This is a genomic window from Delftia sp. Lp-1 (genome assembly GCF_020523835.1).
In the GTDB taxonomy this organism is placed as follows: domain Bacteria; phylum Pseudomonadota; class Gammaproteobacteria; order Burkholderiales; family Burkholderiaceae_C; genus Comamonas; species Comamonas acidovorans.
Genome location: NZ_JAJALJ010000002.1, coordinates 114,191 through 561,763, shown reverse-complemented (window position 1 = coordinate 561,763; position 447,573 = coordinate 114,191). Strand labels below are relative to the sequence as shown.

The following is a 447,573-nucleotide window of genomic DNA, read 5'->3' as shown; positions in this document are numbered from 1 at the left end:
TGTCGCCCGCGCATGACGAGATGCTGTTCATCATCCAGCACCAGACCAGCGAGCTGTGGATGAAGCTGATGCTGCATGAGGTCCGAGCCGCCACGGCCGCCATCGCAGGCGGCACGCGTGCCGACGCCTTCAAGATGCTGGCGCGCGTGAGCCGCATCATGGAGCAACTGGTCAGCGCCTGGACCGTGCTGTCCACCATGACCCCGCCCGAGTACACGGCCATGCGCCCCTACCTGGCCAACTCCAGCGGCTTCCAAAGCTACCAGTACCGCTGCATCGAGTTCTCGCTGGGCAACAAGAACGCCGCCATGCTCCAGCCCCATGCCCACCGGCCCGACCTGCTGGCCCAGGTGGAGGCATCATGGCGCTCGCCCTCGCTCTACGACGTGTCCCTGCAGCTGCTGGCGCGCGAGGGCATTGACGTGCCCGCCGACCGGCTGGAGCGCGACTGGACCCAGCCCTACGAGGCCAGCGAGGGCGTCAAGCAGGCCTGGATCACCGTCTACCGCGATCCCCACAAGCACTGGGACCTGTATCAGCTCGGCGAAAAGCTGGCCGACATCGAGGACGCCTTCCGCCTGTGGCGCTTCCGCCACCTGACCACGGTGGAGCGCGTCATCGGCTTCAAGCGGGGCACGGGCGGCACGGGCGGCGTCAGCTATCTGCGCAAGATGCTGGACGTGGTGCTGTTCCCCGAAATCTGGGCGCTGCGCACCGAGCTGTAAGAACTGGCGGGCGCCACCGACAGCAGGCCGCTGCGGTGGCGACAGCGGGCAGGCGCGCAAACGGGTAAGCTGCGGCGCCAGGAGAAATACCGTGTCCGCAGCGCCACAACAGCCCCCACACAACAACATACACACAGAGGCTTCGCAGACCTCCCCCGCAGCACCGCCGCCGCGCAGCCAGCTGCTGTGGGCCATGCTGCTGTCCCTGCTCTCGGCCTTTGCGCTGAGCCAGGCCTTTCGTACCACCACCTCGGTCATGGCCACGGGTCTTCAGCAGGATTTCGGGCTCACGGCCCAGTCGCTGGGCGCCTTCGCCGGCCTGTTCGGCCTGTCCTTCGGCGTGGCCCAGCTGCTGATGGGCATCGGCATGGATCTCTACGGCCTGCGGCGCACGGTGCTGCTGTCGTTTCCGCTGGCGATTGCGGGATCGGCACTGTCCGCCGCCGCACCCAATTACGGCTGGCTGATGGTGGGCCAGTTGCTGATCGGCGTGGGCTGCTCGCCCGCCTTTCTGGCCTGCACCATGTTCATCTCGCGCCACTTTCCCATGGACCGCTTTGCCTTTCTGTCGGGCGTGGGCATGGGTGTCGGTGGACTGGGGCTGCTGTTCACAGGCACGCCACTGGCCTGGCTGGTCCAGCATTTCGGCTGGCGCTCGGGCTTTGCGCTGCTGGCCGTGATGTCGGCCCTGTCGTGGCTGCTGATCTGGTGGCGCGTGCACGAGCCCGCCCGCAGCGGAGTACAGACCGCCGCACGGGAAAGCTGGGGCGTGGCGGCACGCCGCATGGCCGAGCTGTTCACGCTGCCGCACACGCTGGGTATCGTCCTGCTGGCCATGGCCTGCTATGCAGCGTTTCTGGCGCTGCGCGGCCTGTGGCTGGGGCCGCTGCTCATCCATCGCTATGGCTTTTCGCTGGTGGAAAGCGGCAATGTGGCGCTGGTCGTATCGATGATCTCGCTGTTCAGCCCCGCGATTTTCGGGCGCATGGACCCCGGCCCAGGACGGCGCCGGCGCTGGCTCACCAATTACTCGATGCTCATGGGCAGCCTCTTCATGCTCATGGCCTTTTTGCACCATGGCTGGACCAATGTGGCACTGATCTTCGCCATGGGCCTGCTGTCAGGCTACTCGGTGCTGCAGTACGCCGATGTGCGCGCTTCCTACCCGCCCGAGATGACCGGCCGCGCGCTGTCGCTGTTCACCATGGCCATGTTCCTGGGCGTGGCCCTGGTGCAATGGTTCACGGGCTGGGTGGCGGCCTGGGCCGAGGCCTGGGGCGTGGAGCCCTACAAGGCGGTGATGATCTCGATTGCAGCCACGCTGGTGGGCGCGTCAACCGCGTTCCGTTTCCTGCCCTCCTCGCCGCTGCTGCGGCAGGCCCCGGCCGCCTAGCGGCCGGAGTCTCTGTCTCTACAAGGCGTTGGCGGCCGAGCCATCGCCACGGTACAGCCAGGGCAGATCCATCAGCCGGGAGCCCAGCAGGCGCAGCGACAGGTCACGCCCCCAGCGCACGGGACCCGTGGCATGGAAGATGCGGCCGTTGCGCTGCGAGCGTGCCTGCACGCGCGCATTGCGCTGCCAGCGGTTGAGCGCGTAGCGGCGCAGGCGCATGTTGACGTCGAGATCGTGCATGGACAGGGCGCGCTGCAGCTCGGCTGCATCTTCAATCGCCATGCCAGCGCCCTGGGCCAGATAGGGGCGCATGGGATGGGCCGCATCGCCCAGCAAGGCCACCACGCCGCGCGCCATCTGCGCGGCCGATTGCACGGGCGGGCGATCCCCCACCGGCCACAGCCGCCAGTCGCCACCGGCTGCAGGCACATGCTGGACCAGGTCCAGCAGCTGGGGGCAACTGCCCTGCAGCACCCGCACCAGATCGTCGAGATTGCCCGCATGGTCCCAGTTCGCCAGATCCTCGGGCGCCGGGCCCTGGATGATGATCACCAGGTTCTGCAGCTCGCCCCGGCGCACGGGGTACTGGATGGCATGCATGCGCGAGCCCAGCCAGGCCGTGACATCGGTGGCCCGCAGGCGCTTGGGCAACTGGGCCTGGTGCACCAGGGCGCGGTAGGCCAGATGCCCGGTGACACGCGGCGGGCCATCGCCCAGCAACTGCTGGCGCAGAACGCTGCGCACGCCATCGGCGGCGACCAGGGCATCGCCTTCGATCAGCTTGCCGGCCCGGGTTCGCACGGTGACCACGCCGTCGGTCTCGGAAAAGCTCTCGATGGGCTGGCCCAGGTTCAGGTGCATGCCCGGATAAGTCTGAGCGGCTTCCCGCAGCAATTGCTGCAGATCGGCCCGGTGGATGGTGGCGTAGGCCGCGCCATAGCGTTGCACGGACTCGCTGCCCAAGGGCATATGCGCCAATTCCTGCCCGGTGACTGCGCTGCGCACGCGCAGGCTGCCCGGCAATGCCACCACCTGCTGCAGCGGTTTTTGCAGGCCCCAGGCCTGAAGCCGCCGCACGACATTCGGACCGATCTGGATTCCGGCGCCCACTTCACTGAGCGCGGGCGCCTGCTCGAAAAGACGCACTTCCCAACCCGCCCGCGACGCACCGATGGCGGCGGCCAGGCCACCAATGCCGCCGCCGGCAATCAACACCTGCTTGTTCATGTGCGTATTGTGCCCCTGCCGCCACCCATGGCGGCCGGGGCCTGATTATTCAAGTCGGACACCGCTGGAGAAAATCAAAGAATGCTCGGAATCTTCTGAAACTTGCGCGCATCCCCCAGGCATTGAGGCGCATCAAGATCCCAAAAACGGGCATCCCGCCACGCACCAGACTGCCATAAAGGACATCGCCCGACCATCACCTGTGCGGCGCGGCCAAAAATCGGCCTTTGCATCGCCGCTCTGGAAATGTCCATACACGGATCCACACTTTACGCCGCGGATGATAGAGATTCTCAACTGAGACAATCTTTTGACAAATGGCCGTGACAATGAAAAAAGCCCGCACTGGGCGGGCTCTTTCATGCGCGACGGGAAAATCAGATGACAAATTTCTCACGGTCCTGATTCTGAATCCACTTTGGCGGCTTGCCGCGTCCGGTCCAGGTTTGGCCGGTTGCGGGATCGCGGTACTTGGGAGCCACTTTGGCACCGGTTGTGCCAGCGGTACGACCACGAGCTGCAGGAAACACGTCATCGGCAGTCAGACCATATTCGGCAATCAAGTTGCGAACCTGTCCCACGGCGTCGGCAAGCTCGCGCTTGCGTGCTTCCTGGATCTGTTGCTCCAGTTCCTGTCGCTGCTTCAGCAGTTCCTTGTAAGAGCTCATGGTATGCGCCTTGAAAGTAGTTTAAGAGCTTTCATTATAAAAACATAATCAGCCCATGGCGCAAGACGCATGTAAGCAAAACCCACAATATCGCTGCTGCCTATTGCGAAGAGTAGTTCTCGGATAAATCCGATATGGCCAGCACCTTGTCAATGCGTTTGCCATCGAGATCGATGACCTCGAAGATCCAGCCCGCACAGCTGACCCGTTCCCCCAGAATGGGCAAATGACCGCTTTCTGCCATGAGAAGGCCCGCCACGGTGTTGTATCGGCCGCGGTGTTCATCGGGAAGATCACGAATATCGAGGCGCGCCTTCAGCTCCGATATGGGCATCAGACCGTCCAATAGCCAGGAGCCATCCTCACGCTGCATGGCCCAGGCTTCTGCCTCGGTCACAGGCTGTAACTCGCCGGTAATCGCTTCGAGCAAATCCCGGGGCGTCATGATGCCTTGCACCACGCCATATTCATCCACCACAAACACCATGCGCCCGGACCGGGCACGCAATTGCTCCAGCAGCTCCATGGCGCTGAGCGTCTCGGGCAGGAAAGAAGCCGGCAGCACATGTTCGTACAGCGTGGTGCCGGCGGCATCCGAGCCCAATGCCAGCAGGCGCGCCACGCTGATGATGCCGACCACGTCATCCAGCGAATTGCGGCACACCGGGTACCAGGAATGCCCGCCCTTCGAGTGGTCGTCGGCCGAGGCCTGCAATGCCTCGGTGACGGTCATGTCGGCATCCAGCCATTGCACGTCGCCGCGCGGGACCATGATCGACGTCAGTGAGCGGTCATCGAGGTGAAAGACGTTTTGCACCATCTGGTGCTCGTTGGCCTCGATCACTCCGGCATCCCGCCCTTCGGCGAGGCTTGCCACGATTTCCTCTTCGGTCACGGCGCGCGCTGCGGATTCATTGATGCGCAGCAGAGTCAGCATGGCGCGGGTGGAAAAGGCCAGCAGCCGCACAAAGGGCTTTGCAGCCGACGCCACCCAGGTCATGGGCCGGGAAACCACCGTGGCCACGGTTTCGGGATAAAGCTGGCCTATGCGCTTTGGCACCAGCTCTCCGAAGACGATGGTGACGAAGGTGATCACGGTCACGACGAGCGCCGTGGCAGAAATGCTGGCCGCGCGTTCCGGAATTCCCAGGCCCAGCAGCCATGCGGCCAGCCCGTCACTGAAGGCCGCCTCGCCCAAAATGCCGTTGAGCAGGCCGATGGAGGTGATGCCCACCTGCACCGAAGAAAGAAATTGCGTGGGGTTTTCGAGCAAGGCCAGTGCTGCCACCGCACCCTTGTCGCCTGTTTCAGCCAGTGCCACCAACCGAGCCTTGCGGCTGGAGGCCAGTGCCAATTCGGACATTGCAAACACCCCATTGAGCAGCGTAAGCAACGCGATCAGCAGAAAATCCATGGTTCGTATATCAGAAAGAAGACCATGGCACTTTACTGTATCGGCGATATCCAGGGATGCCACGACGCCTTTGAGCGCCTGCTGCACCGCGTGGACTTCTCCGCCAGCCGCGATACCTTGTACATCCTGGGCGACCTTGTGAACCGCGGCCCGGAATCGGACAAGGTGCTGCGCACCTGCATGGCCGCCGGCGACTCCATGCGCGCCCTGCTGGGCAACCATGACCTGCACCTGCTGGCCGCCGCCCAGGGCGTGCGCCGCAGCAGCCGGCGCGACACGCTGGCCCGGGTGCTGGATGCGCCCGATCGCGATCAGTTGCTGGACTGGCTGCGCCACCAGCCGCTGGCGCGCAGCCACCGCATGGCGCATGGAGAGGAACTGCTGATGGTCCATGCCGGCGTGCTGCCGCAGTGGAGCAGCCAGGAAGTGATGGCGCTGGCGGGCGAGGTGCATGCGGTACTGCGCAGCAAGCAGTTGCCCGATTTTTTGCAGGCCATGTACGGCAACCAGCCCGATCGCTGGTCACCCGACCTGCAGGGTTGGGAGCGCCTGCGGGTCATCGTCAACGCCTTGACCCGGCTGCGCTTTTGCACCGCACAGGGTGTCATGGATTTCGACAGCACCGAGTCGGCCGAGCAGGCGGCGCCCGGCCTCATGCCCTGGTTCGATGTGCCGGGCCGCGCCACGGCGAGCGCAACGATTGCGTTTGGCCACTGGTCCACGCTGGGCCACATCAACCGGCCCGACCTGGTGGCGCTGGACACCGGCTGCGTCTGGGGCGGCTGCCTGAGCATGATGCGTTTCGGCGATCACCTGGCGGACCGGGAACTGATCCAGGTGGACTGCCCGCAGGCGCAGGCCCCGGGCTGACCTGGACGCCGCCCATGAGCGAGCGCCCATGAAAAAACGCCTGCAAGGCAGGCGTTTTTCGTGAGGCAGGCGGCTTGCGCGGCGCTCAGACCTCGGAAGTGACGACGGGTGCCACAGGCGGGACAGGCGCGACAGGCGCAACAGGCGCCTTGAACAGCGCGGCCAGCTTGCGCTTGGGTTTGATGCCGCTGCCCGCCTTGGGCGCGGCAGCACCTTGGCTGTCCCAGCTCGCATCGACGCTGGCGGTTGCCTCGTAGGGCTTGTCGAAGAACGGGTCCGAGTGCGCCGGGCGCTGGGCCATGCGCGAGCCGCGATGGCCAAAACCGGAACTGCCCCGCGACGCATCACCGCCGCGATCGCCACGCTCGGCGCCGCGATCCCGTTCACGACCGTAGCCGCCGCTGCTTTGGCGCGGCAGCTCGTCAAAACGGTGACCACGCGGTGCGCTGCCACGGAAATCTTCCATGGGGCAGGGCTCGACGTTGATCTTCTTCTTGATGAGCTTCTCGATCTCGCCCACCAGGCGCGCATCGTGGTTGGTCACCAGGGTCACGGCAATGCCGGAGGCGCCTGCGCGGCCCGTGCGGCCGATGCGGTGCACATAGTCTTCGGCGTTGAAGGGCACGTCGTAGTTGAAGACGGCCGGCACGTCCTTGATATCCAGGCCACGGGCCGCGACATCGGTACACACCAGCAGATCCACCTCGCCGCGCTTGAAGGCTTCAAGCGCCTTCAGGCGCTCGTCCTGGCTCTTGTCGCCGTGCAGCGCCGTTGCGCGCAGGCCATCACGCTCCAGGGCACGCGTCAGGCGCGCACAGCCCAGCTTGCTGTTGGAGAAGACGAAGGCCTGGCGGATGTCGCGCTGCTTGAGCAGGGAGCGCAGCGCATAGCGCTTGTCGTCGTCGCTGACGCTGTAGAAGCGCTGCTCCACCGTGGACGCCGTCTCGTTGGGGCGGGCCACTTCGATGGTGACGGGGTCCTGCAGGTAGCTGCTGGCCAGGCGCTTGATCTCGGGCGAGAAAGTGGCGCTGAACAGCAAGGTCGTGCGTGTCTTGGGCAGGTGGGACAGGATGCGCTGCAGATCGGGCAAAAAGCCGATGTCCAGCATGCGGTCTGCCTCGTCAAGCACCACGTACTCGACCTGGTTGAGCACGGCGTTCTTGGCTTCGATGTGGTCAAGCAGACGGCCCGGCGTGGCCACCAGCACCTCGACGCCCTTCTTGAGCTCCAGCGTCTGCGGCTTCATGTCCATGCCGCCGAACACCACGGTGCTGCGCAGCTTGGTGTACTTCGCATACTGGGCGATCTGCTGGGCCACCTGGTCCGCCAGTTCGCGTGTGGGCAAAAGCACCAACGCCCGCACGGGGTGGCGTGCAGGCGAAGCGGAGGTATTTTCGTGGCGCATCAGCCGCTGCAGCAACGGCAGCGAGAACGCCGCCGTCTTGCCTGTGCCGGTCTGGGCGGCGCCCATGACATCCTTGCCGGTCAGAACGACCGGAATGGCCTGTGCCTGGATGGGCGTCATGGACTCGTAGCCCATGTCGGCCACGGCGCGCGCCAGGGACTCAGCCAGCTGGAGATTGGAGAAAGAGCTTGTCATTGAGAGCGCTATTGTCGCACCTAGCGCGATTTGTGCGTTGCAATAACGCCAATTGGCACCTGGACAAGCATGGCGTTGTGTGAGCGCAACCCGCAAAAACCCGGTATGAGGGCCCGCAAGGCGGGCATTTTGTCGTTGCCGGGCAGCCTCCAGATGAAAAAGCGGCCCCTCGCAGGGGCCGTCGAAGCTTGCGCAGCAACGCGAGCGTGGGGGGTACTTCTCAGAGGGAAGCGGCCGAAAAAGTGTCGCAGGACTTGACGCTGCCGGTACGCAGGCCGGTGCTGAACCAGCGCTGGCGTTGGGCGCTGGTGCCGTGCGTGAAGCTGTCCGGCACCACGGCGCCGCCGCCTGCGCGCTGCAGGGCGTCGTCGCCGATCTTGGATGCCGCATTCATGGCCGACTCCACATCGCCCTGCTCCAGGATCTGGCGGGCGCTTTGCGCGCGGTTCGCCCAGACGCCTGCCAGGCAATCGGCCTGCAGTTCCAGCTTGACCGACAGGTGGTTGTACTCCACCTTGCTGACGCGGCCACGGGCGCGGTCCACCTGGGCGCTTATGCCCAGCAGGTTCTGCACGTGGTGGCCCACCTCGTGGGCAATCACATAGGCCTGGGCGAAATCGCCGGGCGCGCCCAGCTGGTTCTTGAGCGTTTCGTAGAAGCCCAGGTCGATATACACCTTCTGGTCGGCAGGGCAGTAGAAGGGCCCCATGGCCGACTGCCCCGTGCCGCAGGCCGTGGGCGTTGCGCCACGGAACAGCACGAGCTTGGGATCGGTATATTGGGCGCCGCCCTGGCGGAACACATCGCGCCAGACATCTTCGGTATCGGCCAGCACGGTGGAGACAAAGCGGGCGAGCTTGTCATCGGCCGGCGGCTTGTGGGCCGGGCCCTGAGGCTGCTGCACCTGCACCGGCGAGCCGCCGCTGAGCGCACCCAGGATGGTCAGCGGGTTGATGCCCAGCACCCAGCCGCCGACCAGGGCGATGACGATGGTGCCAATGCCTATGCTGCGTCCGCCGAAGACGGGGCCGCCGCCACCGCCACCCTCGTCACGGCGGTCTTCCACATTGTCCGACTCGCGGTTGCCATCCCATCTCATGGTGTTCACTCCTGGATCTGTGCTGCAGCCTGCAGCATCGGGCGGCGATATTACGTCGGAACCTGCGGGACTGCAGCGACCGCAGCTGTGGCAATGATACGGCGTGTATCAGCGCACGGGCTGCACCGCCATGGGGGCGGTGGCCGGTGGCGCCTGGCTGCGCAGGACCTGCTCGCGGGCCACCAGCACCATGGCGGCCAGCAGCGCGGCGACGATGCCCAGGCCGATGACGACCGCCAGGCCCAGCCCCCATCCGCCGCGCCTGCGCCGCTCGCGTGCAGGCTCGCCGGGCCGGCGGGGCGCGGGAGCCTGCTCGCTGGGCGGCTGCTCGCGCTGCCACGGCTCGGGCGCGGGTCCGCGCCGCTGCTGCTCATAGCGCGGGGCCGATTCCTTGCGCGGAGCTTCGGGCCGCGCCGAACCGTCCCAGCGGGGCTCTTCGCGCGGATAAGAAGGCTTTTGTGACATAGGCGACATCGTAGTGCCTGCGCAGGCCCTCACGGGCCTGTGCGCAGCACTGGACACATCGTGAATTGGTCGATCCAAGCCTACTGTGTACAGTCGCGGCCATGAGCCATTCCAGCATGCCCTCCTCCACCGCCCTTGACGCCCAGGCCACGGCCGGGCTGTTGCCCTGGAACGAACTGGCCGAAGAGATCGCCGCCCTGCTGCTGCAGCCCCAGGCAGCGCAGGTGCCGGCGCGCATCGTGATGCCCCTGCCGGCCGGTGGCAGCCTGTTTTGCATGCCCGCCACCGACGGCCAGGTGGCCATGACCAAGCTGATCAGCTTCACGCCCGGCAACGCCGGCACGCCGCGCGCCACCATCCAGGGGGATGTGGTGGTCTTCGACGTGGCCACGGGCGAGCGCCGCCTGATCCTGGACGGCCCCACGGTCACGGCGCGGCGCACGGCCGCCGTGTCGCTGCTGGCCGCGCAAAGGCTGGCGCCGAATCCGCAGGGTCCGTTGCTGATCGTGGGCGCCGGCGTGCAGGGCCTGGCCCATTTGCAGGCCTTTGCCGCAGGCCTGGGCGTGCGCGAGGTTCAGGTGGCATCGCGCAGCGCGCAGAGCGCCCAGGCGCTGGTCGACCAGGCCCGGGCCATGGGACTGCAGGCCACCGTCGTGGAGGATGTGGAGGCGGCGGCGCGCCACTGCCCGCTGATCGTGACCTGCACGCCCGCCCGGGCCGTGGTCCTGCGCGAGGCGCCGCGCAGCGATGCCTTCATCTCGGCCGTGGGCGCCTTCACGCCGCAGATGGTGGAGCTGGCACCCGGCCTGTGCCAGGGCTTGCTGCAGTCGGGCCGCGTGGTGGTCGATACCGGGGATGCGCTGCATGAGGCCGGTGACCTGCTGCAGGCCGGCATCGATGTCGCCGCCCTGCCCACGCTGGAGCAGGTGGTGCGCGAGCAATGGCCGCGCTCGGATTCGCCCGTGCTGTTCAAATGCTGCGGCTGGGGCGGCTGGGATCTGGCAGCCACCCGCCTGGCCATGCGCCGGGCCGCACTCCAGAACAGTTGAAAGCGGATTTCTGCGTTGAACGAGCTTTTCCCCCCGGATTCCCCCGCCCCGGCTTCCAGCACCGCGCCCAGTCGCTGGCAGCGCCTGGGCCTGCGCACGCAACTGGCCCTGGTCTTCGGCTCGCTGCTGGTGGGCGTGACGGTGCTGATGTCGCTGGCATTCGGCGAGCTGCTGCGCTGGCGCATGGAGCGCGAGGTCAGCGCCTCGCTGCATGCCATGGCCTCCAACGCCGCCCGGCAGCTGTCCGATGGCCTGTTCAGCCGCGCCCATACCGTGGAAGTGCTGGCCGCCTCGCCGGAGCTCTGGATCCAGGGGCTGGAGGCCCCGGGCGTGGGCGCACTGCTCAACCGCGCCCGTTCGCTGACGCCCACCAGCCTCTGGATCGGCGTGGCCGACGCCGAGGGCACGGTGCGCAGCGCGACCGACCAGGTGCTGGTGGGCCTCGATGTCAGCGACCGGCCCTGGTTCGAGCCGGGCCTGCAGCGCGTCCATGTGGGCGATGTGCGCGCCTCCTCGCCTGCGATGTCCGCCTTGCTGCCGCCTGCGGCCGACGGCGCGCCGCGCCGGTTCATGGACTTCGCGGCGCCCATTCGCGTGGGCGATCTCACCCAGGGCGTGCTGTGCATGCACAGCAGCTGGGAATGGGTGCGCGAAACCATGCAGACCCTGCAGCAGGCCGACAGCGCCGACCGGCAGATCGGCCTGTTCATCTTCGACCGGCGTGGACGGCTCATCCACGCGCCGGGCGACAGCCTGGAGCCGTTGCTGGCCCTGGACCAGCGCCTGCCGGTGGCCCATACCGTGTCTGCCGACACGGCCGATGCCACGCTGCAGCCCGTACAGGTGGCGCGCTGGCAGGACAGCCCGCAGAGCTTTCTGACGGCCACCGTGCCGCTGTAGGCCCACAACCGGGCAACGGCCATGGGCTGGCACATCGTGGCCCGGCAGCCGCATGACAGCGCCTACGCGCCCGCGCGCCAGGCCATGCACCAGGTGCTGGCCGGCGGCCTGGCAGCCGCGCTGGTGGCCGCCGTCATCGCCTGGCTGGTGGCGCGCAGGCTGAGCCAGGATCTCAAGCGCCTGGCCCGTGCCGCCAATGGCATCGACGGCAGCGGTGCGGCCTCCGACATCCCGCAGTTGCACAGCAGCCGCGAAGTGCATCGCCTTTCGCAGGCGCTGCGCGGCAGCATTGCCCAGTTGCGCTCGGCCAACGAGGCCATGGAGCGCCAGGTGCGCGAGCGCACGCTGCAGCTGCAGCAGGCCAATGCCGAACTGGAGCACCAGGCGCGCAGCGACCCGCTCACGGGCCTGCTCAACCGCCGGGGCTTCGACTTCCAGCTGGACTTCGCCATGGCGCTGGCGCGCCGCAGCGGCCGCCCCTTGAGCGTGCTCGTCATCGACGTGGACTACTTCAAGCGCATCAACGACCAGCACGGCCACGACATGGGCGACGCCGTGCTGCGCACCCTGGCGCGCGCCTTCCGCATGCGGCTGCGCGAGTCCGACGTGCTGGCCCGCATGGGGGGCGAGGAATTCCTGGCACTGCTGCCCGACACCACGGCCGATGCCGCCGTGGTCATTGCCGAGCAACTGCGCGAACTGCTGGCCGCCACGCCCATGGCGCATGGCGAGCCCGTCACCGCCAGCGTGGGCGTGGCCACGCTGCGCGGCACCACGGACACTGCCACCGCCATGCTGCGCCGTGGCGACGAAGCGCTGTACGAGGCCAAGGGCGCGGGCCGCAACAACGTGCAGCTGCAGCGCTGAGGCGGCCCCGCGCCGCTTTTCCCGCCCTCGATTTCCTGACTGCCGCAAAACACCTGTGCGGCAAAAAACACCACACTAATACTCAAATTGAGCATATTATTCACAGCCATCACCAGCCCTTTCCACAGTCCCGGACGGCCACCATGCAGCTCAAATCCGTGCAGTACGACAAGCCCCATTTCTCCCTCGCCGGCCAGTGCGGCATCGGCGAGGCCTGGGCCCGCATTCCTCCCGAACTTGACCGCGCCCAGCGCCTTCGGACCGCCGAGCGCATACGCGCCCTGCTGCACGAGCGCGATGCCGTGCTCGTGGCCCATTACTACGTGGACGGCGAACTGCAAGACCTGGCGCGCGAGACCGGCGGCTGCGTGGGCGATTCGCTGGAGATGGCGCGCTTCGGCGCCCAGCACCAGGCCAGCACCCTGGTCGTGGCCGGCGTGCGCTTCATGGGAGAGACCGCCAAGATCCTCAGCCCGGAAAAGCGGGTGCTCATGCCCGACGACGACGCCAGCTGCTCGCTGGACCTGGGCTGCCCGGCAGACGAGTTCAGCGCCTTTTGCGACGCCCACCCGGACCGCACGGTCGTGGTCTACGCCAACACCAGCGCGGCGGTGAAGGCGCGCGCCGACTGGGTGGTCACATCGTCGGTGGGACAGGACATCGTGGCCCACCTGCATGCCTGCGGCGAGAAGATCCTCTGGGCTCCCGACCGCCACCTGGGCGCCCACATCCAGCATCAGACCGGCGCCGACATGCTGCTGTGGCATGGCTCCTGCCTGGTCCATGACGAGTTCAAGGCCGACGAACTGGCCGCCATGGCACTGGAGCATCCGCAGGCCGCCATCCTCGTTCACCCCGAGTCGCCGGCCGCCGTGGCCGCCCAGGCCGATGTGGTGGGCTCCACCACCCAGCTCATCAACGCGGCTGGCCGGCTGCCCACAGACACCTTCATCGTCGCCACCGACCAGGGCATCCTGCACGACATGCGCATGCGCTACCCGGGCAAGACCTTCCTGCCTGCGCCCACGGCCGGCCAGGGCGCCACCTGCAAGAGCTGCGCCATGTGCCCCTGGATGGCGATGAACAGCCTGCAGGGCGTGGAACTGGCACTGGAGCAGGGCCTGTGCGCCATCGAGGTGGACCCCACCATCGCCCAGGCCGCGCGCCGCCCCATCGAACGCATGCTGGCTTTCGCGGCCGGCCACCGCCAGCCCGTGCGCGCCAGCGGAGACCTCGCGCGCGATGCGGCGCTTTTCCAGCATTTCGGTCCCGCCTGAGGACAGCGCCATGACACAGCCTTGCACAGACGTACTCATCATCGGCGCCGGCCTGGCCGGCATGGCTGCCGCCCTGTCGCTGCCGCCGCATCTGCGCGTGGCCCTGCTCAGCAAGGGCGCGGCCGAGGAATGCGCCAGCGCCTGGGCCCAGGGCGGCATTGCCGCCGTGCTGGATGCACAGGACAGCATCGATGAACACGTGGCAGACACCCTGGTCGCGGGCGCAGGCCAGTGCGATGCACAGGCCGTGCGCGCCATCCTCGAGCAGGCTCCTGCCGCCATCGATTGGCTGGTGGCCCACGGCGTGCCTTTCACGCGTGACGACAGCGGTGGCCTGCACCTCACGCGCGAGGGCGGCCACGGCCGCCGCCGCATCGTGCATGCCGCCGACTGCACCGGCCAGGCCGTGCACGCCGCCCTGCTGCGCGCCTGCCGGGAGCGCGCGAACATCGATTTGCATGAGCACACCAGCGCGCTGGACCTGCTGACGGAAGGACAGCCTGCGCACTGCACAGGCGCGCTGGTGCGCCTGCCCGATGGCCGCCAGCAGCGCTGGCATGCCGCGCATACCGTGCTGGCCACGGGCGGGTTGGGTCAGGTCTATCCCGCCACCACCAACCCGGCCACCGCCACGGGCGACGGCGTGGCCATGGCCTGGCGCGCAGGCTGCCGCGTGGGCGACCTGGAGTTCATGCAGTTCCATCCCACGGCCCTGCAGGTGGGCGGCCGTGCGGCCGGCCTGGTCTCCGAGGCATTGCGCGGAGAAGGCGCCCTGCTGCGCCTGCCGGACGGCACGCGCTTCATGCCTGCCCATGACGAGCGGGCCGAACTGGCGCCGCGCGACATCGTGGCCCGGGCCATCCGGAACGAGATGGACCGCCATGGCCTGGCCTTCGTGCACCTGGACATCACCCACCGGCCACGTGCCTGGCTGCAGTCGCATTTCCCGGGCGTGATGGCCCTGTGCGCCAGCCATGGCATCGACATTGCCACGCAGCCGATTCCCGTGGCCCCCTGCGCCCACTACGCCTGCGGCGGCGTGCTGGCCGATATCGACGGGCGCACGGATGTCGATGGCCTGCGCGCCATTGGCGAGGTGGCGCGCACCGGCCTGCACGGCGCCAACCGGCTGGCCAGCAATTCGCTGCTCGAATGCGTGGTGATGGGGCGCGCGGCCGCCCGGGCCATCGCGCAGCAGCCGGCTGCCGCCCCTGCGCCGGCCCGGCCGACCGAAACCCTGCAGGCCGGCGCACAGGAGCAGGACACGGCAGCCGTTGCGCAGGAGTTGCGCCAGCTCATGCAGGACTGCGTGGGCATACAGCGCAGCGACCAGGGCCTGGCGCAGGCCGTGCAGCGCATTGCGGCATGGCGTGAAAGGCTGGCACCTGCCGCAGGCCATGCGCTGCGCAATCAGCTCGATGTCTGCTGGCTCATGGCCACGGCTGCCGCCGCACGGCGCGAGAGCTGCGGCGCGCATTCGCGCATCGACGCCGCCCTGGCGCTGGTGGAATGAAAAATGGCCCCCACGCTCCCCTTGCTGCGCAAGGTCCGCTGCCCCCCGAGGGGGCTGCTTTTCATCTTGGGGCGGCCCGGCGATGAAAAAGGCCCGCAGCTTTCGCTGCGGGCCTTGTCTGCCAGGCCAAAGCCGTCAGGCCTTGGGAAGCGTCACGCCCACCTGCCCCTGGTACTTGCCGCCACGGTCGCGGTAGCTGACCTCGCAGACATCGTCGGGATCGCTCTCGAAGAACAGCACCTGGGCGCAGCCCTCGCCGGCATAGATGCGGGCGGGCAGCGGCGTGGTGTTGGAGAACTCCAGCGTCACATAGCCTTCCCATTCGGGCTCGAAGGGGGTGACGTTGACGATGATGCCGCAGCGCGCGTAGGTGCTCTTGCCCAGGCAGATGGTCAGCACGTTGCGCGGGATGCGGAAGTACTCGACCGTGCGCGCCAGCGCGAAGCTGTTGGGCGGGATGATGCAGCTGTCACCCTCGAAATCGACGAAGCTTTTCTCATCGAAGTTCTTGGGGTCCACCACGGTGCTGTGGATGTTGGTGAACACCTTGAATTCGGGTGCGCAGCGGATGTCGTAGCCATAGCTGCTGGTGCCGTAGCTGATGATCTTGCGGCCATCGACGTTGCGAACCTGGGCCGGCTCGAAAGGCTCGATCATGCCGTGATCCTCGGCCATGCGACGGATCCACTTGTCGCTCTTGATGCTCATGGCAATTCCTCGTTCCCTAGCTGCACTTGTCAAGCGCCAGCACCCGGCCGGGCACTGGCGCAAAGGCGCTATTTTGCTTGAGAAACGACGGTGCGCTCGATCAGGCGGTCATCGCCCAGGATGATCATGGCGAACAGCAGCTCGTCCAGGCTCTCGGCCTGGCGGGTCTTGCGCTCGAGCAGCGGCGTGCAGGCCGGGTTGATGACCACGAAGTCGGCCTCGCAGCCCGGCTGCAGGTTGCCCACCTGCCCCGCCAGGCCCAGGGCGCGCGCCGCGCCCGCCGTGTGCTGCCACCACAGGTTGCCGGGCGACAGGCTCAGGCCCTGCTTGGTCTGGCCCTCACGGCCCGCCACATAGGCGGCCTGCATGGTGCGGAAGGGGCTGAAGCTCATGCCGCCGCCCACGTCGCTGGCCAGGCCGTAGAGGAACTGCGCGGCATCGGCCCGCGCAAAGTCGAAGAAGCCGCTGCCCAGGAACAGGTTGCTGGTGGGGCTGACGGCCGCAGCGGTGCTGCGTTCACGCATCAGTGCGCGGTCTTCGTCGTCCAGGTGAATGCAGTGCGCGTAGACGGCGCGCTCGCGCATCAGGCCGAAGTCGTCGTAGACCGACAGGTAGCTGCGGGCCTTCGGAAAGAGCTCGGCCACCCAGCGCACTTCGTCCAGGTTCTCGGCCACGTGCGACTGGATCCAGACATCGGCGTAGCGTGCGGCCAGCTCGCCCGCGCCGCGCAGCTGCTCGTGCGTGCTGGTGGGCGCAAAGCGCGGCGTGATCGCGTAGCCCAGGCGGTCCACGCCATGCCAGCGCTGGATCAGGTTTTCGGTGTCGATCAGGCTTTGCTCGGTCTGGTCGCGCACGCCGTCGGGGCTGTGGCGGTCCTGCAGCACCTTGCCCGTGATCATGCGCATGCCGCGCGCCTGCGACGCGCCCATGAGCGCATCGACCGACCCGGGGTGCGAGGTGGCAAAGGCCAGCGCCGTGGTCACGCCGTTGCGCTGCAGCTCGTCCAGGAAGAACTCGGCCACGCTGTCGGCATGGGCGCGTTCGCAAAAGGCCGACTCGTGCGGAAAGGTGTATTTCTCCAGCCAGGGCAGCAGGCCGGCGGCAGGCGCGCCGATCACATCGGTCTGCGGATAGTGAATGTGCAGGTCGATGAAGCCCGGCGCGAGGATGCGGCCCGGCAGATGGGTGACTTCGGCGCCCGGCTGTCCGGTGAACTGCGCCTGCAGAGCCTGCCAGCTGCCGGCGGCGACGACGCGCTGCTGCCCCCTGTCATCCGGGGCGACGGCCAGCAGGCCGTCTTCGTCGTAGAGCGCCTGGCCATCGTCGGCAAAACGCAGCAATGAGGAACGGTAGATTTGCATGCCGCCAAGCTTAGCGGGCGGACAGGCAGATGCCATATCCGCAGCGCTATAGGCGCCATCGGCGGGCGCCATCCTAGGGTTTACGCCAGGACCGGACGCCCCGCAGGCCGCGTCACTTGGGCAGGGTGGCCTGCACGCCTTCCACCAGCCAGTTCATCTGCAGGATCTGCGCATCGTCCAGCTGCTTGCCGGCTGGAATGCGCACCTGGCCCTGGTTGTCGCGCACCGGCTGGTCGCCGGCCTTGAAGGGCTGCAGGCGGCCCTGGGCCATGTCCTTTTGGCGCTGCAGCACTTCCTCGCGCACGGCGGGCGGCAGCTTGGGGCCGAAGCCTTCCACGCGGATCATGCCCTCGCGCACGCCGCCCCAGGTGTCCTGGCTCTTCCAGCTGCCGTCCAGCACGGCGCGGGCGCGCGCCGTGTAGTAGTCGCCCCACTGGTGGGTGACGGCCAGCAACTGGGCGTCGGGCCCGTCCTTGCGCATGTCGGAGTGGTAGGCAATCGCCATGCGGCCGCGCTCCTGGGCGGCCTGCATCACGGCGGTGGATGCGACCTGGAAGGACACCACGTCCACGCCGCCGTTGAACAGCGCCATGGCCGCATCGCGCTCGCGCGGCGGGTCGAACCAGGTGTCCAGCCAGACCACCTTGACCGTGGCCTTGGGATTGACCGAACGCATGCCCAGCGTGAAGGCGTTGATGCCTTGCAGCACCTCGGGAATCGGAAAGCCGACCACGAAGCCGGCCACGCCCGTCTTGCTGGCACGGCCTGCGGCAATGCCCGACAGATAGCGGCCCTCGTAGTAGCGCGCATTCGAGGTGGCCACGTTGTCGGCGCGCTTGAAGCCCGTGACCGACTCGAACTTCACCTGCGGGAAGTCGCGCGCCACGCGCATCACGGACTCGGTGTAGCCGAAGCTGGTGGTGAAGATCAGCTGGTTTCCCGAGGCGGCCAGGTCGCGCAGCACGCGCTCGGCGTCGGGGCCCTCGGGCACGCTGTCCACGGCGCGGGTCTGCACGCGCGGACCCAGGGCCGCCTGCAATGCGCGCCGGCCCTCGTCGTGCTGGCGCGTCCAGCCGGCGTCGAGCACGGGCGTCAGATAGACGAAGGCAGCCTTGAGGGGCGCGGAACCTGCGGGGGATGAAGGGGCGGGATGGCCTTGGGACAAGGCCGTGGATACAAGACTTGCGGCCGCGACTGCGGCTGCGAGGTTTTTGTACATGGTGTTCCTCTACATGGCCCGGAAATGAAAACGCACCTGCCGTGGGCAGCGGCCGGTGCGGGGCGCGATTATAGGCAGCGGCCCTGAGGGCTGCCCGGGCCTGCGCTTATGGCCTCCATAAGGGACGGCAGATACCGTCCACTAAGATCGTCGGCAAATTCCAACCCCAAGCAACCACCAAGGAGTACAGGACCATGCCGATGTTCGTCGATACCTCGCCACCGGGGCAGTGCCTTTTTTGCCGCCTCGTGGCGGGCGAGATTCCGTCCGCCAAGGTGTTCGAGGACGAGCAGACCATCGCCTTCATGGACATCGGCCAGGTCAATCCCGGCCATGTGCTGGTGGCCAGCAAGCGCCATGCCGTGACCCTGCTGGACCTCACGCCCGACGAGGCCGGCGCCGTGATGCGCACGGCCCAGCGCGTGGCGCAGGCCGTGCAGGCGGCGTTCGACCCCGATGGCATCAGCCTGTTCCAGGCCAATGGCGCGGCGGGCGGGCAGACCGTCTTCCACTTCCACCTGCATGTGCTGCCGCGCCATGAGGGCGACGGCGTGGGCCTGGGCTGGCCGCGCAAGGAGCCCGGCATGCAAGCACTGCAGGACTATGCCGAGCGCCTCAGGCAGGCGCTGGCCTGAACGGACTCAGGCCAGGGCGGCGTAGCGCGTGAACACGGCCTCCAGCTGGCGCATCCAGTGGGCGCGCTGCTGGGGTGTGACGAAGCTGGCGTCAAAGCTGTTGACCGCCAGCTGCCAGGCCTGCTGCGAGTTCATGCCCGTGGCGGCGAACAGTTGCAGGTAGTTCTCGTTCACATAGCCGCCGAAATAGGCCGGATCATCGGAGTTGACCGTGACCTTGAGCCCTGCCTCCAAGAGCTGGGGCAGGTTGTGCTGGGCCAGGTCGGACACCACGCACAGCTTGAGGTTGGACAGCGGGCACACGGTCAACGGCACGCCGTCGCGGACCAGGCGCTGCATCAGGGCCTCGTCGCGCGCGGCCTGCACGCCGTGGTCTATGCGCTCGGAATGCAGCACGTCCAGCGCGCCCCAGATATAGGCGGGAGGCCCCTCCTCGCCCGCATGCGCGACCAGGTGCAGGCCCAGTTCCCGGCAGCGGGCAAACACGCGGGCGAACTTCTCGGGCGGGTTGCCGACCTCGCTGCTGTCCAGCCCCACGCCGATGAAGCGGTCGCGCAGCGGCAGCGCGGCCTCCAGCGTGGCGAAAGCGTCCTCTTCGCTGAGGTGGCGCAGAAAGCTCAGGATCAGCGCCGACGAGATGCCCTGCTCTATCTCCGCATCGCGGCAGGCGCGGTACAGGCCGTTGATCACGGTCTCCATGCCCACGCCGCGCTGGGTGTGGGTCTGGGGGTCGAAGAAGATCTCGGCATGGACCACGTTGTCCTGCGCGGCGCGCGTCAGGTAGGCGCGGCCCATGTCGTAGAAATCCTGCTCGTACAGCAGCACGCTGGCGCCGGCGTAGTAGATGTCCAGAAAGCTTTGCAGGTCGGTGAAGGCATAGGCGCGGCGCAGGTCTTCCACGCTGGCATAGGGCAGCTTCACGCCGTTGCGCTGGGCCAGCGCGAAGATCAGCTCGGGCTCCAGCGAGCCTTCGATGTGCATGTGCAGCTCGGCCTTGGGCATGGCCTTGAGCAATTGGGGCAGATGCGCGGCATCCACGGTGGGTACGGTGTGCATCAGCAGACTCCGAAGGTGATGCCGCTGGCCCGGAGGTAGCGGCGGTAGGCGGACGACATGCGGTCGGCCGCAGAGTGCATTTCGGCGCGCGGGTCCAGCGGCAGGCACTTGGGCTGCTGCGACTCCAGCACGGGCTGGTCCTGGCAGAAGATGGTGTGCTGGAATTCCTGCAGCTGGGCGTCGGGCGAATCGAAGTCTGCCACGGCAAGGCGGAACCAGACGCGGCTGGTCTCAGGCGTGACGGGGCAGATGAACAGGGCGATGGACTCGCGCCAGCCTGCCTTGGTGGTGCCGGACTCGGGCAGCTTGGTCAGCACGGCGGCATAGGGCGCCGTGACTTCGTAGGTGTATTCGACTTCGGCCGCGCTGGTGGAGTGCAGGTTGGACTGCGGCTGCACGGCCTTGCAGCCCGTGGCCAGCACGCCCGTGGCCGTGGTCTCCACGGCATAGGCTTCGATGGCCGTGGCATCGCGGCTGCCCAGCCAGCCTTCGTGGACAAAGCCGAAGTGCGACATGTCCAGGAAGTTCTCGATGATGCGCGGCGCGCTGGCGGCCACGTCGTAGGGGCCGCAGTTGAGCTTGCGCAGGTGCGCGTCCGCCTCGGCTTCAAAGGCTGGAAGGGCCGCCAGGGCCGCCAGGGCCGGAACAGCCGAGAGCTCCTCGCCCGTGGCCAGCCGCACCCAGACCAGGCCGTAGGCTTCCTGTGCCTCGAAGGCCTTCACACATTGCGAGGGCGGCGGCGTGAAGCTGGGCAGGGCCGGCACCTTGACGCACTGGCCGCTGTCGGCGAACTGCCAGCCGTGGTAGGGGCATTCAAGGTGGCCGTTCTCGACACGGCCCATGGACAGGCGTGCGCCACGGTGCGGGCAGCGGTCCACGAAGACGCGGACCAGGCCTTGCGGATCGCGCCACAGCACCAGGGGCTGGTCCAGCAGTTGCACGCCCAGCGGCGCATCGACAACTTCGTGGGCCTGGGCCACGGGATGCCAGAGGGAGTTTTCGATCATGGGGGGAATCTCTTGCTGTCTGTCTGTGCCGCGGCGGCGGGCAGGCCGCGGCTGGGAGCGAGCATAAACCCACTCGATGCGCAGCACAGGTACGGCACCTGTGCTGCGCATGAACGCCAAGGCCGCCCGAAGGCGGCCCTGGCGGCAGCGGGCAGCCCGACCTGCGCCGGGCGGCCTGGCGTCTGTCTTACTTGCTGTCCTGGCCCGGCACCTTGCCTTCCACGCCCTTGACGTAGAAGTTGATGCCCGTGAGGAACTTGTCCTCGGCCACGGCGTCGGCGGCCAGCAGTTCCTTGCCGTCCTGGCCTGCGATCGGGCCCTTCCAGATGTGGAAGGTGCCGTCCTTCAGGCCCTTCTTGACCTCTTCGATCTTCGCCTTGGCTTCGGCGGGCACGTCATCGGCCAGCGAGACGATGTCGATCGCGCCTTCCTTCACGCCCCACCAGGTCTGCTGGCTGCTCCACTTGCCGTCCAGCATCTCGCGCACGGTCTTGGTGTAGTAGGGCGTCCAGTTGATGATGGCCGAGCCCAGGTGGGCCTTGGGGCCGTAGGCCGTCATGTCGGAGTCCCAGCCAAAGGCGCGCTTGCCCTTTTCCTCGGCCGTCTTAAGCACGGCGGCGGAGTCGGTGTTCTGGAACAGGATGTCGGCGCCGCCGTTGATCAGCGAAGTCGCAGCCTCGGTTTCCTTCGGGGGTGCGAACCACTCGTTGACCCAGACCACCTTGGTCTTGATCTTGGGGTTCATGGACTGCGCGCCCAGCGTGAAGCTGTTGATGTTGCGCAGCACTTCGGGAATCGGCACGGAGCCGACCACGCCCAGCACGTTGGACTTGGTCATGGAGCCCGCGATGATGCCGGCCAGGTAGGCGCCTTCGTAGGTGCGGCTGTCGTAGGTGCTGACGTTGGCGGCGGTCTTGTAGCCGGTGGCGTGCTCGAACTTCACATCGGGGAAGTCGGGAGCGATCTTCTGGATGGGCTCCATGTAGCCGAAGGTGGTGCCGAAGACCAGCTTGTTGCCGTTGGCGGCCATGTCGCGCAGCACGCGCTCGGCGTCGGCGCCCTCGGGCACGCTCTCCACATAGGAGGTCTTGATCTTGTCGCCGAATTCCTTCTCCAGCGCCAGGCGGCCCTGGTCGTGGGCAAAGGTGTAGCCGCCGTCACCGACGGGGCCCACGTAGGCGAAGGCGATCTTCAAAGGCTCGGTTGCAGCGGCAGCAGGGGCCTCGGCAACGGGAGCGGGCGCAGGCGCGGCCTCCTCCTTCTTGCCACAGCCGGCCAGCGCGGCGGCGGCCACGGCCGACAGCGCTGCCACCTTGATCAGGGAGCGTTTGTGAAGATCAGTCATCGAAGTTTCCTCAAGTGGTCCTGCGGCAGGCAGGAAGAAGGCGGTGTCCGCAGGGGCGCAGACCCGCCGCGATGGGTCCCGAGAATAAAGCAAGAATGGCGCCAGCCGGCTGCGCCAGAGCCACCAGGCATGCGGGAAAACCACATTTTGGGGGCTTTGCACAATCGTGGTGCATAGGGCGGACCCGTCTGGCGGATCGCGGCAGAAACAAGGGCCCCGAAGGGCCCTTGTTGCATGGACTGCCGCCGGATCACTTGGCGCCCGGCACCTTGCCTTCGACGCCGTTGACGAAGAAGTTGATGCTGGTCATGAAGCCCAGATCGCCGACCTGGCCTGCCGTCAGCACTTCCTTGCCGGTGTTGTCCTTGATGGGGCCGGTCCAGACGGCGAAGCTGCCGTCCTTCAAGCCGTCGCGTGCCTTGGCGACCTTGTCCTTGATGTCCTGGGGCACGTCGTCGGCGATCTTCACGAGGTCGATGGCGCCTTCCTTCACGCCCCACCAGAACGAGCCGCCCTGCCACTTGCCGTCCAGCGTGTCCTGGGTGACCTTGCTGTAGTAAGGCGTCCAGTCGATCACGGCCGAGCCCAGGTGGGCCTTGGGCGCGAAGGCGCTCATGTCGCCGTCCTTGCCGAAGGCGCGCGCACCGCGTTCCTCGGCCGTCTTGAGCACGGCCGGGGAGTTGGTGTTCTGGTAGAGCACGTCCACGCCGCCGTTGATCAGCGAAGTGGCGGCCTCGGACTCCTTGGGCGGGGCGAACCATTCGTTCACCCAGACCACCTTGGCCTTGATCGAGGGATCGACGCTTTGCGCACCCAGCACGAAGCTGTTGATGTTGCGCACCACTTCAGGAATCGGCACCGAGGCCACGACGCCGACGGTCTTGGTCTTGGTCATGCCACCGGCCACGATGCCGGCCAGGTAGGCGCCCTCGAAGGTCTTGGTGTCGTAGGTGGCCACGTTGTCGGCGTTCTTGTAGCCGGTGGCGTGCTCGAACTTCACGTCCTTGAGGTCGGCCGCGACCTTCTGCACGAACTCCTGGTAGCCGAAGCTGGTCGCGAAGATCAGCTTGTTGCCCTGGCCGGCCATGTCGCGCATCACGCGCTCGGCATCGGCGCTCTCGGGCACGCTTTCGACGAAGGAGGTTTCCACCTTGTCGCCGAACTTCTCCTGGATGGCCTTGCGGCCCAGCTCGTGCTGGAAGGTCCAGCCACCGTCGCCGATGGGGCTGACGTACATGAAGCCGATCTTGAGCCTCTCGGCCGGCGCCTGGGCGGCAGGCGCGGCAGCGGGAGCGGGCGCTGCGGCCTCTTCCTTCTTGCCGCAGGCGGTCAGGGCCGCCACCGAGATGGCCGACAGGCCGATCATCTTCACAAGCGTGCTTTTCAGGCCAGGTTTCAGGGTGCGTTCGCGCAAAGCGGGCATGCGTTTGTCCTTTTGTGGTTCTGGAGGGAGAGAGAAAAATGAAAGCGTCAGGAGCCCGGGTAGAAGGGCTTGCCCAGCGAGGCCGGCATGTTGGCACGGATCCAGGCCGGATTGCGCGAGATCAGCACCAGCACGACGATGGTCGCCAGGTAGGGCAGCATGGACAGCAACTGGCTGGCCACCTGCACGCCCGTGGCCTGCAGGTGGAACTGCAGCATGGTCACGCCGCCGAACAGGTAGGCGCCCAGCAGCACGCGCGCAGGGCGCCAGGTGGCAAAGGTTGTCAGCGCCAGCGCGATCCAGCCCCGGCCCGACACCATGCCCTCCACCCACAGCGGCGTGTAGACGGTGGAGATGTAGGCACCGGCCAGCCCGCACATGGCGCCGCCGAAGACCACGGCCGCCAGGCGGATGCGGCGCACCGGGTAGCCCAGCGCATGGGCCGACTGGGGCGACTCACCCACGGCGCGCAGCACCAGGCCGGCCCGCGTGCGGTAGAGGAACCAGACCAGGGCCGCCGCAATGACTACGGCCCCATAGACCAGCGGGTGCAGGCGAAACAGCGCCGTGCCGACCACGGGCAGGTCGGACAGCCAGGGCACGGCGAACTTGGGCAGCTCGGGCAGGCGCGCCTGCACATAGCCCAGGCCCAGGAAGGCCGAGAAGCCCGTGCCGAACAGCGACAGGGCCAGCCCCGTCGCGTACTGGTTGGTGTTCAGCCAGATCACCAGCACGCCGAAGATGGCGGCCAGCAAAGCGCCCGCGCCCATGCCGGCCAGAAAGCCCACGGTGGTGCTGCCCGTGTGGACCACGGCGGCAAAGCCCGCAATGGCGGCGCACAGCATCATGCCCTCGGCACCCAGGTTGACGATGCCGGCCTTTTCATTGATCAGCAGGCCCAGCGCGGCCAGCGCCAGCACGGTGCCGGCGCTGAGCGTGGAGCCCAGCAGCAGTGCATAGGATTCCATCAGCGGGCCTCCTTGACGGCAGGCGCCGCTGCGGGCGGAACCACGGGCGTGCTGGACACCCAGCGCACGCGGTAGGCCACCAGCGTGTCGCAGGCCAGCAGCGTGAACAGCAGCAGGCCCTGGAACACGCCGGTCAGCGCCTTGGGCAGGCCCAGGCGCGACTGGGCGAGTTCGCCCCCGATATAGAACATGCTCATGAGAATCGCGGAAAAGATCATGCCCACGGGATGCAGGCGGCCGACGAAGGCCACGATGATGGCGGCGAAGCCGTAGCCAGCCGGGACATAGGGCGTGAGCTGGCCCAGCGGGCCGGCCACTTCCAGCGCACCGGCCAGGCCGGCGGCGGCGCCCGAGATCAGCAGCGCCGTCCACAGCGCGCGGCGCGAGGAAAAGCCCGCGTAGCGCGCGGCAGCCGGGGCCAGGCCACCGACCTGCAGCGCAAAGCCGGCACGGGTACGGAACAGGAAGACCCACAGCATGGCTGCCGCAGCCAGCGCCAGCAGCAGGCCGATATTGGTGCGCATGCCCTGCATGAGCTTGGGGATCTGCGTGACGCGCTCGAAGGTCTTGGTCTGCGGGAAGTTGTAGCCCATGGGGTCCTTCCACGGCCCGTAGACCAGAAAGCCCAGCACCAGGGTGGCCACGTAGACCAGCATCAGGCTGACCAGGATTTCATTGGCGTTGAAGCGGTCGCGCAGCAGGGCCACAATGCCGGCCCAGACCATGCCGCCGAGCATGCCGGCCACCAGGATGGCGGGCACGATCCACGGCCCCGTGGTCTTGTCCGCCAGCAGCGCCACGCCGCCTGCGGCCACGGCGCCGATCACGAACTGGCCTTCGGCACCGATGTTCCAGACATTGGAGCGAAAGCACACGGCCAGCCCCAGCGCGATCAGCAGCAGCGGCGTGGCCTTGACGGCCAGCTCGCCCAGCGCATAGGTGGACTTGACGGGGTCCCAGAAGAAGGCCTGCAGGCCGCGCACCGGGTCCTTGCCCAGCATCACGAACAGGCACACGCCGATCAGCACGGTGATGGCCAACGCCAGCACGGGCGAACCGTAGGTCCACAGCTTCGAGGCCTGGGGGCGTTGCTCAAGCTTGAACATGGGCGCCTCCCCTGGCGGCGTTCGGGGCAGCGTTCGGGGCGGCAGCACCGTCCCACAGGCCGCTCATCCACTCGCCAATCTGCTGCACGGTGGCATCGGCCCGCGCCACCGAGGGCGACAGCCGGCCCTTGGCCACCACATGCAGGCGGTCACATATTTCGAACAATTCGTCCAACTCCTCGCTGAGCACCAGCACGGCGCAGCCTTCGTCACGCAATTGCAGGATGGCGCCGCGGATCTGCGCGGCCGCCCCCACGTCCACCCCCCAGGTAGGCTGGGAGATGATGAGCAGCTTGGGCCTGGCATCGATCTCGCGGCCCACGATGAATTTCTGCAGGTTGCCGCCCGACAGCGACTGCGCCGCCGCGTTGGGGCCACCGGCCTTGACGTTGAAGCGCGCGATGATGGCGCGCGCCTGCTCCTGCAGCTGGCCCATGCGGATCCAGCCGCCCGCGCCCAGCGCGGTCTTGCGCGTCAGCAGCAGGTTGTGCGCCAGGCCCATGCTGGGCACGGCGCCACGGCCAAGACGCTCCTCCGGCACGAAGTGCAGGCCCAGCGCACGGCGCCGGCCGGGCCCCAGGCGCCCCGCCTCCCGGCCGGCAATCTGCACCATTTCGGGCGCTGCGCGCGTGTCCTCGCCGGACAGCGCATACAGCAATTCCTTCTGGCCATTGCCCGAGACACCGGCGATGCCCACGACTTCGCCCGCGCGCACATCGAGCTGGATGCCATGCAGGTCCACGCCGAAGGGCTCCGAGCGCGGCAGCGCCAGGCCCTGCACGCGCAGCACGCTGGCGCCGACCTGGGATTCGCGGTGCGTGAGCTCGGGCGGCTCCGAGCCGATCATCAGCCGCGACAGCGAGGCATTGCTCTCCACGGCCGGGTTGCACACGCCCGTCACCTGCCCGCCGCGCAGCACGGTACAGGCCGTGCACAGCGAACGGATCTCGTGCAGCTTGTGGCTGATGTAGAGGATGGAGCAGCCCTCGGACGCCAGGCGGCGCAGCACCACGAAGAGCTTTTCCACCGCCTGCGGCGTGAGCACCGAGGTGGGCTCGTCAAGAATGAGCACGCGCGGGTGCGTGAGCAGGGCGCGGATGATTTCCACGCGCTGCATCTCGCCCACGCTCAGCGTGTGCACGGGGCGGTGGGGATCGACCTCCAGCCCGTAGTCATGCGCCGTGGACTCGATGCGCTTCACCACCTCGGCCAGCGGCAGGCTCTTGTCCAGGCCCAGCCAGACGTTCTCGGCCACGGACAGCGTGTCGAACAGGCTGAAATGCTGGAACACCATGGCAATGCCCAGCTGGCGCGCCTCCTGCGGGTTGCGGATGTGGACCGGCTTGCCATCGACCTCGATGCGGCCCTCGTCGGGCTTGACGGCGCCGTAGATGATCTTCATCAGCGTGGACTTGCCGGCACCGTTCTCGCCCAGGATGGCATGCACTTCGCCGGCGCCCACGGTCAGCGAAATACCGTTGTTGGCCACCACCGCCGGATAGCGCTTGGTGATGCCTGTCAGCTGCAGCCGGGGCGGCGCGGCGGCTGGCAGGGGGACTGTATCGGGGGGATTCATGGCTGGGATTGTCTTTCAATTTCTGCAACAAACTGGAACACAAGTCCTTGAAACCGCCTCGGCGGCCCTCATATCGACCACCACTTTGTTCACCCAAAAGGCGGTTCCTGCCGCCATCGCCTAGCGGGCACGGGACATCAGGGCCACATGCCGCACGGCGTCGCGCAGCCAGCGCGTGGAGGCTCCCATGTGCGTGCGGGCGTGCCACAGCTGGTAGTACACCAGCGGCGCGAACTCCACCGGGCAGGGCAGGATCACCAGGGGCAGGCGCTGGCTGAAGCGCTCGCAGAACAGCCGCCCCGTGGTCAGCACCAGCAAGCTGGTGGCCACGATGTCGGGGATCAGGCTGAAATGCGCGCAGCGCGCCGCCACCTGGCGCTGCAGGCCCATGCGGGACAGCTGATCGTCGATCACGCCGCGCGCGCCCGGATAGGTGGGCGTTGGCGCGATGTGCTCGGCCTCCAGCCACTGGGCCACGTCCCAGCCGCGGCGCACGGCCGGGTGCTGGGGGCTGACCAGGCAAACCACCTCGTCCTCGAACAGGCTGGCCATGTGCAGGCCCTGCGGCGGCTCGGGCCAGTTGCCGATCACCACGTCCACATCGCCCTGGGCCAGTTGCACCTCGTAGTGCGCGTCGCCGTTGAGGGCCAGGATGTCCACGGGGCAGCCGGGCGCCTCGGTCTTGAGATGGGCCACCAGGCGCGGCAGGAACAGCGGGTCCAGGTAGTCGCTGGCGGCGATGCGGAAGGTGCGCGTGGAGGTACGGGGATCGAAATGGCGCGCATCGCTGAACAGGCCCTCGGCCGCGCGCAGGATGTCGGCGGCCGGCTGCACCATGCGCAGCCCGGCCTCGGTGGGCTGCATGTGCGCGCCCGAGCGCACCAGCAGCGAATCGCCGGCCAGGTCGCGCAGGCGCTTGAGCGCAGCGGACACCGCCGGCTGGTGCATGCCCAGGCGCAATGCGGCACGCGAGACGCTGCGCTCGGTCAGCACCGTGTGCAGCACCCGTATCAGGTGCAGATCAATCTTGTCGAACAGGGCCTGGTCGCGCATGTAGCGAAGCAATCAGCAAAAAAATTAGCGGTCGCGCCGGGGACGCGCCGCAGGTCATGGGGAGCCCGCAGCGTAACCCAGCCATGACCCCCGACAGCTAGATACAAGCACCAAGAATGCCCTGGGCAGGGGCGGTTAAACACTTGTGCACACAGCGCATGCAATATGCGAGCCAGTCGCCGGCAAACCATTGTCCAAACCTATACAGACTTTCAGACTGTTAGCGTGATTCAATGAAATCGCTTCAAAAGGAAGTGGATTGCAGGAGACAAGACGATGAAACAGCCAACCCCTTTTTCGGGCATGGTGGCCGCAGCCACGATCGCCAGTGTGCTGACCGCCTGCGGCGGCAGCGGTGACTCAGGCCTGGGTGTCATCGAGATACGCAGCCTGTCCAACCGGGCCGACATGATCAGCGACGGCAATGCCTATATTGAAATTGTGCTGCCCAAGGGCAGCCCGCCCGGTGCCCTGAAGGTGGCGCTCAATGGCACGGATGTCACCGCCCGGTTCGCCCAGCGCGCCAATGGCCGGATTCTGGGCCGGGTCGAGGGATTGAAGGCGGGCGCCAACACTCTCACCGCCACGGCGGCCGGCAGCGCGAGGGCACGGCTGGACATCACCAACCATGGCCGGGGCGATCCCATCTTCGCCGGGCCGCAGACCGCGCCGTGGATCTGCGCCACGCGCAATGGCGCGCAAGCCACCGTTTCCGTGCCGGGCACGGCACTTTCGGCGACCGTGACCACGCGCGTCAGCGGTCTCGATACCGATCCGGTGGATGTCCAGTGCAATACCAGGACCCAGTACACCTACTACTACATGCCCAAGGCCAGGCAAGGCAGCGCCTGCACGATGGGTCCGGCAGGCGCCACGCCCTGCCATGTGGCCTACGACCCATCGCAGCGCCCGGCCGACAGCGAGATCGCCGACTTCACCAACGACCGCGGAGATACGGTCAAGCACCTGCTGCGCATGGAAACTGGCGTCATGGGCCGCGGCACCTTCCAGATCCTGGCCTACCATGACCCCGCGCAGGCCTGGACGCCCTGGGAGCCGCAAAAGGGATGGAACGGCAAGGTGCTGTGGCGATTCGGCGCAGCCGCTTCCGGCAATCGCTTCCAGGAGCCGGCGGTCAACCTCCTCGACCAGTTCAGCGGCAGCCTGCCGTTCGACCCCAACGCGCTCGCGGCAGGACACATGGTCGTGAAAGCCATGCTGACCAACCACCTGCACAACAACAACGAGTTGCTGGCCGCCGAGAACATGATGCGCATCAAGGAGCATCTGATCGAGAACTACGGCGAAGTGCGCTACACCATGGGCGACGGCGACTCGGGTGGCTCCATGATGCAGACAGTGATCGCCTCCGCCATGCCGGGTCTGCTGCAGGGCATACAGACGGGGCTGAGCTATCCCGATGCGGTGTCCACCTGGATGGAAACACGCGACTGCGGCCTGCTGTCCAGCTACTACAGGACCGCCGCAGGACAGGCACTGAGCGACACCGCGAAGGCCGCCATCAATGGCCATCCGGCCAGCTACTGCGACAAATGGGTAGGGAGCTTCATCGCCCCCCAGAACCCCCGGCTGCCCGACAACTGCGGCGTGGGCTTTCCCGCCTCCATCGTCTACGACCCGCGCACACGCGGCCAGGGCGTGCGCTGCTCGATCCACGACATGCTGGTCCCGGTGTTCGGGACGTTCAAGGACACCGACGGCCACACCAAGCCGCAGCTGCCGTATGACAACACGGGCCTGCAGTACGGACTCAAGGCGCTGCAGTCGGGCGCCATCGACGCGGAGGCTTTCGTGCAGCTCAACGAAGGCATCGGCAGCTACACCAACGACATGGACTGGACCGGCGGCACTGCGTCCCGGCCGGCAGCCCGCGAGCGGGCCGTGGCCAGCCTGCTGCCCAGGCTCTACAGCAGTGGCCTCACCAGCAACGGCAGGAACCTGTCCCAGGTGGCCATCATTGACCTGCGGCCCGAGGGCGGCAGCGACATCCACATGACCTGGCGCAGCCTGCAGCAACGCGCACGGCTGGATGCCGCCAACGGCCACCATGACAACCATGTGATCCGCGCCAGCAAGGGTATGGTCCCGCTGCTGATCGCCCCGGCCATGCGACGCGAGGCCTTTGTCATGATGGACCGCTGGCTGACCGCCGTGGAGCGCGACACCACCGGCGCTGCGCTGGCACAGAAAGTGGTGCGCAACAGGCCTTCGGACGTCAGGGATGGATGCATCGCCGCAACGGGAGCCGCCCCTTCGGATCTCGACAAAGTCCTGGCCCTGGACGACCCAGCCTGTCCCCTCAAGCCGACCCTGTCGCCACGCCAGGTGGCCGGAGGTCCGCTCGCGGAGGACATCTACCAGTGCCAGCTCAAGCCCCTTTCGTTCACCAGCCCGGAGTACGCCGGCATCACCTTCAGCCCGGCCCAGCAAAAGCGCCTTGCCGCAGTGTTTGTGGCGGGAGTGTGCGACTGGAGCCAGGCTGGAACGGGCCAGAGCCAGGAGGCGGCCTTCCTGACCGATTTCAGTGCCGGCCCGGCGGGCACCAAGGCCGGGCCTGCGCCGGTCTCGCGCAACGATTGAGTTGCACCCTGCGCGAAGTCCCGCAGGGGTCCGGGGGCCGGTGATCAGGGTTTGCAGCGTGCCAATTCATGCAATGAAGCAGCAGACTTTCATTGAAGATTCGCATCAAGCACCATGCCCCCGCCCACGATCAACGCCGTCCTCAAGTCCGCGCCCTTTGCGCCCCACCTGAGCAGGGCCCACCTGCTCAGGTTGCGGCGGGAGGTGCTGTTGCGGCACATACCGGCCGGCACCCCGCTTTGCCACAAGACGCACCGGGCCGGCCACTGGGCCGGCGTCGTCCAGGGAGCGGTCAAGATCCATGCGCTGTCGCCTACCGGGCGCAGCACCACGCTGGCCACCTTTACCCCGGGTTGCTGGTTCGGCGAGGGCACACTGCTCAAGCACGAATGCTGGCCGTTCGACGCGACGGCGATCGAGGATACGCTGGTGGCACTGATGCCGGCCAGCACCTTTCACTGGCTGCTGGAGCGCAGCCTCGGCTTCAACCGCTTCCTGCTGGACCAGCTCAATGCGCGCCTGGGCCAGTTCATCGGCCGCTGCGAGCATGCGCGGCTGCACCATTCCAGCCGCCATGTGGCGCACTGCATCTCGGAGCTGACCGATTCGAGGCTGTATCCGGACACCGGCAACCGGCACCTGGGCATGTCGCAGGAGGAGTTGGCCAGCCTGGCCGGCGTGTCGCGCCAGATCGTCAATCGCACCCTGGGGGAGCTGGAGGACATCGGAGCGGTCCGCGTCTCCTATGGGGCATTGACCCTGATCGATCCCGAGGGACTGCGGCGCTTCAGCGAATCCTTCGAGTGAGGCACGGCCCCGGCGCTCAGGCGGCCTCCAGCACCTCGACGCGGTTGCGGCCCTTGCGCTTGGCCGCATAGCAGGCCATGTCGGCCGAGCGCAGCGCGCTGCTGACCGTGTGCTGGCGGGCATCGAGCACCACCATGCCGACGCTGACACCCATCAGGTAGCGCTGGCCCTCGTGCGCGCCTTCCCAGTCCTGCACGGCCATGCACAGGCTCTGCGCCAGCAGCATGCCCTGCTCCGCCGAGGTGCCCGCCAGCAGCACGGCGAATTCATCACCGCCCAGGCGCGCCACCCAGCCCAGCGGCCGGACCACGCTGTCGATCAGCCGGGCCATGTGGCACAGCACCTCGTCGCCCGCCGCATGGCCGCCCTGCTGGTTGACGTGGGCGAAGTGGTCCAGGTCCAGGAACAGGATCACGCCATGCTGCGGCAGGCCGACGGTCTCCTCCTCCGCCTCTTGCGCCTCCTCTACCGTGGCGACGGCGGTGTTGTCGCTCTGCTGCAGGGAGGACTCACCCTGCTGCAGCGCCTCGGCCGGCAGGCGCTGGGCGGCACTGCATTCCTGCAGCCACTCATGCAGGCGCATGGCAAAGGCCTCCCGATTGGGCAGCAGGGTCAGCGGATCGTGCATGGCCTTCCAGCCCGGCTGCTCGCGCACCAGTCGCTGCATGGTCACGTCCTCGACCACCCAGACCAGGGTGGGGTCTGCCGGCACCACGGCGCGCGGCTCCAGGCCGCGCTGCAGGCGCTGCAGGCTCTGGCCGTGCAGGCGCACCCAGATGGGGCGGCCGTCCTTGCGGACAAAGCACTGCTCGCTGTCGAACTGGCCGTACATGTCCAGGTCCTTGCGCACGCGCTCCAGCAATTGGATGTGCGCCGCGTCGGAGGCGCACAGCTGGCGTATCGCCTGCCCCTGCAGCTCGCGCGGCGGGTAGCCGAGCATGCGTGCGGCCTGCAGGCCCACCAGCTCCAGATGCGCCGACCGCGTGACCACCAGGCCCACGGGCGCGTAGTCCATCAGCGTCTGCAGCTGCAGTTGCAGCCGGCCAATCTCATGCGCCTGCTCCTGGCCCATCTGCCCCAGGCGATGCAGGGCCTGCCACAGCGTGGAGGCTTCGCCCCAGGCATGGGTCCAGGGCATGCGCCAGCCGCCTTCCTCGGCATGGCCCGGCTCGGGTTCGGGCGCGGGATCGGGCTCCTCGGCCATCAGCCTTCCCTGGCTCGCCAGCCATTGGCGTGCAGTGCGGTGCAGGGCCGCCATGGGTTCGGTGACCAGGATCAGCAGCAGGACCAGCAGGCCAGCGACACCGGCCACGGCGGCCATCAGCCACCACAGCACGCGCGGCGCCAGGCTGGGCGCGATGGCTTCCTCGGGGGTGATCCTGACCACCAGCCACTGCGGCAGCGGCATGCCTGCCGTCGTCACCAGGTAGCCCGCGCGCCGCTGGGTGTCGGGGCCCACCTGCACTGCGCCGGCCGCGGGGTCCTGCAGCCAGTCCGCGCCCAGGCCGGGCTCGGCCTCGGCGCGCGCCGACCAGCGCGAGGGGTCGGAATGGGCCAGGATCTGCCCGTCGCGCTGCATGACCAGCAGGCGCCCGCCGGAGCGCGAGGGATCGATGCTGGGCGGCAGCAGGGCCTGGGCAGACATGCGCACGCCGGCCGACAGCACGCCGCTGACCGTGCCGTTGCCGGTGCGCAGCGGCACGGCGTACAGCAACTCCATCATTCCGGGATCAGCCCCCTTGCGCACCATGGTGGAGACCACGGGCCGGCCATCGGCCAGGCTGCGCCGCATCACGTCGCGCACGCCTTCGTCCAGATCGGCCAGGGGCTCGGAACGGCCGCCGCGCAGGCTGAGCTGCAACTGGCCACGCGCGTCGGCCAGTTGAAGGGTGTCGAACAGACGCACGGATGCGTCTCCGCGCAGCATCTCGCCCATCAGCCGGCTCGGGTCGCTGCCCTGGTCGGCAATGCCCTGGGCCAGCACCCACAGCAGGCGCTGCTGCTGCTCCAGCCGAGCGGCCAGCATGCGCGCCACGGTATCGACCTCGTCGGCCTGCCGGGCCATGGCGCGCTCCAGCGTCTGCTGGCGCATGTTGTGCGAGACCCACCAGGCACTGCCAAGGCCCGCCAGCAGCACGGCCGCAGCGGCCAGCGCCAGCACCGTGCAGCGCATGGCGCCCCAGCCTGGGGCCGCGCGCGGCCGCGAGGGTGAACCCGACAGCTGCGGAGCATCCTGGGATGCCAGCAGTGCCTGGAAAAAGGGAGATCGGCGGGCGTCCAGTGACATGACGCCATCAATATATGCAGGCCCGAAAGCCGTCCCACTGGGTGGAACCCGCGAACCAGTGGTTACCCCGCCCCGCAAGGCCCGGCGCTTGCAGGCCGGCACCCGTCAGCGGCGTGGGAATCAGCCTACTGCGAGCACTTCGAGGGCGGCCGGCTTGGGCAGATCGATGACATTGCCCCGGCCCGCGATGAGCCCGTGCTCACGCAACTGGCGCAGCACGCGCGAGAAGGTCTCGGGCGCAATGCCGAGCTGGGCGGCGATCAGCCGCTTGCGCAGGTGCAGCGTCACGCGCAGGCCGCCAGCTTCGTGCGGCATGGCATGGCGCAGCAGCCACTGGGCGCAGCGCGCCTCGGCGTCCTTGGACAGGCGGCTCACCGCCAGCTCGGTCTGCGCGCAGTAGGCCTGGGCCATGTCCTGCAGCAGTTGCTGGGCGGGCGAAGGCAGCTGCGAGACGGCCTTCAGGAAGTCGGCCTGGGGCAGTTGCTGCACGCGGACATCGCTGTCGGCCAGCATGTCCAGGCTGCTGCCGCGCCGCTGCAGCACAAAGGCGGCGTCCAGCCAGGCCGGCCCCTCCACGACACCCAGCTGGTGGCGCATCTGCCCACCCTGGCCTATGCCCAGGAGCACGCGACCGCGCTCCAGATACATCACCGTATCCGGCGACTGCCGACGCAGCCTGAGCCAGGTACCCGCGGCCAACACCTGGGCGGAACCCGGCGCGAAGGCGAAAGCTTGCAAGGAAGACAGGGCGAACATGCATGCAACTTTGCCGGCTTTGCTCCCGCCGCGTTTTGAGCCATGTCAATCCGCCGCCAGCACACCGGTCCGCAGGCGGCATACTTGTCACAAGCATGTCACCAGTGAAACGTAATGTATCCAACTGAAAAGTTGAGCCCATGATCGATCCCCAGATGCTCGCCAGCCTGCCCGCTGCCGCGGCCGTGCTCTCCGCCGCCGTGCGGTCCGGCGCAGGCCCCGTGGCGCAGCTCATGCGCGCGGGCGGCCTGTACTGCGTCTTCCAGCCGCTGGCCGACTTGCGCAGCGGCAGCATCTATGCGCATGAGGCGCTGATCCGCGGCCCCCGGGGCATGCCGTTGCACACGCCCGACGCCCTGCTCAAGGGCGCAGCGGCCGAGGGCATTCTTCGGGAATTCGAGCTGCTGGCGGTCTGCGTGGCGCTGCAGGACTGGGGCCGGCAGAGTGCGCCGGGCCGGCTGTTCGTCAACCTCAGCGCCCAGGCGCTGGTGCAGGCCGTGGGGGTCTGCGGCCCCGGCATGGTCGGGGACACGGTGCGCAGCTTCGGCGTGCAGGCCCGCTCCCTGGTGGTGGAGATCACCGAACACGACCATGTGACCGACATGCCCGCCGTCTGCGCCGCCGTGAAGGCCGTGCATGCCACGGGCGCGCGCCTGGCGCTGGATGACTTTGGCGACGGCCGCTCCAGCCTGCGCCTGTGGTCCGAGGCCAAGCCCGACTTCGTCAAGATCGACAAATACTTCATCCACCAGATCGAGCAGCGCCCGGCCACGCTGCAGCTGCTGCAGGCCATCAAGGGCATTGCCGAGGTCTTCGGCACCACGCTGATCGCCGAAGGCATAGAGACCGAGGACGAGCTGCGCACCCTGCGCGACCTGGGCATTCCATATGGCCAGGGCTGGCTGCTGGGCCGCCCTGCCGAAACCGCCCAGCCCCAGATCAGCACGCAGGCGCGCAGCGTGGCGCAGGACCCGCGCGTGGCCGTGCTGCCCCACCAGGGCCACAGCGCCCGCCCGGGCGTGCTGCGCAACCTGATGGTGATGCAGGCGCCCTGCGTGATGCCCGCGGCCAGCAACGACGAGGTGGCCGAGCTGTTCCAGGCCGGGCAGCAGCTGCATGCCATTGCCGTCGTGGAGGCCGGCCGGCCGCTGGCGCTCATCAACCGCCAGCAGTTCATGAACCACTACGCCACGCTGTACTTCCGCGAGGTGCACGGGCGCAAGCCCTGCCTGGCCTTTGCCAATGTGCAGCCGCGCATCGTGGAGCTCGATTGCGATGTGGACCAGCTTGTGGGCATCCTGACCTCGCAGGACCAGCGCTACCTGAGCGACGGCTTCATCGTCACCGACAACGGCCGCTATGTGGGCCTGGGCACGGGCGAGCAGCTGGTGCGCCGCGTGACCGAGGCCCGCATCGAGGCCGCGCGCCACGCCAACCCGCTGACCTTCCTGCCCGGCAACATCCCCATCAGCCTGCACATGCAGCGACTGCTGGACAGCGGCGCCGGCTTCGTGGCCTGCTACGCCGACCTCAACCACTTCAAGCCCTTCAACGACCACTACGGCTACTGGCGCGGCGACCAGATGATCCGCCTGGTGGCGCGGCTGGCCGTGGCGCACTGCGATGCGCGGCGCGACTTCGTGGGCCACGTGGGCGGGGACGACTTCATGCTGCTGCTGCAAAGCGAGGACTGGCAGCGGCGCTGCGAAGGCATTGTGGGCGCCTTCGCAGGCGAGGCACGCCAGCTGTTCGACGACCAGGCGCGCGAGGCCGGAGGCATCTGGGCCGAGGACCGCCACGGCATCCGGCGATTCTTTGCCTGCACCACGCTGTCCATCGGCGTGGTGCGCGTCACGCCGGGCAGCGTGCTGGCACCCGAGGACATCGCCAACCTCGCGGCCCTGGCCAAGCAGCAGGCCAAGGCACAAAGCCTGCGGGGGCGCGGCGCCATCGCGCTGCACACGCCGCGCGATGAAGCGCGGCGCCCGGCCCTGCACGGCACCGCAGCAGCCTGGCCTGCCTGAAACAGAAAGCCCGCAGGCTCTTGCGAGGCTGCGGGCTGGTGGCTGGCCGCCGAACGCTGACAGCAAACGCCGACAGCGTCTGGGCGCGGCCCAGCGATCAATTCACCGATGCACCAGACTCGTACCAGCGCTTGACCATGCTGCGCTCGTCATCGTTCAGGGCACCCGGATTGCCAAAGGGCATCTTGCGCAGTTGCACCACCTGCTGGTAGATCTGCTGGGCGTGTGCCTTGACCTGCTCGGGCGAGTCCAGGCGCACATTCTTTTGCTGCAGGGCGGCACCATGGCAGACCACGCAATGCTGCTGCAAGAAGGGCGCCATCTGGGCGTAGCCCACGGCGCCGTCGGCGGCGGGAGCAGCGGTCGCAACGGGTGCAGCAGCTTCGGCACCGGGCGCCGCCGTCGCAGCGGGCTCGGCACCAGCAGGCGCCTGCACGGCGGCCGGAGCCGGTGCGGGGGCTGCGGCAGGCGCAGACACAGGAGCTGCGGCAGGCGCCGGTGCAGGCTTGAGCCAGACGGCCGTGCCGATCAGCACCAGCACGCCGACCAAAGCGTAGGGCCAGGGATGGGCATTGCGGCCCAGCTTGAAGCCGTGGCGCATCACGAAGAACTGGCGGATGGCAGCGCCCGCGAACATCATCAGGATCAGCACCAGCCAGTTCAGCTCATGGCTGTACAGCCAGCCGTAATGGTTGGACAGCATGGCGAACAGCACCGGCAGCGTGAAGTACGTGTTGTGCACGCTGCGCTGCTTGCCGCGCTTGCCGTGGATGGGGTCCACGGGCTGGCCTTCCTTCAGGGCCTTCACCACCGTGCGCTGGCCGGGAATGATCCAGAAGAACACGTTGGCGCTCATTGAGGTCGCCAGCATGGCGCCCATCAGCAGGAAGGCGGCCTGGCCCGGGAAGATGTGGCAGGCCAGGAAGGCCGCGATGCACACCAGCACCAGCACCATGGCGCCCACCGTGGCGTCGCCGTTCTTCTTCTGGCCGAAGACGCGGCAGATGCCGTCGTACAGCAGCCAGAACACGACCAGGAAGGCCAGGGCCGAGGCAATGGCCGCAGCCGAGCCCATGGCGTTGGGATCGGCCGGATTGACGAGGTAGATCTTGGCGTTCCACAGATACGACACCGTCAGCAGCGCAAAGCCGCTGAGCCAGGTGGTGTAACTTTCCCAGTAGAACCAGTGCAGGTGGTCCGGCAGCTTTGGCGGGGAGACATTGAACTTGACGGGGTGGTAGAACCCACCGCCGTGCACGGCCCAGAGTTCGCCGCTGACGCCCTGCTTCTTGAGGTCGTCATCGACAGGCGGCGTCAGGCTGCTGTCGAGGAAGACGAAATAGAAGGAGGAACCGACCCAGGCGATGGCCGTAATGACGTGGAGCCACCGCAACAGCAGGTTGGCCCAGTCGAGAATGTAGCTTTCCATAGCTCTCAACCTTGGCAGCGTGGGGGCCGCCGGTGTTCAACCTGCTCACCACTGCGGGCGCTCTGAGCAGAAGAAAAAGGCCGCGCACCCGGTAGATATACCGCCGGTGCACCGCTGCGACCATTTCGTAGACACAAAGTGTATGCAATTTTTCGACAGCCAGCCGGCTTGCGCGACATCAATTCACTAGAGATTTCCCTGATTCTGCGCGGGCGCGGCACTGCGCCGCTGCAGCAGCTGCGCTGCCACGGCCACCGCGATCACCTCGGGCTCCTTGCCCTTGATGCCGGGCACGCCGATGGGGCAGGTCACATGGTCCAGCTCCGCATCGCTGAAGCCGCGCTCGCGCAGCCTGCGCCGGAAGGTGGCCCATTTGGTGGCGCTGCCGATCAGGCCCACATAGGGCAGGTCGCCGTGCTGGCGCTGGCGGCTCAGGCATTGGGCGACCACCTCCAGGTCCTCGGCATGGCTGAAGCTCATGATCAGCACCTGGGAGCCGGTGGGCAGGTCGGCCACGGCGGACTGCACGGGATCGGAGTATTCACACTGCACGAGCTCGTGCTCCTCCTCGGGGAAGACCGAATCGCGGCTGTCCACCCACATCACGCGGTAGGGAAGATTGCACAGCAGGCGCACCAGCGCATGGCCGACGTGGCCTGCGCCGAACAGGGCCACGCAGTCGCGTGGCGGCTGCAGCCGCTCGCGCAGCATGTCCATGCGGCCCTGGGGCACCAGCACGAACCTCAGCATCACCACGCCGCCGCAGCACTGGCCCAGGCTGGGACCCAGCGGATAGCGGTGCTGGTGCTCGGCGAGGGCGGGACCGGCCTGCCCAGGCTGTCCGGGCGATCCGGCCTGAAGCGCAGCGTCGCGCAGCAAGCTGCGCGCGCGGTCGATGGCGTCGAACTCCAGGTGCCCGCCGCCAATGGTGCCGGCCACGCGGTCGGCAAACACGGCCATCCAGGCGCCGCGCTCGCGCGGCACCGAGCCGCGCGACTCCATCACCTCGACCCAGCACAGCGGCCCCTGCGCAAGGCCCTGCTCGACTTTCTTGAACGTGTCACTCCACATGGGCGCACCTGACAGCCCGTCGTGGCGCCTGCGGGCTTCGTTGGAATTTGTTGCGGGATTTTCCGCTGCGGCACTTGAGTTTTGCGCTCCGACTGCCGATGCCGCAGCGTTTCAGGATACGCTCGCAATCATGCCCGATTCCCCCGATTCCTCTCAGCACAGTTCCGTGCAAAAGCCACGTTCCGGCCGTCCCTGGCTGTGGGCGGGACTGATGGCCGCCATTGCCTCCCTGGTCACGGCCTGCAAGTCGCCACCCGGCCCCGGCCCGCGCCCCGACGAGGCCACCTCCAGCGCACAGCTGCAGTACCGCAAGGTGGCAGCCAACCATCTGTACGCGCGCAATGCCGAGCGCATCTACAAGGGCCAATTGCCGCCCATGCTCTACGCGATCGGCGTGCTGCAGGTGCAGATCGACCGCAACGGCCAGGTCCAGCGCCTGCACTGGATGCGCGCGCCCAGCCATGCCCCCGAAGTGGTGAGCGAGATCGAGCGCCTGGTGCGCGCCGCCGCGCCCTTCCCCGCCCCGGCCGGCGCCGCCCGCATCACCTATACCGATACCTGGCTCTGGGACAAGTCCGGCCGCTTCCAGCTCGACACGCTGACCGAAGGCCAGCTCTGAGCCTCAGGCCGCCAAAGGCTGGCTCAGGCCGGTTCATGCCGGTTCATGCCGGTTCAGGCAGATTCACGCGGCTGGCCGTCGGCAAAGCTCCTGGCGCTTCTGAGCAGGCAGGTCACGGCATACAGCACCAGGTCGTCCGGGGCATCGTCGTTCACGCGGTTGATGACCTCGATGGCATAGCCCAGGTCCTGCGACATCTGCGGCAGCACGCCTGCCGAGCGGTCGCCGGCCTGCAGGCCGGCCACGGCCTGGTCAGCGCTGGCGTGGTAGCCACGCAGCAAATCACGCGCGGCAAACACCATGGCCGAGCCGGCGCGCTCTGCATGCAGCTCCAGCACGCCCAGGGCCGCGCCCATGTGGCACAGCGCATCGACCGCCAGTACCTCCTGGTGCTGTGGTGAGTATCTTCGGTGACTGCGGCCCGATGGGTTGACTGTCTTCATGGCTCCCCTTGCGCGGGACCGTGCTGGTCCCGAAGCAACAATACCTTTCAGGTCCCTTGCAGTCAATACCTTTCCGGTCCATGATTGCCGGCGATGAAACAGACCGATCCTCAGTACAAGCTGCGCCTGCCGCAGGAACTCAAGGACCTCGTCGAGGAGGCAGCCAAGCGCACCGGCCGTTCCATGAACGCCGAAGTCGTGGCCCGGCTGCAGACCACGTTCGAGGCCCCTCTGCTCGGCCGCCTGTCGGCCGCGACGGACCCTGCGCTGGAATGCGAGGAGCCCGTGAGCATCTACGACATCAAGATGAGCGCCGAAGCCGTGGAGCGCATCGAAAAGCGCCTCGAACGCATAGAGCAGGCCGTGCTCCCGCCCGCTGCGCCGGGCAGCGCCAATGAAGACGGCGCCGCTGGCACCGACTGAGACGATCGCACAAAGAAAAACCGGCCCGCAGGCCGGTTTCGTTCAAAGACCCCTCAGGGCCTGGATCACTCGACCACCTTGGTGATCTTCGAGCCCTGCAGCGACACGCCGGCTTCCAGGCCTGCATTGGTCAGCACATAGCTGGTCACGGGGCCCTGGGCGGTCGTGGTGTCCACGCTGCCATTGGCGCCCACCTTGCCTGCAGCCACCGTGGCATCGGCGCCCACGGACCAGCCGTCGCTGGCCAGGAACTTGTCCAGCGCTTCCTGGGTGTTGAACACATAGATCACAGCCTTGGACTGGCCACCGGCCTGCCAGCCCACCGAGGCGCCGGTCGTGCTGTAGTAGCCCTTGTTCTGGCCGCCGACGCGCAGCACGCCGCGGCCATGCTCGACACCGATGACGAAGCTGCCGCCGATCACCGAGGGGAAGATCAGCACGCCCTTGGAGCGGGCCACCATTTCCTTGGAGCCTGGCGCCGTCTGGTACAGCCGCTCCAGCGCGGCGTTGGCGCGCGCATTGACGGTGGTGGCATCAGCGCGCGGCGCGGACTGGGTTTCCGGCTTGGTGGTGGTGCAGCCGACCATGGCAATGCTGCCGGCCGCCAGTGCAGTGGCCATCACGACGGTACGCAAAGAAAACTGACGCATGGGAAAACCTGCCTTTCTTGATTGGACGTTTTGGGGAGACCCCATCGGTTCATTGGATTGATCACCTTGCCTCCCGGTCCCGGGCACCCCTTCCAGTGCTCGCAAACCGTTTCTGAGACAGGCTGGGGATGATGCTAGGCCGCTTTGCGGTACTTGTGATGAGACATGTCACAAGTTGCGCCATAGGACTACAGGCCCGCAGGAAATGTCTGAAAATCCCGTGCCGGGCTGCCACAGCCGACACCTAAAGCGCGCTGATGCCAGAATGCACCCACAGCAACACCCGGCCCACCGGGCCTATCCACACCGAGGGAGTTCATGAAGTTCTGGAGCCACTTTCACCATCCCCAGGCAGCCATGGTGCTGCTGCGCGTCACGCTCGCGGTCCTGTTGCTTTTTCACGGCTGGGCCAAGCTGCGCTACGGCATAGGCAGCATCGAGCGCATGGTGGAGTCCACGGGCGCACCGGGCTGGCTGGCCTATGCGGTCTATCTGGGTGAGGTGGTGGCGCCGCTGCTGCTGCTGGTGGGCCTGTGGGTGGTGCCTGCGGCGCTGGTGATTGCGATCAACATGGTCGTGGCCTTTGCGCTGGTGCACACGGGCCAGGTGATGCAGCTGCACAGCTCGGGAGGCTGGGCGCTGGAGCTGCAGGCCTTCTTCTTCATCACGGCCCTGGTCGTGGCCATGGGGCACGCCAAGGGCAAGTAGCCCGCCCTCTTGCTCAAGCAGCAAAAGCAACGGCCCGCAATGCGGGCCGTTCGTCATTTCAGGTTTCACTCCAGGCCATCCCCCGACAGCCTGCGCCTGCAGTCCAGGGCTCAGGAGCCCCGGTACGTCGAATAGCTCCAGGGGCTGACCAGCAGGGGCACATGGTAATGCTGGTCGGCATGGGCCACGCCGAAGTCAAGGCTCACCTTGTTGAGGAAGTTGGGCTCGGGCAGTTGCACGCCACGGGCCTTGAAGTAGGCCGCCACGTCGAAGGTCAGGCGGTAGGTGCCGGTCCTGAGGCTGTTGTTGTCGAACAGCGGCGCATCGGTGCGGCCGTCGTGGTTGAGCACCAGGCTCTTGATCAGCGTGGCCTGGTCGCCATCGGTGGAATACAGCGCGACAGCCATGCCGGCTGCAGGGCAGCCATTCACGGTGTCGAGGACGTGGGTGCTCAGGCCCATGGAAATCTCCTGTGCGGCGGGAGCTGGCCCGCCCGGTTGTCATTGGTTGGTCAATGCACGGAGCGCGGCGCGCGACAGCACTCGCGGCCCTGCCCTGCATTCGCAAAGTGTATACAGTTTTTGTACGCCCTTGAAGGGCGTTGCACGGCCGACGCCTAGGCAGATACCCGCACTTTCGGCGCCCGGGCCGGCGCGCGGGGAGGCTGCCGACGTCATGCTTCTACACTGTGGTCCGCCGCCGCCCTGGCCGCAGGACCCTCCGGCCAGCGCGCACAGGGCGGCACAGGACTCGCGCTCTTTTTCCACTGTTCCACTGTTTCATCTGCCAAGGAGATACCGATGCAACTTCGCTCCCCCTTGCTTGCAACCAGCCTGGCGCTGGCCATTGCCAGCCTGGCCGCCTGCAGCAGCACGCAGCCGCCCGCGGCTTCGGCGGCGCCAGCACCCGTGGCCGCAGCGCCTGCCCCGGCAGCGGCGCCCATCACGCAGAGCAGCGCGGCCCAGGCCGCCAGCGCCGCCTATGACTTCGACATGGATGTGTTCCATCCCGTCGTGGGCAGGAGCGGCATGGTGGCCAGCGAGCAGGAGCTGGCCTCGCGCATCGGCCTGCAGATCCTGAAGTCCGGCGGCAATGCGGTGGACGCCGCCGTGGCCATGGGCTTTGCGCTGGCCGTGGCCCTGCCCAACGCAGGCAACATCGGCGGCGGCGGCTTCATGGTGGTGCATGACGCCAAGAGCGGCAAGAACATTGCGCTGGACTTCCGCGAGGTCGCGCCCTCCAAGGCAACGCGCGACATGTACGTGGGTGCGGATGGCAAGGTCATCGACGGCAAATCGCTCTACACCCACTACGCCGTGGGCGTGCCCGGCACCGTGGCCGGCATGGAGCATGCGCTGAAGAAATGGGGATCGCTGCCTTTGTCCACGGTGATTGCGCCGGCCGCAAAGCTGGCCGACAAGGGCTTCCCCGTCAGCGAAACCCTGGCCCAGATCCTGCAGCAGGAAAAGAAGAACATGGGCCAGTGGCCCGCCACCCAGGCCATCTTCTGGCGCAACGGCGAGCCCCTCAAGCGCGGCGACCGCCTGGTGCAAAAGGACCTGGCGCAGTCGCTGCGCCTGATCGGCCAGCAGGGCTCCAAGGTGTTCTACGAAGGCTCCATCGCCCGCAAGATCGCGGCCGAGATGGCGCCGCATGCAGGCGCCCTCTCGCTGCAGGACCTCAAGAGCTACAAGGTCGCCGAGCGCGAGCCTCTGCGCGGCACCTACCGCGGCTACGAGATCGTGACCATGCCGCCTCCGTCCTCCGGCGGCGCCCACCTGATCCAGATCCTCAACATGATGGAACGCTGGCCCATGAACCAGTGGGGCGTCAACAGCGCGCAGAGCATCCACTACATGGCGGAAAGCATGAAGCTGGCCTATGCCGACCGTGCCGAATACCTGGGTGATCCCGACTTCGTGACCGTGCCGCTCAAGGGCCTGACCTCCAAGCGCTATGCCGAGGCACTGGCCGCCGGCATCGACCCCTACCAGGCGCGCGCCGGCAAGGACATCCGCCCCGGCAAGCCCCAGCCCTACGAGAGCGACCAGACCACGCACTACTCGGTGGTGGACAAGGCCGGCAACGCCGTGGCCGTGACCTATACGCTGAACACCAACTTCGGCAGCGGCATCGTGGCCAAGGGCACGGGCATCCTGCTCAACAACGAGATGGACGATTTCTCGGCCAAGCCCGGCGTGGCCAACGCGTATGGACTGGTCGGCGGCGATGCCAATGCGGTGGCCGCAGGCAAGCGCCCGCTATCGTCGATGACGCCGACCATGGTGCTCAAGGGCGGCAAGCCCGTTCTGGTCACCGGCAGCCCCGGCGGCGCACGCATCATCACCACCGTGCTGCAGACCGTGGTCAACACCATCGACTTCGGAATGAACCCGGCCGAGGCCGCCGCCACGCCGCGCTTTCACCACCAGTGGACGCCCGATGAGCTGCGCGTGGAAAAGGGCATCAGCCCCGACACCGTGGCCCTGCTCAAGTCGCGCGGCCACAACGTTGCCGTGAAGGCGTCGATGGGCCGCACCCAGACCATCGAGCTGCGCGACGGCATGCTCTACGGCGCCTCCGACCCGCGCAACCCCGACGGGCAGACACTGGGCTATTGAAGAAAGAAAAAGCCGCGCCCGTTGCCGAGCGCGGCTTTTCACAACAGGGCGGCGCAAGGCCGCCCTCCCACCAATCGTTGTCTCAAAGACCGGCCATCAGTCCTGGACCTTCTGGCCCACTTCGAAGTTGGCCTGGATCTCCAGCGCACGCACCATGCCCGAGTGATCCCAGTTCGCGCCGCCGTGGGCCACGCAGCTGTTGAACAGCTCCTGGGCCTGGGCGGTGTTGGGCAGGGACACGCCGAGCTGGCGCGCGCTGCTCAGGGCCAGGTTCAGGTCCTTTTGGTGCAGCGAGATGCGGAAGCCCGGGTCGAACGTGCGCTTGATCATGCGCTCGGCATGTACTTCCAGGATCTTGGACGAGGCAAAGCCGCCCAGCAGCGCCTCGCGCACGCGGGCCGGGTCGGCACCGGCGCGCGACGCGAACAGCAGGGCCTCGGCCACGGCCTCGATGTTCAGCGCCACGATGATCTGGTTGGCCACCTTGGCGGTCTGGCCGTCGCCGTTGCCGCCCACCAGGGTGATGTTCTTGCCCATGCGCTCGAACAGCGGCTTGACGCGCGCGAACACGTCCTCGGGGCCGCCGACCATGATGGACAGGGTGGCGTTCTTGGCGCCCACCTCGCCGCCGGAGACCGGCGCATCCAGGTACTGGGCGCCGATGGCCTCGATGCGGCGCGCGAAGTCCTTGGTGGCCACGGGCGAGATGGAGCTCATGTCCACCACCACCTTGCCGCTGCTGCCCTTGAGGCCGGCGGCCACGCCGTCCTCGCCGAACAGCACCTTCTCGACATCGGGCGTGTCGGGCAGCATCAGGAAGATGATGTCGGCCCGCTCGGCCACGCCGCGCGCCGTGGTGCACTGGGTGGCGCTGCTCTCGGCGATCTGCGCGGGGATCTTGCCCAGGGTGTTCACGAACAGCTGGTGCCCGGCCGTAAGCAGGTGGCCCGCCATGGGCGCGCCCATGATGCCCAGGCCCACGAAACCAAGCTTGAGAGAGGATGCATTCATGCTGTGTACTCCTTGTCGTTTTTGGGAAATTCGGTAAATCCGAAGATGTTCTGCGGCCGCTCAGGCCGCCACGGCGGCGTGGGCCTCGATCCAGCCCAGGCCCGATTCGGTATCGCGCGCGGGCTTGTACTCGCAGCCCACCCAGCCCTGGTAGCCGATGCGGTCCAGGTGCGCGAACAGGAAGGGGTAGTTGATCTCGCCCGTGCCCGGCTCGTTGCGGCCCGGGTTGTCGGCCAGCTGCACGTGGCCGATGCGCGCCAGGTGCTTTTGCAGCGTGGCCGCCAGCTCGCCCTCGGTGCGCTGCGCGTGGTAGATGTCGTACTGCACGAAGGCGTTGGGCGCGCCCACCTCGTCGAGGATGGACAGGGCCTCGTCCGTGCGGTTCAGGTAGAAGCCGGGAATGTCGAAGGGGTTGATGGGCTCGATCAGCAGGCGCAGATTGGCCGCGCTCAGCGCCGATGCGGCAAAGCGCAGGTTGTCCACGAAGGTGCGGCGCAGCAGCGCGGCATCGGCACCGGCAGGCGCCTTGCCGGCCAGGCAGTTGAGCTGGGGCACGCCCAGCGCATGGCCATAGGTCACGGCCTTGGCCACGCCGGCGCGGAACTCGTCCACGCGGTCGGGGTGGCAGGCAATGCCGCGCTCGCCCGCATCCCAGTCGCCGGCCGGCAGGTTGTGCAGCACGATCTGCAGGCCGTGGGCGTCCACGCGCTCCTTGATCTCTTCGACCGTATGGGCGTAGGGAAACAGGAATTCCACGGCCTCGAAGCCGGCGCGCGCCGCGCGCTCGAAGCGGTCGAGGAAAGGCACCTCGGTGAACAGCATGCTGAGGTTGGCAGCAAAACGGGGCATGTCAGAAGTCTCCGGTAGTCGTTTGGTGGGTGGGTGGCGGCAGGGCGCGCAAGGCGCCCCGCCGGTAAAAATGCCCAAGGGGCAATGGAAATCGGAACCCCCGAGTGCCTGCACCGCCCGCAATGCAGGCATTGGCGCAGCGCCAGCCAGGGATGCCAGGCAAGGGTCGCCCCGCAGCGATGGCGTCGTCCCCCTCCGAAGAGAGGAGGAAGCGGCGCAGCCGCTTAGGGGGTGCCTTGCTTCAATCCAGCAGGGCCAGGGCGCTGGGCACGTCGGCAGGCGCTGCGGCCAGGTCCTCGAACTCGATCACGTTGTCGATCTCGGCGCCCATGGAGATGTTGGTCACGCGCTCCAGGATGACCTCGACGACGACCGGCGTGCGGTGCTCGGCCATCCAGGCCTCGGCCTGCTGCATGGCGGGCGCGAAGTCCTCGGGACGGTGCACGCGGATGGCCTTGCAGCCCAGGCCCTCGACCACTTTGACGTGGTCCACGCCATAGCCTTTGGACTCTTCCTTGTCGTCGACATTGATGTTGTCGAAGGCCAGTTGCACGCAGTAGTCGATGGAGAAGGCGCGCTGCGCCTGGCGGATCAGGCCCAGGTAGCTGTTGTTGACCAGCACATGGATGTAGGGCAGCTTGAACTGCGCACCCACGGCCAGTTCCTCGATCATGAACTGGAAGTCATAGTCGCCCGACAGCGCCACGATCTTGCGGGCCGGGTCGGCCACGCGCACGCCCAGGGCGGCCGGCACGGTCCAGCCCAGCGGGCCGGCCTGGCCGCAGTTGATCCAGTTGCGCGGCTTGTAGACATGCAGGAACTGCGCGCCGGCAATCTGCGACAGGCCGATGGTGGAGACATAGCAGGTGTCCTTGTCCAGGCTGCGGTTCATGCACTGGTAGACACGCTGCGGCTTCATGGGCACGTTGTCGAAATTGGTCTTGCGCAGGTACTCCACATTGTTCTTGCGGGCCTGGCATTCGGACACCCAGCCGCTGCGGTCCTTCAGGCGGCCAGCCGCCTTCCACTCGCGCGCCACCTCCACGAAGAGCTTGAGCGCCGCGCCGGCATCCGAGACGATGCCGTAGTCGGGCGCGAACACGCGGCCGATCTGCGTGGGCTCGATGTCCACGTGCACGAACTTGCGGCCCTTGGTGTAGACCTCGACCGAGCCCGTGTGGCGGTTGGCCCAGCGGTTACCGATGCCCAGCACGAAGTCGGAGGCCAGCATGGTGGCATTGCCGTAGCGGTGGCTGGTCTGCAGGCCGCACATGCCGGCCATCAGGCGGTGGTCGTCAGGGATGGTGCCCCAGCCCATCAGGGTGGGAATCACGGGCACGTCCAGCAGCTCGGCAAACTCCACCAGCAGCTCGGACGCATCGGCGTTGATCACGCCGCCGCCCGAGACCAGCAGCGGACGCTCGGACTCGTTGAGCATGGCGATGGCCTTTTCCACCTGCTTGCGCGTGGCAGCCGGCTTGTAGACAGGCAGGGGCTCGTAGGTGTCGATGTCGAACTCGATCTCGGCCAGTTGCACGTCGATGGGCAGGTCGATCAGCACGGGGCCGGGGCGGCCCGAGCGCATCAGGTGGAAGGCCTGCTGGAAGGCGCGCGGCACCTGGGCCGGCTCCAGCACCGTGGTGGCCCACTTGGTCACGGTCTTGGCGATGGAGGCAATGTCCACGGCCTGGAAATCTTCCTTGTGCAAACGCGAGCGCGGCGCCTGGCCCGTGATGCAGAGAATCGGAATCGAATCCGCGCTGGCCGAGTACAGGCCCGTGATCATGTCCGTGCCGGCCGGGCCGCTGGTGCCGATGCACACGCCGATGTTGCCGGCCACGGCGCGGGTGTAGCCCTCGGCCATGTGGCTTGCGCCTTCGACGTGGCGCGCCAGGATATGGCCGATGCCGCCATGGTCCTTGAGCGCTGCGTACAGCGGGTTGATGGCGGCACCGGGAACGCCGAATGCGACGGTCACGCCTTCTTTTTCCAGCACGCGGACTGCGGCTTCGATTGCTTTCATTTTTGCCATGGGAGGTCTCCTTCAAATTGGAGTCAACTCTAGGCAGACAGGCCGATTGGCGGAACGCCTGCGCAGACCATAAAATTTATTCCGCACAGGAATAACTACCAATGAAAAAGGAGACAGCGCCATGGACAGACTCGATGCCATGCACATGTTCGTGCGCGTGGTGGAGACCAGCAGCTTCACCAAGGTCGCGCACGAATTCGCCACCACGCAGCCCACGGTCACCAAGCAGATCGCAGCCATGGAAGCGCGCCTGAAGGTGCGCCTGCTCAACCGCAACACGCGCGGCGTGAGCCTGACCGAAGCGGGCGCGCTGTACTACGAGAAATGCAAGGCCATCGTCAACGACGTGGCCGAGGCCGACAAGGTGGTCCAGGTGCGACAGACGCAGGTGCAGGGCCAGCTGCGCATTGGCAGCTCGGTGGCCTTTGGCAGGCGCGTGCTGATACCGCTGGCGCTGGAATTCATGGCGCACAACCCCCAGGTGCAGGTCGACCTGAGCTTCGAGGACCGCTACACCGACCTGGTGGCCAACGGCATCGACGTGGCCCTGCGCCTGGGCAAGCTGGCCGACTCCAGCCTGGGCGCACGCACGCTGGGCGTGAACCCCTGGGTGCTGGTGGCCTCGCCCACCTACCTGCGCAAGCGCGGCACGCCGCGCCGCCCCTCCGACCTCAAGGAACATGCCACGCTGATCTACAGCAGCGTGCAGGGCAACGACATCTGGCGTCTGCGCAACGCCAGCGGAGAGCCGGTCTCGGTGGCGGTCACGGGCCGGCTGCGCTCCAACAATCTCTCGGCCCTGCTGGCGGCCTCACGCTCGCACATGGGCATCGCCGCCCTGCCCCGCTACGTGGCCCACGACTCCCTGGAAGCCGGCCGCGTGGTCGAAGTCCTCAAGACCTGCCGCCTGCCCGAGCAGGAAATCCACGCCGTCTACCCCTCGCCGCGCCTGGTGCCACAGAAGGTGCAGTCCTTCATCGCCTTCCTGCAGGGGCGGTTCGATGCCGAATGGTGGGAGACGCTGCCGCGCGGGGCGTGAGGCCAGGCGCTGCGCATTGGCAATGCAATGTATGTACATTGAGAAGAATGCCGCCCGAACGGCATGTCTGATTTCCGTCTTGCGAGGTGACCGCCATGTCCAAAGAAGTGCAAATGACATTTCGTGTCGAGCCTGAGCTGCGCTCGGAGTTTGCCGACGCTGCCTTGCTGGAAAACCGCCCCGCAGCACAGGTGCTGCGCGAGTTGATGCGCGCCTATGTCAACCAGTCGCGTGAGCGCGTCAGCGGCCCTGTGAACGCCGCCATTTCCGCAACGGAGAAACGTCGGCGCGAAGCAGCCGTCAACTTCGCCCGCGCGTCCATCGGACTGGAAGACTTCACGCCTTCCGAAGCTGCTGAGACCGGCGCACGCCAATTTATCCGGGGTGATATCCAGCTTGCCGATTTCGTCCAGGCGAAGGTCAATGCGCGATGAGTTCCCGCCTGCATCCGCGAGCACGTTGACTGCAGCGCAGCGTCAGCAACTCGAAGCCGATCACACATTCAAACGGCTTGTCGAGCTGGAGCTGGAGCCTGTGCGCGGCAGCTTCGACGCTGCCCACCTGAAGGCAGTCCACCATCGCATCTTCCAGGACTTGCCGGACGCCAGCTTCCACGAGGTCACGCCTGGCGAATTCAGAACACAGGTGCCCCATGGCCAGGACTGGATGAAGCAGCGCGGCCTATCGACCATGGGAGGCACTTTCCATGTCGTCTATTCACGCATGGACGACGCGGCCATGGCCAGACTCGACAAGGCCCTCGAAGAAGCCAGCCCCGACGAGCTGCGCGGCTTGAAGACCGCTGAATTCACGGCACGGCTTGCCAGGATATACATCGAGTTGGACTACGCCCATCCATTCAGCGATGGCAACAGCCGAACGCTTCGCACCTTCACCCGGCAGCTCGCCAGGGAAGCTGGATATGAGGTCGATTGGGCACGATTCGGACACAGTGAGACCGGGCGTGATCTTCTCTATATCGCCCGCGACCGCAGCGTGAACGAGCTGGCGAAGCCACACGTGCAGCACGAAAACACCATGCGAAAAATCCTGCGCACGCAGGACCGGCTGAAAGTCCATCCCGCCCTGCCCGACTTGCTGCACGACGCAGTACGTCCTAGCCGCGCAGTAGCCTTTGAGCAACTGAACGAGCGGGAAGCGTTGAGCGAGCATCCCGAGCTGGAAGCGGCATACAAGACCGTGCATGCAGCAGCGACCCGCCTGGCCTCGCAGATGCCGGGCCATCCCGAGGCGCAGAAAGTCGGCATTCAGTCAGTCATGAACCATGTTCAGAACTGCCTGAACGCCGGGGAGACCGTCGACTTCGGCCATAGCCAGAAAAGGTAAAAGCGAACGCCAACGCCCCTAATGGCTACGGCCCGGACCTTCTCAAAGAACCAGAATCGCCCGGAAGTCATTCACGTTGGTATGCGTAGGCCCGGTCACCACCAGATCCCCCAACGCATCAAAGAACCCATACGCATCATTGCGATCCAGGTACTCGGCAATCCGCATGCCCTGGTCCTGGGCCCGCGCCAACGTATCCGGCGACACGCGCGCTCCCGCGTTGTCCTCCACTCCATCGATGCCATCGGTATCGGCCGCCAGCGCCCAGACCTTCTCCTGCCCCTGCAGGGCCTGGGCTAGCCCCATGCAGAACTCGCCCGCGCGCCCGCCGCGCCCCTTGGGCGTGCCGGCCGGGCGCTGCCGGATGGTGACCGTGGTCTCGCCGCCGGACAGGATCACGCAGGGCTTTGCAAACGGCTGGCCGTGGCGGGCCACGGCGCGCGCCAGGGCGGCGTGGACCTTGGCGACTTCGCGCGATTCGCCCTCGATCTCGTCGGACAGCACATGGGTGCGCAGGCCTGCGGCCTCGGCCACGCGTGCGGCCGCCTCCAGCGAGTGCTGGGGCGTGGCGATCATGTGGACCTCATGGCCGTCGAAGCGCGCGTCGCCGGGCTTGGGGGTTTCCAGCTCGCCCGCCTCCAGCGCGCGGCGCACGGATTCGGGCACGTCGATGCGGTAGCGCGCGAGGATGGCCAGCGCGTCGGCGCAGCTGCTGGCATCGGGCACTGTGGGGCCGCTGGCGATGATGGAGGGATCGTCGCCCGGCACATCGCTGATGGTCAGAGTGACCACGCGCGCAGGCGCGCAGGCCGCGCCCAGGCGCCCGCCCTTGATGCGCGACAGGTGCTTGCGCACGCAGTTCATCTCGCCGATGGCGGCGCCGCTTTCCAGCAGGGCGCGGTTGATGCGCTGCTTTTCCTCCAGGTCGATGCCTTCGGCCGGCAGGGTCAGCAGGGCCGAGCCGCCGCCCGAGATCAGGCACAGCACGAGGTCGTCCTCGGTCAGCCCTTCGGTCAGCGCGAGGATGCGTTCGGCGGCGGCCAGGCCTGCCGCGTCGGGCACGGGGTGGGCGGCCTCGACCACTTCGATGCGCTGCGCCAGTCCTTCGGGGCGCGGCGGGATGTGGTGGTAGCGCGTGACCACGAGGCCGGACAGCGGCGCGTCCGCTGGCCACAGCGCCTCCAGCGCCTGGGCCATGGAGCCCCCGGCCTTGCCCGCGCCCAGCACCAGGGTGCGGCCCTTGGGAGGCTTTGGCAGGCATTGGGCCATGCTGTACAGGGGCTGCGCATCCTTGACCGCAGCGCGGTAGAGGTCGAGCAGAAAGGCTTGGGGATCGGTGAGGTGCAGGTCCGTGGTGCTGGTCATGGTGTGTTGTCTCCGCCGGGCATTATGGAATTTCCTGCACCGGCGGTGGCATGCGGTCAAGTCACAACTGATTCGCCCGGCCTCGTTCCTCGTGCCAACTCAACTCAATCCAGGGCCACCTTGGCATCCTTCACCAGCCTGGCGAAGCGGTCGGTGTCCTCGCGGATCTGGCGCGCCATCTGCTCGGGCGATCCGCCGATGGGCTCGGCGCCTATCTCCTCCATCTTCCTGCGGAACTGCGGGGACTCGATGATGCGGTTCATGTCCGCGCCCAGCCGCGCCAGCACCTCGCGGGGCGTGGCGGCCGGTGCCAGCACGCCGAACCAGGTGCCCATGTCGAAGCCCTTGAGCCCGGCCTCGTCCAGCGTGGGCACATCGGGCAGGGCCACCGAGCGCCTGGCCGTGGTCACGGCCAGCGCGCGCAGCTTGCCGGCCTTGATGTGGGGCAGCACAGGCGTGACGGTATCGAAGGACATGGCAATCTGCCCGCCCAGCAGGTCCGTGGTCAGCGGCCCGCTGCCCTTGTAGGGCACGTGCAGCAGCTCCACGCCGCCCATGGACTCGAACTGCGCGCCGATCAGGTGCTGGCCCGTGCCCGCGCCGTTGGAGCCATAGGCCAGCTTGCCGGGCTGGGCCCGGGCCTGGGCCAGCAGCTCCTGCACGGTTTTGGCGGGCACCTGCGGATTGACCACCAGCACATTGGGGACCACGGCCACCACGGTGATGGGCGCCAGGTCCTTCTGGAAGTCATAGCCCAGCCTGCGGTAGACGCTGGTGGCAATGGTGTGGTGCACGGCGCCCATGAGCAGGGTGTAGCCGTCAGGTTTCGCCTTGGCCACATGGTCGGCGCCCAGGGTGGCGCCCGCGCCGGGGCGGTTTTCCACGACCACGGGCTGGCCCAGACTCTTGGACAGCTCCTGGCCCAGCGCACGTGCCAGCACATCGGTGGTACCGCCTGCGGGAAACGGCACGATGAGGTTGACGGGGCGCGCCGGCCAAGCCTGGGCCCAGGCCGAAGACATGGCGGCTGGAATGGTGGCGGCGGCCAGCGCGCACGCGGCGGCAACCCTGGTGATGCGGTTCATGGCTTGTCTCCTGTCTGTTCTTTTGTGGGTTATCGGACCATGCAGCGCGCGCTCAGGCAGGCACGGGCACGGCCTGGACCTCGGCAGTGTGCGCGCGCAGCCGAGCGCAGACCGCGTCGGTGACCTGGCGCGTGGTGGCCTTGCCGCCCAGGTCACGCGTGTGCAGCGCGGCATCGGCCGTCACCTGCTCCACGGCCTGCATCAGGCGCTGCGCGGCGCGGTGCTCGCCCAGGTGCTCCAGCAGCATCACGCAGCTCCAGAAGGTGCCCACGGGGTTGGCCAGGCCCTGGCCCATGATGTCGAAGGCCGATCCGTGGATGGGCTCGAACATGCTGGGGTAGCGGCGCTCCGGATCGATGTTGCCTGTGGGCGCAATGCCCAGGCTGCCGGCCAGCGCGGCCGCCAGGTCGCTGAGGATGTCGGCATGCAGGTTGGTGGCGACCAGGGTGTCCAGCGAGGCCGGGCGGTTGACCATGCGCGCCGTGGCTGCGTCCACCAACTCCTTGTCCCAGCGCACGTCGGGGAACTCGGCGGCCACCTGCACCGCGATCTCGTCCCACATCACCATGGCGTGGCGCTGGGCGTTGGACTTGGTGATCACCGTCAGCAGCTTGCGCGGCCGCGACTGCGCCAGGCGGAAGGCGAAGCGCATGATGCGCTCCACGCCCGCACGGGTCATCATGCTCACGTCGGTGGCCACCTCGATGGGATGGCCCTGGTGGGCGCGGCCGCCCACGCCCGCGTATTCGCCTTCGGAGTTCTCGCGCACGATGACCCAGTCCAGGTCCTCGCGTGCGCAGCGCTTGAGCGGCGCATCGATGCCGGGCAGGATGCGCGTGGGCCGCACATTGGCGTACTGATCGAACCCCTGGCAGATCTTCAGGCGCAGGCCCCACAGCGTGACATGGTCGGGAATGTGCGGGTCGCCGGCCGAGCCGAACAGGATGGCGTCCTGGCCGCGCAGCGCGTCCAGCCCGTCGGCCGGCATCATCTCGCCGTGCGCGCGGTACCAGTCGCCGCCCCAGCCGAAACTGGTGAAGGCAAAGCCCAGGCCGGGCTGGGTTTCGGCCAGCGCCTGCAGCACCTCCTGCCCTGCGGGCACCACTTCCTTGCCGATGCCATCGCCGGGAATGCAGGCGATGCGGTATGTCTTTGTCATGAGGGCTCCTTGGATTGCGGTGGATGAAGCGCCATGCGGATCCATGGCCTTGTCCGTGAATCTATCGATGGAACAACGCCGCGCGCGCCTCTAGAGTGATGGCATCGTTCACTTTGATTCAACAATGAGCACACCCGTCTCAGCGCCATCGGAGATGGCCTTCTTCTGCCTGCTGGCCCGCAGCGCCAGCCTGTCGGCCACGGCCCGCGAGCTGGGCATCACCACGCCGGCGGCCAGCAAGCGCCTGTCCCAGATGGAGGCGCGGCTGGGCGTGCAACTGGTCAGCCGCACGACGCGGCGCCTGGGCCTGACCGATGAGGGCCAGACCTACCTGGCCCATGCGCGGCGCATCCTGGACGACATTGCCGCCATGGAGCAGGCCGTGGCCGGCATGCCCGGGCAGCCGCAGGGCCTGCTGCGCATCAATGCCACGCTGGGATTCGGGCGCAGCCATATCGCGCCCCTGATCGCCAGCTTCGTGCGCAAGCACCCGCAGATCCAGGTGCAGCTGCAGCTGTCGGCCTCGCCGCCGCCCCTGGTCGATGACAGCTTCGACCTGTGCATACGCTTTGGCGAGCCGCCGGACGCGCGCATCATCGCGCGGCGCCTGGCGCCCAACCGGCGGCTGCTGTGCGCGTCTGCCGCCTACCTGGCACGGCGCGGCACGCCGGCCACCCCGCGCGAGCTGATGCAGCACGACTGCATCGACATCCGCCAGGGCGACGACACCCACGGCGTCTGGCGCTTCACCCACAACGGCCCCGGCCGCAAGACCGAGGCCATCCGCCTGCGCGACAGCCTGAGCACCAACGATGGCGAGATCGCCGTGGGCTGGGCTCTGGCCGGCCTGGGCATCGTCATGCGCGCCGAATGGGATGTCGCCCGCTACCTGCGCAGCGGCCGCCTGGTGCAGGTGCTGGCCGACCATGCCACGGCGCCGGCCGACATCCATGTGGTCTATCCGCAGCGGCATGCGGCAACCCAGCGCGTGCAGCGCTTTGTCGAGCACCTGGCACGGCACTTCGATACGGCCGCGCCCGGTTTCTGAAAAGGGATGCCGTATGCGGGGAAACGCCAATAAGCAGTAGACAGAAACTGTATACAACTCTTGTGACCAGCCGCTATGATGGCTGAATGGAGACTTCCACCACCAGTTTCATTGTCGAGAGCCTGACCCGGGCCATCGTCGAACACCGTCTTCTGCCCGGCACCAAGCTGGCCGAGCAGAAATTGGCAGACCATTTCGGCGTCTCGCGCACCCTGGTGCGCCAGGCGCTGTTCCAGCTGTCGCAAAACCGCCTGATCCGGCTCGAACCCGCGCGCGGGGCCTTCGTGGCCACGCCCTCGGTGGACGAGGCGCGCCAGGTCTTCGCCGTGCGCCGCATGCTCGAAGCCGAGATGGTGCGCGCCTTCATCGCCCAGAGCACGCCGGCCAAGATCCGCGCGCTGCGGCAGCACGTGGCGGCCGAGAAAAAGGCCATGGACGGCAACGATGTCGGCCAGCGCACCGAGCTGCTGGGCGACTTCCACGTGCGCATGGCCGAACTCATGGGCAACGAGGTGTTGGCCCAGCTGCTGGGCGAGCTGATCTCGCGCTGCGCGCTGATCACGCTGATGTACCAGTCCAGCACGGCCGCCGAGCATTCCCATGACGAGCATGCCGAAATCGTCACGGCCCTGGCCGGCGGCGACGCCGACCACGCCGTGCAGCTCATGCAGCAGCACCTGGACCACGTGGAAGCCGGCCTGACCTTCGACCGCGACATGCCGACCAGCGATCTTTCGATGGCCCTTTCCTCCGTATCCGCATGACCTACGACGCCACTGCCCCCTATCCCCGCGACCTGATCGGCTACGGTCGCACGCCCCCCCACGCCCGCTGGCCAGGCCAGGCCCGAGTGGCCGTGCAGTTCGTCCTCAACTATGAAGAGGGCGGAGAGAACTGCGTGCTGCACGGCGATGCCGCCAGCGAGCAGTTCCTGTCCGAAATGTTCAACCCGGCCGCCTACCCCGAGCGCCACATGAGCATGGAAGGCATCTATGAATACGGCTCGCGCGCCGGTGTCTGGCGCATCCTGCGCGAGTTCGAGAAGCGCGGGCTGCCGCTGACCGTGTTCGGCGTGGCGACGGCCCTGCAAAAGCATCGCGAGCTGGCCCAGGCCTTCGACGAGCTGGGCCATGAAGTGGCCTGCCACGGCCTCAAGTGGATCCACTACCAGGGCGTGCCCGCCGATGTGGAACGCGCCCACATGCAGCAGTGCATGGAGATCTTCGGCGAGCTGTACGGCCACGATGGCGACCACGGCCTCGGCTGGTACACGGGCCGCGACAGCCCCAACACCCACCGCCTGGTGGCCGACGACGGCCGCTTCGCCTACGACAGCGACTACTACGGCGACGACCTGCCCTTCTGGATGAAGGTCGGCAAGAGCGACGGCAGCACCCGCAGCCAGCTCATCGTGCCCTACACGCTGGACTGCAACGACATGCGCTTCGCCCTGCCCCAGGGCTACTCGCACGCCGACCCGTTCTTCCAATACCTGAAGGACACGTTCGACGCCCTCTACGCCGAGGGCGATCCGGCCGGCGATGACTCCCCCAAGATGATGAGCATTGGCATGCACTGCCGCCTGCTGGGCCGCCCCGGCCGCATCACGGCACTGCAGCGCTTTCTGGACCACATTCAGCGGCACGACAAGGTCTGGGTCTGCCGCCGCATCGACCTCGCGCGCCACTGGGCGCACCACCATCCCGACAAGGAATAACGCAGCATGGCTCTGACGCTGGAACAACTCAACGCCGCCGACCTGGCCACCGCCGCCAGTCTGCTGGACGGCCTCTACGAACACTCGCCCTGGATTGCCGAGGCCGCGCTGGCCCAGCGCCCCTTCCGCTCGCTGGCACAGATCAAGTACGCCATGGCCCAGGTGCTGGACAAGGCGCCGGTGCAGGCCAAGCTCGACCTGATCCGCGCCCACCCGGAGCTGGCCGGCAAGGCCATGGAGACCAATACGCTCACGGCCGAATCCACCAACGAGCAGAACAAGGCCGGCCTGACGCGCTGCACGCCCGAGGAGCTGGAGCACATCCGCAAGCTCAACGCCGAGTACGGCAAGCGCTTCGGCTTTCCCTTCATCCTGGCCGTGCGCGGTCCGCGCGGCGCGGGCCTGGCCAAGGCCGAGATCATCGAGACCTTCGAGCGCCGCCTGCACAACCACCCCGACTTCGAGCTGGGCGAGGCGCTGCGCAACATCCACCGCATTGCCGAGATCCGCCTGAACGACAAGTTCGGCTACACGCCCGAGCTGGGCAACGATGTCTGGGACTGGCAGGAAAAGCTGGCCCAGCACAGCGACCCCGGCTATGCCGAAAAGGGCCAGCTCACCGTCACCTACCTGACCGATGCCCACCGCGCCTGCGCCCAGCGCATCAGCCACTGGATGCGCGACTGCGGCTTCGACGAGGTCGAGATCGACGCCGTGGGCAACGTCGTGGGCCGCTACAAGGCGGCCACCGAGGACGCCAGGACCCTGCTGACCGGCAGCCACTACGACACCGTGCGCAACGGCGGCAAGTATGACGGCCGCCTGGGCATCTTCGTGCCCATGGCCTGCGTGCGCGAGCTGCACCGCCAGGGCAAGCGCCTGCCGTTCCACATCGAGGTCGTGGGTTTTGCGGAAGAGGAAGGCCAGCGCTACAAGGCCACCTTCCTGGGCTCGGGCGCGCTGATCGGCGACTTCAAGCAGGAATGGCTGGAGCAAAAGGACGCCGATGGCATCACCCTGCGCGAGGCCATGCAGCATGCCGGCCTGTGCATTGACGACATTCCGAAGCTGCAGCGCGATCCGGCCCGCTACCTGGGCTTCATCGAAGTGCACATCGAACAAGGCCCGGTGCTCAACGAGCTGGACATCCCGCTGGGCATCGTCACCTCCATCAACGGCAGCGCGCGCTACATCTGCGAGATGATCGGCATGGCCAGCCACGCCGGCACCACGCCCATGGACCGCCGCCGCGATGCCGCCTGCGGCGTGGCCGAGCTGGCGCTGTACATCGAAAAGCGCGCCGCGCGCGACGGCACCTCGGTGGCCACCATGGGCCAGCTCAATGTGCCCAGCGGCTCGGTCAACGTGGTCCCCGGCCGCTGCCAGTTCAGCCTGGACCTGCGCGCGCCCACCAACGAGCAGCGCGACGCCATGGTGGCCGACATCCTGGCCGAGATCGAGGCCATCGCCCAGCGCCGTGGCCTGCGCTACAGCACCGAGCTGGCCATGAAGGCCGCCGCCGCCCCCAGCGCCCCCGAATGGCAGCAGCGCTGGGAAGCCGCCGTGGACGCCCTGGGCGTGCCCCTGTACCGCATGCCCAGCGGCGCCGGCCACGACGCCATGAAGCTGCACGAAATCATGCCCCAGGCCATGCTGTTCGTGCGCGGCCTGAACGCCGGCATCAGCCACAACCCGCTGGAAAGCTCCACCGCCGACGACATGCAACTGTCCGTCGATGCCTTCTCCCACGTACTGAACCAGCTGGCCCAAGAGCAGCAATGACCGACATGAACCAAGACAAGCAAGCCACCTACGCCGCCCTGGACGCCTGGATCGACCAGCATTTCGATGAAGAGGTGCAATTCCTGCAGGCCCTGGTCCAGGTTCCGACCGACACCCCGCCCGGCAACAACGCACCCCACGCCGAGCGCACGGCCGAGCTGCTCAAGACCCTGGGCTACGAGGCCGAGAAGCACACCGTGCCCGAGGCCGACGTCAAGGCCTACGGCATGGAGTCCATCACCAACCTGATCGTGCGCCGCCCCTACGGCAGCGCAGGTGACGCCGGTGGCGGCCTGACCATTGCGCTGAACGCCCACGGCGACGTGGTGCCGCCCGGTGAAGGCTGGACCCAGGACCCCTATGGCGCCGCCATCGAGGACGGCAAGCTCTACGGCCGCGCCGCCGCCGTGAGCAAGAGCGACTTCGCCACCTTCACCTACGCCGTGCGTGCGCTCGAAGCCGTGGCCCGGCCCTCCAAGGGCGCGGTGGAACTGCACTTCACCTATGACGAGGAATTCGGCGGCATCCTGGGCCCCGGCTGGCTGCTGGCCAACAACCTCACCAAGCCCGACCTCATGGTCGCGGCCGGCTTCAGCTACGAAGTCGTCACCGCCCACAACGGCTGCCTGCAGATGGAAGTGACCGTGCAGGGCAAGATGGCCCACGCCGCCGTGCCCCACACCGGCGTGGACGCGCTGCAGGCCGCCGTGGTGCTGATGAATGCGCTGTACGCCGAGAACACCAAGTACCAGCAGGTGACCTCCAAGGTGCCGGGCATCAAGCACCCCTACCTGAACATCGGCCGCATCGAAGGCGGCACCAACACCAACGTGGTGCCCGGCAAGGTCGTGCTCAAGATCGACCGCCGCATGATCCCCGAGGAGAACCCGGCCGAGGTCGAGGCCAGCATCCGCGCCGTCATCGCCCAGGCCATTGCCGACTTCAACGCCAAGGGCGGCTACACGGGCGAGGATGCCGTGCGCGTGGACATCAAGCGCCTGCTGCTGGCCAATGCCATGACGCCGCTGGCGGGCAACAAGCCCCTGGTGGACGCCATCCAGGCCCATGGCGAAGCCGTCTTCGGCGAAAAGCCCCCGGCCGTGGGCACGCCGCTGTACACCGACGTGCGCCTGTACGTGGAGCGCGGCATTCCCGGCGTGATCTACGGCGCCGGCCCGCGCACCGTGCTGGAGTCCCATGCCAAGCGCGCCGACGAGCGCCTGGTGCTGGAGGACCTGCGCCGCGCCACCAAGGTCATTGCACGCATGCTGTGCGACCTGACGGCCTGACCGCCTGACGGCCCGCATCAAGGCACGACACCCAAGCCCGGCGCCGCCGGGCTTTTTTGCGCCCGGGCACCGTATCGGGGCGCATGCACCGCCGCAGCCCATGCCGTGCGCCAGAGCCGCGCACGAACCGCGCTCAAGCCGCGCCAAGCCGCGCGGTAGCGGCCGCCAGGCACCAGCACGGTGCCTGGTGCTTGCCAGGCGGCTGGCATCCATCTTGCAATGCACCATGGCACTCCCGCCCTGGCAGGCGATGCGCACCAAAACGGGTTGGCGCGACTGCCGCAACAGGGTTTACCGGGAGCAGAAATTTCCCATGATCTGTATACACTTTTTGTATGGATGTTGGCGCCGAACCCTGCCACGCCGGCGTCCGTTCCCATAAATCCCGAGGAGACAAATCCCCATGCAATCTTCCGTTCATCCCGTCGATGAGATGCTGCCCGCAGGCAAGCTCACGGCGCTGGGCCTGCAGCACGTTCTCGTGATGTATGCGGGCGCCGTGGCCGTGCCCCTGATAGTCGGCCGCGCACTCAACCTGCCGCCCGAGCAGGTGGCCCACCTGATCTCGGCCGACCTGTTTTGCTGCGGCCTGATCACGCTGATCCAGGCCATGGGCGCGACCCAGTGGTTCGGCATCAAGCTGCCCGTGATGATGGGCGTGACCTTCGCCAGCGTGGCGCCCATGGTGTCCATGGCGCAGAGCACGGGCGGCTCGGCGGGGGCGGGGCTGATCTTCGGCTCGGTGATCGGGGCGGGGATCGTGTCCATCCTCATCGCCCCGCTGATCAGCCGCATGCTGCGCTTTTTCCCGCCCGTGGTGACCGGCACCATCATTGCCGTCATCGGCATCAGCCTGATGCGCGTGGGCGTGAACTGGATCTTCGGCAACCCCGTCGGCCCCACCGCTCCCAGCGTGCCCAACCCCGAGCACCTGAAATGGCTGGCCGACGCCCAGGCCACGGCCGGCGCGCCGGGCTCCTCGCTGCCGCCCGTGCCCAAGGGTTTCGCGGTCGTGCCCACCATTCCCAACCCCAAGTACGGCGACCTGACCGGCGTGGGCATCTCGGCCATCGTGCTGCTGTCCATCCTGCTGATCGCGCGCTTTGCCAAGGGCTTCCTGGCCAACGTCTCGGTGCTCATGGGCATCCTGATCGGCGGCGTGCTGTCCGTGGCCATGGGCCTGATGGACTTCAGCAAGGTCGCCAAGGCCGAATGGTTCACGATGGTGCTGCCCTTCGAGATCGCCACGCCGGTGTTCGACCCCATCCTCATCCTCACCATGAGTCTGGTGATGGTGGTGGTGATGATCGAGTCCACCGGCATGTTCCTGGCCCTGGGCGACATGACCGATCGCAAGATCAGCCAGGACGAGCTGACGCGCGGCCTGCGCACCGACGGCCTGGGCACGCTGATCGGCGGCATCTTCAACACCTTCCCCTACACCAGCTTCTCGCAGAACGTGGGCCTGGTCGCCGTCACCGGCGTCAAGAGCCGCTGGGTCTGCGTGGCCGGCGGCGTGATCCTGATCGTGCTGGGCGTGCTGCCCAAGATGGGCGCCCTGGTCGAGTCCCTGCCCACCGTGGTGCTGGGCGGCGCGGGCCTGGTGATGTTCGGCATGGTGGCCTCCACCGGCATCCGCATCCTGAGCAACGTGGATTTCCAGACCAACCGCAACAACGCCATGATCGTCGCCGTGTCCATCGGCGTGGGCATGATTCCGCTGGTGGCGCCGAATTTCCGCCAATGGATGCCCCACGGCATTCATCCGTTGATCGAATCCGGTATCCTGCTGGCCTCGATTACCGCGGTGGCATTGAACATTTTCTTCAACGGAGCCAGCAGCGATACCTCTGCTGCCGTCCGGGCCGCACGCCAGGCAGACGCCCACTGATGAAACAGTGCCCGCCCTGGCGGGCACGCCCAACAATCGCCCGGCCTACCCGCCGGGCTGTGCGCCCCCTGCCGTCCATAGGCGCCAGGGGGCTTGTTGTCGAAATCCCTGAGGCAAAACTGTCCTGACCCTCATAGGCTGTAGCTATCCGGTAAGCTCCGAGAGCATTTGCAGAGAATTCCTGTATGACCCAAAACCTGTCCAACGCCGAACAAGCCCTGCGCGACGCAGCCCGCGAATACCATCGCAGCCCCAACAAGGGCAAGATCTCTGTCACGCCCACCAAGCCCTTGTCCAACCAGCGCGACCTGTCGCTGGCCTATTCGCCCGGCGTGGCCTACCCCTGCCTGGACATCCAGGCCGACCCCTCGCTGGCCGCCGAATACACGGCACGCGGCAACCTGGTCGGCGTCATCACCAACGGCACTGCCGTGCTGGGCCTGGGTGACATCGGCCCGCTGGCCGGCAAACCGGTGATGGAAGGCAAGGGCTGCCTGTTCAAGAAGTTCGCCGGCGTCGACGTGTTCGACATCGAACTGGCCGAGCGCGATCCGGACAAGCTGATCGACATCATTGCCTCGCTCGAACCCACGCTGGGCGGCATCAACCTCGAGGACATCAAGGCGCCCGAGTGCTTCTACATCGAGCAGGAGCTGTCCAAGCGCATGAACATCCCCGTGTTCCATGACGACCAGCACGGCACGGCCATCATCTCCAGCGCCGCCCTGCTCAACGGGCTGGAGCTGGTGGACAAGCAGATCGGCAACGTCAAGATCGCCGTCTCCGGCGCCGGCGCCGCCGCCATCGCCTGCGTGAACGTGATGGTGGGCCTGGGCGTCAAGCGCGAAAACGTCTTCATGTGCGACTCCAAGGGCGTGATCTACGAAGGCCGCCCCGGTGGCCTGGATGCCTCCAAGGCCCAGTACGCGCAAAAGACGGACGCCCGCACCCTGGCCGATGCCGTCAAGGACGCCGACGTCTTCCTGGGCTGCTCGGCTCCCGGCGTGCTCACTGCCGACATGGTCAAGACCATGGCCGACAAGCCCATCATCCTGGCCCTGGCCAACCCCGAACCCGAGATCCGCCCCGAGCTGGCCAAGGCCGTGCGCCCGGACTGCATCATGGCCACGGGCCGTTCGGACTACCCCAACCAGGTCAACAACGTCCTGTGCTTCCCCTACATCTTCCGTGGCGCGCTGGACTGCGGCGCTACCAAGATCACCGAAGCCATGAAGCTGGCCTGCGTGCGCGAAATCGCCGCACTGGCCAAGCAGGACGTCAGCGATGAAGTCGCCGCCGCCTACCAGGGCAAGGAGCTGAAGTTCGGCCCCGACTACCTGATCCCCACGCCCTTCGACACCCGCCTGATCCTGCGCATCGCGCCGGCCGTGGCCAAGGCTGCCGAAGAGTCCGGCGTGGCCACCCGCCCCATCGCCGACTACGACGCCTACCGCGAGAGCCTGACCCGCTTCGTCTACCAGACCAGCATGTTCATGCGTCCGGTGTTCGCCGCTGCCAAGGCCAACCAGCAGCGCGTGGCCTATGCCGAAGGCGAAGACGAGCGCGTGCTGCGCGCCGCCCAGGTGGCTGTCGATGACGGCCTGGCCAAGCCCATCCTGATCGGCCGCCCCGCCGTGATCGAGGCCCGCATCGCCAAGGCCGGCCTGCGCCTGGTGCTGGGCAAGGACGTGGAGATCTGCAACCCCGAGGACGATCCGCGCTTCCGCCAGTACTGGGAAACCTACCACCGCCTGATGGGCCGCAACGGCGTCACGCCCGAGACCGCCAAGGCCGCCGTGCGCCGCTCCAACACGCTGATCGCAGCGCTCATGGTCCACCTGGGCGATGCCGACGCCATGCTCTGCGGCCTGGTCGGCAAGTTCGACAGCCACCTGGCCCATGTGCGCGACGTGCTCGGCCTCAAGCAAGGCGCCGGCGAGTTCGCCACCGTCAACGCCGTGATGCTGGACAGCGGCACGCTGTTCATCGCCGACACCTACATCAACGAGGCGCCCAACGCCACCGAGCTGGCCGACATCGCCCGCCTGGCGGCCGAGGAAGTGGCCCGCTTCGGCCTGCCGCCCAAGGTGGCCTTCCTGTCGCACAGCAACTACGGCTCGTCCAGCCGCCCCTCGGCGCTGAAGATGCGCGCCGCGCGCGACCTGTTCGCCGCCGCCAACCCCGACGTGGAATGCGATGGCGAGATGCACGGCGACTCCGCCCTGTCCGAAGCCATCCGCGACCGCGCCCTGCTCGAGTCCTCGCTGCACGGCGAGGCCAACGTGCTCATCTGCCCCAACCTCGATGCCGCGAACATCCTGTTCAACGTGCTCAAGACCACGGGCGGCCACGGCACGACCATCGGCCCCATCCTGCTGGGCGGCGCCGCCGCAGCACACGTGCTGACCCCCTCCGCCACCGTGCGCCGCGTGGTCAACATGACGGCCCTGGCCGCAGCCCAGGCCATCGCTGCCCGCGGCTGATCCGCGCCGCACCCAAAAAAGGCGCCCCTTCACAGGGGCGTTTTTTTTACGCCCCCTGCCCCGGCAGGAGCGGCATAAGCCCGGCTAGAATACGCAGCTTCGGAGGTTTGGGTGAGTGGTTTAAACCAGCAGTCTTGAAAACTGCCGACGGGCAACCGTCCGTGAGTTCGAATCTCACAGCCTCCGCCAGATCCAGATGATCAGAAACAAAGCGCCTGCCCAGGCGCTTTTTTCTTGTCCATCGCGCGCCAGGCAGGTTCAACCAGCGCCCTGCCCCCGGCTGCAGCCATGCAGCCCGCCGTGAGCCCGCAGGCAACGGCCTCCACACATTCTTCACATAGTCTTTACATTGGATTAACCAAGCAGACATAAGCTGCCGGGCTTCTAGCGCTCGCGTAAGCCAAGAGTCCGTAGCCAACGCTGAAGCTCCCGTTCGACCGCCTTCCTGGGAATTCCCCCTGTGCCAGCGCACTTGTCATCGCCGCAGGCATTTCCTATGACCCATCCCGTCCCCTCTCAAGCAGCGAGCGCGATCACGCGAAGCGCTCCGCTGGCCCTGGCCGCTCCGTCGCTTTCACTCGCACTCAAGATCGCCATCGGCCTGCTGGTCTTTGCCGTGGCCTGGCTGCTGCAGATCGACAGCTCCAGCCTCACGGCACCCAAGGACAACCTCGAACAGCTGACCTGGGTGCACAGCCTGGAATGGGGCTACTACAAGCATCCGCCCCTGCCGACCTGGCTGCTTTCGGTGCCGGTCCATCTGTTCGGCCTGTCTGCGCGCACCAGCTACGCCACCGGCGCGCTTTTCACGCTGGCGGGCCTGTTCCTTTTCTGGAGGCTGCTGAACGACTTGCGCGGCAGCCGCTACGCCACGCTGGCCCTGTTGGCGGCCATGTGCATCACCTACTACAACGAGCGGATGCACTTCTTCAACCATGAAGTGGTGCTGATGCCCTTCTTCGTGGCCAGCGCCCTGCTGGTGTGGCGTGCGGTGGGCAGCAGGCAGCTGCGCTGGTGGGCCGCCCTGGGCTGCTGCCTGGGGTTGGGCGCACTGGCCAAGTACCAGATGATCCTGGCCGCCGTGGCGGTATTCCTGTTCTGGCTGGCGTCAGGCGCCTGGCGCGAGCGGGTCCACATGATCGGCCTGGTGCTGGCGGCAGCCATCTCGCTGGCCATCATCTCGCCGCACCTGTACTGGCTTTTCCTGAACGACTTCGGCCCCATCCGCTATGCCACCGAATCCTCGCTGGGCGCCAGCCTGGGCGGCGGCGCAAGACTGCTCAATACGCTGCACTGGCTGGCCGACCAGCTGCTCAACCGTGCATTGCTCGCCTGGGTGCTGCTGGGACTGGTGATGGCCCTGCACCGCCGCAGCCGCCTTGCGCCGCAGGACACACCGCAGCGTCCCGGGACAGCCGATGCATCGCGCGCGCTGATCCTGTGCTTTGGCCTCACGCCCATCGTGCTGACCTGCGCCATCGGCATCTTTGCGGGCTCGTCGCTGCAGCTGCACTGGGGCACGCCCTTTCTACTGCTGGCCGTTCCCGTCGCCATGGAGCTGGCCGGTGCCAGGCTGCACCCGTCGCGCATATCGATCACCACCGCCATCAAGTGCTTCGTGGCGCTTCAACTGGCCTTGCTGCTCGTGGCCCAGATGACCTCGGCGCGCAGTGAACTGCGGCTTAACAGCCGGCACTGGAGAAACTTCGATTCAAAGGCCTTGAGCCAGGCGCTTGCCGAACCCGCGCGCGAAGCGCTGGGCGGCGATATCCGCGTGATCGCAGGCCCCACGGCCGAGGCCAAGGCCTTGGCCCTGAAGCTGCGCGAAAAGCCCCTGGTGCTGATCGATGGGCGCATGGACATCAGCCCCTGGATTTCCCAGCACATGGTGGATGCCTGCGGCGTGCTGCACCTGCAGCTGGCGGCATCGCAGCCGCCCGGCCATCAGCCGGTGGGAGAAGGATTTCCATCCCTCTTCTGGCGTGTCACCCTGCCGGAGGAAGATGCGGGCAGCTGCGTCCCAAGCTGAACACTGTGATGGCTGGGCCCGGCACTAGCGAACCAGCACGTGCCGCACATCGATGGCAAAGCCGCTCAAACCCTTGCCCGGGGTTTCGCCGTCTTCGACGTCCACATCGAACAACTGCCAGTGCGCTTGCCTGCCTTGCGGCAAAGGCAGACAGGAGATCTGCGGCCCCATGTCGATCATGGCTGCGATGTTGTTGACCGCCTGCACCTGTGCCGCGCGCACAAGGGGCATAAGCAAGTCGTCGGTAATGCCCAACGCGCGCAGGCGGCCCAGCGCCTGCTGCGCATCGCTGAGCAACGGGCCTTCGTTGACGTTCAGATCTCCTTGGTGCAACTGCTCCAGCCAGCGGCTGTCTCCGGCGGCCGCCACCTCGCTGCACAACCCGTGAACCAGTGCCGCCATTGCCACGGTGGGCTCTCCGCGGCTTTCGCTCAGAGCCCATAGTACGGGCTCGGTCATACCAAGCGATTCGTAATAAGGGAACAGCCCGTGCAGCTCGGGATACTGTTCGAGCAGGTACTCGCTGTAGGACTTTTTGGGCATGGGCGTGCAGTGTGTTTTCAGATCAGGGCTTGGGGATTTTCTGAGCAGATGGCGATATCTGGCTCATTGGCTCCGTGCTTTTTCTTGCGCCGGAGGAAGACAGCAGAATCCGGGTCATATTTGCGGGCAGCCTGCCTTCGGGGCTGAAGAGGCTTTCGCGCCCTGAGGACCTGGCGGCCAACTCGCGCCTTGCATCCTCAGCCCAGGGCAGGCGCTCGCAGATACCCCATCAGCACCTGCACGATGCCATCCTCCAGGGCCTGGGGGGTGAACATGGCAGGCGGATCGATGACGGCGGCATGCACCAGGGACTCCATGGTCTGCAGCAGCATCCAGGTGGCCAGGTCCAGATCGCGGTGGGCGAGCTGACTGCGGTGCAGCTCCAGGAGCTGGCGCACCTGGCGGAAGATGCCGCCGTCCGCCGCGCTTTGCTCGCGCGGCGCGTCGAAGAAGGGGAACTCCTTTTCCAGCACCCGGTGCAGATCGGGCTCGACCCGGTGCGCCGCCAGCAGCGCGCGGACCATGGCCTGCACATGGCCTTGCAGGCCCTGCGGCCGCTCTGCCGCAAGCACGGCGGCAATGGCCGCGTACATCTGCGCCGCGTGGCGCTCGTGCAAGGCCGTGATCAGCGAGTCCTTGTTGGGAAAGTACTGGTAGAGCGAACCCACGCTCACACCTGCGCGCTCGGCCACCAGATTGGTGTTGGTGGCGGCGTAGCCGCGTTCTGCAAGAACGCGAGCCGCGGCCTCCAGAATGGCCTCGACCGTGGCAAGGGAACGCGCCTGCCGTGGCTGCTTGCGGGGCTGGGGCGGCTGCCGCTGCGCCGCCTGCGAATGCGAGTTTTCAATGCGAGCCATGGCTCATATTCTCCTGGACATGTGACCTGAGTTTTTACTCGTATTTGAAAGGGAATGCACATGTCTTCCGGAATTTCGCCATCTGCGGCCGCGTCGCCGCCGGTGAACGCATTCGCGCGGCTGCTGCCGCTGACGCTGGCGGTCTTCGTCAGCTTTCTCTGCCTGGGCATGCCCATGCCCGTGCTGCCCCTGCACCTGAGCCAGACCCTGGGACTGGGCACGCTGGGCGTGGGTACGGTGATGGGCTGCCAGTTCGCGGCGGCCCTGCTGTCGCGGGCCTGGGCCGGCTCTCTGGCCGACACGCGCGGCGCCAGGCGTGCCGTGGTGCTGGGTATGTTGCTGGCCGCCGCTTCGGGCGTGGCCTACCTGATGTCCCGCGCATTCGAGGGCGGACAGGCCGCAGTCTGGGTGCTGGCCGCGGGCCGCGTGATGCTGGGCTGCGCCGAGAGCCTGATCATCACCGGCGCCCTGAGCTGGGGCATGGCAATGATCGGCCCGCAACATGCCGGCAAGGTGATGGCCTGGGTGGGCATTGCCATGTACGGCGCCTATGCGGCGGGCGCGCCGGCCGGCGTGGCAGTGCAGGCCGTCTGGGGCTTCTCGGGCATTGCCGTGGCCACCATCGTGCTGCCGCTGGCCGCCCTGGCCATGGTCTGGGGCCTGCGCGCCACGCCGGCTGCGGCCCAGCGCCGCACACCGTTCTACAAGGTGCTGGGCACGGTGTGGCTGCCCGGCCTGGGGCTGGCCCTGTCCAGCGCGGGCTTTGGCGTGATCACCACTTTTGCGGCGCTGCTGTTCGCGTCGCGCGGGTGGGGCGCGGCCTCGCTGGCCTTCACGGCCTTCGGCCTGGCCTTCATCGGGGCGCGTTTGTTCTTCGGCCATCTGCCTGACAGGCTGGGCGGCGTGCGGGTGGCGCTGGCCAGCATTCCGCTGGAGGCGGCGGGCCTGCTGCTGATCTGGGGCGGCGGCGATGCGGCCTGGGCCTATGCGGGAGCCGCACTCACCGGCTTCGGCTATTCGCTGGCCTTCCCGGCCTTCGGCGTGGAAGCCGTCCGCCGTGCGCCACCCCAGGCGCGCGGTGCGGCCATGGGCGCCTATGTGGCCTTCTTCGACCTGTCCATGGGATTGACGGCTCCCGCCGCCGGGCTGCTGGCCAGCGTCACCGGCGTGGGAGATGTGTACTTCGCCGCCGCCGTGAGCGTGGCCCTGTCCATTGCCGTGGCCCTGCTGCTGCGCGTGAACGCAGCCCGGGGAGCCACTCATGGCTGAGCCGATTCACACCCCCGCCGGCACGCAGCGCGCCCTGGGCACCGTGGTGAACGTGCAGTCCATCACCCCGCGCATGCGCCGCATCACGCTGGGCGGCGAGCAGATTTCCGCCTTCTCGCGAGCGCCCGCCGCGGATGCGCCCGCCGCCTGGGTCAAGCTGTTCCTGCCGTCCGGCGAAGGCCGGGCCTATACGCTGCGCAGCGTGGACCGCCAGGCCGGCACGCTGGACATTGACCTGGTACTGCATGGCGATGCGTTCAATGCCAACCATCAGAACAACACCTCCGCTGGCGGCGACGGCCCCGCGTCCCGCTGGGCCGCCCAGGTCCGCGTGGGCGAGCAGGTGGCCATTGCCGGCCCGCGCAGTGGCGGCTTCGCTCCACCAGCCGACACCGATTGGATGATGCTGGCAGGCGATGCATCGGCCCTTCCGGCCATGCAGTCCATCGCCGCGAGTCTGCCGGCCTCCGCCCGGGTCAAGGCCTATGTGGAAATCGTCGACGACGGCGAATGCCAACCCATGGACAGCGCCGCCAACTGGCGCACCGAGTGGATCACCGCTGCGCCAGGCCAGCCCGGCCAGAGGCTGTGCCAGCGGCTCATGTACCGGCCGCTGCCGCTGGGCATCGGCTATCTGTGGATGGCTGGCGAGTCCGGCGCCATGCGCACGTTGAAGATGCATTTCCTGGACCGTGGCATCGCCCGCTCGCAGCTGAGCACCAAGGGCTACTGGAAATCCGGCGAGGCGGACCACAAGGATCGCCAGGGTCGCTAGGGCCGCGCACGCAGCTTTCTCCACCCATCAACAGCGCTACATCCCCCGGGTAACCACCCGGACGCGGGATGCAGGCGCTCACTAGAATCAAAAAATGAACTTTGACATCAACATTCAAATTCAATGAAAACCAATGGCTGCCAGACGGCGCCTCCCTCGGCCTCCGAACTGCATGCGGCGTATGCAGCCGGCACGCTGACCCCCATGCAAGCCACCGAGCACTGCCTGCGGGTTGCCTGCGCAAGCCAGTCCGTGTTCACGTGCATCACGGCGGACCGCGCGCTCGAGGAGGCCCGGCAATCCACCGAGCGCTGGCGCGCGGGCCGGCCGCTGGGGCCGCTGGACGGTGTCCCCATCAGCTGGAAGGACTTGTTCGACGTGCGCGGCACGCCGACCACGGCGGCCTCGGCCCTGCTGCAGTCGGCCGCGCCAGCCCGGGCCGACGCCACCGTGGTGGCACGTGCCGCAGCGGCCGGCATGGTCTGCCTGGGTAAGACCAATCTCAGTGAGTTCGCCTACTCGGGCCTGGGGCTCAATCCCTGCTTCGGCACGCCGGTGTTTGCACATGAGGGAGGCCACGACCGGGCGCCCGGGGGCTCGTCCAGCGGCGCTGCGCTGGCCGTGGCCCTGGGGTGCGGGCCGCTGGCCATGGGCACGGACACGGCGGGGTCCGTGCGCATTCCCGCCGCCTTCAACGGGCTGGTGGGCTATCGCGCCAGCAGGGGGCGCTATTGCCTGCAGGGCGTGTTTGCGCTGGCGCCGTCCCTGGACACGCTGGGGCCGCTGGCCCTGAGCGTGGGCGACTGCATGGCGCTGGACCGCGTGCTGCGCGGGCTGACCGACGACGGCCATGCCAACGCATCCCCCGCCGCGGACCTGCGCAATCAGGTGTTCTGCACGGACCTCAGCATGCTGGATGACGACCGCGTGCAAGCTCCCGTGCGCAACAACCTCCTGTCCTCCCTGGCCTTGCTGGAGACCCGGGGTGCCCGCGTGGAGCGCCGCACGCTGCGCAGCCTGCGCGCCGTACGGACGCTGACACGGCGCCATGGCTGGCTGGGCGCCCATGAAGCCTTTGCCACCCACCGCGCACGCCTGGACGATGCCGATCAGGCCGCACGCATGGACCCGCGCGTGCGCCAGCGCCTGGAGGCGGCCAGGCATCTGAGTCCTGACAGCTACCGGACATTGATCGCCCAGCGCGCACCACTGATGGCCTTGTTCGCGCAGGAGCTGGGCGATGCCACCCTGGTGCTGCCCACCACGGGCCACACCGCACCCCTGCTGCTGCCGCTGCTGGACGACGACAGGCTGTTTGCCGAAACCAACCTCGCCACGCTGCGGCTGACCATGCCCGGCAGCTACCTGGACACGCCGGCCGTGGCCCTGCCCAGCGGCGTGCAGCGCATTCCCGGCCTGGACGGCAGGCCTGCGTTTCTGCCCACGGGCCTGCAGCTCATGCGCCCCCGGGGCGATGACGACCGGCTGCTGCGCATTGCGCTGAGCGTCGAACAGGTTCTTTCCCCCTCCACCGTTCCCATTGATAGGAGTGCATGACATGAGCAAGGAAATCCAGATCACGTTTGGCGTGGACGTCGATGCCGTCGGCGGCTGGCTCGGTTCGTATGGCGGGGAGGACTCGCCCGACGACATCTCGCGCGGCATGTTCGCGGGCGAGGTCGGCTCGCTGCGGCTGCTCAAGCTGTTCAACAAATACGGCCTGAAGACCACCTGGTTCATTCCGGGCCACTCTGCCGAGACCTTTCCCGAGCAGATGAAGGCCGTGGTGGACGCGGGCCACGAAATCGGCATCCACGGCTACAGCCATGAGAACCCGATTGCCATGACGCCCGAGCAGGAAGAGGCCGTGCTGGACCGCAGCATCGAAGTCATCACGCGGCTGGCCGGCCGCGCGCCCACGGGCTACGTCGCTCCGTGGTGGGAATTCAGCCCGGTCACCAACGAGCTGCTGCTCAAGAAAGGCATCAAGTACGACCACAGCCTGATGCACAACGACTTCCACCCGTACTACGTGCGCGTGGGCGACCAGTGGACCCGCATCGACTACAGCAAGCATCCGGACACCTGGATGAAACCCCTTGTGCGCGGCAAGGAGACACGGCTGGTCGAGATCCCCGCCAACTGGTATCTGGACGACCTGCCGCCCATGATGTTCATCAAGAAGTCGCCCAACAGCCACGGCTTCGTCAACCCGCGCGACATAGAGCAGATGTGGCGCGACCAGTTCGACTGGGTCTACCGCGAGCACGACTACGCGGTCTTCCCCATCACGATCCACCCCGATGTCTCCGGCCGGCCCCAGGTGCTGCTGATGCTGGAGCGCCTGATCGAGCATTTCCAGTCGCATGAGGGCGTGCGCTTCATGACGTGCGACCAGATCGCCGACGACTTCCTGCGCCGCCAGCCGCGTTGATGCCGCATCCCAACTCAGCGAGGACACCATGAATACCTCCGCCATTGCCTCCGACGCCCCAGGCGCCGGCCATCCGGCCCCGGCCGGGATCGATGCCCCCTGGACCGCGCCCACCGTGACGCGCAGGCAGGTCAGCTACGCCACCTGGGTCTGCTTTTTCGCCTGGGTCTTTGCCGTCTACGACTTCATCCTCTTCGGCACCCTGCTGCCGCAACTGGGCGAGCACTTCCAATGGAGCGCCGAGCAGCAGGCGCGGCTGAACACCTGGGTGACGCTGGGCACGGTGATCGTGGCCTTTGCCATCGGCCCCATCGCCGACCGGCTGGGGCGGCGCAAGGGCATCATCATCGCCGTGGCGGGCGCCGCGCTGTGCTCGGGCCTGACGGCGCTGGCCGGCTGGGTGATCGGCCTGTCGGCGGGCCTGGGCTTCGTGCTGCTGATCGTGGTGCGCTCGCTGGCGGGCCTGGGCTATGCCGAGCAAAGCATCAACGCCACCTACCTGAGCGAGCTGTTCTCCCTGGTCTATACCGACCCGGCCTCGCTGCGGCGGCGTGGCTTCATCTACTCGCTGGTGCAGGGCGGCTGGCCCGTGGGCGCCGTGCTCACCGCCGTGCTGGTGGCCCTGCTGTATCCGCTGGGCGAGCGCTGGTTCGGCCAGGGCGGCGGCTGGGCGCTGTCCTTCGTGTTCGCCATGTTCCCGGCCCTGGTGATCGCCGTGCTGGGCCGCCGGCTGGTGGAAACGCCCCAGTTCCTGACCGCGCGGCGCGTGGCCGATCTGCGCCGCGCCGGGCGCGAGGCAGAGGCCATGCGCCTGGCTCAGGAGCATGGCGCCAGCCCACAGCAGGAGCAGCACACCGGCCTGTCGGCCATGTTCCGCGGTGCCTCGCTGCGTCCCACGCTGTCGCTGGCCCTGGGCTTTTTCCTGAACTGGTTCGCCATCGTGATCTTCGCGGTGCTGGGCACCTCGGTGCTGGGCGGCGCGGGCGGCACGCCGGGCAAGGGCGTGGATTTCTCCAGCGCGCTGCAGGTGCTCATCATCTCCAATCTTGCGGGCTTCCTTGGCTATGTCTTCCATGGCTGGCTCGGTGACCGCATAGGCCGGCGCAACGCCGTGGCCATCGGCTGGATGCTGGGTGGCCTGGCTTTCGCGCTCATGCTGAACGCGCCCTCGGGCGACTTCTGGCGCATCGTGCCGCTGTACTCGCTGGGGCTGTTCTTCCTGATCGGCCCCTATGCAGCCGCCCTGTTCCTGATCGGCGAGAGCTTTCCCAGCCACATCCGTGCCACGGCCAGCTCCTTCGTCAACGCCATGGGCCAGGTGGGCGCCATCGCGGCAGGCTTTGGCGTGACCTGGACGCTGTCGCAAGGCTCGGACTGGGTGCAGGCGGCGCTGTACTGGGGCGCCATTCCCTGCGCGGCCTCGGGCCTGCTGATGTTTCTGGCACCTCATGTCGATCCCGAGACCGTGAAGTGAGGCCGACATGAACCCGGACACCCCCAGCAACAAGGTGGCCCTCGTCACGGGCGCCGCCAGCGGCATCGGCCAGGCACTGGCCGTGGCCTATGCACAGGCAGGCATTGCCGTGGCCGGCAGCTACTACCCCCGGGATCCGCACGATACCGGCCAGACCCTGGAACTCGTCGAACGCGCGGGCGGGCGGTGCGTCATGGAGGCGGTCGATGTGGGCGATGCCGAACAGGTCGAGCACCTGGCCCGGGTCGCCGTGGACCGCTTCGGCCGGCTGGACTTCGCCGTCGCCAATGCGGGTTTGCTGCGCCAGGCGGCCCTGGTCGAGATGAGCGATGCGCAGTGGCTGGAGGTCATCAACATCGACCTGGGCGGCGTGATGCGCACCTTCCGGGCCAGTGCGCGCCACATGGCTGCAGGCGGGGCCATGGTGGCCGTCTCCTCCATTGCAGGCGGCGTCTACGGCTGGGAGCAGCATGCCCACTATGCGGCCGCCAAGGCAGGCGTGCCCGGGCTGTGCCGCGCCGTGGCCATGGAGCTGGCACCGCGCGGCATACGCTGCAATGCCGTGATTCCGGGCCTGATCGAGACGCCGCAATCGCTGGACCCGGTCAACTCGCTGGGGCCGGAGGGCCTGGCACAGGCGGCCAGGGGCATCCCGCTGGGACGCGTGGGGCAGGCCCGCGAAATCGCCGCCCTGATTCGCTTCCTGACCAGCGACGAGGCTTCCTACATCACCGGCCAATCCATCATTGCCGACGGCGGCCTGACCGTGCGCTGGCCCAGTTGAGGACATCCGACATGAACACCTCCAAGCCCCTGGACGGCCGCCGCGCCGTCGTGACAGGCGCCGGCAGCGGCATCGGCGAGGCCATCGCCCTGGCCTATGCGCAGGCCGGCGCGCAGCTGTTGCTGGCCGACATCGATGCCGCCCGCGCCGACAGTGTGGCCCGGCGCTGCCGCGCGCTGGGCGCGCAGGCCGAAACCGTCATCGGCGACGTGGGCGACGAGTCCACGGCCCACCGCATCATCGACCGCTGCGTGCAGGCCTTCGGCGGCATCGACATCCTGGTGAACAACGCCGGCATGCTCACCCAGTCGCGCTGCGCCGACATGTCCACCGCGATGTGGGACGAGATGCTGCGCGTGGACCTGCGCAGCGTCTTCCTGTGCGCGCGGCGCGCGGTGCCGCACATGCGGGCGCAGCGCTGGGGCCGCATCATCAACATCGCCTCGCAGCTGGGCATCAAGGGCGGCGTGGAACTGAGCCACTATGCGGCGGCCAAGGCCGGCGTGATCGGCTTCACCAAGTCGCTGGCGCTGGAAGTGGCACCCGACAACGTCCTGGTCAACGCCATTGCCCCCGGCCCCATCGCCACGCCGCTGGTCGATGGCATCAGCGCGGACTGGAAGCGCGCCAAGGAGGCCAGCCTGCCGCTGGGCCGCTTCGGCCGCGCCGACGAGGTGGCGCCCACGGCCGTGCTGCTGGCCTCCGATCCCGGTGGCAATCTGTATGTGGGACAGACGCTGGGCCCCAACTCCGGCGATGTCATGCCGTGAAAAGAAGCACCCCCTGAGTCGCTTCGCGCCTTCCCCCTCTCTTCGGAGGGGGGCGTACGGGCAGCCGGCGACACCCTCGGTGCGGGGCGGCGCGGCCGGCATAGGCCCTTCCTCGGTGTCTCTGCTCTTTGGCTGCGCCAGTTTCGCAGGCGGCTCCATTCGCAACCGAAAGGGTTTCTGTCATGTGTGGAATGTGCGGTTTGCTGCAGGCCTCCGGCCACTGGAGCCAGGCGCCGGCCGGATCGGCCGGGCGACGCCAGCGGCTGATTCAGATTGCGCGCGCCAACCGGCTGCTGGCGCTGTGGCGGCTGCGGCTCAGCGACTTCCATGGCCAGTCCTATGTGCTGGCCGGCCCCACGGGGGCCAGCGTGCTGATTGCCGATTTCGGTGCGCTGTGGCCCGCCGCCGAGCAGATGCTGGGCCGAGCCCTGGATCCGCTGGCCATGCCGTGGCAGCCGGCGCAGGCACAAGGGCAGGCACAAGGGCAGGCACAAGGGCAGGCACAAGGGCAGGCACAAGTGCGGTCACAAGGGCGTGCACCAGCACAGGAACACAGGGAGCAGGCGCCATGAACGGCCTGACGGACCACCACAGCGAGCGGCTGCCCGTAGGCGTGCTCACGGGCTTTCTGGGCAGCGGCAAGACCACGCTGCTCAGGCAGTGGCTGCAGGACTCGCCCGCGGGCGAGACTGCGGTGCTCATCAACGAATTCGGGGCCGTGGGGCTGGACCATCTGCTGGTGGGCCGCATAGACGCCGACACGGTGCTGCTGGACAACGGCTGCGTCTGCTGCGCCATACGCGGCGAACTCAAGGACGCTTTGTGGCGCCTGCACCAGCGCCGCCTGCGCGGCGAGCTGCCGCCTTTTCAAAGGGTGCTGGTGGAGACCACGGGGCTGGCCGCGCCCGGCCCTGTGATCGCCACCCTGATCGGCGATGCGCAGCTGCGCCAGATCTTCAGGCCGGCCTTCATCTCCACCGTGGTCGATGCGCTGCATGCCCCGTGGCAGCAGTCCCGGCGCCCCGAATGGCTGGCCCAGGTCGCGGCGGCCGACCGGCTGTACCTGAGCAAGACCGACCTGGCCACGCCACAGCAGGCCGAGGCACAGCGTGCGCAACTGGCGCAGATCAATCCCCTGGCCAGCATCGTCACCTGCGGCCCTGGCGCAGCGGTACCGCCTGCCTGGCAGATGCAGGAATCCCATGCTCTGCAAACCGATTGGCTGGCACGCGCCATTGCCGGCACGCCGCGCGGCCGCACGGGCCAGGGCCAGGGCCAGGGTCTGCACGCAGGCGCCCAGGCGTTCTGCCTGGAACTTGACAGCCCGGTGGACTGGTGCGTGCTCACCCTGTGGCTGACCATGCTGCTGCACCGCCATGGCGACCGGCTACTGCGCCTGAAGGGACTGGTGGCCGTGGCCGCGGATGGCTGGCCGCAGGGGCAGCCCACGGCGCTGCACGGCATGGGCCATCTCATGCACGCCCCCGAGCATTTGCCCGAGTGGCCGGGCAAGGACAGGCGCTCCCGCCTGGTCTTCATCACGGCCGGGCTCGATGAGCAGCAGGTCAGGGCCTCCTGGCAATCGTTCCAATCGTTCTACCGCCTCCACTCGCAGGACAATGGCAGCCAGACCCCGGCAAGCCCCTCACCCCACACTGCGTGAACCTCCACGGCAAGGACCGCAACATGCGCAAGAACGATCCCGAACTGCGTGTCCTCGGCACCTCGGTGACGCTGACCGAAGCCCTGCGCCAGCGTGCGCAGCAGGACCTGGGCATACGCATCCATTTCGAGGTGCTGGACGGCTTCGACGCCCAGCGCCAGGCCGTGATGCGCCAGGACAGCTTCGACCTGTACGACCAGTGGTTCCACAGCGTGGATTTCCTGTGGCCCACCGGCACCCTGCAGCCCATCGACACGGCGCGCCTGACCTGTTGGGACGAGGTCAACGCCCTGCCCCGCACCGGCCGCATCACGCCGCAGGCGGCCTTTGGCGCGGGCTGCAATCCTGTCACGCGCCTGTATGTGCAGGCCGATGGCAGCGTCAGCGATGTGCCCAGCGCGCATATCTCCATGCTGCCGCTCACGCACAACGTCGACAGCTTTGTCTACCTGCCCGCCGCCCTGCCCGCGCTGTTCGACCAGGCCGAGGAAAGCTGGTCCTGGCTGGTCTCCCCCGCCTGCCGAGGGCGCGCTGCGCTGCAGGCCGATGCCGCCATCGGCGCGCTGGACGCGGCCCTTGCCCTGCAGGCCAGCGGCGACATGCGTTTCGGCGACATCAGCAACCTGGGGCTGGAGGAAATCGACCGGATGATGGCCGTGCTGCTGCAGCGGCAGGAGTCCGAGCAGTTCAGGGGCTTCTGGGGCAACTACGCCGATGCGGCACGGCTGATGATCGATGCAGGCGTTGCCATCCAGAGCCACTGGTCGCCGGCCATGGGCCACTACCGCGCGGCGGGGCTGGACTACCGGCTGGCCTGTCCGCGCGAAGGCTACCGCGCCTGGTACGGCGGCCTGGGCATCTCCAGCCAGGCCAGGGGCGACACGCTGGACGCCGCCTACCGCTACCTGAACTGGTGGCAATCCGGCTGGCCCGGTGCCGCGATGGCGCGGCAGGGCTACTACATCTCCAACCCGCTGCGCACGCGCGAGCACCTGAGCGCCAGCGAATGGGACTACTGGTACGCCGGCCTGCCCGCCGCCGAAGACCTGCAGGGCACCGACGGCCAGCTCGTGATCCCGCGCGGCAGCGTGCGCGACGGCGGCTCCTACGAGCAGCGCCTGGGCCGCATCGCCGTCTGGAACACCGTCATGGACGAGCACAACTACCTGGTGCGCCAGTGGGCCATGCTGCTGCGCCGTGCGCGCGCCTTATAGTCCTGCCCGATGACGGCCCCGCCGGCGGCGGCACACGCACACGCACACGCAGATGAAGCAGGAATGAGAAGAGCCATACAAGCATCCACGCAGACCGCGCGGGACGAAGAGACCGGCGAGAGCGGCGAATCTGGCGATTCCGAGCGCCGGCTGCGCTATGAACTGATACGCCAGCGCCTGCGCCAGGCCATCGTCGAGCAGCGGGTGGCGCCCGGCCTGGTGCTGCTGGAGGGGCCGGTGGCCAAGGTCTTCGGCACCAGCCGCATTCCCGTGCGCAAGGCCTTCGAGCTGCTGCATGCCGAAGGGCTGCTGAGCACCTTCGACGGACGCGGCTACCTGGTCGCCCGGCCCGGGCAGGCCGTGCAGCCCCAGCGCCTGACGCTGGACGCGCAGGCCCTGGGCCTGGAGGCGGGCCAGGCCACGATCCACATTCCATCGGAAAGCGAGCGCATCCACGACGAGCTGGAGCAGTCCATCTCCATCGCCATGATCTTCGGGCGCTTTCAGATCGATGAGAGCGCCGCCATGGACCACTTCAACGTCAACCGCGTGGCCCTGCGCGAGGTGCTGAGCCGGCTGGTAGATAGAGGGCTGGTGGAGAAAAGCACCTACGCCGCCTGGCGTGTTGCCGCGCTGACGGCACGCGCGGTGAATCAGGACTTCGAGCTGCTCGCCTTGCTGGCGCCCGCAGCGCTGCGCGAAAGCGGGCCGCGCCTGGACAGGGACATGCTCGCCAGCCTGCGCCACGGCCTGCAAGGCGCGACGGCGCCAGGTGTTCCGGACACGCAGGAAACATTGCGCCTGGAACAGCGCCTGGAACAACGAGTCGAGCAGCACCTGCATGGCGACTTCCTGGCCCGGCATCCCAACGACAAGCTGGTGGGCATGCTGCAGCAGTGCCAGATGCCCTGGCTGATCCACAGCACCTTCTGCCGCATGTTTCCGCAATCGCCCAACCCGCCGCTGACCGAGAACTGCCGGCAGATCGTCGATGCCTTGTGGGAGGGGGAGTACGAGCGGGCCGCACAGGCGCTGCAGGACTATCTGGCCCAGGCGCGCAAGCGCGCCCAGCTGCAGCTCAAGGTGCTGGCCGTGCTGCCTGAGACGCAGCTGCCCGCCTACCTGGTGCGCCAGGCCTGATCTTGTGATTGCTGCAGTCGGCTGCCGCTGGCCGGCGCGGCTGGTTGCATGTGGAACCGCTGGTTTGCCTGCCGTTCACCGGGCGTTTACGCAAGCACGGCATATTGGGCGCCCAAAGGACCGCACCGATGAACGCCTTGCGCATCAGCACCACCGTCTTCACCGAAGCCAGATTCTGGAGCCTGGTGGTTTTCTCGGTCGTTCTTCCCTGCGCCATCTACGCGGCCCTGCTGGCCAAGCGCAGCATCTCGCGCACCACGGTGCTGCTGTTCGGGCTGGCCCTGGTGGCCATGGCGGGGGTGGATGTCTACCTGCTGCAAAGCCTGGCATCGGCGGCCCGGCAGACGCCGTCGCTGTCGGACAACGCCATCTTCGTCTCGGAGCTGTCCACGGCGCTGTACCTGCTGCCGGCCATGATTGGCGGGATCGGCGTGAACATGACCTCGCATGTGCTGATACAGCATCTGTTCGATGCGGAGCGCCGGTTCGACAGCAACCGCAAGAACGAGACCACCTGAGCCGGCCGGGCCCCGCCTGACGCTATCGGGCGCTATCGAGCGCAATCGGGAGCAACCGGACTCGGCCCGATTCAGCCCATCACGTCTTCGGAAAAGAGCTGCCAGCGCCCGCCCGTCTTGCGCCAGTACTGGCGCAGCGGCAGGCCCTCGGCGAAGGACTTGCTGCTGGCGCGCAGGTTGACCACGCGGATCTCTCCCTTGGCATCTTTCCAGGAATAGATGGACAGGTCCTGCAGCGTCACGCCGGGGCGGTTCAGGTAGGCGGCCAGCCGCTCCTGCGATGCGCGCGAGGCGGGCGACTGCAGCAGGTCCGGCGCGTAGAGCGCGGCCAGCTTGCGCGGGTCGGCCCCGTCCCAGGCGCTCTTCCATTCCTCGACGACACGCACAAAGGCATCTGCCGCCTTCTGCTGGGCCTGGGCCTTGGGGGCCACCCACTGCAGCTTTTCGCGGATCAGCACCGGCGTCTGCCGGTCCACGGTCTGCATGAGCAAAGTGAGATCGGGGTTGGCCAGCACCAGGCAGCCATCGCTGGCCTCGGGCGCGCGCGAGAACTGGTCGGGCGGCGAGCCATGCAGCCAGATGCCGCTGCCCGATCGGCCGACGGCCTTGTCCCAGTCGTTGGGAAAGTTGACCGTGAGCGCGCCCTTGCCATAGAACTCCGGCAGCCGGGGTCCGGGGATGTGGCGGCCCACGAAGTAGATGCCCAGCGGCGTGCGCTGGTCGCCTTCCTGCCATTTGTCCGTGCCCAGCTTGCCCACGGAGACATAGAAATCCCCCACCAGCCGCAGCCCGCCCGCCTCATGGGCGAACAGGTACAGCCGTGACTTGCTGGCGTCGATGGCAATCGCATGCCGCACCGACGCGCCCAGCATCAGGAACTCGCCGGGAACGGAGCCCGCAGGCGGCGCGCCGCTGTCGGCCTGCAGGCGGCGCTTGAGTTCGTTTTGCAGATCCTGCAGCTGGGCCTGCGTGGGACTGGCCGGGCCTTCCAGCCGCGCGACACTGCCCACGGACAGGTTGTGCCGCACCAGCACGCCCTGGCCCGGATGGCCGGGAGCGGAGGAGGCGGCGACGGGCGTGCCCGCCAGCACCTCGCCGGCACGGCCGGTCTTGAAGCGCAGCAGGTCGGCATACACCAGCTGGGCTGCGCGGAAATTGGGAACCTCGGCGGTGAGATCGCCGGCGGCCTTCAGCGCGCCGTCCAGATCCCGCTGCTCCACCTGGCGGATGATGGCCAGCAGGCGGGCCTCCGCCTGGCTTTGCTGTGCGGGGGCGGCTGCCTTGGCATGGGTGGCTGCCACGGCAGCGGCACCGCCCGCCGTGGCCACCGCAGCGGCGGCCAGGGCGGGCTTGCCCGATGCCGCGCGCAGCCTGGCTGCGCCCGCCTTGCCGGAGGCAGGCTTGGAGGAGACAGGCTTGGCAGCTGCCGTTTTGGAGGCCTTGGCCTTGGCCTGCCTGGCATGGGCTGCCGGGCTGAAGGACACCGCGGACAGCGCGACCAGCAGCACGGCCACCCCGGCGGCCCGCGCATGCAGGCGCAGCAGGCCGGTGGGTGGCAGTGCCAGGGGACGCGCTTTTTCAGGCATCAGGAGCCGGTTCCTTCATGGGTGATGCGCCATTGTCCCTTTTCGCGCTGCATGCGCAGGGTCTTGCGGGTAGTGGTCTTGAGCGCGCCCGATGCGTAGTACTGGCGGAACTGGGCCGTGGCCTTGTCGCCATCCACGGTCACCTTCAGGTCGCGCACATTGACGACGATGGCGGTGCGGCCAACGATGCGCTGGCGGCGCTGTTCCTTCCACTTGGCCAGGCTGCTGCCATCGGCCGGGGAGAAGTGGTCGCTGTAGGCGTCCAGGTAGCGGTCCATGTCCTGGCCGGCCCATGCGGTGGACCAGGCCTTGACGGCGGCTTCCACTTCCTGCGCGGCAGCCGATTGTGCGGCCTTCTTCTCATCGACGGCAGGCGCTGCCTTGGCAGGCTCGGCGGCGGCCACGGCGGTGGCGGCTGCTGCGGTGGCCGGAGCAGCGGCCTTGGCCGCTGCCTGCCTGGCTTCCTCGGCCGCGCGGGCCTTGTCCTGTGCGGCCTGAGCTGCCTGAGCTGCCTTTTCCTGGGCCAGCTTGGCCTCTGCCGCCTTGGCTTCCGCCGCCTTGGCCTGGGCCAGCTTGGCTTCTGCAGCCTTGGCCTCGGCAGCCTTGGCTTCTGCTGCCTTGGCTTCCGCCGCCTTGGCCTGGGCGGCCTTGGCATCGGCGGCCTTCACTTCAGCGGCCTTGAATTCAGCAGCCTTGGCCTCTGCGGCCTTGGCTTCGGCGGCGCGGGTCTCGGCCAGCTTGGCGTCGGCTTCGCGGGCCTGGGCTGCCTTGGCATCGGCCACCTTGGTCGAGGCGGCCGTCGCTGTGGCCGTGGCCTGGGCCGTCTTGACCTGGGCGCCGCCCTGCTTGGGGAAGATCTGCGTGATCAGGGCCAGCTTGGGCTGGATGGCCTGGCGCGAGCCGTCCAGTTGCAAGGCCTTGGCATAGGCATCGCTGGCCATGCGCGCATACAGGTCGCCCAGGTTCTCATGCGCCGTGGCGTAGCTGGGGTTGGTACGAATGGCCTGCTCCAGCACTTCCGAGGCCTTGCGCTCCTGGCCCTCGGCGGCGTAGAGCACGGCCAGGTTGTTGTAGGGCTCGGGCAGGCTGGGGTAATCACGGGTCAGCGCCGTGAAGATCTTGATGGCCTGGGCGTTCTGGCGCTGCTCCGCGGCGATCACGCCCTGCAGAAAGCGCATCTGCACATCGGCCGGGTTCTGCTTGAGGTAGGCCTCGGCCTGCTTGGCGGCCTGGGGCGCCTTGCCCTGCTCCAGCAGCCGGGAGACCTCGTCCACCGCCTCCTGCGACGCATGGGCAAACGCCCCGCACAAAGCGGCCCCCAGGCTGAAGGCGGCAATGGCCACAGGTCGGGCTATCCGCAAATAGGTACGACCCGGCACTCGCGACGGAACTCTGGACGAAATCAGCATATGGGCGCTCTCTACGCAATGAAAGTTGGAAGACGGGCCTGTTCGCTTTTGGGCTTCTTGCACACGCCGATATGCGCCTGCAGCCAAAAGCCAGCGATTTTATAGGCGAAAGCCACCTTGCCCCGCTGCATGGGTCCTTGAGACAAGGGCCATGAAACACGGCGCAAAGCCTGCTCCGAGGTAACGGAGCGGACCGGGCGGCGTTACGTAACGTGTGCCGTAACAGACCGTTGCTGAGACATTGTGATCAATAACAAAAACCATACAAATCAATATCTTAGGAAGATTCCTAGGCCATCCAGACCTGCCACCGGCACATGGCATGCATGTTGCACAAAAGGGCTCGACAGATTTCACGGCTTCCAAGCCACCGTCTGACCTTGTCGTTTCAACCCTTGTCTGGAGAGAGCAAATGACCGCCCAATCGATGCAGCCCACTGGCAACACCACCGTCAGCCCCGTGCAGTTTGCTGACCAGCAGCCCTCCACCGTTGTGCTTGCACAGCTGGGCACATCGAACACGCAGCCCGGCGCGGCTGCGGTGCTCATGCCCCGGGGCGCCGGCCCCGCCACGATGTCCCAGGTCAGCCCGGGCGTGCAGATCGTGCGCAACGGAGAAACCCTGATGGCCCAGCCCGGCAGCGCGCTGCAGGTGGGCGACAAGATCATCGTGCCCGCCGACGGCAGCGCCAAGGCGCTGTTCCAGGGCAAGGACGGCCAGACCCTGGTCGGCACCTTCGAGGGCGGCACGCAGGCCACGCTGACCCAGCGCGACGGCGACGGCGCCGGGGCCATGGTGCTGGACCTGGCCTCTGGCAACGTCCAGGTGGCACCCGCCAATGACGGCGACGCCCTGGGCCTGATCGTCACCAAGGAAAGCGCCGCGGCCGCAGCCGGTGGCTCCGTGCTCAGCGACTTCCTGCTGGCCGGCCTGATCGGCGCGGGCGGCGTGGGCCTGATCGCAGCAGCCAACAGCAGCGACGACGATCCGGCGCCCCCGCGCCCGACCGACCCCACCAACCCGACGAATCCGACGGATCCCACGAATCCGACCAACCCCACGAACCCGACAAACCCCACCAATCCGACCAATCCGACGGACCCCACGAATCCGACCAATCCCACGAACCCGACAAATCCGACCAATCCTACGAATCCGACCAATCCCACGGATCCTACGAACCCGACCAACCCCACCAATCCAACAAACCCAACGAACCCGACCAATCCGACCAACCCCACGGATCCCACGAATCCGACCAATCCTACGAATCCGACCAATCCCACGGATCCCACGAACCCAACCAACCCTACGAACCCCACCAATCCGACCAACCCCACGGATCCCACGAACCCGACCAACCCTACGAACCCGACCAATCCGACCAACCCCACGGATCCCACGAACCCGACCAATCCCACGAACCCCACCAATCCGACCAACCCCACGGATCCCACGAACCCAACCAACCCCACGAACCCCACCAATCCGACCAACCCCACGGATCCTACGAACCCGACCAATCCCACGAACCCCACCAATCCGACCAACCCCACGGATCCTACGAACCCGACCAACCCCACCAATCCCACGGATCCGACGAACCCGACCAACCCGACCAATCCCACGGACCCCACCAATCCGACGGATCCCACGGACGGCCATGGCCTGATCACCTCGGTGCAGGACGTGGTGGGTGCGCTGTCGGGCGGCACGGTGGCAGGCCCGGTGGGCAACCTGATCGATACGCTGGTCAATCCCGGCAGCGGCACGCTGTCCGGGGTGACAGGCCTGCTGGAGAGCTTGACCAGCACCAATGGCGGGCCGCTGGGCGTGCTGACCGAGCTGGTGGACGGCCTGGTCAACATCCAGAATCAGGGCCTGGAGCCCCTGATCAGCACGCTCAATGAGCTGCTCAAGGGCCTGGACGAAGCGGGTTCCGGCGGCTCCATCGGCACGGTAGTGGACAACGTGCTGGGCGGTCTGCTCGACGAAGACGGTGCGCTGGGCGGCCTGCTGGCCGGCGTGGGCGGACTGCTGGGCGGCCTGGTGGGCGGCGGAACGGGCAATCCTCCCGGCACGCCTGACAGCGGCGTGGTCACCTCCGTGCAGGACGTCGTGGACGGCCTGCTGGGCGGCACGGTGGCGGCCCCCGTGGGCCAGTTGCTCGATGCGCTGACCAATCCCACGGACGGACTGCTGTCCACCGTGACCGGCGCGCTGGAGAACCTGACCAATGTGGAGGGCGGCCCGCTGGGCGTGCTGACCGAGCTGGTCAACGGCCTCACCCAGGTGGACGGCGAAGGCCTGGCCCCGGTGATCGGCACGCTCAACGAGCTGATCGCCGGTCTGGGCAACGGCCTGGGCGAAGATGGCCTGGGCGGACTGGTCGGCAGCCTGCTGGGCGGCCTGGTGCCCGGTGGCGGCACGGGCGGCGGCACGGGTGAAGGCCTGGTCACCACTGTGCAGGATGTGGTGGACGGCCTGCTCGGCGGCACCGTCGCAGCCCCTGTGGGCCAACTGCTGGATGCGCTGGCCAATCCCACCGATGGCACGGCCTCGGTCGTGACCGGCCTGCTGGAAGGCCTGACCAGCGTGGACGGCGGGCCCCTGGGCGTGCTGACCGAACTGGTCAATGGCCTGACCCAGGTGGACGGCCAGGCCCTGCAGCCGGTGATCGGCACCCTCAACGGCCTGATTGCCGGCCTGGGCAACGGCCTGGGCGAGGGCGGCATCGGCGAGCTGGTGGACGGCCTGCTGGGCGGCCTGATCCCCGGCGGCACGGGCGGCGGTAGCGGCGACGGCCTGGTCACCACGGTCCAGGACGTGGTGGACGGCCTGCTCGGCGGCACCGTCGCAGCCCCTGTGGGCCAACTGCTGGATGCGCTTACCAACCCCACCGATGGAACGGCCTCGGTCGTCACCGGCCTGCTGGAAGGCCTGACCAGCGTGGACGGCGGCCCCCTGGGCGTGCTGACCGAACTGGTCAACGGCCTGACCCAGGTGGACGGCCAGGCCCTGCAGCCGGTGATCGGCACCCTCAACGGCCTGATTGCCGGCCTGGGCAGCGGCCTGGGTGAAGGCGGCATTGGCGAGCTGGTCAGCGGCCTGTTGGGTGGCGACGGCGGCCTGCTGGGCGGCGTGATCGGCGGCGACGGTGGCTTGCTGGGCGGCGTGCTTGGCGATGACGGCCTGGTCGGCGGTCTGCTGGGTGGCGACGGTGGCCTGCTGGGCGGTGTCCTTGGCGGCGATGGAGGCTTGCTGGGTGGCGTACTTGGCGATGATGGCCTGGTCGGCGGTCTGCTGGGCGGCGACGGTGGCCTGCTGGGTGGCGTGCTTGGCGAAGACGGCCTGGTCGGCGGCCTGCTGGGCGGCCTGGTTCCGGGCGGCGGCACAGGCAGCGGCGACGGCCTTGTCACCACGGTGCAGGACACCGTTGGCGACCTGCTCGGCGGCACGGCCGGAGCGCCTGTGGGCCAGGTACTGGATGCGCTGATCGACCCCGGCACCGGCGCACTGTCCGTGGTCACGGGTCTGGTGGAAGGCGTGACCCAGGTCAACGGCGGTCCGCTGGGTGTGGTGACGGACCTGGCCAACGGTCTGACGCAGGTCCCGGGCCAGGCACTGCAGCCGGTGATCGGCACCGTCAATGGCGTGCTGGCCGGCCTGACCGGCGGCGATGGCCTGCTGGGTGGTGTGGTCGGCGGTGACGGCGGCCTGCTGGGTGGCGTGCTCGGCGACGACGGCCTGGTCGGCGGCTTGCTCGGCGGTGACGGCGGCCTGCTGGGCGGCGTGCTTGGCGACGACGGCCTGGTCGGCGGCCTGCTCGGCGGTGACGGCGGCCTGCTGGGCGGCGTCCTTGGCGACGACGGCTTGGTCGGTGGCTTGCTCGGCGGTGACGGCGGCTTGCTGGGTGGCGTCCTTGGCGATGACGGCCTGGTCGGCGGCCTGCTCGGCGGTGACGGCGGCTTGCTGGGTGGCGTGCTCGGCGACGACGGCCTGGTCGGCGGCCTGCTCGGCGGCGACGGCGGCCTGCTGGGTGGCGTGCTCGGCGAGGACGGCCTGGTCGGCGGGCTGCTGGGCGGCCTGGTTCCGGGTGGCGGCACAGGCAGCGGCGAAGGCCTGGTCACCACGGTGCAGAACACCGTCGATGACCTGCTCGGCGGCACGGCCGGAGCGCCTGTGGGCCAGGTGCTGGATGCGGTGATCAACCCCGGCACCGGCGCCCTGTCCGTGGTCACGGGCCTGGTCGAAGGCGTGACCCAGGTGAACGGCGGCCCGCTGGGCGTGGTGACGGACCTGGCCAACGGCCTGACGCAGGTCCAGGGCCAGGCACTGCAGCCGGTGATCGGCACCGTCAACGGCGTGCTGGCCGGTCTGACGGGAGGCGACGGCCTGCTGGGTGGTGTAGTCGGCGGTGACGGCGGCCTGCTGGGTGGCCTCACGGGCGGACTGACGGGCGGCCTTGGTGGCGGCTCCGGCCTGGTCGGCGGCCTGCTCGATACGGTGGTCGGCGACAACGGCATCGTTGGCGGACTGACGGGCGGTCTGATGGGTGGCTCCGGCCTGGTCGGCGGCCTGCTCGACACGGTGGTGGGCGACAACGGCATCGTTGGCGGACTGCTGGGCGGTGACGGTGGCCTTCTGGGTGGCCTCACGGGCGGACTCACTGGGGGCCTCACTGGCGGATCGGGCCTGGTCGGTGGCCTGCTGAACACCGTGACGGGCGACAACGGCATCGTCGGCGGGGTGCTCAACACCGTGGCCGGTGACAACGGCGTCGTCAGCGGCGTGCTGGACACGGTGGCAGGCAACAACGGCATCGTCAGCGGCGTGCTCGACACCGTGGCCGGTGGCAGCGGCATCGTCAGCGGCGTGGTCAACACCGTGGCGGGTGACAACGGTGTCGTCAGCGGGCTGGTGAACACCGTGGCCGGCGACAACGGTGTCGTCAGTGGGCTGGTGAACACCGTGGCCGGCGACAACGGAATCGTCAGCGGCGTGGTCAACACCGTGGCCGGCGACAACGGAATCGTCAGCGGCGTGGTCAACACGGTGGCCGGCAACAACGGCATCGTCAGCGGCCTGCTGGGTGGCGGCAGCAGCGGCGGCGGCCTGCTGGGCGGGCTGCTGGGGGGATCGTCCGGCGGCGGGCTGCTCGGTGGCCTGCTGGGTGGCACATCGCACGCGGCAGCGGCCTCGGTCGCCGAGCTGGATCCGATTGCCACCTCCATCAGCAGCCATGCCAGCAGCACGGCCGATGCAGCAGCCAGCGTGCTGACGCAGCAACTGCACCACAACACCCTGCTCTGAGCGGCCGCGGCGCCTGCGGGCGCCGCATCCATCCCCTGCGCCGCCGCCCCACGGTGGCGGCGCACGTCCCAGGAGATCCTCCATGTCACACACTTTCAGGCTGTGCACCATCGTGCTGCTGGCCGCAGGGCTGGCCGCCTGCGGATCCACCGCCACCACCAGCACGCAGCGTTCCGAGCACCACTACGCCTTCGGCAAGGCCCCGGCACCAGCGCCGGCGAGCTCCGGCGTCGCGCCCGTGGTGGCCACCACGCAGGCCGACCAGCGCGGGCCCGCCAACGTCGCCCACATCGTCTACTTCGACTTCGACGCCTACACCATCCGCAACAGCGACCGGGCCATCGTGGAAAGCCATGCGCAGTGGCTGCGCAGCAATCCCGGGCGCTCGGTGATGCTGCGCGGCCATACGGACAGGCGCGGCGGCATCGAATACAACCTGGCGCTCGGCCAAAAACGTGCCGACGCGGTGCGCAACAGCCTGCAGCTGCTGGGCGTGAACCCGGCCCGCGTGGAGTCCGTCAGCTACGGCAAGGAGCGGCTGGCCGACGAAGGCACGAGCGAAGAAGCCCACCAGCGCAACCGGCGCGTGGAATTCGACTACCGCTGAGCCGCCGCGCTCCGCATCCGCCTGCCGCCGGGCCGCCATGAAGGAACAGATCCGCACGCGGTCGGTGCACCGCAGCCCGGTGTCCCGTCCCCACGGGAAGAGCAGCCTCCCAATGACCCTGACCGAGGCCGAGAGCATGTTGTCGCAGCAATTGGCAAATGGCCTGGAGTACCTGGCACGGCACATGGTGCTGCTGCCCGAACCCTACCCCGGCTGCATTCTTTTCTTCACGGTGTCGGCCGAGAACAAGGTTGCCTCCGTCTTCCACGTGCGCGCCACCACGCTGGAGGCTGCCTGGCGCGAGGGTGCGACACGCGTGCGCCAATGGGCCTGGGCCCGCAAGCGTGACGAGGTCGATCTGCGCATCGACTGGGCGCAGGACATCACGCCCCTGAAGGCGGACAGTCCGCTGCCGGACTGCAGCGCCTGGACCCAGGCGCCCATGCGCTCCCTGGCCCTGGCAGATGCCAGCCTGGAGCGTGCGCAGCTGCTGCAGCCCCTGCTGCCAGATCCGCACCCGCTGGGCAGTGAAACAGGCAGCGCCCAACGGCCCCTGCACCCGCCCTGCCTGCTGCTGCACCTGCGCGGCATCTATATCAGCGGGGAGCAGCCCGCCATGGCCGTGCCGCGCACCGACCCGCCGGAGCAGCGCCTTTGGCCCCACCTCGTGCCCGTGCACGCTGCGCTGCAGCAACTGCTGGCGCAGCAGGGCAAGGACGGAAGCTGGCCCGGTTGCGGGGATGTCTGCGACCACCTGGGCGTGACCTACGCCCTGCTGCAGGCCCAGCGCCATGCGGGCAGCGCCGCGCTGGCGCAGGCCATTGCGCTGGCCGTGGACCATGTGGAGCAACGGCTGCAGCCATTGCCCGGCGACTGCCTGCCCAGCGCGCTGGCCATGCTGGTGCTGGCCCGCCACCTGCGCAACAGCTTTGTCCTGGGGCCGGGAGCCGATAGCCAGGCCCGCGCCCGCATTCCGGCGCTGATGGACCCGCTGGCGGAAAGCCTGCTGTCCATGGCTGCCGCTTCGGCCAGCACCACCAAGGCTGCCGCCGCTGCCGCCAATGCCGCTGAAGCCGGCACACCTCGCTCCGGCCAGCCCATGCTGACCTGGGCCGAGCTGGCCATGCATGTCTATGCAAGCTCGCGCCCCCCCACCAGCGACAGCCCCACGCTGCGCGCGGCGCGCAGCGCCCTGCCCGACACGGCGGCCCTGCCTGCCGCCTTCCTGCAGGCCGCGCTGCCGCAGCTGCTGGGCATGGAGGGCGGCAATGACGACGATGGCGACGATGGCGAAAGTGTCGACAAGGCAGGCGCCCCCTGTGCACGCTGGATAGGCATTGCCCTGGTCGAGAGCCTGCAGCTCGACGCAGGCCTGGAGCCGCAGCCCACCGACCTGCTGCGCCAATGGCAGATCAGCCTGCAGCGCCATCTGCAAGGCATGGCCCAGCGCGCCATCTGGCCTGAGCAGGCGCTGTACCTGCCGCCCGCCCGGCGCCGCCATGCAGCCTTTGCCGATGGCAGCCTGCGCCAGGTGCTGCAGTCCCCGCGCGAAATCGCCTGGCTGCTGGCATCCAGCCTGGCAGGCCTGGAACTGCTGGACGCTCTGACCCAGGCACTGCGCGCGGCCACCAGTCATGCCGCGGCCGAATCCGGGGAAGACGCGCTGCCTGCGCAGGCAGGCCATGCCCTGAGCGCGGGTTACAGCCCCGCCAAAGCTTCCCCGCCCTCGCCATCACTCTCCCTCGCGTCGCGGGCCGATGAGACTGCGGGCCAGCCGGCTTTCCCGCCCACAGCGGGCTCCATGTACCCGTCCATGTCCTGGGACAGAGCTTCCCTGGCCGAACTGATGAACGGGCGCTGGCTGGATGCAACGACAGAGCCCAGCACAGATCCCAGCACCGATAGCCGCACAGATAGCGGCACCGGCTGCGCGGGATTGGATGCCAGCCGCCTGCACCACCAGCCCGGCGCCGCCGTGCTGGTGCGGCGTGCAGGCATGGCGCTGGGCGTGCAGGCTGCGGCCCTGCCCACGCTGCGCGCCTCGGCGCTGATCAGCAGCAGCCCGCAGGGCCTGCTGGACCACGGCGTGCCGGTGCTGCATGTGCCTGATATGGAAGAGGGCCTGCGCAATCTGGCGCAGGCGGCACGCCGCCGCATCCAGTCGCCCGTGGTCGCCGTCAGCGGCTGCGTGGGCAAGACCTCCACCCTGGGCATGATGCGCCAGTGCCTGCAGGACGGGGGAGACGCGCGTGGCGATGCCCTGCTGTCCCAGGGCACGGCGCTGCAGATGATCAATTGGAGCGAGGCCTCGCCCTGCGCCCTGCTGGAGCTGCCATTGCAGGCACTGCGTGGCGACCTGCCACTGATTGACCCAGATATTCTGGTTATTACTAATCTTTCAATAAATAACACCCCCCATTCAGGGGAGTCCGAGCCCTCCGGACAGGCCGGTCTGTCCGGTGAAAGAAAATACGAAGCATTGCAGGAAGTGCTTGAAGCCATGCAGCTCATGCACAAAGGCAGTGCGCTGGTCACCGATCAGGACATAGGTGAAAACCCCAGTGTTATTGAGCATGCCAAACGCATGGGACTGCGCCTGATCACGTTTGGCCCCCATTGCAATGCACAAGTCCGTGAAATGGGGTTTCACAATGGAAATCTGCAAATAGGCATGGGCAGCCTGCGCCTGGGCATTTCCCTGCAATCCGACGGCCACCACATGGCACTCAATGCGCAGGCGGCCCTGGCGGCCCTGCATGCATTGGGCTATGCGCCCGCACAGGTGCAGGCCTCACTGGCCCATTGGCAGCCCATGATCGGAGCCGGGCAGCCGCAGCTCCTGCCCAGTGGAATCTGCCTGCTGGACCACAGCCTGAGCAACCACTTACTGTCCATGACGGCTGCATTTTCCCAACTGCAGTCGGTCGCTCCCCATGTGAGCAGAAGGCTGATCGTGCTGGCGGGCATACAGCCCGGCCAGGCCAGCATCGACGCTGCGCAGTTGGCCCTGGAGCCGCTGGTGCGGGATGCCCAGGCCCGGCGCGTGCTGCTGTATGGGGAGCCGCTCAGGCCGCTGGCGGCAGCCTTGGGCGATCTTTTGCACGTCAATTGGTATGACGATCTGAATCAGCTGATTTGCTCGCTGCTGAGAACAACCCATAAAGGCGATACGGTTTTGTTGGCCGGCCGCGCCACGACCAATCTTGCCCTGGCGGCCGATGCCATACGGGATAGTTTCAGTGGCCACGGGGGCCATTTAATAGCGTCTATTCAGGCTCCGTGCTTTGATCCACATCAAAAACAAATGAACATGCATTCTTGATTGAATAAAACTTATAGAGGGCTGTATATAAATCGCTACAGTGTTTGTGAAACGAGTACCTTTACATTTTGTAAAGATGCTTACTAAGCCCATCAGAACATGATCCGATACCTTCTTCCCCGTCAGTTGGCCAAGGCCACGGCGATGCCGTCGGGAACGGAGACGGTGGGGGCTTTTGCATCTGCCATCGCCGAGTCCTTCGACCGGGCTGGGCACCAGCTGCGCCGGGCTGGCTGGCTGTCGCTGCCCATCAGTCTGCTGGGCCTGCTGCCGTCCATCTTCCTGCTGCAGGTCTACAACCGCGTCATTGCGCGTGGCGGCACCGCCACCCTCACGGCCATGGTGGCGGGCGTGCTGTTCTTCCTGGGCCTGGAATGGTGGCTGCGGCGCAGGCGCGCCCGCGCCCTGCGCGAAGCCGGCGCCATGATCGACCGCGATGTGTCCCAGGCGCTGATGCACTCCATGCTGCGCCACCCGCTGGCCGCGCTGGAGCAGCGCTCCTCCAGCCAGTGGCTGCAGCTGTTCCGCGACGTGAGCGCCATGCGCTCGGGCATGTCCGGGGGCCTGGCGACCTCGCTGCTGGACCTGCCCATGGCCCTGCTGGCCCTGGTCGTCATCGGCATCATTGCCTGGCCCGTGCTGCCCGTGATTCTGGTGGCCATGCTCATCATGGGCGTGCTGGCCTGGTGGTGGGCCGACGAGGTGCGCAGCGGCCGCGTGGAAGAAATCGCCCAGGCCCGCATGCTGGACCGGGGCACGGCCGAGATCTGCAATGCCCGCGCCACGCTCAAGGTGCTGGGCTACGACGCCGCCGCACGCCAGAACTGGCAAAGCGGCTATGACCGCTGGCTGGCCGAGAGCTTTGGCAAGAACGGCGAGATGGAAAACGCACGCGAGGCCAGCACCGTGCTGCTGACGCTGTTCTCCATTGCCGTGATCACCGTGGGCGCCATTGCCATCAATGCGCAGTGGATGAGCATCGGCAGCCTGATGGCCGTGAACCTGCTGTCGGGCAAGGCGCTGGGCCCCATCTCGCAACTGGCCAGCAACTGGCGCTCGCTGGCCCATGCCAACGAGGCTGCACGACGCCTGCAGGCCGTGCTGGAGGAACCCGTCGAGGCCATGACCGACACCGTGGACCTGCCCCGGCCCCAGGGCCGGCTGCGCCTGGACCAGGCGAGCTTTCACTACCCGGGCGGCCATGTGGCGCTGGAGCAGGCATCGCTGGAGATCGGCCCCGGCGGGCTGCACGCCATCGTGGGGCGCAACGGCGCCGGCAAGTCCACCCTGGCCAAGCTGCTGGCCGGCCTCTACCAGCCCACGCAGGGGCGCATCTTCATCGATGAATACGACATGGCCCAGTTCCCGCGCGCCGAACTGGGCCGCTGGATAGGCTGCCTGGCCCAGCAGGTGTACTGGTTCAGCGGCCCCATCGTGGACGGGCTGCGCATGGTCAACCCCGATGCCGACGACCACAAGATCGTCACCGCCTGCCAGATCTCGGGCGCGCACGGCTTCATCAGCCGCCTGCCCCAGGGCTACCAGACCGTGCTGGGCGAAGGCGGCGCGGGCCTGTCGGCCGGCGAGCTGCGCAAGCTGGCCCTGGCCCAGCTGTTCCTGCGCAACCCCTCGGTGCTGATCCTGGACGAGCCCAGCAACGACCTGGACTTCGAGAGCGAAACCACGCTGCTGCAGACGCTGCGGCAGATTGCGCTCAAGCACACGGTCATCGTCGTCACGCACTCGCTGCGCGTGGCCTCCATGGCGCAGCATCTCTACCATGTGCGCGGCGACGGCGGCATCGAGCATGGCTCGCCCCAGCTGCTGCTGCCCCAGCTGTTCGGCACGGCGCGCGAGCCTGCGGCTCCCGCAGCACCCGCAGCACCCGCAGCGTCCGCCGCCCCCGCTACGCCGGCCGACCCGGCCCCGCATGCCGACCACCCCGCCGTGGCGCAGGAGCTTGCCTCATGAGGGCCGGGCGCTACGACGACCTCCCCCTGGTGCTGCGCCAGTCGAGCGAAGCGCAGGCGGCCGTGCACGGCCAGCCGCCTGCGGACGCGTCCGGCGCAACGCCCCCCAGCCCTCGCCGAACCGCCCTGGCGCGGGGCAAGTGGCTGCTCGTCATCCCCGTCGCCGCCCTGGTGGTCACCGGCCTGTTCTATCCGGTGGAGAACGTGGTGGTCGCCAGCGGCCAGGTCATCCCTTCCGACCGCGTGCAGACCGTGCAGCATCTGGAAGGCGGCATCGTCACCGCCGTCCATGTGCGCGAAGGCCAGGCCGTGACCCAGGGCCAGCCGCTGCTGGAAATCGACCTGGGCAGCAACAGCCTCAACCTCGAACAGCTCACCGCCCGCATGGCCACGGCCCAGGCCGTCAAGGCGCGTCTGGGCGCGGAAAGCCAGGGCCGGCCGCTGCAGCGCACCGCCTTCCCCGCCGACCTGGACGCGCAGGTGGTCCAGGCCGAGCTGGGCGCCTTCTCGGCGCGCGCGCTGGAGCACCAGGGCAGCCTTGCCGCAGCCCAGGCCCAGCTGCAGCAGGCGCGCGGCGACGTGGCCCAGGTGCAGGCGCGCATCGAGGGGCTGGAGACCAATCTGCGCCTGCACCAGCAGGAAGCCTCCATTGCCGGCCAGCTCGCCTCCGAGCAGCTGATAGGCCAGCTGGAAGTGCTGGACAAGCAGCGGGCGCTGGAGCAGGTGCGGGCCGAGCTGGCTGCCTCGCGCCAGACGCTTTTCAGCAACCGCGCCAAGATCGAGCAGGCGCAGGCCAAGCTGCAGGAGACCCAGGGCGCCTTCCGCCGCCGCGCCTCCGACGAGCTGGCCCAGACCGAACGCGAGCTGGCCAGCCTCAACGAAGACCTGGTCCGCGCCCGCACCCAGCGCACGCGCACGGCCGTGCTGGCACCCACCAGCGGCTTCGTCAAGGGCCTGCGCAGCTCGGGCGCAGGCTGGGTGGTCAAGCCCGGCGAGCCCATCCTCGAAATCGTTCCGGACAAGGACGAAGTCATCGTCGAGGCGCGCCTGAGCCCCGCCGACCGTGGCTATGTGCGCCCCGGCCAGGCCACCCGGGTGAAGATCTCGGCCTACGACTTCCTGCGCTACGGCTCGGTGCCCGGCCAGGTCACCCTGGTGGCGGCCGATGCCGACCGCGATCCCAACCTGGCCGACTCGCCCTCGTACTTCCGCATCCAGGCCAGCCTGGAGCAGCCCTGGGTGGGCCGAACCGACAACCGCATCACCACCGGCATGCAGGCCGAACTCGACCTGCTGCTGGGCCACGAACCCTTCATCTGGTATTTGCTGCGGCCCGTGCTGCGCATCCAGAGCGAAGCCTTCCGGGAGCCCTGATGCCAGGCCGCCCGACCTCCCCTTCCATGGGCTGGCACGTCCGCTGCCACACCCGGCTGCGCCAGCTGCTGGCCGCTGCCTGCTGCCTGTCCGCACTGCAGGCGCCGCAGGCCGCTGCCGCGCCCGTGGCTGCGGCGGACAGGGACCTTGATACGGACATCGGCATGGTTGCCGCAGCCGCACCCGCACCCGCATCCACATCCGCAAACACGGCCGCAGCCGCACCGGACCCCGTGGTCCTGCGCCTGGCCCAGCACCTCACGCCCGGTACCCTGGCCAGCGACGGCGGGCAGCGCCGCCTGCTCGATGCCCTCTACGCCCTGATCGACGAATACCCCGACGTGCGCAAGGCGCGCGCCGCGCTGGAATCGGCCGGGCATGACGTGAACACCGCGCGCGGCGCGCGCTGGCCCACCTTCAAGGTGGGCACCAACACGGGCGATGCCAAGCTGCGCCGGGGCCGCGAGTCGTACACCGCCGTCAATGCCGAAGTGCGCATGGCCCTGCTGGACGGCGGCGCCATCGGCGCGGGCATACGCTCGGCCGAATCGCAGGAAGCGGCCCAGGGCAGCGTGCTCTACGGCACGCGCCAGAACGTGCTGCTGGAGGCGTTGACCGCCCTGCTGGAGCTGCACCGCTTCGAGGACAAGGCGCGCGTGGCGGCCGAGTCGGCGCGCATCATCGGCCAGCTCGCGCGCATCGAGGAGCGCCGCGCCGAACTGGGCGCCGTAGGCCGCAACGACCTGCGCCAGGCCGCCTCGCGCCAGGCCGGCGCCCTGGCCCAGCAGCACGCGCTGGAGTCGCAGCGCATGGATGCGCAGGCCCGCTTCACGCGCTACTTCGGCTTCACGCCCCAGCCCGGCTGGCTGCCCCAGCTCAACGTGCCCGTGCAATGGATGCCGGCCAACGAGGACTCGGCCCTGCAGGCCTCCGAAACCGTCAGCCCCGAGCTGCAGGAGATGGAGCAGCAGATCGAGAAGGCCCGCGCCGAAGTGGACCGCAGCAAGTCCCAGCGCTTTCCCACACTGGCCGCCGTGGTGGCCCACACGCGCGACCCCAGCGGCGTGCTCTATGCCGAGGGCACGCGCTACGGCGTGGAGCTGAGCTGGAACTTCGGCAACGGCTTCGAGCTGCGCGACCGCATCCTCAAGGCCATCAACGAACTGCAGGCCCAGGAAGCGCAGCAGGAAACCGTGCGCCGCCAGGTGCGCGAAACCGCCTCCGCCGCCTGGGGACGCACCCAGTCCGGCCGCCAGCGCGAAAGCCAGCTGGCCGACGCCGTGCGCGAGGCGCGCGCCGCCTTCGAGGGGCGCCGCCGCCTGCTCGAAGTCGGGCGCGGCAGCCTGGCCCAGGTGCTGGACGCCCAGCTGGACATGCAGCGCCTGCTGCTGGACGAGGCCGACGCCATCTACGACCAGCGCATCAACGAACTGCGCCTGGCACGCACCACCGGCCGCCTCCTGCCCCAGGACCCGCCCGACCATTGGCTGAACGCGCTGTTCACCCCGCAAAAACCGATTCCGGCAGGTGGTGGTGCGCCAGGCACTGCCCCCATGGACGAGCCCGGGAACGCACCCGGCCCTGCGCCCGACATCCAACCCGGCCCTGCGCCCTCGCGCAGCCGCCCCGAACCCCAGGACGCTGCCGTGGCCACCCTGTCCGCCAGCGCCATGCCCCAACGAATACAGCTGCGCCTTGAGCAGCAGTTGCGCCCCGTTTCAGACGCTTTTCCAACCACCGCCTCGCGACAGCAGTGGTGAAGTGAGAAGCGGCAAGTGAGGTTTCCCGTGCAGCGGCCGGCTTCTGCCCATCGCCAGCCGCCGCCATCGACAACGATGGGCTTTTGCAACCGAAAGGACGATGCCATGACCGACATCATCAAGAACTTCTGGAAAGACGAAGAAGGCGCCACCGCCATCGAGTACGGCTTGATCGCCGGCCTCATCGCCGTGGGGATCGTGGTGGGCGCCACCGCGCTCGGCACCAATCTGAATGGGCTGTTCACCCGGATCGCCACCAAGCTCACCGGCTTCGTTCCCTGAGCGCCGGCTGCGGCGCGATCTGGCCGGGCTCGGGCGGGGCTTGCCTCCGCCCCCGGCGCCAAGGCATTTTGCAAACCGAAAGGACCATGCCATGACCGAAATGATCAAGAACTTCTGGAAAGACGAGGAAGGCGCCACCGCCATCGAATACGGGCTGATCGCCGGCCTGATTGCCGTGGGCATCGTCGTGGGCGCCACCGCGCTGGGTACCGATCTGAACGGATTGTTCAGCCGGTTGGCCACCAAGCTCAACGGACTTGCCCCCTGAAGATGGAGTGGGCCTCGCTATGGCTGTGCGTCTGCATCACATGGCTCGCAACGATTGCGGTCATGGATCTGCGCATCCGGCGCGTGCGCAACTGGATGGTGCTGCTCGGCCTGGCCACAGGCGCGGCGGCACTGGCCAGTGGGGCGCAGCCGTTCCAGGTCTCGGCCTGGAACGCGCTGGCCGGACTGCTGGCGGGGTTTGTCGTGCTGCTTCCTTTCTATGCACTGCGCTGGATGGGAGCGGGCGACGTCAAGTTCGGCGCGGTCGCAGGGCTGTGGTTCGGGCTGAGCTTCGACCTGCTGCTGATCTGGACTGGCGGCAGCCTGCTGGCCGGCCTGCACGGCCTGCTGGTGCTGTCATTGCGCCACCTGAGCCACAGCCCCACCGGCCTGTGGCTGCAGGCCCGGCTGCCCCTGGCCTGGGCGGCCCGCCTGGCACCGCTGGGCGCTGCGTCTCAGCCCGCAGGCACCACCGATGGACCGCGCCAGCCCCAGCGCTCCATTCCCTATGCCGGCTACATGGCCATTGCGGCCATCGCCCTGGCCTGGCGCCACAGCCAGCCGCTTGCCTGAACGGGAGATGCCCATGCCGATCGCTTTCCCCTCGCCACGCACCACACGGCCCGGCCCCGCCGCAAGCCGCCGCCGTGCGCTATCCGGACGCTTTCCTGCCCTGGCGGACCCTCTGCGCCATGGCAGGAAAGCGCCAGGGCAGCCCCCATGCCTGAACACCGTCGCCACCCACTTTCACCAGGAGCCCCAGCCATGAACCTCACCAAGATTCTTGCCGGACTGCTGGTGGGGCTGGCCATCGTGCTCGCAGGCCTTGCCTGGCTGCTGGGCAGCCAGCCCGCACGCCCCGTGGCCCAGCCCTCGCCGGCCGCCTCGGCGCAGCCGGCCCCAGAGCCCGTGCCGCAGCATGCCGTCGTGGTCGTGGCCCAGGCCATTGCCGCAGGCCAGCGCATCGGCAGCGAGGATGTGAAGCTGGCCCAGCTGCCCGCCCCCGTACCCGGCAGCTTTGCCGCAACCGACGACGTGCTGGGCCGCACCACGCTGATGGCGCTCACCCCGGGCACCCCGCTGTTCGAGCAGCAACTGCTCAGCGGTCTGGCGCTGCAGCTGGAGCCGGGACAGCGCGCCCTGGCGATTGCCATCCGGGAGCAGATGGCCGCGGGCCACCATGTGCGCCCCGGCGACTTCGTGGATGTCTACTTCACGCTGGACGGCAAGTCCGACCAGGCACCCGTGGACGCGCAGACCCGGCTGCTGCTGGCGCGCAGCCGCGTGCTCGCCTACGGCTCCGGCAGCGTGGAACGCCCACCCATGCCGGCCGTCCAGCGCCAGGCGCAGCAGGACAAGGAATCGGCAGGCTCGTCGCTGCGCCGCGCCAGCGCTGCGGATCAGACCGGCCAGCGCCCTGAGAACGTGCAATCGGCCGTGCTCGCCGTGCCGCTGGACGATGTGGAGCGCCTCACGCTGGCCGAGAAATTCGGCCAGCTCACCCTGGCGCTGCGCAACCCGGACGACCTGTCCGTGCCCGATCCCAAGCTCTTCGCCGCCCTGCCCGGCGCACTGCAGCCGGTGGCGGGCCGCCTCCGGAAAGACCAGGCACTGGAGGGTGCGGACCGCGCCTTCGCCGGCCTGCGCATGCACGACCTGGCCACCGGCGCCGACGCCAAGAACATCCGCAAGCCTGCCGCCCAGCCCATGACGGCCTTCGCACCCGCCGTGCGGCCGCCGCCGCAGCGGGCCCCACGCGAACGCACCGTGGAGCTGCACAACGGAGCCGCGGTGCAGATGGTGAACTACTGAAAACACACAACAAGAGGGAGATGCCATGAAGTGCAAGAACATCTCGACGGCCGGAGCAACACCGCTGCAGCGCGGGGTCTGGACACTGTGCGGCAGCATGGCCTTGCTGGCATTGCCGCCAGCGGTGTCGGCGCCTGCGGACACCGCTGCCGTCCAAGGCATGCACGCCCCCGGCGCCGGGGACATGCCCTCTGGCGACTCCCTGCAGCTGGTGGCCGGACGCCAGCACCTGATGCCGCTGGCCAGTACTCCGGGCCGCATCGCCGTGGGAGACCCCAATGTGCTGGACGTGAAACTGCTGCGCGCCACGCCGGGCTCCGGCGCCAGTGCCGGCTCCGGCTCCGGCGGCACCGAGCTGCTGCTCACGCCCAAGGCCCAGGGCAGCACCACGTTGGTGGTGTGGCCCCAGAAAGGTGGCGCACCCCAGCGCTGGGAGGTCCAGGTCCGCGGCCAGCACCTGCTGCTGGAAAAGCGCCTGACCTCGGTTCCAGAACATGCCCAGGCCGTGGCCGAACTGCGCCAGTACGCACCCGCCCAGACGCTGCTGGTGGACAACTCGCAGATCGACGTCAAGAGCAACACCGTCCAGGTGGACGTGCAGGTGGTGGAGTTCAAGAAATCCGCGATGAAGCGCATCGGCGTCAACATCTACAGCGGCGGACGCAACAACCAGGGCTTCAGCTTCGGCAGCTTCAGCCCCGGCGTGGTGGGCAGCATCAGCACCAATACCAACGGCACGGGGACAGGAACGGGAACGGGCAATACCGGCTCGGGCGGCACGGGAGGCACGGGCTCGGGCGGCGTGTCCAACAACACCTCGTCGGCCATTGCCAGCGCCATGAGCCTGGTGATGACCTTCGGCAAGGCCTTCAGCGGCGCCGGCATCGTCACGCAGCTGAGCATCCTCGAAGGCAATGGCATGGCGCGCGTGCTGGCCCGGCCGACCCTGCTGGCCCAGACCGGCCAGAACGCCAGCTTCCTGGCCGGCGGCGAGCTGCCGATCCCCGTGCCCGCGCGCGACGGCAACATCGCCATCCAGTACAAGGAATTCGGCATCAAGCTGCAGCTGACGCCCACCATCCTGTCGGACGATCGCATCGCCCTGAAGGTCTCGCCCGAGGCCAGCGACCTGGACTTCAACAGCGGCGTGACCATCAGCGGCGTCACCGTGCCCGCCATCCGCACGCGCCGCGCCGACACCTCGGTGGAGCTGGCCGATGGCGAGAGCTTCGTCATCGGCGGGCTGGTCAGCCGTGCCACCACCTCCAACGTCAGCAAGGTGCCGGTGCTGGGCGATCTGCCCATCCTGGGCACCTTCTTCAAGAACCTCAACTACACGCAGGAAGAGTCCGAGCTGGTGATCATCGTCACCCCGCGCCTGGTCCACCCGCTTCCCGCCAGCACCAATCTCGAAGCCCTGCTGCCGGGTGCGCAATCCGAGCAGCGCAACGCCGGCAAGGTCTGGCTGCCCTACCTCGCCGGCGGAATGAGCACCCAGACCGCCGTACCCGGTTTCTCGTACTGACGACATGACAAGCAAGCCCACCGCAACCGATTCGCCTGTGGACGCCACAGGCTCGCCGGCCATCGGCTCACCCACCTCGCTGGAGACCCTGCTGGGGCTGCGTTCCTCGGCCTCGCTGGCCAGCAAGCCGCAGCCCGGCACCGATGCGCTTGCGCAGGACAGATCACCGCTTGCACAGGACAAGTCACCGCTTGCGCAGGACAAGTCACCACTGGACAGGATGACCGCGCCCGCCGCGCCCCGCCCGACGCCTCAGCCGCTCGACAACGACCTGCAGGTGGAGCTGCTCTTCATCCACGCAGGCACCCCCGAAAGCTCGCTGGCCCAGGCCTGGCTGCAGCACATGCTGGACGGCGCACGGCTGCATGTGGCGCGGTTCCAGGACAACGTCACCGAGCAGGTGCAGCGCTACATGCCGCATGCCGTGCTCGTGCATTTCGACCCGCTGTCCACCGACGAGGCGGCCCACCTGGCCTCCCAGCTGCACATCTCCCACCCCCACCTGCCCTGCCTGGCCGTGGGCCGCACCAAGTACCCGCAGTGCATGCTGGCCGCGCTGCGCGCCGGGGTGCAGGACTTCCTCGACGTGGACGGCCCCGTGCAGGCCGCTCACCAGACGGTGATCGATCTGATCAAGCGCGTGCCCCCGTCGGCCTCGGGCATGCCCAACGCGCCGCTGACCGCCATCATGTCGGCCCGCGCCGGCCTGGGCAGCAGCCTCATGGCATCGCACCTGGCCTGGTACCTGCAAAAGCGCCTGCATGGCTCGACGGCCGTGCCGGGCAAGGACGCCACGCCCCGCGAGATCAGCAACGAGACGCTGGACGGACTGCTCATCGACCTGGGCTTTCCCAGCGGCGACTGCGGGCTGTACCTGGGCACGCTGGGCGACTTCGACTTCATCGAGGCCGTCAACAACCTGCGCCGCTTCGACCGGCGCCTGGCATCGACGGGACTGGCCCGCCATGAAAGCGGCCTGCGCCTGCTCACGCTGCCGCGCCAGCCCGCCCGACTGCGCGACGTCTCCTATGCCGATGCCGACGCGCTGCTGCTGCGCCTGCGCCAGTACTTCCGCCACATCGTGGCCGACCTGGGGGCCGTCGTGCCCACGCAGCTGGCCATGCGCGTGGCGCTGCGCGCCAGCCAGATCTGGGTGGTCTGCGACCAGAGCGTGGCCAGCGTGGTCTCCACCACCGAGCTGCTGCGTCAGCTCGACGAGCAAAAGGTCGATCGCGAGCGCGTGCAGCTCATCGTCAGCCGGCACGACAGCCAGCTGGAGCTGGAGGCCCCGCAGATCGCCAGGCAACTGCAGCTGCCGCTGCTGGCCACCATTCCCGAGCGCCGGCGCGAACTGGTCCAGGCCGTCAACCAGGGCCAGCTGCTGCCCAGCCGGCTGCAGCGCGAGCCCTATGTGCAGGCCGTGGACAAGCTCGCCACCTTGCTGATCACCACCCACCACCAGGCCCATGCGGGCGATCAGGCCGCGCCCGCCCGGGGCCTGAACCGTTTCTTCCACCGAACAAGAAGCTGAACGCACCATGACGACCACGGCTTATTCCCATCTGGCCGACGCCCAGGCCAGCGAGTTCGAGCGAAGCGCGCTGTTCCTCGACCTGAAGAACCGCACGCACGAGCACCTGCTCAGCCGCATCGAGGAGTTGGGTGCCGAGTTCGGCCGTTGGTCGCAGGCCGCCATCGCGCAGTTCGTGCTGATGGAGCTGGACAGCTTCATCCGCCTGCACTCCGTGCCCGTCAACGAGCAGGAGGCGCTGCAGGTGGCGCGCGCCCTCACGCGCGAGCTCACGGGACTGGGGCCGCTGCAGCCGCTGCTGGAAGACCCGCTGGTCGAGGACATCCTCATCAACGGCCACGGCAACATCTACGTCTCTCGCGGCGGCGTGCTGCAGCGCGAGACGCTGCACTTCAAGGACGACGAGCATGTGCTGCGCATCGTGCGCCGCATCCTGGCGCCGCTGGGCCGGCGCCTGGACGAGTCCAGCCCCATGGTCGATGCCCGCCTGCCCGATGGCGGGCGCATCAACGTCATCATCGAGCCGCTGTCCATCGACGGTCCCTCGGTCTCCATCCGCAAGTTCCGCAAGGACCCGCTGACACCGCCCGAACTGGTGCAGTTGGGCACCTTCAACCAGGACATCTGCCGCATCCTGGAGATGGCCGTGCAGGCGCGCTGCAACATCCTGGTCAGCGGCGGCACCAGCTCGGGCAAGACATCCCTGCTCAATGCGCTGGCCAGCTTCATCCCGGGCAGCGAGCGCATCGTCTCCATCGAGGACACGGCCGAGCTGGCCCTCAACCACAACCACGTGGTGCGGCTGGAAAGCCGCCCCGGCGGCTTTGACGGCTCGGGCCACGTCAGCATCCGCGACCTGCTGCGCAACAGCCTGCGCATGCGGCCCGACCGCATCATCGTCGGCGAGGTGCGCGGCGGCGAGGTGCTGGAGCTGCTGCAGGCCATGAACACCGGCCACGACGGCTCCATGGGCACCATCCACGCCAGCTCGCCGCGCGAATGCCTGTACCGCGCCGAAATGCTGGCCGGCTTTGCGGGCTTTCAGGGCAGCGAGGTCAGCCTGCGCCGCCAGATCGCCAATGCCGTGGACTTCATCGTGCAGATCGGCCGCCTGTCCAACGGCCGCCGCCGCCTGCTGTCGCTGACCGAGGTCACGGGCATGACGGACAACATGATCTCCATGCAGGAGCTGTACCGCTACGAGCCCCAGGTGGGCCCTGACGGGCAGGAGATCGACCAGTGGGTGTCGCTGGGCATCTCGCCGCACTCGCCCAAGCTGCTGAGCTGGTGGCGCATGCAGCAGCAGACCGGCCATGGAGGCGTGCGATGACAGGCCTGGCACCCGCCGTCCTCATCCTCGGCGCGCTGGCCTGCCTGCTGCTGGCACTGGCGCTGTGGGTGATCATGCGCGGGCGCCGCAAGGAGCATGAGCAGTCGATCAACCTGCACATGAAGCGCAGCGTGGACGGCCACCGGGAGGTGATCTCGCCCTCCCCGCCCATGGCCGAGCCCGCCTTCCGCGCCCCCGCCGCGCAGCCCGCGCCCTCACCCGCTGCCGTGCAGTGGCTGGCCCAGCGGCTGGGCGTCCAGTCCTGGGGAATTTCGTCCAACACCCTGGCCCTGTTCGCCATCACCGGCCTGGTGCTGGCCTTGCTGGCAACCAGCCAGGCAGGTGCTGCCGCGGGGCTGGTGGTGGCAGTGTTGTATGCCGTGGTGCTGGCCTTCGGCATCTGGCGGCGGCAGGCCAAGCGCCGCGAAAGACTGCTGCAGCAACTGCCCGGCTTCCTGGACAACATGGTCCGCCTGATCTCCATCGGCAACTCGCCGCATGCGGCCTTCCAGATGGCGCTGAACAACGTCCCCGATCCGCTGGGCGACGCGCTGCAGCAGGCGGCGGCCATGCTCAGCGCATCGCCCGACCTGGGGCAGGCCATGGGCCAGCTGGAGCGCAACTGGCGCCTGCCCGAATTCGGCCTGCTGGCCGCCGTGTTCCGCATGAGCGTGCGCTATGGCGGCCGCGCCGACCTGGTGCTGGAGCGTGTATCGGCCTACATCCGCGACCGCCAGTCCGCCGAGCGCGAGCTGCATGCGCTGTCCTCCGAGATCCGCATGTCGGCCTGGGTGCTGGCCCTGCTGCCCCTGGTGGTGGGGACGCTGATCATGGTGATCAACCGCGGCTACTTCATGCGCATGTGGAACGACGACAGCGGCCAGACCATGGTCCTGGTCGCCGCCGCCCTGGAGGCCCTGGGCGCCTTTCTTCTCTACCGGCTGGCCAAGCTGAGGTGAACCCATGACAGCACAGGCACAGGTACAGGTACAGCCCCACCCATCCGTCTGCGGAAGGAGCCACCGATGACCCCGCAGCAACTGTGGATCGCCAGCATCAGCCTGGGCGCGCTGGGACTGGTGCTGTGGGCCTGCGCCCTGGTGTGGAAGCTGTGGCGCTCGGCCCGTGCCTCCAGCCAGGTCGCCAAGATATTGCAGGCGCGCGATACCGCATCGACCCCGAAGGCCGCCACGAAGAGCGCCATGCAGGCCAACGACGCGCAGCTGCTCAACCCGCTGTCCATCAACGTGCGCTCCTCCGATTCGCCACAGGCGGTGGCCGCCAACCTCCCGCCCCCGGCCTGGCTGCAATGGGGCGTGGCCAAGGCCTTGCTGGCCGATGAGGACCGCAAGCTGCTGGACCAGGCTGGCGTGGGCACGCGCAACGGCAGCATGGCCTATGTGGCCAGCCGCATGGTGCTGTGCGTGGTCCTGCCCCTGCTGGCGCTGGGTGTGCTGCGCCCCGGCGAAAACGCGGCCCTGATCTACGGCTTTCTCGGGGTGAGCCTGGGGCTCATGCTTCCCAAATGGTTTCTGCGCTCGCGGGCCAAGGGCCGGCGCGAGCAGGTGGTCGAGGAACTGCCGCTGTTCGTGGACCTGCTGCGGCTGCTGCAGGGCGTGGGCCTGAGCGTGGACCAGAGCCTGCAGATCCTGGCCTCGGAATTCAAGAGCGTGCTGCGCGTCATCAGCGGCGAGCTGGCCCTGGCCAACCAGCTCTACAACAGCGGGCGCACGCGCGAGCAATCCTTCCAGCGCATGGTCAACATGAGCGCCGACGACGACATGAGCGCCATCGTCAACCTGCTGGTGCAGGTGGACAAGCATGGCGGCGCCGTGCAGGAGCCGCTGCGGGAATTCAGCATCCGGCTGCGCGAAAAGCGCCAGGCCAGCTTCAAGGAAAAGATAGGTTCCATCACCGTGAAGATGACGGGCGTCATGGTCCTCACGCTGCTGCCCGCCCTGCTCGTCATCACGGCGGGCCCCGGCTTCCTGGCCGTGATCAGGGCATTGACCACCATGGGAGGACGCTAGGCATGCGACACCAGGAAAACACCCGCGCAGGGCGGACGCCAGCGCCGGCACCCCTTGCAACCCTGGCAGCCCTGGCGACCCTGGCCTTGGCCCTGGCCGGCTGCGCCAGCAAGGGGCCGCAGGGCTACGGCGCCCCTTCCGCGCAGCAGGAAACCGCCGCCCAGGCCCAGCAGCAATTGCAGAACGCCCAGCAGGCCACCCAGGTGGACAACGCCCAGACCTATCTGGACCTGATCACGCAGATGCAGCAGGCGGGCCAGTGGTATGCCTCGCTGGCGCACACCGAAGCCTTCGAGCAGCAGTACGGCGTGAACCAGGAGTCGCGCCTGATGCGGGCCGACGCGCTGCGCAACACCGGCCAGGTCGAGCAGGCCCGGCAGGCCTACCTGGCGCTGCTGCAGGGCGCCACCACGGCGCGGGCGCGGCGCGGCCTGGGCCTGCTGTACGCAAGCCAGGGCCAGTATGGCCAGGCCGTGGAGCAGCTGGACAAGGCGCGCCAGCTCAACCCCATCGACGCCAACGTGCTCAGTGACCTGGCCTACGCCCACATGCTCGACGGCCGGCTGGCCGCCGCGCAGATGCCCATCATGCAGGCCTCGCAACTCGCCCCGGCCAACGCACGGGTGCAGCTGAACATGGCGCTGTTCTGGCTGGCCAGCGGCAACCAGGCCCAGGCGTCGCAGCTGCTGCGCCAGCTGGCCCAGCCCCAGGCCAAGGGCGCCCTGCCCATGATCGACCAGACCTCGCTGCAGACCCTGCAGGCACAGCTGGCCAGCGTGCGCGATGCCGTGCGCCTGCGCGGCGACAGCCTGCCCGCAGAGGCCAGTGCCGGTGCCGGTGCCGGTGCCGCTGTGTCCAGCGCCCCTGTGCTGCCTTCTGTGCTGCCCCCTGCACTACCCCCTGTGCCGACCCTGGGCACCCGCCCCGAAGCACGCGCCACCGAGGCCCTGCCCGAGACCCTGCCGGCCGGCATCACCCGGCGCATTCTTCTTTCCGAGCCGCCCGGCGCCGCAGGCGCAGCAGCGGCCTCGCCACTTTGAGGAGCACGACATGCCAGACACATACCGCATGGACCCACCGCGCCGCACTGCAGTCGCCAACGCTCTGGCCCCCTGGCTGCTGGCCGCCGGCCTGGCCCTGCTTCCCGCGGCCGCGCTGCATGCCCAGGCCTTTGGCGAAGTGCAGAGCCCGCCCGCGCAGGTGGATGCACGGCCCCATGTGTTCGCCGAGCCCTCCACCGACTCCATCCTGGTCGGCTACACGCTCTACACCAACCCCGATGGAACCGTGATGTACCTGCCCCGGCGCGAGATCGACATCGGCGGGGGCACCCTGCGGCTGCTGGAAATGCAGCACAGCCAGCCGGGCCAGCGTGCGCGCCCCATCGCGGGCGAGCAGGCGCGGCGCAGCTATGCGCGCTACCTCAAGAGCTTCGAGACGGAAATCCCCGCCCTGTACAAGACCGGCGTCGAAGCCGGCGGCAAGAACTGAGGCCGGCCCCGGCCACGGCTTGCAGGAACGACCATGAACCGGCGCCAACCCCGCGCTCACCGCCCTCACCGATCTGCCAGCCTGCGGCAGCGGGGGGTGTATGCGCTGGAGTGGGCCATCATCTTCCCGGTGTTCTTTGCCCTGCTGTATGCCTGCATCAGCTACGGGCTGGCGTTCCTGGTGCGCGAATCCATGCAGGCCGCCGCCGAAGACGCCGCGCGGGTCACGCTGCGCTACCAGACCAGCCGCAGCGCCCGCCTGGACGCGGCCCGCAGCCTGGTGCAGCAGCGGCTCGACTGGCTGCCCGCCGACCTCAGGCCCACGGCTGGCAGCATCGACGTGCGCATCTGCAGGCTGCAGAACAGCGAACTGTGCTCGGCCACGCTGACCTGCGGCGTGCTGGTTGCCGAACGCTGCATGGTGCGCGTGGGCTTCACCATCCCTTATGGAACCAGCCCGATAGCGCCCGCCCTGCCGGGCTTCGGCCTGGTCATGCCCACCACGTTGACGGCCAGCGCCAACATCATGGTGGACAGGGGGGGGCTATGAAGCTCCCCCTGAGTCGCTTCGCGCCTTCCCCCTCTCTCGCTTCGCGGGAGGGGGGCATCCGGGCAACCGGCGACACCCTCGGGGCGGGGCTGCACAGGCGGCAGCGTGGCGTGGCAGCGGTGGAGTTCGCGTTGATCGCCGGGGTGATGGTGATGCTGCTGATGGGCATGTTCGTGTACTGGCGCGTGCTGCAGGCCCAGCAGTCGCTGGCGCGTGCCACGGGCGATGGTGCGCGCATGGTCCAGCATCTGGCCTTTGGCGGGATGGCGGGCTACAACCCGGCCAAGCCGGCCGAACGCGCCAACATCCTGCAGGCCACCAGCGATGTGGTGAACCAGAGCCTGGCGGCCAGCGGCATTCCAGCGGGCACGGCGCCCACCCAGATACAGATCGACTGGGGCACTTCCCAGGCCACGCTGAGCGTGGTGTACATGCTTCCCCCCGTGCTGGGCCAGGGCCTGCAGGTGGGCAGCCAGACCTTGGGCGAACCCACGCGCCTGGAGTCCCGCAGCCTGATCAGGCTTGCGCCCGGCAGCTAGACAGGAGGACCAGAGCATGCTCACCCACCTCCCCGCATCCGTACACCGCCCCCGCACGCGCCGGCAAGGGCGCCGGCAAGGCGGCAGCCTGCTCGTGCAGTTCGCCCTGCTGGGCTCGGTGCTGTTCCTGTTGCTCGGCGTCGTGGACCTGGGCTACATGTACTACGCCAAGCGTGACCTGCAGCGCATTGCCGATCTGGCGGCCACCCAGGCGGCCCAGACCATCAATGCCGAGCGCAGCAACCGCGCCGCATGCGTGACGGCGGGCGAGGACAGCATCACGGCCAACTGGCCGGTTCCGCTGACCCGCAACAGCACCCAGACCGTGGTCAGCTGCGGCAACTGGAACCCGGCGGACCCGGCGCGCCAATCGAGCGGCGGCCGCTTCTTCGACGCCAGCTCCGGCCCGCTGAACGCGGCGCGCGTGACGGTGGGCGGCACCTCGCCCACCATCTTTCCCGGGCCCTGGAGCCGTGCCGTGGTGGCCGAGGCCATTGCCATGCGCAACGACTCGGTGGCGTCCTTCCAGGTGGGCTCGCAGCTGCTGCGCTTCAACAAGGACACGCCGCTGGGCGGGCTGCTGGGCCTGGTGGGGCTGGACGTGGGCATGCTGACCCTGCTGGACTCCAAGGGCCTGGCCGATGCCAAGATCAGCCCGGCCGGCCTGCTCAAGGCCCTGGGCGTGAACCTGGGCATAGAGCAGCTGCGCGCGCTGTCGCCCGAGGGCCTGGCCAACATCGCCAGCGTCACCCTGCTGAACGTGATCGACGCCTCCATCAGCGCCATCACCGACAACGCGCTGGCCGTGCAGCTCAATGCGCTCAAGACCCAGATCATCAACGCGGGCCTGAGCACCATCAAGATCCCGCTGGGCAGCCTGGATGACCAGAAGGGCCTGTTCGCCTTCCTGGGCGCCGGCCGCACCGATCCGCTGAACGCGGCCATGGACGTGCAGCTGGGCATTGGCGACCTGCTGAAGACGGCCATTGCCATCGGCGCCAACGGCCACGCGCTGCAGGCCAACCAGCTCGATGTGGCCGGCCTCATCAAGGCCCAGCTGACCATCGTGCAGCCGCCCACCATCGCCGTGGGTCCCGTCGGCACGCAGGGCTACAGCGCGCAGATCCGCCTGAACCTGAACGTGGACACGGACCAGCTGCTGGGCGGCGCACTCAAATGGCTGGTCAAGGACATCCTGGGCACCCAGGTCAAGCTGCCCATTGCCGTGGACATCACCAACGCCACCGGCACGCTGACGGCGCTGCAATGCAGCGCCAGCCCGCAGACCATGGACCTGTCGGTCAAGTCCTCCATCCTCAACGCCTGCGTGGGCAAGATGGACCCGGCCAACAAGCAAAGCTGCGAGAAGGGCCTGCAAAATGAGCAGCTCATCACCCTGCTGCACCTGCCCGTGCTGAACGGCAAGCTGTGGGTGCCGGCCCTGGAGTACACGGACTCCACCACGGGCCTGGGCATGGAGCCGGGCTACGAAGATCCGGCCGACCCCAACTGGTCCAAGACCAACCGTTCCACGCAGGTGAACCAGCTGGCGCTGGGCGACACGGTCAACAACATCGTCACGGGACTGCTCAACCTGCTCAGCGGCCTGCTGCAGCCACCGAACAGCACGCCCACCGACATCACCACGCGCCTGCTGGGCTCCTACCTGGACGCCTCCATGGTGAACGGGCTCTACAACGTGACCAGCCTCACCAACCTGCTGCTCAACGGGCGCGGCGTGGCCGGCGACAAGGACTACATGCCGCCCCTGCTCACGTCCAACTTCACGTTCAACAACGCCATCGCCAAGTCCTGCCTGCTGGTGGCCTGCCCGTCCTCCACCTGGCCCAGCGGCACGTTCTCGGCCGCCCTCAACTCCTATACCAGCGTGCCCGGCGGCCTGCTGGATGTGCTGGGCATCTCCACCTACGACAACGGCTACCAGAGCTGCGCGGGCCTGCTCAGCTCGCTGCTCAACTGGAATGGCTGCGTCAAGAACAACGTGACCAAGCTGCTGACCTCGCACCCGCAGTACCTGTACACGATCAACCCGAACAGCCCCGAGATCCAGTCCCTGCTCAACCGCGACAACAACCTCACCTGCACCGGCGCCCTGTGCACCCTGCTCAAGCCGCTGGTCACCACCGTGCTCAAGCCCATCCTCAACGGCGTGGGCACGCTGCTGACCAGCGTGCTCAAGGACACGCTGGGGCTGGAGGTGGGCCGCACCGACATCAAGGCCCTGTCCATCGGCTGCGACACGGCGCAACTGGTTTTCTGAACGGCAGGCAAGGCCATCCAATCCATGAATCGACAACGAGGGAATGCAACGTGAATCTGGACGAGCTCGTCATCTATGTCTGGGAAGGCCAGGCCGATATCGCCGAGCGGGTGGAGCGCTGCGTGCTCAACCTGGGCGTGGACGTGGTGCGCGCCGACGGGCTGACCCTGCCCGCCGACACCAGCGAGCTGGGCAATGCGATTGCCGTGGTCAGCGTCTCGGTGCTGGAGGGCGCGCGCTTCACGCGCCAGGGCGTGGAGGGCACCTTCGGCATGCCCGTGCTGTGGGTCAGCGCCAAGCAGCGCGACGCCAACGCCGGCACCTATGCCATGGAGTACTCGCATGTGCTGCCCTTCGACTTCACGGGGGCCGAGCTGCGCGCCATGCTGGTGCGCATCCTGCGGCGCATGCAGAGCAACCAGCGCCAGGTGCAGCGCTCGGAGGACATCATCGCCGTGGCCGACTGCATGCAGCGCCTGCTGCGCGACGTGGACACCTTTGCCGACTGCGAGCACAGCGTGCTCATCATCGGCGAGACCGGCGTGGGCAAGGAGCGCATTGCCGAGCGGCTGCACGAGCGCAACAACCGCTACGGCCAGGGCCCCTTCGTGGTGGTCAACTGCGGCGCCATCCCGGACGGGCTGTTCGAGTCCCTGTTCTTCGGCCACGCCAAGGGCTCGTTCACGGGCGCGGTGAATGCCCACAAGGGCTATCTGGAGCAGGCCAACGGCGGCACGCTGTTCCTGGACGAGATCGCGGACCTGCCGCTGTACCAGCAGGTCAAGCTGCTGCGCGTGCTGGAAGAGCGCGCCATCACGCGGCTGGGGTCGGCCGCCGCCGTGCGGCTGGATTTCCGGCTGGTGGCGGCCACCAACAAGCCGCTGCGCGGGCTGGTGCGCGAGGGGCGCTTCCGGGCCGACCTGTTCTTCCGCCTGGCCGTGATCGAGCTGCAGATCCCCAGCCTGGAGGAGCGCGGCGAGGCCGACAAGCTGGCCATCTTCCACGCCATCCTGCGCAAGGTGGTGGGCGAGGCCACGATGAAGGAGCTGGGCGAGGCGCCCTTCTTCATCCTCGACGCCGTGGCCCAGATGTACTTCCCCGGCAATGTGCGCGAGCTGCGCAACCTGGCCGAGCGCATCGGCGTGGCCGCCCGCCAGACGCGCGACTGGAACGCCGACGGCGCCACGCAGCGCATCCTGCAGCACGCCCAGGCCCTGTCGGCCACCACCTTCCCGCCGGACGCGGGCGCCGCCGAGCCCCTGCTGGCCGACCGCAGCAACTGGGACATGGACGAACGCAACCGCATCATCGCGGCGCTCAACACCAACGACTGGAAGCGCCAGAACACGGCCCAGCACCTGGGCATCAGCCGCAAGGTGCTCTGGGAAAAGATGCGCAAGTACCAGATCAGCGACGGCGAGCCCGAAGTGCCCGTGCCGGGCTGAGCACGCCCTCCGACACATCCCCATCCCCCCACGCCATGGAGACCTCCACGAACATGCAGGACAAGCCGGTCATCATCTTCGTCAGCGCCGTCTACCCCAGCCAGTACAGCCTGCTGTGCAGCCACCTTCGCGCCAGCGGCGCGGCCGACAGCTGGTTCATGACCATGCCCGGCCATGCCGAGAACTACGCCAGCCAGTGCGACCACCTGCTGTCGTTCCGGCCCGATGGCGACATCGTCGGCCCGCAAAGCTACTACTACTCCAGCAAGGTGGAGCGCTCGGCACGCATAGGCCGCGGCCTGCTGCAGGGCCTGCAGGCCTTCGAGAAGGAAAAGGGAAAACGCATCGACGTGGTGGTCGCCCACTCGCTGTGGGCCGCGCCCAACCTGCTGTACGGCGAGATCGATGCCGCCATCGTCAGCTACATCGAATTCCCCAGCTACCGCGTGCACGGCAACGAGCCCGACTACCCGCCCGACCTGTCCCAGCGCCTGGCCGACCGCAACATGGAAATGCTGCACTACCACCAGGTGCTGTGCAGCGACCTGACCATCACGCCCAGCGCCCATGCGCGCTCGCTGTTCCCGCCGCTGCTGCAGGAGCGCGTGGCCGTGCAGTTCGAGGGCTTCGACATCCAGGCGCCCGACGAGCAGGCCGAGCCGCCGCCGCGCCAGGACACGCGCTTCACCGTGGCCTTCTCATCGCGCGACCTGTCCAGCTCCAAGGGCTTCGAGACCTTCATGCGCCTGGTCGACCGACTGGTGCGCGAGGGCGATGGCCAGCAGATGCGCTTCATCGCCCTGGGCGACCCCACGGCCGTGACCTACGGTTACGAACAGCAGTGGGTGGAGCGCCGCTACCAGGGCAAGGTGGCCAGTTTCCGCGACCATCTTCTGCAGATCCACCCGGCCGCCCAGGTGGTGGAGTTCCCGGGCAAGCTGCCGTATGACGAGTTCGCGCGCACGCTGGCCTCGGTGGACCTGTTCCTCTATCCGCTGCGCTACGGCGTGGCCAACTGGGGATTGATGGAGATCCTGGCGCGCGGCGGCTGCGTGATCGGATCGAACTGGGGCTTTGTGCCGGAGCTGGTGCAAAACGATGTCAACGGCCTGCTGCTGCCCGACAGCGACGACGCCTGGATCGGCGCCATCCGCCAGCTGCGCGACGACCCGGCCCGGCGCCAGCGCTACGGCCGGGCCGCGCGCGAGACGGGCAAGCGCTTTCACATCTCCAACGTGGCTCCGCGCTTCATGGACCTGTTCCGCCTGGCCATGGCGCGGCGCAGGGCCGCCCCGCTGATGCTGGAGTGAGGTGCCGCACCGGCACGGGCCAGGCGCGGCCCAGGGCCGGGATCGGTCCAGGCCTCAGGCCCGCGCCCGCAGGAAAAATCCCGTGCCCATGCCGGTCTCGGCGGCCGACACCTCGGCTCCACCAGACACGGTGGAGGCCGCCACAAGAGCAGACATGCGCTCCATGCCGCTCCAGCTCAGGGCCATGTCCAGCTCGTCGCCGTCCTGCACCTCGGTCGCCTCCAGCACCTCCAGCACGTCTTCCACGCGCACCACCTGGTCCAGCAGGCCATGCAGCGAGGGCCGGGCGATGAAGAAGCCCTGCGCGCCATGGGCTCCCGCCAGCGCCACGGCTTCCAGGCCCTGGGCGGACTCGATGCCTTCCACGATCACGCAGGCGCCCCGGTCGGCGCACAGGCTGACCAGGCCCTGCATCATCCGGGCCGAAGGCCGGGCCTGCAGGCTCTGGTCCAGCACGGACTTGTCGATCTTGACGATGTTGGCGCGCAGCTTGCCCAAAATGTCCAGGCCGCCGCGCCGGGGCACGATGTCGTCCAGCGCCACGCGCACGCCCAGGATCTGCAGGTGCCGCACCAGGCCCAGCGCGGCCTTCTCGCAGGGGAAGGCGCCGGTCTCGGTGATCTCCAGCACCAGGCGCTGGGCGATCTCGGGCCGGTCCTCCAGATAGTCGAACACGCCGTCCCACCAGGCGTCGTCGCAGAACGAGGCGGCCGACAGATTGCAGCCCAGGCTGTGGCCGGTCTTCATCTCCAGCGCGCCTATCACCGACCACAGCACGCTGCGGTCCAGCCGCGCGGCCAGGCCCAGGCGCTCCAGCGCCTCGATGGCATGGGGCACGGCATAGTTGTCGTAGGCAGAGAACACGCTGCGGCGCAGCAGGCACTCGTGGTAGAGCGTGCGGCCCGCGCCGGCCCCACTGCCCCCGCCTGCCATGCCTGCGGGCTCCAGCAGCGTCACGGGCTGGAATGCCAGCGCCAGGTGGCCCAGCCGCAGATCGTCCAGCAGGCGGCCCGCCAACTGCATGTCGGCCTGGTAGGCCTTGATCAGCCTGGGGTGCATCCTGCGCACCGCCATGTCCTGGACGCCCGCCGTGGCGTGGCCCTTGCCGCGTATCTCATGCAGGCCCGTCAGGGAGACGCAGCCCAGCGCCTGCACTTCGGCGCGCAGATAGGCCTGGCGCGCGCCGTCCACCACCGGGTCGCGCACCAGGGCGGACTCCAGCGCATGCATCCAGCCATGCCGGGCCTGATTGCCGGGCAGCACCGTGTCAGCCATCGTGCGGGGATCGAACCCCCGAACCAGCACCGTGTCGCCCGCACGCTCCAACGATTCGGCATCGATGCCCAGGCCCGTGAGCCGCTCCACGCAGGCCCGCATGGCCTCCTCGCAGAAGCCGTTGCCGTAGACGCTGCGCCAGGTCTGCAGGGGCGACAGCCAGATGGCCAGGTCCACGGGGGTGTCGCCGGGCGGAGCTTCGATGATGTCGTCGTGCATGGTGTGCTCCTTCATTCAACGGCCTGCAATGGGTTGTGAATAGCAGTGAAATCCGATCGCCCTGCGCCCCCGGCCCGTGGGCCCGCCGCCGAGCACGCCGGCATCCACGGCCGACAGCGCCAGGTCCACATGGCCGGCCACCAGGTCAAAGACCACCGAGCAGGCATCCGCCTTGCGGCTGAAATACGCCAGCGTGGCGTCCGTGCCACCTGCGAAGCTGCCCAGCAGCGCCTGCCCGTCCTGCTCCTGGAACACGGCCTGCGCGCCGCCCTGCTGGGGCACGATGACGCGGTCGCCCTGCTGCAGCACGGCGCCGGCCTGGGCCGCGATCACATCGTTGCGTCGCACGATGCGCACGCCCTCGCTCACGCGCGTGAGCATTGCCACCGGCGCCATCTGTGCATGCGCGCCTCCATCACCGGCCTCGCGCGCAGAGGCAAAGCCAGAAGCGCGCGGCACCGCCGCAGACACGAACGAGGCGGGCACGTTCAACGGCTTGCTGCGCGCCCTGTCAGGGCTGGTGCGCAGTCGCGACAGGGCCACGCCTGCAAGCGACAACGAGAGAGCGGCCATGGTTTCTCCTCCGAAAGACTGCGATCGATGGGGCGGGTGGCGCAGCGCCCGGTTTTCCAGACACTGCGACAAGCTTTTTGCATCCTGTTGCAACAAGCGTGCCATGGGCCTGGACGTCTTCATCCAACGCAAAGCCATCTGTAACCTATTGATTTATTTGGATACCCAAGCACAGCTGCCGCCATGTCACCCCGCGGCGTTACGGGCGATGTCACGTTACGCCGGCGCGCCACGGCGTTACTTTTCACGGCGGCCGCGCAGGGCGACGCGGCCCTGGCTGCCAGGCGCGGACCCCCTTTCGGTGTATGTTCCAGCGCATCACTTCAGGAGCCAGCCCTGTCCCCGCAAAAGTCCATCCAACGGGATCTGGTGATCCTCTGGCTCACCATCTCGGCCGTCGCCTTGGTGCTGGCGTGGCTGCTGCTGCTGCTGAGCCGGCAGGGCACCGACCAGCAGGTTTCCCGCGCCCGCGACGCCTCAGGCGTCAGCTGCAGCGCGCTGCAGGCCGGGGCCGCGCGCATGGGGCTGGCGGGGCTGACGGCGGACACGCCCAGCGCACAGGCCCGGTCCGCCGCGCAGGCCGTGCTGGACCTGGCGCTGCGCGAGCGCCCCGGCATGGAAGGCGGCTTCTGGCGCGAGGGCCCCGGCGTGGTGGCCTATGCCTTTCCCACCTACGACGGCTCGGGCATCAAGCGCGATGCGCCCAGTGCGGAGATGGAGCGCATCACCTCCACCGCCCAGCGCGCGCGGGACGGCGCAGGCCTGGTGACCGACCTGCGCCCCGGCCTGCGCGAGGCGGTGGTCTTTGCGGCCTGCCCGGCCCAGGCGGACGCACCCGGGCTGGTGGCCTGGACACTGATGCGCGTTCCCCTGATCAGCGCCGACGTGGTCAACCCCCTCATCCTTGCCGTCAGCCTGCTGCTGGGCATGGTCCTGGTCTCGGGCCTGTGGCTGGGCAGGATGCTCCGGCGCTGGCAGCGGCAGTCGGCACAGATGGAGCAGCAACTGCTCAGCGCCGAACGGCTGGCCACCCTGGGCCGGCTGTCCGCAGGCCTGGCGCACGAGATCCGCAACCCGCTGGGCACCATGCGCATGAAGGCCGAGACCGCGCTGGCAGCGCCCGCGCCACTGCGCGAAGCGCGCAGCCAGGGCGCACTGGAGGCCGTGCTGGCCCAGACCGCGCGCCTGGAAGACCTGGTATCGAGCCTACTGGCCTTGACCCAGCCCTTCCGGGTGCAACCGGAGCCGGTGGACCTGCAGCAGTTGCTGGACGAAAGGCTGCAGGCACATGCCGAGCTGGCCCAGGCCAGGGGCGTGCAACTGGCAACGGCAGTGTCCGCCGGCCTTGCCCGGGACCTGCAGGATGGGCGCCGCCCGCTGCTGGACCCCGTGCAGATGGCCAGGGCGCTGGACAATCTGCTGCTCAACGCCCTGGCGCACACGGCGGCCGGCGGCCGGGTGGAACTGGGCGCGGACCGCGGCGCTCACCGCAACAGCCCGCTGCAACTGTGGGTGGCCGATGACGGCACGGGCATTGCGCCCGAACTGCGCGACACGCTGTTCGAGCCCTTCACCACCGCGCGCCCCGGCGGCACCGGGCTGGGATTGGCGCTGGTGCGCGAAATCGTGCTGGCCCATGGCGGCCGCATCGCGCTGGGCAAGACAACACAAGGCACCCGCATAGAAATGGAATTTCCATGGCCCGCATCCTGATCGTTGACGATGACACGGCCTTCCGCGAAAGCCTGGCCGAGATGCTGGGCGACCTGGGCCATGGGGTCAGCCAGGCCCCGACCGTGGCGGCGGGGCTGCAGATCCTGCAGGCCGGGTCCGTGGATGCAGCCATCGTGGACCTGCGCATGCCGGGCGAGGACGGCCTGGCCTTCCTGCGCAAGGCCCGCGGCCTCTCACGGGCGCCCTGCATCATGCTCACGGCCTATGCCAGCGGCAGCAACACCATCGAGGCCATGCGCCTGGGCGCCTTCGACCACCTGACCAAGCCCATTGCCAGAACCTCGCTGGTCGAGGTGCTGGAGCGCGCCTTGCTCAGTGCCGGCCAGGCCGGCAGCCTCGAGAACGTGGCGCAGAGCCCGGCGCAGAACCCGGAGCAGGATGGCGATGACGCCGAGCTGGTCAGCGGCAGCGAGGCCATGCGGCAGGTCTTCAAGCGCATCGGCCTGGCGGCGGACAGCGACGCCACCGTGCTGGTGCTGGGCGAGACCGGCACGGGCAAGGAACTGGTGGCGCGGGCCCTGCACCGCAACAGCGCCCGGGCGGAGCGGCCCTTCGTGGCCGTCAACTGCGCGGCCATTCCGGCAGACCTGATGGAAAGCGAACTCTTCGGCCATGTGAAGGGCGCCTTCACGGGCGCCGTCAGCGACCGCGCCGGGCGCTTTCGCGAGGCGCAGGGCGGCACGCTGTTCCTCGATGAAGTGGGCGACATGCCGCTGCCCACGCAGGCCAAGATCCTCAGGGCGCTGCAGGAGCGCGAGATCACGCCCGTGGGCGCCAGCCGGGCGCAGCCCGTGAACGTGCGCATCATCGCGGCCACGCACCGCGACCTGCCCGCCGCCGTCAAGGACGGTCGCTTTCGCGAGGATCTCTGGTACCGGCTCCAGGTCGTGCCCGTGCACCTGCCGCCGCTGCGCGAGCGCCTGGGCGACGTGCTGCTGCTGGCCGAGCATTTCCTGCGCCAAGGCGGCGGCGCCTCGCCCAAGCGCCTGGGTGCCGACGCCGCGCGCCTGCTGCTGGCGCACGACTGGCCCGGCAACGTGCGCGAGCTGCGCAACGCCATGGAGCGCGCGGCCCTGCTGTGCCCCGGGCCGGTCATCGGGGCCGAGCACATCGGCCTGCAGCCTGCCGCGGCGAGCGGCCCCGCCATCGACTGGAACGGCCCGCTGGCCGCCGCCGTCGCCCAGCTGGAGCGAGAAATGGTCACGCGTGCCCTGGCCGCCGCCACGGGCAACCGTGCCGAGGCCGCACGCCGCCTGGGACTGTCGCGCCAGCAGCTGTACCGCAAGCTGGCGGAGTTCGGGCTGGGCTGAGGCCGCAATGGGCACACGGACGCACGGACGCACGGACGGCGCCGCATGTGTCCGATACGGCGACACCTGCTGTCTCCGCATCGGACACCGGGCCCGCAGCGCCCGCTGCAAGCTATTGATTTCATGAGAATTCCTGATGGCATGGCACTTGCATTGACGGATGCGTGTCCATCGCCAACCCAGGAGCCCTCATGTCCCGATTTGTTCTTACCTCCGCCGTCCTCTGGCTGGGTTCCAGCGCATTGAATGCGCATGCCGTGCCGCCCGGCGGCTTCGCCTCTTCGGCCCCTTCAGCCCCTGCAGGGCCTGGCGCGCTGCACGCACAGGCCGTGCTCGAAAGCGCCGTCGCCCGGCTGCTGACCAATCCGTATGGAGAGGTGGACGGCCTGCGCCTGACCGACGGCACGGTGGTCCGGTTCCCGCCCCATATGTCCGACGCGCTCACGGCGGCCGTGAAGGTGGGCGACACGGTGCGCATCATCGGCCGCAGCGAAGCCGGTGGTGCGGTCAAGGCGGATGCCATCGTGAACTCGGCCAGCGGCCAGACCGTGTACGACCAACCGCCCGCCCGCGACGGCGCCCGCCCCATGCCGCCGCACCTGCGCATGGCCGGACTGCAGACGCAGCAGGCCCAGGGCCGCATTGACGTGGTCCTCACCGGCCCGCGCGGTGATGCCAACGGCGTCATCCTGTCCGACGGCGCCATCGTGCGCTTCGCCCCCCATGCGCTGCAGCAGCCGTTGCAGCCGGGGCAGCTGTTTGCCGCCTCGGGCCTGGGCACGCGCAACGCGCACGGCACCTCGCTGGAGGCCACCAGCATGGGTGCCAGCCTGTCGGACCTGCAGCCGCTGTACGACCGCGCGCGCTGACACCACCGCCCGGTCCCCGGGGCCGGGCGGGCTCCTGTCCCTTCCTGCTGTTCTGCTTTCCCGCCTTCACCGAACCCCGCCATGTCCCCCAAGATCGCCCCCGTCCTGCTGCTGCTGATCTCCAACGTCTTCATGACCTTCGCCTGGTACGGGCACCTGAAGTTCGAGAACCGGCCGCTGTACCTCGTCATACTGGTGAGCTGGCTGATCGCGCTGGCCGAGTACTGCTTTGCCGTGCCCGCGAACCGGCTCGGCCATGAGGTCTACAGCGCGGCCGAGCTCAAGACCATCCAGGAGGTGATCACGCTGGTGGTGTTCGCCGTCTTCTCCGTGCTCTACCTGGGCGAGAAGCTCACCCTCAACCACCTGGTGGGCTTCGGCTTCATCTGCCTGGGCGCCTTCTTCGTGTTCAAGGGCCCCCTGCGCTGAAGGAAGCCGCCATGCACCGCACACACCACCATGCGCGGCGCTGGCTGCCGGGGCTCAACTTCTTCCTGGCCGACGTGCGCGACGGCCTGGGACCGTTCCTGGGCGTGTTCCTGCTCGCCCAGGGCTGGCGGCTGGACGATATCGGCTACGTCATGGCCCTGGGCGGCATCGCGGGCATGCTGGCCACCACGCCGCTGGGCGCGCTGGTCGATGCCTCGCGCCGCAAGCGCAGGCTGCTGGCAGCGGCCATCGCCCTGCTGCTGGCGGGCAACCTGGCCATCTGGATCGCACCGTCGCTGGCCGTGACGGCGGCATCGCAGGTCATCACCGGCGTGGTCGCGGCCTTGATCGCACCCTGCCTGCTGGGCATCACGCTGCAGATCACCGGCCATGCGGACCTGCCCCGGCAACTGGGCATCAACGAAGCCTGGAACCACGCCGGCAACGTGGCCACGGCCGCGCTGGCGGGGGCCATGGGCCTGCGCTGGGGACTGCCCTCCGTCTTCGTGCTCATGGCCCTGATGGGCTGCGCCTCGCTGGCCTGCCTGGCGCTGATGCGGCTGGATGAAACCCCGCAAGGCATGCCGCCCCCAGAGCAGGCCGGGCCTTGCGCACCCGGCCTGCTGCACGTGCTCACGGGCACGCCGGCGCTGCGGGTGCTGGCCGTGGCCATGCTGCTGTTTCACCTGGGCAATGCCGCCATGCTGCCGCTGCTGGGGCAGGCCGCCGTGGCGCGCGGCCATGCCAACCCCAGCGGCTTCACGGCGCTGACCATCATCGTTGCGCAACTGGTCATGATCCCCATGGCCCTGCTCGCCGGGCGCCACGCCCAGCGCAGCGGCTACTGGCTGCTGGTCAAGGCGGCGTTGCTGTCGCTGCCGCTGCGCGGCCTGGTCGCCGCCACCTGGGATTCGGACTGGGCGCTGATTCCCGTGCAGGTGCTCGACGGCGTGGGCGCGGGGCTGCTGGGCGTTGCCCTGCCGGGCCTGGTCGCGCAGACGCTGCGCGGCACCGGCCACGTCAACGCAGGCCTGGGCGCCGTGATGACGCTGCAGGGTCTGGGCGCGGCCGCCAGCCCGGCACTGGCGGGCTGGATTGCACAGCGCTTCGGCTTCGATGCGGCCTTTCTTTCGCTGGGCGGCATCGCGGTGCTGGCCCTGGCGCTGTGCTGGTTCGGCGCGCCTGCCGAACCAAGGGCCGCACACCTCCAGCCCAAGACCTGAAATCAGGCCATGCGCGGCCCGCTTTCAGGGCATCTGGAAACATTTGGGGGCCTGGAAACATAGGAGAATTCCTAGGACCCGAATCAGAACCCGCGCCATCGCGGACTTGCCTCCCAGCGGCCAGCGCCTGCCGCCCCCGAATGACTGTCAAGAACAAGAAGCCTTCCGCGCGCAAGCGCAGTTCCTCCCCCGCCTCCAAGAAGAAAGCCTCCAGCCGCAGCGGACTGTGGCGCTCCATGCTCGCCGCCCTTGTGGCGGCAGCGGGCACCTTCCAGATCGCCAGTTGCAGCCTGGACCCGAACTGGCACCCCAAGCTTCCCGAGCCCCCGTTCCTGTCCACCCTGCCCATCCCCGGGCTGGAGCACCTGCGCAAGCAGCCGGAGACAGGTTCGGGCACGGCCTCCGGTGGCGGCAGCCCGCCAGCCGGCAGCATGGCCACGGGCTTTTCGCACTGCCGCGACTTCTTCCCCGGTGGCGAGCCCCCGGCCCTGCAGATCCAGCCCCAGCAGCGCGAGCTGTGCTTCAGCGCCTTTGCCGTGCTGCACAGCGGCCAGACCAAGACGCCCGTCTTCGTGGTGGAGCGCCTGAACCGCAAACTGCTGGACCAGGGCCAGGGCCTCAAGCGCAGCGACAAGTTCTATGCCGATGCCCGCCTGCCCCGCGCCGAGCGGGCCGAACTGGACGACTACCGCCGCTCCGGCTACTCGCGCGGACACATGGCGCCGGCCGGCGACATGTACTCGCCCGAGGCCATGGCCCAGAGCTTCAGCCTGGCCAACATGGTTCCGCAGGACCAGACCCACAACGGCGGCGTCTGGAGCAAGGTCGAGCAGGACACGCGCCGCTACGCCCAGCGCGCCCAGGGCGATGTCTATGTGTTCACCGGGCCGGTGTTCGACGGCCAGCCGCTCACCATCGGGCCGGGCAAGGTCCATGTGCCCAGCCATATCTTCAAGCTGGTCTACGACGCGAGCACGGGGCGTGCCTGGGCGCACTGGCAGGCCAACAGCCCGGATACGCGGATGAGTGCGCCGATCAGTTATGAGGAGTTCACTCGGAGGACGGGGATGCCGTTGTTGGCGGGGGTGATGAGGGGGCGGGGTTAGCGTTTCGCGCTGGTTGCTGGCGTGGGGTGGGGTCCTGTTTTTGACCCTGCCGGGGGGTTGTTTTTCGAGGCCGGGTCTCGGCCCGGCGGCCGACTGCCCTTTCTTGATTCGCCAAGAAAGGTCAGATCAAAGAAGGCGACCCGGATGTCCGCGACCCCTTCGCTTCGCTACGGGGCAACCTGCGTCGTGGCGGTTGCGGGGTTCGCCGTGAAACTCACTTCGCGCTACGCGCTACGTTCAAACATCACGGCGAGTCAGATCACGAAGCAAGCCTGTCCTTCGGCAGGCTTGCAACCCCGCAACCGCCACGCCGCAGGCGCGGACATACGGGATTGGGGAGAAAGGCAGCCGCTCACTGGCGCTGTGGCTCAGGGGGTTACTGTGCGTCGGTCCAGGACCTTGTCTATCAGGCCCCATTCGCGGGCTTCTTCTGCGGTCATGAAGCGGTCGCGGTCCAGGTCGCGTTCCACCTCTTCGTAGCTGCGGCCGCAGTGCTGGGCGTACAGGCGTGTCACGCGGTCCTTGGTGCGCAGCATTTCCTCGGCATGGATGCGGATGTCGGAGGCCTGGCCCTGCACGCCGCCCAGCGGCTGGTGCACGTGCAGGCTGGCGTTGGGCAGGGCCATGCGGTGGCCGGGCTCGCCGGCCATGAGCAGGAAGGAGCCCATGGAGCGCGCCGTGCCCATGCACAGCGTGTGCACGGGTGACTTGATGAACTGCATGGTGTCGTACATGGCCAGCCCGCTGGTGATCACCCCGCCGGGCGAGTTGATATACAGGTGGATGGGCTTGTCGGGGTTCTCCGCCTCCAGGAACAGCAGTTGCGCGCAGACCAGGGCAGAGACCGCGTCGTTCACCTCGCCGTTGAGAAAGATCACGCGGTCGCGCAGCAGGCGCGAGTAGATGTCGAAGGACCGCTCTCCGCGCGCCGACTGTTCGACAACCATGGGGACGAGCATCATCGATTCGCGCATGGGCGAACTCCTGTGTGTGGTGGTGAAAAAAGAAAGGGCTGCGGCCCTGCGCCGCACGCCCCGTTGCCCGGGGCCCTCAGGTCACGTGCATCAGGTCGCGTACATCAGGAAGCCGCCGTCGTTGGCCGCTTCCCTGGCGGGCTGCACCCGCGCATCGGTCAGCACATGGACGATGCGCAGCAGCGTGCCGCCATCGGCGCCGGGGCTGATCTGCAGGTCCACCGTGCTTTCCAGAAAGGGCGGCTCCGCCTCGCGCAGCCGCAGGCGCAGTTCCTGCTGCGGCACCTGCCGCAAAGGCTCGGCATGCTCGGTGCCCGGCAGCCACTGCGCGCGCAGCTCGGGAATGCTCAGCGCGCGCCAGACCTTCTCGGGCGGGGCGTCCAGCGCGTACTCCTGCACCAGCTCGCGGTCCGCATCGTCGGTGTCCACATTGTTCATCTTGTTCATTGGTCCATGTCCTTGAGCAGGCCCTTGAGTGCATCCACGCGCTGCGGCCAGTAGGCGCGGTACTTCGCCAGCCAGCCCGCAATCTGCGCCAGCCCGTCGGGATCGACCTCGTAATGCATGAAGCGCCCCTGGCGCTGCTCGCTCACCAGCCCCGCGTTGCGCAGCACGGCCAGATGCTGGGACATGGCCGACTGGCTGATCTCCATCCCCTCGCGCAGCGCGCTGGCATGCATGCTGCCAGCGGCCAGCTTCTCGAAGATGGAGCGGCGTGTGGGGTCGGCCAGGGCCTTGAAGATGTCGTTCTCGGGCATGGCGACACTTTAGCAACCACTTATTTCAAATGCAAGCGGCCCAGGGCAAACGTCACCGACAAGGCCTGCTCAAGGAAGTCTGGCTCGGCAGGTGAATTGGTGGGTTGAAGTGGCTGACGTATAACCGCTGCACGGGGCCGAAAAAGAGTCAGGAAACCCGTCATTTCCAGCCCCGCAGCGCATCGGCAATACCGAGGGCAAAGGCTCGCAGCAGCCAGTTCACTTCATTGGAAACTCAATGGCCCATGCATCCATTGGCGGCGGCAATCCTGCAACCCGCACTGCCCTGAAGCCAACCCGAAACAAGACCGCCCTGCTGAAAAGCCTGCTGTGGATGGTGGCAGCAGCCGGCCTGGCCCCCGATGCCCAAGCCGTCATGAAATGCCTTAGCGATGGAAAAACCTGGTACCAGGATGCCCCTTGCCCGCAAGGCACCACCGCCAAGCCCGTGCAGCTGGACCCGCCCTCTGCATCCTCCAGGCCTCTGCGGGATTCAATGCCGACCGAGCCCGCCACCAAGCCCGCGTCAGCCCCCGCACCACAGGCTGTATCGCCCTCCTCCATGCTGGAGGAAGAAGCGCGCATGTGTCTTGACTGGTACCAGAAAAATGCCGGCCTGCCCCCGGGCGCAACGTACCTGAGTGCTACCAAGGATCGCCGGGTGGTGACCCTCGTGATTGCCGCCCCCGTTTCCATGACAAACCACACGGGAGCCAGAGTGCAGGGCACGACGCAGACGCCAGCTTCCTGCGAGATCAACGGCGGCAAGATTGATGACGGATGGACACGCACTCATGCCAGGCGTGGCAACTGGATTCAGTGAATGCAACCCCGCAGCAAAACTTTGAAATTCAACCCAATGGACACGCGCATCCTGCTTTTGCATCTGGAGCACCCGCTGCAAGCCTATTCAGGCAGTGCATCGCCCGTTGAAATCGTCCTGGCCGGCCTGGGCTACGAAGCCTCCGACTACTGGCCGGGCCTGGCCATCGAATGGCTGGAGCAAGGTGCACCGGTGAACGCTGATGTGCTTCAAGCGCTGGCCCTGGTATCTGAGAACAAGCACATTTCCCAACGGATTCGGCATCGCAGCTTGGCCGTTCTGCGCCGACATAAGGCGTAGCCGCATAGGGAACGGTTGCCAACGCCAGGCCTCCACCGTCGCCAAAAAAAAGAGCCAATCAGTACGAGTCTGCAGCGACGAGCATGGCTCTGTTCAAAACTCCGGCGCCACAGTGCACGAATTCATGGCTCCGGCAAACTGCAGCCTCCCAACGCACGCAGATTCCCTGCATGTGAAGCGCAGGCAATATGTTCGCGCCCTCACCCATCACGACACCCCAGCAGACAAGCCCTCATCCGCAAACCGCTTGGCCGCCTTGAGCAGATAGCTCACGGCATAGAGGATGGGGTCGTCAGCCTCGTCGCCATTCAGATGGTCCACCACCTCTATGGCATAGCCCAGGTTCACCGCCGTGTCGTGCAGCAGGCCCAGCAATTCCCTGTCCTGCGGCTCCAGCGACTGCGCCTGATCAGCCTTCACGTAGTAGATGCGCAGCAGGTCCCGGCAGACGCAATTGATGGCCGTGATGTTGTGGCGAGCGTGCAGGTCCAGCACATCCAGCGCTGCGCCCATGTGCAGGACGGCGTCTATGGCGAGGTCGTCGAGTTTGGGTTGGGGTGAGGTGATGAGGTTAGGTTCATCCATGGCGGCTCCCAGGGCTTGGATCATGTCGAACAACAGGCACACGGAAATCGACCGCGTGAAGCGCCGTTTCATTCTACGAATTTCGTAGAGACGAAATCAATACACCCTACGACTATCGTAGGATGCCTCCACGGACCAAGCCACCCTCCAGCCTATTTGGCAAACGCCTGCGCGAGGCAAGGCTGCGTACCGGGATGCCGCAGGATCAGTTGGGGGTTGCCGTCGGTCTTGATGAGACAACGGCAAGTGCTCGGATGAGCAGATATGAAACTGGCGTCCATGAGCCACCTCTGGATATTTCCAACCGGATTGCGCAAGTGCTGGGCGTGCCGACTGCCTACCTTTATTGCGAGGACGATGATCTTGCCGACGTGATCCTGGCATGGAGCAAGCTGGCTCGCGGCGGTCGGGCCCAGGCGAAAAAAGCTGTGCTGGGGTTGGTGGCTGGGCGTCAGGGTTGAACGCTTGGGCAGCCGCTATGACGGGATGTCGGCAGGATTGGGCGGCAAGAGATTGCTGGCTGCGTATCGATATCGTCAAAGAGGCAGCCTTCTCAGACGGCGGCAGACGGCCATGAGCCGACGGTCGCGACTCTTGCTTGGCCGACTGCTTCAGGCTGATCTGCGCCACGCACCGCACAGCGCCCTAGCGGCTGCAACGGCCAACTATAGTCTTTCGACTAAATCCACCTATACGATTGCATTCGCAAAGCCAAACTTCATGTCGGTCGGTGCAATATCGCACGTTAACGCCAGACCAATATAGCGCTCAACGGCGTCCTACAGCCACTGAAACGCGTTGGACATCATAGAGGCAGACGTCGTTTGCAACTGCCTTGGCAGGGGAAAAAAGTGCAAGGTTGATCCCATCGCTGACAGAGCTCCGGTAGAGAACACCGTCATACCCAATTTTCTTAATGAATTCGCAAAGATACTGGCTGGGCAAGTAATCGATAGCTGCACTCCTAGGAAGAACAGGTCTGGTCAGCTCGCTTCCAAGCTTTTCCAGGAATGGAACGTCGGCACGCATGCGACCAACCTCGCTCGCATCCTGCAATAAAAATGGAGACACCAATCCACGGGGGTTGCGAAGGTCTACTGCCGTGATGATCCCCTCGAGAGTGAAGCGAGCGACAGAAGCTATTTCACCCGTGTGCGGTCTAATTTCAGCGATCGCGGTGTCAGGCATTGAACCCAAATACAAGTATGGGATCCCTGAGGGATTCGCTCTACCATGACTTGCAAGCTCTCGCGGAGGTGCACCCATTTGACCAATATCGAAGCCAGCGTCAGATGTGGTGATCCGCGCGCGATACCAAACAGGCGGAATTTCGCTCGTTGTCAAGTGAGACAAAAGAACGCTGAGACGATCTTTGTCCAGGGCCTCATCGAGAAAGTACCTATTCTTGAACATAAGCTCGTCTCTTAACGTGGTCCACGCCGCCAATCCTTCAGATTTGAAAGTTTGGGATGGGGAAAAAAGTCTGCGCACAATTTCCCCATCATCCAACACCTCCATAAGAAGGTTCTTCGCATTTGCAAGATCGAGCTTCGGAAAGAGACCCCAATCCTCCTTCAACCATTCCACTAACAACTTTCCACCTGAATTGAGTTCATAGATGCTAGTGAGCATCTCGAATTCAGCAGCTAAGGTCCCAGGCTCTACTAAATCGATATCAGCCGTGTTACAAAAGTCGCATTGACCACGAACATTTGTACGAGAGGGAATGACGCTTCGACGCAGGCCATGGTCGCCAAAACATTCCGCGCAGCAGTACAAAGTCATGGAGTTTAGCTGAGGTAAGCAGCGATCGTTTCGATGTGATGCTTCATCGAGAGTTTTTTGACGACGCCGAGGCCTGGGAAATGACCTTTTCTGTGCAGCTCTTGAAGCTCCTGAACTGCGGATGTATCGTATAGATTGGAGGTGCCGCTTTTGTACTTGCTGACAAATTTTTCCAATGCCTGACCAAACTTGCCTGCGGGATCAGTCGGTGTATCTCGTGTTGTAGAGACGAAATGGTAGATACACATTGCATCATCCTTCTTTGGCTCGATAAACGTTAGATGGATTGCAACGGCGTACGCTGGCCCACCGCCTTCCGAAAAATCATCTCCAACGGTAAGGAAGTCGCCGAATCCGTTCATACCTTCGTCGGGGTAGGTAATATGAAGATCGGAGAAATCCTCTAACGGTGGGTGGTCTGCGTTCTTCCTCTTGCGGAATCCGTCGCGAATCAGAATTCGGAAACAACCGTCATAGTGACGACGGTAAAGCTTTCCGCAATGCGCCTCGACGAAGGCATGCCTAGTAGATAGCAAATTATCTCCAAGCAATTCCGCGAGCGCGCGTGCCTCCGTAAATCCTGCATGTATGAACATGGGCTGATGGGCCAAGTGCTTCTGATAACAAGCGAGTGCGTCTGCTGACGTCATGTTTTCCCGAAGAAGGATTCCAGCTGAGACACCTCTTTTCTCCAAATAATTTTCCGCGAGCAAATCCGTGATTTCTTTACCATCCTCAGAATGATCTCCATGCAACGGATTGACTATGACGATAGCCTTTCCGTGCGCCTCGCAGACTTCAGCTAAGGTCTTGTGAAGACCGCTCAGAGTTTCCTTGACAGGCTCAATGATTGGACAAAATTTTGACTGAGCTAGGACGTGTGCACTTTCTCTAATAGCAATGAGTTCGAATTGCTTTCCACGAAAATAAGGATAATACATCAGATAGCCCACTCCATTGCTTTGTGTGTTGGTGTATTCAGTGTCGTCAGCAATCGCTGATGATCCTTGAGACGTAGCGTCGTGGACAACGCTGCCGTCTTCAACGAGTGTGGAAGTTGATCAACAAGACCTCTAAGAGAGGCAAGACTGCGAGTGCGCTTCAGCACGCGAACCATTTCATCATGGACGAATCGAGGGGGAAGCAACACAAATTGCTGCTTTAATGCTTCACGAATCTTTGTATTGGGCAATTCAGGGATTTTTACCCCAAAACTTTCCAATATCAAAATCGCCTCATCCAAACGTAGTGAATCGAATATCGTAGTCGGGCAAACAGCGTCCGCGCGATCAATGGCCTCGCGAACGGTGTTCACCCTGTTCCAACGTGCCAGACACATCACGCCCACGTCGATATCTGTCATTTCAAGTACTTTATCAATAAACGGCTCGGCGACGACGATGTAAATTTTCGCAAACACTTTCCGATAGTTTTGAACCTGATTTTCAAGCCGACTCAACGTATCACGCTCAGACTTTATTTCATAAACCGTCGAAGTTCCATTGAGGATAGCCACGTCAGCCTTGCATAAACCAGCACGAAATTCCGTTAAAAGGCTAGCTGTGCTTAGCGAATGACGACCCAGCAAAATGTTATGCGTTAACGCAGACTTGTAAACGTATTCATCCCGCCCCCCGGCCTTTCTCAAAGCTGCAAATGCGGAGTCAAAAATGGCGCCTACTGTCCCGACTGCTAGTTGCGAATCCATCAGTCCACTATCTGTCAGTAGACGTGCAAAGAGGGGCGAGCGCCCCTTCTCCGCGAGTTCTCGGAACACGGTTGACGAAAAAAGTCGGGAGATGGCGGAGAGATTCTTGGCTGCCGTAGTCATCGCATGAAGCCTCGTCGCTTGAGAAGATGGGCTACGTGAAGCGGGCCTCTGAAACAAGTACCACCCACATACCTAGGCCATTTGGCAATCCGTCCTCTGATCAACTTTAACTCCATTTTTTCGAATTGCACTAAATTTATATCGTTTCCCCGACTTATTTCAATCAAGTGCGGCCGACTTCGTGCAAGAGAGACCAAGCCCTCATAGCATTGTATTAGAGCGGCCGGAATGCTGACCCCGCTTCTACCCCACTCAGCAGGCAGGTCAGGTAGAGGAACTGCTGCCTCAACGCTGGCAGCGGGGATGACCACAACTGCCTCTCAGCAGACATCGGCAGCCGAGGCACGAACGATCACAACGGGTCGTTTCGCGCCAGCCGCGGCCCATTCATGTTTCGTTGGGATCAACGACCAATGATGGTCCTGGCTGCTCACCGGGTACGTCGTCCGCGCCCTCGCCTTGAAAGGGCAGGAAAGACCGTGCCTGTCATGGCTTCGCGGCGGGGCTGGCCGCCTTCGCCTTTTCTGCTGGCAGTTGCAGCCCGTATGCCAGCGCCGCACCCAGCGCGTCAATGACCGCCCGCAAGCCCGGCACGTTGCGGCGGTCGCGGTGATAGGCCAGGTACACCGAGCAGGAAGGCAGTGGCGCGTCCACCTCCAGCCGCGCCAGGCCGGGCACGGCATGGGCCATGGCGTCGGGCAGCAGGCAGATGCCCTGGCCTTGCTCCGTGGCCTCCTGGCGGGCCAGGTCGGAGCCGGATCGAAAGACGAACCGGGTGGCGCCCCGGCTGGCCAGCCACTGGTTGGATGCGTCCTGCCGGCCGGTGGCCAGGTCCTGTCCCACGAAATCGTGGCTGGCGAAGTCCTGCACGCGCAGGTGGCGATCCGGCAGGCGCTGCTCGACATAGCCGTGCGAGGCATACAGGCCAAACGTCAGTTGCCCTGCCCATTTCTCCACCACCACGGCCGAACTGGAGCGCCCGACCCTGAGCGCCACATCCACTTCGCGCCGCCCGACATCCGTGAAGCGCGACTCCACGGCCACTTCAATATGCAGTCCGGGGTGCGCGCTTCTCAACTGCGAGAGCACGGCGGTCACGGGCTTCACGAAGCCCTCTCCCATGCTGACGCGGATGGTGCCGGTCAGCGCATGGGCCTTCTCATCGGGCCGGTCGTCGCGCTTGATGCCGCCCAGTCCCAGCTCGAATTGCTCGGCCAGTTCCACCAGTTCCATTGCATCGGGCTCGACCGTCGTCCCTGCGCTGCTGCGGTGTACCAGGGCGCGGCCCAGGGATTGCTCCAGCGCCTCTATGCGCCGCGCGACGGTGGAGGTGGACAGGCCCAGGGCAGCGCCTGCGGCAAGCAGGCTTTGGTGGCGGTGAAGCGCCAGGAGCACGCGCAGGTCATCCCAGGTGGTGGGCGGTTGGTTTTTCATGAATGCAAATCAGCTTACCAGCGCTGCCCATTCCCAGGCGGGCACCCCGTCGCAATACTCGAGTGCATGAAAACCCCTTTTGATTTCTCCCAGAAAACCGTCCTGGTGACCGGCGCCTCCATGGGCATCGGCGAAGTATTCGCCAGGGAACTCGCCCGCCGTGGCGCCAAAGTCGTGCTGATCGCGCGCAGCCGCGACAGGCTCGAGAAGCTCGCCAGCGAATTGCCCGGCGCCGAATTCCTGGTGGAGGACCTGGCCACACCCGGGGCGGCCCAGCGGGTCTTCGAGGCCGTCAGCGCCAGGGGCCTGCTGCCGGATCTGCTGGTGAACAACGCAGGCTTCGGCACCCATGGCAGGTTTGATGAACTGGCGCTGGCCATGCAGCGGGAGGCCATCGACCTGAATGTGGGCGCCCTGGTGGAATTGACGCACCTGTGTCTCCCCGCACTGGAGCAGCGCCAGGGCGGCGTCATCAACATCGCCTCCACGGCAGCGTTTCAGCCAGTCCCGTACATGGCGGTCTACGCCGCGACCAAGGCCTTTGTCCTTTCGTTCAGCGAAGCGCTCTGGGCCGAGTACCGGCCACGCGGCGTGCGCGTGCTGGCGTTGTGCCCGGGCGCTACCGACACGGCGTTCTTCGCCCGCGCCGGCGAGGCCGCATCCTTCGGGAAAAAAGCATCCAGCGAAGACGTGGTTCGCCTGGGGCTGAAAGCCTTCGACGACAACCGCGCCTCGGTGGTGCACGGTTGCGCCAACTACCTGACGGCCCTGGGCGCCCGCATTGCCACGCGCGAGTTCATGGCCCGGTTCACGGCCCGCGTGATGAGGCCTGCAGCGCAGCCGGCTTGAATGCCCCCGGTCTCAGGGATGCAAGCTCGCCGCGGCCCGGCCATTCCTGGCCCGGGCCTGCGTTCACCAGTCAGCCGCCACTGCCGGCAGCCCTTCGTGCGAGGGAAAGTGCGGCAGCACCTCCTGGGCCAGTTCCTCCAGCACCTCGGCGGGCGGGCGCTGTGTCCACTGGATGCCCAGCGCCGCGTGGTTCACCCCCGCCGCCTGCCACTGTTCGAGCAATGCCACCAGTCCCTTGCGCCCGGTGCGCAGGACATAGCCCCCATGCAACGGGGTTGGGGGATGGCCGGGGTCATCGACCAGATCGATCCACTCATTCGTCATGTGCGGGCGGAATGCGCCTCCAGGGATCAGGTCACGCCAGGCGCGGATTTTTTCCGCCAGGTGCTGGGGCCCCCGGAGGGTATGGGTGGCACCGGGGTAGGTCAGCCAGCCATCTGCATGCTCTGCAATCCACGCCAGCGACTGGCCTGACGATCCCGTCACCATCAGCGGAATGCTCCCCGCAACGGGCTGGGGGAGAAACTCGGCGCCTTCCAGGAGCCCCAGCGGGGAATCGATGTCCAGGTGCCCGGGCTGCATGAGCTGGCGCATATAGGCCACGGCCTGGGAAAAGCGCTGTGCCCGGGCCGCGTGTTCCAGTCCGTAGGCTGGAAACTCCATCGGCCTGTCGCCAGAGGCCAAGCCCATCACCAGCCGGCCGCCGGAGAGCTGGTCAATGCTTGTGGCGGCCTTGGCCAGGTCGATCGGATGGCGCAGGGAGACGATGGCGCTGCCGGTGGCCAAGGCGACCTTGCGGGTACGGGCCGCCAGGAAGGACAGGTAGGTGAAGGGGTCGAACACCTGCCCAGCGTCTCCGAACGAGGGATCGAACAAGGGGACATCGCGCACCCACACGGCGGCAAAGCCATGCTGGTCGATGCGGGTGACCAGATCGGCCTGCCCGCGCAGCACCGACATGTCGCCCTTGTAGCTGCGCAGCGGCAGGAAGATGCCCACGGTCAGCCGGTCTGGTGCAAACATGCGCCGGTAGCCAGGGTGTGCGTAGAACGAGGCATAGGAAGCCCCACCCGTGCGCGGGGAGACAGGAGTTGCGTTCATTGTCTGGACCTGCCTGGTGTTCATGCGCCGGTTGCCGGTGCCGGCAGCGTGATGCCCTTGCGCACCGCAGGCCGCGCCGCGACCCGCTCATGCCATGCGCTCAGATGGCGGTGCCGGCTGAAGTCGAAGTGGATGATTCGCGCGATGTGCATCCAGCCGAAATGGGCAATGTCTGCAATGGAGTAGCAGTCGCCCGCCAAGTAGGGGCGGCCTTGCAACGCGTGGTCCAGCACCGTGAACGCCTCCTCCGTCAGGCGCCGGTAGCGTTCGATGGCCGCAGGGACAGGGCTGTCCGCAAACAGCTCGAAGTGCACTCGCTGGCCCAGCAGCGGCCCGACACTGGACGCATGGAATTGCAGCCATTTGATCGCCTCCCAGCGGGCCTGCAGGTCCTCTGGCAGCAGCTGCCCGGCCCTGTCGGCCAGGTACAGAAGAATGGCCGCTGACTCAAACAACACCACACCCGTCTCGCTGTCCGTGAGCACGGGAATACGGCCATGGGGATTCAGCGCCAGAAAGGCCGGCTGCCGGTGCTCGCCTTCATCGATGCGCACATGGTGCAGCTGGTAAGGCAGCGAAAGCTCTTCAAGCGCAATGGTCACCTTGAAGCCATTGGGGGAGCTGTCTGAATAGAGATGGAACATTTGAATTTTAGATAAACTTAATTCATGGAATCGCTGGAAAGACTTATTCTCAACAGATATACGTCTAATTTAAAGCGATGATTTCTGCTCCAAGAATTTAGTAAATCTAAAAACAAGATGACCTACCCATTGCAGGCGCTGCGCACTTTCGTGGAAGTGGGGCAGCGCAAAAGCGTCAAGACCGCGGCGCAGGCCCTGCACGTCACGCCCGGCGCCGTCAGCCAGCAGATCCGCGTGCTGGAAGACCGCCTGGGAGTGGTGTTGCTGGAGCGTGAGCGCCTTGGCATGCGGCTGACCGAGGCAGGCGCCAGCGTGTTCCCCAGGCTGCGCGAAGCGTTTCTTCAAATCGACCAGGCCATGCACGACCTGGAAAGCACCAAGGCAAGACGGAGCCTGACCGTCAGCACGGTCGCCACGTTCGCGGCATCCTGGCTGGTGCCCCGGCTGGGGCGTTTCAAGCAATTGCACCCGGACATCGAAATCCGCGTGGAGGCCACGTCGGAACTGGTGGACCTGCGGCGCGACCGGGTGGACGTGGCCTTGCGCCACGGGCTGGGAGACTATCCGGGGCTGGAGGTTCTCCCCCTCATGGCGCCGGTTCTGACGCCCGTCGCCTCGCCAGGATTCCTGAAGGCGCAAGGGGCAGTGATCCATGAGGCCGGCGATTGCCTCAGCTACCCCCTGCTGCATGACGGCGACCGCGCAGACTGGCCGCTCTGGCTGAAAGCGCATGGCGTGGCCGACGACATGCGCGCGGAGCGCGGCAGTGCCCTTGACGATGACTTCCTGCTGATCCGTGCGGCAGAGGCTGGCCAGGGCCTGGCGCTGGTGCCGCAGGCCTATGCCCAGGAAGAAATCGCGGCGGGCCGGCTCATCCAGGTGCTGGACAAGCCATGGCCCGCAAGATTTGCCTACTACGCGGTGACGCGGCCCGGGGCAGCCGACCGCCCCGAAGTGCGTGCATTCCTGGACTGGATTCGCGACGAGGCGGGAAAAAACCTGTCACCTCCCCAACCCTAGCCCAGCACGAGCCTTGCTAGCCTTGGCACATGCTGATCTCCGAACTCGCCCAGCTCACGGGCGTCTCCATCCACGCGCTGCGGCACTACGAGCGCGCGGGCCTGCTCAAGCCCCGGCGCCTGCCCAATGGCTACCGCGACTATCCGCGCTCGGCCCGGCGCGAGGTGGTGTTCATCGCCATGTCCCGCGCGCTGGGGTTCGGGCTGCCGCGCATTGCGGAGAACCTGCGCGCCTGGCGTGCGGGGCGCATAGGCCCCGGTGACCTGGCCGATGCCGTGCTGCAGCGCGTGCAGGAGATAGACGAACAGATCGCCGCGCTGCAGGCCCAGCGCGCCCAGGCCCTGGACCATGTGCAGTGGCTGCGCGCCCGCCAGGCCGAGCGGGATCTGGCGCAAACGGCATCGACCCCAGCCAGGACCCCCGACAAACCCGCCGCGCCCTGGCCGCGCGTGCGCCGTGCCGCTTCACCCACCACGAAGGAGACAAGCCATGACTGAGCCGACCACCCACCCCACCCCATCCACCCATGCGCTGCAGAAGGCCGTGCTGGCCATGCCCATGGCGCGCACCCTGGGCCTGCGCTTTGTGCGTGCCGAGCCCGGCGCCACCGAGCTGGAGATGCCCATTGCCGATGCCCTGTGCTTTCAGCCGGGCCAGTTGCAGGCCACGGCGATCTTTGCGCTGGGCGACTTTGCGGCGGTGTCGGCCGCAGGCTCTGTGCTACCGCCAGGCTGGGCCAATGCCACGGTGGACGGCAGCGTGAAGCTCTTCGCCCCCGCACGCGGCACCCACCTGCGGGCGCGCGGCCGCGTGGTGGATGCCGGCCGCGTGCTCAGCATCTGCGCGGCGGACCTGTACGCGGTGGCCGAGGATGGTCATGAAACGCATTGCGCGACCTGGCTCGGCACGGCGCGCAATCTGGAGCCGAGGCCCGTGCGGGCCTGAGAACGTTCCCCCGGCCTCCCCACCCCGTATGTCAGCGCCTGCGTCGTGGCGGTTGCGGGGCTGCGAGGTTGTCGAAGGGCAGACGACCTCGCCAAGGCCACCACGGCTACAAGCTTTCCTTCAAGCCAATCTTCTCTTCAGATAGAGACTCTCGCCTATTGTGAATAAGCAATACCAACATCACACAGGACACGAGAGAAGAAAACGAGAAAATATAGTTGATCATGGAATAACTGGAGCCATGGAAGCCCAATGACATTGGGGCAAAAAATATCACTGCATAAATAGTCCAAAAAATCATTCTTGATGACCAATAAAGACCTAGCCCTCCAGAAATTGCTGCCGCATAGAAGAACACCACATCCGTAGTTCCTTTGCACACCAAGGAAAGGAATCCCTCACCGACAATTTGAGAACCATTCGCTTCTGATATTTCATAGAACAGCATGAATACAGACAATGCAACAACTGGAACAATGGCACAAAAAATCATCAATGACGATGAATCTTTGATGAACTGAAATTGCACTGCCCATTTTCCACGATTTTTGGATATCTCCATTGCCAGAAGAGCACAGACTCCCATGGCAGGAAGTTCTGCCAACAGCAATATGGCAGAAGCTTGAGATTGAATTGCAGAATACATTGCACCCAGCCCTGCAACAGACATTGACAATATATAAAGCAGATATTTCCCAAAGAACGCATTGGCATAGCCAGGGATCAAGACGGAAAATATTCTTCTGCCAGGCAATACACAAAAATTGAATGAAAATCTGAATTGACAGTATTTCCGCATCAAAGCATATGCGGCAACGGAAAAAATGATGTCACTGAACAGATAGGCAAGAGCGACCGAATCATCACTCATCCACTCATTCTTCCCAAGCAGCGCCAGCACGACAATCACACAGGCTGCATGGAAAAAAACCTGCCACATTCTGAATTTTGCAACGATGGCAGTATGTGATCTTGACTCAAGAACGCAGCTACATACATTGATGATTCCGAAGAAGGGAATACACAGAATTATCAATCTTGCCTGGGATATGGCTCCATCCAATAGCTCCTCTGGCAAACCGGATATCAGGGTTTTCGAGATAACAGGAAGCCAATACACCAAAATAAAACAAAACCCGGTGTACAGGAATACCAGCCAAAACAGCAAACTGATGAGTGAGTCTGACTGCTCCTTATCTTTGCTGGCAGCTATTTCCGAAAAGAAGATGGCGCCAATACTCGCTGGCAATACAAAGAAAAGTGATGCAAAGGAAAGGGCTATGCTGAATTGGGCAACGAGAGTCGAGCTATAAAAACTAATGGCAAAAATGGTGACCATGGAGGCAAGCGGTGGGGCGGCGCGTCCAACTGCAAGATCAAATACCCGCTTTGCATCACCAGGCCTCATACCTACCCCTCCTCCGCAGAGTCAAAACCCATGATATATGACTCGAATTCTTTGAAATGAAGATCCTACTCTTCTTTGATAGAGCCGTTCATTCCCTTGTCCTTCGCCCCCCTCATCCCGGAATATGGACAAACATAACAATGGCGGCCAAATATATTGGTGCAATCCTCGAAATACATCTGGATGCAGCAATAGAAGAATCTTTTAATCCGATATGAATAAATCAATCATTCATTGCAAAAATGCATGATGCAATCGGACTGATCTGAAAGTCTTGATGCACAGCCTGTGCTGCACCAGCGCCTGAATTGAATTCGCAGTCTGCCAACCCTGCTTTTACATCAGCGGCTCATATGCATGCCACTGCGCTGTGGCGATTGCATTGCAGTCCTGCCGAAGGACAGGACTGCCCCATTGCCTGACGCGGGTCCAAAACAGACCCGGCCAGTCAACTCACCCCCGCAGCTTCGCCCGCCGCGCCTTCACCGCCGCAGCCAGCTGCTCCAGCACAGGCACGGTCTGCTCCAGGCTGATGCAGGCATCGGTCACGGACACGCCATGCGCCAGCGGCTGGCCGTCCACGATGTCCTGACGCCCTTCCTGCAGGTGGCTTTCGATCATCAGCCCCGTGATGCGGGCATCGCCACCGGCGATCTGCTGGGCCACGTCGGCCGCCACGTCGATCTGGCGGCGGTGCTGCTTGCTGCTGTTGGCGTGGGAGACATCGATCATGACCTGCGGGCGCAGGCCTGCGCCTTCCAGCAGGGCGCAGGCGGCCTGCACATGCTCGGCGCCGTAGTTGGGCTGCTTGCCGCCGCGCAGGATGACGTGGCAGTCGCCATTGCCGCGGGTTTCGAAGATGGCGGACTGGCCCATCTTGGTCATGCCCATGAAGGCGTGGGGCGCGCTGGCTGCCTGGATGGCATCGCTGGCCACCTTGACGCCGCCGTCCGTGCCGTTCTTGAAGCCCACGGGGCAGGACAGGCCGCTGGCCAGTTGGCGGTGGCTCTGGCTTTCTGTGGTGCGCGCGCCGATGGCGCCCCAGCTGACCAGGTCGCTGATGAATTGCGGCGACAGCAGGTCCAGGAATTCCGTGCCCACGGGCAGGCCCAGGGCCAGCACGTCCAGCAGCAGGGCGCGGGCCATTTCCAGGCCTTCGTTGATGGCGAAGCTGCCGTCCAGGTGCGGGTCGTTGATGTAGCCCTTCCAGCCCACGGTGGTGCGGGGCTTCTCGAAGTAGACGCGCATGACCACGAGCAGCTCGCCGGCCAGCGCGTCGGCCTGGGCCTTGAGCTGGCGCGCATAGTCCATGGCCTGGTCGTGGTCGTGGATGGAGCAGGGTCCGACGACGACGATGAGCCGGTCGTCCCGGCCCTGCAGCACGTCCGAGATGGCGGCGCGGCTGGTTTCCACCAGTTGCTGCGCGGCCTCGGGCGCGGGCAGCCATTCCTGCAGCAGGGCCGGGGTGATCAGGGGGCGCACGGCCTTGATGCGCAGGTCGTCGATGCGGGTGGTGTCGTGCGTGCTCAGGGGCACGGCACTGCGTTGTACGTGGGTGGGGGTGGTCATGGCGCTATTGTCGCGCCTTGAGGTTTCCCGACCGGGGCGGGGCAAGTGGCTTGCCCGCCCCTTGGCATCGACTTACTGAGCCGCCGGTGCCGGTGCCGCTGCTGGCGCAGGCGCAGGTGCGGACTCTGGCGCAGCCGGCACAGTGGCCGGTGCCGCGCCGTACTGCCAGCCGGCGGGCAGCAGGCCATCGACCCAGTGCAGGCGCCAGGCCATCAGCGCCAGCAAGGCCACCACGGCCAGCGCCACCAGGGTGTTGCGCAGGCCATTGCCTTCCGCATAGGGGTCGCCCGCCGTGCGCCGTGCACCCACCGGCACCTTGGCGGTCTGCGAGAGGCTGCGGCCCAGCGGCAGGTTGATGCGCATGCGGCCGTTGATGGCCCAGCCGCTGGCGTCCAGGATGGGCCCCAGGCTGCGCTGGCGCAGCTTGAGCCAGGCAATCATCATGCTGGGCCCGGAGATGGCCGCGATGAGGCCGACCAGGGCCACGGGAATCCAGGGCCCCAGGTCGATGAACTTCCCGAAGATGCCCACCAGCACGGCGCTGATGGAGCCCAGGGCCACGCCCAGGGCGGCCACGGTGCCCACATCGGTCTTGCGCGGAGCGGCCGCAGCCGTGGCGGCTGTGGCGTTGGCCGCAGCGGTGCCGGGCGCCGTGACCAGCTGGCCGGCCTGCGTGCCCAGGCTGGCGGTCACGCCCTCTTCCTTGGCCGAGGCGCGCTTGGCCACCTGTTCTTCCACCATGCGCAGGAATTTCTTGTAGGGCAGGAAGAAGGCCTGGCCGATGCTGGTGGGGTTCTCGATGAGCTTGACGATGGTGGCGTCCCAGTCGTTGCCCGCGCGGTCATAGAACACGCCGTTGCGGCCCACGAAGAGAAAATCCACATCGCCCGCCGTGAAGGCCGCGACGATGGCTTTCTTCTTGCCCTCGCGCCGGAGCTCGCAGTAGGCCAGGCAGGTCTTGGCACGGCCGGCCAGCGCGGCGTGGGCGGCGGTGTCGCTCACTTCCACGGTCAGGTCGCAGCTGCGCGCATCCAGGTAGAGAGTTCCGGCCTGGAAGGCCGCGCCCTCGCGCCGGTAGAAGCTGCTGAACGAGACAAAGTTGTTGAGCAGCACCAGCAGGTCGCGCTGCAGGCGGATGAGCTTTTCCAGCGCCACGGCCTGCAGGCTGTGTTCCTTCTCGGACTCGTCCTGGGCGATGAGGTCCAGCAGCGCGGCTTCCTGCCCGCCGTCCAGCAGCGCCTGCACCTCCTGTTGAGGCAGGGCATCGAGCGGCGTGGCGGGCCGGGCTGCCAGCCATTGGCGGCAGGGCTGCAGGGCGGCCTTGACCTGTTCCCACTGCGCGGCGGTGATCTCCTGCAGGTCTTCGCCCAGCACGGGCTGCACGGCCTGCTCGCGCAGGGCCTGCAGCGCGCCGGCCCAGGCGGGGTTGACGCCCTGGGCCAGTGGCAGCGCGCGGTCGGCCGCCACGGCGGCCAGCGGCAGGGCGGCAATGGCCTGGGCGCCGCTGTCCAGCACTTCGCGGCCCAGGGCGGCATAGCCTTCGATGGAGGGGTTGAGCGGGTCCTGCGCGCGCGTGTCGAAGGCGGCCAGCCGCGTGCGTGCGAAGAAGTCGTCCACCTTGGCCTGCACCGCGTCCACGGCGCGGGCGGCGGCCAGGGCCTGGTCACGCTCGGCAATGCCGCAGCCCAGGGCCTCGGCGCCTGCATGCCAGTCGCGCAGGGAACGCAGGTCGGCATAGAAGGACTCGGCCTGCTTGCGTGCGATGCCGGCCACGCCATCGGCGCCCGCCGCCGTGCCATAGGCCTTGCCGATGCGCTCGACCAGCGCGGCCAGCGCCTTGTCGTCCCCGGCGGTGGCGGGGCTGACGATGCCGTCGCCATTGAAGCGCATGGCCGCCAGGGAGGCCAGGCGCTCGCGCACCTGGGCCAGGCTCAGCGCGGCGCCGCCGGCCTGGCCGGACAGGGCCAGCATGCGCTCGGCCTCGGCGTGCAGCAGGGCGCCCTGCTCGCTGTCGCGCTCCAGGCTGGACAGTTGCAGCACGTCGCCGCCATCGGCCAGCACCTGGGGGTCACGCACGCGCGCCACGGCCCATTGGCAGGCGGCGATCAATTCGGGCGGGCGGATGCGGCCGTCCTTGTCCTCGTCGATCAGGTCCAGCGTGTCGCTGTCGAACTCGATGCCGCGCGTGGGGCAGGCCAGGGCCACCCACAGCTTCTGGTCCAGCTCGCCGATGTGCGCAATGTCCTGCCCGGTGCGGATGACCACCTGGTCCACTCCACCGGCGCGAAAAAACTCCCAAGCATGTTGCTGCTGCATGAAATACCCAACGGCCGCTCTGGCCAACATTCAAAAAACGAAAACGAAAAACGGAAAAAGGGCCGCAGTTTAAAAGTCATTCGGCCTGCTCAATTGAAGACATTTGTCAACGATGGGCGTCAGCACAGGCTGTCAGGGCTGGCGCTTTGTGTGAAAATAAAAGCACTGAATAGATACTTTATTGCCTCCATGCCCTCCAAATCCACCGCGTCGGCCCCTCAACAAGGCCGGGACAAGCTGCACCTGCAGCTGGCGCGGCTGTTCCGCAGCAAGGTGTCCACGGGCGCCTGGCCCGTGGGCAGCGCCATTCCCACGGTGCAGGAGCTGGAGGCGCTGCATGGCGTGTCGCGCACCACGGTGCGCATGGCGCTGGGCGCCCTGGTGGCAGAGGGCCTGCTGCTCACGCGCAAGCGCGGCGGCACCCGGGTGATTGCGGCGCCCTACAAGCCGCCGTCCTTCCTGCTGCCCACCAGCTGGAAGGAGCTGGTGGCCTTTGGTGCCCACATCGGCCAGATCACCCTGCACACCGGGCGCGACTGCCTGCCGCCGATTCCCGAAGGCTTCCCCGACGTGGGCCGCATGGCCCCCGCCTACGTGCACCTGCTGCGCGTGTACGACCATGACGCGGCGCGGTTCTGCCTGTCGCAGCTGTACCTGGAGCAGGAACTGTTCCCCGAGATCGAGGCCCAGCTGGAGCGCAGCTCCCTGGCCGTGGCCCTGAGCAGCGACCCCTCGCGCATTGCCGTGGCGCGCCAGCACCTGAGCGTGGCGCCGGCCGACGAACTGGCCGCCGAGCACCTGGGCGTGGCCCTGGGCACGCCGCTGATGCAGGCGCTGCGCTGGGCATGCAATGCCGACGGGCTGCTGATCTACTGGGCGCGGGTCCGCTTTCTCAGCGAGTACGTGCATATGGAAATGGATCTCCTGAAATGAACCCGACTTCCTCATTCCCCGCTTCACGCCCGCATGCGGGCCGCGTGGCCTGGATCACCGGCTCGACCAGCGGCATCGGCCTGGCCGTGGCGCGCCATCTGGCCAGCGAGGGCGCGGCCATCGCGCTGCATGGCCAGGCCGCCGCATCGGCCGAGACCGATGCACTGGTGCGCGAGATCGCCCAAACGCATGGCGTGCCGGTTCGCCACTACGGGCTGGACCTGCGCGACGGCAGCGCCATCGCACCGCTTGCGCAGCGCATTGCGGCCGAGCTGGGGCCCATCGACATCCTGGTCAACAACGCAGGCATGCAGCATGTGAGCCCGCTGCTCGAATTCCCAGCCGGCAAGTGGGACGAGCTGCTGGCCGTCAATCTCTCGGCCCCCTTCCACGCCATCCAGGCCTGCGCGCCGCAGATGCTGGAGCGCGGCTGGGGGCGCATCATCAATATCGCCTCGGTCAGCGGGCTGGTGGGCGTGGCGCGCAAGCCGGCCTATGTGGCCAGCAAGCACGGGCTGATCGGCCTGACCAAGTCGGTGGCGCTGGAGTTCGCCACCACGCCCGTGACCTGCAACGCCATCTGCCCGGGCTGGGTGCTGACGCCGCTGGTGCAACGACAGATCGATGCGCTGGCCGCGCGCGAGGGGCTGGATGCCGAAGCGGCGGCGCGCCAGCTGCTGGGCGCCAAGCAGCCCTCCCAGGCCTTCGTGACCGTGGAGCAGGTGGCGGCGCTGGCCGGTTTCCTGGCCAGCGAGCAGGCCGCCCAGGTGCGCGGCGCACACTGGAACATGGACGGCGGCTTTGCCGCTGCCTGAGCCGGCCACGCCTCGCCCTGCCCCGCCAAACCCCTTTTCAGACCAACGACAGACAAACCCAACCAGGAGAGACAGATGTCCTTGAACGAAACCCATGACGCAGGCCTGCGCAGCTGGGTGGCCTCGGCCAACACCGGCGCCAGCGACTTTCCCATCCAGAACCTGCCCTACGCGGTGTTCCGCCGCGCAGGCAGCCAGGAGGCATGGCGCGGCGGCGTGGCCATTGGCGACCAGGTGCTGGACCTGGCGCGCGCCAGCGCCCTCAAGGCCCTGGGCGATGCCGTGCAGCCGCATCTGGAGGCCGCTTCGCAACAGCACCTGAACGGCTTCATGGCCATGGGACCGGCCGCCTGGTCGGCCCTGCGCCTGGCGCTGTCGCGCGCGCTGCGCGAAGGCGCTGCCGCGCAGGTGGCCCTGCAGGATTGCCTGGTGGCCCAGTCCGACGTGGAATACACGGTGCCGGCACAGGTCGGCGACTACACGGACTTCTATACCTCGGTGCACCACGCCACCAACGTCGGCAAGCTGTTCCGCCCGGACAACCCGCTGATGGAAAACTACAAGTGGGTGCCGATTGGCTACCACGGCCGTGCGTCCAGCCTGCGCGTGTCGGGCGTGGACTTCCGCCGCCCCATGGGCCAGCTGAAGGCGCCCGACGCCGCCGCGCCCGCACTCAAGCCCTGCGCACGCCTGGACTATGAGTTGGAGATGGGCATCTACACAGGCGCCGGCAACGCCTGGGGCGAGGCGATTTCCATGGACGAGGCAGAGAACCACATCTTCGGCCTGTGCCTGCTCAACGACTGGTCGGCGCGCGACATCCAGGCCTGGGAGTACCAGCCGCTGGGCCCTTTCCTGTCGAAGAACTTCGCCACCACGGTCTCGCCCTGGATCGTGACGCTGGAGGCGCTGGAGCCCTACCGCACGGCCTTCACGCGGCCCGCCGCAGATCCCCAGCCCCTGCCCTACCTGAGCTCGGCCGCCAATTCCGAGCGCGGCGCGTTCGACGTGCAGCTGAGCGTGGCGCTGGAGACCGGCCGCATGCGCGCCGAAGGCCAGGCCGCCCAGCAGATCACCCACACCAGCTACCGCCACGCCTACTGGACCATGGCCCAGCTGGTGGCCCACCACAGCGTCAACGGCTGCGACCTGCAGCCCGGTGACCTGCTGGGCACGGGCACGCTGTCCGGCCCCACCTCCAGCGAGGCCGGTGCGCTGCTGGAGCTGACCGAAGGCGGCAAGAAGCCCGTGGCCCTGGCCAATGGCGAGAGCCGCACCTTCCTGCAGGATGGCGATGCCGTGATCCTGCGCGGCTGGTGCGAGAAGCCGGGCGCCGCGCGCATCGGCTTCGGCGAGTGCCGCGCCACCGTGCTGCCCGCGCGCCAGGCCTGATGGCAAAGGCAGATCGATCGGGGCCGATGGAGCGGCCCGATTGATCTGCGCGATTGATCTGCGCGATGGATCTGCCCGATTGATTCACCCGATCGATCCGCCCGAATGTCGTGATTCCGACAGCCATGAGTGCATGACACAATTGCTGACATGCCCGCCCCATCGGAAGACGCCATCTCAGCACCTCCCGCCACCATCGACTTCGGAAGGCAGGCGGCCCCTGCCCGGCAGGAGCCCGCCTTTGCCGAGCCCGGCAGTGCCAGCAGGCCCGACACGGCCGACTCTCCCAAGAGCCCCAGCAAACTGCCGCCCTCGATAGCCAGCGCCTTCGCCGCCGCAGCCTATGCGCTGCAGCACGGCGATGACGCCGCTGCCCCCAACGAGCGGGCAGGCGCCGGCGCACATTCCGGCGTCACCAGCTTCACGGGCGGACAGGGCGCCGGCCTGATGCCGGGCCTGTACGCCAGCCTGATTGGCGAGCCCTCGCGCGACTACTACCTGCGCCTGTTCGAGCGCTTCGACGCGCTGGGCAAGCCCTTGCCTACATGGAACCTGGCCGCAGGCCTGTTCACCCTGCCCTGGTGCGGGCTGCGCGGGCTGTGGCAAGAGGGCGGCCTCTATGCGCTGGCCGCCGGCGGCACGGGCCTGGTCTGGGGCCTGCTGCTGCGCCCCGCGCTGGGCCTGCCCCCGGCGATTGCCCACGGCATCGATGCCACGCTGATCCTGCTGGCCATTGCCATTCCCGGCCTGGGCGCCAATGCCCTGTACTGGCACCATGTGCGCCGCCACACGCTGCAAGCCATTGGCGAGGCCCCCAACATGGCCGCAGCGCACGAACGCCTGGCCCGCCGCGCGGCCACGCCCCTGCGCAAGCGGCTGGCCGTGGCGGCCGGTGCGGTGCTTACCGCCGCTGCCGGTGCAGGCATCTGGGCGCTGTCGGGCGCATCACATTTCATGGCGGCACAGACCGAGGTGATCCCGTCCGAATCCATACCGGCCGCTGCACCAGTTTCGCCAGCTGCACCAGCCGTGGCGCCAACACCCGCCGCAGCCGTAGCTGCCGTTGAAACGCCAAGGACGGAACCGGCGTCCACACCCGCCCCCACTCCCACGCCCCAGCCCCAGCCCCAGCCCCAGCCGCAAGAGCCGGTTGCCCAGACCGAGGCGCGCCCTGATCCGCAAGCGCCCTTGCCCGCTGCCGGCAGCACTGTCTCCGGCACGGTCGAACCCATGCCCGTCGTGGCAGCGGCCGGCGCTGCGGGTGCCGTCGCTGCCACTGCAGCGGCAGCCATTCCCGTCAAGGCCGCGTTGGTGCCAGCCAAAGCACCTGCACCTGCACCTGCACCTGCACCTGCACCTGCACCTGCACCTGCGCCAGCGTCCGTGCACGCAGCCACGCCAGCACCCGCCAAGCCCTCCAAGGTGGCGGCTGAAACCAAACCGGCCAAGCCCGCCAAGCCTGCCGAACCCGTCGCAAAGGTCCCGGCACCTGCCAAGGCCGCCTCGGCGGCTCTGGAGCCGGGCAACTACTACATCAACATCGGCGTGTTCTCTGAAGCTGGCAATGCCGGGCGCGTGGTGGAGCGGCTGGAGAAAGCCAAGCTGCCCACGCTCAGCCAGACCCTGCACAGCAACAAGGGCGAGATCGTGCGCGTGCGCTCGGGCCCCTTTGCCAAGCAACGCAGCGCCGATCAGGCGGCCGCCAAGATACGCGCCATGGGCATGGAGGCCACGGTCTTCCACCACGCCCCCGCGGAAGGCCGCAGCGCGCGGCGCTGAAGCCTTTGCTGCCACCTGTTACTTCCGCATGCCTTCGGCTTCGCCTTGGCCCGGCTCAGCCCGGCTAAGGTATGCGGCATTGTCCGAGGCAGCGCGCCCGCGCCTGCCCTGATACTGCGCAGCAACACCCCATGAATCGAGGAGACAGACCATGCCGATGACCGCCCCCGCCCTCCAACGCCGCCTTGCCGCCCTGGCCCTGCTGGGCGCCACCACCCTGGTGGCAGGCTGCGCCGGCATGAGCAATCCTTTTGGTGGCAGCAGCGGCGGCGCGGCGCAACCGGCCCCGCGCCCCGTGCAGGTCTGCAATGCGGCATCGGCCCAGTCCTTCGTGGGCAAGAGCAATACCTCGGCCACGCTGGAGGCCGCCCGCAAGCAGTCGGGCGCCTACATGGCCCGCGTGCTGCGCGAAGGCCAGCCAACGACGATGGAGTTCAACCAGGAACGCCTGAACCTGGTGGTCGACGGCACAGGCCGCATCGTGGCCGTGCGCTGCGGCTGATCGCCGACCGATTGCGCTGTGGCGCTGGATGAAAAAAGGACGCCTAGGCGTCCTTTTTTCAACGGCGGTGCGCAGGCTCACTCGGCCAGGAACAGCTCCTGCAGATCGCTGAGGAAGTCAAAGCCGCGCTCCGTGGGCACCACCCGCCCCAGGTCGCGCGTGATCAGGCCCTTGGCCTGTGCGGCGTCCAGCCCCTTGGCGATGGAGGACAGCGGCAGGCCCGTGCGCTCCATGAAGTCCTGCAGCGCAAAGCCTTCGCGCAGGCGCAGCGCGTTGAGCATGTACTCGAAGGGCAGGTCGGCACGGCGCACCTCGCCGTCCTGCGCCAGCGGCGCGCCGGCCAGTGCCTGGTCCATGTAGCGCGCGGGATCGCGAAAGCGCACCTGGCGCACGATGCGGTGCGCAAAGCTGAGCTTGCTGTGCGCGCCCGCGCCTATGCCCAGGTAGTCGCCGAACTGCCAGTAGTTGCGGTTGTGCCAGCACTGGTGGCCCTCACGCGCATAGGCCGAGATCTCGTAGCGCTGCATGCCCGCGGCAGCGGTGCGCGCGGTGATGCGGTCCAGCATGTCGTAGGCCAGGTCGTCCTCGGGGATGGCCGGCGGAAACTTGGCGAAATACGTATTGGGCTCGATGGTCAGGTGATAGACCGACAGATGCGGCGGGGCGAAGGACATGGCCACGTCCAGGTCCCGCGCCAGGTCCAGTTCGGTCTGGCCGGGCAGCGCGTACATCAGGTCGATGTTGAAGGTCTCGAAGCTGTCGGCCGCCTCGCGCACGGCCGCACGCGCCTGGGCGCCGTCGTGCACGCGGCCCACGGCCTGCAGCAGGCGGTCGTCAAAGCTCTGCACGCCAATGGACAGCCGCGTCACACCGGCCGCACGGAAGGCGCGGAAGCGGTCGGTCTCGAAGGTGCCGGGGTTGGCCTCCATGGTGATCTCGCAGTCGGCTTCCATGCGCAGGCGCGCGCGGATGGCGGCCAGCAGCCGGTCGATGGCCTCGGGCGAGAACAGGCTGGGCGTGCCGCCGCCGATGAAGATGCTGTGCACCGTGCGGCCCCAGATCAGCGGCAGCGCGCTCTCCAGGTCGGCGACCAGGGCGTCGATGTAGCGGTCTTCGGGCAGCTCGGGGCCGTCGCGGCCGTGCTCGTGCGAGTTGAAGTCGCAGTACGGGCACTTGCGAATGCACCAGGGCAGGTGCACATACAGCGACAGCGGCGGCAGGCTGCCCAGCTGCAGCGTACCGGGGCGCATGTAGTGCTGGATGTCGCGCTGCACGGCGGCCTGGGCGCCGGAGGCCGAATCCTGGGGCTGGATGGGAATCATCGCACCCAGCGCTCGCGCACGAGTTCGATCATCTGCAGCGTGGCGCGGCCGCGGTGGCTGTGCGCGTGCTTCACGGCCGGGTCCATCTCGGCAAAGGTCTGGCCCAGCTCGGGGATGTACATCACGGGGTCGAAGCCGAAGCCCTGCGTGCCACGGCGCTCTGTGGTGATCTCGCCGAGCACACGGCCCATGGCGATCAGCGGCTCGGGGTCCCTGGCGCTGCGCACACCCACCAGGGTGCTGACCATGGCGGCGCGGCGGTCGGCCACGCCCTGCATCTGCTCCAGCAGGGCGCGCACGTTGTTGTCGTCGCTTTTCTCGTAGCCGAACTGCGTGCAGTAGTAGGCCGTGTCCACGCCCGGCAGGCCGCCGAAGTGCGAGACGCACATGCCGGCGTCGTCGGCAATGGCGGGCAGGCCCGTGCGCTCGGCCGCGAAGCGGGCCTTGGACAGCGCGTTCTCCACGAAGGTGCAATGCGGCTCGGGCGCCTCGCCCTCGAACAGGTCGCCCTGGCGAATCAGTTCAACGCCCAGCGGGGCGAACATGGCTTGCAGCTCGGCGAGCTTGCCGCGGTTGTTGGAGGCCAACACAATCTTCATCGTAGAAATCCAGTCGGGCGCCCGTGCGCCCTTTGTCGTCAATAGGTTCGGTAGTCCATGCGCGCCACCGGCACCGCTGCTGCGGGCCGGCAGCGGCGTTCAGCGCTTGAACTGGCGCTCGGCCGAGCGGCGTATCGCCTCGTTGATCTCGGCGATGGAGCGCTCGATGGCGGCGTCATCCAGCTCATCTTCCAGGTCTTCGATTGGCCCCCCCTGGATCGTGGATTCAAACGCGTCGTTCTCGATGTCCTGGGTGGAGATGCCCATGGTGGACTCGAAGGCGTCGGGCGTCTCCCACTCCATGGCGATGGCCGTGACGTTGTCGCTGGCATCGCCCGCGTTGCGCAGCGCCGTTTCCACCAGTTGGGGGATGGCCTGGGACACGGTGCGGCCGTGCAGGGTGCGCATCAGGTGCCCTTCGTCCACGCTGCCCCACAGGCCGTCGGAGCACAGCAGCAGCTTGTCGCCCTGCTCCAGCCGGCGCGGCTCGGTCACGTCGTAGATGGGCTTGGACGGCGAGCCCAGGCAGGTGAACAGCACATTGCGGCTGGATGTCTTGAGCTGCGCGGCGATCTCGCCCATCTCCAGATAGGAGTGGTCGCGTGTGCGCACCAGCAACTCGCCACCGCGCACCAGGTACAGGCGCGAGTCACCGCAGTGGATCCAGGTGATCTTGCCCTTCTGGATGACGGCCGCCACCAGCGTGGTGCGCGGCGTATCGATCATGCCCTTGGCGCTGGCGTAGCGCAGGATCTGCCGGTGCGCATGCAGCAGCGCATCGACCAGAAAGCCCTGCGGATCGTCCAGCAGCGGCTTGGCCTGGCGCTGGAAATGCACGGACATCACCTGCAACGCCAGCTGCGCGGCGACTTCGCCTTCGGGATGGCCGCCCATGCCGTCGGCCAGCACGAAGAGCACGGCCTCCCGCGTGTAGCAGTAGCCCATGCGGTCTTCATTGAGCGCCCGGCCGCCGCGGCGGCTCAGCTGAAATACCGAAAACCTCATGGCTTGCGCTCCTGGCCGACGGCCGGCAGGCCTGCCGCGCCGCTGATCTTCTGCATGTTCTTCTTGGCGTCGGTCACCAGCGTGTCCAGTTGCAGGCGCATGCGCTCGGAGACACTGAGCTTGGTGTAGCGGCGCTCACCCTCGCGGCTCAATTCCTTTTGCAGCGCAAACACCGACTGCGGGCGCGAACCCGGGTCCATGGCCATGCACCACTCGACGACTTCGATGAGGTTGTCCGAGTACACGCCGCGCAGCTTGGTCAGCGCCAGCGTGAGCCGGTCCTTATCCTGGCGCTGCGGCGCCTCGTTGGGCGGAAAGCCCTGCATGCAGGCATAGATGCAGGCGCCAATCGCGTAGATGTCGGTCCAGGGGCCGAGCGACGCATCGCGGCGGTACATCTCGGGCGCGGCAAAGCCCGGCGTGTACATGGGGCGGATGAAGTTGCCCTCCTTGGACAGCACCTCGCGCGCCGCGCCGAAGTCGATCATCACGGCGCGGTCATCATTGGTGATGAAGATGTTGGCCGGCTTGATGTCCAGGTGCAGCATCTTGTGCTGGTGCACGATGCGCAGGCCGCGCAGCACCTCGTCGAACAGCGAGCGGATGGTCGATTCGCGGAACACCTTCTCGGCCTTGAGCTCGCGCGCGGTGACAACGAAGTCCTGCAGGGTGGCACCCTCCAGGTAGTTCATCACCATGTAGACGGTTTCGTTCTCGCGAAAGAAGTTGAGCACGCTGACCACGGAAGCGTGCGAGATCTGTGCAAGGGAACGCCCTTCCTCGAAGAAGCTCTTGAGGCCCAGGCGGTACAGTGAAAGCTTTTCGGGAGCCACGGCGGGCTGCAACTCTCCGGGGGCACGGGTGGCCAGCGATGCGGGCAGGTATTCCTTGATCGCAACCTGCTTGCCCTCTGCATCCAAGGCCAGGTAAACGACGCCGAAACCGCCGGAAGCAAGCCTGCGCACCACCCGATAGCCGCCGATCGTGCTGCCTGGCGGCAATGGCGCCGGCTTGATCTTGGAAGACATTTTTCTCCGGTGAGTCTCAGGGATGAGGCGAAACCCGGATAATCGGGCAATTGCAAGCATCCATCAAAAGTCCAATGCCAGTTTACAGCATGACCGGATACGCCAGTGCCCAGCACGGCGCGTCCGCAGAAGATGGTGGAGCGTCGGGCCGCAACAGCCGGCTCGGTCTGGAGATCCGCTCGGTCAACAGCCGCTTCCTGGATCTTTCGTTCCGCCTGCCCGACGAGTTGCGCGCCCATGAGCCGGCCTTGCGGGCCCTTCTGACCGCCCGCCTCAAACGCGGCAAGGTCGAAGTGCGCGCCGCCATCGACAACGACGACGGCAACTCCCTGCCCGATCCCTCCACCGCCATGCTGCAGCGCCTGGCCATGCTCCAGGACACCGTCCAGTCATGGCTGCCCGACGCTCGCAGCCTGTCCGTCTCCGACGCACTGCGCCTTGCCAGCGGCGGCGCCAACTCGGCCATCGACTGGAGCAGCATGCTGCCCACGCTGGCAGAGCAGGCCCTGACCGAACTGCTGGAGGCCCGCGCCCGCGAAGGCAAGCGCCTGGCCACCATGCTGCTGGACCGCATCGCCCAGCTGCGCAAGCTCGCGGCAGACGCCACGCCCCTGGTGCCCCAGCTCGTGGAGCAGCAGCGCCTGCGCTTCATGGAGCGCTGGAAGGAAGCGATGGCCCTGGCCGAAGGCGCCGTGGCGCCCGAAGCCGCCCAGGACCGCGCCCTGACCGAGGCCACGGCCTTTGCCATCCGCATCGACGTGGCGGAAGAAGTCACCCGCCTGGACTCGCACCTGGACGAGATCCAGAGCCTGCTCAAGAAGGGCGGCGAGATCGGCAAGCGCCTGGATTTCCTGATCCAGGAACTGCACCGCGAAGCCAACACGCTGGGCTCCAAGTCCGCCACGCTGGAGCTGACCCGCATCAGCGTGGACATGAAGGTGCTGATCGAGCAGATGCGCGAGCAGGTGCAGAACATCGAATAAGCCCATCACAGATGCCCATGCGTAACCAAACTGCGCACAAATCCATGGATTACCCCGGAAACCTTTTTGTCGTCTCGGCCCCCAGCGGGGCCGGCAAGTCCAGCCTGGTGCGAGCCCTGCGCGAGTTCGATGCGCGCGTCTCGCCCTCCGTCTCCCACACCACCCGCGCGCCGCGTGGCCAGGAAAAGCACGGCCGCGAGTACTACTTCGTCTCCGACCAGGAATTCGACACCATGGTGTCGAACAACGCCTTCGTCGAATGGGCGAATGTGCACAGCCGCCGCTACGGCACGGCCAAGAAGGCGCTGGAAGAGCGCATCCAGGTCGGCACCGACGTGCTGCTGGAGATCGACTACCAGGGCGCGCTGCAGGTCAAGGAAGCGTTTCCGAACGCCGTTCTGATCTTCATCCTGCCGCCCAGCTGGGACGAGCTTCGCGCACGCCTGGAAAACCGGGGCGAGGATGCGCCCGAGGTGATCGAGCTGCGCCTGACGAACGCGGCCGAGGAGATGGCCCAGGTGGCGAAATTCGACTTCGTTATAATCAACGAATTGTTCGAGAGCGCACTGTTTGATCTCAAGACGATCATCCACGCCCAGCGCCTCAAGTATGCGGCTCAGCGCAGCCGCCGCGCAGAGACCTTCGAGTCTCTCAATATTTCTGTACCCAACTGACGTTTCCCGGAGATCCTGATGGCACGCATCACTGTTGAAGACTGCCTGGAGCAGATCCCTAACCGCTTCCAGCTCGTGTTGGCCGCCACCTACCGCGCCCGCATGCTGAGCCAGGGCCACACGCCCAGGATCGAAACCAAGAACAAGCCCGGTGTCACCGCCCTGCGCGAGATCGCCGAAGGCAAGGTCGGCCTGGAGATGCTGAAGAAGGTTCCGGGCTGATTTGCTGCAAAGCAACACAATGGCCCCACAAAGAGCACCGCACAGCGGTGCTTTTTTTACATGAAGCCTGCACAAACCCGCATGCACGCTACATTTAAGTCATGAAAGCGGCCTTGACTTCGTTCACAGCCCCCTCTGATCCCGTACCGACACCCCGGCCCGAGCGCATGTCTGCAGAGCAGGCAGCGAGCGTGTCGGCCAATGCCTTTGCCGGACTGATGGAGCACCTGGGTTACCTGGATGCCACCAGCATCGAGCAGGTGCGCGAAGCCTATGCCTTTGCCGACCTGGCCCACAGCGACCAGTGGCGCAGCAGCGGCGAACCCTACATCACCCATCCCATTGCCGTCACCGCGCTGTGCGCGAGCTGGAAGCTCGACGCCCCGGCCCTGATGGCCGCGCTGCTGCACGATGCGATGGAAGACTGCGGCGTCACCAAGGCGGACCTCGCCCAGCGCTTCGGCCAGGACGTGGCCGAACTGGTCGACGGCCTCACCAAGCTGGACAAGCTGCAGTTCAACACGCGTGAGGAAAACCAGGCCGAGTCCTTCCGCAAGATGCTCCTGGCCATGGCGCGCGATGTGCGCGTCATCCTGATCAAGCTGGCCGACCGCACCCACAACATGCGCACCATGGGCGACATGCCGCGCAACAAGTGGGGCCGCATCTCGTCGGAGACGCTGGAGATCTACGCACCCATCGCCCACCGCCTGGGCCTGAACCAGACCTACCGCGAGCTGCAGGACCTGGCCTTCCGCCACCTGCACCCCTGGCGCTATGCCACGCTGGAAAAGGCCATCGCCCGCTCGCGCAAGCGCCGCCGCGACCTGGTCCAGCGCGTGCAGGACGAGGTCAATGCGGAGTTCGCCGGCGCAGGCCTGCAGGCACGCCTGGCAGGGCGCGAAAGCACGCTGTATTCGCTCTATCTGCGCATGGAGAAGAACCAGCTGAGCTTTGCCAAGGTGACGGACGTCTACGGATTTCGCGTCATCCTGCCGCGCGTGATCGACTGCTACACCGCGCTGGGCGTGCTGCACCAGATGTACAAGCCCATGCCGGGCCGCTTCAAGGACTACATCGCCATTGCCAAGAACAATGGCTACCAGTCGCTGCACACCACGCTGGTGGGCCCCTCGGGCGTGAACATCGAGTTCCAGATCCGCACCGAGGAAATGCACATCGTCGCCGAAGCCGGCGTCGCCGCGCACTGGCTGTACAAGGCCCAGCCCGGCCACGATTCCGAGCAGCTGGGCACGCAGTGGCTGCAGTCGCTGCTGGACATACAGAACGAGACGCGCGATGCGGCCGAGTTCTGGGACCACGTCAAGGTGGACCTGTTCCCCGACGCCGTCTACGTGTTCACGCCCAAGAGCGAGATCATGGCCATGCCGCGCGGCGCCACCGTGGTGGACTTCGCCTACGCCATCCACAGCAAGGTCGGCAACCACATGACGGCCGCCCGGATCAACAACGAGGAAGTGCCGCTGCGCACCGAACTCAAGAGCGGCGACGTGGTGCAGATCGTCACCTCCGAGGACGCCACGCCCAACCCGGCCTGGCTGGGCTTCGTGAAGACGGGCCGCGCGCGCTCCAAGATCCGCCACTACCTGAAGTCGGCCGCGCAAAGCGAATCGGCCCGCCTGGGCGAGAACCTGCTGGCCCAGGCCATGCGTGCCGAAGGCATGGATGCCGTGCCGCCGGCCGACGAGGCCAACCAGGCACTGTGGGATGAGGTGCTGCGCATGGCCGGCAGCCGCAGCCGCGCCGACCTGATGGTGGACATCGGCATGGGCCGGCGCATTGCGTCGCTGGTGGCCTCGCGCCTGACGGCGCTGATGGCGCGCCACGGCCACCGGCCCGACGCCCTGCTGCTCACACGCGAACGCTTCAACTCCAGCAACCGACCCTTCCAGGGCGCCGTGCTGCTGGACGGCTCCAACCAGGGCTCCATCCACTACGCGCAATGCTGCCGCCCCGTGCCGGGCGACCCCATCGTGGGCTACCTGGGCAGCGGCGAAGGCCTGATCGTCCACCATGCGCAGTGCAAGATCGCGCAGCGCCTGCAGGAAAAGGACAGAGACCGCTTCATCGTGGTCGAGTGGGCCGATGACATGGATGCCGCGCGCCTGTTCGAGGCACGCATCGTGGTCACCGTCAACAACGGCAAGGGCGTGCTCGCGCGAGTGGCGGCCGAGCTGGCCGGCGCCGAGGTGGACATCCTGCGCGTGGACATGGCCGACGAGGCCGCCATGAGCACCACGGACCTCTGCTTCGTGATCTCGGTGCACGACAACCAGCAGGTGGAGTCCGCGCTGCGCAACCTGCGCCGCGTGCACTCGGTGGTGCGCGCATCGCGCGTCATCCCCTGAACACTGCCCCGCTCCTGCGGGGCTTTTTCATTGCGCCAGGTCCTGGGCCAGTTGCTGCAGCAACGGGCCGCAGTCCTGCTCGATCTTGAGGGCCAGCAAATCCTCGGAGCGCATGCGGCCCTGGTTGATGGCGGCCACCGGCTTGCCCTGGGCCACGGCCTCATGCACAAAGCGCAGGCCTGAATACACCATCAGCGAAGAACCGGCGACCAGCAGCCCGCCGGCCTGCTGCAGCATGGCGCGCACGGCCTGCACCCGCTGGCTGGGCACGCCTTCCCCGTAGAACACCACGTCCGGCTTGAGCACGCCGCCGCAGTGCGGGCAGGCCAGCACGTCGAAGCGGCTGAAGTCGCGCCCCTCCAGATCGGCATCGCCGTCGGGCGCGGCCTGGGCGCTCAGGCCGGCCCAGCCGGGGTTGCGCTCCAGCAGCATGGCCTGCAGCACGGCGCGCTCCATGCCGGCGCCGCAGCCCATGCAGCGCACGGCGGCGATGCGTCCGTGCAGGTCGATGACGCCATCGCTGCCCGCGGCCGTATGCAGGCCGTCCACATTCTGGGTGACCAGGCCTTCGATCCATCCGCGCTGCTGCAACTGCGCCAGTGCCGCGTGGGCCTGGCCGGGCCTGGCCTGCGCCATCACGGGCCAGCCCAGCAGGCTGCGCGCCCAATAGCGCTGGCGCGTGGCATGGCTGCCCATGAAGGCCTGCAGCGTCACCGGCTGGGGGCGCTTCCACTGGCCCTCCAGATCCCGGTAGTCCGGAATGCCGGAGCCCGTGCTGCAGCCCGCGCCCGTCAGCACCAGCCAGCGCCGGCCGGGCGGCAGCAAGGCGCGCAGGGCCAGCGCGGCATCGTGCAGAACCGGGGATGGTGATGGCGGCGGAGCGATGGCGGTCATGGCCGCACAGCATAGCGGCCCCGCACGCCCAATGCAGAAACACCGTGTTGCACTCCGAGCCGGGGCGCAGCGGAGACAATGGTCGGATGCACCACGCACACGCCACCGCCCAAGCCACAGCCCAAGCCTTTCCCACCGCCCGCCATCCCGCCGCGCTGAACCGTGCCGCCCTGGCCACCGCCCTGGCCGCCGTGCTGCTGGCCGGCTGCGCGTCCCGGCCGGCGCCTGCGCCGGTCACGGTGCCGCCCTCCATGCCCGCCCCCACGGCGCCTGTCGCGCCCGTGCAGCCCGAACCCGCCACCGCGCCGGATGCCGCCCAGCAGGCCGAAGCCACCAGCTTCGAAGCGTGGAAGCGGGATTTCGCGCGCAAGGCGCTGGACGCCGGCATCTCGGAGAAAACCGTGCGCAGCGCACTGGAGCCTGCCCGGCTGCAGCGCCGCGCGGTGCAGCTGGACCGCTCGCAGCCCGAGTTCACGCGCACACCCTGGCAGTACCTGGACAGCGCCGTATCGGCCCAGCGCATTGCCCAGGGTCGCGCCAAGCTGCGCGAAGCGGCTGCACCGCTGCAGTCGGCCAGCCAGCGCTATGGCGTGCCGGCCGAGGTGATCGCCGCCATCTGGGGCATGGAAAGCAATTTCGGCGGCAACTTCGGCAACTTCCCCACGGTCGATGCGCTGGCCACGCTGGCCTTTGACGGCCGGCGCGCCGCCTGGGCGCAAAAGGAGTTGCTCGCAGCCCTGCGCATCATCGACAACGGCGATATCGATGCGGCCCACATGATCGGCTCCTGGGCGGGTGCCATGGGCCACACGCAATTCCTGCCCTCCGTGTTCCTGGCCTATGCGGTGGATGCCGATGGCGATGGTCGCCGCGACATCTGGGGCAGCCTGCCCGATGTGACAGCCTCCACGGCGAACTATCTGGCCCATTCGGGCTGGAAGACGGGCGAGCCCTGGGGCGTGGAAGTACGCCTGCCGGCAGGCTTTGACCATGCACGCGCCGAGACCAGCGTGCGCCAGGACAGCGCGCAATGGGCAGCCGAGGGTGTGCAGGCCTTGGACGGCTCCGCCCTGCCCGCCATGGCCGATGCCAGCGTGATCGCACCGGCCGGCGCGCGTGGGCCGGCCTTCATGGTGGGAGCCAACTTCCGCACCATCCTGCGCTACAACAACTCCGTGAATTACGCGTTGGGCGTGGGCCTGCTGTCGCAGCAACTGGCCGGCGGCCCGGGCGTGCAGGCGGCCTGGCCGCGCGATCTGGCACCGCTGTCGCGCGAGCAGTTGCGCGCCTTGCAGGCCGCGCTCAACGAACGGGGATTTTCGGCCGGCACGGCCGATGGCGTGATGGGCCCTGCCACGCGCGCGGGCCTGCGCCAGTTCCAGCAAAGCCAGGGCCTGGTGGCCGACGGCTATCCCACGCTGGAGCTGCTGCAGAAACTGCAGCCCTGAACGCTCACCCGGCGGCGCTGCCCGGCTCCGGGTAAGTGACTTCCAGCACTTCCAGCGTGCGCACACCTGCGGGTGTGGGCAAGGCCACCTCGTCGCCCACACGGGCCTTGAGCAGGGCGCGCGAGACGGGTGCGATCCAGCTGACCTGCTGGCGTGCGCTGTCGGCCTCGTCGATGCCCATGATGGTGATGGTGCGCTCCTCGCCCTCGTCATCGACATAGGTGACGGTGGCGCCGAAGTAGATCTGCTCGCTGCCGGCATGCACGGAGGGATCGACCACCTCGGCGATCTCCAGCCGCTTGGTCAGGAAGCGGATGCGCCGGTCGATCTCGCGCAGGCGCTTCTTGCCGTAGAGATAGTCGCCGTTCTCGGAGCGGTCGCCATTGCTGGCCGCCCAGTGCACGATTTCCACGATGCGCGGGCGCTCGTTGTCGATCAGGTCCAGCAGCTCCGTCTTCAGCCGCTCGAAGCCCTGGGGCGTGATGTAGTTCTTGCCGCCCGGCGGCAAGGGCGGCAGGCCGACTTCATCATCGTCGTCGCCGTCGGATTCCTTGGTGAAAGCCTTGCTCATAGGGAGCCGATCTTCACACAGATCACCGCAGCAGGCGAAGACGCCGCACAAACCTCGACACCAACGGCGGCACAAACGAAAAAGCCTCAGAACTTTGCAGTTCTGAGGCTTGTCGTTTTGGTGCGGCTGGCAGGAATCGAACCCACGACCCCTTGGTTCGTAGCCAAGTACTCTATCCAGCTGAGCTACAGCCGCCAAGCTTCGAATTATAGCGTGCTTTTTGAACGCTTACGGAAAACCATGAAAATATCGAAAAATAACCGTTGGCCAGCGCCTGAACCATTGCCACGGCCTCCGTGCGGGCGCCTGAAACGAAAAAGCCTCAGAACTTTGCAGTTCTGAGGCTTGTCGTTTTGGTGCGGCTGGCAGGAATCGAACCCACGACCCCTTGGTTCGTAGCCAAGTACTCTATCCAGCTGAGCTACAGCCGCCAAGGCAACGATTGTATATCAATTTCTGGCCTCTCCGCAAAAATTGCAACCATCGCAAACTCCGGGCCCCGTGGCGCACCGCGCTGGCCTATATTGGCCGGTCGCGGATGCAGGCCCTGCCCTGCACCTGCGCGGGAGACAAACACAGCGAGCGGCCCGCCACAGCGGCGGGAACGACAAGACATGACAGACAAGCGCGCGGCCACGCAGCCGCAACCGCCCGAGGGCGCCATGTGGGGGCAGCTGTTTCGCCGCAGCGCCCGCCCCTCCCTGAGCCTGCAGGGCCAGATCCGCGAGATGCTGGTCGATGCCATCCTCTCGGGCATCCTCGCACCCGGCGAATCCATTCCCTCCAGCCGCGAGCTGGCGCGCCACCTGGGCGTGGCACGCATCACCGTGGTGCTGGCCTACCAGCAGCTGGCCGAGGAAGCCTTTTTGCTGAGCCGCCAGCGCAAGGGCCACTTCATCCATCCCGACGTACTCAAGGGGCGCACGCCGGGCGGCGCTGCGGCCAGCAGCACCCCTGGCGAAGGCCGCCGCACCGACTGGTCGCGGCGCCTGTGGCTGCTGCCCAGCCAGCAGCGCAGCATCGTCAAGGAAGAGGACTGGCAGCGCTACCCCTATCCCTTCCTGTACGGCCAGTTCGACAAGGAGCTGTTTCCCACGGCCGCCTGGCGCGAATGCTGCCTCAAGGCCCTGGGCGTGCTGGACATACGCCAGTGGGCGCCCGACCAGATCGCGCGCGACGACGAGATGCTGATCCAGCAGGTGCAGACCAAGATCCTGCCGCGCCGCGGCGTATGGGCCTCGGCCGACGAGCTGATCATTACCGTGGGTGCGCAGCACGCCCTCTACATGGTGGCCGACCTGCTGATGCGCGAGGGCACGGCCGTGGGCATCGAGGAGCCCGGCTACCCCGACGCGCGCAACATCTTCAGCAGCCGCACCTCCCAGGTCATCCCGCTGCCGGTGGACGGCCAGGGCCTGCCGGTCACGCCGCTGCTGCGCCAGCTGGACTACCTCTACGTGACGCCCAGCCACCAGTGCCCCACGGGCGTGACCATGCCGCTGGCCCGGCGCGAGGCGCTGCTGGAGATGGCCGAGGCGCACGACATCATCCTCATCGAGGATGACTACGAGAGCGAGAGCAGCTTCGACGGCCAGCCCATTCCGGCGCTCAAGAGCCTGGACCGCAGCAACCGCGTGATCTACGTGGGCAGCCTGTCCAAGAGCCTGGCGCCGGGCCTGCGCGTGGGCTACATCGTGGCTGCGCCAGAGCTGATACGCGAGCTGCGCGCGCTGCGCCGGCTCATGATCCGCCACCCGGCCACCTTCGTGCAGCGCACGCTGGCCATGTTCATCTCCCTGGGCCACTACGAGGCCCAGCAGCGGCGACTGGCACAGGCGCAGAAGGAGCGGCACGCGGCCCTTACGGCCGCCATGGCCGAGCATGCCCCCGGCTGCCGCATCACGCCCGTGCGCGGCGGCGGCTCGTGCTGGGTGCAGTTGCCCGACCACATTCCGGTCGATGCCCTGGCGCAGCGCGCCGCAGCGCATGGCGTGCTCATCGAGCCCGGCGATGTGTTCTTCGCCCGGCCGGGCACGCCCGGCAGCTTCATGCGCATGGGCTACCAATCCATACCCGCCAACGACATCGGCCAGGGCGTTAAGGCCCTGGCCGATGCGATCCGTGAGGAGCAGCCCGAGAAGTAACGCAAGGAGTGGCCGGGACCGGCCCTGCCGGTCCCGTCGCCCCTGGGTCAGTACTTCTGCGGCTCGGGCTGCGCGGCCTCGGACAGCGAGGACACCACCGGCGCCACGCCACGCTGCAGGAACTGCCGCACGCCATAGGCCAGCAACAGGATGCACAGGCTGGCCACGCCCAGCGCCAGCGGTGTGCGCTGCTCGGGGATGAATGCCATGGCGATGACGATGGACAGCATGCCGAAGATGGCGAACCAGGTCAGGTACGGATAGCACCACATGCGCACCTTGAGCAGGTGCGGCGCCTCACGCTCCAGGCGGGAGCGCAGGCGCAGCTGCGAGATGGCGATCAGGATGTAGACGAAGATCGCCACCGTGCCGTAGGAATTGACCAGGAAGGCGAACACCTTGTCGGGCGACACATAGGACATCACCACGGCGCCGTAGCCGAACACCGTGGCCACCAGGATGGCGCGCGTGGGCACGCCGTTGCGGCTGACCTTGGCCAGCGCCTGGGGCGCATCGCCGCGCCGCGTCAGCGCGAACAGCATGCGCGAGGATGCATACAGCCCCGAGTTCAGCGCCGACAGCACGGCCGTCAGCACGATGGCGTTCATGATCTGCGCGGCAGCGGGCACGCCCATGGTGTTCAGTGCGCTCACATACGGCGTGGCGATGCCAACCGCATTCCAGGGCACCAGGCAGGCCACCAGGAAGATGGAGCCCACATAGAACACCAGCACGCGCGTGATCACCGAGCTGGTGGCCTTGGCCACGGCCTTCTGCGGCTCGGCCGTTTCAGCCGCCGCAATGGTCACGATCTCGGCGCCGAAGTAAAAGCCCGTGGCCGCCACGGCCCCGGTCAGCACCGGCACGATGCCGTTGGGCATGAAGCCGCCATTGCCGGTGAGGTTGCCGAAGTGCATGCCCTGCGACGCAGGCGTCAGGCCCAGCACGTAGACGCCGGCCACGAACAGGAAGACCACGATGGCCGCCACCTTGATGGAGGCGAACCAGAACTCGAACTCGCCAAAGGACTTCACCGAGACCAGGTTGGTCAGCGTCAGCATCACCAGCAGCACCAGGCTGATGCTCCAGTTGGGGACATCGGGCAGCCAGTAGCGCACCAGGTCGGCACCGGCCACGGCCTCCAGCGCCACGACGATGACCCAGAAGTACCAGTACATCCAGCCCGTCAGAAAGCCTGCCAGCCGGCCCACGCCGGGGCGGTCGCGCCAGGCCTCTCGCGCATATTCGTAGAAGGACCCTCCGCCGGGCATGGAGCAGGCCAGCTCGCCCAGCATGCGCATGACGAGCACCACGAGCAGGCCCGTGATGAGGAAGGAAAGAATCGCGGCCGGCCCGGCCGACTTGATGACGACGCCGCTGCCCACGAACAGCCCGGCGCCGATGACGCCGCCCAGGGCGATCATGGTCATGTGCCGCTGTTTGAGCCCGTGTGAAAGCCCCGGCGAAGAGGCTTGCTGATGTCCGATCATGTCTTGTCTCCTGTTGCGTTCAGGCGCCACGGCTGATGCTCTGTTGTGGTGGCTGCGCAGGTGCGCGCCTTGCCGTGGCGTATCCGGTGTTCCCGGTGGCACGAGGCCGCAAGGCCCCGCGCCGTCAGGCGGCCGCCACCGGCGGGCGGTCCTTGCGGAAGGCGTTCTTCACGGCGATCTTTCCGTCCTTGAAGGTGAAGACGTCCACCATGCGCGCTTCCACGCGCAGGCCGTCGGCCTTGGTGCCCTTGAAGGTGCTCTCGGACACGCCACGGTCGCCCTGCACGAAATGGTCTCCATCGAGCCAGGCCGCATCGGGGAAGGCCTGCCAGGCCATCTGAAAGCCCTCGCGCACCGCCTGGCGGCCGACGAAGCTGCGGCCCATGAGATCGGGTCCGGCCACGGCGTGGAACTCGCATTCATCGGCCATGAAGCCCATCAGGGCCTCGATGTCGTGGCGGTTCCAGGCCTCGGCGAAGCGGGCCAGGAACTGGGCATCCGGAGGGTTGGTGTCTGCGCTCATGCTGTCTCCTTGTCTGTGGTGGGTACCACGGCGCCGGGCCCCGGGCAGGGCCGCCGCGCCGCGTCATCGAAATGTCGATGGGCCATGGTAGGTAGCAGGCACACGGACCCGTTAGAACCAGATGCCATCAATCGTTAGGTCCAGGCGCGCGCACCGGCCGCCACTGGCTCTATCGAAAGCTGGGCTGTGGCGCTAACTGGCTCCATGGCCTGCTGGCTATGCTGATTCCATCGTCGGCGCACCGCCTTGCAGGGCTCGCCGGCATTGGCCCCATTCCACCGAATCCATAGCAAAAAGCGGCAGATCCCAAGCCGCCGCACCAGGAGACATCCGCCATGAAAGCCGAGGACATCCGCCCCAGCCACCTGCGTCCCTACGACCCTCAGTACGACCCGCTGGTAGCCGCCAACCCGGGCCACGGCACGGGCTATGCGCCCACTTACTGGGTCGGCACGGCGGGACGCCCGCCAGACGATGACGGCCCGGTCACCGGCGACATGGACGTGGACGTGGCCATCGTCGGCTCGGGTTTCACGGGCCTGGCCACGGCCCTGTTCCTGGCGCGCGAGCACGGCATACGCGCCGTGGTGCTGGACGCCAACCAGACCGCCTGGGGCTGCACCAGCCGCAATGGCGGCCAGGGGCAGAACGCCAGCGGCCGCCTGTACCGCTCGCAGTGGATTGCGCGCTGGGGCAAGGACGTGGCGCTCAAGCTCGACGCCGAGATCCGCGAGGGCTTCCAGACCTTCAAGGACCTGGTGGCCGAATTCCCCGAGTGCGAGCCCCAGCCCGGCGGCCACCTCTACATCGCCCACCGCGAAAAGAAACTCGACTTCCTGCGCAACGAGACCCAGATCATGCGCGAGGTCTTCGGCTACGACGCCCGCATGCTCAGCCCCGAGGAGCTGCGCCGCGACTATGTGAACGATGCCGACAGCCACGGCGCCATGCACGAGCCCGACGGCATCGGCGTGCACCCGCTCAAGCTGGCCTTCGGCTACCTGCGCAAGGCGCGGGAGCTGGGCGTCAAGGTGCACCCGGCCAGCCCGGTGCTGGGCGTCGAGACGCGCAACGGCGTACACCACCTGCGCACGCCCGGCGGCACCGTGCGGGCGCGCGCCGTGGGCTTTGCCACGGGCGGCTACACCAGCAACGCCCTGCATGGCAGCCTGCGCTCCAAGATCATGCCCATCCTCTCGAACTCGCTGGTCACGCGACCGCTGACCGAGCAGGAACTGGAGGCCACGGGCTTCAAGACCACCCAGGTCATCACCGACACCCGCACGCTGCGCTTTTACTACCGCCGCCTGCCCGACAACCGCGTGCAGATCGGCAGCCGCAGCGCCGTCACGGGCGCCGATGCGCCCAACCCCATCCACATGGCCAAGCTGGTGGACGGCCTGCACCGCAAGTTCCCGGCGCTCAAGGGCATCACCATCGACTACTCCTGGTGGGGCTGGGTCGATGTGAGCCACGACATGATGCCGCGCGTCTTCCAGCCCGATCCGGCCCAGAGCATCTTCTACGCCGTGGGCTATGGCGGCAACGGCGTCTCCTTCTCGGCCCACGCGGGCCGTCGCATGGCCGAGCGCATCGCGGGGCGCCAGAGCAAGACCTTCGAGCTGCCCATCTACAACTCGGAGCTGGAGTATCCGAACGTCTTCAACATGGTGCGCTCGCCCGCGTTTGCGCCGTTTCGCCGGTTGGGGCAGCGGTTCCTTTACCACTGGTACTACATGCGCGACGAAAAGGTCTGAACCCCAACCGATTGCTGCTTGGGCCGGCCTCCTGCAGGGGGCCGGCCCTTTTTTTCAGCAGCGCCGGGGGCAGCCAGCTGCTACCGGTTCCGCATCCAGTCGGCCGTGTTCATGAAGCTGGCCTTGAGGCGCACGCGCAAATCCTCGGGCACGCCGGTCTCGCCCATGGCCTGGTCCATGCAGGCCACCCACTGGTCGCGTTCCAGGATGCCGATGGAAAACGGCATGTGGCGCATGCGCAGGCGCGGATGGCCGAAGCGCTCCTGGTAATGGTCCGGGCCGCCCAGCCAGCCGCACAGGAACCAGAACAGCTTCTGGCGCGCATCGGCCAGGGTGCTGCCGTGGGCGGCACGCAGTTCGGCATAGCCGGGCTCCAGGTCCATCAGATCGTAGAAACGGTCCACCAGGGCCTGCACCCTGGGCTCGCCGCCGATCCATTCATAGGGGGTCTGGGGGGCGTTGTTCTGGGATTCCTCTGACATGGCGAAAAGCGGCTGGCGGCTGAGTGAAACCCGCGATTGTCAGGCATGTGCCATGTCCGTGCCCGTACCGGTATCCGTGGGTGCCCCGGCACGCAGGAACCCGTACACCGCCAGCGCCGTGAGCACCGTGATGCCCGCCAGCACATCCAGCAAGAAGCCAAAGGCCTGGCCATAGGCCGCCAGCACGGCGGGTGCAGACAGGCCGGGCAGCAGGGCCATGGCCTCGGCGATGTTCCCCGTCACCAGCAACTGCGCCGCGCGGCCGGTGGCATGCACCGCCTGCACCGCCTGGGGCGCCTGGGGCGCCTGAGCTGCCAGGGCCGACAGACGCCATGCCAGCAATGCAGCCAGCCCCGCGCCCACCAGCGCCAGCGCCATGCCCTCGCCCGCCACGCGCACCGTGCTGAAAATTCCCGTGGCCATGCCGGCGCGCTCGCTGGGTACCACGCTCACGGCCAGGCCATCCATCAAACCCCAGGGCAGCCCGATGCCCAGGCCGATCAGCAGCAGCGGGGGCGCCATCTGCGCAAAGGCCGTGCCCGGCGCGCACCCGCCCAGCCACAGCAGGCCCGCAGCGCACACCAGCAACCCCGCCAGGCACAGCAGCGCGGCCGAAACCCAGCGCGTAAGCCAGCCCGCCAGCAACGGCACGAACAGCATGGGCAGGGACAGCACAAACATCAGCTGCCCCGCCTGCAGCGGCCCCATGCCCTCCACGCCGATGAAGCGCACCGGCAGCAGCACCAGCAGCACCACGAAGGCATAGGCCGGCGCGCCCGCCAGCAACTGCACGCCCACGAAACGCGGATAGCGAAACAGCGACAGGTCCAGCATGGGCTGCCCCGTGCGCTGCTGAACGCGCCGCTCCACGGCCACGAAAGCGGCCAGCGCCAGCGCGGCGCCGGCCAGCGGCAGCAGCGTTGCAGCGCTGGACCAGCCCGCCTCCGGCCCCTGCAGCACGCCCCAGGTCAGCAGCGCCAAAGCCATGGTGAACAGCAGCGCACCGGCCCGGTCCAGCCGCTGCGCCTTCGGATTGCGCGACTCCGGCATGCAGCGCAGCCCCAGCACCAGCGCGGCCAGCGCCACGGCGGCCACGCAAAGCACCACGCTGCGCCAGCCCGCCACGCCCAGCAACCAGCCCGACAGCAACGGCCCGAAGGCCAGGCCCACGCCGAACGACGTGCCCACGCCACTGAAGGCACGCATGCGCCCCGCTCCATCGAACACCTGGGCCAGCGCCGCCGTTCCGCCCGCCAGCGCGGCGGCCGCGCCCAGGCCTTGCAGTGCACGCAGCAGGTTGAACACGACGATGGCCCCCTGCCCGCCCAGGCAGGCCTGGGCCAGCGCACTGGCCAGCACCACGCCCAGCCCCATCAGGAAAACGCGCCGCCGCCCGTGCAGATCGGCCAGCGCGCCGGCCGCCATCAGCGTGGCGCCAAAGCTCAGCATGAAGGCATTCGTCACCCAGTTGAGCGCCAGCGGCCCGCCGCCCAGCGCCTCGCGCAGCGCAGACAGGGCCACGGCCGGCCCGGTAAAGCTCAGCGGCATCGCCAGCGCCGCAAGGCACACCGACAACAGCACCCAGACCGGGGATGCACGCGGTCGCGCTGTACCGTGGAGCGCATCCGGTGCGCGGGAAGAAGTCAGGCAGGAGGACATGGTTGGCAAGGCTTTCGCAATTTCCCGGCCGCACATGGCCAAGCATGCATGAACGATAAAAGCGCTGCAATGCCGTGAAAATAGGCGCCAGACTCCCCACACTCCCAACCCCAGGTTGGTAATCGACATGGATAGCTTCAGCGGACTCGAATCCTTTGTGCGTGCAGCCGACCTGCTGAGCTTTGCCGAGGCCGGGCGCGCCCTGGGCATCTCGGCCTCGGCCGTCGGCAAGAACGTGGCGCGGCTGGAACAGCAACTGGGCCTGCGCCTGTTCCAGCGCACCACGCGCCAGGTACGCCTCACGCAGGAAGGCGCACTGTTCCATGAGCGCTGCCGCCGCATCCTGGATGAACTGCACGATGCGCGCGCCACCATGCAGGCCGCCGCCGAGGCGCCGCGCGGACGGCTGCGCGTGAGCCTGCCCACCATCGGCTACCGCTTCCTGCTGCCCGTGCTGCCCGAGTTCCAGGCCCTGTACCCGGAGGTTGACCTGGACCTGGACTTCAACGACCACCTGGTGGACGTGGTCGAGGCCGGCCTGGACGTGGTCATCCGCAGCGGCGAACTGGCCGACTCGCGCCTGGTCGCGCGCCGGCTGGGGCCGTTCCGCTTCATCCTGGCCGGCTCGCCCGACTACCTGGCGGTACGGGGCATACCGCAATCCCCCGCCGAACTGGCACAGCACAGCTGCCTGCGCTACCGCTTCCTGAGCAGCGGCAAGCTGGAGGAATGGGTGCTGCCCGGCATGCCGCCCCACCTGCCCGCCGCCCTGGTCTGCAACAACATGGAAGCCATGCTGGGCGCGGCCGTGGCGGGCATGGGGCTGGCCTATATGCCAGACTTCCTGGCGCGCGATGCACTGGGGCGTGGCGAACTGCAGCGGGTGCTGGCGGAGGATCTGACGCACACGGGGCAGTTTTCGGCGCTGTGGGCGTCGAGTCGGCAGTTGTCGCCTAAGGTGAGGGCGTTTGTGGATTTTGTGGGGGGGAGGTTGTTCAAGGAGTCTTGAACGGGGCCTTCCTCTGCTGTTGCTCGTTTCTGCCCCTGGTGTTGCTCGTTTCTGCCCCTGCCGGATGGTTGTTTTTCGAGGCCGGGTCTCGGCCCGGCGGCCGACCTACTTTCCTTTGTTTCGCCACCGGTACGCCGGCCGAAGGAAAGTAGGCAAAGCAAAGGCGACCCGAATGTCCGCGACCCTCCGCTTCGCTGCGGGCAACCTGCGTCGTGGCGGTTGCGGGGTTCGCTGCGGAACTCGCTGCGTTCACTTCGTGAACTCCGCTCAGACAACCGCAGCGAGTCAGTTGACGAAGCAGTCCTGTCCTTCGGCAGGACTGCAACCCCGCAACCACCACGCCGCAGGCGCTGACATACGGGGAGTTGGCTCGGGCCTTCGCTTCGCTCGGCCATTTTTTGGGCGCGCTCGTCGTCCAAAGCCTCTATCATTTCGACCGGCCCCCTGTTCAGGGGCTGGTGCTTCAAAACACCTTTATAGAGCGGTGCAGCCTCCCCGTCAGCGAGGCCTTGTCACGTCTGGATCATCGGACCGTGGGTGCCTGCCCACGTCCCTGCGATTACGGACGGGATGGGGCTACCCGCAAGGGCGTCCGCACGGCTCTGTACGTGTTTTGAACATCCCGTCCACCTTCTTCGCGCTTCAAAACGTAAAGCGGGTGGCTTCCATCTCACAGAGGAGAGCGAAACCATGCACGCCATATGTCCCATCCTGGTTACCGTCACCTGCAGGGCCAGGCCATGAAGCAGGAAACACGATCCACCAGCGCCAGAACCACGCAGCTGAACTTCTCCATCACCGAGGTGAACCGAATGGTCCAGATGGGCTGCAACGAGATCTCCTCCATCTCCCAGCTCGCCCAGGCATGGCTGCTATCGCCCGAAGGCCTGCGCGACACGGACGTGGTGACCAACGCCTTGCGCACCATCCAGCACAGCGCCGAGCGGCTGGCCACCTACGTGGAAGACGAGATCTATCTCCTGCGCAACACCGCCAAGCCCGAGGCCTGAAGCATCAGCCTCAGCCCACGAAAAACAGCCGAGCGCAACAATGGCGCATCGGCTGTTTTGCATTTCCGGCAGCCGGCTGTTGGCTGTTCCCCAGCCTCCCCCCTTCTGCCCACGCCTGCGTTGGGCGGGATGCGGGGTGGCAAGCCTGCCGAAGGACAGGCTTGCTTCGTCATCTGACTTGCCGCAGTTGTTTGAGCGAAGCGCGCCAGCGCGCAGCGAGTTCTGCGGCACACCCCGCATCCCGCCCAACGCAGGTCGCCCCGGAGCGCAGCGCAGGGGTCGTGGGCAGTTTGGGGCGCGCTTCTTTGCTTCCTTTCTTATCGCGCGATAAGAAAGGGAGTCGGCCGCCGGGCCGAAACCCGGCCCCGAAAAACAACCACCCGGCAGGGTCAAAAACCAGGCCCGGACCTGGCCCCAAACTACTCAGCCACCTGCCTCAACGTATCCATCACAGGCCTCCTCAACACCTCCCGCAACGCCCACCACCCCGCCATCCAGGCCAGCAAGGCCCCGGCAACAGCCCCCGCCAGCGGAGCCCACCAGGGCACGGTCCAGTTGAACTCGAACACCCATCGCGCCAGGGCCCAGCCCACGGCCGCCGCCGCGCAACTGGCCAGGAAACCCGCCAGCAGGCCAACGCCAGCCAGCTCGGCGCGCTGCACCTGCGCCAGCAGCCGGGCCTGGGCACCGACGGCGCGCATGATGGCGTACTCGCGGGCGCGCTCCTCGCGCGTGGCGGTGACGGCGGCGAAGAGCACGACCAGGCCGGCGGCCAGGGTGAAGCCGAAGAGGAACTCCACCGCGCGTATCACCTGGTCCAGCACGCGCTGCACCTGGGCCAGCGTGGTGCTCAGGTCCACGTTGGTGATGTTGGGAAACTCACGCACCAGGGCGTTGTCGAAGCCCGCCGCGTCGGGCGCGCGGTAGGCGGCCAGGTAGCTGACGGCCACGTCGTCCAGGTGGTCCACGGGATAGATGACGAAGAAGTTGGCACGCATCGATCCCCAGTCCACCTTGCGCAGGCTGGTGATGCGCGCCTCGCTGGGCACGCCGCCCACGTCGAAGCCCAGCGTGTCGCCGAGCTTGAGGCCCAGGGTCTCGGCAATGCCGTCCTCCACACTGATCTCGCCCTTGGCGCCAGGCGTCCAGGTGCCCGCCGTGATCAGGTTGTGTGCGGGCGCCTGCGCCGTGGTGGAGAGGTTGAACTCCCGGTCCACCAGGCGCTTGGCGCGGTCTTCGCTGAAGTCGTCGGGGCTGACCGGCTTGCCGTTGACGGTGACCAGACGCCCCCGGATCATGGGGAACCAGTCATAGGAGGTGACGCCAGCCTTGGCCAGCGCCGCGCGGAAACCGTCGGCCTGCTCGGGCTGCACGTTGATGACGAAGCGGTTGGGCGCATTGGCCGGCGTGGCCTGGCGCCAGCTGCCGATGAGGTCGGTGCGCAGCAGCACCAGCAGCATGAGCGCCAGCAGCCCCACGGCCAGGCTGCTGATCTGCACCACGGCATAGGCGGGGCGCGCGGCGATCTGGCGCGTGGCCAGCACCAGCCAGCGCGGCGCCGTGCTCTCGTGCACCAGGCGGCGCAGCACCTGCACGGCCAGCCAGCCCAGGGCCGCGAACAGCAGCACGGCCACGGCAAAGCCCCCCACGGCGATCAGGCCCAGCTTGATGTCACGGCTGGCCGCCAGCAGCAAGGCCGCAAAGCCTGCCACGCCCACGGCCAGCACCACCACCGAGGCAGGCTTGAGCGCGCCCAGGTCGCGGCGCATGACGCGCAGCGGCGGCACGCGCGCCAGCTGCAGCACGGGCGGCAGGCCAAAGGCCAGCAGCAGGGTCAGCCCCATGCCCACGCCGAAGGCCGCAGGCCACAGGCCTGGTGCGGGCAAGGCGGTTTCCACCAGCCCGGCCAGCAGCAGCACGAACACATGGTGGATGGCCCAGCCCAGCAGCACGCCCGCGGCGCTGGAGGCCAGACCGACCAGCACGAACTCCACCGTATAGGCCCCTGCAATGCGCCGCTGGCTCTGGCCCAGCACGCGCAGCATGGCCGAGGCGTCGAGGTGGCTGTTGGCAAAACCGCGCGCAGCCAGGGCCACGGCCACGGCAGACAGCAGCGCCGCCAGCAGGGCGACCAGGCTCAGGAATTTCTCGGCGCGGTCCAGCGTCTGGCGCATCTCGGGGCGGCCGCTGTCCAGCGACTCCACGCGCACGCCATGCACGCCGGGCGCCTTGGCCTGCTGCTCGGCCCAGACGCGGTAGCGCTGCACGGCCGGCTCGGAGCCATCACCCGCGCCGGCCACGGCCAGGCGGTAGGTGATGCGGCTGGCCGGCTGCACCAGGCCTGTGGCGGCAAGGTCGGCGGAGGTGATCATCACGCGCGGCGCAAAGTTCATGAAGCCAGCACCCCGGTCAGGCTCGATGGAGATGATGCGCGCCACGCGCAGTTGGGCGTCGCCCAGCAGCAGCATGTCCCCCACGCCTATGCCCAGCGACTCCAGCAGCGGCGCATCGACCCAGGCCTCGCCTCGCGCCGGTATCTCGCGCGTGGCCCGGTCGGCCGCGCCGGGGGCATCGGCCACGCGCAGGCTGCCGCGCAGCGGATAGCCTTCGGACACGCTCTTGAGCGCCACCAGGCGGCTCATGCCGCCTTGCGCATCGCTGGCGCGCGCCATGGTCGGGAAGCTGGATGTCTCCAGGGCCTGCAGCCCTTCGGCGCGTGCGCGCTCGGCAAAGGCCGGCGCCGTGGGGTTGTCGCCGACCACGACCACGTCGCCGCCCAGCAGCTGGCGTGCATCGCGCTGCAGCCCCGCCTGCAGCCGGTCGGCAAAAAAGCCCACCGAACTGAGCGCGGCCACGGCCAGCATCACGGCAACGATCAATAGGCGCAACTCGCCCGCGCGCAGGTCGCGCCACAGGGTGCGCCAACCCAGGGTCCATGCAGAAGATCCATTCATGCCGCGCAGATTAGCGCAGGCGAAGATGGGCACCCGGGCGCCACGGCTATTGGCACGGCCGTTCAGAACGATTGGCCCAGCCGTTCAGAACATCAGCCGCAGGCCCAGGTCCAGCCCCAGCGCGCCGGCCGGCTGCATGCCGCCCGTGGTCAGGTAGCCGGGCTGGGGCAGGATGGCCGGGTTGCTGACCACCAGCGGCGTCACGCCCATCACGCCCGGGTTGTTGCGCCCGTTGCCCACGCTGATGCGCGACACCGTGGCGTACAGCGCCGTGCGTTTGGACAGCGGGTGCACATAGCCCAGGGCGAGCTTGTTCACCGAGGAATCGCCGTCGGCCAGGCCCTGGCCATTCCTGAACTGCACACGTGCATAGGAGGCGCGCAGCGCCCCCTGGCCCAAGGGGATGTTCACGCCGGCCAGCACGCCCAGGTAGCGGTCGTTGATGGCGGCCAGCGTGCCGGCGTCGCGCCGCTCGTTGCGCACGCCGGACCATTCGCCAAACAGCTTGACCGGGCCGAAGTCATAGGAGCCGCCCAGGTTCAGCGAGCGGATCTTTTCCGCGCCGGCGCCCGAGGTGCCCAGGGTGTTCTCGCCATAGCCCAGCGCCACATCGGCCGCCCCCATGGCCCAGCCGATGCGGGCACCCGCGTAGCGCCCCCGCTTCGAGCTGTTCTCGGGGAAGGCGTACATGGCCTGCCCGTAGACGCCGCCCAGGCCCGGCGGCAGGAAGTAGCCGATGGAGTTGCCTGCGCGCAGATAGGTGTCCGTGCCCACCGACAGCCCGCCGCCCAGCAGGCCGCCCGTGGCCAACGCGCGGGCGATGGCCAGGTTGCTGTTGACCACGGCGATCAGGTTGGTGCCCACGCCGTTGACGGTGAAGGGGTCGAAGGCCCAGTCGTTCAGAAACGAAGGCGTGTGGTCGCGCCCCATGCGCAGCTCGCCCAGGCGCCCGGACAGGCTGATCGTGGCGCGCCGCCCGAAGTTGAGCGCGCCGCCGCCCGTGTCATTGGCCACCGGCGCCTCCAGCCACAGGCCGGCCATGAGGCCGCCGCCCAGGTCCTCGCTGGCGCGTATGCCGATGCGGCTGGCCAGGTTGCCCGAGGGCGACAGCGCCCAGGTGCTTTGCCGCGCCGAGCGCGCGGGCCCCGTGTCCCAGGAATCGCTGCGCACGCTGTAGCGGCTGATGCCGGCGTCCATCACGCCGAACAGCGTGACCGAGGTGGGCGCCTGGGCGGCGGCCGCGCCTGCCAGACACAGCAGGCCCAGCGCGTGCAGGCTGCAGGGATGGGGGTGAAGTCGGGGCATGGAGGTCTCCTGTTCGTCGTGGGGCTGGCGCGGTCCTGCGCCACGAATCGACTCTAGGAACGCCATCGCGCCGCTTCTTGGCAGTTCATGCCAACGGCTTTGCAATTCACGACATGCGCGGGTTGCCCTGGTCAGGGTTGCCATGGATTTGTCCCAACAAGGCAAATGCCTGTCCCCCAATGGCAAGTCCCGGGAAAGCGGGATTTCGATACTGGATGCCAGAACACGGAACAAGGAGACACGGACATGAGACTGCCCCACGCCATCGCCACGCTGCTCGCGGGCTGCGCCATCGCCATCGGCGGCACGGCCTGGAGCCGCCAGCCGCTCAGGCTCATCGTGCCCGCACCGCCGGGCGGCACCATGGACATCGTGGCGCGCGTCGTGGGCCAGCAGCTCGCGTCTGAAACAGGCCAGGCCGTGGTGATAGACAACCGCCCGGGCGCAGGCGGCCTGCTGGGCATGCAGACCCTGCTGCAGGCGCCCGCCGATGGACAGACGCTGCTGGTGGGCGCAAGCAATCTGCTGGCCGAGATCCCCCATGTGATCAAGATGCCCTTCGATCCGCTCAAGGACCTGGTGCCCCTGGCCTCGCTGGCCCGCTCGGGCGTGGTGCTGGTGGCCGCGGCCAGCCAGCCCGCCCAGGACTTGCAGGAGCTGCTCGCGCAGCTCAAGGCACGCAAAGGCCAGACCAGCTTTGCCAGCTACAGCCCCGGCACCGTGTCGCACTACGCCGGCCTGATCCTCAGCGACAAGGCGGGCCTGGACCTGCAGCATGTGGGCTACGCGGGCTCGCCGCCGGCCGTGCAGGCCCTGCTGGGCGGCCAGGTGGACGTCATGTTCGACGGCATGCTGACCTCGGTGCCCCTGATCAGGGCCGGCAAGCTGCGTGCCTACGCGTTCTCCGGCCCCCGGCGTTCGCGCCACCTGCCCCAGGTGCCGACCACCGCCGAACTCGGCTACCCCGAGCTGCAGTTTCGCGGCTGGGTGGGCCTGATCGCGCCGGCCCGCCTGCCGCCCGAAACCATGGAACGCCTGCGCGCCGCCATCGGGAAAGCGGCCAGCGCGCCGGCCGTGCAGCAAAAACTCTCCGACGTGGGGCTGGAGCCCGAGGTGCTCACCGACACCGCCGCGCTGCAGCGCGAGACACGCCAGATGTCCGAGCGCAACGCCGGCATCGTGAAGAAATACCAGATCACCGCGAACTGACTTCCAGGGAAATACCGACCATGCAGATCCGACAGATCACCCCCGCCATCGGCGCCGAAATCTCCGGCATCCATCTCGGCGATGCCGCACGCGACGCCGCACTGTTCGCGGACATCCGCGCCGCGCTGCTGACCCATCGCGTGCTGTTCTTCCGGGACCAGGACATCACGCGCGCCGAACATGTGGCCTTTGCCAGCCGCTTCGGCCCACTGGAGGACCATCCCGTGGCAGGCAGCGATCCCGAGCACCCTGGCCTGGTGCGCATCTACCGCAGCGACGATCCGCACAGCTACGAAAACACCTGGCACTGCGATGGCCTGTGGCGCCCCAACCCGGCCATGGGCGCGGTGCTGCGCTGCATAGAGTGCCCGCCGATCGGCGGCGACACCATCTGGGTCAACATGGTCAAGGCCTACGAGGAGCTGCCCGAGAGCATCAAGCGCAGCATCGACGGCCTGCGCGCCAAGGCCGGCATAGAGCACACCTTCGGCGCCGTGATGGCGCCCGAGGCGCGCGCGCGGCTGGCCAGCGAGCACCCGCCGGTGGAGCATCCCGTGGTGCGCACCCACCCCGAGACCGGAGAGAAGCTGCTGTTCGTGGGCGCGGGCTTCAGCACCCACTTCGTCAACTACAGCACGCCCGAGAACGTGCGCCACGGCATAGACAAGGCGCCCGGCGCCGCGCTGCTGATGAACTACCTGATCAGCCGCGCCACGATTCCCGAATACCAGGTGCGCTGGTCCTGGAAGCCCGGCGACGTGGCCGTCTGGGACAACCGCAGCACCCAGCACTACGCGCTCAACGACTACTACCCGGCGCCCCGCCGCATGGAGCGCGCGGGCATCGTCGGCGACATCCCGCGCTGAGGCCCTGCACAGACTCTTTCCACCCCCCCTCACCCCCCACCCACCGGAGCGTCCCATGAATTTTCTCGATGGCCACCTGTTCCCCGAAAACCAGCAGCCCCTGATCATCACGGCAGCCCCCTATGCGCCGGGATGGCTGCCCGGCGATTTCCCCGAAGACATTCCCGTGACCATGGACGAGCAGATCCAGAAGGCCGTGGACTGCTACAACGCCGGCGCCACCGTGCTGCACCTGCATGTGCGCGAGCTGGACGGCAAAGGCAGCAAGCGTTTGTCGAAGTTCAACGAGCTGATCGCCGGCGTGCGTGCGCGTGTGCCCGAGATGATCATCCAGGTGGGCGGATCGATCAGCTTTGCTCCCGAGACGGACGGCGCGGCCGCCAAGTGGCTGTCCGACGACACGCGCCACATGCTGGCCGAGCTGGAGCCCGTGCCCGACCAGGTCACGGTGACCATCAATACCTCGCAGATGAACGTGACGGAGCAGGCCGAGGACGCGGACTTCAGGGGCACCTCGCGCGAGAAGCCCGCCATCTTCGACGCCTACAAGGAGATGACCGTGCCCGCCCAGCCCGGCTGGGCCGAGGAGCACATCCGGCGCCTGTCGGCCGCCGGCATCCAGAGCGCCTTCCAGTGCTACAACATCAACAGCTTCGAGTCCGTGGAGCGGCTCATGCGCCGCGGCATCTACAAGGGCCCGCTGGTGATGAACTGGGTGGCGATTGGCGGCGGCATGGACGCGCCCAGCATCTACAGCCTGGCCAATTTCGTGCGCGCCGTGCCCGACGGTGCCGTGCTCACCGTGGAAAGCAATGTGCGCAACGTGCTGCCCGTGAACATGATGGGCATCGCCATGGGCCTGCATGTGCGCTGCGGCACCGAGGACTGCCTGTGGAACCAGTCGCGCAGCGCCAAGGCCAGCACGGTCTCCCAGATCGAGCAACTGGTGCGCATCGCAGGCGAGTTCGGCCGCCCCATCGCCACGGCGCAACAGGCGCGCGCCATCAGCAAGATTGGCGTGTTCTACGACACCGCCGAAGAGACATTGGCGGCCAACGGCTTCGCGCCCAACCGCAACGGCGGCAACCAGGGATTTCTGCGCAAGACCGCCTGACGCACTAGGCCTCGCCAACCCTTCCCTGCCCCCGCCTGCGCCAGTCCGAGACGCTGGCGCCGAAAGCGGCCCGGAACCAGTGGCAAAAGCCGCTGGGCGCGGCAAACCCCAGCAGGCCCGCCACCTCGCCCAGGGGCTGGCCACCGTCTTGCAGATGGCGCAGCACCAGTTCCCTGCGGATGGTGTCGAGCAGCGCCGAGAAAGTCTGCCCCTCCGCAAGCAGGCGGCGGTGCAGCGTGCGGCGGTCCATTCCCAGCTGGCGTGCCACCTGCTGGGCCGTACAGCGGCCGCCCGGCAGCAGTGCAATGATCAGCTCCCTGCAGGCCGCCTGCATGCCTTCGCCCCGGCTGCGCAGCGCCTGCTCCAGATGGCTTCGCGCAAAGCGCGCAACGCCCGAGCCCTGCGCCTGGCCGCATTCGCGCAGCAGTTGCAGATCCGCCAGGCGGCAGACCATGCCGTTGAAAGGCTGGTCAAACAAAGGGGTTACGCCGAAGAAGGCACGGTGGGCCGATGCATCGGCCGGTGCGCGGTGTGCGAAGCTGACCTGCTGCGGGCGCCACTGGGCGCCGATCAGCTCGCGCAGCACGCGAAACATCACGCCCACCGCCAGCTCCATGGACTGGCGCATGGCCATGCCCGCGATGGGCACCAGGTCCTGGCGCACCAGCACCCCGGAGCCCGCGTCCTCGATGCGTACGAACATGCCCGCACTCAGCAGCTTGAGGTAGCGGCACAGCGTGTCCAGCGCCTGGCGCGGCGTGGGCTCTTGCTGCAGCACAAGGCTGATGGGGCCCAGGTGGGACAGGCTGCGCCGCGCCGCCAGGCGCAGCGCGAAATCCTGCGTTCCCGTGGTGCGCGCGGCCACCTCCAGCAGCTCGCGCACGGCATGGATGGGAATCAGCGTCTCCGGGTCGTCGAGCAGGCGCGCCGACAGTCCCGCCGCGCGCACAAGGACGGCGGGATCATGGCCCAGGCTTTTCACCAGGTCGGCATAGCCATGCAGGCTGGCACTGCGGATAAGGCCGCAGGTGACGGGCCTGCGGCCTGCGGCCACGGTGCCGATGGCATGGAGCGCAGGGGTCTGCATGGCAGGTCCATTTCAGGGAATCAGCACCGTCGCGCCCGTGGTGCGGCGCGACTCCAGCGCCCGGTGCGCCTGGGCCGCATCAGCCAGCGCAAAGCTTTGCTGGGGCTCGCTGGCGATGCGCCCGGCCAGCACATGGTCGAACAGCTCGCGCGCCATCTCCAGCATGTGGGCGCGCGGCTGGATGTAGTGCACCATCGCGGGCCGCGTCATCCAGATCGATCCCTTGGAGGCCAGCAGCTGGGAGTCCACCACCACCGAGCCCGACGAGGTGCCGTTGCTGATCAGCCGGCCGCGCGGCTGCAGGCAGTCCAGCGAATCCATGAGCGTGTCCTTGCCCACCGAGTCATAGACCACGGGCACGCCCTTGCCGCCCGTGATCTCCATCACGCGAGCGACGGTGTTCTCGCGCGAGGTCACGATGACGTGGGCGCAGCCGTTGGCGCGCGCGGCGGCGGCCTTCTCGTCGGTGCTCACCGTGCCGATCATGGTCACGCCCAGGGCACGCGCCCACTGGCAGGCGATCAGCCCCACGCCGCCGGCCGCCGCGTGGTAGAGGATGGTTTCGCCCCCCTGCAGCGGATGGACCTGGCGGAACAGGTACTGCGCCGTCATGCCCTTCATCATCAGCGTGGCCGCCGTGCGGTCGCTGATGCCGTCGGGCAGCGGGATCAGCACCTCGGCCGGCATCACGCGCACATCGCTGTAGGCGCCCTGCGGGCCCATCAGGTAGCCCACGCGGTCGCCGGGCCGCACTTCGGTCACGCCCTCCCCCACGGCCTCGACCACGCCCACGGCGTCCGAGCCCAGGCCGTTGGGCAGGGCCAGCGGATAGCGGCCCGTGCGGAAATAGATGTCGATGAAGTTGACGGCGATGAAGCTGTGGCGCACGCGCGCCTGGCCGGGTCCGGGCGCGCCGGCCTCGGCATGCTCCAGCCTGAGCACCTCGGGGCCGCCGGTGGTATGAAAGCGTATGGCCTTTGCCATGGAGTCTCCTTGTGTTGGGCCTGGGTGGGGCGCCCTGCATCAGTTGAGCCGGATATCGAAGTTCCGGACGATTTCGGCATTGCGGTCGAACTCGGTGCGCAGGTCGGTGGACATCTGCTCCAGCGAGCGATCGCCTTCGACGGGCTCGAAGCCCGTGCCCGCATAGCGTTCGCGCACGGCCTTGCGGGCGTTGACCCGGGCCAGCGCGCCGTGGATCTTCTCCAGCAGCGGGCGTGGCGTCTGCGCCGAGGCGAACACGCCGCTCCAGTTGCTGAAATCCACCTCGGGATAGCCCAGCTCGGCCAGCGTGGGCACCTGCGGGTAGTCGGGCAGCCGGCTCTTGTAGGCCACGGCCAGCAGCCTGACCTTGCCGCCCGCGATCAGCGGCTTGGAGGTGACCGATCCGTCGAACATCAGCGGGATCTGGTTGCCCATGACCTGGGCCAGCGCGGGCGCCGAGCCCGGGAAGGCCACATGTTCCATGTCCAGGTGGGCCCTTCTGTTGAGGATGGCGCCCGCGTACTGCGAGGCCGTGCCCTGGCTGTACGAGGCGAACGACAGCGTGCCCGGGTGGGCCTTCACGTAGGCGATGGCCTCGGCCCCGTCGCGCGCGGGAAACTGCGGCGAGGCGATGAACAGCATCACCGAGCGCGCCATCTGCGCCACGGGCCGCACGTCCTTCATGGGGTCGAAGCCGACCTTGAGCACATGGGGCACCTCGGTGAGGATGTTGGTCACCGTCACCAGCAGCGTGCTGCCGTCGGCCGGCTGGGACAGCATGTGCTTGACGGCGATGGCGCCACCGGCACCGGGCCGGTTCTCGACGATGACGGGCTGGCGTATCTCCTGCGCCAGCTGGTCGCTGATGATGCGCGCGAACACATCGATGGTGCCGCCGGGCGGCGCCGGCACGATGAGCCGGACCGGCTTGTCGCCGAAGGCGTGGGCGCCACCGGCCAGCAGCGAGGCAGCCAGGGCGATGGCAGTCCAGGGGGGCATGCGTTGCATCATGGGCTCCCGGTTCAGGCGGCCTTGCGCAGAAATCCCTGCTGGGCGCCGTTGCGGTTGGGTGCGAAGCCGTTGGCCGCCAGCGTCTCGTCCACGGTGCAGTAGAACTGGCCGATCCGGCAGATCTCCCGCGCCTGCTGCGCCGTGGCGATGGGGCGGCCGAACTCGCCTGCGATGCGCACCAGCTGCTCGATCTGCGCCACCGTGCCCATCTTGGCCGTGCGGCGCTGGTTCCAGAGGTTGTCCTCGGTGCCGCAGCGCACATGCAGGCCCATGGCGATGCCCATCATGTTCACGGGCAGCACGTTGAGCACCGAGCTTTCCACGGTGAGCACGGCGCCGTCGGGCACGGCACGCACGAAATTGGCCAGGCTGTAGATGCTGGGCGCGTCCATGCCGCCGCCAATCGCCACCCAGTTCATCACCAGCGGGCCCTTGTAGATGCCGCGGCGCATGAGCCGCTCCACGGACTCGAAGCTGTTGATGTTGTAGCACTGGAAGGCGCTCTGGATGCCGGCGGCCGACAGGCGCCGGATGTGCTCCTCGGCCCAGCCGGGCTGGGCGGGCACGGTCATCTCCCTGTAGGCATTGAAGACGGCCGGGTCCTCCATGGAGGTGCCGCGTATGTCGCGCGCATCGAACTGCTCCAGGAAATTCATCTGCGAGGTATTGATGGTCACCGTGACCTGGTCGGGCACGGGCTCCAGCTCGGCCAGCATGTGGCGCGTGTCGTCGGACAGCCACTTGGCGGCCGCGCCGTCCGTCTCGGGAGCAAAGCTGATCGATCCGCCCACCTGGATGATCATCTCGGGCACGCGCGCACGCACGCCGGCGATCAGCTCGTTGAACTTGGACAGGCGCTTGCTGCCTTTGCCATCCAGCTCGCGCACATGCAGGTGCAGCACGGTGGCGCCGGCGTTGTAGCAGTCCACGGCCTTCTGGATCTGCTCGTCCATGGTCACGGCGATCTCGCCGGGAAAGTCCGAGGGCAGCCACGAGGGCGCATAGGGCGCGGCCGTGATGATCAGGGGCTGCTGGTTTTCGGGGAACAGGTGGCCGTCGAGAAAGTTCATGGCATGTCTCCTTGTGTCGTGATCGTGGTTCAGAAGGTCGGCGTGCCGACGATGCCCGCGCGCTCCATCTTCCGGTGGCTGGGCGGGTAGTCCATGGCCGCGTAGTGCTGGGTGGCGCGGTTGTCCCAGATCGCCACGCTGCCCGCCCGCCAGCGCCAGCGCACCTGGTACTCGGGAATGGCAGCCTGGCCGATCAGGTACTGCAGCAGGCCGGAGGCACCCTGCGTGAAGTCCTGGCCCACGCGCACATTGGCGGGCGTATGGAAATTGGTGAAATGCGTGGTGAAGCCGTTCACGAACAGCACCTTCTCGCCGGTCTCGGGATGGGTGCGGACCACGGGATGCTCGGCATCGGGGTACTGGGCCTTGAGCGCCAGCCGCCTTTCGATGGGCATGGCCGCGCCGAACGTGCATTCGATGCTGTGGCGCGCGCGCAGCGGCGCGATCAGCGCCTTGACGGCGTCCGGCAGGCGTTCGTAGGCCAGCGCCATGTTGGCCCACAGGGTGTCGCCGCCCACGGGCGGGCATTCCACGCAGTGCAGCACGCAGCCCATGGGCGGCGCCTCGCGCCAGGTGGCGTCGCAGTGCCAGGAATTCTCGTAGCGGTCGTTGGGCTGCTCGGGCGTCCTGTAGATGCGCACCAGGCCCGGATGCTCGGGATCGCTGCCGGCCACCGGATGGTCCTCCAGCTCGCCGAAGCGCCGCGCAAAGGCCACGTGCTCGGCGCGCGCCAGGTCCTGGTCGCGCAGGAACAGCACCTTGTGGCGCAGCAGCGCTGCCCGGATCTCCGAGAAAAGCGCGTCGTCGCGCACCGCGTCGGCCAGCCGCACGCCGAGCAATTCGGCGCCGATGGCGCATGTCATGGGCTCTATGCGCATGCCTGTCTCCTGTCATTGTTGTGAAGGCCCGTGGCGGCACGGTCCGCCCGGCGTGGGGCCGGTCTCTGCAATGTAGGAAAACCCGGTTCCGCGGACTATGCAAGCCATGCCATCCTCTTTGCATTTCGTGCCACCAGGCCACGGACTGACAGGAGGGCAAGCATGGTCACCATGGTGCGCGCGGCGGCCTTGACCCATTTTTCGGACGTCATGCGCGAACTGGGCGGCGACCCCGACAAGGCACTGCGCCAGGCCGGCCTGCGGCCCGCGCTGCTGCGCGAGCAGGACCAGCTGATCGACGTGGCCATCGTCGCGCGCCTGCTGGAAGACGCGGCCCAGTCCACGGGCTGCGAGTCCCTGGGCCTGCGCATGGCCCGGCACCGCCAGCTGTCGAGCTTCGGCGCCGTGAGCCTGCTGCTGCTGCACCAGCCCACGCTGCGCCATGCGCTGGACACGCTGGTCGCGCACATGCACCTGGTCAACGAATCGCTGCTGATCCACCTGGAGGATGCAGGGGGCATCGTCATCCTGCGCGAGGACTTCGTCCTGCACGGCGCCATGCGCCAGTCCGTGGAACTGGCCATGGGCGTGCTGTGGCGCATGTGCGAGGCATTGCTGCGCGAGCGCTGGCGGCCGCAGGGCGTCAGCTTCAGCCACGCGCCACCGGCCGACCTGTCCGAGCACCGCCGCATGTTCCGCTGCCGCATCACGTTCGGCGCCGAGTTCAACGGCATCGCCTGCCGCGCCGCCGACCTGGACGAGCCCAACCCGCTGGCCGACCCCGCGCTGGCGCGCTATGCGCTGCGGCTGGTGGAGGCCATGCCGGCCCACCGTGCCGCCTCCGTGGGCCACCAGGCGCGCAGGGTCATCTACCTGCTGCTGCCCTCGGGCAACGCCACCTGCGCAGGCGTGGCGCAGGGCATGGGGCGCAGCCTGCGCACGCTGCAGCGCGAACTGGACCGCGAGGGCCTGAGCTTCAGCGAGCTGCTGACCGAAGTGCGCCACGAACTGGCCCTGCGCTACCTGGACCACCCCCACTACAGCGTGGGACAGATCGCATCCATGCTCGGCTATGCCAGCCACAGCGCCTTCACGCGCTGGTTCGCTGCGCAATTCGGTTGCGCGCCCGAGGCCTGGCGCATCCGCGCGCAGGGACTGCCTCGCGCCTGACGCACCGGGCGTTCCTGGCGCACTTGACGCACCACCACGGCGCACCCCGCCCCTGCACGGTGCGGCGAGCGCATTGCGGTGCACGCTGTCTGCGCACCAGACAGCGTGCACCACGGGCAGGCACCGCGCAGCGGCGCTGGCACGGCACTTGCATTGGCTGCCCTGACCCGCTGGCCCTGGCCTGCGGCCCGCAAAACACTGGATGCGCAACGCAGGACGCCAGATGAACATCGTTGTGATCGGCCACGGCATGGTGGGCCACAAATTTCTCGAGCAGCTGCATGCCCTGGGCGTGGCAGACGCGAACGTCACCGTGCTGTGCGAGGAGCCGCGCGCCGCCTACGACCGTGTTCACCTGTCGGAATTCTTCTCCGGCAAGAGCGCCGAGGACCTGAGCCTGGTCGAGCCCGGCTTCTTCGAGGCCAGCGGCTTCACGCTGCGCCTGGCGGCCAGGGCGGCAGCCGTGGAGCGGCGCGAGCGCACCGTGACCACGGCCGATGGCGAAGTCATCGCCTACGACCGGCTGGTGCTGGCCACAGGCTCGGCGCCCTTCGTGCCGCCCGTGCCGGGGCGCGACCGGCCGCACTGCTTTGTCTACCGCACCATCGAGGACCTGGAGGCCATGCAGGCATCGGCCGCGCGCTCCAGGACCGGCGTGGTGGTGGGCGGCGGCCTGCTGGGCCTGGAATGCGCCAAGGCCCTGCGCGACCTGGGCCTGGAGACCCATGTGGTCGAGTTCGCCCCGCGCCTGATGGCCGTGCAGGTGGACGACGGCGGCGGCCGCGTGCTGCGCAGCAAGATCGAGGACCTGGGCGTGCAGGTGCACACGGGCCGCAATACGCTGGAGATCACCGACGGCGCCACGGCACGCCACCGCATGGTGTTTGCCGACGGCACGCACCTGGAAACCGACATGATCGTCTTCTCCGCCGGCATCCGCCCGCGCGACGAGATCGCGCGCCAGTGCGCCCTGGCCATAGGCCCGCGCGGCGGCGTGGCCGTGGACGACCATTGCCGCACCAGCGACCGCAACGTCTACGCCATTGGCGAATGCGCCTCCTGGCGCGAGCAGACCTTCGGCCTGGTGGCACCCGGCTACGACATGGCGCGCGTGGCGGCCCGCCACATTGCGGGCGAGGCCGAGGCCGCCTTCGGCGGGGCCGATCTCAGCACCAAGCTCAAGCTCATGGGCGTGGATGTGGCCAGCATCGGCGACGCCCAGGGCAAGACGCCGCGCAGCCGCAACTACCAGTTCATCGACGAGCGCAAGCAGGTCTACAAGAAGATCGTGGTCAGCGAGGACGGCCGCCAGCTGCTGGGCGCCGTGCTGGTGGGCAACGCCGACGAGTACGGCACGCTGCTGCAGATGGCGCTCAACAGCATCGCGCTGCCCGAAGAGCCCGAGTTCCTCATCCTGCCCTCCAGCGACGGCAAGGCCAAGCCCGGCCTGGGTGTGGACGCCCTGCCCGACACGGCGCAGATCTGCTCGTGCAACAACGTCACCAAGGCGCAGATCTGCGCGGCCGTGGGCGAAGGCGCCTGCACCATGGCCGAGCTCAAGTCCTGCACCCAGGCCGGCGCCACCTGCGGCGGCTGCGTGCCCCTGGCCACCCAGGTCATGAAGGCCGAGATGGCCCGGCGCGGCATGGCCGTCAACAACCATGTCTGCGAGCATTTCCCGCACTCGCGCCAGGAGCTGTACCACCTGGTGCGCGTGGGCGGCATCAAGACCTTCGACGAACTGCTGCACCGCCATGGCAAGGGCCTGGGCTGCGATGTCTGCAAGCCACTGGCAGCCAGCATCCTGGCCTCGTGCTGGAACGAGTTCGTGCTGCAGCCGCAGCTGGCCAGCCTGCAGGACAGCAACGACTACTACCTGGGCAACATCCAGAAGGACGGCAGCTACTCCGTGGTGCCGCGCATGCCCGGCGGCGAAGTCACACCGGACGGCCTGATCGCCGTGGGCCAGGTGGCCAAGAAATACGGCCTGTACACCAAGCTCACGGGCGGTGCCCGCGTGGACCTGTTCGGCGCCCGCGTGGAGCAGCTGCCGCTGATCTGGGAGGAGCTGATCGCCGCCGGCTTCGAGTCCGGCCATGCCTACGGCAAGTCGCTGCGCACCGTCAAAAGCTGCGTGGGCTCCACCTGGTGCCGCTACGGCGTGGACGACAGCGTGGGCCTGGCCGTGCAGCTGGAAAACCGCTACAAGGGCCTGCGCGCGCCGCACAAGATCAAGTTCGGCGTCTCGGGCTGCACGCGCGAATGCGCCGAGGCCCAGGGCAAGGACGTGGGCGTGATCGCCACCGACAAGGGCTGGAACCTCTACGTCTGCGGCAACGGCGGCATGAAGCCGCGCCATGCCGAGCTGATCGCCTCCGACCTGTCCAAGGACAGGCTGCTGCAACTCATCGACCGCTTCCTGATGTTCTACGTGCGCACGGCCGACCGCCTGCAGCGCACCAGCACCTGGCGCGAGAACCTGGAAGGCGGCCTGGACTACCTCAAGGACGTGGTGGTCAACGACAGCCTGGGCCTGGGCGCCGAACTCGAGGCCCAGATGCAGCATGTGGTGGACACCTACCAGTGCGAGTGGAAGACCGCCGTCACCACGCCCGAAGTGCGCCAGCGCTTTCGCAGCTTCATCAACAGCGACCAGCCCGACGAGCACATCGTCTTCGTGCAGGAGCGCGGCCAGATCCGCCCGGCGCGCAGCGAAGAGCGCAGCGAGGCCCTGGTCTGATCCAGGCCTGGTCCCGGCCCGCACCCACACCACCGACAAGGCACCGCCATGACACACCCCGCCCAAGAACAGTGGATGCCCGTCTGCGCCACCCGTGACATCGTCCCCGACACGGGGGTCTGCGCCCTGGTCGAAGGCCGGCATGTGGCGGTCTTTCGCCTTGGCGAAGACCGCTTCTACGCCATAGACAACGTGGACCCGCGCTGCGGCGCCAGCGTGCTCGCGCGCGGCCTGGTCGGCAGCCTGGGCGAGCGCGTCGTCGTCGCCTCGCCCATCTACAAGCACCACTTCGACCTGGCCACCGGCGAATGCCTGGAAGCGCCCGAGCACTCCGTGCGCGTGCATGCGGTGCGCAATGAGAACGGGCAGTTGATGGTGGCGCTGCATTGAGATCTCGGTCAGATCAGCGAAACTGGGCATGGCGCCGAGAGCTGGTTTGAGCAAGGTCTTCACGAAAGGCGATTCACGGCCTTCGAAGTTGGCAATTTCCAGCGTTGATATGGGCGTCAGACCGGACTGCTTGACGCAGATCGAAAAGCGCGCCGTTCAACATACGCAAGCCATCAGGTTGCACTTCATCCAGAAGGCAGACTTCGGTCTCACAAAAAGCAGGCTCCAAGCGCCTTCACTTCGCACCTTCGAGGAGGCGAGCTACGGCGCCAAAGGTCACGCACGCAGCAAACAGAAAAGCCCGCTGGCTGTGTCAGCGGGCTTTCCGTCACAAACCCTTAGACAAGGGGTTCTGTCAACAGGTCATAGGTCATGTTGACGCTGCCGTTTCCATTGGCAACAGCCCAAATCCCCTGGCCAGGCGGCACATACAAAGAGTACTGCGCGCTGATCGTCGGAATGGGAGTGCCAATGAAGATCAAGCGCTTCGTACCATCGCCATATGCCGATGGGGCGGCTGTGTCAGCGAACACCTGCACACCGATAGTGCCAGCCGAGGAATTGACGTACAGCGTGCGGATCACCAGGCCATGGAGGTTGTTGCCAGGCGCGACCACCTGCACGACGGAGGTATTGACACCCAGGTTCGCGTACAGGGCGCCGATGGGGGTGGGCTTTGCAAGAGTTGTCATGGCGATTGCCTTTCATCTAAGTTGACAGGCGCTCGATGGCACTCATGTTGGGGGCTCTCGACCCTCAAGGAATTCAGCGTCCCGCAGCGCGGGCACTTGATGCTCAGTTTCTGGAAGATGCCCATTGCAAGTTTGCGATTGCAGCTGGAACACCTCACCTCTTGCATTCCATACTCCATTTGGACGGTATCCGTTGATTGTTGCGATGACTTCATTCTGCTGGACCGATTGCACCAGTGCACGGCCCAGGCGACAGTCTTTCTTGTGGCGCATCGGCTCACATGTTCCCCGCCATGCGGCGGCTGCTGCGACAGGATGCGCGCGAGACCCGCAACGTGGGCGCAACGCTGTTCCCCAAGCCTGCTGCGTGCGGAGCTGCACGGTGTGCGCTGGGCACGGTGCAAGCGCACTCCAACGCAGTCATCAGGGCCAGCCTGGCCGAAGGCTCTGCCGTGGGCATCGGACAGACGCCTGCCTATGATGGCGCTCTGCCTATCCTCCGATATGCCCCTGGCGCCCTCACCATCCATGAACTACCGCATTGAAGACCACGTCCCCGCCGTCCAGGACTACATCCAGATCCGGCTGGCTGCCGGCCTGAGCCGCAAGTCGCCCGAGGCGGCCGCCATCGGCCTGAAAAACGGCCTGTTCAGCGTGGTCGTCTATGCCGATGCAACGCCGGTTGGCATAGGCCGCGTGATCGGAGACGGCGGGTGCTTCTTCGAAATCGTGGACATCGCTGTCATCCCCGAGCACCAGAAAAAGGGCCTGGGCCACCTCATCATGCAGCGCCTGATGCAGTACATCCACGGCAATGCCCTGCCCACGGCCTATGTCAGCCTCATGGCCGACCACGGCACGCCGGAGTTCTATCGCCGCTATGGGTTCGAACCCTCCCTGCTGCCCAAAAAGGCGGGCATGTCCTTGCGCATTGTTTGACTGCAGAGGCCCGATCAAGACAGAGATGAACAACAAACTGAGAGCAGCGGCAGTGATCGCCGTAGCGTTTTTGGCCGTTGCCTTCCTTGTGCCTGCGCCGAAAAGTGTGCCGCTCACCGAGCGCTATCCCGGTCCGTGGAAAACTGATTTCAGCCGAAACATCGCCATCGCGCTGGGCAAGAACCAAGCTATCGGCTGCGTGCAATTCCAATACCGGGAGAGCCGCCTGGATCCAGGCGAGTACCTTGTGTACTGCAATGATCGGGGCATGTGGAGGTCCTATCTGGTCTGGATCCCGTCGCAGAAGATCACCGGGCCGCACATGATTGATGCATCGATTCCGCCGTGATCGAAGAATCCGCACTGGCGTGCAAGATGGCGCTGCATTGAGTTCAGCCACGTCCCATGCCGGCGGCGCAGCACCATGAAATCCGCCTGACAGGGCGTCCGAAAACGCCCGACCTGCGGGCTCAGGCGTAAAAGGACAGCAACACCAGGCACACGATGACCACGATGGCCGCCGTGATGACGGTCACTCTGAAGCCGCCGTCGCTGCTGCGCAGCAACCGCAACTCCAACAGGGCCGCGCCCACCCGAGCCATCCAGAAACAAAGCAGTTCCACCATGGGCGCAGCATAAGCGGCCCGGCAGTTCAGGTGCGGGGCGTGGAAAATGCCGGCGAGCACCTGGGCATCGCAGGCCATCGAGATGTCGTGAAGCCCGTTACCCACAGGGAGGTTTATGGAACAGATTCGGGAACAGTCAGCTGACCGCAGGCCAGCCACAAAGAGGAAAAGAATCCTCATGGTCTGCACAGGGAACATCTGCCGCAGCCCCACGGCCCACGGCGTGCTTGAAAAAATGGTGGCCGACGCGGGCCTGGCTGGCCGCATCGAAGTGGACTCCGCAGGCACGCACGGCTACCACGTGGGCGAGGCACCCGACCGCCGCTCCCAGGCCCATGCCGCGCGGCGCGGCTATGACCTTTCGCAGCAGCGCGCGCGGCAACTGCGGGCCGAGGACTTCACGGCATTCGACCAGGTGCTGGTGATGGATGGCGCCAACGAATCTGCAGCGCGCAGGATCTGCCCCGAGTCCGAATGGCACCGCGTACAGCGGCTGACGGACTTCTGCACCGAGCACACCGCGCGCGAAGTGCCCGACCCCTACTACGGCGGCGACCGGGGTTTCGAGGACGTGCTGGACCTGGTGGAGGACGCCTGCGCGGGGCTGCTGGCCACGCTGTGCATGGCGCCGCGCAAGGGTTGACAAGCCACGGCACCGCTTGCGCATGCGAACCCTCATTCTTTGCTTCGGCATCCTGGGCACGCTTGTGTTCGGCGCAGCCTTCGCCCTGTCGTTTTCCTCGCCATTGCTGGTCGAGAGCCTGGGCAAGGAGATCATCCGCATCGAGATCGGGCGCAGGCTGGGCACCCAGCTGGATACGCTTTCAGGCTCGCGCATGGCGGGCCTGGCCCAGAAGGCGCTGGGCAGGACAGATAGCGAGATCGCTGCAGTGCGGCGCGAGATCGAGGCAGGCATTCCCGACAAGCTGGCTTCGGTCATGACCGACATGCGCCGCGCCGACTGCGAATGCCGCAAGCGCAAGGCCGTCTACGCGCAGCAACGCCAGGCCACCCAGCTGGCATCGCTGATCCAGATGCGCGCCCGGCTGGTGGAATTCATCGAGTCGGCCTACCACCAGACCACGGCCAGCCTGGTGCGGGAGTTCAGGATCTTCACTGCATCCAATGCGCTGGTGTTTCTGGCCCTGGCCGGCGTGACGGCGCGACGCAGGCGGGCGGGGCTGCAGCTGGCACTGCCCGCCATCGTGCTGGTGACCGCCTCGGCGGTGACTGCCATGCTGTATCTGTTCGCACAGGACTGGCTGCACACCATTGTGTTTGGCAGTTACATCGGCCTGGCCTACATGGCCTATCTGGCCTTTGCCATCGCGCTGCTGTACGACATCGCATTCAACCAGGCACGCGTGTGCACACGGGCCATCAATGGCCTTGCGTCGTCTTTTGGTTCGGCATTCGAGGTATTGCCTTGTTGAGCCACGGTCCCACTTGCCCCGGCAACTGCCCCAATCACAGCAGCGGCACGGCCTCCATAGCCCTACCCACTCGCCAGCACAATCCTCCCCTTGCCCGCACGCTTGGCCGCGTCGGCACCGAAAGTGCGCGCATGCTGCTGCAATGGATGCGCGGAGAGGCCGGGGAATCGCCAAGCCTGGATCTGGGTGATGAGCTGGTGGTGCGACAAAGCAATTGACTGGCTGATGCCTGGATATCCATTCGCATATTGAGATAGAGTTCGGCGGCTTGGCCATTCCCGCCCAAGCCCCTCTTCTCCACTGCGCCTGCGCAATGGAGATTTTTCATTTCAATCCATCTTCAAAGAACATGAACACCATTGCATTGGGAGGACGCCTGCGGCCGCAAGGCGCAGTCCGGACTCGCCGGATCATGGCCGCCTTTCTGGCTGCTAGCGCTGTACTGTCTGTGCCAAAGGGAGTATCGGCGGCCGAGAACGATGCACTATCTGCCTCTCTGGCTGCATTCGGTGATGCCGCTGTGGCAAGACGCCTGGAGGACCAGATCGCGGACCTTGTGAAAAAGCGCAATCAGGCGGGCATGACCAAGCTGGTGGGCCAGATCGCGCAGAACGACGGGGCTTTCATGGAAAAGATGGACGGCCTGACGCAGGCCAAAAAGCGGGTTCCTGATCCTGAAATGGCCAGGATTGCCATGGCCCTGGGCCCTTGCCACCATGCCAGTTTTCTTCTCAGGAAAATGGCCTTCGCCCTTGCCGATGGTCAGGCAAAGCCCATCATTCGCAATGGGGTGACCATGATTGACGGCACGCACATGGACGATATGTATGCCGAGCAAATGTCGCGCTGTGAAAGGCTGGCCAAGCAGCCCATGCGGAAAATCAAGATAGGTTCCATGTGCTCCGTCAATGGCTCGGGCTGCGACGAGGATCCGGATATGGATTGAAGAGGCCGAGCGCTGAAAACGAATGCAAGGAAAGAAAAGGCCGGGTCTGCCGCCCGGCCTTTGGTGACCGCCCCGGCGGTGACTTTTGGTTCGGCATTCAAGGCCTTGCCTTGTTGAGCCCACGGCCTCCTCCGCCCAGACAACTGCCGCAATCACAACGGCGGCATAGCCCCCAAATCCCTACCCGCCCGCCACCACAATCCGCCCCTTGCCCGCGCGCTTGGCCGCGTACATGGCCTCGTCGGCGCGCTGCAGGAGCTGGGTGGCATCTTCCCGGGAGGCATTGAGGGCGATGCCCATGCTGGCGCCGACCTGCACGGTGGCGCCGCTGTGCAGGCGGATGGGCTGGCGGATGGAGGCCAGGCAGCGCTGCATGATCTGCCGGGCGTCGTCGGCCGAGGCCAATTCGTCCAGCAGCAGCACGAATTCGTCTCCGCCCAGGCGGGCGACGCAGTCGGTTTCGCGGGCCTGGGTGGTGAGGCGGCGGGCGATGATGCGCAGCACTTCATCGCCGGCGTCGTGGCCTTCGGTGTCGTTGACTTGCTTGAAGCCGTCCAGGTCCATGAAGCAGACGGCCAGCTGGCCGGGGCCGCTGGCCTGGGCCAGCGCGCGCTGCAGCCGCGCCTGCAGCGCGCGGCGGTTGGCCAGGCCGGTCAGCACGTCGTGCAATGCCTGGTGCTGGGCCGCCTGCTCGCCGCGCTTGAGGGCGTCGATGTCCACGAAGACCCATATCGATTCGCCATCGGCCAGGCCTGCGCCGCTGACATCGACCCAGAGCAGGCTGCCATCGCTGGTCTGCAGCTGCATCTGGGCGTGGCATTTGCCGCTGGAGCGCAGTGCGCCATAGGCCAGTTCGCCGGAGCGTTCGTAGGTCTCCTCGTCCGGGTAGAGGATGCGCGCCGAGTGGTCCAGCAGCTCGCCGGCCGGGCGCTTGAGCATGCGCTGCAGGGCCTGGTTGGTCCACAGCAGCCGGCGCTCGCGCAGGCGGGCGATGCCGATGAGGTCGTTGTCCATGAACAGTTCCTGCTGGCGCAGCAGCTCGGCGAGCCGGATGCGCGCCACGCGTTCGCGCTGCTGCAGCAGATAGAGGCTGACCGAACCCAGCGCGATCAGCGCGATGCTCAGGCCCGTGAGCGCCCAGGCACGCCAGGCCGATGCGCGCCACCCCGCCAGGTAGCTTTCCGTGCCCAGGCCGGTGAAGACGGTCAGCGGGTAGCCGGCCAGGCGCTGGTAGGCCGTGATGCGCTCCACGCCATCGAGCAGCGTGGGCGTGATGTACCAGCCAAGCTCCCGGTCATCGGCCAGGGCCCGGTGGTACTCGCCCGAGACTTCCGAGCCGCCGATGCCGGCCATGGGCTGGGGATCGCCTGCCGCGTAGCGGGCCACCAGCAGATCCTTGTCCGAACGCAGCGCAATGGCGCTGTCGGGCCCGAAGGCCTGGCGGCGGAACAGCGACTGGAAATGCTCGGCCGCAACGACCGCGTAGACGATGCCCTGGAAATCCCCATCGCCGGATTGCAGCCGCCGCGCCAGCACGATGGCCCATTTCTTGAAGGAGTGGCTGACCAGCGGGTCGGAGACCACCATGCGGTCGGTGTTGCGCGCCCGGTCGAAGTAGCCTCGCTCGGCCACGGAAAATGCCGGCTCCTCCTCGTTCGCACTCTGCAGGACCTGGCCATTGGCGTCGGTGACGCGCAGCGCCGTGACGAAGGGAACGAGGGCGCGCTGCTCCTGCAGGATTTCATAAAGGGCCAGCGCCGCCACGTCCGCGCCTTCCAGACTCCGGCTGCGGTAGCGGCCCGCGACGGTGGCCAGGGCGTTGTCCACCAGCCGCATCTCGGCGTTCAGTTCCAGGCTCAGGCTGCGGGCCTGGTTCCGGGTGACGGCCACGCCCAGGTCCAGGTCGGCCTGGTGGTTGGCGCGCAGGCTCAACCAGGTGGCCAGGCCCAGCAGGCCGGCCACCAGCAGGTTGCCGAGCACCAGGCGCCGGAGCACCTTGTCGGAAAGAAGCCTCTTCATGGCGCCGGGTGTCCCTTTCCTACTTGCTGGATGGGCATCGGGGTGGATGGACCGGCCCATTTTTAGCACAAGGCAGGAGCACTCCATGCCAGGTCGCACGCCATGGCAGCGGCGCCTTTCGGCGCTGCGCCCGGCCCCCTCAGGGCATGCGCCAGCTCAGGCCCGCGTACACGGCCCGGCCATCTCCGGGAAAGTAGTAGGCACCGTCCACGCCGCGCACATTGGCCTGTACGGCCGTGGTCGCGGCATAGCGCCGGTCGGTCAGGTTGCGGCCTTCGACGAACCAGCTCCAGCCATCGCCCAGCGCCCCGCCCAAGCGCAGGTTGAGCAGCGCATAGCCGTCGGAGGCCACGGTGTTGGCATGGTCCACCCAGGTGCGCGAGGGCAGCCACTCCAGGCCGGGCGCGACCGTGACCTGCTGCGTGGCCTTCCACTGCAGCTCGGCCCGCAACAGGTGCGGTGGAATGCCGGCCAGGCGGCGGCGGCCGTAGACGGCGTCGTTGTCAAAGCGCAGGTCGCTGTAGAGGTACTGGGTGCGCAGCGACCAGCGCGGCGCAAGCCGTGCCTGCATGGACAGCTCCAGCCCCTGGTGGATGGTGCGGTCGGCATTGGTGGTGCCCAGGGCCGTGCCGCTGGCGTCGGTCAGCGCCAGCAGTTCGCGGCGCACGCGCGAGTGGTAGATGGCGGCGTCCCAGGCCAGGGCCTCGCCGTGGCCGCGCCAGCCCGCCTCCACCGTGGTTGCGCTTTGCGCGCGCCCCAGCGGCAGCGAAGGCTGGTAGACCAGCTCGCCAATGGGCGGTGCCTCGAAGCTGCCGCTGATGTTGGCGTACCACTGCGACGTGGGCGTGGCCGCGAACAGCAGGCCCAGCTTGGGCGAGGTGTGGCTGAAATCCACGTCATAGCTGGAGGCGGGCGCCAGCAGATTGTCCTGGCGGCGCTGGGCGCGCACGAACTGCAGGCCGGCCTGCAGCGTCCAGCGGGTGCTCAGGCCGTGGCTGTATTCGCCATAGACCACGTCCTGCTGCGCCTTCACGCGCGTGCGCCCCGTGGACGTGCCGGCCGCGCCGCCCGCATTGGTGTAGCGCCATTCATCGCCATCGAGCTGCGCGCTGGAAAAGCCCAGCACCAGCCTGCGCGTGAGGCCGCCGCCCTGCCCCAGCTCGGCCGCCAGGCGCGAGTCCAGACCCGTGTCGCGCATGTCCTGCTGGACGATGCCCATGGTCATGGGGTGGAAGCGGTCGCGCTGCGCGGCGAACAGCGAGGTGGTCCAGCGCAGGCCTTCGCGCGGCTGCCAGTCCATGCGCAGGGCGCCGCGCGTCTGGCGGTAGTTGTTGCCGGCGTCCTGCGCCACATAGCCGGGCGCGGCCTGGCGCGGATTGGCCAGCATGGCCGCGCGCGTGAGGCTGCCTGGCATCTGCATGTCGGCATCCACATGGGACAGGAAGGCGCGCAGCTCCAGCGTATCGGTGAGCTGCAGGCCCACATTGCCGGACAGGCGCTGCGTGCGCCAGGCCGACTGTTCGCGCCAGCCGTCCTGCTCGCTGCGGCTGAAGTTCAGAAGGCCATCCACCCGCTCGCCACGGCCCGCCAGCTGGGCCTGTGCCTGCCGCTGGCCGAACGATCCGGCCTGCAGCCGCAGCGATGCGGCAGGCGCCGTCAACCCGGTCGGAGAGACAAAGTTGATCGCGCCGCCCAGGCTGCTGGCGCCGTACTCCAGCGCATTGGCGCCACGCCAGACCTCGACATGCTGGGCCGCCATGGGGTCGATGGACTGGAAGTCCGCCGCGCCATCGGCCTGGTTCAGCGGTATGCCGTCCTGGTACAGCTGTATGCCGCGCATCAGGTAGCCGCGCTGCACGCCCGAGCCCCGGATGGACAGCCGCGTCTCCGGGCCGTGGCGCGTCTGTGCGAGCACGCCCGGCGCGTAGGCCAGCGCATCGGCGGCGGTGCTGGCGCGCCCGGCCGCGTAGCTGGCTGCATCGATGACGGCCGTGCCGCCTGCGCGCTGCGACAGTTCATCGCGCGCAGCCTGCACGGCCTGCGCGGCGCGGGCCTCGGGCGTGGCGGCGGCGCCGCGGGCGCGCACCTCCACATCCGCAAGAACAGGTTCTGCCTGGGCCAGGGCGGAGGATGCCGCGCAAAGGCCTGCGACGCCGGCCAGAGAAAGTGCAAAGCTCTTCATGCAGCCCCCAGGATCTGGCGCAGATCGGCCGCGCAGTCCTGCGCGTCCTGCTCATGGCGGAACGCCACGCGCAGCCGGCCCTCGGGATCGAAGACATAGGTGATGGCCGAGTGGTCCATGGTGTAGGACGCCCCCGTAGGCACCTTCTTGTAGAAGACCTTGAATTCCCTGGCGACCTCGGCCGTCTGCGCCTCGTCACCGCGCAGCGCGACAAAGCCGGGGTCGAAGGCGCCCACATAGGCCTTGAGCACCTGGGCCGTATCGCGCTCGGTATCGATGGTGATGAAGGCCACGGCCAGGCGGGCACCGTCGGCTCCCAGAAGCTCGCGTATTTCCAACGCGCGCGTCAGCGCCGTGGGGCAGACATCGGGGCATTGGGTGAAGCCGAAAAAGACCATCAGGGCCTGGCCCTTGAAGTCGGCCAGCGTGCGCTCGCGCCCATCGGCATCGCGCAGGCGGAAGTCCCGGCCGTACTGCGCGCCGGTCAGGTCGATGCCCTTGAACGGCACGGTGGCGGGTTTGCAGCCGGCCAGCAGCGCCAGTGCGGCCAGGCCGCCGCCAAGGCAGGCACGGCGAGACAGGGCAGCGCAAGCAACGGATGGGAGGGTCGAAGAAAAATCGGCGGCGCGCTGCGGCGCCGCATGGCAATCGGAACGGAACATGGCTTCCCTGCGTGGAATCTTGGCGAAGCCGCACCGCCAAAGCTGCGCCCGGCCGGTGCGGCAATGTTCTGAGACAGGCAAGCGGCCAGAAAGCTCCAGACCACGCTGGACAGCGCTGGACGGCAGCCAATGCCTCAGGCGATCGACATCGGCAAGGGAGGCCCGCGCGGCGGCAGCGGCGCGCCGACCAGGGAGGCAATGCGGGCAGAGACGATGGGCTGCAGCGCGCGGCCCAGCGGCTGCGGTTGTGCCCAGGAGAGGGTGACATGCGCGGGCGGCGGCGTTACCGCCAGGCACAGCGGGCAGTCCAGCGAATGCTGGGCAGACACCGCCTGCCCTTCTTCACCGTTGACCACGACCAGCTTGACGCTGCCGCCAGCCGTGCAGACCAGCTCCATGGCCTGCGGGTGCACCAGGGGCGATGCAATCGCCAGGCCCAGCGTCAACGCGAACCACGCCGTGACCAGACGGGCCAGTGAGACGGAGTTGCGCAGGGCGTGCATGGCTGGGGATTATGGGGCTGAGATGCCGGATATGCGTGGTATCCGTAGCCGCCCACCCGCATGGGCCATCCCATAATCGCCTTTTCCCCAAGCAGTGACCGCCATGTCGAAACTCCATGTTGTGCAGCAGGGCCAAGGCCCGGCCCTCGTTCTGAGCCACGCGCTCGGTTGTGACCTCCAGATGTGGGACGGCGTTGCCCAGGCGCTGGAAGACCGCTTCACCGTGGTGCGCTACGACCACCGGGGCCATGGCCGTTCGCCCGCCATCGGCGAGGCCTTCGACATGAACGATCTGGCCGACGACGCCGCTGGCGTGATCGAGGCGCTGGGCCAGGGGCCGGTGCACTTCGTGGGCCTGTCCATGGGCGGCATGACGGCCCAGGCCCTGGCCGTGCGCCATCCGGCGCTGGTGCGCAGCATCACCATCGCCAATTCGGCCAGCTACTACGACGAGGCCGCGCGCGCAGGCTGGCAGGCGCGCATTGCCACCGTGCACGACCAGGGCGTGGCGGTGATAGCCGACGGCGCCATGCAGCGCTGGTTCACCCCCGAGTTCCGCACAGGGCAGGCGGCCCGCGTGGCCTCCTTGCGCGCTGGGCTGGAGGCTTTGGCGGCCAAGCCCTATGCGGCCGCCTGTGCGGCCGTGGGCGGCATCGATTTTCGCGAGAGCAACCGGCGCATCGCCTGCCCCGCACTGCTCATTGCGGGCAGTCGCGATGAGGCCACGCCGCCTGCCCTGTCCGAGGACATGCAGGCGCAGATTCCGGGCGCGCAGCTGGTGTCGCTGCCCGCCGCGCATTTGAGTGCCGTGGAAATGCCCGTGGAGTTTGCGCAGTTGGTGAGCGACTTTGTCGCGCAGGTCCGCTAGATCTGCAGTCCCACCCGGGCGGGATGGGGGCTGAGCGAAGTCGCTATCGTGGAGGACATCACGGAGGGCACCAGGGCCGGCATTACGGCCGGCAGATCAACTCCGCCACGTCCATCAGCAGGGCCTCATCGATCTGCTCGCGCAGGTCCACCGCCAGCCTGCGCCGGTAGAACACGCCCAGGTCCAGCCCCACGCCCAGCGCGCGGATCTGCACGTCGCCCGCGCGCTCGTGCCGGGCGATGACCTGGCGCAGGTGCTGGTCCAGGTAGTGCTCGTCGTTAGCCTGGTGCGTGGCCGTGTCCATGGGGCAGCCGTCCGAGATGACGAGCAGGATGCGGCGCTGCGCGGGCCGCGCCAGCAGCCGCTCGCAGGCCCATTCCACGGCCTCGCCGTCCACGCCCTCGCGAAACAGGTCGGGCCTGCGCAGCGCGGCAATGCCGTGGCGGGCGTGGCGCCAGGGTTTGGCTGCGTCCTTGAAGACGATGTGCAGCCGCTCGTTGAGCCGGCCCGGGATGTGGGGCTGGCCCGCACGCTGCCAGTCGCGGCGGGCGCGGCCGCCGTTCCAGGCCTGGGTGGAAAAGCCCAGCACGTCCACCGGCACGCCGGCCATGGACAGCGCGCGGCCCAGCAGGTCCACCAGCAGGGACAGCGGGCGTGCATGCGCCTTCATCGAGCCCGAGCAGTCCAGCAGGATAGCCACGGCCGCATCGCTGACGGGGCGCGGCAGCTCGTTCCTGAAGATGGCGCGCTGCTGCGGATCGCTGACCAGTTGCGCCAGCCGGCTTGCATCCAGGTGTCCATCCTCCAGGCCGAACTGCCAGCCGTCGTGGCGCGGCACGGCCAGGCGCTGCTGCAGGTGGCGGGCCAGCCGGCCCGCGTGCAAGCCGCTGCGCGCCAGTTCCTCATCCATCTGCCCGCGGAACTCGGCCAGTTGCGCTGCGCGGATCAGCTCGGCGGCCTGCGCCTCGCGGTCATAGGCGCGCGTGAACACGCGGTAGCTGTGGGCCGAGCCGGCCCAGGCGCGGCTGTCGCCGCTGAGCGCCACGGGCGGCGCATCCAGGCTTTGCGATTCAAAGTGCAGCGGCAGCGCGAAGCTGCCCCGCCGGCGCGGCCCGCCAGCGCCGCGCGGCGCCTCTTCCTGGGCTGACCGCACGGCCTGGCCCACCCAGCGGCTGATGGCCAGGGCCGGCGCAATGAAGGCCTGCTGGTCCTGCCGGTGGCGGCGCAGCAGGGCCCACTGCGCGCCCAGTTGCGCCGACAGGCCGGCGCGCGTGGCCTCGGCCAGGTCGGCCAGGGCATCGGGCGGCTCATGGCCGCTCAGGCGGCTCCAGGCGGTCAGCGCCACGGTGAACAGCAGGATGCCCAGGCTGCTTTCGGTCAGGCCCGAATCGGCAAAGGCCTGGCTCCAGTGCACAAAGCGCGCATGCAGGTTGGCGCGTGCGCCGGGCCATTCCTCGGGCGCCAGGCTTTCCACGCGCAACTGCTCCAGCAGTTCAAACACCAGCCGCTCCACCGGATCGCCGGGCAGGTGGCGCGCGTGCAGGCCGGCATCGCTCAGGCGCAGGCGCAGGCTGGCACCGTCGAGCAGGCCGCGCTGGTCGGCCAATCGGGCGGGCACATCGGATTGGTGGGCCGCTGCCAGCGCCACGGGCGCCGTGCCCCGGTACAGCGTCTGCCCGCTCCATTGCAGCGAGGCATCGCCCGCCATGGCGCGCAGCAGCGCCCCGCCCCAGGCCTCCATGCGCGCCAGCGAGGGGGATGCTTCAGCAGGCATGGGCGGGCTCGTCGCGCAGCGCCAGTTCCTGGCCGAAGCAGCGCTGGAAGTACTCGGCCACGATGGCCCGCTCGGCCGGCTCGCACTTGTTGAGGAAGGACAGCTCGAAGGCCAGCCGCAGGTCGTGGAAGATCTGCGCGTTCTCGGCCCAGGTGATGACGGTGCGCGGCGACATCAGCAGCGACAGGTCGCCCACCGCAAAGCCCTTGCGCGTGAGCGCAGCCAGCGCCACCATGGCGGCCACCTGCTCGCGCCCCTGCGGCGTGGCCAACTGCGGCACGCGCGCCAGCACGATGGCGGCCTCCTCGGCCGGTGCCAGGTAGTCCAGGCTGGTGACCAGGTTCCAGCGGTCCAGCTGGGCGTGGTTGAGCATCTGCGTGCCGTGGTACAGGCCGCTGAGGTTGCCCTGGCCCAGGGTGTTCATGGTGGCGAAGAGGCGGAACTGCGCATGCGGCTGGAGCACGCGCTTTTGGTCCAGCAGGGTGAAGCTGCCCTCGCGTTCGAGCACGCGCTGGATGACGAACATCACGTCGGGCCGGCCCGCGTCGTACTCATCGAAGACCAGGGCCACGGGCCGCTGCAGCGCCCAGGGCAGGATGCCTTCCTGGAACTGCGTGACCTGGCGGCCCTCCTGCAGCACGATGGCATCCTTGCCCACCAGGTCCAGCCGGCTGATGTGGCCGTCGAGGTTGACGCGCACGCAGGGCCAGTTCAGCCGCGCCGCCACCTGCTCGATGTGGGTGGACTTGCCCGTGCCGTGCAGCCCCTGGATGACCACGCGCCGGTTGTGCGCAAAGCCGGCAAGGATGGCCAGCGTGGCCTGCGGGTTGAAGCGGTAGGCCGGGTCCACGGCAGGCACATGCTCGCTGCGTTCGGCAAAGGCCGGCACCTGCATGTCGGTGTCCAGGCCGAAGGTCTCGCGCACGCCAAGCGTGCGCGTGGGATGCATCAGGGTCAGCTCAGTCATCGTCAGGGGCTCCCGGGGGGACTTCGTCGTTGATGCGCGCAATCGCCTCGGCCGCCGCGCGCAGTTGGGGAAGAAAGGACAGCGCCCGCTCGCGCGTGAAACGCATGATGGGCGCCTGCACGGCCAGCCCCATGTTCGAGGGGCCGCCCTGAATGGAGGGCACGAGCACGCCCAGACACAGCAGGCCGGGAAGGAACTCCTCGTTGTCGAAGGCATGGCCCTGGGCGCGCACCTGGTCCAGCTCGGCGTCCAGCGCGTCAAAGGCCGTCAGCGTGTTGGCCGTGAAGCCTTCCAGCGGCACGGCCGACAGCAGCCGCCTGCGCTGCGCGGGCGCCATCTGGCTCAGGAACAGCTTGCCCGTGGCCGAGCAATGGGCCGGCACGCGCGAGCCCGGGTGCAGATAAAAGCGCAGCGGCGCGGGCGTTTCCACGCGGTCCAGGTAGAGCACCTCGCTGCCCGAGAAGGCGGTGATGTTGCAGCTCTCGCCGATATCGCGCACCAGCTGGGCCAGCACCGCGTGGCGTGCGCCGTGCGTAGTGTTGTTGAGCAGCACGCTCTCGGCCAGCCGCATCAGGCGCCGACCCGTGCCGTAGTGCCGGCCATTGCCCTCGCGCTGCAGGATGCCCGCGCCTTCGAGCTGCTGAAGCATGCGGTGCATGGTGGGCTTGGGCAGGCCTGTCTCCTCGACCATGGTCTGCAGCGTGAAGGGCTCGTTCTTCTGGGCAATGGCCTCCAGCAGGGCGAACAGCCGCAGGTTGGGCGTGTCGCCATCGATACGGGCAGGGATGGGGTCACGGGTGTTCATGGTGTTGGTCATCATATGTTTTTCAATTTTTCGAGTCAATTTGTTCCGAAAAAAGAAATTTGTTTGACATCCAAGCGAAGTCGGTCCTAGACTTGCGCCGTAATTTCTTTTTTCGGAACACTAAGTTCCATTTTCAAGGAGACAACATGACTGCAGCCAACAATCGTACGGTGGTCGAAGGCGTCCAGAAGATGACCCCTTCCGAAGCCTTTGTGGAGACCTGCGTGGCCAACGGCGTCACGGAGATGTTCGGCATCATGGGCTCGGCCTTCATGGATGCCATGGACATCTTCGCGCCCGCCGGCATCCGCCTGATCCCCGTGGTGCACGAGCAGGGCGCCGCCCACATGGCCGACGGCTATGCGCGCGTCTCGGGCCGCCACGGCGTGGTGATCGGCCAGAACGGCCCCGGCATCAGCAACTGCGTGACCGCCATCGCGGCCGCCTACTGGGCCCACAGCCCCGTGGTCATGATCACGCCCGAGACCGGCACCATGGGCATGGGCCTGGGAGGCTTCCAGGAAGCCAACCAGCTGCCCATGTTCCAGGAGTTCACCAAGTACCAGGGCCATGTCTGCAACCCCAAGCGCATGGCCGAGTTCACGGCCCGCTGCTTTGACCGCGCCATCTCCGAGATGGGCCCCACCCAGCTGAACATTCCGCGCGACTATTTCTACGGCGAAGTGCAGTGCGAAATCCCCAAGCCCATGCGCGTGGAGCGCGGCTCGGGCGGTGAAAACAGCCTGCAGGCCGCCACGGAACTGCTGGCCACGGCCAAGTTCCCCGTGATCCTGGCCGGCGGCGGCGTGGTCATGGGCGATGCGGTCGAGGAGTGCAGGCAGCTGGCCGAGCGCCTGGGCGCCCCCGTGGTCACGGGCTACCTGCGCAATGACGCCTTCCCCGCCAGGCACCCGCTGTGGGCCGGCCCGCTGGGCTACCAGGGCTCCAAGGCCGCGATGAAGCTCATCGCCCAGGCCGACGTGGTGATCGCGCTGGGCTCGCGCATGGGCCCCTTCGGCACCCTGCCCCAGCACGGCATGGACTACTGGCCCAAGAACGCCAAGATCATCCAGGTCGAGGCCGACCACACCAACCTGGGCCTGGTCAAGAAGATCTCGGTGGGCATCCACGGCGACGCCAAGGCCGTGGCGCGCGAGCTGGGCCGCCGCCTGCAGGGCCAGACCCTGGCCTGCGACGCCACCAAGGCCGCACGCGCCGACACCATCGCCACCGAGAAGGCCGCCTGGGAGAAGGAGCTGGACGAGTGGACGCATGAGCGCGACCCCTACAGCCTGGACATGATCGAAGAGGCCAAGGGCGAGCGCACGCCCACGGGCGGCCAGTACCTGCATCCGCGCCAGGTGCTGCGCGAGCTGGAAAAGGCCATGCCGCCGCGCGTGATGGTCTCCACCGACATCGGCAACATCAACTCCGTGGCCAACAGCTACCTGCGCTTCGACGAGCCGCGCAGCTTCTTCGCGCCCATGAGCTTCGGCAACTGCGGCTATGCCCTGCCCACCATCATCGGCGCCAAGTGCGCAGCGCCCGACCGTCCGGCCATTGCCTACGCCGGCGACGGCGCCTGGGGCATGAGCATGGTGGAGATCATGACCGCCGTGCGCCATGACATTCCCGTCACGGCCGTGGTCTTCCACAACCGCCAGTGGGGCGCGGAAAAGAAGAACCAGGTGGACTTCTACAACCGCCGCTTCGTGGCCGGCGAGCTGGAAAGCGAAAGCTTCGCGGCGATTGCCAGCGCCATGGGCGCCGAAAGCATCGTGGTCGACCAGATCGAGGACGTGGGCCCGGCGCTGCAAAAGGCCATCGACCTGCAGATGAACCACGGCAAGACCTGCGTGATCGAGGTGATGTGCACGCGCGAACTGGGCGACCCGTTCCGCCGCGATGCGCTGGCCAAGCCCGTGCGCTTCCTCGAAAAGTACAAAGACTTCGTCTGAAGCTGTCTGACACCCCCTGAGGCGCTGCGCGCCTTCCCCCTCTCTACCCGCTGCGCGGGGGAGGGGGACGACACCCTCGGTGCGGGGCGGCCCTTCCTCGGTGTCCCTGGGATGGGCCGCGCCGGTTTCATGCGCCTGGGTGAAGCGCAAGGCTCTCGAAAGCCGATTCCCAGATTCCCTGCGTTGCTCGCGCCGGGCCCTGTACTTTCCCGCAGGAGCTTTCATGGTCCCCCCACTTTCACTCGCCGTGGCCGCCGACGATGCGCCCGCCACGCACCGCCCCCATCTCCAGCACTTGCTCGACCAGGCCAGGGCGCAAGGCCCCATTCCGGTGGCCGTGGCCTATCCCTGTGATGCGGGCTCGCTGCAGGCCGCCATGCAGGCCGCGCAGGCGGGCCTGATCACGCCGCTGCTGGTCGGCCCCGAGGCACGCATCCGGGCGGCGGCCCAGGCAGCCGGGCTGGATCTGGCGGGCGCGTCCATCCATTCCACAGCCGACGATCCACGCGCGGCGGCGGCCCAGGCGGCGGCGCTGTGCGGCAGCGGCCAGGCCCGCGCGCTGATGAAGGGCAGCCTGCACAGCGACGAGTTGCTGGGCGCTGCCGTGGCGCGCGAGGCCGGCCTGCGCGGCAGCCGCCGCGCCAGCCATGTGTTCGTGATGGACCTGCCGGGCTTCGAGCGCCCGCTGCTGATGACCGATTGTGTGGTCAACATCTTCCCCACGCTGATGGACAAGCGCGACATTGCGCAGAACGCCATCGACCTGGCCCGTGCCATCGGCATTGCCCGGCCGCGCGTGGCCGTGCTCTCGGCGGTGGAGACCGTCAACCCCGCCATTCCCGGCACCATCGACGCGGCCGCGCTGTGCAAGATGGCCGACCGGGGGCAGATCAGCGGCGCCATCCTCGACGGGCCGCTGGCCTACGACAACGCCATCTCGCTGCGCTCGGCGCATCACAAGGGCATCGTCTCCGATGTGGCCGGCCAGCCCGACGTGCTGCTGGTGCCCAGCCTGGAGGCCGGCAACATGATCTACAAGCAGCTGGTCTACATGGCCGATGCCGAGTGCGCGGGCCTGGTGCTGGGCATGCGCGTGCCCATCGTGCTGACCAGCCGTTCGGACTCGGTGGCCAGCCGCATCGCGTCCTGCGCGCTGGCGGTTCTGGCCGATGCGGCGGGCGGCAAGGAGCAGCCATGAGCCAGGTTCAAGCCCCGTTGGCAGCACAGCCGCCCGTGCCGCGCATGCTGCAATGGCTGAAGCTCCTGCCCGGCACGGGCCTGTCGGGCGTGATTGCGCTGGCAGCCACCTTCGTCTCCACGCTGCACGGCGGGCCGCAGCTGCTGTTCGCGCTGTTCTTCGGCGTGGCCTTCCACTTCCTGAGCCAGGACGCGCGCGCCAAGCCGGGCATCGAGTTCTGTGCACGCGGCGTGCTGCGCCTGGGCGTGGGCCTGCTGGGCGCGCGCATCACGGCCACGCAGATCGCGGGCCTGGGCTGGACCACGGCGCTGATCGTCATCGCCGCCGTGGTCACCACGCTGCTGTGCGGCACGCTGCTGGGCCGGCGCCTGGGCCTGACGCGGCCGCAGGGCGTGCTGTCGGGCGGCGCGGTGGCCATCTGTGGCGCCTCGGCGGCGCTGGCCATCTCCTCGGTGCTGCCGCGCGACAAGGACAGCGACCGCTTCACGCTCACCGTGGTGGTCACGGTCACCGTGCTGTCCACGGCCGCCATGGTGCTGTACCCGCTGGTGGCGCGCGCACTGCATCTGCCACCCGAGCTGGCGGGCCTGTTCATCGGCGGCACCATCCACGACGTGGCCCAGGTGGTGGGCGCGGGCTACACCATAGACCAGGCCACGGGCGACTACGCCACCATCGTCAAGCTGTTCCGCGTGTCCATGCTGGCCGTGGTGGTGGTCATGGTCTCGGCCCTGTTCAAGCGTCAGCGCGAGGCTGCGGCCGAGCAGCACCACGGCAAGAAGCCGGGCCTGGTGCCCTGGTTCCTGTGGGTGTTCGTCGCGCTGGTGGCCATCAACTCGCTGGGCTGGGTGCCGCCGGGCCTGCAGCACCAGTTGAGCGACCTGTCGCGCAACTGCCTGGTGCTGGCCATTGCGGCCCTGGGCCTGAAGACCTCGTTCCAGCAACTGGCCCAGGCCGGCTGGCGGCCTTTTGCACTGCTGGTGGTGGAGACGCTGTGGATGGCGGCCTTCGTACTGATCGCCATCGAGTTCGAGATGCGGTGAACGCAGGCGCAACACGGCAGTTTTCCAGGGCCCGCCATGCGCGGGCCCTTTTCATTTCTCATGGAACCGGCGCATTTGATGTTCGCGCATTGAGGTGATACATTTGCACACAATTTTTTGACGCACATCAACGCCCAACACGAGCCGTGAACGTTCTTCGCAAGCAAGCCGGCAGATTCCGCAGAAGGACTGCCATCCAGGTCCTCGCCCTCCTGCGCAGGCAACAACCCCTGCAAGCAGCCTTGCTGCGGCTGCTTCCGTGCCTGCTGCTGCTGGCCGGCTGCGCCGTGCTGCTGGACTCCCTGGTGCCCATCCCGCTGTGGGCCGTCGCCGGCCTGACCGGGGTCATGGCGGGCTACATCGCCCACAACTGCCAGGCGTTTGTTGCATCCCAGCGCAGGAAATCCATGCTGCGCCATCTCGCGCGCTGCTGCCTGCTGCACGCCCAATGAAACACAGGCGCCCGGGTCGTCAGGTACCGCTGCTGGCATAGGCCGTCAGCGCCTGCGCGACCGCCTTGAAGACCACGGCGCAGCGCTCGCTCTTGCGCAGGTCCTCATGCATGGCGACCCAGGTATCGAGCTTCCATGAGAATGCCTGCGGCAGCACCCGCACCAGGCACGGGTCCCTGGCCGCCAGCGCCGACTGGCAGATGCCGATGCCAAAGCCAGCGCGGATGGCGCCCAGCTGCGCCAGGTCGCTGTCCGAGCTCAGCGCCATGGCCTCGCGCGTGAACATCGGAAACTGCTGCTGAAACCTGCGGATGAAGGCGTTCTCATGGTCGAAGCCGATCAGCGAATGCCCGGCCAGCTCCTGCAGCGAAGCCGGCACCCCATGCCTGGCCAGATAGCTCTCATGGGCGTGCAGCCCCAGTTCGATGGCGCCGATATGGCGGGCCACCAGCGCCTCCTGCTGCGGCCGGAACATGCGCACGGCCACATCGGCCTCGCGGCGCAGCAGGTCATCGACCGCGTTGGACAGCACCAGCTCGATGCGCAGTTCAGGATGGGCCGCGCGCAATTGCGCCAGCACGGGCGGCAGCAGTTCCACGCCCACGACCTCGCTGGCCGTCAGGCGCACCGTGCCGCGCACGCCCGCGCCATGGCTGGCCGCCACGCGTCGCAGCGCGGCAGCCGTCGCGGCCATGCTGGCCGCATAGGGCTGCAATTCATAGGCAGCCTCGGTGGGTGCGAAGCCATCGGACGAACGGGTGAACAGTTGCAGGCCCAGCGCCGACTCCAGCCCGTCGATGTGCCGGCCCACGGTTGGCTGTGCCAAGCCCATGGCCCGGCCCGCCGCTGACAGCGACCCGGACTCCAGCACCTGCAAAAAGCTGCGATACCACTCCCAATGGGGTTCCGACATCACTGATCCATTCATTTATGCATGGACACCAGAAGATTCTAGGCAATTTTCCTTTTGCAGCGTGTTGCGGACACTGGCGTGGTCACCACAGGACCCGCACCATGCCATCCATTGCACTTTTCGGCGCCGCAGGCGCCATCGGCCAGAGCCTGGCCGCCGCGCTCAGACAACAGGGCCGCGCCTATCGCGTGGTCGGCCGCAACGCAGCCAGCCTGCGCCAGACCTTCGGCGCCGATCCCCTGGCCGAGATCGCCACCTGGAACCCGGATGTCGCCGGCTCCATCGAGGCTGCCGCCCACGGCGTGGACACGCTGGTCTACCTGGTGGGCGTGAACTACTGGCAGTTTGAATTGCATCCCGAACTGATGCGCAAGACGCTGGAAGGCGCCATTGCCGCGGGCGTGCGCCGCATCGTGCTGATCGGCACCGTCTATCCCTACGGAAAGGCCCGCACCCTTCCCGTGGCGGAAGACCACCCGCGCGAGCCCCACACCTTCAAGGGCCGCATGCGCAAAGCCCAGGAGGACCTGCTGCTGCAAGCCCATGCACAGGGCCGCATCGAGGCCACCGTGCTGCGCCTGCCCGACTTCTACGGCCCCGGAGTGCACAACAGCCTGCTGCACGGCGCCTTCGAGGCGGCGGCCCACGGCGGCCGGGCCGACATGATCGGCCCGCTGGACCGTCCGCACGAGTTTGTCTATGTGCCTGATGTGGGCCCCGTCGTGGCGCGCCTCATCGACACGCCGCAGGCATTCGGCAGGGTCTGGCACCTGGCTGGCGCGGGGGCGACCACGCAGCGCGACATCGTCTCGGAGATCGAACGCCTGAGCGGCAGGCCGTTGAAACTGCGCGTTGCAGGCAAGACCGCGCTGCGCCTGGCCGGCCTGTTCAGCCCCTTGATGCGCGAACTGGCCGAGATGCACTACCTGCTGACCGATCCGCTGATCATGGACGATTCGGCCCTGCACACCCTGCTGGGTCCCATTGCCAAGACCCCCTACGCCCAGGGCATACGCGCCACGCTGGATGCCGCCAGGGCGGGCTCGGGCTCAGCAGTGAACTCCAGCCCGCAGCGGGCCACGGCCTGAAAACAAAAAAGCCCTGACAGCAGAACTGTCAGGGCTTTTGTCTATCTGGCAGGGGAGGAAGGACTCGAACCCTCGCATGCCGGAATCAAAATCCGGTGCCTTTACCAACTTGGCGACTCCCCTAGAAGACGTAAATTCTAATACGTTTTTTTGGACCGAAATCCAAAATTCAGAAAATTTGGTCCAAAACGTTCTTCAATCATTCCGGCGCCAACGCGGCATCCAGCTGGCCACGAATCGCCTGCTGCCCCGCCGCCGTGAAGCAGCCAATGAAGACAAAGGCGGACCCGGCAACCTTCGCCGCGCCCAGATCCGCCACGCGCAGCCGGCCTCCCACCACATGGATTTCTTGCAAAGGCTGCTGCCCCCGCAGCCGCACGATGCCCTTGGCCCGCAGCAGCGGCACCGGCAGGGTGCGCAGTGCCTGCCTGAGGCGCTGCTTGTCGAATTGCCGGTGCGTGGTGTACGAGAAACTGGTGATTCCTGCCATCCCGGCGAGACCTGCCGTGCCATCCACGGCCCTCTTCCAGGCGCCACCTTCACCCGCAAGCGCACCCAGCAGGCGCTGCGGGTGCTGCGGTTGGCGTGGCAGGGGCACAGCGTCCAGGAAGACGGCCAGGGGAATCTCGCCGCACTGTGCGGTCAGCACCATGGTGTGCGGGGCAATCTCGGCCAGGCGCTGCCTTGCCTTGCCGGTCATCGGCGCGCCGGCCAGGTCGACCTTGGTCAGCACCAGCGCCGTCGCGCCGGCGATCTGGCGGCGGACCATGTCGCCGACCAGCGGGTCGCACAGTTGCTCATCAACGTCCTGGACATCCACCGCCACCAGGATGGCGTTGAGCTGCAGCGCGGGGTCGAGCATGCCGACCTGGGCGATGCGCACGGGGTCGGAGACGCCGCTGGCCTCGATGACCAGCAGGTCCGGGCGGTCGGGCCGCGCGCCCACGGCGGCCAGGGCCTCGGCCAGCCGCCCGCCGATGGAGCAGCAGATGCAGCCGTTTTCCAGCTGCAGCACGTCGCTGCTGCGTGTGCGGATCAGGGCGGCGTCGATGTTGATCTCGCCGAAGTCGTTGACCAGCACGGCCACGCGCAGGCCATCGGCGCGCTCCAGCAGCCGGTTGAGCAAGGTGGTCTTGCCCGCGCCCAGATAGCCGCCCACGACGACCATGGGAATGGGCGCCCGCTGCGCCGCGGCGGCCGGCGTGCTCATGGCAGGGACCCGGGCGCGGGGAAGATGCGGCCGCCCAGCACGGTGCCCCAGACCTTCACATCCTTGAGCGTCGCTGGCGCCACCGCGCGGGGATCGTCCTCCAGCACGGCGAAGTCCGCCAGCTTGCCGGGCTCGATGCTGCCCACGCGCTGCTCCAGCTTGAGGGTGCGGGCCGCGCCCATAGTGATGGCGTGCAGGGCATCGTCCACCGACAGGCGCTCGGCCTCGCCCAGCACGCGGCCTGAAGCGGTTTCGCGCTGCACGGCGCACCAGGCGGTGAACAACGGGTTGATGGGGGTGATGGGTGCATCGGAGTGCATGGAAAAGTCCATACCCAGGCGCCGTGCCGTGCCCGCCGCATTCATGCGTGACGCCCACTCGATGCCCACGGTCTGCCCGGCATGCGCATCGCCCCAGTAATAGAGGTGGTTGGAGAAGAAGTTGACGCACATTCCCAGGCGCGCGGCGCGCTGCAGCTGGGCGCTGCTGGCCAGTTGGCAGTGCTGCAGGGTGTGGCGATGGTCGGCGCGCGGGTGCCTGGCCAGCAGGTCCTCGATCACATCCAGCACCACCTCGGTGGCCTCGTCTCCGTTGGTGTGGATGTGCAGTTGCAGCCCGGCCAGGTGGAAGGGCTCGAACAGCGCGGGCAGCTGCGACGGCGGAATCAGCCACAGGCCGTTGGGCTGCCCGCCGGCGTAGCCAGGAGCGCGCAGGCGCGCGGTGAAGCCCTGGATGGAGCCATCCACGATGAACTTGACGGGGCCGAACTGCAGCTTGTCGCTGGCCGACGATGCGGCAGCGGCGTGCACGCGCGCGGTGCCGCCTTCCGGGTTGCGCTGCGGCGCAAAGGCCGGGACGATGCGCAGCGGATAGGCCGCGTCGCCCGTCACTTCGCGCAGCGCGGCCAGGCCCTGGGGCGAGAGATCGCTGACCAGGTCGGTGGCCGTGGTCACGCCCGCGAGCTGGGCCACGCGGCCGAACTTCCAGATCGCCTCGCGCTGCTCGGCAGCGGCCAGCGACAGCGCGCTGCCGATCACCTTCTGTACCGGATACATGGCGGCGAACTCCTGCAGCTCGCCCGTGGGCTGGCCCTCGGCGTCCTTGTGGATGCCGTCGATATCGGTGTCCTCGTCGATGCCGGCCAGCGCCAGCATGGCCGAGTTCACATTCATCAGGTGCACGCTGGCGTGCAGGATGACGATGGGCCGCGTGCGCGAGACGCGGTCCAGCTCGCGCACCGACAGCCGGCTGCTGCCAAAGAGGATGGGATCGAACCCCCAGGCCAGCAGCGTGGCCTGCGCGTCGGGCAGGGCACGCTCGGCCTCGGCCAGGCGCGCCAGCACGGCGTCCAGCGTGCGCAGGCCGGGCCACAGCCGCCCGTCGGGATCGCGGCGGTCAAAGTAGCCCAGGTAGACCGCATCCCACATGGCGCCTTCCATCAGGTGGCTGTGGGCCTCGATCAGGCCGGGCATGAGGACCCTGCCGCGCAGGTGGTCGATGCGTTCGGCATCGGGCCAGGCGGCCATGTCGGCCTCCCCGCCCACCGCGAGGATGGTGCCGCCGCGCACGGCCACGTGGGTGGCCCGCGGCTGGGCCGGGTTCATGGTGAGGATGGTGCGCGCCGCGAAGATGCGCACGCGCTCGCTGGTTTCGTGGTTCATGGGGATGTTTCCCTCAGGCGGTCTTGACGTGTGCAGCACGCGGCAGGCAGTGGACGATGGCCGTGACCAGCAGGTTCAGCGCCAGGCTGATGAAGCCCAGGTTGATACCGCCGAAGTCCGGTTGCTGCAGGTACAGCACGATGGCCAGCGCCTGCCCGCAGACGATGCCCAGGGCAATGGCCAGGGGCCGGATGCGCCAGCCAAACAGGATGGCCATCATTCCCGGGAAGAACTGCGTCACGCCGTAGTAGGTGGTGTTGATCAGGGTCAGCATCAGGTTGGGCGTGAGCAGCGTCATCACGATGGACAGCAGCAGATAGATGACGATCACCACCTTGGCGCCCTGCTTTTGCTTGGCCTCGGGCAGGCCGGGCAGCAGGTTGCGCGCCACGATGGGGCCGATGGCCAGGCAGATGCCCGCCAGCACCAGCAGGCCCGACAGCGCGGCGCCTGCGGCCACCAGCCCCAGCAGCCAGTCGGGCAGCAGGCGAACGGCAGCCGCGAAGAAAGCCTCGTTGGGCGATGCCAGTTCCAGGTTCTGGCTGATGGCGTAGTACGAGGCCAGCACCAGGAACGGGTACATCAGCATGTACAGCGGCATGGCGATCTGCGTGCGGCGGATGGTGTGCGAACTCTTGGCCGTGAAGAAGTTCTGCACGGCGAACGGCATCATGTAAAAGCCCAGCGCCTGGAACAGCATGGTGCTCATGGAAAAGCGCAGCTGCGTATCGGTCATGTGGTTGCTGACCTTGGCACTGGCGGCGGCGAACACATCGCCCACCCCGGCATGCCAGCCCACGGCCACGCCCGTGGCGATGATGGCCACCACCATGAGGATGTCCTTGAGGATGGCGATGTAGGCCGAGGCACGCACGCCCGAGATGGCGATGTAGGTGAAGGCCAGGCCGGCCGAGATCAGCAGCAGGTGCAGCGGCTGGAAGTTCCAGCCCAGCCCCTTGAGCGCCGCCACCAGCCCCGTGAACTGCAGCTGGCCCCAGGGCAGCAGGAAGAGGATGGCCGAGCCGGCCACGATCAGCTCCAGCGCGCGGCTGCCGAAGTGGCCCTTGAACAGGTCCGGCAGGGTGATGGCGTTGTGGCGCAGGCCGGCCTTCCAGATCATGGGGCCGAGGAAGTAGCCCAGCGGATAGGCCAGCAGGATGTAGCCCAGGAACCAGACACCATAGGTCGGCCCCTTGGCGTAGATGCCGCCCGGAAAGCCGACCATGGTGCCGATGCTGTAGATCTCGCCGGCGGCGAGGAAGAACACCAGGTAGGCGCCGAACTGGCGCGAGGCGACGAAGAAGTCATGCACGCTTTGCGCACCCTTGCCGGTGCGGGAACGGATGGCCAGGTACAGGGACAGTGCGATGAAGCCCAGAAAGACTGCGGTGGTCATGGCGGTGCTCCGTTCAGGCCGACTGCACGTCGTCGGCTTCGTGGCGGTCGAACATCAGCCAGCACACGAGCATGCACAGCGACGTCAGCACGAACCACATGAAGATCCACAGGTAGATGAAGGGCACGCCGAACACGAAGCGATCGACGGACGCGACCCAGGGAAGCAGGCCGATCACCGCGATGTACGGGATGCCTATGCCGATGAACAGCTTGAGCATGATTTGTCTCCTTTTGCTCCGATGAAAGAGTTGGCGGTTGTGGCCGCTCTATAGGACGTTTCAATGTCCATGGATGCGATCTTAGGAAGTGCCTACCTATAATTCAAATGAGAAATTTGCCAACAAACCATGAGGACTTCGCATGGATACCCAGAAGCTGCGGCACTTGCTGGCCATCGTCGAGCACGGCACTTTTTCAGACGCGGCGCGTGCCGTGCACCTGACCCAGCCGGCGCTGAGCCGCAGCATCCGCGCGCTGGAAGACGAGCTCCGGGCGCAGCTGTTCGACCGGGGCGCGCGGCGCGCCCGGCTGACGGTCTTCGGCGAACTGGTGGCCGAGCGCGCACGCCGCATGCGGCTGGAGGAAACCCAGCTGCGGCGCGACCTGGAGCTGCTGCGCGGCGGCCAGGAGGGCGCACTGGCCATAGGCGTGGCGCCGGCCCCCGCGGCACTGCTGCTCAAGCCCTTTCTGATCCACATGGCGCAGGCGCATCCGCGCATCAAGGTGCGTACCGAGATGGGTGCCACCAGCGCCCTGCTGGAGCTGCTGCGCAATGAGTCGATAGACGCCATCGTCGGCGACGCCTATGTGCTGCGCGCCGCCGATGACGTGGACATGGAGCTGCTGGGCGAGCTGCCCGCCGGCCTGGTCTGCCGCGCGGGCCACCCCGTGCTGCAAAACCCCGGCATGGACGAGATCCGCCGCTACCCCCTGGCCACCACCACGCTGAGCACGGCCATGGCGCGGCAGCTGGCCGAGCTGTGGGGCGAGGGAGCCGAGCCCGACAAGCTGTTCACCCTGCACTGCAACAACCTGGAACTGCTGCGCAGCGTGACCCTGGCCACGGACACCTTGCTGTTCGGCGTGCTGTCCATCACGCGCCAGGAGCGCGCCAGCGGCACCATGGCCGAAGTGCCCCTGCCCGCCGATCCCCGGCGCTGCGGCCGCTACGGCATGGCGCGCATGGGCGCGCGCAGCCTGTCACCGGCGCTGGAAACCGTCTATGCATTCACCCGCACGCACTGGCGGGAGCTGTCCGAGCACGACCAGTGAAGCCGGGCAGGCGCAAGTCATGCGTCAGCCCGCGCCAGCGGCAATGTCTGCGTGCGCAGCCACTCCAGCACCAGGGCGAAGCGGGCCTCGTCATGCACCGGCCTGGGTGACATAAGCACGTAGTGCGAGCCGTCGGCCACAAAGCCGCGCGGCGCGCACAGGGTGCCGCTGGCCAGATCGTCGGCCACCAGCGCCAGCGGCCCGATGGCAATGCCCGCCCCGGCAACGGCGGCCTGCAGGCTCAGGTAGAAATGCTCGAAGCGGGCCTCGCGCCCGGGCTGCAGCGGCACGCCGGTCAGCTCGCTCCAATGCCGCCATGCGTCCGGGCGCGATGCCGTGTGCAGCAGCACGCCGCCCAGCGGCCCGGAGCGTGCCAGCGTCTTCGCAAGTGCAGGCCGGCAGACGGGACCCACGTGCTCCTGCAAAAAGGGCTCGGCAACCACATCGGCGCCCATGTCGAAATCCGCGCGGCGTATGGCCAGATCGATGCCTTCACGCGCAAAGGGCACCGAGCCGCCGGCCGACACCAGGCGCAGCTCGCGCTGCGTGCCGATCGCTTCCTGCAAACCGCTCAGGCGGGGAATCAGCCAGCGCATCAGAAAGGTGGGCTCGCAGGACAGCACCAGCGGCCGGTCCGGCCCGGCGGCCTGCCGCGCTCGGCCCAGCGCGCCGCGCAGGCGCTCCAGCGCCAGGGCCACCTCCTCGGCCAGCACACGCGCCGTGGGGGTGGCAATGATGCTGCGGTTGCTGCGCTGGAACAGCGCAAAGCCCAGCATCTCTTCCATGTCGCGCACGGCGCGGCTCACGGCGCCATCGGTCAGGTGCAGCTCGCGCGCGGCCTTGGAAACGCTGCCGTGGCGCGCCGTGGCCTCGAAGGCACGCAGGGCGGACAGCGGCGGCATATGGGTGGGTGGGGCCATGGGACTGGAGGGCGGCATCGGACACATCGGACACATCGAAGAAAGGGAGTGGAGAGAGATTTCAATTGACTTTTGATCAACTGAATACTGAATCCATATCGATTTTCTGCAGTGCGATTTTCATGCAAAGTACCTCCATCGATTGATCTTTCAGCAATGACCATGAACGAAGCCCCCGCCATCGCCCCCGCACCCCTGGCCCTCACCATGGGCGATCCCGCGGGCATAGGCCCCGAGATCATCGTCAAACTGGCCACGGACCCTGCCCGGCCCCATGCGCCTTTTTTCGTCATCGGCGACACGGGGCGGCTGCAGCGGGCAGCCGACATGCTGGGCGTGCACCCGCGCATCCAAGCCATCGATACGCCGGCCCAGGTTCCCGCCACCGTGCCACCCGCCACCGTCTTCGTGCTCCAGACCGGGGACCGGCTGCCCGAGGACCTGGCCTGGGGACGCATCGATGCGCGCGCCGGGGCCGCCTGCCATGCCTACATACAGCGCGGCATCGACCTGGCCCTGGCCGGCGAAGTCGCAGGCTTGGTGACCGCACCCATCCACAAGGAGGCGCTGCGCGCCGCGGGCTGCCCCCACCCCGGCCATACCGAGATGCTGGCCGAGCGCTCGGGCACGCGCGACTTCGCCATGATGCTCGCCAATGACGAGCTGCGGGTGCTGCTGGTCTCCATCCACGTGCCGCTGCAGCAGGCCATTGCCGCAGTCACGCCGGACAACGAACTGCGTGCCATCCGCCTTGCGCACCGGGCCTGCCGGGCGTTCGGCATCGCCCGGCCCCGTGTGGCCGTGGCGGGGCTCAATCCGCATGCCGGCGAGAACGGGCTGTTCGGGGACGAGGACCGCTCGGTGATCATCCCCGCCATTGCGGCCGCACGTGCCGAGGGCATAGACGCCAACGGCCCCTGGCCGGGCGACACGGTCTTCATGCGGGCACGCCGGGGCGAGTTCGACGTGGTGGTCGCCCAATACCATGACCAGGGGCTGATTCCCGTGAAGTACCTGGGCGTCGAGCAGGGCGTGAACATTACCGTGGGCCTGCCCTTCGTGCGCACCTCGGTGGACCACGGCACGGCCTTCGACATCGCCGGCTCGGGCCGTGCGGACCATGCCAGCCTGGCCTGCGCGCTGCGCCAGGCGGCGGCCATGGTGCAGGCGGGCCGCTCCGGCGCCTGCGGGCAGGCGCAACGCCCGGACTTCATCTTCATGCTCACGCAGCAGGACAAGACCATTGCCGATGCGCGCGAGCGGCTGCGCGAAGTGCTGGCCCAGGGCGTGCGCCATGTGGGCTTCAAGGACATAGGCCTGCCCCTGCCCCAGCTGCGCGAGCTGGCCCGGGACATCCGCGCGGGCGGTGCCAGGGTCTATCTGGAAGTCGTCAGCCTGGACGAGGCCAGCGAGGTGGCTTCGGCCCGCGCGGCGGTCGAGCTCGGTGTGGACGTTCTCATGGGCGGCACGCGCCCCGAGGCGGTGCTGCCGGTGCTGCGCGGCAGCGGCATTGCCTACTATCCGTTCCCCGGCAGGATCAGCGGGCATCCGAGCGTGCTTTCAGGGCCGGCCGAGGACATCGTGGCCAGCGCGCGCCGCATCGCGGGGCTGGAGGGCGTTCATGGCCTGGACCTGCTGGCCTACCGTTTCCGGGGGGACGTGCCGGCCCTGATCAAGGCGGTCTGCGATGCGGTGGACAAACCCGTGGTCGTGGCCGGCTCCATTGATCGCAGCGAACGCATCGCGGCCGTGCTTGCCAGCGGTGCCGCGGGTTTCACGATAGGCACCGCCGCCTTCGAGGAGACTTTTCCAGCCGCGCGGCCCGGGCTGGCGGCGCAGTTGCAGGCCATACAGGCGCTGGTGGACTGAGAGCGGGCCGGCCACCGCGCGCACCTCCCGCACCTCAGACAACGCACGCAACTCTCGCACCTCCCGTGCCGGCCACGCCTCCCGCACATTCCGCGCGCCGGTGTCATGGGCCAGCAACTGGCACCGCTCGGCTTCGGCCAAGCGGTGGGTCTTCAGCCGCTGGACCACATGGAACTGGCGCTTCTTGGCCATGAGGGACGCGCCGCCTGCAAAGCCTTCCATGCGGCTTGCCGCCTTGCCATGCTGCGGGGCATTCCAGGGGTACAGGCCTGCCACCAGGGTCACAACGACAGCCAACGCCATGACCACGAGCGCCCTCCAGGGTGCCCGGGGTCTGCGTTGGCCTTGCCTGTGATGCGCCTGAGAGTTCATGAAGACAGGGCAAATGATTGCGGCAGCTTGCATTGGTGCAGGTGCTTTAGCCTGCATCAATGAACCTGGCCTGATACCAGTCCAAAAACCAATCAGAACCTGGCGCACTTCAGTTGCGCCATTCCGTGATTCTCCAGCAGCCGGAATCTGATGAGAACCCTCGTTTTCCAACAGATGCATTGCCTGAATACGGAGATAACGCCCAGCAGCCTCTATTGCCGCATGAAAAACAAATGATTCATTGCTATCAATAGAAAACCTGAAACCCATCCATGGCCAAAAAGCAAAGCCCGCCAACCGCCCTCTGGGCAATGCCAGCCAGGCACCGCAGCTCCACAGATGAACATCGAATGGCATCACCCTTTCCCCTACCATCCGGCAGCATGTCGTCCTACTGGATAAACCATGCCATTTAGGGAACGATGATATTCACCCTGAATACCTCTCATTCGGAACACCATTGACAATGGCCGGTCTTTGAAGTGCAGCGCCGGTATTTGCAGGGCTCAATTGGTGGCTGCACGCATTTAGCCATTTTCCGCGGTTTTGTGATCAGTTGTTTTGGCCAGATGGCTTGGCATCCGATGAATAAAGCAGGGATCTTGGTTGATGATTCGAACGCTGCCGCGGACCGTTGCCGGCCCCGCTGGAGTCTGGTCGCGCCTGCCGCTCGCGTGCCTTGGGTGGAGCCTGGCAGCCGCTCCCGTCTTTCTGTGCGGCGCACAGGCGCAAACACCTTCTTCGGCGGCCGTTGCCGGTACCTCCATGGCTGAGGCACGCATCGAATCCCTGGACCGCGACCAGGCCGAGCAGGCCCGGCTCAAGGCACTCTCCGAAGGGGCCGCCCCTGCCTACCAGGACCGTTTCATGGGTCCGGACGAGATCGCACAGTCCGCTGCCGCCGAGCCCGAAGCCGAGCAGCCCGAGGGCTTTCGCGCCTGGGTGGTGGAAAGCCGCCTGGGCCTGGGCGAATCGCGCACCACCGGCCATGGCCGCCAGCGCGCCACCGAAATCGGCCAGCGCCTCGAATACCGCCGCGAGACACTGAACTACGGCGAGTTCACCCTGCAGGCCGAAGGCCGGCACCTGAGCGGCGACAACTTAGGCAATGGCCTGAGTACTGGCGGCTTGAGCATTGGCGGCCTGGGCTATGCCCGGCAAGCCACGAGCGAGCGCTTCACGCTGCGCAACCTTGGCTTTCCGCTGACCACGCAGACCTTCGCCGACACGGCCGTGGGCGACCTCTACAGCGAGCTGACCGATGGCCTGGCGCGCAACTACCGGCTGTCGCTGGGCTCGACCACGGTGCGCGGCGCCTCGGCGCGCATCTTCCGCCCGGACCTGGACCTGCGCGCAGGCTACGGCCAGCGCGGCCTTCTCACGGGAGGGCCCTACCCCGGGTTCGAGAAAAACCAGGGCACGCTGGGCTGGCTGGGCGCCACCGTGCGGCTGGATGGCCCCTGGTTTGCCGCCTTCCAGCTGGACCAGGCCGACGATATTCCCGCCTACTACAGTCCCAGGCACTACCCCGGCGATGACACGCAATACGACCCCGGCTCCGCCCTGGGCCTGGGCAGCAAGCGCGTGACCAGCTGGGCCGCCTCGCTGGGCTACGGGCGCGGCGTGCTGCGCGATGGCGACTTCAGGCTCCGCACCACGCTGCTGGGCAGCCGTACCAGCGCGCCCCTGTCCTCTCCAGCGGCAGGCACCGCCGGCACGGAGGGCCGCAGCGCCCAGGGCCTGTTCATCGAGGCCAGCGCGCGCGCTGGCGCCTACCGCCATGAATTCGGCCTGCATGCAGCACAGCCCCAGCTGCACTTTGGCGACTACGCGCTGTCCAGCGCGGCGCGCGGCGCCTATTGGCGCGTGGACCGCCATGTCACCCGCCTGAGCTGGGGCATGGGGCTGGACTACGAACGCACGCCGCAAACCACGGCGCAGGATGCAGGCTTTCAACTGTCGGGCTACCGCCGCCTGGGGGCGAATGGCAATGCCCAATACCAGTTCGACCGGCACACGGCCGTGGGCGGCAGCTTCAGCGCCTACCAGACGCGCAACGATGCGGGCACCGCAGGCGGCGGCCAATCGCGCAGCCTTTATGGCAGCGCGTTCTACCAGACCCGCTTTTTCGACTGGCCGCGCAGCCGCTTCATGCTGACCGTCCGGCGCAACGAGCTCATCGTGCTGGGCGACTCCTCCGCCACGGGCCAGGAGGTGCAGTGGGAGCAGGACTGGGCCGGTGCACGCCAGGCAACGCTGCGGTCCGAGCTCACCACCACGCTGGGCTATGCGCGCGACCGCAGCGGCGGCATGTCGCGCAACTATCCAACGGCCGGGCTGCAATGGCGCTACTGGCTGGAAAGCGGGCTGCAGCTGGCCGGCAACCTGCGCTACACCTCGCAAAGCGGTAGCCTCTACACCAGCCGGGGCCTGTCGGGCTCGCTGTCGGCCGAGAAGGAACTGGGCCGGGGCTGGCGCATGGGCGTCATGGCGCACTTCAACCAGGCCCGGTCCTCGCTGCTGCCCACGCCCTCTTCCCTGCCCAACCTCTACCGCAGCGACGAGAAGACTGCCTATCTCTACCTGCGCTGGGAAGGCAGCGCAGGCACGGCCTATGCGGCCGCAGGCGCACCCGGCGAAGGCGTGGGCGGCGGCAGCCTGTCCGGCCGCGTGTTCTACGACGCCAACCGCGACGGCGAACAGCAGGCGGGCGAGGTGGGCGTGGCCGGCGTCGAGGTGGTGCTTGACGGCCGCTACCGCACGGTGACCGACCGCGATGGCCAGTTCGAATTCCCGGTGGTGCCCACGGGCCACCACCGGCTGTCGCTCACCCAGGAAAGCGTGCCGCTGCCCTGGGGCGCCTCCGGCGACAACACCAGCAGCGTGCACGTGCCCCTGCGCGGCCAGGCCTCGGCGTCGATTGCAGTGGTCAAGGTGGGCGAGTGAGTGAATGAATGACTGATTAAGGCGCACAGGCTTCCCAGGCAACCCGTTCCATCCAAGGAGATTCCATGAAACGAACACCCATCGCCCAACGCCTGCTGGCCGCATCGCTCGGCGGCCTCGGCCTGGCCCTGACCGCGTTGCCTGCCATGGCCGAGAGCCAGTACGGATCGGGCACCGGAACCATCACGGCCCAGGCCAAGGTCAACCTCAGCGTGACCGTGCCCAAGCTCATCTTGCTGCGCGTGGGCTCGACCAATACCACGGTGGACACGGTGACCTGGACCTCGACGCTGAGCATCCCCGGCGTACCCACCACGCCGCTGGCCTCCGTCAACAACACCAACGTGGACTGGAACGGCGCCGCGCCCACCGTGGCCACCGCCTCGGCTGCCTCCACGCTCACGGTCTATGCCTGGACCAATGCCGGCGCCGGCACCATCAACTGCGCGGTCGGCGCCTGGAATGCCACGGGCGGCCCCGCCAACGCGGACTTCACCGTCACGACCACCGGTAACCTGCCCCACCCCGGGCCCAATCTGGGTGCCTGCGCATCCACCTCGTTCCCCTCCAACGTGGTTGCTACGGGAACCTGGGCATATGCGCTGGGAGGTACGCCGGCCAGCTGGGCTGCCAATACCTATACCAACGTCATCACGTATACGGCCCAGGGCATCTGATGGACAAGGCATTGCCTCGCCTGCTGGCCGCAGCGGCCCTTGCCGTTGCCGTGCCGCCCGTGCAGGCCGTCTTCACCATCGTGACCGACAACGATCCCCTCAACTACAGCCTGACGCTGCGCGTGGGCACGGCCGGCGCCACGGTCGATACCGTGGCCTTCAGCGTCACGGGGGCCAATGTCGGCCTCACGCCGGCCCCTGTGACGGGCACGCCCAGCATCGGCATCTCCGTGGCGCCCACACGCCCCATGCTGGGCACGGCGATCTCCAGGCCCGTGACGCTGGTCGTCGATTCGAGCACCGCCCTGGCATGCCAGTCGGGAGGCTGCGGTAGCGCGACGATTCCCTTCAGCAAGATCAGCTGGGTGGCCACCGGCAACGACACCGCCGCCTCCGGCGACATACAGAGCGGCCGCTTCACCGCCAGCGCCAGCCAGACCATCGCCAGCTACAACGCCAATGCTTCGTTCTGCACGGGCATCCTCTGCCCTGCGTTGGGCTGGACTTTCCAGTCACGGCAACTGACCGGCACCGTGCTGCAGTTCACCTACGACAACGACGTGGTCTACCCGGGCGGCAACTACAAGGGCACCGTGCGCTTCACGGCATCGATGGTATGAGGCGGTTGGCCTGGCCGCTCCTGTGCATGGCACTGGCCTGGGCCACGGCCCTCGCGGCGCATGCCGAAGTGGCGCGGCTGGACGACTCGGCTTCGCCCCGGTCCCAGGTCCGCAGCGACTTCGCCCGGGCCAGGGTCGTCGGCGAGCGGCTGCTGGAGCTGCCCATGGGACGCATCGAATACCGGCTGGCCACGGCGCCCTATGTCGGCCGCACGGCGCGCATCTTCTATGTGATTCCTGCCCTGGTCACGGGCCTGCGCTCACCTGCGGGCATGCAGGTGCAGTGGCGCGGCAATGGCGTCTTTGCGGGCGGCACGGGCCGGCCCGGCGACCGGGTCCAGGTCTGGAACGGCGTGGTGCGCACGCCCTGGATGGCCGAGGTTTTCGACCTCACGCTGCACATCGACCCCGCCGAGCTGCGCCTGACCCGGGGCTCGGCACTGAGCTTCGAGTCCTACTTCGAGATCGAGACCCTGCCATGAAAGCTCCTCCCATCGCCGTTTCACTGGCCCTTCTGATCGCCTGCAGCGGCGCCGCCGCCGCACCGTTCGAGCTGGCCGTGGCGCCCTCGCGTTTCGAGCTGTCGGCCAAGCCGGGTGCGCGCACGGGCCAATCGCTGGACATCCACAACCTGGCCTCGGCACCCACCGAGGTGGCCATGCGCACCATCGACTGGACCTATTCCGACACGGGCGACATCACCTACCACGACGAACTGCTGCCCGGCAGTTGCCGGCCCTGGGTGCTGCTGGAGCGGCGCAGCGTCACGATTGCAGGCCGCAGCAAGAAGGCCTTCCGCTTCCAGGTGGAGCCGCCTGCCGATGCGCCGCGCGGCGAATGCCGCTTCATGATCGCCATCGAAGGCGTGGAGCCCGCGCAGCAGACCGTCATACGCAGCGGCGGCGCCAGCCTGAGCCTGCCTGTCACGGGCCGCATCGCGGTGGCCGTCTACGTGACGCTGGGAGGCGCTGCGCCCCAGCTGGACATTCGCCAGCTTTCCATGGCCGAAGACGGCAAGACGCGCCGCGCCCTGGTCACCGTCAGCAACACCGGCGATGCCCATGGCCGGCTGGAAGGCAGCCTGGACGCCGTGGACAACAAGGGCCGCCGCTTCGAACTGGTGCCGGAAGGCACGCCGATACTGCCCGGCCAGACACGCACGCTGGCCCTCATGCCCAAGGGCGAAGACGGCCAGCCCGCCCCGCAGCCCGTGTATCCGGTCAAGGCCAAGGGCAGCCTGGACTGGGAAAAAGGCAGCTTCAAGATCGATGTGGAACTGAAGTGATGGCAACCAGGCCGATCGCGTGGCTGGCCCTGTCCATGGCGCTGGGCGGCCTGGGCCACACCGTGCATGCGGCGTCCAGCACCACAGGCCCCAGCCTGCTGGTGCCGCTGAGCACCTCGGTGAACCTGGACTTCACCATCGCCATCGACAAGTTCATCTTCTTTCGCATAGGCGACGGCACCTGGCCCACGCCCGGCGGCACGACCAGCAGCGTGGCCTTTGTGCTCGCCCCGTCCATCCCTGGCGTGCCCACCACGCCCGTGGCGGGCAGCAACACCTCGGTGAACTGGAGCGGCGCGGCCCCCAGCTTCAGCATCACGCCCAGCGGCAATGTGCTGCCGGTGGAGGTCCGCAGCAACGCAGGCCAGGTCACGCTGCGCGCCACCGCCACCACGGCGCTGGCCAGCGGGGCCAATACCATCCCGCTGTCGGAGATCACCATCGCCACCAGCGACAGCAACCTGCCCGCACCGCTGATACCCAATACGGGAACGGGCGCAGCGGTCAACGTGGTGGCCACCGCCTTTGCGGGGCTGGTCACCCAGCGCACGGCGAACTGGACCCTGTCCTATGCCAACCTGGCCTCCCGCAGGGCAGGCACCTACACCGGGCAGGTCACCTTCACGGCCAGCTCGCCCTGAGCGCTTTGGGAGCTTTGGGAGCTTTGGGAGCTTTGGGAGCTTTGGGCGCTTTGGGCGCGCTCAAAGGCCCAGGTACAGCGCAATCAGCGACACGGCAGCCGGCACGGCCTGCACCCAGAGGATCTTGCGGCTGGCCGTGGCGGCGCCATACACGCCGGCCACCAGCACGCAGATCAGGAAGAAGTACTTGAAGCCCAGGCCATCGGCCCCCTGCGCCAGCCCCCAGATCAGCCCGGCGGCGAGAAAGCCGTTGTACAGGCCCTGATTGGCGGCCAGTGTCCTGGTCTGCTGGGCAAATTCGGGCGTCAGGCCAAACGCGCGGCGTCCGGCCGGCTTGTCCCAGAGAAACATCTCCAGCACGAGGATGTAGACATGGATTGCGGCGACGATGCCGATGAGTACGTTGGCCATCTGGGGTGGTAAGAAAGTGGACAGGCTTCTGTATACGGGATGCACCCACACCCGTCCATGGCCGCTGCGCTACACAGGGCCTGCCACCACCCCTTCCCTGTCACCCGGAAGACTTGCTGCCGGGGTGCGACGGTTTTTCCGCGCCCTGCGCAGGTGCCACGGCGCCAGCGGCCGCACCGCCCAGCGCACCGGCCACGCTGCCTACCGTGCCGCCGACCACCACGCCCACCGGGCCGGCAATCGCAGCACCCGCCGCAGCGCCTGCAGCGGCTCCGGCCAGCACGCCGCCGCCGATGAATACCGAGCGCGACTCGCGCTCTGCATCCTCGGGCGACAGTTCGAACTGCGCGGACGCATCGGGGTCCTGCGAAGGAACACCGTGGCCGGGGCGTGCCTGCTCGGCAAGGTCTTCATCCTCGGGGGCATCCGTGGACACCGGCTGGATGGGCTGGATGGATGGCTTGTTGCTTGCATTCATGGGGCTCTCCTTCGGGGCATGCCACACGCATGCGGGACTGCCTGCGCTTCATTGCCCTGTCGTTTTGTTGTACGCCTCGCCCTGCCGCGCCGCAGCCGGCCCAGGCTGCTGCCCCGCGTCAGCCAAGGCCCGCAGCCCCGCCGACCTTGACTACAGGGGCTCGTAGGAACTGGCCTCCGCCGCCCAAGGCACCTCCTACGCCCGTCGCGGCGGCCCGACTACCCGGTGCCCGCAGATGCCGTCCTAAGCTAGAACCCAGAAGCACACAGGCTTCGACTTCGCCAGGCGATGCACAGGTTTTCTTGACAGGCCGGCTACCGCGCCCCATTCAAAGCCGCATCGCTCAGCCGCCAGACGCACCGCGCTGGCGGGTCAGCACAAACCCACTCACTGGAGAACGTCATGGTCACACCCAACACCGCATCGAGCGTCATTTCTTCCGAAACCGTCAGCGGCACCAATGTCTACAACCCGGCAGGCGACAAGCTGGGGACCATAGACACGCTGATGATCGACAAGCTGTCCGGCAAGGTGCGCTACGCCGTCATGGAGTTCGGCGGCTTCCTGGGCATCGGAACGGATCGCTATCCGCTGCCCTGGGAATCCCTCAAGTACGAGCCCAACATGAATGGCTACGTGGTGTCGCTGACGCGTGAGCAACTGGACAACGCTCCACGCTACGAGCGCGATACGGCTCCGGCATACACCGATGAATATGGCCGCCGCGTGAACGATTACTACGGCGTGCCCTACCTGTAAATCCCGACCCTTGCGGTCCTTGACACAGCCCCGTTCGCGGGGCGTTTTCTTTGGTGCGGATCGCTGCCAGCGTATGGCCAAGGAAGAACGCCCTGCGCGACTTCACTCCCTCATTCCAGGAGAACTGCCATGAATACCACCCCACCTGCCATCGACTACAAGGCCTGTATGGACGCCTGCCAGGCCTGCGTCATTGCCTGCAATACCTGCGCCGCCGCCTGCCTGAAGGAGTCAGACGTCCAGATGATGGCCGCCTGCATTGCCCAGGACCTGGAATGCGCGCAGATCTGCGAACTGGCCGTGGCCGCAATGGCGCGCCAGAGCCCGCATGCGCCGGACATCTGCCGCCTGTGCGCCCAGATCTGCCAGGCCTGCGCCGACGAATGCAGCAAGCATTCCCACGACCATTGCCAGACCTGCGCGGCAGCCTGCCAGCAATGCGCCATGTCGTGCAATCTCATGGGCATGCAGTCTCACTGACACGGCTGGCATGGGCCATGACAGCCGCCCTGGCAGAAATCCTGCAAACACGCAGGAAAAAACGCCACCGGCGCTGTCGCCAAACGCCGCGCCTTCGCGGAACCGGGCCTGCCTACACTTTGATGCATATCCAGGCACACAGGAGGCAAACATGGCACTCGAAATCAGCGCAGAGGAACGGTTCTTCACCCTGCTGAACCAGTTGAAGCACATGCCTCCCTGCTCATCCCGCCAGGAGGCACACGACATGCTGTTGCTGCTCTGGATACGCATCTGCGAAGGCGCTGGCGCTCGCCGTGAATTGCTCAATCGCATGCGGCAACGCACGCTGTGCGCAGAACATGGCTGGAAAAACCTCGACAAAAGCCCTTGCCATCTGGATTCGGACACCCTGCCGGGTATCCGTATCTATCTGCATTCCAACGGCACCATCGTCATTCAAAGACAGGGGGGAGCGCAGGATTCCGAAATCCTGCACTTCAGCGCCAGGCGCGAATTTGCCGAGGCCTAGGCCCGGTCCGCGCACAGCGCATGGGGGCAGGCGGAGCAGAGGCTAGGTGCAAACACCAACGATGTCCCACATGCGACATTGGCCCTGTCTCCATAGAATGCGTCATTGTGTAGCACACTATCCATGAGGAATACATGACAGCAGATTACAAAACCCTCCTCCAGCAGAAGGCCGAGCTTGAGGCAAAGATCGCCGCCACCCTGAAGGCGGAAAAAGGCGGAGTCATCGCCAAGGTCCGCGAACTCGTCGAGCAGTTCGGTCTGACCCAGGATGACATCTTCAGCACCGGCAAGGCCAAGTCCGCCAGCATTGGCGTGGCCAAATACCGCGACCCCGCCAGCGGAGCCACCTGGACCGGCCGGGGCAAACCGCCGCGCTGGATTGAAGGCAAGGACCGCAAGGCCCTCGAGATCTGAGCACGGCCCGCCAACGCGGGCCTTTTTTATGGCTGCAACTGCCTGCTGCGCCAGCACAGGCTGCAGTTGCACTACCATCATTGCGTTGTTCTGCAAAGGCAACAGAGCCTTGAGCAACTCACAGGGCCTTTGGCAAAGACGCTCCCCTGCCAGGAGTCTCCGCCGCAAGCCAAGATGCCTTTGCGCAGCACATCTGATCTCATGCAACTCGGCCCACACCGCGCGGCTTCAGCGATCATTATTCATACTGCATCGAAAAGACATCATGCTTGATGGATCAAAAACACTGGTGATGATTGCTTTCTTTTGGATGACCATGGTCCATGGCGCATCAGGGCAAAACATCCAATCACCGATCTTGCTTCATGAAAGAACATCGCCCACTGCTTTTCCAGTCGCCATTTATCGTGGCATCAAGGTGGATGATTTCAGAAAACTGGTGATCAGTGCTTTCGAAAGCGCCCGGTTTTCCCATACGGCCATTGAAAAATCGAAGGATGGAACGGCGCAATACAAATTCTTCTATTCCGTGGCGACGGGTGGAAAAATTCAGCGCGTTGATGTGGTCCTGCGGGTGGACGAGAACCTTGACAAGAGCAAGAGATGCGCCAGCTGCTTCTTGCGGCTGACCATGATTCCAGATCTCCCCAGCCTTCAATCTTCTTCGTGGATGCTTCAGTACGATCTGAGTCGCCAGGTTTTTTCGGCCATCGATCAAGCCTATGCCAGCATTCACGATCTCGGGCGAAAATCCATGGACGCGGATTTTGGATTCAACTATAGAAACAAGTGGCGAGGAGAAAGAAATCTATACGAAAACTCATTTGTCGGCATTGATCCATCAAGTCTGAAGAGCATGATCATCGACGCATACAGCGTTGCCGGTTTCAAGCTTGCAGGCGATACAACGAAGGATTCCATCTTTTCCGAATTGACCTTCTCTTTTCCCATCGCTCCAGATCAAACCGAAGGTGTTGTCTACAAAATTTCTCTGGCAAGCCAACTCGACGCAAGCAATCGCTGCTATCCCTGTGAGATCAGTGAGGTCTATGACCCTCACCAGCGACTGCCGGCAGCGGGCCTGTCTGGCATGTCCAGCCGGCTGACGCTCGAGTCACGCTTCTCCGCTGCCCGCATGCAGGCGCTTGAAAAGCTCAAGAGTGGCACCGAGCACTATTTGCGCCCGGAAACCGTTTTCACCATCCCGCCAAAGCCCGCACCGCTCGGGTCGCCCCGGCCGCAGATCCAGCCACCCATCGTCACATGACTGCCCTGCCACACGCAAACGCCATGCGTGCCGGCCTGCTGGCACGGCATCCAGGGTTCGACGGCCTGTTCATTGCCGGCACGCTGGCATTGGCCCTCGGCATGGCGGCCATGGCTTCGATATCGCCTGCCATGCTGCTTGCCATCGTGCTGGTGGATACCTGGCTTTTCGCCAATCCTCATGTCATGGCCACCTTGACCCGGATCGGATCCAGCATGGCCGATATCCGACGCCATCGCTTCCTGATCTTTGGCCTGCCCGTGATCGTGCTCGGCGGTGTGGTGGCGACCGTGCTGGCATTCGAGGTCGCCGGGCTGTTCACGCTCTATTTCTGCGCGCAGAGCTATCACGTGGCGAGGCAGTCCTTCGGCATCGCCAGGGCCTATCGGCGTTCAGGGATGCATCCCTTTCGCCAGGACAGGCTCGCAGAAGCCGTCATCTACCTCGTTGCCGCGTGGGGGCTGCTTGCCCGCTGCGCCCAGGCGCCCGAGACCTTTCTGGGCTATCCCATCCAACTGCCTGCCGTACCCGCCCAGGCGGCCAATGCGATGGGCGTTGCGGCCATCGCTTGCAGCGCCTGCTGGCTATGGCGACAGGCTCGCCTGGCTCTGACGGGAAACATCGATTGGCGTCACGATGGCTTTGTGGCCTCGCATGCATTCACCTGCTTCGTGGCCTACATCTGGATCACCGACATCACGCTCGGATGGCTCCTGATCAATCTGTGGCACAACCTGCAATACCTGCTATTCGTATGGGTGCAGAACATCCGCCGCGAGCGACAGACACAAGCCGACAAGGCGTCGGAGACCGGCTTGTGGAAGAACGCTGCCCGGTATGGTGGTGTGTGCTTGGCACTGGGCTCAATGCTCTACCTGGCCATCGACTGGGCAGGCACACAACTGCTCTGGCTGGGGCTGCCCACTGTGCTGATAGCGCACTTCACCCTTGGTTTTCATCACTACCTGGTGGACGGGGTGATTTGGAAGCGGCGTGCTGCCTCAGCGGAGCATGGCGCACTTGTCAGGCGCGATTGCAAGTAAGCAACCGGGCAAGGCCTTCCCATTGCAGGCAGCCACCGGCACGCCAGAAACAGAAAAACCCAGTGCCGTTTTCACAGCACTGGGTTTCATATTTCTGGCGGAGAGGGAGTCCGAGAAGATAGGATTTCAGGAAACCTCAGAAAGTCTCATCTGCCTAGGCCGTGCACAGGTTCCTTGCTATCACATTTGTCTCACGTCATCGCTTATAGTCGCCAACAATCGCATGCTCTTTGATGGGTAGGACGATGGGTAGGAAATTTGGCCAAAAGTTCGACGGAGACTAAATGTCACGAAAAGCAACAGAGCTCGGTGCGTTGGCTGTCAGCCGGCTGCGTGAGCCTGGCTTGCACGCGGTTGGTGGGGTGTCTGGGCTCTACCTCCAAGTCACCTCCAGCGGTGCCCGCTCCTGGATCCTGCGCGCGACCGTAGGAGGCAAACGCCGGGACATGGGCCTGGGCGGCTTCCCCGATGTGACGCTGGCCTTTGCGCGGGATAAGGCCAGGGAGGCACGGTCTAAGATCGAGCAGGGCCTGGACCCGATCCTGGAGCGCGAACGCGCCTTGAGTCTCCTACGCGCCGAGCAGGCCAAGAGCATGACCTTTGAGGCCGCGTGCCAGGCGCTGATCGACGCCAAGAGCGATGAATGGCGCAATCCCAAGCACAGGGCCCAATGGGCCGCCTCGCTGGCCACCTACGCCTATCCGACCATCGGAAAGCTGCAGGTCGGCGACGTGGGCCAGGCACACATCCTGAGCATCCTGCAGCCCATCTGGAAAGACAAGACCGAGACAGCCACCCGGCTGCGCGGCCGCATCGAGCAGGTGCTGGACTGGGCGCGAGTGCGTGGCTTTCGTGAGGGCGAGAACCCAGCGCGTTGGCGTGGCCACCTCGACAAGCTGCTGCCAGCGCCCACCAAGATTGCAAGGGTGGTCCACCACAAGGCCTTGCCCATCGACGCCATGCCGGGGTTCTTGGCCCAGCTACGCCAGCGTAAGGGGCTGTCCGCCCGCGCCTTGGAGTTCCTGGTGCTGACTGCCGCACGGTCGGGCGAAGTGCGGGGCGCGACCTGGCAGGAGATCGACATGGAGGCCGCCGTGTGGACCGTGCCCGCCGAGCGCATGAAGGCACAGAAGGAGCACAGGGTGCCGCTGTCACCTCAGGCGCTGGCGCTTCTGGCCTCCATGCCGCGCTTGGAAGGCAATGACCTGGTGTTCCCTGCACCTCGTGGCGGGCAGCTCTCAGATATGACGCTCACGAACCTGATGCGCCGCATGGAGCTGGAAGCCGTGCCACATGGCATGCGCTCCACCTTCCGCGACTGGGCCGCCGAGCGCACCCACTTCCCGCGTGAGGTGGCCGAGATGGCGCTGGCCCACACCATCGGCAACGCGGTAGAGGCTGCCTACCGGCGCGGCGACTTATTCACCAAGCGGGCCGAGATGATGACCGCATGGTCCGATTTCCTGAAGGAGAGGTAAAAATGCGAATTGCCGACGAAATAGATTACGTTATGCGGGAGTTTGTCGCTTGCGAAGATCTCTTTAATGCTTTGGTTGAAGAACAGGGACTTACGCCATACCAAATTGCCAGCTGGATGGATAGAAATGAAGACCAGCTTGTCCAGGTTCCGATGATTGAGTGCAATCTGCAACGCAGAGACTTTCGACGTCTTCCCGATGGATGGATTACAGATTCTCTTTTAAATATCAGAATCGAGGATGACCCAAGTTGGAATGAGGGTGTAGGACCAGGCTACAGACCTGGTTGGCTAAAGCCGAAGCTGAAAGAGTTCTTCAAGGCGACTCAAGTAGATTTTCCGGAGAAGGTTCTTGCTTCGCGAGGCCATATCTCAAATGCAATTAACATTACAGAAGCATTACCAGCATCTTCGGCAGCCGATCAAGAAAATCTAACAACGCTAGAGGAGGAAGAAAAATCCATCGGGACTCGAGAGAGAACTACGCTGTTGACCATCATTGCCGCGCTGGCTGAGGAGGCCAAAATATCACTGATGACGCCAAGCAAATCTGCTGAAATCATTGCAGGAATGACCGATCGAATGGGCTCCCCAGTCGCCAAAAGAACCATCGAGGAACATTTAAAGAAGGTGCCAGACGCTCTGGAGCGGAAAAGTCGCTAAAAACAGGCAGTTGCCAAAGAAAACAGGCAACTGCCTTGCTGGGCTGGCAGTTGCCGCAGCTACGGGAACGAATTTCCGACAGTTCACCTCATACCGCAGCACCTGATGCAACGCGGGATCAGATGGAGTGAACATTGACCTCATTTCCCCAGTCCTACCGCCCCAAGCAAGCCGCTGAACTGCTGGGCATCGGCACCGCCACCCTCTGGCGCTGGATCAAGAGCCGCCCAGACTTCCCCCAGCCCATCCGGCTGTCCCCGCGCTGCACCGTCATCCCGGGCGACCAGCTGATCGCATGGCGCGACGCCCAGGCCAAGAAGTGAGGCCCAACATGCCTTGCGTCATCTCACAACGTCGCTATACTGGTGCTGTCGCGCCTGTTAAGCGTGATCGGGATTGGTCTCCCGTAGCAATCTCTGCGACGAAAGCCGCAGTTTCCGCCTTTGGTCTGCGGCTTTGTCATTCGCGCCCCTTTTATGGTGGCTCGGCAGGCAGGCGCAAGCCTGGCCGGTTTCTCGCAAGAGGTTGCCCGGTAGACCAACCTGTCGAGCTACCGCCCCGATTGGTCTCGGAGTGGTGGTTTTTGAACCGCAACCTCTTGGAGGCCTTCATGGCTACCATTTCTCGCGCCATTGCGCCCGCATTGCCCGCCACGGGCACCCTTGATCCCATCCAATTGCACGCCCAGGCCCATAACGCCCTGAGCATGGCGCTGCATTACCTCAGCCAGCCGCATGCCAATGTCGCTGGTGCCCGCATCAAAGCTGTGCAAGCCCTGGCCGCATTGCGTGGCCTCGATCTGAGCATGGAGGGCTGAATCATGTCTGCAATGCAAATACGACTCGGCGCGCTCGATGGTTGCCAGCTTTCTGTAAATCCCGACACATCCGCACGCGACGTTCTGGAACAGGCCTCCTGCTATCTGGCAGCCGCCAAAGATCTGTTGCGTGGCATGGCAATAGACTCTCCAGACGACAGCCTTTGGGGCGTTTTCCAATTGCTCGAAATAGGCAAATCAATGCTGGACGCCGCCACGGCCACTCCCGAGCTCGACCCTAAGACGGAGGGCTGACCAATGACGATGAATAAAAACGCTGCCCGAGTGGCAGTGGCGGCGGAGCCTTGCCAAAAACAGCCTGATCTGCAACCCCGTGACGCGCTGGACTGCATTGCCCTGGGCCTGCCGCTATCGGCTGTGACCCAGGCGCCTGGTCTGCCCAGCGCCGACCAAGCCATGCTGACCGCCATTGCGCATATTCAGCACACCCTGGAGCACCTGATGCGGGTGCGCTACGACGACAAGGAATGGGACGACAAGGATGTGGATGTGGACTTCGCCGTGGATCTGGCGCTGGCCCAAATTCGCCTGCTGCGTGCGGAGCTTCCTCTGGACCGCAGCACCTTCGAGAACAAATGGTTCATGGCTGGCGCTGCCGTCAATCTGGGCGTCCAGGCATTCAGCCGACCCTCTTCCCTGTACTACCGCTGGCTGGCCGCTGCGCAGCGCCAATTCGAGGTGCTGGTGGATCTGGTGGCCTTTGTGGATGAGGAGGCATGTCATGCCGCTTGAACGCGACCGCCTTCCCGCCCCGCGCGACTACTACGAGGGCCAGGGCCTGAGCCTTGGCAAAGGCAAAAAGTGGGTCACCACGGCCTGCCAATTTCACCAGGGGAGCGACTCCATGCGGATCAACCTGCACAGCGGTGCCTTCGTCTGCATGGCTGGCTGTGGTGCCCGTGGCGGCGATGTGCTGGGCTACCACATGGCTGCCCACGGCCTGGAATTCATCGAGGCAGCCAAGGACTTGGGCGCCTGGGTGGACGACGGCAAGCCCGCGCCCGCCAACCCTGCCCCATTCACGCCGCGCCAGGCCCTGGACGCCCTCATGACCGAGGCGAACCTGATTGCCATCGCTGCGGGCAACGTGGCCCAGGGTGTAGCCCTTTCCGACACCGACCGCGCCCGCCTCATGCAAGCCGCTGGGCGTGTGCAGCGCATCGTGGAGGTGTACGCATGAACAGACGAAACGATGCGGCCCATGCTGCGGTGGACCCGAGCGTGGCAGCCGCACTGGCCTACCGGCCACCGGCCAGGACTGAGCAGCCGCCGCAAGAGCCCACCTTCCCACCGCTGGACAGCGGGCCGGAGGACGTTGGTACGCAGCCAGGTACGCGCCCCGGTACGCATGGGAACACGGTGGTGCTGACGTGCGGCACGGACCTGAACCCCGAGCCCGTGCGGTGGCTGTGGCAGCACTGGCTGGCGCTGGGCAAGCTGCACATCCTGGCGGGCGCACCTGGCCAGGGCAAGACCACGCTGGCGCTGACCATGGCGGCAACCGTGACCATTGGCGGGCAGTGGCCAGACAAGACCCGCTGCGACGCAGGCAACGTCCTGATCTGGAGCGGTGAGGATGACCCCGCCGACACGCTGCTGCCGCGCCTGCTTGCTGCTGGTGCTGAACGCGCCCGCTGCTTCTTCATCGAGGGCGCACGCACGCCGGAAGGAGAGGTGCAGCCCTTCGACCCCGCCCGCGACCTGCAGGGCCTGCTGCAAGCCATCCAGCACATTGGCGGCGTGCGCCTGCTGGTGATCGATCCCGTGGTGTCGGCTGTCACGGGAGACAGCCACAAGAACACAGAGGTGCGCCGCGCGCTGCAGCCCTTGGTGAACCTGGCCACGGCCTGCGACTGCGCCGTGCTGGGCATCACGCACTTTGCCAAGGGTGGCCAGGGCGTGGACCCTGCGCAGCGCGTGGTGGGCAGCGTGGCCTTCACCGCCGTTGCCCGCGTGGTGCTGGTGGCCGCCAAGGTCAAGAGCCTGGAGGACGGCCAGGACGCCCGCATTCTGGCGCGCAGCAAGTCCAACATCGGCCCGGACGATGGCGGCTTCACATACCACCTGGAGCAGTGCGAGCCGCTGCCTGGCATCCAGGCCTCGCGCATTGGCTGGGGCATTGCTGTGCAGGGCTCGGCCCGCGAACTGCTGACGGACCCCGAGGAAGAGAGCGAAGAGATCTCCGCAGAGAAGAGCGATCTCCCGATGCTGCTCTGGGCTGAACTGCGAGGAGGTACGACGCCCAGCAAAGCTGTGGAGACATCCCTGGCAAGCATGGGCTACAGCAAAAAGCAGATCCGCACGGCCCGCGAAAAGATGGGGGTCAAGCCACAAAAAAGCGGCATGGGCGCCGGTTGGTACTGGTCACTGCCCGCCGACTTTCAGCCCAAACCGGAGTGGCTGGTGGCGGTGGGCGAACGCGAAGATGCCCTCGAAGATGCCCAAGGTGCCCAACTTTCAAAACAGGGCATCTTGGGCACCTTCGGGGCATCTTCGGCAGAAATCGCCTGCCCGGCCGCTGGTCCGAGGGAGGCCCTATGACCGCACAAGCCATCCTTTCCGACCTGCTGGCATGCGGCATCGATCTGGAGTGCACACCCGACGGCAAGGGGCTCACGGTCCCAGCCAACACCCTGACGCCGGAGCAGCGAGCCCGGGTGCTGGCTCACAAGCCCGAGCTGATACGCCTGGTGCAGCAGTCCAACCGCCTGACCCATCAGCTCCTGCAGGCTGCGATGCGCGCCTGCGACCACTGGAACGACAGCCCAGCCGCGCGCGAGCAGATGCGCCAGGACTGCCTGAACACACCCCCACACCTTCGCGCCGAGCTGCTGGCGCTGCTGCGCAAGCAGTACGGGAGCAACAAGCCATGACAAACATCCATCTTGCACTGGATAAATAACCAGCCATTGCCTAGAATTGGTCTAGGCGTCCTCGTGACCCACCGGTGTCTCTACTGTCAATTGCCGTGCGCTGGCAGCGAAACACCGCCCTTTGAAACTGCATGCCGAGCGCTGCAGTTCGACACACCCCGAGAGCATGCCGGGCGCTGCTTGAAACGGATGTGAACCCTTTCCACATTTGTTTTTGCAAAGGCATTTTTATGCGCACCCATACCCAATCGTCCATCCCCCGTGGCATTCGTGCCATCCGAGCAGAAGCCACGCCAGCGGACATGCCCGCCGTGATTGCTGGACTCAAGGGAGCTTTTGACGAATTCAAAACCCGCTACGACGCCAAGCTGGATCAGCAGCAGCGTGAAATCGAAGATGCACACACCAAGCTGGCAGGCCAGCAACACTTCGGCAACGACACGCAGCCGCAGGCCACCATCGATGGGGTGATTCAGAGCTTCAAGGCACTGCGCACCCCTGCGGAGTTCAAGGCCCACTACGGCAAGGACGCACCAGCAGGCGACAAGATAGGCCTGTCCGACTTCGTGCGGGCCGTGGCGGGAATGCGCTCCAGCGAAGGCGCCATTCAGGCACTGGCCGTGGGCCAAGACACGGCAGGCGGCTATGCAGTGCCCCACACCGTCATGCCCGAGATCCTGGCCGCTATGGCACCTGCAAGCAGCTTGCTGCAAGCTGGCGCCGGCGTGGTGCCCATGGAGAAAGGCGCCAAGTCCGTGACCACGGCCGTGGTGAACAGCCTTCCCCAGGCGGCCTGGCGCAATGAGTCCGCGGCGCTGGCGCAGTCTGAGCCCACGTTCCGCGGCGTGGCGGCTGTGCCCCAGTCCCTGGCCTTCATGTTCAAGGTGAGCCGCGAGCTGCTGGCCGATGCGCCCAACATGGAAGCGGCACTGCGCATCGCCATCGGCCAGGCCTTCGCCAAGGAGCTGGACCGCGTGGGCCTGCGTGGCAGCGGCACGGCACCGGAGCCCCGGGGACTGCTGAACACCGTTGGCGTCCAAGTGGTGAACTTCGGCGGCACCAATGGCGGGGCGCTGGCCAACTATGGCCCCATCCTGCAAGGCATCGGCGCCGTGATGAATGCAGACGGCCCGCTGCCCAATGCGGTGATCGGAGCGCCCCGCAGCGTCATCACCCTGGCCGGACTGGTGGACACCACGGGCCAGCCCATCCGCAAGCCTGAACTGCTGCAGAACCTGCCCATCCTGCACACGTCCCAGATCCCTATCGACCTGACCGTGGGCACGGGCAAGGACTGCAGCGAGCTGTACCTGGGAGACTTCCGTGGCATGTACTTCCTGCTGCGTGAGAACGTGAGCATCCAGCTCCTGCGCGAGGTCTTCGCCTCCACTGGCGAGATCGGCTTCGCCTGCCACGTCCGCGCTGATGTGGTGATCCCCTATCCGCAGACGTTCGCAGTGGTCAAGGGCGTGCGCGCGTAAGCACAGCCAGGCCCAGACGCAACAAAGCCCCGCATGGTTCGCCCAGCGGGGCTTTTCTTTTTCCTCAGCGTCAGCAGTGATGTGCTTCAGCTACAACGCCGAAGGCAAAAGCCTGTCTGTCCATTTAGAAGATCGCGCGTGAGGCGAAGGAAAGATCTAGAGCTGAGTGCTCGAGGAGGGCGGAGCGAACCCCGCCCTCTTCTTACACCAGAAGCGCAAGAATCAAGATAACCGTGGTGACCGACATTGCTATCGATGCGGAGATCTTGAAGGACTTGCCTACCTGGACTGATATCTGCAGCTTCATGGTTTGGCCCATGTTGCGCAGTCACAGCAGGCCTGCGTGACCGCCTGATCAGGGTGGCCTCGCTTTGGCAGTTACTGTCGTGCCTTTGTGGCTTGTCTATGCACGAACATAGGGCCATGGACTTCATTGGCTGCCTTACGGCGCTGTAGCTACGGCGCCGGGGTCTGTCCTTGTCCATGGCTCCGGCCTTCGTGAGCTCGGTTGGCCATCTTCAAGGGGTCCCGGAGCCATTCTATGGCAAGCTTTCAGGAGAGGCATCTGACGGCCTTTCACCACGAATCGAGGAGCAGCAAGACCGATTCGGCAGGGGGGCTATGCGAAGTCTGGAGGCCTTTTCGGTCTAGACCGCCCTGTTCCGCACGCGCAAAAAATGTCCCCCGTTTGAATTTTGTTAATCAAACGGAAACGCCCCGAAACCCAGCATCCATGCGGGTTTGCGGGGCGTTTTGATTGTTTGATTCTTTGATTTTTTGTTAAAGCTTTAACATCCAGCCATCGCGTCTGGCGAGGATCCAGCGCTCTTCCACATATGGCGTTGCACCGGGATCAGGTCCCGCTACCTGTCTTGAGAGGGGGCTTACCTGCTCCTTCGAGCTTCTTGTTAAGGGCATCCCTACGCGCAGCGGCCTTGGCCGGTTGCACGTAATAGTGATCGAACAGACCCTCTAACACCTCAAGATTCCATTCAGCCTCATGCGGCTCCACAGGCAGCACAGCATTGGTCTGCTTGTCCTTCATCGGATGAGCTGCGAAATTCCCGATGTTCCTCACTGCATCAAGGTTTTCGGCAAGTGCTGGCGGCAAAGTACCTGCATCGAGCGCCGCCTGAATCGCCGGCGCCAGGTCTTTCTGGTTGTATCCATTGGACTTAAGGAGGCCTTGCAAGCACCTGCGAGATAACGCAGCAGAGGCCTTGGGACTGATGCTCAGGACCGCGGCCGCTTCATTGAAATCCTCCGCGATCTCAGCCGGCACCTCTTGCGGAGCTGGGGGCCTTGTAGCGTTCCGAGGGTAGATTGACCAGCGGTCCACGAAAGTACCGAGTTGCTTCAGAAGGAAGAGTTGCGCCTTTTTGCAAGCCGGGCACGTCATCCAATGAACCCGCCACCGCGTCGGAGCACCGTGCTCTTCACCCACCTCACCATCTCCGCTGATCTGCGTCACCCCGAAGTTGGGATGTACCTCCACTTGGCAATGTAAGCACTTCATCGAACAGCTCCATCATTGATGGGTAGATTGATGGGTACAACAAAAAAGCGCCTCGGAAGGCGCTTGTTTGCTGACACATTGGCGGAGAGGGAGGGATTCGAACCCTCGGTACGTTCGCACGTACGCCTGATTTCGAGTCAGGTACAATCGACCACTCTGCCACCTCTCCGCAGCGTCGAAGCTGAAATTATAGCCTAAAAATTCAGGCCTTCAGCAAAGTCTGTCCACCCATGTACGGGCGCAGCGCCTCGGGGATGGTCACCGAGCCATCGGCGTTCTGGTAGTTCTCCAGCACAGCCACCAGCGTGCGGCCCACAGCCAGGCCGGAACCGTTGAGCGTGTGCACCAGCTCGTTCTTGCCCTGGGCGTTCTTGAAGCGTGCCTGCAGGCGGCGCGCCTGGAAGGCCTCGCAGTTGGAGACCGAGCTGATCTCGCGGTAGGTGTTCTGCGCAGGCAGCCAGACTTCCAGGTCATAGGTCTTGGCCGCGCCAAAGCCCATGTCGCCCGTGCACAGGCTCATCACGCGGTAGGGCAGGCCCAGCTTCTGCAGCACGGCCTCGGCGTGGCCGGTCATCTCTTCAAGCGCCTCGTAGCTCTTTTCCGGATGCACGATCTGCACCATCTCGACCTTGTCGAACTGGTGCTGGCGGATCATGCCGCGCGTGTCGCGGCCATAGCTGCCGGCCTCGGAACGGAAGCAGGGGCTGTGGGCCGTGAGCTTGATGGGCAGCTGGTCCTCGGCCACGACCACGTCGCGCACGAAGTTGGTCAGCGGCACCTCGGCCGTGGGAATCAGGTAGAGCGCCGCGTTGTCGGGCACGGGCTCGCCGTCCTGGCCGCCCTTCTTGGCGGCGAACAGGTCGCCCTCGAACTTGGGCAACTGGCCCGTTCCCTTGAGCGAGTCGGCATTGACGGCGTAGGGCACATAGCACTCGGTGTAGCCATGCGAGTCGGTCTGCAGGTCGATCATGAACTGCGCCAGGGCGCGGTGCAGGCGGGCGATGGGGCCCTTCATCACGGTGAAGCGCGAGCCCGACAGCTTGACGCCCATGTCGAAATCCAGGCCCAGCGGCTGGCCCACGTCCACATGGTCCTTGACCTCGAAATCAAAGGTCTTGGGCGTGCCCCAGCGGCGCGCCTCCACATTGCCGCTTTCGTCCGCACCGACGGGCACGCTGTCGTGCGGCAGGTTGGGCACGGCCAGCAGCATGGTCTGCAGCTCGCCCTGGATCTGCTCCAGGCGCGTGGCCGACTGGTCCAGCTCGGTCTTGAGGCTGCCGACTTCGGCCTTGGCGGCCTCGGCAGCGTCCTTCTCGCCCTTGCCCATCAGCATGCCGATCTGCTTGGACAGCTGGTTGCGCTTGGACTGCAGCTCCTCGGTCCGCGTCTGCAGGGACTTGCGCTCTGCTTCCAGGGACTGGAAGGCCTCCACATTCAGGAAGGCCTGGGGCTTTTTGCGGGTCTCCAGCCGTGCGACGGCCGAGTCAAGGTCTTTGCGAAGAAGAAGGATATCGAGCATAGCCGGCAATTTTAGGCGGTATCGCCATGGCAGCGCCCGCCCCTGGGCGTTGGGGGTCTTGCCGCTACAGAAATCCCGCGCCAGCGCCGATACTTCCAATATGCCGCCCACAGCGGTTTGCGCACCCGGGAGCACCCATGTTTTTTGTCTTCGGTCCCAACGGACAGATGTTTCGCGGTCCCGCCGAGCGGCTGGGCCAGGTGGCGCCCGTGCGCCGCGTACAACGCCCGCAGGCCCTGCGCACGCGCTCGGCCGATGTGATGGCCGACGACGCCGCCGCCTCGTTCCCCGCCATCCTGGCCGACCTCGCGGGCCAGCCTGCCGGCGCGCCGGAGCCCGCGCCGCGGCTGCGCGGCGCGGTCGATGCCTACCTTTCCACGGAAAAAGGCCCCAGCCAGCCACGCCAGCCCCTGCAGACCGTGGCCGACGTGATGAGCCACGAGGCCGTGACGGTATCGCCCGAGGCCGGTGTCAACGACGCCTGGCGCGTGCTGGCCGAGCACGGCGTGGCCCAGGCCCCCGTGCTGGATGCCGGTGGCCGCGTGGTCGGGCTGCTGCTGCGTGCCGACATGGCGCCGCTGGACCTGCTGCCCGAGCCCGGTGCGATCAAGGACGCCATTGCCCTGGCGCGCCGGCCCGTGAACGAGGTCATGATCTCCCCCATTCCCACGGTGGCCACCACCACCGACCTGCGCCGCGTGGCCGGCGTGCTGCTGGAGACCGGCCTGCCGGGCCTGCCCGTGACCGATGAGCAGGGCCTGCTGGCCGGCTTCATCAGCCGCACCGACATCCTGCGCGCCGTGGCCTCCGATCCGCCGCTGGATCTGTGGAGCTGAGGCTTTCGGCCCCACCATGCAAAACGGGCGCCAGGCGCCCGTTTGCTTTTTGGCCAATGTCCGCTGCGCCTGCGGTTCAGCCGCCCGTCTCGGGCTGCTTGCCCACGGAGATCTCCAGGCCCGTGGCCGCGTCGATCTTCAGGCCCTTGGGCAGCGGGAACTTCACGGTCTCCTCGATGCCATCCATCTTGCGCACCGACAGCGCGCCCAGCTGGCGCAGGCGCTGGATGACCTCGTCCACCAGCACCTCGGGGGCGGAGGCCCCGGCCGTCAGGCCCACGCGCCCGGCATTGGCAAACCATTCCTCGCACAGCTCGCCCGCGTTGTCCACCATGTAGGCGGGCGTTCCCAGGCGCGCGGCCAGCTCGCGCAGGCGGTTGCTGTTGGAACTGGTGGGGCTGCCCACGACGATGAGCACATCCACCTGCGGCGCCAGCACCTTGACGGCATCCTGGCGGTTTTGCGTGGCGTAGCAGATGTCCTGCTGCTTGGGCTCGCGCACCTGCGGAAAGCGGGCGCGGATGGCCGCCGTGATGCCGGCGGCATCGTCCACCGACAGCGTGGTCTGCGTGACCACGGCCAGCTTCTCGGTCTGGCGGGGGGTGACACGGGCCACATCGGCCTCGTCCTCGACCAGGTGGATGCCCTCGGACAGCTGGCCCATGGTGCCCTCGACCTCGGGATGCCCCTTGTGGCCGATCATCAGGAACTCGTAGCCTTCCTTGGCGAGCTTGGCCACTTCCACATGCACCTTGGTCACCAGCGGGCAGGTGGCGTCGAAGATGGAGAAACCGCGCCGCCGCGCCTCTTCCTGCACCGCCCGGCTCACGCCGTGGGCGCTGAACACCAGGGTGGAGCCGGGCGGCACATCGTCCAGCTCCTCGATGAAGATCGCTCCCTTGGCCTTGAGATCGTTGACCACGAAGGTGTTGTGCACGATCTCGTGGCGCACGTAGATGGGCGCGCCGAACTTGGCCAGCGCACGCTCCACGATCTCGATGGCGCGGTCCACGCCGGCACAGAAGCCCCGGGGCTCGGCCAGCAGGATTTCCTGGGGCGAGGTCGAATCCAGCACCTCAGAGCACCCCGATGATCTGCACTTCGAACGTCACCGGCTGGCCCGCCAGCGGGTGGTTGAAGTCGAACAGCACGGCGCCGTCCTCGCGCACCTGCACCACGGCGCCCGCGTAGCTGCCCAGGCCGTCGGGCGTGGGGAACTGCACCACGTCGCCGGGCGCGTACTGCTCGTGCGGGTCGCCCAGCTCGTTCATCAGCTTGCGCGCCACCCACTGCATCATGTCGCCGTTGCGCTCGCCAAAGGCTTCGCCGGCCGGCATCTCGAACGTGGTGCGCGTGCCTTCGGCCAGGCCCAGCAGGCGCTGCTCGACGGCGGGCGACAGCTCGCCCGCGCCCAGGGACAGCGTGGCGGGCTTGTCGTTGAAGGTGTTGATCACATCGCCTGCAGGCCCGGACAGGCGGTAGTGCAGCGTGAGGAACGAGCCGGTCTGGACCGTGGGGAGGGCCGAGGAAGAAGCGCTAGAGGTCATGGAAGTCCCGATAAACTGGCACGTATTGTAGAAAAACATCCATGCCCCCACGCCCCGTGCAACGGTGTCCCTGCGGCGCCCCTCACCTGGCTGAACCATGGCTCTCAAAGACCTGCCCGCCCAGGCCCAGCCGCGCGAAAAGCTCGCGGCGCGCGGCCCCTCGGCGCTTTCCGATATCGAACTGCTGGCCATCGTGCTGCGCACCGGCATGGCCGGCAAGGGCGTGCTGCAGCTGGCCCAGGAACTGCTGCAGCTGCCCGGGCGGGCCGGCCTGTCCGGGCTGCTGCAGGCCGGGCACGCCGACCTGAAGGCCATCAAGGGGCTGGGGCCTTCCAAGTGCGCGCAACTCCTGGCCGTGCTCGAACTGGCGCGCCGCGCCATGGCCGAGCAACTGCGCGAGCGCCCGGCCCTGGCCTCGCCCGAGGCCGTGGCGCGCTACCTGCAGCTGCACCTGGCGGCGCGCCAGCATGAGGTGTTCGCCGTGCTGTTCCTGGACGGCCAGCACCGGCTGATCGCGCTGGAAGAAATGTTCCGGGGCACGCTCACGCGCACCAGCGTCTACCCCCGGGAGGTGGTGCTGCGCGCCCTGCACCACCATGCGGGCGCCGTCATCCTGGCCCACAACCATCCCAGCGGACAGGTCCAGGCCAGCGCCGCCGACAAGGCCGTCACGCAGAGCCTGCAGGCCGCACTGGGCCTGGTGGACATCCAGGTGCTGGACCATGTGATCGTGGCGCCCGGTGCCTCGCTGTCCATGGCCAGCGAGGGGCTGATGTAGGCAGACTCTGTAAAATGAGAAAAATTCTCATTTACAAAACCGCTGCACCATGCCCTCCCCGTCCACCGCCGACCCGGTGCACACGCTCTACGTCGCCCACCATGACTGGCTGCACGGCTGGCTGCGGCGCAAGCTGGGCAATTCCCACCAGGCCGAGGACCTGGCGCACGACACCTTCGAGCGCGTGGTGGCGTCCCGGCAGGCCCATGCCATCCAGGAGCCGCGCGCCTACCTGACCACGCTGGCGCAGCGGGTGCTCTACAACTTCTGGCGCAGGCGCGAACTGGAGCAGGCCTGGCTCGATGCGCTGGCCACGCTGCCCGAGGAAGTGGCGCCCTCCCCGGAGGACTACGCCCTGGTGCGCGAAGCCATCGAGGCCCTGGACCAATGGCTGGACGGCCTGCCCCCGAAGGTGCGGCAGGCCTTCTTGCTGCGCCGGCTCGACGGCCTCAGGCATGCCGAGATCGCCGAAGCCATGGCCGTGTCCATTGCCACGGTGGAGCGCTACATGAAGCAGGCCCTGGTGCACCTGTACCTCTCGCCGCTGGCCTCCCCAGGCTGATCGCCTGCATGGATGCCGCCACCGATCAGGCCATCGACTGGCTGGTGCGCCTGGACTCGGGCCACGCCAGCGATGACGACCGCCGCGCCTTCGCCCACTGGCTGCGCCAGTCGCCCGGCCATGCCCAGGCCTGGGCCATGGTGCAGCAACGCCTGTCCGCCGGGGTGGAGCCCGCCCTTGTGCAGTTGCGCCGGCAGGGCGGGGGCACGGCGTCCCTGGGCCTGCAGGCGCTGGTGGCGCCCATCCCGAAGGCCGCGCGCAGGCGCGGCCTGTTGCGCGGTGGGCTGGCCGCCCTGCTGGCCAGCACCGCCACGGCCTGGCTGGTGCACCGGCAAACACCGCTGACCACGCTGGCCGCCGACCTGCGCACGGGCACCGGCCAGCGCAGCCACCACCGGCTGCCGGACGGCAGCGAGATCGAACTGGACGCCCGCTCGGCCGCCGACATTGCCTACAGCGACACCCGCCGCCTGGTGCGCCTGCGCGAAGGCGCGCTGCTGGCGCAGGTGGCTGCCAGCGCGCCGGGCCAGCCCCTGCGCCCGTTTGTCGTGCAAAGCGCCCAGGGCACGGCCCAGGCGCTGGGCACGCGCTTCATGGTGCGCCAGGCCGAAGGCAGCACCCTGGTGCATGTGCTGGAGCACAGCGTGCTGCTCACCAGCCTGAACGGCCGGCAGCACCGGCTGCAGGAGGGCCGCAGCGCCTGGATCGACGCCGACGGCATCCGCACGCAGGACACCGCCCACCTGGCGCCGGCCGCCTGGGCCGACGGCGTCATCGACGTGCGCGACCAGCCGCTGGGTGACGTGATCGACGCGCTGCGGCCCTACCAGGCCGGCATCATCCGCATCAGCCCCGAGGCCGCGCGCCTGCGGATCTTCGGCGTGTTCCAGCTGGCCCGGCCCGACCAGGTGCTGCAGGACCTGGTGGACACCCATCCCGTCAGCGTGCGCCGCTGGGGGGACTGGCTCACGGTGATCGACGTGCGAGACCGGCCCGCTTGATTCTTTTTTTTGCGCCGCGTGAGGGGTTTTGCCGCCCTTGTCGCACATACGGAATGAAAGCCCTTCATTTCCACCGCAACGACAAGGACCTCCGACTCCATGGCCTCCGCACGCCGCCCTTTCCGTACCCCGCAGCCTGGCAGCACGCCCGCACACCGCAGGCCGAGCCCGCCCTCGCTGCTGCTGCCCGTGGCCGCCGCGCTGGCCTGGTCGCTGTCCGCACCGCCGCAGGCCTGGGCACAGCCGGCGGCGGCCAGCACATCGCAGGCAGCCGCCACCCTGGAATGGAACCTGCCCGCCGGCGCGCTGGACGACTCGCTGGCGCGCATCGCCCGCCAGGCCCAGCGCAGCATCAGCGCCGATCCGGCCCTGCTGGCCGGCAAGCGCGCGCCCGCCATCCGGGGCAGCTACAGCGTGGAGCAGGCCGCCCAGCTGGCGCTGGCCGACAGCGGGCTGCGGCTGGCACGCACGCCCCAGGGCACGCTCACGGTGCTGGCCTCCGTCGCCGCGCCCGCGGCGTCACCGGCCACAGCAGCGCCGGGCCGCGCCCAGGACCATGCGCTGGCCGAGGTCAAGGTGGTCGCCCAGGCCGACCGGGCGGGCACGACCGAAGGCACGGGCAGCTACACCGCGCGCGGCCCCAGCGGCGTGGCCACGGGCCTGGCGCTGAGCGTGCGCGACACGCCGCAGTCGGTCAGCGTGATGACCCAGCAGCGCATGGAGGACGAAAACCTCACCAGCATCAGCGACGTGCTGGCGCGCGTGCCGGGCATCTCCACCTCGGCGCTGGGCACCGAGCGCAGCAACGCCAATGCGCGCGGCTACCCCATCACCAACTACCAGCTCGACGGCGTCAGCACGCACACCGAATTCCTGGGCCTGGACGCCCTGCCCACCCAAAGCATTGCCGACATGGCGCTGTACGACCGCATCGAGGTGCTGCGCGGCGCCTCGGGCCTGACTACGGGCGCGGGCGATCCGTCCGGCATCGTCAACATGGTGCGCAAAAAGCCCACGGCGCAGTTCCAGGGCTCGGCCGAGGCCAGCGTGGGCTCCTGGGGCAACCGGCGCGGCGTGCTGGACCTGTCCTCGCCGCTCAACGCCTCGGGCAGCGTGCGCGGCCGCCTGGTCGCCGTGCACCAGGAGGGCGACAGCCACATCGACTTCTACAGCAAGAAAAAGGACGTGCTCTATGGCGTGATCGAGGCCGACCTGACCTCCACGCTCAAACTCACCGCCGGGCTGGACCACCAGCGCGGCCGCTCACGCGGCTCCATGGCCTACCTGGGCTTTCCGCTGTTCAGCAGCGACGGGCGGCAGACCGACTTCCCCGTCTCCTTCAACCCGGCCAGCCGCGACAACCGCTTCAACACCGACTCCACCAGCGCCTTCGTCACGCTGGAGCAGGCGCTGGCCAACCGGTGGCAGCTCAAGCTCTCGGCCAACTACCTGCGCTCCAACCAGCGCGAAGACGCGGTCTACCTGGCCGTCAACAACAGCCTGTTCGACCGGGAGACCGGCGATGGCCTGTCGCTCAACGCCGAGCGGCGCGACTACCGGCTGCGCAACAAATCCGTGGACATCAACCTGCGCGGCCCCTTCAACCTGGGCGGGCGCGAGCACGAGGCGGTGCTGGGCTTCGACTACACCGACTTCCAGAGCCTGACCGACGGCAGCTTCGACGTCACGGGCCTGCGCAACAAGCCCGTCAACATCTACCAGTGGGACAGCAGCGGCAGCCCGGTGTTCGGCGACCGCTTCGTGGTCTTCGACAGCACGCGCCGCCAGACCAGCCTGTACGGCGCCGGCCGCTTCGCGCTGGCCGACGACCTCAAGCTCATCGTGGGCGGCAAGCTGTTCAACTACGACAGCGACTACCGCACCGACACCACGGCCGGATACCACGAGACCGCGCCCTCGTCCGAGCGCCGCGTGTTCACACCCTACGCAGGCCTGGTCTACACGCTGAACCCGCAGCACACGCTGTACGCCAGCTTTGCCACCATCTACAGCCCGCAGACCTCGCGCGACCGCAACGGCTCCTTCCTGGACCCGCAGGAAGGCAACACCTACGAGGCCGGCATCAAGAGCGAATTCCTGGACGGGCGCCTGGCCACCAGCGCCGCCGTCTACCTCATCCGCCAGGACAACCTGGCCGAGTCCGATCCCGGCCAGTTCATCCCGGGCACCACCACCACCGCCTCGCGCGCCATCAAGGGCGCCAAGACGCGGGGCCTGGACCTGGAAGTCAACGGCGCCATCAACCGCCAATGGTCGATTGCCGCCTCCTACAACTTCAGCGCCTCCGAAGACGCCACGGGCCAGCGCATCAACACCACCTTCCCGCGCCAGATGGCCCGCCTGTGGACCACCTACCGCATGCCCGGCGAATGGCGCAGGCTGACCGTGGGCGGTGGCGTCAACTGGAGCAGCGGCATCGAGTACAGCGGCGAAGCCTGGCAGGTCGGCAAGCAGGTCAGCGCACGCCAGGCCTCCTACGCCGTGGCCGGGCTCATGGCGCGCTATGACGTGAGCGACCAGCTGTCGCTGACGCTGAACGTCAACAACCTGTTCGACCGCAAGTACATCGCGGCCATGTCCGGCTGGTGGTACTCGGGCATGTACGGCGCGCCGCGCAATGTCCAGGTCAGCGCCCGCTATCGCTTCTAGGCTCGCCAGCCATTGAGAGGGCGCCATGGCCGCCGGGGTGCCGAAATTGCGGTACAACCGGCGTCACCATGACTTTGAAAGCCACCAGCCTGCAGGACCTCGCGCCAGTGCGCCGCGCACTGGCCGAAGCCGCCGCCCAAGAGGCCCTGCTCCAGCAGCAGCGCGCCGAGGCGGCGCGCCGCCTCCTGGCCGAGCAAAAGCTGTTCGAAAACACCGTGGGCCCGGTGCATGCGCTCAAGTCCGCGCACGCCCGCCACCTCCATGCCCCCGAGCCCCCCGAGCCGCTGCCCCTGCAGCTGGAGCTGGACGAGCAGCGCGTGCTGCAGGAGGCCATGAGCGACGAGTTCGACGTCAGCACCCTGCTGGACACCGACGACCAGCTCAGCTTCCGGCGCCCCGGCATCGGCCTGGACGTGACGCACAAGCTGCGCGCCGGCCAGTGGAGCATCCAGCGCCAGCTGGACCTGCACGGCCTGCGCGTGGACGAGGCGCGCGAGGCGCTGGGCCAGTTCATCCGCCTGTCCCACCGCACCGGCATACGCTGCGTGCGCGTGGTGCACGGCAAGGGCCTGGGCTCGCCGGGCAAGACCCCCGTGCTCAAGGGCCGCGTGCTGCGCTGGCTGGTGCAGAAAAAAGAAGTGCTGGCCTTTGTGCAGGCCCGCCCGGCCGAAGGTGGCGCGGGCGCCCTGGTCGTCCTGCTGCAGCCGGGCAAGCGCCAGCTGTACTGAAGGCGTGGATGGCGTGAACGGTGATGGGGTTCAGGCCGCGGCCACCGCCGCCGCCTTGCGCGCCCGCCCTATCACCAGCGCCATCACCGCAGCCACCAGGCAGGCCAGGCCGGCCGCATACAGCGCGGGCGTATAGGTCAGCAGCAGGGTGCGCGTCAGGCCCGCGCCCCAGGCAGCGGTGGCCGCGCCCAGCTGGTGGGCCGCGAAGATCCAGCCGAACACAAGCCCCACCTTCTGCGGCCCGAAATGCTGGGCCGTGAGCTTGACCGTGGGCGGCACCGTGGCGATCCAGTCCAGCCCGTAGAACATGGCGAACAGGCCCAGGCCGTAGAAGGTGAACTCCGAATGCGGCAGCCAGAACAGCGACAGGCCGCGCAGCCCGTAGTACCAGAACAGCAGCTTGCGGTTGTCGTAGCGGTCCGACAGCCAGCCCGACAGCACGGTGCCCACGAAGTCGAAGGCCCCCATCATGGCCAGCACCGACGCGGCGGGCACCGCGCCCATGCCGTTGTCGCCGCACAGCGAGATGAAGTGCGTCTGCACCAGGCCGTTGGTGGACAGGCCGCAGATGAAGAAGGTGCCCGCCAGCAGCCAGAAGGTGCGGTTGCGCGCGGCCTCGGCCAGCACCTTGAAGGGCGTGCCGAAGTTCATGGCCATGGCCGGTGGCGGCGGGGCCGAGGCATCGCCGCCAAAGGGCGCCAGGCCCAGGTCCGAAGGCCGGTCCCGCACGAACAGCAGGGCCAGCACCGCGATCAGGGCACTGGCCACGAACACCGGCACCGTGGCCGAGCGCCAGCCCCAGTGCTCGATCATCCAGGCGGCCAGCGGCAGGAAGGCCAGCTGCCCCGTGGCCGCACTGGCCGTGAGCACGCCGATGACCAGGCCCCGCCGCGCCGCAAACCAGCGGTTGGCCACCACGGCGCCCAGCACCAGCGCCGTCAGGCCCGTGCCCATGCCCAGCAGCAGGCTCCACAGCAAAAATAGATGCCACAGCTGCGTGGCCTGCGTCACCATCGCCATGGCGCCGCCCACCAGGGCCAGGCCCATGCACATCACGGCACGCAGGCCGAAGCGCTCCATCATCACGGCGGCAAACGGCCCCAGCAGGCCGAACAGCGCAAAGCGCAGCGCCAGGCTGCTCGAAATCTGCTCCGTACTCCAGCCGAACTCGCGCGACAGCGGCTGCAGCATGGCGCCCGGCAGGCCCAGCGCCGCCGACATGGTCAGCATGGTGAGGAAAGTGATGGCCGCGACCAGCCAGCCGTAGTGGATGCCGCGCCGCTGCAGCCAGCGCGCCGTGGAGTTGGAGAGCATGGGAGTCTCTTCGGGGGTTGGGAATTCAGTAGGGCCTATGCCTGCGGGCCGTCTGCAGCGTTGCCATCGCCAGCGCTACCACCAGCGCCATCGCCATTGCCGCCATCGAGCAGCACCAGGCATTCGTCGATCAGCGCATGCAGGGCGGCCACGCGCTCCAGGCCCACGCGGGCGTTGAGCTCGTTCTGTGCGGTCTTCCAGCTTTGCTTGGCCTCTTCGCGCTTGGCCTGGCCCGCGTCGGTGATGTGGACCAAGCGGCTGCGCTGGTCCTCGCCCTGGCCCATGCGCACCCAGCCGGCGTCGATCAGCGGCTTGAGGTTGCGCGTCAGCGTCGAGGCGTCCATGCGCATGCGCCGCGCCAGGTCCGAGGGCCGCACCGGACTGGCGGCCAGCACATGGCTGAGCAGCGAGTACTGCGTGATGCGCAGCCCCGTCTCGTTCAGATGGGCGTCATACACCTGGCCCACGCTGCGCATGAGCTGGCGCACGCGGTGGTTGGTGCAGCCCTGGGGCACGGCGAGGATGTCTGGATTCACTGGCATGGCGCAGATTATTGCATATACAACTGTTGTAGATACAATAATATCCACGCCGCCATCCCAGACAGCCTGGCGCCCGCACTTTTCCCAATGAAAGAGAGACATTCCATGGACACCCGCACCCACTCCCCGGAGCAGGCCACCCACAGCCTCACCTCCAGCGCAACCTCCAGCGCCTCCGGCGCCATCTCCCCTGCCCTGCAAGCCTGGCTGGACGAGGAACAGGCAGTCACCCTCCGGCTGGACGCCGGCCCCGGCGCAGGCGTGTCGCGCCCCGACCAGGTAGCAGGCCGCAGCGGGCTGGAGCTGATGCAGGCCATGCTGCGCGGCGAGCTGCCCTACGCGCCCATTGCACGCACGCTGGACTTCATGCTGATTTCCGTGGGCGAAGGCAGCGCCGTCTTCCAGGGCCGCCCCGGCGCCAACCACCTCAACCCCATGGGCACGGTGCACGGCGGCTGGTTCGCCACCCTGCTGGACTCGGCGCTGGGCTGCGCCGTCCACACCTGCATGCCGCCGGGCCGGGGCTACACCACGGCCGAGCTGGGGGTGAACCTGGTCAAGGCACTGACCCCGCGCGTGCCGCGCGTGCGCGCCGAAGGCCGCGTGCTGCACTGCGGCCGCCAGCTGGCCACGGCCGAGGCGCGCCTGGTCGGCCCCGATGGCACGCTCTACGCCCACGCCACCACCACCTGCCTGGTGTTCGAGATGCCTCCTGCTCGGTGAGCACGCTGAACAAGCCGAACACGCTCAACACGTTCAACGCGCAGAAAGCCGCCACCAATGCAAAAAGCCCCGTGCGCCAGGCACGGGGCTTTTTCTTGGTCGGTCCGGCTTACTTCGACAGATCCAGGCGGTACTTGGACGTGCCCTTGCCCGAGCCGTCATCGGCCGCCACCAGCGAGATGTTGGCCAGACCCGCCGCCTGCGCCACCGGCAGCGCGTTGGCGCCGGAGCTGAACACCACGTTGGCCGAGGTGGCCACCTTGGTGAAGCGCCAGCTCTTGGCCGCGCCATTGGCGGCGCGCGTGATGCTGCCCTTCTTGCGCACGTAGCCGATCACCACGTCGCGGTTGGCGTCCGGCGAGGCCCAGATGGCGCTGGAGCCGTCGAGCTTGGCGATGAAGCTCTTGCCGCTGGTGGCGCGGTAGTTGTTCGTGGCGATCACAAACTCCTGCGCCGGGTCGATGGCCTTGCCCAGGTACTGCAGGTTCTTGATGCGGCTGCCCACAGGCTGGGTCACGTCGATCTCGTACTGCACATCGGCCGTGGTGAACATGTCGAAGTTGTAGCCCGGGAAGGTGCTGATCAGCTGCTGCTCACCCGTCTTGGCCGGATCGATCTGGTTGAAGCGCTTGGCAGCGGCCTCCAGCCAGTCCTTGATGTCGGCGCCATTCACCTTCACCGCATACACGGTGTTGGGGTACAGGTACAGGTCGGCCGCGTTGTAGATGGCCAGCGGGCCCACGGCCACGTCGGTGTAGTCGGCGCCGCCCTGGAAGCCCGACTTGAACGGCGCGCTCACCGACAGCACGGGCAGCTGCGCGTACTGCGGCAGGCTGGCCTTCACATAGTCGGCCACATAGTCGCGCTGCGCCTGGTTGACGATCTGGATGGCGCCCGGGTCGCCCACATCGGCGAACAGCGTGCTCATGCGGAAATCCGTGCTGCCGATGGGCGTCTTCACGTACTGGATGGCGGCCTGGTGCTGGCTCTCGATCAGCGGCGCCACCGTCGGGTCCACGGCCACGTAGGTGGCCTTGCCTGCGGCGTCCTTGCCGGTCTGGATATTGCGCAGCTCGCTCTTGCCCGCGCTCTTGTCCACGCTCCACTGCTTGCCGTCCCACTTGAGCGCCAGCTGGATCACGCCCAGCGCCTTGCCCCAGGAACTGGCCATCACCGACTGCACGCCGTTGATGGTGCCCGCCTTGTTGTCCACGCCCGCCTGCGTGAACGCCGGCGTGGCCGCCGCATCGGGGAACACGCTGTGCTGGTGGCCCATGACCATGGCGTCGATGCCGGCCACCTTGCTCAGGTGCAGGCCGGGGTTCTCCATCGTCGGCGAGTAGGCCGCGCCGTCCAGGCCGCCGTGCAGCATGGCCACCACCACATCGGCGCCCTTGGCGCGCATCTCGGGCAGGTACTTCTGGGCGGACTCCACGGCGCCTTCGGTGTAGAGCTTGCCTTCCAGATAGCGCTTGTCCCAGTTCATGATGCCCGGCGTGGTGAAGCCGATCACGCCGATCTTGATGGGCAGCTCCACCGCCTTGCCATCCTTGTCCTTGGCAGCGATCTTGCGCTCCAGAATCACGTAGGGCTGCACCAGCGGCTGCTTGGTCTTGCTGCTGTAGACATTCGACAGCGCCATGGGAAAGCCATTGCCCGCGCACTTGAGCGCCTTGTCCACGCCGTCCACATCCAGGCCGCCGCCCAGCACCTGGTTCAGGAAGGGCAGGCCGTAGTTGAACTCATGGTTGCCCAGCGTGCCCGCATCAAAGCCCAGAGCGCCCATGGCCTTGTACATGGACAGCTGCTGCGTGCAGGGGATCTTGGCCACCTCGGCCTCGTAATCGGCCAGGGCAGTGCCCTGGATGGTGTCGCCGTTGTCCACCAGCAGCGTATTGGCAAACTCCTTGCGCGCCGCACGCACCAGCGTGGCCGTGCGCTCGAAGCCGTAGGAGGCATCCTCGGCCAGCTTGAAATAGTCATAGCTGCGCACATTGAAGTGCAGATCCGTGGTCTCCAGCACGGCCAGCGTGGCCGTCGCGGGCTGGCTGGCCACCGGGGGCGTCGTGCTGTCGTTGCTGTCGCTGCCACCGCAGGCGGCCACCAGCGCGGCGCTGGCCAGGACGCTCAGCGCCAGGCGGCGGGACAGGAGCAGGGATTGCAATGTGGGGAGTTTGCTCAGCGGCATGTGGTTTTTGTGGGGATGGTGAAGGGGGTGAGTGTGGTGGTGGGGGTTTACAGGGGTGTGACAGGTGGGGGTGGGCGTGGGGCTTGTTCTGGTCTTGGTCAGGTGCTGTTTTTTGTCCCTGCCGGGGGGTTTCTTTTCGAGGCCGGGTTTCGGCCCGGCGGCCGACCTCCTTTTCTTTGATTCGTCAAAGAAAAGGAGGCAAAAGAAAGACGACCCGAATGTCCGCGACCCCTTCGCTTCGCTGCGGGGCAACCTGCGTCGGGCCACCTGCGGGGTTCGCTGCGGAACTCGCTGCGTTCACTGCGTGAACTCCGCTCAGACAACCGCAGCGAGTCAGATCACGAAGCAGTCCTGTCCTTCGGCAGGACTGCAACCCCGCAGGCGGCCCGACGCAGGCGCTGACATACGGGGAGTTTGCTCGGGCCTTCGCTGCGCTCGGCCAGGTTTTTTGATACGCAGCCGTTAAACTTGCGGCAGGCCGAAAGGCTTGGTGTGTCGTAACACCAATACAGAGGTGCGGCCCCCACCTTGAAGGGGGCTTTGTCATGTCCAGATTCCTGGGGCAGATGCGTCATCGCGCGTCCGTCTCCAACGGTTTTGGACGGGATGGGCTTACCCGCAAGGATGGCCGCACGTCTGTATACGTGTTACGAACATCCCGTCCACCCGCTGCCCGTCGTACGGTGGCGTGTGGTTCTCTTGATTCATACAGGAACCAAGACATGCACCCTCTCACCGCCGCACAGGCGTCTTCTCCCCAACCACCTTTTCTTCCCACTTGGCGGCAGGCCATGCACGCCTCGCTGGGCCTGGTGCACAGCACGCTGCAGCAGTTGATCGAACTGATGGTCGACGATCCCGACAGGGACGACAGCGAAGTCGATGTGGACTGCGCCGTGGAGCTGGCGCTGGAGCACATCAAGCGCATGAGTGTCCAGCAGCATGCGGACCGCTATGCCTTCGAGGTGGAGTGGATCAAGGCAACGGCGGCGCTGCGGCTGGCGCAGGGCGCCTTCGGGCGGCCGGAATCACGCTTTGGCCTGCGGCTCAAGGATGCCATCCAGCAGCTTGAGATGCTGCCGGAGCTGGTGGAGTTCGTGGACCAGGACGACGGCGAGTGAACTGTGCGGCGTGCCCGTATCTCTGTGAGAAACTGGCCCGCCGAACACCCCCTTGCCTTCACCCATGGAACTGCGCCAGCTGCGCTACTTTGTCGATATCGCCAAGACCGAGCACCTGACGACATCGGCCAGAAACCTCTATGTCACGCAGTCCACGCTCTCGCATGGGCTGCGCCAGCTGGAGGAGGAGCTGGGCATGGCGCTGTTCGAGCGCATTGGCCGGGGGCTGAAGCTGTCGCAGGCCGGCGTGGTGTTCCGCAACTATGCGGAGCGTGCGCTGCATGAGGTGGAGGCCGGGCGCATGGCCCTGGCCGACCTCAGCGAGCTGCAGACCGGCACGCTGACCATCGGCGTGATTCCCACCTTCCTCAACACCCTGGTCGCCCCGGCCGTGGCGGCTTTCATGCGTGCCTATCCCAAGGTCAACGTGGTGGTGATCGAGCTGCTGGCCCCGCCCGTGGAGCAGGGATTGCTGGACGGCAGCCTGGACCTGGGCGTGAGCTTTCACCCGCCCCAGCGCGCCGAGCTGGACGCGCTGCCGCTGTTCGACGAACGCATGATGCTGCTGGTCAACCCATCGCACCCGCTGGCCGGGCGCCGTACGCTGTCCGTCAAGTCGCTGGCCGGCGTGCCCCTGGCCCTGCTGCCGCGCACGTTCTACACGCGCAGCCTGATCGAGGACGGGCTGCGCACCGCAGGCGTCACGCCCTTGCTGCGCGCGGAAATGGGCTCGGTGGAATCGCTGATCGCGCTGTGCCGCTGGGGCGACATGGCCACCATCGTCCCCGAACGCGCCGCCCAGCAGGCCACGGACATGGTGGCCATCCACCTGGTCGCCCCCCAACTCATCCGCACGGCAGGCCTTCTGTGGCGCCGAGGCGCCAGCTACAGTGCAGCGGCGCGCGAGTTCGCGGCGCAACTGGCCCCCGCCACCAGAACCAACATGCCCCGCTAAAAAAACCCCAGGCCGAGCGCAGCAAAGGCCCGAGCAAACTCCCCGTATGTCAGCGCCTGCGTCGGGCCGCCTGCGGGGTTGCAGTCCTGCCGAAGGACAGGACTGCTTCGTCAACTGACTCGCCGCAGTTGTCTGAACGGAGCGCGCAGCGCGCAGTGAGTTCTGTGGCGAACCCCGCAGGCGGCCCGACGCAGGTTGCCCCGCAGCGCAGCGAAGGGGTCGCGGACATCCGGGTCGTCTTTCTTTTGCCTCCTTTTCTTCGGCCGGCGTACCGGTGACGAATCAAAGAAAAGGAGGTCGGCTGCCGGGCCGAAACCCGGCCTCGAAAAAACACCCCCCGGCAGGGTCAAAAACCAGCTCACTGCAAAGAAGGCCGCGCCCTCTCAGGCACCCGAGCCCCCAACGCAGCCGGCACATAAGCCGCATCAAAACTGCACCCCACCCCAAACTTGGCCTCATTCCCCACACAAGCAGCAGCAATCCCCGCAGCAGTCGGCTTCACCCCCGCCTCCACCCACTGCATCAAAGCAGTCATCAAGGTGGGATAGGTCGCATCGCTGATATAGCTGTGCGTCCCCTGCCGCGTGAAGGTCTGCACCAGCCGGTCCCCGCTGCCGCCCTGCTGCATCACCGCACGAAACCGCGCATCCAGCTCCACGAAGGCCGTGGGGTCGCTGATCCACTTGGCCGAGAGGACCGGCACGCCAATCCTGCCCACGGGGTCGGTGTCATCGGCGAACTTGCGGTAGGCCGCAGGGTCGGCGCGGTAGCGCAGCACGCCGGCATTGAGCGCGGCATCGTCGGCCGAGCCGGCATAGACCGCACCCTCGTTGCCGAAGGGGCTGGCGCCGCCCGTGCGCTTGGCCGAGATGTCCTGGAAGTGCATGGTGCCCCAGTTCATGTGCGACTGGATGGCGCTTTCGGGGATCTTGATGACCTTGGTGATGGTGTCGATCTTCGCCTGCTGCGCGGCCGTGCGCTGGGCGGCGGGCTTGTCCAGCGCCAGGCATTCGTTCACGCGCAGGGCCACGTCGGCCTGGCGCATCTTGGCGTCTGCGGGCAGACCCAGGTTGAGCGCGTACTGCGGCTCATTGGGGCGCGGGTGGTTGGCGCACAGGTACTGGTAGACCACGCGCAGATCGGTGCGGAAGTCATAGGCATGGGTGCCGCCGCCCAGCACGCCGCTGGTGAGCAGCACGCCGTCGTAGGGGCGTTCGCCCACGGTCTGCTCGTTGAACATTTCCGCGCCCTTGGCCGCCACGCCCGCCCCCCAGGACTGGCCGTGCAGGATGGTGCGCTGCGGCTTGGCCACATGCTGGCGGAAGATGCCGCGCAGGCGCTCGGTGTCCTCGGCGGCGGCGCGCACTTCCACGCCGCCCTGGCGGTAGGTGGAGCCAGCCCAGGCGTAGCCTGCGCGCACCATGATGGACCAGCGCACCAGGTCTTCGGCCGCACGGTCGGCGGTGGGCGCGGCCAGGTCCGGGCCGCCGTGGGCGTGCAGCACCAGGGTGCCGTTCCACTGCGCGGGCTTGGCGATCAGGTAGTAGGCGCCCTTGGAGTCCTGCCCGGCCCAGCAGCTGATGCCCGCAGGAATCTCGGCGGGGCAGGCCGTGCTCTTGGGAGCGGTCTCGATGGAGGTGACCGGCCCGTGCAGCACGGCCGAGCCGCCGCCGCAGCCGGCCAGGGCGAGCGCGGCCAGCAGCGAGGCGCTGGCGGGACGCAGGGGGAAATACGCGGATGCTTGCATGTCTTGTCTCCTATCTTGGCTTCTTGTTGGAAGTCACCTGCCGCGCCGCGGCAAGCGGTCGCATCGGTGACTGGATGGGATTCTGTAGAGGCTTGTCCAATATTTCAAAGATTTTTAGGATATCGGCTGGATACTTCTCACATATATGGAACTGCGTCATCTCCGTTACTTCCTGGCCGTGGCCGATACCGGCCACATCACGCGCGCGGCCGAGCTGCTGGGCATGCAGCAGCCGCCGCTGTCGCAGCAGATCCGCGCGCTGGAGGAGGAGCTGGGCATTGCCCTGTTCCGGCGCCACCCCAAGGGCGTGGACCTGACCGACGCAGGCCTGGAGCTGCAGGGCGAGGCCACGCGGCTGCTGGCCGACTTCACCGCCATGCGCGACCGCATGCAGGCCTTTGCGCGCGGCGAGCGCGGGCGCATCCATGTGGGCTTCACCAGCTCGGCGGCGGCCCATGCCTTCACGCCCGAGGTGCTGCGCCTGTGCCGTGGCCGCCATCCCGACATTGCGCTGGATGTGAGCGAGAACAATGCCGCCGAGATCACCGAGGCCGTGCAGGCCGGGCGCATGCACTGCGGCTTTCTGCGCGTGCCGGTGGCCCGGCCCGAAGGCCTGGTGTTCGAGACGCTGCTGCAGGAGCCCGCGCTGCTGGCCATTCCCGTGGACCACCGGCTGGCGCGCGATGCATCGCGGCCCGTGGCGCTCAGGCAGCTCGATGGCGAGCGCCTGATCCTTGTGCGGCGCACGGGCGCGCCGGGGCTGTACGCGAACCTGCTGGCGCTGTGCGCCCGGCACAAGGTACAGGTGGAGGTGGCCGCCGAGGTGGAACGCATGATGACCAATGTGAACCTGGTGGCGGCGGGCGTGGGCCTGTCCATCGTGCCGGCCTCGGTGCGCGGCGCCCATCCCGAGGCGGTGGTCTACCGCGCCTTCGAGCCCGCCGTGCGGCTGAGCGCCCCGCTCACCCTGGTGCACCGCGAGGCCGGCACGGAAACCGGCGGCGCAGGACCCGCGGCCACCTTCATCGCCCTGGCGCGCGAGCTGGCGCAGCGCCACCAGGCGCCGGGCGGCTGAGGCATGCGGGCACCGCAAGGCACCGATACCGGCCGGCGCGCCCTGCTGGCGGCGGGTGCCTGCGCGCTGGCCTGGCCCGCCCAGGCATTGCCGGCCCGGCCCGCCTGGCCGGGCGCCAGCGTGCGGATCGTGGTGGCCTACCCCGCAGGCGGTGTCAGCGACATGGTGGCCCGCGCCCTGGCCGAGCAACTGGCGCAGCAATGGGGCACGGCCGTGATCGTGGACAACCGCCCCGGCGCCAGCGGCACCGTGGCGCTGGAGCTGCTGGCGCGCAGCGCGCCCGACGGCCGCACCCTGGTCTTTGCAGCCGCCACCGCCGTGGGCCTGGCCGCAGCCTCCGTGACGCCCGTGGCCGGCGTGATGCGCACGCCCATGCTGCTGGTGGGCACACCGGCGCTGAAGGCCGCAGATTTCGAGGGCATGCTGGCCGAGGCGCGCGGCATGCCCGGCGGCATACGCTGGGCCACCACGGGCGAGGGCACGACGGGCCACGCCGTGCTGCAGCGCATAGAGCAGGCCACGCGCATTCCCATCGTGCATGTGCCCTACAAGGGCGGGGGCCAGCAGCTCAACGATGCGCTGGCCGGGCATTTCGAGCTGCTGTCCACCAATGTGGCGCCGCTGCAGCTGCAGGCGCTGCGCGCGGGCCGCCTCAAGGCCCTGGCCGTGGGCGCGCCGCAGCGGCTGGCAGCCCTGCCCGATGTGCCCACGCTGGCGCAGCTGGGCCATGCGCAGGCCAACCTGGATTCGCTGTTCGGCCTGTTCGCGCCGCCGCAGATGGCGCCAGCGCTGGCCCAGCGCATCAATGCCGCGGTGGCCCAGGCGCTGCGCGCGCCGGCCATCCGCAGCCGGCTGGAGGCGGCCAGCAACCAGCCGTTCGAGGGTTCGGCCGCAGAGTTCGCGCAGCAGGTGATGCGCGAGGCCGGGCGCTGACCGCCCCTCCGCCCTGCCCCGCCCCCCCGCACCACGCCCGCCGGGCTCAGCGCGCGTACTTCTTGGCCCCGGCCACGCAGACCACGGCGGCCATGGTGACCAGCACCATGCCCCAGCTCACCTGCTCGTGCAGCAGCAGGGCCGCCAGGCCCAGGCCCATGAAGGGCTGCAGCAGCTGGATCTGGCCCACGGCCGCAATGCCGCCCTGGGCCAGGCCCCGGTACCAGAACACGAAGCCGATCAGCATGCTGAACAGCGAGACATAGGCCAGGCCCAGCCATGCGGGCCGGCCCACATCGGCCAGCGATGCCGGCATGCTGAGCAGGGCGGCCGGCAGCATGACGGGCAGGGCCAGCACCAGCGACCAGCTGATGACCTGCCAGCCGCCCAGCGTGCGCGACAGGCGCGCGCCCTCGGCATAGCCCAGGCCGCAGACGATGATGGCGGCCAGCATGAGCAGGTCGCCGCGCAGCGAGCCCCCGGCCCCGCCCACGGCCGCATAGCCGGCAACGAAGGCCGCGCCCGCCAGCGAGAACAGCCAGAACGCCGGGCGCGGGCGCTCGCCGCCGCGCAGCACGGCGAACACGGCCGTGGACAGGGGCAGCAGGCCCACGAAGACGATGGAATGCGCCGAGGTGACGTACTGCAGCGCCAGCGCGGTCAGCAGCGGAAAGCCCACCACACCGCCCAGCGCGCTCAGCGCCAGCGAAGGCATGTCGGCGCGCGCGGGCCGGGGCTGGCGCAGCGCCAGCAGCATGGCCAGGGCCAGCAATGCCGCGATGCTGGCGCGCGCACAGGTCAGGAAGGTGGGGTCCAGGTCGGCGACCGCCACGCGGGTGGCCGGCAGCGATCCCGCAAAGATCGCCACGCCGATGAATCCGTTGATCCACCCGCTGCTTGTCTTGTCCATCAAAAAGCTCCTTGGTTTGCAGCGGGCAGTGGGCCATTGCACGGCCGGATCTTCCATAGACAGTCCAATACAATTCAAAAGAACTGTTATGTACACAAATCCACTACAGAAGAGAGAGCAGCCATGCGCAGCGGCACACGCATCCAGGCGGTGATGGAAGAGATCCAGTCGCGCATCGCCGCGCGCACCTACCTGCCCGGCACGCGCCTGCCCTCGGTGCGCGCGCAGGCGCAGGCCATGCAGGTGTCGGTGTCCACGGTGGTGGAGGCCTATGAGCGGCTGGCGGCCGAGGGGGTGATCGCCTCGCGCCCGGGCTCGGGCTTTTATGTGGCGGGGCCGGTGGCGCCGCTGGCGCTGGGCGGTATCGGGCCGCGCGTGGACAGGGAGGTCGACCCCCTGTGGCTGGCCCGCCAGTCGCTGCAGGCAGATGCCCACGCGCTCAAGCCGGGCTGCGGCTGGCTGCCGCCTTCATGGCTGTACGAGGAAGGCGTGCGCCGGGCGCTGCGCTCCCTGGCGCGCTCGGGCACGCTGGAGCTGACGGAGTACGCAACGCCGCTGGGCCACCCGGCACTGCGCCGCCTGCTGGCGCGGCGCATGGCCGCCATGGGGCTGGAGACCTCGCCCGAGCAGATCCTGCTGACGGAGTCGGGCACGCACTCCATCGACCTGGTCTGCCGTTTCCTGCTGGAACCCGGCGATACGGTGCTGATCGACGACCCCTGCTATTTCAATTTCCATGCGCTGCTCAAGGCACACCGCGTGCAGGCCGTGAGCGTGCCCTACACGCCGCAGGGGCCCGACGTGGCCCGGTTCGCCGACGCGCTGCAGGCGCATTCTCCGCGCCTGTACATCACCAACTCGGCCATCCACAACCCGACGGGCGCCACGCTGTCGCCACTGGTGGCACACCGCATCCTGAAGCTGGCCGACAGCTCGGACCTGGTGATCGTGGAGGACGACATCTTCTGCGACCTGGAGACCCATGCGGCGCCCCGGCTGGCGGCCTTCGACGGCCTGTCGCGCGTGATCCAGATCGGCAGCTTCTCCAAGACGGTGTCGGCCTCGCTGCGCTGCGGCTTCATCGCGGCGCGGCCCGACTGGACGCAGGACCTGGCGGACCTGAAGATCGCCACCAACTTCGGCGGCGGGCGCATGGCCGCCGACATCGTGCTGCGCACGCTGACCGACAGCGGTTACCGCAGGCACATGGAGTCCGTGCGGCTGCGGCTGGCGCAGGAGATGGAACGCACGGCCGCGCGGCTGCAGGCCCTGGGCATGAAGCCCTGGCTGGTGCCGCAGGCCGGCATGTTCCTGTGGTGCCAGTTGCCCGGGGGCATGGATGCCACGGCGCTTGCGCGCACCTGCCTGGAGGATGGCGTGGTGCTGGCGCCCGGCAATGCCTTCAGCCAGTCGCAGAGCGCAGGCGATTTCCTGCGCTTCAATGTGGCGCAGTGCTCGGATGCGAGGATCTTCGAGGTGCTGGCGCGGGCGCTGAAGGGCTAGGCCGTTTCAGCCTGCAGCAGGCCGCGCACCCGTGCCTGCACGTGTTCCAGGGACGGCGGCAGGTCGAACAGCACGCGGTAGACGATGGGCGCGGCCAGCGCGTCGATCAGGGTGTCCGCAGCGGGCATCGCCTCGCCACGCCGCGCTGCGCGCTCGCCGATCTGCGCCAGTTGCCCGCGCAGGATTTCCACGCAGGCGCAGGGCGTGTGCTCGTTGCCCGCTGCGGCGGCCATGTCGCGCAGCATGGTGCGGCCCAGCGGCGAGGCCGATTCCTCCAGGAACTGCTCGGCCCAGGCCAGCAGGTCGCCCTCCAGCGTGCCCGTGTCCAGCGGCGGCGCCGTGGGCCGGATGATTTCCACGGCCACATCGGCCAGCAGTTGCTGTATGTCGCCCCAGCGCCGGTAGAGGGTGGACGGCGTCACGCCCGCCTGGGCGGCGATGAGCGGAAAGCTCAATTCCTCGCGCGGCATGGTTTCCAGCAGGCCCTTGACGGTCTGGTAGACCGTGGCCTGGATGCGCGCGCTGCGTCCGCCGGGACGGGCGGTACCGCCTGTTTTGGAAAGGGATGGGACTTGCGTGCTCATGGTTATTAAAGCTAAAAATTTGCGTTAACAGCGCACAAGCGCAGAATTCGCTAACGCAAAAACTTTGCATTAATTGTGCAGCAGGGCTCTTAACCATGTCGGTACTGCAACCATCCAACTCCACTCCCGCTGCCCGGCCCGGCCGCAGCCTGGCCGTCCTGGCCTTCGGCCTGGGCAGCTTCTTCGCCGCCTCCAGCGCGCCCACGCCGCTGTACCGGCTCTACCAGCAGGACTGGGGCTTTTCCTCCGGCATGCTGACCCTGGTCTTCGCGGTCTATGCGCTGAGCCTGCTGCTGGCCCTGCTCACCACGGGCGCTCTGTCGGACCACCTGGGCCGCAAGCCCGTGATCCTGGCGGCGCTGGTGCTGGAGATCGTCTCGCTGGCGGTGTTCGCCCGCGCGGGCGACGTGCAGGCCCTGGTGCTGGCGCGCGTGCTGCAAGGCTTTGCCACCGGCATGGCCAGTGCGGCCATGGGCGCGGCGCTGCTGGACCTGCACCGCGAGCGCGGCACGCTGGTGAGCACCATGGCGCCCATGGTCGGCATGGCGGCGGGCATTGTCGTGGCGGGCGAGTTCGCGCAGCTGTGGCGCCAGCAGCTGGGCCTGGTGTTCTGGCTCATGGCGCTGATCTTCGTGGCCGTGGCCGCCGCCATGGCCGTGCTGCCCGAGACGGGCGCGCGCCGCCCCGGCGCACTGGCCGCCATGCGCCCGCGCGTGCGGATTCCGGGCCAGGCCCGGGCCGACTTCATGCGCGTGCTGCCCATGAGCATCACGGTGTGGGCGCTGGGGGGCTTTTACCTGTCGCTGGGCCCGTCGATGATCCGCTCGGTCACGGGCTCGGAGGTCGCCGCCAGCTTTGCCGTGTGCATCAACACGCTGAGCGCCGCCGCCGCCATCTGGACGCTGCGCAGCCGCGCGCCGCGCGCCATGCTGCAGTTCGGCGGCAGCGGCCTGCTGGCCGGGGTGGCCCTGCTGCTGGTCGGCGCCCATCTGCAAAGCCTGCCTCTGGTGCTGGGGGCATCAGTGGTGGCGGGCGCGGGCTTCGGCGTGGGCTTCCAGGGCGCGCTGCGCAGCGTGATCCCGCTGGCCGAGCCGCACGAGCGCGGCGCCCTGATCTCGGCCATCTACATCGCCAGCTACCTGGCGTTCAGCGTGCCGGCCATCGCGGCGGGCATGGCCGCCGCGCGCTTCGGCCTGTTGCCGGTGACATATGCCTACGGCCTGATGCTGATGCTGTTCGCGGGCCTGGCGCTGGCGGGGACGCGCCAGCCCAGGCCGGTGGTGGTGTCCTGAGGCATTGATTGAAAATAAAACCATAGCAATCCAGCCTTAATCCACCTGGTGATCAACGGGAAGTAACGGAGAAAATCTCAGCGGCAGCGCAAAAAAAGTCCAGCCGAACTTGCAGGATCGGCAGGGCTTGTTCGGCATACGGGGAGTCACACCACTTTTCCCAGCCCCATGCCCCGCACCCACCTCCACCAGCCCCAGGACGGCCTTGCAGCCGCACGGGGCTGGCCTGCGTCCATGGGAATGGCTGGGGTGGCAGCGGCGCTGGGGGTGGCGATGCTGGTTGCCACGGCAGCGGACTGCGTCCATGCGGCGCCGTCCGCCCAGGCCGCCCAAGCCGGCCAGCGCAGCTTTTCGATTGCGGCCGGCCCGCTCACGCATGTGATCGCGCAGTACGCCAACCAGGCTGGCGTTGCGCTGTCGTTTGATGCCGCGCAGCTGGGCCGGTTGCAGTCCCCGGGGCTGCAGGGCAGCTATGGCGTGGAAGACGGTTTTGCCAGGCTGCTGCAGGGCACGGCGCTGCAGGCCGTGCGCGAGTCCAGCGGCGTCTATACGCTGCGGCCGCTGCCAGCGGCGGCCTCGGGCACGAGCGGGCAGACGCTGGGCACGGTCACGGTCCGGGCCACGGCGCCGGCCAGTGCCACGACCGAGGCATCGGACAGCTACGCGGCCAGCCTGGTCACGGGCTACAAGGGGCTTCAGTCGGTGCGCGACATCCCGCAGCCCGTGACCGTGCTCACGCGCCAGTGGCTGGACGAGCAGGCCCTGCCCGACCTGCATGCCGTGCTGCAGCACACGCCGGGCGTGACGGTGGAGTACATCGACAGCGAGCGCATCGCCTATTACTCGCGCGGCTACCAGATCGATTCGCTGCAGGTGGACGGGCTCAATGTGAACCAGGTGGCCTCGGCCTCCACCTTCATCCAGCCCGATACGGCCATGCTGGACCGCGTGGAGGTGCTGCGCGGCGCCACGGGCCTGCTGCGTGGCGCGGGCTCGCCCTCGGCCATGGTGAACATGGTGCGCAAGCGGCCCACGGCGCAATGGCAGGGCTCGGCCGCGCTGACGCTGGGTTCCTGGGACCGCCAGCGCATGGAGGCCGACCTGTCCGGCCCTCTGAACGCAGCCGGCACGCTGCGCGGCCGGCTGGTGGCGCTGGCGGACGACAAGGCATCGTTCCAGACCGCGCGCAAGGAAAAGCGCCTGGGCCTGTACGGCGTGCTGGAGGCGGACCTGGGGCCGCGCACCACGCTCACGGCCGGCCTGCAGCACACGGACCTGCAAGCCACGGGCTCCTGGGGCGGCCTGCCTGCCGCTGCCGACGGCAGCCAGCTCGGCCTGCCGCGCAGCACCTACCTGGGCACGCCCTGGAATACCTGGGACCGCCACAACCAGCAGGCCTTTGCCGAGCTGGAGCACCGGCTGGACAGCGGCTGGCAACTGAAGGCCCAGGCGGCGCACACGCGCTTTCGGTCGGACGGGTTCAAGCAGACCTCGTTTTCCAAGGCCAGCGACAGCAATCCCTACCTGTTCGACGTGAGCACCTCCATCTATGGCGGCGACGGCAGCACGCAGAACGCGCTGAGCCTGCTGGCCAGCGGCCCCTTCGAGGCACTGGGCCGCAGGCACGAGCTGTCGCTGGGCGCCGACCTGCAGCGCATCCGCAGCACGGGCGCCACGGGCTACTGGGGCGTGAGCCCGCTGCGCAATGTGGACATCCGCGGCTGGAATCCGTACACCAGCTACCCCGAGCCCTTCTACAGCGAGGGCAACGGCAACGCCTATTCATCGCCCGTGTCCCACATCCACCAGTACGGCGGATTCGCGCGGGCCCGGCTGTCGCTGACCGACTCGCTCACCGCCATTGCCGGTGCGCGCCTGAGCTGGTGGAGCTATCTCGAACCCGGCAATGCCCAAAGCGGCTACAGCGTGCGCCGCGAGCTGACGCCCTATGCGGGCCTGGTACATGCGCTGTCGGACACGCTCGACGCCTATGCCAGCTACAGCGAGATCTTCAGCCCCCAGGACAAGAAGGCCGCCGATGGCAGCATCCTGGCGCCCGCCCGGGGCGAGGACCTGGAGGCCGGGCTCAAGGGCAGTTTCATGGACGGCCGGCTGCAGGGCAGCATGTCGGTGTTCCGCATCCAGCGCGTGGGCAGCGCCATGCAGGACACGGCATCGGCCATGCCCTGCCTGCCGTACTACCCGACCAGCCACTGCTTCATGGCCGGCGGCAAGAGCCGCAGCCAGGGCTGGGAGCTGGAGCTGTCCGGCGAGCCCGCGCCAGGCTGGCAGGTGCTGGCAGGCTACACCTACACCCAGGCCAGGTACCTGCGCGACGCCTCCGAGGCCAACGTGGGCCAGCCGCTGCGGCCCGTGGACCCGCGCCATGCGCTGCGCCTGTTTGCCAGCCACCGCTTCAAGGGGCCCTTGCAGGGATGGACCGCAGGCGCCGGCGTGCGGCTGCAAAGCGATGCCTACGCCAGCGTGGGCGATGTCACCACCCGCCAGGGTGGCTATGCGCTTTTTGACGCGCTGCTGGCCTACCGCCTGGACAACACCTACTCGCTGCAGCTGAACGTGAGCAACCTGCTGGACAAGCGCTACTACGCCAAGTTCTCGCCCAACAGCACCTACTTCAACAACTACTACGGCGATCCGCGCAACGTCACGGTGTCGCTGCGCGCGCGCTTCTAGGGCCACGGCCGGCCTGCCCTCCTTTCCCTGTTTTTCGTCCCGGCTTTTCTTCACGGTTTTTCCTCCCGCTTTTTCCAACCTTTGCACATGACTGCCATGACGCACCACAGCACTCCTGCGGACTTCCGCTTCGCTCCCCACCCCCTCACGCGCCTGATCCGCCAATGCCTGGGCGCTGGCCTCGCCCTGGCCGCCGTGGGCGTGGCGGCCCAGACGGCCGAGGGCCCGGCCCTCAAGGAAGTGACGGTGAGCGACCAGGCCGAGGCCATTGGCGGACTGCAAAAGACCTATGCCGGCGGCCAGATCGCGCGCGGCGGCGACCTGGGCATTCTGGGCAAGACCGACCAGATGAACGTGCCCTTCAGCACCACCAACTACACCTCGGAGCTGATCGAGAACCAGCAGGCGCTGACCATTGCCGACGTGGTGATGAACGACGCCTCGGTGCGCACGCTGCAGGCGCGCGGCGGCTATGGCGATGACTTCCAGGTGCGGGGCTTTTCCCTGTCCATGCGCGATGTGTCGGTGAACGGCCTGTACGGCCTGTCGCCCTCCACGCGCCTGCCGCTGGAGGTGATCGAGCGCGTGGAAGTGCTCAAGGGCCCCGGCTCGCTGACCAATGGCGTGGGCCCCAGCGGCAGCATCGGCGGCAGCATCAACGTGGTGACCAAGCGCGCGGGCGACGTGCCGCTGAACCGCCTGACCGCCACCTACATGGGCAAGGCCCAGTTCGGCACCCACCTGGACGTGGGCCGCCGCTTTGGCGAAGACAACCAGTGGGGTGTGCGCGTGAACGGCGTGTGGCGCAACGGCGAAGGCAACATCGACGGCGGCCGCCAGCGCCTGGGCCTGGCCTCGGTGGGCCTGGACTACGAAGGCCAGGGCCTGCGCTGGTCGCTGGACGCGCTGACCACCAGCGGCAAGACCACGGAGTTCCGCCCGCAAAGCGCCTTCCTGGCCGGCATCACCCAGGTGCCCGCCGTGCCCGACAGCCGCACCAACTTCAACCCGGGCACGGAGCTGCTGGACAAGGCCAAGACCGTGATCTCGCGCGTGGAATACGACATCAACGCCAACACCTCCGTCTACGGCGGCGTGGGCTACAGCGATGTGTCCAGCGACCAGAGCTTTCCCACGGCCGTGCAGCGCATCGACTCGCTGGGCAACTTCACCGTGCGAAACGGCTTCTACGACGAGTTCAACAAGACCACCTCGGCCGACGTGGGCCTGCGCACGCGCTTCAAGACCGGCGCCATCGGCCACACCGTGGTGGCCGCGGCCAACTACATGGACCGCGAGAGCGGCTACTTCTACCAGCTGACCACCAAAGCCGTCCCCTCCAACATCTACAACCCCTCGCCCCTGCCTGCCATCGACTTCGTGCGCGGCGCGCCCACCAAGAACGCCGAGCTGACGCAGCACAGCCTGGCGCTGGCCGACACCATGGCGCTGTTCAGCGACCGCGTGCTGGTGACCGTGGGCCTGCGCGACCAGACCATCGACCAGAAGAATGCCAGCGGCACCACGCTGTACAAGGCCAGCGCCGTGACGCCGCTGGCCGGCGTGGTGTTCAAGCCGCAGAACAATGTCTCGGTCTACGCCAACTACACGGCTGGCCTGTCGGCAGGCGGCACGGCCGGGCCCAACACGGCCAATGCGGGCCAGGTGTTCGCGCCGCAGAAGTCCAAGCAGTACGAGGTCGGCGTGAAGGTGGACTGGGGCCGCATGACCACGCAGGCCGCGCTCTACCAGATCCAGCGCCCGGGCTCCATGACCGACCCGGTGACCAATGTCTACAGCTTCGGCGGCGAGACGCGCAACCGTGGCCTGGAGCTGACCGCCTACGGCGAGATCCACAAGGGCCTGCGCCTGCTGGCCAGCGCGGCCTTCAACAACGCCAAGCTCTCGCGCACGGCAGGCGGCGTGAACCAGGGCAACGATGCCAACGGCGTGCCCGAGCGCACCTTCAACCTGGGCCTGGACTGGGATACGCCCTGGGTGGAGGGCCTGAGCCTGAACGGCCGCGTGATCCACACCTCGTCCATGTACTACGACGCGGCCAACATCCTGCGCATGCCCGGCTGGACACGCCTGGACCTGGGCGCACGCCTGCGCACCCACGTGGCCGGCAAGCCGGTGGTGCTGCGCGCCAGCCTGGAGAACGTCAGCAACAAGAGCTACTGGGTGACTGCCGCCGGCTACACCACCACGGGCGCGCCGCGCACGCTGATGCTGTCGGCACAAGTGGACTTCTAAGCCCCCGGCCACCGGCAACCGCCCCGCCCCCGGCATGGCGCCGGGGGCGCGGTGATGGCGGGGGCCCCAGGCCCCCTTCTGTCAGAGAAAAAAACACCCCATGCAAAGCCACACGATCAAGACCTGGGCCTGGTTGCACAAATGGAGCAGCCTGGTCTGCACCGTCTTCATGCTGCTGCTGTGCCTGACCGGCCTTCCGCTGATCTTCCACCACGAAATCGGCCACCTGCTGGGCACCGAGGTGGAGGCCCCGCCCATGCCCCAGGGCACGCCCCATGCCAGCCTGGACAAGGTGCTGGAGGTGGCCCGTGCCCAGCACCCGGACCGCGTGGTGCAGTTCGTCTCCAAGTCCGACGACACCGATGACCTCTGGTTCGTCACCATGACGCCCACGCCGGCCCCCACGGACGATTTCCGCTCCGTGGTGGTCGATGCGCGCACGGCCGAACTGCTGGCCCAGCCGCGCTTCGACCAGGGTTTCATGTGGGTCATGTTCAAGCTGCACGTGGACCTGTTCGCGGGGCTGCCGGGCAAGCTGTTCCTGGGCTTCATGGGGCTGCTGCTGCTGATCGCCATCGTCAGCGGCGTGGTGCTGTACGCGCCCTTCATGCGCAAGCTCGATTTCGGCACCGTGCGCCGCACGCGCCAGCCGCGCCTGAAGTGGCTGGACCTGCACAACCTGCTGGGCATCGTCACCCTGGTGTGGCTGTTCGTGGTGGGCGCCACCGGCATGATCAATACCTGGGCCGACCTGCTGATCAAGTACTGGCAGCATGACCAGCTCAGCAGCGTGCTGGCGCCCTACCAGGGCCAGGACACGGTACCGGTGGCGGAGCGCGCCTCGCTGCAGCAATCGCTGCAGGCCGCCCAGCAGCAGGTGCCGGGCACCAAGCTGTACTTCATCGCCTTCCCCGGCACCACGTTCTCCAGCCCGCACCACCACACCTTCTTCCTGCGTGGCAACGAGCCCCTGACCTCGCGCCTGTTCCTGCCCGTGCTGGTGGACGCCAAGACCGCCCAGGTCACGGCCGCGCCCGCCCTGCCCTGGTATCTGACGGCGCTGCTGGTGTCCCAGCCGCTGCACTTCGGCGACTACGGCGGGCGGGCCATGCAAATCCTCTGGGCGCTGCTGGACATCGCCAGCATCATCGTGCTGGGCACGGGCCTGTACCTGTGGGTCAAAAAGGGCAAGAGCGTGCCGGCCCCGCAACCCGCGCCGCGCGGCAAGGAGGTCTCGGCATGAGCGGCGCGCAACACCGGGGCTTTCTCGCCCTCTGGGGCTGGCCCATCGCGCTGGGCGTGCTGACGGCCATCGGCCTGGTCTCGGCCCTGTTCAGCGACGGCGGCTTTGGCGACATGCTGGCCGGCGTCTGCCTGGCCATTCCCACGGCGGCGGGAATCTGGCACGGCTGGGTGCGCCGCAGCCCGCCGCAATGACGGCGGGATGGCGCAATGGCGGGCGCGGTGTCAGCCGCGCCGGGGCCGCTGGCCCGCGCCGTCCAGCATTCCCAGCAGGGCCGCGCCCAGTTGCCGCCAGGCATCGGTGGCGCCCGCCCAGTCGCTGGCCAGGCAGGCCTGCTCCAGCGTCTGCGCCAGGCCGCTGGCCTGCTCGTGCCCCAGCAGGCGCAGCACGCTTTTGAGGTTGTGCGCCAGCCGGCGCAGCGCCGCGGCGTCGCGCGCGGCCAGCAGGTTTTCGCCCAGCGCCACATCGTCGGGCAACTGCGCAAGGCAGCTGGCGCGGTAGCTGTGGAACAGGGCAGCATCGCCGCCGAAGTAGCTGGAGACGGCGGCCGGGCCGCCATCCACCGGCATATCCGCCTGCATATCCACCGGCACATCCGCACCGGCGGCCTGCACGCTGGCCGGCGCGGGCGAGCCGGCCGGTTGCGCCGCCAGCACCGATTCCACGCAGTCCACCAGTTGCGCCACCGACACGGGCTTGCGCAGCACGCCCCAGACCTGCAGTTGCTCCAGCCGCAGCGCCACGTCGGCCCGCACGCCGGCGCTGAAGACCACGGCGCTGCAGCCTGCCTGCGGGGAGTTGCGCAGCCATTCGATGAGCTCGACCCCGGAGGCGCCGGGCAGCATCAGGTCGGTGATCAGCAGGGCAAAGGGCTGGCTCTGCAGCAGGCTCTGCGCCTGCTCCGCACTCGCGCAGGACACCAGGGTGAGGGGCATGCCCTCCAGCGCCAGCGTGACGAATCGCGCAATCGAGGCATCGTCCTCCACCAGCAGGACCGCAGGATGGGCCGGATTCACGCTGCCTGCCTGCCCAGCAGCTCGCCCAGCGCCTCGGGCAGCTCCTGCACGAGCTGGGGTTTGTGGATCACGCGCGCGCCGCCCAGCGCAAAGGCGTAGGCCTCGCGCTCTGCCGCATCCAGCGAGGTGACAACCAGCAGCTTGCAGCGCGCGAACTGCTCATGCGTGCGCAAGGTGGTGATGAGGGCGGCGCCGTCGATGTCGGGCAGCAGGATGTCCACCAGCAGCACGTCGGGCTGGATCTGCCCGTACAGCGCCATGCCGGTGATCCCGTCGTGCGCCACGTGCAGCTGCACGTCGGGAAAGTGGCGCTGCACCAGCAGGCGCACCAGGTTCTGGAAGTGCACGGAGTCCTCGATCAGCAGCACGCGCGGGCCCGTACCGGCCTGCGCGGGAGCGGGCGCGGGTGCCGCAGCGGGCGCCCCGGACGTGGTGGCCGCATCACCCTGCCTGCCGCGCCAGCGCTCCACGGAGGCGCGCGTGATGCGCCGGTGCCCCCCGGGGGTCTTCCAGGCCTCCAGATCGCCGCGATCGACCATGAGCTGAACCGACCGCACCGCCATGCCCAGCAGCTTGGCCACCTCAGCGGTCGTGTAGTGCGGAATTTGGCCTGGTGGGGTGCTGTTCTCGGACATGGCAGCAATTTTGCATCAAATACGATTAAAAAAAACAATACAAATTTGATGAATTTGATATTTATGATTCAATCCAACGCAGAACCCTTCAACTGCGTTGCGAAAGGCCCGCCATGAAGAAGATACTGATCGCCGAAGACCAAGCCGACATCCGCAAGCTGTTGCGCATGACGCTGGAGTCCAGCGCATACGAAGTCATGGAGGCGCCGACCGGTGACGAAGCCTGGGCCCTGGCCCAGCGCAGCCAGCCCGACGTCGTGCTGCTGGACATGATGATGCCGGGCACGCTGGACGGCCTGGAGGTGTGCTGCCGCATCAAGACCTCCTACGACCTGCGGCACACGCGGGTGATCCTGCTGACGGCCCGGGGCAGTGCGCAGGACCGCGAGGCGGGTTTCAATGCCGGTGCCGACGAATACCTGCTCAAGCCCTTCAGCCCGAACCGGCTGCTGGAGACCCTGGCCAGTCTTTACAGGAGCGACTGATGACGATGCACACGCAGGCCGCCGCGGGCCGATGGCAGATACCGTCCGGGAACGCCGCGCGCCTGTCCGCGCTGGCGCGGGCCGCCGTGCAGGCGCTGCTGCTGGCACTCGTTCCGGTCTGGGTGGCGGTGCTGGCCGTGGGGCCTGGCGCAGCACGGGCCGGCGAGGTGCTGGACCGCGTGGCCAGCAGCCACACGCTGAAGGTCTGCATCTGGCCCGACTACTACGGCATCACCTACCGTGACGCACGCACGGGCAGGCTCACGGGCATCGACGCGGAGCTCTCGGCAGAGCTGGCCAAGGACCTGGGCGCGCGGCTGCAGCATGTGGACTCGTCCTTCTCGCGGCTGGTGCCCGACCTGCTGGAGTCGCGCTGCGACGTGGCCATGTTCGCCGTCGGCATCCTGCCGCAGCGCCAGCAGCAGCTGCGCTTCACCCAGCCCTACCTGAGCAGCGATATCTACGGCATCACCACCAAGAGCAACCCCGCCGTGCGCAGCTGGGCCGACATCGACCAGCCCGGCGTGCAGGTGGCCGTGCAGCGCGGCACCTTCATGGAGCCGGTCATGCGCGAGTCGCTCAGGCATGCGCGCCTGGTGCTGGTGGAGCCGCCGCAAACCCGCGAAAAGGAACTCATGGCCGGGCGCGTGGACGTGTTCATGACCGACTACCCGTACAGCCGCAAGCTGCTGGACAGCTCGGACTGGATGCAGCTGATCGCGCCGCCCAAGCCCTTCCATGTGCTGCCCTACGGCTATGCGGCCAGCCCTGCCGACGCCCAGTGGCTGGCGCGCCTGAACCAGTTCGTCTCGGACATCAAGCGCGACGGCCGCCTGGCCAGGGCCGCGCGCCACAACGGCCTGACCGCCATCGTCGCGCCCTGAAACTTCCGATGGAGCACCTTCATCATGTCTGAACGAGCTGCCGCGCATCATTTTCTCGGAGCCCGGCGCAGTGCCCACATCAAGGCACTGGTGCTGACCTTTGCACTGTGCGTGCTTGCCGGACTGGTGCTCTTCGTCTGGAGCCAGCTGCATGCCGATGCGGACCAGAGCAAGTCCCAGGCCGCGCTGCTGGCCCGCGTGCTGGAGGACCAGACGGCCAAGACCTTCGAGAACACCGAAATGGCCCTGGCCAGCCTGGCGCACAACCCGGCCATCGTGGCCGCAGGCAGTGGGCGAGGCGCGCGCGAGGCTGCCATGGCCCTGCTGATCGCCCAGTTGCCCTACCTGCGCAGCATGGCGCTGATCGACGACAAGGGCCTCATCCTGGCCAGCACCCAGGCCGGGGAGGCCGGCCAGCAGATCGACACGCAGGATCTGCTGCACGACAAGGCGGCCGTCCTCATCCCCGGCAAGCCCCAGCTGGGCCGGCTGGTGCCCGGCCGCAGCCTGTCGTCGCTGGCGCCACGGGCGCATCCGACGCCGCGCGGCGTGTCCTTCCTGCCGCAGTTGCTGGCCTTCCACCAGGACAACGGCATGCCCGCCGTGCTGGTGGCCCTGATCAATCCCGACGCCGTGGCCAACTTCTACCAGTCCACGCTGGAGACCCTCAGCTACGAGGCCGTGCTGCTGACCTATGACGGCCGGCCCCTGGCCAGCACCAATGCGGGCACGGGCGTGCAGGCGGCCGCCGCGCTGCAGACGCCGCTGTTCCAGGAATGGCTGCCGCACAGCGAATTCGGCTCCTACATCGGCGCGGGCATGCTGGGGCGCCACCAGATCGTGTCGTTCCGCACCGTGCGCAACTGGCCGCTGCTGCTGGTGGTGGAGGAGCCCTACGCGGCCATGGTGGCGCGCTGGCGGGACAACGCCTTTGCCTTCTTCGTGGCCGGCTTGGCCCTGCTGGCCCTGGTGCTGGGACTGAGCTGGTCGGTGCTCAAGACCCGCAGGGTCCAGAAGTCGGCACTGCAGGCCATGGAGCAGGCCCAGGCGCGCCTGGCGCGCAGCGAGCATGAGATGGCCGTGCTCATGCGCAGCGTGCAGGAGCTGATCTTTCGCACCGACAGCCAGGGACTGCTGACCTTCGTGAACGCGCGCTGGGAACAGCTGACCGGCCAGCCCAGCGCCGAGGCCGTGGGCCAGCCGCTGGAGAACATCGTGGACGGCTCGTACCTGGCGCAGATCCAGGCCCTGCTCGATCCACTGGCCCGGCTGGCACCGCGCAACTGCCAGGCCATGTTCCGCCTGCCGGGCAACCGGGAGATGCTCTGCGACATCGCCGTGGTTCCCCTGCTGCGCGACGGCCGGCTGGTGGGCTTTGCCGGCAGCGCCGTGGACGTGACCGCCCGCTGGAAGGCCCAGCAGGAACTGCAGACCCAGCTGGCCTTCCAGCATCTGCTGTTCGAGACCACGCCCCTGCCCATGCTGGTCACCGACGCGGACCAGCGCGTGGCCCTGGTCAACAAGGCCTGGGAGGACTTCTTCGGCCGGGGCCGCTACGCCGTGCTCGGCCACGAGATCAAGGGCCTGCACGCGCGCGACGATGCCCTGCTGCAGATGCGCAGCAACCAGGTCGTGATGCGCTCGGGCCAGCGCATGATGGTGGAGGCCCGGCTGCCCCATGTGGACGGCAGCTACCGCGATGTGCAGATCTCCAAGGCAGCCGTCAAGAATGCCCAGGGCCAGATCACCGGCGTGCTCAGCATCTTTGTGGACGTGAGCGAATTCCGCGCAGCCGAGCATGCCACCCGCGAAGCCCGCGACGCGGCCGAAGAGGCCTTCCGCGTGAAATCGGAATTCGTGGCCAACATGAGCCACGAGCTGCGCACCCCGCTGCAGTCCATCATGGGCTTTGCCGAGCTCGGCGGCCTGCGCTCGCGCGGCAATCCCGCCATGGCCGACATGTTCAACGACATCCACGAGGCGGGCATACGCATGCTGGCCCTGGTCAACGACCTGCTGGACGTGGCCAAGCTGGAAAGCGCCGTGGGCACCATCCACGTCGAGCGCACCGACCTCAGGAGCCTGATCCGGCCCGTGGTGCGCGAGCTGGAGCCGCAGCAGCAGCAAAAGCTGATCGACCTGCGGCTGGAGCTCGACGACACGCCGCTGATCGCCAAGGCCGACCCCGTGCGCTTCCAGCAGGTGGTGCGCAATGTGCTGGCCAATGCCATCAAGTTCTCGCCCATTGGCGGGCGCATCGATGTGCAGGGCCGCATCGATGAACAGGGCGATATCTGCATCGCCGTCTCCGACCAGGGGCCGGGCATTCCTCCGCAGGAACTGGACAAGATCTTCCAGCCCTTCGTGCAGTCCAGCAAAACCCGCAACGGCTCGGGCGGCACCGGCCTGGGCCTGGCCATCTGCCGCAAGATCATCGACGCCATGGACGGCACCATCGCCGCCAGCAACCGCTCCGAAGGCGGGTCGCTGTTTCGCATCACCCTGCCCTGCCGCACCGGCGCATCGGAGACGCGGCCGGCGGAGTTGCTGTAGCGGAGCCAGACAGGGCAGAGAGCGCGTGGGCATTCGGCAACAAATGAGAAAAAGTCTCATTTAGAATGCCGCAACCCTGCTCCCTGAACCTGCCGCTCGGCACGCCCGGCCTCCATTCCCGTTCGTATGACACGTCATCCGACTCCCGCAGCCTGGCTGGGCCTGGACCTGCGCTGGGCCTACGGCAGCCTGCTGCCCGCCATCTGGCGCAGCACGCGCTGCATCCACCGTGCGCAGGATGTGCTGCATGACGCCTTCGTGCGCTACGCCCTCAGCGGCAGGCATGAAGGCATCGCCCAGCCGCACGCCTATCTGCGCGTGGTAGCGCGTACCGTGCTCGCGGACCAGATGGCGCATGAACGCCGCTTCGTGCCCCTGCCCGACCTGGCAGGCGAGCCGGACTCCACGGCCCCCGGCAGGCGCACGGACGCCATCGCCGTGCAGGAAGCATTCACCGCGCCTTCCGCCGAGGTGCTGGCCGATCTGCAGCAGCGCCTGGCCGCTGCGCAGCGGGTCATCGAAGGGCTCCCCCCGCGCTGCCGCGAGGTGTTCTGGCTGTGCAAGGTGGAAGGCCATTCCCAGCCCAGGATTGCCGCCACGCTGGGCATCAGCCTGAACATGGTGGAGCGCCACCTGATGCGCGCCCTGCTGGACCTGCGCGCCGCGCGCGAGCTGCTCGCGCCATGACCACACCGCGCGAAGAGGCCGCGCGCTGGTTCATACGCATGCACCGGGATGCGGGAGCGCAGCCCGGCGCCGCCGACGCCGCCGCCTGGCGCACCTGGATGGACGCCGACCCGCGCCACGCCGCCGAATACGCCGCCTTCGAGGCGCTGTGGCAGGACTTCGACTCCACGCCCCGCACCGAGGCCCTGGCCACGGCCGTGAACACCGCCGCACGCCAGCGCCGCAACACGCGCCGCGCAGCCATCACCCGCGGCGTGCTGGGCGTTGCCGGCCTGGGCACGGCGGGCCTGCTGGCATGGCGCGGCTGGCTTGAATGGCAGGACGCCACCGTGTTCGCCCTGGCCCGCGACAGTGCGATTGGCGAACGCATCGTGCTGAACCTGCCCGACGCCAGCGTGCTGACCCTGGGACCGGCCAGCCGCATCGCCACGCGCTACACGCGCCGCCAGCGCGCCGTGGTGCTGGAGCAGGGCGAGGCCCTGTTCGACGTGGCCAGGGATGCAGACCGCCACTTCACCATCGACGCAGGCCAGGCGCGCATCACCGTGCTGGGCACGCGCTTCACCGTCAACCGCCTGCCGGGCCTGGTGCGGGTGAGCGTGGAGCATGGCACGGTGCGTTTGGCGGTGAAAGGTGCTGAAGGAGAACCGTCCCTGCTGCTGCAGGCGGGCGAAGTGGGGGAACTGCCGGATGAAAGCGCCGGTGCCGCCCCCGGTGCCGATGGCGCCCACGCCAGCCCCCTCCCCCGCCGCGTGCAGCGCGATGCGCGCGACAGCTTCTCGTCCATCGAACGCGGCCTCATCGTCTTCGACAGCGCCGGGCTGGGCGAGATCGCGGCCACGCTGTCGCGCTGGCGCCGCCAGCCCGTGCGTGCGGCCGTAGCCGACGGCACGGGCGGGCCGCGCATCACGGCCGCCGTGCAGCGCGCCGATGTGGAGAGTTTCCTGGACGCGCTGCCGCGCATTGCCGCCGTGCGCGTGCAGGAGCGCGACGGCGCCACCTGGCTGGCCCCGCGCAGCACGGCGCCGGAAAAAATCCGGAAAAACTGAAAAAAAACGGCCAACACACATCAGGGATCCGGCGGGCTGCTCCGTCATACAGGCGAGCACAACCGATTTCCAGGAGAACGTTCCCGCCATGCCCGCCCGCCCTCTTTCCTCCCGCCCGGCACGCGCCTGCCTGTCCCTGCTCGCCTGCGCGGCGGCACTGGCCTGCACGCCAGCCCTGGCCGCCCCTGCCGACATCGACCTGCCGGCCCAGCCGCTGTCCGACGCCATCAAGGCCCTGGCGCGCGCCACCGGCACCAGCATCGCGGCCGACAGCGCCCTGCTGGCAGGCAAGACCGCACCCGCCGTCCAGGGCCGCCTGGAGCCGGCCGAGGCGCTGCAGCGCCTGCTGGCCGGCAGCGGGCTGCAAGCCTCTGCCCAGCCCCAGGGCGGCTGGCTGCTGCGCCCCGCCCCGGCGCGCCCGCAGACCGCGCTGGACGAAGTGCGGGTGACGGCCACTGCCCTGCGCGACGGCCGCACGGAAGGCACGGGCAGCTACCGGGCGCCCTATGCCAGCGCGGCCACCAAGATCGAGCTGACGGCGCGGGAGACGCCGCAGTCCGTATCCGTGATCTCGCGCGCGCAGCTCGATGACCAGAACTTCGTGGAGCTCACCGAAGCCGCCAAGGTGGTGCCCGGCATCGTCGTGCGCCGGCAAAGCAGCACAGGCGGGCGCAGCGACATCCTCTCGCGCGGCTACCAGTCCTCCACCTACCAGTTGGACGGCCTCACCGTCAGCGGCAATCCGGCCACCCAGGAAACGCTGGACCTGGCCCTGTTCGACCGGGTCGAGGCCCTGCGCGGGCCGGCCGGGCTGTTCTCGGGCGCGGGCGAGCCCAGCGTCATGCTCAACCTGGTGCGCAAGCGCGCCCTGCCGGACTACCAGGGCCAGGGCGCCATCGGCCTGGGCTCGCGGGGCCGCAAGCGGGCCGAGGTGGATGTCACCGGCCCGCTGTCCGAAGATGGCCGCCTGCGTGGCCGGGTGGTGGCGCTGCACGAGAACTTCGGCAGCCCCGTGATGGCCATGGACGGCCACAAGCAGGCCCTGTATGGCACGGTGGAGCTGGACATCACTTCCCAGAGCACGGTCTCGGTGGGCGCCACCTGGCAGCGCGGCCGGGGCAACTACGACACCGGCCTGCCCGCCCACGCCGACGGCAGGCTTGCCCCCATTCCGCGCGACGTGGCCATTGCCGCCGACTGGGGCCGCGCCGCGCCCGAATCGCTGGCCGGCTTCATCGAGTCCGAGACGCGGCTCGACGGCGGCGGCCTGTTCAAGGTGGCCGCCCGCCGCGTGCTGCGCCAGCAGCGCGACAAATACATCAACGGCTACTCAGCCGTCTCGGACACCGGCATCAGCCGCTTCAGCCAGGCCCAGACCGTGGACCGCGACTACGCCGACACCACGGCCGACATCTACTACAGCACGCCCTGGCAATGGGCCGGGCAGACGCACCATTTCATCGCGGGCGCGGACTACCGCAGCTCCAACATGCACCTGCGCATGCTGCGCGGCGCCATGAACACGCCGGCCGACCTGTTCCACTACGACCCCTCCTCCATCCCCGAGCCCAGCTTCAAGCCCTTTGCCGACGACATCACGCGCACCAGCCTGCGCGGCGTCTACGGCCAGTTGCGCATCAAGCCCACGCAGGCTCTCACCCTGGTGGCGGGCGCGCGCAAGAGCTGGTGGAAGACAGAAACCTCGGATCGGCTGCAGAACACGCGCTCGGGCTACGAGGTCGATGGCCAGTTCACGCCCTTCGGCGCCGTGCTCTTCGATCTGAACGACAGCTGGACGCTCTACGCCAGCCAGTCGCGCATCTTCCAGCCGCAAAGCGGGCGCCTGGCCGGCGGCGGCCAGATCGCCCCGCGCGAGGGCCGGCAGGTGGAGGCCGGCATCAAGGGCAGCCTGCTGGACGGACGCCTGAGCGCCACCGCCGCCATCTACCGCATGCAGGACACCAACCGCGCGCTGGCCGATCCTGACGATGCCGCCTTCGTCATCCCCGCAGGCAAGGTGCGCTCCGAAGGCTTCGAGGCCGAAGTGGTCGGCTCGCTGTCGCCGCGCTGGGACGTGGCGGCCAGCTACGCCTACATGCGCTCCAAATACCTGCAGGGCACTGTCACGCAGACGGGCACCGACTTCAGCACCATGTCGCCGCGCCACAGCGTGAACCTGTGGGCGCGCTACCGCGTGGCCGGCCCCGTGGCCCAGGGGCTGGAGCTGGGCGCGGGCGTGCGCGCCGTCAGCGAGTTCTACGACACCCTGGGCACCGTGCGCTGGCGCGCGGGCGGCTACGGCGTCTGGTCCGTCTATGCCGCCTACCCGCTCACCCCCAAGGTCAAGCTGGCCGTGAACATCGACAACCTCTTCGACCGCGTCTACTGGGAGCGCGTGGGCACGGCCACGCGCAGCAACTACTACGGCCTGCCGCGCAGCATCATGGTCACGCTGCGCAGCAGTTTCTGACCCATTCGCCAGAGGGCGTGCGCAGCAGAAGGCTGCCGCGCCCCCTGCCTGCCGCGCAGGCATTCAACACATCGACACCATCGAATGATTTCTCACAAATAATTCAATAGATCCACACAATGCATGGATTTACGCTTGTGTCCATCGCCGGCAGCCGCCGCCAGCCAAGACACACGCCATTGCCATGCAAGACCGTTTCCTGATCGAGCGCATCGAGGCGCGGATCCTCGACATTCCCACCATCCGTCCGCACAAGCTGTCGTTCGGCTCCATCAGCCGGCAAAGCCCGGTGATCGTGCAGCTGTGGCTGCGCAATGGCGCCACGGGCTTTGGCGAGGCCGCCACCATCGGCGGCCCGTCGTGGAACGAGGAATCGCCCGAGAGCATCCACCACGCCATCACCAACCATCTGGCGCCCAGCCTGATCGGCCAGGACGGCGCGCGCTTCGAGGCCTGCCTCTCGCGCATGGACCTGGCCTGCAAGGGCAATGCCTTTGCCAAGAGCGCCGTGGAAATCGCGCTGCTGGACGCCGTGGCCCGCAGCCTGCAGTTGCCGCTGTGGCAATTGCTGGGCGGCAAGCAGCGCGACAGCCTGCCCCTGGCCTGGACGCTGGCCAGCGGCGACATCGAGCGCGACCTGGCCGAGGCCCATCTGCGCCTGGAACAAAAGCGCCACCGCATCTTCAAGATGAAGATCGGCGCGCGCACGCCCGAGGCCGACGTGGCCCATGTGAGCGAGATCGCACGCGGCCTGCAGGGCCGCGCCACGCTGACCGTGGACGTGAACCAGGCCTGGGACGGCGCCACGGCGCGGCGCTTTCTGCCGCAGCTGATCGATGCCGGCGTGACCCTGATCGAGCAGCCCGTGGCCGGCTGGAACGTACCCGCGCTGCGCGAGCTGACCGCCACGCTGCAGGGCGCGCTGGTCATGGCCGACGAGAGCGTGTGCACGCCCTACGACGCCATGCGCCTGGCGCGCGAGCAGGCCAGCCATGTGTTCTCGCTCAAGGTGGCCAAGCACGGCGGCCTGCTGCGCACGCGCAAGGTGGCGGCCATCGCCCAGGCGGCCGACATCGGCTGGTACGGCGGCACCATGCTGGAGACCTCGATCGGCTCGGCCGCCTCGGCCCACGTCTTTGCCACGCTGGGCGGGCAGCACTACAACTGCGAGCTGTTCGGCCCCCAGCTGCTGGTGGACGACATCGTCACCGAGCGCATGGCCATCCGCGACTTCGAGCTGCAACTGCCCGACGGGCCGGGCCTGGGCGTGGAGATCGACCTGCAGCAACTCGCGCGTTTCGACCGCGCGCTGGCCGGCAGCCAGCCGCAGCACTTCGACATGGGGCAGGCCCGGACCGGGGCTGCGACCTGAATTCCTTTCATTCCTCCTGGAGACAAACATGCTTTATCTGGTCCGCATGGACGTGAAGATCCCCCACGACCTGCCCGCCGACGTGGCAGCCGAGATCAAGGCCCGCGAGAAGGCCTATTCCCAGCAGCTGCAGCACGACGGCCGCTGGCCCCACATCTGGCGCGTGGTCGGCGAGTACGCCAACTACAGCGTGTTCGACGTGGCCTCCAACGACGAGCTGCACGAGCTGCTGCAGGGCCTGCCGCTGTTCCCCTACATGGACATCCAGGTCACGCCGCTGGCAAGGCATCCCTCGGCCATCGCCTGAGCACAGCCCAAACCAAGACCAAATTTTTCGGAGACAACTGAAGTGAATGTGAAACGCCGTTTTCTGACCGCCGCAGCCGCAGGCCTGTGCCTGTCCGCCGTGATGCCCGCCGCCCATGCGCAGTCCCCCGAGGCCAACTGGCCCAGCAAGCCCATCCGCTGGATCGTGCCCTTCCCGCCGGGCGGCGCCATGGACGCCATCGCGCGCACCCTGGGCGAGAAGGCCGGCCGCACGCTGGGCCAGCCCTTCGTGATCGAGAACCGGCCCGGCGCCGGCGGCAACATCGGCGCCGACTTCGTGGCCAAGCAGCCCGGCGACGGCTACACGCTGATGATCACCTCCATCGGCATGGCCACCAACAAGCCGCTGTACCGCAAGCTCAGCTACGACCCGATCAAGGACTTCGCCCCCGTGGGCGTGCTGGCCGTGGTGCCCAACATCCTGGTCACCAACTCCACCCAGCCCAACGTCAAGAGCGTGGCCGACGTGGTGGCCGCCGCCAAGGCCTCGCCCGGCAAGCTGACCTATGCCTCGGCCGGCAACGGCACCTCCATCCACCTGGCGGGCGAAGTGTTCAACTCGCTGGCCGGCGTGGACATCCTGCACATCCCCTACAAGGGATCGGGCCCGGCCGTCTCCGACCTGCTGGGCGGACAGGTCAACTACATGTTCGACTCCATCACCTCGGCGCGCCCGCACATCCAGTCGGGCAAGCTGCGCGCCCTGGCCGTGACCACGGCCAAGCGCTCGTCCAGCATGCCCGACGTGCCCACCATGGAAGAGGCCGGCATCAAGGGCTACGAGGTCTCGCCCTGGTTCGCCGTCTTCATGCCCGCCAGCACGCCGCCGGCCATCGTCAAGAAGCTCAACCAGGTCTTCGTGGCCGAGATGAAGCAGCCCGACGTGCTCGAACGCTTCAAGGCCATCGGCGCCGAAGTCGTGGGCTCCACCCCCGAGGAAGCGGCCAAGCACCTGCAGGCCGAGTCCGTGCGCTGGACCAAGGTGATCACGGAGCGCAACATCAGCATGGATTGAGCCTGGGCCGCTTCCGGTCGCCCGACAGGTTTTGATACGCTCGCCGGATCACACAACCAGGGGGACGGGATGGGCAAGCTCAGGAAATCACCATGCTGCAGCACACGGCCTTCTGAAGCGCACAGACGCTGAAGGAAGGCTGCCATGTTGTTGCGCATCCGCAAGGCCCTTGCGGCACGGTTCGAAGCCGTGGCCGAAATCGTGGGCCTGATCCTGTCCCTGGGCGGCGCGGCCGCAGCCAGCTTGCTGGGCAAGCTGGTGCTGGCCTTGATTCTGGGCACCATCGCCCTGGGCATTTTCTTCAGGCTGGCAGGACGCCGAAAGCGGTCCCAAGCCGGCCCATCGCAGCGCGAACCCGGCTGGCTTGCCGCCATGGCAGGCCTGCTGGCGTTGATCGAGATCGGCGTACTGGTGGAGGCAGTCGATCTGCCCGTGCGCTTTCACCAGCCAGGGTTTGCCTTGCATCACTGGCTCATCGTTGCGGCAGCCCTGCTCGCCGCATCCTGGCTCCAGCTGAAGCTGCTGCGCGCCGCGCGCAACGCCATCCGCGCCAGGCGCAGCACCTGACACGTCAACTGCGGACTGCCGCCTGCGCACCCTGCATGCGCGGGGCGGGCACCGGCCTGCGCCCCCAGTTCATCAGCGCCGTGCCAGCCACGGCCATGCCGCCGCCCAGCACGATGCTGGCATCGATGCTCTCGCCCAGCCACAGCGCCGACAGCGCCACGCCGATCACGGGCACCAGGGTGATGTAGCCAGAGGCCGCACCCGCACCCAGCGCCTTGACGCCGTCGAAGTACCAGGCATAGGCAAGCGCCGTGGCGCCGAAGGCCAGGAAGGCCAGCGCACCCCAGGCGGTTGCGTTGCCAAGCAAGGCAGCCTGCAGGCCGGCCGGCCCTTCCACCACCAGACTGGCCACCAGCAGCATGGCCGCGCCCATGGTCGAGGTCACGGCCGTGGCCGACAGTGCATCCACGCCCGTGAGCAGCCAGCGGCCGATCAGGGTGTAGCTCACCCAGCACACCACGCAGCCCAGGATCAGCAGCTCGCCGGCGCCCACCGATCCCTGCAGCAGCGCCAGCGGCTGGCCATGCGAGATCACCACCACGGCGCCGCAGGCCGCCAGCGCCATGCCCAGGGCAATGGTGCGGTTGAGCCGCTCGCCGAACAGCCAGACCGCCAGCGCCAGCGTGAGCACGGGGTTGAGCGTGATCACCAGGGCCGCCTTGCCGGCCGGCACATGCTGCAGCCCCATGAGGAAGAAGGCCGCATAGCCGAACACGCCCGTGGCGCCAGCGGCCGCCATGCCCAGCCAGCGTTTGGCGCTCCAGTGCCTGAGACCGGCCATGCCACCGGCCCAGTACAGCCAGGGCAGCAGCACGGCGGCGGCCAGCAGGAAGCGCAGGCTGGCGGCTGCCAGTGGCGGCATGTTCTGTGCCACCACGCGGCCCGCGGGCCAGGAAGCGCCCCACAGCAGGGCCATGCCGACAAGCCGCAGGTGGGGACCGAAGAAGCGTTGAAAATTCATGGCGCGTACTATGTGCTCATATCGATTCATAGACAAATGAGCGAATGCTCATGACCTGGACAACGTGATCCCATGACCTTCACCCAGCTCGAAGTGTTCGCGGCGCTGGCCCGCGCCGGCAGTTTCTCGCGCGCGGCAGCGCTGCTGGGCATTACCCAGAGCGCCGTCAGCCATGCCCTGCGCGCGCTGGAAGGCGAGCTGCAGGTGCAGTTGGTGCGGCGCGAAGGCCCTCACTCCCCGCTGACCGACGCAGGCACGCGGCTGCTGCAGCGCGCCAACGACATCCTCCAGCAAAAGGAGGCCTTGCGGCAGGAGGCCGATGCCGAGCGCGGCATGGCGCGCGGCACGCTGCGCGTGGCCTCGTTCGGCGCCACCTCTTCGCTGCGTCTGCTGCCCCCGCTGATCACCGAATACCGGCGCCGCCAGCCCGCCGTGCTGGTGCAGATCGACGAGCAAAACGACGACACCGTGGTCAAGTGGCTGCTGGAGCGGCGCGTGGAGATCGGCTTCGTCGTGCTGCCCGACGAGCGCTTCGGGACCGTGCCCCTGGTGGAAGACGAACTGGTGGCGCTGCTGCCCGCATCGCACCGGCTGGCGGCCCAGCGCAGCATCCGCGCCGCCGACCTGCAGGGCGAGGCCTTTGTGCGCACCTCGGCCGGGTCGGGCGCGCACATCGACCGCTTCCTGGCCGAGGCCGGCGCCCAGCCTGCGGCCATCTACCACTTCGAGCAGATGTCCTCCATGCAGGGCTTCGTGGCCCAAGGCCACGCCATTGCGATTGCCGCACGCCTGGCCGTGCCCGAGCAGGCGCCCGAAGGCATGGTCTACCGCAGCCTCGCGCCCCGCCAGCGCCGCGTCACCGGCCTGGCGGTGCGCAGCATGGAGCGGCTGTCGCCGGCCGCTGCCGGCTTTGTGGAGCTGGCGCGGGAGATGGCGAGGAAGAAGCAGTTTGGCTAAGCCTGCGCCGCCGACGGCAAGGTCAGCGGATGCAGCACCAGCGCCTCGCGCACGATGGGCTTGAGCGCCTGCGCCTCGTCGGGGCTGGCCAGCACGCGGGCCAGTTCGGCGCGCATGCGGGGCTCCCAGAATTTGCGGATGTGTTCGGCAATGCCCTGCAGGGCCTCGTCGCGCTCGGGCATGGCCTCGAAGAACTCGCCGATGCGGTTGGCCATGCGGACCAGGTTCGCGCTGTCCATCACTTGCCTCCCGCCACGGCCATGCTGCCTGCCTGGGCGGCCTGCGCGGCATGCAGCAGGCCGATCTGCTCTTCATGCATGCGCGCAAAGCCGCGCTGCCAGTCGGACGGCTGGGCGTGCTGGGGGACGGGCAGCACCTGCACGGCCGTGACCTTGTATTCGGGGCAGTTGGTGGCCCAGTCCGAGCTGTCGGTGGTGATGACGTTGGCGCCGGATTCGGGAAAGTGGAAGGTGGTGTAGACCACGCCGGGCTGTATGCGCTCGGTGACGGTGGCGCGCAGCACGGTCTCGCCCGCGCGGCTGGCGATGCCGACCCAGTCGCCGTCGCGTATGCCGCGGTCCTCGGCGTCATGCGGATGGATTTCCAGCCGGTCCTCGCTGTGCCAGTGGCTGTTGTGCGTGCGCCGGGTCTGGGCGCCCACGTTGTACTGCGACAGGATGCGGCCCGTGGTCAGCAGCAGCGGAAAGCGCTGGGTGACCTTCTCGTCGGTGGCCACGTACTGGGTGATGATGAAGCGGCCCTTGCCGCGCACGAAGCGGTCCCTGTGCATGATGGAAGTGCCGGCCTCTTCGGTGCTGTCATTGCAGGGCCATTGCACGCTGCCCAGCCGGTCGATCTTGTCGTAGTTCACGCCCGCGAAGCTGGGCGTGAGCGCGGCGATCTCGGCCATGATCTCGCTCGGGTGCGTGTAGTGCATGGCATAGCCCAGCGCATTGGCCAGCAGCTGGGTGACCTCCCAATCGGCATAGCCGGCCAACGGCGCCATGACCTTGCGCACGCGCGAGATGCGGCGCTCGGCATTGGTGAAGGTGCCGTCCTTTTCGAGGAAGGAAGCGCCCGGCAGGAAGACATGGGCGTACTTGGCGGTTTCGTTGAGGAAGATGTCCTGCACCACCACGCATTCCATGGCCGAGAGCGCGGCCGTCACATGCTGGGTGTTGGGGTCGGACTGCACGATGTCCTCGCCCTCGCAGTACAGGCCCATGAAGCTGCCGGCCAGGGCCGCCTCGAACATGTTGGGAATGCGCAGCCCGGGCTCGGGGCTGAGCGCCACGCCCCAGGCGTCCTCGAACTCGGCGCGCACCGTGCTGTCCGAGATGTGGCGATAGCCGGGCAGTTCGTGCGGGAAGGAGCCCATGTCGCAGGAGCCCTGCACATTGTTCTGGCCGCGCAGCGGGTTCACGCCCACGCCTTCGCGGCCCACGTTGCCCGTGGCCATGGCCAGGTTGGCGATGCCCATGACCATGGTCGAGCCCTGCGCATGCTCGGTCACGCCCAGGCCGTAGTAGATGGCCGCGTTGACGGGGCGGCCCGCTGGATGGTCCTCGGCACCCAGCGCATACAGGCGCGCGGCGCCGCGCACGAGTTCGGGAGCGACCCCGGTGACCTCGGCCATGGCCTCGGGCGAGTTCTCGGGCCGGGCCACGAATTCTTTCCACTGGGCAAAGGACTTGGCATCGCAGCGCTCGGCGATGTAGTCCTCGGCCAGCCAGCCTTCGGTGACGATGACATGGGCCAGCGAGGTGATCATGGCCACGTTGGTGCCGGGGCGCAGTTGCAGGTGGTAGTCGGCGCGGATGTGGGGCGACTTGACGAGCTCGATCTCGCGCGGGTCGATGACGATGAGCTTGGCGCCCGCACGCCGGCCGTCGCCGCGCAGGCGCTTTTTCATGCGCGAGCCGAACACCGGGTGCGCGGCCGTGGGATTGGCGCCGATGACCATGACCACGTCCGTGTGCTCGATGGACTTGAAGGTCTGCGTGCCGGCCGAGGTGCCATAGGTCTGGCCCAGGCCATAGCCCGTGGGCGAGTGGCACACGCGCGCGCAGGTATCGACGTTGTTGTTGCCGAAGGCCGTGCGCACCAGCTTTTGCACCAGGTAGGCCTCTTCGTTGGTGCAGCGCGAGGAGGTGATGCCGCCAATGGAATCCTTGCCGTGCTTCGCCTGGATGCGGCGGAACTCGCTGGCCGTGTGGGCAATGGCCTCTTCCCAGCTCACTTCGCGCCAGGGGTCGGTGATCTTCGCGCGGACCATGGGCCGGGTGATGCGGTCCTTGTGCGTGGCATAGCCCCAGGCAAAGCGGCCCTTGACGCAGGCATGGCCCTCGTTGGCCTGGCCGTCCTTCCAGGGCACCATGCGCACGACCTGCTCGCCCTTCATCTCGGCCTTGAAGCCGCAGCCCACGCCGCAGTAGGCGCAGGTGGTGATGGCGCTGTGCCCGGCCTGGCCCAGCTCGGTCACGGTCTTTTCCTGCAGCGTGGCCGTGGGGCAGGCCTGCACGCAGGCGCCGCAGCTGACGCAGTCGCTGTCCATGAAGCTGCCGCCCTGCCCCGCCGTGACGCGCGACTCGAACCCCCGGCCCGAGATGGTCAGCGCAAAGGTGCCCTGCGTCTCCTCGCAGGCGCGCACGCAGCGGTTGCAGACGATGCATTTGCTGGGGTCGTAGCTGAAGTACGGGTTGGAGACATCGACCTCTGCGCGCGCCTGGCCCTTGAAATGGTTGGCGCCGTCGAAGCCGTAGCGCACCTCGCGCAGGCCCACCGTGCCGGCCATGTCCTGCAGTTCGCAGTCGCCGTTGGCGCTGCAGGTCAGGCAGTCCAGCGGATGGTCGGAGATGTACAGCTCCATCACGCCGCGGCGCAGCTCCTGCAGTTGCGGGCTTTGCGTGCGCACCTTCATGCCCGGCTCGGCCGGCGTGGTGCACGAGGCCGGAAAGCCCTTGCGCCCCTCGATCTGCACCAGGCACAGGCGACAGGAGCCGAAGGGCTCCAGGCTGTCGGTGGCGCACAGCTTGGGCACGCTGACGCCGCCTTCCATGGCAGCGCGCATCAGCGAGGTGCCCTCGGGAACGCAGACCTCGCGGCCGTCGATCTCCAGGGTGATCAGGCGTTCGGACGGGCTGGCGGGCGTGCCCCAGTCGGCTTGCTTCAAATGGTCGAGCATGGTGTTCTCCGTTCAGGCAGCCGCTGCGGCCGTAGTGGACTCGATGCCGAAGTCCTGGGGGTAGTGGTTCAGCGCCGAGCGCACGGGATACGGCGTCATCCCGCCCATGGCGCACATGGAGCCGTGCTGCATGGTGTCGCACAGGCTTTCCAGCAGGGCCACCTGGCCGGCGTGGGCGGCAGGGTCGGTGCCGGCGCGCACGATGCGGTCGATGACCTCCACGCCGCGCGTGGAGCCGATGCGGCAGGGCGTGCACTTGCCGCAGGACTCGATGGCGCAGAACTCCATGGCGTAGCGCGCCAGCTGCGCCATGTCGGCCGTGTCGTCATGCACGACAATGCCGCCGTGCCCCACCACGTTGCCCTTGGCCGCATAGGCCTCGTAGTCCAGCGGCGCATCCCAGTCGGCCGGCGCCACATAGCTGCCCAGCGGGCCGCCCACCTGCACGGCCTTGACGGTGCGGCCGGTGACCGTGCCGCCGCCGAAGTCTTCCACCAGCTCGCGCAGGCTCAGGCCGAAGGCCTTTTCCACCAGGCCGCCGCGCGCAATGTTGCCGGCCAGCTGGAACGGAAGGGTGCCGCGCGAGCGGCCCATGCCGAAGCCCTGGTAGAAAGCCGCGCCGCGCGCCAGGATCAGCGGCACCGTGGCCAGCGTGATCACGTTGTTGATCACCGTGGGCCGGCTCCACAGCCCCTCGATGGCCGGCAGCGGCGGCTTGGCGCGCACGATGCCGCGCCGGCCCTCGATGCTCTCCAGCATGGCCGTTTCCTCGCCGCAGACATAGCTGCCCGCGCCCTTGCGCACCTCCATGTGGAAGGCCCGCCCGCTGCCGGCCACGTCGCGGCCCAGCCAGCCTGCGGCCTCGGCGCGCGCAATGGCTTCGCGCAGGGTGGCGATGGCATGCGGATACTCGCTGCGCACATAGACCAGGCCCTGCGTGGCGCCCACGGCCAGGCCCGCGATGGCCATGCCTTCGATCAGCGTGTAGGGGTCGCCCTCCATCAGCAGCCGGTCGGCGAAGGTGCCTGAATCGCCCTCGTCGGCATTGCAGGCAATGTACTTTTGCGGCCCCGCTGCGGCGGCCACGGTCTTCCACTTGATGCCGGCCGGAAACGCCGCACCGCCACGGCCGCGCAGGCCCGAATCCAGCACCTCCTGCACGATGGCTGCGGGCTCCATGCGCGCCGCGCGCTCCAGCCCCTGCCAGCCGCCATGGGCCGCATAGTCGGACAGGTTCAGCGGATCGATGACGCCCACGCGCTCAAAGGTCAGGCGCTCCTGGCGCGCCAGGTAGGCAATGGCCTCGGTCAGTCCATGGCACAGCGCATGGCTGCCGCCCTGCAGCATTCCGGCATCGATCAGGCCCGGCACCGCATCGGCCGTGACCGGGCCGTAGGCCACGCGGCCTTCGGGCGTCTCGACTTCCACCAGGGTCTCTAGCCACAGCAGGCCGCGCGAGCCGTTGCGCACGATCTGCACCTGAAGGCCGCGCGCCGCGCACTCGCGCTGCAGGGCGCCGGCCACGGCGTCAGCGCCCACGGCCAGCGCGGCGGCATCGCGGGGCACGTAGACGCGCACGCCGGAGCCTGCCCCTGCCCCTGCATGCGCAGGCTGGGCCACCGGCTCGCCGGCCTGCTCCGGCTGGCGGCATTGCGCGATGAGTGCATCCAGTCCGTTGGCCGAGACATGCGCATGGGGCTGGCCATCGAGCATCACGGCAGGCGATGACGCGCACAGGCCCAGGCAGTAGACCGGCTCCAGCGTGACGGCGCCATCGGCACTGGTTCCATGCCCATGCCCATGCCCACTCGATCCGCAGCCCAGCGCCTGGCCTGCGTGGGCCAGCAGCGCATCCGCACCGCGCGACTGGCAGGCCTCGGCGCGGCAGACCTGCAGCACATGGCGGCCCGCTGGCGTGCTGCGGAAATGGGGGTAGTAGGAGATGACGCCATGCACCTCGGCACGCGAGAGGTTCAGCGCATCGGCGATGCGCGGCACGGCGGCTTCGGGGATATGGCCCAGCATGTCCTGCACGGCGTGCAGCAACTCGATCAGGGGGCCCGGGCGCCGGGCGTGGACGGCAATGGCGTGCTCGACGGCCTCGCGCTCATGGGCGCCGAGTGCGCTGCCGGCAGCAGCGGCATTGAGGACGGCAATGGGAATGATCTTCCCTTGTGTGGCTGGCATGGGTATCCCTGCTGGCTTTCGTTGTGGGGAGCGGCGCGGTCCGGTCCGCTGGCGCTTTGTCTCTCATGCCATTTCAAGGCCTGCCGGGCAAGCCGTCAAATTCAAACGGATGATTGCGCCATTCAATCGGCAAATGAGCCGCCGGGCAGTGCTGCGCCTGCTGTCTCAGGTCTTGTGGATGCCGCAGCCAGCGCGGGTTTGCGCCACTTGGCAAATGCGCCCGGCTTGTCGCAAATCACACGGTATTTGGTGTGAATTTTGATAAGCTCACGCGCACCATGAACCACCCGCCATCAGCCATGACGCCACAGGATGGCTATCATTTTTCAGACCAGATCGGCCACCTGCTGCGGCGTGTCTATCAGCGCCACACTGCACTCTTCCAGCAATACATTCCCGACTCGCAACTCACGGCCGCGCAATTCGTGGTGCTGTGCTCCGTGCGCGACAACAGCGGCAGCTCGCTGGCCGACATCGTCAAGGCCACCGTGATCGACCAGGCCACCATCCGCGGCGTGGTGGACCGGCTCAAGCAGCGCGAACTGGTGCAGGTGGACCATGACCGCATCGACCGCCGCAAGGTCGTCATCAACCTCACCGAGGCCGGCCAGGACCTGGTGCGCGACATGGAGCCCTTCGCTAAGCAGATCACCGAAAGCACCTACGGCAGGCTCAATCCGGCCGAGCGCCTGGCGCTGGATTTTTTGCTCAAGAAGATGCTGGAAGGTGGCGAGGCGGATTGAAGAGCCCCTGTTTTCATGAGGATGGCTGCCAGGCGATCTCAAAGTGCTTGGACCCTCGCCGTCAAAGCCCCATCAACCCAGGCAGTACCTTTGCGCACGACCTGTAGCAAAGAAAAAACAGATTCTCACGCCCATCTTCCGGATAGAGATACCCGGCGCCTGCTGCATTGATGCTCCACCCATAGACCACGCCATTGCGCCGCAGCTTCCCACTGAAGGCGCAAGGCAGAATGATCGATTCATAGTGGAAGGTGGAGAAGGAAACCTCGGTTGCCGTGGAGAAATAACGGATGACATCCTTGGGCCGCAGCGTAATTTTCTCGCAGCCCATGGTTTGCCCTTCTCCGACCGAACGATGGATCGAGCCGAGCAAAACCACTGGTTCTTCCTGGTTGGCCATCGCCTTTCGAGGAGCGACCAGCACTGAAAGGCAGAGCACAACCAGGATTGCCGTGGCGACCAGGCCATGCCTGCGATAGCTGCCATTCAATGACATGAGAACAAGGCTCCGCTGGATATATGGCGCAGCGAATTGCTTGCGCCAGGAGCAGTCATTGTGTCGCATGGACCGGTTGAGCTCACAGGAGCTTCAGTCCATGGGAGTTCTCCAGCAAATCGGACAATCCGCACGCCCTGCCTTCGAAAAAGGCCTGATCCTCATTTGGGGACCCCATGAAAAAAGGCCTGCTTGCGCAGACCTTTTCCATTCGAAGTTCTTTCTCGGCGTCAATCCAGCGCCCGGTTGCGCGATTCCACATCCACGGCCCAGATCGACAGGGCGCCGCCCACCAACATGGCAGACAGCACGGCCAGCGCCAGGGTGAAGTGGGTGGCCATGATGGGCGCAATGATGGCCGGGGCGAACAGGCCGCCGAAGCGCGCCACGGCGCCGGCCATGCCCATGCCGCTGGCACGCAGGTCGGTGGGGTAGACCTCGGGGGTGAACGCATACAGCGCGCCCCAGGTGCCCAGCAGCGAGAAGCTCATCAGCAAGGTGGAGCCGATGACCACGAAGGGCGACGAGCCCAGGCTGTAGAACATGCAGCCGACGGCGCTGAGCAGCAAAAAGCCGATCAGCGTGGGCTTGCGGCCCCAGCGCTCCACGCCATAGGCCGACAGCGCAAAGCCCGGCAGTTGCACCAGGGCCAGCACCACCAGGAAGACCTGGCCGCGCATGAAGGCGAAGCCCTCGCTGCTGAGCTTGACGGGCAGGTAGACGAAGACACCGTAGTAGGCGATGGAGATCAGCGCCCAGGCCAGGAACAGCGAGAGGCTGCGGCGGCGCAGGTCGCCGTTGAACAGCGCGAGGATGGATTTGCGCTCCTGCTTTTCAGGCTGCAGGGCGGGGATTTCCGCTGTGGTGCCGTTGACCTTGGCCACCCGCTGCAGCACCTTGCGCGCCTCCTCGGACTTGCCGTTGCGGTTGAGGAACATGGGCGACTCGGGGATGTAGAAGCGCAGCACCACGCCGATCAGCGCCGGCAGTCCGGTCACGAAGAAGATCACGCGCCAGGCATCGTCACCCCAGGACACGGCCACCAGCGCCAGGATGGCCAGGAAGATGGTGCCCACGGCCCAGAACGATTCCAGCAGCACCAGCCAGCGGCCGCGGCGGTCGCTGGGCAGGAACTCGGCCATCATGGTGTAGTCCACGGGCAGCGTGCCGCCCACGCCGATGCCGGTGATGAAGCGCAGCACCAGCAGCCAGGCGAACTCGGGCGCAAAGGCCGAGGCCACGCCCGCAAAGGCATCGATCACCACGGCCATCATCAGCACCGGGCGGCGCCCGATGCGGTCGGCCAGGCGGCCGAAGACGAAGGCACCGATCAGCATGCCGATGAAGAAGAAGGTGCCGGTCTGCAGCGCCTCGGGCACGGTCTTGCCGAAGGTCTTGGCAATGGACGGCGCGCTGAAGCCGATGGACAGCACCTGCATGGCGTCGGCCAGCCAGACCAGCCCGAAGATGACGAACAGCCGATATTGGAACTTGCCGACACCCGCTGTCTGGATGCCTTTTTCCACCGAAATGTATGTAGATGACATGCAGGGACTCCTTTTCTAGCCATCGCAATTGTTGAATCTGTCTTTTCCCAGGCAAGGCCGTTCAGCTTGTGTTGCCGTCTCCTGCCGTGCCTTCCACCCTTCACACATCCGGAGCGAACCGCTCCCTCGGCGCCATCTCCACGGCCCGATGAAAAATTTCCGGATGTCGGTCTCTGCATCCGGGCGATGGGCGCATTGCGGACAGGCTGCACATCGACAGCGCCGCCCGTTGTTGCCCATCACCCGTCCCCAGCATCAGATGTCAGGACCCAGGCCCTGGAGAGATTCCAGGGCAAGGTGTCCATATCCGCGGCATCGCCCATGCCGCCGCCCATTGCTGCCCATTGCCGCCCTCAGTGCGCATGCGCCTGTGCCTGCATGCGCAGCCGGTTAATCGTCTTCGTGTCGTCTGGCCAAGCTTTTTCCTCCGGTGCAAATCGTTCGCGCAAATATCCGAGCAGGTCCGCGATCTGCCTGTCGTCCAGGCTGTCCCCGAAGCCGGGCATGTAGCCCAGCGCATCGTCGGCCGGCGCCTGTATGCCGTTCAGGATCACCTGGACCAGGTTGTCGGGGCTGGCCGCGTGCAGGTTGGTGTTCAAAGCCAGCTGCGGCTTGACGCCGAACAATGTGGGACCGCTGCCCGCCTCATGGCAGACGGCGCAGGCGTTCTGGTAGATGCGCTCGCCATTGGCGTGGCGGTCCAGGGCCCTGGCAGGTGGAGCCGCAGGCGCCGCCGCCTGCACGGCGGCCTGCGCCGGCATGGCCGGGGCGGCGGCCTGGGCGGCCTGTGGGGCCTGGCCCGGCAGTTCCATCAGATAAGTGGCCATGGCGCGCACATCGGCTTCGGGCAACTGGGCCAGGCCGTGGATGACGGGCGCCATGGGGCCTGCCGCCACGCCGTGGCGGGCCGAGAAGCCGGTGCGCAGGTACTGGTACAGCTCTTCGCGGCTCCAGGGCAGCTTGCCCCCGGCCAGTTGATTGAGCGCGGGCGCCGTCCAGCCTTCGGCCTCGCCGCCGCCCAGGTAGTGGATGCCGGTCTTTTCGGCACCCAGCGCATTGCGCGGCGAGTGGCAGGCCGCGCAGTGGCCCGCGCCTTCGACCAGGTAGGCGCCCCGGTTCCATTCGGCGCTGCGCGCAGGGTCGGCCTTGAACGGCGTGGCGTCGTGGAACAGCAGGTTCCAGCCCGCCATGGCGGGGCGCAGGTTGTAGGGGAAGGCCAGCTGCGTCTCGGACGCCTTGGCCTTCACGGCGGGCTGGGACATCAGGTAGCCGTAGAGGGCCTGCAGGTCGCCATCGCTGAGCTTGGCGAAGGCCGTGTACGGGAAGGCCGGATACAGCTGGCGCCCATCCTGGTGGATGCCGTGGCGCATGGCACGCTCGAAGGCCGCGTAGGACCAGCGGCCGATGCCGGTTTCGTTGTCGGGCGTGATGTTGGTGGAGTAGATGGTGCCGAACGGCGTCTCCAGCCCGAAGCCGCCGGCATTGGCCGCGCCGCCCGGGGCGGTATGGCAGACCACGCAGTCGCCCGCAGCCGCCACCAGGCGGCCGCGCTCCAGGGCCTGCGGCGAGTACAGGGAAACGTCGGGCCCGTCGGTCAGCGGCAGGGCCGGCTTCAGCGGCCAGGCCATGGCGGCCATGCCGGCAAGGCCTGCAGCGCCTGCGGCCAGCCAGCCCCGGCCACGGCCGGGCCGCGCCGCACCGGGCTTGCTGGCGCCCTCGCCCGCCAGGGCCAGGCGCAGTTGCTCGGGCTGGAAGGGCACTTCGCGCAGGCGCACGCCTGTCGCATGGTGAATGGCGTTGGCAATGGCGGCGGCGGCGGGCAGCGTGGCCACGCCGTCCAGCGCCAGATCGCCCTGGCGGATGACCGCGACATCGCCGGGCGCATGCTGCGCCAGGTCGGAGCCGGGCTTGGCGATCACGTCGAAAGAAGCAGCGGAAGCTGTGGACCCTGCCCAGTCGTCAAAAGCGGGGGCCGCGCCCAGCAGCCGGCGCGCGTCGGCCAGCAGTTGCGGGTCCTGCTGGACGATCTCGGGCCGCGTGCTGGCGGCCTGCGCCGCTTGCAGGCTGCGGCTGTCATGGCCGGCCACGACGCGGGTCACTTCGATCTGCCCCGTTTGCGGGTGCACGGCCACCTCGGCCACCCAGGCGCTCCAGGCATGGAGATCGGCGCCCTGCGCGTCCAGGGTCTGCAGCTGGGCGGTGGCAAAGCCCCGGCCCAGCAGGCGGCCGTCGGCACCCTCGTGCGACGGTGCCTGCTGCGATGCCTGCGCACGCTCGGCCACCTGCCGGGCCAGATCGCGCACCGGGCCTTCGGGCAGGTGCTGCAGCCGCCATTGCAGCGGATCACGGCCCTGGTCCAGCGCCTGCTCATGCCAGTGGCTTTCGCGGGCAAAGACCTGGGCGGCATTCAGATCATCGAGGCCGGCATGCCGCAGGCTGGCGGCCAGCCTGCGTTCATGCACTTCGCCGGCATCGAGCACGGTGGCCAGGGCCGCGGCGCGCGCCAGCTCGGGCTGGCTCAGCAGGCGCGCCATGCTGGGGCGCACGGCCCAGGGCGTGTCGGACAGCAGCAGGTCTGGCTGCGGCGATGCATTGCCCGGCTGAGGCTGCACCGCCGTGTCGGCTTCAAGGCCTTGCGAAGGCCGCGCACCCACGCGCAGCACCAGCTCCCGGCTGTCTGCGCTGCCCGCAGCAGTCCAGGCCTCGCAGGCCACGCTGACAGGCCGGCCCACGGCCTGGGACAGCAGGGCCGCATCGGCCGCTGCGTCCATGAGATCCAGCACATGCGGGGTGCCGGCCGCCGTGGCCGGCAGGCTGAACAGCCGCAGCGCGGACTCGGGGCATTGCAGCAGTGCAGCCAGTTCACGGCCGATCATCTGCCGCACATCCGCGTCACAGGGCGGCAGCCAGACGCTGGCATGGCCGTCCAGGCACCACACGGCTGCGCGTGCGACACCCTCGCAAGACACGGGCGCCGCCATGCGCCAGACATAGCGGCCGGCATCGGGCAGGTCGGCCTTGTCGGCCTTGTCGGTTCTGTCGGCAGCACGGGGCGCGCTGGCGGCCCTGGCTTCCTGCCGGTCATCCCAGGCAGGGGCCAGGCTGGCAGCGGCCTGCCGGGCATGGACAGGCGCCACGGCCACCACGCCCAGAAAATGCCCGCGCTGCACCGCGGCCACCACGCCGGCCATGGCCTGGGCGTCCTGCAGCCTTGCATGCAGGGGCACGCTGCCCCGGTAGCGCAGACCGTCCCAGGCCGCGACGGGCGGGCGCAGCGCCAGACCGTGCAGCAGGTCGGAAGGCAGGGCGGGAGTGTGGCCGGCCGGGCTCATGGCTGGACCTCGCCCGCGCTGGAAGATGGAAAACCGGAGGGTGCCTGCAGCGCGGCGCGTTGCGCACGCAGCTGCACGGCGCGCAGGGCGGCCTGCATGATTTCCACATGCGTGCCGCAGCGGCACAGGTTGTGGTGCAGCTCGTTGCGCAGCTCCTGCTCGGTGGGTTTGGGGTTGCGGCGCAGCAGGGCCTCCACGGTCATGATCATGCCGTTGAGGCAGTAGCCGCACTGGGCCGCCTGGCAGTCGATGAAGGCCTGCTGCGTGGGACCGGGGCACTGGCGCGAGCCCAGGCCTTCCAGCGTGGTGACCTCGCGGCCCACGGCCGCCCGCACGGGGATCACGCAGGAACGCGCGGCCACGCCATCGATCAGCACCGTGCAGGCGCCGCATTCGCCCAGGCCGCAGCCGTACTTGGGCCCGTTCAGCTCCAGGTCATTGCGCAGCACATGCAGCAGCGCCGTCCCGGGCGCTGCCGGCACCTCGCATGCGCGTGCATTGACCTGCAGGCGGATGGGGCTGGGGGTACTGCTTGGATGGACTGGGGTTCCCATGGGACGAGGCTCTTGCAACTTGGCTGCGGTTCAGGATGTCGGCGTTCTGCGGCCGGACAGGAGGGGGGGATTCCCTCCCCTCCCCTCGTCCGGCAAGGCAGCGAGTATCAGGCCGCTGCCTTGACCTTGGGCTCGACCAGGGGCACGTTGAACACGTCGTAGCCGAAGCACCAGGACGGATCTTCGTTGGTGCGCAGCCAGGTGTTGTCGTGCGAGATGCGCTGCACCTTGCTGGCGCGCTCGGCACGGTTGGCTTCGTACAGCGCGAAGGCCAGCTCATGGTTGTGCGCGCCGACTTCCTTGAGGCAGCGCGCCAGCATGGCGCCGTCCTCGATGGCCATGGCCGCACCCTGGGCCATGTGGGGCTTCATAGGGTGGCAGGCATCGCCCAGCAGCACCAGGCGGCCACGGCTCCACAGCGGCAGCGGATCGCGTTCGAGCAGCGACCACTTGGTCACTTCCACGGTGGCGTCGATCAGTGCCTGCACGGTGGGATGCCAGCCCGAGAAGGCCTCGCGCATCTCTTCCTTGCTGCTTTCCAGCCAGCGGTCGTTGAGATCCCACTTCTCGACGGGCACGCCGGTCACGTAGTACAGCTCGTCGGCCTTGCCGGTGACGAAGTAGGTCATCATGTGGCGGTCATCGCTCCACCACTTCACACAGGCATCGAAGGGCAGCATGCCGGCCTTGACTTCGGGCGTGGGGAACACGGCGCGGTGGGCCAGGTAGCCCGCGTACTTGGGCAGCTCCGGGCCCAGCAGTTCCTCGCGGATGCGGGAGTTCACGCCATCGGCGCCGATGACGATGTCCGCCTCCTCGGTCGTGCCGTCGGCAAAGTGCATGACCACCACGTTGCCGCGGTCCTCCACCTTGGTCAGGAACTTGCCGTAGGCCATCACGCTGTCGGGCAGGGCCTCGACCAGCAGCGCATGGAAGTCGCCACGGTGCACGGTCAGGTAGCTGGCGCCGTATTCCTTGACTGCGTAGTCGCCCAGCGGAATCTGGGCCAGCACGTCGCCAGTCTGCCAGTGGCGGCTGTACCAGTAGTCGGGATGCGAGCCCTGCTCGTTGAGCGCGTCCTCGATGCCGATGCGGCGCAGGATCTTCATCACATTGGGCCCGACGTGGATGCCGGCTCCCAGGCGCGAGAAGCTGGGCGCCTGCTCATATACGCGGACATTGAAGCCTTCCTGGAGCAGCAGCTTGGCAGCTGCAGCCCCGCCGAGACCGGCGCCGACAACGGCGATTCGAGGGGATTGAGACACAGTTTTCTCCTTGCAGGAATGTTGAAAGCCAGACGGGGCAACCGTTGCTTCGGCGCGTCCTTGCAGGGTGTAGAGCAGGAAGCGTGCCAGGCAACAAAACACTTAATTCAGGTGTATGCGCTCGAATTTTTCAAATCGACGCATGCACCATAGGGCGGCAGAATAAATTGAAGTTCGCCATTTTTGGTGCAATTTCTGCACCAAATCAGTACAAACCCCGAGAAAATTCTCATTTGCAAGGCGGCACGTCTTTTGCAAGAATAAAGCGTACACACTCAGTTGATTCTGATCAGAAACCCTCGAAACTTCGCAAAGGCAAGTCCATGACCAAAACGTTCCGCATCGGCCAGATCGTCCCCAGCTCCAACACCACCATGGAGACCGAAGTGCCGGCCATGCTGCAGGCCCACTCCACGCTGCGCCCGCAGGACCGCTTCACCTTCCACTCCAGCCGCATGCGCATGAAGAAGGTCCAGAAGGAGGAGCTGGCCGCCATGGACGCCGAAAGCGACCGCTGCGCGCTGGAGCTGAGCGACGCGCGCGTGGACGTGCTGGGCTATGCCTGCCTGGTGGCCATCATGGCCATGGGCAAGGGCTACCACCGCGTCTCGCAGCAGCGCCTGACCGAGCGCACGGCCAGCAATGGCGCCACCGCCCCGGTGATCACCAGCGCCGGCGCGCTGGTGGAAGCGCTCAAGGTCATGGGCGCCAAGAAGATCGCCCTGGTGGCGCCCTACATGATTCCGCTGACCCAGCTGGTCATGGACTACGTGGCCGCCGAAGGCTTCGAGATCGTGGACTGGCGTGCGCTGGAGATCCCCGACAACCTGGACGTGGGCCGCCACGACCCCGCCAAGCTGCCCGGCATCGTGGCCGGCATGAACTACGCCGACGCCGATGTGATCGTGCTGTCGGCCTGCGTGCAGATGCCCTCGCTGCCGGCCGTGGCCCAGGTCGAGGCCCAGACCGGCAAGCCCGTGCTGACCGCCTCCATCGCCACCACCTATGCCATCCTCAAGGAACTGGGGCTGGACCCCGTGGTGCCGGGCGCGGGCGCGCTGCTGTCGGGCGCCTATCCCTACGACACCGGCACCAGCGCAGCCAAGGCCTGAGGAACACACGCATGACCAGCCACTCCAGCTCCCCCACCCCCAGCACATTCCGCTACGGCGGCAACGTCCACGCCAACGGCATCCGCCAGCACTACCTGCGCTACGGCGGCGCCGAGGGCGAGCGCGCGCAGCGCGACGCCGTCATCCTGATCCCCGGCATCACCAGCCCGGCCGTGACCTGGGGCTTCGTGGCCGAGCACCTGGGCCGCCAGTTCGACACCTATGTGCTCGATGTGCGCGGGCGCGGCCTGTCGTCCTCCGGCCCGGGCCTGGACTACAGCCTCGATGCCCAGGCCGCCGACGTGGCCACCTTCGCCCAGGCCCTGGGCCTGCAGCGCTGGGCGCTGGTCGGCCACTCCATGGGCGGGCGCATCGCCGTGCGCGCCGCAAGCAGCCAGCCGGTGGGGCTCACGCGCCTGGTCATCGTCGATCCGCCGGTCTCCGGCCCCGGCCGCCGCGCCTACCCGGCCGCCCTGCCCTGGTATGTGGACTCCATCCGCCAGGCCACGCTGGGCATGGATGCCGAGGCCATGCGCGCCTTCTGCCCCACCTGGACCGAAGAGCAGCGCCAGCTGCGCGCCCAGTGGCTGCACACCTGCCACGAGCCGGCCATCGTGCAAAGCTTCGAGGACTTCGGCCGTGACGACATCCATGCCGACCTGCCCCGTATCCAGCACCCGCTGCTGCTGGTCACGGCCGAGCGCGGCGACGTGGTGCGCAGCGAGGACGTGGCCGAGTGGCAAGGCCTGGCACCCCAGACCGAGCATGTGCGCGTGCCCAATGCCGGCCACATGATTCCCTGGGACAACGAGGCCGGCTTCTATTCGGCCCTGGGCGATTTCCTCGGCGCGCGGGTGGACTGAATGTCCAACCGCAGCCCACTCCCATCCATCGCGACACCAAGGAGCCGACCATGTCCGTCAGCGATATCGATCTGATCCACGCCTGGAAGCAGGTGCTCACGCTGTCCCGGCTCGAAGCCGGCCAGACCGTCACCGTGCTCACGGGCGCCGACACGCACCCGCAGACACTGCGCTGCGCCATTGCCGCCTCCAGCGAAATGGGTGCGCGCGTCAACCGCCTGGACCTGCCGCCCGTCAATGCCGAAAAATCACTGAGCCGCGACTCGCTGGCCTACCTGGGCACGACGCCGCTGACCGGCAACCCCGCCGCCATCGCCGCGCTCAAGGCCAGCGACCTGGTGCTGGACCTGATGACGCTGCTGTTCTCGCCCGAGCAGCACGAGATCCTGCAGACCGGCACCAAGATCCTGCTGGCCGTCGAGCCGCCCGAGGTGCTGTGCCGCCTGGTGCCCACCGAGGGCGACCGTGCGCGCGTGCAGGCCGCATCCAAGCTGATCGAGGCGGCCGGGCAAATGCACATCACCTCGGCCGCGGGCACCGACCTGCGCTGCCGCCTGGGCAGCTTCCCGGCCATCTGCGAATACGGCTTCGTGGACCAGCCCGGCCGCTGGGACCACTGGCCCAGCGGCTTCGTGCTGACCTGGCCCGACGAGGGCGAGAGCAACGGCCGCGTGGTGCTGGACCGTGGCGACATCCTGCTGCCCATGAAGGACTACGTGACCGAGCCCATCGAACTCATCATCGAAAAGGGCTACGTCACGCGCATCAGCGGCGGCCTGCAGGCCGACATCCTCAAGGAGTACATGGCCTCCTACGAGGACCCCGAGGCCTACGCCGTCTCCCACATCGGCTGGGGGCTGCAGCCGCGCGCCCACTGGTCCATGCTGGCCCACTACAACAAGGAAACCCACATCGGCATGGACGCCCGTGCCTTCGAGGGCAACTTCCTGTGGTCCATGGGCCCCAACAACGAGGCCGGGGGCAGCCGCACCACGGCCTGCCACATCGACATCCCCATGCGCCACTGCTCGGTGGCGCTGGATGGCAAGCCCACGGTCATCAACGGCGTGGTGCAGGACGAGGAAGGACTGGCGCGCGCCGCCAAAAGGTCCAAGCAAGGAAAGGACATCGCATGACAACCGCCACCGCCACCACCAGCACCAGCACGCAGAGCGTTCCCACCGAGGGCGTGCAGGGCGACATCTCTGCTGACATCTCGGTTTATGCACGCCAGGGCTTCGGCACGCCGCTGCCGCTCAAGGCCCCGTTCGGCCTGCTCATCATCGACTTCGTCAACGGCTTTGCCGACCCGGCCGTGTTCGGCGGCGGCAACATCCCCGAAGCCATCGCGCAAACGCAGCACCTGCTGGCCCATGCGCGCGAGCGCGGCTGGCCCGTGGCGCACAGCCGCATCGTGTTCTCGGACGACGATGCCGACCACAACATCTTCTGCCTGAAGGTGCCCGGCATGCTGACCCTGAAGGAAGACAGCCCCAACAGCGCCATCGTGCCCCAGCTGGCCCCGGCCGCTGGCGAATACGTGGTGCGCAAGAGCACGCCTTCGGCCTTCTTCGGCACCATGCTCGCACCCTGGCTGGCCCAGCGCGGCGTGCAGACCCTGCTGGTGGCCGGCTGCGTGACCAGCGGCTGCGTACGCGCCAGCGTGGTCGATGCCATGCAGTCGGGCTTTCGCCCGCTGGTGGTGGCCGACTGCTGCGGCGACCGCGCCCTGGGCCCGCACGAGGCCAACCTGTTCGACATGGCCCAGAAGTACGCGGCCGTGATGCCGCTGAGCCAGGCCATCGCCGACACCGACGCCCTCGCCGCAGGTTGATCCCACCGCGTCAACGCGCCTATGGGGCCGGCCCTGCGCAGCCGGCCCCGGAGTGCATAACATGCACAGGGCACGCCTGAAAGCGTGTCCGCGAAGAACACCGCCCCATGAACCTGCCCCAGCCCCAAGCCCTGCACGCACAGCTGCTCACGCGAGCCGACACCCTGCTTGTGGTGCGCCAGCCCGTGGCGCCGCCGCGCCCTGCGCCCGGCCAGCCAGGCACGGCCACCGACTATGTGCAGTCCACGCCCGAGGTCTTCGTAGCCGTGCTGGCCGACGAAGCCGCGCCCCGGGGCTGGCGCGCCCTGGCCTTCAACGGCCATGTGGACCTGGGCACAGGCATACGCACGGCCCTGGCGCAGATCGTGGCGGAAGAACTCGAAGTGCCTTTGGCGCGCCTGGACATGGTGCTGGGCCACACGGCCGCCGCGCCCAACCAGGGCCCGACCATTGCCAGCGCCAGCATCCAGATCTCGGCCGTGCCGCTGCGCCGCGCCGCCGCCCAGGCGCGCGAGCAGTTGCTGGCGCTGGCCGCGCAGCGATGGAGCGTGGCGGCGGACCGGCTCCAGGCACGGGAAGGCGCGGTGCGCTTTGCCGATGGCAGCGATGCCCGCGAACTCGGCTATGGCGATCTGCTGCGCGGCCAGCAACTGCAGCTGACGCTGGCCCCGCCCGATCAGGAAGTGAAGCTCAAGCCCGCCAGCGAATACCGGCTCGTCGGCCACGGCGCGGCGCGCGTGGACATCCCCGCCAAGGCCACGGGCGAGCTGAGCTTTGTCCATGATGTGCGCATGCCCGGCATGCGCCATGGCCGCGTCATCCGCCCGCCACACCCGGGCCGCGACGGCGGCAGCTTCATCGGCCGCTGCCTAGTGGCCGTGGAGCGCGACTCCGTGGCCCACCTGCCCGGCAACGTGCAGGTGGTCACCGAAGGCGACTTTGTCGGCGTGGTCGCCGACCGCGAGGAACAGGCCATTGCCGCCATGCGCGCGCTGCGCGTGCAATGGCAGGCCGTGCCGCCGGCACCCGATCTGTCTGACTTGGCCGCAGCCATCCGCGCCAATCCTGCCCAACACCGTGCGCTGGTGGACCAGGGCACTGTGGACGACGCCTTCGCGGGCGTCGGCACGGGTGCGGCCACCGAACTGCGCCGCAGCTACGTCTGGCCCTACCAGATGCATGCCTCCATCGGCCCGTCCTGCGCCGTGGCCGATTTCAGCGGGGGCCGTCTCAAGCTCTGGGCCGGCACGCAGAACCCCCACATGCTGCGCACCGACCTGGACCGCCTGCTGCAACTGGGCGAGGACCGCATCGAGATCGTGCGCCTGGAGGCGGCCGGCTGCTACGGCCGCAACTGCGCCGACGATGTCTGCGCCGACGCCGCCCTGCTGTCCATGGCCGTGGGTGCGCCCGTGCGCGTACAGCTCACGCGCGAGCAGGAACACCAGTGGGAGCCCAAGGGCACGGCCCAGCTCATGGACGTGAGCGCGGCCATCGATGCCCGGGGCGAACTGCTGGCCTACGACTTTGCCGTGCGCTACCCCTCCAACGACGCGCCGCTGCTGGCCCTGCTGCTCACGGGCCGCATCCCGGGCGAGCCGCGCACGCTGGAGATGGGCGACCGCACCGCCGTGCCGCCCTACCGCTATGCCAGCCAGCGCATCACCTGCCATGACATGGCGCCCATCGTGCGCTCGTCCTGGCTGCGCGGCGTCTCGGCCCTGCCCAATTCCTTTGCCCACGATTGCATGATCGACGAGCTGGCCCATGCCGCCGGTGCCGATCCCGTGGACTACCGTGTTCGCCACCTCGATGACCCGCGCGCCGTCGAGCTGATCGAGGCCACGGCCCGCCACGCGGGCTGGCAGCAAAACCAGCCGGGAAGCCGGGGCCGCCCCGGCGCCGACGGCCTGCTGCACGGGCGCGGCGTGGCCTATGCGCGCTACATCCACAGCCGCTTTCCCGGCTTCGGCGCGGCCTGGGCCGCCTGGGTCATCGACATCGACGTGGACCCCGCCAGCGGCCGCATCACCGTGCGGCGCCTGGTCGTGGGCCAGGACACGGGAATGATGGTCAACCCCGACGGCGTGCGCCACCAGATCCACGGCAACGTCATCCAGACCCTGAGCCGCAGCCTGATGGAGAAGGTCGCCTTCAATGCGCAAGGCGTGGCCAGCCGCGAATGGGGCAGCTACCCCATCATCGGCTTCCGCGACCTGCCTCCCATCGAAGTGGTGCTGATGCCGCACCAGGACGAGCCCCCCATGGGCGCTGGCGAATCGGCCTCGGTCCCCGGCCCGGCCGCGCTGGCCAATGCGCTGTTCGACGCCACCGGCCGGCGCTTCTACGCCGCGCCCTTCACGCCCGACGTGGTGCGCGCCGCACTGAATGCCGCGCCGAACGCCACGCCAGAGACTGCGCTGGCAGGCCAGCGGGCACAGCCGGCCTAAACCGTCCAGGCCCTCACAGGCCCGCCAGTTTCCTGGCGTCATCCAGGTCTGGGTGGTCGAACGCCAGGGCAAACTCATCGAGCTCCTGCGCGGTCATTCCAACCTCCGCAGACAGGCCCAGCACGCGCCACTGCAACACGGCCTCGACAACCTGGCGCACGATCGCCAGCGACTGGTCGCGGCTCAGTGAAAATTGCGAGGCCTGGCCCATCAACTGCGCCATGCTGGTGATAGGGCCTGTGTCTTCGCTCAACCATGTCTTGGACTCACGGTTCTTTTCCGGCATGGGATTGATGTCGAATGCCGGGGAAAGCTGCCATTGGTTGTCCCCTACATAGAGGAACCCCAGGTTTTGCAGATGGTCATCGACATTGGTGATGAGGTGATGGAACACCAGGCGCCGCCATAGCTGCCGCGCGTCATCCACGTAGTTCGCGCTCAGCCCTTTCATCTGCGCGAGCACCTCGGTGTACGCGTGTTCATGCTGCCGACTCGCCTGCAGCAGTGTGGCGCCGGATATGTAGGGAATGCGCGTATCCCCGGGCCCACGGTCGAAACGGCGAATGACCGCCACAGGTGTGCCATGCACGGCAACCACATGGGCTTGTGCAGCATCAATGCCGGCCAGGCGTGCCAGTTTCAACGCCAGGACTTCGGCACGCGTCACATTGCGATCGTCCTGAACGCTGGGGAATTTCCCCAACGCCAAATGCCCCTTTTCATCAAGGATGCTGCACTTCGGGCGCATGCCTCCCAGCGAGGTCGCCTTGCCCCGCAGGTAGGCCAGATCCTGGGCCGACTCCCTGCCGAGCTCCACGGCCCTCGAGGAGGCGAGCATTTTCTCCAGTTCCAGCATCGGAGGCGTCGCAGTCTGCCCTGCGCGTACGGACTCCAGATAGACGCCTTGCGCACTGCGCAACCTCAGGGCGCCCATCCGGCTGAAGTCATCGACGGCGCAAAGGTAGTCGAGTTCGGTCAGTGCCCCAAGAGCCGGGTCCTTCTCGCGCCGCTTGGCATGCGCACGGGCAATGACACGCCGCCCCCAGGCATCCGGCTCCGTGTCTCCCAGCGCAAGGAAGAACAAGGAGTCCTCCCGGGTCTCTGGTTTGCGCGTCTGGTAGATCGGCGTGAGCGCGAGATCGGGGGAGACGTTGAACGCATCCTTGTGACCCAGCCAGTCCTGGAAGTAGGCGAACTGGGTGAACATGCGCATGCCGTTGCGCACGAATACCAGCCTGCCCACGGCCGTGCCCGCCTTGCCCAGGCACACGTCCAGTTCCGACTTCATGTTGTGGACCATTGCAGCGGAGCGCGTCACCATGTCGCATTCGCCCTTCAGAACGCCTTGGGTGCCTTGCGGCGTTTGCTGTAGATGCGCGCAGGCAGTTGCGCATCCATCAGTGCCAGTCCGACGGAGTCGGTCGGGGTGTCCAGGAGCAGGCGCAATTTCTCCAACTCACCGAAGACCTGCAGGGCACTTGCCAGATAGGAAAGCGCAATTCCGGGGTGGCCATCTTCCAGGCGGCGCACGGTGCTGACCGAAACGCCCATGCGGGATGCCAGATCGGCCTGCGACAGCCCCCGCCGCCGCCGCGCCAGTTCAATGCTCTGGCCCAGTGCCTTGATGGCCCGATCAACGGGAAGATTGGTTGCAGTTGCCATCAAAATATTCTCATACGAGTGCTTGTAGCATGCAAGCGCTCTGATATGAATGATATTACGGCCTTTGAACGATGCTTGCCTGTGCCGGAAGAAACCCAACCGACAGCACTCCCGGTCGCTGCTTCCAGCGAAGGGCGCTCAACCCGCCAGCGCCCCCGCATGCCGCAGGCACTGCGCACGCCAACCGGCGTCGTCCTGCAGTTGCAGCGCGGCCTGCAGCGCGCGCGTGGGCGCCACGCCCTGCTGGGCCATGAAGCCTATGGGGGTGACCAATTCGGGCGAGCGCAGTGGCCGCGCCACCAGGCCCGGCATGTGGCGCACCGTGGCCACCATGGCGCCGGGCAGCACGGTGGTCATGCCATCCGTTCCTTGCGCCACAGCCATCACCAGGGTCAGCACGGAGTTGGTTTCCATGGCGGGCTGCACGGCCATGTCCACGGCGGCGAAGGCCTCGTCAATCACCGTGCGGTTGTGCATGTCGGGCGTGAGCAGGCACAGCGGCATGCCGGCCACTTCGCGCCAGGCGATGTCGGCGCCAAAGGCAAAGGGCCGGCCCTCGCCCTGCACATCGCAGCACTCGCGGCACAGCAGGTAGTAATGCTCCTCGTACTGGGGCCAGGACTGCAGGCGCGGTCCGCGCGGCGGCATGCGCGCGCTGTAGCCCAGGGCCAGGTCCAGGGACAGGTCTTCGAGCCCGCTCTCGATCTCGGCCGAGCTCATGGACAGCACCACGGGCGTGATGCCCGGATGGTGCTCGCGCAGCATGGCCGCAAAGCGCGTGAGCATGGGCATGGCCGTGGGCACGGCCGCCATGCGCAGCTGCCCGCGCAGCGCGCCGGCGGCGGCGCTCAGTTCCTGGCGCAGGCCTTCCTCGGCCCGCAGCATGGCCAGGGCCGTGGCCAGCACCTGATCGCCCTCGGGGGTGAAGCCCGCGAACGAGCGGCCCCGGCGCACGATGACCGTGCCGAACTCCTCCTCCAGCGCGCGCAGCGCATTGGACAGCGCCGGCTGGGTGATATGGCATGCCAGCGCCGCGCGGCCGAAATGGCGGTGCTCGTTGAGCGCCGCCAGATACCGCATCGAGGTCAGCAGGTTCATGCCGGCAGCGCCAGAAGGGTCAGGTTCCCTGGCTCACCGTGATGGTGGGGAACTTGCTCGTGAAATCGCGTGCCTTGAGCGCCACCTTCACGGCCAGGTCGCGCGCCACCTTCTTGTAGATCTGCGCGGCCTCGCTGTCGGGCTCGGCCACCACGGTGGGCTTGCCGCTGTCGGCCTGCAGGCGGATCTGCAGCGACAGGGGCAGTGCGCCCAGGTAGTCGATGCCGTACTCGGCCGCCATCTGCTTGCCGCCCTCGGCGCCGAAGATGTGCTCCACATGGCCGCAGTTGGTGCAGACGTGGGCAGCCATGTTCTCCACCAGGCCCAGGATGGGCACGCCCACCTTCTCGAACATCTTCACGCCCTTCTTGGCGTCGATCAGCGCGATGTCCTGGGGCGTGGTGACGACCACGGCGCCCGTCATGGGCACGCGCTGGGCCAGCGTCAGCTGGATGTCGCCGGTGCCGGGCGGCATGTCCACCAGCAGGTAGTCCAGATCCTTCCAGTTGGTCTGGCGCAGCATCTGCTCCAGCGCCTGCGTGGCCATCGGGCCGCGCCAGATCATGGCCTGGTCGTTGTTGACCAGGAAACCGATGGACATGACCTGCACGCCATGGCTTTCCATGGGCTCCATGGTCTTGCCGTCGGGGCTTTCGGGGCGGCCGGAGATGCCCATCATCATGGGCTGGCTGGGGCCGTAGATGTCGGCATCCAGGATGCCCACGCGCGCGCCCTCGGCGGCCAGCGCCAGCGCCAGGTTGGCCGTGGTCGTGCTCTTGCCCACGCCGCCCTTGCCGGACGAGATGGCGATGATGTTCTTGACACCCGGCAGCAACTGCACGCCGCGCTGCACCGCATGCGCGGCGACCTTGGACGTGATGTTGACCGAGACATTGCCCACGCCCTCGACGGTCTTGGCCGCCGCGACGAACTGGCCGCGCAGCGCCGGCACCAGGCTTTGCGCCGGATAGCCCATCTCCACGTCGAAGGCCACGTCGGCCCCCGTGACCTGCAGGTTGCGCAGGGCGCGGGTGCTCACATAGTCCTTGCCGGTGTGGGGGTCGAGCACGCTGGAGAGCGCGGCCAAGAGCGCTTGTTCTGTGACTGCCATTGCTTTGATTACTCCTAGAGCCGGATAGTCTATCCAAGGCACCATCCCCTCGCTCACGCGAGACAATGCGGGCCTTGCTGCCTTTGTGGCCCCTGTTCCCGCCTTTTTCCGCGAAAGATCCGCCCCGTGAAATTCAAGATGGCCCACAACTCCCTGTTCGCGATCCTGCTGCGCTCGCGCTGGTGGATCAGCATCGCGCTGGCCGCGCTGGTGACCCTGGTGTCCACGGCGCTGCTGCCCAAGGACATCGCGCCGTTCGCCGCCATCACCGCCCTGCCCTTCTTCGGCATAGGCTGCGTTGCCGCCTGGCGCCAGCTGCGCGCGCCCAGCCCCGCCAAGGTGGAGCAGGCTCTGGAGATCGCCGCCCAGCAAAGCTGGCGCGAGTTCGCCGATCGGCTCGATCGCGCCTGGCAGGCCGAGGGCTACACCGTGACCCGCCTGTCCGACAAGGACGGCGCCGACTTCGTGCTGGAACGCGAAGGCCGCACCACCGTGGCCAGCGCCAAGCGCTGGAAGGCCGGCGTGCACGGCATGGAGCCGCTGCGCGCCCTGCTGGCCGCAGGCCAGGCGCGCGATGCGGCCACGGTCTGCTACCTGTCGCTGCAGCCCCCGGCCGAGAATGCCGCCGCCTGGGCCAAGCAGCAGGGCATCGCCCTGATCTCCGGCAAGGACCTGGGCTCCCTGCTGGCCAAGGCCTGATCCCTTCCGGGTCATCCCCCGATCTGATGACGGCCGGCGCGCGGCACACTCCAGGCATGCCCGATGCCGCGCCCTCACCCGACTCCAACCTCCCTCCCCCCAGCACCGGACTGCTGCTCAGCGGCGGCGGCGCCCGCGCCGCCTACCAGGCCGGCGTGCTGGAGGCCATTGCCGAGATACGCCGCGCCTGCGGCCAGCAGCATGGCCCCAATCCCTTCCCCATCCTGGTCGGCACCTCGGCTGGCGCCATCAACGCGGCGGCCCTGGCCTGCGGCAGCGACCATTTCGACCGGGCCGTGCGCCGCATGTCACGCATCTGGCGCAACCTGCGGCCCGAGGACATCTACCTGTCCGACTCGCTGAGCGTGCTGCGCAGCGGCGCACGCTGGCTGACCCTGCTGTCCCTGGGCTGGGCCCTGGCGCGCTGGGGCCGCATGCGCCCGCGTTCGCTGCTGGACAACCAGCCGCTGGGCCGGCTGCTGTCGCGCGGCCTGGTTCCGCTGGAGCGCCTGCCCCAGCTGATCGCGGACGGCCACCTGCGCGCACTGGCGGTGTCCGCCTCCAGCTACACCACCAGCGAGCACGTGACCTTCTGCCAGGCGCAGGACCAGCTCCAGCCCTGGGTGCGCAACCAGCGCAAGGCCGCCGCCGCCCAGATCACGCACGCACACCTGCTGGCCTCCTCGGCCATCCCCTTCATCTTTCCGGCCACGCCGCTGCCGCTGGACGGCGCCACCGAATACTTCGGCGACGGCTCCATGCGCCAGACCGCGCCGCTGGCGCCCGCCATCCACCTGGGCGCCGAGCGCATCCTCGTCGTGGGCGCGGGCCGGCGCACCGAGCCGCCGGCCAGGCCGCCGCCAGAAGGCGCAAGCTACCCGTCGCTGGCCCACATCGCGGGCCACACGCTGTCCAGCATCTTCCTGGACGCCCTGTCCCTGGACGTGGAGCGCGCCGAGCGCATCAACCAGACGCTGGCCCTGATCCCGCCCGCCGACCGCGAACGCAGCCGGCTGCGCCCGCTGCAGTTGCTGGTCATCTCGCCGTCCGAGCGCATAGACGCCATCGCCGCGCGCCACGTGGGCCAGTTGCCGCTGCCCATGCGCACCCTGCTGGGCGCCCTGGGCGTGCGCCAGGACGCCAGCGACCCGCGCGGCGCCGCCCTGGCCAGCTACCTGCTGTTCGAGCGCAGCTTCACCCGCGAACTCATGGCCCTGGGCCGGCGCGACGCGCTGGCGCGGCGCAGCGACATAGAGCAGTTCCTGGGCTGGCAGCGCCCGCTGGTCGCCAACTGACGGCCTGCAGCCAACAGGCCTAGCGCAGCGAAGGCCCGCAACAACTCCCTCGCATGTCGGCCTGCACGGAAAAGCCATCGCCGCCCCACAACCGCCCAGCCCTTCTAGAATGTCAGGTTCCCCCGAGAAAGCCGCCATCCATGACCGCACGCAAACTCTTCGTCACCACCGCCCTGCCGTACGCCAACGGCAACTTCCACATCGGCCACATCATGGAATACATCCAGGCCGACACCTGGGTGCGTGCGCAGCGAATGCAGGGCAACGCGGTCAACTTCGTGGGTGCCGATGACGCCCACGGCGCGCCCATCATGATTGCGGCCGAGAAGGCCGGCAAGACGCCCCAGCAGTTCGTGGCCGACATCGCCGCAGGCCGCAAGCAGTACCTGGACGGCTTCCACATCGCCTTCGACAACTGGCACAACACCGACGCGCCCGAAAACCATGTGCTGGCCCAGCAGATCTACAGGGACCTGAAGGCTGCCGGCTTCATCGAGACGCGCACCATCGAGCAGTTCTTCGACACCGAGAAGAACATGTTCCTGCCCGACCGCTTCATCAAGGGCGAATGCCCGCGCTGCCATGCCAAGGACCAGTACGGCGACAACTGCGAGGTCTGCAGCGCCGTCTACGCGCCCACCGACCTGATCAATCCCTACTCGGCGCTGTCCGGCGCCAAGCCCGTGCTCAAGAGCTCGGAGCATTTCTTCTTCAAGCTGTCGGACCCGCGCTGTGTGGAGTTCCTGACCGAGTGGACCCAGGACGGCCAGCATGTGCAGCCCGAGGTGGCCAACAAGATCAAGGAATGGTTCGGCGTGCGCACCAACCCGGACGGCACGACCAGCGAAGGCCTGGGCGACTGGGACATCTCGCGCGACGCGCCCTACTTCGGCATCGAGATCCCCGATGCGCCGGGCAAGTACTTCTACGTCTGGCTGGACGCGCCCGTGGGCTACCTGGCCTCGCTCAAGAACCTGCTGGACCGCCGTGGCGAGGACTACGAGGCCTACATGGCCGACCCCACGCTGGAGCAGTACCACTTCATCGGCAAGGACATCATCACCTTCCACACGCTGTTCTGGCCCGCCATGCTCAAGTTCAGCGGCCGCAAGACGCCCACCAAGATCTGCGTGCACGGCTTCATGACCGTGAACAACGGCGAGAAGATGAGCAAGAGCCGCGGCACCGGCCTGGACCCGCTCAAGTACCTGGGCCTGCAGATGAACCCCGAGTGGCTGCGCTACTACCTGGGCGCCAAGCTCAACGGCAAGAATGAAGACATCGACTTCAACCCCGATGACTTCATGGCCCGCGTCAATTCCGACCTGATCGGCAAGTACGTGAACATCGCCTCGCGCGCGGCCGGCTTCATCGCCAAGCGCTTCGACGGCAAGCTGGGCACGGTCAGCGAAGACGGCCAGGCCCTGCTGGCCCAGCTGCGCGGCCAGAGCGAGGCCGTTGTCCAGGCCTTCGAGAACCGCGACACGGCCCGCGCCGTGCGCGAAATCATGCAGCTGTGCGACCGCGTCAACGAATACGTGGATGCCAACAAGCCCTGGGAGCTGGCCAAGCAGGAAGGCATGGACGCCCGCCTGCAGGACGTGTGCACCACCTGCATCGAGGCCTTCCGCCTGCTGACCATCTACCTGAAGCCCATCCTGCCGGCCGTGGCCGAACAGGTGGAAGGCTTCCTGAACGTGGCGCCGCTGCAGTTCGCCGACGCACAGAACCTGCTGGGCGCCGGCCATGCCATCGGCCTGTACAAGCACCTGATGCAGCGCGTGGACGTCAAGCAGTTGGAGGCCCTGTTCGAGGCCCCCGAGCCCGTGGTCGAGAAGGTCCTGCCCGGCGGCGAGGAGATTGCCGAAACCATCGGCATCGACGACTTCGCCAAGGTGGACCTGCGCATTGCCAAGATCGTGGAATGCAAGCCCGTGGAAGGCTCCACCAAGCTGCTGCAGCTCACGCTGGACGTGGGCGAAGGCAAGACGCGCAACGTGTTCTCCGGCATCTCCAGCATGTACCAGCCCGAGCAGCTGCAGGGCAAGCTCACCGTGATGGTGGCCAACCTGGCGCCGCGCAAGATGAAGTTCGGCATCTCCGAAGGCATGGTGCTGGCAGCCAGCCACGCCGATGAGAAAAGCAATCCCGGCATCTATGTGCTGGAGCCTTTCCCAGGCGCCACACCCGGCATGCGCATCCACTGAAGCAAGGCATCCATGTCCCGCAAGCCCTCACGGTCCCCGGCCCTGGGGGCTTTTCTTTGCCTGTGCGCCGCGGCCCTGCTGTCCGGCTGCACCGTGGTGGCCGTGACCGCCACGGCGGTCAGCGTCACGGCCTCGGCCGTGGGGCTGGCCGCGGATGCGGCCGTGGGCACGGTAAAAATCGTCGGCAAGGGAGTGGGCAAGGCCGTCGATGCGATGAGCGATGACGGGGCAGCCGCAGACGACAGCGGCATCACGGTCCGCTACCGCACGCCCGATGGGCAGCCTCTGACGCCCTGAGGCTACTGCCCGGCGTAGCGCCCGGGCCGGTGGCTCACGGCCAGGAACACGCCCATGACCACGGCCGCCAGCACCGACCAGGCCACGCGCTCGAAGGGCACGACCCACAGCGCCAGCAGCACCACGCAGCAGTCGATGGCCATCTGCACCTTGCCGGCGCGGATGCCGTAGCGGTCCTGCAGGTAGAGCGAGGCAATGGTGGCGCCGCCCAGGCTGGAGCGGTGGCGCGCCAGGAACAGCAGGCCCGAGCCCATGAGCAGGCCGCCCGCAATGGCGGCAAAGGCCGGGTGCAGGTAGTCGATGTGGATGAGGCGCGGCCCCATTTCGGTGATCAGCGACAGCGCGCCCACGCAGATGAAGGTCTTGACCGTGAAGGTGCGGCCCACGCGCGTCCAGGCAAACCAGTAGAACGGGATGTTGATCGCGAAGAAGACCAGGCCGAACGGCCAGCCCGTGGCGTAGTGCAGCACGAAGGCCAGGCCCGCCGTGCTGCCCGTCAAAAGCCCCGCCTGGGCGAACATCATCATGGCGATGCCCACGAACAGGGTTCCGGTGAAGAGGGCCTGGACATCCTCGAAGAGGCCATGGCGCAGCGAAGCGGTGGCCGGGACAGGCGCAGCAGGCGCGGCAGCGGGTAGGGAAGGCGTGGACATTGTCGGGGTGATGACAGATCTATCGTCGCAAAGGCCCCGGATCGGAGCCTTCACCGTACCCATGGGGTGTCATAGGTACAAACCCGGATTCTAGAGACTGTTGCCCCGGCGCGCTGTGGCGTGCAGGGTACAGCGCATCGCAGGATGCTTGCAGGGGCCTGCTGTCAGGCGCCGCCGTGCAGTTTCTCGCGGCCGGCGCTGCGCAGCACGCGGCCGTCGGGGCCGAAGGTCACGGTGAACTCCATGTCGCGCGTGGGGGGATCGATGTAGTTCCAGTCCCAGTCGGTTTCCTGCTTGAGCTGGTAGGGCGTGATCTTGGCGGGCTTGCCCAGCATGCGGCGCACCTGCTCCTCGTCCATGCCGGGGCGGATCTTCTCGAAGTTGTGCGGCGCCAGCACCTGGCGCAGCGCGCTCATGCGGCCATCGGTGCCGATGGTGATCATGTAGTTGCGGCTGCCGGCGGGCTGGCGGTTGTACTCGAAGGTGCGCGAGCCGTCCGGCTCCGCCCAGATGCGTTCGGGCTCGCCAAAGCGGGCGCGGACGTCGGCCTCGGTGGACAGGCCTTCTTCGAGTTCCTTGATGTTTTGGGGATCGCAGCCGGGCAGCGAGAGCATGCCCATCACGGCCACGGCAACCCCCAGAAGACGGGAGACTAGGTTCATCGGCGGTGTCCCGGTAAAATCACGCGATTCAAGAGGTTATCAGACTATGTCATTCTTTCGCCGCCCCGACTATCGCTCCGACGCCACCAACTTCATCAACGACCTGAAGAAGCAAAAGCCCGAGCTGCCCAGCCAACAGCTGGCCGGCCGCTCGCTGCTGTGGGACAAGGACGTGAACCACGAAGTCTGGGAAGACCTGCGCGCCGGCCGCGTGGACCAGAAGCCCTACGTCTACCAGACGAACTCCTGATTGCCCATGCGATGAAAAATCAGCCTGTTCCCACCGTGCACCCTGCGCATGCGGCATTCGCCCAGGCAGCAAGGCATGGCCGAGGCTGAATCCGCGCTGGCGCCTGCGGGCGCCTCCGCCACATCCCCCCCTCCTGGCGACGGCACCCCGGTCGTGATCGACCAGGTGGCTTTGGCGCGCCTGTACGGCGAGCCGCTGTTCGCCCTGCCGCAGGACCTGTACATCCCGCCCGATGCGCTGGAGGTCTTCCTCGAAGCCTTCGAAGGGCCGCTGGACCTGTTGCTGTACCTGATCCGCAAGCAGAACTTCAACATCCTCGACATACCCATGCTGGACGTGACGCGCCAGTACATGCGATATGTCGACGAGATCCGCAGCCGCAACCTCGAACTGGCTGCCGAGTACCTGCTGATGGCGGCCATGCTCATCGAGATCAAGTCGCGCATGTTGCTGCCGCCCAAGAAGCAGGAAGGCGGCGAAGAGGCAGAGGACCCGCGCGCCGAGCTGGTGCGTCGGCTGCTCGAGTACGAGCAGATCAAGCTCGCTGCCCACCAGCTCGGCCAGGTGCCGCACTACGGACGCGACTTCCTCCGGGCCCAGATCCACATCGAGCAGAACCTGCAGCCGCGCTTTCCCGATGTGGACGTGGCCGAGCTGCAATCGGCCTGGCGCGACATTCTCAAGCGCGCCAAGCTCGTGCAAAGCCACAAGATCACGCGCGAGGAACTCTCGGTGCGCGAGTACATGAGCCAGGTGCTCAAGGCCCTGCAGGGCCGGCGCTTCGTCGAGTTCGAGACCCTGTTCCAGCCCGAGAAAGGCTCGACCGTGCTGGTCGTGACCTTCATCGCCCTGCTGGAGCTGGCCAAGGAAACGCTGATCGAGATCACCCAGGCCGAAGCCTTTGCGCCCATCTACGTGCGCCTGGCCTATACGCCCGTCTAGCGGGCACGGATACAGGCACGCGCACACCGACAGGCCGGCTCCACCGGCCTCCATGCACCATGACTTACAGCGTCAAAGAAATCTTCTACACCCTGCAGGGCGAGGGCGGCCAGGCCGGCACGCCGGCCATCTTCTGCCGCTTTGCAGGCTGCAACCTCTGGACCGGCCGCGAGCAGGACCGCGCCAGCGCCATCTGCCAGTTCTGCGATACCGACTTCGTGGGCACCGACGGCACGCTGGGCGGCAAGTTCGCCACGGCCGACGCCCTGGCCGAACGCATCCTGTCCCAATGGCCGGCCGCCGACAGCCAGCACCGCATGGTGGTTCTGACCGGGGGAGAGCCCCTGCTGCAGGTGGACGAGCCCCTGATCGCGGCCCTGCATGCGCGCGGCTTTCGCATTTCCGTGGAAAGCAATGGCACCGTGGCCGCGCCCGAGGGCATCGACTGGCTGTGCATCAGCCCCAAGGCGGGCGCCGAATGGGTCCAGCGCAGCGGCCAGGAGCTCAAGCTGGTCTGGCCGCAGCCCGGCTTCGATCTGCAGGCCATCGAGGCCGGCACCCGTTTCGACCGCTATTTCCTGCAGCCCATGGACAACGTCCTGCAGGCCGACAACACGGCCGCCTGCATAGCGCAATGCCTGCAGCGCCCGGCCTGGCGCCTGAGCCTGCAGACCCACAAGCTCACCGGCATCCGCTGATTTTTGCCATGCAGTTCACCGTACACCAGCGCTTTTTCTTCGATGCCGCCCACACGCTGGAGCGCGCCATCGAGACCGAGAGCAGCCGCCGCATCCACGGCCACACCTACTATGCCGAAGTCAGCGTCACCGGCCCGCGCAATCCGGACAACGGCATGGTGATCGACCTGGGCTACCTGCGCTCGCGCCTGAAGACCCTGGGCGACGCGCTGGACCATCGCTTTCTCGACGAAATCCCCGGCCTGGGCAAGCCCACGCTGGAAAACCTGTGCCTGTTCATTGCCGATTCCCTGGCCGACCTGCAGCCCGCCCCCAGCCGCATCCGCGTATGGCGCGACAGCATCGGCGATGGCTGCGTGCTCGACCTGAACTGAAGCCAGGCCCCGCAGCGGCGCCGCTGCCGTTGAACAACTTCACGGCCTTCATGGGATTTCTCCTTCGCATATAGACTTGGTGGCTTTTTTTGCCAGCCCAGGCCCCATCAAGACCGCGCAAAGCGCCCCTCGAGAGACAAACATGTTCCGCACCCTGCTCAAATCCAAGATCCACCGCGTCAAGACCACGCAATGCGAGCTGCACTATGAAGGCTCCTGCGCCATCGACGAGGACCTGCTGGACGCCGCCAACATCGTCGAGAACGAGCAGGTCCACATCTGGAACATCGACAACGGCGAGCGCTTCGTCACCTACGCCATCAAGGGCCAGCGCGGCAGCGGCATGATCTCGGTCAACGGCTCGGCCGCGCGCCGTGCCGCCGTGGGCGACCTGCTGATCATTGCCTCCTTCGCCCAGGTGCATGAGACCGACGTGGCCACGCACCAGCCGCAGCTGGTCTTCGTGGACGATGCCAACCGCCAGGTCGAACTGCGCCACCACGTTCCCACGCAGCAGCTGTGAGCTGCGCTGCGGTGTGACAATCGCGCGATGACTCAATCGCTTGCCGCCCGCAGCCTTGCGGCTGTGTGGCACCCCTGCACCCAGATGAAGCGGCACGAGGCCGCGCCCCCCATCGCCATCGCGCGCGCCCAGGGGCCCTGGCTCCACGACACCGAAGGACGCCGCTACCTGGATGGCGTCAGCTCCTGGTGGGTCAACCTCTTCGGCCACAGCCATCCGCACATCCAGACCGCGCTCACCGACCAGCTCGCCAGGCTTGACCATGTGATGCTGGCCGGCTTCACGCACGCGCCCGTGGTCGAGCTGTCCGAACGGCTGGCCACGCTCACCGGCCTGGGCCATGCCTTCTACGGCAGCGACGGCGCATCGGCCACCGAGATCGCCCTCAAGATGAGCGCGCATTACTGGCGCAACCTGGGCCGCCCTGCCAAGAGCCGCTTTGCAGGCTTGGCCGGCGGCTACCACGGCGAAACCGTGGGCGCGCTGGCCGTGACCGATATTCCCATCTTCCGCGAAGCCTATGCGCCCCTGGTGCGCCTGGCCGACACCGTGCCCAGCCCCGATGCACGCGGCGCGCAAGACGGCGAAAGCCCGGTCGATGTGGCACGGCGCGCCGCCGAAGGCCTGCGCCAGTGGCTGGAGCAGCACCACGAGACGACGGCCGCCCTCATCGTCGAGCCGCTGGTGCAGTGCGCGGCCGGCATGGCCATGCACGACCCCGAATACCTGCGCCTGGCGCGCGCACTGTGCGACCGCTACGAGGTGCACCTGGTGGTGGACGAGATCGCCGTGGGCTTCGGCCGCACGGGCAGCATGTTCGCCCACCAGCAGGCCGGCATACGGCCGGACTTCATCTGTCTGTCCAAGGGCCTGACGGGCGGCACGCTGGCCCTGTCGGCCGTGCTGACCACCGAGACCGTCTACGCCGCCTTCTACGACGATTCCGTGGCGCGCGGCTTCCTGCACTCGCACTCGTACACCGGCAACCCGCTGGCCTGCCGTGCGGCCCTGGCCACGCTGGAGCTGTTCGAGCAGACCGATGCCATCAACGCCAACCTCGCGCTGGCGCAAAGGCTTGACGGCGCCTTCGCCCCTTTGAACCAGCACGCCCGCGTGCGCCACGCACGGCGCCAGGGAATGATCTGGGCCTGGGATGTGCAGACCTCGCTGCCCGACTTCTCGCGCCGCTACAGCGCAGCCGCACTGGAGCGCGGGCTGCTGCTGCGCCCTATCAGCAACACCCTTTACGCCATGCCTCCCTATTTGCTGGACGAAGAGGCCGTGCAGCACCTGGCCGCCAGCGCGCTGGCCGCCCTTGAAGACACCCTGGCCCAGGAGAACCATTCGTGAACGCCCACCGCACCATTGGCTGCTTTGTCACCGGCACCGACACGGGCGTGGGCAAGACCCTGGCCTCCTGCGGACTGCTGCATGCGCTGGCCCGCCACCATGCCCGCGTGGTGGGCATGAAGGCCGTGGCCGCAGGCGCCGAGCCCGACGGCCAGGGCGGCTGGGCCAACGAGGACACGCTGGCGCTGCGCGCCGCATCCACCCTGGCCGTGCCGCCCGAACTCGACAACCCCGTGCTGCTGCCCGATCCCATGTCGCCGCACATCGCCGCGCAGCGTGCGGGCCGCTCCATAGAGATCGCACACATCGTGGACAGCTACCGGCGCCTGGCCCAACAGGCCGACGCCGTGGTGGTGGAAGGCGCGGGCGGCTTTCTCGTGCCGCTGTCCGACCAGCTCTCGGGCGCCGACCTGGCCTGCGCGCTGGACCTGCCCGTGGTCATGGTCGTGGGCCTGCGGCTGGGCTGCCTGAACCACGCCGCCCTCACGGCCGAGGCCATCCGCGCGCGCGGACTGCGCCTGGCCGGCTGGATTGCCAGCCGCGTGGACCCCGCCATGCTGGTGCCCGAGGAAAACATGGCATGGCTGCGCCAGCACCTGGACCGGCAACTGCAGGCGCCGCTGCTGGCCGACATCCCCTTCCAGCAGCACCCCGACCCGCGCGCCACCACCTACACCCTGCCGGAGCAATGGCAATGAGCGGCTCCTGGCTGGACGACATCCCCGCGCGCATCGCCGAGCTCGACGCGGCCCACCTGCGCCGCCGCCGCCGCGCCACGGCGCCGCTGCAGGGCGCCGCCAGCGGCGCCCACATGGAGGTGGATGGCCACCCCATGCTGGCCTTTTGCAGCAACGACTACCTGGGCCTGGCAGGACACCCCACCCTGGTGCGCGCCGCCTGCGCGGGCGCCCAGGCCTTTGGCGTGGGCTCGGGCGGCTCGCCCCTGGTCAGCGGCCACAGCACGGCCAACGCCGCGCTGGAGGAACAGCTGGCGCACTTCGTGCAACTGCCGCGCGCGCTCTACTTCTATGCGGGCTACGCCACCAATGCCGGCATCGTGCCGGCCCTGGTGGGCGCGGGCGATGCCCTGTTCTCCGATGCGCTCAACCACGCCTGCCTGATCGACGGCGCCCGCCTGTCGCGCGCCCAGGTCCACCGCTATGCCCATGCCGACCTGACCGATCTGGCCGCGCAACTGGCCGCCAGCACGGCCCGCCGCAAGCTGGTCATCAGCGATGCCGTGTTCAGCATGGATGGCAACGTGGCCGACATCCGCGGACTGCTGGCGCTGTGCGAGCAATACGACGCGCTACTGCTGCTCGACGACGCGCATGGCTTCGGCGTGCTGGGCCCCCAGGGCCGGGGCAGCCTGGCCGAGGCGGGACTGACGGGCGCAAACGCCTCGCCGCGCGTGCTCTACATGGCCACCCTGGGCAAGGCCGCTGGCGTGGCCGGTGCCTTTGTCGCGGGCAGCGACATGCTGGTCGAGTGGCTGCTGCAAAAGACGCGCAGCTACATCTTCGCCACCGCCGCGCCGCCCATGCTGGCCAGCGCGCTGCAGGCCAGCGTGGCCCTGATCGAGGCCGAGGACGAGCGCCGCGAGGCCCTGGCCGAACGCATTGCCGAGCTGCGCGCCGGCCTCACGCCGCTGCTGGCGCGCACGGGCTGGCAGCTGCTGCCTTCGCGCACCGCCGTGCAGGCCCTGGTCATAGGCTCCAACGCCACGGCCCTGGCCGTGATGGAAGGCCTGCGCGAGCGCGGCCTGTGGGTGCCCGCCATCCGCCCGCCCACCGTGCCCGAAGGCACGGCGCGGCTGCGCATTGCGCTGTCGGCCTCCCACACGCGCATCGACGTGCAGTTGCTGCTGACGGCGCTGGACGAGGTCTCGCGCCTGGCCCCACCCATCCCCTGAATCCCTCTTCACCACCGGAACGGAGACATCCATGCCCCATCTCTACGTCGAGTACACCGACAACCTCGCCGGCCTGCCCGGCCAGCAACTGCTGACCGAACTCAACGCCTTCGTCTGCGGCCACCCCAGCATCCTGGACGAGGCCGACGTCAAGGCCCGCCTGCTGCCGGTCAGCCAGTTCGAGATCGGCTCGGCACCCGCCAACCGCGGCTTCGTCCACGTGCAGCTGCGCCTGCTGGCGGGCCGTACCGACACGACCAAGAAGGAACTGTCCGAAGGCATTGCCGCGGTGCTGCGCCGCCTCACGCCCCAGCCGGCCGGCATGATGGTCCAGCTCAGCGTGGAAATCGCCGACATGGACAAGCCCAGCTACTACAAGGGTCGCCTGTAAGGCAGGCGCCGGGCCTTGTCCGCCGTGAGCACCCGCGCACGCTGCGCACAATGCCTGCGCCCTGAGCGCACCTGCCTGTGCCCCCTGGTGCAGCCGGTGCCGCATGCGGTGCAGCTGCTGGTGCTCCAGCATCCCGAGGAAGAACTGCAGGCCAAGGGCACGGGCCGGCTGCTGCACCTGTGCCTGCCCGCCAGCCGCCTGGCGGTGGGCGAGGCCTTCGAGCCAGCGCAGTTGCAGGCACTGCTGCACGCGCCCTGGCAGGCCGGCGACGCCCCGCGGCAGGCCGTACTGCTCTATCCGGAAACACCGCACGGCGACCAGCTGGGCCTGGCCAGGCAAGCGCCCTGGCCGCAGCCCGCGCCATGCCCCGAGGACCTGCGCCTGGTGGTGCTGGACGCCACCTGGCGCAAGAGCCGCAAGATGCTCTACCTCAACCCCGGCCTGCAGGCCCTGCCGCGCCTGGCACTGCAGGGCGACCTTCCCGCCTCGCGCTACGGCGCCCTGCGCAAGGCCCATGCGCCGGGCCAGCTGTCCACGCTGGAGGCAGCGGCCTGCGCGCTGCAACGGCTAGCGCCTGCCGGCCCGTCGCTGCAGCCGCTGCGCGATGCGTTCGAGGGGCTGCTGTCCCTGCATGCCCTGCACAGGCCCGAATGAAAAAACGCCTCGGGGAGCGAGGCGTTTTTCATGGCGGCCGGCCCTGCTTCAGTTTTCCGGCGTGATCTTGGCGAACTTGACCAGTTCGGCGTACTTGCCCATGTCAGTACGGATGATCTGGGCCAGGTTTTCGTCGCCCGTGGGGGCAATGATGCCCGCCCCTTCCAGGCGCGCGCGCATCGCCGGATCGGCCAGGCCCGCCTTCAAGGCCTTCTGCAGGCTGGCCACCACATCGGCAGGCAGGTCCTTGGGTCCCGCCAGCCCGAACCAGCCGCTCAGCGCGTAGCCCTTGAGCGCCGCGTTCTCGCCCAGTGCGGGCACGTCCTTCATCATGGCGATGCGGTGGGCCGTGGTCACGCCCAGGGCCTTGATCTTGCCGCTCTGGATGAACGGAGCCGCCACCGAGGGAGAGACAATGGCGAAATCCAGGTTGCCGCCCGCCAGGTCGCTGGTCATCGCGGCCGATCCCTTGTAGGGCACATGGACGATGTCCACCCCGGCAATCTTCTTGATCAGCTCGCCCGAGAAATGCGGCGTGGACCCGATGCCCGGGCTGCCGTAGCTGTACTTGCCGGGATGGGCCTTGGCCAGGGCGATGAACTCGTCGATGGTCCTGGCCGGCATCTTGGTGCCGGCCACCCACAGGTTGGGCAGCACGCCGGTCAGCGCGATGCCGGTCAGGTCCGTGGCCGGGTCGTACTTCTGCGCGGCGTTGACGAACTTCGTGCCCGCCAATTCGTTGCTGGAGCCTGCAAGCAGGGTATAGCCGTCGGCCTTGGCACCGACCACGCGCTGCGCGGCCACCACGCCGGCGGCGCCGGGCACGTTGTCGACCACGACGGTCGCATTGAGGTGCTTGGCCAGGATGTCACCCACCACGCGCCCCACCAGGTCGACCGAGCCGCCTGCCGCGTAGCCGACGACGACGCGAATGGGCTTGTTGGGATAGGTGGTCTGGGCGCACAGCGGGCCCGCCGCCAGGACAGCCGCGGCGCTGATCAGCGCGCGGCGGGAAATACGGAATTCATGCATGGATCGATCTCAGGGGAGACAGGCATCAGCCAACAATCAAAATGATATTGCTCAACAATATTCACCGATTGTCTGACATTGCCATCCGCAATCCATCCCTGAAAACCATGAGTTCAGCCCACGGCCCTAGGGCCTGTTCAGCGCAGAACCGCCGGCAGCCAGCCGCGCAGGCTGTTGACGAAGGCCCAGCCCTGCACGCGTGGCAGGTCGTCAAGCCGCACCGGGTGCTCCACCACGCGGCCCTCGTCCAGCGCCACCGCGCGGCCCACGCCGGGCAGCAGGCCGCTGGACAGCGGCGGAGTCACCCAGCGGCCCGCCAGCAGCACGGCGATGTTGCCGCGCGTGCCCTCGGTGATCTCGCCGTCCTCGTTGTGGAGCACGGTGTCGAACACCGAGGCATCGGTGGGCTGCAGACTGTCGTAGTGCGCGCGGCGCGAGGTCTTGAAGCGCACCCAGTCGCCATGCGCCACCGCATTGGCGATGGGCCGGTCGGCCAGCGCCAGCCGAACAGGCGTGGCGGAAGGCGGCAGCGGCGCCGCCTGGGTCTGTATCCGCCCCGTGGCATCCAGCGCCAGGCGCACGCGCCAGTGGCCGCTGGCGTGCGCCTGGCGCAGCTGCTGCAATGCCTGCTCCAGCACGGCATCCGTGCAGGGCCGGCCGAAATGCCGCGCCGCGTCCTGCATGCGCGTCACATGGCGCTGCAGATGGATGAAACCGCCATCCCGCAGGGCCAGTGTTTCCAGAATGTCGAAATCGAAGTCCGTATCCGCCATGGCTGCACGCCCTTTCACACCTTGTCCAGAAAAGCCCTCTTGTGGCGCCATTCCTGCCATTCGGCAGGCGCCTCGGCGCCCGAGGTGATGCCGCTGCCGATGCCGCAGCGCAGTTCCGTGCCACGCGCCACCACCGTGCGTATGGGCACATTGAAGGTGGCGTGCACGCGCCCCGCGGCGATGCCGGGCCGCACCACGCCCACGGCGCCGCAGTAAACGCCGCGCGGACCCGATTCCAGTTCGTGGATGAGCCGCATGGCCTGGCGCTTGGGCGCGCCCGTGATGGAGCCGCAGGGAAACAGTGCCGCAAACACGTCCGCCAGGCCCGTACCGGGCCGCGTGCGCGCCTGCACGTCGGACGTCATCTGCCACACGGTGGGCAGGGGTTCGGCATGGAACAGGCGCGGCACCTGGACGCTGAAAGGCTCGGCAATGCGCGAGACATCGTTGCGCAGCAGGTCCACGATCATCACGTTCTCGGCCCGCTCCTTGGGCGAGGACCGCATGGCCTGGACATTCGCCTCGTCCTGTGCAGGCGTGGCGCCACGGGGCGCCGTGCCCTTCATGGGGCGCGTGAGGATGCGCTCGCCATCCCAGTCGAAGAACAGCTCGGGCGAGACGGACAGCACCTGCTCGTCGCCGCTGTCCATGCAGGCCACGTAGCCGCCGGGCTGGGCGCGGCGCAGCGCGGCGAACAGCGATGGAATGTCGCCCAGCAGCCGGCCCATGAACTGGGCCGTGTAATTGATCTGATAGCAGTCACCGGCCGCAATCGCCTCGTGGATGCGCGCAATGGCGGCATCGAAATCCGCGCGCTCCAGGCCGGGCTGCCATTGCACCTGAGATTGCACCTGAGGGCCGGTATCGACTGCATCCGCGTCTTCAGGCCAGGGCCGGGGGCCGTCGAAGACGGCAAACCAGGCCAGCGGCTCGCCTTGCGGCGTGGCATGCAAGGCGCCCGCGTAGGCCGCGTCAAACGCCGCCGCCGCCTCGTAGCGCACCCAGCCCAGGCACCACAGGCCGGCCTGGGCGGCCTGCTGCACGGCGTCAAGCACACCGCGCACCTGCTCGGGCGCATGGGCGGCCAGGCTGCGCAGCGGCGGCCCGAAGCCATGGCGCAGCCGGGCGGCCGAACCGTCATGGGGGTTGGGAAAATCGATCAGAAACTTCACAAAACGGCCGTCAACGCATGCTGTACTTGCATCAGCAGCTTCGCTATCGATAGCAGCCACTGACACGGGGCCGCCCAGTGTAGAGCGAGGGAAACAAAAAAGCGCCCCGAAGGGCGCCAAACCAAGCATCCCGAAAGGACGCTTTCCACCAACAGGCCCGGCACCATGCCGGACCCATATCCATTCACATCACTTCTGCGTGACGGTGTGCTGGCCTTCCAGGCGGGCCACGGCCTCACGGTAGGCGGGGCCGCTGCGCAGTTGCTGGTAGCGGGCCAGGCCGCGCTGGTATTCGGCCGAGTTGTAGCTGATGTCGCGGTCTGCCGAAGGCGAGGGCAGGTAGGTCATGCCCGCCTGGTGCCACATTTCGAGGTCGGCCAGCACTTCGGCGCGGCTCAGGCCTGCGGTGGCGGAGGACGAGGGGGAAACGGCTTCTTGGGCCATTGCAGTGCCGGCGAGGCCCAGGGTCAGGGCGGCCAGTGCAGCGGAGAGGGTACGCATGTCAGATCCTTTCAAAAGGCCGCTCGGCATTCATTTCCTCACGGCATGGACGTACTATGCGGCGCTGCAGCATTCTTCGTCTGTGCGTTTTCTCACGTGTTTTCGCATCCGGCCCGGGCGGCCCGCCGCCTTTTCACCCGTGCTCCCCTCGACAGAAGGCGAATTCACGCGTTCTAGAAACAGTGTTTTTCGCGGCTTGAAACAGCCGCGGCAGACAAGGCTCAGCGCGCTTCCTCGAGCAGCACGCGCAGGCCTTCGACATGGCAGATGCGCAGGTTGCGGCCTTCGCGCCGCAGCAGGCCCAGGCGCACCAGGCGCGACATCTCGCGCGCCACTTCCTCGCGGCTGGAGCCCAGCATCAGGGCCAGGTCGGTCTGCCGGGGTGCGGGGGCGAGCAGGGCCTGCCCCTGCTCCTCCCCGGCCAGTTCGGCGCGCTCCAGCAGCAGGGCATGCAGTCGGCTGCGCACGCTGAGGGTTCCCAGATTGACCATGCGCCGCGCCAGCGTCACGGCCAGGCTGCTGAGCCGCACGATGAAGGCGCGCAGCACCAGGGGCTCGCTCATCAGCAGTGCTTCCACATCCTCGGGCGCAAGCGAGGCCACCAGGCTGGGTTCTCCCGCCTCGACGACCAGCGGTATGCCCCCGCATTCGTTTTGCTGCTGCTGCATCTGGCCGCCGACGAACATGCCTGTGGCAATTTCACCGAGCGTCAGCCCGCGTCCGTTCGCGGCATAGCTGCTGACGCGCAGGCTGCCGTGGACGAGCATGTACATGCGCTGGTCGGCATAGGCGCCCTCCAGCCTCTGGTGCGTGGCCAGTTGCTGCCAGCGGCATTGCGCGGCCAGTTCGGCCAGGCGCTCGTCGGACAGGCTTTGCAGCACATGGACCTGGCGCAGGCCCTGCCAGGCCACGGCGGGAAGAAGCGGAGATGTCTGTAGGGAACCGGACATGGTGCAACACCGTTGAAGCGCATCCGCAGGGCCTGTGCGGGCCCTGTCGTCCATCGCGGGAAGTACAGCATAGCGGGATCGCATAGACTCGTCGCGCGCCGGGAATCGCGCTGTCCGGCTCCCCGGATGGCCGCACCGCGCAGCACAGAAAAAAGGGAGGGCTTCATGGAATCGAGCATCGAATCGGCACGACCACCCGCGCGCCCGCAGGCCACCGTGGCGGCCTGGGCGCAATCCGTGGAACAGGCGATCGCCAGCCAGCAATGGCATGGTGCGTGGCGTGCACTCATAGACGCCGCCCTGCCTGCCGAAACCGCCGTGCAGCAGAGCCTGCTGACTGCGCTGGACGCCTGGGATGGCCTCGCTGCCGATTCCGGCGCAGAGCCACGCCGCGCGCTGGTGCAGCAAGCCTTCGATGCCCTGCATGCCGCCCATGCCCCGGGCCAGGCGCTGCAGGCCGATTCCGCACCTCCCCGCGCGCACCGTGCGTACCGTGTACAGGGACGGCAACTGGTCAAGCGCTACCGGCGCGGCGGCTTTGCGCTGGGGCCGGTGGATGTGGCCGTGGAGCCCGGCACCATCCTGGGACTGGTGGGCGAGAACGGCAACGGCAAGACCACCTTGCTGCGCCTGCTGGCCGCCGATCTGGCGCCCGACGCAGGGCAGCTGGACTGGGGCGCTCCTGCCGCCGATGCCTACCTGCTGCGCACCCAGCTGGCCTATATCCCCCAGCGCCCGGCCGTCTGGGGCGGGCGCCTGATGGACCATCTGCAATTCGCCGCGCGCAGCCATGGCGCCGTGGGCCCACGCAACATCTGCCTGGTACAGCTGGTCATCGCGCAGCTGGGGCTGCGCGCCTTCCGGGGCCACCAGTGGAAACAGCTGTCCTCGGGCTACAAGATGCGCTTCGAGCTGGCGCGCGCCCTGCTCTGCCGGCCGCGCGTGCTGCTGCTGGACGAGCCGCTGGCCAACCTGGACATCAACGCCCAGCAGACCCTGCTGACCGATCTGCAGTCGCTGGCACGCTCGCCCTGGCAACCCATGGCCCTGGTGCTGAGTTCACAGCAGCTGTACGAGGTGGAAAAGGTGGCCGACCAGGTGCTGTTCCTGGAGCAAGGCCAGCCGCGCAGCGTTCAGCAGAGCTTTGCCGCCATGCAAGGCTGCGCCATCGAGTTCGAGACCGGCTGGGCCATGGCGCAACTGAAACCCTGGCTGGACCGGCTGCCATCCCATACGCACCAGCTCAGCGGCCAGACCCACATCGTGAGCTTTCACGTGCCGTTCACGGCAGCGCAGTTCCTGGCTCAGGCCGTGCAGGCAGAGATGCCCGTGCGCTATTTCCGCGACATCACCGCATCCACCCGCCGCCTGTTCGTGAGGGACTGAGCCATGGCACGTTTTTCCGATATGACGAACCGCTGGGACCAATGGGTGCTGATGCGCTGCCCCCTGCTGTGGCAGCTGCGCCTGCACTGGTATCTGCCGCTGGCGCTGCTGTGGTGCGTGCTGGTGCTCGGCGTTTGGATGCAATGGATGGCCGAGCCGGCGCGCTGGATGGGCTCCCTGCCCGGCGTTGCGTCCACGGCACAGCAAACGCCCGAGCAATTGGCACTGGACATCGGCTCCGTCGTGGCCTGGATCGTGGCGATCGGCCTGGCGCTGTGGTGGTTGCTGCGCGTGCGCATCCACAACCGCTGGCGCGAACACGCCCCCGTGGGCCGCTGGGGCCTGTGGTGGGAGTACCTGTGGGGAGCCTTGTTCCTATCGCTATTGTTCGCGCCTGCGATCGCCTTTTCGCCCATCTATGAAATGCGGATGCAGCGCCAATGGTCGGACACGGATGTCAGTGCACAGATCCAGACTGTCGAGCAAGTCGCAGCCCTGGAGGCGCTTGTCGCGCCACGCCAGGCGGCCATGCTCGTGGAATGGATACGTGTGCTGCGCGAGGAAGAGGTCGATCCGGCGAAGTACCCGAGCATCCAGGCCCTGGTCTGGTTGATGCGCGGAGACCAGGCCGCGATTGCCCAGACACTCGAGCGCTACGGCCAGCCATTGCAGGCCAGAGGCTATGTGCGCCAGTCTGCCAGCTCCGCCCAGGACCAGGCGGAGCACCTGCTGGCCAGCTACCGCAGCGCGCTGCAATCCCCCCTGGCCGAGGAATGGCGCGCCTACCTGGCCGCCAACCCACCATCAGAGACTGGCGAGAAGGTATCCAGAGCGCAGAACTCCAACTGCAAACCAGCCCTGGGTCGCAGCAGGCCTTTGGATCTGGAGCCGGAACCGCGCAAATGCTTCGGTACCTATCTGGCCCAGAGCAACCGTGAGTGGCTCATGCTGCTGGAGATGTTCGACAGCCGATGGAGCCCGATGCAGCATGTGCAATGGAAGCACGCGCGCTACGGCCTCGCCCTGCCTGCCTACCAGGAAAGCCATCTGCGGCGCGCTGACAGGTCCCGCGACGACGAATGGCCAAGGATGTCCCAGTTGCTGGCAACCGCCAGCGCTGGCTTTTTCCTCGCCTTGGCCCTGGTGCTGGTGCGCCTGATGCCTGCCATGCAGCTGGTGGCCTGGGGCGCATGCCTGGTCCTGACCTTGCTTGGCAGCGTGCTGGCCGGGATGCTGGGAATCACCAACCTCTATGTGCTGGGGCTGTTTCCAGCCGCGCTGATATCGGTCGCCTGGCTGCGCATCCGTGTGCTCAAGCGCCCCTGGGCAGGCGCGGTGCTGCTGGCCCTGGGCATGTCGCTGGCCCTGATATGGCTCGCCGCCGCCTGGTCCAAGTGGTCCGCACTGCTGTTGCCCCAACCCGCCGGCAGCGCAGGCCCTTGGACGGATACCCAGCACTGGCTGGACCTGCTGATGGGCGCGCCTGCCGTGGCAGCCAGCACGGCCATGCTCGTGGCCCTGCTGTCTCCGCTGTGGCGCCGATGGCGTGGCCTGCCCGAAAGGTGACGGAAAAGCAAAGGACAGCTCAGGGACAGGTGCCCCCCGCGCGCATCGCATAGACTCGCGGCAATTCCATCCCCCTCCGAGCGCCCCATGACCCAAGCACCCGTCACCGCCGGCACGCCCTACGGCACCATCCCTCCCGCCTCGCCGCTGCCCCAGCGCCGCCCCGTGAGCCTTCCGCGCCTGGCGCAGATGCGCGAGGCCGGCGAGAAGATCACCATGGTCACCGCCTATGACGCCACCTTCGCGGCCGTGGCCGATGCGGCCGGCGTGGAGTGCATTTTGGTGGGCGATTCGCTGGGCATGGTCTGCCAGGGCCTGCACAGCACCGTGGGCGTGTCGCTGCAGGACATGTGCTACCACACCGCCAGCGTGGCGCGCGGCCTGCACCGCGTGCAGGGCACGGCCTGGCTGATCGCCGACATGCCCTATGGCAGCTACGCAGAAAGCCGCGAGCAGGCCATGCGCAGCGCCTGCGAGCTGATGCAGGCCGGCGCCCATATGGTCAAGCTCGAAGGCGGCGGCTGGACCGCGCCCACCGTGCAATTCCTGGTCGAGCGCGGCGTGCCCGTCTGCGCCCACCTGGGACTGACGCCGCAGACCGTGCATGCGCTGGGCGGCTACCGCGTCCAGGGCAAGAGCGACGAGGGCGCGGCCACGCTGCGCCGCCATGCGCTGGAGCTGCAGGATGCAGGCGCCTCCATGCTGGTGCTGGAGATGGTTCCGGCACAGCTGTCGCGCGAACTCACGGCCGAGCTGCCGCACTGCCACACCATCGGCATCGGCGCGGGCAGCGGCACGGCCGGACAGGTCCTGGTGCTGCACGACATGCTGGGCGTGAACCTGGGCAAGATGGCCCGCTTCGTGCACAACTTCATGGCCGATGCGGGCAGCGTGAAGGGTGCCTTCGAGGCCTATGTGCATGCCGTGAAGAACGGCAGCTTCCCCGACGACAGCAAGCACGCCTGGTAGTCCGGCAGGCTGCACGGTCCGTTTTTCCGCTTCCCGCTTCCCGTTCCCCCGTTTTCCCATGCAAATCGTCCACTCCATCGCCGACCTGCGCGCCATCCTGTCGAGCAAGGGCCGCCCCGCCTTCGTGCCCACCATGGGCAATCTGCACGACGGCCACCTGTCCCTGGTGCGCGCCGCGCGCCAGCACGGCGACATTGCCGTGGCCAGCATCTTCGTGAACCGCCTGCAGTTCCTGCCGCACGAGGATTTCGACAGCTATCCGCGCACCTGGGAGGCCGACTGCGCCAAGCTGGAGGCCGAAGGCTGCGACCTGCTGTTCGCCCCGCGCGAAGCCGATCTCTACCCCGAGCCGCAGACCTTCAAGATCCAGCCCGACGCGCAGCTGGCCGACATCCTCGAAGGCCATTTCCGCCCCGGCTTCTTCACGGGCGTGTGCACCGTGGTGATGAAGCTGTTCTCGGCCGTATTCTTCGCCAGCGGCGGCGGAACGGCCGTGTTCGGCAAAAAGGACTACCAGCAGTTGATGGTGATCCGCCGCATGGTCGAGCAGTTCGCCCTGCCCGTGAACATCGTGGCCGGCGACACGGCGCGCGCCGACGACGGCCTGGCGCTGAGTTCGCGCAACGGCTACCTGAGCGACGACGAGCGGCAGCAGGCCATGGCGCTGTCGCTGGCGCTCAAGCAACTGGCCGATGCCGCGCGTGCGGGCCAGGCGCCGCTGGCCGAACTGGAAGCCTGGGCCATGCAATCCCTGGCCGCCCAGGGCTGGGAGCCCGACTACCTGACCGTGCGCCTGCGCCGTGACCTGCAGCCGCCCGCCGAGGGCGCGCAACTGGCCGGTGCACCACTGGTGGCCCTGGGCGCCGCGCGCCTGGGCAAGACGCGCCTGATCGACAACCTGGAGTTCTGATCCAGCGCAAAACCCTGGCGGCCATGGCGGTCCAAGCTGGATGCCATGGCCAAGAAATTCCCCATCCACCCCGCCCATCCCGAGCGCACCTGCTGGGGCTGTGACCGCTACTGCGCCCGCGACGAGCTGGCCTGCGGCAATGGATCGGACCGCACACAGCACCCGGTGGAAATCTTTGGCGACGACTGGATGGAGTGGGGCCCGGGCCCGGGCATGGCCCCCGAGCCCGCCGCCGAACCCCGGCCTCAATCCACCAGATAGCGCTCCACCAGCAGGCTCCAGTACGCGGCACCGGTCAGCAGGTTGTCGTCGTTGAAGTCGTAGCGCGGGTGGTGCACGGGGTGGCAGTGCTCGCTGAACAGGCCATTGCCCAGGCGCAGGTAGCAGCCCGGCCGGCGCTCCAGCATGAAGGCGAAATCCTCGCCCGGCGTGATCGGGCCGAAGTCCGGGTCCACGCGCTGCGGCCCCACCAGCTCGCGCGCGACCTCCACGGCGAAATCGACCTCGCGCCCGGTGTTCACCAGCACCGGATAGCCCTGCTGGTGCTCGATCTGCACGCTGGCGCCATAGCTTTGCGCCTGCCCCTGGGCAATGGACTCGATGCGCTCGCGCAGCTGCACCCTCACGCCGGGATCAAAGCAGCGCACGCTCAGCTCGATGCGCGCCTCGTCGGGAATGACGCCGTAGAAGCCCCCCGATTGCAGCGAGCACACGGACAGCACCGCCGTCTGCATGGGATCGACATTGCGCGAGACGATGCTTTGCAGCGCCATCACGATGCTGGCCGAGACCACCGACGGGTCCACCGTGAGATGGGGGCGCGCCACATGCCCGCCCTTGCCGATGACGCGGATGGCGATCTTGTCCGTCGCCGGCTGAAAGGCACCCTTGCGCATCATGAAGTGCCCCAGCTCCGCGCCCGGATGGTTGTGCATGCCGAACACGGCATCGCAGGGAAAGCGCTCGAACAGGCCGTCGGCGATCATGCGCTCGGCCCCGCTGTCATGGCCACGCTCCTCGGCCGGCTGGAAGTACAGGTGCAGCGTGCCCGAGAAATTGCGCGTCCTGGCCAGGTACCGGGCAGCGCCCAGCAGCATGGCGGTGTGGCCATCGTGGCCGCAGGCGTGCATCTTGCCCTCGATGCGGCTGGCATAGGGCAGGCCGGTCTTTTCCTGCATGGACAGGGCGTCCATGTCGGCGCGCAGGCCGATGCGGCGGCCGCCCGTGCCCGCGCTCAGCGTGCCGACCACGCCCGTGGTACCCACGCCGGTGGCCACCTCGAAGCCCCATTCGGCCAGCTTTTCGGCGACCAGCGCAGCCGTGCTGCGCTCCTCGAATGCGATCTCGGGATGGCTGTGGATGCGGTGGCGGATGGCCCGGATCTCGGGCATGTCCCCGGCCAGCTCGGCCAGTTTCTGGTGTCTTGCGGTCTGGTTCATGTTTGGGCTCACTCGGGGCGCAGGTCCAGCTGCCTGACGGCATCGTTCCATTTGCGGTGCTCGGCCGCCAGGAAGGCCTGGAAATCGGCCGGCGTTCCCGGCATGACTTCGTTGCCGGTGGCCGCCAGCGTGGTCTGGATGTCTGGCTGTGCCAGCACTTTTTGCAGGGCAGCGTTGAGTTTGTGGATGACAGCCTCGGGCGTTCCCTGGGGCGCGACCAGTCCGTACCAGGAAGTGACGTCGAAGCCCGGGTAGCCGGATTCGGCGATCGTCGGGATCTGGGGCAGGTTCTTGAGCCGCGTGGCCCCCGAGACGGCCAGGCCGCGCATCTTGCCGGCCTGGATCATGGGGCCCGAGGACGAGGCGATGTCGAAGGCCACATCCACATCCCCGGCCAGGATGCCCGTGAGCATGGGGGCCGTGCCCTTGTACGGCACATGGGTCATGCGCATGCCTGCGCGGGCACTGAGCATCTCCATGGCGATCTGCGGGCTCACGCCGGCGCCCGTGGACCCGTAGTTGACCCCGCCGGGCCGGGACTTGGCCTGCGCCACGAGCTGGCGAACATCGCGCAGCGGCGAGTCCTGCCGAACGACCAGGATGTTGGGCACCCTGACCAAGCCGCCCACGGGCGCGAAGTCCCTGGCCAGATTGGCCTTCATCGAGGGGTACAGCAAGCCCGGGCTGTAGACCAGCGAGGTCCCGCCGAACAGCAGCGTATGGCCATCGGCAGGCGCCTTGGCGACGAACTGCGCCGCGATGTTGGTGCCGGCCCCCGGCTTGTTCACCACGATGACGGCCTGGCCCAGTTCGCGCCCCAGCCCGTCGCCGACCAGGCGGGCCGTGGTGTCGGCCGAGCCGCCCGGCGTGAAGCCGACGATGATCTGTATGGGCTGCATGGGAAAGCGCGGCTCCTGCGCGCCTGCGGCGGTGGCCAGCGCGCAGCCCAGGGTCGGCAGGATGAGGCGGGGGTGTATCACGATCATGTTTCCTCGTATGGCTCTTGAATGGCGTCTTTCCGGACCGGGTCGCCCTGTGCCTGACTGGCCGCGTGAAATTGAAATTCAGTGTAGGTTTCGGGTCTTGATTCAACAAATCGATATGGATGATGTCTCGCATCGATCATTTCAATCTGCGCTCCTTCGACCTGAACCTGCTGCTGGCTTTCGACGCACTGATGCAGGAGCGCAGCGTGACGCGCGCCGCCGCCTGCCTGCGCATCAAGCAACCGGCCATGAGCCATGCGCTGTCCACGCTGCGCCTGCTGATGGACGATGAACTGTTCGTGCGCGTGGGCTACCACATGGAGCCCACGCTGATGGCCCGCGAACTGCACGCCCCGGTGCGCGAGCTGCTGGAGGCCTCGCAGAGGCTGCTGCTGTCGCGCCGCAGCTTCGATCCGGCCACCGATGAACACACCTTCCGCATCGGCATCTCCATCCAGTCCGAATCGCTGCTGGTCTCCGAGCTGTTTGCCGACCTGGCCGTGTCCGCACCGCGCGTGAAGCTGCTGCTCAGCCCCACCAGCCGCGAGCGGGCCTTCGACGCGCTGGATGCCGAGCAGATCGACCTGGCCATCGGCTACCTGCCCGGCGGCAGCGGCTGGCACCGCCGGCAGATGCTGTTCAACCTGGGTGTGGTCTGCTGCTACCACCCGGCCCTGCTGCCGTTTGCCGCGCCGCTGAGCCTGGCGCAGTACCAGGCCGGCCGCCACGCCATGATCTCAGCCAAGGACAGCCTGTACGGCTATCTGGAAGATGCGCTGGAGGCGGCAGGTGTGGCCATCAACCCGGTGCTCGCGGCATCCAACTTCCTCACGCTGTTCGCCACCGTGGCACGCGCACCGTTGCTGACCACGGTGCCGGCCATCGTGGCACGCCACTATGCGCCGCTGTTCGGCTTGGCCATCAGCCCGCTGCCGTTTGCCTTTCCGTCCTTCCCCGTGGAGCTGGTCTGGCATGCGCGCAGCCATGAGGACAGCGCCCACCGGTGGCTGCGCCAGCGCCTGGAGCGCAGCGCCCAGGCCATCGTTCCTGCCGACATGGTGCGCACCCCTTCGGCCTAGGCACTGCCGCCTTCAGCCGACCGCGGCCACCTCGGCGGCGAGCGCGTCCACCAGCCACTGCGCCTCGGCCACGGCTGGCCGGTGCAGCGGCAGCAGCGCATGGACCTGGAAGGGAATGGAAAACGCCAGCGGCCGCACCACCAGCTGCGGCCCGGCGCAGGCACGCGCCGTCAGCGGATTGACGATGGCCACGCCCAGGCCATGCTGGACCATGGCGCAGACCGCCACGGCGCTGTGGGTCTCCAGGTGCAGCTGGCGCTGCACGCCGGCCTGCTCGAACACGGCATCGATCTGCTGGCGATAGGGATCGTCGCGCGCCAGGCTGACAAAGCTTTCCCCGGCAAAGTCAGCCACCTCCAGCACCGGCCTTGCGGCCAGCGCATGGCCTGCGGGCAGCACGGCCACCTCGTCCATGGCGGGCAGCGCAAGGGCGCGCGTGCCCGGAGGCGCCTCGGCCAGCTCGGCCAGGCCCAGGTCGTAGCGCTGGGCGGCCATCCACTCCTGCAGCAGCGGCGCCTCCTGCGTGGCCACGCTGACGGCCACTGGGCCGTGCTCCGCATGCAGGCGTGCCAGCGCTGCGGGTAGCAGCGCATGGCTGAGGGCAGGCAGGCACAGCACGTTGATGCGCGCCTGGTGCGGTCGGCCCAGGGCCAGCGCATGCTCCACCACCCGGTCCAGCCCCTGCCAGCTGCGCTGCACCTCGGCCCACAGCGACAGGGCGCGTGCCGTGGGCCGCAGCCGGCCCTGGGCACGCTCGAACAGCGCGTAGCCCAGCAGGCTCTCCATCCGCGCCAATTCGCGGCTGACGGTGGGCTGGGAGCTGAACAGCATCTGCGCCGCCGCCGTGGCGCTGCCGCTGAGCATGAGCGCGCGAAACACCTCCAGGTGGCGGTGGGAGATGCGGGGTTCGGGAGACGTGTGCGGCAGCGCGGGGTCTTGCATGGCAGGAGCATATCCAAATCAAATAGACACCATAAGAACAAGCATTGGACTGAATGACCGCCATCCACCATCATGCGCGGCAGTTCCCCTGAAAGAGACACCATGTCCAATCCCTTCTCGCCCGCCCAGCTCTGGGCCCTGGCCGACCAGCACGGCACGCCGCTGTGGGTCTATGACGCCGCCACCATCCGCGCACGCATCGCCCAGCTCAAGGCCTTCGACACCATCCGCTTTGCACAGAAGGCCTGCTCCAACATCCACATCCTGCGGCTGATGCGCGAGCAGGGCGTGAAGGTGGACGCCGTCTCGCGCGGCGAAATCCTGCGCGCGCTGGCCGCCGGCTACGCGGCCGGCCATGGCGACGACCTGCACAGCGACATCGTGTTCACCGCCGACGTGATGGACGAGGCCACGCTGGCCTGCGTGGCCGAGCACAAGGTGCCCGTGAACGCCGGCTCCATCGACATGCTGCACCAGCTGGCCCAGGCCTCGCCCGGCCATCCCGTGTGGCTGCGCATCAACCCCGGCTTCGGCCACGGCCACAGCAACAAGACCAACACGGGCGGCGAGCACAGCAAGCACGGCATCTGGCACAGCGACCTGCTGGCGGCGCTGCAGGCCATCCGCGACGGCGGCCTGAAGCTGGCCGGCCTGCACATGCACATCGGCTCGGGCGTGGACTACGGCCATCTGCAGCAGGTCTGCGGCGCCATGGTCGAGCTGGTGCGCGCCACCCGCCAGGCAGGCCATGACCTGCAGGCCATCTCGGCCGGCGGCGGCCTGTCCATTCCCTACCGCGATGGCGACGCCACCATCGACACCGCCCACTACCACGGCCTGTGGGATGCGGCACGCAAGGACGCCGAGGCCATCGTGGGCCACGCACTGGGCCTGGAGATCGAGCCGGGCCGCTTCCTGGTGGCCGAGTCGGGCGTGCTGCTGGGCCAGGTGCGCGCCACCAAGAACGCGGGCAGCAACCATTTCGTGCTGGTCGATACGGGCTTCAACGAACTGATGCGCCCTTCCATGTACGGCAGCTGGCACGGCATGGAAGTGCTGCGCCGCGACGGCCAGGCCATGCCCCTGCGCGATGCCGTGGTCGCCGGCCCGCTGTGCGAATCGGGCGACGTTTTCACCCAGGGCGACGGCGGCGTGGTGCTGCCCCGCGCGCTGGCCGGCGCCTCGGTGGGCGACCTGCTGGTCATCCATGACACGGGCGCCTATGGCAGCTCCATGTCCAGCAACTACAACACGCGCCCGCTGGCCGCCGAGGTGCTGGTCGATGGCGACAGCGCCCGCCTCATCCGCCGCCGCCAGACGGTGGAGGAACTGCTGGGCCTGGAGCTAGGCCTGTAACTGGGCCTGTAGCGCGCCAGGCGCCAGGATTTCTGACGCAAAAAAGCCCCGGAGCCTTCCAGCTCCGGGGCTTTTTCATCGCCGGGCCGCCCCAAGATGAAAAGCGGCCCCCTCGGGGGGGGCAGTGGACCTTGCGCAGCAAGGGAAGCGTGTGGGCCATTTTTCATGGACACCGAAGAATCACTCGCCGCGTGGATCGCGCGCCATCAGGTGCTGCACGGCCTCGGCCGCCTGCAGCCGGCCGTCCAGCAGCTCGACCACGGTTTCGGTGATGGGCATCTCCACATTCAGCAGCCGCGCGCGCGCCAGCACGGTGCGTGCGCTGTACACGCCCTCGGCCACATGGCCCAGCGAGGCCACGGCCTGCTCCAGCGTGCGGCCCTGGGCCAGCAGCAGGCCCACCTTGCGATTGCGCGACAGGTCGCCCGTGGCCGTCAGCACCAGATCGCCCAGGCCCGACAGGCCCATGAAGGTCTCAGTGCGCGCGCCCAGGGCCAGGCCCAAACGCGTCATCTCGGCCAGGCCGCGCGTGATCAGCGCGGCGCGGGCGTTCAGGCCCAGCTGCAGGCCGTCGCACAGGCCGGTGGCAATGGCCAGCACGTTCTTCACGGCGCCGCCCACTTCCACTCCCACGATGTCGGCATTGGCATAGACGCGCATGGCGCCGCCGTGGAAGGCGGCCACCAGGGCGTCATTGACCTGGGCATGCCGGCTGGCCGCCACCAGGGCCGTGGGCTGGTGGCGTGCCACCTCGGCCGCGAAGCTGGGGCCGCTGAGCACGCCGCACAGCAGATCGGGCGCCACCTCGGCGCAGACCTCGTGCGCCATCAGTCCATGGGCGGCGGCCGAAGCGCCTGCGGGCACGGCCTCGAAGCCCTTGCACAGCCAGGCCACGGGTGCGGGCACATGCTGCAGCCGGCCCAGCCATTCGCGCAGGGCAGCCATGGGCGTGCCGATCACGATCAGGTCGGCGGCCGCCAGATGGCCGTCGATCTCGCCATGCACCACCTGCAGCGCGGCAGGCAGTACCACGCCCGGCAGGTAGCGTGCGTTCTCGCCGCTGCCGTGCATTGCCTGCGCCTGGGCGGCGTCGCGCGCCCAAAGGGTCACGACACGCCCGTCACCGCGCGAGGCCGCGCTCATCGCCAGCGCCGTGCCCCAGGCGCCTGCGCCAATCACCACTATGTTCATATCTGCTCGACGTTGAAGAAGCGACGTTGATGAAAAAAAGAGGCCCTCGGGCCTCTTTTCTTGTACCACAGCGATGCGACGCGCCTGGGCGCAAATCACATCGTCCGGGAATGGACCGGCTTACTGCGGCAACGAGTTGCCGTCCGCCTGGGCGGCTGCCTGCTGCTGCTCGTACATGGCCTGGAAGTTGATCTCGGCCAGGTGCACGGGCGGGAAGCCGGCGCGGGTGACCACGTCAGCCACGTTGCCGCGCAGGTAGGGATAGATGATCTGGGGGCAGGCAATGCCGATCACGCCACCCATCTGGTCTTCGGGCACGTTGCGGATCTCGAAGATGCCGGCCTGCTTGGCCTCGACCAGGAACACGGTCTTGTCCTGGATCTTGGTCTGCACGGTGGCGGTCACGGCCACTTCGTAGATGCCTTCAGCCACGGGCGTCGCCTCGACGCCAAGCTGGATGTCCACGCTGGGCTGCTCCTGCTCCAGCAGGATGGCGGGCGAATTGGGCTGCTCCAGCGACAGGTCCTTGAGGTAGACGCGCTGGATCTGGAAGACGGGAGTGTCCTGTTCGGCCATGGAATCAGTCTTTCTGGGCAAAAAACCCTGGTGCGGTGACCAGGGCATCAAAAAAATCACCAACAAAATGCCCGCTGCCAAGAGCTTGCGCAGCGGGCACCTGGGCCAGCATTATGCAGTGCCCGTGTTTCAGCTTTGCAGCAGAGGCACCAGACCGCCGTCGGCGTCCAGCGCCATCAGGTCGTCGCAGCCGCCCACATGGTGGTCGCCGATGAAGATCTGGGGCACCGTGCGGCGGCCCGTGCTCTGCATCATCACGTCGCGCGCGGCCGGATCGGTGTCGATGCGGATCTCTTCGATCTGCTCCACGCCCTTGGACTTGAGGATCTGCTTGGCCCGGATGCAATAGGGGCAGACAGCGGTGGTGTACATCTTCACGGCTTGCATGTGCGTCTTTCTTCGAGTTTGCGGCGTGCCGCCGGCTGGCGCCCGGGGCGCGGAGCAGCAGCTTCCATCGCCGTCAGATGGGGGCGCCTCAGGCCTTTTCAACCGGCATGCCGGCATCGCGCCAGGCCTTCAGGCCACCGGCCAGGGCCTGGGCCTTTTCGTAGCCCAGCTTCTTCGCAATGCCTTCGGCACGGGAGGCGCGGTTGCCCTTGGTGCAGATCAGCACCAGCGGCAGCGCCTTGTTCTTCACGGTGGTGGGCAGCTTCTCCTCGAACTGGCTCAGCGGCACATTCTTGGCGCCGTTGGCATGGGCGGCCGCGTACTCTTCGGGCTCGCAGACATCGATGACCACGGCCTTTTGGCGGTTGATCAGTTGCACGGCCTGCGCCGCCGTCAGCGAGCCGCCGCCTGCGCCGCGCACCAGGGGCAGCAGCAGCATCACGCCGGAAGCCAGCGCGATCAGGATCAAATACCAGTTATCGATGATGAATTTCACGTCATTCCTTGGGTTGGCAAACCTGTCAATTCTAGAATGCTGGCTTTTGCCCCCGCGACAGCCCAGCTTTGTCGCATCGAGAGACTTAGAAAGCCGCCATGTACAAGCTCGTGCTGATCCGCCACGGTGAATCCACCTGGAACCTCGAAAACCGCTTCACCGGCTGGACCGATGTGGACCTGACCGCCACCGGCGTCGAACAGGCCAAGAACGCCGGCCGCTTGCTCAAGGCCGAGGGCTATGACTTCGACCTGGCCTACACCAGCGTGCTCAAGCGCGCCACGCGCACGCTGTGGCACACGCTGGACGAAATGGACCGCACCTGGCTGCCCGTGCAGCACAGCTGGCGCCTGAACGAGCGCCACTACGGCGGCCTGCAGGGCCTGAACAAGGCGGACATGGCCAAGCAATACGGCGACGCCCAGGTGCTGGTGTGGCGCCGCAGCTACGACACGCCCCCGCCGGCCCTGGAGCCGCAAGACCCGCGCAGCGAGCGCAGCGACGTGCGCTACGCCCAGCTGGACCCCAGCCAGGTGCCGCTGACCGAATGCCTGAAGGACACGGTGGCCCGCGTGCTGCCGTTCTGGAACGAGTCCATCGCGCCCGCCATCCTGTCCGGCAAGCGCGTCGTGGTCGCGGCCCACGGCAACTCCATCCGCGCGCTGATCAAGTACCTGGACGGCATCTCGGATGACGCCATCGTCGGCGTCAACGTGCCCAATGGCATTCCGCTGGTCTATGAGCTGGATGCCGATCTCAAGCCCATTCGCCACTATTACCTGGGCGATGCAGAAGCTGCCGCCAAGGCTGCAGCCGCCGTGGCCGCACAGGGCAAGGCCTGAGCCGGGCCCGCTTGAGGTGAGCGCCTGCTGCGGAAATTGCGCTTGCTGCGCCGTTTTTAGGGAACCACGCGGGCGCTTGCCTTTCCAAGCGGGTGTATATTGACGCGGTTAAAGGGGTGATATGGGCCAGAAAATCAAAATTGCCGGCTGGGTTTCCGTAGGCGTAATCGCCGGAGCACTGACCACGGTTTCCTTGCAGACCGTGGCCCGCGGTGCCATGACCCCGCTGCCGCTGGAGGAAATCCAGCAGCTGTCCGCCGTCTTCGGCCTGATCAAGACCGACTATGTCGAGTCGGTCGATGACAAGAAGCTGATCACCGATGCCATCTCCGGCATGGTGTCCAGCCTCGATCCGCATTCGCAGTACTTCGACAAGAAGTCCTACAAGGAATTCCGCGAGGGCACCTCGGGCCGCTTCGTCGGCGTGGGCATCGAGATCACGCAGGAAGACGGCCTGATCAAGGTCGTCTCGCCCATCGAAGGCTCCCCCGCCTTCCGCGCCGGCCTCAAGACGGGCGACCTGATCACCAAGATCGACGACACGGCCGTCAAGGGCCTGTCGCTCAACGACGCCGTCAAGCGCATGCGCGGCGAGCCCAACACCAAGGTGCAGCTGACCATCCTGCGCAAGGATGAAAGCCGCAGCTTCCCCGTGACCATCACGCGCGAAGAAATCAAGACGCAGTCCGTCAAGGGCAAGGTGATCGAGCCCGGCTACGGCTGGATCCGCCTGAGCCAGTTCCAGGAACGCACGGTGGACGACTTCGTGCGCAAGGTCGAGGAACTGTACAAGCAGGACCCCAACATGAAGGGCCTGGTTCTGGACCTGCGCAACGACCCGGGCGGCCTGCTGGACGCTGCCGTCGCCATCTCGGCAGCCTTCCTGCCGCCGGATGTGACCGTGGTCTCCACCAACGGCCAACTGGCCGAGAGCAAGGAAACCTACAAGGCATCGCCCAGCTTCTATGCCCGCCGCGGCATGGGTGACCCGCTGCAGCGCCTGCCCGCCTCGCTCAAGAAGCTGCCGCTGGTGGTCCTGGTCAACGAAGGCTCGGCCTCGGCCAGCGAGATCGTGGCCGGCGCACTGCAGGACCACAAGCGCGCCATCATCATGGGCAGCCAGACCTTCGGCAAGGGCTCCGTGCAGACCGTGCGCCCCCTGGGCCCCGATACGGGCCTGAAGCTGACCACGGCGCGCTACTACACGCCCAGCGGCAAGTCCATCCAGGCCAAGGGCATCGTGCCCGACGTGATGGTGGATGAGACGCCCGAAGGTGACCTGTTCGCCGCCCTGCGCATGCGCGAGGCCGACCTGGAAAAGCACCTGTCCAGCGGACAGGGTGCCGAGGTCAAGGACGAGGTGCGCGAGAAGGCCCGCGAGGAAGCCCGCAAGCGCCTGGAAGAGGAAGCCAAGAAGCCGCCGGCCGAGCGCCGCCTGCCCGAGTTCGGCACCGAAAAGGACTTCCAGCTGCAGCAGGCGCTCAACCGCCTCAAGGGCCAACCCGTCATGGTCAGCAAGACCCTGACCGAGCGCGAGCCCGAGAAGAAGGAAAACTGACAGCGCGGCGCGGACCGGGTCCGCGCCTGCACCAAGCCGGGCCTTGCGCCCGGCTTTTTCACGTCTGGAGACGCGAATGAACGACGATCAACTGCTGCGCTACTCGCGCCACATCCTTCTCGACGAAATCGGCATCGAGGGCCAGGAGCGCATCCTGGCAGCGCATGTGCTCATCATCGGCGCAGGCGGCCTGGGCGCGCCCGCCGCGCTGTACCTGGGCTCGGCCGGCATAGGCCGCATCACCCTGGTGGACGACGATGCGGTGGACATGACCAACCTGCAGCGCCAGATCGCCCACACCACGGATCGCGTGGGCCAGCCCAAGGTGGAATCCATACGCACGGCCGTGCACGCCATCAACCCCGGCATCCGCATCGACTGCCGCCAGCAGCGCGCCGACGACGCGCTGCTCGACGAGCTCGTGCCCCAGGCCAGCCTGGTGCTGGACTGCACGGACAACTACCGCACGCGCCACATGATCAACGCGGCCTGCGTGCGACACAAGGTGCCCCTGGTGGCGGGGGCGGCCATTCGGCTGGACGGCCAGCTCCTGGTCATGGACCCGCGCGACGAGAACTGCGCCTGCTATGCCTGCGTGTTTCCGCCCGATGCGCAGTTCGAGGAAGTGCAGTGCTCGACCATGGGCGTCTTCGCGCCCGTTGTGGGCGTCATGGGCACGCTGCAGGCGGCGGAAGCCCTCAAGCTGGTCGCGGGATTTGGCACGCCTGCAACAAACCGCCTGACCATGTTCGACAGCCGCAGCCTGGATTGGAGTAGCATGCAAACCACTCGTGTACCGGAATGTCCCGTTTGCGGTAACAAGGCGTAGGAATCGGCTGACCCCCACGCCGATCCCTCACTGGCACAATCGCCCGCTGTCGCGCAGGACAATGAAGGCCGGGCTCCACCGGACTCCGATTGCCATCCGCGTCCCTATTGGATACAGCCGTGAAATTGCGCACCTATCTTGTTGAAGACAACCCTACGATCCGCGAGAACCTGATCGCCACGCTCGAAGAACTGGCCGATGTCGAGGCCGTGGGCATCGCCGAGACGGAGAGCGCGGGGACGGACTGGCTTCAGCAGAACCCCGACGCATGGGATCTCGCCATCGTCGACCTGTTCCTGCGCCAGGGCAGCGGCCTGGGTGTGCTCACCGCCTGCCGCGAGCGCCAGCCGCACCAGAAGATCGTGGTGCTCAGCAACTATGCCACCCCCGACATCCGCAGCCGCTGCGCCCAGCTCGGCGTGGATGCAGTCTTCGACAAGTCCAATGAAATCGACGCACTCATGGACTATTGCATGAATATCGATGCGGCGTCACTCAACCAACTCAAAACAGCCTGAACCCAAAGCACTGCATTTGATTTTTCACCAAAGAAAAAGGCTGCACGACTTGATAATCGTGCAGCCCGTATTTTCTATTGACTGAAAATCAATCGATCAGCCTGTTCTTCAGTGCGTAATACGTCAGATCGCTGTTGGAAGACAATCCCATTTTCTCCATGAGTCGCGTGCGATAGGTGCTGACCGTCTTTACGCTCAGCGAAAGCGACTTTGCAATATCACCTGCGGTTTCACCACGCGCGAGCTTGAGGAAGACCTGGAACTCACGCTCGGACAGCTGCTCATGGGCTGGCGCGTCATCCTTGCGGTTGAGCTGCTGGGCCAGCAGGTCGGCCACGGCGGGCGTCAGGTAGCGGCGGCCCAGGGCCACGGTGCGGATCGCTTCGGCAATCTCCTGGGGATCGCATTCCTTGTTCAGGTAGCCGCTGGCGCCCTGGCGGATCAGGTTGATCGCGTAGTGCTCCTCGGGATAGCCGCTCAGGATCAGGATGCCCATGTCCGGCGCCTTGGCGCGCAGCATGGCCAGCGCGTCGATACCGCTTTGGCCCGGCATGGACAGGTCCATCAACAGCACGTCGATCTCGTGGGCACGCACCAGATCGATGGCCTCACGGCCATTGGCGGCCTCACCGACTACACGCAGGTCCACGTGTTCCGAGAGAAACTGACGCAGGCCCGAGCGCACAATTGCATGGTCGTCCACAATGCCAATTCTGATCATGAATACCTCTTTTTCGGGGGACCAGCGGGATCGCTGGTCGTGCAAACAATATATGGTAACGGCCGGCGCAGGAACTGCCCCGGCAGCCGATAACACGAATTATGCAGAATATCGGCGAAGATCTTGTAGGTGAGAGGATGCTTATGCGTTGGATAAATTTCCGAAGAATTGCGATCAGCCTGGCATTCGCCATCGTCGCGGCCGTGCTGCTGGTGAGCATTAACGAGGCCAGCTACAAGCGCTCCACCAAGGCGCTGGAGGCCATGACCCAGACCCAGAACACCCGCTCGGAGATCAGCCAGCTGCTGCGGCTGATGCTGGATGCGGAGACCGGCCTGCGCGGCTACCTCCTCACGGGCGAGGAGCGCTACCTGGAGCCCTACAGCAAGGCGATCACGGCCATCAACTACAACATGGACGAGCTGCGCCAGATCTTCATCTACGACCCGCAGGAGCTGGCCATCTTCACCCCGCTGGCGCGCCAGGTCGAACGCAAGATGAGCGAGATGGAACTCAGCCTGCGCCTGTACCGCCAGGGCAACGAGGAGGCCTGGCGCTTCGTCATGTTCACCGACGTGGGCATGGAGAACATGGACGCCATCCGCGACTACACGGGCAAGCTGCTGTCAGGCATAGACCAGCGCTCGGCCAAGAACCTGCAGGACATCGAGCACACGCTGTCGCTGTCGCGCATAGGCATCGCCACGGTCACGGCCCTGGGCGTGCTGGGCTTCTTCATGTACCTGCGCCAGGCCCACGCGCTGCAGCAAGCCCACCAGCGCGAGCAGGAGATCCAGCGCGACGAGCGCAACCGCCTCGAAGCCCTGGTGCGCGAGCGCACGGCCACGCTGACGGAGCTGGCCAACCACTTGCAGCAGGTGCGCGAGGACGAGCGCGGACACCTGGCGCGCGAACTGCACGACGAGCTGGGCTCGCTGCTGACGGCCGCCAAGCTCGACGTGGCGCGCCTCAAATCCAAGATCGACCTCAGCGCGCCGGACGTGGGCGAACGCGTCAGTCATCTGGTGGAGACGCTCAACAGCGGCATCGCCCTCAAGCGCCGCATCATCGAGGACCTGCGCCCCTCCTCCCTGTCCAACCTGGGCCTGACGACGGCGCTGGAAATCCTGGCGCGCGAGTTCGGCGAGCGCAGCGGCATCGAAGTCACGGCCAACCTGGAGCAGGTGGAACTGCCGGAATCCACCCAGCTCACGGTCTACCGCATCGTCCAGGAGTCGCTGACCAACATCGGCAAATATGCCAAGGCCAGCCATGTCCTGGTCTCCGTGCACAACTATCCGACCTATGTGACGGTACAGATCCAGGACGACGGCGAAGGCTTCGAGACCTCGGCCATGCGCCCCAACTCCCACGGACTGGCCGGCATGCGCCACCGCGTGGAGGCCGCAGGCGGCCGCCTGACCGTGTCGTCCGAACTGGGCAAGGGCACGGCAATCTCCGCCGTCATACCGCTGGCGCCCATTTCCACGGACAAAAGCGCCGGTACGGTCGCCACCGCCTGAAGCGGCAGCACCCGCCATGCAAAAGCCCCTGCGCACCCACGCGCCAGGGGCTTTTTTTCATGCGCACTCCTGGATGGCTGCAGCCGCCGGCGGCGGCAAGCCCTGTGCAGCCGGAGCATTCCTACACCACCCCCCCGCCTAACCCTGACGCCATGCCACGCCGGCCACCGTCAGATACACCTTTGGCGGCTCAGTACAGTCGAACCCATGCAAACAGCACTTGGCCCATCCGCCCCGTGCCGTTTCTTGGAAACGAACAACCCAAGGAGTTTTACATGCTGCACTACGCCATCGTGTTCTTCGTCATCGCCCTGGTAGCCGCCATCTTCGGTTTTGGTGGTATTGCGGCAGGTGCTGTAGGCATCGCCAAGATCCTGTTCTATATTTTCGTGATCATGGCTGTCGTCACCTTTGTGATGAGCCTGATCAAGAAGTAGCGGCGGCGCCGCCTTCAGCCCCCTGCCAGCCCAAGCCCGCTTACCGCGGGCAGCCAGCCCGGCAGCCCGACCGCCTTTCGCATTCATGCCAGTTTTGAGGAGATAGAACCAATGAGCCAAGCCGAGAAAGCCGTGAACAAAGCCGCCGATACCGCCAAGGACGTTGCCCAGGATGTCGCGGATGCCGCCAAGGAAGCCGTCAACACCACGCGCCGCACTGCAGCGAATGCACTGGACAAGGCCGAGGAAGGTGTCCAGTCCATCGAGCGTGAACTGAACCCAGTCATCGATGACCTCGCAGCACGTGCCCAGGAACTGGCCACGCGCGGCATCAACTTCTGCGCCGACAGCTCCGACCGCGCCCGCCGCCAGCTGCAATCGGCCACCGAGGCCACCACGCGCTACGTCATCGAGCAGCCGGGCCGCTCCATCCTGCTGGCCGCGGCCACGGGCGCAGCCCTTGCCACCGCGTTCTTCATGAGCTCACGCTCGCGCAAGTGAGCGGTCGCCCAGTTCCCTGAGTCTCCCGAGTACCGTTAGTCCAGTTACCCTAGTTTTCTTACCCAAGAAAGAATTGATCATGCAAAAGTACACCCGTGCCATCGCTTTCGCTCTCGTCGCCGGCGCCACCGTGCTCGGCACCACCGCCTGCTCCGTCGCCCGCGACCAGCAGACCGTGGGTTCGTATGTGGATGACGCCGGCATCACCACTGCGGTGAAGGCCAAGATGGCAGAGGACAAGAGCGTCTCGGCCACCTCCATCAGCGTCGAGACCCTGAACGGCACGGTGCAGCTGTCGGGCTTTGCCAAGTCCGAATCGGAAAAGGCCCGCGCCGCCGAGATCGCCCGTACCACCAAGAACGTGCGTGAAGTGCGCAACAGCATCGTGGTTCGCCCCTGATGCAGGCCCCTGCGGGGGCTGATCCAAGTACAAGGCCGGAGACTTCCGGCCTTTTTTCATCCAGGGCCCCAACTGCCGCACGGTCCGCCGCAAGGATTGCCGACCATTGCAGCCGACGGCAGGTACGACCCCTTTCCACCGTGCGCCGGACATACGGCGTAAAGTGACCGACATGCGAGTCTTCAACTGCGATGCCTGTGGCCACCCGGTCTTCTTCGACAGCGTTCAATGCGTGCACTGCGGCGCCACCCTGGCCTTCCTGCCCGAGCGACTGCATGTGGCCTGCCTGCGCCCGGTTTCCGGCACGCGGGACAGCGTGCTGTGGGAGAGCCTGTCCTCGCTGACGAGCGGCAAGCCACCAGGCCGGCTCTACAAGATGTGCAGCCACCGGGGTCCCGTGGGACAGTGCAACTTCGCCCTGCCCGCAGACGATCCCCATGCGCTGTGCGAGTCCTGCCGCCAGACACGCTGGCTGCCCGATCTGTCAGACCCGTCCAATGCGCTGCGCTGGACCCGGATCGAGGCCGCCAAGCGCCAGCTGTTCTACACGCTGGCCCACCTGGGCCTGGGTCCGCGGCCTGGAGAGGATGGGCCGCGCTTCGAGCTGCTGGCCGACCTGCCGGGGCAGGCGCCCGTGATGACCGGCCATGCCAACGGCACCATCACGCTGAACGTGGTGGAGGCCGACGATGCCGAGCGTGCCCGGCGCCGCCAGGCCCTGCATGAGCCCTACCGGACGCTGGTGGGCCATCTGCGCCATGAGTCCGGCCACTTCTTCTGGGACAGGCTGGTGGTGGGCGCGGGCCGTATCGAGGAATTCCGCCGCCTGTTCGGCGACGAGCGCCAGGACTATGGCCAGGCCCTGCAGAACTACTATGCGCGCGACCCGATGGATGAGCAGTGGCGCGACAACTTCGTCAGCGCCTATGCCACCTCCCACCCGTGGGAAGACTGGGCCGAAAGCTGGGCCCATTACCTGCACATGGTGGATCTGCTGGAGACTGCGGCCAGCTATGGCACCTGCATCACCATGCCTGGAGGCTCAGGGACAAGTACAGGCTCAGGCACGCAGCCCGCGCTGTGCGTGCAGGACCCTTTCGCGGTCCATGCACGGCCGGACTTCGGCACCATGCTGGACCAGTGGGTGCCGCTGACGCTGCTGACCAACAGCCTCAACCGCAGCCTGGGCCATGGCGATGCCTATCCGTTCGCCCTTTCGGCCGGGGCCAGGCGCAAGCTGGAATTCGTGCACGCCGCCGTGAATGCGAGCGCCACGCGGCAGGCTGCCTTCTAAGAAGGAACTTTGAGAGGGCCCTGGCTCTTGCCGGTCCTCAGGACAGCCAGGCGGTCAGGGCATCAGGGCGCGGGATCAAGGCGTGCGATCCGATTGTGCGATCAGGTGGTGCGATCACGGCCCACGATTGGCCTGCACCTTCTGCAGAAGGCGGGTGCGCACGCTGGGAGAGACGAACTTGTCGATCTCGCCATCCAGCGTGGCGATCTCGCGCACGAAGGTGCTGCTGATGAACTGGTAGCGGTCGCTGGGCGTGAGGAAGACGGTCTCCACCTCGGGCATCAGCGTGCGGTTCATGCCGGCAAGCTGGAACTCGTAGTCGAAGTCGGTGACCGCACGCAGGCCGCGCACCATGGCCTTGCCGCCGCGCTCGACCACGAAGTCGCGCAGCAGGCCATGAAAGCTCTCGACCTGGACATGGGGGTAGATGGACACGGCCTCGCGCACCATCTCCATGCGCTCCTCAAGATTGAACATGGTCTTCTTGTGGTGGCCTGCCGCCACGGCGACGATGACGTGGCTGAACAGCTGGGTCGCGCGGCGCACCACGTCTTCATGACCCAGCGTGATCGGATCGAAAGTTCCGGGATAGACGGCAATCACGTCGTGGCTCATGGCGGTCGCTTTCATTGGCTGCGCGTGCCCTGTCCGGCACGGATGGCGCATTATGCATTGCGCTGCAGCATGGCCGGTCGGCTGTGCGACAGCCGCGCTCCTGCCAGGGAACGCGGCCGCCGAAGCGCCCTTTACTCGTCCTGCGGTGCCTTGCGCAGCAGATGGGCGTGGACGGCGCCCGCCTTCAGATGGCGGAACAGTTGCAGGCCACCGGCCTCGGCCAATTGCTCCTCGGTCCAGGCCTGGGGCGCCTCCAGATAGACATAGCCCGTGGCGGACACCGCCTGCGCGGCGGCCTTCAGCGCAGGCTCGAACAGATCGGCATGGTCGAAGGGCGGATCGATCAGCACCAGGTCCAGCGTGCCCGGCGCCACCTGGCGCAGGCAGCCGATGCCATCGCCGCGCAGCACGCGCACGGACTGGGCGTCCAGGCGCTCGCGCAGGCGCTGCAACTGCTGGACCAGGGTGGCGTCCTGCTCGTTCATCAGCACATTGGTCGCGCCACGCGATGCGGCCTCGAAGCCCAGCGCGCCCGTGCCCGCGAAGGCATCCAGGCAATGCCAGCCCGTCAGGTCCTGGCCCAGCCAGTTGAACAGGGTCTCGCGCACGCGATCCGGCGTGGGCCGCAGGCCCGGGTGCTGCGCCACGGGCAGCCGCGTGCGGCGCCATTGGCCGCCGATGATGCGGACCTCGCCCGCGCCCACCGGCGCCGGCCGTCCGGCTTTCGCCTTGGCGGCAGCAGGCGCTGCGGCAGCTGCCTTGGGTGCTGCGGCCTCGGCCGTGGCCTTTTCCAGCCAGCGCTTGCCGGCAGGGGTATGAATTTTGATGCTGTTGCGGCTCATTGTTTGCCTCCCACGACGACGGTCACCATGCGCTCGGGCTGCAGCATGCGCTGCATGGCCTCGCGCACATCACGCACGGTGAGCGCCTGCACGCGCTCGGTCCAGTGCTCCAGGTAGTCCAGCGGCAAGCCGTTCCAGGCTATGTTGGACACATTGCCCAGCAGCTTGCGGTTGCTGTCGATGCGCAGCGCAAAGCCGCCGATCAGGTTGTCCTTGGCGGCCTTGAGCTCCTTCTCGGTCGGGCCTTCGGCCACGAAGCGGCGCAGCGTGTCCTGCGACACCTTCAGGGCCTCGGCTGCCTGGTCGGGGCGCGTCTGCAGGGCGATCGTGAAGGCGCCTGCGTCCAGACCCGGCGAGAAGTCGCTGTAGACGCTGTAGCTCAGGCCGCGCTTTTCGCGCACTTCCTCGGTCAGCCGCGAGGTGAAGCCGCCGCCGCCCAGGATGTGGTTGCCCACCAGCACGGCCATGAAGTCCGGGCTGTTGCGTGCAATGCCGGGCTGGGCGATCAGCACCTGCGCCTGGGCCGAGGCGAAGGGGATGTTCTCGTTGACCGGCGCCTTGAGCGCCTGCACCTTGGGCACGTCGGGCAGGGGCGCGCAGGCACTGGCATCCTGGCCCTGCGCCGCCTGCAGCGGAGCCAGCAGTTGCTGCACCAGCTGGTCGGCCTGTTCACGGCTGACCGCACCGACGATGCTGACCTTGGCGCGGCAGGCCGCGATCAGGCGGCGGTGGAAGGACTGCATGTCGGACAGGTCGATGTGCGCGAGGCTCTCGCCCGTGGCGCGCGCGCCGTAGGGATGGGTGCCGAACACGCCCTGGCTCAGGGCCTTGCCGGCCACCGTACCGGGGCGCGTGTCAGATTCCTTGATGGCCGCGGTCCAACGCTCGCGCTCGCGCAGCCACACGTCCTGCGGCCAGCTGGGGTTGGCGATCTGGCGCGCCGCCAGCGCCACGGCGCGCTGCAGCAGGGCAGGCTCGGTCAGGGAGCGCAGCCCGTAGCTGAAGCTGTCGCGGCCCGCCTGGGCGCCAAAGCTGGCACCCAGATCGGCCCAGGCCTGGCCCAGGCCGTTCTCGTCCAGCGCAGGCGCATCGCCCTGGGCGGTCACGCCCTTGGAGGCCATCAGCGCCACGGCGCTGGCCAGGCCGACCTGGTTGGCGGGATCGCGCCGGCTGCCGGCATCGAAGTCCATCTGCACATCGACCATGGGAATGCCCGGGCTGTCCACCAGCCAGACCTGCGCCCCGCTGGGCTGGGTCCAGTGCTGGATGGGCAGCAGGGCCCATGCGGACGTGGCACCAAAGCCCATGCCCACGCCTGCCAGCACCGTGCTGGCCACCATTTTTTTCATGTTCTTCATCTTCACTCCAGCGTGCTTCGGGGGCATCAATGCAGGGGTCCGCCGATGCCGGCACCCGCATCGGGGCGACGGGGCTTGCCGCCTTCGGGCAGGGGTTGCGGCACCAGGGTGCCCACCGTGAGCTGGTCATCGCCAAAGTACTTGGCAGCCACACGCTTGACGTCATCGGGCGTGATGGTGCGCAGCTGGGTCAGCAGCTGGTCTTCCGCATCCAGCGGCATGCCCTGTATCCAGTAATTGCCCAGGCTCTGGGCCTGGCCCATGACCGAATCGCGCTCGTAGACATTGGAGGCCATCCACTGCGTCTTCACGCGCTCCAGCTCGGCGGGCTCCACACCATCCTTGGCGACCTTGGCCACTTCGGCGCGCAACGCCGCCTCGACCTCGGCGGCAGTCTTGCCCGTGGCGGGCACGCCCGTCAGCATGAACAGACCGGGGCCACGGCCCATGAGGGACATGGAGCTGCCCGCGCCGTCGGCCACGCGGCCTTCGCCCTGCACCAGGGCGCGCTCCAGGCGGGCACCGTCATAGCCGTCCAGCACGGCCGACAGAACCAGCAGCGCCAGCGCATCCCGGTCGTCGGCCTGCAGGTCGCTGACGCGCGTCAGCGAGGGCGCGCGGAAGGCCAGGGCCACCAAGGCCTGCTCGGCCGGCTGCTTGACCTCGATGCGGCGGATGCCGATCTGCGCGGGCTCGGTGCGCGGCTTGCGCACCGGCAGGGCGCGTGCGGGAATGCTGCCGTAGTACTTCTCGGCCCAGGCGCGGACCTTGGCCACATCCACGTCGCCGGCAATGACGATGGTGGCATTGCCGGGCACATACCAGCGGCCGTGGAAGTCGCGCACGTCGCCGGGCGTCAGCGCGTCCAGGTCGCTCATCCAGCCGATCACGGGGCGGTGGTAGGGCGAGGCCACGAAGGTCGCCGCCATCAGCTGCTCCATGAGCACGGCACGCGGCTGGTCTTCGGTGCGCATGCGGCGCTCTTCCTTGATGACCTCGATCTCTTTCTTGAACTCGCTGTCGGGCCAGTGGTTGTTGGCGAAGCGGTCGGATTCGAGCTTCATCACGTCTTCCAGGCGGCTGGACGGAATCTGCTGGTAGTAGCCCGTGTAGTCGCGGCTGGTGAAGGCGTTCTCCTGCCCGCCCAGCGCGGCCACGCGGCGCGAGAACTCGCCGGGAGCCACCTTGCGCGAGCCCTTGAACATCATGTGTTCGAGCGCGTGGGCCACGCCCGAGGTGCCATCGACCTCGTCCACGGAGCCCACGCGCACCCAGACCATGTGCACGGCCGTGGGCGCGCGCCGGTCGGGCTGCACGATGAGCTGCATGCCGTTCTTCAAGGTGAATTGCTGTGCCGAAGTGGCGGTGCGCGTGCCGCCGGCGGCCTGGCTGGCCACCGTCTGCAGCAGCGACGAAGGGATGGAAGAGGATGCATCCGGGGCTGCCAAAGCAGCCCCGGTGCCCATGCAGGCCATTAAGCCCAGGAGGGTGAGTGCATGTTTCATAGAATGCTGTGATTCTAAGAACCTGCCGATGTTCAGTTTTTTCAAGAAAAAGCCCACCCCCTCCGCCGCCGAGATTTCCCCGGCGGACAGCAGCGCCGCGCCTGAAAAGGCCGGCATTCCCGCAACCCCACCGCAGGACAGCCCCCCTGCCCTGCCACCGGCCGCGCCAGCGGCGCCGGCCGCCGACACCGGCAGTGCCTGGTGGCGCAAGCCCTTTGGCGGCGGCAAGGGCGATGCCGCGCCCCCCGAGACCCCGCCTACCCCAGCTGCTGCACCCGCGTCCACCATCGCGCCTGCGGACTTCATTGCCGCGCCCGAGCCCACGGCCAAGCCCGAGGCCGAAGGTGCCAGCCGCCAGAACTGGATGCAGCGCCTCAAGACCGGCCTGCGCAAGACCGGCAGCAGCATTGCCACGGTCTTCACGGGCACGCAGATCAACGATGCGCTGTACGAGGAACTGGAAGACGCCCTGCTGATGGCCGACACCGGCGTCAAGGCCACCGAGCACCTGCTCGCCGACCTGCGCCGCCGCGTCAAGGAGGCCAAGGCCACCGACCCCGCCGCCGTCAAGGCGCTGCTGGCCGATGCCCTGGCCGACCTGCTGCGCCCGCTGGAAAAGCCGCTGGTCATCGGGGAGCACCAGCCCACCGTGATCATGGTGGCGGGCGTCAACGGCGCGGGCAAGACCACCTCCATCGGCAAGCTGACCCGTCACCTGGCCGATGAAGGCCAGAGCGTGCTGCTGGCCGCCGCCGACACCTTCCGCGCCGCCGCGCGCGAGCAGCTTGGCGTCTGGGCCAACCGCAACACGGTGGAGATCGTCAGCCAGGAAGGAGGCGATCCTGCGGCCGTGAGCTTTGATGCCGTCACCGCCGGCCGCGCGCGCAAGAAGGATGTGGTGCTGGTGGACACGGCAGGCCGCCTGCCCACCCAGCTGCACCTGATGGAAGAGCTGCGCAAGATCCGCCGCGTGGTCAGCAAGGCCGACGCCACGGCGCCGCACGAGGTGCTGCTGGTCATTGACGGCAACACCGGCCAGAACGCGCTGGCCCAGGTGCGCGCCTTCGACGATGCACTGCAGCTCACGGGCCTGATCGTCACCAAGCTCGACGGCACGGCCAAGGGCGGCGTGCTGGCCGCCATTGCCCAGGAACGGCCGATCCCCGTGTACTTCATCGGCGTGGGCGAAAAGGTCGAGGACCTGGAAACCTTCAACGCCCGGGAATTCGCGCAGGCGCTGCTGTCCTGAGGCCACCCGGCCCACCACCACCCAAAGGAGCGCGCTGCGCTCCTTTTTTCATGGGCATGCGAGCGCAGCGAAGGCCCAGGCATGCAGGCAAGGGTTTTCCCTTGATTCGAATCAAGCCGCAGGTTTTATGCTTTGCATTGATTTATAAGAAGAACGTTGTTTTATACAAGAAACAATCGATAGCCCTCAGGCATTTCTTTTGCTTGTACCTGCCTTGCCTTGTTCCCCGGAGTTCCCCATGAAAGCCCCCACCTTGCTCGGCGCTGCCGCCCTGCTGGCCGCAGCCGCATGCCAGAGCGCCCTGGCCCAGGATGCCGCCGCGCAGCAGCAACTGGCCGCCAAGCCTTTCACCATCGTCGCGCCATTTCCGCCCGGAGGCCCGGTCGATGCGCTGGCCCGCCTGCTGTCCACGGGATTGGCCGAGCGCTACAAGCAGACCTCGGTGGTGGAGAACAAGCCCGGGGCCAACGGCAATATCGGCATCGACATGGTCAAGCGTGCCGCGCCGGACGGCCATACGCTGCTGGTCGTGCCCCAGGGCAACCTGACCATCAATCCCACGCTGCTGGCCAGGCCCGGCTACAGCGTGGAAGCGGACTTCGCACCCGTGGCCTCGCTGGCCAAGGCGGCCAATGTGATCGCCGTGCACCCTGGCGTGCCCGCCAAAACGGTGCAGGAGCTGGTGGCCCTGTCCAAGGCCAGGCCGGCCACCATCAGCTATGCCTCGCCCGGCGTGGGCTCCAGCCTGCATCTGGCCGGTGAGCTGTTCAAGCAGCAGACCGGCGCCGACATCCTGCACGTGGCCTACAAGGGCACGGCGCCCGGCCTCAACGATGTGCTGGGCGGCACGGTGCCAATGATCGTGGGCAATGTGCCCGCGCTGCTGCCGCATGTGCAGTCGGGCAAGCTGCGTGCGCTGGCCGTGACCGACCCAGCCCGCAGCAAGTACCTGCCCGAGGTGCCCACGCTGGCCCAGGCGGGCGTGCCGGGCATTGCCATCTCGTCCTGGTACGGCGTGATGGCGCCCAGGAAGACGCCGCCGGCCGTGCTCAAGCAGCTGGAAAAGGATATTCAGGAGATCTTCAACACGCCGGCCGTGGTCAGGCAGCTGGATCTGCAGGGGATTGAGCCGTGGGTGGTCACGGGCAGCGCCTTCGGCGAGCTGATCCGCAAGGAGACAGCGACCTGGGTGCCCGTGATCAAGGCCGCCAACGTCACGCCGCAGTGATGCGGGGCGCGGCGGCACTTTCTGCAGCGTCAGCCACGTCCCGGGTCGAGACCTGGGAGCGCAGCCACTGCGCATAGTCGGCCATACAGCGCTCGGTGCGCATGGTGATCTGCGGCACGCTGTAGCTGTGCCCGGCGCGCAGCAGCCGGGCCAGGCGCTCCAGCACGTCGGGCAGGGTCTTGCAGACCAGGCGCCATTCGGACGTGGCATGCAGCTCGCCCTCCCACACATAGTGCGAGGTGATGGGCTCCACCTGCACGCAGGCCGCGGCCTGCTGCTGCACCAGGCTGCGCGCCAGATGGGCGGCCTCCTCGGCGCTGGGGACGGTGGTGGCCACCACGCACAGCGTGGACCAGGGCGAGGCGGGGTTCTTGGCGGAAGTCATGGAGGCGTAGTCTACGGTTGCGCGCTGCAGGCCGGTACTGGCCCTTGCGGCGTCAGGCCATCAGCCCCTTTTGCCGCGCCTGCAGCCGCGCCAGGCCCAGCAGCGCATCCGTGAAGGGCGTGTCCACGCCGCACAGCTGGCCCATTTCGCGCACCGCGCCCACGAGGGCGTCGAGCTCCACGGGCTTTCCGGCTTCCACGTCCTGCAGCATGGAGGTCTTGAAGGCGCCCAGCTTGAGCGTGACCGCATGGCGGTCTTCGGGCGATTCGTTGATGGGCAGGCCGATGCGCGCGCCGATCTCCTTGGCCTCCAGCATCACGCGCGTGATCAGGCCGCGCACCAGGTCGTCGCCCAGGATGCGGTCCGAGGTGGCACCCGTCAGCGCGCTGACGGGGTTGACGGTCATGTTGCCCCAGAGCTTGTACCAGGCGTCGCGCTGGATGTTGTCGGAGACCTTGGCCTCGATGCCGCCACGCTGCAGCAGTTGGGCCAGTGCCGCCAGGCGCGGCGTGGGCGGCTGGCCGGGCCCTGTGGCCAGGGGCTCGCCCAGGATGAGGCTGTTGCCGAAGTGCCGGCGCACCACGCCGGGCGCATCGTTGGAGCAGCTGGCATGGACCACCGAGCCCAGCACCTGGCCCAGCGGTATGGCGCGCGCAATGCGGCCGTCGGGGTCCACCGTCTTCAGTTGCCTACCGCGCACGCTGGCATCGACACCGCCTTGCAGAAACCACCAGGGCACGCCGTTCATGGCCGTGAGCACCACGGTCTGCGGGCCGATCAGCGGGGCAATGCGCTCAGCGACATCGGGCATGCCCGGGGCCTTGACGGAGATGATGACCAGGTCCTGCACGCCCAGGGCGGCCGGGTCCTGTTCGGCACGCAGCGCGAAGTGCTCGCGCTGCTCGCCGTGCACCAGGGTCAGACCCTGGGTGCGCAGAGCCTGCAGCGCGGCGCCGCGCGCCACGGCGCTGAGCTGGCAACCGGCGCGGGCCAGGGCCGCGCCCATCCAGCCGCCGATGGCACCGGCGCCGAAGATGCAGGCCTTGTCGAATGAAATGCTTGTCTGTTCCATGGTCATGCGCGGGAAGCTCCGGGTTCAAAGATCGAGATAGCTGCTGTCGCGCCGGTTCACGCGGCGCACCAGGTGGTCGAACACATCGCGGGCACCGCCGTGGCTGGCGTTGAAGGTCAGCGAATCCTCATTGCAGCGCTGGGCCATGGCGTCGGAGACCATGCGCGGCGCACCCATGGACAGGGTGGCCATCTGCACGTCGCAGGCACGCTGCAGCGTCCACAGCACCACGAAGGCCTGGGGCAGGTCGCTGCCCCAGCTGAGCAGGCCATGGTTGCGCAGGATCACGGCCTTGCGGCGGCCGATGCTGGCCAGCAGGCGCGGCCCTTCGTCGGCATGGATGGTGATGCCCTCGAAGTCATGGTAGGCCACCATGCCGTGCAGCTGGGCGCTGTAGAAGTTGCTTTGCGACAGGCCCTGCCCCAGGCAGGCCACGCCCATGCCCGAGGTGGTGTGCGTGTGCATCACGCAGTGCGCGCCAGGCAGTCCGTCGTGGATGGCCGCATGCACCACGAAGCCGGCCGGATTCACCGGATGCCGCGAGCCGTCCAGCACCTCGCCGCGCACATTGATGCGTACCAGGTTGCTGGCCGTGACCTCTTCGTAGTGCAGGCCGAAGGGGTTGATCAGGAACTGCTTTTCACCGCCCGTCACGCTGTCGGGCAGGCGCACCGTGATGTGGTTGTAGATCAGTTCGTCCCAGCCCAGCATGGCGAAGACGCGGTAGCAGGCGGCCAGTTCGATGCGGGCGGCCCGCTCATCAGGGTGCATGGAGCAATTCATGGTGTGGCTCGTGGGGTGGGTTCTGAGGTGGGTCTTGAGATGGGTTGTGCAGTGGCTTGTGGGGAAATCAGGCATCCAGCCCCTGGTCCAGCGCCTGGGAGGCACGGCCCAGCTTGTCCAGGATGCGGTCCAGCATGGCGCGCTCATCGGCCGTCAGGGCATTGAGCAGGGCCGCCTGGTAGGGGCGTGCGCGGGACAGCACCTCGTCGAAGAGCGCCTGCCCTGCTTCGCTCAGCTGCAGCAGGTGGCGCCGCGCGTGCTGCGGATCGGCGCGGCGAAGCACCCAGCCCCGGTCGATCAGCGGCTGCAGCGCGCGGCTGATCTGGGCCTTGTCCATCAAGCTCAGGCGTGACAGCGCGCTGGCATGCAGCTCGCCATGGCGCTGGATCTGGCCCATGAGCCGCCACTCGGTCAGCCCCACGGGCGATGCCGGCGCGATGTAGTGGCGCGTCACCTGGGTCTGCAGCGCATTGGACAGCGCGCCCAGGCGGAAGGTGATGAAGTCCTCCAGCGCCAGCGTCTGGCTGCAGACCTGCGTGTCCGGTGCAGGGCCGGTGGCGGCATCGGCGGCAGGGATCGTGGATGTGCGTGGGCGGGGCATTGGACGGAGGGAACCGGGCGGCGATGGCGATTGCGATGGCCGCATGATCCACCAATGTTGACATATCAACATTGGTGGCAACCCTGAGAGCCCTGGCGGCCTGCAGGCCGCCAGCGGGCGCAGGGTGAAACCCATGCGCCCGCGCCGCGCTCAGCGCTTGAGCAGTTCGTTGGAAGGCAGGGTCTCGTCCAGCAGCTTGCGGGCCGTCTCCACGCCCGCCACGGGCAGCAGCGCCGGGTCCAGCAGGCCCACCTGCACCAGCACGCTGGCCTGGTCCCAGTAGATGTGCTCGTGGTAGAGCTTGTCGCCCCGGAACTTGACCACGGCCAGCAGCGGGATCTCCACGCGCCGCCCCGTGGGCCGCACGCCGGGCAGCATCCACGGAATCTCGGTGGTGTGCGTGAAGCAGAACAGCATCTCGTCCACCACCTGCGAGGCCCCCACCGTGCGTGAAATCGGCGTCAGCGACGTGTCGGGCGGATTGCTGTTGACGAAGTGGTTCGTGTAGAAGGCGTGCAGGTTGCTGAAGCCCACGCCGCCGGTCATGGTGGGGATGTGGTTCACATAGGGCTCGGCCACCATGGTGGCCATGGTGTCGTCCACGTTGCGCGTGGCGAACTCGTACTCGCAGTGCTTGTCCCACAGCGCGGCCAGGTCGAAGTGCGGGCCGATGGCGGACTTGAGCGTGGCAATGCTGCGTTCGTGCGCCATCAGGGCCGAGGCCCGGTGGAAATGGTCGCCGCCCTTGCGCGCGAAGGCATGGTCCACGCCCGGATAGACATGCACGGCCACGCCGGGACGCCCGCCCAGCGCCTGGACGATGCGCTGGCGCGCCTCGGGCGGGCAGAAGGCGTCGAGCTCGGCCACATGCAGTGTGAGCGGGCAGCGGATGCGCTCGGCCTCGTCCAGCGCCGCCTCGATGCCCACGCCGTAGTAGCCGACCACCGCATCGGCATCGGTGCGGCAGGCGGCCAGGTAGGCCAGCTTGCCGCCCAGGCAAAAGCCCAGCACGCCGGCCTTGCCGTCCGTGACCTCGGGGCGCTGGCGCAAGGCGTTCAGGCAGGCCTGGATGTCCTGCACGCCCAGGGCCTCGTCGAATCCCTTGTAGAAGCCGAAGGCGCGCTCCCAGTCCGCCGGCGTGTAGCCCAGTTCCACATCGGGCTGCTGGCGCCAGAACAGGTCGGGCACCAGCACCACGTAGCCTTCTTCGGCGTAGTAGTCGGCCACCTCGCGCATGGTGGCGTTGACGCCGAAGATCTCCTGCGCCAGCACCAGGCCGGGGCCGCTGCCCGAGGCCGGCACGGCCAGGTAGGCGTTGAAGCTGCCGTTGCCGTCCAGCGCGTTGATGCGCACATGGCGGCTTGCCGGGGGTTCTTTCTGCTGCATGGGGTTGTCTCCGTTTCAAAGGGTGGGGAAAGCTGCGGTGCCGCTTTTTTCATGGCCCGTCATACGCATTCGGGGTGCCGCACCGTCACCTGATAGTAGCCCGCGTGAAAGGCCAGGGGCTCGCCGTCGAAGCGTTCGCAGCGCTCGACCTGGCCGATGAAGATGAGGTGGTCGCCGCCATCGTATTGCCGGACGTTGCGGCAGACGAAGCGGGCCAGCACGCTATCGATCAGAGGCACGCCGGCCGGGCCTTCCGCGCAGTCCAAGCCGCCGAACTTGTCTTGCTGCGGCGTGGAAAAGCGCCGCGACAGAAGGTGCTGGCCCGCAGCCAGCACGTGGATGGCGAAATGGCTGGCGCCCTGGAAATCGCAGACGCTGGGCGCCTGGCGCGCCAGGCTCCACAGCACCAGCGGCGGGTCCAGCGAGACCGAGGAGAACGAGTTGGCCGTCATGCCCACGCGCCGCCCGTCCGGCGCGCGCGTGGTGATGACGGTCACGCCCGTGGTGAACTGGCCGAAGGCCTTGCGCAGCTCGCGCGGATCGAAGGAGCAGGCCGTGGCGGCGGCCGGGGTGTCGCATGTGCTCATGGCGGCCTCTGCGGCTAGGCGGGGACGGCTGCCATGGCGGCGATGGCCGCGCAGCTGTCGATGTAGTGGTCCGCCTCGCCCGCGTCCGCGAACCAGGGGAAGAAGGTGCGCGGGTCATCGAAGCCGTTGGCAAAGGCGCTGGCCAGCGGCGCCAGCGTGCCCGCGCTGGCCAGCAGCTTGAGCACATGGGGTGGCGGTGGCGCCAGCAGCATGTTGGTCCACTGCGTGACCCATTGCGCATAGCCGAACCAGTAGCGGTCGAAGGTCTGCTGCATCCAGGCGGCGTCGAATGCGCCATTGCCGTCACGATTTCCGTCACCATTGCCGTCGCCATTGCCGCGCGCCAGGATGCTGCGCAGATAGGTGTCGGCGCACTTGGCCGCGTTGTTGGAGCCCTGGCCCGTGATGGGGTCGTTGAGCACCACCACGTCGCCCATGCCCAGCACCTTGCGCCCCGACGGCAGCGTGGCCACGGGCTTGCGCACCGTGGGGGCGAAGCGGCCCGCGAGGATGCCGTTGTCATCGGTCAGCGCAATGTCGCGGCAGCGCTCGGCCTCCCAGGGGACGAAGGTGTCGAGGATCCAGCGGCTGCGCTCCAGGTGCTGCTCCGGTGTCTTCACATCGCCCCAGCAGTCCATGGGGCCGCCGGGCACGCCCTCGAACACCATGATCTCGCAGGGCCCCGTGGTCGTCAGCGCCGGAAACACGAAATACTCGCCCACGCCCGGCAGCAGGTTGAAGGACACGGCGGAGAACGGCTCGCGCGGCTTCATGCCCGTCACATAGGTCAGCGCCAGCGCGCGCTGGGGCTGGTCGAAGCGCGAGCGGTGGGCATCGCGCTCGAACAGCCTCGATATCTCGCCCTTGCCGCTGGCGACCAGGGTCAGGTCATGGCTGCGGGTGCATTCCTCCAGCTCGGCGATGCCCGCGTCCTTGAGCACCAGCTCGCCGCCCTGGCGGCGGAAGTCGTCCATCCATGCGGGGATCTTCAGGCGCTGGTCCACGGACTGCGCGCCCGCGTTCAGACGCGCCGCCCAGCCGATGGCCTTGTCGGCCGCTTTCTCGCCGTGCTGCGCCGGATGCGGCACGCACAGGCCGATGCCCTCGACCACCGGGCATTCACGCGACCAGTGGTCCAGGCCCAGGCCGCGCTCTATCTGCAGCGCGCTGTCGAACATGCACTGGCTGGACATGACCCGGCCCTGGGCGATGTCCTGCGCCGTGCGGTTGCTCAGTATCGTGACCTGATGGCCCGCGGCCAGCAGGCCCAGGCCCAGTTGCAGGCCCGACTGGCCGGCTCCGACGATGGCGATTTTCTTCATGGCTGTCTCCTTGCGGCTCCGTGTCCGTACTGCGTACTAGTCCATCAATTGGGGAATGGCGGCCACGGCGCGCTCGGGCCCCATGGCGCCGTAGCCGCCGTCCACCGCGTAGTCGGCCCCGGTCACGAAGCTGGCATGGTCCGAGCACAGGAACAGCACCACCTGCGCCACCTCGTGCGGATCGCCCACGCGGCCCAGCAGGTGAAAGGGCGCGGCCACGCGGTCGGTCTTGGCGCGGTCGCCGCCGCTGAGCCGGTCCATCACCGCCGACCAGGTCCAGCCCGGGCAGACGCTGTTGACGCGGATGCCATCGGCCGCCAGGTCCATGGCCATGCTGCGCGTGAGCTGCTTCATGGCCGCCTTGCTGGCCGGGTAGAGCCAGCGCCCCGTCTGCGCCGCTTCCGAAGAGATGCTGGTGAAGTTCACCACGGCCCCGCCACCGGCGGCCACCATGTGCGGGTGCACGGCCTGCAGCATGGCCACGGCGCTGGCCACGTTCACGTTGAACGAGGCCAGCCAGTCGGCACGCGGCGACTGCATGCCTTCGTCTACATACGAGCAGGCCAGGTTGACCAGGATGTGCACGCCGCCGTGCCGGCTGCATGCCTGCTGAACGCAGGCGGCGACCTGCGCGTCGTCGGTGATGTCGGTGCGCACGAAAAGCGCGCCCTCGCCCAGCGCATCGGCCAGCACCTGGCCGTTGTCGGCATCGATGTCGGCAATGACCACCTTCACGCCGGCCGCGTGCAGCGCACGCACCACGCCGGCGCCTATCAGGGTGGAGCCGCCGGTGACGATGGCGCTTTTGCCTTCGAGTCCCTTGAACATGACGCTTGTTCTCCCGTGTGGATGCCAGGCCGGGCTGGCCTGTGCAGCACACGTTACGGGGGGCCGGGCCGCGCAGGCATCCGGCAAGCGCAGGCGCTGTCCCTGGCGCGCAGAAATTGGCTCCCGGGGAATGGTCCGAATTGTGGGAGCGGGTGGTTTTTGCTACGTTCTGCCCAGCCTATGGAACACGCCATGCACACACCGCTGCCGCTGCAGCGCTACCGGCTTTTCGAGAGCCACGACATGGACGAGGCCCGCGAAAGCGTGGCGCGCGTCTTCTGTCCGCATGGCCTGGGCATGCTGCGCCCGCGCGCCGAGCTGGACGCCTGCCACCACAGCGCGCCGCTTTCCCGCAACGTCAGCCTGAACTATGTGCAGTACGGTCCCGGCGTGCACATCGAGCCCGGCTACCTGCGGGACTTCTTCCTGCTGCAGATTCCCCTGCGCGGCAGTGCCGAGATCCGCTGCGGCGCGCAGCAGGTGGATGCCACGCCGCGCCTGGCCTCCCTGCCCTCGCCGACCGAGCCGCTGTCCATGCGCTGGGCCGACGACAGCCCGCACCTGATCGTGCGCATGGCCCGCCCGGCTCTGGTGGCGCGGCTGGAGGCGCTGCTGCAGGCGCCCGCAGGCCGGCCCCTGGTGTTCGATCTGGGCGTGCCGCTGGACCAGCCGGCGCTGGCACCGCTGGTGCATTTCATCGACTGCCTGCGGCACACGCTGGATGCGGGCAACGCCCTGCAGGCCACGCAGGCGCTGGCCCAGCATGCGGAGGAATACCTGCTGACCAGCCTGCTGATGTCGGCCACGCACAGCCACAGCCGCGCACTGGCCGGGGACAGCCGGCGCAGCCTGCTGCCGCGCGGCGTGCGCAAGGCACAGGAGTACATGCAGGCCCATGCCGACCAGCCCCTGTCTCTGGCCGATGTCTGCCGCGAGGCCGGCTGCAGCGCGCGCACGCTGCAGGCCGCCTTCCGCCAGCACGCGGGCATGGGGCCCATGGATTTCCTGCGCCAGCTGCGGCTGGACCGGGTGCGCGCCGAACTCCAGGCAGCCAAGGGCCCGGGCGTCGCAGCCGGATCCGGCGTGCGCGACGTGGCGCAGAAATACGGCTTCCTGCACCTGGGCCACTTCGCGGCCCAGTACCGCAGCCGCTTCGGCGAACTCCCGTCCGAGACGGCGAGCCGCCGCGTGCAGGCCTGAGGGCCTGCCTTTGCCGTTTCAGCCCCGGCCCACGAAGGGCATCTTGGTGGCCATCACCGTGTGGAACAGCACGTTGGCCTCCAGCGGCAGGCTGGCCATGTAGAGCACGGACTGGCCCACCACATCCGCGTCGATCAGTGGCTCCACCGCGATCTCGCCATTGGCTTGGGGCACGCCCTTGGCCATGCGCGATGCCAGCTTGGTCATGGCATTGCCGATGTCGATCTGGCCCACGGCGATGTCGTAGGCACGGCCGTCGAGCGCAGCGGTCTTGGTCAGGCCCATGACGGCATGCTTGGTGGCCGTGTAGGCGCTGGAATTGGGGCGCGGCGCATGCGCGGAGATGGAGCCGTTGTTGATGATGCGGCCGCCGCGCGGCGACTGGTCGCGCATGGTGCGAAACGCCTGCTGCAGGCAATAGAACATGCCGTTGAGGTTGACATCGACCACCTCGCGCCACTGCTCGGGCGTCCAGTCCAGGAAGGAGCCGGGCGGATTGCCCCGGCCCGCGTTGTTGAACAGCAGGTCCACGCGCCCGAAGCGTTGCACCGTGCGCGCGAACAGCTGCTCCACGGCAGCCGGGTCGCTGACATCGGTGGCAATGCCCAGCATGCGCTCGCCCGCGCCGTACTTTGCCTGGGCCTCGGCGCAGGTCTCATCCAGCGGCGCCTGGCGGCGGCCCGCCACCACCACCTGGTAGCCCGCGCCCGCCAGGGCCAGCGCCACGGCCTTGCCCACGCCGGTTCCTCCGCCCGTGACCACGGCCGTCTTTGCGTTCTTCATCTCCATTGCTTGTCCATCCTGTAGTGCATGTGTTGCAGCCGCCGCCCGCGCACCGGTGGCGGGCGGCGCCGCTGCATTGTCGGCGACGCGCCGGGCCTGCGGACTGTGCCGCAGGCGACACCATCGCCACACTGCGGACGAAGCTCAGGCAAAGCGCCAGGCAATGGAGCCCAGCGGCCCGTAGTCCACATGGAAGCTGTCGCCGGCCTGGGCCGTGACGGGCCGCGTGAACGAGCCGGCCAGCACCACCTGGCCTGCGTCCAGCTGCTCATCCCATTGCGCGAGCCGGTTGGCCAGCCAGGCCACGCCCGTGGCCGGATGGTTGAGCACGGCGGCCGCCACGCCGGACTCCTCGATCACGCCGTTGCGCTGCAGCAGCGCCGACACCCAGCGCAGGTCCACCGCGTCGGGGCGCACGGGCCGCCCGCCCATGACGATGCCGGCATTGGCCGCGTTGTCGGCGATGGTGTCGCGCACCGTGCGCATGGCCTGGGTATCGCGGTCCTTTTGTTCGATGCGGGCGTCGATGATTTCCACGGCGGGCACCACCCAGTCGGTGGCGGCCAGCACATCGCACAGGGTGACGCCCGGCCCCTTGAGCGTGCGGCCCAGCACGAAGGCCAGCTCCACCTCCACGCGCGGAGCGATGAAGCGTGCAAAGGGAATGTCGCCGCCGGGCTCGAAGAACATGTCGTCCAGCAGGGTGCCGTAGTCGGGCTCGGTGATCTGCACGGCCTGCTGCATGGCACGCGAGGTCAGGCCGATCTTGTGACCCCTGACCGTGCGGCCCTCGGCGCGCTTGAGCCGCATCCAGGCGCGCGAGATGGCGTAGCCGTCCTGCACCGTCATGTCCGGATGGCGGCGGGAAAAGTGCCGGACCTGCACCCGGCTTTTTTCGCTGGCGTGCAGCTCGGCCGCCAGGCTGTCTATGGTGTGTTGCGCAAGCATGGGCGGCCCTTCAGCGCGCGGCGGCGCCATCGTCGGCCCAGGCCAGGTAGCTGTCGGACACGCCCTGGCGCTGCATGGCATCCCACTGCGCCACCGAGGGCGTGGGCATCTGGAAGGCATCGCCCACGCGGCCATACCAGCCGGGGTTCTGCAGCCGCGCGATCAGCTCCATGGGCGCGGGGTCGAAGTACATGAGCTCGCCATCGACCACGGCCGCATCCATGACATGGGCGGCCAGCACGTCGGCCAGCACCAGGCTGCGCACGCCGTCGATATCGATGATCTGGCGCACGCGGCACTCGAAGGACGCAGGGCTGTCCACGATGCGCGGCGCCTTCACCCGCCGTGCATCGCCCAGGACCAGGCCGGCCTGGGCCGACTCGTCCACCTGCGCGCCGAACTCTATGGCCGTCACCGCCATGCGGCGCGCCAGCGGCTCGGACACCAGGTTCACCACGAACTCGCCCGTGGCCGCGATGTTGCGCGCCGTGTCCTTGAGCACGCCCTGGCGCGAGCCGATGCACACGCACAGCAGCGGCGGATCGCCCGACATGGCGTTGAAGAAGGAAAACGGCGCGACGTTGACCGTGCCGCCCCCGTCCACCGAGCTGATCCAGGCGATGGGACGGGGCAGAACCAGGGAGTGCAGGATGTTGCTGCGCTGTTCGCTGTTGAGCGATTGCATTTCAAAGTACATGGGATTCCGGAGGGGAAGGGAAAAAGGGAGGGCGTCGCGTCACTCGTTGCCGGCGCGCGCCGCGTCCTGCTCGGCCTGGGCGATGCCGGGGGCGCGCGCATTGGACTGGTGCAGTTCCACCAGGTTGCCGGCCGGGTCGCGCAGGAACAGCTGCTTGAGGCTGGGCGATGCCACGTTGTCCAGCGTGAAGTAATCGACGCCGCGCGCCTGCAGCTCCTGCTCGGCGCCGAGGATGTCGTCCACGGCCAGCGCGATGTGGTTGGACACGGGGTCCTTGCCCGGGCCCTGCGCATAGCGCGACGGCCCCTCGCTGCCGAGGATGTGCAACTGGCTGCCGTTGGGCAGGTTGATCCAGGAGCCGTAGATGCCGGGGATCTTCCAGCGCGCGGCGTCCTGGGGCAGGTTCAGCACTTCGCGGTAGAAGTCGAGCATGGCGTCGGCCTGGGCGTGGTTGACGCCGAATCCGACATGGTGGAGTTCCAGAACTTTGATGGGCATGGGATGTCCTTGCAGATTTGTGTGCCGCCAAATAATACGCTTAACGTACTATACACAAAGCGTAATATATGAAAGCCGTAAAATCAACCGCCCTTTCTTCTCCCGGCTTCAACCCGGTTTCACCCGCTTCCATCCACTCCCATGAGTCCGCGCAAGACCGCTGCCGCACCGGCCCCCGATTCCACCCCCCTCGCCAACGCCCCCGAACCGCTGCGCCCGCACCTGGCCCTGATGGCCCAGACCGCGCAGCCCGGCACCGACACGCCGGCCGCCGGCCTGGGCCTGCTGCTGCTGTGGCTGGCCGACGATGTGGAGCAGCGCGCCAACGCATCGCTGCAGGCGTTCGGCCTGTCCGAGAGCAAGCTCGACGTGCTCATGATCTTCGGCCTGGCCGAGCGCGGACTGCTGGGCGACACGGTGGTCACGCCCTCCTATATCGCCAGCTACGTCGGCGTGACGCGCTCGTCGGTGACGGGCCTGCTGGACTGGCTGGAAAAGCGCTCGCTGCTGGCGCGCAGCCTCAGCCAGGAAGACCGCCGCAGCTTCGACCTGGCGCTCACCGACCAGGGCCGCGAGGTGCTGGCCCGCGCGCTGCCGGCCTTCTGGCGCATGTGCGAATCGCTGGTCGACTACCTGGACGAGGGCGAGCGTGCCAGCCTGCAGTCCATCCTCTTCAAGGCCTGGACGAGGATGAAGGCGCAACAGGCCGCTTGATCCTGGGAGCGCGGCAGGCAGCCCTGGCTGCCGCAAGCCTGCGCAGCCGGCACGGTGCCATATTTCGCGCGGGCATAAGCTCAATCTTGCCTGTGCAAAATTTCCTTTGCGATCAATGCCTTGCGCCGCGCATGGCTCGCTATAAGGAAATGTGAATTCCGTCGTGGTGCGCGCCGGGGCCGGGTGTTGCAATGCCTTCAGAGGCCATGCCGGCAGGCGCCATGTGGGCGCCGGCGCCGGGCCTGGCCGAGCTGGAGGAACCACGCCTTGCCCACGCGCAGAAACACATTGCTCTGGTCGCTTGCCGCCACGCTGGCGCTGCCCGGCCTCGCGGCGGCCGCCGCGCTGAAGATAGGCGTCACGCCCGGCTCGCTGGCCGACTCCGTGGAGGTCGCCGCCAAGGAGGCGCGCGCCCAGGGGCTGGACGTGCAGGTCATCGAGTTCACCGACTGGACCACGCCCAACACGGCACTGGCGGCCGGCGACATCGACCTCAACTACTTCCAGCACCAGGCCTTCCTGGACAACGCCATCCGCGAGCGCGGCTATGCCTTCACCAGCGTGGCCACGGGCCTGCTGCCCAACATCGGCCTGTACTCGCTCAAGACCCAGCGCTTCGCCGACCTGAAGGAGGGTGCGCGCGTCGGCGTGGCCAACGACCCCGTCAACCAGGGGCGCGGCCTGCTGCTGCTGGAGAAGGCCGGCCTGATTCAGCTGCGCGAAGGCAAGGGCCCGCGCGCGGGGCTGGACGACATCGTGTCCAACCCGCGCAGGCTGCGCTTTGTCGAGATCGAGGGACCGCAGCTGGTGCGCGCGCTGGACGATGTGGACCTGGCCCAGGGCTACCCGGCCCACTTCGTCAACGCCGGGCGGCCGCAGGTGGCCGGCAATGCGCTGCTGTATTCGGGCATTGACGACCTGTACTACGCCATCCGCTTCGTCTCGCGCCAGGACAACGCCCGGGACCCGCGCATTGCGCAGTTCGTGCGCATCTACCAGACCTCGGGCGCCGTGCAGGCGCAGATCCACAAGTCATTCGCCGCCAACGACAGGCTGTACAGCCTGCCGTGGCGCAAGCCGTGACGCGGCCCCTTCCTGCCTTTTTCGAACCCTTTCTTTCCGGAGATCCCGATGAAGCTTTCCCGTGCCCTGATCGCCCCGCTGGCCGCCCTGGCCCTGTTCTCCGCCCACGCTGCCGACAAGCTGCGCATCGGCGTGGTGCCCGGCGCCTACGCCGACTCGGTGGCCGTGGCCGCCAAGGAGGCCAAGGCCCAGGGCATCGATGTGCAGGTGGTGGAGTTCACCGACTGGACCACGCCCAACGTGGCCGTGGACTCGGGCGACCTGGACATCAACTACTTCCAGCACCAGCCCTTCCTGGACAACGCCATCCAGAAGAACGGCTACAAGCTGGCCAGCGCGGGCACGGGCATCCTGGCCAACGTGGGCCTGTACTCGCTCAAGCACAAGGCCATCGCCCAGGTGCCGCAGGGCGGCAAGGTGGGCATTGCCAACGACCCCGTGAACCAGGGGCGCGGCCTGCTCTTGCTGCAGAAGGTGGGGCTGATCAAGCTCAAGCCCGGCGTGGGCTACCTGGGCAGCCTGGACGACATCGTCGAGAACCCCAAGAAGCTCAGCTTCGTCGAGGTCGAGGGGCCGCAGCTGGTGCGCATCACGGGCGACGTGGACATCGCCCAGGGCTACCCGCACTTCATCGTGGCGGCCAAGGCCTTCGATCCGTCCAGCGGGCTTGCATATTCGGGTATCGAGGACGCGCGCTTTTCCATCCAGTTCGTGGTCAAGGCCAACCGCACGCAGGACCCCGTGGTGCAGAAGTTCATTCGCATCTACCAGAACTCCGACGCGGTGAAGGCCGAGGCCCAGCGCGCCTTCTCCAACGACAAGCGCCTGTACAACCTGGCCTGGGTCAAGCCCTGAGCGGCACGGGGAGGACTTCAGCCATGTCAACCAGCATTGCAGCCAGGCAGCCCCTGGCGGACAGGCCGGCCCACGAGGCGGACAGGCCAGCCCATGACGCGGGCAGGCGCTCATCGGCAGCGGCCGGCACCACGCGGGAATCCATCCGCGGACCCGGCGCCGTGGCCTTCAGCGGCGTGGCCAAGACCTACCAGTCTTCGGCCGGGCCCGTACAGGCGCTGGATGCGATCAGCCTGGAGATCGCGCCGGGCAGCATCTTCGGCATCATCGGGCGCAGCGGCGCGGGCAAGTCCAGCCTGCTGCGCACCATCAACCGGCTGGAGCAGCCCAGCAGCGGCCAGGTGCGGGTCGACGGCGTGGACATCGGCACGCTGGACGAATCGCAGCTGGTGCAGCTGCGCCGGCGCATCGGCATGATCTTCCAGCACTTCAACCTGCTGTCGGCCAAGACGGTGCATGACAACGTGGCGCTGCCCCTGCAGGTGGCGGGCCTGCCGCGCGCACGCATCAATGCGCGGGTCAATGAGCTGCTGGCCCTGGTGGGCCTGCAGGAGAAGGCTGGCACCTATCCGAGCCGGCTGTCGGGCGGGCAAAAGCAGCGCGTGGGCATTGCCCGCGCCCTGGCCACCGACCCCGAGATCCTGCTGTGCGACGAGGCCACCTCGGCCCTGGACCCCGAGACCACGCAGTCCATCCTGGAGCTGCTGCGCACCATCAACCGCAAGCTGGGCATCACCATCGTCCTGATCACGCACGAGATGAGCGTGATCCGCGAGATCGCCGACCGCGTGCTGGTGCTGGAGCAGGGCCGCATCGCCGAGCTGGGCGAGGTCTGGAAGGTCTTCGGCAACCCGCAGCACCCGGCCACGCGCGCCCTGCTGGCACCGCTGCAGCACGGCCTGCCCGACGACCTGCGCCAGCGACTGCTGCCCGACGCGCCCGCAGGCCGCCACGAACGCATCCTGCAGCTGACCTACCGCGGCGAGGACGGGCTGGAGCCCGACTTCCCGCGCATCGCCCAGGCCCTGGGCGGCCGGGTTCGCCTGCTGCATGGCGGCGTGGACCGCATCCAGGGCCATGCCCAGGGGCAGCTGCTGATCTCGCTGGGCGGCGGCACGGCCGCGCATGACTGGCACACATTGACGCAGGGCCCGGCGGCCATTGCGCATGACATCAAGGATCTCGGATATGTCGCTGAATCTGTCCATTCCCATTGAGCGCTACGGCAACGCGCTGGCCGACACGCTGATGATGGTCGGCGTCTCGGGCGGCATCGCGCTGGCGGCGGGCATTCCGCTGGCGGTGCTGCTCATCGTCACCGCGCCCGGCGGCTTCCTGGCCTCGCCGCGCACGCACCGTGCGCTGGGCAGCGTGATCAACGGCTTCCGTGCCACGCCCTTCATCGTGCTGCTGGTGGCGCTGATCCCGTTCACGCGGCTGGTGACGGGCACCACCATCGGCGTGTGGGCGGCCATCGTGCCGCTGGCCATCAGCGCCACGCCGTTCTTCGCGCGCATCGTCGAGGTCAGCCTGCGCGAGGTCGATCCCGGCCTCATCGAAGCCGCCCAGGCCATGGGCTGCCGCAAGTGGGACATCGTGCGCCACGTCTACCTGCCCGAGGCCCTGCCCGGCATCGTGGGCGGCTTCACCATCACCCTGGTGGCGCTGATCAGCTCCTCGGCCATGGCCGGCGCCGTGGGCGCGGGCGGCCTGGGCGACCTGGCCATCCGCTACGGCTACCAGCGCTTCGACACCCAGGTGATGCTGCTGGTGATTGCCGTGCTGATCGCGCTGGTCACCGTGGTCCAGGTGCTGGGCGACCGCTACGTGCGCCGGCTGCGCAGCCGCTGACGCTGAAAACAGGCACCACGCCTTTCCCTCCGGGGCCGCCGCCTGGCGGCCCTCTCCCCACCGACTCAGCAACGAGGCACGGAATGACCACACCGGATGCCCTGGGCGCAGCCTTGCCCGGCAACACACACCACACCCCGGGCGGGGCGCTGCGGCGCCTGCCCCTGCCGCCCTCCCCTCCGCACCGCATCACCAGCGAGGCCGAGGCCCTGCAGGCCGCCCAGGCCCTGGCCGATGAATGGCGCGCGGACGCAGCCGCCCGCGACCATGAGCGGCGCCTGCCCTGGCAGGAAATCGAGCGCCACACGGCCAGCGGGCTGGGCGCCATCACCGTGCCCCGCGCCTACGGCGGCCTGGGCGCCTCGTACGAGACGCTGGCCCAGGTCTTCGTCACGCTGTGCGCGGCCGACCCTTCGCTGGGCCAGATTCCGCAGAACCATTTCGCCGTGCTGCAGAACCTGCGGGACATGGGCAGCGAGTCCCAGAAGCGCCGCTGGTTCGCCGACGTGCTGGCCGGCCACCGCCTGGGCAATGCCGGGCCGGAACGCAAGGGGCGCGCGGCCCATGTGCTGGAGGCCACGGCGCGCCTGTCGCGCGATGCCGCAGGCGGCCTGCGCGTCAGCGGCACGCGCTTTTACTCCACGGGCTCGGCCTTCGCGCACTGGGTGCCCTTCCGTGCCCAGGACGAGGAAGGCCGCATCGTGCAGGTCTGGGTGCGGCGCGATGCGCCGGGCGTGACCGTGTTCGACGACTGGGACTCCTTCGGCCAGCGCACCACGGCCAGCGGCAGCGTGCAGCTGGACCAGGTGCAGGTACAGCCCGAGGACGTGGTGCCTGCCTGGCAGTTCGAGGCCACGCCCTCGCTGTCCGGCCCGGTGTCGCAGCTGATCCAGGCCTCCATCGACGCAGGCATTGCCCAGGGCGCGCTGCGCGACGCGGTGGACTTCGTGCGCGACAAGAGCCGGCCCTGGATGGACTCCGGCGTGGCGCGCGCCAGCGACGATCCCCACCTCATCCACGAGGTCGGCCAGCTGCAGATCGAGGTGGACGCGGCCCATGCCGTGCTGCTGGAGGCCGCGCGCACGCTGGATGCACTTGCTGCAGCGGCTGGTGGCCCGGTGGACGAGCAGGCCAGCGCCCAGGCCTCGGTGGCCGTGGCCGAGGCCAAGATCCTCACCACCGAGGCTGCGCTGCAGGCCGGCGAGCACCTGTTCGCGCTGGCCGGCTCCTCGGCCAGCCGCGCTGCCCACCGCCTGGACCGCCACTGGCGCAACGCCCGCGTGCACACGCTGCACGACCCCGTGCGCTGGAAATACCACCTGCTGGGCAACTACCTGCTCAACGGCGCCCTGCCGCGCCGCCACCAGTGGAACTGACCGCCATGACACAGACATCGACCCAAGAGCTGCAGGCCCTGGCCTCCACACCGGGCAGCCAGCCCGCTCCCGCAGCGCCTCCAGCCCGGCCCGCCCACATCATCGGCAGCGAGGCCGAGGCGCTGGAGGCGGCCCGCAGTTTTGCCGCCCTCATCGCCCCCGGCGCCCTGGCGCGCGACCGCGACCGCCTGCTGCCCTGGCAGGAGGTGGAGCAGTTCAGCCAGAGCGGCCTGTGGGGCATCACCATTCCCCGGGAGTACGGCGGCGCGGGCGTGTCCACGGCCACGCTGACGCGGGCCATTGCCCTGATTGCGGCGGCCGATGGCAACTTCGGCCACATTCCGCAGAACCACTACTACTCGCTGGAAGTGCTGCGCGTGGGCGGATCGCCCGCGCAAAAGGCCTTCTTCTATGACCGTGTGCTGCGCGGCGAACGCCTGGGCAATGCGCTGGCCGAGATCGGCCACCGCGACTTCCAGCGCCGCACCCGGCTGCTGCGCGACAGCGGCGGCTGGTTCGTGCAGGGGCGCAAGTTCTATTGCACGGGCGCGCTGTTCGCGCACTGGATTCCCACCCTGGCCAGCGCGCAGGAAGAGGTGCCGGGGCAAGGCGAACGCATGTATCTGGTCTTCATCCCGCGCGATGCGGCCGGCGTCACCGTCACCGACGACTGGGACGGCTTCGGCCAGCGCGTGACGGGCAGCGGCTCCGTGCAGTTCGACCGCGTGCGCGTGGAGCCCGAATGGGTGGTGCCCTTCACCAGTTCCTTCGAGCGGCCCACCACCATCGGCCCCTTCGCCCAGATCATCCATGCCGCCCTGGACGCGGGCATTGGCCACGGCGCGCTACAGGCCGCCCTTCCCTTCATCCGCGAGCATGCGCGGCCCTGGGTGGACGCGGGCGTGGCCAGCGCCACGCAGGACCCGCTGCTGCTGCAGCAACTGGGCAATGTCCACGTGCGCCTGCGCGCCGCCGATGCCCTGGTGGCCCGCGCGGCCCTGGCCGTGGACGCCGCCCAGCGCGCGCCCACGGAAGACAGCGTGGCCGCCGCCTCGGTGGCCGTGGCCCAGGCCAAGGCGTTGAGCACCAGCGCCAGCCTGCTGGCGGGCAGCAAGCTGTTCGAGCTGGCGGGCACGGCCTCCACCCTGGCGGGACAGGGCCTGGACCGCTTCTGGCGCAACGCGCGCACCCACACCCTGCACGACCCCGTGCGCTGGAAATACCACGCCGTGGGCAACTACGTGCTCAACGGCATACGCCCACCTCGCCATGGCGCGCTCTGACCTTTATCAACGACACAGGAATGCAATGATGACAACGACCTCCCCCACCCTCTGGCCCCGGCTGGCCGCCTTCCTGGGCGCTGCCCTGCTCGCGGGCAGCGCCCTGGCCGCGCCCCTGAAGATCGGCGTGGTGCCGGGCATCTTCGCGGACTCGGTGGAAGCCGCCGCCAAGGAGGCCAAGAAGCAGGGCCTGGACGTGCAGGTGGTGGAATTCACCGACTGGGCCACGCCCAACGTAGCGCTGGACGCGGGCGACATCGACCTCAACTACTACCAGAACAGCAACTACCTGGCCAATGCAGCGCGCAGCAAGGGCTTCAAGTTCACCAGCGTGCAGGCGGGCATCCTGTCCTATCTGGGCCTGTACTCCACGCGCCACAAATCCCTGGCCGACCTGCCCACGGGCGCCAAGGTGGCCATTGCCAGCGACCCCGTCAACGTGGGCCGCGGCCTGCGCCTGCTGCAGCACGCGGGCCTGATCACGCTGCGCCCCGACACCGGGCTGCTGGGCACCCAGGCGGACATCGTCTCCAACCCCAGGAAGCTGCAGTTCGTGGAGATCGAGGGCCCGCAGCTGGCGCGCACCACGCCCGACGTGGACCTGGCCCAGGGCTTTCCGTATTTCATCATCGCCTCCAAGGCCTTCGATGCCAGCAAGGGCCTGGCCTACACCAGCTACGAGGACGACTCCTGGGCCATCCAGTTCGTGGCCCGCAGCGACCGCGCGGCCGACCCGCGCATCGCCCGCTTCCTGGACATCTACAAAAACTCCGACGTGGTGCGCAAGACCATCCACGCCTTCTACCTGAACGACCAGAAGCTCTACCGCCTGGCCTGGTTGAAGAACTGACGCAACGGACTGCAGGACCCGCCCCATGACGCAAGCCAAGCGCCACATCCACGTCAACGCCTTCAACATGAACTGCGTGGGCCACATACACCACGGCCTGTGGACCCATCCGCGCGACCGCTCCACCGAGTACGGCACGCTGGCCTACTGGACCCACATCGCCAGGGTGCTGGAGGAAGGCCTGTTCGACGGCATCTTCATCGCCGACGTGGTCGGCTACTACGACGTCTACCAGGGCGGCGTGGACCTGACCCTGCGCGAAGGCATACAGCTGCCCGTCAACAACCCCTGGCTGCTGGTCTCGGCCATGGCGGCGGTGACGCGGCACATCGGCTTCGGCCTCACGGCCACCGTGGGCGCGCACCAGCCCTATACCTTCGCGCGCGACGTGACCACGCTGGACCAGCTGACCAATGGCCGCATCGGCTGGAACATCGTCACCGGCTATGTGGACAGCGGCGCGCGCGGACTGGGCCAGAACGGCCTGGCCGAGCACGACAGCCGCTACGACCGCGCCGACGACTTCCTGGAGCTTTCCTACAAGCTCTGGGAAGGCAGCTGGGAAGAGGGTGCCGTGATCGCCGACAAGGCGCGGCGCATCCACGCCCTGCCCGGCAAGGTGCACCCGGTGGTACACGAGGGGCCGTTCTACCGCGCCAACGCCATCCACATGAGCGCGCCTTCGCCCCAGCGCACGCCCGTGCTGTTCCAGGCCGGCACCTCGCCGCGCGGGCTGCGCTTTGCGGGCCGGCATGCCGAGGGCATCTTCATCGGCGCACGCACGCCCGAGGCCGCGCGCGAGGCCTCGCGCCAGCTGCGCCAGGCCGCCGTGGACGCGGGCCGGCGTCCCGAGGACATCAAGATCTACGCCGGCGTGGCCGTGGTGCCCGGCCGTACCGAGGCCGAGGCGCGCGAGAAATACGCCGACTACCTGGCCCACGCCAGCGCGGAAAGCGGGCTGGCCCACTTTGCCGCCAGCACCGGCGTGGACTTTGCGCAGTACGGGCTGGACGACCCCATCTCCTTCGGCAACACCAACGCCATCCAGTCGGCGGCCCAGGCCGCCCAGAAGCAGGGCTGGACCACGCGGCGCAAGCTGCTGGAGCAGTTCACGCTGGGCAGCCGCTACGCCACCATCGTGGGCGACCCGTCCCAGGTGGCCGACGAGCTGGAGCGCTGGATCGATGTGGGCGAGATCGACGGCTTCAACCTGACCCGCATCGTCGCGCCCGAGACCTGGGAAGACTTCGCCCGCCTGGTCGTGCCCGAGCTGCAGAACCGGGGCCGCTACCGCACCAGCTACGGCGAGGACGCCACGCTGCGCCAGCGCCTGTTCGGCCAGGGCGACCGCCTGCCCGCCAGCCACGCCGCCGCGCGCTGGCGGCGTTGAAGGCCTTCGCCACCCTCCCGCCACCGGCCCGTGGCCCGGCCCTGCCTTGCAGGCATGCCGGGTTGGCGGGCCTTTGAATTTGCAAAGCCATGACCACCACCCTCCCCTGCGCCACCGAGCCTGCGGCCTACGCGGCGCCCGGCCCAACCACAGACGGCCCGGCCGATCCCGACGCGCCCTCGCTGCCATCCCTGCAGGCGCGCTTTCGCCCTGTGTTCGACCGCATCGCCCAGGGTGCGGCCGAGCGCGAACGCACGCGCAGCCTGGCCCATGAACCCATCGCCTGGCTGCGTGACAGCGGCTTCACTGCGCTGCGCGTGCCGCGCCGCCTTGGCGGAGCCGGCGCCAGCGTGGAGCAGCTGTTTGCGCTGTGGACCGAGCTGGCCGAGGCCGACTCCAACGTCGCCCAGATCCTGCGCCCGCACTTCGGCTTTCTGGACCGCGTGCTCATCGACCGCGATGCCGCCACCCAGGCCCGCTGGCTGCCGCTGGCCGCGCGCGGCGCCGTGTTCGGCAATGCCACCACCGAGGTGGGCGCAGGCACCCTGGGCACGCTGCAGACCACCCTGGTGCCCGACGCCCAGCCCGGCTGGTGGCGGCTGGACGGGCGCAAGTTCTACAGCACGGGCACGCTGTATGCCGACTGGGTGACCGTGGTGGCGCGCGCGGTGGAGCCGGGCAAGGAAGACCAGACCGTGCACGCCGTCGTGCCCACCTCGGAGGCCGGCGTGCAGCGCTTCGATGACTGGCGCGGCTTTGGCCAGCGCCTGACCGGCTCGGGCACCACCGTGCTCAGCCAGGTGCGCGTGCCCGACGACGCCGTGATCCGCTTCCCCCGCGCCCAGCCCACGCCCCTGGTGGCCTATTTCCAGCTGGCCCACCTGGCCACCCTGGCCGGCATTGCCCGGGCCTTGCAGCGCGATGCCATCGCCTATGTACAGGCGCGCCGCCGCGTGTTCAGCCACGGCAGCGCCACCCTGCCCAAGGACGATCCGCTGGTGCAGCACATCGTCGGCCAGTTGGCCGGCACGGCCTACATCGCAGGACTGGCCGTGGCCGACGTGGCCGCCGAACTGGGCCGCATCGCGCGCGAGCGCGAGGCCGGGCGCGAGGTGCCGCTGCAGCAGCTGCATGCCCTGGAGCTGCGCACGGCCCAGGCCCAGGTGGCCGTGGTCGATCCCGTGCTGCAGGCGGCCGCGCGGCTGTTCGAGGTGGGCGGCTCCAGCGCCCTGTCCGAAGACCTGGCACTGGACCGCCACTGGCGCAATGCGCGCACCCTGGCCTCGCACAACCCCGTGCTGTACAAGGCCCGCTCGGCGGGCGATATCCTGCTCAACGGCGCCGACCCCATCTACTACTGGCACGTGGGCGTGACGGGCGTGGCGGGCTGAAGGCCCTTGCGCGGCCGCGCTGCGCAGGGACGGGCGCAGCGGCCGTGCGCATATCGCCAGAACGCATTAGCACATGCCATGCGCCACAAAATTCCTTTCAGAAACAAGCACTTGCCAAGGCACCCAAACCGATAAGCAAATGCGTTAAGTTTCTTTCGCCATACCGGCGTTCGGCCCTGTAATGAAGGCATCCATCCCACCTCATCCGGGCTGGCAGTCTTCGCAAACCGCATGCCGCGCTGCCTCCTGGAACCCACGCCAAGGAGTTTCCATGAGCCGATCGCTGAAGACTGTCATCGTCAATGGCAGCCTGAGCCGCCCCTCCCGCACCCGTGTCCTGCTGGACGCCCTGCATGCCCGCCTGGGCCAGGAGCTGCCGCTGCAGGCACAGGTCATCGACCTGCTGGACCTGCAGCCCCATCTGGGCGCGGCCCTGTCCAAGAGCGACCTGCCGCCGGCCACGCTGCAGGCCATCGAAGCCATCGAGCAGGCCGACTTCCTCATCGTCGGCGCGCCGGTGTTTCGCGCCAGCCTGCCGGGCCTGCTCAAGCACCTGTTCGACCTGATCGACCTGGACGCGCTGCAGGGCACGCCCGTGCTGCTGGCCGCCACCGGCGGCAGCCCGCGCCACGCCCTCATCCTGGACCACCAGCTGCGCCCGCTGTTCGGCTTTTTCTCGGCCCTCACCCTGCCCATTGGCGTGTACTCCACGCCCGAGGACATCCAGGACGGCCAGGTGCACAGCGAATCGCTGCGCCAGCGCATCGAGCTGACCGTGCAGCTGTCGGCCCCGGTGCTGCGCGGTGCGCTGCAGCAGCTGGTGCAGGCCCAGGCCCAGGCCGAGGCACAGCCGCCCGTTCCCGAAGCCGCCGACCTGGCCCTGGCCGGGCAGCCCGCGTGAGCCAGGCAGAGGCCGTCCCTGCGGACCCAATAGCCACTGCGCAGGATCTGGCGCAGCGCCTTGCCGCCACGGCGGCCCGGCGCGATGCCGCAGGCGGCACGCCCAAGGCCGAGCGCGATGCGCTGCGCGCCAGCGGCCTGCTGGCGCTGAGCATTCCGCGCGAGCTGGGCGGCCTGGGCGCGGACTGGGTGCAGACGCTGGAGACGGTGCGCATCCTGGCCACGGCAGACGGCTCGCTGGCCCATGTCTACGGCTTCCAGCACCTGCACCTGGCCACCGTGCAGCTGTTCGGCCAGCCCGCCCAGTGGCGGCCCTGGCTGCTGCAGACGGCACGCCACCGCTGGTTCTGGGGCAATACGCTGAATCCGCTGGACCGCCGCACCACGGCCACGCGCCAGCCCGGCCACTGGGAGTTCTCGGGCAAGAAAAGCTTTACCTCGGGCGCGCTGGACTCGCAGATGCTGGTGGCCTCGGCCATCGATGCCGACAGCGGCCAGCTGCTGATCGGCGTGGTGCCCACGGAGCGCACGGGCATCACCTTGCTGCGCGACTGGGACAACATGGGCCAGCGCCAGACCGACAGCGGCTCGGCCCTGTTCGAGCGCGTGCGCGTGGAGGCGGCCGAGCTGCTGCTGGACCCCGGCCCGCTGTCCACGCCGCATGCCGCGCTGCGCCCGCTGCTGGCCCAGCTCATCCTGGCCCATCTGTTCCTGGGCATTGCCCAGGGCGCGCTGGAGCAGGCGCGCGGCTACACGCTGAACGAGGCGCGGCCCTGGTTCAAGTCCCCTGCCGATGCGGCCAGCGCAGACCCCCACATCCAGGCGCTGTATGGCGAGCTGTGGGCCGCGCTGGAAGGCGCACGCCTGCTGACCCTGCAGGCCGCGCAGCGCTTTGACGCCGCCTGGCGCCGAGGCCCGGCGCTGACCGCCCACGAGCGCGGCGAAGTCGCCGTGGCCGTGACGGCCGCCAAGATTGCCACCACGCGCTCGGGGCTGGACCTGTCCAGCCGCATCTTCGAGGCCACGGGCGCGCGCGCCACGCACGCGGCGCTGCGCTTTGACCGCTTCTGGCGCAACCTGCGCACGCAGACGCTGCACGACCCGCTGCACTACAAGCTGCAGGAGCTGGGCGACTGGGTGCTCAACGGCACCCATCCGCAGCCCAGCTTCTACTCGTGACGCCGCGCCATGAACACCCGTCTGCCCACCTGGCCGCCCGGCAAGTCCTCGGCAACACCTGCGCCCGTACCTGCGCCCGTACCTGCAACCGTGCATGCGCCCGCAGCCTCTGCCGCGCACGATGACGGCGCCGCGCCCGCGCCGTGGATACTGCAAGACCCGGCCTCGCAGGCCCTGCTCAAGACCATGGGACAGGTGGCCGCCAGCGAGGCCGGCGTCCTCATCCTGGGGGACAGCGGCGCCGACAAGGAAATGGTGGCCCGCCACATCCACCACCTGAGCCCGCGCCGCCACGGCCCCTTTGTCGCCGTCAACTGCGGCGCGCTGTCCGAGGCCCTGATCAACGCCGAGCTCTTCGGCCATGAAAGCGGTGCGCTGACGGGTGCGTTCGGCAACCTGCCCGGCCGCTTCGAGGACGCCCACGGCGGCACCCTGCTGCTGGACGAGATCGACGACCTGCCCCTGCACATCCAGAGCAAGCTGGTGCGCGTTCTGCAAGACAAGGCGGTCACCCGCATCGGCGCCAGCCAGCGCACGCCGGCCAACGTGCGCGTGCTCGCGGCCAGCAGCGCGCCGCTGCACACCAAGGTGGCGGCGCGGCGCTTTCGCGAAGACCTGTACTACCTGCTCGATGTCGTCACCCTCACCGTGCTGCCGCTGCGCCAGCGCCCGGCCGACATCCTGCCGCTGGCGCGCCACTTCATCGCGAGCTACTGCCAGCGCATGCGCTACGCGCCCATGGCACTGAGCCAGGACGCGCAGCGCAAGCTGCTGGAGCACGACTGGCCCGGCAACAGCCGCGAGCTGGAGAACGTCATCCACCGCAGCCTGCTGCTGACCCAGGGCATGCACATCGGCGCGGGCGACCTGCACATCGCCAGCAGCCAGAGGGAGCCCGATCCCGTCCCCACACGCGAGGCCGAACACGGCGCCCAGGCCGCCGCCGCCGAACTGGCCCTGGGCGAAGCGCTGGACAGCCTGTGCGACGTGCATGCCGAAGGCCTGGAGCAGCACGTGCTGGGCGCCCTGCTGCTCAAGGCCTGGCAGCGCAACCGCGGCAACCAGGTGCAGACCGCGCGCCAGCTGGGCATCAGCCGCAGCGTAGTGCGCGCGCGGCTGCAGCGCCTGGGCCAGGTGCCGGGCGAGGCCGCGCCACCGTCTTTTCCATCGTCCCCGGAGATCCCATGAGCCAAGACCCCCACGCATCGCCAGACATCTTCTGGTTCCTGCCCACCTCGGGCGACACGCGCTACCTCGGCACCTCCGACTTCGGCCGCGCCCCCACCAACGCCTACATGCGCCAGATCGCCGTCACGGCCGAGGAGCTGGGCTACGACGGCCTGCTGATCCCCACCGGCAGCTCCTGCCTGGACCCCTGGGTAGTGGCCTCCAGCCTGGTGCCCGTCACGCAGCGCATCAAGCTGCTGGTGGCCCTGCGCACCTCGCTGGGCGCGCCCGTCTCCAGCGCGCGCCAGGCCGCCACGCTGGACCAGGCCCTGGGCGGGCGCCTGCTGCTCAACGTGGTGCCCGGGGGCGATGCCACCGAGCTGGAGGCCGACGGCATCTTCCTGGCCCACGACGAACGCTATGCCTATGCCGATGAATTCCTGACCATCTGGCGCCGCCTGCTGGCCGGCGAGGCCGTGGATTTCGACGGCAAATACTTCAAGGTCAAGCAGGGCCGCAACTTCTTTCCTCCGGTGCAAAAGCCGCATCCGCCGCTGTACTTCGGCGGCTCCTCGGACGCCGCCCATGACCTGGCCGCGCGCCAGGTGGACGCCTACCTCACCTGGGGCGAGCCCCCCGCCGCCGTGGCCGAAAAGTTCGCCGACATCCGCCGCCGCGCCGCGCAGCAGGGCCGCCAGGTGCGCCTGGGCGTGCGGCTGCACGTCATCGTGCGCGAGACCAACGAGGAGGCCTGGGCCGATGCCGAGCGCCTGATCAGCAAGCTCACCGACGAGGACATCGCCCGCGCCCAGGCCGGCTATGCGCGCATGGACTCCGTGGGCCAGTCGCGCATGGCCGCGCTGCACGGCGGGCGGCGCGACCGGCTGGAGGTGGCGCCCAACCTCTGGGCCGGCGTGGGCCTGGTGCGCGGCGGCGCGGGCACGGCCCTGGTCGGCGATGCCGCCACCGTGGCCGAGCGCCTGCGCGAGTACGCCGCGCTGGGCGCGGACAGCTTCGTGCTTTCGGGCTACCCGCACCTGGAGGAATCCATCCGCTTTGCCGAGCTGGTCTTCCCCCTGCTCGGCAAGCGGGCCGTCACGACCAGCGACCAGGCCCAGACCGGCGGCGCCTTCGACATCCGCAGCATCCAGCGCAGCCAATCCGCATCGTGAGCCGGCCGGGGCCGCGGCCCCCGGACAGACCGGAGTCTGTGCACGCAACGCGATCAACGCCACAATCCGCCCGTCCCCCACGATGAGAGCGTGACGTTGCCATGAGCCTGAGAATCGATGACGAAATAACCTTCCGCAGACTCGAGGTGCTGCTCGCCTTCCTGGAGACAGGCAATCTCGCCAAGACGGCGGAACGGCTGGAGACCAGCTCGGTCAGCGTGCACCGCGCACTGCACGCGCTGGAGGCCGGCATGCGCTGCGCCCTGTTCCGGCACGAGGGGCGCAACCTCAAGCCCACCGAGGCAGCGCAGACCCTGGCCGATGTCGCCAGGGAAGTGCTGGCCACCATGTCCGAGGGCATACGCGCCACGCGCGAGGTGGCAGGCTACTCGGCGGACCGCATCCGCATCGGCTCGCTGTACTCCCTGACCAACCGCACCGTGCCGGCGCTGGTGATGGCGCTGAAGCTGCGCCGCCCCGATCTGCAGACCGAACTGGTGCTGGGCTCGAACGCCGGCCTGCTGGAGCGGCTGCGCAACGGAACGCTGGACGCGGCGCTGATGGCCATGCCGGACAACGCCGCCGACATGCAGACGCAGCTGCTGTTCGAGGACGACATTTTCTTTGCCGCGCCCGTGGGCTCGCCCTATGCGCATCTGGCCGAGGTCGATCTGGGCGCCATGGCGCGCGAGAACTTCGTGAGCCTGGGCGAAGGCTTTGCGACCTATGGCGGCTTCATCGAGTCCTTCCGGGTGGCCGGCTTCACGCCCAACGTGGTGATGAAGACGGATGACATCTTCTCGCTGATGAACCTGGTCAGCGGCGGCGTCGGCTACACGCTGCTGCCCGGGCGGGTGCGCGGCGTGATGCCGCAGAAGGTGCAGCTGATACCGCTGCAGGCCAGGTACCTGATGCGCCAGACCATCGTGCTGACCTTTTTGCGCTCCCGCGAACGCGACCCCAACCTGCTGGCCCTGCTCAGCGTGTGCCGCCTCGCGGACGGGCAGCTCGGCTGACCCGGCATGCCGGGGGCGACAGCCCCGCTTCGCCGGGTTAACCCTTCATTGTTTCTCTCTGCGTAATTGTTGGCGCTCGCGCTTTATTGATGCGCTCCGGGCCGCCGCGTACCGTGCATACCAGCATGCACACGTATTGCAGGCGCATAAAAAACCGGAGACATCGCATGAATTCCCATTGGATATCGATTGGCGCGTTGATAGGCATGTTCGTCCTGGCGACGGCACTGCCCATCAACATGGGCCTGCTGGCCTTTGTCGGGGCCTTCCTGGTCGGCACCCTGGTGGCCGGCATGGGGACCAAGGCCATCATTGGCGGCTTTCCCGCCGACCTGTTTCTGACGCTGGCGGGCATCACCTACCTGTTCGCGCTGGCGCAGAACAACGGAACCATCGACTGGCTGGTCCGCATGGCGGTGCGCGCCGTGCGCGGGCGCATTGCCGCCATACCGTGGATCATGTTCTTCATTGCGGCCCTGCTGACGGCGGTGGGCGCCGTCAGCCCTGCGGCCGTGGCCATCATCGCGCCCATTGCCCTGGGCTTTGCCGCCAAGTACGGCATCAATCCGCTGATGATGGGTCTGCTGGTGATCCATGGCGCGCAGGGCGGCGGCTTCTCGCCCATCAGCATCTACGGCGGCATCACCAACAAGATCGTGGCCAAGGCGGGCCTGCCGCTCAACGAGATGGCCACCATGCTGGCCAGCATGGGGGTCAACCTGGCCGTGGCCGTGCTGCTGTTCTTCCTGATGGGCGGCGCCCGGCTGATGCGCATGAAGGCCGACGCCGATGGCAGCGTGCCCGCCACGCCGCGCGTCTCGCATGCCCAGGGCGGCGCCCAGGTGTATGGAGACGCCGAAGGCGAGGCCCTGTCCGAGGAGCGCAACACCGCTGCGCGCTCCAGCGACTCGCTGATGCGCGCCGCCCCTGAACAGGACGCCGCACCGCAATCGCGCAGCTACCAGGTGGCCACCGTGGTCGGCCTGCTGGCGCTCGCGGTCCTCACCCTGTTCTTCAAGCAGGACATCGGCTTTGTCTCCATCACCATCGGCCTGGTGCTGACGCTGATGGCGCCCAACCTGCAAAAACGCGCGCTGGGCCAGGTGTCCTGGCCCGAGATCATGCTCATCGTGGGTGTCAGCACCTATGTGGGCGTGATGGACAAGATGGGCACCATCGACTTCGTAGGCCACAGCGTGGCGCAGCTCACCTCGCCCCTGGTGGCGGCCTTGCTGCTGTGCTTCGTGGGCGCCGTGGTGTCGGCCTTCGCCTCCTCAACGGCGGTGCTGGGCTCGCTGATTCCGCTGGCCGTGCCTTTCCTGCAGGGCGGCTCCGATGTGAGCGCCGTCGGCTTCATCGCGGCCATGGCCGTGTCCTCGACCATCGTGGATGTCAGCCCCTTCTCGACCAACGGCGCCCTCGTCCTGGCCAATGCCAAGGGTGTGGACCGCGACCGCTTCTTCCGCCAGCTGATGGTCTACGGCGGCCTTGTCACCCTGGTGGCGCCGCTGCTCGTGTGGCTGCTGTTCGTGGTCCTCTAGCCAGGCACTTCGACCGGGACGCCCGCCCCCTGCCCCCCTCAATGTCACGCCAACCCCTGATATCCCATGACTGACCCCTCCTGGAACCTCAAAGCCGGGGAGCGCGCCGCCAGGCTGGCGCGCGCCCGGGCCGCCCTCGGGCCGCGCCTGGCCGGCAAGCGCGTCGATGCCGGCGCCATCACCGAGCTGCTGCACGCCGTGCTGGCGCCCGGCGACCGCGTCTGCCTCGAAGGCAACAACCAGAAGCAGGCCGACTTCCTGGCCCGCGCCCTGGTCCAGCTCGATCCGCAGCAGGTGCACGACCTGCACATGGTGCAGTCGGTGCTGGCGCTGCCGGAGCACCTGGATGTGTTTGAAAACGGCATCGCGCGGCGGCTGGACTTCAGCTTCTCCGGCCCGCAAGGGGCGCGGCTGGCCAAGCTGGTCTCGGCCCGGCAGCTGGAGATCGGGGCCATCCACACCTACCTGGAGCTGTTCGCGCGCTACTTCGTGGACCTGACGCCCAAGGTGGCCCTGGTGGCGGCCCACGCGGCCGATGCCCAGGGCAACCTGTACACCGGCCCCAACACCGAGGACACGCCGGCCATCGTCGAGGCCACGGCCTTTTCGGGCGGCATCGTCATCGCCCAGGTCAACGAGATGGTGGATGGCACCACCACGGCGCTGCCGCGCGTGGACATTCCCTCGGACTGGGTGCATTTCGTCGTGCAGGCGCCCCGGCCCAACGTCATCGAGCCGCTGTTCACGCGCGACCCGGCCCAGATCAGCGAAATCCAGGTGCTGATGGCCATGATGGCCATCAAGGGCATCTACGCCGAGTACGAGGTCCAGCGCCTGAACCATGGCATCGGCTTCGACACGGCAGCCATCGAGCTGCTGCTGCCGACCTACGGCGAATCGCTGGGGCTGAAGGGCCGCATTGCGCGGCACTGGGCGCTGAACCCTCATCCGGCGCTGATACCGGCCATCGAGGCCGGCTGGGTGGAGTCCATCCATTCGTTCGGCTCCGAGCTGGGCATGGAGGACTACATCCGGGCGCGCTCGGACGTGTTCTTCACCGGCGCCGACGGCAGCCTGCGCAGCAACCGCGCCTTCTGCCAGGCGGCGGGCCACTATGCCTGCGACCTGTTCATCGGCTCGACGCTGCAGATCGACCTGGACGGCAACAGCTCCACCGCGACACTGGGGCGCATTGCCGGCTTCGGCGGCGCCCCCAACATGGGCGCGGACGCGCGCGGCCGGCGCCATGCCAGCGCCGCCTGGCTCAAGGCCGGGCGCGAGGCGCGGGCGGGCCGCAGCGGCGCGGCAGGCACGCCGCGCGGGCAAAAGCTGGTGGTGCAGATGGTGGAGACCTTCCGCGAGCACATGCAGCCCGCCTTCGTGGAGCGGCTCGATGCCTGGACGCTGCAGGAGCAGGCCGGCATGGACCTGCCGCCCATCATGATCTACGGCGAGGACGTGACCCACATCCTGACGGAGGAAGGCATTGCCAACCTGCTGCTGTGCCGCAGCGACGAAGAGCGCGAGCAGGCCATCCGCGGCGTGGCCGGCTACACGGCCGTGGGCCTGGCGCGCGACCGTCGCATGGTGGAGAACCTGCGCGACCGCGGGGTGATCCGCCGTCCGCAGGACCTGGGCATCGACCCGCGCCAGGCCACGCGCAATCTGCTGGCCGCGCGCAGCATGCGCGATCTGGCCCAGGCCTCGGGCGGGCTGTACCAGCCTCCCCGCCGATTCAGGAACTGGTAGGAGAGACGATATGAGCGAGATACCCGCAGGGCTGGAGTCCCTGAGCTATTGCTTCGCAGGCGGCCGGCCGGCCGGCGCCTTTGCCCCCGTCCTGGTCGGCGTGGTCGGCTCGGGCAACCTGGAGGTGATGCTGGAGAGCACGGGCGGCGATGGCTGCGAAGTGCAGGTGCAGACCTCGGCACACGGCTTCGGCGCCATCTGGCAGGCCGTGGTGGAGGATTTCCGCGAGCGCCACCCCGTGGGCGGCGTGCGCGTGTCCATCAACGACATGGGGGCCACGCCGGCCGTGGTCAGCCTGCGGCTGGACCAGGCCCTGGCCGAACTGCAGGGAGGCCAGCCATGATCAGCTACGCGGAATGCACGGCGCGCGAGCGCCTGGCGAAGTTGCTGGATGCCGGCAGCTTCCATGAATGGCTGCCGCCCTCCGAGCGTCTGACCAGCCCGCATCTGGCACAACTGGGCGTGCCCAGCGCCTTTGACGACGGCGTGGCCATCGGCCGGGGCCTGCTGGGCGGGCGCACGGTGTTCGTGGCCGCGCAGGAGGGCGAATTCATGGGCGGCGGCGTGGGCGAGGTGCATGGCGCCAAGCTCGTGGGCCTGCTGCGCCGCGCCCTGCTGGAGCGGCCCGCGGCCGTGCTGCTGCTGGCCGAGTCGGGCGGCGTTCGGCTGCATGAGGCCAATGCCGGGCTGATCGCGGTGTCGGAGGTCATGCGCGCCCTGCTGGACGTGCGCGCCTCGGGCATCCCTGTGGTGGTCCTCATCGGCGGGGCCAACGGCTGCTTCGGCGGCATGGGCATCGTGGCGCGCTGCGCCGACCAGGTGGTGATGAGCGACATCGGCCGCCTGGCCATGTCGGGACCGGAGGTGATCGAGGCCTCGCACGGCGTCGATGAATTCGATGCGCGCGACCGCGCCCTGGTCTGGCGCACCACGGGCGGCAAGCACCGCTGGCTGTGCGGCGACTGCGATGCGCTGGTGGCCGACGATGTCGAGGCCTTCCGCGCCGCCGCCATCGCCGCGCTGGACCACTCCCGTCCGGTGACCCTTGAAGGGCTGCTGCAGGAGCATGCGCTGCTGCGCGCGCGGCTGGACACCCTGGACGCCCTCAAGGCGGGCAGCGCCATCGGCCCGCAGGACGAGGCCATGCGCCTGTGGCAGGCCCTGGGCGTGCCCGACGCCTGGCGCGTGCCCGACCTGGACGCCGCCGCCGTGCGTGCCTTGCGCACGACGCCCGCCACGGGCATTTCACAGGAGTAGCCGCCATGCAATGGAACACACTTGCCGAGCACCTGTTCGGCCCGGGCCACCAGATTCACGCCAACGGCGATTTCCTCGAAGGCCACGCAGTGTTCGATGGCCAGCCCCTCGCCGTCGTCGGCACCACGGGCCACGCGCCCATCGGCGTGCGGCTGGCCCTGGCCCAGGCCCGGGTGGTGCTGGAGACGGTCGGCGCGCACCCTGGCCGCCCCATCGTGCTGCTGATCGACACGCAGGGCCAGCAATTGCGCCGCCATGACGAGCTGCTGGGCATCAACCGTGCCATGGCCCACCTGGGCACCTGCATCGACCTGGCACGGCGCCAGGGCCACCGCGTCATCGGCCTGGTCTATGACCAGGCGCTGTCGGGCGGCTTCATCACCTCGGGCCTGATCGCCGATGCCTGCTACGCCCTGCCCGAGGCCGAGATCCGCGTGATGCGCATCCCCGCCATGTCGCGCATCACCAAGCTGCCCGAGTCCCTGCTCAATGCCCTGTCCGAGTCCAACCCGGTGTTCGCGCCCGGCGTGGGCAACTACGTGGCCATGGGCGGCGTGCGCGGCCTGTGGCAAGGCGATTTGCAGGCGGCGCTGCGCGACGCCCTGGCCCACAGCCCGCGCGAGGACATGCGCGCACTGGACGGCGCCGAGCGCGGCGGCCGCAAGCTGGCCGCCGAGGTGGTGCAGCGCGTCCTGGCCGCTGGATGAAGGCAGGCCGCAGCATGCCGGACACCCTGCACCGCCATCAGCTGGTGGACCTCGGCCCCCAGGCCTGGGCGGACCTGCTGGAACGCCCCTGGGATGCGCAGGCGCGCGAGATCCTCATGCACTGGCGCGACCATGCACTGCCGCTGGTGGTCGCGCGGCAATCGGCCGACCATGCCGCCGCCGGCCTGATGGCGCTGGGCCTGCCTGCGTCCGGGCGCTGGCAGCGGCGGCGCATGGGCTTAGATGTGGCGCGCGGCGCGGCCATCGGCACCCGCGAATTTCCCTCGCTGGACGAGCTGATGGTCTCGCACTCGGCCTCGCCCCTCGCCACATACGGCGCCTTGCAGCAGTGCCTGCGCGCTGCCTGCGCGACGGGCTTTGTCTTCGGCAGCCACGGGTGGCAGTGCATCACGGGCCTGCCCTATCTGCGGCCCGGCTCGGACATCGACCTCTGGGTGCCGGTCGATGGCGCCGAACAGGGCGATCGGCTGGCCAGCCTGCTGCAGGCCATGCCGCAGGAAGGCCCGCGCGTGGATGCCGAGCTGGTGTTTCCCGGCGGCTGGGCCGTGGCCTGGCGCGAATGGGCCGCCTGGCGTGCAGGCAAGGTGCGATCGGTCCTGGTCAAGGGCCTGCACGGGGTGGCACTGCGTGAAGACCATGAATGGTGTGCGCCGGCTGCGGCGCCTGGAGTTCCTGCATGAAACCTGCCCTTCTCCACCCGGCCCGGGCCTTGCCATCGACCGGGCATATCGGCCGCGCGGCCACGCTGGCCCTCTACGACGAGCTGTCGCTGACACCCAAGCCCGGCCTGGTGACCCTGGTGGACCGCGGCAGCCATGACGACATGGATGCCCACAGCTTCATGCGCAGCCTGTTCGCGCTGCGCAGCTACTTCCCCAAAATGGCCCAGGCAGGCAGCCAGGGCGCATCGTTTCCCGTGCTGGAGCGCCTGGGCATCGAGGCGGAGCAGCGCATGCTGGCCGCCACCGGCGGCATCAACACCCACCGTGGCGCCGTCTTCATGCTGGGTCTGCTGTGCGCGGCCGGCGGCGCGGTGCTGGCCGAGCAGGCCTGCATTCCCGGCGCCGCGTGGCTGCGCGAGGCCCTGTGCCGCCACTGGGGCGATGCGCTGCAGCAGCGCAGCCTGCGGGCCTCCGCCCTGCCCGGCGGCATCGCCGCGCGCCGCCACGGCCTGCGGGGCGCATCGCAGGAGGCGGCCCTGGGTTTCCCCGTTCTGTTCGAGACCGCCGTGCCAGCGCTGACCAGAGCGCATGCCAGCGGGCTGCCCGCCCACTTGGCGCGGCTGGAGGCCCTGTTCCACATCATGGCGGTGCTGGACGACTGCAACATGGCCCACCGCGCGGGCATGCAGGGGCTGCGCCATGGCCAGGATGCCGCGCGGCGCTTTCTCCAGGCAGGCGGATGCGCGCATCCCGACGGCCTGTCCAGGGCGCAGGCCATTTGCGACGATTTCGTTGCGCGCCGCCTTTCACCGGGCGGCGCGGCCGATACCCTGGCGGCGGCCTGCTGGGTGCTGCGTGTCTGCGAGCGGCCATGAGCTTTGCACTGCTGTTTTCGGGCCAGGGTACGCAGCATCCCGCCATGCTTGCCTGGCTGGCGGACGATGCATGGACACAGGCAGTCTGCGAACAGCTGCAGGTTGCGCACTGGCGCGACAGGTTGGCCGATGCGCCGTGGGCCGAGTCCAACGCCGTGGCCCAGCCCCTGCTGGCGGGCCTGGCCATGGCCGCGTGGATGCAGCTGTCCCCGCAACTGCCCGCGCCTTCGGCCGTGGCGGGCTACAGCGTGGGGGAACTGCCCGCATTCGGTGCCGCGGGCGTGCTGGATGCCTTCGACATCGTTGCCCTGGCCGCACGCCGCGCGGCGGCCATGGACCGCTGCGCCCAGCAGATGCCCGGCGGCGGGCTGCTGGCCGTCAGCGGCCTGCCGCCCGCACGCATGGCCGCCTTGCTGGAGACGACCGGGCTGGCCGTGGCCATACGCAACGGCCCCGAGAACCTCATCCTGGGCGGCCCCCATGCGGCGCTGGAGCAGGCGCAGGCGCTGGCAGTGCGCCAGGGCGCGCATGCCACCCGGCTGCGCGTGCAGGTGGCGTCCCACACCCCGTGGATGCGCCAGGCCGCCCAGGCCTTCGCACAGGACCTGGGCCAGGTGGCCGTGCACGCGCCCGCCGTGGCGCTGTTCAGCAACACGGCCCGGCGGGTGCGTGACGCCGCAGGCGCCCGTGCAGCCCTGTCCGAGCAGATAGCGGGCACGGTGCACTGGGACGACTGCATGGACAGCATTGCCGCACGCCAGGTGCGGTGCGTTCTGGAGATCGGCCCCGGCCAGGCGCTGGCACGCCTGTGGAACCAGCGCCATCCGGACATTCCGGCCCGCTCCTGCGACGACTTCCGCAGCGCGGCGGCCATTGCCGGCTGGATAGGCCGGCACTGCGGGGACTGACGCCCCGGGGCCTTGCGCCTGAGCCTTTGCGCCTTAGCTTTTGCGCCTGAGCTTTTTGCACCGGCTTCGTGACCCCCTTGATTTCTAGACCCAGGAGACAACAACCATGAGCCAAGACCTTGCACCGTCCCTTGCACCGTCCTATCCCCCATCTGCAGAGCTGGCCCGCAATGCGCGCGTGAGCGGGCGCGCCGCCTATGACCGGCTCGTCGCGGAGGCGGACGCCGATCCCCAGGCGTTCTGGGGCCGGCTCGCGCGTGAGTTCGTCGCGTGGAAGCGCCCGTTCACGCGCGTGCTCGATGAAAGCCGCGCCCCGTTCTACGAATGGTTCAATGACGGCACGCTCAACGCCAGCTGGAACTGCCTGGAGCGCAACATCCAGCGGGGGCTGGGCGAGCGCACGGCCCTCATCTTCGAAGCCGATGACGGCGCGGTGACGCAGGTGACCTATGCGCAGCTTCTTGCCCGGGTCAATCGCCTGGCCAACGCCCTGCGCAGCCTGGGCGTCGGCAAGGGCGACCGCGTCGTCATCTACATGGCCATGTCGATTGACGGCGTGGCCGCCATGCAGGCCTGTGCACGCATAGGCGCCATTCACTGCGTGGTGTTTGGCGGCTTCTCCGCCACGGCGCTGCGCGACCGCATTGCGGACACGGGGGCCTGCGCCGTCATCACGGCAGACCAGCAAGTGCGGGGAGGACGGCAATTGCCCCTCAAGAGCATCGTGGACGAGGCCCTGGCCCAGCCCGGCTGCGAGCAGGTCCGCCACGTGCTGGTGGCACGGCGCACGGGCGGCGCCATCGCCATGCACCAGCCCCGGGACCTGTGGCTTGAAGAAATCACCGCAGCCCAGAGCGATGTCTGCGAACCGGAATGGGTGCAGGCCGAGCATCCGCTGTTCCTGCTCTACACCTCGGGCTCCACCGGAACCCCCAAGGGCGTCCAGCACGCCACGGGAGGCTATCTGCTGCATGCCGCCGTGACCTGCGCCTGGACCTTCGACCTGCAGCCCTCCGATGTCTTCTGGTGTACGGCGGACATCGGATGGGTGACCGGCCATACCTATATCGCCTACGGCCCGCTGGCGCTGGGCGCCACGCAGGTGGTGTTCGAGGGCGTTCCCACCTACCCGGACGCAGGACGCTTCTGGAAAATGATCGAGGCCCATGGGGTGACGGTCTTCTACACGGCGCCCACGGCCATTCGCTCGCTGATCAAGGCCGCCGACGCCGATGCGCAGGTGCATCCCGCGCGCTACGACCTGGGCAGCCTGCGCATCCTGGGGTCCGTGGGCGAGCCGATCAATCCCGCCGCCTGGCACTGGTACCACGAGCAGGTGGGCGGGGGGCGCTGCCCCATCGTCGATACGTTCTGGCAGACGGAGACGGGCGGGCACATGATCACGCCGCTGCCCGGAGCCACGGACCTCGTGCCCGGCTCCTGCACGCTGGCCTTCCCGGGCATTGCCGCCGCCGTGGTGGACGAGGCCGGCAACGAGCTGCCCTGGGGCGACAGCGGCATCCTGGTGATCAAGCGCCCCTGGCCCTCCATGATCAGGAACATCTGGGGCCATCCCGAGCGGTTTGTCGCCAGCTACTTTCCCGAAGAATTCAAGGGCCGCTACTACCTGGCGGGAGACGGCGCGGTCCGCGATGCGCGCACCGGCTACTTCACCATCACCGGCCGCATCGACGATGTGCTCAACGTCAGCGGCCACCGCATGGGCACGATGGAGATCGAGTCCGCCCTCGTAGCCATGACCGACCTGGTGGCGGAGGCCGCCGTCGTGGGGCGGCCCGATGACACGACGGGAGAGGCCATATGCGCCTTCGTCGTCCTCAAGCGTTCGCGGCCCAGCGGCGCCGAGGCGGCCGACATCGCCAGGCTGCTGCGGGAGTGGGTGGCCAAGGAGATCGGGCCGATCGCCAAGCCCAGGGACATCCGGTTCGGGGACAACCTGCCCAAGACCCGCAGCGGCAAGATCATGCGGCGATTGCTGCGCAGCATTGCACGCGGCGAGCCCATCGTGCAGGACACCTCCACCCTGGAGAACCCGGCGATCCTGGAGCAGCTGTCACAGGCCTGCTGACGGCCAGGCTGCAATCCACAAGCGATGCAGCCCTGTCAGGCTGCGAGGCCTGCAAGGCAGCCCGCCCGTTCAAGCTCCCAGATGTTGGAAAGCAGTTGCCGGGCACGTCCCTCGCCGGCAACGGGCGCGGCAAGCTCGATGAACTTGTCCTCCAGCTCTCCATCCGACAACGGCAGTTCGGGATCGCCCTTGCGATCGGGCTGGAACCAGACATGGCGGCGTCCATCCCTGGTGACGATTTCCACGCGCGCCGATCTCTTGCCAGGGAAGGCCCGGTCGATTTGCGGGTCCACCGCAACCTGGACGCGCTCGAGCATCGCGCGCACGGCAGGATCAGCCAGTCGCTCCGGGGTGTACGCCGAAAGCCGCACGCTGCCATGGACCAGGGCCGTGGCCACCACGAAACGAAGACTGAAGCGGGCTTCGTTTTCCGTCGCAGGATCGGTGTAGCAGGCGATATCCAGGGCCGGGCCATAGGTGGCCACGGCCACGCTGCAGATGTCGTCCGCCCGCAGGGCATGCTGGCTGCGCAAGGCCAGCGCGGCGTCGATGGCGGCGAACGTATGGCCGCAGCCGACGTGGTTCTTGAAGGTGAGCCGGGTGATGTGGAAGTCCCTGCCCAACGTCGCACCGATGTCTGACCAGTCGGGTCCGTCGCTGACTGCGCGGCCCAGGCCCAGTTCTCCATCCAGCACGTCCAGCGATCCCGTCACCCCCTGGTGCGCAAGCTGCGCGGCCAGCAGGCCGGCCTCCGCTGCGCGCCCGGCATGCAGGGGCTTGGACATCGAATCCATGCGAAATGCCTGCTGCAAACCCGCAGAGAAGGTGGCCGCCGTGGCCAGTGCATGGGCGAATTGCCCTGCATCCAGCCGCAGCGCATACCCTGCGGCCGCCGCTGCCCCGAAGACGCCCACGGTGCCGGTGTTGTGCCAGAAGCGGTAGTGGGCCCGGCCCAGGGTCACGCCGATGCGGGTGGAAACCTCATAGCCCAGCACCACGGCACGCAGGAAGTCCAGGCCACTGGCCCCTGCCTGCTGGCTTGCCGCCAACGCCGCCGCAATGGTTGCGGCCCCGGGGTGGTACATGGCATCGCGGAAGCTGTCGTCCACCTCGGCGGCATGGGCCGCCGAACCGTTGAACAGTGCCGCCGCCCGCGCCGTGGCCATGCGGCCGTTTCCAAGCCGGCAGGAGCCGCGGTCCAGGTCCTCGGCAAGCACCTGCTCCAACTGTGCAAGAGGGGCCGCGCCCAGGCCCGGGAACAAAGCGGCATACCAGTCGATCACGGCACGCTTGGCATGGTGGATGACGGCTTCGGGAAGCTCGGTACGGTGGTATTGAGCGGCAAACTGCCCGAACACTTCGGTCGCATGCATGCGTGGTCTCCTTGGATTGGCCCTCAATGAGGCCGTCTTTTTTTGGAAGAAATGTGCAGTACCTGGCGCCCTCAGGCCAGAACCAGCACACCATCGGCAGCGCACACGCCCTGGCCCTGCGGCAGCACGAACACCGGGTTGATCTCCGCTTCGATCACGCGGTCGCCCAGCCGGGCGGCCATCGCAGAGAACGCGACGATGGCATGGGCCAGCGCATCGACATCGGCCCTGGGCCGGCCGCGAAAGCCGTCCAGCAGCGGCCAGGTCTTGAGCTCCCTGGCCATCTCCAGGGAGTCAGACAGGCTCAGCACCCCCAGCTGAGAGCCGTCGTCCGGCAGCAATCGCAGCGTGGTGTCCTGGAACAGCTCGGCCGTCACGCCTCCCATGCCCAGCATCACGGCGGTACCCAGCGCATCCTTGTGCAGGCCAAGAATCAGCTCGGTGCCACCGGCCACCATCTGCTGCACCAGGAACCGGTCCGGGCGCACGCCCGCCCTGGCCTGCACGTCGTCCACCATCGCGCCCAACCGGGCACCTATGGTTTCCGCCGTCAGGCCGACGGCGACACCGCCCACATCGCTCTTGTGCGTGATCCGGGACGAAAGGATCTTGAGCACCACCCGGCCGCCCAGTTCGCGCGCGGCGGCTTCGGCCTCTTCGGCGGTGCGCACCACACGCTCGGCCGCGCACGGCACGCCGAAACGGCGGAAAACGGCCTTGGCCTGCGCTTCATCGAGGCAGCCAACGGGCAGATCCGGTTCCTGCAGGGTGTCCTTGCCGACGACCAGCTCGGAAGGCGCACCCTGGAAGCCATTGACGCGCAGCATGCCCGCCAGCGCGGCGGTGCAGCTTTCCGCCGCAGCGAAGGCCGGCACGCCGCGTTGCGTGAGCAGCGCGCCGATCTCCGGCGCATGCGGGCTGACGTAGGCCAGCACCGGCTTGTCGGAGTGGGGGAGGCACTCCTGGATGGCACCGGCCAGCAGCTCGGGCATGGCCAGGCTGGAGGAGCCGACGATGATCACCAGCGCGTCGTAGCTGGGGCTTGCCAGCAAGGCATTGATGGCGCCGCGCAGCAGGTCGGGACGCAGGCCCGCAAGGGTCACGTCGATGGGGTTGCGGTCCAGCACGGCCTCGCTGCCGGTCTGCAGCGCGCGCAGTGCGTCGGCGGTCGCCTGGTCAGGGGCCGGCGTGTCGAATCCGGCCACGCCCAGATCGTCCGACACCAGGGTGCCCGCACCGCCGGTGGAAGTCAGGATGGCGATGCGCTTGCCGCGCAGCCTGCGGCCCGTGGCCAGCGCAGCGGGCACGTCCAGCAGGTCGGCAAAGCTTTGCGCACGGATCACGCCGACCTGCCGGAACAGCGCGTCGTACATGCGATCCGCACCGGCCATGGCGCCCGTGTGCGATACGGCGGCCTTGGCGCCGGCCTCGGAGCGGCCGATCTTGAAGGCCACCACGGGCTTGCCGGCACGCGCGGCCTTCAGGCAGGCGGCACGGAACCTGGCGGGATTGCGCACCGTCTCCACATACAGCGCGATCACCTTGGTGGCCGGGTCATCGGCCAGGTGGTCTATGAAGTCGGCCAGTTCCAGATCCACTTCGTTGCTGGTGGAGATGAGCTTGGACAGCCCGATGCCACGCGCGGCGGCGCGCGACAGCAGCGAGCCCAGGATGCCGCCGCTTTGCGAGACGACACCGATGCCTCCGACGGGGAACTCGTCCATCTCCAGCGCGCCCGAGGGCGACAGCACGATCCGGTCGGTCAGGTTGACCAGCCCGATGGTGTTGGGCCCCAGCAGGCGCATGCTGCCGGCCGCCTCGATCAGCTGCCGCTGGCGGTGCGCCCCGTCCTCGCCCGTTTCCGTATAGCCGCTGGCCAGCACGATGGCTGCCGCGCAGCCCAGCGCCGACAGCTCCCTGACGGCCTGGTGCGCACGCTCGGCGCCCAGCAGCACGACGGCCACATCAGGCACTTCAGGCAACGAGGCCACATCGGGGTAGCAGGCCAGATCGCCAATGCGCTCCACGCGCGGATTGACGGGAAGAATGCGGCCGGCAAACCCGTGCTTTTGCAGGTAGGCCACCGGACGGCCCGTGGTTTTCTTCAGGTCGGCAGAGGCGCCTATGACGGCGACACTGCGCGGCGACAGCAGCTTGGCAATGGCTTCGCTCATGGCATCACTCCTTGCCGGCTGTCTTGGCCAGGAAGGCCTCCACCGATGCGCGGTGTTCACTGCTGGTGTAGCAGATGCCCTGGGCCTGGCTGCCCTGGGCGAAGACATCGTGCGAAGACAGCTCGAAGCTCTGGTTCAGGATGGTCTTGGTCAATGCCAGCGCGGTGGAAGAAGCCGAGGACAGCTCGCGCGCCCAGGCCTGGGCCTCTGCCACCAAGGTCTCGGCACTGGCCTGGCGGTCCACGATGCCCAGGGCCAGGGCTTCCGGCAGCTTGACCTGGCGCCCCGTGAAGATCAGCTCCTTGGCCTTGGCCAGGCCCACACGGCGCGGCAGGAAGTACATGCCCCCGCCGTCCGGGATGATGCCGCGCAGCACATAGCTCCACGCGAAGCTGGCCCATTCGCTGGCGATCACGAAGTCGCAGGCCAGCGCCGTGTCTGCCCCCAGGCCCGAAGCCGCGCCGTTGACGGCGGCGATCACGGGCTTGGGCATGGTGTGCAGCAGGGCCTGGACATGGTGCACGCGCTGCTGGCGTTGCCAGCCGTTGAAGCCCACCTCGCCCGCGGGAGCATTCATGCGCCTTTGCATTCCGGCAATGTCCCCGCCTGCGCAAAATCCCTTGCCCGCGCCTGTCAGCACCAGAGCCTTGATGGCCTTGTCTGCCGCCACGCGCTCCAGGGCATCGATGAACTCGGTGCGCATGTCGTCACTCATGGCGTTGCGCTTGTCGGGGCGGTTCAGGGTCACGGTCGCCACCGCATCGGCGACATTCAGTTGGATCAGTTCGTAGTTCATGGCGTGCTTTGAAAGCGATCGCAGCCAGTGCGATCAATCGGGATGGATGTTGTTTTGCTTGACGATCTGCGCCCAGCGCTTTTCCTCGGCCTGCACATAGGTGTCCAGTTCCGCCGCAGGTCCTGCATTGACCATCAGGCCCTCGTGCTCCAGCTTGCGAACGAACTCCGGCGAGCGGGCCGCCTTGCGGGCCGCGGCGTTCAGGCGATCGATCACGGCGGCAGGTGTGGCGGCCGGCGCGTACAGGCCGTACCAGCTCTCGACGCGGTAGCCCGGGACGGTGACGGCGATGGGTGGCACGTTCTTGAAGGCCGCAGACGGCTCGGCCGTGGTGACCCCCAGCACGCGCAGCTTGCCGTTGTCGATGAAGGTGGATACCGCCGCCGCCGTGGCAAACATCATGTCCACCTGCCCGCCCATGAGATCGGTGAGCGCCGGGCCTGCGCCGCGGTAGGGCACATGGGTGAGCCTGACCTTGGCAAGGTTGGCAAACAGCTCGCCCGCCAGATGCGCCGAAGTCCCGGCGCCCTGCGAGGCATAGGTCAGCTTGTCGGGACTGGCCTTGGCGGCGGCCATCACGTCCGCCACCGTCTTGTACGGGCTGGCGGCGGGCACCACCAGCACGTTGGGGCCGCGCCCGATCAGGATCACCGGAGCAAAGGCCTTGTTGCTCCCGTACGGCAGCTTGGCCTGCAACGCCGGATTGACGGCGTGCGCGAACGAAGCCACGACCACGGAATATCCGTCCGGCGCACTCTTGGCAACGTTGTCGGTGCCGATGATCGTGCCGGCACCGGGCTTGTTGTCCACGATGACGGGCTGGCCCAGGTCCTTGGCCATCTCGGCCCCCAGCGTGCGGGCGATCAGGTCCGTTCCACCGCCTGGCGCAAAGGGCACGACGAGGCGCACGGGCTTTTCCGGGAACGCTGCAGATGCTGCGCTGCAGACAGTCGCGAGCACGGCAATGAACGCAATGGCCCTTGCACAACGGCGGGCGGCGAAACTGGGCATGGTGTGTCTCCTGGTTCTATGGACAGAGGTCCGGTCACTGCGCCAGCGTTGCGATGACGCTGGCGACTGGCTTGTGAAAGCTTAGGGAAACGCACCGCACTTGTGACCCCCCATGTTCCAACCAGTGAAATTCCAAAGCGAGCGCGCCAGAGCCTGCGGCTGCATTTCCCTTGCATTCGGTGGAATACTTGGCTTCCCTCAGGCGCCCATACCCGGACAGGAAGAACACAGCTTTCGACACCGGGGCATGCGCGTTCTCCCACCAGCGGCAGCACCATGACGAACAGGCGATCCCCCATCCTCCATGACAAGCCGGGACAGTCCCCGAGCAACCGCTCCCTGGAAAGAGGCGTCGAAATACTCCGTGCGTTCAGGCCCGGCTCGGAACTGCTGGGCAACAGCGACCTGGCGGAACGCACCGGCCTGTCCAAGGCCACGGTCACCCGGCTGACGCAGACCCTGGTGGGCTGCGGCATGCTGCAGGCCGACCACCCAAGCCGGGCCTTTCGCCTGGCCCCGGCGGTCCTGAGCCTGGCGCACGCCATGCGCACGGGCTCGACGGTGCTGTCGATTGCGGCGCCCCTGATGCGCACCCTCGCCGAGACACGCAGGATCAACGTGGGCCTGGCATGTCCCGACCGGGACGAGATGGTCTACCTGGAATCCATCCGCTACAACCGCCGGATCGTGCTCAGGCATGTGGTCTCGGGGCAGCGTGTTCCCATGGAACTGACGTCGCTGGGGCGCGCCTACCTGGCGGCGGCGCCATCGGCCAGGCGCAAGGCATTGCTCGACAGCTTCAGGCTCAAGAGGGGCGCCCAATGGCCTGCGCTGGAGCAGCAGATCCAGGCGGCGATCAAGTCCGTGAGAAGCCAAGGCTTCTGCGCCGCATCGTGGCAGCCGGAAGTGGTTGCGCTGGCCACGCCGCTGGTGACACCCGATGCCATCTATGTCCTGAACTGCAGCGTCTCCACCACGGAGCCTTTGCCGGCCATCGTGCAGGAGCTGCACCCGGCCTTGCTGCAACTGGGCCGGCAGATTGAAAGCCTGCTGGAAAAACTGTAATGCTCTCCCAGCAATATGCGCCCACCGCTGGCAAGCAGGGTTTCCAAAAATCGCTCAGACTAGGCACAAACGACTTTTGTGCACTCCAAAAATGAGTGCAACCGTCTGAAAAACCCACGGAACTTTGGCTTTAGCACTCGGTCATAACGAGTGCTAATATGAAGGAATGGAAGAAAGGAACTCTGCAATGACAAACGCCTCCGGCTCCATTGCGACCACCTTGGCACCCGCTAACCCCTGGGCCCTGGTGCCGCCTCTGGGCAATTTGGATGCCTACATTTCCGCGGTCAACCGCCTGCCCATGCTCACCCTTGAGGAAGAGCAGGACTACGCCCGCAAGCTCAAAGAACACAGCGATCTGGACGCCGCAGGGCGTCTGGTGATGTCCCACCTGCGCCTGGTGGTGTCCATCTCGCGCCAGTACCTGGGCTACGGCCTGCCGCACGGCGACCTGATCCAGGAAGGCAACGTGGGCCTGATGAAGGCCGTCAAGCGCTTCGACCCCGATCAGAACGTGCGCCTGGTGAGCTACGCCATGCACTGGATCAAGGCCGAGATCCACGAGTACATCCTCAAGAACTGGCGCATGGTCAAGGTCGCCACGACCAAGGCCCAGCGCAAGCTGTTCTTCAACCTGCGCTCGATGAAGCAGGGCCTGAAGTCCGACGCCGCCATGGCCGAGGACGGCGCCATGCTGCGTGACACGCTGACCTCGGGCGAGATCGACGCCGTGGCCGAGAAGCTCAACGTCAAGCGCGAAGAAGTCATGGAGATGGAAACGCGCCTGGCCGGTGGCGACGTGCTGCTGGACCCCTCGCCCAGCGACGATGGCGAGCAGGCCTTCGGCCCCATCGCCTACCTGGCCGATGGCGCACACGAACCCACGGCCATGATCGAGTCGCGCCAGCGCGACCAACTGGCCACCGACGGCATTGCCATGGCGCTGGATTCGCTGGACGACCGCAGCCGCCGCATCGTCGAGGAGCGCTGGCTCAAGGTCAACGATGACGGCTCGGGCGGCATGACGCTGCATGAGCTGGCCGCCGTGTATGGCGTGAGCGCCGAGCGCATTCGCCAGATCGAGGTGGCTGCCATGAAGAAGATGAAGAAGGCCCTGGCCGAGTTCGCCTGACAGCCTGACGACCTGGGCTGACAGGCCGCTTCACGACAAACCCGGATAATCTCCGGGTTTTTTATTGTCCGCAGCCTTTGCGGCCCCCACGTACCCCATGCCCGCCAGCGCCATCTCGCCACTACGCCGCCTCTTCGCCAATGCCTTGGCCACCGCCCTGGCCTCGGCCCTGCTGCCTTGCGCTGCCGTGGCGGGCGACAACTGGCCCAGCAAGCCGCTGCACCTGATCGTCGGCTTTCCCGCAGGATCTTCCCCGGACCTCACGGCGCGCGCACTGGCCGAGCCCCTGGAAAAGCGCCTGGGCCAGCCCGTCATCGTCGAGAACAAGGTGGGCGCAGGCGGCAACATCGCAGGCGAGCAGGTGGCCCGTGCGCGCGACGGCCATACCTTCAGCGTAATGATCAACGGCAACCTGACGATTGCCCGCCTGCTCAACCCCGCCGTGCGCTACGACCCTGTGAAGGACCTGCAGCCCGTCAGCCTGATCGGCGTGGCGCCCCTGGTGCTGGTGGCACCGGCCGGCGCGCCCGAGGGCCGGGCCTTCCTGGAGGCCGCTGCCCAGGCCGGCAGCCGCTGGAGCTACGGTTCCCCAGGCGTGGGCACGGTGGGCCACCTGGGCATGGAGCTGCTCAAGAGCCGCTCCGCGCTCAGGCCCGAACACATTCCCTACCCCGGCTATCCGCAGGTGTTCAACGCCATCCAGGGGGGCGACCTGCAGCTGTCCATGCTGCCGCCCGCACTGGCCATGGCCCAGGTGCAGGCCGGCAAGCTGCGCGGCGTGGCCGTGACCTCGGCCGCGCGCAGTCCGCTGGCGCCGGGACTGCCCAGCCTCAAGGAGCTGGGCGTGGGGGATTTCGATCTGGAGATCTGGAACGCCGTGGCCGCGCCCAAGGCCATGCCCGTCGCCCATGTGCAGAAGCTGGCCGAAGCGGTCAGCGAGATCGTGCGCTCGCCCGAGATGCGTGCACGCCTGGCCGCCCAGGGCTGGCAGGCTGTCGGCAGCTCACCCGAGGGCCTGGCCCTGCGCATACGCCAGGATGTGACGGCACTGGGCCGCATCATCCGCGAACAGGGAATCCACGCGCAATGACGTGCTCGATCACACTGCCATGACCGCTGCCCAAGCATTCACCGAACTCAACGCCTGGCAGGTCATGGCCTGGGGCCTGCTCTTCTTCGGCGTGCTGTACACGGCCGGCGGCTGGGGCATGACGGCGCTCACGCGCTGGCTGCAGCGGCGCGGCGTGGGCCGCGTGCTGGACACGCGCCCGCTCAAGCCCGACCAGTTGCGCCGCGAATGGCGCCAGTCGCTGCATTCGGTGCTGATCTTCGGCATCGGCATGATCGTGCCCTGGGGCCTTCTGCAATTGGGTTGGGCGCGGCTGGAGCCCGATGCAGGCCCCTGGCGCATTGCCATCGAAATCGTGGTGCTGCTGATCTGGAACGATGTGCATTTCTGGATCAACCACCGCCTGCTGCATACGCGGCTGCTGGGGCGCTTTCATGGTGACCACCATCGCTCCATCGTCACCACGCCGTGGTCCACCTACAGCTTCCATCCCATCGAGGCGCTGATGCTGGGCAACGTCATCCTGCTGCCCATGGTGGTGCATGACTTCAGCTTCTGGTCGCTGGCCTCGGTGCCGGTACTCAGCCTGCTGCTGAACGTCATAGGCCACTCCAACTATGACTTCTTTCCCGGGGTGTCCGACACGCATGCGCTGGCCGCCAGCCGGCGCCACCATCTGCACCATGCCCGGCCCAATGGCAACTACGGCTTTGCGCTGGCCTTCATGGACCGGCTGATGCGCACGCGCGTGGCACTGCCCGCCACGGCCCGGCCCAGGACGGAATGAGCCGACCGCCTGCTCGCCACGTCCAGCCACGGCTGCCCCGGCTGCGCCACTGGCGCGACCTGCAGTCGCTGGCCTATCTGGTGGCGCTGCCGCTGATCGTGTGGTGGCAGTGGCGGCATGGCTGGAACCTGTGGCTCTACGGGATCGAGCTGTTCCTCACGCTGGGCGTGGGCGTCATCCACCACAACCACACGCATTTGCGCATGTGGCGCGGGCGCTGGGCCAACCGCATCACCGACTACTGGCTAACCCTGCTGCAGGGCCACCCGACCTTTGTGTTCTGGCCCGCCCATGTGGCCAACCACCACCGCTTCCGCCACGGCCCGCGCGACACGGCACGCACCTACCGCTTCGGCGGCGACCACAACCATCTGCTGGGCTACCTGCTCCACCCGCTGCAGGCCGGCTGGGTGCTGTACCCGCTGTTCCTGCGCTGGCTGGGCCAGCTGCGGCGGCATTGGCCCGGCGCCTTTCGCTACTGCATGGGCCAGTACCTGCTGTGGCTGGGCAGCTGGGCACTGCTGCTGTCGCTGGATTGGCAAAAGGCCTTGCTGCTGGTGATCGTTCCCCAGTTGCATGGCCTGCACTGGCTGCTGGCCACCAACTACCTGCAGCACGCCCATGCCGATGGCCGGCCGCTGACGCGCGGCCAGCGGATGGACAGCGCCACGCCACTGAACTACGCGCGCAATTTCGAGGGCTGGGTCAATCCGCTGCTGTTCAACATCGGGCTGCACACGGCCCACCACGAGCGGCCCCAGGCCCACTGGTCCGAGCTCACGCGCCTGCACAGCGAACACTACCGCCAGCGCGTGGCACCTGCGCTCAACGAAGGCGGACTGCTACCCTACATGGCCCGCGTCTTCGTGCTCGGCACGGTCTGGCCGCCGGCGCGCACGCGTGCGCAAATGCCTCCCGGAACATACGACTGATACGACCCTGAACCCATGCCCGTCGCCTATTCCAACGTCTATCTGCATGCCGCAGGCATGTTCCTGCCCGGTGAACCCGTGGACAACGCAGGCATGGATGCCTACGTGGCGCCGCTCAACCGCCTGTCCGAGCGCCTCAAGCGCCGCATCCTGGCCGAGAACGGCATTGTCCAGCGCCACTACGCCATAGACGCCGAAGGCCGCACCGTCCACAGCAACACGGCCATGGCCGCCCAGGCCATCCATGACTGCCTGGCACAGGCCGGGCGTGCGCTGGGCGATGTCGGCTTCCTGGCCAGCGGCTCGTCGGGCGGCGATGCGCTCATGCCCGGCTTTGCCAACATGATCCAGGGCGAGATGGCCGCGCCGCCCATGGAGACCCTATCCGTGCACGGCGTCTGCGCCGCCAGCGTGGGCGCGCTGCAGGCAGCGGCCCAGGCCGTGGACCGTGCGCCAGACTCGCTGGCCCTGGCCGTGGCCAGCGAAATGCCCTCGCGCCTGTTCAAGCGCTCGCGCTTCGCGGCCCAGGGATACAACACGGATTTCGACGCCCACTTCCTGCGCTGGATGCTGTCCGATGGCGCAGGCGCCGTGCTGCTGGGCGGCCCGCAGGCCCTGCCCCAGGCGCCCGACCTGCGCCTGAAGCTGCGCTGGACGCACCTGCGCAGCTTTGCGGGCGACTACCCTGTCTGCATGCAGCTGGGCCTGACGCCCGACCGCGCCACCAGCCACCTGGACTTTGCCGCCTGGGGCGATGCCGAGGCAGCAGGCGCGCTGTCGCTGCGCCAGGACATCCGCCTGCTGCCGCACCTGTTCGATGTCTGCATCCACGAATACGCCCACCTGGCCCACACGGGCTGGGTGCCCGAGCGCGGCATCGACCATTTCCTGTGCCACTACTCGTCCGAGCGCTTCATCCCCGTGGTCGATGAGCTGCTGGGCAAGGCCCAGCTCGGCATCCCGCGCGAGCGCTGGTGGAGCAACCTGGCCTGGCGCGGCAACACGGGCGCGGCCTCCATCTTCGTGATGCTGTCCGAGTTCCTGCGCACGGAATCGGCACGCCTGAAGCACGGCGACACCGTGCTGTGCTTCATTCCCGAATCGGGCCGCTTCACGGCCGGCTACATGCTGCTGGAAGTGGAGGATGCGGCCCAGGCTCCCACCGCCACCCCGGCCAAGGCCACAGCGCGCGGTGCCACCGCCGAAGCTCCCGCTGCCCCGGACCTGCTGCCCGATGTCTCCACCATCGCCCCGCCCCACGACCCGAACCAGGCCCCGGCCACGCTGGCGCCGCTGCTGACCGAACTGGCCAGCCTCTGGCAGGACTACCGCTCGCGCGTGTGGCGCACGCCGCTGCTGCAGCGCATACGCACAGGCAGGCTGCAGACCGCCGACTACGTGCGCTGGATGAGCCACTGGGTTCCCCAAGTGCGCGAGGGCAGCCTGTGGATGCGCGAGGGCGCGGCCTCGCTGACCGGCGAGCACGCGGCGCTGGCCGCGCTGATCGACGTGCATGCGGGCGAGGAGCAGAACGACTTCCGCATCCTGCACGAGGACTACCTCAAGGCAGGCGGCACCGAGACCGACCTTACCCGCCTGCGCCGCAACCCCGGCGGCGAGGCGCTCAACGCCTATCTGCACGGCCTGGCCGCCACGCCCAATCCGGTCGGCCTGCTGGGCGCCATCTACATCATCGAAGGCACGGGTCAGCGCATCGTGCCCAGCCTGCTGCCGCTGCTGCGCGCCAGCCTGCCACTGCCGCCCGATGCCTTCCGCTTCCTGGAATACCACGGCGCCAACGACGAACACCACCTGGAGCGCTGGCTCATGGCCGTGCAGATGGTGATGGCGCTGGACGACACAGACGGCAGCGGGGGCACGGCGGCGCAGGCCATCGTGCGCACCGCGCGCCACACGGCGGCGCTGTACCTGATGCAGTTCGAGCATGTCCTGCCCGAGGAGCACTGATGCAACCACCAGACTTCATCGAACCGCCCCACGACGAGCGCGACCCCAGCCCCTGGCGCGCGCTGTACCTGGACCAGAGCACGCCGCTGCCCGACGACGTCAAGGCCGCCTGGCTGCGTGACTGCAGCAGCGGCTCGCGCCAGTACCTGCTGCCCTTCCTGCGGCCACTTGCACGCACCAGCATCGTGCTCATCCAGATCCTCAAGGTGCTGCTGCCGCGCAACTGGGCGCACTCCAGGCTGCTGCACCGGCTGCTGGCCTTCAGCATGAACCGCTTCGTCTCGCCCGAGGCCAACTGGCTCATCCTGCGCCATTTCCACCTGGGCTCGCAGATCCTGGCCTTTGTCGCGGCCAACGCGCCCACGCCCGTGTCCACCACACCGCTGGAGCCGGACAGCATCGACGACATCAAGGACGACCTGTTCCTCAGGCACGACCTGAACCTGTTCAACTTCGTCATCCGCCTGAACAACGCGCTGCGCGCCGCAGGCCAGGAACTGCAGCCCGTGGCCGAGCCCGACTTCGCCATGCTGCGCAACCCGCCCCTGCGCCTTGAGGACATGCCGCGCGGGCGCCTGAACCTGCTGGACCTGCAAAGCGCCATCGAGGTCTACACGCCCGTCTACCAGCTGCTGCTGACCGACAACGACTTCTGGCGCGCCAGCAACTCGCTGCAGCTGGACGAGACCGTGGCCATCTATGCGGCCAAGATCCTCGCCTCGCCCGAGCACCTGGTCATGCTCAACAACAAGCACCCGCTGGTGCCGCTGTCCACCCTGCGCGCCGGCCACCGCCTGGTGCTGCACGGCCTGTCCACCGAAATGCTGCACTGCCTGCTGATGAAGGTCGCCAGCGGCGACATCCCGCTGCCCGCCCGCGAGTTGGCACGCATGCGCGAGGCGGCCCGCGCCCACGACAGTGGCAGCAGTGGCAGCGCCAACAACGCCGACAGCACCGCAGCCGTCTGACCCAGGTCAAGAAACAGCGGCAGATGGCCGCCATCCCGCGCGAAACGCGTTACATCGCGTTGCATTCAACGGCATAGCCCGCTAGCCTGCACGGCTTCTCCCGGGGCGCGCCGCCCGGGTCCACTGCCGGTGCCCTGGGTGGCTGTCTGCCCGTCCAGGCTGCGGCGCATCCTAGCCTGCGTGCCCCATGCCATCGTCGTCCTCCACGCCTTCAGCGGTTCGCTGCAGCGAATGCATGCGTTCGTCCCATTGCCTGCTGGGCCAGTTGCCCGAGCCCGCATTCCAGCAATGGCTGCCGCATATCCGCGAACGCGGCTTGGCCAAGGGCCAGAAGCTCCAGGCGCAGGGCAGCGTCGCCCATGAATTCCAGGTGATCAAGATCGGCTTCGTCCTGGCCATCCGCCGTGGCGGCGACGGCGTGCAGCGGCCCGTGGCACTGTTCGGCAACGGCCACGCGCTGGGCAGCCCGGGCTGGCTGCAGCAGCCCTCGGCCATGCACTTCGAGGCACTGGGCCCGGGGCGCATCTGCTGCGTGGACATCGCCACCATCACGCGCCGCGGCCTGGTCGATGCCGCCTTCGTGCGCGCGCTGGCCACCAGCTACACCTGCAACAACGCCCTGCTGGCGGAATGGGCCCACATCGTCCGCATCCCCGGCGTGCTGCGCCAGCTGGCCGCCACCCTGATGCAACTGGCGGCTCTGCAGTCAAGCCTGCTCGTGCGCCTGCCCAGCCAGGGCGCACTGGCCGCCCTGCTGGCCACCACGCGCGAAACCATTGCGCGCAGCCTTGTGCGCCTGGTGCAACTGGGCGCGCTGGAGCGGCCGGATCGATGGCATTGCGTGCTGCAGCCTGCGGTGTTGTTGAGGATCAGTGGGGGTGGGGTGAGGGAGGTGGAGTACCAGGGGATGGGAGGCTGAACACCCATACCAGGCTTCTTTTGTAGCCAACTGGCTACAATCCAACCATGTACAGCGTCATCGAAACCGAGGCGTTTGCTGATTGGGTAGACAGCATTCGTGACATGCCAACTCGTATCCGCCTGCGTCGTCGCCTGGGCAAAGCCATGCGCGGAAACCTGGGAGACGTGAAATCCGTTGGCGAAGGCCTATGGGAGATGCGCGAGTTTTTCGGGCCAGGTTGGCGCATGTACTACATCCAACGCGATCATGTTCTGATCGTGATGCTTGGCGGCGGAGACAAGTCCAGCCAGGCGCAGGACATTGCTGCGGCCAGGGCGATGGCCAGGGAGATCAAGCTATGAGCAACATCAAGATGCGGCCATTCGACATGGCCAACTACCTCGGCACCGAAGAGGAAATCGTGGAGTACCTGCGCCAGGCGCTGGAAGACAACGATCCGGCCGAACTGGCTGCGGCGCTGGGCGATATCGCACGCGCGCGCGGCATGACTCAGCTCGCTCGCGACACCGGACTTTCTCGCGAAAGCCTCTACAAAAGCCTGTCTGGCGAACGGGCGCCCAGTTCCGAGACGCTGTTCAAGGTGATTCAGGCCATGGGCTTCAGGCTCACCATCGCTCCTGCCGCATCGCAGCAGCCAGCAGCCTGACACTCGGACCACCCGCTTACTGCACCAACACCGCCTCTGCAGGCCTTTGCAACAGAGGCGGAATCTGCTCTGCCGGCATGGCGCGGGCGAAGAGCCAGCCCTGGTAGGCGTCGCAGTCCAGGATGCGCAGCAGGCGCAATTGCTCGGCTGTTTCCACGCCTTCGGCGACCACTTGCAGGCCCAGGGTGCGGGCCAGCGCGATCACAGCCTTGACGATCTTGGCGTCGGCCGGGCTGTCGAGCATGGGGCCGATGAAGGTGCGGTCTATCTTCACGCGCGAGACGGGCAGATCGCGCAGGTGGGCCAGCGAGGAGTAGCCGGTGCCGAAATCGTCCAGCACCACGCAGACGCCGGCCGCCAGCAGGCTGCCCAGCAGCTCGCGCGCCTGCAGCGGGTCGGTCATGGCGGCGGACTCGGTGACTTCCAGCTCCAGCAGGTGCGGCGGCACGCCATGCCGGGCCAGGCTGGCCATGAGGCGCTGCTGCAGGTCGGCCTGGCGCAGTTGCTGGGCCGAGAGGTTGACCGCCACGCGCAGCGGCATGCCTGCGCGCAGCCAGTCGCCGGCCTGGCGGCAGGCAGCATCGATCACCCATTCTCCCAGCGCCAGGATCAGGCCCGTGGATTCGGCCACGGGCACGAAGCGTTCGGGCGAGACCCAGCCCATCTGCTCGTCGTTCCAGCGCAGCAGGGCTTCCACGCCCTGGACCTGGCCGCCCAGCACCTGCACCTGGGGCTGGAAGTGCAGGCTCAGCAGACCCCGGTCCAGGGCACGCTTGAGGCGTTCGTGCAGCAGCACTTTCTCGGCCATGGCCTCGCCCATGGCGCTGGCATAGCGCGCATAGGAGGAGCGGCTGCGCTGCTTGGCGTCGTACATGGCCATGTCGGCATAGCGCATGAGGGTGGCCGCATCGCCCGCGTCCTGCGGATAGAAGGCTGCGCCCACGCTGGCACCGAAGTTCAGCGCGTAGTGGCCTATGGCGCAGGGCCGGCACAGCTCGTGCAGCAGCGCGTCGATGCGCTGGCGCAGATCGGGCTCGTTGCAGGGCTGCAGCAGGGCGGTGAACTCGTCACCGCCCATGCGCGCCAGCGTGGCCGAGCCGCCCAGCGCGACCTGCAGGCGGCGCGCCACCTCCTTGAGGACCTGGTCGCCCACGTCGTGGCCATAACCGTCGTTGATGGCCTTGAAGTTGTCGAGGTCGAGCAGCAGCAGCGCAAAGGACGCGGGGCCGGCGCCCGATTCAGACTGCGCCTGCGCTTGCGAGATCGCCTGTTCCACCTGCAGCCCGAACTGCCAGCGGTTGAGCAGGCCCGTCAGCGTGTCGTGGGTGGCGTGGTAGTGCATGCAGGCTTCCATCTGGCGCAGCTGCGACAGGTCGCGCACAAAGGCCACGGCCACGCCGCTGCCGTGCGGCGAGTGGCCCAGGGCGATGTCCACCGACAGGCGCTTGCCGTCCTTGCGCAGCAGCCACAGGTCCCGTCCCTGGCCCATGGGCCGGCGCGCGGGCTGGGCGAAGTAGGACTGCAGTTGCGGCCCGTGGGCCGCCTGCGCCTCGGCCGGCAGCAGCATGTGCAGCGAGTGGCCCAGCAATTCAGCGGCGCCATAGCCGCTCATGGCCTGCATGGCGGGATTGGCCAGCAGGATGCGGCCGCTGCGGTCCACAAGCAAGATACCGTCGGGCGCGGCCTCCATGGCCACGCGCTTGAGGTCTTCGTCCAGCGCCTCGCCCGGTGCGGTGGGATCGCCGGCAACCATGCTCCAGCCCGCCGCCATCATGCGGACGCCCCGTTGCCGTGAAAGACCGATGCCGCCGCCTCCAGCGCCTGCGCCTGTCCGGCCAGCAGCTGTGCGTGCCCGATGGTGTTGCGCGCCAGGGCAGCATTGTGCTGGGTCATCTGTTCGAGCTGCTGCACGGCGGCCTGCACCTGCTGCACGCCGCCGGCCTGGGCCTGGCTGGCGGCCTGCATGCCTTCGGCCAGCACCAGTTGCTCGCGCATATCGGCCTGCACGGCCAGCATGGCCTCGCCCACTTCACGCGCCATGGCGCAGCTTTGCGCCACCTGCTGCTGCGATGCCTCGATCAACGCCTTGATCTGGCGCGCGGCGTGGGCGCTGCGCTGGCACAGGCCGCGCACCTCATCGGCCACCACGGCAAAGCCCTTGCCGTGCTCGCCGGCGCGTGCGGCCTCCACGGCGGCGTTGAGCGCCAGCAGGTTGGTCTGGAAGGCGATGCCGTCGATGAGCGAGCTGATCTGCCCCACCTGGTCGCTGGTCTGGGCCACGCCGCGCATGCCCTGGTCCAGTTGCACGACCATGCGACTGCTCTGCCCCGCCATGTCCACGCCGTGCCGCGCGCGGGCGGCGGCCTCGCCGGCCTGGGCGCTGCTGCGCTCGATGGCGCTGGCCAGGGCCTGCATGGCCTGGGCCGATTGCTCCAGGCTTGCGGCCGCGGCTTCGGTGCGATCGCTCAGTTCGGTGCTGCCCTGCTGCACGGCCAGCGCGCAGCGGCGCACCTGGTCGCTCTTGCCCTGGATGTCGCCGACCAGGGAGACCAGGTTGAGTCCGGTCTGCCGCACGGCGCTGCCGATGGCACCGATCTCGTCCGTGCGCTGCAGAAACCGTGCATCGGTCTGCTGCCCGCTGGCCACGGCCTGGGCCTGGCCGCGCAGCGCCGCCAGGGGCATGAGCAGCCGGCGGCGCAGCCACTGCCCGGCCGCCACGCAGGCCAGGCTCCAGATCAGCCAGGCCGGCCAGACCTGGGCCGGCGGCACGGCCGATGGCTGCAGCGCGGAAGACCACAACCCGGCCGACCCCAGCAGCCACAGGCCGGCCACCACGGCCTGCACGCGCCAGGCCAGTGGCCGAAAGCGCCACCACCGCTGCAGTGCGCCCACGGCGCCGCGCCCCACGGGAAAGCCCCGGTGCAGGCCAAGCGAGCGCACGCCGGCATTGATCTGTTCATAGAGCGCCGCATGCTGCTGCACCTCGCGCGGCTCGGGCCGGGTGCGCACGGACAGGTAGCCGACCACGGCGCCCGCATGGCGTATGGGACTGGCGTTGGCGCGCACCCAGTAGTGGTCGCCGTTCTTGCGCCGGTTCTTGACCAGGGCGCTCCAGGGAAGCCCGCGCTGGATGGTGGACCACATGTCGGCAAAGGCGGCGGCCGGCATGTCGGGATGGCGCACGATGCTGTGGGCCTTGCCGTAGAGCTCGGCGGCCTCGAAGCCGCTGACGCGGATGAAGGCATCGTTGGCATAGACGATGCGCCCCTTCAGGTCGGTGACGGAAAGAAGCGTCTCTCCTTCGCTCAGAGGGTACTCACGCTGGGTGACGTACACGTTTCGCCGCATGGATCAGGTCTCTCGGAGATGGGCGGGGCGTCGGCATGACACCCCCAGGCGGGGCCCACTCTAAGCAGTCCTGAGGCGATGCACATCAGGGATGGTGTGCTGCAGCGCACCTAAACGCAGTCAATGTGACGGGGGTCACATTGGCTGCGGCGCGCGCAGGATCAGGAACGCTTTTCCTGCAGCAGGGCCTTGACGTCGGCGCCCAGCACCTGCGGGCCGCCGCCGTATCGCTCATACACGCGCAGGCGGCCGGCCGTGTCATAGACATAGCTGCCGGCCGAATGGTCCAGCGTGTAGGTGCCTTCGGTCTTGCCGGGCACTTTCTTGTAGAAGAGCTTGAAGTCCTTGGCCACGGCCGCCGTCTCGTCCGGCGTGCCGTGCAGGCCGACGAAGCTGGGGTCGAAGTTGCCCAGGTAGGCCTTGAGCACCTCGGGCGTGTCGCGCTCGGGGTCCAGGGTGACGAAGACGCCCTGCAGCCTGTCGCCATCGGCGCCCAGTTGCTGCTTGACCTCGACCAGCTCCTGCAGGGTGGTGGGGCAGACATCGGGGCATTGCGTGTAGCCGAAGAAGACCACGACGACCTTGCCCGCAAAGTCCTTGATGCTGCGCTGCTTGCCGTCCACATCGCGCAGGGGAATGTCCTTGGCGTATTCGGCGCCAGTGACATCAACGCCCTGGAAACTGGTCTTTGCCTCGCGCGAGCATCCGCTCAGCGCCAGGGCGCCCCATGCCATGGCGGTCAAGCCCAGAACGCGCAGCGCTGTCCGTTTGTTCATGCTTCCTCAACAAGGTAGTTGCCGCAGGCTGCGTGGCCGCAAAGGCTGCGCGCCGGCCCGGGCTGGAAAGGGAAAAGGCGAAAGCGTCCGCTGAAGGCGCTTTCGCACAGCCGCAAACCATAACCCATAACCGCAAGACCCCGGCGCTGCGGGGCCGGCCTGCCGGCCTACCGGGGCCTACCAGGGCCTACCAGGGCCTACTAAAGCCTACTGGCCAGCCTTACTCGCCGTCGCCCGGACGCCCTGCCGTGTCCCAGGAAGCCGATGCACGCAGCAGCCGGTCCAGGTCGCGCTTGGCCTTGCCGGCATCGGCCATGCCCAGGCCTGCGGGCATGCGCATCATCCAGTGGCCCTGCGGGTCCACCACGTACAGGTGGTCCTGCAGCGCGTGGCCGGGCGCGGGCTGCAGCCAGCCGCGCAGCACGGCCTCAGGCACGCGCAGCACCGTGGCCTGGGCCAGCGCGGGACGCAGGTGCGCGGGCACGGGTGCGTCGTCGGAGATGAGCCAGACCCGGTCCAGCCGGTCCTTTTCGCGGCCCAGTGTCTCGCGCAGCTGGCGCTGCAGATAGAGATGGCTTTCGCAGGCGCTGCCGCAGGCACCGCCCGCCACGCTGAGCAGCAGCCACTGGCCCTTGAGCGACTGCAGCGGCAGCGGCGCGCCGTCCAGCGTGGTGGCCGTGGCCGAAGGCAGGGCCGGCTGGGCCGCGATCAGCTCGCCAAAGCTGCGCTGCTGGCCAGGCCGCAGCACGTAGTAGGTGAAATAGGAGGCCACCACGGGCGCGGCGCAGACCGCGAACACGGCCAGCATCTTCCAGCGGCCGCTGCGCGTGCGCTGCGCGCCGGCAGGGCCCGGCTGCAAGGGTGGCAGGCCATGGACGGTCATCTCCAGGGGAGTCTCAGGAGCGGGCATGGCGCGGGCGGACAAAGCGTCGGACGATTTGGAACCAGACATACAAAAGCGTGATCAGGGCCGCAAGTCCAAACCATTGGAACGCATAGCCATGGTGTTTCTCGACACCGGCCGTCACAACGGGCCAGTCGCGCCGCAGGCCTTCGCTGGCTTCGCCGGTCTGCAGCAGGCTCCATTCGCGCAGCGGCAGCCCGGAGGCCACGGCCCATTCGGCAATGTCCACATTCTGTCGGATGCGCGACTTTTGCCCATCAGGGTCTGCCCCTGCACGGCCGAATTCGTAGAGCCGGGACGGCGCGGCCTCCATGCGCCCCTCAACGGTCACCAGGCCTTCGGGCGTCTGCACCTCGGGCAAGGCTGTGCGGTCCAGGAAGTTGCGCGGCACCCAGCCGCGCTGCACGGCAATCACCACATCCTCATGCGGCGCGGCCAGCCGCAGCGGCGTGAGCACGAAGAAGCCCGGTTGGCCCTGCATCTGGCGATTGTCCAGGTACAGTGACTGCCCGGCAATCCAGTGGCCCTGCAGTCGCACGGGCCGGTGCAGCCAGGGCGCCGCCTCGGTGTTCAGGGCAGCACCGGGTTGCATGGGCGCCAGCTGCGCGTTGTCCAACGGCGGCAGGCCCTGCTGGCGCTGCACGGCATCGAACAATTGCTGCTTGTAGGCCGCGCGCTGCAGTTGCCAGCGGCCCAGGGACAGTGTGATGGCCACGCCGATCAGCGCGGCCAAGGTGATCAGTACAAACCGCCAGCGGTCTGGCATTCTGGAAACACGCACCGGATAATCCACCCATGAAATTCGTGATCGTTCTCGCCCTGCTGGCCATTGTCGCCAGTCTGGGCAGCGCCTTGTTCTTCATGATGCGCCGCAATCCCGAAGACCAGGAGGGTGCGGGCGACGACCGGCGCCGCAGCCGCGCCATGTTCCGCGCACTGGCACTGCGCGTGGGCCTGTCCATCGCGCTGTTCCTGTGCGTGCTGCTGGCGGCCAAGCTGGGCTACATCCATCCCACCGGCTGGACCGCCGGGCAATAGACAAGCCCCCTGTCCCCGCAAACAAAAAGAAGCGCCCTGGCGCTTCTTTTTGCATGGGGCGGGCAGACCCTCACATCCAGTACACGAGGACGTAGAGGAACAGCCAGACCACGTCCACGAAGTGCCAGTACCAGGCCGCACCCTCGAAGCCGAAATGCCGCTCGGACGTGAAGTGCCCGGCATGCAGGCGCATGGTGATGAAGAACAGCATCAGCATGCCCACAAAGACGTGGAAGCCGTGGAATCCCGTGAGAAGGAAGAAGGTCGAGCCGAACACGCCCGAGGACAGCTTGAGGTTCAACTCGGTGTACAGGTGGTAGTACTCGTAGCCCTGCACGCACAGGAAGACGAAGCCCAGGACCACCGTCATCCACATGAAGGCGATGGTGCGGGCGCGGTGGCCGGCCTGCAGCGCATGGTGTGCGATGGTCAGCGTCACGCCCGAGGTCAGCAGCAGCGCCGTGTTGATGGTGGGCAGCCAGAACGGGCCCACGGTCTGGAAGGGCTCGACGCTGTTCGCCGGCGAGGCCGTGGCGCCGGCCGCCATGCTGGGCCAGACGGCCTTGAAGTCGGGCCAGAGCAAGGCGTTGTCCAGGCTGCCCAGCGCGGGCACCGAATGCGAGCGCGCCCACCACAGGGCGGTGAAGAAGGCGCCGAAGAACATCACCTCGGAGAAGATGAACCAGCTCATGCTCCAGCGGAAGGACAGGTCGATCTTGCGCCCGTACTTGCCCGACTCGCTCTCATGCGCGGCTTCCCGGAACCAGAAAAAGAGCACGGCCAGCCACCAGACCAGGCCAAGGCCCAGGCTGTACATGCCCCATTCATGCCCATTGATCCAGTTGCCCGCGCCCAGGATCACGAAGAACAGCCCCGCCGCCGCCATGACGGGGTGGCTGGACTCGGCCGGCACGTAGTAGTAAGGCGTTTTGCCGTGGGTGGTTGCACTCATTGCTCAGCTCCTGAAATTCTTGGTTCTCGGTTTCCCGTCTATCACTCTCTGTCCCCGATGGCCGCGCCGCTCAGACCACGAGCTTGACCAGCGCGATCAATCCCAGCACCAGCACGAAGATGGCCGCCAGCCCCACTGCAATCACATGCAGCGGCGTGATGCGCTCCCCGTCCTGCTGGTACTCGCTTCCCCTGCGCACGCCGAAGAGCGACCAGGCCACGGCGCGCACCGTGCGCCACACGCTGGGCGGGCGGCGCGGCTCCCGTGGCTGCGGCGCATTCATGAGGCGGGCTCCTGCTTCGGCCCTGCCGCCACCGGCGCCTCACCCGTGGGTGCGGCCGGCGTCCTGCCGCCCACCTCGAAGAAGGTATAGGACAGCGTGATCGTGGTCACATCCTTGGAGATGCGCGGATCGATCACGAAGGCCACCGGCCATTCGCGCTTTTCCCCGGGCTCCAGCGTGTACTGCGAAAAGCAAAAGCACTCCAGCTTATTGAAATGCGCGGCCGCCTGGCGTGGCGCATAGCTCGGTATTGCCTGGGCCGCCATGCGGCGGTTCTGCACATTCTGGAACTCGTACATGACCGTGGCCAGCTCGCCCGGATGGACCTGGATGGAGCGCTGCGCCGGCTTGAAGTCCCAGGGCCCGCGCGCATTGGCGTCGAACTCCACGGTGATGGTGCGGCTCTTGTCCACCTGCGAGTTGGCGGGCAGCTTCACATCGCGCCCGGCCGTGCCGTTGCCCGGCACCTGGCGCTCGGACAGCGACAGGATGTTGATGCCCGTGAGCTCGCAGATGTGCTTGTAGATGGGAATCAGCACGTAGCCGAAGGCAAACATGCCCAGCGCCACCACGGCCAGCTTGCCCACCATCTTCGCGTTTTCACTGCGCACGCTCACGGACGTCCCTCCTGTTGCCTGCCCTCAATGGAGCACGGTGATCTTGATCACGAAACCCGCCAGAAAGACCAGCGCCACCGATACCAGGATCAGCGCCAGCCGCAGGTTGGCTTTTCGTTGCTGTGCGTCCATGTGCATCTCCCTTGGGGCTTGCATCAACCGATGATGCGGGTGGCGGTGGCATCGAGCTTGGGCGGTGTCTCGAAGGTATGGAACGGCGCCGGCGAAGGCACTTCCCACTCCAGGCCCTCGGCGGCCTCCCAGGGCTTTTGCGGCGCCTTCTCGCCCTTGCCGCGCATGGCGGGCACGACGACGAAGAGGAAGAAATACACCTGCATCAGGCCGAAGCCCAGCGCGCCCAGCGAGGCCACCATGTTGAAGTCGGCGAACTGCATGGGATAGTCGGCATAGCGGCGCGGCATGCCGGCCAGGCCCAGGAAGTGCATGGGGAAGAAGGTGACGTTGAAGAAGATCAGCGAGCCCCAGAAGTGGATCTGGCCGCGCGTCTCCGAATACATCACGCCGGTCCACTTGGGGGCCCAGTAGTAGTAGGCCGCGAACATGGAGAACAGCGATCCCGCCACCAGCACGTAGTGGAAGTGGGCCACCACGTAGTAGGTGTCCTGCAGCTGGATGTCGATGGGTGCCATCGACAGGATCAGGCCCGTGAAGCCGCCCATGGTGAACACGAAGATGAAGCCCACAGAGAACAGCATGGGCGTCTCGAAGGTCATGGAGCCGCGCCACATGGTGGCCACCCAGTTGAAGATCTTCACGGCCGTGGGCACCGAGATCAGCATGGTGGCGTACATGAAGAACAGCTGGCCCGTGACGGGCATGCCCGTCGTGAACATGTGGTGCGCCCACACGATGAAGGACAGGATGGCGATGGACGAGGTCGCATACACCATGGACGCATAGCCGAACAGCTTCTTGCGGCTGAAGGCCGGCACGATCTGGCTGATGATGCCGAAGGCCGGCAGGATCATGATGTAGACCTCGGGGTGGCCGAAGAACCAGAAGATGTGCTGGTACATCACCGGGTCGCCGCCGCCTGCGGGGTTGAAGAAGCTGGTGCCGAAATGGCGGTCCGTCAGCGTCATGGTGATGGCGCCGGCCAGCACGGGCATGACGGCGATCAGCAGGTAGGCGGTGATCAGCCAGGTCCAGGCGAACATGGGCATCTTCATCAGCGTCATGCCGGGCGCGCGCATGTTCAGCACGGTGACGATGATGTTGATGGCGCCCATGATGGAGCTGGCGCCCATGATGTGCATGGCCAGAATGGATGTGTCCATGGACGGGCCCATCTGCAGCGTCAGCGGCGCATACAGCGTCCAGCCCGCGGCGGGGGCGCCGCCGGGCATGAAGAACGAGCCCACCAGCATCAGGCCGGCCGGGATCAGCAGCCAGAAGCTGAAGTTGTTCATGCGTGCGAAGGCCATGTCGGAGGCGCCGATCTGCAGCGGCAGCATCCAGTTCGCAAAGCCCACGAAGGCCGGCATGATGGCGCCGAACACCATGATCAGGCCGTGCATGGTGGTCAGCTGGTTGAACAGCTCGGGGTTGACGATCTGCAGCCCGGGCTGGAACAGCTCGGCGCGGATCAGCAGCGCCAGCACCCCGCCCACCATCAGCATGGTGAACGAGAACAGCAGGTACAGCGTGCCGATGTCCTTGTGGTTGGTGGCGAACATCCAGCGGCGCCAGCCCGTGGGCGTGGCGTGGTGGTGATGGTCGTCATGCCCGTGTCCATGCTCGTGCTCATGCGCATGTTCGTGGCCCTCGCCCGCAGGGCTGTGGATGGGGGGAAGTACGGCGCTCATGCTGTTATCTCCAATTGCTCATCTGTCTTGCGGGCTCACTGGCCGGGGAACTTGCCGGTGCGGGCGGCCACGAACTCGGCCGGCTGCACCAGCTGGCCGGTCTTGTTGGACCAGTGGTTCTTGGCAAAGGTGACCACGGCGGCCAGCTCGGTATCGCTCAACTGCTTCCAGGCGGGCATGGCGCCGTTGGCACGGCCTTCCAGCACCACATGCATCATCTCGGCCGTGGGACCCAGGACCACGGGGCTGCCGTCCAGCGCCTTGATGGGACCGGCGCCCTTGCCGTTGGCCTGGTGGCAGGCCGCGCAGTTGGCCGCATAGACCTTCTCGCCGCGAGCGATCAGGTCTTGCAGGGACCAGACCTTGCTGGGATCGTCCTTCTTGGCGGCGGCGATCTTCTTTTGCTCGTCCACCCAGGCCTTGTAGCCGTCGCTCGACAGCACCTTCACGTGGATGGGCATGTAGGCATGCTCCTTGCCGCACAGCTCGGCACACTGGCCGTAGTAGTCGCCGGTCTTTTCGGCACGGAACCAGGTGTCGCGCACAAAGCCCGGGATCGCATCCTGCTTGATGCCGAAGGACGGCACCATGAAGGAGTGGATCACGTCATTGGCCGTGGTGATGATGCGCACCTTGCGGTCCACGGGCACGACCAGCGGGTTGTCCACCTTGAGCAGGTAGTCGTTGGGTGCCTTGGAGACATCGCCGCTGTCGGACAGCGCGCGATGGCTGCTGTCCAGCGTGGAGATGAAGCTCAGGCCCTCGCCTTCGCCGTTGATGTAGTCGTAGCCCCATTTCCACTGGTAGCCCGTGGCCTTGATGGTGACATCGGCATTGGTGGTGTCCTTCTGCGCCACCAGCACCTTGGTGGCCGGCAGCGCCATGAGCACGACAATGATGAACGGCACGATGGTCCAGACCACCTCGACCGTGGCCGATTCGTGGAAGTTCGCCGCCTTGGCGCCGCGCGATTTGCGGTGCTTCCAGATCGAATAGAACATCACGGCGAACACGCCGATGAAGATCACCGTGCAGATGATCAGCATCATCCAGTGCAGGTAATGCTGCTCATGCGCGATGCGCGTGACCGCCGGATGAAGGTTGAGCTGATTGACGGCCGGGCCGCCTGGCAGATCTGTCGTCGCATGCGCAAGGGAGCCTCCCCCTGCCACACTCATCAAGCCCCAGAGAACCAGCTTGGTGGAAATGCTTTTCATAGTTTTCACTTACATCTAAGCCTCGGGTTATCCACTCGCTCCGCTGCGCCGGCGTGGGGGCCGCGCAGCCAGACCGTTCAACGCCTGCCCAAAGGGCAACTCCCGGCCTCAACTGTCCGAGCATGCATGAAAGCGCCGCAGATGTGCCTGCGCGCAATCACCAATAGCGTGCCAGCCGGCATCAACGGCAGCTCGGACGTGGGACCAGGATTCGGGCGTACGGCCATCCCCGCCTGCGCCTGCAGGCGCATGAATTCGGAGGACAGCAGCAAGGTGGACGGAAGAATGCGCGCACGCCGGCCATTCAGGGCATGTGTGCCATGGGGGCCGGGAGCGGATTGGAAAAGGGGGCGCATGCGGCCCGGCATGCGGCACAGAAGGGGGGACAGCAGGGACAGAAAGACCAGTGCCCGCTCCCAGAGGAACAGGCACTGCTGCAGCCGGTGATGATCAAACTCGTGGGCGGGCCGCTCCTGGATGGGTCGGCCCGTTCTCGTTCCCGTGGCAAAACGAAACACCAAATCGTCTCCCCTTTCGGCCTGCGGACCGCTGGTCTTTTCCCGGCCCGGGAAAGCGAGCCCAGGGAAAAGCTGTTGTCTCTGTCAGCTCGGGAAAAGTGTAGACGTTTTTGTTTTCGATCAATGACCGGAAAGCGACATTGGGGCTATCGCAAACCCGTGTTGCGCGGCTGGCGCAGCATGCTGCGCATGTCCTCCAGCGATACGGCGCTGCTGGACTCCAGGCGCACGCGCGGCTGCGGCTTGTAGGCGTGGCCGTAGACGATCTCGAAGGTCAGCGCCAGCTGCCCGTCGGGGCCGGCCAGGCGCTCGCGCAGGGCATCGTGCAGGCGCTGCTGCCAGCGGCGGCCGCGCAGGGCGGCAAAGCGCTGCGGATGGAAGTTGCGGCCCAGCTCGCGCAGCTCCTGCAGCAGCCGCTCGGGCGTGGCAAAGGTCAGCGTGATGTGCTCCATGTCCATCACCGGCTCGCTGAAGCCTGCGTGCACCAGCATGTCGCCCCAGTCATGCATGTCGGTGAAGGCCTGGCCGGCGGGCGGCCAGCCGAGCTGGGCGTAGATGGCGTGCAGCTCGCGCAGCGTATCGGGCCCCAGGCAGGAGAACATCACATAGCCGTCCACGGACAGCGCCTGGTGCCAGCGCGTGATCAGCGCCTGCGGGTCGGCCTGCTGGTGCAGGGCCATGTTGGCCCACAGCATGTCCACGCCGGCAGGCTCGGGCTCGCCGAAGCGCGTGGCGCCCCCGGTCCAGCGCGCGGGCTGCCACCAGCGCGCGCCCAGCTGCTCGCGGGCTGCGGCCTCATGCAGCGGCGAGGCTTCATAGACCAGGCATTCGGACTGCGCATAGCGCTGGCGCAGCAGCGCATGGGCCTGCAGGCCGCCGCGCACGGGCTGCCAGTGGCACCAGCGCTGGGGCGGCTTGACGATCCAGTCCAGCCGCTCCTGCATGCGGCGCGCCACCTCCTCATGCAGCCACGGCGAGGCCGCAGGCGCGGCCTGCTGCCAGCGCAATGCGGCGGCCGGATCGATGGTGGGGGGCAATTCGTGGGACATGGCTGGGCGGGGAATCCGGGCTCCTCGAAAGACAGGCGCCCGGCCCCGGAGCAAAGGGGTGGCGGACGCGGCGCGAGTATATTGACTCCATGCCCAACCTGCCTGCGTCATGGCTTTCGCACTGGCATGCCGGCCTGCCCAGCCAGTGCGCCGTCTGCCGCCGCTGGCCGGCGCAGCGCCTGTGCCAGGACTGCCGCTTGCGCTGGGCCAGGCCGCTGCCGCGCTGCGGGCTTTGTGCCATGCCGCTGCCAGCGGGGCACGGCGCCAGCGGCGGCCAGCAGGTCTGCGGCGCCTGCCTGGTCAAGCCCCCGCCACTGACGCACTGCCTTGCCGCGCTGGACTACGCCTATCCCTGGCACACGGTGATCGGCGACTTCAAATTCCGGGGAGACACCGGCCTGGCACGCAGCCTGGCCGCCCTGCTGCTGGAGCAGCACGGGGCCCGCGAGCAACTGGAGCAATGCGATCTGCTGCTGCCCATGCCCCTGTCTGCCCAGCGCCTGCGCGAACGCGGCTTTCACCAGGCCCTGGTGCTGGCCCGTGCGCTGTCCGGCCAATCCACCCGCGGCAAGCTGCGGCACCAAGCCGTGCAGCGCACCCACACGGCACAGGCCCAGCACGACCTGCCGCGCGCCCTGCGCCTGCGCCAGCTGCGCGGGGTCTTCGCGGTGCCGCCGGCGCAACTGCCCCACGTGCGCGGCCGCAAGGTCCTGCTGATCGACGATGTGATGACCACGGGCGCCAGCCTGCATGCGCTGGCCACCTGCCTGCGCCGCGCAGGCGCGGCCGAGGTCAGCGCCCTGGTGCTGGCGCGCACGCCCTGATCGTGGGGGTTCGGGGCCCGGGGGCATAGGCCGCCGCGAGACAATACGGGCCATGTTCCATATCGTTCTCGTCGCGCCGGAGATCCCGCCCAATACCGGCAATGTGATCCGTCTGGCCGCCAACACCGGCTGCAGCCTGCACCTGATCGAGCCGCTGGGCTTTTCCATGGAAGACCGCCTGATGCGCCGCGCCGGCCTCGACTACCACGAGTACGCGCCCGTGCGCCGCCATGCCGACTGGCAGGCCTTCCTGCAGGACTGCCAGCCGGACCGCCAGCGCATGTTCGCCATGACCACGCACAGCAGCAGCCCCGCCCACGCCATCGGTTTCCAGCCTGGCGACTGGCTGGTGTTCGGCTCCGAAAGCAAGGGCCTGCCCGCCGAGGTGCGCGAGCAGTTCCCGCCGCAGCAGCGCCTGCGCCTGCCCATGCTGCCGCAGCAGCGCAGCCTGAACCTGTCCAATGCCGTGGCCGTGACCGTGTTCGAAGCCTGGCGCCAGCAGCAATTCGTGGGCGCTGCCCTGGCCGAGGGAGCAGCCGGCGCGGCCTGAGCGATCGGCCGGACCGGGCGGAAAGTTCCCGGCCGATTGTTTCAACAGCTGAAAAAGCGCATTGCCAATCCAAGGGTTTTTCCCGATTCCAAGCCGTCCTACATTTGAGTCATGGGCTCTACGTTACCAAGCGATTTCCGCAAAGAACGCCCTGTCCCAGAAACAAAACAAAGGACTTGAATCATGAAGAACACCCGCCGTTTTGCCGTCCTGGCCGCCCTCTCCATCTCCGCCATCGCCGCCCAGGCTGCCGGCTTCGACTACGCCGACAACAGCAGCTACCCGCCCGAAGTGAAGACCCAAAGCACGCTGACACGTGCCCAGGTCATGGCCGACCTCAAGGCCGCCCAGGCCAATGGCACCATGCCCTCCGTCGCCGAAGGCTACCTGCCCATCCAGAACACTGCCACCGCCACCGTGAGCCGCGATGAAGTGCGCCGCGAAGCCGCCGCCGCCGAGCGTTCGGGCCAGCTGAACTTCGGCGCCTGAGCCTCAGCCCCCCGCAACCGCTGCCACCACGCAGCCAGCCCGCAGGTGCCCCTGCGGGCTTTTTTCATCGCCGGGCCGCCCCAAGATGAAAAGCGCCCCCTTGGGGGGCAGCGGACCTTGCGTAGCAAGGGTAGCGTGGGGGTCAGTTTTGATTCAGGCCTTGGCGCCGTAGTTGCGGGCCACGGACTCGGCCACGCAGGCGGGCTTGTCGGCGCCTTCGCGCTCCACGGTCACCAGCCAGGTCATCTGCAGGCCACCGGGCTCGATGGGCTCGGCGGCCTGCAGCGTCAGGCGCGCACGCAGGCGGCTGCCCACGGGCACGGGAGAGGTGAAGCGCACGCGGTTGAGGCCGTAGTTCACGCCCATTTGCGCGCCTTCGATGTGAAAGCAGTTCTGGAAAAACTGGGGGATCAGCGACAGCGTCAGAAAGCCGTGCGCAATCGGCGCGCCGAAGGGGCCCTTGGACGCGCGCTCGGGGTCCACATGGATCCATTGCTGGTCGCCCGTGGCGTCGGCGAACAGCTGCACCTGCTGCTGGGTGATGGTGATCCAGTCGCTGACGGCGACTTCCTGCCCCACGCAGGCACGCACTTCGGAATAGGAATGGAAGGTTTTCATGCCCCAAATGGTAGGGGCCGGTGCTGCGCGCTCCATGTCGGGCGCGCGACAGCTAGGGTCTGTTGACGTTAATTTGTGGATCGCGTTGCGCGGTTGCGGGGTTGTATGCAAGGCGCTCATGCGCAGCAAGGCCCATGCCTTGCGAGTGTGAGCAACGCGGCAGACGGCCCCGCAACCGCGCAACCCGAAGGGAAGCAGCATGCCAGCGCGCCACTCGGCGTTGCACTCCTTGTGCGTGTAGGCACACGCACGGCGTCGCGCGCCTTGATTGGCACGCTGGCAGGCTGCTTCGCGACCGCAAATTAACGTCAACAGACCCTTGGGTTAGCCCAGGGAGGGGCTCAGCGCGAGGCGCGCTGCACGAAGAACAGCCCCGTGCCCACGGCCATCAGCAGCGCGCCGAAGACCCGGTTCTGGCTGCGCACCGCACGCGCGCTGCGCATGAAGCCGCGCAGCGCGCTGGCGCTGGCCGCATAGCCGTGCATGACCATGGTGTCCACGGCCAGCATGGTGGCGGCCAGGATCAGCAACTGCAGCCACAGCGGGCGGCTGGTGGTCATGAACTGGGGCAGCACGGCCACCATGAAGATGATGCCCTTGGGATTGGTGGCGTTGGTCAGGAAGCCCGTGAGCACGCGGCGGCGCACGCTGAGCTCGGGCATGGATTCCTGCGTGGCCAGGGGTGCGGCACCCGAGCGCCATTGGCTGATGCCCAGGTAGATCAGATAGCATGCGCCGACGATCTTCACGGCGTTGAATGCCCATTCGGAGGCCAGCAGCAGCGAGCCCACGCCCGCACCGGCGATCAGCAAGATGGTCAGCAGCCCCAGCTGCAGCCCGAAGATGGTGGCGCTGCTCTTGCGCACGCCATACGACAGGCCATGGCTCATGGACAGCACGGCGCCCGAGCCCGGGGAGACCGCAATGATCCAGCAGGCCACAAAGTAAGCGATCCAAGTGTGCCAATCCATGCCAAACACCTTAAAAATACGGAGCAGGCCGGCATCTTAAAACTGTGCAGCCGATGTGGCGCACTGCCGCAGCAAAGCCGGATGGGGCGATGAAGCATTCGGTGGCATTTTTCATCGCCGGGCCGCCCCAAGATGAAAACGGCCCCCTCGGGGGGCGCCCGGCCAGGGGCAGCGGACCTTGCGCAGCAAGGGGAGCGTGGGGGGCATTTTTAACCCTGTCAGAAAGCTGACCCAGCTGTGAGAGTGACACAATCAATCACCCCAGGGTAAACACCAACTCCAAGATCCCAAGCTCCCATGGAACACAGCGCCCCCATCTGGCTGACCTACGGCTTTCTCTATCTCACCGCCGCCGTGCTGGCCGTGCCCATTGCGCGTGCCCTGGGCCTGGGCGCCATCATTGGCTACCTGGGTGCCGGCATTGCCATGGGCCCCTGGGGACTGTCGCTTGTCAGCAATGTGGATGACATTCTTCATTTCGCCGAGTTCGGCGTGGTGCTGATGCTCTTCGTGATCGGGCTGGAGCTGCAGCCCAGCCGCCTGTGGGAGCTGCGCCGGCCCATCCTGGGATGGGGGCTGGCGCAGATGCTGGCCTGCACGGGCGTGCTGTTCCTGGCGGCCTGGGCCTTCGGCTTTTCCTGGCGCGTGAGCCTGATCGCGGGCATGGGCCTGGCCCTGTCGTCCACGGCCATCTGCCTGCAGGTCATGGCCGAGCGCAACCTCATGCGCACGCCCAGCGGCCAGGCCAGCTTCTCCATCCTGCTGTTCCAGGACGTGGCCGCCATTCCCATCCTGGCGCTGATCCCCATCCTGGGCGCGGTCAAGGCCGCCAATGCCACGCACACAGACAGCCACCTGTGGCTGCAGGTGCTCAAGACCGTGGGCACCATCGCCGCCGTGGTGGTGGGCGGCCGCCTGCTGCTGCGCCCCCTACTGCGCTGGATCGCGCGCAGCCGCACGCCCGAGATCTTCACGGCCACCTCACTGCTGCTGGTGGTGGGCATTGCCATGCTGATGGTGCAGGTGGGCCTGTCCATGGCACTGGGCGCCTTCCTGGCCGGCGTGCTGCTGGCCGACAGCGAGTACCGCAGCGAGCTGGAGACCAACATCGAGCCCTTCAAGGGCCTGCTGCTGGGCCTGTTCTTCATGGCCGTGGGCATGAGCATCGACTTCGGCGTGCTGCTGCGCGCGCCCTGGGCCATGGCGGCCATGGTGCTTGGCTTTCTGGCGCTCAAGGGCGCCGTGCTCTACACCCTGGCCCGCGTGCTGAAGCTGCCCTGGCGTGAGCGCCCGGTGTTCACCCTGCTGCTGGCCCAGGGCGGCGAGTTCGCCTTCGTGGTGTTCCAGACGGCGGCGCAGTACAAGGTGTTCCACCACAGCATTTCGTCCATGCTGGTGGCCGCCGTGGCCCTGTCCATGCTGATCGGCCCGCTGGTGCTGGTGCTGATGGACAAGCTGCTGCTCAAGCGCTTTGCCGACATGAAGGATTGCCAGGTCGACGGCGCGGGCCAGACTGCCAGGCCCCATGAAATATCGGAGCCGCAGGACGCGCAAATCATCATTGCGGGCTTTGGCCGCTACGGCCAGATCGTGGCACGCGTGCTGCTGACCCAGGGCGTGCCGGCCACCATCCTCGACCACAGCGTGGAGATGCTGGAAGTGGCCCACACCTTCGGCTACCGCGTGTTCTTCGGCGATGCCACGCGCATGGACCTGCTGCGCATTGCCGGCGCGGACAAGGCGCGGGTGCTGGTCATCGCGGTGGACTCTTCCGAGCAATCGCTGAAGATCGCCGCCCGCGTGCGCAAGCGCTTTCCGCACCTGGAGATCGTGGCCCGCGCGCGCGACATGGCCCACTGGTACCAGTTGCGCGACCTGGGCGTGCACCATGTCGAGCGCGAAGTCTTCGAGTCCAGCCTGGTCTCGGCGCGCACCGTGCTGGAACTCGCTGGCCACAGCCCTGCCGAGGCCCAGCGCACCACCACGCGCTTTCGGGAGCACAACCTGGAGCTGATCGAGCGCATGTACCCCCACCACAAGGACCAGGCCCAGCTCATTGCCGTGGCCAAACAGGGCCGCCAGCAACTGGTCGAGCAGATGGCCAAGGAACGGCAGGAGGCCCAGGCGCAGCAGGAGAAGGACCAGGCGCCGCAGGAAGCCCCGCCGCCGCCTGGCCCCTGAAAACCGGGCCTCAGGCCGCGCCCAGCGCCCGCACCATGTGGTCCACGAACTGCGCCAGCTTGGGCAGCTGGCGGCGGTCCGGCAGATAGACCAGGTGCACCGGTCGCGGCAGTGGCACGCAGTCCTGCAGCACGGGCACCAGCCGGCCGGCGGCCATGTCGGCGGCCAGCAGCACCTCGGGCTGCAGGATCAGGCCCAGGCCGCGCAGCGCCGCATGGCGCAGTCCGTCGCCGCTGTTGCAGCGCAGGCGGGCGTCTTCGGGCCACTGCACCGAACCCGAGCCGTCGCCGCGCAGAATCCATTCCGAGCGGCGCTGCCAGACCGCGTAGCTCAGGCAGTCATGGCGCGCCAGATCGTCCACACCACGCGGATGACCGCGCCGCCGCAGGTACGAGGGCGCCGCCGCGATCACCATGCGATAGGGCTGCAGCGGCCGCGCCACCAAGCCTTCGCCGCCCACGGGGCCGATGCGCACGGCCACGTCGATGTTCTCGCCCACCAGATCGGCCATGCTGTCGCTCAGTTGCAGGTCCACGCGCACCAGCGGATTGGCCAGCTGGTAGTCGGCCACCAGCGGCGCGATCACATGGTTGCCCAGCGTGGTCGGCGCGCTGATGCGCAGCAGGCCCTGCGGGGCACTGCGGCTGCGCTCCACGGCAGACTCGGCCCAGCGCAACTGCTCGAAGACCTGGCGGCTGTCCTCGTAGAAGCTGCGCCCCACCTCGGTCAGGCTGTGGCGCCGCGTGGTGCGCTGCAGCAGGCGCGCGCCCAGGTGGGCTTCCAGTTGCTGCACATGCTTGCCCACCATCACGGCCGAGATGTCCAGGCGCCGCGCGGCCTGGGCAAAGCTGCCGTCCTCGACCACGGCCATGAAGACCTCCATATTGCGCAGCTTGTCCATGGATTGCTAACCAATGCTTAGTAGTACAAAAATATTTCGCTACTTTATGGCATGAGCGATTTGCAAAACACTGGAGGCCTGTTCACTCCTTCCGAAAGAAAACCGCATGAAGATCCTTCTCATCGGTGCCACCGGCACCATTGGCCGCGCTGTCCACGCCCTGCTGGCCCCGCGCCATGACATCGTCACCGTGGGCCGCAACAGCGGCGACCTGCGCGCCGACTTCACGCAGCCCGAGACGCTGCAGAAAATGTTCGAAGCCACCGGTCAGGTGGACGCCATCGTCAGCACGGCCGGCAAACTGCACTTCGGCCCGCTGTCCGAGATGACGGCCGAGCAGTTCAACTCCGGCCTGCAGGACAAGCTGCTGGGCCAGGTGCGGCTCGCCCTGCTGGGCCAGCGCTGGCTGCGCGACGGCGGCTCCATCACGCTGACCAGCGGCGTTGCCGCCACCGAGCCCATCCGCCACGGCGCCAATGCATCGACGGTGAATGCCGCCCTCCACGGATTCGTCACCGGCGCTGCGGTCGAACTGCAGCGCGGCCTGCGCATCAATGCCGTGAGCCCCACGCTGCTGACCGAATCGGCCCAGGCCTATGGCTCGGTCTTCCCCGGCTTCGAGACCGTGCCCGCCGCGCGCGTGGCCCTGGCCTACCAGCGCAGCGTGGAAGGCGCCCAGACCGGCAGGGTCTTCGAAGTGCTCTGACCTCCTCTTGCGGCGGGCCCTCGGCAAAGTCCTTGCGTGCCCGCCCAAAAGGGCTGCGTGCTACGCTGCGCGCCACCATGTTCAACCCCACCCAAGCCGATGTGCGGCGCTTTTTCTGCGGCGTGCGCACCAAGATGCTGAACGGCGCGCCGATGGAGGCCATAGAGACGCTGGCCAGCCTCTGGATTGCCGAGCATCCCGAGTATTTCGATGACCTCGCCGACGTGGACGCCGCCCTGCTGCGCGACTACGACGCCACGCCCGGCGTGACCAATCCTTTCCTGCACCTGTCCATGCACCTGTCCATCAGCGAGCAGTGCAGCATCGACCAGCCGCGCGGCATACGCCAGGCCGTGGAGCTGCTCAGCCGCCGCCTGGACTCGCTGCACGACGCCCACCACGCCACCATGGAATGCCTGGGGCAGATGCTCTGGGAAAGCCAGCGCTCGGGCCGCCCCCCGGATGGCGAGGCCTACATTGCCGCCGTGCAGCGCCGCGCCACCAGCGACGGCGCCAAGGCCACGGGCGGCGCATAGTTCCGGCCGTTCAGCGCCTCAAGACAAAGCCCGAAACAAAGCAAAAGCCCGCAATTGCGGGCTTTTGCTTTGGAGGAAAGGCGCGACCTACTGCGATTTCTGGCCGAGGCGGAAATGGGGCTGGGGCAGGGTCTGCAGCTCGCCATCGAGGCTGCCGATGTAGTTGGCCAGCGCCTTGAGCTCGCTGTTGGTGAACTGCTTGGCAATGCCGGCCATCACGCCGTTGCTGCGGCCGATGTGGGGGTTGCCTTCGGTCTTGTAGGACTTGAGGGCAGAGTACAGATAGTCCGCATACTGGCCCGCCACCTTCGGGTAGCTGGGGTCGATGGGCTTGGAAAAACCCTGGCCGTGGCAGGAGACGCAGGCCCCTTTTTGCAGCAGCGCGGCAACCTGGGTGCTGGGCTCACGGACCTTGGCGTCGGCGGCCTTGGCCCCGCCATGCTCGGCGTAGTAGGCGGCCACGTCGGCCATGTCCTGCTCGGTCAGCGGATCGGCGATGCCGCGCATGGTGGGGTGCTTGCGCTCGCCCTTCTGGTAGGCCTGCAGCGCGGCCACGATGTAGGGTGCGCCCTGTCCTGAAATCTTGGGGACCTTGTACACCTCGGGGAAGCTGGCCTGGTAGCCCTGGATGCCATGGCAGCCAATGCACATGGCGATCTTCCCCTCCCCTGCCTTTGCGTCACCTTTGCTTTGCTGGGCCTGTGCCACAGGGGTCACAGATGCGACAGTCAGCGCCAATACCGTGGTCAAAGTTTTTATCATTTTGCGCGCACAATCCTTCAAGAGTTCTGACGGATGCCTACTGCTGAGCGGGTAGCGCGAACGATTATGGCAGTCACCGTCAAGCGTCCCCATCAATACTTACGCTGATACCGCCCATGAAATTTCAAGGTTCCGAGAACTACGTCGCCACCCAGGATTTGATGCTCGCGGTGAATGCCGCAGCCACCTTGCAGCGCCCGCTGCTGGTCAAGGGAGAGCCCGGCACGGGCAAGACCATGCTGGCCGAGGAAGTGGCCGCGGCGCTGGACATGCCGCTGCTGCAGTGGCACATCAAGTCCACCACCAAGGCCCAGCAGGGCCTGTACGAATACGACGCCGTCAGCCGCCTGCGCGACTCGCAACTGTCCGACATCGACGGCGGCGAGCGCGTCAAGGACATCCACAACTACATCATCAAAGGCGTGCTGTGGCAGGCCTTCACGGCAGACCGGCCCGTGGCCCTGCTGATCGACGAGATCGACAAGGCCGACATCGAATTCCCGAACGATCTGCTGCGCGAGATCGACCGCATGGAGTTCTACTGCTATGAGACGCGCGAGATGATCCGCGCCAAGCACCGGCCGCTGGTGTTCATCACCTCCAACAACGAAAAAGAGCTGCCCGACGCCTTCCTGCGCCGCTGCTTCTTCCACTACATCAAGTTCCCCGACGCCGACACCATGCGCCAGATCGTGGCCGTGCACTTCCCCAAGCTGCAGGGCGAGCTGCTGACCGCCGCGATGAAGGTGTTCTACGACGTGCGCAACCTGCCCGGCCTCAAGAAGAAGCCCTCCACCAGCGAGCTGATCGACTGGCTCAAGCTGCTGGTGGCCGAGGACATTCCCGTGGAGTCTCTGCAGACCGCCGAGGGCAAGGTCGCCGTGCCGCCGCTGGTGGGCGCCCTGCTCAAGAACGAGCAGGATGTGAGCCTGTTCGAGAAGCTGGTCTTCATGAACCAGCGCAACCGCTGAGGCCTGCGCCCATGCCCCATCCCGAACACACCAACGACACGGGCGTGCCGGCCCTCACCGGCCAGGTGACGACCATTCCCGTGGCCGGCGCGGTGGCGCACCAGGGCTTTGTGCGACCCGTGGTCATGCGCTTCAACGGCGTGCGGCTGGAGCCCCTGGCCATCGCCCATGAAGCCGGGCTGCGCGAGGCCGTGCAGGACGGCCAGCTGTGGCGCATCCGCGTGACCTCGGCGCCCGAGCCCGGTGATGTGCGCGCCTATATCGAAGCCGCGCTGGAGCAGCGCAGCCAGGGCAAGCGCTTCGCCTTTGCCGTGCTGGACGACGACAGCGGCAAGGTGCTGGGCACCAGCAGCTACCACGACATCCTGCCCGAGGTGCGCCGCGTGGAGATTGGCTACACCTGGTACGCGCGCAGCGTGCAGCGCACCCATGTCAACACCTCGGCCAAGCTCATGCTCATGGGCCATGCGTTCGACACGCTGGCCTGCCATGTGGTGGGCTGGCGCACGGACTGCTTCAACTTCGCCAGCCAGCGCGCCATCGAGCGCCTGGGCGCCAAGAAGGACGGCGTGATCCGCGGCCACGCGCTGCGCCGCGACGGCACCATCCGCGACACCGTGATGTACAGCCTGCGCAGCGGCGAATGGCCCGAGTCGCGCGCCCAGCTGCTGGACCAGTTGCAGCGCCATTCGGACGGCAGCACCGCCGTGGCGCGCACATGAGGACGCGTACGCCGGGCCTTCGGGAGATGCCATGCTGATCGACTTCTTCTACACCATGCGCGCGGCCAAGCTGCCCGTCTCGGTCAAGGAGTTCCTGACCCTGCTGGAGGCACTGCAGGCCGGCGTGGTCGGCCCCAAGAGCGACGACGCCTGGAGCCTGGACGACTTCTACCACCTGGGCCGCACCGTGCTGGTCAAGGACGAGAAGCACTACGACAAGTACGACCGCGCCTTTGCCGCCTACTTCAAGGGCGTGGAGATGGTGGCCGACCTCACGCGCGAAATTCCCCAGGACTGGCTGAAGAAGCTGCTGGAACGCGAGCTCTCGCCCGAGGAAAAGGCCGCCATCGAGGCCATGGGCTGGGACGAGCTGATGGAGACGCTCAAGAAGCGGCTCGAAGAGCAAAAGGAGCGGCACGAAGGCGGCAACAAGTGGATAGGCACGGGCGGCACCAGTCCCTTCGGCCACGGCGGCTACAACACGGCCGGCGTGCGCATCGGCGGGCCGGGCCGCAACAAGAGCGCCGTCAAGGTCTGGGAGCAGCGCGCCTACCGCGACTACGACGACACGCAGGAACTGGGCACGCGCAACATCAAGGTGGCGCTGCGCCGGCTGCGCAAGTTCGCCCGCGAAGGCGGCGAACTGGAGCTGGACCTGCCCGACACCATCCGCAGCACGGCCGCCAACGCGGGCTACCTGGACATCAAGATGATCCCGGAGCGCCACAACAACGTGAAGGTGCTGCTGCTCATGGACGTGGGCGGCACCATGGACGAGCATGTGCAGCGCGTGGAAGAGCTGTTCTCGGCCGTCAAGAGCGAGTTCAAGCACCTGGAGTTCTACTACTTCCACAACTGCGTCTACGACTTCATGTGGAAGAACAACCGCCGCCGCTTCGCCGAGAAGTTTCCGACCTGGGACATCATCCGCAAGTACAACAAGGACTACAAGCTGATCTTCGTGGGCGACGCCACCATGAGCCCCTACGAGATCCTGCAGCCCGGCGGCAGCGTGGAGTACATGAACGAGGAGCCCGGCGCCGAATGGCTGCAGCGCCTGACGCATGCCTTCCCGCGCTTTGCCTGGATCAACCCCGAGCCGCCCGGCGTCTGGCAGTACCGCCAGAGCATCAGCATCATCCAGCAGCTCACGGGCAACCGCATGTACCCTTTGACACTCAAAGGTCTGGAAGACGCCATGCGCCTGCTGTCAAAATAGGCTGATGCCCAAGCTCCCCCCCGCAACAGCGCCGGCCCGAGGGCCGGCGTTTTTGTTTCTGTTGAGTGCAGCCCTGATGCTCGGTGGCTGCAGCCTCCTGCCGTCCAAGAATGATGACAAGGACACGGACCCGTCGCTGATTGCAGCGACCGGCGACCCGGCCTTCTCGCTCGTCGTCGATGCGCCCAAGGAAGTGCGCGAGCTGCTGGAAAAGCACCTCGAACTGCGCCGCTACCGCTACCAGAGCGATCTGCAGCGGCGCGAGCTCACGCGGCTGCTGGGCGCCACCGACGCCAACGTGCGCGACCTGATCGGCACGCTGGGCTACTTCAGCCCCACGGTCACGGTGGAGATCAAGGAAACGCCCGAATCCGAAGAGGCCCCGCTGCAGGTCACCGTCAAGGTGGACCCGGGCGAGCCCGCCACCATTGCGCGCAGCCAGGTGCGCTTTGCGGGCGTCAATGCCGATGATCCCGACGGCGCCTCCCAGCGCGCCACCATCGAAGAGGACTGGCCGCTGCAGCCCGGCCAGCGCTTCAGCCAGGCCAACTGGAGCCAGGCCAAGAGCCAGGGGCTGCGCACGCTGCAGTCGCGCCGCTACCCGCTGGCGCGCATCGACTCCAGCCTGGCCGACATCGACGCCGACACGCATGAGGCCGATGTCAGCGTGGCCTATGCGCCCGGCCCGGCCTACACCTTCGGCCCGCTGCGCATCGAAGGCGCCCAGCGCTACGACCCCGTGGGCACGGCCCGCATCGCACGCCTGCCCGAGGGCGAGGAATACGACCAGACCGCCCTGGTCGATGCCCAGCTGCGCCTGGCCAGCAGCGGCTACTACGACTCCGTCTTCCTCACGCTGGCCAACGTGCCCCAGCAGGGAGAAAGCGCCGCCGAGGATGAGGAGGCCCTCAAGCGCAAGGGCGCCCAGGTCACCACGCCCGTCATCGCCCAGGTGCGCGAGGCCCAGATGCAGAAATGGGTCTTCGGCGTGGGCATGAGCACCGACACCGGCCCGCGCCTGAGCGTGGACCACATCCACAACCGCCTGCCCTGGCTGGGCTGGCGCGCCGTCACGCGCATGCGTTTCGACCGCAAGAACCCGCTGATCTCCACGCAGTGGACCGCCCTGCCCGATGAAACCCTGTGGCGCTGGTTCACCACGGCCAAGGCCGAGCGCGCGCCCTCGGGCGACTTCGATGTCAACAGCCTGCAGCTGCGCGCCGGCCGTACCAAGTCCGAAGACCACATCGACCGCAACTACTACCTGCAGTACGACTACGCCAAGACCCAGGGCGAGGGCGCGCCGCCCTCCAGCTCATCGGTCACGGCCAACTACGGCTGGACCGGGCGCTACTTCGACAGCACGCTGGCGCCCTCCTCGGGCTTCGGCTTTGCCTGGGAAGTCGGCGCGGGCACCACGCTCACGCCCCAGCGCACACCGTTCGGCCGCGTCTCCGGCCGCTGGCTCAGCCTGATTCCCATCGGCGAGGTCGATCCCGAGACCAAGCGCCGCAGCCGCCTGGCGCTGCGCGCCTCGGGCGGTGCCTTGCTGGCCCGCAAGGATGCCGACCTGCCCGTCACGCAACTGTTCATCACGGGCGGCGACAACACCGTGCGCGGCTACGGCTACCAGAGCATCGGTGCGCGCACCGACAGCGGCAAGGTCATCGGCGGGCGCTACATGGCCGTGGGCAGCATCGAGTGGCAGCGGCCCATCGTCATCAAGGGCAACACGCAGGACTGGGAGCATGCCGTCTTCCTGGACGCCGGCACCGTGGGCGATGCGCCCGACTCCATGTACATGCGCGTGGGCGTGGGCACCGGCCTGCGCTGGCGCAGCCCCGTGGGCCCCGTGCAGGCCGACATCGCCTGGGGCGCCCAGGAAAAGCAGCTGCGCCTGCACCTGCGCCTGGGCTTCAACTTCTGACCATGGTGGATTCCCGCTTGAATACCCCTGCCTCCTCCGCCGCGCCAGATCAAAGCCCCCAGGCGTCTCCTCCGTCGTCTGCGCCCCCACCCGTGCCCCAGCGCCGCCGCTGGCTGCGCGCCCTGCTCTGGTTCTTCCTGGTCCTGGTCCTGCTGCTGGCCGCCCTGCTGGGCTCCGCCTGGTGGTGGGCCGGCCGTGCCGATTCGCTGGCCTACACCCTGCAGCGCGTGGCCGGCTGGCTGCCCGCAGGCCAGAGCCTGCAGGCCAAGGAAGTCACCGGCACCGTGCGCCAGGGCGGGCGCATCGGCTGGCTGCAATGGCAAAGCCCCACCATGAAGGTGGAGCTACGCGACGCCACCATCGGCTGGCAATTGCGTCCCCTGCTGTCGCGCACCGTGCGCCTGGGCGAAGTGCGCATTGCCGAGCTGAACATTGCCAGCACGCCCGACCCCGAGGACAAGAAACCCGTCGAACCGCTGCAGCAGCTCGTGCTGCCCGTGAAGATCGACGTGCCCTTCCATGTGGAGCGCATCGTCTGGCAAGGCCCGCCCCAGGCCGAGGTACTGGGCCTGCAAGGCCATTACGTCTATGACGGCAGCGAGCACCAGCTGGACGTGCGCGACCTGCAATGGGCCGATGGCAACTACCAGGCCAGGCTGCGCCTGCAGGCCCGCGCGCCCATGGCCATCCAGGCCCAGCTGCAGGGCGACCTGCAAGCGCCGACCCTGGCTTCGGATGACGAGGCCTCCACGGCCAAGGCCCCCAAACCTGCACCGCTGGCCGTGCAGGCCAAGGCACAGATCGACGGCACCCTGGCCACCGCCGCTGCGCAACTGGGCATCAAGCTCCAGGTTGATGCCAAGCCCGGGACGGTGTCCGAGGAAACGCCTGCCCCTCCCGCCGTACAGAAATCCGCCAAGGCCGATGGCAAGAACGGCAAGGCCAGGGAGCGCAAGGAAGCCGCCCCCGTGTCCGAACCCATGCATGCGGACATCGAGGCCAGCATCCGGCCCTGGCAGCCCCAGCCGCTGCAGACCGCGCGCGCCCAGCTCAGCCAGATCGACATCGCCGCCTTCTGGCCCCAGGGACCGCGCACCCGCATCAGCGGCGAATTGCAGGCCGGGCCGGATGGCAAGGCAGCTGATACAGCCCCGGCACCAGCCACAGCACCCGCCACGGAACAGGCATCAGACCAGGCACCAGGCTCGGCCATCGCCACCACCGCCTGGCAGCTGACGACACGCCTGAACAACGCCATGCCCGGCCCCTGGGACCGCCAGCGCCTGCCGCTGGACCAGATCGAAGCCGCGGTGCGCTATGACGGCCAGCAGTGGCTGCTGGAGCAGGCGCAGATCGCCATAGGCTCGGGCAGCATCGACGCCCAGGGCCGCTTCGAGCCCGCCACCAAGGTCTTCGAAGGCCAGGCCAAGGTCCAGCGCCTGGATCCCGCCGCGCTCTACAGCATCCTGGAAGCCGCACCGCTGCAGGGCGAGCTGCGCGCCAGCACCACGGCCGAGCAGCAGGTGGACTTCAGCGTGGACATCCAGGCCGCAGCTGCGCCCGCAGGCGGCAAGCGCCAGCCCCTGCGTATAGAAAAACTCGCAACCAAGGGCCGCTGGGCCCAGCCCGTGCTGTCGCTGGAGAACCTGCAGCTTGATGCGCTGCAGGCCTCGGTGCGCAGCCGCAGCCTGCAGTTCGACACCGAACAGCAAAAACTGCAGACCGTGCTGAAGGCCCAGCTGCCCGGCGCCGAGCTCTCGCTGGACGGCCACATCAGCCCCGCCGCAGGCCAGGGCAGCAGCCAACTCAAGCTGTCGTCACTCACCGCCCTCACGCAGTGGCTGCGCAAGCTGCCCGGCATGAAGGACCCGCTGGACGGCGCCCTGATCGAAGGCCAGGCCCAGCTGGACGCCAGCTGGCGCGGCGGATGGGGCGCCCTGCAAAAGCGCATGAAGGCCGCCGTGGGCGACCCGCTTCCCGCCAGCGGCCTGCAACTGCAGGCCGACCTGCAGGCCGCCAAGCTGCGCTACCTGCCCGCCAACACGCCGCCCGAGCAGGCGCTGGAGCTGCCCGAGCTGCGCCTGGCCCTCAAGGGCTCGCCCGAGCAGGCCAGCCTGACCCTCACCGGCCAGGCGAAGCGCGGCACGCAGACCGCGCAGATCGACACGGCCCTGCAGGCAGGCCTTGCCACGGCGCGCGGCGCCGCGCCCCTGGACTGGCAGGCCAGCATCGACAGACTGCAGGCCCGGTTGAATCCGGGCCAGGACCTGCCCGGCCCCTGGCAACTGCAACTGGCGGGCAAGCAGCCCGTGCAGATCGCCCAGCGCACCACGGGCCGCACCGTGCTGTCCACCACCTTCACGGCATCGGCCGGCAGCCTGCAGGTCACGCCGCCCACGCTGGCCCAGCGCCGCGCCAATGCCGAGGCGCCGCAGCCCGTGCTGCTGGCCTGGGACGACACCCGCGCCACCCAGGGCGGCGACGGCCGCTGGGCCCTGCGCAGCACCGGCCGCGCCCAGGCCCTGCCGCTGGCCTGGGTCGACGCCCTGTCCATGGCCGAGGAGCCCCCGCTGGCCGCCATGGGCCTGAGCGGCGACCTGAGCTTCAACGCCCGCTGGGACCTGGACACCACCGGCCCCGCGCTCAAGGCCGAACTGCTGGTCGAGCGTGCAGCCGGCGACCTGCGCCTGGCCGTGGAAGACGGCTCGGGCACCACCGTCATCCACACCACGGGGCCGCGTTCCAGCAAGCCCGGTGAGGTGCGCACCCGTACCGTACGCGGCGCCGGCATGCGCGCCCACATCAAGCAGGCCCGCCTGAGCGTGCGCGCCCAAGGCGACGACGTGCAGGCCAAGCTCGACTGGGACAGCGAACGCGCCGGCACCCTGACCGCGCAGCTGGGCACGCGCCTGGCCCAGCAGGACGGCACCTGGACCTGGCCCGAGAAGGCCCCGCTGTCCGGCCAGATCGACGCCCGCATGCCCGACATCGGCATCTGGGCCCTGTTCGCCCCGCCCGGCTGGCGCGTCACCGGCTCGCTGCAGGCCAAGGCCGAGATCAGCGGCGACCGCCAGAACCCGCAGTGGCAGGGCAATCTCTCGGCCGACGGCCTGAGCATCCTGTCCGCGCTGGACGGCATCGACCTGCAAAACGGCGTGCTGCGCGCGCGCCTGCAAGGCAACCGCCTGGACCTGACCGAGCTGCGCATGCAGGGCGGGCGCGGCAGCAATGCGCGCATCCTGGGCTACAGCGGCAACCTCACCACGGCCCCGCGCGAAGGCGGCGAACTCACGGGCTCGGGCTTCGTGCGCTGGGACCCGCCCAACGCCGACGGCAGCAACTCCGGCCTGAGCATGGACCTGCGCGCCCAGGCCACCCGGCTGCAGGTGCTGGTGCGCGCGGACCGCCAGGTCAGCATCTCCGGCGGCCTGCAGGCCAAGCTGGAGCAAGGCCAGTTCACGCTGCGCGGCGACCTCACCACCGACCGCGCCACCATCATCCTGCCCGAGGAATCCGCGCCCTCGCTGGACTCCGACGTGGTCGTGCACTCGGCCGCCTCGCGCAAGGCCGAGCAGGAAGCGGCGCGCAAACAGCAGCAGGCCGACCGCAAGGCCCAGGCCCGCGCGGAAACCATCAAGCTGCCCGACATCCTCGTCAAGCTTGACCTGGGCCGCGACTTCGCGCTGCAGGGCTACGGCATCACCACCCGCCTGGAAGGCGCGCTGGAAGTGCAAGGCCCTACCGTGGCGGGCGGCCCGCCGCGCATCACGGGCGAGATCCGCACCGTGCAGGGCCGCTACCGCGCCTGGGGCCAGTCGCTGGACGTGGAGACCGGCCTCATCCGCTTCAACGGCCCCTACGCCAACCCCTCGCTGGACATCCTGGCGCTGCGCCCGAACATCGCCGTGCGCGCAGGCGTGCAGGTGCAGGGCACGGCCAACGCCCCGCGCGTGCGCCTGTACTCCGACCCCGAAATGCCCGATGCCGAAAAGCTCTCCTGGGTGGTCATGGGCCGTGACCCCGCCACGGGCGGCGCCGAAAGCGCCCTGCTCCAGCAGGCCGCGCTGTCCCTGCTCAGCGGCGGGCGCAACAACAGCGGCAAGATCGCCAGCAACCTGGGCCTGGACGAAATCGGCTTCAAGGGCCCAGGCGGCGAAGGCTCCACCGGCGCCGCCCTCACCCTGGGCAAGCGCCTGTCCAGCGACCTCTATGTCACCTACGAGCAAAGCCTCTCGGGGGCCATGGGCACGCTGTACATCTTCTACGACCTCTCGCGCCGCCTCACCCTGCGCGGCCAGACCGGGGAAACCAGCGCGCTGGACCTGATCTACACCGTGCGCAAGGACTGACGCCCCAGCGCCCCGCATGCCGCCCTCCCGGCGGTGCGCGGGGCGGGTCCGGCGTGGGTTTACAATCCCCGTTTGCTCCTCTCCGTAGTTCAATGGATAGAACGGGCGCCTCCTAAGGGGCTGCCATCTTCCCCAAGAAATGCAATTTCTCCTCTGAAACGATGGGAAAATCGGGGAAGAATCCGGAAGAAAACTGATGGAAAATCCCAAGTGCACCTGGGATTTTCATGGGAAGGAAGAGCAGGCTCGCCTGCACAAGAATTAAGCAATCTCGCCGTAGCACAATGGATAGTGCACATGCCTCCTAAGCGTGGGATCCAGGTTCGATTCCTGGCGGCGGGACCATCTGAGGAACACCGTCGATGTCTTACCAGCAGGAACTGAGCGACCTGAAAGAGCAGTTCGGCAGCAAGAAGCTGTTGACGCCTGCGGAGGTCGCAACAGTTCTGCCACGCTGCGTCAAGACAGTCCGGCAGATCATCAACAGCGACAAGAGTCCCCTGCCGCCCAAGATGGTGGGCAAAACGGTTTGCGTGTCGATCTACGACTTAGCTCGCTTCCTGGCCCCCGATGAGGCCGATAGCCCCAAGACCATCCAGACAACTGCTCCAACAGTCAAGGTTTCGGGTCGTGCTGGCAAGTCGTCCAAGGTGGTACTCGACCCCACCAAACCGTACCGACGCCCTCCTTCACTCGGCAAGATAATCACGGGATTTCAGACGCGGATCGCCGATCTGGCACTGCGTATGCAGTTTGAGAGCGAGCTTCTGGCTGAACTGCAAAAGCTGAGCCTGTCCAAGAAGTTGAAGATCAAGGACACCAAGAAGCCGTTGCCACGCTCATTGACCCAGCCGTTCTAACGCCGCATCCTCGCTGCGACCTTTGCTTCGACTGGATCGCTGCCTGTCGTCGCAGCGTGTGAGACGTCTGACTTGCTCTTTGCCGTTGGCGCGATAGCCCACTGCCCGAGGTAATCGGCGATCTTCTGGGCATCAGCCGCTGCCCGAAAAATTTCGTTCTTGTCCCGCTTCAAGACGGTAAGCCAACTCGCCAGGTAGCTCGCATGAGACTCCATCATGCTTGACGCCATAGGCACCCCAAGCTGGGCTCCCAACAATGCTGAGGCCAGCTCGGCTCGCAGCTCCTCGCGCGCGTACTCCTCGCTTCCGAAACGGGCGTATAGGTTCAGGCGATTGCCGTGTCGGTCGATTCGGCACAGCAGCAGGTGCATGTGCTGGTGGTCGGTGTCGTTGTGCCGCACGAAGACACAGGGGCTCTCGGCATAGCCAAGGCCCTGGGTCATGCGGTCGGCCATCTCGGCATCGCTGAGTGGCCTGTCGTCGGGATGGGCTGACAGCGGTATGTGGACAACCGCTTTCGCCAAGCCAGGCCGCAGCTTGCGGAACTGCCCGAACTCAGCCGCCAGCTCGCGAGGTGTTCGCCCCGACAAGTTGCCGCCAATGATCATTGCCCGGCCATCGCGAAACAGGTAGTTCAGGGCACCCCTGAACCCCTTGCCTTTGACGATCTTGGCGATCACGGATGATGTAAGGGGATGCCTCCTTATCCTTTCGCCGTTGGTTTTTGTGTCGCTCCGCTGCAAACATAACGGCGTCCAACAAGGCGGCCGGGATCGTGGGGCTGCTCATGCTTCGTCCTTATGAAAGCTTGTCTGCGAGCTGCTTGCTTACATCTCGCCCGAGATCGTTCTCCACCGCGAGCAGGAACAGGCATCGCCCCCCGCTGGCCTTCTCCCACTGCTCGCCCACTTGCCGCTTCTCGCGTGAATCGTCGTTGGTCTTGTAGGGCTCGCCCTTGTACTCAATGACCAGCACGCGGCCATCGGTCAGCTCGGCCACAAAGTCAGGATAGAAATAGTCGGTAGCCGTGGGCAGCCAGAACGAGAACTTTGGCTGCTGCTCGATGTTGCGAACCCAGTGCTTCACCTTTGGGTGCGCATCGAGCACCTGTGCACAGCGGAACTCCTCTGTGGTTTTTCCCGCAGGCGTCTTCTCCCGAAGGTCGTGAATCTGCGGATAGAAATGCTTCTGAAACTCGTAGCTGCCTTGATAGCACTGCCGTGCGGGGTAGCGGCCAGGCTCGAATCGAAAGCCGTAGTGGGCCAGGTCTGCACCCGTGGGTACGGTCATCTCGAACAAGCGGGCTTGGAAGCCCTGACCGATGGCAAGCTGCCGCAGGCGTTCGATTTCCTTGTCCAACGCCTGTGCCAGTTGGTACTTGGCACGCACCAGTGCAGTCAGGCCGATGCTGCGGTCATGGATCAGATGGGCCACCATCTTGACCAGATAGGCCTGCAAGTCGAGCTGTGAGAGGTAAGGCCGCCGCAGTTCCATGTCCAGCCAGCGGACCAAACCCTGCTCGGTGGTTTGGCTTCCTACGTCGTTGAGCCCCAGTTGCTCGGCAGCCAGCATGCGGTACTTCACCCGCTCGCCGTTCACGTCGATCTCGAATGAGTTCACCGTTTCTTGGATCGCGAAACCCTGCAACTGCACGGGCTTGTCCAGCAAACTCCACCCGCCAAGGTCGGCCAGCGTTTCACGCTCCACCACTTCAAGGTGGCCGTCCAGATTCAAGCAAAGCTGCGGAATGGACGCGAAGCTCACGCCCAGTTGTGCAGGGGCTCGGATGGCCTGCCGAACGGCCCTGTGGGCGTCAAATTGCTGCTTGACCGACTCGCGGGCCTTGGCAGGCACCGTGTTGGCGATGAAGGCCTCGACCTGGCTCAGTTCCTCGGCAGGTAGATCGCCCTTGATGACCAAGGTGGCTCCTTGCGAGTTCTCCTTGATCTGCACGGCCTGCTTGACCTCTGGCGTCCAATTCTGGGTATCGGGCACCTGGGGCAACTCGATCACGCAATCGGGCATCGGTGCAGCCTTCGGGGCCGTACCGCTGCCACCCAAAAGATTCAGTGGCACCTGAGGCACGACGAGGCTGGCTGTGTCCAGCCTCTCGAAGCCCATGTTCTGCACCATCTTGTCCTTCAAGGTGGATGCAGCCTGAGCGAAGTTCTCAGCCACGATGTGGGCATATGCCTTGTTCAAGGCCTCCTGTTTGCGGGCCTTTGCATAGGGCATCCGAAGCACACGGCCCAGCAACTGCTCCACGTCTTTGGCTGAGTTGACCGATTGCAGCGACGCCAGTACGTAGGCAAAGGAACAATCCCAACCCTCCTTCAAGGCCTCCACGGTGATGACGTAGTTGACCTTGCAGCCTCGGTCGAACAGGTCAATGCCATCCAGCTCCTTCTGCGAGCCCGTGGCGATCTTGATTTCTTCCTCGGGCACGTTCTCCTGCTCCATCAGGTGCTGCTTGACCACATCGACGGTGGCCTCGCCACCCTTGGGCATGGCCTGGATCAGCACGATGGGACGGATGTAGTCCTGCTCCTTCTGGGCCTCGATCAGCAGGCCCTTGCGGGTCAAGATGGCATCACGCAAACATGCCTGCCAACCATCGGGGTGCTCTGCCAACACTATGGGCAGCTTGATCATGTCCTCAGACTTCAACTCCTGAGCCGACACATGGTGCAGCACGTTGTTGCCCACCACGGGCGTGGCAGTCAGCTCGATGATGCAGCTCGGGTTGAAGCGGCCAAGCGTCTCGAAGAATCTCTGCGTGCGGTTGTTGTGGGCCTCGTCCACGATGACCACAGGCGAACGAAGGTGCAGCCAGTTCGCCAGCGAATACTTGACCCTGCCCACATCGGCAGCCGTCAGATAGGGCTGATTCGCCAAGTCCTCGGGCTTGACCTTCTCCAAGCCCTCGGTGGCGTTGGGTGGCAGCCCGTCGAAATGCGGGGCTAGTTCCTCGAAGAACGAGTAAACGTTTCGCTTGGCCGTGTCCGAGACGTTGAAGGCCTGGATGGTCGCCACCACGATGATGCAGCTTTTGCCCACGTCGTGGGGGCTGATGGTCTGCAAGCTGTCGAGATCACAGACCCGCACGCGATCACCGAAATATTGGGTTAGGGCCGTGCGGTAGGGATGGCGTGCATTCGCCAGTGCTTCCAGCGTCTGCGTGCGAATCGCATCCGAAGGGGTCAGCCACAAGGCCACAGGCGAATCGGTGTCCAGTACCGCCTTGCCCGCCAGAGCCACACTATGGGCCGCCAGCAGGGTCTTGCCGCCCCCCGTGGGCACTCGAAAGCAGACGGATGGCACGTCGCCAAACAAGGCGTGGTACGGGTCGGTGCGACCTTGGGCTGCAATGGTGCCCGCAAACGCTTCGGGAACGCTCTTGGTACGTGTCGCCAGCAGAAAGTTGTTCAGGGCCGTCAGGACCCCTTGTTGGTAGATTTTGAGTTCGAGCATGGCGGTCAACGCATCTTCACGTCATAGGGGATTTGCTTGAAAGTGATCTGCTCGGCTGCGAGCTTGGAGCTGCCCAGCCTGCACGTCTCTCCGTAGATCACCTTGGGGCCGTCATGCGGAAACATTTCCTTGATGGCCTGCAACACCGCATGGGTCAGCACATTGCCTCCTGCGGGTCTGCGGTCGCCCAGGATGCCGTTGTAGAGCAGGTAATAGGCCGTGCCGTTGTGGATGCCCAGCAGTGGCTTGTCGAACACCTGGCTACCTGGCTCTCCCGTCTCGAAGTGCCATGCAAAGGCTGCAAGCGTGGCGAACCGAACGGCAGGATTGATTCGGCCATCGGAATCGAAGGCGGCTTCGCCGAGTGTGCAAAAGCGAAAGCCACCTCCCCCATCCCAGCCAAGGATTTCACTAACCCCGCCTTGCTCGCCATCCATCACTCTCGCAAGTCTAGGTAAGCAATGGGAGCGAGCATGGTCGCCTGCCTCAATGCCTACATATCGACGTCCCATCTTGTGGGCCACGGCTGCGGTGGTTCCTGAGCCTAGAAATGAGTCGAGAACAAGATCACCTGGCTCAGTTGCAATGTCGAGAATCCGCGCGATCAACTGCTCGGGCTTCACCGTTTCGAAAGAGGGAATTCCAGGTAGCAAATCAGCTTGATGAGCCTTCGCTTGCCGAGACGTTTTGACGTCAAGCAGGATAGTCGGATGCGGTCGAGACGGTGCATCTGGGGCGTATTCACGGATGTACGGCACCCACACATCGTTGCCATTCTTCTGGCGCTTCTTCCAAATGAGCCGTCCTTCTGTCTCGGCCTTCTGGACGCCCTCAGGTGAGTGAGACCACCGAGCGTCGCGACCATCATCGTGAACGGGATATACGTCGCTACCGTCAGGCGCGGTCAACTTGAAATACATCGTCGGACGGTCTTCGCGGAGGCTAGCTTTTCCATTCTTTTTTAGAAGTCGATCACGGCACCTTCGGCCCGCCTCGTCCACCTGACCATATGCCTCTGCAACAGAAGGATCAGACTTCTTCTTGAACCCAGCCCCATCTTTGAATCGCTCGTAGCAAAGCACAAACTCGTGGTCGGGCGTGATGGGCACCTTGTTATCGTTTGGGCTATCCACCTTCTGCCAGATGAACGACGTGGCGAAGTTGGTTCGCCCGAAGACCTCATCCATCAGGACTTTGAGGTAGTGGCCTTCTCGATCATCAATGGACACCCAAATGCTGCCGTTGTCCGCCAGCAGTTCCCTCAGCAGAACCAGCCTCGGGTACATCATCGACAGCCACTGACTGTGTTCGAGCCGGTCGTCGTAGTGCTCGAAAGCCGACTTCGTGTTGTATGGCGGGTCGATGTAGATGCACTTCACCCGGCCCGCGTAGAACGGCACCAAGGCCTTCAAGGCCAACAGGTTGTCGCCCTGAATCAGCAGGTTTTCAGAGGGCTCCCCATAGGTCGCCTCCTGCTTCAACAGGTGGGAGGGAACCCCCCGCGTAGCCTCTTTGGCGTGGCTCTTGTTCACCCAGTCGAGAAACGGCATTCGTCAGTCTTTCTTGTTGTTAGGCCACGGGGCGTTTTGCCCGTGGGGTCTTGGTCGGTTTGATGCCAGTCTTGCCTGTTGCTTGACTGGCACGGCCCGCTTTCGCGGCAACAGCTTTGGGACTGGCAGCAGCGGGCTCGGGCATCACCACTCTGAAACCCGATCCATCATGCACCACGTCCTTGATGAGGCCCGCCAGCTTCAAGCTCTCCAAAGTCAGTTTGACCTGGGCGTTATCGTCGGCAACTGTGTTGCCGCCCTTGGCATCAGCAATGCCGTTGTTCTGTTGCTGCGTCTTGGTCCAGTCCAAGCGGGCATCCAGCTTGTTGGCTAGAACCCGGGGCCTCAGGTTGGCATAGCGTTGCAGCGTGTCCATCTGGGTATGCCCAGTAATGGCAGCAATTTCCATCGTCTGCATGTTGGTCGTCTCGAAGAATCGAGACGTGGCCTCGTGCCGCAGGTCGTGAAAGCGAAGGTCCTCACACTTGGCTCGTGTCGTGATCCTCTTGAAGCCTCGGCCCAAGATCACAGAGCTGTCTGGGAATGTCGAAAACACCCGCTGTTCAGGCGTCTCGCCCCTTTTGCGTAGCTCCTCGATGATCTCGATAGCCTTGGCTGACAAGGGAACCTGCCGCCCCTTGCGGGTCTTCTCTCGCTCCTTCGGGATCACGATGAAACAGTGTGAGGGGTCAGTGTTGACCTCCATCCACTGCATTCCCAGCAATTCACCCGCACGCATGGCCGTTTCAAGGGCGAGTCCGACAAGCAGTTGCCAGCCACGGGGGTCCTTGTACATGCCGAGGCAGGCATCCATGAGTCGCTGTTCCTCGTCGCCTTGAAGACGCCTCTCCCGGGGAGTGGACCACGCAGGAGGAACGTCAACGCCTTTGAACAAGTCGGCGATCTGTCCCATGTAGTCATGCTCCAAGGCATGCCATTCCACGGCCGTCTTCAACGCATAGAAGAGCTTTCGGGCTGAACCTGGCGAGTAGGTCCGAACCTGATCCCCTTTGTAGAGCTTGTGCATCTTGACCTTCGTCGCAGGCGGGGGGATGGGCGTCTCTTGCAGCAGCTTCAAGAAGCGGTTGAGCATCTTGTGGTTCAGCTTCCCCACCGCATGGTCGCCCAAGTGGTGGATGACCGACTCCACGGCATACCGCTTGGTGTTGGTCAGGGTGCTGACGGTCTTCGTAGACCCGTCTACGGCCTTGCCGTTGTGTGCAAGGTAGGCCTCCAAGGCCTCACGCACAAGGACCTTCTCCGCCTTCAACGAGACGGTGCCCCCAGTGCGAATCTGAGCTTCCTTGGCGGTGGCCCAAGCTTTGGCCTCAGCCCTCCTCTCGAAGGACTTGGACAGCGATGGGTGCCCAGCGATGTTGACCCGAGCCTCCCAAGAGACTCCCCCTTTGAGGACCTTCTTTCGTATCGAGGACACTAGCCAGCTCCTTATGATGGATGCACGGCCTACGACCTAGCGACAACTGACTTGGGAAGAACTTGGGAAAATTGCTATGGTCGGCGGCAAAGAACCTATATACTACAACAACTTATGCTCGATTCGCCCTGCGTCCTCCTAAGCGCCAGATACAGGTTCGATTCCTGTCGGAGGGACCAACCGGACGTCGTGAAGACGCTCAGGACATCACAAACCCGCATGCTCACCGGCATGCGGGTTTTTTGTTGCCCGGCGGGGTCCAAGCCTGCCGTCTTCTGCAGTTTCTCAGTCCATCCTTGACGATTCCATGCAAGAAAACGGAAATCCAGTCTCCATTGCAAAAACACAAATCCAGTCAATTAGACCAACACACGTCATTGGTCAATACCTGAAATCAGTCAATTCCCAACCATTGCGGCATCCGCAATGGAAAACGCACTCTCAATATCAAGAAACCCCACTCAGACAAACCCAATAAAAAGAAACAATATCTTGCAAAACCCAATCCGCCTTCATACACTCCAGTCTCCAACTTTCATGGAGGAGAACGCAATGACTGGAATTCGTCGTGATGTCAATCAAGGTGGAACTGTCTGGAATGAAACTCTGATCTGGTATTCCAAGGCCGTGGGGCATCTTTACTCTCTCCCCATTACGGACAGGACCAGCTGGAGATATCTTGCCGCCATTCATGGCATCAACAAGAGTGGCTGGATCAGTGCCGGCGTGCTTTCGGCAAAGGACCCTTTGCCGCCCACCTCCGAAACCGAGGAGATGTGGGACCAATGCCAGCATGGCACCTGGTACTTTCTTCCCTGGCATCGCGGCTATCTCGCCGCATTCGAAGCCATTGTGGCGAAGACCGTCAAGGAGCTTGGCGGCCCTGCGGACTGGGCGCTTCCCTATTGGAACTACCTGAATTCCAGCAATCAGGCCGCACGCAACATACCCCAGGCTTTCCTGGAAGAGAAATTGCCGGATGGTTCTCCCAATTTCCTGGCCAAGGCCCGGCGCAATGGGTCAAAGCGCCTGGGACCAACGCCTGACATTCCCCGTGATATCACGCTGGGTTGCCAGGACTACCACCGCTTCACCAGCGCTCCCGGCACCTTGGAATACGGCGGTGGCATCACCGCCTTTTCCCATGACGGCAGCGATACTGGCGCCATTGAATCCAATCCGCACAATCTGGTTCACATCATGGTCGGTGGACTGCAGGAGCCCTATGGATTCATGTCAGACCCCGACTATGCCGCCCTGGACCCGATTTTCTGGGTGCACCATTGCAATGTGGACCGGCTTTGGGCCGCCTGGCTGACCCAGCCCGGCAACATCCAGGACAACAGCGCCGCCTGGAGCAACGGCCCTGCCGGCCGCGGCTTCGTGATGCCGGACACCGACGGAAAGCTGGCCTCCTATGATCCGGGTGAAACCCTGCCGGGCGGTGCGCTGGCCCCTGACTATGACAATCTGACCAGCGGCACGAGCGCCACCATGCTCACCGCCAGCACAGCAAGCCTCACACCGCAGGAGATCGACATGCCCGCAGAATTCTCGACGGTCCCGCCGCCCGCGCCGCGTGTACTGGGCTCCAATGCGGAACGGGTCATCGTGGGCCGCACGCCGCAGCTGACCACCGTATCGATCGCGGACTCCGGTGCAGCAAAGGTCGAGTTGCTGCAGGCAGGCGCCGCGCTGCCGCGGCCACAGCGCTACTTTCTTCACCTGGAAGGCATTCGCGGCAATGCGCCCAGCGGCGTGCTGACGGTATCCATAGGCTCGCCCGGAGCGGCGGCACGGCATGCCGACACCGTGGCGCTGTTCGGATTGGCCAAAGCCTCGGCCAGCGACGGACCGCATGGAGGCAACGGACTGGGTGCCACCATCGACATCACCGATGCCACGCAGGCCATCCTGGACGCAGGCGGCAGTCTGGACCAGTTGAACGTGGCCATCGAACAGCCCGAAGCCGATCCCGGGCGTGAAATCACCGTAGACCGCGTGAGCGTGGTCGCACAGGACGCCACCCGCTAAGGCCCGCGTATGGACGCGCTGCTGAGAGACCTGCGGACCGCTCCCGCGCCAGCACTGATGGCCGTGTCGGGGGCAGGCTTCATCAGCCTGGCCATCAGCCCGCCTGCCACGCCCGGCCTGTCGCTGTGCGGCTCGCTGTCCTCGGTCACGCTGGCCGACCTGTCGCCGCTGGTGCTGGACGGGCACACGCTCGGCACCCTGGGTGTGGCATGGCTGGCCATGGTTCTGGCCATGATGCCGCTGCTGGCACTGCGGCAGGTGCGCCACGCCATGCGATCGAGCGTGGCCCGCCGGCGCCTGCTGGCGGCGGGCCTGCTGCTTGCGGGCTATGCGCTGGTGTGGATGGCGGCCGGGCTGGTCATGGTGCCGCTTGCCGCCGTCTTGCACGCAGCAGCGCATCCCGCGCTCATTCTTGCCTGCATTGCCGTGGCGGTCCTGTGGAGTTCATCGCCCGCAGGAACGCGCGCCCACAATGCCTGCCACAGGCTGTACCCCGTGGCCGCCAGCGGCCCCACGGCCAACCGGGACAGCCTGCAGCACGGACTGCGAACCGGCGTGGCATGCGCCACGGCATGCTGGCCGTGGATGCTGGCGCCCTTCGCCTTTCCTGCGGCCTGGCACCTGCCGGCCATGGCTGTTGCAGCGGTTTTGCTCTTTGTGGAGCGCACCGGCCCATCGCTGCGGCCTGCCTGGCGCCTGCCCTATGTGTTGCGGCGCCTTCTGCACGGCAAGCCGCGCACGTCGCTGGGCCGGGCGACAAGACACTGAACCTTGTGGAGGGTGAGCCTCACCCCCGCCCGGCCAGCTCCGCCACCCCTCGCACCAGCGCACGCCCAGCGTCCGTCGCCTTGCCGTAATGCGCCAGCAGTGCCTGCACATCGGCGTCGGGCGCATGGGAGCGCAGGGACAGCAGCACGTAGCCGATATCGACACCGGCAAGGTGCAGTTGCTGCAGCGCCGTGGCGTCGGGGACGAGGGCGCCGGACTCGAATTGCTGCAGGACCTGTTTGGCTTGGCCGGCCTTGCGGGCCAGTTCGGCTTCGCTGAGGTTCAGGCGCTGGCGCTCCTGTTGCAGGCGGGCGGCGAGGGTGGGTTCAGGGCGCTCATGCTGGATGGCGTTCGGGTCAAACAAACGTTGACCTGTTAGCAGGTAGGCGACGTCCACGCCCTGCTCGGCGACAGCCATGAGATAACCCGCATCTGGCTTTCTGACGCCCTTCTCATAGTTGAGTTGGGACATCTTTGACACTCCCGCGATAGCGCCAAACGCCTCTTGGCTAAGGCCCAGCCTATTTCTTTCCTCCGTCAGGCGCGCAGAGAAGTCAAACATTTTTTATATAAACTATTGACGATCAAATTTTCGTTTGATAATCTATGGAGCGTTGTCACTACAAGCGCCAAATACTACCTGACCCCTCAGGCGGCTCCTTTGCTGCGCCCTGTACGTTGCTCGAAGGAGGTCCATGAAGCACGCTGCCGCAAAACCATCGCGCAAGAAGCTCGCCAAAGCGGACCGCGCGCTGTTCCTGCAGGCCGCTGAAGCACTCAAGCAGGCCGCGATGACCGATGAGACGCACCGGCACAGCGGGGAATCCGACCGCCTGCTGCGCATTGCCAGCGATGTGGCACGCCACGCGGCGCAGCCCGGCTCGATGTGCGATCTGCAGAACACGGCGTTTGACGTGGCCGCCTGCATCAATTCGGCGCGGCTGGTGCCCGGCGATGCGGAGTCCGGCCCACGCACTCGCCTGCTGGCAGAAGCGGCCCAGGCGCTGGCGCAGATATCAGAGACGCCGGTGGACGGGATCGTGTTTCCACGCACCACGCTGCACGAATTGCAAGCCAGGCTGGACACCGGCGCAACGCCATCGCAGTGGCGCGAACTGGCCCGCGAGGCCAACTACGAGGTCCAGCAGTTGGCGCAGGTGCTGATGCAAATGGGCGACCACCAGAACACGGAGAGCCATATCGTGGCGCACGGCATGGCGGCACGCATCTCGCAGTTGTCGGAGATCGTTTACGTGGCGGCCGCCCTGCATGGCGAGCACCGCGATGAATGGGGTTCGCAGACCCTTCGTGACGTGCGCGATGTCTTTGAAGGCGGCATGGGCCGCATCTGCGGCGATCCCCCGGACGGCGCATGACCGATCATGGCCGATGCGCCCGGGCTGCTCGGCTACCATCAGTGCCCCAATCACTGATGCAGTCTCCCGAAAGGCCCCCATGCTGCTTTACGCCGATTCGCAATTCGCCTCTCCCTATGCCATGTCCGTATTCGTTGCGCTGAAGGTCAAGGGGATTGACTTCGAGCTGCGCACGCTGGACCTTTCGGCGGGACAGAACACCGGGGCGGACTATGTGGCCGCGTCACTGACGGCACGGGTGCCCACGCTGGTGGACGGCGATTTCAGTCTGTCGGAGTCTTCGGCGATTTGCGAGTATCTGCAAGAGCGCTTTGGCGGCGCCCCGCTCTACCCCCAGGATGCGCAGGCGCGTGCCCGCGTGCGCCAGGTCCAGGCCTGGCTGCGCAGCGATCTGATGGCACTGCGCTCGGAGCGCAGCACCGAAGTGGTGTTCTACCGCCCCACGCCCACGCCGCTGTCGGATGCGGGCCAGGCCGCGGCGCGCAAGCTGTTCTCGGTGGCCGGTGCCTTCATCCGCGCGGAAGATGACCACATTGCCGGCCCATGGTCGATTGCCGATGTGGACCTGGCGCTGATGCTCAACCGCCTGGTGCTCAACGGCGATGCCGTGCCCGCGCCGCTGGCCGCCTATGCGCGCCGGCAGTGGCAGCACCCCGCCGTCCAGCAGTGGCTGGCCCTGCCCCGCCCGCCCCTGGCAGGCTGATCCGAACGGATACGCCAGGCCATGGACAGCCTTCTCTACATGGGCGTGCGGATCACGCCCGCATCACTGCCCAGCGATGCCTCGCCAGGCGCCTGGCTGCCGCGCGCCACCTTGCTGGAGGTGGCCAGCGGCAAGGCCCTGGAGGCCATCACCGATGACCAGCCCTGCGATACGCAGCCAGAGGCCGATGCCCGCGCGCTGCGGCTGGGCAAGCGCCATGTGATGAAGGTGCTGCATCAAGGCTGAGGCGCCAGGGTGCTGGCAGCCTGCCCGCGCCCCTCAATCCATCTTCACGGCCACCAGCCGCCATCCCATCAGGCCTTCTCGCCGGAAGATGAAGCCGCCCGGCTCGCCGCGCGGGTGCACGAAGACCTTGGACCAGCCCTGGTACTCCACGGAGTAGTCCTTGCGCGGCGGCCCGCCCTGCGTGTCCACGCCCACGCCTGCGGCGGCCACGTCCGTGGGTTTGCCGGGCTTGCCTTTTTCCAGCATGAGCATGACGCCGTCGGGCGAGACCAGCGCCTCGGTGAACTGGCTGACCAGGCCCTGGGCCAGTTGCTGGCCAAAGCCTGCAAGCGGGTTGGACGAGCTGTCCGCCGACCCGCCCATCTGGGACTGCAGCCTGGCCATCATCTGGCCCTTGATGCTTTCGCGCAGCGCGGGAAAGTCCACGTAGCCGGACAGGGCCTGGGCATCGCGGCGCTCCACGGCCTTGCCGATCTGGTGCAGGGCGATGTAGGGCGATGCGTAGAGCAGTCCGGCCGCAGCCACGCAGAGGGCGGCCAACGCGCCGGCAAGGGTTTTGGGTTTCATGGATCTCTTTCGTGAAGGCAGGCCAGGGGCCTCGCGCAAGCGCGGATGAACGCGCATGCACAGCGCATAAAGGCGGATTCTAGGCGGGCCGTTCGGCGCCGCAGCCACTGCCAGGGCCGTTGCCGCCTGTATTTTTCATAGCGAAACAATAGCGAAGCAATACGCAGAGAACCCCTATCAGGCCAAGGCCAATGCCTGAAAAACTGGTATTGCCTGGCCCATTCGATTCATACTATAGTTTGTAACAAATAGTTTACAAACCAATACAACATGGATCGCCATTGGCCACGCAGGCCATCGGCAAGCCAGCATCGCCGTTTCCGGATGCCTGTGAGCATTTGTGCAGACCGGGCATTTCCCGTTAATGAAATCTCATTTTCATTACCGATTCCGTTATGAGAGATGCGAGTCATCACGGGGCGGCCTGACAACGCAAGTACCCACCAACCATCCGCAATGCATGCAAAGGACGCAGTATGAATAATTTCAAGTTATCGACTCGCCTGACCGCCTTGATTGGTTTTCTCTCACTGCTCATGATCGTGATCGGCGCTTTTGGGCTATATGGAATCAGCGAGTCCAACCGCCGATTCAAGGTGGTCTATGAAGAGCGCCTGGTCGCACTGGGCGATCTGCTGGAAGTGCAGCGCCTGCTACTGCGCAACCGCAATGCGGTCTCGGGCGCCATTGCCGTGAACCTGCCCGAGTACACGCAGCAAAAGCAGCAGGAGATACAGACCAACATCAACGACGTGAACAAGTTCTGGACCTCGTTCCGCCAGACCCGGATGACGGAGCAAGAGGCGCAGCTGGCCGACCGCTTCGAGGCCGTGCGCGCGCTGTTCCTGCAGGGCTTTCTGAAGCCGGCCCAGCAGGCGCTGCAGTCCGGGGACCTGGCGCTGGCCCGGCAACTGCTGATCGACAAGGACGAGGCGCTGTACGCGCCGCTGCGTGATGTGATCGTGCAGCTGACCGCCCTGCAGACCCGCGTCGCCAAGGAGGAGTACGAGGCCGCGCAATCGCTGTACCAGATGATCTTTGCCGTGGCCGTGGGCTCCATCATCGCGGGCGTGCTGCTCGGGGTGCTGCTGGGCTGGTCCATCATCCGCAACATGGCGCGGTCGTTGCGCCTGGCCATCCATACGGCCGATGCCGTGGCGGCGGGCGACCTGACACGGCACATCGATGTGCGCGGCAAGGACGAGGTGTCCATGCTGCTGCGCGCGCTGCAGACCATGCAGGAGGGGCTGCGTGGCGTGGTGCGCCAGGTGCACCAGGGATCGGTCAGCGTGGCAGCGGCCAGCGGGCAGATCGCGCAGGCCAACCAGGACCTGTCCTCGCGCACCGAAAGCCAGGCCAGCGCGCTGCAGCAGACGGCCGCCTCCATGGAGCAGCTCAGTTCCACCGTGCGCCAGAACGCCGACAACGCGCAGATGGCCAACCAGCTGGCGCTGGGCGCCTCCACCGTGGCCGAGCAGGGCGGCGAGGTGGTGCGGCAGGTGGTGGACACCATGCGCGGCATCAGTGATTCCAGCCGGCAGATCGCCGACATCATCAATGTGATCGACGGCATTGCCTTCCAGACCAATATCCTCGCGCTGAACGCGGCCGTGGAAGCCGCGCGTGCGGGCGAGCAGGGCCGGGGCTTTGCCGTGGTGGCCACCGAGGTGCGCGGCCTGGCCAGCCGCAGTGCCGAGGCCGCCAAGCAGATCAAGCAACTGATCACCGACAGCGCCAGCCGCGTGCACAACGGCAGCGCGCTGGCCGACCAGGCCGGCACGACCATGGCCGAGGTGGTGGACGCCATACGCCGCGTGACGGATCTGATGGGCGAGATCAGCGCCGCCAGTTCCGAGCAAAGCTCGGGCGTGGCCCAGATCGGCCAGGCGGTCACGCAGATGGACCAGGCCACCCAGCAGAACTCGGCACTGGTGGAGGAGATGGCCGCCGCCGCCTCCAGCCTGCGCGGCCAGGCCGGCGACCTGGTGCGCACGGTGGGCGCCTTCAAGCTGGAGGCGGCAAGCGGCCATCAGCATGCCGCCGTGGAGCTGCAGCGCAGGCAGCCCATGCTGGCAGCAGGCTGAGACGGAAAGAAAAAAGAGCGCGCGCGAGAAGCAGCGAGACAGGCCAGGGCAAGGCAGCAACAGGCCTTGGCCGCCGGGCCAGGGCCTGCGGCTGGCTCAATGCAGCGCGTTGCCCCTGGCTTCGCGGCTGCGCGCCATCTTGACGCGGTACATGGCCGCATCGGCCTTTTGCAGCGCGTCGTCGGCGTCAATGGAGT

Annotated in this window: 417 protein-coding genes and 6 tRNA genes (2 of these 423 only partly in view); 251 read left to right on the top strand and 172 right to left on the bottom strand. The window is 67.5% G+C overall.

Going from position 1 to position 447,573, the window contains the following annotated elements:
- Together kynA and LGR64_RS19300 are read left to right on the top strand one after the other, a co-directional pair.
- Positions 1-725 carry the 3' portion of a tryptophan 2,3-dioxygenase gene (gene kynA / locus LGR64_RS19305; protein ID WP_141829521.1) on the top strand. It extends 151 nt beyond the left edge of the window, so 725 of the gene's 876 nt are visible here — the last part of the coding sequence; its start codon lies off the left edge, out of view; the stop codon is at positions 723-725.
- A gap of 91 nt (positions 726-816) precedes the next feature.
- Positions 817-2,118, top strand: coding sequence for an MFS transporter (locus tag LGR64_RS19300; protein WP_230356638.1), 1,302 nt, complete (start codon positions 817-819; stop codon positions 2,116-2,118).
- 18 nt (positions 2,119-2,136) lie between these two features.
- Here LGR64_RS19300 and LGR64_RS19295 read toward each other — a convergent pair whose 3' ends face one another.
- The 4 genes from LGR64_RS19295 to LGR64_RS19280 all read right to left on the bottom strand — a co-directional run bounded on the left by LGR64_RS19295 (position 2,137) and on the right by LGR64_RS19280 (position 5,427).
- Complete coding sequence (locus LGR64_RS19295; RefSeq protein WP_013803678.1) at positions 2,137-3,345, bottom strand: FAD-dependent monooxygenase; 1,209 nt, start codon at positions 3,343-3,345, stop codon at positions 2,137-2,139.
- A 74-nt stretch (positions 3,346-3,419) separates the two neighbouring features.
- Positions 3,420-3,599: a hypothetical protein gene (locus LGR64_RS19290; RefSeq protein ID WP_141829523.1), complete on the bottom strand. Its 180-nt coding sequence runs from the start codon at positions 3,597-3,599 to the stop codon at positions 3,420-3,422.
- Positions 3,600-3,722: 123 nt separating this feature from the next.
- Positions 3,723-4,013, bottom strand: a complete 291-nt coding sequence (locus tag LGR64_RS19285; RefSeq protein ID WP_012204081.1) for an H-NS histone family protein — start codon at positions 4,011-4,013, stop codon at positions 3,723-3,725.
- Positions 4,014-4,113: 100 nt separating this feature from the next.
- On the bottom strand, positions 4,114-5,427 hold the full coding sequence (locus LGR64_RS19280) for a hemolysin family protein (RefSeq protein WP_012204080.1): 1,314 nt from the start codon (positions 5,425-5,427) through the stop codon (positions 4,114-4,116).
- Positions 5,428-5,451: 24 nt separating this feature from the next.
- Between LGR64_RS19280 and LGR64_RS19275 the strand changes: the two genes are divergently transcribed.
- Complete coding sequence (locus LGR64_RS19275; RefSeq protein ID WP_088166737.1) at positions 5,452-6,297, top strand: symmetrical bis(5'-nucleosyl)-tetraphosphatase; 846 nt, start codon at positions 5,452-5,454, stop codon at positions 6,295-6,297.
- A gap of 85 nt (positions 6,298-6,382) precedes the next feature.
- On the opposite strand, the gene LGR64_RS19270 is transcribed toward LGR64_RS19275, so the two are convergent.
- The 3 genes from LGR64_RS19270 to LGR64_RS19260 all read right to left on the bottom strand — a co-directional run bounded on the left by LGR64_RS19270 (position 6,383) and on the right by LGR64_RS19260 (position 9,461).
- Positions 6,383-7,897 carry a DEAD/DEAH box helicase gene (locus LGR64_RS19270; RefSeq protein WP_141829524.1) on the bottom strand — a complete coding sequence of 505 codons (1,515 nt, stop codon included), beginning with the start codon at positions 7,895-7,897 and terminating at the stop codon, positions 6,383-6,385.
- A gap of 220 nt (positions 7,898-8,117) precedes the next feature.
- Positions 8,118-8,996: a KPN_02809 family neutral zinc metallopeptidase gene (gene ypfJ / locus LGR64_RS19265; RefSeq protein ID WP_012204077.1), complete on the bottom strand. Its 879-nt coding sequence runs from the start codon at positions 8,994-8,996 to the stop codon at positions 8,118-8,120.
- A 108-nt stretch (positions 8,997-9,104) separates the two neighbouring features.
- Positions 9,105-9,461, bottom strand: coding sequence for a hypothetical protein (locus LGR64_RS19260; protein ID WP_224986416.1), 357 nt, complete (start codon positions 9,459-9,461; stop codon positions 9,105-9,107).
- A 101-nt stretch (positions 9,462-9,562) separates the two neighbouring features.
- On the opposite strand from LGR64_RS19260, the gene LGR64_RS19255 reads away from it, so the two are divergent.
- The 5 genes from LGR64_RS19255 (at position 9,563) to nadB (ending at position 15,067) form a co-directional block, all read left to right on the top strand.
- Positions 9,563-10,510: a delta(1)-pyrroline-2-carboxylate reductase family protein gene (locus LGR64_RS19255; protein ID WP_141829527.1), complete on the top strand. Its 948-nt coding sequence runs from the start codon at positions 9,563-9,565 to the stop codon at positions 10,508-10,510.
- A 15-nt stretch (positions 10,511-10,525) separates the two neighbouring features.
- Positions 10,526-11,410, top strand: a complete 885-nt coding sequence (locus tag LGR64_RS19250) for a cache domain-containing protein (protein ID WP_230356636.1) — start codon at positions 10,526-10,528, stop codon at positions 11,408-11,410.
- 21 nt (positions 11,411-11,431) lie between these two features.
- Positions 11,432-12,277, top strand: a complete 846-nt coding sequence (locus LGR64_RS19245) for a GGDEF domain-containing protein (protein WP_230356634.1) — start codon at positions 11,432-11,434, stop codon at positions 12,275-12,277.
- Between the two features lie 143 nt (positions 12,278-12,420).
- Positions 12,421-13,554 (top strand): quinolinate synthase NadA, encoded by a 1,134-nt coding sequence (gene nadA / locus LGR64_RS19240; RefSeq protein WP_141829531.1) that lies wholly within the window; start codon positions 12,421-12,423, stop codon positions 13,552-13,554.
- Between the two features lie 10 nt (positions 13,555-13,564).
- On the top strand, positions 13,565-15,067 hold the full coding sequence (gene nadB / locus LGR64_RS19235; protein WP_141829533.1) for an L-aspartate oxidase: 1,503 nt from the start codon (positions 13,565-13,567) through the stop codon (positions 15,065-15,067).
- 135 nt (positions 15,068-15,202) lie between these two features.
- On the opposite strand, the gene dcd is transcribed toward nadB, so the two are convergent.
- From dcd to LGR64_RS19220, 3 genes are all read right to left on the bottom strand, one after another.
- Positions 15,203-15,775: a dCTP deaminase gene (gene dcd, locus LGR64_RS19230; RefSeq protein ID WP_013803686.1), complete on the bottom strand. Its 573-nt coding sequence runs from the start codon at positions 15,773-15,775 to the stop codon at positions 15,203-15,205.
- 68 nt (positions 15,776-15,843) lie between these two features.
- Positions 15,844-17,136, bottom strand: a complete 1,293-nt coding sequence (guaD, locus tag LGR64_RS19225; protein ID WP_046986663.1) for a guanine deaminase — start codon at positions 17,134-17,136, stop codon at positions 15,844-15,846.
- Positions 17,137-17,248: 112 nt separating this feature from the next.
- Positions 17,249-18,355 (bottom strand): BMP family ABC transporter substrate-binding protein, encoded by a 1,107-nt coding sequence (locus tag LGR64_RS19220; RefSeq protein WP_012204069.1) that lies wholly within the window; start codon positions 18,353-18,355, stop codon positions 17,249-17,251.
- Between the two features lie 194 nt (positions 18,356-18,549).
- On the opposite strand from LGR64_RS19220, the gene LGR64_RS19215 reads away from it, so the two are divergent.
- Complete coding sequence (locus LGR64_RS19215) at positions 18,550-18,990, top strand: HIT family protein (RefSeq protein WP_012204068.1); 441 nt, start codon at positions 18,550-18,552, stop codon at positions 18,988-18,990.
- 6 nt (positions 18,991-18,996) lie between these two features.
- Here LGR64_RS19215 and LGR64_RS19210 read toward each other — a convergent pair whose 3' ends face one another.
- From LGR64_RS19210 to LGR64_RS19175, 8 genes are all read right to left on the bottom strand, one after another.
- Positions 18,997-20,046, bottom strand: coding sequence for an adenosine deaminase (locus tag LGR64_RS19210; RefSeq protein WP_230356632.1), 1,050 nt, complete (start codon positions 20,044-20,046; stop codon positions 18,997-18,999).
- Entirely contained in the window at positions 20,046-21,053 is a 1,008-nt protein-coding gene (locus LGR64_RS19205; RefSeq protein ID WP_099751945.1) for an aromatic ring-hydroxylating dioxygenase subunit alpha, read from the bottom strand. The genes LGR64_RS19210 and LGR64_RS19205 overlap by 1 nt, the downstream gene beginning before the upstream one ends.
- Positions 21,054-21,240: 187 nt before the next feature.
- Entirely contained in the window at positions 21,241-22,398 is a 1,158-nt protein-coding gene (locus tag LGR64_RS19200) for a BMP family ABC transporter substrate-binding protein (protein ID WP_012204065.1), read from the bottom strand.
- Between the two features lie 250 nt (positions 22,399-22,648).
- The gene (locus LGR64_RS19195; RefSeq protein ID WP_141829537.1) at positions 22,649-23,821 is read right to left on the bottom strand and encodes a BMP family ABC transporter substrate-binding protein; all 1,173 of its coding nucleotides are present in this window, start codon (positions 23,819-23,821) and stop codon (positions 22,649-22,651) included.
- A gap of 47 nt (positions 23,822-23,868) precedes the next feature.
- Positions 23,869-24,789 (bottom strand): ABC transporter permease, encoded by a 921-nt coding sequence (locus LGR64_RS19190; protein ID WP_013803692.1) that lies wholly within the window; start codon positions 24,787-24,789, stop codon positions 23,869-23,871.
- Positions 24,789-25,895: an ABC transporter permease gene (locus tag LGR64_RS19185; RefSeq protein ID WP_230356630.1), complete on the bottom strand. Its 1,107-nt coding sequence runs from the start codon at positions 25,893-25,895 to the stop codon at positions 24,789-24,791. The genes LGR64_RS19190 and LGR64_RS19185 overlap by 1 nt, the downstream gene beginning before the upstream one ends.
- Positions 25,882-27,471 carry an ABC transporter ATP-binding protein gene (locus tag LGR64_RS19180; protein WP_096915552.1) on the bottom strand — a complete coding sequence of 530 codons (1,590 nt, stop codon included), beginning with the start codon at positions 27,469-27,471 and terminating at the stop codon, positions 25,882-25,884. The genes LGR64_RS19185 and LGR64_RS19180 overlap by 14 nt, the downstream gene beginning before the upstream one ends.
- A gap of 120 nt (positions 27,472-27,591) precedes the next feature.
- Complete coding sequence (locus LGR64_RS19175; RefSeq protein WP_012204057.1) at positions 27,592-28,524, bottom strand: LysR family transcriptional regulator; 933 nt, start codon at positions 28,522-28,524, stop codon at positions 27,592-27,594.
- A gap of 276 nt (positions 28,525-28,800) precedes the next feature.
- On the opposite strand from LGR64_RS19175, the gene LGR64_RS19170 reads away from it, so the two are divergent.
- Both LGR64_RS19170 and LGR64_RS19165 read left to right on the top strand, forming a co-directional pair.
- Entirely contained in the window at positions 28,801-31,125 is a 2,325-nt protein-coding gene (locus LGR64_RS19170) for a DUF6351 family protein (protein ID WP_141829540.1), read from the top strand.
- A gap of 114 nt (positions 31,126-31,239) precedes the next feature.
- Positions 31,240-31,932 (top strand): Crp/Fnr family transcriptional regulator, encoded by a 693-nt coding sequence (locus LGR64_RS19165; RefSeq protein ID WP_034391130.1) that lies wholly within the window; start codon positions 31,240-31,242, stop codon positions 31,930-31,932.
- Between the two features lie 16 nt (positions 31,933-31,948).
- Here LGR64_RS19165 and LGR64_RS19160 read toward each other — a convergent pair whose 3' ends face one another.
- A complete protein-coding gene (locus tag LGR64_RS19160) occupies positions 31,949-34,219 on the bottom strand; it encodes a sensor domain-containing diguanylate cyclase (RefSeq protein ID WP_141829542.1) in 2,271 nt (756 codons plus the stop codon).
- Positions 34,220-34,339: 120 nt separating this feature from the next.
- Complete coding sequence (locus LGR64_RS19155; protein ID WP_013803698.1) at positions 34,340-34,975, bottom strand: Crp/Fnr family transcriptional regulator; 636 nt, start codon at positions 34,973-34,975, stop codon at positions 34,340-34,342.
- Positions 34,976-35,115: 140 nt separating this feature from the next.
- On the opposite strand from LGR64_RS19155, the gene LGR64_RS19150 reads away from it, so the two are divergent.
- Positions 35,116-36,999 carry an EAL domain-containing protein gene (locus LGR64_RS19150; RefSeq protein WP_141829544.1) on the top strand — a complete coding sequence of 628 codons (1,884 nt, stop codon included), beginning with the start codon at positions 35,116-35,118 and terminating at the stop codon, positions 36,997-36,999.
- A 97-nt stretch (positions 37,000-37,096) separates the two neighbouring features.
- Here the strand turns inward: LGR64_RS19150 and LGR64_RS19145 are convergent, their stop codons facing one another.
- Complete coding sequence (locus LGR64_RS19145) at positions 37,097-38,428, bottom strand: urate hydroxylase PuuD (RefSeq protein ID WP_216295370.1); 1,332 nt, start codon at positions 38,426-38,428, stop codon at positions 37,097-37,099.
- A 186-nt stretch (positions 38,429-38,614) separates the two neighbouring features.
- Positions 38,615-39,499, bottom strand: coding sequence for a xanthine dehydrogenase accessory protein XdhC (gene xdhC / locus LGR64_RS19140; RefSeq protein ID WP_096915547.1), 885 nt, complete (start codon positions 39,497-39,499; stop codon positions 38,615-38,617).
- 130 nt (positions 39,500-39,629) lie between these two features.
- Here xdhC and LGR64_RS19135 point away from each other — a divergent pair, with 130 nt between their 5' ends.
- Positions 39,630-40,118: a hypothetical protein gene (locus LGR64_RS19135; RefSeq protein WP_065346741.1), complete on the top strand. Its 489-nt coding sequence runs from the start codon at positions 39,630-39,632 to the stop codon at positions 40,116-40,118.
- A 53-nt stretch (positions 40,119-40,171) separates the two neighbouring features.
- Here LGR64_RS19135 and LGR64_RS19130 read toward each other — a convergent pair whose 3' ends face one another.
- Entirely contained in the window at positions 40,172-40,561 is a 390-nt protein-coding gene (locus LGR64_RS19130; RefSeq protein WP_034391116.1) for a hypothetical protein, read from the bottom strand.
- Between the two features lie 93 nt (positions 40,562-40,654).
- Between LGR64_RS19130 and LGR64_RS19125 the strand changes: the two genes are divergently transcribed.
- The gene (locus LGR64_RS19125) at positions 40,655-40,984 is read left to right on the top strand and encodes an Arc family DNA-binding protein (protein WP_088166721.1); all 330 of its coding nucleotides are present in this window, start codon (positions 40,655-40,657) and stop codon (positions 40,982-40,984) included.
- A gap of 65 nt (positions 40,985-41,049) precedes the next feature.
- On the opposite strand, the gene LGR64_RS19120 is transcribed toward LGR64_RS19125, so the two are convergent.
- A complete protein-coding gene (locus LGR64_RS19120) occupies positions 41,050-41,634 on the bottom strand; it encodes a BPSL1445 family SYLF domain-containing lipoprotein (protein WP_012204046.1) in 585 nt (194 codons plus the stop codon).
- Positions 41,635-41,952: 318 nt separating this feature from the next.
- Between LGR64_RS19120 and LGR64_RS19115 the strand changes: the two genes are divergently transcribed.
- Positions 41,953-42,342 (top strand): DoxX family protein, encoded by a 390-nt coding sequence (locus LGR64_RS19115; protein WP_034391114.1) that lies wholly within the window; start codon positions 41,953-41,955, stop codon positions 42,340-42,342.
- 110 nt (positions 42,343-42,452) lie between these two features.
- On the opposite strand, the gene uraH is transcribed toward LGR64_RS19115, so the two are convergent.
- Positions 42,453-42,803, bottom strand: a complete 351-nt coding sequence (gene uraH, locus LGR64_RS19110) for a hydroxyisourate hydrolase (RefSeq protein WP_230356627.1) — start codon at positions 42,801-42,803, stop codon at positions 42,453-42,455.
- Between the two features lie 339 nt (positions 42,804-43,142).
- Here uraH and ggt point away from each other — a divergent pair, with 339 nt between their 5' ends.
- Positions 43,143-44,963, top strand: coding sequence for a gamma-glutamyltransferase (gene ggt / locus LGR64_RS19105; RefSeq protein ID WP_230356625.1), 1,821 nt, complete (start codon positions 43,143-43,145; stop codon positions 44,961-44,963).
- Between the two features lie 96 nt (positions 44,964-45,059).
- Here ggt and glxR read toward each other — a convergent pair whose 3' ends face one another.
- From glxR to gcl, 3 genes are all read right to left on the bottom strand, one after another.
- A complete protein-coding gene (gene glxR, locus LGR64_RS19100; RefSeq protein WP_043824000.1) occupies positions 45,060-45,974 on the bottom strand; it encodes a 2-hydroxy-3-oxopropionate reductase in 915 nt (304 codons plus the stop codon).
- A gap of 60 nt (positions 45,975-46,034) precedes the next feature.
- Complete coding sequence (hyi, locus tag LGR64_RS19095; protein ID WP_088166718.1) at positions 46,035-46,823, bottom strand: hydroxypyruvate isomerase; 789 nt, start codon at positions 46,821-46,823, stop codon at positions 46,035-46,037.
- 241 nt (positions 46,824-47,064) lie between these two features.
- The gene (gene gcl / locus LGR64_RS19090) at positions 47,065-48,855 is read right to left on the bottom strand and encodes a glyoxylate carboligase (protein ID WP_230356623.1); all 1,791 of its coding nucleotides are present in this window, start codon (positions 48,853-48,855) and stop codon (positions 47,065-47,067) included.
- Between the two features lie 121 nt (positions 48,856-48,976).
- Between gcl and LGR64_RS19085 the strand changes: the two genes are divergently transcribed.
- From LGR64_RS19085 to LGR64_RS19075, 3 genes are all read left to right on the top strand, one after another.
- Positions 48,977-49,894, top strand: coding sequence for a LysR family transcriptional regulator (locus LGR64_RS19085; protein WP_013803709.1), 918 nt, complete (start codon positions 48,977-48,979; stop codon positions 49,892-49,894).
- 95 nt (positions 49,895-49,989) lie between these two features.
- On the top strand, positions 49,990-50,328 hold the full coding sequence (locus LGR64_RS19080; RefSeq protein WP_230356621.1) for an antitoxin VbhA family protein: 339 nt from the start codon (positions 49,990-49,992) through the stop codon (positions 50,326-50,328).
- Positions 50,318-51,241: a Fic/DOC family protein gene (locus tag LGR64_RS19075; protein ID WP_230356619.1), complete on the top strand. Its 924-nt coding sequence runs from the start codon at positions 50,318-50,320 to the stop codon at positions 51,239-51,241. Before LGR64_RS19080 ends, LGR64_RS19075 begins: the two co-directional genes overlap by 11 nt.
- Positions 51,242-51,283: 42 nt before the next feature.
- Here LGR64_RS19075 and LGR64_RS19070 read toward each other — a convergent pair whose 3' ends face one another.
- From LGR64_RS19070 to LGR64_RS19060, 3 genes are all read right to left on the bottom strand, one after another.
- Positions 51,284-52,606 (bottom strand): glycerate kinase type-2 family protein, encoded by a 1,323-nt coding sequence (locus tag LGR64_RS19070; protein WP_230356617.1) that lies wholly within the window; start codon positions 52,604-52,606, stop codon positions 51,284-51,286.
- Positions 52,607-52,710: 104 nt separating this feature from the next.
- Positions 52,711-53,691: a Bug family tripartite tricarboxylate transporter substrate binding protein gene (locus tag LGR64_RS19065; RefSeq protein ID WP_230356615.1), complete on the bottom strand. Its 981-nt coding sequence runs from the start codon at positions 53,689-53,691 to the stop codon at positions 52,711-52,713.
- A gap of 52 nt (positions 53,692-53,743) precedes the next feature.
- Complete coding sequence (locus tag LGR64_RS19060) at positions 53,744-54,850, bottom strand: tartrate dehydrogenase (protein ID WP_230356614.1); 1,107 nt, start codon at positions 54,848-54,850, stop codon at positions 53,744-53,746.
- 124 nt (positions 54,851-54,974) lie between these two features.
- On the opposite strand from LGR64_RS19060, the gene LGR64_RS19055 reads away from it, so the two are divergent.
- From LGR64_RS19055 to LGR64_RS19015, 9 genes are all read left to right on the top strand, one after another.
- Positions 54,975-55,898, top strand: coding sequence for a LysR family transcriptional regulator (locus LGR64_RS19055; RefSeq protein ID WP_013803713.1), 924 nt, complete (start codon positions 54,975-54,977; stop codon positions 55,896-55,898).
- Between the two features lie 86 nt (positions 55,899-55,984).
- Entirely contained in the window at positions 55,985-56,662 is a 678-nt protein-coding gene (locus LGR64_RS19050; protein WP_012204034.1) for a GntR family transcriptional regulator, read from the top strand.
- The gene (gene puuE / locus LGR64_RS19045) at positions 56,659-57,615 is read left to right on the top strand and encodes an allantoinase PuuE (RefSeq protein WP_141829561.1); all 957 of its coding nucleotides are present in this window, start codon (positions 56,659-56,661) and stop codon (positions 57,613-57,615) included. Before LGR64_RS19050 ends, puuE begins: the two co-directional genes overlap by 4 nt.
- A 6-nt stretch (positions 57,616-57,621) precedes the next feature.
- On the top strand, positions 57,622-59,397 hold the full coding sequence (uraD, locus tag LGR64_RS19040) for a 2-oxo-4-hydroxy-4-carboxy-5-ureidoimidazoline decarboxylase (RefSeq protein ID WP_202758118.1): 1,776 nt from the start codon (positions 57,622-57,624) through the stop codon (positions 59,395-59,397).
- Positions 59,394-60,686: a M20 family metallopeptidase gene (locus LGR64_RS19035; protein ID WP_063326941.1), complete on the top strand. Its 1,293-nt coding sequence runs from the start codon at positions 59,394-59,396 to the stop codon at positions 60,684-60,686. Before uraD ends, LGR64_RS19035 begins: the two co-directional genes overlap by 4 nt.
- 403 nt (positions 60,687-61,089) lie before the next feature.
- Positions 61,090-62,577, top strand: coding sequence for a nucleobase:cation symporter-2 family protein (locus tag LGR64_RS19030; protein WP_013803717.1), 1,488 nt, complete (start codon positions 61,090-61,092; stop codon positions 62,575-62,577).
- Positions 62,578-62,762: 185 nt separating this feature from the next.
- Positions 62,763-65,060, top strand: coding sequence for an NADP-dependent malic enzyme (locus LGR64_RS19025; protein ID WP_071954638.1), 2,298 nt, complete (start codon positions 62,763-62,765; stop codon positions 65,058-65,060).
- Between the two features lie 101 nt (positions 65,061-65,161).
- A tRNA-Ser gene (locus LGR64_RS19020) sits at positions 65,162-65,249 on the top strand.
- Between the two features lie 307 nt (positions 65,250-65,556).
- Positions 65,557-67,089: a glycosyltransferase family 39 protein gene (locus LGR64_RS19015; protein WP_328511981.1), complete on the top strand. Its 1,533-nt coding sequence runs from the start codon at positions 65,557-65,559 to the stop codon at positions 67,087-67,089.
- A gap of 24 nt (positions 67,090-67,113) precedes the next feature.
- Here the strand turns inward: LGR64_RS19015 and LGR64_RS19010 are convergent, their stop codons facing one another.
- Together LGR64_RS19010 and LGR64_RS19005 are read right to left on the bottom strand one after the other, a co-directional pair.
- Positions 67,114-67,632 (bottom strand): hypothetical protein, encoded by a 519-nt coding sequence (locus tag LGR64_RS19010; protein ID WP_216295386.1) that lies wholly within the window; start codon positions 67,630-67,632, stop codon positions 67,114-67,116.
- A gap of 197 nt (positions 67,633-67,829) precedes the next feature.
- Complete coding sequence (locus tag LGR64_RS19005) at positions 67,830-68,489, bottom strand: TetR/AcrR family transcriptional regulator (protein ID WP_013803729.1); 660 nt, start codon at positions 68,487-68,489, stop codon at positions 67,830-67,832.
- Positions 68,490-68,549: 60 nt separating this feature from the next.
- On the opposite strand from LGR64_RS19005, the gene LGR64_RS19000 reads away from it, so the two are divergent.
- The 12 genes from LGR64_RS19000 (at position 68,550) to LGR64_RS18945 (ending at position 80,530) form a co-directional block, all read left to right on the top strand.
- A complete protein-coding gene (locus tag LGR64_RS19000) occupies positions 68,550-69,758 on the top strand; it encodes an arabinose transporter (RefSeq protein WP_230356612.1) in 1,209 nt (402 codons plus the stop codon).
- Positions 69,751-70,533 carry a siderophore-interacting protein gene (locus tag LGR64_RS18995; RefSeq protein WP_230356610.1) on the top strand — a complete coding sequence of 261 codons (783 nt, stop codon included), beginning with the start codon at positions 69,751-69,753 and terminating at the stop codon, positions 70,531-70,533. Before LGR64_RS19000 ends, LGR64_RS18995 begins: the two co-directional genes overlap by 8 nt.
- Before the next feature lie 123 nt (positions 70,534-70,656).
- The gene (locus LGR64_RS18990; protein ID WP_230356607.1) at positions 70,657-72,090 is read left to right on the top strand and encodes an amidase; all 1,434 of its coding nucleotides are present in this window, start codon (positions 70,657-70,659) and stop codon (positions 72,088-72,090) included.
- Between the two features lies 1 nt (position 72,091).
- Complete coding sequence (locus LGR64_RS18985; protein WP_096915532.1) at positions 72,092-72,967, top strand: polysaccharide deacetylase family protein; 876 nt, start codon at positions 72,092-72,094, stop codon at positions 72,965-72,967.
- A gap of 28 nt (positions 72,968-72,995) precedes the next feature.
- Complete coding sequence (locus LGR64_RS18980) at positions 72,996-74,441, top strand: MFS transporter (protein ID WP_071954630.1); 1,446 nt, start codon at positions 72,996-72,998, stop codon at positions 74,439-74,441.
- Between the two features lie 7 nt (positions 74,442-74,448).
- The gene (locus tag LGR64_RS18975; RefSeq protein ID WP_230356606.1) at positions 74,449-75,225 is read left to right on the top strand and encodes an SDR family NAD(P)-dependent oxidoreductase; all 777 of its coding nucleotides are present in this window, start codon (positions 74,449-74,451) and stop codon (positions 75,223-75,225) included.
- An 11-nt stretch (positions 75,226-75,236) separates the two neighbouring features.
- Positions 75,237-75,995 (top strand): SDR family NAD(P)-dependent oxidoreductase, encoded by a 759-nt coding sequence (locus LGR64_RS18970; protein ID WP_230356604.1) that lies wholly within the window; start codon positions 75,237-75,239, stop codon positions 75,993-75,995.
- A gap of 191 nt (positions 75,996-76,186) precedes the next feature.
- A complete protein-coding gene (locus LGR64_RS18965; protein WP_230356840.1) occupies positions 76,187-76,567 on the top strand; it encodes a hypothetical protein in 381 nt (126 codons plus the stop codon).
- Entirely contained in the window at positions 76,564-77,658 is a 1,095-nt protein-coding gene (locus LGR64_RS18960; RefSeq protein WP_230356602.1) for a CobW family GTP-binding protein, read from the top strand. The genes LGR64_RS18965 and LGR64_RS18960 overlap by 4 nt, the downstream gene beginning before the upstream one ends.
- Positions 77,659-77,681: 23 nt before the next feature.
- Entirely contained in the window at positions 77,682-78,872 is a 1,191-nt protein-coding gene (locus LGR64_RS18955; protein WP_230356600.1) for an ABC transporter substrate-binding protein, read from the top strand.
- Between the two features lie 63 nt (positions 78,873-78,935).
- On the top strand, positions 78,936-80,012 hold the full coding sequence (locus LGR64_RS18950) for a GntR family transcriptional regulator (protein ID WP_230356598.1): 1,077 nt from the start codon (positions 78,936-78,938) through the stop codon (positions 80,010-80,012).
- Between the two features lie 128 nt (positions 80,013-80,140).
- On the top strand, positions 80,141-80,530 hold the full coding sequence (locus tag LGR64_RS18945; protein ID WP_013803741.1) for a hypothetical protein: 390 nt from the start codon (positions 80,141-80,143) through the stop codon (positions 80,528-80,530).
- 71 nt (positions 80,531-80,601) lie between these two features.
- Here the strand turns inward: LGR64_RS18945 and LGR64_RS18940 are convergent, their stop codons facing one another.
- Together LGR64_RS18940 and LGR64_RS18935 are read right to left on the bottom strand one after the other, a co-directional pair.
- Complete coding sequence (locus LGR64_RS18940) at positions 80,602-82,116, bottom strand: L,D-transpeptidase family protein (RefSeq protein WP_230356596.1); 1,515 nt, start codon at positions 82,114-82,116, stop codon at positions 80,602-80,604.
- The gene (locus tag LGR64_RS18935) at positions 82,116-83,459 is read right to left on the bottom strand and encodes a L,D-transpeptidase Cds6 family protein (RefSeq protein ID WP_230356595.1); all 1,344 of its coding nucleotides are present in this window, start codon (positions 83,457-83,459) and stop codon (positions 82,116-82,118) included. The genes LGR64_RS18940 and LGR64_RS18935 overlap by 1 nt, the downstream gene beginning before the upstream one ends.
- Before the next feature lie 478 nt (positions 83,460-83,937).
- Between LGR64_RS18935 and LGR64_RS18930 the strand changes: the two genes are divergently transcribed.
- From LGR64_RS18930 to LGR64_RS18825, 22 genes are all read left to right on the top strand, one after another.
- Complete coding sequence (locus tag LGR64_RS18930; protein WP_230356593.1) at positions 83,938-88,839, top strand: hypothetical protein; 4,902 nt, start codon at positions 83,938-83,940, stop codon at positions 88,837-88,839.
- 82 nt (positions 88,840-88,921) lie between these two features.
- Positions 88,922-89,446 carry an OmpA family protein gene (locus LGR64_RS18925; RefSeq protein WP_012204004.1) on the top strand — a complete coding sequence of 175 codons (525 nt, stop codon included), beginning with the start codon at positions 88,922-88,924 and terminating at the stop codon, positions 89,444-89,446.
- 112 nt (positions 89,447-89,558) lie between these two features.
- Positions 89,559-92,768, top strand: coding sequence for a Mur ligase (locus tag LGR64_RS18920; RefSeq protein ID WP_230356591.1), 3,210 nt, complete (start codon positions 89,559-89,561; stop codon positions 92,766-92,768).
- A 99-nt stretch (positions 92,769-92,867) separates the two neighbouring features.
- Positions 92,868-94,739 carry a peptidase domain-containing ABC transporter gene (locus LGR64_RS18915; protein WP_230356589.1) on the top strand — a complete coding sequence of 624 codons (1,872 nt, stop codon included), beginning with the start codon at positions 92,868-92,870 and terminating at the stop codon, positions 94,737-94,739.
- Positions 94,736-96,112, top strand: a complete 1,377-nt coding sequence (locus LGR64_RS18910) for an HlyD family type I secretion periplasmic adaptor subunit (RefSeq protein WP_230356587.1) — start codon at positions 94,736-94,738, stop codon at positions 96,110-96,112. The genes LGR64_RS18915 and LGR64_RS18910 overlap by 4 nt, the downstream gene beginning before the upstream one ends.
- Positions 96,112-97,872, top strand: coding sequence for a TolC family protein (locus tag LGR64_RS18905; RefSeq protein WP_442873831.1), 1,761 nt, complete (start codon positions 96,112-96,114; stop codon positions 97,870-97,872). Before LGR64_RS18910 ends, LGR64_RS18905 begins: the two co-directional genes overlap by 1 nt.
- A gap of 105 nt (positions 97,873-97,977) precedes the next feature.
- Entirely contained in the window at positions 97,978-98,154 is a 177-nt protein-coding gene (locus LGR64_RS18900; protein WP_013803749.1) for a Flp family type IVb pilin, read from the top strand.
- 91 nt (positions 98,155-98,245) lie between these two features.
- Positions 98,246-98,422, top strand: coding sequence for a Flp family type IVb pilin (locus LGR64_RS18895; RefSeq protein ID WP_013803750.1), 177 nt, complete (start codon positions 98,246-98,248; stop codon positions 98,420-98,422).
- A gap of 2 nt (positions 98,423-98,424) precedes the next feature.
- Complete coding sequence (locus LGR64_RS18890; protein WP_202758140.1) at positions 98,425-98,994, top strand: A24 family peptidase; 570 nt, start codon at positions 98,425-98,427, stop codon at positions 98,992-98,994.
- A gap of 192 nt (positions 98,995-99,186) precedes the next feature.
- Positions 99,187-100,233, top strand: coding sequence for a Flp pilus assembly protein CpaB (gene cpaB, locus LGR64_RS18885; protein ID WP_230356582.1), 1,047 nt, complete (start codon positions 99,187-99,189; stop codon positions 100,231-100,233).
- Positions 100,234-100,258: 25 nt separating this feature from the next.
- Complete coding sequence (locus tag LGR64_RS18880) at positions 100,259-101,758, top strand: type II and III secretion system protein family protein (protein ID WP_230356580.1); 1,500 nt, start codon at positions 100,259-100,261, stop codon at positions 101,756-101,758.
- Between the two features lie 4 nt (positions 101,759-101,762).
- Positions 101,763-103,289 carry an AAA family ATPase gene (locus LGR64_RS18875; protein WP_230356577.1) on the top strand — a complete coding sequence of 509 codons (1,527 nt, stop codon included), beginning with the start codon at positions 101,763-101,765 and terminating at the stop codon, positions 103,287-103,289.
- 7 nt (positions 103,290-103,296) lie between these two features.
- Positions 103,297-104,619, top strand: a complete 1,323-nt coding sequence (locus LGR64_RS18870; RefSeq protein WP_012203993.1) for a CpaF family protein — start codon at positions 103,297-103,299, stop codon at positions 104,617-104,619.
- Positions 104,616-105,578 (top strand): type II secretion system F family protein, encoded by a 963-nt coding sequence (locus tag LGR64_RS18865; RefSeq protein ID WP_034391047.1) that lies wholly within the window; start codon positions 104,616-104,618, stop codon positions 105,576-105,578. The genes LGR64_RS18870 and LGR64_RS18865 overlap by 4 nt, the downstream gene beginning before the upstream one ends.
- Positions 105,579-105,644: 66 nt before the next feature.
- Positions 105,645-106,649 carry a type II secretion system F family protein gene (locus LGR64_RS18860; protein WP_216295833.1) on the top strand — a complete coding sequence of 335 codons (1,005 nt, stop codon included), beginning with the start codon at positions 105,645-105,647 and terminating at the stop codon, positions 106,647-106,649.
- A 2-nt stretch (positions 106,650-106,651) separates the two neighbouring features.
- Positions 106,652-107,689, top strand: a complete 1,038-nt coding sequence (locus LGR64_RS18855) for a tetratricopeptide repeat protein (protein WP_230356575.1) — start codon at positions 106,652-106,654, stop codon at positions 107,687-107,689.
- Between the two features lie 10 nt (positions 107,690-107,699).
- The gene (locus LGR64_RS18850; RefSeq protein WP_230356573.1) at positions 107,700-108,140 is read left to right on the top strand and encodes a DUF3613 domain-containing protein; all 441 of its coding nucleotides are present in this window, start codon (positions 107,700-107,702) and stop codon (positions 108,138-108,140) included.
- A gap of 33 nt (positions 108,141-108,173) precedes the next feature.
- Positions 108,174-108,689, top strand: a complete 516-nt coding sequence (locus LGR64_RS18845; protein ID WP_230356572.1) for a TadE/TadG family type IV pilus assembly protein — start codon at positions 108,174-108,176, stop codon at positions 108,687-108,689.
- Between the two features lie 110 nt (positions 108,690-108,799).
- Positions 108,800-109,228 (top strand): TadE family protein, encoded by a 429-nt coding sequence (locus tag LGR64_RS18840; RefSeq protein WP_052155400.1) that lies wholly within the window; start codon positions 108,800-108,802, stop codon positions 109,226-109,228.
- 16 nt (positions 109,229-109,244) lie between these two features.
- Positions 109,245-111,509: a TadG family pilus assembly protein gene (locus LGR64_RS18835; RefSeq protein WP_230356570.1), complete on the top strand. Its 2,265-nt coding sequence runs from the start codon at positions 109,245-109,247 to the stop codon at positions 111,507-111,509.
- 50 nt (positions 111,510-111,559) lie between these two features.
- Entirely contained in the window at positions 111,560-112,954 is a 1,395-nt protein-coding gene (locus LGR64_RS18830; protein WP_013803762.1) for a sigma 54-interacting transcriptional regulator, read from the top strand.
- Positions 112,955-112,989: 35 nt separating this feature from the next.
- The gene (locus tag LGR64_RS18825) at positions 112,990-114,264 is read left to right on the top strand and encodes a glycosyltransferase (RefSeq protein ID WP_175403303.1); all 1,275 of its coding nucleotides are present in this window, start codon (positions 112,990-112,992) and stop codon (positions 114,262-114,264) included.
- Between the two features lie 54 nt (positions 114,265-114,318).
- Here LGR64_RS18825 and LGR64_RS18820 read toward each other — a convergent pair whose 3' ends face one another.
- Entirely contained in the window at positions 114,319-115,758 is a 1,440-nt protein-coding gene (locus tag LGR64_RS18820) for an EAL domain-containing protein (RefSeq protein ID WP_230356567.1), read from the bottom strand.
- Between the two features lie 15 nt (positions 115,759-115,773).
- Positions 115,774-116,331, bottom strand: coding sequence for a hypothetical protein (locus tag LGR64_RS18815; protein WP_230356564.1), 558 nt, complete (start codon positions 116,329-116,331; stop codon positions 115,774-115,776).
- A 369-nt stretch (positions 116,332-116,700) separates the two neighbouring features.
- Here LGR64_RS18815 and LGR64_RS18810 point away from each other — a divergent pair, with 369 nt between their 5' ends.
- The 6 genes from LGR64_RS18810 to LGR64_RS18785 all read left to right on the top strand — a co-directional run bounded on the left by LGR64_RS18810 (position 116,701) and on the right by LGR64_RS18785 (position 123,002).
- Entirely contained in the window at positions 116,701-118,044 is a 1,344-nt protein-coding gene (locus LGR64_RS18810) for a sensor histidine kinase (protein WP_230356562.1), read from the top strand.
- Positions 118,029-119,375: a sigma-54-dependent transcriptional regulator gene (locus tag LGR64_RS18805; protein WP_230356561.1), complete on the top strand. Its 1,347-nt coding sequence runs from the start codon at positions 118,029-118,031 to the stop codon at positions 119,373-119,375. Before LGR64_RS18810 ends, LGR64_RS18805 begins: the two co-directional genes overlap by 16 nt.
- 191 nt (positions 119,376-119,566) lie before the next feature.
- Positions 119,567-120,244, top strand: a complete 678-nt coding sequence (locus tag LGR64_RS18800) for a hypothetical protein (RefSeq protein ID WP_230356559.1) — start codon at positions 119,567-119,569, stop codon at positions 120,242-120,244.
- 81 nt (positions 120,245-120,325) lie between these two features.
- Entirely contained in the window at positions 120,326-120,673 is a 348-nt protein-coding gene (locus LGR64_RS18795) for a DMT family protein (RefSeq protein WP_012203978.1), read from the top strand.
- Between the two features lie 11 nt (positions 120,674-120,684).
- Positions 120,685-121,896 (top strand): MFS transporter, encoded by a 1,212-nt coding sequence (locus tag LGR64_RS18790; RefSeq protein WP_230356557.1) that lies wholly within the window; start codon positions 120,685-120,687, stop codon positions 121,894-121,896.
- Between the two features lie 140 nt (positions 121,897-122,036).
- Positions 122,037-123,002: a DNA/RNA non-specific endonuclease gene (locus tag LGR64_RS18785; protein ID WP_012203976.1), complete on the top strand. Its 966-nt coding sequence runs from the start codon at positions 122,037-122,039 to the stop codon at positions 123,000-123,002.
- A 368-nt stretch (positions 123,003-123,370) separates the two neighbouring features.
- Here LGR64_RS18785 and LGR64_RS18780 read toward each other — a convergent pair whose 3' ends face one another.
- The 3 genes from LGR64_RS18780 to LGR64_RS18770 form a co-directional block, all read right to left on the bottom strand.
- A complete protein-coding gene (locus LGR64_RS18780) occupies positions 123,371-123,976 on the bottom strand; it encodes an ATP-dependent Clp protease proteolytic subunit (protein ID WP_013803771.1) in 606 nt (201 codons plus the stop codon).
- A 90-nt stretch (positions 123,977-124,066) separates the two neighbouring features.
- A complete protein-coding gene (locus LGR64_RS18775) occupies positions 124,067-124,423 on the bottom strand; it encodes an SRPBCC family protein (RefSeq protein ID WP_230356555.1) in 357 nt (118 codons plus the stop codon).
- Positions 124,420-124,734, bottom strand: a complete 315-nt coding sequence (locus tag LGR64_RS18770; RefSeq protein ID WP_063326973.1) for an ArsR/SmtB family transcription factor — start codon at positions 124,732-124,734, stop codon at positions 124,420-124,422. The genes LGR64_RS18775 and LGR64_RS18770 overlap by 4 nt, the downstream gene beginning before the upstream one ends.
- A 238-nt stretch (positions 124,735-124,972) precedes the next feature.
- On the opposite strand from LGR64_RS18770, the gene LGR64_RS18765 reads away from it, so the two are divergent.
- The gene (locus LGR64_RS18765) at positions 124,973-125,557 is read left to right on the top strand and encodes a DUF4124 domain-containing protein (RefSeq protein ID WP_230356553.1); all 585 of its coding nucleotides are present in this window, start codon (positions 124,973-124,975) and stop codon (positions 125,555-125,557) included.
- Positions 125,558-125,857: a hypothetical protein gene (locus tag LGR64_RS18760; protein WP_065347537.1), complete on the top strand. Its 300-nt coding sequence runs from the start codon at positions 125,558-125,560 to the stop codon at positions 125,855-125,857.
- A 207-nt stretch (positions 125,858-126,064) separates the two neighbouring features.
- On the opposite strand, the gene LGR64_RS18755 is transcribed toward LGR64_RS18760, so the two are convergent.
- Positions 126,065-126,442: a hypothetical protein gene (locus tag LGR64_RS18755; protein WP_230356551.1), complete on the bottom strand. Its 378-nt coding sequence runs from the start codon at positions 126,440-126,442 to the stop codon at positions 126,065-126,067.
- A 122-nt stretch (positions 126,443-126,564) separates the two neighbouring features.
- Here LGR64_RS18755 and LGR64_RS18750 point away from each other — a divergent pair, with 122 nt between their 5' ends.
- Entirely contained in the window at positions 126,565-126,903 is a 339-nt protein-coding gene (locus LGR64_RS18750) for a helix-turn-helix domain-containing protein (RefSeq protein WP_046240531.1), read from the top strand.
- 307 nt (positions 126,904-127,210) lie between these two features.
- Here the strand turns inward: LGR64_RS18750 and LGR64_RS18745 are convergent, their stop codons facing one another.
- The 4 genes from LGR64_RS18745 to LGR64_RS18730 all read right to left on the bottom strand — a co-directional run bounded on the left by LGR64_RS18745 (position 127,211) and on the right by LGR64_RS18730 (position 131,492).
- Entirely contained in the window at positions 127,211-128,227 is a 1,017-nt protein-coding gene (locus LGR64_RS18745; protein ID WP_230356549.1) for an RES family NAD+ phosphorylase, read from the bottom strand.
- Positions 128,228-128,232: 5 nt separating this feature from the next.
- The gene (locus LGR64_RS18740) at positions 128,233-129,168 is read right to left on the bottom strand and encodes a sce7725 family protein (RefSeq protein WP_230356546.1); all 936 of its coding nucleotides are present in this window, start codon (positions 129,166-129,168) and stop codon (positions 128,233-128,235) included.
- Entirely contained in the window at positions 129,168-130,058 is an 891-nt protein-coding gene (locus tag LGR64_RS18735; protein WP_230356544.1) for a sce7726 family protein, read from the bottom strand. Before LGR64_RS18735 ends, LGR64_RS18740 begins: the two co-directional genes overlap by 1 nt.
- 486 nt (positions 130,059-130,544) lie before the next feature.
- Complete coding sequence (locus LGR64_RS18730) at positions 130,545-131,492, bottom strand: LysR family transcriptional regulator (protein ID WP_230356543.1); 948 nt, start codon at positions 131,490-131,492, stop codon at positions 130,545-130,547.
- A 66-nt stretch (positions 131,493-131,558) separates the two neighbouring features.
- Between LGR64_RS18730 and LGR64_RS18725 the strand changes: the two genes are divergently transcribed.
- A complete protein-coding gene (locus LGR64_RS18725) occupies positions 131,559-132,341 on the top strand; it encodes an SDR family NAD(P)-dependent oxidoreductase (protein WP_230356542.1) in 783 nt (260 codons plus the stop codon).
- 63 nt (positions 132,342-132,404) lie between these two features.
- Here the strand turns inward: LGR64_RS18725 and LGR64_RS18720 are convergent, their stop codons facing one another.
- Together LGR64_RS18720 and LGR64_RS18715 are read right to left on the bottom strand one after the other, a co-directional pair.
- Positions 132,405-133,442: an LLM class oxidoreductase gene (locus LGR64_RS18720; RefSeq protein ID WP_230356541.1), complete on the bottom strand. Its 1,038-nt coding sequence runs from the start codon at positions 133,440-133,442 to the stop codon at positions 132,405-132,407.
- Between the two features lie 20 nt (positions 133,443-133,462).
- Positions 133,463-134,086 carry a glutathione S-transferase family protein gene (locus LGR64_RS18715; protein WP_230356540.1) on the bottom strand — a complete coding sequence of 208 codons (624 nt, stop codon included), beginning with the start codon at positions 134,084-134,086 and terminating at the stop codon, positions 133,463-133,465.
- Positions 134,087-134,203: 117 nt separating this feature from the next.
- Here LGR64_RS18715 and LGR64_RS18710 point away from each other — a divergent pair, with 117 nt between their 5' ends.
- From LGR64_RS18710 to LGR64_RS18700, 3 genes are read left to right on the top strand one after another with little or no spacing between them, the layout of a single operon-like run.
- Positions 134,204-135,106 carry a LysR substrate-binding domain-containing protein gene (locus tag LGR64_RS18710; protein ID WP_230356539.1) on the top strand — a complete coding sequence of 301 codons (903 nt, stop codon included), beginning with the start codon at positions 134,204-134,206 and terminating at the stop codon, positions 135,104-135,106.
- Positions 135,107-135,135: 29 nt separating this feature from the next.
- Positions 135,136-135,603, top strand: coding sequence for a MerR family DNA-binding transcriptional regulator (locus LGR64_RS18705; protein WP_230356538.1), 468 nt, complete (start codon positions 135,136-135,138; stop codon positions 135,601-135,603).
- Positions 135,596-136,051, top strand: coding sequence for a PaaI family thioesterase (locus tag LGR64_RS18700; protein ID WP_230356536.1), 456 nt, complete (start codon positions 135,596-135,598; stop codon positions 136,049-136,051). The genes LGR64_RS18705 and LGR64_RS18700 overlap by 8 nt, the downstream gene beginning before the upstream one ends.
- 106 nt (positions 136,052-136,157) lie before the next feature.
- On the opposite strand, the gene LGR64_RS18695 is transcribed toward LGR64_RS18700, so the two are convergent.
- The 3 genes from LGR64_RS18695 to LGR64_RS18685 form a co-directional block, all read right to left on the bottom strand.
- Positions 136,158-137,459 carry a multidrug transporter MatE gene (locus tag LGR64_RS18695; protein WP_230356534.1) on the bottom strand — a complete coding sequence of 434 codons (1,302 nt, stop codon included), beginning with the start codon at positions 137,457-137,459 and terminating at the stop codon, positions 136,158-136,160.
- Positions 137,460-137,912: 453 nt separating this feature from the next.
- Positions 137,913-139,028, bottom strand: coding sequence for a 3-deoxy-7-phosphoheptulonate synthase (locus LGR64_RS18690; RefSeq protein ID WP_043825515.1), 1,116 nt, complete (start codon positions 139,026-139,028; stop codon positions 137,913-137,915).
- 72 nt (positions 139,029-139,100) lie between these two features.
- The gene (locus LGR64_RS18685; RefSeq protein WP_230356532.1) at positions 139,101-141,344 is read right to left on the bottom strand and encodes a hypothetical protein; all 2,244 of its coding nucleotides are present in this window, start codon (positions 141,342-141,344) and stop codon (positions 139,101-139,103) included.
- A 189-nt stretch (positions 141,345-141,533) separates the two neighbouring features.
- Here LGR64_RS18685 and LGR64_RS18680 point away from each other — a divergent pair, with 189 nt between their 5' ends.
- From LGR64_RS18680 to LGR64_RS18660, 5 genes are all read left to right on the top strand, one after another.
- Positions 141,534-142,277 (top strand): GntR family transcriptional regulator, encoded by a 744-nt coding sequence (locus LGR64_RS18680; protein ID WP_230356531.1) that lies wholly within the window; start codon positions 141,534-141,536, stop codon positions 142,275-142,277.
- Complete coding sequence (locus LGR64_RS18675; protein WP_230356529.1) at positions 142,274-143,092, top strand: 3-hydroxybutyrate dehydrogenase; 819 nt, start codon at positions 142,274-142,276, stop codon at positions 143,090-143,092. The genes LGR64_RS18680 and LGR64_RS18675 overlap by 4 nt, the downstream gene beginning before the upstream one ends.
- A 75-nt stretch (positions 143,093-143,167) precedes the next feature.
- The gene (gene fahA, locus LGR64_RS18670; RefSeq protein ID WP_230356527.1) at positions 143,168-144,484 is read left to right on the top strand and encodes a fumarylacetoacetase; all 1,317 of its coding nucleotides are present in this window, start codon (positions 143,168-143,170) and stop codon (positions 144,482-144,484) included.
- Between the two features lie 150 nt (positions 144,485-144,634).
- Entirely contained in the window at positions 144,635-146,263 is a 1,629-nt protein-coding gene (locus LGR64_RS18665) for an SPOR domain-containing protein (protein WP_230356525.1), read from the top strand.
- A 151-nt stretch (positions 146,264-146,414) separates the two neighbouring features.
- Positions 146,415-146,765: an I78 family peptidase inhibitor gene (locus LGR64_RS18660; RefSeq protein WP_012203959.1), complete on the top strand. Its 351-nt coding sequence runs from the start codon at positions 146,415-146,417 to the stop codon at positions 146,763-146,765.
- Between the two features lie 77 nt (positions 146,766-146,842).
- Here LGR64_RS18660 and hemW read toward each other — a convergent pair whose 3' ends face one another.
- The 4 genes from hemW to LGR64_RS18640 all read right to left on the bottom strand — a co-directional run bounded on the left by hemW (position 146,843) and on the right by LGR64_RS18640 (position 150,719).
- Positions 146,843-148,087 (bottom strand): radical SAM family heme chaperone HemW, encoded by a 1,245-nt coding sequence (hemW, locus tag LGR64_RS18655; protein WP_230356523.1) that lies wholly within the window; start codon positions 148,085-148,087, stop codon positions 146,843-146,845.
- Positions 148,084-148,686 (bottom strand): RdgB/HAM1 family non-canonical purine NTP pyrophosphatase, encoded by a 603-nt coding sequence (rdgB, locus tag LGR64_RS18650; RefSeq protein ID WP_012203957.1) that lies wholly within the window; start codon positions 148,684-148,686, stop codon positions 148,084-148,086. The genes hemW and rdgB overlap by 4 nt, the downstream gene beginning before the upstream one ends.
- A gap of 99 nt (positions 148,687-148,785) precedes the next feature.
- Positions 148,786-149,691 carry a PP2C family protein-serine/threonine phosphatase gene (locus LGR64_RS18645; RefSeq protein ID WP_012203956.1) on the bottom strand — a complete coding sequence of 302 codons (906 nt, stop codon included), beginning with the start codon at positions 149,689-149,691 and terminating at the stop codon, positions 148,786-148,788.
- Entirely contained in the window at positions 149,688-150,719 is a 1,032-nt protein-coding gene (locus LGR64_RS18640) for a serine/threonine protein kinase (RefSeq protein ID WP_012203955.1), read from the bottom strand. Before LGR64_RS18640 ends, LGR64_RS18645 begins: the two co-directional genes overlap by 4 nt.
- 89 nt (positions 150,720-150,808) lie before the next feature.
- Here LGR64_RS18640 and LGR64_RS18635 point away from each other — a divergent pair, with 89 nt between their 5' ends.
- The 4 genes from LGR64_RS18635 to LGR64_RS18620 all read left to right on the top strand — a co-directional run bounded on the left by LGR64_RS18635 (position 150,809) and on the right by LGR64_RS18620 (position 154,967).
- On the top strand, positions 150,809-151,702 hold the full coding sequence (locus LGR64_RS18635) for a YicC/YloC family endoribonuclease (RefSeq protein ID WP_043825178.1): 894 nt from the start codon (positions 150,809-150,811) through the stop codon (positions 151,700-151,702).
- Positions 151,703-151,746: 44 nt separating this feature from the next.
- Positions 151,747-152,376: a guanylate kinase gene (gene gmk / locus LGR64_RS18630; protein ID WP_013803794.1), complete on the top strand. Its 630-nt coding sequence runs from the start codon at positions 151,747-151,749 to the stop codon at positions 152,374-152,376.
- Between the two features lie 18 nt (positions 152,377-152,394).
- Positions 152,395-152,598: a DNA-directed RNA polymerase subunit omega gene (gene rpoZ / locus LGR64_RS18625; protein WP_012203952.1), complete on the top strand. Its 204-nt coding sequence runs from the start codon at positions 152,395-152,397 to the stop codon at positions 152,596-152,598.
- Between the two features lie 101 nt (positions 152,599-152,699).
- On the top strand, positions 152,700-154,967 hold the full coding sequence (locus tag LGR64_RS18620) for a RelA/SpoT family protein (protein WP_012203951.1): 2,268 nt from the start codon (positions 152,700-152,702) through the stop codon (positions 154,965-154,967).
- Positions 154,968-154,994: 27 nt separating this feature from the next.
- Here the strand turns inward: LGR64_RS18620 and LGR64_RS18615 are convergent, their stop codons facing one another.
- Positions 154,995-155,861 (bottom strand): NAD-dependent protein deacetylase, encoded by an 867-nt coding sequence (locus tag LGR64_RS18615; protein ID WP_230356522.1) that lies wholly within the window; start codon positions 155,859-155,861, stop codon positions 154,995-154,997.
- 86 nt (positions 155,862-155,947) lie between these two features.
- On the opposite strand from LGR64_RS18615, the gene LGR64_RS18610 reads away from it, so the two are divergent.
- The gene (locus LGR64_RS18610) at positions 155,948-157,309 is read left to right on the top strand and encodes a lytic murein transglycosylase (RefSeq protein ID WP_230356520.1); all 1,362 of its coding nucleotides are present in this window, start codon (positions 155,948-155,950) and stop codon (positions 157,307-157,309) included.
- Between the two features lie 4 nt (positions 157,310-157,313).
- Here the strand turns inward: LGR64_RS18610 and greB are convergent, their stop codons facing one another.
- The 3 genes from greB to LGR64_RS18595 form a co-directional block, all read right to left on the bottom strand.
- On the bottom strand, positions 157,314-157,880 hold the full coding sequence (greB, locus tag LGR64_RS18605) for a transcription elongation factor GreB (RefSeq protein WP_012203948.1): 567 nt from the start codon (positions 157,878-157,880) through the stop codon (positions 157,314-157,316).
- A gap of 118 nt (positions 157,881-157,998) precedes the next feature.
- Positions 157,999-158,075, bottom strand: a tRNA-Arg gene (locus tag LGR64_RS18600).
- A gap of 159 nt (positions 158,076-158,234) precedes the next feature.
- Positions 158,235-158,311, bottom strand: a tRNA-Arg gene (locus LGR64_RS18595).
- Positions 158,312-158,494: 183 nt separating this feature from the next.
- Here LGR64_RS18595 and pdxR point away from each other — a divergent pair.
- The gene (pdxR, locus tag LGR64_RS18590) at positions 158,495-160,024 is read left to right on the top strand and encodes a MocR-like pyridoxine biosynthesis transcription factor PdxR (protein ID WP_230356518.1); all 1,530 of its coding nucleotides are present in this window, start codon (positions 158,495-158,497) and stop codon (positions 160,022-160,024) included.
- 47 nt (positions 160,025-160,071) lie between these two features.
- Here pdxR and LGR64_RS18585 read toward each other — a convergent pair whose 3' ends face one another.
- Together LGR64_RS18585 and LGR64_RS18580 are read right to left on the bottom strand one after the other, a co-directional pair.
- Complete coding sequence (locus LGR64_RS18585; protein ID WP_012203946.1) at positions 160,072-161,514, bottom strand: amino acid permease; 1,443 nt, start codon at positions 161,512-161,514, stop codon at positions 160,072-160,074.
- A gap of 124 nt (positions 161,515-161,638) precedes the next feature.
- Positions 161,639-162,037 (bottom strand): nuclear transport factor 2 family protein, encoded by a 399-nt coding sequence (locus LGR64_RS18580; RefSeq protein WP_013803799.1) that lies wholly within the window; start codon positions 162,035-162,037, stop codon positions 161,639-161,641.
- A 335-nt stretch (positions 162,038-162,372) separates the two neighbouring features.
- On the opposite strand from LGR64_RS18580, the gene LGR64_RS18575 reads away from it, so the two are divergent.
- Positions 162,373-163,794, top strand: a complete 1,422-nt coding sequence (locus tag LGR64_RS18575; protein ID WP_230356517.1) for an NAD(P)/FAD-dependent oxidoreductase — start codon at positions 162,373-162,375, stop codon at positions 163,792-163,794.
- A gap of 80 nt (positions 163,795-163,874) precedes the next feature.
- Here LGR64_RS18575 and LGR64_RS18570 read toward each other — a convergent pair whose 3' ends face one another.
- A complete protein-coding gene (locus LGR64_RS18570) occupies positions 163,875-164,276 on the bottom strand; it encodes a group II truncated hemoglobin (protein ID WP_034367729.1) in 402 nt (133 codons plus the stop codon).
- 39 nt (positions 164,277-164,315) lie between these two features.
- The gene (locus LGR64_RS18565; RefSeq protein WP_230356515.1) at positions 164,316-165,824 is read right to left on the bottom strand and encodes an MFS transporter; all 1,509 of its coding nucleotides are present in this window, start codon (positions 165,822-165,824) and stop codon (positions 164,316-164,318) included.
- Between the two features lie 238 nt (positions 165,825-166,062).
- Here LGR64_RS18565 and LGR64_RS18560 point away from each other — a divergent pair, with 238 nt between their 5' ends.
- On the top strand, positions 166,063-166,944 hold the full coding sequence (locus LGR64_RS18560; RefSeq protein WP_230356513.1) for a LysR substrate-binding domain-containing protein: 882 nt from the start codon (positions 166,063-166,065) through the stop codon (positions 166,942-166,944).
- A 701-nt stretch (positions 166,945-167,645) separates the two neighbouring features.
- Entirely contained in the window at positions 167,646-167,954 is a 309-nt protein-coding gene (locus LGR64_RS18555) for a hypothetical protein (RefSeq protein WP_230356511.1), read from the top strand.
- Between the two features lie 419 nt (positions 167,955-168,373).
- Here the strand turns inward: LGR64_RS18555 and LGR64_RS18550 are convergent, their stop codons facing one another.
- Positions 168,374-170,908 carry an ABC transporter permease gene (locus LGR64_RS18550; protein WP_230356510.1) on the bottom strand — a complete coding sequence of 845 codons (2,535 nt, stop codon included), beginning with the start codon at positions 170,906-170,908 and terminating at the stop codon, positions 168,374-168,376.
- Between the two features lie 84 nt (positions 170,909-170,992).
- On the bottom strand, positions 170,993-172,213 hold the full coding sequence (locus tag LGR64_RS18545) for a porin (RefSeq protein WP_230356508.1): 1,221 nt from the start codon (positions 172,211-172,213) through the stop codon (positions 170,993-170,995).
- Between the two features lie 246 nt (positions 172,214-172,459).
- On the opposite strand from LGR64_RS18545, the gene LGR64_RS18540 reads away from it, so the two are divergent.
- Genes LGR64_RS18540 through LGR64_RS18530 form a run of 3 tightly spaced genes read left to right on the top strand, consistent with a single transcriptional unit; the run spans position 172,460 to position 175,402 of the window.
- On the top strand, positions 172,460-173,422 hold the full coding sequence (locus LGR64_RS18540; RefSeq protein WP_230356506.1) for a Bug family tripartite tricarboxylate transporter substrate binding protein: 963 nt from the start codon (positions 172,460-172,462) through the stop codon (positions 173,420-173,422).
- A 20-nt stretch (positions 173,423-173,442) separates the two neighbouring features.
- Positions 173,443-174,288, top strand: a complete 846-nt coding sequence (locus LGR64_RS18535; RefSeq protein WP_016450763.1) for a TauD/TfdA dioxygenase family protein — start codon at positions 173,443-173,445, stop codon at positions 174,286-174,288.
- Positions 174,289-174,343: 55 nt separating this feature from the next.
- Positions 174,344-175,402 carry a 3-keto-5-aminohexanoate cleavage protein gene (locus tag LGR64_RS18530; protein WP_230356504.1) on the top strand — a complete coding sequence of 353 codons (1,059 nt, stop codon included), beginning with the start codon at positions 174,344-174,346 and terminating at the stop codon, positions 175,400-175,402.
- A gap of 4 nt (positions 175,403-175,406) precedes the next feature.
- Here the strand turns inward: LGR64_RS18530 and LGR64_RS18525 are convergent, their stop codons facing one another.
- Genes LGR64_RS18525 through LGR64_RS18505 form a run of 5 tightly spaced genes read right to left on the bottom strand, consistent with a single transcriptional unit; the run spans position 175,407 to position 180,432 of the window.
- Positions 175,407-176,489 (bottom strand): AraC family transcriptional regulator, encoded by a 1,083-nt coding sequence (locus LGR64_RS18525; protein WP_230356502.1) that lies wholly within the window; start codon positions 176,487-176,489, stop codon positions 175,407-175,409.
- Between the two features lie 12 nt (positions 176,490-176,501).
- The gene (locus tag LGR64_RS18520) at positions 176,502-177,473 is read right to left on the bottom strand and encodes a quinone oxidoreductase family protein (RefSeq protein WP_013803808.1); all 972 of its coding nucleotides are present in this window, start codon (positions 177,471-177,473) and stop codon (positions 176,502-176,504) included.
- A gap of 39 nt (positions 177,474-177,512) precedes the next feature.
- A complete protein-coding gene (locus LGR64_RS18515) occupies positions 177,513-178,481 on the bottom strand; it encodes a Bug family tripartite tricarboxylate transporter substrate binding protein (RefSeq protein WP_013803809.1) in 969 nt (322 codons plus the stop codon).
- 14 nt (positions 178,482-178,495) lie between these two features.
- Positions 178,496-179,554, bottom strand: coding sequence for a 3-keto-5-aminohexanoate cleavage protein (locus LGR64_RS18510; protein WP_230356500.1), 1,059 nt, complete (start codon positions 179,552-179,554; stop codon positions 178,496-178,498).
- A 29-nt stretch (positions 179,555-179,583) separates the two neighbouring features.
- Positions 179,584-180,432, bottom strand: coding sequence for a TauD/TfdA dioxygenase family protein (locus tag LGR64_RS18505; RefSeq protein ID WP_065346927.1), 849 nt, complete (start codon positions 180,430-180,432; stop codon positions 179,584-179,586).
- 162 nt (positions 180,433-180,594) lie between these two features.
- Here LGR64_RS18505 and LGR64_RS18500 point away from each other — a divergent pair, with 162 nt between their 5' ends.
- The 3 genes from LGR64_RS18500 to nirD all read left to right on the top strand — a co-directional run bounded on the left by LGR64_RS18500 (position 180,595) and on the right by nirD (position 184,732).
- On the top strand, positions 180,595-181,602 hold the full coding sequence (locus LGR64_RS18500) for an AraC family transcriptional regulator (protein WP_230356498.1): 1,008 nt from the start codon (positions 180,595-180,597) through the stop codon (positions 181,600-181,602).
- Between the two features lie 223 nt (positions 181,603-181,825).
- Positions 181,826-184,342, top strand: coding sequence for a nitrite reductase large subunit NirB (gene nirB, locus LGR64_RS18495; RefSeq protein ID WP_230356496.1), 2,517 nt, complete (start codon positions 181,826-181,828; stop codon positions 184,340-184,342).
- A gap of 48 nt (positions 184,343-184,390) precedes the next feature.
- Positions 184,391-184,732 (top strand): nitrite reductase small subunit NirD, encoded by a 342-nt coding sequence (gene nirD, locus LGR64_RS18490; protein ID WP_012203928.1) that lies wholly within the window; start codon positions 184,391-184,393, stop codon positions 184,730-184,732.
- A 338-nt stretch (positions 184,733-185,070) separates the two neighbouring features.
- Here the strand turns inward: nirD and LGR64_RS18485 are convergent, their stop codons facing one another.
- Together LGR64_RS18485 and LGR64_RS18480 are read right to left on the bottom strand one after the other, a co-directional pair.
- Positions 185,071-185,424, bottom strand: coding sequence for a hypothetical protein (locus tag LGR64_RS18485; protein ID WP_230356494.1), 354 nt, complete (start codon positions 185,422-185,424; stop codon positions 185,071-185,073).
- On the bottom strand, positions 185,421-185,591 hold the full coding sequence (locus LGR64_RS18480; protein WP_096916868.1) for a Com family DNA-binding transcriptional regulator: 171 nt from the start codon (positions 185,589-185,591) through the stop codon (positions 185,421-185,423). The genes LGR64_RS18485 and LGR64_RS18480 overlap by 4 nt, the downstream gene beginning before the upstream one ends.
- 361 nt (positions 185,592-185,952) lie before the next feature.
- Here LGR64_RS18480 and LGR64_RS18475 point away from each other — a divergent pair, with 361 nt between their 5' ends.
- Together LGR64_RS18475 and LGR64_RS18470 are read left to right on the top strand one after the other, a co-directional pair.
- Positions 185,953-186,363 (top strand): GNAT family N-acetyltransferase, encoded by a 411-nt coding sequence (locus tag LGR64_RS18475; protein WP_043823658.1) that lies wholly within the window; start codon positions 185,953-185,955, stop codon positions 186,361-186,363.
- 25 nt (positions 186,364-186,388) lie between these two features.
- Positions 186,389-186,712 carry a hypothetical protein gene (locus LGR64_RS18470; protein ID WP_230356490.1) on the top strand — a complete coding sequence of 108 codons (324 nt, stop codon included), beginning with the start codon at positions 186,389-186,391 and terminating at the stop codon, positions 186,710-186,712.
- Between the two features lie 121 nt (positions 186,713-186,833).
- On the opposite strand, the gene LGR64_RS18465 is transcribed toward LGR64_RS18470, so the two are convergent.
- Complete coding sequence (locus LGR64_RS18465) at positions 186,834-187,169, bottom strand: hypothetical protein (protein ID WP_230356488.1); 336 nt, start codon at positions 187,167-187,169, stop codon at positions 186,834-186,836.
- On the opposite strand from LGR64_RS18465, the gene LGR64_RS18460 reads away from it, so the two are divergent.
- The 3 genes from LGR64_RS18460 to LGR64_RS18450 all read left to right on the top strand — a co-directional run bounded on the left by LGR64_RS18460 (position 187,105) and on the right by LGR64_RS18450 (position 189,368).
- Positions 187,105-187,632 (top strand): low molecular weight protein-tyrosine-phosphatase, encoded by a 528-nt coding sequence (locus tag LGR64_RS18460; protein WP_442873830.1) that lies wholly within the window; start codon positions 187,105-187,107, stop codon positions 187,630-187,632. The genes LGR64_RS18465 and LGR64_RS18460 overlap by 65 nt on opposite strands.
- A gap of 22 nt (positions 187,633-187,654) precedes the next feature.
- Positions 187,655-188,422, top strand: a complete 768-nt coding sequence (locus LGR64_RS18455; protein ID WP_230356485.1) for a hypothetical protein — start codon at positions 187,655-187,657, stop codon at positions 188,420-188,422.
- A gap of 349 nt (positions 188,423-188,771) precedes the next feature.
- Complete coding sequence (locus LGR64_RS18450) at positions 188,772-189,368, top strand: hypothetical protein (protein ID WP_230356483.1); 597 nt, start codon at positions 188,772-188,774, stop codon at positions 189,366-189,368.
- A gap of 180 nt (positions 189,369-189,548) precedes the next feature.
- On the opposite strand, the gene LGR64_RS18445 is transcribed toward LGR64_RS18450, so the two are convergent.
- From LGR64_RS18445 to LGR64_RS18430, 4 genes are all read right to left on the bottom strand, one after another.
- A complete protein-coding gene (locus LGR64_RS18445) occupies positions 189,549-191,387 on the bottom strand; it encodes a sensor domain-containing diguanylate cyclase (RefSeq protein ID WP_230356480.1) in 1,839 nt (612 codons plus the stop codon).
- A gap of 139 nt (positions 191,388-191,526) precedes the next feature.
- Complete coding sequence (locus LGR64_RS18440) at positions 191,527-193,569, bottom strand: TonB-dependent receptor family protein (RefSeq protein WP_230356479.1); 2,043 nt, start codon at positions 193,567-193,569, stop codon at positions 191,527-191,529.
- On the bottom strand, positions 193,566-194,231 hold the full coding sequence (locus LGR64_RS18435; protein WP_230356476.1) for an SCO family protein: 666 nt from the start codon (positions 194,229-194,231) through the stop codon (positions 193,566-193,568). Before LGR64_RS18435 ends, LGR64_RS18440 begins: the two co-directional genes overlap by 4 nt.
- 134 nt (positions 194,232-194,365) lie before the next feature.
- Positions 194,366-194,734, bottom strand: a complete 369-nt coding sequence (locus LGR64_RS18430) for a DUF2946 family protein (protein WP_230356474.1) — start codon at positions 194,732-194,734, stop codon at positions 194,366-194,368.
- Positions 194,735-194,837: 103 nt separating this feature from the next.
- Between LGR64_RS18430 and LGR64_RS18425 the strand changes: the two genes are divergently transcribed.
- Positions 194,838-195,602 carry an alpha/beta fold hydrolase gene (locus tag LGR64_RS18425; protein ID WP_063327009.1) on the top strand — a complete coding sequence of 255 codons (765 nt, stop codon included), beginning with the start codon at positions 194,838-194,840 and terminating at the stop codon, positions 195,600-195,602.
- Between the two features lie 82 nt (positions 195,603-195,684).
- Here LGR64_RS18425 and LGR64_RS18420 read toward each other — a convergent pair whose 3' ends face one another.
- From LGR64_RS18420 to LGR64_RS18410, 3 genes are read right to left on the bottom strand one after another with little or no spacing between them, the layout of a single operon-like run.
- Complete coding sequence (locus LGR64_RS18420; RefSeq protein WP_230356473.1) at positions 195,685-197,376, bottom strand: cobaltochelatase CobT-related protein; 1,692 nt, start codon at positions 197,374-197,376, stop codon at positions 195,685-195,687.
- The gene (locus tag LGR64_RS18415; protein ID WP_013803829.1) at positions 197,366-198,343 is read right to left on the bottom strand and encodes an AAA family ATPase; all 978 of its coding nucleotides are present in this window, start codon (positions 198,341-198,343) and stop codon (positions 197,366-197,368) included. Before LGR64_RS18415 ends, LGR64_RS18420 begins: the two co-directional genes overlap by 11 nt.
- Positions 198,336-199,163 (bottom strand): IclR family transcriptional regulator, encoded by an 828-nt coding sequence (locus LGR64_RS18410; RefSeq protein WP_012203918.1) that lies wholly within the window; start codon positions 199,161-199,163, stop codon positions 198,336-198,338. Before LGR64_RS18410 ends, LGR64_RS18415 begins: the two co-directional genes overlap by 8 nt.
- A gap of 131 nt (positions 199,164-199,294) precedes the next feature.
- On the opposite strand from LGR64_RS18410, the gene xsc reads away from it, so the two are divergent.
- The 4 genes from xsc to LGR64_RS18390 all read left to right on the top strand — a co-directional run bounded on the left by xsc (position 199,295) and on the right by LGR64_RS18390 (position 203,799).
- On the top strand, positions 199,295-201,106 hold the full coding sequence (xsc, locus tag LGR64_RS18405) for a sulfoacetaldehyde acetyltransferase (RefSeq protein WP_230356471.1): 1,812 nt from the start codon (positions 199,295-199,297) through the stop codon (positions 201,104-201,106).
- A gap of 223 nt (positions 201,107-201,329) precedes the next feature.
- A complete protein-coding gene (locus tag LGR64_RS18400) occupies positions 201,330-202,304 on the top strand; it encodes a bifunctional enoyl-CoA hydratase/phosphate acetyltransferase (protein WP_230356469.1) in 975 nt (324 codons plus the stop codon).
- A complete protein-coding gene (locus LGR64_RS18395; protein WP_013803832.1) occupies positions 202,301-203,347 on the top strand; it encodes a YeiH family protein in 1,047 nt (348 codons plus the stop codon). The genes LGR64_RS18400 and LGR64_RS18395 overlap by 4 nt, the downstream gene beginning before the upstream one ends.
- Before the next feature lie 242 nt (positions 203,348-203,589).
- Positions 203,590-203,799 carry a hypothetical protein gene (locus tag LGR64_RS18390; protein ID WP_012203914.1) on the top strand — a complete coding sequence of 70 codons (210 nt, stop codon included), beginning with the start codon at positions 203,590-203,592 and terminating at the stop codon, positions 203,797-203,799.
- A gap of 19 nt (positions 203,800-203,818) precedes the next feature.
- Here LGR64_RS18390 and LGR64_RS18385 read toward each other — a convergent pair whose 3' ends face one another.
- Positions 203,819-204,712, bottom strand: a complete 894-nt coding sequence (locus LGR64_RS18385) for a LysR family transcriptional regulator (RefSeq protein ID WP_230356468.1) — start codon at positions 204,710-204,712, stop codon at positions 203,819-203,821.
- A 101-nt stretch (positions 204,713-204,813) separates the two neighbouring features.
- Here LGR64_RS18385 and LGR64_RS18380 point away from each other — a divergent pair, with 101 nt between their 5' ends.
- Positions 204,814-205,800 (top strand): NAD-dependent epimerase/dehydratase family protein, encoded by a 987-nt coding sequence (locus LGR64_RS18380; RefSeq protein ID WP_230356465.1) that lies wholly within the window; start codon positions 204,814-204,816, stop codon positions 205,798-205,800.
- A gap of 46 nt (positions 205,801-205,846) precedes the next feature.
- On the opposite strand, the gene LGR64_RS18375 is transcribed toward LGR64_RS18380, so the two are convergent.
- The 5 genes from LGR64_RS18375 to LGR64_RS18355 all read right to left on the bottom strand — a co-directional run bounded on the left by LGR64_RS18375 (position 205,847) and on the right by LGR64_RS18355 (position 210,287).
- Positions 205,847-205,923: transfer RNA gene (locus LGR64_RS18375), tRNA-Gln, on the bottom strand.
- A 76-nt stretch (positions 205,924-205,999) separates the two neighbouring features.
- Entirely contained in the window at positions 206,000-207,010 is a 1,011-nt protein-coding gene (locus LGR64_RS18370) for a CobW family GTP-binding protein (RefSeq protein ID WP_230356462.1), read from the bottom strand.
- The gene (locus LGR64_RS18365) at positions 207,007-208,671 is read right to left on the bottom strand and encodes an amidohydrolase (protein ID WP_230356461.1); all 1,665 of its coding nucleotides are present in this window, start codon (positions 208,669-208,671) and stop codon (positions 207,007-207,009) included. Before LGR64_RS18365 ends, LGR64_RS18370 begins: the two co-directional genes overlap by 4 nt.
- Before the next feature lie 13 nt (positions 208,672-208,684).
- A complete protein-coding gene (locus LGR64_RS18360) occupies positions 208,685-210,067 on the bottom strand; it encodes a sodium:solute symporter family protein (RefSeq protein WP_013803838.1) in 1,383 nt (460 codons plus the stop codon).
- 13 nt (positions 210,068-210,080) lie between these two features.
- Positions 210,081-210,287 (bottom strand): DUF3311 domain-containing protein, encoded by a 207-nt coding sequence (locus tag LGR64_RS18355; protein ID WP_034390877.1) that lies wholly within the window; start codon positions 210,285-210,287, stop codon positions 210,081-210,083.
- A gap of 142 nt (positions 210,288-210,429) precedes the next feature.
- Between LGR64_RS18355 and LGR64_RS18350 the strand changes: the two genes are divergently transcribed.
- On the top strand, positions 210,430-211,341 hold the full coding sequence (locus LGR64_RS18350; protein WP_012203907.1) for a LysR family transcriptional regulator: 912 nt from the start codon (positions 210,430-210,432) through the stop codon (positions 211,339-211,341).
- A 17-nt stretch (positions 211,342-211,358) separates the two neighbouring features.
- On the opposite strand, the gene LGR64_RS18345 is transcribed toward LGR64_RS18350, so the two are convergent.
- Positions 211,359-212,261, bottom strand: coding sequence for a LysR family transcriptional regulator (locus LGR64_RS18345; RefSeq protein WP_230356459.1), 903 nt, complete (start codon positions 212,259-212,261; stop codon positions 211,359-211,361).
- Positions 212,262-212,417: 156 nt separating this feature from the next.
- On the opposite strand from LGR64_RS18345, the gene pdxA reads away from it, so the two are divergent.
- The 7 genes from pdxA to LGR64_RS18310 all read left to right on the top strand — a co-directional run bounded on the left by pdxA (position 212,418) and on the right by LGR64_RS18310 (position 220,671).
- Complete coding sequence (gene pdxA / locus LGR64_RS18340) at positions 212,418-214,130, top strand: 4-hydroxythreonine-4-phosphate dehydrogenase PdxA (RefSeq protein ID WP_442873829.1); 1,713 nt, start codon at positions 212,418-212,420, stop codon at positions 214,128-214,130.
- A gap of 1,137 nt (positions 214,131-215,267) precedes the next feature.
- The gene (locus LGR64_RS18335) at positions 215,268-217,448 is read left to right on the top strand and encodes an SdrD B-like domain-containing protein (RefSeq protein ID WP_230356455.1); all 2,181 of its coding nucleotides are present in this window, start codon (positions 215,268-215,270) and stop codon (positions 217,446-217,448) included.
- Between the two features lie 65 nt (positions 217,449-217,513).
- Complete coding sequence (locus LGR64_RS18330) at positions 217,514-218,125, top strand: hypothetical protein (RefSeq protein WP_230356453.1); 612 nt, start codon at positions 217,514-217,516, stop codon at positions 218,123-218,125.
- On the top strand, positions 218,125-218,745 hold the full coding sequence (locus LGR64_RS18325; protein ID WP_034390868.1) for a hypothetical protein: 621 nt from the start codon (positions 218,125-218,127) through the stop codon (positions 218,743-218,745). The genes LGR64_RS18330 and LGR64_RS18325 overlap by 1 nt, the downstream gene beginning before the upstream one ends.
- Before the next feature lie 26 nt (positions 218,746-218,771).
- Complete coding sequence (locus LGR64_RS18320; RefSeq protein ID WP_230356451.1) at positions 218,772-219,227, top strand: hypothetical protein; 456 nt, start codon at positions 218,772-218,774, stop codon at positions 219,225-219,227.
- Positions 219,224-220,030 (top strand): hypothetical protein, encoded by an 807-nt coding sequence (locus tag LGR64_RS18315; protein WP_207443174.1) that lies wholly within the window; start codon positions 219,224-219,226, stop codon positions 220,028-220,030. The genes LGR64_RS18320 and LGR64_RS18315 overlap by 4 nt, the downstream gene beginning before the upstream one ends.
- Complete coding sequence (locus LGR64_RS18310; protein WP_043824811.1) at positions 220,030-220,671, top strand: hypothetical protein; 642 nt, start codon at positions 220,030-220,032, stop codon at positions 220,669-220,671. Before LGR64_RS18315 ends, LGR64_RS18310 begins: the two co-directional genes overlap by 1 nt.
- Positions 220,672-220,731: 60 nt before the next feature.
- On the opposite strand, the gene LGR64_RS18305 is transcribed toward LGR64_RS18310, so the two are convergent.
- Positions 220,732-221,082, bottom strand: coding sequence for a DUF1304 domain-containing protein (locus tag LGR64_RS18305; RefSeq protein WP_012203898.1), 351 nt, complete (start codon positions 221,080-221,082; stop codon positions 220,732-220,734).
- Positions 221,083-221,182: 100 nt separating this feature from the next.
- On the bottom strand, positions 221,183-221,560 hold the full coding sequence (locus LGR64_RS18300) for a hypothetical protein (protein ID WP_012203897.1): 378 nt from the start codon (positions 221,558-221,560) through the stop codon (positions 221,183-221,185).
- A 402-nt stretch (positions 221,561-221,962) separates the two neighbouring features.
- On the opposite strand from LGR64_RS18300, the gene LGR64_RS18295 reads away from it, so the two are divergent.
- The 16 genes from LGR64_RS18295 (at position 221,963) to LGR64_RS18220 (ending at position 233,368) form a co-directional block, all read left to right on the top strand.
- Complete coding sequence (locus LGR64_RS18295) at positions 221,963-222,319, top strand: PRC-barrel domain-containing protein (RefSeq protein WP_013803850.1); 357 nt, start codon at positions 221,963-221,965, stop codon at positions 222,317-222,319.
- Between the two features lie 129 nt (positions 222,320-222,448).
- Complete coding sequence (locus LGR64_RS18290; RefSeq protein ID WP_013803851.1) at positions 222,449-222,799, top strand: four-helix bundle copper-binding protein; 351 nt, start codon at positions 222,449-222,451, stop codon at positions 222,797-222,799.
- 151 nt (positions 222,800-222,950) lie between these two features.
- Positions 222,951-223,310, top strand: a complete 360-nt coding sequence (locus LGR64_RS18285) for a hypothetical protein (RefSeq protein WP_230356449.1) — start codon at positions 222,951-222,953, stop codon at positions 223,308-223,310.
- A gap of 134 nt (positions 223,311-223,444) precedes the next feature.
- Positions 223,445-223,726: an H-NS histone family protein gene (locus LGR64_RS18280; RefSeq protein WP_012203893.1), complete on the top strand. Its 282-nt coding sequence runs from the start codon at positions 223,445-223,447 to the stop codon at positions 223,724-223,726.
- Positions 223,727-223,991: 265 nt separating this feature from the next.
- Entirely contained in the window at positions 223,992-224,993 is a 1,002-nt protein-coding gene (locus LGR64_RS18275) for a hypothetical protein (RefSeq protein ID WP_230356447.1), read from the top strand.
- 23 nt (positions 224,994-225,016) lie between these two features.
- Entirely contained in the window at positions 225,017-226,036 is a 1,020-nt protein-coding gene (locus tag LGR64_RS18270; RefSeq protein WP_230356445.1) for a hypothetical protein, read from the top strand.
- A 284-nt stretch (positions 226,037-226,320) separates the two neighbouring features.
- A complete protein-coding gene (locus LGR64_RS18265) occupies positions 226,321-227,514 on the top strand; it encodes a tyrosine-type recombinase/integrase (protein ID WP_230356443.1) in 1,194 nt (397 codons plus the stop codon).
- 2 nt (positions 227,515-227,516) lie between these two features.
- Entirely contained in the window at positions 227,517-228,176 is a 660-nt protein-coding gene (locus LGR64_RS18260) for a hypothetical protein (RefSeq protein WP_230356442.1), read from the top strand.
- 134 nt (positions 228,177-228,310) lie between these two features.
- Positions 228,311-228,499: a helix-turn-helix transcriptional regulator gene (locus LGR64_RS18255; RefSeq protein ID WP_230356440.1), complete on the top strand. Its 189-nt coding sequence runs from the start codon at positions 228,311-228,313 to the stop codon at positions 228,497-228,499.
- Positions 228,500-228,759: 260 nt separating this feature from the next.
- Complete coding sequence (locus LGR64_RS18250; protein ID WP_230356438.1) at positions 228,760-228,993, top strand: hypothetical protein; 234 nt, start codon at positions 228,760-228,762, stop codon at positions 228,991-228,993.
- A gap of 3 nt (positions 228,994-228,996) precedes the next feature.
- The gene (locus LGR64_RS18245) at positions 228,997-229,248 is read left to right on the top strand and encodes a DUF3077 domain-containing protein (RefSeq protein WP_197957207.1); all 252 of its coding nucleotides are present in this window, start codon (positions 228,997-228,999) and stop codon (positions 229,246-229,248) included.
- Positions 229,249-229,410: 162 nt separating this feature from the next.
- Entirely contained in the window at positions 229,411-229,746 is a 336-nt protein-coding gene (locus LGR64_RS18240) for a hypothetical protein (protein ID WP_230356436.1), read from the top strand.
- Positions 229,736-230,194: a CHC2 zinc finger domain-containing protein gene (locus LGR64_RS18235; protein ID WP_230356434.1), complete on the top strand. Its 459-nt coding sequence runs from the start codon at positions 229,736-229,738 to the stop codon at positions 230,192-230,194. The genes LGR64_RS18240 and LGR64_RS18235 overlap by 11 nt, the downstream gene beginning before the upstream one ends.
- The gene (locus tag LGR64_RS18230) at positions 230,191-231,555 is read left to right on the top strand and encodes an AAA family ATPase (RefSeq protein WP_230356432.1); all 1,365 of its coding nucleotides are present in this window, start codon (positions 230,191-230,193) and stop codon (positions 231,553-231,555) included. Before LGR64_RS18235 ends, LGR64_RS18230 begins: the two co-directional genes overlap by 4 nt.
- Complete coding sequence (locus LGR64_RS18225; protein WP_197957211.1) at positions 231,552-231,887, top strand: hypothetical protein; 336 nt, start codon at positions 231,552-231,554, stop codon at positions 231,885-231,887. The genes LGR64_RS18230 and LGR64_RS18225 overlap by 4 nt, the downstream gene beginning before the upstream one ends.
- Before the next feature lie 230 nt (positions 231,888-232,117).
- Entirely contained in the window at positions 232,118-233,368 is a 1,251-nt protein-coding gene (locus LGR64_RS18220) for a phage major capsid protein (RefSeq protein WP_230356429.1), read from the top strand.
- Between the two features lie 853 nt (positions 233,369-234,221).
- On the opposite strand, the gene LGR64_RS18215 is transcribed toward LGR64_RS18220, so the two are convergent.
- The 3 genes from LGR64_RS18215 to serS form a co-directional block, all read right to left on the bottom strand.
- Complete coding sequence (locus LGR64_RS18215; RefSeq protein ID WP_230356427.1) at positions 234,222-234,650, bottom strand: DUF4145 domain-containing protein; 429 nt, start codon at positions 234,648-234,650, stop codon at positions 234,222-234,224.
- 313 nt (positions 234,651-234,963) lie between these two features.
- Positions 234,964-235,053, bottom strand: a tRNA-Ser gene (locus LGR64_RS18210).
- Positions 235,054-235,086: 33 nt separating this feature from the next.
- Positions 235,087-236,403: a serine--tRNA ligase gene (serS, locus tag LGR64_RS18205; protein ID WP_012203833.1), complete on the bottom strand. Its 1,317-nt coding sequence runs from the start codon at positions 236,401-236,403 to the stop codon at positions 235,087-235,089.
- A 137-nt stretch (positions 236,404-236,540) separates the two neighbouring features.
- On the opposite strand from serS, the gene LGR64_RS18200 reads away from it, so the two are divergent.
- Positions 236,541-237,239, top strand: coding sequence for a CBS domain-containing protein (locus tag LGR64_RS18200; protein WP_013803854.1), 699 nt, complete (start codon positions 236,541-236,543; stop codon positions 237,237-237,239).
- Between the two features lie 76 nt (positions 237,240-237,315).
- On the opposite strand, the gene ispH is transcribed toward LGR64_RS18200, so the two are convergent.
- Positions 237,316-238,314, bottom strand: a complete 999-nt coding sequence (gene ispH, locus LGR64_RS18195; protein ID WP_012203831.1) for a 4-hydroxy-3-methylbut-2-enyl diphosphate reductase — start codon at positions 238,312-238,314, stop codon at positions 237,316-237,318.
- 1 nt (position 238,315) lies between these two features.
- Positions 238,316-238,786, bottom strand: a complete 471-nt coding sequence (locus LGR64_RS18190) for an FKBP-type peptidyl-prolyl cis-trans isomerase (protein WP_012203830.1) — start codon at positions 238,784-238,786, stop codon at positions 238,316-238,318.
- Positions 238,787-238,883: 97 nt separating this feature from the next.
- Between LGR64_RS18190 and radC the strand changes: the two genes are divergently transcribed.
- From radC to LGR64_RS18165, 5 genes are all read left to right on the top strand, one after another.
- Positions 238,884-239,564 (top strand): RadC family protein, encoded by a 681-nt coding sequence (gene radC / locus LGR64_RS18185; RefSeq protein WP_063327045.1) that lies wholly within the window; start codon positions 238,884-238,886, stop codon positions 239,562-239,564.
- 49 nt (positions 239,565-239,613) lie between these two features.
- On the top strand, positions 239,614-240,126 hold the full coding sequence (locus LGR64_RS18180; protein WP_230356425.1) for a sigma-70 family RNA polymerase sigma factor: 513 nt from the start codon (positions 239,614-239,616) through the stop codon (positions 240,124-240,126).
- An 8-nt stretch (positions 240,127-240,134) separates the two neighbouring features.
- Positions 240,135-241,127: a FecR family protein gene (locus LGR64_RS18175; RefSeq protein ID WP_230356423.1), complete on the top strand. Its 993-nt coding sequence runs from the start codon at positions 240,135-240,137 to the stop codon at positions 241,125-241,127.
- A gap of 99 nt (positions 241,128-241,226) precedes the next feature.
- Positions 241,227-243,797, top strand: coding sequence for a TonB-dependent siderophore receptor (locus tag LGR64_RS18170; RefSeq protein ID WP_230356421.1), 2,571 nt, complete (start codon positions 241,227-241,229; stop codon positions 243,795-243,797).
- Between the two features lie 68 nt (positions 243,798-243,865).
- Positions 243,866-244,525 (top strand): Smr/MutS family protein, encoded by a 660-nt coding sequence (locus LGR64_RS18165; protein WP_013803859.1) that lies wholly within the window; start codon positions 243,866-243,868, stop codon positions 244,523-244,525.
- Positions 244,526-244,555: 30 nt separating this feature from the next.
- Here LGR64_RS18165 and LGR64_RS18160 read toward each other — a convergent pair whose 3' ends face one another.
- Together LGR64_RS18160 and LGR64_RS18155 are read right to left on the bottom strand one after the other, a co-directional pair.
- A complete protein-coding gene (locus LGR64_RS18160; protein ID WP_012203827.1) occupies positions 244,556-245,839 on the bottom strand; it encodes an MFS transporter in 1,284 nt (427 codons plus the stop codon).
- A 35-nt stretch (positions 245,840-245,874) separates the two neighbouring features.
- Positions 245,875-246,381 (bottom strand): MarR family winged helix-turn-helix transcriptional regulator, encoded by a 507-nt coding sequence (locus LGR64_RS18155; RefSeq protein WP_230356420.1) that lies wholly within the window; start codon positions 246,379-246,381, stop codon positions 245,875-245,877.
- A gap of 105 nt (positions 246,382-246,486) precedes the next feature.
- Between LGR64_RS18155 and LGR64_RS18150 the strand changes: the two genes are divergently transcribed.
- On the top strand, positions 246,487-247,104 hold the full coding sequence (locus tag LGR64_RS18150; RefSeq protein WP_230356418.1) for a PaaI family thioesterase: 618 nt from the start codon (positions 246,487-246,489) through the stop codon (positions 247,102-247,104).
- 109 nt (positions 247,105-247,213) lie between these two features.
- On the opposite strand, the gene LGR64_RS18145 is transcribed toward LGR64_RS18150, so the two are convergent.
- On the bottom strand, positions 247,214-249,292 hold the full coding sequence (locus LGR64_RS18145; protein WP_034390839.1) for a bifunctional 2',3'-cyclic-nucleotide 2'-phosphodiesterase/3'-nucleotidase: 2,079 nt from the start codon (positions 249,290-249,292) through the stop codon (positions 247,214-247,216).
- Positions 249,293-250,014: 722 nt separating this feature from the next.
- Between LGR64_RS18145 and LGR64_RS18140 the strand changes: the two genes are divergently transcribed.
- Both LGR64_RS18140 and LGR64_RS18135 read left to right on the top strand, forming a co-directional pair.
- Positions 250,015-250,413: a hypothetical protein gene (locus tag LGR64_RS18140; protein WP_230356416.1), complete on the top strand. Its 399-nt coding sequence runs from the start codon at positions 250,015-250,017 to the stop codon at positions 250,411-250,413.
- 64 nt (positions 250,414-250,477) lie between these two features.
- On the top strand, positions 250,478-251,368 hold the full coding sequence (locus tag LGR64_RS18135) for a LysR substrate-binding domain-containing protein (protein WP_016450106.1): 891 nt from the start codon (positions 250,478-250,480) through the stop codon (positions 251,366-251,368).
- A 358-nt stretch (positions 251,369-251,726) separates the two neighbouring features.
- Here the strand turns inward: LGR64_RS18135 and LGR64_RS18130 are convergent, their stop codons facing one another.
- Positions 251,727-253,115 carry a hypothetical protein gene (locus LGR64_RS18130; RefSeq protein WP_013803866.1) on the bottom strand — a complete coding sequence of 463 codons (1,389 nt, stop codon included), beginning with the start codon at positions 253,113-253,115 and terminating at the stop codon, positions 251,727-251,729.
- 145 nt (positions 253,116-253,260) lie between these two features.
- Between LGR64_RS18130 and LGR64_RS18125 the strand changes: the two genes are divergently transcribed.
- The gene (locus LGR64_RS18125; RefSeq protein WP_012203818.1) at positions 253,261-254,190 is read left to right on the top strand and encodes a LysR family transcriptional regulator; all 930 of its coding nucleotides are present in this window, start codon (positions 253,261-253,263) and stop codon (positions 254,188-254,190) included.
- Between the two features lie 3 nt (positions 254,191-254,193).
- Positions 254,194-255,123, top strand: a complete 930-nt coding sequence (locus LGR64_RS18120; protein ID WP_088166279.1) for a tripartite tricarboxylate transporter substrate binding protein — start codon at positions 254,194-254,196, stop codon at positions 255,121-255,123.
- Between the two features lie 46 nt (positions 255,124-255,169).
- Here LGR64_RS18120 and LGR64_RS18115 read toward each other — a convergent pair whose 3' ends face one another.
- Positions 255,170-256,033, bottom strand: coding sequence for a DMT family transporter (locus LGR64_RS18115; RefSeq protein ID WP_012203816.1), 864 nt, complete (start codon positions 256,031-256,033; stop codon positions 255,170-255,172).
- A 123-nt stretch (positions 256,034-256,156) separates the two neighbouring features.
- Between LGR64_RS18115 and LGR64_RS18110 the strand changes: the two genes are divergently transcribed.
- Complete coding sequence (locus LGR64_RS18110; RefSeq protein ID WP_047219778.1) at positions 256,157-257,536, top strand: aminotransferase-like domain-containing protein; 1,380 nt, start codon at positions 256,157-256,159, stop codon at positions 257,534-257,536.
- Here LGR64_RS18110 and LGR64_RS18105 read toward each other — a convergent pair.
- Positions 257,533-258,120 carry a TetR/AcrR family transcriptional regulator gene (locus LGR64_RS18105; RefSeq protein ID WP_230356415.1) on the bottom strand — a complete coding sequence of 196 codons (588 nt, stop codon included), beginning with the start codon at positions 258,118-258,120 and terminating at the stop codon, positions 257,533-257,535. The genes LGR64_RS18110 and LGR64_RS18105 overlap by 4 nt on opposite strands.
- 95 nt (positions 258,121-258,215) lie before the next feature.
- On the opposite strand from LGR64_RS18105, the gene LGR64_RS18100 reads away from it, so the two are divergent.
- From LGR64_RS18100 to LGR64_RS18080, 5 genes are all read left to right on the top strand, one after another.
- A complete protein-coding gene (locus LGR64_RS18100) occupies positions 258,216-259,412 on the top strand; it encodes an MFS transporter (protein WP_013803871.1) in 1,197 nt (398 codons plus the stop codon).
- A gap of 168 nt (positions 259,413-259,580) precedes the next feature.
- A complete protein-coding gene (locus LGR64_RS18095; protein ID WP_230356413.1) occupies positions 259,581-262,106 on the top strand; it encodes a TonB-dependent siderophore receptor in 2,526 nt (841 codons plus the stop codon).
- Positions 262,107-262,193: 87 nt separating this feature from the next.
- Positions 262,194-264,362 carry a TonB-dependent receptor gene (locus tag LGR64_RS18090; protein ID WP_043796444.1) on the top strand — a complete coding sequence of 723 codons (2,169 nt, stop codon included), beginning with the start codon at positions 262,194-262,196 and terminating at the stop codon, positions 264,360-264,362.
- Between the two features lie 100 nt (positions 264,363-264,462).
- On the top strand, positions 264,463-265,605 hold the full coding sequence (locus LGR64_RS18085; RefSeq protein ID WP_230356411.1) for a PepSY-associated TM helix domain-containing protein: 1,143 nt from the start codon (positions 264,463-264,465) through the stop codon (positions 265,603-265,605).
- On the top strand, positions 265,602-265,799 hold the full coding sequence (locus LGR64_RS18080; RefSeq protein WP_034390825.1) for a hypothetical protein: 198 nt from the start codon (positions 265,602-265,604) through the stop codon (positions 265,797-265,799). Before LGR64_RS18085 ends, LGR64_RS18080 begins: the two co-directional genes overlap by 4 nt.
- Before the next feature lie 30 nt (positions 265,800-265,829).
- Here the strand turns inward: LGR64_RS18080 and LGR64_RS18075 are convergent, their stop codons facing one another.
- Together LGR64_RS18075 and LGR64_RS18070 are read right to left on the bottom strand one after the other, a co-directional pair.
- On the bottom strand, positions 265,830-266,621 hold the full coding sequence (locus LGR64_RS18075; RefSeq protein WP_230356409.1) for a response regulator: 792 nt from the start codon (positions 266,619-266,621) through the stop codon (positions 265,830-265,832).
- Positions 266,618-267,256, bottom strand: coding sequence for a response regulator (locus LGR64_RS18070; RefSeq protein WP_012203799.1), 639 nt, complete (start codon positions 267,254-267,256; stop codon positions 266,618-266,620). The genes LGR64_RS18075 and LGR64_RS18070 overlap by 4 nt, the downstream gene beginning before the upstream one ends.
- A 113-nt stretch (positions 267,257-267,369) precedes the next feature.
- Between LGR64_RS18070 and LGR64_RS18065 the strand changes: the two genes are divergently transcribed.
- The 10 genes from LGR64_RS18065 to LGR64_RS18020 all read left to right on the top strand — a co-directional run bounded on the left by LGR64_RS18065 (position 267,370) and on the right by LGR64_RS18020 (position 278,665).
- Positions 267,370-267,741, top strand: a complete 372-nt coding sequence (locus LGR64_RS18065; protein ID WP_012203798.1) for a response regulator transcription factor — start codon at positions 267,370-267,372, stop codon at positions 267,739-267,741.
- Positions 267,741-268,625, top strand: a complete 885-nt coding sequence (locus tag LGR64_RS18060) for an ABC transporter substrate-binding protein (RefSeq protein ID WP_230356407.1) — start codon at positions 267,741-267,743, stop codon at positions 268,623-268,625. Before LGR64_RS18065 ends, LGR64_RS18060 begins: the two co-directional genes overlap by 1 nt.
- A 24-nt stretch (positions 268,626-268,649) precedes the next feature.
- The gene (locus tag LGR64_RS18055) at positions 268,650-271,178 is read left to right on the top strand and encodes a sensor histidine kinase (protein WP_230356406.1); all 2,529 of its coding nucleotides are present in this window, start codon (positions 268,650-268,652) and stop codon (positions 271,176-271,178) included.
- A gap of 126 nt (positions 271,179-271,304) precedes the next feature.
- Positions 271,305-271,865, top strand: coding sequence for an RNA polymerase sigma factor (locus tag LGR64_RS18050; protein ID WP_034390819.1), 561 nt, complete (start codon positions 271,305-271,307; stop codon positions 271,863-271,865).
- The gene (locus LGR64_RS18045) at positions 271,862-272,914 is read left to right on the top strand and encodes a FecR family protein (protein ID WP_230356404.1); all 1,053 of its coding nucleotides are present in this window, start codon (positions 271,862-271,864) and stop codon (positions 272,912-272,914) included. The genes LGR64_RS18050 and LGR64_RS18045 overlap by 4 nt, the downstream gene beginning before the upstream one ends.
- 88 nt (positions 272,915-273,002) lie before the next feature.
- On the top strand, positions 273,003-275,384 hold the full coding sequence (locus LGR64_RS18040) for a TonB-dependent siderophore receptor (protein ID WP_230356402.1): 2,382 nt from the start codon (positions 273,003-273,005) through the stop codon (positions 275,382-275,384).
- 184 nt (positions 275,385-275,568) lie between these two features.
- Positions 275,569-276,756, top strand: a complete 1,188-nt coding sequence (locus tag LGR64_RS18035) for a muconate cycloisomerase family protein (protein ID WP_230356400.1) — start codon at positions 275,569-275,571, stop codon at positions 276,754-276,756.
- A 28-nt stretch (positions 276,757-276,784) separates the two neighbouring features.
- Positions 276,785-277,063, top strand: coding sequence for a muconolactone Delta-isomerase (gene catC, locus LGR64_RS18030; protein ID WP_012203794.1), 279 nt, complete (start codon positions 276,785-276,787; stop codon positions 277,061-277,063).
- A 42-nt stretch (positions 277,064-277,105) separates the two neighbouring features.
- Positions 277,106-278,098 carry a Bug family tripartite tricarboxylate transporter substrate binding protein gene (locus LGR64_RS18025; RefSeq protein ID WP_230356398.1) on the top strand — a complete coding sequence of 331 codons (993 nt, stop codon included), beginning with the start codon at positions 277,106-277,108 and terminating at the stop codon, positions 278,096-278,098.
- 144 nt (positions 278,099-278,242) lie between these two features.
- A complete protein-coding gene (locus LGR64_RS18020) occupies positions 278,243-278,665 on the top strand; it encodes a hypothetical protein (protein ID WP_230356396.1) in 423 nt (140 codons plus the stop codon).
- Positions 278,666-278,669: 4 nt separating this feature from the next.
- Here LGR64_RS18020 and LGR64_RS18015 read toward each other — a convergent pair whose 3' ends face one another.
- Positions 278,670-279,626, bottom strand: a complete 957-nt coding sequence (locus LGR64_RS18015) for a DMT family transporter (RefSeq protein ID WP_230356393.1) — start codon at positions 279,624-279,626, stop codon at positions 278,670-278,672.
- Positions 279,627-279,698: 72 nt separating this feature from the next.
- On the opposite strand from LGR64_RS18015, the gene LGR64_RS18010 reads away from it, so the two are divergent.
- Positions 279,699-280,583, top strand: a complete 885-nt coding sequence (locus tag LGR64_RS18010; RefSeq protein ID WP_141829907.1) for a LysR family transcriptional regulator — start codon at positions 279,699-279,701, stop codon at positions 280,581-280,583.
- On the opposite strand, the gene LGR64_RS18005 is transcribed toward LGR64_RS18010, so the two are convergent.
- From LGR64_RS18005 to LGR64_RS17995, 3 genes are read right to left on the bottom strand one after another with little or no spacing between them, the layout of a single operon-like run.
- Positions 280,580-280,822 carry a formate dehydrogenase subunit delta gene (locus LGR64_RS18005; RefSeq protein ID WP_013803888.1) on the bottom strand — a complete coding sequence of 81 codons (243 nt, stop codon included), beginning with the start codon at positions 280,820-280,822 and terminating at the stop codon, positions 280,580-280,582. The two genes, LGR64_RS18010 and LGR64_RS18005, sit on opposite strands and share 4 nt — an antisense overlap.
- Positions 280,822-283,767: a formate dehydrogenase subunit alpha gene (gene fdhF / locus LGR64_RS18000; protein ID WP_141829909.1), complete on the bottom strand. Its 2,946-nt coding sequence runs from the start codon at positions 283,765-283,767 to the stop codon at positions 280,822-280,824. The genes LGR64_RS18005 and fdhF overlap by 1 nt, the downstream gene beginning before the upstream one ends.
- A 12-nt stretch (positions 283,768-283,779) precedes the next feature.
- The gene (locus LGR64_RS17995; RefSeq protein WP_141829911.1) at positions 283,780-285,954 is read right to left on the bottom strand and encodes a formate dehydrogenase subunit gamma; all 2,175 of its coding nucleotides are present in this window, start codon (positions 285,952-285,954) and stop codon (positions 283,780-283,782) included.
- A 299-nt stretch (positions 285,955-286,253) separates the two neighbouring features.
- Here LGR64_RS17995 and LGR64_RS17990 point away from each other — a divergent pair, with 299 nt between their 5' ends.
- Positions 286,254-286,697 carry a MarR family winged helix-turn-helix transcriptional regulator gene (locus LGR64_RS17990; protein WP_174549389.1) on the top strand — a complete coding sequence of 148 codons (444 nt, stop codon included), beginning with the start codon at positions 286,254-286,256 and terminating at the stop codon, positions 286,695-286,697.
- A 61-nt stretch (positions 286,698-286,758) separates the two neighbouring features.
- Here LGR64_RS17990 and LGR64_RS17985 read toward each other — a convergent pair whose 3' ends face one another.
- The 5 genes from LGR64_RS17985 to LGR64_RS17965 all read right to left on the bottom strand — a co-directional run bounded on the left by LGR64_RS17985 (position 286,759) and on the right by LGR64_RS17965 (position 293,891).
- On the bottom strand, positions 286,759-287,193 hold the full coding sequence (locus tag LGR64_RS17985) for a hypothetical protein (protein WP_185750885.1): 435 nt from the start codon (positions 287,191-287,193) through the stop codon (positions 286,759-286,761).
- A gap of 230 nt (positions 287,194-287,423) precedes the next feature.
- Positions 287,424-288,740, bottom strand: coding sequence for an MFS transporter (locus tag LGR64_RS17980; RefSeq protein WP_012203781.1), 1,317 nt, complete (start codon positions 288,738-288,740; stop codon positions 287,424-287,426).
- Between the two features lie 353 nt (positions 288,741-289,093).
- Entirely contained in the window at positions 289,094-292,072 is a 2,979-nt protein-coding gene (locus LGR64_RS17975) for a cytochrome c (RefSeq protein WP_230356391.1), read from the bottom strand.
- A complete protein-coding gene (locus tag LGR64_RS17970; protein ID WP_230356389.1) occupies positions 292,069-292,626 on the bottom strand; it encodes a (2Fe-2S)-binding protein in 558 nt (185 codons plus the stop codon). Before LGR64_RS17970 ends, LGR64_RS17975 begins: the two co-directional genes overlap by 4 nt.
- Before the next feature lie 107 nt (positions 292,627-292,733).
- Positions 292,734-293,891, bottom strand: a complete 1,158-nt coding sequence (locus tag LGR64_RS17965) for an FAD-dependent monooxygenase (protein WP_012203778.1) — start codon at positions 293,889-293,891, stop codon at positions 292,734-292,736.
- A gap of 323 nt (positions 293,892-294,214) precedes the next feature.
- Between LGR64_RS17965 and LGR64_RS17960 the strand changes: the two genes are divergently transcribed.
- From LGR64_RS17960 to LGR64_RS17940, 5 genes are all read left to right on the top strand, one after another.
- A complete protein-coding gene (locus LGR64_RS17960) occupies positions 294,215-295,003 on the top strand; it encodes a maleate cis-trans isomerase family protein (RefSeq protein WP_012203777.1) in 789 nt (262 codons plus the stop codon).
- A gap of 11 nt (positions 295,004-295,014) precedes the next feature.
- Positions 295,015-295,866 (top strand): alpha/beta fold hydrolase, encoded by an 852-nt coding sequence (locus LGR64_RS17955; RefSeq protein WP_230356387.1) that lies wholly within the window; start codon positions 295,015-295,017, stop codon positions 295,864-295,866.
- 50 nt (positions 295,867-295,916) lie between these two features.
- Positions 295,917-297,002: a 2,5-dihydroxypyridine 5,6-dioxygenase gene (locus LGR64_RS17950; RefSeq protein ID WP_141829925.1), complete on the top strand. Its 1,086-nt coding sequence runs from the start codon at positions 295,917-295,919 to the stop codon at positions 297,000-297,002.
- On the top strand, positions 296,999-297,700 hold the full coding sequence (locus tag LGR64_RS17945; RefSeq protein ID WP_230356386.1) for an N-carbamoylsarcosine amidohydrolase: 702 nt from the start codon (positions 296,999-297,001) through the stop codon (positions 297,698-297,700). Before LGR64_RS17950 ends, LGR64_RS17945 begins: the two co-directional genes overlap by 4 nt.
- 107 nt (positions 297,701-297,807) lie before the next feature.
- Positions 297,808-300,150, top strand: a complete 2,343-nt coding sequence (locus tag LGR64_RS17940; RefSeq protein ID WP_230356383.1) for a xanthine dehydrogenase family protein molybdopterin-binding subunit — start codon at positions 297,808-297,810, stop codon at positions 300,148-300,150.
- Positions 300,151-300,163: 13 nt separating this feature from the next.
- Here the strand turns inward: LGR64_RS17940 and LGR64_RS17935 are convergent, their stop codons facing one another.
- From LGR64_RS17935 to apbC, 4 genes are all read right to left on the bottom strand, one after another.
- On the bottom strand, positions 300,164-301,438 hold the full coding sequence (locus LGR64_RS17935; RefSeq protein WP_034398229.1) for a type II toxin-antitoxin system HipA family toxin: 1,275 nt from the start codon (positions 301,436-301,438) through the stop codon (positions 300,164-300,166).
- 47 nt (positions 301,439-301,485) lie between these two features.
- Entirely contained in the window at positions 301,486-301,812 is a 327-nt protein-coding gene (locus tag LGR64_RS17930) for a helix-turn-helix domain-containing protein (protein WP_013803898.1), read from the bottom strand.
- 138 nt (positions 301,813-301,950) lie between these two features.
- Positions 301,951-302,910 carry a LysR family transcriptional regulator gene (locus LGR64_RS17925; protein ID WP_141829932.1) on the bottom strand — a complete coding sequence of 320 codons (960 nt, stop codon included), beginning with the start codon at positions 302,908-302,910 and terminating at the stop codon, positions 301,951-301,953.
- A gap of 19 nt (positions 302,911-302,929) precedes the next feature.
- Positions 302,930-304,021 carry an iron-sulfur cluster carrier protein ApbC gene (gene apbC / locus LGR64_RS17920; RefSeq protein WP_012203771.1) on the bottom strand — a complete coding sequence of 364 codons (1,092 nt, stop codon included), beginning with the start codon at positions 304,019-304,021 and terminating at the stop codon, positions 302,930-302,932.
- Between the two features lie 138 nt (positions 304,022-304,159).
- Between apbC and LGR64_RS17915 the strand changes: the two genes are divergently transcribed.
- From LGR64_RS17915 to LGR64_RS17900, 4 genes are all read left to right on the top strand, one after another.
- Positions 304,160-304,720 carry a restriction endonuclease gene (locus LGR64_RS17915; RefSeq protein ID WP_034398227.1) on the top strand — a complete coding sequence of 187 codons (561 nt, stop codon included), beginning with the start codon at positions 304,160-304,162 and terminating at the stop codon, positions 304,718-304,720.
- 56 nt (positions 304,721-304,776) lie between these two features.
- Positions 304,777-306,015 carry a patatin-like phospholipase family protein gene (locus LGR64_RS17910; protein WP_141829934.1) on the top strand — a complete coding sequence of 413 codons (1,239 nt, stop codon included), beginning with the start codon at positions 304,777-304,779 and terminating at the stop codon, positions 306,013-306,015.
- 140 nt (positions 306,016-306,155) lie between these two features.
- Positions 306,156-308,222 (top strand): methionine--tRNA ligase, encoded by a 2,067-nt coding sequence (metG, locus tag LGR64_RS17905; protein WP_063327088.1) that lies wholly within the window; start codon positions 306,156-306,158, stop codon positions 308,220-308,222.
- A gap of 12 nt (positions 308,223-308,234) precedes the next feature.
- Positions 308,235-308,519 (top strand): hypothetical protein, encoded by a 285-nt coding sequence (locus LGR64_RS17900; RefSeq protein WP_034390794.1) that lies wholly within the window; start codon positions 308,235-308,237, stop codon positions 308,517-308,519.
- A gap of 2 nt (positions 308,520-308,521) precedes the next feature.
- Here the strand turns inward: LGR64_RS17900 and LGR64_RS17895 are convergent, their stop codons facing one another.
- Both LGR64_RS17895 and bamE read right to left on the bottom strand, forming a co-directional pair.
- Positions 308,522-309,172: a YitT family protein gene (locus LGR64_RS17895; RefSeq protein ID WP_013803904.1), complete on the bottom strand. Its 651-nt coding sequence runs from the start codon at positions 309,170-309,172 to the stop codon at positions 308,522-308,524.
- Between the two features lie 164 nt (positions 309,173-309,336).
- Entirely contained in the window at positions 309,337-309,834 is a 498-nt protein-coding gene (gene bamE / locus LGR64_RS17890; protein ID WP_034390792.1) for an outer membrane protein assembly factor BamE domain-containing protein, read from the bottom strand.
- Positions 309,835-309,880: 46 nt separating this feature from the next.
- Here bamE and LGR64_RS17885 point away from each other — a divergent pair, with 46 nt between their 5' ends.
- The 10 genes from LGR64_RS17885 (at position 309,881) to LGR64_RS17840 (ending at position 316,928) form a co-directional block, all read left to right on the top strand.
- A complete protein-coding gene (locus tag LGR64_RS17885) occupies positions 309,881-310,084 on the top strand; it encodes a DUF3460 family protein (RefSeq protein ID WP_012203764.1) in 204 nt (67 codons plus the stop codon).
- 75 nt (positions 310,085-310,159) lie between these two features.
- Positions 310,160-311,026: a segregation and condensation protein A gene (locus tag LGR64_RS17880; RefSeq protein ID WP_013803906.1), complete on the top strand. Its 867-nt coding sequence runs from the start codon at positions 310,160-310,162 to the stop codon at positions 311,024-311,026.
- 59 nt (positions 311,027-311,085) lie between these two features.
- Positions 311,086-311,724: a 7-carboxy-7-deazaguanine synthase gene (gene queE / locus LGR64_RS17875; RefSeq protein ID WP_063327091.1), complete on the top strand. Its 639-nt coding sequence runs from the start codon at positions 311,086-311,088 to the stop codon at positions 311,722-311,724.
- 8 nt (positions 311,725-311,732) lie between these two features.
- The gene (locus LGR64_RS17870; protein ID WP_012203761.1) at positions 311,733-312,098 is read left to right on the top strand and encodes a 6-pyruvoyl trahydropterin synthase family protein; all 366 of its coding nucleotides are present in this window, start codon (positions 311,733-311,735) and stop codon (positions 312,096-312,098) included.
- A 142-nt stretch (positions 312,099-312,240) separates the two neighbouring features.
- The gene (gene panD / locus LGR64_RS17865; protein ID WP_012203760.1) at positions 312,241-312,621 is read left to right on the top strand and encodes an aspartate 1-decarboxylase; all 381 of its coding nucleotides are present in this window, start codon (positions 312,241-312,243) and stop codon (positions 312,619-312,621) included.
- Positions 312,622-312,648: 27 nt separating this feature from the next.
- Positions 312,649-313,971 carry an adenosylmethionine--8-amino-7-oxononanoate transaminase gene (gene bioA / locus LGR64_RS17860; RefSeq protein ID WP_141829937.1) on the top strand — a complete coding sequence of 441 codons (1,323 nt, stop codon included), beginning with the start codon at positions 312,649-312,651 and terminating at the stop codon, positions 313,969-313,971.
- The gene (bioD, locus tag LGR64_RS17855) at positions 313,968-314,669 is read left to right on the top strand and encodes a dethiobiotin synthase (RefSeq protein WP_141829940.1); all 702 of its coding nucleotides are present in this window, start codon (positions 313,968-313,970) and stop codon (positions 314,667-314,669) included. Before bioA ends, bioD begins: the two co-directional genes overlap by 4 nt.
- Positions 314,666-315,883: an 8-amino-7-oxononanoate synthase gene (gene bioF, locus LGR64_RS17850; protein ID WP_141829943.1), complete on the top strand. Its 1,218-nt coding sequence runs from the start codon at positions 314,666-314,668 to the stop codon at positions 315,881-315,883. The genes bioD and bioF overlap by 4 nt, the downstream gene beginning before the upstream one ends.
- Before the next feature lie 31 nt (positions 315,884-315,914).
- Positions 315,915-316,274, top strand: a complete 360-nt coding sequence (locus tag LGR64_RS17845; protein WP_141829945.1) for a 5-carboxymethyl-2-hydroxymuconate Delta-isomerase — start codon at positions 315,915-315,917, stop codon at positions 316,272-316,274.
- A gap of 15 nt (positions 316,275-316,289) precedes the next feature.
- Entirely contained in the window at positions 316,290-316,928 is a 639-nt protein-coding gene (locus LGR64_RS17840; protein WP_043824588.1) for a tRNA-uridine aminocarboxypropyltransferase, read from the top strand.
- A 48-nt stretch (positions 316,929-316,976) separates the two neighbouring features.
- Here LGR64_RS17840 and LGR64_RS17835 read toward each other — a convergent pair whose 3' ends face one another.
- The 5 genes from LGR64_RS17835 to LGR64_RS17815 all read right to left on the bottom strand — a co-directional run bounded on the left by LGR64_RS17835 (position 316,977) and on the right by LGR64_RS17815 (position 321,356).
- Positions 316,977-317,960 carry a Bug family tripartite tricarboxylate transporter substrate binding protein gene (locus LGR64_RS17835; protein WP_013803913.1) on the bottom strand — a complete coding sequence of 328 codons (984 nt, stop codon included), beginning with the start codon at positions 317,958-317,960 and terminating at the stop codon, positions 316,977-316,979.
- A gap of 137 nt (positions 317,961-318,097) precedes the next feature.
- Positions 318,098-318,733 (bottom strand): aminotransferase class IV, encoded by a 636-nt coding sequence (locus LGR64_RS17830; protein WP_034390773.1) that lies wholly within the window; start codon positions 318,731-318,733, stop codon positions 318,098-318,100.
- Positions 318,734-318,747: 14 nt separating this feature from the next.
- Entirely contained in the window at positions 318,748-319,905 is a 1,158-nt protein-coding gene (pabB, locus tag LGR64_RS17825; protein WP_230356381.1) for an aminodeoxychorismate synthase component I, read from the bottom strand.
- Positions 319,906-320,094: 189 nt separating this feature from the next.
- Positions 320,095-320,406, bottom strand: coding sequence for a DUF4148 domain-containing protein (locus tag LGR64_RS17820; protein ID WP_013803916.1), 312 nt, complete (start codon positions 320,404-320,406; stop codon positions 320,095-320,097).
- 221 nt (positions 320,407-320,627) lie between these two features.
- Positions 320,628-321,356, bottom strand: a complete 729-nt coding sequence (locus tag LGR64_RS17815; protein ID WP_016449056.1) for a Crp/Fnr family transcriptional regulator — start codon at positions 321,354-321,356, stop codon at positions 320,628-320,630.
- 165 nt (positions 321,357-321,521) lie between these two features.
- On the opposite strand from LGR64_RS17815, the gene LGR64_RS17810 reads away from it, so the two are divergent.
- From LGR64_RS17810 to LGR64_RS17790, 5 genes are all read left to right on the top strand, one after another.
- Complete coding sequence (locus LGR64_RS17810) at positions 321,522-322,742, top strand: ATP-binding cassette domain-containing protein (RefSeq protein WP_141829951.1); 1,221 nt, start codon at positions 321,522-321,524, stop codon at positions 322,740-322,742.
- Between the two features lie 3 nt (positions 322,743-322,745).
- On the top strand, positions 322,746-324,308 hold the full coding sequence (locus tag LGR64_RS17805) for a hypothetical protein (RefSeq protein WP_141829953.1): 1,563 nt from the start codon (positions 322,746-322,748) through the stop codon (positions 324,306-324,308).
- 87 nt (positions 324,309-324,395) lie between these two features.
- Positions 324,396-325,277, top strand: a complete 882-nt coding sequence (panB, locus tag LGR64_RS17800) for a 3-methyl-2-oxobutanoate hydroxymethyltransferase (RefSeq protein WP_012203749.1) — start codon at positions 324,396-324,398, stop codon at positions 325,275-325,277.
- Between the two features lie 58 nt (positions 325,278-325,335).
- Positions 325,336-326,187 carry a pantoate--beta-alanine ligase gene (panC, locus tag LGR64_RS17795; RefSeq protein ID WP_012203748.1) on the top strand — a complete coding sequence of 284 codons (852 nt, stop codon included), beginning with the start codon at positions 325,336-325,338 and terminating at the stop codon, positions 326,185-326,187.
- A gap of 45 nt (positions 326,188-326,232) precedes the next feature.
- Positions 326,233-326,448, top strand: coding sequence for a DUF3079 domain-containing protein (locus LGR64_RS17790; RefSeq protein WP_141829956.1), 216 nt, complete (start codon positions 326,233-326,235; stop codon positions 326,446-326,448).
- On the opposite strand, the gene LGR64_RS17785 is transcribed toward LGR64_RS17790, so the two are convergent.
- A complete protein-coding gene (locus LGR64_RS17785) occupies positions 326,433-327,626 on the bottom strand; it encodes a M20 aminoacylase family protein (protein ID WP_141829958.1) in 1,194 nt (397 codons plus the stop codon). The two genes, LGR64_RS17790 and LGR64_RS17785, sit on opposite strands and share 16 nt — an antisense overlap.
- 8 nt (positions 327,627-327,634) lie before the next feature.
- Complete coding sequence (locus tag LGR64_RS17780) at positions 327,635-328,612, bottom strand: Bug family tripartite tricarboxylate transporter substrate binding protein (RefSeq protein ID WP_230356380.1); 978 nt, start codon at positions 328,610-328,612, stop codon at positions 327,635-327,637.
- Positions 328,613-328,734: 122 nt separating this feature from the next.
- Between LGR64_RS17780 and LGR64_RS17775 the strand changes: the two genes are divergently transcribed.
- Complete coding sequence (locus tag LGR64_RS17775) at positions 328,735-329,691, top strand: LysR family transcriptional regulator (protein ID WP_141829961.1); 957 nt, start codon at positions 328,735-328,737, stop codon at positions 329,689-329,691.
- Between the two features lie 12 nt (positions 329,692-329,703).
- Here LGR64_RS17775 and LGR64_RS17770 read toward each other — a convergent pair whose 3' ends face one another.
- Positions 329,704-330,633 (bottom strand): LysR family transcriptional regulator, encoded by a 930-nt coding sequence (locus LGR64_RS17770; RefSeq protein ID WP_141829963.1) that lies wholly within the window; start codon positions 330,631-330,633, stop codon positions 329,704-329,706.
- A 102-nt stretch (positions 330,634-330,735) separates the two neighbouring features.
- On the opposite strand from LGR64_RS17770, the gene lysA reads away from it, so the two are divergent.
- A complete protein-coding gene (gene lysA / locus LGR64_RS17765; RefSeq protein ID WP_061288232.1) occupies positions 330,736-331,989 on the top strand; it encodes a diaminopimelate decarboxylase in 1,254 nt (417 codons plus the stop codon).
- A gap of 180 nt (positions 331,990-332,169) precedes the next feature.
- On the opposite strand, the gene LGR64_RS17760 is transcribed toward lysA, so the two are convergent.
- The 4 genes from LGR64_RS17760 to LGR64_RS17745 form a co-directional block, all read right to left on the bottom strand.
- Complete coding sequence (locus LGR64_RS17760; protein WP_141829965.1) at positions 332,170-333,180, bottom strand: NAD(P)H-dependent glycerol-3-phosphate dehydrogenase; 1,011 nt, start codon at positions 333,178-333,180, stop codon at positions 332,170-332,172.
- A gap of 120 nt (positions 333,181-333,300) precedes the next feature.
- The gene (secB, locus tag LGR64_RS17755; RefSeq protein WP_013803924.1) at positions 333,301-333,756 is read right to left on the bottom strand and encodes a protein-export chaperone SecB; all 456 of its coding nucleotides are present in this window, start codon (positions 333,754-333,756) and stop codon (positions 333,301-333,303) included.
- A gap of 129 nt (positions 333,757-333,885) precedes the next feature.
- Positions 333,886-334,143, bottom strand: coding sequence for a glutaredoxin 3 (gene grxC / locus LGR64_RS17750; RefSeq protein ID WP_034390758.1), 258 nt, complete (start codon positions 334,141-334,143; stop codon positions 333,886-333,888).
- Positions 334,144-334,231: 88 nt separating this feature from the next.
- On the bottom strand, positions 334,232-334,639 hold the full coding sequence (locus tag LGR64_RS17745) for a rhodanese-like domain-containing protein (protein ID WP_013803926.1): 408 nt from the start codon (positions 334,637-334,639) through the stop codon (positions 334,232-334,234).
- A gap of 98 nt (positions 334,640-334,737) precedes the next feature.
- Here LGR64_RS17745 and gpmA point away from each other — a divergent pair, with 98 nt between their 5' ends.
- The 4 genes from gpmA (at position 334,738) to LGR64_RS17725 (ending at position 338,386) form a co-directional block, all read left to right on the top strand.
- Positions 334,738-335,481, top strand: a complete 744-nt coding sequence (gpmA, locus tag LGR64_RS17740; protein WP_034390756.1) for a 2,3-diphosphoglycerate-dependent phosphoglycerate mutase — start codon at positions 334,738-334,740, stop codon at positions 335,479-335,481.
- 121 nt (positions 335,482-335,602) lie between these two features.
- Entirely contained in the window at positions 335,603-337,039 is a 1,437-nt protein-coding gene (locus LGR64_RS17735) for a S41 family peptidase (RefSeq protein WP_013803927.1), read from the top strand.
- A 76-nt stretch (positions 337,040-337,115) separates the two neighbouring features.
- Entirely contained in the window at positions 337,116-337,868 is a 753-nt protein-coding gene (locus LGR64_RS17730; protein ID WP_141829968.1) for a HesA/MoeB/ThiF family protein, read from the top strand.
- Between the two features lie 119 nt (positions 337,869-337,987).
- Complete coding sequence (locus LGR64_RS17725; protein ID WP_013803928.1) at positions 337,988-338,386, top strand: response regulator; 399 nt, start codon at positions 337,988-337,990, stop codon at positions 338,384-338,386.
- A gap of 88 nt (positions 338,387-338,474) precedes the next feature.
- On the opposite strand, the gene LGR64_RS17720 is transcribed toward LGR64_RS17725, so the two are convergent.
- Complete coding sequence (locus LGR64_RS17720) at positions 338,475-339,107, bottom strand: response regulator (RefSeq protein WP_012203736.1); 633 nt, start codon at positions 339,105-339,107, stop codon at positions 338,475-338,477.
- Between the two features lie 143 nt (positions 339,108-339,250).
- On the opposite strand from LGR64_RS17720, the gene LGR64_RS17715 reads away from it, so the two are divergent.
- The 5 genes from LGR64_RS17715 (at position 339,251) to LGR64_RS17695 (ending at position 343,262) form a co-directional block, all read left to right on the top strand.
- A complete protein-coding gene (locus tag LGR64_RS17715; protein ID WP_013803929.1) occupies positions 339,251-340,630 on the top strand; it encodes a sensor histidine kinase in 1,380 nt (459 codons plus the stop codon).
- 275 nt (positions 340,631-340,905) lie between these two features.
- Positions 340,906-341,067, top strand: coding sequence for a DUF1328 domain-containing protein (locus LGR64_RS17710; RefSeq protein WP_013803930.1), 162 nt, complete (start codon positions 340,906-340,908; stop codon positions 341,065-341,067).
- 111 nt (positions 341,068-341,178) lie between these two features.
- Complete coding sequence (locus tag LGR64_RS17705; protein WP_013803931.1) at positions 341,179-341,568, top strand: hypothetical protein; 390 nt, start codon at positions 341,179-341,181, stop codon at positions 341,566-341,568.
- 79 nt (positions 341,569-341,647) lie between these two features.
- Entirely contained in the window at positions 341,648-341,968 is a 321-nt protein-coding gene (locus LGR64_RS17700) for a BON domain-containing protein (protein WP_012203732.1), read from the top strand.
- Between the two features lie 172 nt (positions 341,969-342,140).
- Complete coding sequence (locus tag LGR64_RS17695; RefSeq protein WP_034398218.1) at positions 342,141-343,262, top strand: zinc-binding metallopeptidase family protein; 1,122 nt, start codon at positions 342,141-342,143, stop codon at positions 343,260-343,262.
- A 114-nt stretch (positions 343,263-343,376) separates the two neighbouring features.
- On the opposite strand, the gene coaD is transcribed toward LGR64_RS17695, so the two are convergent.
- From coaD to LGR64_RS17675, 4 genes are all read right to left on the bottom strand, one after another.
- A complete protein-coding gene (gene coaD / locus LGR64_RS17690) occupies positions 343,377-343,877 on the bottom strand; it encodes a pantetheine-phosphate adenylyltransferase (RefSeq protein ID WP_141829970.1) in 501 nt (166 codons plus the stop codon).
- A gap of 131 nt (positions 343,878-344,008) precedes the next feature.
- A complete protein-coding gene (rsmD, locus tag LGR64_RS17685) occupies positions 344,009-344,719 on the bottom strand; it encodes a 16S rRNA (guanine(966)-N(2))-methyltransferase RsmD (protein WP_012203729.1) in 711 nt (236 codons plus the stop codon).
- Positions 344,716-346,077: a M16 family metallopeptidase gene (locus LGR64_RS17680; protein ID WP_141829973.1), complete on the bottom strand. Its 1,362-nt coding sequence runs from the start codon at positions 346,075-346,077 to the stop codon at positions 344,716-344,718. The genes rsmD and LGR64_RS17680 overlap by 4 nt, the downstream gene beginning before the upstream one ends.
- Positions 346,078-346,103: 26 nt before the next feature.
- Positions 346,104-347,582 carry a M16 family metallopeptidase gene (locus LGR64_RS17675; protein WP_013803936.1) on the bottom strand — a complete coding sequence of 493 codons (1,479 nt, stop codon included), beginning with the start codon at positions 347,580-347,582 and terminating at the stop codon, positions 346,104-346,106.
- Between the two features lie 28 nt (positions 347,583-347,610).
- Here LGR64_RS17675 and ftsY point away from each other — a divergent pair, with 28 nt between their 5' ends.
- Complete coding sequence (gene ftsY / locus LGR64_RS17670) at positions 347,611-348,831, top strand: signal recognition particle-docking protein FtsY (protein ID WP_141829975.1); 1,221 nt, start codon at positions 347,611-347,613, stop codon at positions 348,829-348,831.
- Positions 348,832-349,069: 238 nt separating this feature from the next.
- Positions 349,070-350,059, top strand: coding sequence for a Bug family tripartite tricarboxylate transporter substrate binding protein (locus tag LGR64_RS17665; RefSeq protein ID WP_141829978.1), 990 nt, complete (start codon positions 349,070-349,072; stop codon positions 350,057-350,059).
- Here the strand turns inward: LGR64_RS17665 and cutA are convergent.
- The 8 genes from cutA to LGR64_RS17625 form a co-directional block, all read right to left on the bottom strand.
- Entirely contained in the window at positions 350,046-350,444 is a 399-nt protein-coding gene (gene cutA / locus LGR64_RS17660) for a divalent-cation tolerance protein CutA (RefSeq protein WP_141829980.1), read from the bottom strand. The two genes, LGR64_RS17665 and cutA, sit on opposite strands and share 14 nt — an antisense overlap.
- Before the next feature lie 52 nt (positions 350,445-350,496).
- Positions 350,497-351,522, bottom strand: a complete 1,026-nt coding sequence (locus LGR64_RS17655) for a 2-dehydropantoate 2-reductase (protein ID WP_141829983.1) — start codon at positions 351,520-351,522, stop codon at positions 350,497-350,499.
- Between the two features lie 18 nt (positions 351,523-351,540).
- Entirely contained in the window at positions 351,541-352,374 is an 834-nt protein-coding gene (locus tag LGR64_RS17650; protein ID WP_260443866.1) for a class II aldolase/adducin family protein, read from the bottom strand.
- Positions 352,367-352,900, bottom strand: a complete 534-nt coding sequence (locus tag LGR64_RS17645) for a MarR family winged helix-turn-helix transcriptional regulator (RefSeq protein ID WP_013803942.1) — start codon at positions 352,898-352,900, stop codon at positions 352,367-352,369. Before LGR64_RS17645 ends, LGR64_RS17650 begins: the two co-directional genes overlap by 8 nt.
- A 150-nt stretch (positions 352,901-353,050) precedes the next feature.
- Positions 353,051-354,286, bottom strand: coding sequence for a dienelactone hydrolase family protein (locus tag LGR64_RS17640; protein ID WP_141829987.1), 1,236 nt, complete (start codon positions 354,284-354,286; stop codon positions 353,051-353,053).
- A 59-nt stretch (positions 354,287-354,345) separates the two neighbouring features.
- On the bottom strand, positions 354,346-354,873 hold the full coding sequence (locus tag LGR64_RS17635) for a flavin reductase family protein (RefSeq protein ID WP_230356377.1): 528 nt from the start codon (positions 354,871-354,873) through the stop codon (positions 354,346-354,348).
- Positions 354,874-354,887: 14 nt separating this feature from the next.
- The gene (locus LGR64_RS17630) at positions 354,888-356,195 is read right to left on the bottom strand and encodes a styrene monooxygenase/indole monooxygenase family protein (RefSeq protein ID WP_141829989.1); all 1,308 of its coding nucleotides are present in this window, start codon (positions 356,193-356,195) and stop codon (positions 354,888-354,890) included.
- 36 nt (positions 356,196-356,231) lie between these two features.
- On the bottom strand, positions 356,232-357,023 hold the full coding sequence (locus LGR64_RS17625) for an SDR family oxidoreductase (protein WP_043824618.1): 792 nt from the start codon (positions 357,021-357,023) through the stop codon (positions 356,232-356,234).
- A gap of 192 nt (positions 357,024-357,215) precedes the next feature.
- Here LGR64_RS17625 and LGR64_RS17620 point away from each other — a divergent pair, with 192 nt between their 5' ends.
- Positions 357,216-358,223 carry an AraC family transcriptional regulator gene (locus LGR64_RS17620; protein ID WP_016454133.1) on the top strand — a complete coding sequence of 336 codons (1,008 nt, stop codon included), beginning with the start codon at positions 357,216-357,218 and terminating at the stop codon, positions 358,221-358,223.
- An 18-nt stretch (positions 358,224-358,241) separates the two neighbouring features.
- Here LGR64_RS17620 and LGR64_RS17615 read toward each other — a convergent pair whose 3' ends face one another.
- The 4 genes from LGR64_RS17615 to LGR64_RS17600 form a co-directional block, all read right to left on the bottom strand.
- The gene (locus tag LGR64_RS17615) at positions 358,242-359,012 is read right to left on the bottom strand and encodes an SDR family oxidoreductase (RefSeq protein WP_230356375.1); all 771 of its coding nucleotides are present in this window, start codon (positions 359,010-359,012) and stop codon (positions 358,242-358,244) included.
- A 138-nt stretch (positions 359,013-359,150) separates the two neighbouring features.
- Entirely contained in the window at positions 359,151-359,954 is an 804-nt protein-coding gene (gene hpaH, locus LGR64_RS17610; protein WP_026062081.1) for a 2-oxo-hept-4-ene-1,7-dioate hydratase, read from the bottom strand.
- A 10-nt stretch (positions 359,955-359,964) separates the two neighbouring features.
- Entirely contained in the window at positions 359,965-360,651 is a 687-nt protein-coding gene (locus LGR64_RS17605) for a flavin reductase family protein (RefSeq protein WP_230356373.1), read from the bottom strand.
- Between the two features lie 39 nt (positions 360,652-360,690).
- Positions 360,691-361,149 carry a VOC family protein gene (locus tag LGR64_RS17600; RefSeq protein ID WP_012203712.1) on the bottom strand — a complete coding sequence of 153 codons (459 nt, stop codon included), beginning with the start codon at positions 361,147-361,149 and terminating at the stop codon, positions 360,691-360,693.
- A 141-nt stretch (positions 361,150-361,290) separates the two neighbouring features.
- On the opposite strand from LGR64_RS17600, the gene LGR64_RS17595 reads away from it, so the two are divergent.
- The 24 genes from LGR64_RS17595 (at position 361,291) to acs (ending at position 387,185) form a co-directional block, all read left to right on the top strand.
- Positions 361,291-361,863 (top strand): MarR family winged helix-turn-helix transcriptional regulator, encoded by a 573-nt coding sequence (locus tag LGR64_RS17595; RefSeq protein WP_230356372.1) that lies wholly within the window; start codon positions 361,291-361,293, stop codon positions 361,861-361,863.
- A gap of 267 nt (positions 361,864-362,130) precedes the next feature.
- A complete protein-coding gene (locus tag LGR64_RS17590) occupies positions 362,131-362,946 on the top strand; it encodes a MetQ/NlpA family ABC transporter substrate-binding protein (protein ID WP_016449091.1) in 816 nt (271 codons plus the stop codon).
- Between the two features lie 48 nt (positions 362,947-362,994).
- Positions 362,995-363,801 (top strand): MetQ/NlpA family ABC transporter substrate-binding protein, encoded by an 807-nt coding sequence (locus LGR64_RS17585; protein WP_013803953.1) that lies wholly within the window; start codon positions 362,995-362,997, stop codon positions 363,799-363,801.
- A 23-nt stretch (positions 363,802-363,824) separates the two neighbouring features.
- Positions 363,825-365,018, top strand: a complete 1,194-nt coding sequence (locus LGR64_RS17580; protein WP_230356370.1) for a methionine ABC transporter ATP-binding protein — start codon at positions 363,825-363,827, stop codon at positions 365,016-365,018.
- Entirely contained in the window at positions 364,990-365,652 is a 663-nt protein-coding gene (locus tag LGR64_RS17575) for a methionine ABC transporter permease (RefSeq protein WP_012203707.1), read from the top strand. Before LGR64_RS17580 ends, LGR64_RS17575 begins: the two co-directional genes overlap by 29 nt.
- 83 nt (positions 365,653-365,735) lie before the next feature.
- Positions 365,736-367,028: an SfnB family sulfur acquisition oxidoreductase gene (locus LGR64_RS17570; protein WP_230356366.1), complete on the top strand. Its 1,293-nt coding sequence runs from the start codon at positions 365,736-365,738 to the stop codon at positions 367,026-367,028.
- Between the two features lie 5 nt (positions 367,029-367,033).
- Positions 367,034-368,311, top strand: coding sequence for an SfnB family sulfur acquisition oxidoreductase (locus LGR64_RS17565; protein WP_230356364.1), 1,278 nt, complete (start codon positions 367,034-367,036; stop codon positions 368,309-368,311).
- Positions 368,312-368,336: 25 nt separating this feature from the next.
- Complete coding sequence (locus LGR64_RS17560) at positions 368,337-369,161, top strand: MetQ/NlpA family ABC transporter substrate-binding protein (RefSeq protein WP_012203704.1); 825 nt, start codon at positions 368,337-368,339, stop codon at positions 369,159-369,161.
- Positions 369,162-369,186: 25 nt separating this feature from the next.
- A complete protein-coding gene (locus LGR64_RS17555) occupies positions 369,187-370,551 on the top strand; it encodes an LLM class flavin-dependent oxidoreductase (RefSeq protein ID WP_034390719.1) in 1,365 nt (454 codons plus the stop codon).
- Positions 370,552-370,640: 89 nt separating this feature from the next.
- A complete protein-coding gene (locus LGR64_RS17550; protein WP_096915387.1) occupies positions 370,641-371,942 on the top strand; it encodes an acyl-CoA dehydrogenase family protein in 1,302 nt (433 codons plus the stop codon).
- Positions 371,943-372,213: 271 nt separating this feature from the next.
- The gene (msuE, locus tag LGR64_RS17545; protein ID WP_230356362.1) at positions 372,214-372,843 is read left to right on the top strand and encodes an FMN reductase; all 630 of its coding nucleotides are present in this window, start codon (positions 372,214-372,216) and stop codon (positions 372,841-372,843) included.
- Complete coding sequence (locus LGR64_RS17540; RefSeq protein ID WP_097203367.1) at positions 372,840-374,021, top strand: acyl-CoA dehydrogenase family protein; 1,182 nt, start codon at positions 372,840-372,842, stop codon at positions 374,019-374,021. The genes msuE and LGR64_RS17540 overlap by 4 nt, the downstream gene beginning before the upstream one ends.
- A 9-nt stretch (positions 374,022-374,030) precedes the next feature.
- A complete protein-coding gene (locus tag LGR64_RS17535; RefSeq protein WP_230356359.1) occupies positions 374,031-375,209 on the top strand; it encodes a sigma 54-interacting transcriptional regulator in 1,179 nt (392 codons plus the stop codon).
- Positions 375,206-376,360, top strand: a complete 1,155-nt coding sequence (gene ssuD, locus LGR64_RS17530; RefSeq protein ID WP_012203698.1) for an FMNH2-dependent alkanesulfonate monooxygenase — start codon at positions 375,206-375,208, stop codon at positions 376,358-376,360. The genes LGR64_RS17535 and ssuD overlap by 4 nt, the downstream gene beginning before the upstream one ends.
- Before the next feature lie 101 nt (positions 376,361-376,461).
- On the top strand, positions 376,462-377,376 hold the full coding sequence (locus LGR64_RS17525) for a LysR family transcriptional regulator (protein ID WP_012203697.1): 915 nt from the start codon (positions 376,462-376,464) through the stop codon (positions 377,374-377,376).
- A gap of 167 nt (positions 377,377-377,543) precedes the next feature.
- On the top strand, positions 377,544-378,917 hold the full coding sequence (locus LGR64_RS17520; RefSeq protein ID WP_012203696.1) for an SLC13 family permease: 1,374 nt from the start codon (positions 377,544-377,546) through the stop codon (positions 378,915-378,917).
- Between the two features lie 66 nt (positions 378,918-378,983).
- Positions 378,984-380,666 (top strand): malonate decarboxylase subunit alpha, encoded by a 1,683-nt coding sequence (mdcA, locus tag LGR64_RS17515; RefSeq protein ID WP_013803961.1) that lies wholly within the window; start codon positions 378,984-378,986, stop codon positions 380,664-380,666.
- Positions 380,667-380,676: 10 nt separating this feature from the next.
- Positions 380,677-381,009, top strand: coding sequence for a malonate decarboxylase acyl carrier protein (gene mdcC, locus LGR64_RS17510; RefSeq protein ID WP_012203694.1), 333 nt, complete (start codon positions 380,677-380,679; stop codon positions 381,007-381,009).
- The gene (locus tag LGR64_RS17505; protein WP_088166221.1) at positions 381,006-381,923 is read left to right on the top strand and encodes a biotin-independent malonate decarboxylase subunit beta; all 918 of its coding nucleotides are present in this window, start codon (positions 381,006-381,008) and stop codon (positions 381,921-381,923) included. Before mdcC ends, LGR64_RS17505 begins: the two co-directional genes overlap by 4 nt.
- Before the next feature lie 5 nt (positions 381,924-381,928).
- Entirely contained in the window at positions 381,929-382,630 is a 702-nt protein-coding gene (locus LGR64_RS17500; protein ID WP_230356357.1) for a biotin-independent malonate decarboxylase subunit gamma, read from the top strand.
- A 14-nt stretch (positions 382,631-382,644) separates the two neighbouring features.
- Positions 382,645-383,331, top strand: a complete 687-nt coding sequence (gene mdcG / locus LGR64_RS17495; RefSeq protein WP_230356355.1) for a malonate decarboxylase holo-[acyl-carrier-protein] synthase — start codon at positions 382,645-382,647, stop codon at positions 383,329-383,331.
- Positions 383,328-384,188 (top strand): triphosphoribosyl-dephospho-CoA synthase MdcB, encoded by an 861-nt coding sequence (mdcB, locus tag LGR64_RS17490; RefSeq protein WP_230356353.1) that lies wholly within the window; start codon positions 383,328-383,330, stop codon positions 384,186-384,188. Before mdcG ends, mdcB begins: the two co-directional genes overlap by 4 nt.
- The gene (locus LGR64_RS17485; RefSeq protein ID WP_230356352.1) at positions 384,185-385,096 is read left to right on the top strand and encodes an acyltransferase domain-containing protein; all 912 of its coding nucleotides are present in this window, start codon (positions 384,185-384,187) and stop codon (positions 385,094-385,096) included. Before mdcB ends, LGR64_RS17485 begins: the two co-directional genes overlap by 4 nt.
- A 106-nt stretch (positions 385,097-385,202) precedes the next feature.
- On the top strand, positions 385,203-387,185 hold the full coding sequence (gene acs, locus LGR64_RS17480; RefSeq protein WP_230356350.1) for an acetate--CoA ligase: 1,983 nt from the start codon (positions 385,203-385,205) through the stop codon (positions 387,183-387,185).
- A gap of 35 nt (positions 387,186-387,220) precedes the next feature.
- Here the strand turns inward: acs and LGR64_RS17475 are convergent, their stop codons facing one another.
- The 4 genes from LGR64_RS17475 to LGR64_RS17460 form a co-directional block, all read right to left on the bottom strand.
- Entirely contained in the window at positions 387,221-388,558 is a 1,338-nt protein-coding gene (locus LGR64_RS17475) for an MmgE/PrpD family protein (protein ID WP_230356348.1), read from the bottom strand.
- Positions 388,559-388,629: 71 nt separating this feature from the next.
- Positions 388,630-390,732, bottom strand: coding sequence for an acetate--CoA ligase family protein (locus LGR64_RS17470; protein ID WP_230356345.1), 2,103 nt, complete (start codon positions 390,730-390,732; stop codon positions 388,630-388,632).
- Positions 390,733-390,736: 4 nt separating this feature from the next.
- A complete protein-coding gene (locus tag LGR64_RS17465) occupies positions 390,737-391,528 on the bottom strand; it encodes an enoyl-CoA hydratase/isomerase family protein (protein ID WP_034390688.1) in 792 nt (263 codons plus the stop codon).
- A 33-nt stretch (positions 391,529-391,561) separates the two neighbouring features.
- The gene (locus tag LGR64_RS17460) at positions 391,562-392,539 is read right to left on the bottom strand and encodes a tripartite tricarboxylate transporter substrate binding protein (protein WP_012203684.1); all 978 of its coding nucleotides are present in this window, start codon (positions 392,537-392,539) and stop codon (positions 391,562-391,564) included.
- Between the two features lie 276 nt (positions 392,540-392,815).
- Between LGR64_RS17460 and LGR64_RS17455 the strand changes: the two genes are divergently transcribed.
- The 10 genes from LGR64_RS17455 to LGR64_RS17410 all read left to right on the top strand — a co-directional run bounded on the left by LGR64_RS17455 (position 392,816) and on the right by LGR64_RS17410 (position 402,028).
- Positions 392,816-393,604, top strand: coding sequence for an IclR family transcriptional regulator (locus LGR64_RS17455; RefSeq protein WP_230356343.1), 789 nt, complete (start codon positions 392,816-392,818; stop codon positions 393,602-393,604).
- Positions 393,605-393,791: 187 nt separating this feature from the next.
- The gene (rpoH, locus tag LGR64_RS17450; RefSeq protein ID WP_230356342.1) at positions 393,792-394,736 is read left to right on the top strand and encodes an RNA polymerase sigma factor RpoH; all 945 of its coding nucleotides are present in this window, start codon (positions 393,792-393,794) and stop codon (positions 394,734-394,736) included.
- 97 nt (positions 394,737-394,833) lie between these two features.
- Positions 394,834-395,826: a Bug family tripartite tricarboxylate transporter substrate binding protein gene (locus LGR64_RS17445; RefSeq protein WP_230356340.1), complete on the top strand. Its 993-nt coding sequence runs from the start codon at positions 394,834-394,836 to the stop codon at positions 395,824-395,826.
- 19 nt (positions 395,827-395,845) lie between these two features.
- Entirely contained in the window at positions 395,846-396,592 is a 747-nt protein-coding gene (locus LGR64_RS17440) for a sterol desaturase family protein (RefSeq protein WP_012203620.1), read from the top strand.
- Positions 396,589-397,524 carry a fatty acid desaturase gene (locus LGR64_RS17435; protein WP_230356338.1) on the top strand — a complete coding sequence of 312 codons (936 nt, stop codon included), beginning with the start codon at positions 396,589-396,591 and terminating at the stop codon, positions 397,522-397,524. The genes LGR64_RS17440 and LGR64_RS17435 overlap by 4 nt, the downstream gene beginning before the upstream one ends.
- 15 nt (positions 397,525-397,539) lie before the next feature.
- Positions 397,540-399,492 (top strand): 3-oxoacyl-[acyl-carrier-protein] synthase III C-terminal domain-containing protein, encoded by a 1,953-nt coding sequence (locus LGR64_RS17430; protein WP_230356336.1) that lies wholly within the window; start codon positions 397,540-397,542, stop codon positions 399,490-399,492.
- Positions 399,492-400,460: a DUF6999 family protein gene (locus LGR64_RS17425; protein ID WP_230356334.1), complete on the top strand. Its 969-nt coding sequence runs from the start codon at positions 399,492-399,494 to the stop codon at positions 400,458-400,460. Before LGR64_RS17430 ends, LGR64_RS17425 begins: the two co-directional genes overlap by 1 nt.
- Before the next feature lie 235 nt (positions 400,461-400,695).
- Positions 400,696-401,379, top strand: coding sequence for a Crp/Fnr family transcriptional regulator (locus LGR64_RS17420; RefSeq protein ID WP_230356332.1), 684 nt, complete (start codon positions 400,696-400,698; stop codon positions 401,377-401,379).
- Positions 401,380-401,426: 47 nt separating this feature from the next.
- A complete protein-coding gene (locus LGR64_RS17415) occupies positions 401,427-401,723 on the top strand; it encodes a type II toxin-antitoxin system RelE/ParE family toxin (protein ID WP_192367136.1) in 297 nt (98 codons plus the stop codon).
- A complete protein-coding gene (locus tag LGR64_RS17410) occupies positions 401,720-402,028 on the top strand; it encodes an addiction module antidote protein (RefSeq protein WP_063327131.1) in 309 nt (102 codons plus the stop codon). The genes LGR64_RS17415 and LGR64_RS17410 overlap by 4 nt, the downstream gene beginning before the upstream one ends.
- 16 nt (positions 402,029-402,044) lie before the next feature.
- Here LGR64_RS17410 and LGR64_RS17405 read toward each other — a convergent pair whose 3' ends face one another.
- The 5 genes from LGR64_RS17405 to LGR64_RS17385 form a co-directional block, all read right to left on the bottom strand.
- Positions 402,045-403,781, bottom strand: coding sequence for a putative bifunctional diguanylate cyclase/phosphodiesterase (locus LGR64_RS17405; RefSeq protein ID WP_230356330.1), 1,737 nt, complete (start codon positions 403,779-403,781; stop codon positions 402,045-402,047).
- 17 nt (positions 403,782-403,798) lie between these two features.
- The gene (locus LGR64_RS17400) at positions 403,799-405,376 is read right to left on the bottom strand and encodes a methyl-accepting chemotaxis protein (RefSeq protein ID WP_230356329.1); all 1,578 of its coding nucleotides are present in this window, start codon (positions 405,374-405,376) and stop codon (positions 403,799-403,801) included.
- 161 nt (positions 405,377-405,537) lie between these two features.
- Positions 405,538-406,152 carry an SCO family protein gene (locus LGR64_RS17395; protein WP_230356326.1) on the bottom strand — a complete coding sequence of 205 codons (615 nt, stop codon included), beginning with the start codon at positions 406,150-406,152 and terminating at the stop codon, positions 405,538-405,540.
- A gap of 220 nt (positions 406,153-406,372) precedes the next feature.
- Positions 406,373-407,062 (bottom strand): SCO family protein, encoded by a 690-nt coding sequence (locus LGR64_RS17390; RefSeq protein ID WP_141830061.1) that lies wholly within the window; start codon positions 407,060-407,062, stop codon positions 406,373-406,375.
- A complete protein-coding gene (locus LGR64_RS17385; RefSeq protein WP_012203609.1) occupies positions 407,049-407,822 on the bottom strand; it encodes an SURF1 family protein in 774 nt (257 codons plus the stop codon). The genes LGR64_RS17390 and LGR64_RS17385 overlap by 14 nt, the downstream gene beginning before the upstream one ends.
- Before the next feature lie 29 nt (positions 407,823-407,851).
- Between LGR64_RS17385 and LGR64_RS17380 the strand changes: the two genes are divergently transcribed.
- Positions 407,852-408,094, top strand: a complete 243-nt coding sequence (locus LGR64_RS17380) for a twin transmembrane helix small protein (RefSeq protein WP_088166203.1) — start codon at positions 407,852-407,854, stop codon at positions 408,092-408,094.
- Between the two features lie 70 nt (positions 408,095-408,164).
- Here the strand turns inward: LGR64_RS17380 and LGR64_RS17375 are convergent, their stop codons facing one another.
- From LGR64_RS17375 to LGR64_RS17345, 7 genes are all read right to left on the bottom strand, one after another.
- Positions 408,165-409,046, bottom strand: coding sequence for a cytochrome c oxidase subunit 3 (locus LGR64_RS17375; protein ID WP_012203607.1), 882 nt, complete (start codon positions 409,044-409,046; stop codon positions 408,165-408,167).
- A gap of 70 nt (positions 409,047-409,116) precedes the next feature.
- Positions 409,117-409,329 carry a DUF2970 domain-containing protein gene (locus LGR64_RS17370; RefSeq protein WP_013803984.1) on the bottom strand — a complete coding sequence of 71 codons (213 nt, stop codon included), beginning with the start codon at positions 409,327-409,329 and terminating at the stop codon, positions 409,117-409,119.
- On the bottom strand, positions 409,326-409,946 hold the full coding sequence (locus LGR64_RS17365) for a cytochrome c oxidase assembly protein (RefSeq protein ID WP_082848220.1): 621 nt from the start codon (positions 409,944-409,946) through the stop codon (positions 409,326-409,328). Before LGR64_RS17365 ends, LGR64_RS17370 begins: the two co-directional genes overlap by 4 nt.
- A gap of 24 nt (positions 409,947-409,970) precedes the next feature.
- Positions 409,971-410,078, bottom strand: a complete 108-nt coding sequence (locus tag LGR64_RS17360) for a cytochrome oxidase small assembly protein (protein ID WP_012203604.1) — start codon at positions 410,076-410,078, stop codon at positions 409,971-409,973.
- 23 nt (positions 410,079-410,101) lie between these two features.
- Positions 410,102-411,772, bottom strand: coding sequence for a cytochrome c oxidase subunit I (ctaD, locus tag LGR64_RS17355; protein ID WP_012203603.1), 1,671 nt, complete (start codon positions 411,770-411,772; stop codon positions 410,102-410,104).
- 35 nt (positions 411,773-411,807) lie between these two features.
- Positions 411,808-412,989 carry a cytochrome c oxidase subunit II gene (coxB, locus tag LGR64_RS17350; protein WP_034390666.1) on the bottom strand — a complete coding sequence of 394 codons (1,182 nt, stop codon included), beginning with the start codon at positions 412,987-412,989 and terminating at the stop codon, positions 411,808-411,810.
- 664 nt (positions 412,990-413,653) lie between these two features.
- Complete coding sequence (locus LGR64_RS17345; protein WP_012203600.1) at positions 413,654-414,556, bottom strand: class I SAM-dependent methyltransferase; 903 nt, start codon at positions 414,554-414,556, stop codon at positions 413,654-413,656.
- 89 nt (positions 414,557-414,645) lie between these two features.
- On the opposite strand from LGR64_RS17345, the gene LGR64_RS17340 reads away from it, so the two are divergent.
- From LGR64_RS17340 to LGR64_RS17330, 3 genes are all read left to right on the top strand, one after another.
- Positions 414,646-415,380, top strand: coding sequence for a ComF family protein (locus LGR64_RS17340; RefSeq protein ID WP_141830070.1), 735 nt, complete (start codon positions 414,646-414,648; stop codon positions 415,378-415,380).
- Between the two features lie 52 nt (positions 415,381-415,432).
- The gene (trmL, locus tag LGR64_RS17335; protein WP_043824427.1) at positions 415,433-415,930 is read left to right on the top strand and encodes a tRNA (uridine(34)/cytosine(34)/5-carboxymethylaminomethyluridine(34)-2'-O)-methyltransferase TrmL; all 498 of its coding nucleotides are present in this window, start codon (positions 415,433-415,435) and stop codon (positions 415,928-415,930) included.
- A gap of 183 nt (positions 415,931-416,113) precedes the next feature.
- The gene (locus tag LGR64_RS17330) at positions 416,114-416,419 is read left to right on the top strand and encodes a DUF4148 domain-containing protein (protein WP_013803990.1); all 306 of its coding nucleotides are present in this window, start codon (positions 416,114-416,116) and stop codon (positions 416,417-416,419) included.
- 153 nt (positions 416,420-416,572) lie between these two features.
- Here the strand turns inward: LGR64_RS17330 and LGR64_RS17325 are convergent, their stop codons facing one another.
- Both LGR64_RS17325 and LGR64_RS17320 read right to left on the bottom strand, forming a co-directional pair.
- Complete coding sequence (locus LGR64_RS17325; protein WP_034390662.1) at positions 416,573-417,037, bottom strand: MaoC family dehydratase; 465 nt, start codon at positions 417,035-417,037, stop codon at positions 416,573-416,575.
- Positions 417,038-417,378: 341 nt separating this feature from the next.
- Positions 417,379-418,008, bottom strand: a complete 630-nt coding sequence (locus LGR64_RS17320; RefSeq protein WP_012203595.1) for a LysE family transporter — start codon at positions 418,006-418,008, stop codon at positions 417,379-417,381.
- Positions 418,009-418,305: 297 nt separating this feature from the next.
- Here LGR64_RS17320 and kefC point away from each other — a divergent pair, with 297 nt between their 5' ends.
- On the top strand, positions 418,306-420,189 hold the full coding sequence (gene kefC / locus LGR64_RS17315) for a glutathione-regulated potassium-efflux system protein KefC (RefSeq protein WP_141830073.1): 1,884 nt from the start codon (positions 418,306-418,308) through the stop codon (positions 420,187-420,189).
- 10 nt (positions 420,190-420,199) lie between these two features.
- Here the strand turns inward: kefC and LGR64_RS17310 are convergent, their stop codons facing one another.
- Positions 420,200-421,090, bottom strand: coding sequence for a LysR family transcriptional regulator (locus tag LGR64_RS17310; RefSeq protein ID WP_012203593.1), 891 nt, complete (start codon positions 421,088-421,090; stop codon positions 420,200-420,202).
- A 106-nt stretch (positions 421,091-421,196) separates the two neighbouring features.
- Between LGR64_RS17310 and LGR64_RS17305 the strand changes: the two genes are divergently transcribed.
- Both LGR64_RS17305 and LGR64_RS17300 read left to right on the top strand, forming a co-directional pair.
- Entirely contained in the window at positions 421,197-421,796 is a 600-nt protein-coding gene (locus LGR64_RS17305; RefSeq protein ID WP_141830075.1) for a short chain dehydrogenase, read from the top strand.
- A 77-nt stretch (positions 421,797-421,873) separates the two neighbouring features.
- Positions 421,874-422,332 (top strand): DUF1841 family protein, encoded by a 459-nt coding sequence (locus tag LGR64_RS17300; protein ID WP_012203591.1) that lies wholly within the window; start codon positions 421,874-421,876, stop codon positions 422,330-422,332.
- A gap of 87 nt (positions 422,333-422,419) precedes the next feature.
- On the opposite strand, the gene LGR64_RS17295 is transcribed toward LGR64_RS17300, so the two are convergent.
- Positions 422,420-423,094 carry a c-type cytochrome gene (locus LGR64_RS17295; RefSeq protein WP_141830077.1) on the bottom strand — a complete coding sequence of 225 codons (675 nt, stop codon included), beginning with the start codon at positions 423,092-423,094 and terminating at the stop codon, positions 422,420-422,422.
- A gap of 116 nt (positions 423,095-423,210) precedes the next feature.
- Between LGR64_RS17295 and LGR64_RS17290 the strand changes: the two genes are divergently transcribed.
- From LGR64_RS17290 to LGR64_RS17260, 7 genes are all read left to right on the top strand, one after another.
- Positions 423,211-424,065, top strand: a complete 855-nt coding sequence (locus LGR64_RS17290; protein WP_012203589.1) for an AAA family ATPase — start codon at positions 423,211-423,213, stop codon at positions 424,063-424,065.
- 11 nt (positions 424,066-424,076) lie between these two features.
- The gene (locus LGR64_RS17285; RefSeq protein WP_141830079.1) at positions 424,077-424,787 is read left to right on the top strand and encodes a GNAT family N-acetyltransferase; all 711 of its coding nucleotides are present in this window, start codon (positions 424,077-424,079) and stop codon (positions 424,785-424,787) included.
- A 31-nt stretch (positions 424,788-424,818) separates the two neighbouring features.
- Entirely contained in the window at positions 424,819-426,006 is a 1,188-nt protein-coding gene (locus LGR64_RS17280; RefSeq protein WP_141830082.1) for a vWA domain-containing protein, read from the top strand.
- 4 nt (positions 426,007-426,010) lie between these two features.
- Positions 426,011-427,933, top strand: a complete 1,923-nt coding sequence (locus LGR64_RS17275) for an autotransporter assembly complex protein TamA (RefSeq protein ID WP_170962082.1) — start codon at positions 426,011-426,013, stop codon at positions 427,931-427,933.
- Positions 427,934-427,935: 2 nt separating this feature from the next.
- Positions 427,936-432,282: a translocation/assembly module TamB domain-containing protein gene (locus LGR64_RS17270; RefSeq protein WP_230356324.1), complete on the top strand. Its 4,347-nt coding sequence runs from the start codon at positions 427,936-427,938 to the stop codon at positions 432,280-432,282.
- Between the two features lie 270 nt (positions 432,283-432,552).
- A tRNA-Arg gene (locus LGR64_RS17265) sits at positions 432,553-432,627 on the top strand.
- Positions 432,628-432,644: 17 nt separating this feature from the next.
- Positions 432,645-433,142, top strand: a complete 498-nt coding sequence (locus LGR64_RS17260; RefSeq protein ID WP_141830086.1) for a helix-turn-helix domain-containing protein — start codon at positions 432,645-432,647, stop codon at positions 433,140-433,142.
- Here the strand turns inward: LGR64_RS17260 and LGR64_RS17255 are convergent.
- The 4 genes from LGR64_RS17255 to LGR64_RS28640 all read right to left on the bottom strand — a co-directional run bounded on the left by LGR64_RS17255 (position 433,139) and on the right by LGR64_RS28640 (position 439,598).
- Positions 433,139-433,822 (bottom strand): zincin-like metallopeptidase domain-containing protein, encoded by a 684-nt coding sequence (locus tag LGR64_RS17255; protein ID WP_230356322.1) that lies wholly within the window; start codon positions 433,820-433,822, stop codon positions 433,139-433,141. The two genes, LGR64_RS17260 and LGR64_RS17255, sit on opposite strands and share 4 nt — an antisense overlap.
- A gap of 118 nt (positions 433,823-433,940) precedes the next feature.
- Positions 433,941-436,613 (bottom strand): DEAD/DEAH box helicase, encoded by a 2,673-nt coding sequence (locus LGR64_RS17250; protein ID WP_141830090.1) that lies wholly within the window; start codon positions 436,611-436,613, stop codon positions 433,941-433,943.
- Between the two features lie 5 nt (positions 436,614-436,618).
- Positions 436,619-438,163, bottom strand: coding sequence for a site-specific DNA-methyltransferase (locus tag LGR64_RS17245; protein ID WP_141830092.1), 1,545 nt, complete (start codon positions 438,161-438,163; stop codon positions 436,619-436,621).
- A 19-nt stretch (positions 438,164-438,182) separates the two neighbouring features.
- Positions 438,183-439,598: an integrase gene (locus tag LGR64_RS28640; protein WP_141830094.1), complete on the bottom strand. Its 1,416-nt coding sequence runs from the start codon at positions 439,596-439,598 to the stop codon at positions 438,183-438,185.
- A 552-nt stretch (positions 439,599-440,150) separates the two neighbouring features.
- Between LGR64_RS28640 and LGR64_RS17235 the strand changes: the two genes are divergently transcribed.
- Together LGR64_RS17235 and LGR64_RS17230 are read left to right on the top strand one after the other, a co-directional pair.
- Positions 440,151-441,632 (top strand): tyrosinase family protein, encoded by a 1,482-nt coding sequence (locus LGR64_RS17235; protein ID WP_230356320.1) that lies wholly within the window; start codon positions 440,151-440,153, stop codon positions 441,630-441,632.
- Positions 441,633-441,641: 9 nt separating this feature from the next.
- On the top strand, positions 441,642-442,400 hold the full coding sequence (locus tag LGR64_RS17230) for a copper chaperone (protein WP_230356319.1): 759 nt from the start codon (positions 441,642-441,644) through the stop codon (positions 442,398-442,400).
- A gap of 19 nt (positions 442,401-442,419) precedes the next feature.
- On the opposite strand, the gene LGR64_RS17225 is transcribed toward LGR64_RS17230, so the two are convergent.
- Entirely contained in the window at positions 442,420-442,872 is a 453-nt protein-coding gene (locus tag LGR64_RS17225; RefSeq protein ID WP_223275114.1) for a helix-turn-helix domain-containing protein, read from the bottom strand.
- Between the two features lie 223 nt (positions 442,873-443,095).
- Here LGR64_RS17225 and LGR64_RS17220 point away from each other — a divergent pair, with 223 nt between their 5' ends.
- The 3 genes from LGR64_RS17220 to LGR64_RS17210 all read left to right on the top strand — a co-directional run bounded on the left by LGR64_RS17220 (position 443,096) and on the right by LGR64_RS17210 (position 444,725).
- A complete protein-coding gene (locus tag LGR64_RS17220) occupies positions 443,096-443,776 on the top strand; it encodes a hypothetical protein (RefSeq protein WP_141830100.1) in 681 nt (226 codons plus the stop codon).
- Positions 443,777-443,855: 79 nt separating this feature from the next.
- Positions 443,856-444,479, top strand: a complete 624-nt coding sequence (yfcF, locus tag LGR64_RS17215; RefSeq protein ID WP_230356317.1) for a glutathione transferase — start codon at positions 443,856-443,858, stop codon at positions 444,477-444,479.
- Positions 444,480-444,500: 21 nt separating this feature from the next.
- Complete coding sequence (locus tag LGR64_RS17210; protein WP_016453212.1) at positions 444,501-444,725, top strand: hypothetical protein; 225 nt, start codon at positions 444,501-444,503, stop codon at positions 444,723-444,725.
- A gap of 33 nt (positions 444,726-444,758) precedes the next feature.
- Here LGR64_RS17210 and LGR64_RS17205 read toward each other — a convergent pair whose 3' ends face one another.
- Positions 444,759-445,292 (bottom strand): DUF2939 domain-containing protein, encoded by a 534-nt coding sequence (locus LGR64_RS17205; RefSeq protein WP_209671584.1) that lies wholly within the window; start codon positions 445,290-445,292, stop codon positions 444,759-444,761.
- A gap of 476 nt (positions 445,293-445,768) precedes the next feature.
- Between LGR64_RS17205 and LGR64_RS17200 the strand changes: the two genes are divergently transcribed.
- The gene (locus tag LGR64_RS17200; RefSeq protein WP_230356315.1) at positions 445,769-447,376 is read left to right on the top strand and encodes a methyl-accepting chemotaxis protein; all 1,608 of its coding nucleotides are present in this window, start codon (positions 445,769-445,771) and stop codon (positions 447,374-447,376) included.
- A 96-nt stretch (positions 447,377-447,472) separates the two neighbouring features.
- Here LGR64_RS17200 and LGR64_RS17195 read toward each other — a convergent pair whose 3' ends face one another.
- On the bottom strand, positions 447,473-447,573 hold the 3' end of the coding sequence (locus tag LGR64_RS17195; protein WP_034390642.1) for a GGDEF domain-containing protein. The gene runs 931 nt beyond the window's last position; 101 of the gene's 1,032 nt are visible here — the last part of the coding sequence; its start codon lies beyond the right edge, outside the window — the gene reads right to left on this strand; its stop codon occupies positions 447,473-447,475.

What these genes read in the sequence shown, in the direction of transcription:
- LGR64_RS19295 (WP_013803678.1), bottom strand. Translation starts at nt 3,345, where the DNA reads ATGAACAAGCAGGTGTTGATTGCCGGCGGCGGCATTGGTGGCCTGGCC.
- LGR64_RS19290 (WP_141829523.1), bottom strand. Translation starts at nt 3,599, where the DNA reads ATGGACATTTCCAGAGCGGCGATGCAAAGGCCGATTTTTGGCCGCGCC.
- LGR64_RS19285 (WP_012204081.1), bottom strand. Translation starts at nt 4,013, where the DNA reads ATGAGCTCTTACAAGGAACTGCTGAAGCAGCGACAGGAACTGGAGCAA.
- LGR64_RS19280 (WP_012204080.1), bottom strand. Translation starts at nt 5,427, where the DNA reads ATGGATTTTCTGCTGATCGCGTTGCTTACGCTGCTCAATGGGGTGTTT.
- LGR64_RS19275 (WP_088166737.1), top strand. Translation starts at nt 5,452, where the DNA reads ATGGCACTTTACTGTATCGGCGATATCCAGGGATGCCACGACGCCTTT.
- LGR64_RS19270 (WP_141829524.1), bottom strand. Translation starts at nt 7,897, where the DNA reads ATGACAAGCTCTTTCTCCAATCTCCAGCTGGCTGAGTCCCTGGCGCGC.
- ypfJ (WP_012204077.1), bottom strand. Translation starts at nt 8,996, where the DNA reads ATGAGATGGGATGGCAACCGCGAGTCGGACAATGTGGAAGACCGCCGT.
- LGR64_RS19260 (WP_224986416.1), bottom strand. Translation starts at nt 9,461, where the DNA reads ATGTCACAAAAGCCTTCTTATCCGCGCGAAGAGCCCCGCTGGGACGGT.
- LGR64_RS19255 (WP_141829527.1), top strand. Translation starts at nt 9,563, where the DNA reads ATGAGCCATTCCAGCATGCCCTCCTCCACCGCCCTTGACGCCCAGGCC.
- LGR64_RS19245 (WP_230356634.1), top strand. Translation starts at nt 11,432, where the DNA reads ATGGGCTGGCACATCGTGGCCCGGCAGCCGCATGACAGCGCCTACGCG.
- nadA (WP_141829531.1), top strand. Translation starts at nt 12,421, where the DNA reads ATGCAGCTCAAATCCGTGCAGTACGACAAGCCCCATTTCTCCCTCGCC.
- nadB (WP_141829533.1), top strand. Translation starts at nt 13,565, where the DNA reads ATGACACAGCCTTGCACAGACGTACTCATCATCGGCGCCGGCCTGGCC.
- dcd (WP_013803686.1), bottom strand. Translation starts at nt 15,775, where the DNA reads ATGAGCATCAAGAGCGACAAGTGGATCCGTCGCATGGCCGAGGATCAC.
- guaD (WP_046986663.1), bottom strand. Translation starts at nt 17,136, where the DNA reads ATGCAAATCTACCGTTCCTCATTGCTGCGTTTTGCCGACGATGGCCAG.
- LGR64_RS19220 (WP_012204069.1), bottom strand. Translation starts at nt 18,355, where the DNA reads ATGTACAAAAACCTCGCAGCCGCAGTCGCGGCCGCAAGTCTTGTATCC.
- LGR64_RS19215 (WP_012204068.1), top strand. Translation starts at nt 18,550, where the DNA reads ATGCCGATGTTCGTCGATACCTCGCCACCGGGGCAGTGCCTTTTTTGC.
- LGR64_RS19210 (WP_230356632.1), bottom strand. Translation starts at nt 20,046, where the DNA reads ATGCACACCGTACCCACCGTGGATGCCGCGCATCTGCCCCAATTGCTC.
- LGR64_RS19205 (WP_099751945.1), bottom strand. Translation starts at nt 21,053, where the DNA reads ATGATCGAAAACTCCCTCTGGCATCCCGTGGCCCAGGCCCACGAAGTT.
- LGR64_RS19200 (WP_012204065.1), bottom strand. Translation starts at nt 22,398, where the DNA reads ATGACTGATCTTCACAAACGCTCCCTGATCAAGGTGGCAGCGCTGTCG.
- LGR64_RS19195 (WP_141829537.1), bottom strand. Translation starts at nt 23,821, where the DNA reads ATGCCCGCTTTGCGCGAACGCACCCTGAAACCTGGCCTGAAAAGCACG.
- LGR64_RS19190 (WP_013803692.1), bottom strand. Translation starts at nt 24,789, where the DNA reads ATGGAATCCTATGCACTGCTGCTGGGCTCCACGCTCAGCGCCGGCACC.
- LGR64_RS19185 (WP_230356630.1), bottom strand. Translation starts at nt 25,895, where the DNA reads ATGTTCAAGCTTGAGCAACGCCCCCAGGCCTCGAAGCTGTGGACCTAC.
- LGR64_RS19180 (WP_096915552.1), bottom strand. Translation starts at nt 27,471, where the DNA reads ATGAATCCCCCCGATACAGTCCCCCTGCCAGCCGCCGCGCCGCCCCGG.
- LGR64_RS19175 (WP_012204057.1), bottom strand. Translation starts at nt 28,524, where the DNA reads ATGCGCGACCAGGCCCTGTTCGACAAGATTGATCTGCACCTGATACGG.
- LGR64_RS19170 (WP_141829540.1), top strand. Translation starts at nt 28,801, where the DNA reads ATGAAACAGCCAACCCCTTTTTCGGGCATGGTGGCCGCAGCCACGATC.
- LGR64_RS19165 (WP_034391130.1), top strand. Translation starts at nt 31,240, where the DNA reads ATGCCCCCGCCCACGATCAACGCCGTCCTCAAGTCCGCGCCCTTTGCG.
- LGR64_RS19160 (WP_141829542.1), bottom strand. Translation starts at nt 34,219, where the DNA reads ATGTCACTGGACGCCCGCCGATCTCCCTTTTTCCAGGCACTGCTGGCA.
- LGR64_RS19155 (WP_013803698.1), bottom strand. Translation starts at nt 34,975, where the DNA reads ATGTTCGCCCTGTCTTCCTTGCAAGCTTTCGCCTTCGCGCCGGGTTCC.
- LGR64_RS19150 (WP_141829544.1), top strand. Translation starts at nt 35,116, where the DNA reads ATGATCGATCCCCAGATGCTCGCCAGCCTGCCCGCTGCCGCGGCCGTG.
- LGR64_RS19145 (WP_216295370.1), bottom strand. Translation starts at nt 38,428, where the DNA reads ATGGAAAGCTACATTCTCGACTGGGCCAACCTGCTGTTGCGGTGGCTC.
- xdhC (WP_096915547.1), bottom strand. Translation starts at nt 39,499, where the DNA reads ATGTGGAGTGACACGTTCAAGAAAGTCGAGCAGGGCCTTGCGCAGGGG.
- LGR64_RS19135 (WP_065346741.1), top strand. Translation starts at nt 39,630, where the DNA reads ATGCCCGATTCCCCCGATTCCTCTCAGCACAGTTCCGTGCAAAAGCCA.
- LGR64_RS19130 (WP_034391116.1), bottom strand. Translation starts at nt 40,561, where the DNA reads ATGAAGACAGTCAACCCATCGGGCCGCAGTCACCGAAGATACTCACCA.
- LGR64_RS19125 (WP_088166721.1), top strand. Translation starts at nt 40,655, where the DNA reads ATGAAACAGACCGATCCTCAGTACAAGCTGCGCCTGCCGCAGGAACTC.
- LGR64_RS19120 (WP_012204046.1), bottom strand. Translation starts at nt 41,634, where the DNA reads ATGCGTCAGTTTTCTTTGCGTACCGTCGTGATGGCCACTGCACTGGCG.
- LGR64_RS19115 (WP_034391114.1), top strand. Translation starts at nt 41,953, where the DNA reads ATGAAGTTCTGGAGCCACTTTCACCATCCCCAGGCAGCCATGGTGCTG.
- uraH (WP_230356627.1), bottom strand. Translation starts at nt 42,803, where the DNA reads ATGGGCCTGAGCACCCACGTCCTCGACACCGTGAATGGCTGCCCTGCA.
- ggt (WP_230356625.1), top strand. Translation starts at nt 43,143, where the DNA reads ATGCAACTTCGCTCCCCCTTGCTTGCAACCAGCCTGGCGCTGGCCATT.
- glxR (WP_043824000.1), bottom strand. Translation starts at nt 45,974, where the DNA reads ATGAATGCATCCTCTCTCAAGCTTGGTTTCGTGGGCCTGGGCATCATG.
- hyi (WP_088166718.1), bottom strand. Translation starts at nt 46,823, where the DNA reads ATGCCCCGTTTTGCTGCCAACCTCAGCATGCTGTTCACCGAGGTGCCT.
- gcl (WP_230356623.1), bottom strand. Translation starts at nt 48,855, where the DNA reads ATGGCAAAAATGAAAGCAATCGAAGCCGCAGTCCGCGTGCTGGAAAAA.
- LGR64_RS19085 (WP_013803709.1), top strand. Translation starts at nt 48,977, where the DNA reads ATGGACAGACTCGATGCCATGCACATGTTCGTGCGCGTGGTGGAGACC.
- LGR64_RS19080 (WP_230356621.1), top strand. Translation starts at nt 49,990, where the DNA reads ATGTCCAAAGAAGTGCAAATGACATTTCGTGTCGAGCCTGAGCTGCGC.
- LGR64_RS19075 (WP_230356619.1), top strand. Translation starts at nt 50,318, where the DNA reads ATGCGCGATGAGTTCCCGCCTGCATCCGCGAGCACGTTGACTGCAGCG.
- LGR64_RS19070 (WP_230356617.1), bottom strand. Translation starts at nt 52,606, where the DNA reads ATGACCAGCACCACGGACCTGCACCTCACCGATCCCCAAGCCTTTCTG.
- LGR64_RS19065 (WP_230356615.1), bottom strand. Translation starts at nt 53,691, where the DNA reads ATGAACCGCATCACCAGGGTTGCCGCCGCGTGCGCGCTGGCCGCCGCC.
- LGR64_RS19060 (WP_230356614.1), bottom strand. Translation starts at nt 54,850, where the DNA reads ATGACAAAGACATACCGCATCGCCTGCATTCCCGGCGATGGCATCGGC.
- LGR64_RS19055 (WP_013803713.1), top strand. Translation starts at nt 54,975, where the DNA reads ATGAGCACACCCGTCTCAGCGCCATCGGAGATGGCCTTCTTCTGCCTG.
- LGR64_RS19050 (WP_012204034.1), top strand. Translation starts at nt 55,985, where the DNA reads ATGGAGACTTCCACCACCAGTTTCATTGTCGAGAGCCTGACCCGGGCC.
- puuE (WP_141829561.1), top strand. Translation starts at nt 56,659, where the DNA reads ATGACCTACGACGCCACTGCCCCCTATCCCCGCGACCTGATCGGCTAC.
- uraD (WP_202758118.1), top strand. Translation starts at nt 57,622, where the DNA reads ATGGCTCTGACGCTGGAACAACTCAACGCCGCCGACCTGGCCACCGCC.
- LGR64_RS19035 (WP_063326941.1), top strand. Translation starts at nt 59,394, where the DNA reads ATGACCGACATGAACCAAGACAAGCAAGCCACCTACGCCGCCCTGGAC.
- LGR64_RS19030 (WP_013803717.1), top strand. Translation starts at nt 61,090, where the DNA reads ATGCAATCTTCCGTTCATCCCGTCGATGAGATGCTGCCCGCAGGCAAG.
- LGR64_RS19025 (WP_071954638.1), top strand. Translation starts at nt 62,763, where the DNA reads ATGACCCAAAACCTGTCCAACGCCGAACAAGCCCTGCGCGACGCAGCC.
- LGR64_RS19015 (WP_328511981.1), top strand. Translation starts at nt 65,557, where the DNA reads ATGACCCATCCCGTCCCCTCTCAAGCAGCGAGCGCGATCACGCGAAGC.
- LGR64_RS19010 (WP_216295386.1), bottom strand. Translation starts at nt 67,632, where the DNA reads ATGCCCAAAAAGTCCTACAGCGAGTACCTGCTCGAACAGTATCCCGAG.
- LGR64_RS19005 (WP_013803729.1), bottom strand. Translation starts at nt 68,489, where the DNA reads ATGGCTCGCATTGAAAACTCGCATTCGCAGGCGGCGCAGCGGCAGCCG.
- LGR64_RS19000 (WP_230356612.1), top strand. Translation starts at nt 68,550, where the DNA reads ATGTCTTCCGGAATTTCGCCATCTGCGGCCGCGTCGCCGCCGGTGAAC.
- LGR64_RS18995 (WP_230356610.1), top strand. Translation starts at nt 69,751, where the DNA reads ATGGCTGAGCCGATTCACACCCCCGCCGGCACGCAGCGCGCCCTGGGC.
- LGR64_RS18990 (WP_230356607.1), top strand. Translation starts at nt 70,657, where the DNA reads ATGAAAACCAATGGCTGCCAGACGGCGCCTCCCTCGGCCTCCGAACTG.
- LGR64_RS18985 (WP_096915532.1), top strand. Translation starts at nt 72,092, where the DNA reads ATGAGCAAGGAAATCCAGATCACGTTTGGCGTGGACGTCGATGCCGTC.
- LGR64_RS18980 (WP_071954630.1), top strand. Translation starts at nt 72,996, where the DNA reads ATGAATACCTCCGCCATTGCCTCCGACGCCCCAGGCGCCGGCCATCCG.
- LGR64_RS18975 (WP_230356606.1), top strand. Translation starts at nt 74,449, where the DNA reads ATGAACCCGGACACCCCCAGCAACAAGGTGGCCCTCGTCACGGGCGCC.
- LGR64_RS18970 (WP_230356604.1), top strand. Translation starts at nt 75,237, where the DNA reads ATGAACACCTCCAAGCCCCTGGACGGCCGCCGCGCCGTCGTGACAGGC.
- LGR64_RS18965 (WP_230356840.1), top strand. Translation starts at nt 76,187, where the DNA reads ATGTGCGGTTTGCTGCAGGCCTCCGGCCACTGGAGCCAGGCGCCGGCC.
- LGR64_RS18960 (WP_230356602.1), top strand. Translation starts at nt 76,564, where the DNA reads ATGAACGGCCTGACGGACCACCACAGCGAGCGGCTGCCCGTAGGCGTG.
- LGR64_RS18955 (WP_230356600.1), top strand. Translation starts at nt 77,682, where the DNA reads ATGCGCAAGAACGATCCCGAACTGCGTGTCCTCGGCACCTCGGTGACG.
- LGR64_RS18950 (WP_230356598.1), top strand. Translation starts at nt 78,936, where the DNA reads ATGAGAAGAGCCATACAAGCATCCACGCAGACCGCGCGGGACGAAGAG.
- LGR64_RS18945 (WP_013803741.1), top strand. Translation starts at nt 80,141, where the DNA reads ATGAACGCCTTGCGCATCAGCACCACCGTCTTCACCGAAGCCAGATTC.
- LGR64_RS18940 (WP_230356596.1), bottom strand. Translation starts at nt 82,116, where the DNA reads ATGCCTGAAAAAGCGCGTCCCCTGGCACTGCCACCCACCGGCCTGCTG.
- LGR64_RS18930 (WP_230356593.1), top strand. Translation starts at nt 83,938, where the DNA reads ATGACCGCCCAATCGATGCAGCCCACTGGCAACACCACCGTCAGCCCC.
- LGR64_RS18925 (WP_012204004.1), top strand. Translation starts at nt 88,922, where the DNA reads ATGTCACACACTTTCAGGCTGTGCACCATCGTGCTGCTGGCCGCAGGG.
- LGR64_RS18920 (WP_230356591.1), top strand. Translation starts at nt 89,559, where the DNA reads ATGACCCTGACCGAGGCCGAGAGCATGTTGTCGCAGCAATTGGCAAAT.
- LGR64_RS18915 (WP_230356589.1), top strand. Translation starts at nt 92,868, where the DNA reads ATGATCCGATACCTTCTTCCCCGTCAGTTGGCCAAGGCCACGGCGATG.
- LGR64_RS18910 (WP_230356587.1), top strand. Translation starts at nt 94,736, where the DNA reads ATGAGGGCCGGGCGCTACGACGACCTCCCCCTGGTGCTGCGCCAGTCG.
- LGR64_RS18905 (WP_442873831.1), top strand. Translation starts at nt 96,112, where the DNA reads ATGCCAGGCCGCCCGACCTCCCCTTCCATGGGCTGGCACGTCCGCTGC.
- LGR64_RS18900 (WP_013803749.1), top strand. Translation starts at nt 97,978, where the DNA reads ATGACCGACATCATCAAGAACTTCTGGAAAGACGAAGAAGGCGCCACC.
- LGR64_RS18895 (WP_013803750.1), top strand. Translation starts at nt 98,246, where the DNA reads ATGACCGAAATGATCAAGAACTTCTGGAAAGACGAGGAAGGCGCCACC.
- LGR64_RS18890 (WP_202758140.1), top strand. Translation starts at nt 98,425, where the DNA reads ATGGAGTGGGCCTCGCTATGGCTGTGCGTCTGCATCACATGGCTCGCA.
- cpaB (WP_230356582.1), top strand. Translation starts at nt 99,187, where the DNA reads ATGAACCTCACCAAGATTCTTGCCGGACTGCTGGTGGGGCTGGCCATC.
- LGR64_RS18880 (WP_230356580.1), top strand. Translation starts at nt 100,259, where the DNA reads ATGAAGTGCAAGAACATCTCGACGGCCGGAGCAACACCGCTGCAGCGC.
- LGR64_RS18875 (WP_230356577.1), top strand. Translation starts at nt 101,763, where the DNA reads ATGACAAGCAAGCCCACCGCAACCGATTCGCCTGTGGACGCCACAGGC.
- LGR64_RS18870 (WP_012203993.1), top strand. Translation starts at nt 103,297, where the DNA reads ATGACGACCACGGCTTATTCCCATCTGGCCGACGCCCAGGCCAGCGAG.
- LGR64_RS18865 (WP_034391047.1), top strand. Translation starts at nt 104,616, where the DNA reads ATGACAGGCCTGGCACCCGCCGTCCTCATCCTCGGCGCGCTGGCCTGC.
- LGR64_RS18860 (WP_216295833.1), top strand. Translation starts at nt 105,645, where the DNA reads ATGACCCCGCAGCAACTGTGGATCGCCAGCATCAGCCTGGGCGCGCTG.
- LGR64_RS18855 (WP_230356575.1), top strand. Translation starts at nt 106,652, where the DNA reads ATGCGACACCAGGAAAACACCCGCGCAGGGCGGACGCCAGCGCCGGCA.
- LGR64_RS18850 (WP_230356573.1), top strand. Translation starts at nt 107,700, where the DNA reads ATGCCAGACACATACCGCATGGACCCACCGCGCCGCACTGCAGTCGCC.
- LGR64_RS18845 (WP_230356572.1), top strand. Translation starts at nt 108,174, where the DNA reads ATGAACCGGCGCCAACCCCGCGCTCACCGCCCTCACCGATCTGCCAGC.
- LGR64_RS18835 (WP_230356570.1), top strand. Translation starts at nt 109,245, where the DNA reads ATGCTCACCCACCTCCCCGCATCCGTACACCGCCCCCGCACGCGCCGG.
- LGR64_RS18825 (WP_175403303.1), top strand. Translation starts at nt 112,990, where the DNA reads ATGGAGACCTCCACGAACATGCAGGACAAGCCGGTCATCATCTTCGTC.
- LGR64_RS18820 (WP_230356567.1), bottom strand. Translation starts at nt 115,758, where the DNA reads ATGCACGACGACATCATCGAAGCTCCGCCCGGCGACACCCCCGTGGAC.
- LGR64_RS18815 (WP_230356564.1), bottom strand. Translation starts at nt 116,331, where the DNA reads ATGGCCGCTCTCTCGTTGTCGCTTGCAGGCGTGGCCCTGTCGCGACTG.
- LGR64_RS18805 (WP_230356561.1), top strand. Translation starts at nt 118,029, where the DNA reads ATGGCCCGCATCCTGATCGTTGACGATGACACGGCCTTCCGCGAAAGC.
- LGR64_RS18800 (WP_230356559.1), top strand. Translation starts at nt 119,567, where the DNA reads ATGTCCCGATTTGTTCTTACCTCCGCCGTCCTCTGGCTGGGTTCCAGC.
- LGR64_RS18795 (WP_012203978.1), top strand. Translation starts at nt 120,326, where the DNA reads ATGTCCCCCAAGATCGCCCCCGTCCTGCTGCTGCTGATCTCCAACGTC.
- LGR64_RS18790 (WP_230356557.1), top strand. Translation starts at nt 120,685, where the DNA reads ATGCACCGCACACACCACCATGCGCGGCGCTGGCTGCCGGGGCTCAAC.
- LGR64_RS18785 (WP_012203976.1), top strand. Translation starts at nt 122,037, where the DNA reads ATGACTGTCAAGAACAAGAAGCCTTCCGCGCGCAAGCGCAGTTCCTCC.
- LGR64_RS18780 (WP_013803771.1), bottom strand. Translation starts at nt 123,976, where the DNA reads ATGCGCGAATCGATGATGCTCGTCCCCATGGTTGTCGAACAGTCGGCG.
- LGR64_RS18775 (WP_230356555.1), bottom strand. Translation starts at nt 124,423, where the DNA reads ATGAACAAGATGAACAATGTGGACACCGACGATGCGGACCGCGAGCTG.
- LGR64_RS18770 (WP_063326973.1), bottom strand. Translation starts at nt 124,734, where the DNA reads ATGCCCGAGAACGACATCTTCAAGGCCCTGGCCGACCCCACACGCCGC.
- LGR64_RS18765 (WP_230356553.1), top strand. Translation starts at nt 124,973, where the DNA reads ATGGCCCATGCATCCATTGGCGGCGGCAATCCTGCAACCCGCACTGCC.
- LGR64_RS18760 (WP_065347537.1), top strand. Translation starts at nt 125,558, where the DNA reads ATGCAACCCCGCAGCAAAACTTTGAAATTCAACCCAATGGACACGCGC.
- LGR64_RS18755 (WP_230356551.1), bottom strand. Translation starts at nt 126,442, where the DNA reads ATGGATGAACCTAACCTCATCACCTCACCCCAACCCAAACTCGACGAC.
- LGR64_RS18750 (WP_046240531.1), top strand. Translation starts at nt 126,565, where the DNA reads ATGCCTCCACGGACCAAGCCACCCTCCAGCCTATTTGGCAAACGCCTG.
- LGR64_RS18745 (WP_230356549.1), bottom strand. Translation starts at nt 128,227, where the DNA reads ATGACTTTGTACTGCTGCGCGGAATGTTTTGGCGACCATGGCCTGCGT.
- LGR64_RS18740 (WP_230356546.1), bottom strand. Translation starts at nt 129,168, where the DNA reads ATGTATTATCCTTATTTTCGTGGAAAGCAATTCGAACTCATTGCTATT.
- LGR64_RS18735 (WP_230356544.1), bottom strand. Translation starts at nt 130,058, where the DNA reads ATGACTACGGCAGCCAAGAATCTCTCCGCCATCTCCCGACTTTTTTCG.
- LGR64_RS18730 (WP_230356543.1), bottom strand. Translation starts at nt 131,492, where the DNA reads ATGAAAAACCAACCGCCCACCACCTGGGATGACCTGCGCGTGCTCCTG.
- LGR64_RS18725 (WP_230356542.1), top strand. Translation starts at nt 131,559, where the DNA reads ATGAAAACCCCTTTTGATTTCTCCCAGAAAACCGTCCTGGTGACCGGC.
- LGR64_RS18720 (WP_230356541.1), bottom strand. Translation starts at nt 133,442, where the DNA reads ATGAACGCAACTCCTGTCTCCCCGCGCACGGGTGGGGCTTCCTATGCC.
- LGR64_RS18715 (WP_230356540.1), bottom strand. Translation starts at nt 134,086, where the DNA reads ATGTTCCATCTCTATTCAGACAGCTCCCCCAATGGCTTCAAGGTGACC.
- LGR64_RS18710 (WP_230356539.1), top strand. Translation starts at nt 134,204, where the DNA reads ATGACCTACCCATTGCAGGCGCTGCGCACTTTCGTGGAAGTGGGGCAG.
- LGR64_RS18705 (WP_230356538.1), top strand. Translation starts at nt 135,136, where the DNA reads ATGCTGATCTCCGAACTCGCCCAGCTCACGGGCGTCTCCATCCACGCG.
- LGR64_RS18700 (WP_230356536.1), top strand. Translation starts at nt 135,596, where the DNA reads ATGACTGAGCCGACCACCCACCCCACCCCATCCACCCATGCGCTGCAG.
- LGR64_RS18695 (WP_230356534.1), bottom strand. Translation starts at nt 137,459, where the DNA reads ATGAGGCCTGGTGATGCAAAGCGGGTATTTGATCTTGCAGTTGGACGC.
- LGR64_RS18690 (WP_043825515.1), bottom strand. Translation starts at nt 139,028, where the DNA reads ATGACCACCCCCACCCACGTACAACGCAGTGCCGTGCCCCTGAGCACG.
- LGR64_RS18685 (WP_230356532.1), bottom strand. Translation starts at nt 141,344, where the DNA reads ATGCAGCAGCAACATGCTTGGGAGTTTTTTCGCGCCGGTGGAGTGGAC.
- LGR64_RS18680 (WP_230356531.1), top strand. Translation starts at nt 141,534, where the DNA reads ATGCCCTCCAAATCCACCGCGTCGGCCCCTCAACAAGGCCGGGACAAG.
- LGR64_RS18675 (WP_230356529.1), top strand. Translation starts at nt 142,274, where the DNA reads ATGAACCCGACTTCCTCATTCCCCGCTTCACGCCCGCATGCGGGCCGC.
- fahA (WP_230356527.1), top strand. Translation starts at nt 143,168, where the DNA reads ATGTCCTTGAACGAAACCCATGACGCAGGCCTGCGCAGCTGGGTGGCC.
- LGR64_RS18665 (WP_230356525.1), top strand. Translation starts at nt 144,635, where the DNA reads ATGCCCGCCCCATCGGAAGACGCCATCTCAGCACCTCCCGCCACCATC.
- LGR64_RS18660 (WP_012203959.1), top strand. Translation starts at nt 146,415, where the DNA reads ATGCCGATGACCGCCCCCGCCCTCCAACGCCGCCTTGCCGCCCTGGCC.
- hemW (WP_230356523.1), bottom strand. Translation starts at nt 148,087, where the DNA reads ATGATTCCCATCCAGCCCCAGGATTCGGCCTCCGGCGCCCAGGCCGCC.
- rdgB (WP_012203957.1), bottom strand. Translation starts at nt 148,686, where the DNA reads ATGAAGATTGTGTTGGCCTCCAACAACCGCGGCAAGCTCGCCGAGCTG.
- LGR64_RS18645 (WP_012203956.1), bottom strand. Translation starts at nt 149,691, where the DNA reads ATGAGGTTTTCGGTATTTCAGCTGAGCCGCCGCGGCGGCCGGGCGCTC.
- LGR64_RS18640 (WP_012203955.1), bottom strand. Translation starts at nt 150,719, where the DNA reads ATGTCTTCCAAGATCAAGCCGGCGCCATTGCCGCCAGGCAGCACGATC.
- LGR64_RS18635 (WP_043825178.1), top strand. Translation starts at nt 150,809, where the DNA reads ATGACCGGATACGCCAGTGCCCAGCACGGCGCGTCCGCAGAAGATGGT.
- gmk (WP_013803794.1), top strand. Translation starts at nt 151,747, where the DNA reads ATGGATTACCCCGGAAACCTTTTTGTCGTCTCGGCCCCCAGCGGGGCC.
- rpoZ (WP_012203952.1), top strand. Translation starts at nt 152,395, where the DNA reads ATGGCACGCATCACTGTTGAAGACTGCCTGGAGCAGATCCCTAACCGC.
- LGR64_RS18620 (WP_012203951.1), top strand. Translation starts at nt 152,700, where the DNA reads ATGAAAGCGGCCTTGACTTCGTTCACAGCCCCCTCTGATCCCGTACCG.
- LGR64_RS18615 (WP_230356522.1), bottom strand. Translation starts at nt 155,861, where the DNA reads ATGACCGCCATCGCTCCGCCGCCATCACCATCCCCGGTTCTGCACGAT.
- LGR64_RS18610 (WP_230356520.1), top strand. Translation starts at nt 155,948, where the DNA reads ATGCACCACGCACACGCCACCGCCCAAGCCACAGCCCAAGCCTTTCCC.
- greB (WP_012203948.1), bottom strand. Translation starts at nt 157,880, where the DNA reads ATGAGCAAGGCTTTCACCAAGGAATCCGACGGCGACGACGATGATGAA.
- pdxR (WP_230356518.1), top strand. Translation starts at nt 158,495, where the DNA reads ATGACAGACAAGCGCGCGGCCACGCAGCCGCAACCGCCCGAGGGCGCC.
- LGR64_RS18585 (WP_012203946.1), bottom strand. Translation starts at nt 161,514, where the DNA reads ATGATCGGACATCAGCAAGCCTCTTCGCCGGGGCTTTCACACGGGCTC.
- LGR64_RS18580 (WP_013803799.1), bottom strand. Translation starts at nt 162,037, where the DNA reads ATGAGCGCAGACACCAACCCTCCGGATGCCCAGTTCCTGGCCCGCTTC.
- LGR64_RS18575 (WP_230356517.1), top strand. Translation starts at nt 162,373, where the DNA reads ATGAAAGCCGAGGACATCCGCCCCAGCCACCTGCGTCCCTACGACCCT.
- LGR64_RS18570 (WP_034367729.1), bottom strand. Translation starts at nt 164,276, where the DNA reads ATGTCAGAGGAATCCCAGAACAACGCCCCCCAGACCCCCTATGAATGG.
- LGR64_RS18565 (WP_230356515.1), bottom strand. Translation starts at nt 165,824, where the DNA reads ATGCCGCTGAGCTTTACCGGGCCGGCCGTGGCCCTGTCTGCGCTGCGC.
- LGR64_RS18560 (WP_230356513.1), top strand. Translation starts at nt 166,063, where the DNA reads ATGGATAGCTTCAGCGGACTCGAATCCTTTGTGCGTGCAGCCGACCTG.
- LGR64_RS18555 (WP_230356511.1), top strand. Translation starts at nt 167,646, where the DNA reads ATGTCCCATCCTGGTTACCGTCACCTGCAGGGCCAGGCCATGAAGCAG.
- LGR64_RS18550 (WP_230356510.1), bottom strand. Translation starts at nt 170,908, where the DNA reads ATGAATGGATCTTCTGCATGGACCCTGGGTTGGCGCACCCTGTGGCGC.
- LGR64_RS18545 (WP_230356508.1), bottom strand. Translation starts at nt 172,213, where the DNA reads ATGCCCCGACTTCACCCCCATCCCTGCAGCCTGCACGCGCTGGGCCTG.
- LGR64_RS18540 (WP_230356506.1), top strand. Translation starts at nt 172,460, where the DNA reads ATGAGACTGCCCCACGCCATCGCCACGCTGCTCGCGGGCTGCGCCATC.
- LGR64_RS18535 (WP_016450763.1), top strand. Translation starts at nt 173,443, where the DNA reads ATGCAGATCCGACAGATCACCCCCGCCATCGGCGCCGAAATCTCCGGC.
- LGR64_RS18530 (WP_230356504.1), top strand. Translation starts at nt 174,344, where the DNA reads ATGAATTTTCTCGATGGCCACCTGTTCCCCGAAAACCAGCAGCCCCTG.
- LGR64_RS18525 (WP_230356502.1), bottom strand. Translation starts at nt 176,489, where the DNA reads ATGCAGACCCCTGCGCTCCATGCCATCGGCACCGTGGCCGCAGGCCGC.
- LGR64_RS18520 (WP_013803808.1), bottom strand. Translation starts at nt 177,473, where the DNA reads ATGGCAAAGGCCATACGCTTTCATACCACCGGCGGCCCCGAGGTGCTC.
- LGR64_RS18515 (WP_013803809.1), bottom strand. Translation starts at nt 178,481, where the DNA reads ATGCAACGCATGCCCCCCTGGACTGCCATCGCCCTGGCTGCCTCGCTG.
- LGR64_RS18510 (WP_230356500.1), bottom strand. Translation starts at nt 179,554, where the DNA reads ATGAACTTTCTCGACGGCCACCTGTTCCCCGAAAACCAGCAGCCCCTG.
- LGR64_RS18505 (WP_065346927.1), bottom strand. Translation starts at nt 180,432, where the DNA reads ATGCGCATAGAGCCCATGACATGCGCCATCGGCGCCGAATTGCTCGGC.
- LGR64_RS18500 (WP_230356498.1), top strand. Translation starts at nt 180,595, where the DNA reads ATGGTCACCATGGTGCGCGCGGCGGCCTTGACCCATTTTTCGGACGTC.
- nirB (WP_230356496.1), top strand. Translation starts at nt 181,826, where the DNA reads ATGAACATCGTTGTGATCGGCCACGGCATGGTGGGCCACAAATTTCTC.
- nirD (WP_012203928.1), top strand. Translation starts at nt 184,391, where the DNA reads ATGACACACCCCGCCCAAGAACAGTGGATGCCCGTCTGCGCCACCCGT.
- LGR64_RS18485 (WP_230356494.1), bottom strand. Translation starts at nt 185,424, where the DNA reads ATGACAACTCTTGCAAAGCCCACCCCCATCGGCGCCCTGTACGCGAAC.
- LGR64_RS18480 (WP_096916868.1), bottom strand. Translation starts at nt 185,591, where the DNA reads ATGCAAGAGGTGAGGTGTTCCAGCTGCAATCGCAAACTTGCAATGGGC.
- LGR64_RS18475 (WP_043823658.1), top strand. Translation starts at nt 185,953, where the DNA reads ATGAACTACCGCATTGAAGACCACGTCCCCGCCGTCCAGGACTACATC.
- LGR64_RS18470 (WP_230356490.1), top strand. Translation starts at nt 186,389, where the DNA reads ATGAACAACAAACTGAGAGCAGCGGCAGTGATCGCCGTAGCGTTTTTG.
- LGR64_RS18460 (WP_442873830.1), top strand. Translation starts at nt 187,105, where the DNA reads ATGGAACAGATTCGGGAACAGTCAGCTGACCGCAGGCCAGCCACAAAG.
- LGR64_RS18465 (WP_230356488.1), bottom strand. Translation starts at nt 187,169, where the DNA reads ATGAGGATTCTTTTCCTCTTTGTGGCTGGCCTGCGGTCAGCTGACTGT.
- LGR64_RS18455 (WP_230356485.1), top strand. Translation starts at nt 187,655, where the DNA reads ATGCGAACCCTCATTCTTTGCTTCGGCATCCTGGGCACGCTTGTGTTC.
- LGR64_RS18450 (WP_230356483.1), top strand. Translation starts at nt 188,772, where the DNA reads ATGAACACCATTGCATTGGGAGGACGCCTGCGGCCGCAAGGCGCAGTC.
- LGR64_RS18445 (WP_230356480.1), bottom strand. Translation starts at nt 191,387, where the DNA reads ATGAAGAGGCTTCTTTCCGACAAGGTGCTCCGGCGCCTGGTGCTCGGC.
- LGR64_RS18440 (WP_230356479.1), bottom strand. Translation starts at nt 193,569, where the DNA reads ATGAAGAGCTTTGCACTTTCTCTGGCCGGCGTCGCAGGCCTTTGCGCG.
- LGR64_RS18435 (WP_230356476.1), bottom strand. Translation starts at nt 194,231, where the DNA reads ATGTTCCGTTCCGATTGCCATGCGGCGCCGCAGCGCGCCGCCGATTTT.
- LGR64_RS18430 (WP_230356474.1), bottom strand. Translation starts at nt 194,734, where the DNA reads ATGCACGCCCTGCGCAACTCCGTCTCACTGGCCCGTCTGGTCACGGCG.
- LGR64_RS18425 (WP_063327009.1), top strand. Translation starts at nt 194,838, where the DNA reads ATGTCGAAACTCCATGTTGTGCAGCAGGGCCAAGGCCCGGCCCTCGTT.
- LGR64_RS18420 (WP_230356473.1), bottom strand. Translation starts at nt 197,376, where the DNA reads ATGCCTGCTGAAGCATCCCCCTCGCTGGCGCGCATGGAGGCCTGGGGC.
- LGR64_RS18415 (WP_013803829.1), bottom strand. Translation starts at nt 198,343, where the DNA reads ATGACTGAGCTGACCCTGATGCATCCCACGCGCACGCTTGGCGTGCGC.
- LGR64_RS18410 (WP_012203918.1), bottom strand. Translation starts at nt 199,163, where the DNA reads ATGATGACCAACACCATGAACACCCGTGACCCCATCCCTGCCCGTATC.
- xsc (WP_230356471.1), top strand. Translation starts at nt 199,295, where the DNA reads ATGACTGCAGCCAACAATCGTACGGTGGTCGAAGGCGTCCAGAAGATG.
- LGR64_RS18400 (WP_230356469.1), top strand. Translation starts at nt 201,330, where the DNA reads ATGGTCCCCCCACTTTCACTCGCCGTGGCCGCCGACGATGCGCCCGCC.
- LGR64_RS18395 (WP_013803832.1), top strand. Translation starts at nt 202,301, where the DNA reads ATGAGCCAGGTTCAAGCCCCGTTGGCAGCACAGCCGCCCGTGCCGCGC.
- LGR64_RS18385 (WP_230356468.1), bottom strand. Translation starts at nt 204,712, where the DNA reads ATGTCGGAACCCCATTGGGAGTGGTATCGCAGCTTTTTGCAGGTGCTG.
- LGR64_RS18380 (WP_230356465.1), top strand. Translation starts at nt 204,814, where the DNA reads ATGCCATCCATTGCACTTTTCGGCGCCGCAGGCGCCATCGGCCAGAGC.
- LGR64_RS18370 (WP_230356462.1), bottom strand. Translation starts at nt 207,010, where the DNA reads ATGAGCACGCCGGCCGCCGCGGCGCAGCGGGCGCCCATTCCCATGGTC.
- LGR64_RS18365 (WP_230356461.1), bottom strand. Translation starts at nt 208,671, where the DNA reads ATGAACCACGAAACCAGCGAGCGCGTGCGCATCTTCGCGGCGCGCACC.
- LGR64_RS18360 (WP_013803838.1), bottom strand. Translation starts at nt 210,067, where the DNA reads ATGACCACCGCAGTCTTTCTGGGCTTCATCGCACTGTCCCTGTACCTG.
- LGR64_RS18355 (WP_034390877.1), bottom strand. Translation starts at nt 210,287, where the DNA reads ATGCTCAAGCTGTTCATCGGCATAGGCATCCCGTACATCGCGGTGATC.
- LGR64_RS18350 (WP_012203907.1), top strand. Translation starts at nt 210,430, where the DNA reads ATGGATACCCAGAAGCTGCGGCACTTGCTGGCCATCGTCGAGCACGGC.
- LGR64_RS18345 (WP_230356459.1), bottom strand. Translation starts at nt 212,261, where the DNA reads ATGGCCCCACCCACCCATATGCCGCCGCTGTCCGCCCTGCGTGCCTTC.
- pdxA (WP_442873829.1), top strand. Translation starts at nt 212,418, where the DNA reads ATGACCATGAACGAAGCCCCCGCCATCGCCCCCGCACCCCTGGCCCTC.
- LGR64_RS18335 (WP_230356455.1), top strand. Translation starts at nt 215,268, where the DNA reads ATGGCTGAGGCACGCATCGAATCCCTGGACCGCGACCAGGCCGAGCAG.
- LGR64_RS18330 (WP_230356453.1), top strand. Translation starts at nt 217,514, where the DNA reads ATGAAACGAACACCCATCGCCCAACGCCTGCTGGCCGCATCGCTCGGC.
- LGR64_RS18325 (WP_034390868.1), top strand. Translation starts at nt 218,125, where the DNA reads ATGGACAAGGCATTGCCTCGCCTGCTGGCCGCAGCGGCCCTTGCCGTT.
- LGR64_RS18320 (WP_230356451.1), top strand. Translation starts at nt 218,772, where the DNA reads ATGGCACTGGCCTGGGCCACGGCCCTCGCGGCGCATGCCGAAGTGGCG.
- LGR64_RS18315 (WP_207443174.1), top strand. Translation starts at nt 219,224, where the DNA reads ATGAAAGCTCCTCCCATCGCCGTTTCACTGGCCCTTCTGATCGCCTGC.
- LGR64_RS18310 (WP_043824811.1), top strand. Translation starts at nt 220,030, where the DNA reads ATGGCAACCAGGCCGATCGCGTGGCTGGCCCTGTCCATGGCGCTGGGC.
- LGR64_RS18305 (WP_012203898.1), bottom strand. Translation starts at nt 221,082, where the DNA reads ATGGCCAACGTACTCATCGGCATCGTCGCCGCAATCCATGTCTACATC.
- LGR64_RS18300 (WP_012203897.1), bottom strand. Translation starts at nt 221,560, where the DNA reads ATGAATGCAAGCAACAAGCCATCCATCCAGCCCATCCAGCCGGTGTCC.
- LGR64_RS18295 (WP_013803850.1), top strand. Translation starts at nt 221,963, where the DNA reads ATGGTCACACCCAACACCGCATCGAGCGTCATTTCTTCCGAAACCGTC.
- LGR64_RS18290 (WP_013803851.1), top strand. Translation starts at nt 222,449, where the DNA reads ATGAATACCACCCCACCTGCCATCGACTACAAGGCCTGTATGGACGCC.
- LGR64_RS18285 (WP_230356449.1), top strand. Translation starts at nt 222,951, where the DNA reads ATGGCACTCGAAATCAGCGCAGAGGAACGGTTCTTCACCCTGCTGAAC.
- LGR64_RS18280 (WP_012203893.1), top strand. Translation starts at nt 223,445, where the DNA reads ATGACAGCAGATTACAAAACCCTCCTCCAGCAGAAGGCCGAGCTTGAG.
- LGR64_RS18275 (WP_230356447.1), top strand. Translation starts at nt 223,992, where the DNA reads ATGCTTGATGGATCAAAAACACTGGTGATGATTGCTTTCTTTTGGATG.
- LGR64_RS18270 (WP_230356445.1), top strand. Translation starts at nt 225,017, where the DNA reads ATGCGTGCCGGCCTGCTGGCACGGCATCCAGGGTTCGACGGCCTGTTC.
- LGR64_RS18265 (WP_230356443.1), top strand. Translation starts at nt 226,321, where the DNA reads ATGTCACGAAAAGCAACAGAGCTCGGTGCGTTGGCTGTCAGCCGGCTG.
- LGR64_RS18260 (WP_230356442.1), top strand. Translation starts at nt 227,517, where the DNA reads ATGCGAATTGCCGACGAAATAGATTACGTTATGCGGGAGTTTGTCGCT.
- LGR64_RS18245 (WP_197957207.1), top strand. Translation starts at nt 228,997, where the DNA reads ATGTCTGCAATGCAAATACGACTCGGCGCGCTCGATGGTTGCCAGCTT.
- LGR64_RS18240 (WP_230356436.1), top strand. Translation starts at nt 229,411, where the DNA reads ATGCTGACCGCCATTGCGCATATTCAGCACACCCTGGAGCACCTGATG.
- LGR64_RS18235 (WP_230356434.1), top strand. Translation starts at nt 229,736, where the DNA reads ATGCCGCTTGAACGCGACCGCCTTCCCGCCCCGCGCGACTACTACGAG.
- LGR64_RS18230 (WP_230356432.1), top strand. Translation starts at nt 230,191, where the DNA reads ATGAACAGACGAAACGATGCGGCCCATGCTGCGGTGGACCCGAGCGTG.
- LGR64_RS18225 (WP_197957211.1), top strand. Translation starts at nt 231,552, where the DNA reads ATGACCGCACAAGCCATCCTTTCCGACCTGCTGGCATGCGGCATCGAT.
- LGR64_RS18220 (WP_230356429.1), top strand. Translation starts at nt 232,118, where the DNA reads ATGCGCACCCATACCCAATCGTCCATCCCCCGTGGCATTCGTGCCATC.
- serS (WP_012203833.1), bottom strand. Translation starts at nt 236,403, where the DNA reads ATGCTCGATATCCTTCTTCTTCGCAAAGACCTTGACTCGGCCGTCGCA.
- LGR64_RS18200 (WP_013803854.1), top strand. Translation starts at nt 236,541, where the DNA reads ATGTTTTTTGTCTTCGGTCCCAACGGACAGATGTTTCGCGGTCCCGCC.
- LGR64_RS18190 (WP_012203830.1), bottom strand. Translation starts at nt 238,786, where the DNA reads ATGACCTCTAGCGCTTCTTCCTCGGCCCTCCCCACGGTCCAGACCGGC.
- radC (WP_063327045.1), top strand. Translation starts at nt 238,884, where the DNA reads ATGGCTCTCAAAGACCTGCCCGCCCAGGCCCAGCCGCGCGAAAAGCTC.
- LGR64_RS18180 (WP_230356425.1), top strand. Translation starts at nt 239,614, where the DNA reads ATGCCCTCCCCGTCCACCGCCGACCCGGTGCACACGCTCTACGTCGCC.
- LGR64_RS18175 (WP_230356423.1), top strand. Translation starts at nt 240,135, where the DNA reads ATGGATGCCGCCACCGATCAGGCCATCGACTGGCTGGTGCGCCTGGAC.
- LGR64_RS18170 (WP_230356421.1), top strand. Translation starts at nt 241,227, where the DNA reads ATGGCCTCCGCACGCCGCCCTTTCCGTACCCCGCAGCCTGGCAGCACG.
- LGR64_RS18165 (WP_013803859.1), top strand. Translation starts at nt 243,866, where the DNA reads ATGACTTTGAAAGCCACCAGCCTGCAGGACCTCGCGCCAGTGCGCCGC.
- LGR64_RS18160 (WP_012203827.1), bottom strand. Translation starts at nt 245,839, where the DNA reads ATGCTCTCCAACTCCACGGCGCGCTGGCTGCAGCGGCGCGGCATCCAC.
- LGR64_RS18155 (WP_230356420.1), bottom strand. Translation starts at nt 246,381, where the DNA reads ATGCCAGTGAATCCAGACATCCTCGCCGTGCCCCAGGGCTGCACCAAC.
- LGR64_RS18150 (WP_230356418.1), top strand. Translation starts at nt 246,487, where the DNA reads ATGGACACCCGCACCCACTCCCCGGAGCAGGCCACCCACAGCCTCACC.
- LGR64_RS18145 (WP_034390839.1), bottom strand. Translation starts at nt 249,292, where the DNA reads ATGCCGCTGAGCAAACTCCCCACATTGCAATCCCTGCTCCTGTCCCGC.
- LGR64_RS18140 (WP_230356416.1), top strand. Translation starts at nt 250,015, where the DNA reads ATGCACCCTCTCACCGCCGCACAGGCGTCTTCTCCCCAACCACCTTTT.
- LGR64_RS18135 (WP_016450106.1), top strand. Translation starts at nt 250,478, where the DNA reads ATGGAACTGCGCCAGCTGCGCTACTTTGTCGATATCGCCAAGACCGAG.
- LGR64_RS18130 (WP_013803866.1), bottom strand. Translation starts at nt 253,115, where the DNA reads ATGCAAGCATCCGCGTATTTCCCCCTGCGTCCCGCCAGCGCCTCGCTG.
- LGR64_RS18125 (WP_012203818.1), top strand. Translation starts at nt 253,261, where the DNA reads ATGGAACTGCGTCATCTCCGTTACTTCCTGGCCGTGGCCGATACCGGC.
- LGR64_RS18120 (WP_088166279.1), top strand. Translation starts at nt 254,194, where the DNA reads ATGCGGGCACCGCAAGGCACCGATACCGGCCGGCGCGCCCTGCTGGCG.
- LGR64_RS18115 (WP_012203816.1), bottom strand. Translation starts at nt 256,033, where the DNA reads ATGGACAAGACAAGCAGCGGGTGGATCAACGGATTCATCGGCGTGGCG.
- LGR64_RS18110 (WP_047219778.1), top strand. Translation starts at nt 256,157, where the DNA reads ATGCGCAGCGGCACACGCATCCAGGCGGTGATGGAAGAGATCCAGTCG.
- LGR64_RS18105 (WP_230356415.1), bottom strand. Translation starts at nt 258,120, where the DNA reads ATGAGCACGCAAGTCCCATCCCTTTCCAAAACAGGCGGTACCGCCCGT.
- LGR64_RS18100 (WP_013803871.1), top strand. Translation starts at nt 258,216, where the DNA reads ATGTCGGTACTGCAACCATCCAACTCCACTCCCGCTGCCCGGCCCGGC.
- LGR64_RS18095 (WP_230356413.1), top strand. Translation starts at nt 259,581, where the DNA reads ATGCCCCGCACCCACCTCCACCAGCCCCAGGACGGCCTTGCAGCCGCA.
- LGR64_RS18090 (WP_043796444.1), top strand. Translation starts at nt 262,194, where the DNA reads ATGACTGCCATGACGCACCACAGCACTCCTGCGGACTTCCGCTTCGCT.
- LGR64_RS18085 (WP_230356411.1), top strand. Translation starts at nt 264,463, where the DNA reads ATGCAAAGCCACACGATCAAGACCTGGGCCTGGTTGCACAAATGGAGC.
- LGR64_RS18080 (WP_034390825.1), top strand. Translation starts at nt 265,602, where the DNA reads ATGAGCGGCGCGCAACACCGGGGCTTTCTCGCCCTCTGGGGCTGGCCC.
- LGR64_RS18070 (WP_012203799.1), bottom strand. Translation starts at nt 267,256, where the DNA reads ATGTCCGAGAACAGCACCCCACCAGGCCAAATTCCGCACTACACGACC.
- LGR64_RS18065 (WP_012203798.1), top strand. Translation starts at nt 267,370, where the DNA reads ATGAAGAAGATACTGATCGCCGAAGACCAAGCCGACATCCGCAAGCTG.
- LGR64_RS18060 (WP_230356407.1), top strand. Translation starts at nt 267,741, where the DNA reads ATGACGATGCACACGCAGGCCGCCGCGGGCCGATGGCAGATACCGTCC.
- LGR64_RS18055 (WP_230356406.1), top strand. Translation starts at nt 268,650, where the DNA reads ATGTCTGAACGAGCTGCCGCGCATCATTTTCTCGGAGCCCGGCGCAGT.
- LGR64_RS18050 (WP_034390819.1), top strand. Translation starts at nt 271,305, where the DNA reads ATGACACGTCATCCGACTCCCGCAGCCTGGCTGGGCCTGGACCTGCGC.
- LGR64_RS18045 (WP_230356404.1), top strand. Translation starts at nt 271,862, where the DNA reads ATGACCACACCGCGCGAAGAGGCCGCGCGCTGGTTCATACGCATGCAC.
- LGR64_RS18040 (WP_230356402.1), top strand. Translation starts at nt 273,003, where the DNA reads ATGCCCGCCCGCCCTCTTTCCTCCCGCCCGGCACGCGCCTGCCTGTCC.
- LGR64_RS18035 (WP_230356400.1), top strand. Translation starts at nt 275,569, where the DNA reads ATGCAAGACCGTTTCCTGATCGAGCGCATCGAGGCGCGGATCCTCGAC.
- catC (WP_012203794.1), top strand. Translation starts at nt 276,785, where the DNA reads ATGCTTTATCTGGTCCGCATGGACGTGAAGATCCCCCACGACCTGCCC.
- LGR64_RS18020 (WP_230356396.1), top strand. Translation starts at nt 278,243, where the DNA reads ATGTTGTTGCGCATCCGCAAGGCCCTTGCGGCACGGTTCGAAGCCGTG.
- LGR64_RS18015 (WP_230356393.1), bottom strand. Translation starts at nt 279,626, where the DNA reads ATGAATTTTCAACGCTTCTTCGGTCCCCACCTGCGGCTTGTCGGCATG.
- LGR64_RS18010 (WP_141829907.1), top strand. Translation starts at nt 279,699, where the DNA reads ATGACCTTCACCCAGCTCGAAGTGTTCGCGGCGCTGGCCCGCGCCGGC.
- LGR64_RS18005 (WP_013803888.1), bottom strand. Translation starts at nt 280,822, where the DNA reads ATGGACAGCGCGAACCTGGTCCGCATGGCCAACCGCATCGGCGAGTTC.
- fdhF (WP_141829909.1), bottom strand. Translation starts at nt 283,767, where the DNA reads ATGCTCGACCATTTGAAGCAAGCCGACTGGGGCACGCCCGCCAGCCCG.
- LGR64_RS17995 (WP_141829911.1), bottom strand. Translation starts at nt 285,954, where the DNA reads ATGCCAGCCACACAAGGGAAGATCATTCCCATTGCCGTCCTCAATGCC.
- LGR64_RS17990 (WP_174549389.1), top strand. Translation starts at nt 286,254, where the DNA reads ATGACGCCACAGGATGGCTATCATTTTTCAGACCAGATCGGCCACCTG.
- LGR64_RS17985 (WP_185750885.1), bottom strand. Translation starts at nt 287,193, where the DNA reads ATGTCATTGAATGGCAGCTATCGCAGGCATGGCCTGGTCGCCACGGCA.
- LGR64_RS17980 (WP_012203781.1), bottom strand. Translation starts at nt 288,740, where the DNA reads ATGTCATCTACATACATTTCGGTGGAAAAAGGCATCCAGACAGCGGGT.
- LGR64_RS17975 (WP_230356391.1), bottom strand. Translation starts at nt 292,072, where the DNA reads ATGAGCCCGGCCGGCCACACTCCCGCCCTGCCTTCCGACCTGCTGCAC.
- LGR64_RS17970 (WP_230356389.1), bottom strand. Translation starts at nt 292,626, where the DNA reads ATGGGAACCCCAGTCCATCCAAGCAGTACCCCCAGCCCCATCCGCCTG.
- LGR64_RS17960 (WP_012203777.1), top strand. Translation starts at nt 294,215, where the DNA reads ATGACCAAAACGTTCCGCATCGGCCAGATCGTCCCCAGCTCCAACACC.
- LGR64_RS17955 (WP_230356387.1), top strand. Translation starts at nt 295,015, where the DNA reads ATGACCAGCCACTCCAGCTCCCCCACCCCCAGCACATTCCGCTACGGC.
- LGR64_RS17950 (WP_141829925.1), top strand. Translation starts at nt 295,917, where the DNA reads ATGTCCGTCAGCGATATCGATCTGATCCACGCCTGGAAGCAGGTGCTC.
- LGR64_RS17945 (WP_230356386.1), top strand. Translation starts at nt 296,999, where the DNA reads ATGACAACCGCCACCGCCACCACCAGCACCAGCACGCAGAGCGTTCCC.
- LGR64_RS17940 (WP_230356383.1), top strand. Translation starts at nt 297,808, where the DNA reads ATGAACCTGCCCCAGCCCCAAGCCCTGCACGCACAGCTGCTCACGCGA.
- LGR64_RS17935 (WP_034398229.1), bottom strand. Translation starts at nt 301,438, where the DNA reads ATGAAGTCGGAACTGGACGTGTGCCTGGGCAAGGCGGGCACGGCCGTG.
- LGR64_RS17930 (WP_013803898.1), bottom strand. Translation starts at nt 301,812, where the DNA reads ATGGCAACTGCAACCAATCTTCCCGTTGATCGGGCCATCAAGGCACTG.
- LGR64_RS17925 (WP_141829932.1), bottom strand. Translation starts at nt 302,910, where the DNA reads ATGAACCTGCTGACCTCGATGCGGTATCTGGCGGCGCTCAACGAGCAC.
- apbC (WP_012203771.1), bottom strand. Translation starts at nt 304,021, where the DNA reads ATGGCAGTCACAGAACAAGCGCTCTTGGCCGCGCTCTCCAGCGTGCTC.
- LGR64_RS17915 (WP_034398227.1), top strand. Translation starts at nt 304,160, where the DNA reads ATGGCCCACAACTCCCTGTTCGCGATCCTGCTGCGCTCGCGCTGGTGG.
- LGR64_RS17910 (WP_141829934.1), top strand. Translation starts at nt 304,777, where the DNA reads ATGCCCGATGCCGCGCCCTCACCCGACTCCAACCTCCCTCCCCCCAGC.
- metG (WP_063327088.1), top strand. Translation starts at nt 306,156, where the DNA reads ATGACCGCACGCAAACTCTTCGTCACCACCGCCCTGCCGTACGCCAAC.
- LGR64_RS17900 (WP_034390794.1), top strand. Translation starts at nt 308,235, where the DNA reads ATGTCCCGCAAGCCCTCACGGTCCCCGGCCCTGGGGGCTTTTCTTTGC.
- LGR64_RS17895 (WP_013803904.1), bottom strand. Translation starts at nt 309,172, where the DNA reads ATGTCCACGCCTTCCCTACCCGCTGCCGCGCCTGCTGCGCCTGTCCCG.
- bamE (WP_034390792.1), bottom strand. Translation starts at nt 309,834, where the DNA reads ATGAACCTAGTCTCCCGTCTTCTGGGGGTTGCCGTGGCCGTGATGGGC.
- LGR64_RS17885 (WP_012203764.1), top strand. Translation starts at nt 309,881, where the DNA reads ATGTCATTCTTTCGCCGCCCCGACTATCGCTCCGACGCCACCAACTTC.
- LGR64_RS17880 (WP_013803906.1), top strand. Translation starts at nt 310,160, where the DNA reads ATGGCCGAGGCTGAATCCGCGCTGGCGCCTGCGGGCGCCTCCGCCACA.
- queE (WP_063327091.1), top strand. Translation starts at nt 311,086, where the DNA reads ATGACTTACAGCGTCAAAGAAATCTTCTACACCCTGCAGGGCGAGGGC.
- LGR64_RS17870 (WP_012203761.1), top strand. Translation starts at nt 311,733, where the DNA reads ATGCAGTTCACCGTACACCAGCGCTTTTTCTTCGATGCCGCCCACACG.
- panD (WP_012203760.1), top strand. Translation starts at nt 312,241, where the DNA reads ATGTTCCGCACCCTGCTCAAATCCAAGATCCACCGCGTCAAGACCACG.
- bioA (WP_141829937.1), top strand. Translation starts at nt 312,649, where the DNA reads ATGACTCAATCGCTTGCCGCCCGCAGCCTTGCGGCTGTGTGGCACCCC.
- bioF (WP_141829943.1), top strand. Translation starts at nt 314,666, where the DNA reads ATGAGCGGCTCCTGGCTGGACGACATCCCCGCGCGCATCGCCGAGCTC.
- LGR64_RS17845 (WP_141829945.1), top strand. Translation starts at nt 315,915, where the DNA reads ATGCCCCATCTCTACGTCGAGTACACCGACAACCTCGCCGGCCTGCCC.
- LGR64_RS17835 (WP_013803913.1), bottom strand. Translation starts at nt 317,960, where the DNA reads ATGCATGAATTCCGTATTTCCCGCCGCGCGCTGATCAGCGCCGCGGCT.
- LGR64_RS17830 (WP_034390773.1), bottom strand. Translation starts at nt 318,733, where the DNA reads ATGGCGGATACGGACTTCGATTTCGACATTCTGGAAACACTGGCCCTG.
- LGR64_RS17820 (WP_013803916.1), bottom strand. Translation starts at nt 320,406, where the DNA reads ATGCGTACCCTCTCCGCTGCACTGGCCGCCCTGACCCTGGGCCTCGCC.
- LGR64_RS17815 (WP_016449056.1), bottom strand. Translation starts at nt 321,356, where the DNA reads ATGTCCGGTTCCCTACAGACATCTCCGCTTCTTCCCGCCGTGGCCTGG.
- LGR64_RS17810 (WP_141829951.1), top strand. Translation starts at nt 321,522, where the DNA reads ATGGAATCGAGCATCGAATCGGCACGACCACCCGCGCGCCCGCAGGCC.
- LGR64_RS17805 (WP_141829953.1), top strand. Translation starts at nt 322,746, where the DNA reads ATGGCACGTTTTTCCGATATGACGAACCGCTGGGACCAATGGGTGCTG.
- panB (WP_012203749.1), top strand. Translation starts at nt 324,396, where the DNA reads ATGACCCAAGCACCCGTCACCGCCGGCACGCCCTACGGCACCATCCCT.
- panC (WP_012203748.1), top strand. Translation starts at nt 325,336, where the DNA reads ATGCAAATCGTCCACTCCATCGCCGACCTGCGCGCCATCCTGTCGAGC.
- LGR64_RS17790 (WP_141829956.1), top strand. Translation starts at nt 326,233, where the DNA reads ATGGCCAAGAAATTCCCCATCCACCCCGCCCATCCCGAGCGCACCTGC.
- LGR64_RS17785 (WP_141829958.1), bottom strand. Translation starts at nt 327,626, where the DNA reads ATGAACCAGACCGCAAGACACCAGAAACTGGCCGAGCTGGCCGGGGAC.
- LGR64_RS17780 (WP_230356380.1), bottom strand. Translation starts at nt 328,612, where the DNA reads ATGATCGTGATACACCCCCGCCTCATCCTGCCGACCCTGGGCTGCGCG.
- LGR64_RS17775 (WP_141829961.1), top strand. Translation starts at nt 328,735, where the DNA reads ATGTCTCGCATCGATCATTTCAATCTGCGCTCCTTCGACCTGAACCTG.
- LGR64_RS17770 (WP_141829963.1), bottom strand. Translation starts at nt 330,633, where the DNA reads ATGCAAGACCCCGCGCTGCCGCACACGTCTCCCGAACCCCGCATCTCC.
- lysA (WP_061288232.1), top strand. Translation starts at nt 330,736, where the DNA reads ATGTCCAATCCCTTCTCGCCCGCCCAGCTCTGGGCCCTGGCCGACCAG.
- LGR64_RS17760 (WP_141829965.1), bottom strand. Translation starts at nt 333,180, where the DNA reads ATGAACATAGTGGTGATTGGCGCAGGCGCCTGGGGCACGGCGCTGGCG.
- secB (WP_013803924.1), bottom strand. Translation starts at nt 333,756, where the DNA reads ATGGCCGAACAGGACACTCCCGTCTTCCAGATCCAGCGCGTCTACCTC.
- grxC (WP_034390758.1), bottom strand. Translation starts at nt 334,143, where the DNA reads ATGCAAGCCGTGAAGATGTACACCACCGCTGTCTGCCCCTATTGCATC.
- gpmA (WP_034390756.1), top strand. Translation starts at nt 334,738, where the DNA reads ATGTACAAGCTCGTGCTGATCCGCCACGGTGAATCCACCTGGAACCTC.
- LGR64_RS17735 (WP_013803927.1), top strand. Translation starts at nt 335,603, where the DNA reads ATGGGCCAGAAAATCAAAATTGCCGGCTGGGTTTCCGTAGGCGTAATC.
- LGR64_RS17730 (WP_141829968.1), top strand. Translation starts at nt 337,116, where the DNA reads ATGAACGACGATCAACTGCTGCGCTACTCGCGCCACATCCTTCTCGAC.
- LGR64_RS17720 (WP_012203736.1), bottom strand. Translation starts at nt 339,107, where the DNA reads ATGATCAGAATTGGCATTGTGGACGACCATGCAATTGTGCGCTCGGGC.
- LGR64_RS17715 (WP_013803929.1), top strand. Translation starts at nt 339,251, where the DNA reads ATGCGTTGGATAAATTTCCGAAGAATTGCGATCAGCCTGGCATTCGCC.
- LGR64_RS17710 (WP_013803930.1), top strand. Translation starts at nt 340,906, where the DNA reads ATGCTGCACTACGCCATCGTGTTCTTCGTCATCGCCCTGGTAGCCGCC.
- LGR64_RS17705 (WP_013803931.1), top strand. Translation starts at nt 341,179, where the DNA reads ATGAGCCAAGCCGAGAAAGCCGTGAACAAAGCCGCCGATACCGCCAAG.
- LGR64_RS17700 (WP_012203732.1), top strand. Translation starts at nt 341,648, where the DNA reads ATGCAAAAGTACACCCGTGCCATCGCTTTCGCTCTCGTCGCCGGCGCC.
- LGR64_RS17695 (WP_034398218.1), top strand. Translation starts at nt 342,141, where the DNA reads ATGCGAGTCTTCAACTGCGATGCCTGTGGCCACCCGGTCTTCTTCGAC.
- coaD (WP_141829970.1), bottom strand. Translation starts at nt 343,877, where the DNA reads ATGAGCCACGACGTGATTGCCGTCTATCCCGGAACTTTCGATCCGATC.
- rsmD (WP_012203729.1), bottom strand. Translation starts at nt 344,719, where the DNA reads ATGAGCCGCAACAGCATCAAAATTCATACCCCTGCCGGCAAGCGCTGG.
- LGR64_RS17680 (WP_141829973.1), bottom strand. Translation starts at nt 346,077, where the DNA reads ATGAAGAACATGAAAAAAATGGTGGCCAGCACGGTGCTGGCAGGCGTG.
- LGR64_RS17675 (WP_013803936.1), bottom strand. Translation starts at nt 347,582, where the DNA reads ATGAAACATGCACTCACCCTCCTGGGCTTAATGGCCTGCATGGGCACC.
- ftsY (WP_141829975.1), top strand. Translation starts at nt 347,611, where the DNA reads ATGTTCAGTTTTTTCAAGAAAAAGCCCACCCCCTCCGCCGCCGAGATT.
- LGR64_RS17665 (WP_141829978.1), top strand. Translation starts at nt 349,070, where the DNA reads ATGAAAGCCCCCACCTTGCTCGGCGCTGCCGCCCTGCTGGCCGCAGCC.
- cutA (WP_141829980.1), bottom strand. Translation starts at nt 350,444, where the DNA reads ATGACTTCCGCCAAGAACCCCGCCTCGCCCTGGTCCACGCTGTGCGTG.
- LGR64_RS17655 (WP_141829983.1), bottom strand. Translation starts at nt 351,522, where the DNA reads ATGACCATGGAACAGACAAGCATTTCATTCGACAAGGCCTGCATCTTC.
- LGR64_RS17650 (WP_260443866.1), bottom strand. Translation starts at nt 352,374, where the DNA reads ATGCCTGATTTCCCCACAAGCCACTGCACAACCCATCTCAAGACCCAC.
- LGR64_RS17645 (WP_013803942.1), bottom strand. Translation starts at nt 352,900, where the DNA reads ATGCCCCGCCCACGCACATCCACGATCCCTGCCGCCGATGCCGCCACC.
- LGR64_RS17640 (WP_141829987.1), bottom strand. Translation starts at nt 354,286, where the DNA reads ATGCAGCAGAAAGAACCCCCGGCAAGCCGCCATGTGCGCATCAACGCG.
- LGR64_RS17635 (WP_230356377.1), bottom strand. Translation starts at nt 354,873, where the DNA reads ATGAGCACATGCGACACCCCGGCCGCCGCCACGGCCTGCTCCTTCGAT.
- LGR64_RS17630 (WP_141829989.1), bottom strand. Translation starts at nt 356,195, where the DNA reads ATGAAGAAAATCGCCATCGTCGGAGCCGGCCAGTCGGGCCTGCAACTG.
- LGR64_RS17625 (WP_043824618.1), bottom strand. Translation starts at nt 357,023, where the DNA reads ATGTTCAAGGGACTCGAAGGCAAAAGCGCCATCGTCACCGGCGGCTCC.
- LGR64_RS17620 (WP_016454133.1), top strand. Translation starts at nt 357,216, where the DNA reads ATGCACACACCGCTGCCGCTGCAGCGCTACCGGCTTTTCGAGAGCCAC.
- LGR64_RS17615 (WP_230356375.1), bottom strand. Translation starts at nt 359,012, where the DNA reads ATGGAGATGAAGAACGCAAAGACGGCCGTGGTCACGGGCGGAGGAACC.
- hpaH (WP_026062081.1), bottom strand. Translation starts at nt 359,954, where the DNA reads ATGCTTGCGCAACACACCATAGACAGCCTGGCGGCCGAGCTGCACGCC.
- LGR64_RS17605 (WP_230356373.1), bottom strand. Translation starts at nt 360,651, where the DNA reads ATGTACTTTGAAATGCAATCGCTCAACAGCGAACAGCGCAGCAACATC.
- LGR64_RS17600 (WP_012203712.1), bottom strand. Translation starts at nt 361,149, where the DNA reads ATGCCCATCAAAGTTCTGGAACTCCACCATGTCGGATTCGGCGTCAAC.
- LGR64_RS17595 (WP_230356372.1), top strand. Translation starts at nt 361,291, where the DNA reads ATGAGTCCGCGCAAGACCGCTGCCGCACCGGCCCCCGATTCCACCCCC.
- LGR64_RS17585 (WP_013803953.1), top strand. Translation starts at nt 362,995, where the DNA reads ATGAAGCTTTCCCGTGCCCTGATCGCCCCGCTGGCCGCCCTGGCCCTG.
- LGR64_RS17580 (WP_230356370.1), top strand. Translation starts at nt 363,825, where the DNA reads ATGTCAACCAGCATTGCAGCCAGGCAGCCCCTGGCGGACAGGCCGGCC.
- LGR64_RS17575 (WP_012203707.1), top strand. Translation starts at nt 364,990, where the DNA reads ATGTCGCTGAATCTGTCCATTCCCATTGAGCGCTACGGCAACGCGCTG.
- LGR64_RS17570 (WP_230356366.1), top strand. Translation starts at nt 365,736, where the DNA reads ATGACCACACCGGATGCCCTGGGCGCAGCCTTGCCCGGCAACACACAC.
- LGR64_RS17565 (WP_230356364.1), top strand. Translation starts at nt 367,034, where the DNA reads ATGACACAGACATCGACCCAAGAGCTGCAGGCCCTGGCCTCCACACCG.
- LGR64_RS17560 (WP_012203704.1), top strand. Translation starts at nt 368,337, where the DNA reads ATGATGACAACGACCTCCCCCACCCTCTGGCCCCGGCTGGCCGCCTTC.
- LGR64_RS17555 (WP_034390719.1), top strand. Translation starts at nt 369,187, where the DNA reads ATGACGCAAGCCAAGCGCCACATCCACGTCAACGCCTTCAACATGAAC.
- LGR64_RS17550 (WP_096915387.1), top strand. Translation starts at nt 370,641, where the DNA reads ATGACCACCACCCTCCCCTGCGCCACCGAGCCTGCGGCCTACGCGGCG.
- msuE (WP_230356362.1), top strand. Translation starts at nt 372,214, where the DNA reads ATGAGCCGATCGCTGAAGACTGTCATCGTCAATGGCAGCCTGAGCCGC.
- LGR64_RS17535 (WP_230356359.1), top strand. Translation starts at nt 374,031, where the DNA reads ATGAACACCCGTCTGCCCACCTGGCCGCCCGGCAAGTCCTCGGCAACA.
- ssuD (WP_012203698.1), top strand. Translation starts at nt 375,206, where the DNA reads ATGAGCCAAGACCCCCACGCATCGCCAGACATCTTCTGGTTCCTGCCC.
- LGR64_RS17525 (WP_012203697.1), top strand. Translation starts at nt 376,462, where the DNA reads ATGAGCCTGAGAATCGATGACGAAATAACCTTCCGCAGACTCGAGGTG.
- LGR64_RS17520 (WP_012203696.1), top strand. Translation starts at nt 377,544, where the DNA reads ATGAATTCCCATTGGATATCGATTGGCGCGTTGATAGGCATGTTCGTC.
- mdcA (WP_013803961.1), top strand. Translation starts at nt 378,984, where the DNA reads ATGACTGACCCCTCCTGGAACCTCAAAGCCGGGGAGCGCGCCGCCAGG.
- mdcC (WP_012203694.1), top strand. Translation starts at nt 380,677, where the DNA reads ATGAGCGAGATACCCGCAGGGCTGGAGTCCCTGAGCTATTGCTTCGCA.
- LGR64_RS17505 (WP_088166221.1), top strand. Translation starts at nt 381,006, where the DNA reads ATGATCAGCTACGCGGAATGCACGGCGCGCGAGCGCCTGGCGAAGTTG.
- LGR64_RS17500 (WP_230356357.1), top strand. Translation starts at nt 381,929, where the DNA reads ATGCAATGGAACACACTTGCCGAGCACCTGTTCGGCCCGGGCCACCAG.
- mdcG (WP_230356355.1), top strand. Translation starts at nt 382,645, where the DNA reads ATGCCGGACACCCTGCACCGCCATCAGCTGGTGGACCTCGGCCCCCAG.
- mdcB (WP_230356353.1), top strand. Translation starts at nt 383,328, where the DNA reads ATGAAACCTGCCCTTCTCCACCCGGCCCGGGCCTTGCCATCGACCGGG.
- LGR64_RS17485 (WP_230356352.1), top strand. Translation starts at nt 384,185, where the DNA reads ATGAGCTTTGCACTGCTGTTTTCGGGCCAGGGTACGCAGCATCCCGCC.
- acs (WP_230356350.1), top strand. Translation starts at nt 385,203, where the DNA reads ATGAGCCAAGACCTTGCACCGTCCCTTGCACCGTCCTATCCCCCATCT.
- LGR64_RS17475 (WP_230356348.1), bottom strand. Translation starts at nt 388,558, where the DNA reads ATGCATGCGACCGAAGTGTTCGGGCAGTTTGCCGCTCAATACCACCGT.
- LGR64_RS17470 (WP_230356345.1), bottom strand. Translation starts at nt 390,732, where the DNA reads ATGAGCGAAGCCATTGCCAAGCTGCTGTCGCCGCGCAGTGTCGCCGTC.
- LGR64_RS17465 (WP_034390688.1), bottom strand. Translation starts at nt 391,528, where the DNA reads ATGAACTACGAACTGATCCAACTGAATGTCGCCGATGCGGTGGCGACC.
- LGR64_RS17460 (WP_012203684.1), bottom strand. Translation starts at nt 392,539, where the DNA reads ATGCCCAGTTTCGCCGCCCGCCGTTGTGCAAGGGCCATTGCGTTCATT.
- LGR64_RS17455 (WP_230356343.1), top strand. Translation starts at nt 392,816, where the DNA reads ATGACGAACAGGCGATCCCCCATCCTCCATGACAAGCCGGGACAGTCC.
- rpoH (WP_230356342.1), top strand. Translation starts at nt 393,792, where the DNA reads ATGACAAACGCCTCCGGCTCCATTGCGACCACCTTGGCACCCGCTAAC.
- LGR64_RS17445 (WP_230356340.1), top strand. Translation starts at nt 394,834, where the DNA reads ATGCCCGCCAGCGCCATCTCGCCACTACGCCGCCTCTTCGCCAATGCC.
- LGR64_RS17440 (WP_012203620.1), top strand. Translation starts at nt 395,846, where the DNA reads ATGACCGCTGCCCAAGCATTCACCGAACTCAACGCCTGGCAGGTCATG.
- LGR64_RS17435 (WP_230356338.1), top strand. Translation starts at nt 396,589, where the DNA reads ATGAGCCGACCGCCTGCTCGCCACGTCCAGCCACGGCTGCCCCGGCTG.
- LGR64_RS17430 (WP_230356336.1), top strand. Translation starts at nt 397,540, where the DNA reads ATGCCCGTCGCCTATTCCAACGTCTATCTGCATGCCGCAGGCATGTTC.
- LGR64_RS17425 (WP_230356334.1), top strand. Translation starts at nt 399,492, where the DNA reads ATGCAACCACCAGACTTCATCGAACCGCCCCACGACGAGCGCGACCCC.
- LGR64_RS17420 (WP_230356332.1), top strand. Translation starts at nt 400,696, where the DNA reads ATGCGTTCGTCCCATTGCCTGCTGGGCCAGTTGCCCGAGCCCGCATTC.
- LGR64_RS17415 (WP_192367136.1), top strand. Translation starts at nt 401,427, where the DNA reads ATGTACAGCGTCATCGAAACCGAGGCGTTTGCTGATTGGGTAGACAGC.
- LGR64_RS17410 (WP_063327131.1), top strand. Translation starts at nt 401,720, where the DNA reads ATGAGCAACATCAAGATGCGGCCATTCGACATGGCCAACTACCTCGGC.
- LGR64_RS17405 (WP_230356330.1), bottom strand. Translation starts at nt 403,781, where the DNA reads ATGGTTGCCGGCGATCCCACCGCACCGGGCGAGGCGCTGGACGAAGAC.
- LGR64_RS17400 (WP_230356329.1), bottom strand. Translation starts at nt 405,376, where the DNA reads ATGCGGCGAAACGTGTACGTCACCCAGCGTGAGTACCCTCTGAGCGAA.
- LGR64_RS17395 (WP_230356326.1), bottom strand. Translation starts at nt 406,152, where the DNA reads ATGAACAAACGGACAGCGCTGCGCGTTCTGGGCTTGACCGCCATGGCA.
- LGR64_RS17390 (WP_141830061.1), bottom strand. Translation starts at nt 407,062, where the DNA reads ATGCCCGCTCCTGAGACTCCCCTGGAGATGACCGTCCATGGCCTGCCA.
- LGR64_RS17385 (WP_012203609.1), bottom strand. Translation starts at nt 407,822, where the DNA reads ATGCCAGACCGCTGGCGGTTTGTACTGATCACCTTGGCCGCGCTGATC.
- LGR64_RS17380 (WP_088166203.1), top strand. Translation starts at nt 407,852, where the DNA reads ATGAAATTCGTGATCGTTCTCGCCCTGCTGGCCATTGTCGCCAGTCTG.
- LGR64_RS17375 (WP_012203607.1), bottom strand. Translation starts at nt 409,046, where the DNA reads ATGAGTGCAACCACCCACGGCAAAACGCCTTACTACTACGTGCCGGCC.
- LGR64_RS17370 (WP_013803984.1), bottom strand. Translation starts at nt 409,329, where the DNA reads ATGAATGCGCCGCAGCCACGGGAGCCGCGCCGCCCGCCCAGCGTGTGG.
- LGR64_RS17360 (WP_012203604.1), bottom strand. Translation starts at nt 410,078, where the DNA reads ATGGACGCACAGCAACGAAAAGCCAACCTGCGGCTGGCGCTGATCCTG.
- ctaD (WP_012203603.1), bottom strand. Translation starts at nt 411,772, where the DNA reads ATGAGCGCCGTACTTCCCCCCATCCACAGCCCTGCGGGCGAGGGCCAC.
- coxB (WP_034390666.1), bottom strand. Translation starts at nt 412,989, where the DNA reads ATGAAAAGCATTTCCACCAAGCTGGTTCTCTGGGGCTTGATGAGTGTG.
- LGR64_RS17345 (WP_012203600.1), bottom strand. Translation starts at nt 414,556, where the DNA reads ATGTCCCACGAATTGCCCCCCACCATCGATCCGGCCGCCGCATTGCGC.
- LGR64_RS17340 (WP_141830070.1), top strand. Translation starts at nt 414,646, where the DNA reads ATGCCCAACCTGCCTGCGTCATGGCTTTCGCACTGGCATGCCGGCCTG.
- trmL (WP_043824427.1), top strand. Translation starts at nt 415,433, where the DNA reads ATGTTCCATATCGTTCTCGTCGCGCCGGAGATCCCGCCCAATACCGGC.
- LGR64_RS17330 (WP_013803990.1), top strand. Translation starts at nt 416,114, where the DNA reads ATGAAGAACACCCGCCGTTTTGCCGTCCTGGCCGCCCTCTCCATCTCC.
- LGR64_RS17325 (WP_034390662.1), bottom strand. Translation starts at nt 417,037, where the DNA reads ATGAAAACCTTCCATTCCTATTCCGAAGTGCGTGCCTGCGTGGGGCAG.
- LGR64_RS17320 (WP_012203595.1), bottom strand. Translation starts at nt 418,008, where the DNA reads ATGGATTGGCACACTTGGATCGCTTACTTTGTGGCCTGCTGGATCATT.
- kefC (WP_141830073.1), top strand. Translation starts at nt 418,306, where the DNA reads ATGGAACACAGCGCCCCCATCTGGCTGACCTACGGCTTTCTCTATCTC.
- LGR64_RS17310 (WP_012203593.1), bottom strand. Translation starts at nt 421,090, where the DNA reads ATGGACAAGCTGCGCAATATGGAGGTCTTCATGGCCGTGGTCGAGGAC.
- LGR64_RS17305 (WP_141830075.1), top strand. Translation starts at nt 421,197, where the DNA reads ATGAAGATCCTTCTCATCGGTGCCACCGGCACCATTGGCCGCGCTGTC.
- LGR64_RS17300 (WP_012203591.1), top strand. Translation starts at nt 421,874, where the DNA reads ATGTTCAACCCCACCCAAGCCGATGTGCGGCGCTTTTTCTGCGGCGTG.
- LGR64_RS17295 (WP_141830077.1), bottom strand. Translation starts at nt 423,094, where the DNA reads ATGATAAAAACTTTGACCACGGTATTGGCGCTGACTGTCGCATCTGTG.
- LGR64_RS17290 (WP_012203589.1), top strand. Translation starts at nt 423,211, where the DNA reads ATGAAATTTCAAGGTTCCGAGAACTACGTCGCCACCCAGGATTTGATG.
- LGR64_RS17285 (WP_141830079.1), top strand. Translation starts at nt 424,077, where the DNA reads ATGCCCCATCCCGAACACACCAACGACACGGGCGTGCCGGCCCTCACC.
- LGR64_RS17280 (WP_141830082.1), top strand. Translation starts at nt 424,819, where the DNA reads ATGCTGATCGACTTCTTCTACACCATGCGCGCGGCCAAGCTGCCCGTC.
- LGR64_RS17275 (WP_170962082.1), top strand. Translation starts at nt 426,011, where the DNA reads ATGCCCAAGCTCCCCCCCGCAACAGCGCCGGCCCGAGGGCCGGCGTTT.
- LGR64_RS17270 (WP_230356324.1), top strand. Translation starts at nt 427,936, where the DNA reads ATGGTGGATTCCCGCTTGAATACCCCTGCCTCCTCCGCCGCGCCAGAT.
- LGR64_RS17260 (WP_141830086.1), top strand. Translation starts at nt 432,645, where the DNA reads ATGTCTTACCAGCAGGAACTGAGCGACCTGAAAGAGCAGTTCGGCAGC.
- LGR64_RS17250 (WP_141830090.1), bottom strand. Translation starts at nt 436,613, where the DNA reads ATGCTCGAACTCAAAATCTACCAACAAGGGGTCCTGACGGCCCTGAAC.
- LGR64_RS17245 (WP_141830092.1), bottom strand. Translation starts at nt 438,163, where the DNA reads ATGCCGTTTCTCGACTGGGTGAACAAGAGCCACGCCAAAGAGGCTACG.
- LGR64_RS17235 (WP_230356320.1), top strand. Translation starts at nt 440,151, where the DNA reads ATGACTGGAATTCGTCGTGATGTCAATCAAGGTGGAACTGTCTGGAAT.
- LGR64_RS17230 (WP_230356319.1), top strand. Translation starts at nt 441,642, where the DNA reads ATGGACGCGCTGCTGAGAGACCTGCGGACCGCTCCCGCGCCAGCACTG.
- LGR64_RS17225 (WP_223275114.1), bottom strand. Translation starts at nt 442,872, where the DNA reads ATGTCCCAACTCAACTATGAGAAGGGCGTCAGAAAGCCAGATGCGGGT.
- LGR64_RS17220 (WP_141830100.1), top strand. Translation starts at nt 443,096, where the DNA reads ATGAAGCACGCTGCCGCAAAACCATCGCGCAAGAAGCTCGCCAAAGCG.
- yfcF (WP_230356317.1), top strand. Translation starts at nt 443,856, where the DNA reads ATGCTGCTTTACGCCGATTCGCAATTCGCCTCTCCCTATGCCATGTCC.
- LGR64_RS17210 (WP_016453212.1), top strand. Translation starts at nt 444,501, where the DNA reads ATGGACAGCCTTCTCTACATGGGCGTGCGGATCACGCCCGCATCACTG.
- LGR64_RS17205 (WP_209671584.1), bottom strand. Translation starts at nt 445,292, where the DNA reads ATGAAACCCAAAACCCTTGCCGGCGCGTTGGCCGCCCTCTGCGTGGCT.
- LGR64_RS17200 (WP_230356315.1), top strand. Translation starts at nt 445,769, where the DNA reads ATGAATAATTTCAAGTTATCGACTCGCCTGACCGCCTTGATTGGTTTT.